Genomic DNA, 461,373 nt, shown 5'->3' on the forward strand with positions numbered 1-461,373 from the left:
CAGCTTTTAGACTATTATGTATGGGTGGCACAGTATGCAAATGCTTGTACGGCAACACATAGAAAAGATATGTGGCAGTATACATCAAAAGGGAATATAGCAGGGATTAGTGGGAATGTAGATATTTCACATTGCTATACAGATTTTGCCAATACATCCAGTACAAATACTTTGATAACAAAGGAAACAACTATTGCAGCAGATCAAAGTAACGATACTGACATATTCAAAGTAAAAGTAACAGCAGACAGTTTAAGAATAAGAAAAGGAGCAGGGACAGACTACGACCAAGTAGGAAGTATTAGAGATAAGGGAGTTTACACTATTACTAAGACTATTTCAAACTGGGGATATCTTAAAAGTGGTGCAGGTTGGATTTGCTTGGATTATACTAAAAGAATATAATTAATCAAAAGGTTGTTATGATAAAATATAGCAGCCTTTTTCAATTTCATAAGAAACTATAAAAATAATAATAATGGCAAACGAGAGAGTCTTAACAGGCTCTCTTTTTTGTATATAAAAATTATCGGTGAAAGGATTGATAAAATGATGTAGAAATTATTAAAAACAATAAAGAAGAAGTAACAGCGGTAAGTAGTCTTGATGTAGCAGAAACATTTCAAAAAGAGCATAAGCGTGTAATAGAAGATATAAGGAGAATTGAAGATACAATTAATAGAGCATGAAAAAGGTATATCAAAAGACAATCACTAACAAAAGCATTTCAACAATCTACAGAAAATGAGCGTATGCATGGACATGCGTATTCTACATTTACAAATTGTATAATGAACTTAAAGCAGTACAATCGATGGAAAACATGGTATGCGGGTCAGTAAACTGTGGGTGGGGGTATGACCAAGTCAAATCATTTATAGGCAGACAAATACAAAACTTATAGCAGTGTAAATTACTACTGCTACTAAAAATAGTATTGACATAATATGAAGAAACAAATAGTAATTTTATTAGCGCATTTAATTGCGAACAATAAAAAATAATTTTCTGTCAATAAACATAATCAGATAAATAGCATATATAGAAGAAACAATATACAAAAATGCAAATAATAATCTTAATCCTACTAAAAATTTCGTATATTGCTTAATATGACTAGAATTATAAAATAAACATTAAATTAGTTATTATTTATCAATGTTTAAGGGGAAAATCAATAAAAAGTTGTACTTGTCGAAAATAGTCGAAGGTGGTAATATAGTACAGTGTTAATTATTTAACTACAAGATTAAATATTAAGTGCTACAAATATATTCATATATCTAATGCCTAAAAACATAAATATGCAATTACGTATTTATGTTTGAAATTACAGAACAAGCGTTCTGCAATTGATTCATAAAGAAAGTGGAGGGAAACATATGAAACATATTGAAGAATTTATTAAAAATGGTATTACAGAGGATGAGGAATTTAAAAATCGTCTTGGTGAATTTGTCGTATCAAGATGTTCTGACGCAGTTATTGAAAGCGAAGAATACGAAAAATTACAATCGGAAAATTGTGATAAAGATGAACTTCTTGACATAGCTTTGCTTACTGGGTACAAAAAAGGAGTTTATGATGTTATTAAAATGTTTGCTCTTTTAATAAAAAAAATGTAGCCAAAAAGTGTAGCCATGATAATAAAACGTATCAATATAAAGAACAGAAAAATAATATTTAATTTAATAAATAGAACAAATTAAAATGCTTAAACTACTCATATATTCAGTGTTTAAGCGTTTTAAACATTTTTTATTATCTAGACTTAGGATCTAGTGGGAGACCGTGCAGGTTCGATTCCTGTCATCCGCAGTAATTAAGACCATTGATTTTACTATAAAGTCAGTGGTTTTTTTATTTCTAAAATTACTCAATTTCTTTCTATAACGTGCTAGATTATTTAGGTTTTAATAACTATTAGTACACGTTGAAATCGAAAGGAAAAGTGATTCTTATGCAAAAAATCTTAATGTCACAGAGTACAAATTTAACGGTTGAAAATATGTTTTCAACTTACATTAAAAAATGTACAATCAAAAATTTATCCAACCAAACAATCAAAGGTTATACTATTAATTATCATGTATTTGAAAAGTTTATTGGTGATGACACATTAATTAGTACAGTCAATAAAAATACCATAGATGATTATATTCTGTATCTAAGAGAAAATAATCATTGCAACGATATTACGATTAATTCCTATTTGCGTTCTATTCGAGCATTTTTATATTTCTGTATGGAAGGTGGTTATCTGGAACGATTTACAATATCTATTCCAAAAGCTGACAAGAAACTAAAGGAAACCTATACAGAAGATGAATTAAAACTACTGCTAAAGAAACCAGATATAAAAACTTGTGATTTTATAGAGTATCGTATGTGGGTATATTCAAATTATCTTCTGGCTACTGGGAACAGAATATCATCTGTATTAAATTTACAGATTAAGGACTTTGATTTTAAAAACAATCTTATCTATGTCAATAAGACCAAGAACAGAAAATCACAGATTATTCCTATGGGAAGAACTATAGCAAGTATTCTACAAGAGTATTTGAAGTATAGGGGCAGTGAATTAGATGATTATGTATTTTGTACTGTAACAGGGGATAAAGCATCTATAAGAGGATATCAGGATGCTCTATCTGATTATAACCATGCAAGAGGAGTTGTAAAAACATCTGCCCACTTATACAGACATACATTTGCGAAACAATGGATTCTAAATGGTGGTGATATATTTAGGCTACAAAAGATGTTAGGACATTCAGATTTGACAGTGGTAAAAGAATATGTACAAATGTTTGGAAATGACCTAGCGAAAGATTTTGAGAAATTTAATCCTTTGGATCAGTTAGGAATAAATCAAGTAAAAGATAGGATTAGAATGAAATAGTATATACTTTTAATCTTAAGAAGGATATAGGAGAAGTATATAGCAATATAAAATAATACTTTTATTTATATTATTATAATGTGTCTATATATGTGCTTTTTCAATACCTATATCCTTATATTCGGTTCAAAATGATATTTAGGTATAAGTTTAGCCTAAATAAAAAATAAGCCTAAATGGGGCTAATATGGTAAAGAAAATAGGCTAAGTATATTTGACATGAAAATAAAAAAATAATTTTAAAATAATGAGAAAAAACGAGTAAAACGGAGAAAAAAAGAGATGTAGTTAGAACACATGAGGAATACTAAGGATAAAAGTATATTAAGATTAAATATGAACCAATTAGGCGAAATTAGGATTTGACAATCAAAAACAAGTATAGTACTATATAGAACAGGTGGCAACTATAGCAGTAGCGACCGCTATTTTGCGTACTATTCACATAGAGCCATACTTATTTAAGAAAGGTAGGTAAAATACCATGAAAACCTAAGTTATTAGTTCGTTTTTTAAAGTTTTTTCAAGTAAGATTTTTATAATTCCTTTGGTGTCTCACCACCGAAAAATTATAAAAAAAAAGGTGTGAGTAGCAAGAACTTGCTAGCTTCACATAATTAATATTTAGTTTTTGTCCTATTAATTAGCCTTCAAAAGGGCAGATGGACACATAAGGTTATAACTGCTTGATACCATTATATCATAAAAAAATAAAAATGCAACTTTTTTTTTGATAGGTCTAATAATCTTATGAAAATCCCCAAAAAATTAATAAATTTAGTTAAAGTAAGGACTTGTCCTTCCTCTCTTTTGTTGTGCGCCATCGACACAAAGGAGATTGATTATTGATTAATATAATTGACAAAATAATGGGTGGTGGAAAGTCTACTCATATTATTAACAAAATTAACGATGAGATACAAGCAGATGGGTGGAATAATGTAAAATACCTAATTTGTGTACCTTTACTGACCGAAGTTGAGAGATACAGAAACTCAATAAAAGGGATCTATATTTATGATCCACAGATGAGAGGAAGTAAAACAATCGACTTCAGGAGATTAATCAGTGAGCAGAAAAACATCGTTACCACTCATGCTTTAATATCCAAAATAGATTCAGAAACTTTAGATTTGTTATATGCTTCTAACTATAAGCTTGTAATTGATGAGTGCCTAGATGCAGTCCATGAATATAAAAGTATATCATTAAAAGACTGGGAAATCTTGCAAGAGAAATTTATTACCATTAATGATAAAGGTTTTTTGGAATGGAACGATAGCGAAGAAGAATACGACGGAATATTTCAAGAAATCAAAAAATTATGTGAAATTAATTCTCTAATGGATGTACCAAATTATCAATCCAATAAGAAAAAATTGTTAATGTGGAACTTTACAACAACATTTTTTGAAGCATTTCAAGAGTGCTACATACTAACATATGGTTGGAATGGAAGTTATTTCAAAGCCTATTTTGATTTGCATAAAATAGCATATAACCACTTAACAATTAAAAATGATATGTCAGAGCCTTACAGTGTAATAGCTGATAAGCAAGACAGAAAAGACTTGAAACAATTAATAAATATATATGAAGGAGATTTGAACCGAATAGGAGATAAGATAAGAGGTAATAAATCAAATCCCCTATCCTCAACATGGTACACAAGACAAATTACTGGAGATAAATTGCTATTAAACCAATTAAAAAATAATACATATAATTATTTTAGAAATGTAGTAAAAACACCTAGTAAATTGAATATGTGGACTTGCTATATAAAGGCTAAAAAATACTTAAGTGGAGATGGATACGCAAAAGGCTTTTTGTCATGGACTATGAAAGCTACAAATGAGTACAAGCACAAGACAACATTAGCATACCTTGACAACCTATTTCTACACCAGCAGTTAATCTCATTCTTTAAGTACCATAAAATAGAGATTGACGCAGAGCAATATGCTACGAATGAACTTATGCAATGGGTTTGGCGTTCTGCTATTAGGGATAAAAAGGAAATTAATATATATATTCCTAGTACAAGAATGAGAAGCCTATTAAATGATTTTATTAATGTATAATACTATACTTCTATATTAGAGAGAAAAAACGCTCAAATATTAATTACTTCTTTTCTTTTAGAAGATAAAAAACATATAGATAATAAATTAAAAATGTCTGAATGAATTGAATAATAATATGAAATAGATAATTTTGTTTGAGAACACTTTTGAGAACATTTCATAGATGAAGTTCTGAATGCCCTTTCTTTATAGTGTTTTTAGACGCATGATAAGGTTCGATTCCTGTCATCCGCAGTACTAAGGGTTTCAAGACTTTGAAAAAGGTTTTGAGGCTCTTTTTTTGTGCTTACTACTGCAATCACTACTGCAATGCTGAAAAATAAAAGAAGTCGGCTTAAAGACAAACTCGTTTACAAAACGGGAAGCTGGCTTTGCATTTTACCGCCGGTCCGACATAACTATTAAAATAAACTGACTATTTGTGCTGTCATATTGGCTAATTATGCGTTTGATATGTAAAATATTGTAAAAATGTGATAAAAGTATGATAAAAGTATACTATACTTTTAAATATGATTGTGTCCTATTACAGTTTCTTTATTTTGTGAGAATTTGGTATTTTTAAACAAGCAAATAGATGGACATCTTGATTAAGTTGCATGACTAGACATGTTTTCTGGCAAAACCGCTTTTTTTATTTCCTTATTAATTTCCATACATTAGTATTTTTAAACAAAGTTGTTTATTATAAATATACAAAACTATTGGAGGCATGAGTGTAATGCAAAGTTGTGATTCATATATAACATCAAAATTATTAAAAAATAGAACAAATTTAGATATCATACTATCACATGGTCTATCCAATCGTGTTTATATTGCAAAGTATGCAGGGGAAAATGTATATGCTTTGAATGGAAGAGGCTTTCTACAATATTCTGAATTATTGAATAAAATTAATGTAGGTTTTAAAAGATTAAGTTTAGAAGAATTATTTCTTATGAAGAAAGAGATAAAAAATGTAAGGCTAATAATTTCGATTCCTACTAGCTTTCTAGATAGAATTGATAATATAAAGGAAAATGTCACACAAATTGGATTAATATATTCGATTTATATTATTAATGAGATTGATGAAGATAAGGTAATGTTATCTACTAGAGCAAGTGAAATCGAAGTAAAATATAGAATGATAACAAAAGAAAAGTTGGAAAAATTAGCAAGAGTAAAAATGGCATTTGAAGAAGAGCCATTTCATATTATCAAAATAGAAGAAGAACGAGATTTTGAGAGAAGTAATGTTATCAAAAATCTTGAGAATAGTATGAAAGATTGTATAGATAATAGAAATGAGGAACATAGTAAATATAAAATTATATCTGGGGAAAATGTTTATAATGAAATATTGGAGATATTAAAAAAATTCGATTCTTGTAATACAGTAGTAAAGATGTTGATGATACAGTCTTTATGTGGTGGAAGTATGTTTTTTCATCGGAGAGAATTTGGACAAGCAATTTATGATTTTATAGGTAATGAAGGAAAAGAATGGAGTGTTTTATTAAAAAAATCTGGCAACAAATGGAGAGCAATTGGAAGACAATGTTTGACAAGTATGCAGGAAAATAAATCATTAGATATTCAAAAAATTGAAATACTAATTAAAGAAATTAAAGATATAGAAATATATACTTTTAATAATATAAAACAACAGATACCCAAATTATACTAAAGGAGAAGTTTAAATATGCTTATAGAAGTTGATAAAGATATTTGGTTTGACAATGAGAAGGTCTTCATTATTTTAGGAAATGATAATAAGAATAAATATGCTGAAAATTATAATGATTATCCTGTAATAAAAGAAAAGAAAAATAAAAACTGGTATCCAACTCTAGTTTTTTTGGCGTCAATAAGATGCAATTTACAATGCAAATACTGTTTTGCTCATGATGGTACCTATGATATTGATGATGAGAAAACAAAGATTGGTTTTGAAGAATTTAAAAAAACATTTGATTACTTTTATAATACATATGGACATATTAATGCAATTAGTTTTTTTGGTGGAGAGCCAATGATTGATTATAAAGAAATCGAGAAATTTTGTGCTTATTTATTCGATAATTATAATAAAGATGAACGACCGCTTCTTGGAATTAATTCAAATGGAACGATTATGAATGAAGAAATTAAAAATATGATTGCTAAGTATGGAATTAATTTTGGAACTAGTTTGGATGGAATTAAAATACATAATGACATACAGAGAATTGGAAAAGGAATTAATAGCGTCTATGATAAAGTGAAACATACATTAAACTACCTAAGTGATATTCCGATAAATAAAGTGGTCCAATTTACAGTATCTAGGGTTCAAATTGAGAATTATCAGAAAGGTGACTACCATAAGTGGATGCAAGAAATCGGAAATATGGGAGTTCATTTTACGGAAATTGTGCCTGTATCAACAGAAGATAAAAGGTTTAAAATAGATTTAGAGAATTTTGAAATCCGTAAGAATTTTGAAATTCTTTGTGAAGATATTTTTGATTATACAATTTCCAAAATAAGTGATGATGAAAATAGTATGATGAATTGCCCGAGAACTGTAATTGGCATTCTTGTTAGGATTATGAGAAGAGAATATCAGAATGATTGTTCAGCTGGGCGTTCCTTTTCAATTACACCACAAGGCTATATTTTTCCTTGTCATTCATTTGCATTGGATAAACGGTATGGAGTAAATTTTGATAACGATTTTAGTAGTTCACATATTGATAATAATGAACATTTTCAAAAAGTTAAGAATGCAAGTAGAGAAGATATTGAAAAATGTAAAACTTGTATTGGAGCAAAAATTTGTCCTTTTTACTGTAGAGGCTTAAGCTACTCTATGCATAATAATATGCAAGAAGTACTAAATGAAAGATGCTTTATGATGGACATTTTAGTTCGAAAGTGTATTTGTTATTTAGTGGGAGAAGAATTTAAAACCAAGCGCAAGACGGTTGTATCTAATTTGGTAAAGTATCATCAAGTTATGGAATTGTATAAGGGTTAGGGGAAAAAATTAAATGAAAATACGCCCAGATGTGGAATATCAGATAGCTAATACCCTATTGGGAAAGAAAATATATGTTGGAATAAAAGAAGCAAACAGCTTCATTCAATTCGACTCAAAATATATTAATTCTGTCATAAATTTAATTGAAAATGAAAAGGAAACTGGAATAGAAGAACTAAAACAGTTATCAGGTATAGATAATCAATTAATTGATGTATTTGAACAAAAAGGGTTTTGTAATAATGGAAAAGAACCTGAAAAATCATTTAATGAATTTAAGGGAATTGGAAAAGAATGGTTTAATATTTATATAAAAAAACAAGGGATTTTAAACCACAAAATATTTATATATATGGAAATTTTACTTTTACTTGTTTCTATATGCATTATAAGTATAAATAGGAATATGTTAACTAATAAAATTGATTATATGAATATGGAAATATGGGAAATTGTTGTTTCTATAATATTAGGATTAATATTAATGTTAGGTTTACATGAATGTGGTCATTGTATTGCTGCTCAAACAGTTGGCATTGAGATACGTAAGATTTCTATAGGTTTTTATATGATTTGTCCAATTATAGTTGTAAGCTATCAAGGGATGCATTTACATAATACTTGTAAAAAAATATGGGTTGAGCTTGGCGGAGTATTCATGAATATGTTTCTTACAGCAATTGGAATTATAATTAAGTTATTAGGAGTTCATAGTACTATTAATGATATATGGATAATGGCTAATATAAGTATGATAATAACTAATATAGAATTTTTTGGAATGACTGATGGTTATTTTGTATTAACAAGTTTAACAGGTTTGACCAATATTAGATTACTTGGGTACAAGTATTTGAAAAAAATAATAAGAAGTAAAAGCAGAAAACTGATAAAGAAAAAAGAAGTTATTTCTGGTGTTATTTTGTTAATATCGTTTGTTCTTTCTTTTGTAGGAATAATTATACAAATTTGGTATATAGGTACATTGTTTTCGTTTAATACTATGATTTTAAAAATAGTATCATTGATAATTATTATTATATTAATTTTGCGCTTGATATATAAGATAGCGTTGCTAAAACTTTAATTCTCTGTTGTATAGGGATCGCTAATCTCGTTTGAGATTTCGATAGCTGATAGATAAATATAATATATTTATCAGTTCATAGACAAAGTTAAAAAAAAGGAGGATATGCAGAATGGAAAATCAAGTATATGTTGAAACATTTGAAGACTTTGAAGAAGTAGAAGATGTTGTAACAGCAGTGTTTGTTGGAACAATTGGTTGTTGTGGATAATCCATACTACCAATTAATAGAAGGGAGGGTATAAAATGGAAAGACAAGAATACGTTGAAACATTTGAAGATTTTGAAGAAGTAGAAGATGTTGTAACAGCAGCAGCTATGGGTTGTGTTGCTTGTTGCTTATAAGTTTTTTAACAGCAGATAAAGCTAACTTCAAAATGAAGAAAGAGAATTATATTATAAATACTTAGGGTTAGGTTAATTATTGTAAACAAAGTATTTACATATTGTTTGAAGATGCTTAATTTTAGCAAATCTTAAGTATCTTCAAATATGTAGAATAGGCGGCAGTACGTTTATACTAATAAGATTAGAATATTATTACTAATGTCAAATAAGTAAATATGGAGTTATAAAATGGTAAGCATATTTAGATTGGATCAGTGGAATAGAGTTATAATTGTAAAAGAGCAATCAAGTATTAAAAAAGGTGAATTAAAAAAAAATTTAAGGAGCAGGTAATTAAGTCTCTGAGTAAGGATTCTGAAAATGTACATATAAGATATATTAATAATATACCCTATATAATAGATAGCAAACAAAGAATATATGCAAATTGTTCTTTTTCATATGCTGGTATGTATGCATTAGCTTTTATTTCTGAAAATAACAAGATTGGAATTGATATTGAGTTATGTAAAAACTTTGAAAAAGTTAATGGAGCTGTTGATGAATTTTTTGTAAGTGATGTTTATACGAATTTAAACATGTTGTCAGAAGGTTTGAGGTGGACGATGCATGAAGCAATTGGAAAGTTGGAAAAGATAGGAATATTTCGAGAATTACCAATTTTAGATGTCAGAGTTTGCAATGAGATAGAAAATAATTTTAGATATTTTTGTGCACTAAATGTCAGGTATAAAAATATGAAATATATGGATATAAAAGAAGTATATTGCCTTGGGCTACAAACAAAAGATGTTTGTGTTATGCTAGCAATAGAAAAATTATAAGAACTATAAGGAGGATGAGTATGCAATTAAAAGAAAAAGTACTAAAAATGGTAATTGAAAGATTAGGATTAGAAGATGATATTGACGTTAATAATTATGAATATGACATGCCGTTATTTGAGACCGAAATTGGATTGGGATTAGATTCGGTTGACGTGCTTGAATTATTTGTGGGGATGAAGAAAGATTTTGGAATCAAAGTTCCTGATGATAAGAAAGAGGTTTTTAAAAGTGTTACTACTATGTCTGATTATATATTACAGGTAAGTGGTGAATAAAATGCAAAAAAATGATAGGCGGGTTGTTGTTACAGGCATGGGAATCATGACTGGTGCAGGTAAGAATGTAGATGAGTTTTATGATGCACTTCTGAACGAAAAGACAGGAATAAAAAAGTGTACTATTTATGACTTGAATCAATTGGCATCAGATAAGGTTTCGCAAATAGATTCTGTCTCAACCTCAAGGCCATATGAAATAAATGAGGAAACAAGGCTTCTAACTATTCTTAATCATGTGTTACAAGAAACATGGGTAGATGCTAGTTTAGAGAAAAAGAAAATAGAAGCTTTATATGAGAGATGCATTATCTCAATGGGAATATCAGTTGGTTTAGATGAGTATCGATATGAATACATTAATAAAAAAAAGGCGGGCAATAAGAATTTAGAATATTTATTTCAGAGCCCACAAAATATTATTGATTTTATTAGAGAAAGAACTGGAATAATAGGTGCATATCATATTAATTCATCAGCATGTTCAGCATCAACGGCTGCATTTGGTGAGGCATGTTCAGCTATTAAAAATAATAAAGCTGATATGGCATTGGTGTTAGGGGTGGATCCACTGTCGGAGTTTTCATTGTATGGCTTTAATTCCTTGAAGAATATTAGCCCAGAGGGGTGTAAACCATTTGATAAGAACAGAGATGGAATTACAATTGGGGAAGGTGGAGCTGCTTTAGTTTTGGAAGAATATGAGAATGCAAAAAAACGTAATGCCAAAATATATGCTGAGGTATTTGGATATGGAATGGGAAATGATGCATATCATGTTACAAGTCCAGACCCATCCGGTGATGGGGCGTATTATACTATGCAGATGTCTATGAATGAGGCTGGAATAGATTGGACAATGTTGGATTACATTAATGCACACGGAACTGGAACAATCCAAAACGATAGTATGGAAATGGAAGCAGCTAATAGATTATGTACAGATAATAGTCATAAAGTATATATGAATTCTACAAAGTCACTAACAGGACATTGTCTTGGAGCAGCAGGAGCTGTTGAAATTATAGCTACAGTACTAGCAGTATATCATGATGTTGTATTTGGTACATATAATCTAGATGAATGTGATAATAACTATGAAACTTTAGTAATACAAAAAGATAAAAGTAAAAATATAAAAGTAAACTATGCTATATCTAATTCATTTGCATTTGCAGGAAATTCAGCAAGTGTATTGATTGGAAAAGTTAGGTAGTTAGGATAGGGATAAGATGAAAAATACATATTTATTAGGAATTGGTTGTGTAAGTTCTTATGGAAATTCAGTCGAGAAGATATGGGAGAAATTGAATAGTAAAAAAGACGAATGGATAAAGTATGGTATACCTTACGAATTTCAGTGTGAGTTAAAAGGAAGTTTAAAAAGGCGAGCAGATAGGGATTCTCTTATTGGAGTATATGTAACACAGGAATCATTCAAGGATGCGGGGGTGACATTGGATGAAACAATGGAGTATCAAGTAGGCACAATTTTTTCATCTGGTCATGGTCCGGCTGAAACAAATCTCAAATTTGCCGATCAAGTATCCGATTATATTCCGGAATGTTGTAGTCCTTTCACTTTCTCTAATACGGTTACAAACGCATTATTGGGTTACATATGTATACCATCAAAGTATAAAGGTGTTAGTACTATGCTTTATGGATGTAATAGTATTCCGTTTTCTATAGATTTACTGGAAGAAGGAAAGGCAGATCTTATTTTTGCTGGCGCTGTGGAAGCGTATTGTGATGAACTCATTGAAAGCTATCAGAAATATAGCAATTTGGGTAATAAGATGATAGCGGAAGGTGCTGTAACTTTTTTACTTTCGAATAATCCAGCTTATAAGCAACAGTCATACTGTTTTATAAAGGGATGTATGGAAATAAATCTTGGTATTTCTGTGTATGATTATAAAGGTGATAAAGAAGATGATGTAAAAAAGAGAGTGTTGCATAATATAGTAAAAGTAAGTGAATATGCAGCAGAAGACATAGATTTAGTTTTTACAGCAGGAGGAAACCAAGATTTTGAAACGCTGGAAAATGAAGCAGTAAAAGAAGCTATTTCCAAGGCTGAAATAGTCGAGAATATTAAAGAGCTATTTGGTGAGACAATGGGGTGTTCTATTCATGTTAATATAATGGTAGCTGCCTTATGTATCAAGAATAATTTAATTCCTGAACAGTTACTGCCTGTTAAAGAGAGAAAAATAAATAACATTATTGTTAATGGATATGATAACTTGGGAAATTATGTATCGTTTCTAATTTCTAGAAGCTAAAAAGGGAGAAATTAAACCAATGTCAGATTTTAAAGGAAAAACCGTACTAATCACAGGTGGAGCAAAAGGAATTGGAAAAGCAATTGCGTTAGAATTCGTTAGACAAAAAGCTAATATTATCATTACTTATAAACAGACCAAAGTTGAAGATGTTCAAGATGTTTTAGAAGAATTTCGTGATATAAATCATGAGGTAAAGACTGAAGCTTATCAAGTAGATGTAAGCAGAAAAGATGAAACGGAAGGATGTATTCAAAGCATTTTGGAAAAATTTAATACTATAGATATATTAGTAAATAATGCAGGAATCAATGAGGATAGTTTGCTTATGCTTATGAACGAAGAACGGTGGGATAGTGTAATAAAAACAAACTTATATGGAACTTATTATATGACTCATAATGTACTTCCAACTATGATAGAAAATAGGCAGGGAGTTATTATAAACATAAGCTCGGTTAGCGGTATTTATGGAACAGCAGGGCAAGCGAACTATGGAGCGGCTAAAGCTGGAATCCTATTATTTTCAAGTGCGCTATCTAAAGAAGTTGCAGGAAAGAATATTCGAGTAAATGCAGTTGCTCCAGGGTTTATCGAAACAGATATGACAAAGGCATTAACAGAAGAATTTTGTAAAAAAAAGCTTAAAGAAATTCCCATGAAACGATTTGGAAAGGCAGAAGAAATAGCAAAAGTTGTAATATTTCTGGCAAGTAATGATGCTTCTTACATATCCGGTCAGACAATTGTTGTAGATGGAGGGTTAACGTGAAATGTATTATCAATGCGTCTCAAATTATGAAAATTCTTCCCCACAAATATCCATTTTTATTATTAGATGGAATTTTAGAAATTGAAAAAGGAAAGAAAATTATTGGTATTAAGAATGTTACAGTAAATGAACCATATTTTCAGGGACATTTTCCTGATGAAATGGTTGTTCCGGGTGTACTTATTATAGAATCGTTAGCACAGCTGACAGCAGTATTATATTGTTTGGAAAATATAGATGATATGAAAAAAATATCTGAGTGCGATCTTAGTAGTGTAAGCTCTAAAGTGGGCTATCTAGTTAGTGTGGAACATTTTAAATTTATAAATAAAGTATATCCAGGAGAGCAAATGATACTCAAATCAGAATTAAAAGAAAGCTTCGTAAATTTATTGAAATTACATGTGGAAGCAGCTATTGAAGAAAAAATAGTAGCTCGAGGTGAGATACTTGTAACTAGAAAAATGATAGACAGCTAATAAATAAGGAGGCACAGATACTTTAGAAATTTATAATGTATCGTTGATCAATATGAATAAATTAATGATTTTAATTCGAAAAAGCAAAAATAGAGAGAAATATTTTCTCTATGCATCATATGTTTTGAATGTAATAATAGTTTCTATGTTTTATATGGTTGCTACTGGCTTAAGTAATATAACAAATGAAACACTAAGCACAAATGATTATGAACAAATTATGGCAATTCTTGGCTCGGTAATTTTAGTGTCAGGCCTTACGATAGTTTTTTTTCAATGGATTATTTCAATGCAATTTCAAGCATTGTTTTTTAGCAGAAAGCAATTTAATAATAATCTAAGGCTTATGGGGATAAGAAAGAAAAGTCTTTTTGGTATTTATATTTATGAATTATTCTATATGCAATTACTTGCATTTCCAGTTGGAATTATTCTTTCAGAGATCATATTTTATGTTTTAGCCAAAACGTTAAATTTGAATGAGAAAATAATTACTCCTGATAAAATTGTTATTGCTGCTATACTACATCTTATAGTAATTACAGCATCCGTTTTTATAACATTCATAAAATTAATGAAGCATAATATTATTGAAGTAATTAGAGGAAATACTAATTGTGAAGAACTTCAAACCTTGGGAATTAAACAAAAAGTAAGATTTACATTAGGATTAGCCTCTATAATTATTACTATATATATTAAGTTTACTGCACAATCAAAACAAATGGAAGTCATGGCAGATATGGGATATTCTATTGCCATTCTTTTAGCGTTTGATGTCATTATGTTTTATGTTCATAAAGTATTAACTATATATGCAAAAAAGTATAGAAAAACTTATCTTTTATTTTCAGAGCAAATAAGTTTTGGCTATTATAAAAAGGTTAAAGTCGTCTGTCTTATTGCTGTTTATAGTATTACAATATTTCTAGGACTGCAGATGATGTTTAAAACAGTTCGAAATGCGGGGCTTAATGTAGCTGATAAGAACATAAATTATACGTATTGTATACAATATGATAATTTGCTTAGCATGGATGAAGCAGATAAAAATGATCAGGTGCTTTATGGATTACGATTTAAAACAAAGACGTCAAGTGGATCCAATGTATATGTAAATGGAATAAATACTCAGTTTTTATCAAATTTTGAAACCATTAATATTAATAAATTATTATGTGATGATAATAGTTTTATAAAAAATAACATGTTTGATGATAAAAACTGGAATGGAATTATTATGCCTGACTATTATATATCTGCTAATGATATAGGAAATAGTATTATACTAAATATTGATGGCAAAGATGTTAGTTTTAATATTATTGCTGGCTATAATACAAACAATTTTGGAAAAATGATATGCTATGTAAGCAGTGCATATCTGAAAAGTCAACTTAATATAGACAATATGTATAATATTGCATATATAAAAAATCCAAATAATTTAGAGGATATGATTAAAACAAGATTTGGTACTGTACAGAGCAAAGAAGAAATAGCGCAAGAAAGTTATAATAAAGCAGTTAGTGGAACGAAATTGGTTGAAATTGTATCAATATTTATTATAATTTGTGCAATGATATCACTTATTAATTTTTTTGCTATAACTTCTGGAGCTAATATCATTAATATTTCTAGGTTACGTGGAGCAGGTATGTCTGAAAAAAATATTACTAAAATATATATTTATCAGGCAATTATACCAATTATTGTTGCAAATATTCTTGCAATTCCCTTAGCAATAATATTTGAACGGATTGGCTGTTATTTAATGCTACCAGCGGATTATTTTGTTTATGGCATGAAATATAAGCCTGTTTCATTATTAGTTGTATTTTTTGCGTTTTTAGCTGTTTCAATTGTTACACAGGTTATAACTATTAAGAAAGTATTATACACCTCATACTATATTGATATATTAAGAGATGTTAGTATTTAAGCAGAAAAAATAGTAATATGAATATCTAAATTAAAAGTGACATAACAGGATACAAAATGTAGAAAGGAAATTTTATGGAAAGCAATAAAATTGTAAGAATTGAAAATATAAATTACAAGATTAAAGAAGGAGAAAAAACACGTAATATACTTAAAGATGTTAATTATTCATTTTTAAATAATTCAATTACTGTTATTTCAGGACCATCAGGTTCAGGAAAAACAACTCTTTTGTATGCAATTGCAGGTTTGTTGGATGATGTAGATGGTGAAATTTATATTGATAATTTTCAAATTAATAAATTGACGAAAAAGAAAAAGGATGAGTTTCGACTGAATAATATTAGCATGGTTTTTCAAAATCTAAATTTATTTTCTTTTATGAATGTAGAAGATAATATTTTAGTACCATTTTATATTAAGGATAAAAAAATAGATGAAGATGTCCATCGTAAAATTTCAGAGTATTTACAACTTATGAATTTAGGGCAGATTCAAAATAAGTCAATTCAATCGTTGTCAGGAGGAGAGCAGCAAAGAGTAGCAATTATAAGAGCTATTATTGATAATCCGAAGGTTATTTTATGTGATGAGCCAACAGCTAGTCTTGATAAGAACAACGTAGTTATTTTTATGGAAACATTGTTGAAGATAAAAAAATCAACAGAATCAACAATTATTATCGTTACACATGATGAAAGAGTTACAAAATACGGCGAAAATAAAATCTCAATGGTAGACGGAAGTATAGAATAAAATATTCGTTATGTTTATTTTTGATTTCTAAAAACCATTGCAAATAGTAAAGCGAAAATTTGTTTGAAAAATACCCTGATGAAGTTTCAATCTGTGATGATATTTTAGGATATTCATTAAAAACCTTTGCCTAAAGAATAAAAAATCAATTGGGACAAACACAATTATTAGTTACTAAGGGGGTTGGTTAATGTCTCTGAACTTGTTTGTAAAGTGCAAAGAGTGTGGCGCTATAATAGAAAGAAAAAAATTTATTGAAAATAAGTATGTTTGTAATATATGTGGAGATTATGAAGTCCTTGATTTTAAAAAAAGACTTTCTATGATTTTAGACAAGGATACATTTGAAGAAACGAATGCGCATGCAAATTTTTATAATCCAATAGATTTTCCCGGCTATCTTGAAAAGCACGAAAGTATTGTAAACAAAACGGATTTAGATGAAGCTATAATTACCGGAAGAGGATTTATTTGCGGATATAAAGTTATGATTGGCATTATGGATATCCGATATATGATGGGCAGTATGGGAGTAATAGTTGGAGAAAAGGTAACGAGATTATTTGAAGATGCTCAGGATGATAAAATTCCAGTTGTAATGTTTATTGCATCGGGTGGTGCCAGAATGCAGGAAGGTATATTTTCTTTGATGCAGATGGCTAAAACAGCGGCAGCAGTGTCTAAATTCAGTAAAGAAGGTGGATTATATATAAGTGTATTGACAAATCCTACAACAGGAGGAGTTAGTGCTAGCTTTGCTTTTTTAGGAGACATTATATTAGCAGAGCCTAGAGCGTTAATTGGGTTTGCGGGGAAAAGGGTTATTGAGCAAACAATAAAAGAAAAACTTCCAACAAATTTTCAAACATCTGAGTTTCTGTTTGAGCATGGCTTTATAGATTTAATTGTAGAACGAAATAATTTGAAGGAAACGATTGGTGAAATTTTAAAAATACATAATTAAAAAATAATTTATACCACAGGTAAGTGTTTTTATTTCATAGAAAGTTTATTGAAAAGAGCGGGTGCTGATATGGAAAAAATAATTGTTGAGGAAATAGGGATTAATTACGCATGGAATAAAGTATTATTAGCAAGAAAAATTACTAGATTTCGGTCTTTAAGTATCATTAATAGTATTTTTGATTCATTTATTCAACTGCATGGAGATCGTAGAATGGGTGATGATAAATCAATTGTTGCAGGAATAGGGTTGCTGCACAATCAAGCTGTTACTATTATTGGACAGCAAAAAGGAAATAATCCAGATGAGATGGAATATCACCAATATGGAATGACGAAGCCGGAGGGCTATCGAAAATCTTTGCGATTAATGAGACAAGCGGAGAAATTTAGGCGTCCGATAATCTGTTTTATTGATACTCCAGGAGCATTTCCAGGTATTTCTGCTGAAGAGAATGGACAAGCAGAAGCGATTGCAAGAAATTTATATGAAATGGCCAATTTTACAGTCCCTATTATATCGATAATTATTGGAGAAGGAGGAAGTGGAGGAGCTTTAGCTTTAGGAGTTGCCAACAAAGTAATTATGTTAGAAAATGCTATTTATTCAGTTGTTTCACCGGAAGGATGTGCGAGTATTTTATGTAAAGATTCTAAAAAAGCTCCAGATATAGCTGGTAATTTAAAAATCACTGCTACTGATTTAAAGAATAATGGAATAGTAGATGAGATAATAAGTGAAGTTGGAGAAGCAGAAGAAATATTTACAAGGATAAAACAAAGTATAGAAAAGGAGCTTCTTCGTTGTAGTCAATTAAATGGTGAAGAATTAAGAACTGAAAGAATAGAAAAATATAGAAGAGTTGGGAACGAGATTGTATTTTTTAATGTAAAAGAGGATAATTAGAATGGATAATTTGAATGTTGTACTAAATAATATAAACAAGATGATTAGGCAGTGTGAACAATCTAGATTAGCATCTTTTGCCTATCAAGATTCGACGTTTTCAATCCGATTTAGTAAGGTAACAGAGGAAACTGATTGTAGCAGAAACAATGCTCAAAAAGCAAATTTTGATTATAGTGATTTTAAGTTTAATAATATAGATACGGCTATGGATAAAGCTGCAATAACAGATATTTCCCAAGAAGATAAAAACGAAAAGGAAGATATCCTGACTATTGCATCTCCTTTTGTTGGAACAGTTGAGTTTAGCAATCAAATTAAGTTAGGAAATAATGAAATGCAAATTATGAAGGGAGATGTGATTTGTTCTGTGGAAGCTATGAAAATTTATAATGATATAAAGTCTCCTGTAACAGGGACAATTATTGAAATTTTAGTGAAAGATTGTAGTTTGGTAGAATATGACCAATCAATATTAAAAATTAGAGTGGATAAAAATGAGTAGTACATATAAGAGAATATTAGTAGCAAATCGTGGTGATAGTGCTGTTCGAGTCATTCGCGCATGTAAAGAGATGGGAATAGAAACAGTTAGTATTTTTTCGAAAGGTGATAAAGGAGCATTACATACTAGACTTGCAGATTATTCTATTTGTATAGGAGATGTTCAAAGTAAGGATTCTTATCTTAATGCATACAACATTTTAGCAGTAGCAACTGATTATAAGGTAGATGCAATACACCCAGGAATTGGTTATTTTGCCGAAAATGCAGATTTTTGTGAGCTATGTGAAAGCTGTGGTATTGATTATATCGGACCTAACAGTAAAATTATTCAGTTAATGGGAAACAAAATTGAAGCAAAAAAAGTTGCAAAAAAATCTGACATACCTATTATTGGAGAGGATTGTATTGAAATAAATAGTTATGAAGAAAGCCTTAACTATGCGAGAAAGACGGGCTATCCAATTATTCTTAAAGCTGCAAATGGTGGTGGAGGCAAAGGAATTCGAGTAGTTGAAAAAGAAGAGGATTTATTTCGTTCATTTGAACTATGTCAAAAAGAAGCAGAGAAAGTTTTTGGGGTAAGTAAAATTCTCATTGAAAGATATATTGAAAAGGCAAAACATATTGAAGTACAGGTGTTAGCAGATCAGTATGGTAATGTTATACATTTAGGAGACAGAGAGTGTACAATCCAGAGAAACAATCAAAAACTTATCGAAGAAACCAGGTCTCATAAACTATCTGAGGAAATCAGAAATAGAATGTATCAGGGAGCGATTGCTATATGTAAACATATAGGCTACGTAGGAATTGGTACGATAGAGTATTTATTAGAAGACGATAAATCTTTCTATTTTATGGAGATGAATACACGTTTGCAGGTCGAACATACAATTACTGAGATTATAACAGGAATAGATTTAGTCAAAGAACAGATTCGCATTGCTCAAGGTGAAGCACTTGAAATTACACAGGATGACATCCATTTTAATGGATACGCTATTCAATGTAGAATATTAGCAGAATATTTTAATGGTTCTTTTATTCCTGATTATGGAAAGATTACTAGATTTGATATGCCTGGTGGATTTGGAGTAAGGATAGATTCTTCATATGAAGCCAATAATATTGTAACAATATATTATGATTCACTTCTGTGTAAGATATGTTGTCATGATCAGGACAAAGAGCAAGCAATCAGCAAAATGTTAAGGTGTTTAGATGAAATGCAAGTAGAAGGTGTTTCGACTAATAAAGAGGTATTAATTAGTATTCTTAAAGATACTAAATTTTTAGAGGGTAATTATACAACCGATTTTTTAAAGACGATAAAATAATCAACAATTTTATCTTATAGGAGGTTATAAAAAATGAGAAAGAGAACAAACAGGTACAGTAAAACTATCATAGCTGTATTTATGGCAACAGCAACAGCACTTTGCCTGGGAAATTCAGTATCAAAGGCGATGGTTCATACAGCTTCGGGGGAGTCCAAAGCTGCTACGTCAACTATTTGGATCGTTGGGGATTCAACGGTAAGCAGCTTTAACGATAATTATTATTATCCAAGATATGGGTGGGGAACACAGATTGAAAATTATCTGGATGGCACATTTACAGTGCAAAACATTGCGCTGTCGGGAAGAAGTTCAAAGAGCTATACAGCAGACTCTGAATATCAGACATTGCTTAATGGTATGAAGAGCGGAGATTATTTGTTTGTAGGATTCGGTCATAACGATGAAAAAACGGAAACTGAACGATATACAAATCCAAATGGGACTTATTCAGAGGAAGGCTCCTTTGCACATTCCTTATATCAAAATTTTATCAAACCTGCTCAGGCAGCAGGTTGTCAAGTAATACTTTGTACTCCTATTGTGAGGAGAACAGAAACAGGAACATGGAGTAATACAAATCTACATATAACATCAACCTCGGGAGAGTTTGAAGGAGGGGATTATCCGCAGGCAATTAAGAATCTGGGAGCTGCATTAAATATACCGGTGATTGATATGACGTCCTTAACAAAAGCTCTTTATGATGAACTAGGTTTTGAAGAAACTTTATATTTACATGCATGGACATCTTCAAAAGCGTCAAGTGTAGATAATACACATACTAATATATGGGGAGCGAAATATAATGCTTACCTTATAATGAAAACAATAAAAGAATTAGATATCAGTGGACTTTCACAGCATGTGATGGAGGCTTTGGAACCAACAAAAGAAGAATCTTTAGTATCTAATCCTGATTACAAAGAATCCACCTATACGAATGAATTAAGTCAAAGCAATTTATGGCAAGATTATGGTATTTGGAAAGGTACCGTATTTGGCAATATAGGTGGTGACCCTAATAAAGAAAATCAGACACTTGAAGCGGACAGCAATGGAAATATGCATATAGCAGTAATTAATAATAAGGGAAAAATAGCAAGTACAGCTGATGGTTACGCCATGTACTACTACAAAATACCAGCAAGCGCTGTTTTTACCTTAACTGCAAACGCTACGGTAAATAAATTGGTACTAAATGATCAAGTTTCCTTTGGCTTAATGGCAAGGGATGATATGTATATTGATTATAATACAACAGATGTGCTTGGTGATTATGTTGCAGCAGCGCCGTTAAAGCTTACTAAGGCAGGTGGTGTTTGGAATTGTTTTGCAAGAAAGAGTGGAGTGCTGACACAGGGTGGAGTATGTACCAATTCTATTTCTGCAGGTGACACGGTGAAGCTTTGTATAGAGGGAAATACAGATGGGTATGCATGTAAATTTGGAAATGAATTAGCTATTACTGGAGGATTTGATTTTAAACTTACAAGTATTGATTCCGATTACATATATGTAGGTATGTTTGTAGCGCGAAATGCAGATATTACTTTTAGCGACATTCATCTGATTGTAGATGGTAAAGAAATTATCCGTTAATTATAAAAAATTATAAAGGATCACTCAATTGATTACGTTACGATTGAGAAGTGTTTGAGGAACAGAAAATACAGGAGGTTGACTTTACCAGCCTCCTGTATTATGCTATAAAAATGAATTGTGCAATGATTTTATTGACCTATCATAATATTGAGAATTTCTATATCGGTAGATTTCATACCTTGTCGCCCCATGCGGCCAATGTTTTTTAAAGTTTGTTCGTAATCCTCTTCCACTAGTCCTTCGCCAAAAGGAAAAGAGAGATTGCGTACTGCCATTTCATAACCTAAGATACCTGCGTCTACTGCACTTGAAATTTTGGCAGCGCAGGAGGCTTTAGCACCATCACACACAATGCCGCCGACGTTTCCAATGGCATTGATTAATGTTTTGCCAATAATATCGTAATCGGCGCCATGTAAATAAGCGATACCGCAAGCAGCAGCAGCACCGGCAGAGACAGCTCCACAGTAAGCAGATAAGTTACCTATATATCGCTTTTGATGTAAGGATAAAAGATTGGTAAGCACAAGGGCGCGATAAAGGATATCCTTTCCTGCCTTTAGATCTTTAGCATATACGACTACAGGCATAGTACAGGTAATTCCCTGATTACCGCTACCAGAGTTGATGATAACTGGAAGAGGACATCCGTCCATTCGGGCATCAGAACCGGCAGCAGCAGCAGCTCTGGCTTTGATACGTATATCATTTTTGCCTAGGAGCATTAGAGTTTGTCCTACCTGAGAACTCCAATTATGAACCAGACCTTCTTCTGATATTGCTGAGTTGTACTCGACTTGTCTGCCGATAATTTCTTCAATATCCTTTATCTTAACTTCGTTGGCAAAATCAAGTATATTTCTGATGTTAAGCTGTGTTTTATCACCTGAGGTGTTGGTTTGTATATTGGATTGTTGAAAAATTAGTTTATTATTTTTTTCTATTTTTGAAATATGATTGTGCTTAGTTTGAATTTCTACTGCAGCTGATTTAGAACCGGCTGTTAAGAAAGCACGTATGTATAGATTTTCTACACCTTTTTCTAATTCACAAGTGCATATTCCTTTCTGATACAAGCTTCTGGTAATCTTAATATCTTCATCTGTTGCCTGGCTGATAACTTGGAGATCCAAATCTGGTTTTCCGGCTACAGCTCCTAAAATAGCTGCCACTTCTACGCCTTTTTGTCCACCTGAATTAGGGACAACAACGCCTTTTACGTTTTTGATAATATTTCCGCTGCAACGTATCATAATATGCTCTGGCATTTCACCAAGTATCTGTCTGGCTTTTGCGGCAGCAAGAGCGATTGCGATTGGCTCGGTACATCCCATAGCTGGAATAAGCTCTTCTTTAAGTATGTTCAAATAATTATCGTATTGTAATTGATTCATAGAAGTGTTCTCCTTTGGTAATATTTGCTTATTTTTCACCTTTAATGAATGATACTTCACAGGTTTTACAGCCTTTGGCGATGGTATCTCCTAAGTGAAAATTATAACCCATAGCTTTTGCAATTCCGCGGTCTCCGTCCATAGCCATGTCACATAACTTTTCACAAGTTCCATCATCAAGACCTAATTCTTGCCATGCTTTTAGCAATGGACAATGATGAAATTCCAAATCTACTCTGTCGCTATTTTTGGTTTTAAATGTGGCTTCAAAGGTTTTTAAAAGAGTAGGAGATAGAAAAGTGTCTGCAAAACATGATACATTTTCTGGTTCTGGACATTTAGCCTTAATACCTGCTCCTTGGGTTTTTCCTGTTTCGGAAACAGCTTGACGAATAATTTGTTCCATTTCTTTTGTCAATCCGGCTTCACAACCTTTGACATAGGTTAATCCTGTCCAAGTTGCGCGGTGTTCAATGGCTCCTCTTTGAATATCTACTACAGCATCGCCTTTTATTGTAATTTTGTTATCGATCATGTTATTATCCTCCTTATTAAATGATTAATTGTTAGTTGCCATAGCGGCTACAAATCCACCTGTAAGTGGAGGAGCGGCAATCGCAGCAGTTTCGGATCCAATTAAAAAGCTGCCAACTACTAATATGACCACGAGAATGCCTAACATGCCAGCAAGTGTTACAATAACAGTTTTCCATTGGTCTAATAATTCCTTGATATTAAGCATAGTACCCAGATGTACAACCATCATCATTACCAGAAATGTCGGAAGATTTGAAGCTACTCCGCCTAGCTGAAGTATGTCTTGAGGAAAGTAAGTCCAAAATCCTATGACAAACAGGACAGCGCTTATAAACATGGATGGTACGAATGCTTTTGTTGCGATTGAGATGACTTCTCCAATGATAAGTAATATCAACATGGTAAGAAATGCTGTTTGTGTGTCCATTTCAACTTGTCCAGTAGCGACCTGATACACGCCAAAATAGAGGAAAGATACAATCATAAGAATTAACAGAATGTATCCGATGACTTGATTCTTGAAACTCATTTGCTTGCTCATACCTATGTTCCTTTCTTGTTCTGATTTTCATACACGTGTACGTAAGCTAATCATATCACGACAAAATAAAACAATCAATATAAAATGAAAAAATAGTGAATAATAACTGTTTTAATGTAAAAATATTGTGCAAATAGTACAAAAAATAGAAAAAAATATTGCAAAAATATATCTCTGATATGATTAGATAATAAAATGTTATTATGATATCAATATTGTGTCAATTAACATTGACTTAAATTATAGATAAATGTATAATTAAATAGCATATTACTGAAATTAAGGAGAGATTTTTATGTGTGAAAAAAACTCCGATACATCATTAAAACAGCAGGTGCACGATGCTTTGATTTCTGATATTATCAAGGGTGTGTATTCTGGGGAAACCATTTTGACTGAAAAGTTTTTGATGGAAAAATATAATGTTAGTCGGGCGCCAATACGAGAGGCACTTACTCAATTAACGACAACTCAAATTTTAATCAGCATTCCAAGACAAGGGTATAAGATTTTTCAACCATCGGCAGAGGAAATATATGAGATCGTTAAATTCCGATCTTCTCTTGAGTGTTCTTTTTTGCATAATTTTTCGTTTTGCATTGTTCAGGATTGGATAAATGAACTTCGTTCAATTTGTGAGGAATATATGAGTTGTGGTGCGGATAATTTTATTGGACGCTGGCATTATAATTGTATGTTTCATTTGAAACTTTTTTCTATTTATGGTAATCGTTATGCATATAAGCAGTTACAGGATGCCTTAAACATCCAGACTATATATTTTATACAAAAAAAGCAATATGCCAGTATGGATTTACATATGGCACTGGTTGATTATTTGGAAAAAAAAGATATAGCAATTGCTGAAACTATTTTAAAAGCTGACATTGAGAATCTTTTAATACCATCGGCTTCATCAATAGATAGCAGTAATTCCCCAAATTAGACAAAAAAGAGTAGTGTAAATTTATCGGATTATAGTGATATCGGCATATATTTTATTAAATGAAATGTATGCCGATTATACTATAAGCATTGAAACAGACAGAATTTTACAGTGAATTTAACGAGGATTTGTTGACAATTAATGCAGATTAATATAAAGTATTACTAATTTAATAAAAATTACAAAAGAATCTTGGGAAGGATTAGAATATGAAAAGCGTAACGGATTTTTTATTATGGCTGGATAATTTGATATGGGGATTGCCAATGATTATTATTTTGGTGGGAACGGGTATTTATTTGTCTATACGTTTTCGGTTTACCTATCAAAAAAAGTTTTTATTTCACTTTAAAAATACATATGCCAAAATGTTTAAAAAAGCAGAAGGTGAGGGTACTGTTTCTGGATTTGCGGCAGCTTGTACTGCTTTGGCAAATACAATAGGAACCGGTAATATCAGTGGCGTTGCAACTGCGATTGTAAGTGGGGGACCAGGTGCAGTTGTATGGATGTGGTTTTCTGCTTTTTTTGGAATGTCAATTAAGGCTTGTGAAATCATCATTGGGCAGCGTTACCGTCAGAAGTATGAAAAGTCTATGGATGAATATGTGTGTGACCGTTCTTTTGTTATGAAAAATGCTTTTGGCTGGAACAAGGGTGCAATTGTATTGGCCGTATTTTGTCTTTTGTTTGGACCTTGGACCTGCTGTGTGCAAACAGAAGCAGTAACAAGTTCAATCAAAGAAGGCTTTGGCGTTGCTCCGTGGATTACAGTAATTATCATAGGAATTACCTGTTTTTTAACCATTGTCGGTGGACTAAGGCGAATCTCGGGCTTTATGGAAAAAGTAGTGCCTATTATGGCAGTTTTATATGTACTTGCAGGTTTAGGAATTATAATTTTGAATATCAAACAGTTACCGGAGGTTGTTGTGTTAATAGTTAGGTCTGCTTTCACACCAACAGCAGCAGTTGGTGGATTTGCAGGAGCCACGGTACGTGATGCAATACAATATGGCGTGGCAAGAGGTCTGTATTCTAATGATGCAGGAACAGGCTATGGTATTATAGCACATGCATCGGCTAAGACAGACCATCCGGTAAGACAATCCTCATGGGGATGGGGAGAGATATTTCTTGATACTATAGTGATTTGCAGCATTACAGCATTTACTATACTGTCTACTAATTCTTACATTGATTCAGAGGCCACTTCAGGAGCTCTGACTACGATTGCTTTTAAAGCAGCATATGGAAATTATGGAGGAATGGCAATTTCTATAGCTATCGCAATTTTTGCGTGGACAACCATTATTGGCATGTATTATGCTTGCGAAAAGTCAGTCAATTATGCATTGGGAGATACGAAAGTCAATAAATTTGCAATGCCGATTTATATGATTTATTATTTAATACCCTGCCTATTCTTTTATAATATAAAGGCTGATGTATTATGGGCTTTTACTGATATTTTAACAGCGGCATATGTCATTATTACTTTGATTTTTATTTATGCAAAACGAAAAGAGATATTTCGATTATTCGATGATTTTTGGTATCGATTCTTGCCCGCACAAAAAAGAGGAGAGAATCCACCGCCAGTTATGTTTCATGCAGGAAAGGAAAAATAGATGAGAACTAATTTTGATGAAGTAAGAAAACAAAAGGATTTAATTATATTAGATGGAGCTATGGCTACAGAGCTAGAGAAAAAAGGCTTTAATTTAAATGATGAGTTGTGGAGTGCTAAGGTTTTGGCAGAGCATCCACAGGCAATTAAAGAGGTACATTTCGATTATTATAAAAATGGAGCGGATGCAGGTACATCAGCCAGCTATCAGGCAAGCATTCAAGGGTTTGCAAAGAAAGGATATTCTGCGCGGGAAGCAAAGGATTTTATTGCCTATTCTATGGAACTTCTTATAGAAGCAAGAAAAGAGTGGTGGGAAAAGGAAGGTAAGAGTCAAGGACGAATATTTCCACTTGCAGTCGGTTCAATTGGACCGTATGGAGCATATCTGGCGGATGGTTCAGAATATACCGGCAGCTATTCGGTTTCTGAAAAAGTACTGGAGGAATTCCATATCACAAGAATGGAAGTACTAAAAGAGGCAGGGGCAGAGCTTTTCGCGCTTGAAACCTTTCCGTGCCTATATGAAGCAGTTGTATGTGCGAATATGATGGAGAGAATGGAGGCAGATTATTATATTAGCTTTTCCTTTCAAAATGGAAATCAGATTAATGGAGGCAATACAATTAAGGAGTGTGTAAAGGCATTAAATGGCTTAAAATATATAAAGGCGATTGGGGTTAATTGTACCCAGCCTCAGTATGTAAAAGAAATTATTAAGAATTATAAGGAAGTAACATCACTTCCGATTGTGGTTTATCCAAACAGCGGTGAAACCTATGATGCCTTAGGTAAGGTATGGCATGGCAGCAAGGAACAAATAACCTATGGAGAATGGGCGAAAGATTGGTATCACACAGGAGCAAGCATCATTGGAGGGTGCTGTCGCACGACGCCGAATGATATCAACCAGATTTATAGCTGGTATGCAAAAGAGCATCAGTAATTTTAGAAAGCAGCGCTTTTATGATCAATGCTTATGGGCAAGAATGAGAAAAAGTTATTTCTATTGTTATAAAACTGGAATCAAGAGATGATATTAAGATTATCAAATTTTGATTCCATTTCTATATAATAAGATTATTTTTTGTAAATTTTCGTATGATGTAATAATCCATGTGCATGAATGCATAAGGAAGTTTAATTAGAGTTTTTTACATTGCATATAAATTTTTGTATCAGATGAACCATTTCTTTCGGAGATTCTGTCATTCCATTTGCTAACCAGAGCTTTAAAACTGCAAGATAGCCGTCAACCAGAAAAGTAGCAAAGTATTCAAGCTCTCGGTCTGAAAGCGCTTGATATTCTTTCGTCCAGAGAATATAGTATTCTCTTTTAATTTCTTGGCTGATTCGCTCCCAAAAGATTTTACCACTGTTTGATTTTAAAAGGGCCTTTGAAAAGTCAGAATGTTCCTTAAGACTTTGGTATAAGGATAGAAAGAATTCATAAGGATTTAAAAGGTTATGATTTTGATAAGAGGTATAAATTATATCAAATAGTTCATTTTCTAATTGAGTGAGTAAATCATTTGGTGTTTTATAGTGAAGATAAAATGTTGCACGGTTTATATCTGCAAGATCGGATAATTCCCGAACTGAAATTTCATTAATAGATTTTTTCATTAATAAAGTAATTAATGCATTTTCTAACTGCTGCTGAGTACGTCGATAGCGCCTGTCTTTCATTGTTTCTGTCATAAAAACTCCTTTAAAATTTAAAATTGATATGGTTTGTTGCTTAATTTACTTTTCATTCACATTAGTATATTAATAGAAAAATGTCAAATAAAAATTATAACTTGGCTATTTTCTATCTACAGGAATAAAAGTAAAAGAGGAGTGACTGATGAACGGATTTATTGAAGAAAAAATTTAACTTTTTAAATGCATAAGGTGCAGAAGTATTGCCGCTTTGAAAGAATAATAAAAAATGTTTTTCATAAAATATTACAGTAGTGTATTATATTAACAAATTATTACTAGTAGAAGTATTAATACCTATTTATGTGTCAATACTTTTGTGGAAGTAGATAAATAGAGAAAGCAGTATCTAAATTTTTAATATTTAATTACAATTTGAAAAACTAGAAGATAAAATGCTAAAAATGTATTATAATACTATTAGTTTAAGAAAGGGTATAAGACATGAAAAAAAAATACATACGCGCATTCAGAAGAGGTTTCATAATTGGAACTTTTCTAATATTATTATTTATACTGGTACCATTTATCATGTTATTTCCTAAATATCAGAAATATACGGCAGAGGCGAAAGAAAAAATAGAAGCAATGGGTGATGAGGCATTTTATTCCTCACTTACTGGATACATATATGATGATGAAGGAAATGTAATTAAGAAAATAAAAAATGATAAAGATACAAACTACCTTAGCTATGACGAAATTCCAGAGGATGTAGTCAACGCATTTATAGCAATTGAGGACAGAACTTTTTGGACTAACAGCGGCGTAGACTTAAAAGGTATTATTCGTGTTGCCTATAATTATGTCAAGTCTCGCGGAGAAGAAATGCATGGTGCAAGTACTATTACACAGCAATTGGTAAGAAAGGTTTATATTTCAAGTGAAGTCACAATTGAAAGAAAACTTAAAGAGATGTGTTATGCGCTAGAGCTAAACAAAAGATACAGTAAAAAGCAAATAATGGAATACTATGTCAATAATATTTATTATGCAAATGGATTTTATGGTATTGAGGCAGCCGCAAAAGGATATTTTAATAAGTCAGCCTCAGAACTAACGATAAGTCAAAAGGCATACTTATGTGCAATACCGAATTCACCTACGTATTATGATCCGATTAAGAATCCTGAAAATGCACTGGCTAGAAGAGATAAGATTCTAAATGATATGAAAGAGCTTAATTATATCACAAAGTCGGAATATAATGAAGCTGTAAGTGAAGAGATAGTATTAAATACCAGTGCCAAAAGTATTGATACCAATCCATATGGTGCAAGCTATGCGATGGATTGCGTGACAAGGTATTTTATGGAGAAAAACGGCTTTGAATTTCAGTATGTTTTTAATACAATGGAGGATTATGAAGCCTATCTTGAAAAATACAATGAAAGCTTTGAAGAAGCCAGAAATGAATGGTACAAAAGTGGTTACCAGATTTATACTTCTTTAAATACTCAAAAGCAGGAACAATTACAAGAGTCCATTGATTCGGCTTTAAGCTTTAGTGAAGAGGTAAGCGATGATGGAATCTATAATCTTCAAAGCAGTGCTACATGTATTGATAATGAAACAAATAAAGTAATAGCAATTGTTGGAGGCAGGTCACAGGATATTACGACCTATTTAAACAGAGCCTATCAAAGCTACAGGCAGCCTGGAAGCTCAATAAAACCTTTAATTATATATACACCGGCATTAGAGATGGGATATAATCCGGACAGTACAATACTAAATCTTGATATTGATACATGGAAGGCATCAAAGACAACGACTGGAACTCCTATTGTATTAAGGGAGGCAGTTGAAAGATCCATTAATGGTGCTGCATGGGGACTGATGCTAGAAATCACTCCGAAAAAGGCACTCAGTTATTTGCAAAATATGGATTTTTCAAAAATAGTTCCAAATGATTATTATGAATCAGCATCACTGGGAGGACTGACCTATGGTGTCTCTACCGTAGAAATGGCAAGTGCCTATAATTCTTTGGTAAATCATGGAACGTATACTCAGCCTACTTGTATTATATCCATTATTGACAAGGATGGAAATGAAGTTTATGAGGATAAACAGGATACAATTCAGGCGTATACTGAAAATGCAGCAAATGGTATGATAGATATTTTGAAAGGTGTTGTCACAAATGGTACAGCAAAATCGGCAGGCTGGTCAAGTAAAACACAGGCAGCAGGAAAAACCGGTACCACAAATGATAATAAAGATGGATGGTTTTGCGGAGTGACTCCATATTATACCATATCAGTATGGGTAGGCTATGACAATCCAAAAGCTTTGACCGGTTTATCGGGAGCTTCTTATCCATTGAAAATATGGAATAAGGCCATGAGTCAATATGTGTTGGATTTACCAGCTAAAAGTTTTGATGGAAATTTTGTTGCGAACGAGGAGGAAGCCACTAACTTTGATGATGCCACTGATAATGATTTGTCGGTATCTAATTCAGTTCAGGAGATTATCAATAGTATGTATGCAATTAATAAAGAGGATGCCAACTGGCCTGCATATGCTAATTCAATGTATGATAATGCAATGATTAAGGTAAACCAGATAACGAGTCAGGCATTAAGAGATGAAATGGCTCAGAAGGTAGATGAGGCATACAGCTCTTTAACAAATTAAAAATCAGAAAAAACTGTTGCGATAATAATAGGTTGTCGCAACAGTTTTTTTATTTATATGAAAGACCATGTTGTGGTAACGCATAAAAGTATTGATTCCTCGTGAAATAAAAACACAATGTAGACTTACCCGCTTTCTTGTGTAAAGCTCATACTTTGTTCTGTAAAATAGCAAATGTGATAAAGTCACAAATAAAAATAAAAAGGTTTGGTATAATTATAATAAATTAAGAATTGTTATGGGGCAAGAAGTTACAAAAAGATAAAGGAGGAAGAATATGTTGCTAGACTTTTTAAAAAGGGACAATAGTAAGACAATGCATGTAAACGAAATAGATAATTTGATAGGACATGTGGATTTAATTGATATTAGGGAGCCCTATGAATACAAAAATGGGACTTTAAAAACTGCCAAAAATATACCAATGGGCATGCTTTTAGATTCACCTGGCAAGTATTTAAAAAAAGATAAAGTTTATTACATTATGTGTCTCTCAGGAGGAAGAAGCAGTACAGCGTGCAGGCTGCTTAGAAAAGACGGATATCAGGTAATTAATGTTTTGGGTGGATATGGTTCTTACATGGGGTCAAAAAGAAAATAGCGAGGAGGAAGTACGAAATGAGACGTAAAATAGTAATAATTGGCGGTGTTGCTGGCGGAGCTTCAGCAGCAGCTAAACTTAGAAGAAATAGTGAGGAGGATCAAATTCTTATGTTTGAAAAGGGGCCACATGTTTCCTTTTCGAATTGTTCACTTCCTTATCATTTGAGTGGTATTGTTAAAGCACCGGAACATTTAGTACTGATGAATCCGGAACTATTTTTAAAGCAATATAAGATTGAAGCCAGAGTAAATAGTGAAGTTATTAACATAGACAGAGAGAATAAGAAAGTTAGTGTAAGGGATGTTATAACAGGAGAGGAATACACAGAAAATTATGATAAGCTGATTTTATCACCCGGAGCACAGCCCATTCTTCCACATATTTTTGGAATTGAGAAAGTCAATGTATTTACTGTTAGAAACGTTGTAGATATTGATCAACTGAATCAATTCATTAAGTCAGATTATTCAAAGAACGTAGCAGTAATTGGTGGAGGATACATTGGAGTTGAGGTGGCTGAAAATTTGAAAAAAGCTGGTTGCCATGTTACACTAATTGAAGCAATGAATCAAATATTAAGGCCATTTGACTATGATATGGTGCAGATTTTTCATAAAGAGTTGATTGACAAGCAGGTTGATTTGATATTAGAGGACAAGGTAGAAAGCTTCAAAGAAAATAAAGTTGTTTTAGCTTCGGGAAAAGAAATCAGTGCAGATGCTGTGGTAATGGCGATAGGAGTCTCGCCTGAAACATATCTTGCAAAGCAGGCAGGTTTAGAAATTGGTGAAACAGGGGCAATCAGAGTAGATAAAAATTATCAAACGAATGACGAAAATATTTATGCAGTGGGAGATGCCATTGAAGTTTTCCACACCTTAACTCATTCATTAACCAAGCTTTCCCTAGCCGGTCCTGCACAAAAACAGGCAAGAAGCGTTGCAAATCATATTAATCATAAAAGCACAATCAATCAAGGTTATATCGGGTCATCAGCAATTAAGGTATTTGACTTTAATGGTGCCTCTACCGGTCTGAATGAGTCATTGATAAAAGCATTGGATTTAAAGATAAATTATGGTATTGTTCGTATTATTTTAAATGATAAGGTAGGACTTATGCCAGATGCAGCACCTTTACATTTCAAATTGTTATATGAAATTCCGACTGGTAAAATACTGGGAGCGCAGGCAATTGGCAAGGGTGATGCAACAAAGAGAATAGATGTGATAGCTACTGCGATTAAATTCGGAGGAACAGTGGAGGAATTAAGAGATTTAGAATTGTGCTATGCGCCTCCATTCTCAACCGCAAAGGATATTGTAAATTATGCAGGTTATGTAGGTACCAATCTATTAAACGGTGATTACAAGCAGGTAAATGTTGACAAGGTTCGAGCGCTTGTTGAAAATGGAAGCTATATTCTTGATGTAAGAGAAAGAGGAGAATATGAGCGAGGCCACATCAAAGGAGCTATGAATATTCCACTCAGTGAGTTAAGAGAATGTGTCAGCGAAATACCAAAGAATCGGTCAGTTTATGTCCATTGCAGAACAGGTCAAAGAAGCTATAATGCGGTTTTGGCTCTTCAAAATCTTGGTTATACCAATATTTATAATATTACGGGAAGCTTTTTAGGTTTATCTTATTATGAATATTATAACGACAGGGTAAAACAAAGAGAGAAAATTGTGACTGAATATAATTTTAATTAAATAATAGTTTAACAAAACACTTATTATAAACATATAGGGGCAATTGTTTGCGGACAATTGTCCTTTTATAGTTAATAGGAAAGTTTTACGAACATTTATATTAAATAATTTTACTTCATACTATTTTTATCATGCTTTGCTATTTTAATCGTTAGGAAGTTCTTTATGTCAATTAGTCTTTTTAATAAGAAAATGCATAGGGGACCGGTAATAATGATAAGACCTCCTACCCAGAATAATCCAATGAGTGGTTTCGTAGAATATGGTATCATTAGGCCTTTGCCGGCAGAGGGGGAGACAGCACCAAGTGTTAGCAATAAAAAGCCGAGATGATAAACATAATATTCCATCGACTGAGTCTGAAATCGGCTTACAAGCCATAAGGAAAGAGGCATTAATAAGACCCAGAACAAAAGCAGCCAGTATATTTTGACAAATCCAAAGAGTAGTATTATAACAAGAAGGCATAAGGTATTGATAGACAAAATCAGAATACTTTTTTTTCTCAAACCATCAAAGTCCTTCCACAAGAGTATTAGGACATATACCAATGCAAAAACAATACTAACCGTGTTATAATACATTTTAGTAGTTTGCGTGTGAAAAAGGATCGGGGTTATAGTGCCCATAAATATCATAAAGGCGTATAGGCTTAAGCTAAAGCTTGCAGTATGTCTTTTAAGATAAGGAATAAATGACGTTTTCGCAGATGTATGCGTTCGATTGTTTCTGTAAAAGACTATAAATAAAGTAATAACAAGCAGGAATAAAAACTGTAGAATTGTGATAAGTAAATTACCAGTGGTACAGTCTTTCGCAGAAAGACTCTTTAATATTGTGTCTCTTGCTAAGAATATGCCAAAACAGGAAGTTATAAATGGCAAAGCACAAATGAATTTGTGATTATATTCTTTTCGATGAATATAGCTGCAAAGCAATAGCCAAGGAATGAGGGCAGCATTTTCAATTGGATGCCAGGACCAGTATTCTCCAGAGCCGAAGAAATAATAAGACCAGAAACTTCCAGATAATAGACCCATTCCAAGAAAGAAGAAGCTGAATTTAATCCATTTATAAATCAGAGCATTAACTGCTTCTTGATAAAAGGTATTAAGAGCAGGCAGGAGTGAAAATAAAATAACCATAGAACTATAAGCAATAATAATGATAGGAGGATGCAAAAGCATCCAAGGATTTTGTAGAGTAGCATTGAAACCAAGTCCATCACCAAAAGTAGCATTCATTTTGGAAAAGGGGTTTGATACGTAACACATGCAAGAAATATAAAAGCTGATACCGGAATAGATTCCAAAGGCTTTATCAGACCATAGAGAATCTAGTTTCCATACAAAGAATCCCATACTGATAAGAATTAAGGAACATAGTAACAATAAACCTTCCTGTCCTGACCAAAGAGCGGATAGTTTATAAATTAGTTTAAGACCTAAACAGGAATGGTTATATACATAGCTGTACTCAAAATGCGATAAAACAAGATGATATAACATAATAGCATTTGCAGCCAATATAGAAAGAAAAGCAAGGCACCAAAAAAATAGTACTGGTTTTTTGCATTTTTTCCAAGAAAAGAAAAAGCATAAAAGGCCGCAAAGGCCGCATAAAAGAGTTGATGACAAGATGATATTATTTTCCATATAATTCAAATCTCCTTATTGGTCTGAATTTTATTATTTCTGATGAATGATGTTGGGCTTTGCTTAGAATGAGCGTAAGTTCCTTGTAATAAATATGCAATAGGATGGGCTTAATATGTCATTTTTTAATAATGAATTAAAAAAGTAATTTCTATTTTTAATAAAAAAAGCAATTCTTATTTTTAATGATTGCCATACGCCATTAGCTTAGGTATAATATTAATAAATTTTATAAACCGTTTATAACATGCATATTATAAGTATTTCATTACGTATTGAGGAGAATGATGGAAGAATACTATAAAGAAATAGAAAATGAATATAAAAAAATTGATCTGAAATGGCTAAATCTTCATTATAAAACATCGGTGGGCGTAGTCATTTTTGCATTTTTTGTAGAGTGTGTGATTGGAATTCTTATGTATTATACGGACGAAATAAGTACAACTATTCCAATCTATTTGGTTAAATTCTTAATTGTTCCATGTGTATTTAATCTGTTTTGTATTATTATTAATAATCAGGTATTACAAAGTAAATTGATTAAACAGGAATCAAAGATATATATTACTTCCTTAACGTATGTGCTGATTTGCTTTGTATTGTTTACGGCTCATAATACCTTTACCGCATTATACTTTATTTTCGCATTGCCTATTTTGCTTACTACGATATATGGGAATTACAGGCTGACTACAATAACAGCAGTTTCAAGTATGCTGGCATTAGCGGTTTCCGAGCTATTCACCAAATGGGACGTCGATAAAGAAAGTATATGGGGTGATGGTATACGTATGGGGAATTTTTTAATATCTATTTTTGTTTTGATTGCTTTTTCTGCGGTTTGTATGGTAGTTATCCACTTTGAAAGGGAAAAAAACGTGGCAAGTATGCAAAAGGAAATGGAGCGATATAAACTTCAAAAGAAATTGCAAATAGATGAGTTAACAGGAATCTATAACAGAATTGGATTTCGAAATGCAATTCGTGATATGGAGGAGGATGATTCGGATAATACTTATATATTTGTAATGATAGATATTGATAATTTTAAAATATTAAATGATACTCTGGGGCATGTAACAGGTGACCATTGCTTAATTAAATTTGGAGAGATTTTAAAAAACAACGGTGAGGGGGCAATACCTTTTCGTTATGGCGGAGATGAGTTTGGCATCTTATTTAAGAATTATATACTGGAAGATGTGGTTGGAGTCTGTAAGAAGATTCAAAGGGATTTTGCCTCTATACGGATAGATAAAAGAGAGGGGCTGCCGCTCACTGTTAGTATTGGAATCGCTAAATATTCCAATAGTATGGCGCCATCCGCATTAATAATTAATACAGATAAAGCACTTTATGAATCCAAAATAGTAAAGAATACAATAACTATTTTTAAGGAATCTTAAACATTTAAAAGATAATAGAAGTTGAAGAAAACGTATGTTTGGAGGAGTTTATGTTTTATATATTAAGGGAAAATAATGTAAAAAAAACTGAGTTTATAGAACTGGACAGTAATGAAATATGTGTGGGATTTTTGACGGTAGAGGAGCTTAATCAGAGTTTTGACAGCTTGGGAATCAAAAAGAAAACATTTTTAGATTGTATGTATGATCAGACACATTTACGTACCAGCATTGACACCTATGATGATTTTAGCTTTGGCATAATTAATATTGTATATGTGATGGATGTTCATAAGCCAAAAGACAGAGTAGCTTTTATCATAAAGAAAAATTTATTCCTTTTAGTGAAATTAGTCGATGAGGATAATAGCTGCAAGGATATGATTGAGAATGCAGTAGGAAGATTGACGCAAAAGCAAACGCTTGGAAAGGTTGTTTCAGGGGTCTTTGAAAGTCTGTTGTTGAATGGAAACAAGCCACTCGAAATTACAGAGCGCAAAATTTTGAATATGGAGCAGCAACTAGTAAACGGCAGAATAAGCGAACACTTGAATCGAGATATTTTCAATTTAAGAAAAGATTTGTCTATTTTAAAAAATTATTATGAACAGCTTTTTAATATTGGCGAGGAGTTACAGGAGAATCAAAACAATTTATTCGAAGAGGATGATTTGAGGTATTTTAGGATTTTTACAGTTAAATCAGAACGACTTAGCAATAACACACAGCTATTAAGTGAAAATTTGATTCATCTTAGAGAAGCCTTGGATGCTTCATTAAATTATAGTTTGAATAAGACGATGCAGTTTTTTACAGTTGTTACCACCATTTTTCTTCCATTAACGCTCATTGTAGGGTGGTACGGTATGAATTTTACTAATATGCCCGAGCTTACATGGAAATATGGTTATGTCACAGTAATTATTGTTTGTATGATTGTTGTTGGCATTTGCCTTTATTTATTTAAAAGGAAAAAATATTTTTAGCTGTTTTGTATTCTATCATTGGCACTACTTATTGGAATACGTAACAAAGGGGATTTTGTGCAAAGTAAATAGAAATACATAATGAGAGTGTTATGCTTTTATTTATTATGGAACCTAGATGATGAAAAGTTAATATAATAGACTAGAAAAAATTGTTCCGTAAAAGTAGAGGTTATGATTTGATGAAGCAAAAGTATTGTTTAAATGATTTAAAGCCCGGACAACGGGCAAAAATTAAAGAATTGCTGTCAACGGATGGTATTAGAAGGAGACTGCTTGATATTGGTTTAATAGAAAATACAGAGGTTGAATGCATTGGTAAGAGTCCGGGTGGAGATCCTGCTGCTTATCTGATCAGGGGGGCTGTAATTGCGATTCGTTCAGAGGATTGCAGTAATATCTTGATTTATGATAAAGGAGTATAATATGGGGTTGACGAAAAATAGCGTTGGGATAAGAGCTGTAGATTCACATCTGAAAATTATCAAACAGACGCCAAGCGATAAAGTAGTTGCCATAGCAGGAAATCCGAATGTAGGGAAAAGTACTGTATTTAATAATCTGACTGGTATGAATCAGCATACAGGAAACTGGCCGGGTAAAACGGTGACGAATGCGCAAGGTTATTGCAGTACCAAACAAAATTCCTATGTATTGGTGGATATACCCGGAACCTACTCCTTGATGGCACATTCGGCAGAAGAAAAAATTGCCAGAAATTTCATTTGCTTTGGGAGAGCAGATGCAATTGTTGTTGTATGCGATGCGACCTGCTTAGAAAGAAACCTTAACTTAGTTCTACAGACGCTTGAAATATCACGTAATGTGATTGTATGTATTAATTTAATGGATGAAGCAAGACGTAAAGGAATCAGAATTGACTTAAAGGAACTATCCAAACAATTAGGAGTTAGAGTAGTAGGCAGTATTGCGAGAAAAAAGCACAGTCTAAATCAACTAATGCAGGAGCTTGATGTGCTAATGCAGAAAGAGCAGCAGACAGCTCCGCTGCAGATCACTTATCGTCCACCGATTGAAGAAGCAATTTCCATACTTCAGCCAGTGATAGAAGAAAGATTCTCAGGTAGTATCAATTCACGGTGGCTGAGTCTGAAACTGCTTGATTATGACCAATCGTTAATGGATGAAATCAGTGCTTATACGCATAAAGATATTTTCACAGATTCTTGTATTTTAGATGCACTAAAGCAGTCAAAAACAGTACTTGATACGAATAAAATAACAGGCAAAAGGCTGGAGGACAGTACAGTAGCCAGCGTTGTATTAAAAGCAGAAGATATTTTTAAGCATACGGTATTTTGTGAAAAAAAGCGTTATGACGATTTGGATCGAAAAATAGATCGGGTTCTTACAAGCAAATGGACCGGTTATCCTGTCATGTTGATACTTTTGGCAATTGTTTTTTGGCTAACGATTGCAGGAGCAAATTATCCGTCAAAGCTGTTATCTTGCGTATTATTTGGAATAGAAAATAAATTAACAGAGATATTTTATTATTTTGGTGCACCAATGTGGCTGCATGGTATCCTTATTGCTGGTGCGTATCGTGTGCTGGCTTGGGTGATATCTGTTATGCTTCCGCCAATGGCAATTTTTTTCCCTCTTTTTACCTTACTGGAGGATTCGGGATATTTACCTCGTATTGCATATAATTTAGATAAACCCTTTAAGCATTGTTGTGCTTGTGGTAAGCAGGCTCTTACTATGTGCATGGGATTTGGCTGCAATGCGGCCGGTATTGTTGGCTGCAGAATCATTGATTCTCCCAGAGAACAATTAATTGCTATGTTAACCAATAATTTTGTGCCCTGCAACGGAAGATTTCCAACATTGATAGCTATTATCAGCATGTTTTTTCTTGGTGCTTCAACAGGAATACTTCCATCTCTTCTATTGGCTCTCTATATTACTATGATTATTGTATTAGGTGTTTTGATGACTTTCATAGTTTCTTATGTACTATCAAAAACCGTCCTAAAGGGAGTGACGTCCTCCTTTACACTAGAGCTGCCGCCTTATCGCAGACCACAGGTTCTAAAAGTTTTGGTTCATTCTATTTTCGACCGCACCATATTTGTACTAGGAAGAGCCGCTGTGGTTGCCATTCCAACAGGAATTTTTATCTGGATTATGGCAAATACATTTATTTCAGGAACTACAATACTTAATCATTGTGCCGGTTTTTTAGATCCATTTGCAAGATGGATTGGTCTGGATGGGGTAATCCTTATGGCTTTTATCTTAGGTTTGCCCGCTAATGAAATCGTAGTACCTATCATCATAATGACATATATGGCACAGGGAAGTATGCAAGAAATAGAGAGTCTTACGAATATAAAACAACTATTACTTGCAAATAACTGGACGTGGATTACCGCAATCAGTACAATGCTATTCTCTTTGATGCACTGGCCGTGCTCGACTACTTTATTAACCATAAAAAAAGAGTCTGGCAGCTTAAAATGGACAATGGTAAGCTTTATAGTTCCTACTTTTATAGGGATTCTTTGTTGCTTCTTATTTGCTAATATAGCAAAAATGTTTTAAAAATTGACAATTTTTTATAAATATCCTTGTTATTTTCAGAAATACCACTTAAGATATAGTTAAATTAATGAAGTAAAAGATGATGAAAAGTTAAGTTATTAAAAGTTCTGAGCTTATACATCTTAAGGCAAGCCAATTGATGCATTACAATACTTTATTAAATCATGTGGAATGGGGAAAGGAAAATATGCGAATGGACGAAAGAGAGCAGGAGCATACGCATTTGAGAGCGGATGGAACAAAGTATACACATAGCCATTTAAAGGAGCATAATCACAGCCATGGTCATCAGCATACCAAGGCAGTGATTAACCGTTTGTCAAGGGCAAGCGGTCATTTAGAATCGGTCAAACGAATGGTGGAAGACGGAAAAGATTGCAGTGAGGTTTTAATTCAACTGTCAGCGGTCATTGCCGCTCTAAATAATGCAGGCAAGGTAATTCTAAAGGATCATATGGAGCATTGTATAGTTGATGCAGTAGAATCTGGTGATAAGACGGCTATTGATAATTTAAATAAAGCTATTGACAGTTTTATTAAATAAGGATATATTGTAAAAAAGACAAGAAAAAGCAGAGTAGAATTTTGTGCGTTAAGTGCCATTTGAACAGGGAGTTGTCATTTGGACGAAAAGCGAAAGCTTGCGGTACAGGGTTCGCATCCCGCTGCTACATAAATAGGTTCTTATTTCCTTCTTTATGTAGTAAATGGAGTTCACTGCGTAAAGGAGGAATTTTTATGAAACAATTTGTTCTTATGTGTTCAGAGTCGGTAAAGGAATTAAAAAAAACGCAAAATATGGTGTTATGCGCGCTGATTGCAGCTATTGCTGTTATCTTAAGCTACACAACAACCATAGAAATAGGTCCCTATATCAAGCTTGGCCTTTCACAAATTCCCAACCAAGTGGTGAGTTATTTGTTTGGTCCAATTGTAGGAGGAGTATTTGGTGGTATGCTGGATGTACTTAAATTCATCGTCAGACCAACCGGTCCATATTTTATTGGCTTTACGTTAAGCGAAATATTAAGCGGTATGATTTATGGATTATTTCTATATAAAAAACCGATTAATTTAAAGAGGATTGCGATTGCCGGCTTGTTAGACAAAGTAATTGTAAATTGCGGTTTAAACACCCTGTGGCTGTCTGTTTTGTATGGAAAAGGTTTTGCAATATTATTAGCGGCAAGAATTGTTAAAAATCTTGTAATGTGGCCAATTGACAGTTTGATCATATTTATTTTATTAACCTATGTAGTTAAAATAATAAAACCGATCCAAGGCAAGGTCAGCTTTAATAAATAAAATATCACTAATTTGGCTAATTGATAAAAATTCTTAAATTAATCAAAATATGTGACCTTATCACAGATAAAAAATGAAATATCAGTATAATAAGAGTATACAAAGAATTAAAGAAAAAATTATGGATAGCGAAGGAGAATGAATTATGAGCGCAATGAAAATAACGAAAAGTAACTTTGAAGCAGAAGTAATCAAATCAGATAAACCGGTATTATTAGATTTTTGGGCATCTTGGTGTGGACCATGTAAGATGGTAGGACCAATCGTAGAAGAGGTAGCTTCGCAGGTTGGAGAAAATGCTAAGGTTGGTAAAGTGAACGTAGATGAAGAACAAGAACTTGCTCAGAAATATAATGTAATGAGTATTCCAACTTTAATTGTAATCAAGGACGGAAAAGTAGTTCAAAGTGCTGTCGGTGTTCAATCCAAGCAGACGCTTTTATCAATGCTTCAATAGTACTTAAAAACATTGGGTAGAGTTTATTTTAACTCTATCCTTTTTTGATTTCAACTTTTCATTTGTTACTTTTGTCTTTTTGGTACACTATGTGATTAAGTCACGGATGAATGCTTTGAAAGTCAATATAATAAGGGGTAATTATAGTGTAAATAGGTATAAAAGGAGGTTATTATGATTGGTAATATAGTGGCAACAAATAGTATCAGCTTTATTCTTGTATTTTTGGAGGGAATTTTATCTTTTTTTTCACCATGTGTGATTCCATTAATTCCTGTCTATATGAGTATTTTGGCAGGAAGTGCTAAAAATTCAAGGGTAGATGGCAGAGTAACTTATGAAAGAAAAAAGGTGTTTTTACATACCTTGTTTTTTATAATCGGAGTATCGTTCGCGTTTTTTATACTGGGAATGTCCTTTACGGCACTAGGTAAATTCTTTAGCAGCAATAAGCTGATGTTTACCAGAATAGGCGGAATACTGATTATTTTTCTGGGATTGTTTCAATTAGGAATCTTTGATTTTAACTTCTTGCAAAGAGAAAGAAAAATAAATATTAATTTTGCTGACAAAACAATGAATCCTTTTTTGGCATTAATTATGGGTTTTACGTTTAGCTTTGCATGGACACCATGTATCGGCCCTGCATTGTCTTCTGTATTGATTATGGCCTCAGGGGCGTCCACTGCATTGTCAGGTAACCTGCTCGTATTAGTCTATGCACTTGGTTTTTTAATTCCGTTTTTAGTGCTGGGATTATTTACTTCACAGGTACTAAACTTTTTAAAGGAAAAACAGAAATTATTAAAATATACAATCAAAACAGGAGGTATCATTCTTATTATTATGGGAATTATGACCTTTACAGGCTGGGTAAACGGTGTATCAAGCTACTTAAATTCGATTGGTAATAATCAGCAAAGCACGCAGGAGAATACATCAGATGATACTGCTGATACGAAGGAATCAGAAAATGATACAAAGACAAGTGAAGATAGTACGTCAAACAATAGTTCAGATACAGCAACAAGTGATGAGGATACCGCAAATGATGTCATGCCGGCGGTTGATTTTACTTTAACGGATCAATATGGGAATGAACATACTCTTTCTGACTACAAGGGAAAGGTGGTTTTCTTAAACTTCTGGGCAACATGGTGCCCTCCCTGTAATCAGGAAATGCCGCATATTGAAGAATTATATCAAGAATATAATTTAAATCAGGATGAGGTGGTGTTCTTAGGGGTGACAAATCCAAAAAGTGATGCATATCCCAATAATTCAGATGAAACTAAAGAGTATATTACCTCTTTCTTAGAAAGTAACGAATATACATTTCCTACCGTATTTGATGAAACTGGCGAGCTTTTTTTGGCCTATTCTATTTCAGCTTTCCCTACGACCTTTATGATTGATAAGGAAGGTAATGTTGCAGGATATGTACCTGGAATGATGACAAAGGATATTATGAAAAATGTCATTAATCAAGTTTTAGACTCTACAAATTAGAAAAGTTTATGCAACACATCGGGCACTAAATATTTCTTAAATAAAAGTGTGCATTTTAGATATGTAGTGATTTTAGAAAATAAGATTTTTTGTAAAGAGATGGCGCAGTACTACATTCGCCATCTCTTTACATGTGGTTATTTATTTGTTTAAACCAGCGCGCGCAGCTTTTCCTTGTCTGTAATATGGATACAGCCCCTTGACTGTTCTAAAATGCCTTGAGACTGAAATACCTTTAGCATTCGGGAAACTACTTCTCTGGCACTTCCTACGTATTTGGCAATTTGTTCTTGTGTAATATTGATACTGGAGGAATTTGTTTTAGCCAATTCATCCAATAAAAAAATAGCCAATCGTTTATCAAAACGCATAAACAGTATTTGTTCCATCGACCACATCACATCAGAAAATCGTTCAATCGCATTCTTATAAGCAAAATTCTCTACGTAGACATTTTGATTTTTGAGCTTACTAAAAGCGCCGATATTAATTAAATAAGCATCCGTATCCATTTCAGCATCAATTTCTACATCAAAGGTTATGCTGTTAAGAATACAGGAAGCAGACAAAACACAAGTATCTCCTGCGCTTATGCGATACAGTGTGATATCACGGCCATCCTCTGAGAGTATATAAACGCGCAATTCACCACTACGAACAAGTAAAACGCCCAAACATTCACTCGTTGGACTGTATAGTTTGCTGCCTTTACTATAAAAGACTTTTGTTGCATTGCTTTTTATTATGTTTTTTTCATCATTATTTAATTTATCCCAAAAGCTTAAGCGGGATGTCACATATGTTAAATCATCTTTTTCCAGCATAAAAACCTCCTTATTTTCAATATTATACCAAATAATTATTAAAAAAGTATGAAGCCATAAAAATAAAAAAATTTCTCTGTATTGACAACTGTAATCAGATTGTATATACTTACTAAAGATAATTACTATTAGTAAGTATATATGGCAAAAGAGATATATTTGTTAGAGAGATTTTAGTTTAAAAGCGAAATGAATGAGCAAAGGAGGATTACTATGACCGTAGAAAGTGTAAAAGGCTTGCTGGATATGTGCTTTTTAGCTAAAAAAGTGACAGAGAGTATGCCAAAGCTTCCGTCCGGGTTAAAGCCCAGACATATGCATGTTATGGAAGCAATTTCAAAGTTAAATAGTGGCCAAAATGAGGTATGTGTCAGCGATGTCAGTGAATATCTAAATATTACAACCCCTAGTGTTACAAAATTAATCAATGATTTGACCGATTATGACATTGTGTATAAATACAGTCAGCAGGTGGATAAAAGAGTGACATTAGTGAAGTTGACACAATTGGGCAAAGAATATGAAGAACAATATATAGAAACATATCATCAATATCTTGCACAGCAGCTTTCTAAAATAGAGGAAGAAGAAGTTGAGACAGCAATACGAGTAATTGATAAACTTTATCAAGTAATAAAGGGGAGACAGAATGAGTAATAATTCAGATTTTTCACAGGGGAATATATTTTCATTAATATTAAAATTTTCAATACCAGCAGCAGCTTCGTTATTAATAGCAGCTCTTTATAATATTGTAGATCGCATTTTTGTTGGGAACTTTTCAGGGAATACAGCGTTAGCCGCGTTATCGATATGTTTTCCCCTATCATTTCTAATGATTGCGTTTGGTTTAATGTGCAGTGCCGGAGGATCAACACTTTTTACCTTGTTTCGAGGAAAACAAGAAGAAAAAAAAGCTAACTCAGCTTTTTCCTCAGCGTTTATTTTGATTCTTATTTTTGAATTATTTTTAACGATAATATTACTGTTGTTTAGTGATACGTTTTTAACTATTTTTGGTGTCACAGAAACTACATATGATTTGGCAATGCAATATTACAAAATTGTATCGTTTGGCTGTGTATTTCAGGGGTTGACTTTGGTATATTGCGATTTTGTCAGGGTTTGTGGCAAGCCAATTACCGGTATGATGGTAACAGGTATTGGTGCGATAACGAATATTATATTAGACGCTTTGTTTGTTGCCGGTTTTAACTGGGGGGTAAAGGGAGCGGCGCTTGCAACGGTGATAGGGCAAATTATATCTGCATTATATGGAACCTATTTGCTATTCGGTAATAAAACGCTGGTAAAAATCAGCCGGGCGATAATTAAATTGGATAAAAATATTTCCATTAAAATTATAAAATGTGGTTTTGCATTTTGGATTGCACAAATTGCTATGGGGTTTATATCATTGGTATATAACAGCCAGCTTGGAAAATATGGAGGTGATATCGCTATTAGTGTTTATGCAGTAATTGCAAGTATTATGACCTTTGTAATTATGCCGGCAAGTGGTATCAGTCAGGGAATACAGCCTTTGATTGGTTATAATTATAGCGCAGGAAATGGGAATCGTGTAAAAAGAATTTTTTGGCTGGGGACAGTGCTATCAGTTGCAATAACAACTTTGATCTGGGGGATTACCGAGTTATGGCCAGACATGATAATTCGAATGTTTGGTGGAGAACCAAAGCTATTACAGATTGGAGTTAGTGCGCTGAGAATGAATTTTATGATTGCGCCGGTATTAGGCTTTGTAATGCTTGCAACCACTTTTTTTCAGTCAATTGGAAAGCCTGCTCAATCAAGTATTATTACCCTAGTCAGACAAGTGGCTGCGCTCATACCACTTATTTATATTTTGCCATATTATTTTCAAATGCAAGGGATCTTTTTAGCACAGCCGGTGAGTGATTTCATTGCAACTGTCTTGTCGATTATCTTTATAATTAAAGAATTTAAAGAGATAAAAGAAATAGAAGAGATAAAGGAAATAGAAGAGATAAAGGAAATAGAAGAGATAAAGGAAATAGAAGAGATAAAAGAATTAGAAGAGAGAAAAGAATTAGAAGAAATAAAAGAATAATAGATTGCAATTCAAAAGAATGTACAAAAGGTGCATTCTTTTTTTGCATAATTAGATAAAAACATTCTTTTAGGGTAATAATATGAATAATTATTTCGTGCCAGAAGAATGAAAGAAATAATTAAATAGCTGGCAAAATAGTAATATGATTTAAGTTTAAGAAGGATAGGGATAAAATGAAAGAAGCAAAGGAACTAAATGAAAAGAAGATTAAAATAATACCATTAGGTGGACTTGGTAAAATTGGAATGAATATTACTGCATTTGAATACGAGGAGCAAATTATTGTAGTTGATTGTGGAATTTCTTTTCCAGAGGAAGGAATGCTTGGAATTGATCTGGTCATTCCGGATGTTTCTTATTTAATTGAGAATAGGGAGAAGGTGAAAGCCTTTTTTATTACACATGGACATGAGGATCATATTGGTGCATTACCCTATGTTCTTAAGGAGATTAATGTTCCAATTTATGCAACGAAGCTGACACAAGGTTTGATAGAACTTAAGCTAAAAGAGCATAATCTAATTACAAAAGTAAAAAGAAAGGTGGTCAGGCATGGACAAACGATAAACCTTGGCTCTTTTCGGGTAGAATATATTAAGACAAATCATAGCATCGCTGATTCTTCTGCACTTGCGATTTCGTCACCGGCTGGAATCATTGTGCATACGGGTGATTTTAAAATTGACTATACACCTTTGTTTGGAGAAACCATTAATTTGCAAAGATTTGCTGAGCTAGGTAAAAAAGGTGTTCTAGCTTTAATGTGTGACAGTACGAATGCGCAAAGAGCAGGATTTACCGTATCCGAAAAAATCGTGGCAAATACGTTTAAAAGCATTTTTTCTGAAAATAAGAAGAATCGAATTATTGTTGCTACTTTTGCATCCAATGTTGACAGGGTTCAGCAGATCATTAATACAGCCTTTGATTTTGGAAGAAAAGTAGTAATTCAGGGAAGAAGTATGATCAATGTGATTCAGGTAGCCGTTGAACTTGAGTATATGATAATACCAGAGAATATCATTATTGATGTGGAGCAAATGAAGAATTACCCCGACAATCAACTGGTAATTATAACGACCGGAAGTCAGGGAGAGGCTATGGCAGGGCTTTCACGTATGGCAGATTCAACGCATAGAACCATCTCAATTAGACCCGGGGATCAGATTATTTTTAGCTCAACACCCATACCAGGAAATGAAAAAGCAGTATCAAAGGTGGTTAATGAGCTTGCCATGAAAGGAGCCGAAGTAATCTATCAGGATACTCATGTTTCAGGTCATGCATGTCAGGAGGAGTTAAAACTCATCTACTCTTTAGTGCATCCGAAATATGCAATTCCAGTGCATGGAGAATATAAGCATTTGCAGGCACAGCAAAAAATAGCAAAAATGATGAGGATTGAAGATAAAAATATTTTTGTCTTACAATCGGGAAATGTGTTAGAGTTGTCTGAAAAGGAAGGAAAGATTGCCGGACAGGTAAGAGCAAGAGAAATCTATGTGGATGGCTTGGGAATTGGCGATGTAGGTAACATTGTGATTAGGGATAGACAGATGCTGGCGGAAAATGGCTTGATTATAATTATAATAGGGCTGGAAAAATTCAGCAATCATGTGGTATCAGGACCCGATATTATTTCCAGAGGCTTTGTCTATGTAAGAGAAGCAGATGAATTAATGGCAAAAATCAAGCATAATGTCCAGCAAAGTTTAGAATGCTGTATGAAAAAAAATAAGATGGACTGGGGTAAAATCAAGGCGACAATTAAGGAGGATTTAAGCGATTATCTATGGAAAGAAATGAAGAGAAATCCATTTATACTTCCAATTATCATTGAGATGGACAGATAAATAGTCGAATTTGCTGTTATATAAGAGTCATTTTGTTCAAAGGGATAGGGAAATAAAGTTGCAAAACTTGACAACCTGTCCTCTAAGCTTTATGATAATAATAGGAATAAGATAATTTAAACAAATAATAATGGATAATAAGCAATATTTATTGACTATTTTATGAGGGAAAATATTTCACTCTATCAGATACCGTAGTCAATAGATATTTTTTATTATCGTAATAGGAGGAATTGAATGGATGATAACATGATAAGATTAGGTATTGGGTTTGCAACCGGAAGAAAAAATTTTAGGAAAGTTATGAATTCTTATATTTATGGGTGGGTGGAATCTGGAATTGTAAATAAATTGCAAGAAAAAGTAAGTCTTAATTTATTTGTAGCATATGATGTAGATTATTCTCATACGCAATCCACTGATTATACTAATTTGAGGCAGGAAATTGTAGATGCCTTTGACGAAATTGTTTTTATTGGCTCCAAACATATTCGCAACAGAGAATTTGAAAATATTGAGGAAGATTTGGAACTAAAAAAAGATGTAAAACTGGTATTTGGAAATGGATATGCAGGAAAACGTAATGTAATCTTATATGAGGCCTTGAAACACAAAATGGACTATCTTTTATTTCTAGACGATGATGAATACCCTGTGGCAGTTACAAAAAATAATGAAAATTGTTTATGGAGCGGGCAATATGTGTTGCCTATTCATTTAGAACATATCGTTCATTCGGACATTACAAATGGATATCACTGCGGTTATATTTCCCCAATTCCAGATATTCAATTTAATGAAACACTGACAGAAGAAGATTTTGGACTTTTTATTAATACAATCAGTAATGATATTCTTAACTGGGAATCAATTAAGAAAATTATGAAAAATGGTGGAGTGACTTATGCGGATACGCAGGTTTTAATAAAAAAAGAAGCAACTGAAGTAAAAGAGACAAATCATTGTAAATTTATATCCGGTGCTAATTTATGTATTAATCTTACGAAACCGGATAGAACATTTGCCTTTTACAATCCTCCGGGGGCAAGGGGAGAGGATACCTTTTTAAGTACATTATTATCGGACAGGGTAGTAACCAGGATTCCTTGTTACACCTTTCATGATGGATTTTCAGCCTATCAGCATTTATTGGATGGGACACTTCCAATCAAATTAAATTCAATTACTGCTAATTCAGATCAGATTATCTCAAGATTCTATCATGCATGTATCGGATGGATACGATATAAGCCTTTGCTTCTCTATATAACCAATCCTTCCGATTATGAATCAATTATTGAAGATATGAGGAAGAAGCTGCTTTACATACTTCCAAAGTTATCAAACTATTTTAAAAAGCAAGAATTCATGAAAATATTAGAAGAACTTAATAAGGCAGATAAACAGGTCAAGAAAAATTATCAGCAATACTTAGACACGCAGAAAGCATGGAAGAATTTGACAGATAAATATCATAAAGATAAGATAAATAACTGATAAAATGCAAGGAGGTATAATGCTATGGAGTTGCGGATAGGAGTAATCGGGACGGGAGCCATAGGAGAAGATCACATTCGAAGAATCACCAATGTGGTTGCGGGTGCAAAGGTGGTTGCAGTATCGGATATTAATGTGGAAAATGCAAAAAGAATTGCAGAGGAATATAACTCAGTTTTTTATGAAACTGGTGAGCAAGTAATTCATTCAAAGGAGGTTGATGCAGTTGTTATCGCATCATGGGATCCTACGCATGCACATTTTGTATTGGAATGTATTAAGGCGAGTAAATATGTATTATGCGAAAAACCGCTGGCTACGTCGGCAGAAGATTGTAAAAAAATAACAGAGGCTGAAATCGCATGTGGCAAGCACCTAATTCAAGTTGGCTTTATGAGGCGGTTTGACAAAGGCTACAAGCAAATAAAGTCGGTAATAGAAAGTGGAAAAATTGGAGAACCCTTGATGCTTCATTGCATTCATAGAAACCGTATTCCAGGTCCGAAGCATACAACTGTAATGAGCATTAAGAATTCAGTTATACATGAGATTGATGTAATCCGCTGGCTGTTGGGGGAGGATTATAAATCTGCACAGGTTATTATACCAAAGAGCACTCGTTTGGCAGAGGAGGGATTAAAAGATCCACAAATTATATTATTAGAGACGCAAAGCGGAGTTCGCATTGATGTGGAATCTTTTGTAAATTGTCAGTATGGATATGATGTACAATGTGAGGTTGTGGGTGAAAAGGGAACGGTTCGTCTTCCAGACCCTGCCAATGTCAGAATGCGTTTGAAAGGAGTAAATTCCTATGAGATATATCCGGATTGGTCCGACCGATTTATAGAGGCGTATGATATTGAGTTTATGCAGTGGGTAAACTCAGTAAAACAGGAGACTTTATTCGGTCCTAGTGCATGGGATGGGTATGTTGCCTGTGTGACTGCGGATGCTTGTACCAGAGCCAGAGAAGAAGGAAGTATTGTTCCGATTATGATGCCCAAACGGCCTGCATTTTATGATAATGAGGAAAGGGGGAAGCGTTTATGAAATTGTCTTATATACCAGATTCCCTAGGCTATATGCCTTTTGAAACAATGCTTGATACCGTAAAAGAGCTTGGAATTCATGCATTGGAAATACAGACGGGCAATTGGTCTAAGGCTCCTCATCTTAATCTTGACGAGCTTGTGTCAAGTAATATAGCAAGAGATAAGTACATGGAAGCGTTAAAAAAGCGTGATATCGAGCTGATTGCTTTGAACTGTTCGGGTAATCCTCTGGCCTATCAAAAAGACATGGAGGTTACTCGTAAAACATTTCAATTGGCAAACCTTCTGGGAATTAAGAAAATTGTTATGATGAGCGGTCTTCCGGCAGGGTGTAAGGGAGACAAAACACCGGTTTGGGTGACAACGAGCTGGCCACCTGAAACACAAGAGGTGCTTAGATATCAGTGGGAAGAGGTAGCAATTCCTGTATGGCATCAGCTTGTAAAAGAGGCTAAGAACTGCGGTATTGAGAAAATTGCATTGGAAAATCACGGCTATCAATTGGTATATAATCCGGAAACCCTTTTCCAACTTCGAAAAGAAGTAGGTAATATGATCGGAATGAATATGGATCCCGGACATTTGTTTTGGATGGGAGGAGATCCGATTGAAGCGGTACGTGAGTTAGGAGATGCACTATATCATATTCATGGTAAGGATTCCAGACTGGAACGTAGACGAATCGGATCAAACGGTGTACTGGATACGAAAACAATTGATCTGTATCGATTGCGTTCGTGGAATTATGTAGCAGTAGGCTGCGGACATGATTTACAGTGGTGGAAGGAATTTTTCTCAGTTTGCAGAATGGAAGGGTACAATGATTATGTATCACTTGAAATGGAGGATATGACCATGGATCCCTTAGAGGGTGTTAAAGTATCAGTAGAGGCATTAAAGCAGTCGATCAGTAAATAAAAATATGCGTTGGCAATACGAGGCATAAAGAAAAAGAGTGAGTTGAATTCTATAGAATTTGGCTCACTCTTTGCAATGTTACTAAAGTATGACACAATCTATGTCAAAATTTCATATTATAAAAGTGGAAATATGTATATCTTTGGTTTTAAAATGGGAGGCATTATTATGGCTAATTATAGACCTAAAGTAGCACTTATTTCTACCGTATCAGCAGTTAACGGCGGAACAGTGTTAAAAAATCTTTCAACAAGTACTTGGGGACTTGTGCTGGTACAAGGTACTGCGCTCTTTTCTCAATCAATATTAGCAAGCGGTGCAGTTGATGTATGGGAAAATACGAATACTGTAACAACAAAATCAGCAGACCGACACACATTTACAAATGCAGCGGGACAATATGGTATTACTTGTAAATCAGGTGTAAGAATACTGCTTAAATTCTACGACAACTAAATGAAACATTACTCTTTATGTAAGATGCGTTGCTTCATAAGATGAATGAAAGCCAGCAATGGCTTTTATTCATTTTACAAAACAAGTTGTCCGGGTTCTTGGGAGGTGAAGTGTTATTGCAGCAAATTATTCTAACGGGTGGTCAAATTATTTGTTCCAAAATTGTAACTGTAGATATTATGTTACCGGCAGAGGAGTTCTTTTTTTTAAAGGGTATTGTGTATAGTCCGACAGGAGAACCATTGCCAAATGCCGCAGTTGAGGTAAAGTTGGTCGATCATGTAGATTCTGTTGCTGAAAAAAGCTTGGGGGTAACCTTTACAGAAAATGACGGTTCATACGGAATATCATTGGCAAAAATCAACGGTAAGCAATATAAGCTAATTGCCTATTCACAATAATAAGCGAACGTAAAGGAAGTTCTATCAATCTTATCCTATCGTACGGAGGTTATCATGAAAAAGTTTCAAACATTAGATGGGTATCAGGTATATCGGATTAAAAAGGATAAAAGGTTCTTTTTCTTGGCAGACAGAGAGAATTATGAATATGAGATAACGAAGCTATTGAATACAGTAGAGGATATAAATTTTGATTCTTTGATTCTAATTTTTGGAATAGATACTGGAGAATATATTGAGAAGTTGAGAAATGTAATCTGTCCCCAAAATAAGGTAATTATAGTTGAACCAAATCAGTCACTTTCTAATAGGTATCAATCTGAAATTGAAGAGAATATAAGAATAGTTTCGTTTAAAGAGGAGCTGGTGAAAAAAATTTTACAAGAAAATATAAATTTTAAAAATATTAATAATGTATATTTTTACGCCTTTGGAAATTACAGCAGCATTTATCATAAGGAATATCAATGTCTGATTAAGAACCTGGATTCTACTTTAGTGAATGCATCGGCAGCAGTGAGTTTGGCAAAACGCTTTAAACATTTATTTATAAAGAATATGATAGCCAATATTAAAATATTAAATCAGTGTACACCGATTCATTACTATAAATTCACTAATCAAAACGTACCTGCAATTATTGTTTCAGGTGGTCCCTCCCTAGATAATAATATTGAGGATCTAAAAAAACATAAGGATAAGCTTAGTCAATGCTTTATTATTACAGGCAGCAGAACCGTAGGAGCATTGGTCAAAAACGGAATAAAGCCTGATTTGATTGTTTCTGTCGATCCAGTAGATGCAAATTATGATATGATGAAAGATTACTTAAATTTAGATACTCCACTTGCTTTTTACGAATATAGCAATCGTTACCTGGTACGGGATTATCAGGGCGACAAGGTCTTTATTTCTCTCTTATTTTCTCAGACGATAAAAGCTTTCAAAAACTTGCAGGGTGTTTATTGTGGTGGCTCTGTGGCTCATTCTTGTATCGATATTGCGAATATGCTTGGATGCTCTCCAATTATATTGATCGGTCAGGATTTGGCGCATACTTTTCAAAAGCACCATGCTGACAGTGCAACACATGATTATGACAAAACACTTTCTTATGTATCACAGATTCCAGTCAAAGCGATTAATGGCAAAATGATCAATACAACAATTACACTAGAACACTATAAAATCAGATTAGAGCAATATATTGAGAAGTATAAGCGAGTTGATTTTATTAATTGCTCTTACGGCGCGTGGATTAAGGGTGCACCCCATAAGGAGCTAGACAAAGTATTAAAAAATCTTACATTTTCGAATCCAAAGCAAAGCCTGATACCGAAAAGAGATATTCAAATCAATAATCAGGAAGTAATTGATACGATCTTAACTGTGATTGAGAAGGATATGATAAAAGCAGAGCAGGGACTTAAGTTGTGTCAAGATATTATACTGGATAACAAGCAAAAATCTTTGATGGAAATGGAGGATGATGATATCGACTTGCAAAGATTTCTTTATATTTTGCAAATTGTAAACGAATTCGAGAATTCTTTAGACAGTCATTATCTGGGAGGATACTTAACGCACTTTTTATTTGATAGGAAGGAGCAAACGTTTCAAATAAGTGCAAAAGATTATGTTAAAGTGACATCTGATTTACAACATCAGGCAAGAGTTTTTAAAATATATTTCGAAAAGATGAAAGAAATGCTTTGTGAGGTAAACAGGTTGTCACTTGAAACGTTAGAAGAATTTTATGAATAACTTGTAGTAATGAGGAGGATAGCAATGAATCATAAGAATTTAGTCAAACTGAATCAGGATAGTGAAAGTGAAAATATAAATCAGAATAAAAAATATAAAGAGGTTAAAATCAATAAAATGATAGTGAATGGAAAAGAACAAGAGGGAAATATTATCTTGGCTGAGGATACAAAAGGAAAAACGGAATTAAATGTAACAGTTTATACACAGGAAGTTCAAACGGTTCAAGAAAAGAAAAAAGGAAATTTTTCAATTTATGAATTGCTTAAAAAGTGCATCTTTCACAATAGAAGGAGCTAAGCTTAAATGCAGAAATAATCATTTTAATATTCAACTGGACAGACAGAAGTTTCAGATTATTAAGGGAACCGTTTTTAATCAAAAGCAGCATCCATGTAAGGGAGCAGCCATTCAAGTATTTCAAATCAATTGTAAGAATAATGACAGAAGCTTACTTGGCTATGTTCTAACTGATGAAGCCGGTGAATATTTATTTGCAATAGAGGCCAAACCTTTTATGAAATATGAAATAATAATATATGCTCCATTAAGTTAATGATAAAGGAGGATTTATATTGAGTGATTTTAAAGAGGTTGTAATCACCCCAAGTGATTTAGACAACAAAACAATATTACAAACGAATATTACACTGGAACGATCCTGTGAGACTTTGTTGACCGGAATTATTTACAATGAGGGATGTGTACCCGTGGAAGGCGCTGTTATAGAAGTGATAGCGGTTTATTATCGAAATTATAGAGTTAAATTAGGTTATGTGATAACAAACCAGGGAGGAGAATTTGCCCTTGCAGTAACTAAAAATGATTTTATTAATTATCATCTTAATATTTATGAGCCTTTGCTAAAGGGATAAAGAAGAATGTAATTATGGATCGTATAAGGAATGAAAATTATATTGATTATGTATTAATCAGAGGATATGTTCGCTATAGAGATAGTACACCAGTCAAAAATGCAGTCGTTATTTTGGAACGAATTTCTAGCGATTGTAATAAAGAGCAGCAAAAAAAGCGTCTTTGTTATGTTACGCATACGATAACAGACAAGGATGGAGAATTTAACTTTTTTGTTTCAGACAGAACCAGTTATTATAAGATTAAGGTATTTGATAATCATCATTATTAGGCTAAACAATTTTGTAAGGTGGTGAAAGGAGATTTATGAAGAAAAAAGTTTTGATTACTGGAGCGGATGGATTTATAGGGAGTCATTTGGCGGAGACACTGCTAGAAGCTGGATATGATGTGAGAGCTTTTACCTTTTATAATTCATTCAACTCGTGGGGGTGGTTAGATACTTTTCCAAAGCAAATCAAGGAGCAAATTGATATACAAAGCGGAGACATCAGAGATCCAAACGGAGTGCGAAAGGTGATGGAGGGCATTGAATGTGTATTTCATCTTGCGGCACTTATAGCAATTCCGTTTAGCTATCATTCGCCGGATGCTTACGTGGATACGAATATTAAGGGAACACTAAACGTTTTGCAGGCGGCCAGAAATCTTAATACAGACAGAGTCTTAATTACTTCTACCTCTGAGGTATATGGAAGTGCCCAATATGTACCAATTGATGAATTGCACCCCTATCAAGGACAGTCACCTTATTCTGCAACCAAAATAGGAGCCGACCGCTTAGCTGAATCCTTTTATAAAAGCTTTTCTCTTCCGGTGACAATTGTACGTCCGTTTAATACCTATGGACCAAGGCAATCTGCAAGAGCAGTGATTCCAACGATTATCAGTCAGCTATTGGCGGGAATAGAAGAAATACATCTTGGCAGTTTAACTCCAACCAGAGACTTTAATTATGTCAAAGATACCGTTTTGGGCTTTATCGAAATAGAAAAGTCTGATCAAACCATAGGAGAAGAAATTAACATAGCCAGTCAAACAGAAGTTTCGATTGGCGAACTGGCGAAAGAGCTTATCAGACAGATTAATCCCAATTCCTTTATTACTTGTGATACTAAAAGACTAAGACCTCAAAAAAGTGAGGTAACAAGATTACTTGGTTCCAATCAAAAGCTAAAGGAACTTACAAATTGGAAACAAAAATACACTCTGAGCCAGGGACTGGAAGATACAATTTCTTGGATTAGCAATAATTTAGAGCGATACAAAGCAGACATTTATAACATCTGATTCATATGAGGTGAGACGGTGTAAAATTGGAGGAAGATATGATACCATTATCAGTTCCTTGCCTTATGGGCAACGAAATGAACTATATTGCAGATGCAGTTTTAAATGGCTGGGTATCTACAGCTGGTGGATATGTAAAGCAATTGGAACATAATATGTCAAAGTATTTAGGGACAAATGGCGCAGTTGTATTACAAAGTGGTACAGCAGCAATGCATCTTGCACTAATATTAGCAGGGGTGACGCATGAGGATGAGGTGGTTGTCCCAACGCTGACCTTTATTGCTGCGGTGAATCCGGTAAAGTATATCGGTGCCGAGCCGGTTTTTATGGATTGTGATGATACACTTAATATAGATTGTGATAAACTGGAAGATTTTTTGATAAAAGAGTGCATAAAAACATCTCTGGGACTGCAAAATAAGCTTACAAAAAAAATCATCAAGGCAATTATCGTGGTTCATGTCTTTGGCAATATGGCACAAATGGAACGTTTAAGAGCCTTAGCGGATGAGTATGATATAAAATTAATTGAAGATACAACGGAAGCCCTTGGAACCTATTACTTAAAAGGTACATATCAAGAGCAATTTGCAGGAACCATAGGCGATTTTGGAGCTTATTCTTTTAACGGAAATAAAATCATAACAACCGGAGGAGGTGGAATGCTGATAGCTAAGGATATTAGACTATTAGAAAAAGGCAGATACCTTTCCACCCAGGCAAAGGATGATGCTCTTTCTTATGTCCACAACGATATTGGCTATAACTATCGCATGACGAATATGCAGGCTGCCTTAGGGGTTGCACAATTAGAGAAACTGGAGGAATATATTGAAATAAAAGCAAAAAACTATCATTATTATGAGAAAGCTCTGAAAGAAATGGAGGGTTATAAACTACTAAAATTTAACGATAAGGCTAGAAATAATTACTGGTTTTACTCCTTATTTCTACAAAAGGATAGTGTTAATCGGGATGATTTGATGAGCAGATTGAGAGAAAATCAAATAGAAACAAGGCCGATATGGAAGCTGAATCATACCCAAAAAATGTACTTGAATAATCAAAGCTACTACATAGAGAAAGCGTTTCATTATTGGAAAAACGTAATCAATATACCTTGCAGTGTTAATTTATCTACAGAGGATATGGATTATGTGGTTCAGATATTGAAAGGCTGATAGCGTTTGAAAGAAGGGTAGGTATGGAGATCAGCAAATTCCTAAAAAAAGAAGATAGTCCATTGGCATTTGAACTGATGGAGGAAAAACAAATAGAAGGGATTCCTCTCGTTAATGATGAGCATGAGGTGACCGATATTATTTTTTGGAACGAAAGAAAGGATCATGAGGCATATGACTGCAAAGGCTTTCAAACACCTGTTGTTATTATGGCAGGTGGAAAAGGAACAAGATTATATCCTTATACAAAAATAATTCCAAAGCCTCTTATTCCAATTGGAGATATTCCAATTGTAGAAAGAATCATGAATAAATTTATGGAGTATGGTTTTGCAGAGTTTTATTTTACCATCCATTATAAAAAGGAAATGATAAAAGCCTATTTTAATGGAGAGATTCCGTATCAACTGCATTTTATTGAGGAGGATAAACCGCTTGGAACCGCAGGAGCTTTAAAACTTGTTAAGGATGAGATGAATGGGAGTTTCTTTGTCAGTAACTGCGATATTTTATTGGATATTAATTATGCCAAACTCTTACTCCACCATAAAGCGCAGCACAATAAGATCACCATTGTGACAGCTTTAAAAAGTTATGAGATTCCATATGGAGTTGTTACATTAAATGAAATAGGACTGGTCAACTCATTAAGTGAAAAGCCCAATTATGAGCTTTTAGTTAATACAGGCTTTTATGTACTAGAGAAAGAAATTTTAAACTATATACCGAAGAATCAATATTTTGATATGCCAGAGCTGATTCACTCCTGCATGAAACACGGCGATAGAGTCGGGGCTTATCCGGTAATGGATAGCACCTGGCTTGATATGGGGGAATTTAGTGAGATGAAAAAAATGATGGAGAGGTTAAAATTATGATGGAGGATATCTTGTTAATCGGTGGGGGTGCTCATGCACAAAGCATGATTGATTCCATAAAATCCATGAAACGATTCAACATCGTTGGTATCATCGAACGCAAAGATAAAATAAATACCCGTGTTTTAGGAATCGAAATCATCGGTGAGGATCAGGATTTAGTATATTTTTTTAATCAGGGGGTGAGAAACGCAGCAATTGCAGTAGGAAGTATCGGAAGAACCGAGTCTAGGAAAAAGATATATGAAGAATGTAAAAAAATAGGCTACAATTTTCCAAATATCATAGATGAAAGTGCAGTTTTGGCAAGCGATGTAAGAATGGGAGAAGGAAATTTTATAGGAAAAGGAGTAGTAATAAATTCGAATGTACGGATTGGGAGTGCATGTATCATCAATACAGCGACTGTCCTAGAGCACGGGAACAAAATAGAAGATTTTGTTCATGTCGCTCCCGGATGTGTACTATGTGGAAATGTCTGGGTAAAGGAAAATACACACATTGGTGCACATTCTACCGTTCTGCAAAATATTATAATCGGGAAGGATACTTTAATTGGTGCGGGGAGTTTGGTCTTAAAGCATATTGCTTCCAATCAATTAGCCTATGGAAGTCCGGCAAAGGAGGTAAGACGCTATGAATAAAGTTATGATTATTGCAGAAGCAGGAGTGAATCATAATGGTGACTTACATATAGCCAAAAGCTTAGTCGATGCGGCCAGTGAGACTGGAGCCAACGCTATAAAATTTCAGACCTTTCAGGCAAAAAAACTGGCAGTTTCAGATGCAAAGAAAGCAGATTATCAGAAACAGTATACCCAAAATACGATCTCTCAGTATGAAATGCTAAAGGAATTAGAACTATCCAAGGAAGATTTCTTAGCACTGTATCATTATTGCGGTCAAAAAAACATACAGTTTATGTCCACTCCCTTTGACGAAGACAGTATTGAGTTTCTTGACTGTCTTGGACTTAATATCTTTAAGATTCCATCAGGTGAAATCACAAATTATAGCTATTTGAAAAAAATAGATTCTTTGAATAAGCCAATCATTATGTCTACAGGAATGGCAACCATAGATGAAATAGCAGATGCATTAAAAGTGTTAAAGCACTCATCACAAAATCTTATCTTGCTTCATTGTACCAGTGCCTATCCAACGCCAGTGAAAGAAGTAAATCTCAAGGCTATGTGTACGTTGAAGCAAAGGTTTCAAAAGGAGGTAGGTTATTCTGACCATACATTGGGATTGGAAGCAGCAATAGCAGCAACTGCACTTGGAGCATGCGTGATAGAAAAGCATTTTACTCTAGATCAATCCATGCCTGGGCCAGATCATAAAATAAGTTTGGAACCAAAGGAATTTAAGCAAATGGCAGATGCCATTCGAAATATTGAGCAAGCTTTGGGAGATGGGGTAAAAAGACCAACAGAATCAGAATTAAAGAACAAAGAATTTGTAAGAAAAAGTTTGGTTGCAGCAAAAAAAATAAAAAAGGGTGAACCTTTTACCTATGATAATCTTTGCGCAAAGCGATGTGGCATGGGAATTTCTCCCATGAAGCTAACTGGTTTACTTGGGAATGAGGCCGTTAGAGATTATGAAAAGGATGAAAGGATTGAGGAATGAAGAAAATATGTGTGGTGACTGGAAGTCGGGCTGAATATGGTTTATTAAGACGTATTATGATACGAATAAAAGAGGATGAGGATTTAGAACTGCAATTGATTGTAACGGGTATGCATCTGGATACGAGGTATGGACTAACCTATCATGAAATAGAACAAGATGGAATACAAATTGATGAAAGAATTGAAATGAACTTAGCGACTGATTCAGCGTCAGGAATATGCAAATCAATTGGTATTGAAATGATAGGTCTTTCAGAGGCATATGATAGATTAAAGCCTGATATGCTGCTTTTACTTGGGGACAGATATGAGATTTTTGCAGCAGCAAGTGCATCGGTTTTTCATAAAATTCCGATTGCCCATATTCATGGTGGAGAAATTACCGAAGGCGCGTATGACGATTGTATGCGGCATGCAATTACCAAAATGAGCTATCTTCACTTTACCAGTGCCAAGGAATACAGGCAAAGAGTCATACAGCTAGGAGAGGAACCAGAGCGTGTGTATCAGGTAGGAGCATTGGGAATTGAGAATATTAAGAAAATGAAACTGCTTTCAAGAAAAGAGCTTAAGGATGTATTAAAACTTTCATTAAAGCAGCCCTATGCCTTGGTAACTTTGCACCCAGAAACACTTGATAATCAGCAGGTGGAGAATCAATTTACCATACTTGCAAAAGCACTTGAATTTTACCCCAAGTTATATGTAATATTTACGAAAAGCAACTCTGATACAGGTGGAATCAGAATGAATCATTTAGTAGAAGATTATGTAAATAGAAATAGGAAAAGAGCAGCTTGCTTTACCTCACTTGGAACACTTGTATATCTAAGTCTGATGAGACATAGCCAAATGGTGATTGGAAATTCCTCCAGCGGTATTTTAGAGGCGCCCTATATGAAAGTACCTGCAATTGACATTGGAAGCAGACAAAAGGGAAGGGTAAAGCCAGGTTCTGTTATCGGCTGTGCTTATTCAACAAAAGAAATAATTGCTGCAATACAAACAGCTATCTCCTTTGATTGGAATAAGATAGAAAAAGGAAATCCCTTTGAAGGAGAAGACACAAGCAGCCAAATCGTAACAATAATGAAGAATACACTTAAGAGTGGAATCAACCTAAAAAAGAAATTCTATGATATGGATAAGAGCTTGTAATGTATCATAATAAAACATTTTTAGCAGTCATACCCGCAAGAAGCGGATCAAAAGGAGTCAAAGACAAGAACATTAAAAATTTAGGAAATAAGCCCCTTATGGCTTATACCATTGAAGCCTGTCATCGTGCTCAGATATTTGATGAAATTGTGGTATCCACTGACGATGAGAAATATGCTAAAGTGGCAAAAGATTATGGTGCAAGTGTTCCATTTTTAAGACCAAAGGAGTTAGCAAGTGATGAAGCAGCTACCAATGATGTGATGCTACATGTTTTAAATGAAATGAGAGTACAAGGCAAGAACTTTGATTACGTGATACTTTTACAGCCAACCTCACCTCTAAGAAATGAGAGCCATATTCTAGATAGTGTAAATATTTTAACGAAACAAAGAGCTGATTCGGTTATCAGTATTTGTAAAGCAGAGTATCCTTCGTACTTAACGGTGAAGCTTATGCAAAATGGGGAACTAAAAACAAAATTCCTAGATAAAAAACAAATACGAAGGCAGGATGAGGTACAGGAATATCGAATCAATGGGGCAATCTATTTGACCTCAACCCATTTTTTTCTAGAGAATAAAGGTTTCTATGGAGGAAAGGTATTTCCCCTTATCATGGAAGAAAAAGACTCCATAGATATTGATGAAGAGTATCAGTTTCAATTAGCAGAATTTTTCCTTAAAAACAAATTATTATAATATTCAAAAATTTTTTGACCATCTACGGTATCTTCTCTCTTTTTATCAAAGCTCATTCTCTCAGGATGCCATTGTACACCTATAATTGGCAGAGTTTTATGATAAATCGCCTCAACCACATAATCAGAGGCCTTTTGTGCAATCATAATATTTGCGCCAAGATTGCCAATTCCTTGATGATGAGCGCTGTTTACCATGAATGTCTCGTCATACAGGTCAGAAAGAAAGGTATTTGGAATAGAAAAGGAGGAATGTACCTTGTCTTCCTTTTCCCAAGCGTGCATTTTTTTGCATGCCAGATCTTGAATCAGCGTTCCTCCAAAATAAACATTAATGACCTGCATACCTTTACAAATGCCGAGAACGGGTTTTTTGGCACCGACAAATAGATCTAATAATTGAAACTGTATTGTATCCAGTGCAAAATCGATATTGACAGAACCGTTATTTGTTTCATGAAAAAAGCTTGGATCGATGTCACCACCTCCGGGGAGAAGAAGTCCGTCAAAAGATAAAATATCGTTTGAAATATTAAGAATCAAAGGGGAACTATCTTTTGCAGAATGAGGATCTGAAAATGCAACAGTTGGATACATGTTCATGTGCTTTAATGCGGATACGTAATTGTTTACCTTAGTGCCATAGCCGGCAACCAATATTTTGGGAAATAGATGCTTCATAAATAACCTCCAGTCAATCGAATTACAAATTAAGTCATGCATGACTATATTAGTATTGTATGCTATGATAGCAATAAGTGTTTTAATAAATTAAGTGGAAAGGATATGCTTTGTGTGAATTGTTTTGTAGATAAATATGATGAAAAAGCTTTTTTTTTACATCAGTATAATCCGGTAGTGGATGCTCATTTAGACCTTGCCGCTGAAATATACGAACGATATCAAGGTGGGGAAAGAGAAGTGATTAAAAATCATTACCTTGAAAATTTTAAGAAAGCCGGAATTACTTTTATTGTATCCTCCGTATTCATCCCGACGAAACAGTTGCCTGCCAGAGGATTCGAACTGACTCTGATGCAAATTAGTGCTTTGCTTAAAGATATTGAAACAATAAAGGAAGAAGTGATACTGGTTCAGAGTAAAATGGATATGCAAATGGTAATAAGTGAGCATAAAATTGGCATTATATTGTATTTGGAAGGACTTGATATTATTACCAATGATTGCAGCATATTAAGAGCACTTTATGCAATGGGTGTACGTGGAGCGAGTCTAACCTGGAGCAGAAGGAATTATTTGGGAGAGGGGTGCTGTAGGGCTGACAAATTAGAGGATATCAGGGGAGGACTTTCAAAGCTTGGTATTCAAACGCTGCAAATGCTTGAGCAGCTTAATATGTTTGTCGATGTCAGCCACTTAAATGACGATGGCTTTGAAGATGTTCTTATGTGGACGAAAAAGCCTTTTATCGCTACTCACTCCAATGCAAGAAACGTACATATGAGTTATCGCAATTTGACCGATAATCAGATTCAGGCGTTAGCAAAAAGAGGAGGTGTAATTGGCTTGAACGCTTACAAATCCATTGTAGGTGTGCATTCCATAAATAACCCAATCCATAAGATGTGTGACCACATTCAGTACATTATAAGATTGGTTGGGGAAAACCATATTGGATTTGGACTTGACCTTTGTGATTCCTATGAGAGGGCATTACCAAGAAGAGAGTTTGAAATAGAGCCAATGGATTGTCTTAAGAATCATGCCGAATTAATTTTAATCAGTGCACAGCTTTTAAGAGAAGGCTGTTCGGAAGATACAGTAAAAAAGGTCATAGGAGGAAATTTTGTAGAATATTTTATGAAATTTGTTTCAATATAGGAGATATGTTAAAATGAGTTTTATATTTGTGGATAAATAAGAGAATAAGAATTGACAGTGTGGACACTAATACAATAAATAAAGACGGGAAAAGAACAGATGAAGCAAAATAAATTTGAAGAATATCAACTAAGCAATGAAATAATAGAGGCACTGACAATGCTTGGTTATACAACTCCGACACAAATTCAAGAAAGGGTCATTCCCTATGCACTCGAAAATAAAGATATCGTTGCGAAATCCAAAACAGGAAGTGGTAAGACAGCCGCCTTTGCAATTCCGCTATGTGAAATGGTTGTATGGGATGAAAAGCTTGCGCAGGCACTTGTGCTGGAGCCTACAAGAGAGCTGACCAATCAGGTAAAGGAAGAAATATTTAATATAGGCAGAAAAAAAAGACTGAAGGTTTGTGCAATATTTGGTGGCTTTCCGATTGATAAGCAAGTAATTACCTTAAAACAGAAAGCTAATATTTTAGTTGGAACACCGGGACGTGTTCTGGATCATCTTAGAAGAGGCACCTTAAAAACCGATAAAATAAAATATCTGATTATTGATGAAGCTGATTTAATGATGGATATGGGATTTATAGATGATGTAAAACAAATAATAAGCTATTTGAACAATCGGCAGGTAACAATGCTGTTTTCCGCTACTATGGGTGAAAATATAAAAAATCTGGCCGATCATTATTTAACAAATCCGATAGAAATTATGATTGAAAGCAATACAAAAACAGTAGATAGCGTGATCCAAGAAGGTTATTATTCAGAAAATGAAGATAAATTAGAAGATTTATTGGCGGTGTTGATGAAGGAAGAACCAGAAAACTGTATGATATTTTGTGCAACCAGAGAAATGGTAAATGTGCTATACAGGCAGCTTACAAAAGTAAAAATACAATGCAGTATGCTTCATGGTTTGATTGACCAGCAACAAAGGCTAAAAGCGATTGATGAATTTCAAGAAGGCAGATATCGCTATTTGATTGCAACTGATGTGGCGGCAAGAGGAGTCGATTTTGACAATATTACTCATGTCATTAATTACGACTTACCTACGTCCAAAGAAGCATATGTTCATAGAATAGGCCGTACCGGAAGAAATGGTAAATCAGGTAAAGCAATTAGTTTTATTCAAGAATCGGAAAGACGACAACAAAAAATAATAGAAGAGTACACAGGTGTGACAATCACAGTACTTGATATTCCAATCATCAATGAAGAAAAGAAAAAAGAATTCTATCAGCACCAGCAGAAAAAGAGGGCTTATAAGGCAAAAAAAGGTGCTATTTTTAATAGTCAGATTACAAAGATTTGCATCAGTGGTGGAAGAAAGTCAAAACTAAGAGCAGGAGATATTGTTGGAACAGTATGCAGCATAAAAGGAATTGTCGGCGACGACATCGGAATAATCGATATCAGGGACAGCCTGACTTATTTGGAAATATTAAATGGTAAGGGAGAACAAGTTTTTAAAGAGTTACAAGGCAAAACAATTAAGGGAAAAATCAGAAATGTTAAGATGCGTAAATAAAAAAAGAAGAAAGTGAATAAAAAATTTACTTTCTTCTTTTTTTATTTACCAAGGCATAATGAATCAATAAAGAAAGCTATGAAGCTATATTAGTATTTTGGTATCATATTTCAAGAGCCAGTAGTTAATCATCAGCATATAGGCAATCAATTGTGGTGCGGCCATAAGCTGTCCATACCATGGTAAACCATAATCAGAGGGTGTATTGATAAAAAAGTAAACTTTGGTTTTATCGATAAATTGAAGAATCGGAGAGGATGGTTCCTCAATGACTTCAATTAGTTTTTTCGCAAGAAGGCTTTCATAACCCGGGTCATAAGTCTTGGGATATGGAGATTTTTTTCGGTAGAGAATTTCTTCTGGCAAAAGACCGGCGGCAGATTCTCTTAATAAGCTTTTTACTACACCATTATGAAACTTCATTGACCAAGGAACATTAAATACATATTCAACCAATCGATGGTCAGCGAAAGGAACGCGTGCTTCCAGACCGGAATACATGCTGCAACGATCCATTCTGGTCAGCAGAGTTTGCATAAACCATTTTATATTTAGATAGGAAATTTCTCTTCGACGAACCTCTGTTTGATTTTCGCCCTCCAGTCTTGGTGTTTCTTGAATAGAATTTTTATAGGCAGCATCTACGTATTCCTCCATATTCAATTCATGGATAAAATCCTCTTTTAGCAATGTCTTACGAGGCTCCAGATTCATAGTCCATGGAAATGTATTTGCATGAAAGCATTCCTCTTTATGAAACCAAGGATAACCGCCGAATATTTCATCTGCACATTCTCCAGTCAGAGTAACAGCATTATACTGTTTTACTAAGGAACAAAAATACAGCATGGAAGAATCAACATCAGCCATTGCTGGTAAATCGTGAGCATTGACAGAATCTGTAAGCTTATCAGCAAGACTCAACTTATCACATTCTAGATAAATATGATTAGAATCTAAAAACTTAACCATTTTCTCTACCCATGGTCGATCCTGAGAGGGCTGAAAGTGATTGGATTTAAAATATCGGTTGTTATTTACGAAGTCAAAGGAAAAGGTTGCAAGCTGTTTATTTTTCTTTTTTAGTTCATTCGAACAAATGGCAGAAACTAAGCTGCTGTCCACTCCCCCTGAAAGAAAGGTACAAATCGGAATGTCAGAAACCATCTGCCTCTTAATCGAATCCTGTACGAGGTAAGAGGTTTTTTCAATTGTTTCTTCTAAGGAATCGCTATGTTCATGGGCTTCTAACTTCCAGTATTGATGTAAGGTAAGTCCATCCTTGCTGCATTTACAAAAATATCCGGGCAGGACTTCGTCTATATTCTTAAATACACCAACGCCGGGTGTTTTGGCAGGACCGATGCTAAAGATTTCATTCAGTCCACTGATATCAAGCTGTGGCTTGACAAATGGATGCTCAAAAATTCCTTTTATCTCAGAAGAAAATATCACTGTATCATTCATGTGAGTATAGTACAATGGCTTAATACCAAAACGATCTCTGAATAGATAAAGCTCATTTGTTCTTTCATCTGCAATGGCAAAAGCAAATATCCCATTTAGCTTTTTTACAAAATCAGGACCATATTCGATAAATCCAATTAAAATCACCTCAGTATCACAGGTCGTTTGAAAAGTATGCCCTTTGGCTTTTAAGTCTGATTTAAGCTCATCTGTATTATACAGCTCACCGTTGTAAACAATGGTGTAATTGCTGCTATAATATGTTCTCGTCATTGGCTGATGTCCGCCAGATAGGTCGATAATTGATAATCTTACGTGGGCAAAAGCGAAGGTGTCTGAAAGATAAGTGCCATCATCGTCAGGACCACGATGCTTTTGTACCAAATTCATGCGATTTAATATATCATTATAGTGCAAAGATGAATCTGAATAATGCTCAAATGGATTAAAAAATCCTGCAATACCACACATAATATGTCCCCTTTATAATTTTTTGTTACGAAACAAACAATATCGTCTGCCTCATACTAAGTACTATGCTATAATATTATGTTTTCATACTTAATTTTGTGAAACAAATGCGATACATGTAGAATAGTTCTTTATGCAAACTCTTATTTAAAATAGATAATCACATTGACAATAAAGTACCGTAATGGTACAATACCGACATGGAACAAAATTTGATCAAACAGTATGAGAGAAGGTATACTATGAATAATTGGAAGAAAGTTTTACTCAAAACGATTATAATCGTGCTTGCTATATTATGCATACTTATAGTAAGCGATATATCAGAATGGTGGCATTGGGAAGAATGGATGGAACATATCAGAAATAACCATTTATAAAAGTCGAGGAGAGAATTATGCTTAAATATGAAGAGAGGCTACATTTTGATAAACATTATAAGAAACTAAAGGAATGTCATCTGATAAGAGTTTGCTGGATTTTACTAAGTAGTACTGTGTGGTATACGATGATATATATATTTTTAAAATTTGCAATTTCTTATCTTTCTGATGCTTATGCGTGGAACGATGCACAATCTTGGTTTACGTTTGAACGCCTAAAGTTTGTAAAAATTGATTTAATATATTTTATTATTGGGCTCCTTATGATATACTATGGTTCCATTCGATTGCTTAACATATCGATTCAAAACCATAGTGTGAAAAATGAAAATGATGAGATACCTAAACGCTTGTTGAAAGATGAATATTATGCTGTGGTGCGTCATCCGATGTACGGAACATTTGTTATTTTGTATATGGGAACGCTTCTTTCGTTACGTTCACTTGATGGACTCATGATAGCGTTATTAATGACAGCAGGAACATATATGAATGCTATTATTGAGGAAAAGAGAGTATTACAGCCAGTGTTTCGAGAAGAATATCAGCAATACAAAAAAGATGTAAAAGCAATTCTTTTGAAAAAAACGCAAATTTTTACTTTGATAATTATAATGTTTTTTTGTATTGTTGGATTTTTAGTTTGAAATTTAAAATGAAAGGAATAATTATTTACAGGTGAACAATATGGAGAATTTGATATTTAATCAGCAAGTACAAGAATTTAATGCATTATGGCATCAAATATTGATGTTAGATCAAAAGAAGGATTTCAAACAAAAATATCCTAATTTTTTAGAATTAACAACGAATGAAATTAGTGTGATACATATTGTTTCAGAAAATCCGGATATTATTTTAAAAAGTATATGTGAAATACTTAATTTACCCAAAAGTACCCTTACCAATACAATTAACAGGCTGGAAGAGAAAGGATATCTTTTTCGTACCATCACGAAAAAGGATTTAAGATCATATGGACTTTCTTTAACGGAGAAAGGAATCCAGACGCAAAAAGAACATATAGAGTATGAGCATCAAGTGTTTGGTAAAATATTGGAAACATTAGATATAGAGGAAAGAATAGAGTTTTTAATGCTAATGAAGAAAATAACAATGAAATTAATCAAGTGACCGTTAACTAGAACGGCAAAGTTTAATTTAGATCAAGATTACGGTTATAATATCTGAGACATAAAACAGTTGATTTTTGATAGAAATGCTGTTATGATAAAAATTATAATTCTTATATTTATCAAGTTAAAATCTTAGCGCGGTTTCAGCGCAATTTATTCAACATTTCATTTATAACAGATAAGCATTCAAAGGAGGGATTTTTTGAGTGAGGTAATTAATTGCAAGCCTAGAAAATTAAAAACAAAGTATAAAAGAAGTCAGGTCAGAAAACGCCTGCAAAGAAAAAAGATAGATATTATTGTAAGACAGTACGAAAATGATGGTCAAGCGAAAACAGTAATTGTAAAGAAAATTTCTTTTTTGGCGAAAACTATGGAAATTGCTGCAAATACATTCTTTCAATTAGGCCGCTTCTTCATATGGGCAGGTATTTGTCTTTTAATCACGATTGGTTTAAATACTTTACTTAACAATCAATTAAGAGAACAAATGATTCAAATGTTTTGCAAACTGATGGAAAGATAAAGAACCGAAAGGAATGAAATCGTTATTATTATACAGTTCTAAAAGTTCCTCTGTCCTTTCTAAATGAGGGGACAGAGGATTGATTATGTATGCAAGAACTTTCACTCTATTATTATAAGTCAAAGCTATAGTATAAATGGCAGCTCATTTTATAAGAGGCGGCGTAGGCTTTTGCAGCATTAGTAAATTTAAAGGAGCCTGTAGTTGCAAAAACTTGCCCGCATCCGATATTCTTATCTGTTTTCGTTGTCCCGTTATAGGTTAATTGAACCGTTGTTGAATGCTCGGCTTCTGCAGTAACATAGCCATTTGCATAGACCTCTCCGTCTAAGGTTGTCCAGATTCGTTTGCTTGTATCTGTAATCTTTTTGGAATTGGCGGCTGAAATAGTAGTTGAGGTCAATAATAACGCCGCACAGATTAATAGTGAAAAGATTTTTTTATGTTTCTTCATATAAATCCCCCCTTAACAATTTATAATTAGTACATGTGACAATGCGGTATGTGTGAAAGTAAAATGCATACTACCTATTAATAAATATAACATGTCTTATAAAATACGTAAACAATTTATTGAAAAATGAAATAATATAAACACAATACGACAATATTCGGCATAAAATAAAAATAATTTTAATTATTAAACAAATTTAAATTAATTGAGATAATATGTTGCAATAAAAATATTGGTGTGATATTATTTGAAAAGTTAAAGGTTTTAAATAAAACGATATGTAATTGTCAGAGAACCAAATTAGTGATTTGTGGTTATAAGGTAAGGAGATAATTATGGTTAAGAGAGTAGCGGCACTTATTTTTATATTAGGAACTGCGTGTTTTTCTTTTTTTGTTTGTCTGAGTGATTCTTTTATGGATTATCAAGAGGTGTGTAATACAAATAAGACATATGCTGATGCCGGATACATTGATATTGACTACAATTATTCTAATTCTGAGCAGGAATTTTCCTATTATCTGGGACAGGCATCCTATTGTGATAAACTGTCTGCATTTTATGAGGAAATCATTTCATCAAAGCATTTAAATTATATGGAAGTGGCCAAACAACAAATAGACTATCGGGGAGAATTTCATGGCTCTGATGAATTTGCTGCAGGTCAAGTGAATCAGTTAATTAACAATCAATATGATACGCCCTTGCTTTCAATCCAAATCGGTGAATTAACATTTCGTTCTAATGTAGTTACTGGGTTTATTTTAGAAGGTGATTCATTTGAGGCGGACGATTTTTCTTATAAGGAAAGAAAAACCATGCCTGTTATATTGGGCTATGATTATCGTAATTATTTAAAAATAGGGGATACCTTTCCTATTAATTATTTGGTTTATGGAGAATTCGACGCTTATGTGGCAGGTTTTTACAATAAGGGAGCAAGTATTCAGTATAAAGATGAGAGTATCATCTTAGATAAATATATCATAGCGCCTCTGTTTCACATCAGTGAGGAGGATACTTCCAATAAATTTGTTCAATGGCTGAGCTATATAAAAACCTCCTGTTATTTTTATACTAATAGTATAGAAAATTATGATATGCAGCAAGTAATTATTCAACAATTGGTAAACAAAGCAAAGATTAATTATTATAGTCAGGGTTGTATGAGAAAAGAGAGCAAAGCATTGTATTTTAAGCCTGGATATAAGGATATCTATCTGTCATTAGGAATCATTGGAGGTATTGTCATGGGTGTAATATACTTTACAACAAGAAGTAAATGGTACCAAGAGGATAGCTTTTTAGCATCAGACACAAATTTAGAGAAAATCAAGATAACAAATACATTGAAGTTATTATTAAACTGCTTCGTCTCATTTATGATATCGTGCTTAATCGGAATAGGTACGTTGTCCATGATAGGTTTACGTCCCTATTATTATTCGATCTGCATGTTAAGTCTGTTTTATATTGCATTGGTATTTATTGTTTGTCAAAGCTATGATCATATCATGAGTAAATAAGCTTAACTTAGTATAACAACGAACGGATGGTAAGGGGGAATAGGAATTGCAATATATATTGAATCATTTTATTTACAGTGTTAACTTTTGGATTCTGTCCGTGGCATTTATTTATGCTTATCATGTATTTTATTTAGAAGGGAATTTATTACATAAAAAATCTTATGGGCTTCATGTAAAGCGCCACATGCTTGGCTTGATGATTAGCGTGGTATTTGTTTTAGGCATTACATTGGGAAATTATCTGTTGGAAGGAATCAGACATACGGATATGAATATTATTTATATTCCTTTTTTTGAATGTATTATACGTCTCTATGGAGTATTTCAGGGAGACAGCTATAGCATAGTTGCATTGTTTGGAAATATAATTTTATACATCCCAATAGGCTATTTTGCTGCCACTCTTTATTACGACAGGAAGAAAAACAGAAGTATACCTACCGTCTTATGTGCTGTTTTAGCATTCATAATTGAGTTGTTTAAGTTGTTTGCGGTAAAAGAATTCAACATTAATGATGTGATATTAAGCACTTTGGGGGGCTTTTTGGGAGTATACATTTTTCGTATTTGTTATGTATTTAATTTTAGACGGTGCAGTGAAAAACTAGAGAATCTAACATTCAAGCAATGCTACCAATTATTATTGTCATTAGTTGTGTTTATATCACCGATTTTTATGTTGCTATATCTATTTAGATGAGTTTAATAATAAGACAAAAATGTGGCTGTTAAAAAATTAGTCAATTTTGCAACAGCCACATTTTGTAAAGGATAAAAGCTTTCTTTATTATTAAATCTTCAAACTCCACTTAGAGCAATCCCAAAGATTCGTGGCAAGACCCTCATAAAAATCCGGCTCATGACAAATAAGAAGAATACTGCCTTTATATTCCATTAATGCTCGCTTTAATTCCTCCTTGGCATCCACGTCCAGATGATTCGTAGGTTCGTCAAGAAGAAGGATATTTGTTTCCTTGTTCAGCAATTTACACAGGCGAACCTTTGCCTGTTCACCGCCGCTCAACACACGAACCTGACTTTCAATATGGTCGGTAGTCAATCCGCATTTGGCAAGTGCAGAACGCACCTGATACTGCGTAAAGGATGGAAACTCTTTCCATATCTCTTCAATACAGGTAGAAGTATTCCCTGATGGCATCTCCTGTTCAAAATAACCAATGTATAAATAATCACCCAGAGTGGCTTCTCCGCTGATTGGAGGAATCAAGCCCAGAATACTTTTTAAAAGAGTTGTTTTGCCAATTCCGTTTGCACCAGTCAGGACAATTTTTTGTCCTCTTTCCATCGAAAGGTTAAGTGATTTCGATAACGGCTCGTCATAGCCAATTACTAAATCTTTTGTTTCAAAAATGTATTTTCCGGCAGCACGTGCATTTATGAAATTAAATTCAGGCTTTGGCTTTTCGCGCATCAGTTCAATTTTATCCATTTTATCAAGCTTCTTTTGACGAGACATAGCCATATTTCGGGTTGAAACACGAGCTTTATTTCGGGCAACAAAGTCTTCAAGTTCTGCAATTTCTTGCTGCTGGCGATTATAAGCAGCGGTAATTTGTGCTTTTTTAACTGCATAAACCTCTTGAAATTTATCATAGTCTCCGACATAACGATTTAGCTCTTGTTGATCCATATGGTAGATGAGATTGACAACGCTATTTAGAAATGGAATATCATGTGAAATTAGTATAAATGCATTTTCATAATCTAATAAATAACGCTTCAACCATTCAATATGGGGAACATCCAAATAGTTGGTAGGTTCGTCAAGAAGTAAGATATCAGGTTTTTCAAGCAAAAGCTTGGCAAGTAAAACTTTCGTTCTTTGCCCACCGCTTAGATCGGTAACATCACGGTCCAGACCAATCTCATCTAAATCAAAAGCATGACTGATTTCTTCAATTTTAGAATCAATGACGTAGAAATCATGTGCCATCAGTAAATCCTGAATCATACCCAATTCCTCCATCATAGTTGTGAGTTCTTCTTCTGAGGCGTCCCCCATTTTGTCGCAAATAGAATTCATATTTGTTTCCATTTCGAATAAAAATGCATAGGCAGATTTTAGCACGTCACGGAGGGTCATTCCTTTTTCCAACACAGTATGCTGATCCAAATATCCAACACGTACATTTTTGGACCACTCCACTTTACCCTCATCAGGCTGAAGCTTACCGATAATAATGTTCATGAAAGTGGATTTTCCTTCCCCATTGGCACCGATTAATCCAATATGCTCACCCTTTAACAGACGAAAGGATACATTATTAAAAATTGCTCTGTCACCAAAGCCATGGCTTAAATTTTCAACATTTAATATACTCATAAAATCTCCTTTATTATTCATATTACCTCAAACGATCGACTAGTTAAAGATTATAATATAGATAGAGGGTATTTTCAATAAGCAAAATTTCAATTCTAAATATTAAATATTTTTGAAAAATTTGACAAAAAATGTAAAAAAATGTATAATTGGTTTTAATTTAAATATAATCAAGTAATAGTAGGCAAACTTATTGAAAAATAAGGACGCAAAGCTTGAAGCCTGTTGAGATAATCTTTTTTCTAAAAAGAGGACTTTATGGCGGTTCGGTTGCAATCAGACAATTTTGTTTGGTTGCTTTTTTATTTCATAGAAAAGGCGTGACAGCATTCGGCGCTGCTAAGCGGTCAAGTCTCTCATGAGAGAGGGATAAGGGAGCTGATGCGGACTTGCCCGCTTTGTTCCTTCATAGGAAGGACCTTGTTGTTAACGTTTATGAGTTTTGATTCCTATGAACAAAAACATAATGAAAGTTGATTAATAAGAAAAGGAAGAACCAAATGGAATACAATAGAAGAAAACTTCGTTTGGGCGATATTCTGGTTAAAGAAAATGTCATTACAAAAGAGCAGTTAGAAAAGAGCCTGGAAGAGCAGAAAACAAAGGATAAAAAACTAGGAACCCTATTAGTGGAGAATGGTGTGGTTACAGAGCTAGAAATAGCAAGAGCTTTGCAAAAACAGTTGAATTTAGACATGGTAGAATTAAGAACCGTACGTATTTCAGATGAAATAGCAAGACTGGTACCGGCAAGTATGTTGAAAAAGCATATGGTTATGCCATTTGCCTACAGTAAAGATAATTTGAATATTATTAAGATAGCGATGGCTGATCCAATGGATATCTTGGCTATCGATGATATTGCGATTGTAACAAATCTTCAGGTGGAGCCTGTAATTGCGACAACGGCAGACATTATAAGGGCAATCGATCAGTATTGTGGTACGGGAGAAATTGTTTCGGCAGCAGAGGAATATGCCAAAGAAAAAGAAAGTCTGCATGTTAATGAAGAAGAAATTCTGGCAAATGAAAATGTAAACAGTTCTCCGGTTGTAAAATTAGTAAATACGATGATTGAACAGGCCGTCAGACAAAGAGCCAGTGATATTCATATCGAAGCCTTGGAAAATAAAGTAAGAGTTCGCTATCGTATTGATGGGGTTTTATATGAAAAGATGACTTATAATATTAATCTTCTTGCCGCAATTGTAGCGCGCGTAAAGATTATTGGCGGGATGGATATTTCTGAAAAAAGAAAACCTCAGGATGGCCGTATTACCATGAAAGTGGACAGGGGAGAATATGATATCCGTGCATCGGTATTACCTACCGTATTTGGAGAAAAAGTCGTAATGAGAATTGCAAATAAAATGGCATTAACAAAGGAAAAAAGAGAACTTGGTTTTTCCAGTGAAGAATTAAGAAAATTTGATCATATATTAAGGATGCCACATGGAATTATTCTGGTTACAGGGCCAACTGGAAGCGGAAAATCCACTACCCTTTATACGGCTCTTAGCGAACTAAACAATGATAAAGTAAATATTATTACAATAGAAGATCCGGTGGAAGCAAATATTGATGGAATCAATCAGATACAGGTGAATCCAAAAGCAAATTTAACCTTTGCAACAGCACTTCGTTCTATATTAAGACAAGACCCGGATATCATCATGATTGGTGAGATTCGTGATGCAGAGACAGCATCTATTGCTGTTCAATCTTCTATTACCGGGCATCTTGTGGTTAGTACGCTTCATACCAATAGTTCGGCAAGTACGGTTGTCCGGCTTAGAGATATGGGAATTGAACCTTATCTGATTGCAGACTCGACGGTTGGTGTTATCGCCCAACGATTGGTGAGAAGATTATGTCCTCATTGTAAGAAAGTACACATAGCAGATGTAGATGAAAAAAATCTACTGGGTGTAGATGTAGAACAAGATATTACCATATATGAACCCACAGGATGCAGTTTATGTGAAGAGACAGGATATAATGGCCGTATCGGTGTCTATGAAATTATGGAAGTTACGCCGAAGCTCAAACATATTATTGCTTCTGGCGGCGATATGGAAGAGATACAAGAACAGGCCTTAAAAGAGGGAATGAATACTTTAAAAATGAATGCAGCAAACTTTGTACTGCAAGGCGTCACTTCTTTTTCAGAAATGATGAAAATTGCGTTTACACTTTGATAAAGAATCGTTAAAGGTGATAACATGATCAAACTAGATAATTTAATAAAAGAAGCTATGGGGAAAGGTGGCTCTGATATTCATTTAACAACAGGAAGGCCTCCGACATTTCGTGTAGACGGGATACTCGTGTTATTTAATGATGAGAAGCTGACTTCTTTGGATATTGAAGAAGTAGTAGATGAAATAGTACATGGAGATCAAAAGACTATATTACAAAAAACAGGCGAAGTGGATTTTGCTTATTCTGTTGCGGGGATAGGAAGATTTCGAGTCAATGTATTTACTCAGCGAGGTTCTTACGCTATGGCATTACGGCTTTTGCCTTTTGAAATACCAAGTCCCAAAAAGCTGGGAATTCCAGAAAGCGTAGTTGAGATGGTCAATAAAAAAAGAGGGCTGGTGCTCGTCACTGGTGCAACGGGTAGTGGTAAATCAACTACTCTTGCTTCTCTCATCAATGAAATCAATCAAAAATATGCTTATCATATCATAACACTAGAAGATCCGATTGAATATCTACATAAACATAACAAATCCATTGTAAACCAAAGAGAAATAGGTACCGATACAAAAAGCTATGCAAATGCTCTACGGGCAGCTTTAAGACAAGATCCAGATGTAATTTTAGTAGGAGAAATGAGAGATCTGGACACCATTTCAATTGCTGTAACAGCGGCAGAGACAGGGCATCTTGTATTTTCCACACTTCATACGATGGGAGCAGCAAACACGATTGAACGTATCATCGATGTATTTCCACCCTATCAGCAGCAGCAAATCAGGATTCAACTGTCTACAGTGCTAGAATGTGTTGTCTGCCAGCAGTTGATACCTACAGATGACGGGATGGGACGGGTGGCCGCCTTTGAAGTAATGTTGGCTAATTCAGCCATTCGAAATCTGATTAGAGAGACGAAAACGTTCCAGATACCATCTACTATTCAAACTGCTAAAAAATCTGGTATGCAATTAATGGATGATGCGTTATATGATTTATTTATAGAAGGAAGAATATCAAAAGAAATGGCAATCAGCTATGCTGGTGATCCAATTAGTCTGCAAAGGAAAGTATACTAGAGGGGGGATAATAGTGAACAGTTATTCTTATTTGGCAATTGATAAAAGTGGGAAAGAAATCAAAGGATTCATGGAAGCTGAAAGCGAAGAGAAGTTAAAGATTTCCCTAAAATCAATGGAGTTGATTCCTCTGGAAGTGGGAAAGCAAAGTCTGATGACAAAGGATATCAATATCAGCTTTGGTACACCTGTTAAGGCCAGAGATTTAAGTGTGTTTTGCAGACAGTTTGTCAGTATGATACAAGCTGGTGTAACCATTATTGATACTCTGAATATGCTAGCAGAGCAAACGGAAAACAAATTTTTAAAAAAGGCAATAAAAGAAGTACAAATAGGAATTGAAAAGGGAGAAACGCTGGCTGACTCAATGGCGGTTCAGGAAAAAGTATTTCCTTCGATTCTAATTAATATGGTTGCGGCAGGAGAAGCATCCGGCAGCTTAGATGTTTCCTTTAACCGAATGGCAGAACACTTTGAAAAGGATGCCAGATTGAAAAGTATGATAAAAAAAGCAATGGTTTATCCAATTGTTGTAGGTCTGGTAGCCATTGTTGTTGTCATCGTTATGCTTACGGTAGTAGTTCCCAATTTTGCAGTAATGTTCGAGGATCTTGACACAGAGATGCCGGCAATTACAGTTGCAGTTATGAATGCCAGTGATTTCATACGTCACTTCTGGTGGCTTTTATTGGGTATAATGGTAGCTGCTTTAATTGCACTTAGATACTTTAATAAAACAAACACAGGAAAGTATTTTTTTGGAAAACTAGCGCTTCGTATCCCTCTTTTTGGAAAGCTAATTACTAAATCGTCTTCTTCAAGACTAGCCAGAACGTTAAGTACTTTATTGGCGGCAGGTGTGTCTTTAAACGATGCCGTAGATATTACTTCCAAAACCATGGACAATATTTATTTTAGAGATGCTCTTTTAAGTTCCAAAGAGGCAATTATAAGAGGTGTCCCATTGTCCGTTCCGTTGCAGGAGTCTAAGCTTTTTCCTCCAATGGTATATCACATGATTAAAATTGGGGAAGAAACTGGAAATATAGAAGATATGTTACATAAACTGGCAGACTATTATGATGAAGAAGTAGAAATTGCCACTCAAGCCCTGATGGCAGCCTTAGAACCTCTGATTATTATTGTGCTGGCAGTTGTCGTAGGTGGTCTGATTATGGCGGTTATGGCTCCTATGCTGAGCATGTATCAAGGACTTGACAATATATAATCGAATTAAATAAGACTGTATATAGATGCAGGCTTATTTGAGATAAAGAAACAGACAAAAGATTAATAGGAAAAAGGAGATAGTAAGTATGAAACAAAGTATGAAACAAAAAAAGATGAATAACAAAGGTTTTTCGCTCGTAGAACTCATTATTGTAATTGCCATTATGGCAGTGTTGGTAGGTATCTTGGCACCACAGTATATTAAGTATGTGGAAAATTCCAGAATCTCAGCAGATAAAACTACGGTAGATCAAGTAGCTTCTGCGATTCAGACTGCATTGGCGAATGAGACAGTTACGGCAGAGATTACTGGCGATGTGACGATTACATTTAGTGGAAGTGTTTTAACCGCAGTTGGTGGAACCGAATTAACGTCTGCAGTAAAAGAAACAATCGATTTAAGTAAAACGGCTATGAAATCGAAAGCATTCAAAACCGCAGCAACTAATCCAACCATAACAATTAAGCAATCTGATTTAACTGTAACTACGGATTATAAAGGATATTAATTATCACAAAGCTATTTAGAAAGGACATAACCCTATGCTCTTTGATTTATTATTATACATCATTACATTTTTATATGGTATTATAATCGGCAGCTTTTTAAATGTTTGTATCTGCCGGATTCCACAATCAGAGAGCATTGTTACCACCCCGTCCCACTGCGTTTTTTGTGGGGTGCGGATTAAGTGGTATGATTTGGTACCGGTCATCAGTTACCTGTTACTGAAAGGGAAATGTCGAAACTGTAAGGCAAAGATTTCCATTCAGTACCCATTGATTGAAGTATTGAATGGAATCTTATATGTAGCGGTTATGGGAGTAAATGGTTGGAGCTTTCAAAGTATTCTCTACTGTTTACTTGCATCAGCCCTATTGGGTTTAAGTGTCATTGATTTTAAAACCTTTGAGATTCCGCTTGGAATTAATTTGTTTATTTTAATATTAGGAATTCTTCAACTACTGATGGACTTGCAAAATTGGAATACCTATATTGCGGGATTTTTGTCTGTCAGTGTATTTTTATATTTGATCTATCTGGTTACCAAAGGAAAAGGAATTGGTGGTGGAGATATTAAATTGATGGCAGCTTGCGGATTATTACTAGGCTGGAAGCTGATTGTCTTAGGATTTTTATTCGGATGTATTTTGGGCTCCGTGATTCATTTATTACGTATGAAAATAAGTCATGTAGAACATATGCTGGCTTTGGGGCCATATTTATCGGCTGGAGTATTCATAGCCGCATTATGGGGCGATTATATAATAGACTGCTATTTGGGACTGTTCTTATAAACAGAAAAAATAGGAGCAGGCTTAATAGAGGAGGATTATTATGGCAAATAAAGTGCTTAGTATAGAAATAGGGCAAACACTTACAAAAGTGTGTGAAGTTGAACATGGTACGAAGAATACGAAAGTATTTAATTGCTTTAGTTTTCAGACGCCAAAAGATATGCTAGAGGATGGATACGTACAGACGTCAGAAGAGTTTGCAAATAGTTTTCGTGAAAAATGTGCAGAGTATGGAATCAAAAATAAAAATGTAATTTTTACAATTAGTTCTACCAGAATAGCAAATAGAGAAATCTTAATTCCTCTTGTAAAAGAAAACAGAATCAAGTCAGTAATACAGGCAAATTCTCAGGAATATTTTCCTATGGATATCAGTACATACCAATTTACCTATAGTATTCTTGACGTTGTGACAGAGGAAGATAAAAAAGAAAAAAAATATAAGTTGCTGGTGCTTGCAGCACCCAGTGATTTGATTGAAAGCTACTATTCCCTGGCAGCATTTTGCGGTCTAACGGTGGTAGCAATAGATTATAATGGAAACAGTTTATTTCAGGCAGTTAAAAATCAGTTTACACAAGAGACCAGTATGGTAATTAAAGTGGATGAATTTAGCAGTCTTCTTTTAGTGATTAAAAATCAGTCTACGGTTTTGCAAAGAAATATATCATACGGCGCTGACATTGCAATTCAGACCATGATTGATAGTAATGCTTATGGTGAGAATCTATCCTATGAAGAGGCTGCCAATCTATTTCGAAAGCAAACTTGTATACTGGAAAGCCTGAATGCTGGGGAAAGTATGAAAGATTCTTCAAGGCAAGAGGATACGACACTAACAATAGATGAAAAAATACAAAGAACCAAGATAGAGATTACAGATTCGCTCAGATATCTGATTAATAATATAATGCGAGTGATTGACTATTACAACTCCAGAAATCAGGAACATCCAATTGAGAAAATAGTGTTAACCGGTCTTGGCGGAGATCTTAGCGGATTTAGTGATTTATTATCCTTTGAAGTGGGACAGAAAGTCTTGGTATTGACAAAAATCAATGCGACAAATATTGAAAAGGCACTTAAGAATGAGCAGCTAAGTTATGGAGAATATGTAACTGCAATTGGTGCCGCCATTGCACCATTGGGCTTTATGGCAGAGACAGTTAAATTAATAAAGGATAAAAAGGACAAAGAAAAAGATACCAAAATAGGTTGGATTCTGTTAATCGGTGGTTTGGCTATTTCAATTGTTTTGATTCTGACTTCATTGATTTCTCATATCAGTACAGTTGCAAAAAAGAATTCCCTAGAGACAAAGATAAGCAGCTTAGAGCCGGTTGAGGTTGTTTTCAAGGAATATCAATCAGTGGAAGTACTATATGAAAAAATGCAGTCAATTCAGAGTCTTACAGAACTTCCCAATGATCATCTGCTGGCTTTTATTCAGGAATTGGAAGAAAAAATGCCCGCAAACATCAATGTTTTATCTTTTACAGCTACAACTAAGATGGTGACGATGAATTTAAATGTGACTTCGAAGGAAGAGGCGGCTAAGGTAATTGTGCAGCTTAGAACTTTTGAAAGTCTGGATGATATTCAGGTTGCCGGAATTACAGAGACGAATGATGAAAGTAAAATTAAGACGGTTAACTTTACCGTCAATTGTACCTATCAAACCAATACGGCAATAAATTCAGAAAACAGTGCAGCTAGCACAGAAATACAAGCTGAATAGGAGGAGAAGATATGAAAATTTCAAAACGAGATGCACAGCTTTTAATGGGCTTAATTGGAATTATTGCAGTTATTTTTTCTTATCAGTTTGTATTTACGAACTTACAGACAAAGGATGAAGCCACACAAAAAGAAATTAAGATTTTGGAAACCAGAGTAGATGAACTGGAAAAAATCCAGGCGAATTTGGATCAGTATCAGACCAAAACAAAAGAAATGAATCAGGAAATGACAGAGTTTTACAGTACATTTCCGGCTGATATTCGTTTGGAAGACAGAATTATGTTTGTAACGAATATGGAAAATGAAAATGATAACATGAAGATATCCCAAATATCTTTTGGTGAAGCAGAACAGATAAATGCAGCAGCGTCCAAGGAGACAGATACACAGACACAAACAGATACAAAAGCAGAGACTACGCAGGCAGAGACACAAACAGAGACACAAACAAATACGGCGAAAACATTGGATCAGAATACGACAGAAGCGGACAATACAGTGTCTGTACAGGAACCCGTTCTTTATAAGGTGCCCATTGGGCTTTCTCTCCAAGTCACTTATAAAGGGTTAAAGGATATGATTACTTATATATATGATAACGGACAAGCCATGGGAATGGAATCGGTTTCTGTATCTTATGACAATACAACAGGAGTCTTAATAGGAAGTACAATGATTGATATGTATAAGGTGACAGGTACCAATCATGTTTATACAGAGCCAAATGTACCTTCTGTAACGATTGGATCTGATAATATTTTCGGAACAATTGAAGCGCCAATCAATTAAAATCAGACCACTGATTGCAATAAAAATTATGAAATGAAAACAATCTAATAATAAAAAAGGAAAACAAGGCAGGGGGGATATCATGAAACAAATCAAAGATAGGAAAATCAATAATCAGGGATTTTCTTTAGTCGAAGTGTTAGTAGCCGTGGTAATCCTTGCAATTATTGTTGTTCCTTTTTTAAATGCTTTTATGGTATCCACAAAAACGAATGCAAAATCTAAGAACATCCTTAAGGCTACAACGATAGCACAAAATATTTTAGAAGGATTAAAGGCAGCGGATATAGAAGATATCTCTTTAGAGTTTAACTATCCCAACACAGGATTTACAATTTTTGATGAGTCTTATATTCCTTTATCTGTTGGTGAAAGTTTAAAGAATCATGTAAGAGAATACGAAAAGACAATAACAGGAGGAAATATTTTCTATCAGCCCGCAGTCTCATCAGAAAGTATTGATGGCAGTGAGACTGTCAAAAGAGCAGGTACGACCACCAGTATTTTTTCTATGGATAATGGCCAAAATTATGAATTTTTAGGTCAGTCAGACGGCGGATATAGTTTTGGACTGGAAGGGATAGAAGTTGAAAATACGCAATATGATGCCCTTATTCTGGCAGACGCCGGTGATTATCGTGAAACAGGTTCTTCCAGTAAAAAATATAATAATCAGGAGATTGTAAACATTGCAAATCTGGACGCACAAAAAGATGCCTTTTTTATACAGGATACTAATTTGGATACTACTGTTTTAGAGGATATGAAAACCCTTGAGCCTGGTAATAGTTTTGATGAGAAGAATTTATCAAGAAAAATTCAAATTAATATCAGCAATGTTGCGAGCTTAAATGGGCAGATCACGAAGGTGATAACGACTTACACCTATTCCTATCTCGATTCAGCCATGAATAAAACTTATGAGGTTACAAATACCATATTTGATAACTCAGAGTCAGGGGAAGATTTAAGAGGAATCTATTTGTTTTATACGCCGCTGTATCATTCCGACAGTGCAGCCTCCATTCAGGATGAAATTGAAATAAACAATATGGATCATCTTCCTGTTACTGTATATGTCGTAAAGCAGGAAACGAAAGATTTGACAGAACTTGAAAATGCCGAGATAAATTATAAGATGAAGCTGACTGTCAAGGAAGATACCATGATAGGAGTTACGGACGCTTATACCGATATCCGGACAAATTTGGATTATAATCTTTATGCAGCCTATGACACAACAGGAGTGACAGAACCCAAGGTGGAGCAGGGATATTACACCTATAATACTACAAGCGCTAATCAGTCAGAGGTAAAAAGTATTTTAAATATACAGCAGATAACGGGAACACAAATTACGGATAATTTTTATGATGTTGAGATTCGTATTTATGAAAAAGGAGCGGCGGCTCTGGGATTTTCTGATACGGACAAAATATTATCCATAACCGGAAGTATCACAGACTAAAGAGGATTTGATACAGTTAAAAGAGGGTGAGAGCATGACCAATCGAAATAAAAACAGGAATTTGCAAAAACCAAGAAAGGTACTATTGTCAGGAAATCAGGGTTCTTCCATAGTTCTGGTAATTGTTGCAATTGCCTTTGTGGGAATTCTTGCATCGGTGATTCTTTCCCTTGCAATGACAAATTACCAGATGAAATACACAGATTTACATGCCAAGGATAATTTTTATTCTGCCGAAACCGCATTAGACCAGATTCATACCGGACTAGAGGGAGAGGTATCCAATGCCTTTTCTAAGTCATATATGGAAGTGTTTCAAAAATACGGACAATATTCAGAAGAACAAAGAGAAAACAATTTTCAATATTTATACATTAATTATTTAAGAAATACATTTAGAGAGTCCCAAACGGATACAAAATATGCATTAGCCATTATAAAGGGATATTTGGATCCGGATATATTTACCGATGAAAATACAGTCCTAACCTCGACTGAGACAGACACAGAGGAACAATTTAAGATGACTGCCTTATCTTCTGGAATTGTATTGAAAGGATTAAAGATTTTATATACAGATACCCAAGGATATGTGTCGGTTATTTCTACGGATATCCGCCTTGCCGTACCTGATATCACATTTACACAGTCAAATTCTATGCCCGATCTTTTTGAATTTTCGCTTGTAGCAAACCACCAGTTAACGGGGACCAATACAGGAACTACAAACATAAAGGGCAGTGTCTATGGAGGAGAAGATGGAATTCAGGTGAATGGTGCCTCTGTTTGGAATTTTACGGATGCTGTACGTGTGCTGACTGATAAAGAAATATCTGTAACAGGACCGAATGCAGAGCTTAACATCGGTACGGATATCATGCTATGGGCAGATAATTTGGTGGTAGATAATGGCGTAATGAAGTTGAATGGTTCTGCCTATATAGGTGATGATTTAACGTTACAGGGACAAAACAGTAATGTTGTATTGAATAATGCTTATTATGGATATGGAAATTCAGACACAGAGGAAGCAAACAGCAGTGCTATCGTAGTAAACGGAAGAAACTCCAGTATTGATTTATCGGGACTTGATAAGCTTTTGCTTTCGGGTAACACTTTTATTGGAACACAGACTGTTTCCTATGATGAGTCTACTTATGGATCGGGCAATAACAAAGATATTTTAATGGGAGAGTCATTGGGGTTAAAAAGCAGTCAGATTGCATATCTGGTACCACCAGAGTGTATTGGAGTAAATGATGGAAAGACAATCATTGGTAAAAACCCTATGACCAGTACGGAGTATGCAGCTCTTTTAGAGTATGCGAATGATAATACAAACTATCCTGATTTTGAAACGGTTTCTTTTACTACTATAGTAAAGAATCTAGGGAAGACTTTAAGCTATTACGTTCCCGATTATGCTTCTACGTCAGGCTATCAGCCTATATTCAGCCAGATTAATGGGGACACGGTAGTCTATCTATATTTGGTAATGGATGAAGATAACAGCAGCAGGTATTTTAGGGATTATTATAATCTGAATAGTGAAAAGACAGATAAATATTTAAAGCTTTATAACAATGATATAAAGACAGATGAATTCACAAGAATTACGACCAATGGAAATCTTTTAACCTATGACACCTCGAGTAAAGCTTCTACGCTGATTGAGGATACGAAACCTGAAACAGCAGATGATTCAGCCGCTTTAAATTCAGAGGAGAGCAGCTATGAGGGAGTATTTGAAGCACTAACAACAAAGCTGATTACCAATATTTCAGAAGTAAGTGACACAGAAAAGGCCAAATCTGTGTTTGAAAATTTAATTCTAGAAACTGATTTAAAGACCCTAGTCAACACCAAAGGTACGGGTAAAATATTTACGTTTGAAATGGATGTAACAAATGGGAGTTTGCAAGCTGTTTTTGTAAATAATGAAAGTACAGATCCTTACACGTATGGCGTCGGGCAAAGTGATGAAATCCGCTTGATTATTGCAACAGGTGATGTTGTAATTGCGAAAAATTTTACGGGACTGGTCATAGCAAAAGGAACAATTACAATCGAATCAGGTGCAAATATCATCCAAAGCAACGAAGAGGATTTAACAAAGATCCTGCAATGTACATCTTCTGATGATGAAGATTCCAAAAGGGTAATAGAATATTTTGTAAATGGAAGTAATTATATTTTAAATGGAACAGGAATTGGCAGCTCTGATATTTTAGAGGAAGACTTTATCAAGGTTTCAGATTTGATTGTGAATGAAAACTGGACGAAACAATAAATTCGGAGGAATAAAAATGGAAAATAATAAAGGATTATCCTTAATCGAATTAATTGTTGTAATTGCAATCATAGCAATTTTATCTGCCGGAACAGTCATATCGATTGGGTTGATTTTCCAGTCGGATGTAAAAGAGTGTTCACATAAACTGGCAGGTTATATCGGACAGGCAAAAATCACTACAATGAGTAAGGTAAGTGGTGATTTAGAGCTATATCAGGATGCTTCTGACAAAGACTATTATGTAACAATTTCATCAGAGACAACACCATATAAAATAGGAAATTCAGGACTAACGATCACCTGTGTTACGACACTTGGAAATGAAATTGTAATATCAAACACCAACACTTTAAAGCTGAAATTTGACAGAAGTTCAGGTGCATTTAAATATCTCGAAGGAACTACAGATTATTGCAATCAGATAAAAATACAAAAGAAAACAAAAGAAATATCAATTTACTTAATCCCGGAAACAGGAAAATATTATATTGATTAATGTGCAATGATATCTGCTGGGTTAGGAGTGTTTTATATGAAAAAATGAAGAAAGGAATCAGAAACTCTATGGGATTTCAAAATAACAAAGGTCTTACCCTGATCGAATTAATTGTTGCCATTGCTATAGTAGGGATTGTATCAGTTTCCATTGTAAGCTTTATGGTCATGGGAGCGAACAGTTATAAAAAAGCCAATTCTGATATCAATCTTCAATATGAGGCACAGTTAACGATGAACCAGCTTCAGGATATGGTGATTGACGCAGACAAAGGAATTACATATGAAAGAAAAGGTGAAACAGAAACCGAGAACGTTTTGGATGACTCATCAGGAAGTATAGCAAAAGAGGATATCAAAACAAAAAGTATCATGATTTATAACCAGAACAATGCTTATAAAATAGAATGGAACAGGGAAGAGAAAAAGCTTTATTATTATAAATATATGCTGGTGGAATCAGGCGGAGTAATTGCGCTAAGTCAGACGGCCGGGCCTGCATTAATGGCAGATTATATTTCGGGTATGCAGGTAAATCTAAATCGTTTATCAACCGATCGTGTGGTCAGGATCGATTTAGATTTTACACTTGGCACGAAGAATTACAGTACATACAGCAACATTACGCTTCGAAATCAGGTCAAGGCTAATTCCGAGCCAGATGAAATTTATGATGGAACCTTAGAAGAAGGAGATGGTTCACTTGCAGATGGAATTACGCTGACTCCGAAAACAGTAGTTCTTTGGCCGGGCAACACACAGACTTTTGCTTATCAGGTTACAAATTCGGCAGGAGGATATCCCAGTCAGGATGCCAATTGGGTAATAAGCGGCAATTCCAGCAGCCAGACTACAATCTCGGATGGAGTATTAACGGTAGCAAGTGATGAAACGGCAAGTAGTATCGTGGTAAAAACATCTGCAAAACATACCCAGTCAGGAACGGAGGTTTCTGATACGTCTCAGGTACTAATCAAGCAGGTGAGTGGTGTAGCAGTGGCAGTTACTTCTGGAGGCACTTTTAACAATACCAATCTTTATTCCGGAGACACAATACAACTAGAGGCAATCGTAAGCGGTGCCAATATTGAAGCAGAAAATTCCTATGATCAGGAAGTTAGCTGGAGTATTTTGCAAGGATCAGCTTCGAGCATTACGAAAGATGGATTTTTAAGTGTGGAAGCAGACGCAGAAACTGACAGTGAGATTATTGTAGAGGCTCGTTCCATGAGAAATAATGAGATTGCAGGAACCATGACTTTTACAATAGAAGAAGGAATGGAACTTGCATTAAAAACGGAATCAGAAACCACACAAATTTATCGGAATGCTTCATTGAATCTGACTGCAGAATTGACTAAAGTAAAAAATCCTGATGCATATACCATACAGTGGGAATATGATCTGAAAAATGTAGACAATGACGAAGATTATGCCAGTTTGGCAGCTACACAGGGATTGACAAATACCTTATACGTTAATAAGAATCTGGACACTACAAAAGAGTACAAAATTGAAGTTACAGCCATATTGAAAAAAGATGGAGTGGTGGTAACCAGTAATGGACAAAGTGTGACTGCAACCCTGACTCTTACAATACCAAAAGTAAAGATACGATATAAAAATTTCGGTATTGACACTTATTCAGAAACCTTAAGTACTTACCTCACACTTGGTCAGACAACCTATGTATATTATGAAATTGTAGGAATAATTATGACGAGTAATCCATCTTGGTCAGTAGGAAGCGGGGGATTAAACAGACTCGGAATAACAAGTGAGTCAGGAAGAATTAAGATTAAGGCAAAAAGCAGTAATAATAATATCAATGCAACTGTGGTTATCTATATGACAAACGGTGATACCAGTAACGCTGTATCCGTTCATATTAAAAATAAAAATATACAAGATACTAGCTATTATTCACCACCGCCAGACAGCGTGGATTTTATTAAAGAAGGCGGAATCTATTATTATAGTGATACAATTTTATATAGTTATGGGAAAGTAAGCTATTATTCAATACAAAGATGGAAGTTAGAAATCTATGTTAAAGATGGAAATGGAAATTGGAATCTAAGTGCCACACGTTACTGGAATAGTTCTTATAATGAGTGGAGAACAAGCTTTTTCTATTAGGATAAAAAGGAGGGCAGAAGATGAAGCGTAATCATAAAATATTTTTAAAGAAAAATATAGTCGGTATGTTAGGATGTGTTTTGACAATTGTTATCTGCCTTACTCTTTTTAAACAAGGTACAGTTGCCGTTGCTAAAGATACACTTCCAGGAGTGGAAGAGGTGATTCATAAGGTAACTTCAACTAGCGAACCTTTTCAAATACTTGAAATTGTACCAGCTAAAGATATGGCAGAGCTAGGATATTATGTAAAAGGACAGGAACCGATTAAGTGGGAAGAAGAATTGCTGAAAAAAGGAAGCATGGCAGAACGAAAGGCCTATATGGATTCCTTGTATCAAGAAACCGGTACAGACAGTCAGACATCTACCGCCAGTGGCTTGTTTTCCACGATTGCATCGACGATTCCATTAGATTCTGATGGCAATCAGACAGCACCATTACTTTATGTTCCTTATGAAGAAAAAACGTCATTGACAACTGAGGAACAAGAGTCAGAAGAATGGAAAGAAAATAGTTTTACAGAGCCGGTTACAGAGGTAGGGCTAAAAGGAAATTATAGTCTAAATCCAGAAAAAACCGGAAATTACACAAAGGATGTTTCAGGATGGAATCAACCGGGAGTGACGTTTACCTTTGCACCGGCAGGAGACGGTAACTATGAACCAAACATATTATATTACGAGAAAGATTCCGGTAGTGGAGAAAATAATTACAAAATCAAGTTCCAATATGAATTGCAAGGAGATGGAGGAGCCGGCTATCAGGTAAGTAATGAGAAAATCTTAAGCAGCACGGATATAGCCAGTCTGGAGGATGAAGAGCTGATTTATACGAAGTCAGAAGAGGATAAGTATGAATATGCAGGAACCGCAAAAGAGATTAAGGAAGCAATTGCAACAGATACCAAAGAAAACAAAGAAGATAATACACAGGGAAGTTTAGCAGAATCAACGATATATTATCAAGTAGATTTTGTGTATGGGGAAAATCTTTCAGGCGATGTCTACCAGGTTTCTGAAAGTGTATATGCATATGATTCAGCAGGCATCCCCACTGGTGATTATAAAGCAGTGCTTGATACGGCGCAGCCTTACTATGAAACCGTGGGCAGCGGTCATTTTAATATTTCAGATTCAAGTCTTTTGGTTACTACTTATACCTATACCCCGGGATGTGGAGCTTACGACTGGGTGGAAGATAAAAATGCGGATACGGTTTTTGATGTGACATTAGCAAAAGTATGGTATAAAGGAGGATTTACAAATCAGGACTGGATGAAAAAATATGTATTTGATCTTGATGATGACGATTTTGACTCGTTTTCTATTGAAGTCACAACTTTGACACCAAATGAAGTAAATTCTTGTGACTTAAGCGAGTTTGATTTGATCTATATTTCAGGTGTCAATACAGTTTTTGGCAGTAATGGAGATAGTAAATATAAAGTCTTTGACACGATATCGGAGGGGAATGATCTTACCGAAGAGACGGCAGAAGAGATAGAGGGATTAATCATGAGTACAACTCTGCCAGTTCCTTGTATTATAGATGCGTCTGTTACCAAAGATTCTGCCATGTCAGATACAAATATCGTCAACTTGGCAAGAAACATATTAAATAGCAGTACGGATAATGACTTGCATTTTGTGAACAACAACGTTTACAGCTTTGACCGAAATCAGGTAACATTGATAAACAAATCATTTCATCAGACTTTCTCAGCAGAAGAAATTGAAAAAGGTTTTTCTGATGTATTAAACGAAATTAAAAGTGAAAACTTATATCGGTCTTCAGATACCACTGGCAACTATGCCTTATTTTCAGAAGATATATCACAAGCAGTATGTGTAAAATATATTATAAATTATGCCTACCGTCGAGTGACAGTTCTGAAAACAAATATTAGAATTTTAGAGATAGAGCCATGTGCATCTTATGAGTTGACATCTGATACGGTAAAGGGATGGATTTCAAACTCAGCATTAAGTGAAGCTACAATTACAATTGATCAAATAACAACAGCAGAATTTATCGGAAAGATTGAAGATTTAAACGGAATATATGATTTGATTTACATAGGAACAAATACAGGACGGATGAATTTAAAATCAGATGGAAGTACAAAATTCAATGATGAAACAATGGATGGACTGGTTTATTATCACATGGGTGATCTTGTCAATGTAAAAGGTGAATTAGCCGGATTGCTTGATACAGAGCTTAATGCTTCAGGAAAAATAAATGCCACTACCTTTGCCATGCGATACTCAGGAAATGATATTACAAAGGATAAATACAATGCGTTAAAAGATTATGTAATGGCTTCTTACCCGGTTGTTTTATCAGATGATTTTTATCATACCGACGGAAGTATCAATGATAATAAGATTGATACTTCTTCCTATCTTTATAAATTTGCTAATGAGATGACACAGGGCTCTACAAAAAGACCAAGTGTCATTCAAAAAAGTAATATTATAAACACGACATCTTTACTTGCATTTTATTTAAACAGACCAAAACTGGAAATCAATCTTGAGGAGTTAGTAGATGATGGCAGTGATAATAATGATCAGGTTTATAAACTAACAGCAGATGAGGATGGAGCGTATTTTCTGGATTACTATTTTTCCATCAGCAATGCAGGAGCTGTGTCTTCCAGTGCAAAATATACATGTAAGTTATACATAGATATAAATGCAGATGGTAAGTATTCGAATACGGAAGAAATTGAAAACATTCAGATTTATGATAATAATGGAGCTGAGGCAGACGAAACCAATCTATCAACCGGGAAACGATATCATCTAAACCGTGCAGTGCCGGATGGCTATAACAGTGTATTGCCATGGAAAATAGAAGTATCACAAAACAGTAACGCTTACATCCGTAATAGTGAAAGCGGATATTCTCATATTGTTCCTGAAACAAAGGATCAGGTTACGGTTAAGGTACTCCAGATTAATTCTGCTAGTGGAAGCACCTTAAACTTAAAAACTGATTCAACATTTATCTCGTTGTTTCAGGATGTGAAAGATCGTTTTAACATAGATATTGAGATTACAGTGACAACTACAGCTTTATTTCCTAAATTATGGGATGCCAATAAGGATATTTTGAAAGAGTATGATATGCTGATTGTGGGATTCGCTGACTGCTTTAATGAAATTGACAATACCATAGGAGCCTCTGTAGACACAGGAGGCGGGGGATGTGTTACTGGTTTTGGAGGTATTTTGGAATTTATACAAAATGGAAAAAGTGTATTGTTTACGCATGACACGACTTCCTTTGTAAATACAACTGACAGAAGCGGATTGGATGACAGGGTTTTCTGGGGATACAATTTTAATACTTACATCAGAGAAGAAGTTGGTATGGATCGTTTTGGCGTTTTGGACAATGAAATGTTAAAAGACGGAAATTCAGCTAATGATGTAATAGAAGAACTAGAAGCATTAGGAAAAGAAGTTGCATATCAGCCAAGAAGTAACTTTTCAAGCACGGTAAGCCAGGTTCAGGGATATACCTATTCTACGCTGAATCGATACAGAAGAAGCACAAGTACCACTTCTTTATATAATTTAAATTATTCGGGATTAAATTATAGTGGAAATGGTGCTTATGGAGATGCAATGAAGGTGACGGAAGTAAATAAAGGGCAGATTACAACGTATCCTTATAATTTGGAAGATAATTATTTAAATAATATTCTTGGAAATATGAAAGGGTTTACCGTAAGTCTTACTCATGCCCAATATTATCAGTTAGATTTAGAGGCAGATGATGATAATGATGGGGAAAGTGACATCGTTGTGTGGTATTGCATCAGTGATGGTAAATCAGGCAACGACATTTATGATGCATCTCCAAATGATGTGATTAACAATTACTACATTTATAATAAAGGGAATATTACCTATTCTGGTGTTGGTCATAGCAAGATAACACAGCAAACAGAGGCTAAATTATTCGTAAATACCATGATTGCATCCTATAATGCAGGAATAAAAAAGCCGCAGATTTCAATTTTGGAAGGTGCGTCTTCCTCCTCGGCAGAGTTAGAGAATATTTATATTCCATTTGATGAAGTATGGGAGACAGAAGAAGCCACAGAAAACGCAGGAGTGCTGGAATCACAGGAAACTCTTTACTTTTATGTCAATGATATTAACTTTATTAAGGGAAGTAAAAAAATTCTGGCTAATTATTATTACGAAGATTCTGACGGTGACACAACAATAACAGTAAATGGGACAAATGTGAAGGTATCACCGATTACTGCTGTCACAAAACTGGCAGGCACCAGTACACAAGTGGAACAAGATAATCTGAGTCCGGATCATACCTATGAAATCACGGTGCCGACTTCTTATTTGAAAAGTGGCAAGAATTCAGTTACTATTTATATAGAAGCTCAAAGTGAAATTTACAGCTATGGATCAACAAAAACAACAGAAAAAACTTATGATACGGTAGGTTTAGTCCGTACGCAGTTATTTGATTTAAAATAGTGGAGAATAGTTTTGCTTTCTTCTTTAATCCAAAATCCCTGACTATGAAATACTTTTCTGGTACAGGGATTTTATAATACTTAAAAAAGTATGAATAAATGTTTGTATTGTAAAAAAAAATATGATATAAATAAAATATATGGCTTGCCAAGGTTTGCTATAAAATAATATTTGAGAGGATACTGAATGGATAAAAAGAAAAAGTTGAGAGCAAAGAAATTTTTAATCTTATCGTTAAAAATTTCGATAGGGAGTTGTATTGCAATTTATATTGCCAATATGATGCAGTTAGAATTCGCGGCCTCCGCAGGTATCATAACGCTGCTGACAATCATGACTACAAAATGGGAAACGTTAAAATTATCCTTTTACAGACTATTGACCTTTATTTTTTCAGTCGGAGTTTTATGGTTGATATTTCAATTTATTAATCAGGAATGGATGGCATACGGACTGTTCATTTTTGTATTAGTCTTAATATGTGAGTGGATTAATTGGAAAAGCACAATTTCAGTAAATGCTGTGATTGGTTCCCATTTCTTAATGACTCACGATTTTAGTAATTCATTTATTATCAATGAATTTTTACTCGTTGCAATCGGGATCTCGATTGCTATCATCATGAATTTATTCCAAAATGCAACAAGCCAGAAGGCTGCAATCACTAAAAATATGAGATATACTGAGAAGAAACTGCAGTTCATTCTGGATGAGTTGGCTAATTATCTTTTTAACAAGCATGTCGGAAGAAATGTATGGGATGATATTATTTCCCTGGAAGAGGATTTGGCAGAATTTGTTGAAAAGGCATATGAGTATCAGAATAATACCTTTTATTCACATCCAAGCTATTATATTCATTATTTTGAAATGAGAACGAAACAATTTAATGTGCTTCACAATCTTCACTATGAAATGAAAAAGTTAAGAAATATTCCAAAGCAGGCTACTATTGTTGCAGAATATATTATGTATTTAAAAGAGTATGTAACAGAACTCAATGATCCAATCGAGCAGATTGAAAAGCTGAATCAGTTATTTGAGCAAATGGGAGAAGAGGAACTTCCAAAAAGCAGAGAGGAACTTGAGGGCAGGGCTAAGCTCTATCATATTTTAATGGATTTGGAAGAGTTTTTAATCTTCAAGAAACGCTTTGTGGATTCAATTGACGAAGAGCAGTTTAAAATCTATTGGAGAAAAGAAGTAGAGCAAAAGGTGGACGCAGGGTAAACTATAAAATTCAACCAAATGCTATTGATAAATTTGCGCAATCAGCAAATAACAATTTATATTACTTTAATTAAAATAGAACAACAGGCTAATACTAGAAATGTATCTTTAAACGATATGCAATTGAATATTTTTGGAGCGAATCAATTCAATCCAGCTATTGCTAATACCGATGTCTGTCACAATACAGTCAAAATCTTCAATGTCAGCAAAATAGGAGGATTTTATAACAGAAAATTTACTGGAATCCACAAGTAGAATTTTTTGTACTCCGGACTGGAAGATAGCTTGTTTTGTTGCGATTTCATAATTATTTGCACAGGTGATACCAAGAGATTCATGAACCCCGGCGGCTGAAATAAATATTTTATTCGCTCTGGTTTGATTAATTAAGGAAATTCCCTGTACACTTTCAAACATTTCTGTATTTGCGTGATAATAGCCGCCTGCAAATAGAATAGAAATATTGACCTTATCAACCAGATAATTTAAAATATTTCTATTATAGCAAAGTATGGTGGCTTTTATATCTGGTGAAAGTGCTCTTGCGAGGTATTCGGTTGTAGAACCCGTATCTATAATTAAAATATCGTTCTCCTGAACCAAAGAGGCAGCAAAGTATCCGATCCGTTTTTTTTCCTCGCTGTTAGAAGTAACCGCAAAGTTAAGTGCATATTTTTCATCAAGCTTGTCTGTTGCATTTGTAAGCTCTGTGTTAAAGAAGAATGCACCATATTGGTTTAATACAATTTTCTGCATCATTAATTCATTCAAATCTCGTCGAATGGTCATTTCAGAAACTTCAAGTATGTCAGAAAGTTCCCTGGCAGAGGCTCCATGATTTTCTTTTAAAATTTTAACCAATTGATTGATACGTTCGTATTTTTTGCTCATAACAATACCTCTGTTTCTTTTAAAAGATAAAAGTAGTTTACTCATTTTTGAATATTCTATCATTATAATTTACGATATGCAACAAAATGTTAGAAAAGTAACATGTTTTAACAAAAGTATTGACTATATGTTTGCCGGATGATAAAATCAAATCAATTAAAGAAAATTGAAACGAGTTACAAACATTTGTACAGAGCAGCGAGGCTATTTTTAAGATATGAGGCAACTTAAAAGTAGCCAATTTTATGCCATAGATGATAAGTTACTTAGTAATTAAGGAGCTTTGATAAGTTAATTTAAGTCATATGGATTGGCTTAAAGATTAATTTATAGAATGTCGATGATCGACTCACATTTTAAGGAGGAAACATTATTATGAAAAAGAAACTTTTATCATTAGTTTTAGCCGGTTGTATGATTGCTTCGTTAACAGCATGCACAAGCTCAAACAAAACCGGAGAATCTACATCAGATTCTACTACCACTGAAACTACGGACACAAAAGATGCAGCAGCTGATACTGCAACGGATAAAACTGCACAAGGTGAAACATCAGCAGAGGGTTATGAGATTGCTTTGATTACAGATATTGGAACCATTGATGACAAGTCCTTTAATCAGGGAGCTTGGGAAGGTGTAACTCAATACGCAAAAGAAAACAATAAAACTTACAAGTATTATCAGCCGGCAGAAAAAACAACAGATGCATACGCAGAGACAATTGAGCTTGCAATTGAAGGCGGAGCAGGTATTATTGTTTGCCCGGGATATTTATTTGAAGAAGCTGTTTTTAATGAACAGGACAAGAATCCAGATGTTAAATTTATTTTATTAGATGGAGAGCCACATAATGCAGACTATTCAGAATATAAGACTTCCGAAAATACTATGGCAATTTTATTCCAAGAGGATGAACCGGGATTTTTAGCTGGTTATGCTGCTGTCAAGGAAGGCTATACAAAACTTGGCTTTATGGGTGGTATGGCAGTACCTGCAGTTAAGAAATACGGTTACGGTTTCGTTCAGGGTGCTGAATATGCAGCAAATGAAATGGGATTATCTTCTGTTGAAATCACATACAACTATACAGGCGGCTTTGAAGCTACACCAGAGGTACAGGCTCTAGCAGCAGCTTGGTATGGTGCAGGAACTGAAGTAATCTTTGGCTGTGGTGGTGGAGTTGGTAACTCTGTTATGGCTGCGGCAGAAGCTAACAGTAAAGCAGTAATCGGAGTTGACGTTGACCAATCTCCTGAATCAGATACTGTTATAACTTCAGCAATGAAGAAATTATCCGTATCCGTATATGATGGAATTAAATCAATCTATGATAATGCATTCCAAGGTGGTAAAACAACTACCTTTAGTGCAGCAAATAACGGTATTGGTCTTCCAATGGAAACTTCCAAATTTACAACCTTTACGACAGCAGATTATGATGCAATCTTTGCTAAGCTTGCAGCAGGCGAAATTGAAATTAAGAATGACACAACGGAAAGTGATGCTAAAACAGCAATCAATGCTTTAGGTTTAAAAATTGTTAAAGTTGATGTTGTAGAATAATTGTAATTATGATTGTACTGAATGGTTACGAATATATGTTTCAAACAATAGCAATTAATACTAGAGCGAAAATGTTTGAATAAGCATTTTAGGAAACTATGAAAGGGAGGTGCTATTTTAGTATCTCCTTTTTAAATAAAATAGTTGAGGTGAACATATGGAATACATTATTGAAATGCTCGATATAACAAAAGAATTTCCTGGAATTATTGCCAACGATAATATTACACTTCAAATAAAAACAGGTGAAATTCATGCCTTATTGGGTGAAAATGGTGCAGGAAAGTCTACTCTGATGAGTGTTTTATTCGGTTTATACCAACCAGAAAAAGGTGTGATCAAGGTAAAAGGAAAAGAAGTAAAAGTGAATAGTCCTCTTGACGCCAATGATTTAGGGATTGGAATGGTACATCAGCATTTTAAACTAGTACACAATTTTACAGTGCTACAGAATATAGTTTTAGGAATGGAAACGGTAAAGCATGGCTTGATAGAAATGAAGGAAGCACGGAAAAAGGTTATGACTCTTAGTGAAAAGTATAACTTGTTTGTTGATCCGGATGCACTTATTTCTGATATTACAGTTGGAATGCAGCAACGTGTGGAGATACTTAAGATGCTGTATCGAGATAATGAAATCTTAATTTTTGATGAACCTACTGCGGTTCTGACACCTCAAGAAATTGACGAATTAATGAACATCATGCGTAATTTGACAAAAGAGGGAAAGTCAATTATTTTTATTACCCATAAATTGAATGAAATAAAGGCTGTTGCAGACAGGTGTTCTGTATTGCGCCGTGGCAAATATATTGGAACAGTTGAAGTAAGTGATACAGACAAGGAAATGATGTCTGAGATGATGGTTGGTCGTAAGGTTAATTTGAAAATAGACAAAAAGGAAGTAAAGCCGGGCGAAGTTGTATTAGAGGTAAAAGAACTATCCGTAAAAGCGAAAAAAGAAGGGCATACCAAAAACATAGTGAATCATGTAAGCTTTCAAGTAAGAAAGGGTGAAGTAGTTTGTATAGCAGGGATTGACGGCAATGGTCAAAGTGAGCTGGTACAGGCAATTACAGGGATTTCAGGCATGGATTTGGGTAAGATTTTGCTCAATGGCGAGGACATTACGAAAAAGAGTATTCGTTATAAAAATACGCATGGAATGTCTCATATACCGGAGGATAGACACAAACATGGATTAGTACTTGATTATACGCTTGGAGAGAATTTGGTGCTACAGCAGTATTTCACGCCAGATTTTCAAAGCCGGGGATTTCTAAAGTTTAATAAAATAGATGAATATGCAAAGCATTTGATAGAAAAGTATGATATTCGAAGTGGACAAGGCAGTATTACCAGTGCCAGAAGTATGTCAGGCGGTAATCAGCAAAAGGCAATTATTGCCAGAGAAATAGATAAGAATCCTGATGTTCTAATCGCAGTACAGCCAACTCGTGGCTTGGATGTGGGTGCAATTGAGTTTATTCATAAACAAATTATGGAGCAAAGAGACAATGGAAAAGCCGTGTTGCTTATTTCACTTGAATTAGATGAAGTTATGAATTTAAGTGATAGAATATTGGTTATTTATGAAGGTGAAATAGTGGCGGATTTAGATCCAAAGAAGATTACAATTAAGGAATTAGGCCTTTACATGGCAGGCTCTAAGAAAGAAGAGGTGAAGCATCATGAATGAAGCAAAGCATAAGAATATGGTTGGACTTCTATCCTCAATTTTTGCAATTGTTGTTGGATTATTATTTGGTTTTATTGTTCTTCTTGCCAGTAATCCTACTCAGGCTGTTCCGGGGTTTTTTACAATATTAACAGGTTCCTTTACACATGGGTTAAAGGGAATCGGTCAAGTATTTTATTATGCAACTCCAATCATATTGACTGGTTTGTCTGTTGGTTTTGCATTTAAAACAGGATTATTTAACATTGGAACGCCGGGGCAGTTTATTGTAGGTGCATTTGCTGCAATTGTAGTAGGAATCCGTGGTGATTTTCTAGGCAGTGCACAATGGGTGGTTGCTGTTCTTGCAAGTATTGCTGCGGGTGCACTATGGGGACTCGTTCCTGGAGTTTTAAATGCGTACTTTAATGTAAATGTAGTAATTGCATGTATTATGATGAATTATATTGGTATGTACTTGATTAATTTTATTGTAAAGGGAAGTAAGACACTGTTTGATTCATTGAGAAATCAATCTTTATCTGTGGACAAGGCCGCTGAAATTCCTAAAATGGGACTTAATTTATTATTTCCCGAATCAAGTATTAATGGTGGATTCTTTATTGCTATTTTAGCTGTTGTGCTTATTCATTTCATTCTTAATAAAACGGCTTTCGGATTTGAATTAAAGGCGGCTGGTTTTAACCGCGATGCGAGCAAATATGCAGGAATGAATGAAAAGAGAAATATTATTTTATCTATGGCGATAGCAGGAGCACTTGCAGGTCTTGCCGGTGGTTTGCTATATCTGGCTGGTTCAGGAAAGCATATTGAGATAGTTGATGTACTTGCATCAGAGGGCTTTACCGGTATTTCCGTAGCATTGCTTGGCCTATCAAGCCCGCTTGGTATTTTGCTTGCAGGTCTGTTTATTGCGTACATAACAGCTGGAGGCTTTTATTTACAGTTATTTGAATTTTCCACGGAAATCATAGATATTATTGTAGCTGTTATCATTTACTTTAGTGCATTTGCACTGATTATTAAAACGTTTATTGAGCGCTTTGATAAGAAAAGAAATGGAGGTAAATAAGCATGAATGTAGTATTTTCAGTCTTTCAGCAAACCATGTTTTTTACAATGCCACTGTTAATAGTAGCTCTTGGCGGAATGTTCTCTGAACGCTCCGGTATTATTAATATTGCCTTAGAGGGTATTATGATTATGGGTGGATTTATCAGCATTTTATTTATCAATCTCACGCAGGGTGTACTAAGCGGACAGCTACAATTACTCATTGCTGTTGTGATAGCTGGTGTTGCTGGTATGTTATTTTCCTTACTGCATGCATTTGCATCCATTAATATGAAAGCGGATCAGACAATCAGCGGTACTGCACTTAACTTATTTGCTCCTGCATTTGCTGTTTTTTTTGCAAGAATTCTTCAGGGTGTACAGCAAATCCAGTTTAACAATACATTCAGAATTGAGTCTGTACCTGTGCTTGGCAATATACCTATTATTGGTGACTTATTTTTTAAGAACACTTATATTACTACGTATATTGGGATATTGATTCTGGTGTTATCAACGATAGTTTTATATAAAACCAGATTTGGGCTAAGACTTAGAGCTTGTGGGGAACATCCGCAGGCAGCCGATTCGGTTGGCATTAATGTATATAAAATGCAATATGCAGGTGTATTAATTTCTGGGGCTTTTGCAGGTATTGGCGGGCTAGTGTTTGTCGTACCGACATCAACCAATTTTAATGCCAGTGTTGCAGGATATGGTTTTCTTGCACTTGCTGTTTTGATCTTTGGACAGTGGAATCCAATGCGTATTTTATTTGCTTCCTTTTTCTTTGGACTTTTAAAGACAGTAGCAGCATCCTATTCGGGAATACCGGTATTAGCTGCACTTGGAGTTCCAAGCTATATTTACAAAATGATTCCGTATATCACAACATTGGTTGTGCTTGTATTTACATCTAAAAATTCACAGGCACCAAGAGCAGAAGGAATTCCGTATGACAAAGGTGCCAGATAGAGGTAGCGTATGAATATAAGATTTTATAATGCCAGAATACTGACAATGGCTGACTCCTTTCATATTGTAGAGGGAGAGCTTTGGGTAGAGGATCATAGCATCACTTATATAGGTGCAGCTTCAAAAAAAGCAAGTCATTTGGCAGAACATATCGTATGGGACAGGGAAATTGATGCTTGCAAAAACCTCCTAATGCCGGGCTTTAAGAATGCTCATACCCATTCAGGAATGACCTTTTTAAGGTCTTATGCAGATGATTTGCCTCTTCTTGACTGGCTGAAGTATCAGGTATTTCCTATGGAAGCGAAACTAAAGCCTGAGTATATCTATGATTTTAGCAAGCTTGCTATCATGGAATATCTGACGAGTGGAATTACAGCTAATTTTGATATGTATTTAGCTCCTGAACCAATTGCCAAGGCTTCTGTGGACTGTGGCTTTCGCACCGTTATTGTCGGTGCGATGAATAATTTTACACAGTCAGTCGAGGAAATGGAGGAGTATTATAACACCTATAACCATTATCATCAGTTAATCAGCTATCAATTGGGCTTTCATGCAGAGTATACAACAAACAGAGAGAGACTTGAGGGGGTAGCTTCACTCGCAAAGAAATATAAAGCGCCAGTTTATACCCACAATTCGGAAAGCAAATCGGAGGTACAAGGCTGCATCGAACGGTACGGCATGACCCCAACCGCATTTTTAAACAGTCTTGGTATGTTTGAATATGGAGGCGGCGGGTATCATTGCATTCATATGACGGATGAGGATATGAATATATTTAAGGAGCATGGGATGTCGGTGGTTACAAATCCAGGCTCTAATGTAAAGCTTGCAAGTGGAATCGCACCGCTTGCTGCCATGCAGCAAATGGGAATTAACATTGCTATTGGAACAGACGGTCCTGCAAGCAATAACTGTCTTGATATGTTTCGCGAAATGTTTCTCGCGACAGGCTTACAAAAGCTTAGCTTAATGGATGCTTCGGCTATGGATGGAAATGATGTATTGTATATGGCAACGGTTGGCGGAGCAAAAGCCATGTGCCTTAATACATGCGATACGTTAGAGGTTGACAAAGCGGCAGACATCATCATGCTAGATTTAAACCAGCCTAATATGAGACCGATTCATAATATAACTAAAAATATCGTATATAGTGGCAGTAAGCAAAACGTTAAAATGACAATGGTTAACGGTAAAATTCTCTATGAAGACGGTAAGTTTGACATTGGAACAGAGCCTGCCGCACTCTATGAGCGTATCGAGTCCATTGTGAATGAAATGAAGAAATAGTATAGAGAAAATGGAAAATGAAATTTAAGGTAAGTAAAGCATAAAGGTAGCATATACCTTTGGAAGGAGTAATATGTTAACACCAAAATATTTTGACCATACAATTTTAAAGGCGGATGCGACGAAAGAACAGGTTTCTAAAATCTGTGAGGAAGCGCTTGAGCATGATTTTGCCTCCGTATGTGTAAATCAATACTATACAGCCTTTGTAGCAAACAAATTAAAAGGCAGTGAGGTGAAGGTCTGCACTGTAATCGGTTTTCCTTTGGGAATGATGTCCACTAGGGCGAAATGCTTTGAAGCGCAGGCAGCCATTGAGGATGGTGCGACAGAGATTGACATGGTAATCAATGTAGGTGCCTTAAAGGATAAGGACTATGATATCGTTTATGATGATATGAAAAAGGTTAAGGAAACATGCAGGAATAAGGCAATCTTAAAGGTGATTATAGAAACCTGTCTTTTAACCAATGAGGAGAAAGTGAAAGCATGCGAATTAGCAGGGAAAGCAAATGCAGATTTCGTTAAGACCTCGACTGGTTTTAGTACAGGTGGTGCAACAGTAGAAGATGTTAAACTGATGAGAAAAACAGTTGGAGAAAATATGGGAGTGAAAGCTTCAGGTGGTATTCGAGATAAAGAAACAGCAGAAGCTATGATTCGGGCAGGTGCAAGCAGACTTGGAACCAGCGCAACCGTTGAAATAATGCAATAGTTTGGATGTATATAACATGCAAATCGGAGTGAAAGATTTAGATAAATTCTTTCACTCCAAAACAATCTCGATATTGTTTTAACGTCATTTTAGTTATTTTCTTAAATTGCTTTCCAAGATGGCTTTGAGAAGAAAAGCCAAGATACGTTGCAATTTCAATGTAAGTATAATTAGAGTAAACCAGAAGATTTTTCGTCAGGTTTATTTTTTCTTTCAGTATAAAATCAGAAATAGAGATTCCTTCGCATTGTTTAAATAAATCAGAGAGATACTTAGAATTCATATCGAGTTCGTCTGCAATGTTCTTTGCAAAAATCTTTTCATGTAAATGAGTATAAATATAATCTTTACATTTACCAATTCTGGGATTTTTGTCTTTTTTATAAAATCCATCCTGATATTCCTTAATCTCATGTACCATCATAGTATATTTATATTCTGCATCCTTGCTTAAATGATTCAAAGTTACTTCATCTTGTGCTTCCTCAACTTTTCTGATATAAATATCACTTAAAGAAAAAGAAATCTCGGGATTAACGCCACCCCGAATGGCGGCACGGCTTGCCAAAGTGATAACAACAATACATAAATTTTTAAGACTGCGTAATTTATTATTAGCAAGTGTACCTATATTTCCAATGTAATCTTCAGCCCAGCTTTTCTCTAATTGTTCCATACTTCCATTTTCAATACTGGAAAACTCTCGAATTTCCTGATCATAAGGATTATGCTTTTGTCCGGTTTCATGGCTTTGAAAGAGAAGCTCATTAAAGTTTTTTTGAATCTTCTTATCAATCATTTTCTCAATACAGTTAAAACGGATTAATTCCTGTCTATCAAGTGGATAGGTACGAAAAAGGTTGTGTATCAACAGCATATCCTCGACTAACATACTAAATTCGCAGGAGAATACAGGTTGCAAATAGGATGGATCAAAAGATGTTACTGACAATTGATGCTTAATATAAACAGGTGTATTCAAGTATAAGGGACCAATAATAAAGAGATTTTGGGGTGTGGTAACGGTTGCAAATACAACATTGTCGTTAATAGAAGAGAGCAAAGGAAATTCATTGGGGGGAATATCTAAAATAAAGTTTTCAATCTCAGATTGTGAAAACAAGAGGTCGTCTTGTGACACGGTACGAACACAGGAAATACTTTGCTGTAATTTGTCTTTGGAATAGGTTCTCACAATTGTGTGAAGATGATAGGAAATATACTGCATTAAATATTCGATATTCATGATGCCCTCCAAGTGAATCATAATTTATTTAATCAGATTATGTATAATTACAGGTAGCTGATAATAGTATATCAGATTATACGGAAATTGTGATAAAAAACTGGAAAAAGTGATATAAGATTTTGGCTTCCTATCTTAAACTGTAAGTAGATTATAAGGGCAATGATGAAATGAATCAAACAGAAATAATGCTTAAAAAAGGAGAAAGAAATGAAAGTAAAAGGCGTTAACCTTGGAAATTGGCTTGTGTTGGAAAAATGGATGAGTCCTGCATTATTTGATGGTACAACAGCAGAAGATGAATATTGGCTGCCTCGTCAATTATCAAAAGCAGTTTATGAGGCAAGAATCAATGTTCATAGAAGTGAGTATATTACAGAACGTGATTTCGTGACCATTAAATCATGGGGAATGAATGCAGTTCGTATTCCCGTACCGTATTTTATCTTTGGAGACAGAGAGCCATTTATAGGCTGCATAAGAGAGCTTGATCAGGCATTTAACTGGGCTGAAAAATATGGGCTGAAAATTCTTATAGATTTGCACACAGCGCCGGAGGGTCAAAACGGTTCTGATAACGGAGGTATCTGTGGTGTGTGTAAATGGGCACAAAATCCCGATGAAGTGGAATTTGAACTGACAGTTTTGGAGAGACTGGCTGAAAGATACAAAACACGTGAAGGGTTATGGGGAATTGAAATACTAAATGAGCCTGCATTGGAAAGTATATGGGAAATGTTTGGAATGCAGCAACGCTATCCGCCGGTAGACCTGAAAATGGCAAAAGGCAGTAAGGGCATCAGCCATAAGTTTATCAGACAGTTTTATAAAGATGCTTATGAAAGAATCCGAAAACATATGCCAGAGGATAAATATGTAGTATTTCATGATGGATTTGAACTAAAAGCATGGAAAGATTTTATGCAGGAAGATAAATATAAGAATGTAGTTTTAGATACGCATCAATATCTGATGATGGCGGAAATGGCAGGGTGTAAGCAGACGATAGAGGGATACTTGAAATATATAAAGGAACATTTCCTTAAAGACATAGAGGAAATGCAACAATACTTTCCAGTCATCTGCGGCGAATGGTGTTTATTCAACTCTCTTGCATGCGGTTTTGATACCAAAGGCGGACAAACTGTGTTAAATGGTTTGGAAGGGGCATCCGTAGAAACCTTAACGTCAGAGCAGAAAATGGAAATCTACAAAACAATAGGAAGGGCACAATTAGAAGCATGGAATAAAGGATCTGGATATTTTTATTGGAGCTATAAGCTATTAACAGATACAGTAAATACGAGCGGATGGATTGGCTGGGATAGCTGGGATCTAGGAAGATGTGTTGATTTTGGATGGTTTCCGTTAAATTATGAAAATGAATCAATAATAATACATTAAAGATACCATGTAATAAATCAATAAAAAGGTGTTGGATATGAATCAGGAATTATTATTTGGAGCAGCATATTATTTGGAATATATGCCATATGACAGATTGGAACAAGATATCTATATGATGCAGAAAGCAAGAATGAATGTTGTACGAATTGCAGAATCTACCTGGAGTACATTAGAGCCGATCGATGGAGAGTTTGATTTCTCATATATAGATCGTGTTTTAGAAGCAGTAAAGAAAGCAGGAATGATGGCAATTATAGGAACTCCTACTTATGCGATTCCTAGTTGGTTGGAAAAGAAAGATAAAGATATCATGTTGACAACGAATGAAGGACAGAAACGATATGGACACAGACAGTGCATGAATATTATGAATGCAACGTTTCGTTTTTATGCAGAGCGCATCATTAGGAAATTGGTTTTACATACTGCAAATCATCCATGTGTCATAGGGTTTCAAATTGACAATGAAACAAAGCACTATGGCACAGCAAGCGAAGAGGTACAAAAACAATTTAAAGAATACTTAATGGATACCTTTTGTACAACAAAACAACTGAATAAAACCTTTGGACTGGCCTATTGGAGTAATTCCATTCGTGATTGGGATGATTTACCGGATATGCGTGGATGTATAAACGGTGGACTTTCCAGTGAATTTGAACGCTTTTTAAGAAGTATGGCAGCACAATATTTAAAATGGCAGGCACATATTGTAAGAGAATACAAACGAGAAGACCAATTGATAACGCATAATTTTGATTTTGAGTGGAAGAAATTTGGTGCCGATATCGCGCAGGATGGATATTCTTATGGAGTACAGCCCGATATCAATCATTATGAAGCCGCTCAAGCGGTAACGATAGCAGGAGCAGATATCTATCATCCGACACAGGATTATTTGACCGGGGCGGAAATTGCTTTTTGCGGAGATGAAATTCGTAGCTTAAAAGACCAAAATTATTATGTATTAGAATGTCAGGCACAGGCTTTTAAAAACTGGACACCATATCCTGGCCAGCTTCGTATTCATGCATACAGCCATCTCGCAAGTGGTGCAGACGGTATTATGTATTGGAATTGGCATTCTATCCACAATGGATATGAAACCTATTGGAAAGGCTTGCTAAGTCATGATTTAGCAACAAATCCAACTTATGAAGAGGCTTGTAGATTAGGAAAGGAATGGAGCAATGTTGGACGTAGATTATTGCATTTAAAAAAGGAAAATAAAGTTGCAATTGTGATAGATAACCAGTCCTTAAATGCATTAAAATGGTTTCCGATAGACACTAAATTAAGCTATAACGATGTGGTTCGTTGGATGTATGACAGCCTTTATGAAATGAATATAGAATGTGACGTTGTAGATGTAAATGCATTCGATACGAGTAAATACCGTATGATTGTTACACCAGCCCTTTATAGTGCATCAGAAGTTACATTAATAAAATTAAAAAATTTTATTGCAAGCGGCGGTGTTTTGGTAAGCTCATTTAAATCTTTTGTATCAGATGAGCACTTAAGTGTTTATTCTGATAGGCAGCCTCATATTCTACAGGAATGTTTTCAAATGAGCTATAATCAGTTTACAGAACCAGGAAAGATGAAATTAAAGGGAAAGGTGGTCAATTATTTTGCTGAATTAGTAAAGACAGATGGAGCGCAGGTTCTTGCCTATTATGACCATAAATACTGGAAAGAGTATGCAGGTATCACCCTCGCTGAATATCAAAATGGCTTTGCCTACTATATTGCGTGTTATACAGATAAGGCTGTCTTGAAAGAAATTTACAGACAGGCTTTAAAGGATGCTGGGCTAGAATGTGATACAGCAAAAGTTTGCTGGCCGATTATTATTCGAAGTGGTAAGAACCAAGAGAATAAGATCATACATTATGTGTTTCATTATAGTGAAAAGGATGGTGTTTTTATTTGTCCTTATGAAGAGGTAAGAGATATTATAAGTAAAAGAGAATATAAAAGAGGAAGTCAAATTGAATTGAAAGACTGGGATGTCATCATATTGGAGGAAGAATAATGGAAATCAAACTATTTCAAAGTGCAGGGAAAGAAACTCTAATCAGGAGTGAACTATCAAAAAATTTTACAGAAGATACAGGAATTGAAAATGAAGTGATTAATTTGTATCCGTCTATTGAGTATCAAACATTGGAAGGATTTGGGGGAGCTATTACGGATGCATCGGGATATGTGTTTGCTCAGATGAATGAAGAACAAAAAAACAATATGCTGTCGATGTATTTTGAAGAGCAGAATATGAATTATCAGATTGTTCGTATTCCTATGGATAGTTGTGATTTTTCTACCCATCTATATTCCGCTGTAGAGGAGGAAGAGGACGTAGAATTGAATACTTTTTCTTTTGCAGATACACAACGTTATATCATCCCACTTCTGGATGCAGCACAGAAAAAAGCAGGAAAGAAATTAAAAATTATGCTATCCGCATGGTCACCGCCAGCATTTATGAAAACGAATCAAGAGCGTAAAAATGGCGGCTCTTTAAAACCTAAATACCGTCAAATGTGGGCGGAGTATCTTTGCAAATACATTGAAACCTTTCAAAAAAATGGTTATGTTGTTGCACGTATGACTATCCAAAATGAACCAAAAGCAGTGCAGACATGGGATTCTTGTGTATATTCGTCTGAGGAAGAAAAAATATTTTTAAAAGATTTTTTATATCCAACCTTGAAAAAACATGGGATGGCTGACGTTGAAGTATTTATTTGGGATCATAATAAGGAACGTCTCTTTGAAAGAGCAGATGAAATCATTGATGATGAGACAGACAGCATGGTAACCGGACTTGCTTTTCACTGGTACAGCGGGGATCATTTTGAAGCATTGGATTTGGTAAGAGAGAAATTCCCAGATAAAAAATTGATTTTATCTGAAAGCTGTCTGGAATTCAGTAAATTTGATCCTGCCACAGAAAGCTTCAATGCGGCTCGCTTGGCGCATGATATGATTGGAAATCTAAATCATGGTATGCATGCATTTTATGATTGGAATATTTTGCTAAATACGCAGGGAGGACCCAATCATGTAAATAATTATTGTGATGCACCTTATCTTTTTGATGAAAATAAAAAAGAGCTGATTACTCGTATGTCACTATCTTATTACTGGCATTTCACTCACTTTATTAAACCGGGTGCAAAAAAAATTGCATATACAAAATATACGTCCCAATTGGATATAACAGCATGGAAAAATCCGGATGGCAATATTGTTATAATAGTTTTGAATGCAACTAAAACCCCATTGCCATGTATTCTGCGTTTGAATGGTAAAATAACAGAGTTTACAATTTCGGAGCATGCGATTGCAAGTGGTATCATTCACTAAGGAGGTTGCAAATTAAAAACAGTTTGAAACTGGTAAATTGATGATTGGGGGGATAGTATGATTCGCTTAATTATTGTAGAAGACGAAAAGCTGATACGAAACGGTATTGAAAAACATGTACCGTGGAATAAACTTGGTGTAAATTTAGTACTTTCTGCTGAAAATGCAGAAGAAGCCTTTCAGATGTGTAAAGAATTGAAACCGGATATTATTATTTCAGATATTATGATGCCTGGAATAAATGGGATACAGCTTTGCCATACATTTAGAAAAACCATGCCTGAAAGTCAGATTATTTTTATCAGCGGTTATTCGGATAAAGCATATTTAAAGGCTGCAATTGAACTGAAAGCTGTCAGTTATGTGGAAAAACCAATTTCTATGTCTGAATTACAAGAAGCTATAAAAAAAGCAGTAGAATCCGTACAAAGATCAAGGAGACAAAGTACCAATCTTTTGCATACGTTATTGGGGGTACAGGATGCAGAAACGGACAGCATCGTTGAGGCGATTAAGCTGTCTGACAAAGGAAAAGTAATAGAACAGGATTCAACTTTTCGCATCTTGGTTTTACATACTAAAAATAAGACATACAATGCAACAGAATTTAACAGCAGATGTCAAGAATATATTTCAGATATATTATTAAAGGCTGGAATTCATTATATTACAGACTTTGCTAAAAAGGATTTATTTGTATTATTATTATCGGGACCTGATCAAATGATAGGCAAAGATTCAGCAATCATGTCTGTTTGCTGGTCTGCACTTTCCAATATGCGAAAAGAAGACGAAGAATGGTTTTGGGGAATTGGGAAAGAAGTGCAGTCCTTAGAAAAGGTTTCTGATTCTTATCAAAGTGCATTAGAATGCATCCAATTACTCTCCTTTAAGGGATGGAATAATTATGCTTTTTATAATGAACCGTATTCTTATTATCAGGAAAATTTGCCTCTTGCTCATCAGAATGAGTTTCATAAGGCTCTTCTTGATAAAGATATAAAAAGAAGTACATCTATATTAGAAAGCATATTTCAAATGTTAATCGATGGGAATGTGGTACTGAATTTTAATGTACGAAATATTTATAATACGTTAGATCGTATTATCCTTCAATCTGGCAGAGAGCGTAATTTAATCGGATTTCAAAAGCAGAGAAGAATAAAGCAGGAAAATGAAAAATTTTTGGATGGTGTAGAGACAATAGAAGAAATGCATTCTTATGTAAAGAATCATATGAAACAAATTCTTAAAGAGAATGAATGTGAGCAGAAAAATAATTTTGCTGTAAAACATGTAATTGATTATATATTAGAAAATTATGCCGACAAGGAAATTAACATTCAGATATTAGCTAGTGTGGTGTATCTTACACCTACTTACTTAAGTAATCTTTTTAAGAAAAAAACAGGAGTTACAATTGGTCAATATATTACTGAAATCAGACTAAAAAAAGCAGAAGAATTATTAAACAATCCAAGACTTAAGCTGTATCAAATAGCTGATATGGTGGGATATGAAGATGCGAATTATTTTGCCAAACTATTTAAAAAGAAAACAGGAATGATGCCATCTGAATATAGGGAGAATATAATAGTATGAATAAATGGATTGACAATCTAATCAGTGCTTATAAAAAGCTGTCAATGCAGAAAAAAATGATATACGCATTTTCTATACCGGTTATTATAATCTGCATGCTAATAAATCTGGTCAGCTATCATGTCATCTCTCAAAATTATAAGAATCAATTACGCTATTTAGTAGATCAATCATGTGAACAGGCAAAAGCTTTTATCTTAAACTATGTCGAAAATATGTATTACACGTCCGTCATGATATCGGATAACAGCAAAGTAGAAAATATCCTTGCATCAAGTGAATTTTCAAAGGATAAAGATTTAGCGGAGCAGTATCGTGAATTCTGGAATTTAAAAGATGCATTTCAAAACATAGGAGTATCGAATCCTACTTTCAGAATTGGTATGTATATTCCGGATTATTTAATTTATTCTAACAATAATGATTATTTCTATCCTTCATCATCTCTTCAAAGTCGAGAGGACTATGAAGAAATGATGCAAGTTATTTCAAATGGAAAAATGTATTTTGCATTAATTGATGAGTCGGAGCCATCTAATCCGAGCAGACATAAATCCTATCTATCACTCTTTAAAAGAATGGAAGTGACGGACAATCAGCAAGAAAAGAGAAGTTATATCTGTAAGGTCGAGGTACTGGTTTCTGAGTTTGAAAAGATACTTAAAAATGCTAATAATACCAAAAACGGATTAATTTATCTTTTAGATGAAGATAAAGAAATACTGGTATCATCAGATGACAGCACAATTAAAAACATGTATGATAAGGGCTGCTTGCCAAAATCAAAGTTAACCTCATGGTCACAGTGGAACGTAGATGATAGTAACTATTATGTTTTATGGCAGTCGATTGAGGAGTCGAACTGGCAGATTGTTTCGTTAATTCCTGTAGATCAGTTTCAACAGCAAAGTAATTTTATATGGTTTATGATATTAACAATAGTAATTGTAATATCCATAGCGGTAATTATTATTTCCATCCTGCTTTCGCGATATTATGTAGGTCGGTTATCAAAGCTGAATCAGAAAATGAAAACGCTTGAGAAAGGAAAGCTGAATGCAGATATTTATACTCAATACGAACAATCAGGGGATGAGATAGACGAAATATTTATTAATTTCAACTATATGACGGACAAATTAAGAAGTCTGATGCTAGAACATTATAAACTCGGTAAAAGCGTTATGTCAGCCGAGTTAAAAGCATTACAAGCACAGATTAATCCTCACTTTTTATATAATACTTTGGATTTGATAAATTGGAGTGCAATGGATTACGGTGCACAGGAAATAGTAGATATTGCACATAATCTGGGCCAGTTTTACCGTCTAAGCCTAAATCATGGCAAAAACGCCATCCTAATCGATGAGGAGTTAAAGCATGTGGAGGCATATGTTAATATTGAGAATGTACATTTTGACGGCGCAATCAAACTAATGATAGATGTACCCAATGAAATCCGTTCTTACGCTTGTCTAAATATCATATTGCAGCCCTTTGTTGAAAATTCCATCATTCATGGTATCGCAGAGCATTCTGAAATCAAGGAATGCAATATAAAAATCAGTGCTGAATTGGAAGACGAGGATATTATGATTCATATTGCAGATGATGCAAAAGGAATGGATGAAAGCCAAGTATCACAGCTTTTAAATAATAGTTCCTCAGATGCTAATAATGGCTATGGTGTTAAAAACATTAATTTTAGAATTAAGCTTTGTTACGGTGATAAATATGGTATTACCTATGATAGTATACCTAAAAATGGTACAATTGTTCACATTCGTATACCAATAATGGCTTATAATGAACTGGAAGACAATTTAAAATAAGAACATATAATATAAAAACATATAATATAAAAACATATAATATAAAAACAGCTTAAGCCTTTATTCATACTAATAGCTGTTTTTTAGAAATTTTGTATATTTTTATATTGGTATAGCCGTTTCTTATAACATGCAGTCATATGATTCTAAAATAATACAAAAAAATCTTAATTTTGATATTGTATTTTATAATAACATAAAATATTCCTTATTATCGTAAGTTTAATACCTACTTATTTTTCTGTTGATACGGTATAGTAAATTTATTAGTAATTGCTTAGCTTTTCTGGTACAGAAGCGTTTTATCAAAGCAAACAAAAAGAGACTGTAACAATATCATGCGTCACCTAGTTTATGATTGGAAAGAGAGTGGGAAAGAAAATGGGAAAACACTTAAGAAATTTAGGGCACGAATTTAAAAAGAACCGCGCTCTATTTGTAATGATAGCACCAGCAGTACTGGTCGTTCTTATTTTTTCATATTTGCCAATGTCTGGCTTGATTTTAGCATTTAAAGAATACCGTTTTAATTTGGGGATATTTGGTAGTGAATTTAACGGTCTTGATAATTTTAAGTATTTGTTTCAATCAGGAACAGGATGGTTAATTACGAGAAATACAATCGTATTCAACTTAGTGAATTTAATCTCGTCTCAAGCTCTTGCTATTTTAGTGGCTATTTTTATTACTGAGATTAATCATAAATACTTTAAAAAATTAACACAGTCAATTATTTTTTTACCGTATTTTATATCGTGGGTTATCGTTGGCACATTTATATATAATATATTCAATTATGAAACAGGTGTCTTAAATCATGTGCTGCAGTTATTTGGATTGGAAGCTATAAATGTATACTCTATGCCTAAAGTGTGGCCTTTTATTATTGCCATCTTTAATGCATGGAAATGGTGTGGGTACAATTCTGTTATTTATATTGCAGCTATTACAGGTGTTGACTCAGAAACGTATGAAGCAGCAGCAGTGGACGGAGCAAATATTTTCCAAAGAATTAAGAATATTACACTTCCGTGCATTAAGCCTACCGTAATTACAATGTTGCTTTTACAGGTAGGGCGAATCCTTCGAGGAGATTTTGAAATGTTTTATCAGATTGTTGGAAATAATGGGCAATTGTTTAATGCGACAGATGTTATTGACACTTATGTATTTCGTTCGCTGTTACAAAACTCTAATCTTGGCATGACAGCGGCAGCAACTTTTTATCAATCTATTTTATGCTTTGCTATTATTATGATAGTAAATGCAGTAGTAAAACGTATTGATAAAGACAATGCATTATTCTAGAGAAAGGGAGGTATGTAGGAATGGTTGACAGCTTGGTCGTAAAATCAGGTCAAATAAAAATGAGTACTTCAACAAAAGTATTTAATGTGATAAGCTATGTTTTTGTAGCATTCATGGCACTGGTTTGTATACTGCCTTTTATTATGATGATTTCAGGCTCGGTTACTTCAGAACATGCAATTCGTTTTAGTGGATACAAAATACTACCAAAAGAATTCACATGGGAAGCATATAGTTTGATTTTTAAAAATCCAATTACAATTTTTCGTGCGTATGGCGTGTCTTTTTATATCACAATAATAGGTACCATATTAGGGCTTTTTCTAATTACAATGACATCTTATGTCATAAGTCGTAAAGATTTTAAATATCGTAATGCATTTTCTTTTTTCTTTTATTTTACTACATTATTTAATGGTGGAATGGTATGTACTTACATATTTTATATTCAATATTTGCACTTGAAGGACAGCCTGTGGGCATTGATTTTACCAGGTATGTTTAATGTATTCTATCTGCTGATTATGAGAAGCTTCGTATCGGCAATCCCGGTGGCACTAATTGAATCAGCCAAGATTGATGGGGCCGGTGAATTTAGAATTTTCTTCAGAATTATTTTGCCTCTGTTAAAATCGGGTCTTGCAACGATTGGTTTATTTCTTGCCTTGGGATATTGGAATGATTGGTACAATGCAATGCTTTATATTAATTCAGATAAAAAATATCCGTTACAATATATGTTATATAATATGTTACAGCAGACACAGGCACTAGCAAAAATTGCAAGTCAAGCGGGAATTTCGGTACAAAATTTGCCATCAAACAGTTTAAAGATGGCTATGGCCGTTGTAGCAACAGGCCCCATTATACTGCTATATCCATTTGTACAAAAATATTTTGTAAAAGGAATCACAATTGGTTCAGTAAAAGGCTGATCGAATTGATATAAACATATGTATAAGGAGGATATGATATGAAAAAGAGAAAGGCAATGTTGTGTTTTGGGTTGGTTCTTACTATGATGGGCAGTATACTGGGAGGATGTGGTACAAGTAGTTCTTCCATTGATACATCAAATGCGGATCAAAGTTCATCCCAAAGCTCAGAGGAAACCGGCGAATTAGACACTTTTGAAGAAGTAGAGCTGGTAATGTATGTAATTGGGGACAGGCCTGCCGGGCAGGATGCTGTAGATGAAAATTTTAATCAATTAATAAAAGAAAAATTAAATTGTACCCTAAAACTTAACTGGATTCCATGGTCAGATTACGCAAATAAATATCCGCTTTTGTTCTCATCAGGAGAAGAATTTGATATGGCATATACATCTGGCTGGTTAAATTTTGCTTCATTAGCAAGAAAAGGTGCATTTATGAGTCTGGACGAGCTTTGGGCAACCTATGCTCCCAAAAACTTCTCCAAGCAATCTGTAGCAGCCCTGCAGGAGGCAACGATTGATGGGCATTACTATTGCATCCCAACAATGCTTTCCACTTACAATGCGTATGGGCCTATCTATCGAACAGATATTATGGAAGGCAGCGAATGGGATGGCAAAATGGAAACTTTTGAAGATGTTGAAACATATTGCGATATTGTAAAAGAAACCAAACCTGAAATGGAGCCGCTTGATATCTATTCAGCAGGTTCAGAATGGGATGATACATGGATGTGGAGTTTGGGTTACTCATCAAGCAAGGGGTCTAGTAATGATTTCCTTTTCTTTGATTCGTCACAAGAAAATCCACAGTTGTTTACTTACTATGAAAGTGATCAAACAAATGAGTTTTTGGAAATGATGGCAAGATGGAATGAAAAAGGATTTTTCTCAAAATCAGCATTATCTGATACGGATTCTACTAAGACTCAGAATGGTAAAGCAGCAGTGAGAACTCATAATGTAGACAACTATGCAAGCTATTCAACCATACATCCAGAATGGTCTTATAGCTATTCGAATTTAGTGAAGAGTATTGCTCATTTGCCATATACACAGGATGCAATGGTTATCTCAAATACTTCTAAGAACCCAGAAAGAGCATTGGCACTTTGGGATTTAATTACCAATGATCAGGAAGTTTTCGATGCATTCTATTATGGGATCTTAGACAAGACATACACATTAGATGACAGTGGCGATTATGCAATAACAGATGCGGATAATTATGCAGTGTCAACTATGTGGGCGGCACGTACGACTGAGTTTAACCGTAACATAGTAGGAACTCCTGCAGATTACAATACGATGAAAGAAGGATTTGAAACCTCTATTGTAGCTGGGGAAGGTACTGAAAAATACTCCGCGTTTACAATTGATACCTCTTCCATAGAAACAGAGTACGCAGCATGCCAGAGTGCTCATCAGCAGTATTGGTGGCCGTTAGAACTAGGCTATACAGATGCGGCAACGGGTCTTGCAGAATATCAAGAGAAGATGGAAGCAGCAGGAATTGAGAAGGTTCGTACAGAAATCCAGAAACAGTTGGATGCATATATCGCTAATCTAAAATAATATTTTTATAATAAAGGTAGAGGAAAAAAGGTATGGAAGATGAAAATTTTCCATACCTTTTTGTGTTATTGCTGGAACATTTGATATGAAATGTGAACTATTTTTTAAAATTTAGCTGTAAGAGGTTCAAATTATGTATATCAGTCACATTGGGGCACATAATAGGATATGATATAGAACAAAAGTGTAACATTTGTTCAAAGTGTATAGAAGTATTGAAAACTACTATTTATATTTGTATAATATATATAGTAATAAGCGCTTAATACAGATAGAAAGGAAAAAATATGGATAGTAATGAGTTGAGATTATTAGTAAAGATTTGTAAAATGTATTACTTAGAAGATTTGAGTCAAAATGAGATAGCAAAGCAGCTATTCATTTCTCGTCCGCAAGTAAGCAAGCTGATTTCTAAAGCAAAGCAAAAAAATATTATTTCATTCCAAATAAATGACCCATTTTCAGAAGAAGATAAGGCAGCGGAGCAATTGAAGAAACGTTATCATATTGAGGATGTGCTGGTTGTAGATACAAGGGATGTAAACAGTGAATGCGCTTCAGAGAAGTTAGCTAAAAATATGTCTTTTCTAATTACTCGTTATGTGTCCAATGGTAGTGTAATCGGTATATCTGCAGGCTATACTGTTGCTGCTTGTTCCAAATATTGTAATATATATAATTGTAAGAATTTGCAATTTATACCATTAGTTGCAGGTCAATCCTTTGAGGGGGAGAATTGGTATGCAAATCAAAGCTGCCAACGCTTTGCCAGTCGTCTGAAAAGTAAGTATATGCTGCTTAATACACCTTTGATTATAAGAAATACGCAAGCACGAGAAGAACTCGAGAATAATATTGCAGTAAGACCGGTACTTGACTGCTATGATCATCTGGATACGATTCTACTTGGAATTGGACAGGCAACTCCAGAATCCACGTTAGGAAAATGTTCTATCAGCAAGGATGAGATTAACTGGGCTTATGAGCATGGAGTTAAGGCGGTAATTGGGGCTTCCTTTATCGATGCTGGAGGAAATGAAATTAGTGGGACACAAAGTGATTTTTTTATTGGCATAAAAGTCGCCCAGATTAGAAAGTGTAAATCAGTCGTTGCAGTAGCAACGGGAATTCATAAGGTGGAAGCGATTAAGGCGACATTAAAAGGGGAATATGTAAATGCATTTTGCACAGACTTAGTTACTGCACAAGAGTTATTAAAATGACCAGTGGAGGTATTTTATGGGAAGATATTATATTGGATTTGATTGTGGAACGCAAAGTACAAAAACAGCAATTTACAGCGAAGATACGACCTGTGTAGCAGAAGAAATGATACCAACTAATATTAACTACCCAAAGGCAGGTTGGGCGGAAATGGACGCAGACCATTATCTGGAATCAGTCAGAAAGGGAATAAAGGCATGTCTTACAAAAAGTGGTATTGATCCAAAGGATGTACGCGCCATATGCGGTGACGGAATTATTTGTGGAATTGTAGGTGTTAATGAGGATGGAAAAGCGATAACACCATATATTCCTTATCTGGATTCACGTACTGCACAGGATGCGAAATGGATTAATGAAAATTTAGAGCCTATTTGGATTGAAGAGAGTGGAAATGCATCTGTAGCACCATTTTATCCGCCCCTATTGGCTCGCTGGCTGATTAAAAATCATGAGGAATTCAAACAAAGCGGTGTTAAAATCATGAATAATGGGCCATACGTATTGTCTCGTCTTGCAAATTTGAAAGCGAAAGATGCATTTATTGACTGGGCAACTTTGTCAGGGTGGCTGATTGGATATAAGGCAGAGGAAAAAGTTTGGTCTAAGGAGCAGATGAATCTGTTGGAGATTCCGATGGAGTTATTACCCAAAATTGTTAAACCTTGGGATATTGTTGGTACTTTAAGTGAAGAGGAAGCTTCTTTAACAGGCCTGCCAGCAGGAATTCCGATTGTGGCTGGAGCAGGGGATACGATGCAGTCCAATCTGGGCTGTGGACTTGTTGAGACAGGTATGGCAGCGGATGTAGCCGGAACCGCAGCTATGTTTACGATAATGGTAGATGGAATTAATTTAGAACTTAGCAAAAATTCAGATTTGTTATTCTCAATTGGTACATTACCAGATACTTATTTTTACTGGGGTTATATTCGAACAGGCGGCTTATCCTTACGCTGGTTTCGCGATAATATTTGTGGGCGTGAAGGAGACAACTCTTTCTACGATGAAATACAGGAATTGGCGCAGAAAGTATCGGTAGGCTCAAATGGAACGTTATTCTTCCCATATCTTCAAGGTGGCGGTGGTGATTTAGAAAACGCCAGCGGATGCTTTTTGAATATGACGACCAAAACAGATCAAGGAGAAATGTGGCGTGCAATTTTAGAGTCAATAGCTTATGAATATTTGTCACTTGTTAACAGTTTAAGAGAGAATGGAATCAGTGTTGATAAAATTATTATAACAGAAGGCGGAAGTAAGAGTAACTTATGGAATCAGATTAAAGCAGATGTTTTGGAGGCTAATGTTTTTACTCTAAAACGTAAAGAAGGAGCAGTGATGTCAAATATTGCATTGGCAGCCTATGCAGTAGGAGATATTAAGGATTTAAAGGATGCAATTTCAAAATGGATTGAAGCAAGAGATACCTTTACACCCAATATTCAAAATACAAAGAATTATCAAAATATTTTTGCCATTCAGCAAAAACTGCTTAAGGAAAATATGAAAGATGCTTTTTTATCACTTGCCAAATTAAACCAGTAAATCAAGGAGGAAATTATAATGAAATTTCATAAATTTATCGTAATTCCGTTTTCAATTGGTGTTTTAGCATTTATTTTACAGTTAGTGGATCAAAGCTTATCGCCGATTCTTTCACCTGATGGGAACTCTGGTTTTGCATGGATATCTTTTCAGGCTTGGGCAGTTTATTTCTTCGCAGGCTGTAATATGAAAGGTGGCTTAAAGTCCTATTTGAATTATATTACAGGAATTGTAGCAGCAATATTTATGATATTGTTGGGGCAGTTTGTAACTCCTATGCTTGGCAGCTTTTCCATGCCGTTTGCTCTATTGGTTGGCTGTGTTATATTTTTAAGTCTGGAAAGGGTAGAGCTGTTTAATTTATTGCCTCCAATGTTTATCTCGGCCGGCATCTATTTTGGAATCATTACATATGTGCCAAATGCCAACTTTATAAATGTAGCAGTTATCGTTGCCCTATATGCATTTTTTGGCCTGTTTCTTGGCTACATTTCCATTCTGTTCAGACAATGGTATGAGGAGAAGCAAAAATGAAATTAGCAATATTTGATTTTGACGGAACAATATTTGAATCTGCTTGCTATTGGGAAAAAATCATTGATGACTATTTAAGAAAACGCAATATTACACCGCCTGAGAATATTTTAAGCATTGTAAAACCATTAGGTATTTCTGGCGCGGCGAAGTTGTTTAAAGAAAGGTTTTCCCTAAACGAGGAGCAGAGTGAAATAGTTACAGACTGGAGAACCAAAATGGGCAGAAACTATCACGAGGTTATTCCGCTCAAGGCTTATGCCTATGAATATATTTCTAAGCTTCAAAAAGAAGGAACTAAAATATGTCTGGCAACTGCGATGGAACGGGACTTTGTAATGCCTGCAATGGAACGCACAGGAATCTCTAAGTTATTTGACAGTATTGTTACCATTGCAGATGTGAATGCAAATAAGAACAGTCCTAGGATATTTCAGTATTGTGCAGAACAATTTCAGGCAGAACCGTATGAATGTACTGTTTTTGAAGATTCACCTCAGGCAGCAATCATATGTAAGGAAGCAGGGTTTCATGTGATCGGGGTATATGATGGCGTGTGTAAGAATGACTGCGATCTAATGAAGCCGGTTTGTGACCAATTTATTTGTTCCTTTTATGAATTAATTTAAGAAGTAAAATAGATTGACCGAAAAAGTGACGACAGTAGAAGATAATAGATTAATGCATTTATGTAGTATGAAGTCATATCAATTAAAGGAGATATTATTATGAAGAGAAATTATGATCCAATTATTTTTTGTCAAAGTGAATCACTTGATTTAGAAGATTTTGTTATAGCTACTTACCTAATGTCAGCGCAAACAAAGGATGTATTGATGAGAGCAGGCGCTATGGCGGTGGAACAGACAACGGGAACCTGGCTTAGAGTTCCGGACGAAACAGATGAAGTTCGCCGTAAATTTGTCGGACGTGTTATCAATGTATTTAATGTTCCAGGTTATGAAGCTACTTGTCCTGATAAAATAAGAACCTGTGTGATACAAATAGCATTTCCGTGGAGAAATTTTGGGCAACAGTTACCAGAGCTTTTATCTACCGTGTTTGGTAATATTTCAATCATGGATAATTTAAAGCTTCTTGATTTACAGTTTCCAAAGAGCTTTACAGCCGGCTTCAAAGGACCACGCTTTGGTACACAAGGACTAAGAGATCGTCTTGGAATACAGGATCGTCCGTTAACATTGGCTATGATTAAGCCTTGTACAGGTATTCCGATAGATGTTATTGAACGACAGTTTTATAATTTGGCATTATCAGGAGTTGATATGGTTAAGGATGATGAATTAATAGCAGATCCTATCCATGCTCCTTTGTTTAAACGTATTGAAGCTTGTCAGCGAGCAGCAGAGAAAGCTTATAAGGAAACAGGTAAAAAGGTTCTTTACATTCCCAATATTACAGATCGTCAGGATCGTATGTTTGAGAAAGCACATAAAGCAATTGACATGGGAGTCGAAGCTCTTATGGTTAATGTTCATGCAACAGGCTATGGTACAATGAGTGCTTTGGCTGAAGATGACAGTATTAAAGTACCATTGCTTGCACATCCTTGCTACAGTGGAACAAGCTATATGGGAAGTTCGACAGGAATGTCCTCTCATATCATACATGGAAAATTTATGCGATTAGAAGGTGCAGATATGGTTGTTTATAACTGTTCATATGGCAAAGTTCCTAGTCTGGTAGAACGTTATGTAAGAATTGGACAAAGTCTGTTATCAGATTTCCACGGTTTAAAACCAACATTCCCAAGTCCGGCGGCAGGTATGCATCCAGGCTTAGTTGGACAGGTAATGGATGATTTAGGACCAGATATTATCATTGGAGCAGGGGCTTCTATGCATGCTCATCCAATGGGCTTGAAGGGCGGTGTTGCAGCACTGAACCAGGCAGCCGAAGCTTGGAAACTTAATGTCACACCACAAGAATATGCGCAGGATCATGAGGAGCTTAGAATATCCATTGATCAATGGGGTGTATATGATCCAAATAAGTCAATTTTTGAATTAACAAATTAATAAGATAATATAAAAGGACCAAATCCAAGGAAAGCTTTTTCAAGCATTTTAAGGAAGTGGTCCTTTTTACATTGACAATATGAATGATTGGAGACAGAAAATATTATGAGCAAACTATATCAGATTCAGTTACGAAGCAGAGCAAATGAGCTTCTGTAGAAAAATGTAAATAAAAGTCTTGTACATATTAAAATAGGTCAGTGAATACCTTGTATAAATCATTGTTTGAAAGTGTAAATATAGCATATAATTTAATTAATGTTTATAGATCAAAGTGATTAATAATTTTGTAGAGGTGATTTTATGATTCTAACAGAAATGAAACAGGATTTGTATTATGTTCTATGTTATACCAGATTACCAATAAATGAGGATATTTATTCTCCAAAGCTTGCTTATAGCATGCATCTTGCATACAGCGAGGACGGAGTTCATTTTAATGAGCTTAATCATAATTCAGGCGTATTGTTTGCAAAATCAACAGACAATCCGGATGGAACTTTAAACGCGAAAAGCCTAAAGAATCCTTATATTTTCACAATGGCAGATGGAAGCTTTGGAGTTGTTGCAGTTCGCACTGAGGCTGATGGTTTGGAGGAGATGCATAGCAAAGGAAGTGTATTATTTTTTATTACAGAAGACTTTTTACAATATAAAGAGATGGGGCTAATTCCTTTAAAAGATGATACATATGTAAATGAAGTGAAATGCAGGTATGATGTAAGTCAAAAGAAATATATCATTCATTGGAGTGATACAGAAGGAAAATATTATCAAAATGTTGTTACTGATATAAAGCAATTTACAAAAATATCCAAGGCAGAGCAGGCTGAGCCCTTTATCTTAGATAAGACAATTACCGATATCGAAGGAATTGTTTTGGGTAATGTAATTCAAATTCCAAAGAAAGTTGCATATCGTTTGATTAACAGACTTACGGTACCCCAAAATATAAAAATAGAAGTTCCATCTAAAATAGAGGTTTCCTCAGAGGACTCATTAAAGAAAGTAAAAGCTGTTGCAGTCTATAGTGATGGAACGAGAGCAGAAAAGCGTATTGATTGGGATACTTCTATGATAGATTGGAACAAAACAGGAGTGTATACTGTTTGCGGCAATATTCATCAAGAGCATTATGCATTTCCGGTGGCCATTAATCGGGCAGACCCTTGCATTGGCAAGTGGAAGGGAAAATATTATTTTATAGCAACGAATGATGCAGACAATAATCATACCTTAAATATCAGAGAGGCAGACAATATTCCTGATTTGGTGGATGCAAAAGAGGTAAAAATACTGGATACCACAATGTATGAGCATTTGGGGAATTTGCTCTGGGCACCAGAGTTTCATATTATTGGAGATGATTTATATATTTTTCATGCCGGAACACCGGGTGCATTTGAAAAGGAACAGTCACATGTCATGAAGCTAAAGACAGGGGGAAATCCTGTGATTGCGACAGACTGGATTATGCCAGAGCGTGTCATGAAAAAAGATGGAAGCTATTTATATGGTGAAGCGGGCATTACTCTTGATATGACATGTTTTGAACAAAATGGCAGTATATATGTCATATGGGCACAAAGACAATTTTTCCCTGTGGATCAAGGCTCTTGGCTGTATATTGCAAAGGTGGATGCAAGGAAGCCTTGGATGCTGATTACGGATCCGGTTCTACTTTCAAGACCGGAATATGGCTGGGAAAATAATCATACTTTTGTTGAGGAAGGACCATTTGCATTAATAACAGATAAGAAAATATTTGTAACATTTTCCGGCGCTATGGTAGATACTACATATACGGTAGGTCTGTTAAGTGCAGATAAGGATGCAGATTTATTAGATCCGGCCAATTGGATGAAAGAAAATTATCCTATCCTGACTTCAAGAAGTGTAATAGGTGAATACGGTCCAGGGCATAATGCTTTTGTAATGGATGAGGACGGCACTTACTGGAATACCTATCATGCAAGAGCAGGTGCAAACCAGCCAAGAAGTGCAGGCATTCGTCGGGTACATTTTGACATCGATGGATATCCTGTATTGGATTTAATAGAAGAAAAAGATCTAGACATATCGTTAGCTAAGGTATCAGCGACTGTTATCGTGAACCATGCAACAGCTATTAGGCAAAATTACAAAGCTGCAGTCTGTGAAGAGCAAAAGGGGACGCTGACAGAGGTTTCCTACAGTGTAAGAAACTATATTAATCAATCAAGACAGCTAGTAACCAATCAAAGCATCAGTGAAGAGGAAGCAGGAAGAAAAACGGTTTTAGGGGAGGAAATAATAAAAAAATGTGCAGTATATCTTCCTGCAGGCTATGATGAAGCCGATAAATCTACCAAATATAATGTACTATATTTGCTGCATGGTGTAGGTGGGAACCGATATGAATGGTCGGCAGGGAACGAAAAGCATGATGGATATAATGTTATTTGCAATCTGTTTGACAATTTAATTAAAAACGGTGATATAGAACCTTTGATTGTTATATTTACAGAGGGAAGAAGTGCTTATGATTGGGAAGATACATCTTTTAATATTGATGGAACAAATATGCTGGGATTTTATTATTTCGATTATGAATTAAGATATGATTTGATACCATTTATAGAAGCAAAATTTAATACATATGCAAATATAGCAGATAATACAGAGGCTGATATCTCCTATAATCGTTTACATAGGGCAATTGGGGGCTTGTCTATGGGTGGAATGCAATCTCTTAATCTGGGACTTGGTGGGTATCGTTGTGATTCGGCTGCTTATACGAATAGGGAACCAAAGTGGAGTAACGGACTTGACACCACAGTGGAGGTAGTCGGTATGGTTGATTTGTTTGCCTTTGTGGGAGCTTTTTCTAATGCGCCCACCTCCAGTGATGGTGATCATTTGGGATCAAGTATAGCCGCAAATGGTCATAAGCTGGAATTATTATACATTACCTGCGGTGATGCAGATGGAATTGCATATCAGGATGGATTTTCAAAGGCTGTAAAAGGCCTGGCAAACGCTGCGGGGAATAAAATAGGTGATAGTTACAGTGTATTGATTAAGGGCGGAGTTCATGATCATAATGTCTGGTACAATGGTGCTTACAATTTTAGCCGGTTATGCTTTAGGGCATCCTATGGACTTATGAGGACATATGAAATAAGCATATAAAGTAAATACTGAAGTAGATACAAAGCAAGGAATGGAGATAAAACATTTCTTGCTTTTTGTTATGCCGTGTGCTTGGATTCCACGAATGCTTAAGAAAATATCACTGTGCAATACATTTTACGTGTATAGCAAGTGATTTGTTAAAAAAAGCATAAAATTTGTCGTATAATTAAAATAAATGTTTAAAAAATAAATTCAATAAAATTAAATTACATAAATATAACGTATAATTAAAAAATTAATAAAAATAAGCTTTATATTTTGCAAATAAAGTATATTATATGTACAATATGTTAAAATAAGGCAAAATTAATTGACAATACAGTCAGGTGTGATAAAATAATGAAATAGTCTATATACACATTGTTACTGATATTGAGGAGGGGCATAAATAATGGAATTAATGATTACTAGAAAGATTGATGACTTATTCATTAATACACAATGTAGAATGGCAAAATTCATGGAGAGCAGAGAGGCTGTTGTAATTTTTATTATATCAGCAGCAATTATTCTTGCATTAGGTATTACAGCAGGCGCTGGTGTTGCTATTTATTGCATGGCAAAAGGTGGAAATGTTGACTGGAGTTTTGGAGTTGTAAAAGTTTGGAAGATGGGATTACCAAACTTTCAATTTAAATGTATTTTAAAATAACAAACATATCTTATATTTTTTAATAAAAGAAATAGAGTTATAAAATTGTAAAGAAATAAATCTTGTGTATATAGGCTTCTGTAAAATATAGAAATCATTAAGGTGGTTAATATGGATAAATTTTTGGAAGTAAATCATATTACAAAGTTTTATGGCAAGGTTAAGGCTTTGGATGATATAAGCTTCTGGGTGAAACAAAAAGAAATATTTGGTTTACTTGGAGCGAATGGTTCAGGTAAGAGTTCCTTTATTAAAACATTACTAAAAATAATAGATAGTGGTCCAAACGATACAGGAACAATTACTGTAAATGATAAAGATAATATTAAAATAGGCTATGTAGCAGAAAACAGAGCAATATTAGAGAATCTGACAGGTGAGGAATTTATTGATTTTGTTTTAAGCATCAATCATGTAAATAGTACAGAAAAAAAGGAATTTTATTTGAAGCGATTTGATATGTATGAGAAGAAAAATGAACTGATACGATATTATTCGAATGGAATGAAAAAGAAAATACTGATTATATCTGCCTTAAGCATATCACCTGATCTGTTGATTGTAGATGAACCTTTTGCAGCTTTGGATCCGGAAGGAATTCATCTGTTAAAACAGGTGTTGAAGGATATCTCAAAAGAAGGCTGCACCGTAATGATTTGTTCTCATACGCTTGATGTTTTGGAGGAAATAGTGGATAGTTTAATTATTCTGCGAAAAGGAAAAATGCTTTATTTTGGTGAAAAAAAAGAGCTTTTTTACAAAATGAATTCAAATAAGCTGGAAGAATGTTATATCAAAGTTGTACAGTCCGAATCTATGGAGGAAGAGTAAAATGCTTAGCAAGGTTTTTAAATTGAAATGGAATTTGTTTCAGAACAATCTAAAAATACTTTTTCACAAATATCCTGTCATATTACTGATATCTGTCTTACTATTTGCCATAATGATAGGTGCTGTGCTATATGGAATAAATTATTTTATTGTTAACATTAATTTGGCAGTCAATGATGAAATTATTATGCAAAAAAATATTAATCGGGCAGTCAGCAGGGCATACAATATCGTTTTGGGTGGAATCGCTACTTTAATCATATTAAAAAAATACACGATAAAGAAAAGAAATATACCAGAAATTTTGCTGATAAATCGGTATGGTGTGTTAGAAACTGTCCATAGTTTTTCTTTAGCGGAGAGTTTTTTAAATATAGCATTTATTATCGTTTGTACATTACCTATATTTTGGAAAGTTATTTCTCTATATGAGATTAGTATACTTTTTCAGGTGGGGATTATACTTACTCTATATATCTATTTACTGTCACTTGCTTATCTGGTTCAAATGTTACTTAGCATTATGAAATATATTCTTATTTACAAATTGAAATTATTATCAGCTTTTATGATTGAAGAACTGATTCTTATTATTTCCTTGGGAATCATGGCAGGCGTGTGCTATTTGTGCTTTTGTACTAATTTAATTATGTTTACTCCTAGTTATCAAATCATTGATTGTATTGCAACCTTTATTGAGAAAAAGTTGATTTTTGCTTATCTGAAAATGTGTATTCATATCTTGCTTGGAATCGTTATTTTGATTTTATGTAAATATATCACAAGCAGTTTTGAGCGAGATTACAGCTATGACATATGCAAAAAGGCAAAGTCAAGATTAAAATTCAATAATAAAATTTTTGATAATTACTTTATTTTAGTATTGAAAACTTTTCATAACAATTCTGAAAAGATGCTCGGAATCGTATCAATTTTAACAGGGAGTGTTATTGCTGCTAAAATACTGGGGAATACTGATGACATTTATTCCTATATCGAGCTTTTATTTTATATGATGATTCTATTTATTGTGTTGGGAGTGTCTACGTTTATTTGTGAATTTGAGGATTATGATGTTTATGAGGTACTGAAGAATTATAAAGGAAATGCTGTAAAATATAATTTTATCTTATACATAGTAGAAGTAATTTTTTCAATTGTAACATTTTCATTGTATCTGTATCTGTTTTATTATGCTTTAGGAATGCGGCCAGATAGTATTTGGGAAGGACCGATTGCAGCGATACCTTTGCTTTGTAGTCTGGCAGTATTTGTCAGAAAGATTTTACTGGGAAAGGATGCTTCTGTTTCAATGAAGACTTGTGCTACTATGGCTGTTGTGTGTATTTACTTTGCAAGTCAGGCATTCATGAGCTACTTTTTGGGGAATCTGGTAAGTGAAAGTCTTGCAGAAGGAATCTATAAAGGCTGGCTATTGTCAGGAATGGTAATTTTTTATATATGGCAGCTTATTCTTGTAAAGCGTGAATGGGGAGAGAAATGTTAAAGCAATATATTATAAAAAAGGCTCAAACTGCTGAAACGCTTGGAAGTGTTGAAGAAATTTGTGCAAATACAAAGTATACACAAAAGGATTTACTAGAGCTAAATCGATGTGGAGAAATCAACTTTATCTACAAAAATAAAAATGTGCATGGAAGCAAATGTAAGCTCCTATTAAAAGAAAGAAAAATTTTAAAATATAAGTTTTTTTACTGTTTGTCACCATTAGAGCTGCAAAAAAGATTGATAAAAGATTTTTTAAAGTCTTATTGTTTGCAAAAATTATATTTCGTCTTATATTTTATATTTTTATTTTATTCAATTCTTTGTGTATATTCTTATCATGCAGCTTGGTACGAGTATCTTGGAGCTATTTTAATAAGTGCGTTAGCAGTACATAGCATTGCATTGCATGAACTGGGGCATATCGTTGCGTGTAATTTATGTAATGCAGAATATAAAATAATCATTTCAGGCTTAGAAGTAAGTGTATATAGTAGAGCAGATTCTTATAAAAAAAACATAATAATTGCTGCTTCAGGTGCGGGGGTGAATCTATTGATAGCCGCAGTCATTGGTATTTTACTGTTAGTAGATATGGGATTACAATATACTTTTATGCTCAAGGTATGTTGTATGATTCATCTTCTGAATTTATCAAATCTTCTTCCTATGTTTACGGATGGTAAAAATATCATGGAATATTTAAAGTGTTGCATTATAAAAAGGAGTGAGTATAACGAAAAATAAAAAAATAATTATAATTCTTTTTGGCATACTCATCATATTGGTGTTGGGTATATCTGTTTTAGGCAGAAGTAATTATTTCTCTAAAAATGAGGAAATAACACTAATCAACCAGAACAAAGAAGAGGTTATATATAAAAGTGATAAGGATGTTTTAGTGGTTTCAACAATCTGTGCGACTTGCAAAGAAGAATTGGATCAGTTAAGTAAAAGCTCGAAAAGCGAGCAAGAGCAGGTAAATATTATAGTGATGTCTACTTTTGAACAAGCTTGTGCTTTCTTAGAACAATATGATATACAATCTGATGTTTATGTTGATGAGTATGGAGAATTTAAGAGTGAGTATGGCATTACTACGGTGCCTAAAAGATATCAATGCGTGAATAAAGAACTGGTGGAAGTAGATTTAGAAGCAAATGAAAGAATGGATGGAAAGGATTGATCATGTTGAAGAAAAAAGAAATCATAATTTCATTGATGGGAGGAATCATAATTTCTTTCATTCTTGAATTAATTGTATTTTTTGTAGCTTTATTTAATTGGGATTTCTCTAAAAAAATGGATTTAAATATGGGAAAGGGAATTTTCAATATGTTTAATTTTATTTGTATTGAAGATGGTTTTCAGGTGGAACTTGGTATAGGATTTTTGATATGTGCGTTTTTGGGAGGAATAGTTATTTTAGCATTATCGATTGCATTTAGAAAAGTATTTAAAATAGAGGTGATTTAATTGGATCAAAAAGTGTGGTGAAATTATAAATTTTCCATGCTTTTTTTATGATTTATGCATATGATGTAAAAAAAGGTTTTTATATGGATAATCAAAAAATTGAAAATCTCTTAAATCTTGCCCTTGATTCAACAAATCAAGAAAGAGAAAAATCTTTAAATCTTAATGTTGGTTATAATGAAATTGAGAATACATGGGATATAATTATTAAATATACAGGAGATATTGATTGGTTGCAATCGGATGAAATTGACGTGGTTAAGTTGATGAATCAATATGCAATTCTTACGGTAAAGGAAAGTATTATAGATGAACTGGCAAGGATACCGCAGATTGAATATATTGAAAAGCCAAAACGACTCTTTTTTGCTGTAAATAATGGAAGAGCGGCTTCTTGTATCAATTCGCTGCAAACATCACAATATAATCTTTTCGGTGAAGGAATATTAGTAGCGGTGATTGATTCCGGTATTGATTATTCTCACCCTGATTTTAGAAATCAGGATGGAACAACAAGGATTTTATATTTGTGGGATCAGACCATAATCGGGAATCCTCCGACAGGTTATAAAATTGGTACGGAATATACAAGTGAACAAATTAATTTGGCTTTAAAAGCTGGTAGTAAGCAAGAGCAATTGCAAATTGTGCCAAGTACGGATTTGAGTGGTCATGGAACGGCTGTCTCTGGTATAGCGGCAGGAAACGGCAGAGCTTCAAATGGTTTATTCAGAGGAGTAGCCTCAAGAAGTAGACTGATTGTTGTAAAGCTGGGAACACCAAGACCTGATTCTTTTCCAAGAACTACTGAGTTAATGCAGGCAATTGACTATGTAATAAAGAAAGCACTTGAATATTTAATGCCGATTTCTATCAATTTAAGTTTTGGCAATACATATGGATCCCATGATGGAACCTCTCTGTTGGAAACTTACATAGACTTGGCTGCAAATATGTGGAAGTCCTGTATCTGTGTGGGAACGGGCAATGAGGGGGCAACCGCCGGTCACACATCGGGCGTAGTGAGAGAAGGAGTAACAGAAAATGTGGAAATTTCTGTTGCAGAATATACTACAAATTTAAATCTTCAAATTTGGAAGTCCTATTCAGATGAAATGGATATCATGATTAAATCGCCAGGGGGAAGAAGTGTTGGACCCTTGCAGCAGATTTTAGGTCCGCAGCGTTTTGAACTGGAACGCACTCAATTGTTGTTGTATTATGGGGAACCTAGTCCATTTAGTACAGCTCAGGAAATTTATCTAGATTTTATTCCAAAGGATTCTTATATAGCGGATGGCATTTGGACGATCAGTCTGGTGCCTAGAAAAATTGTAAACGGCAGTTATGACATGTGGCTTCCAAGTGAGAGAGCGTTAACTAGCGGAACGAATTTTTTGCTGCCAACTCCGGATATCACATTGACAATTCCCTCTACATCAGCTAGGGTAATATCGGTTGGTGCGTACAATACTGCATTAGGAAGTTATGCCGTATTTTCTGGGAGAGGATATACACGAAGACTGAAATTAGTAAAACCGGATTTAGTTGCGCCGGGTGTTGATATTACCTCGACGGCAGTAAATGGAGGATATGGTGTCTATAGTGGAACTTCTATGGCAACACCATTTGTAACGGGCAGCTGTGCTATGTTGATGGAATGGGGGATTGTAAATGGGAATGATCTATTTTTATATGGGGAAAAAGTAAAGGCCTATTTAATTAAGGGGGCAAAGCCCTTGCCGGGGTTTAAAGAGTACCCCAATCCGCAGGTTGGCTGGGGGGCGCTTTGTGTGAGGGATAGTCTGCCAGAATAGTTAGTTTTCAAAATGCTCGTAAGGAATATACCCCTCTACTTATAAGCCGAAAAAACATAGGGGGTGCGCAAAAAAATCAAAAATTTTTTGTTTATGAAAAGTAAACAATGAAAAGTTAAGATAAAAGGGTAATGCAGGTGAAAGAGGAAAAGAACAGATAGAATTATAAAATAAGCTTGCATTTTAGGTAAAGGTTGATTTAGAATCTTCAAATGGAATAAATTAATGAGAATATTAATATACTATTATTGGTAGCTATAATAAATCCAAAATAAGCTTGTGCTTTTGGATTTTTATGGTATACGCTCACGTTTGACAGTTGCGAAACAATAGAAGTCTGGAAAGCCATATGGAATGGGCGTTTCAGACTTTTGCTTTCTTGAAAAAAGTCGCACTTTTTTTATTTTTTTGTATCTTTGAAAATTTTTTTCATTTGTTTGGTTGTTACTATTTCATAATCTGAACGAAATCCAAATGTTTCATGTAACGCATCCGTTAAATTCGTTCTTTTGTAGGTTGGAATATATCCTTCGTGTGAAACGGAGTAAAAATTCATTTTTCTTAAGGTGGTAATTAGTTCATCACTTGTGTAATTTTCTTTTAGTTCCTTATCTAAATATTTATATAAAGTAAGGGCAAGAAAACAGGTTGTAAAATGTGCTTTTATTCGATTGTCTCGCCTTAAATATATGGGTCTTGCTTTAGAATCTGTTTTTAAAATACGAAAGCATTCTTCGATTTCCCATCGTTTATGATTAATTTTAGCAATTTCGGGAGCATCATCCTCTAAATTGGTACATACTGCATAAAATCCGTCAAACATTTCTTCTTTTGCTATTGCATCTTGGTCTATATCATATACTGTTTTTTCTGCGATTTCCCCTTCGGTAGTAACTCCAGTTGATTTAATAAATCGCTTAAAATCATTTTGGTTCTTTTTCTTTATGTCGGTTGGTCTTGTAGTAATTAATTTTTCGGCCCTCTCGATCTGACTATTTCTGATACGACTTTGATAATCTCTATATATAAGGGAAAAAGTTACAATTAATTTTTGCTCTAAAGCATCTTCTTTTATCCATCGCTCCTTGTAAAATGTTGCGTTTTTGAATTTTTCTATCATTTCTTTTGATTCTTCAAGTTGTGTAATGTTATAAGTGGCAGAAGTTTGATCGCCTGAAAGTCTCCAGCCAGTAGAATCTAATGCCCATTTTTTGAGATGGGCTTTTAATTTTTTTACTGACTGTGTTGTAATAAAAGCGCTTCCTTTTATGTTATTGAATTTACGATTATCAGATGAAGATAGTCCAGCATCTGTGCAAACAACAAATTTAGAGAGTTCAAAGTCTCTTAGAATCTGTTCCTCCAATGGTCTTAGAGTTATTTGCTCATTCGTATTACCACTATGAATGTTAAAAGCAAGCGGTATGCCATCGCCATCCATGAACAACCCTATCTCGACAATAGGAGAAGGTTGATGTTGTTTTGATTTTCCGTATTGTTTTAATCCTTCTGCTTCTTCTATTTCAAAGAAATAGTTTGTGCAATCATAATAAAGTATCTTATCGTTTCTTTTTGAAATAGCCAGACTGTTTTTATAAAGTTCTGCCTGAATAAAGTCAGTTTCTGCAGCAATTACTTCAAGAGCTCTGTAAATATGCTGAATTTCGAAATCAGGTACTTCTAAAAAGGATTGTGATAATTCAAACGTTCCCAGTTTTGAAGTAGGGAAAATGATTTTGCCATAAATCAGTCTTGAAAGAATAGAATCAAGATTAAATTGAAATTTATATCGACTGGAAATATCCTTGCAGATACAATCCAGTTTAAGCCGATGATAAAGCTGTTGTAGAAAAAGATATCCGCCATTAAAGGAACGTTGTTCATTTTTAGAAATTAATTTCGATTGTGAAAAAGGGAGCAATACCTTTCTGGAATCTTTTTGTTCTTGTTTATTTAATTTTTCGATATACTTTTTAGCCCATTCATATGGGTCAGCGCCATTTAGCTTTTCGCGGAGTTCTGCTTCGGTTCCGAGTTTTTCTACAATAACCGAAGTATTTGACTGTGTTTTAGGGTTATAAATAGATTTTATAATATAAAGAGATGCAGAATTTTTTGATTTTGTTACTTTAAGTCTCATATAAATACCTCCTCGTACCTATATTATAACACGGTACGATAAAGTGCGATAGTACAAAAAGGAAAATTTGACAAAAAAATACCGCATTTCTGCGGTTTACGAGGATTTATATTATATTTAACTGTCAAATGCCTGGATGAAAATGAGAACTAAAATATAAATTGTCATATTAATAGTAACAGCAAAAATTAAGTTATTGACAAACAATTTAAAAAAAACTATACTAACAGAATAGACAAAATTACTGTAGAGTAAGTATGCAAAAATTGTTTGCATACGATGAAAATGAGGGCAAGAGTATGAACAATTTTACTTTATATATGACAACTGACTGCAATTTTAAATGTAGGTATTGTTATGAAAATTATCAAGAACAATACTATCTTACAGAAGAAATACTTTTAAAAATAATAGATTTTATTATGAACTATGAAAATAAGGAGAAACTGTCACTGAGTTTTTTAGGCGGAGAACCTTTGCTAAGAAAAGATTTAATTTACCAAGCAGTTAATTATATTAAGGAACATTATTCTGATAGAATAGTAAAATATTATATTACAACAAATGCATCTTTAATAGATAATCAGTTCATCAAATTTATGAAAGATAATGAGTTTACAATTCGATTAAGTTTTGATGGGAACAAAAGTACTCATGAGTTAAATCGTGTGAAAAAGGATGGAATATCCTGTTATGAGAAAATATTAGCAAATATAAATGAAATTGAAAAACAGAAATTGCCCTATTCTGTTAGAATGACAATAGTGGAGAATACAATATCAAGCATGTTTTCTAACATTTGTTTTTTGCATGAAAATAACTTGAATAATATTTGTATGATAATGGATGTAAATTTAAAGTTTACAAAAGAAGTGTATACTGATTTTGAGAAGCAAGTAGAAATGATTTTAGATTACTATATACAAGAGCATATGAACAATAATATTTTTTCAATAGATCAGATTGACGGGAAAATATTTAATTTTTTATGTGATTTCGGGAATTGCTTTTCTATGTGTGATGCAGGAATACAAAGTTATAAAATTATGCCAGATGGAAATATTTATCCATGTGCCTTTGTTACCAATAATAAAGAATTTATAATTGGTAACATTTCAGAAGGCATAAATACTGATAGAGCAAAAGAGTTAGTACTTCTAAATTATGATAAAGAAGACTTAAAGTGTAAAAAATGCAATATTCGTGATTTTTGTCATGGAATGAAGTGTGGATATATGAATTATATTTGCACAGGAAAAGTAAATATTCCATCTGATGCGGAGTGCCAGTGCGAACAAATTTTTTATATAGCAGTGGAAAAACTCATAAAATTTTATTTGGAGCAAAATAATCTAGAGGTAGAGAAAAAACTGGGAAAATTTATAGAATTTATTGGAAAATCTGGATTAGAATTAAGTACTTATGGAAAACAAGTAGAAAGAAAGCTGAGAAATGATGCGAAATGTAAAAGATAGAATTTATTTTGATTTCTTAAAAACATATGGCTGTAAGAAAAAGCTTATTATTTTGTATTTTGGTATCATCAGCATTATAGCGATAAATACAGCGAATTCATTTATTAGACCTGTGTTGCAGGGGAAAATCATTGATGATTTGAGTAATGTAGCCAATGCTGCATTCAGTCCGTTTCTAAAGGTGCTAGCTCTATTTTTGGGATTGACAATTGCTAACTATGTTTTGATATATCTACAACGCTTTATAAGTACCGTGATAGCAGAGAAAATAGCTGCTGATATGAGGCAAAGAGTCCATGATAAGCTCGCAACAGTAAAAACAACATTTTTTGAATACATTGAGTTGAGCGACATTTTACTAAAAGTAGATAAAGATGTTTCAGTAATAAAGCAATGTGGAATTACAAGTGTTATAACACTAATTTCCAATATTACTATTGTAATTGTTATATTCCCATGTATGTTATCTATTCACCGGATGATTGCAATTATTGCTCTAGTACTGCTTATAAGTGTTCCATTTATAAGTAGGATATTGGGAAAAAAGATTCAAAAAGTAAGTCAAGAAGTATTAAACGGATATAATGATATAACAAGCATTTTGACAGATACTTATAATAATTGGTTTGTAATCCGTCTCTTTCGGTGTTACCAATATGTGCATGATAAATATTATCATAAAAATCAAGAGTACAAAGAAAAAATCAATAAGCAGAATTTATTATATACATTTAATGTGTTAATGGTATTAGTAGTCCAATTTTTGGGAACAGTAATAATTTGGATAGTTGGTGCAAGAGAAGTTTTTAAAGAGACAATGACTGTAGGAACAATTATGACACTACTAAGTTACCAAGCAATAATTATGAATCCTATTATTGGTATAGCTGATTATACAAATGATTTTCATACAGCAATTATATCATTAAGAGATATTAAAATATTATTGGAGTATGATGATAACGAAAGCAAAAGACAGAAAGTTGAAAAAATATCACGAATTAGATTGTTAAATGTTGATTTTGCATACAAAGAAAGCGAAAATAAAGTTTTTGAAAATATAAATATTTCTTTTACAAAAGGTAATTTGTATGCAATTCATGGAAAAAGCGGACAGGGAAAAAGTACGTTATTTAGACTTCTAACAGGAATTAGTGCTCCAACTAGTGGAAAAATTCTAATAGAGGATTATGAGTTGACGGAATGCGATTTGAATAATTATTGGAAAAACGTTGGATATGTTATGCAGCGCTCTCAGTTTTTTAAAGATTCTATTTTAACAAATTTAAAATTTTATAATGATATAAAAATAGAAAATATAGAAGAAGTATCTAAGAAATTAGATTTATATGATGAAGTACATACATTTACTGACACATGGAAAACAGAAATAAAAACAGAACCATATAATCTTTCAGAAGGACAGTTAAGGCGCCTTGATATTATGAGAAACATTATAAAGGACCCAGAAGTATTATTATTTGATGAAGTGACAGCAAATATTGATAAAAAGCGCCGTAAAAATTTTTATAGCTTATTACATGAATTATCAAAAGATAAAATAATAATTTTTTCTACGCATAATCAAGAAGAACTTTTAGAAGCGGATGTGGTGATTGATTTAGCGGAATTATAAAGGTGAGGTAGCAGTATTGAAGATAGGGGTAATAGATTCTGGTGGAAAATTCTTAAATACTTTTTTTGCAGATAAAAAAATATCAATAATTTGTAATAAAGTAAATGCGGTGGAAAGTAATGCAATTGGACTACAGCTGACACATGGAGAATTTGTGTGTGCTACTATTTTAAAAGAGAATCCAAAGGCAGAAATAGTTTTAGTTCCTATTATTAAAAATAATAGGAAATGTTCTGTAAGGGATCTAATAGATGCGATGCAGATTTTAATGGATCAGGATGTAGATTTAATAAATTTAAGTTTGGGGAATGAGTATACATTCCACCATGAGTTAGAAATTATTTGTCGGAAGGTATGGGAAAGCGGAGTGCTTATTGTTGCTGCACATTCAAATGTAGAAAGAAAAGTAACATATCCTGCAGTCTTTCCATTCGTTATTGGAGTGAGTAGCGATGAAAAAAGAGAAAATAGTAAAATAGTAAACTATAATGAGAAAAACAATGAAGTCATTTTTTCATCTAATTTTTTTTCGATATATCATTTAGGTATACCAAGGATGATATCAGGAAATAGTTTTGGTTGCGCTAAGATTACGGGACTATTAAGTCTACGCAAAAATAACTATAAGATATTTTTAAAAAGGTTAACATCGAGTATTTTCAACTCATACTATCCATATTCAAAATTAAAGACAGAAAAGTGTTTGTTTTTCACGAATCGTATAGAAAATTTACAAGAGCAACAGTTTATACGAGAAGTTACCAATTCAATTGAGTGCCGGGAAATACAAAAAGTTATTTTTCCTTATTTTTATAAGAAAACAAAACAATTTGAAATATTGTTTATCGATCATGATTGTTATGAAGATGCCTTGCAATATAAAAAGGCAATTCAACAATACGCTTTACATGATAAAAAAACTGCAGTTGTATTAAGATATCCACTTTTTAGTTTAACAGAGCGACTGAAATTCTATGAAAGTAATAATGTTGTCATTTATCAATTTTACATTTAAACCTGGAGGAAGTCATATGTATACACTATCATTAGAGGTAGTCAATAAATGCAATTTAAATTGTTCTTATTGCTACTTAGGAGAAAAAAAGAATACATCTATGAGCATAGATACAGCAAAAAAGGCAATTGAAATAGCGGTTCACGAAGTACAGAAACAATATGATAAAACATTAGTAATATATTTTATTGGTGGGGAGCCGTTGATAGCTTTTAATGTAATATATGAAATTGTTGCATATACAAAGAGTAGATGTATGGAAATGAATTTGAAATATATGTTTAGTATTACTACAAATGGCACTCTATTGACAAAAAAAATAATTGATTTCTTTATAAAAGATAAGTTTGAGATAAAACTCAGTTTGGATGGATCTCAAGAAGTACATGATTTGAACCGTAAAGACTACCAAAATGTAGGAAGCTTTTTAACAATTATTAATAAGTTGAAACTTTTAAGAAAATATGAGAAAGAAAGTGATAAAAAAGTTTCTTATGCGCATGTTGTAACTAAAAATAATTATCAACATTTTGAGAAAAATTTTCAGTTTCTTATAGATTTGGGAGCTGAACGTGTTGAAACAGGAATTGATTATTATTGTACATGGAATAATGATGAAATGAAAGGATTAGGAATACAGATTGTAAATGTTTTTGCTTTATATAAAAATCAAGTACAAATAGAAAAAAAGCGAATTTATTGGAATTTATTGGAACATTACTTAGAAATGTATCTTACAACATGCAATTTTTATGCATGTAAAGCGGGACTAAATAGCATGTTTGTTGCAGTGAATGGAAAAATATATACATGTATAGAACTTCCGGAATTTCAGATAGGGAGCATAATGGAAGGATTAAATATTCAAAGAATTAGAGAAATAGCATACGTAGAAGATAAATTATCAGAAAGCTGTATAAACTGTAAGTATAAAAGCATATGTAAAACAAGGGGATGCCAGGCTTCAAATTATGAAATACATAGAAATATTTATGAACCAGTAGAGGTTAAGTGTAGGATGACCAAAGTTTTTTTAAATTTAATTGAAAATAATTTTACGAGTCAACAGTTAGAAAATTTAAAAATAAGGGAGGATAGATGATGGAAAAAAATAAACTAACAGATTTTATAATCATATGGAATGAAGATAAGGCTGCTTTAATTGATCCGATTAATAAGGTATGTCTTGGGGTAAGTAATAAAATAGCAGAAAATCTTGAAGATAAGTCAGTCATTAAAAAAATATATCCTATATGGAAACAACAGGTAGAATTACAAAATGAAATTGTTAGTCAACAGCATAAAATAAATACATTATATTTAATGGTAACTCGTAAATGTAATATGAATTGTGATTTTTGTGCAATTAATGCCAATCAGAATATGAAATTAGACCAAGAAATTAAAATAGAAGACGTAAGACAAAAGGTTATCCCTTTTCTAAAAAAATATAACCCACATAAAATCATTATTACAGGTGGAGAACCACTAATAAAAGAGAAAATTCAAGAAATCATAGCAGAGATACATCATGAAATGGATAGTTTTATTATATTACAGAGCAATGGATTAAATATAGATAATGAGCTTTTAGATGGGATTGCTAATAATGTAGATGAAATAGATTTCAGTACAAAGCACATGTTTCAATCCATAGAGAAAGAAACGGAACTTAAGAATCATATTAAAATGGTTCAAGCAAGAGGAATGGAAGTTGTATTGAGTTTTATATATGACAGAGAAAATAAGGAAGATTTATACAAAGTAATTGATATTGCGGCAGAGTATAATACAGAATTACTTATAAATATTGTCGCATCTATAGGTCGAGCTAAAGATAATCGACAACAGATATTAACAGAATATGAAAAAATGGAAATGAATTTAGATGTTGCACAATATATATATTTAAAGAATTATATAGAAAAAAAACTTTTCAGTTTTATGTTAAAAAATATACAGGTTCAAAATTCTTGTGGCGCATATGGCAGAGTTATAGCAGTTTTTCCAGAAGGACACATATATATGTGTCAATGCTTAGAAAAAAATAAATTTAGAATAGGAAATGTTTTGAATGATGATGTTGATAAGTTAGAAAATACGCTTGATATATTAATGGATAAAGAATATATCAAAAAAAGTTTTTGTGTAGATGCTAAAGAAATATGTAAGGATTGCAATTATCGTTATCTTTGTGGGGGGATATGTCCTGCTTCAACAGAAGAGAATGATTTTGAATGCTATTTTAGGAAGAAAATGATTGAATTCAAACTTTTTTGCAAAAATGGCGAAAACAAAAAATTATTATTAGAAGAGTACATAAAGTATTTGATGGATATAAAAAAAGATTATACTGAAAAGGTACAATTAAACTGATCTCTAATGCAAAAAATGCAATAATAATAGAAGCAAATGAAATTTTAAAAAGTAAATGATTGGAAGGAGAAAAAATATGGAAGAACAGGAAAAACAGGAACTTAGTGAAGAAGAAGTAAATGTGTATGCAACAGGGTGTGGGGAACCAAGAAAGGGATGTCTAGTTGATTGTATCAATTTGACTCCATGGCTTGAGACTTCTTTATAAGTGAGGTGAAAACGATGAAAGAAAATACTGGTAAAGAAACGAGAAATGTTAAAAATGAAGGGTTGGAAGTAGAAGAGGTAAATGTATATGCATCGGGATGTGGTGTAATAAGAACTCACTGCATGTATGATTGTTTTGGAACAAATGATGCATGGCTTTCAACAGAACAGTAAGTGTATGAATTGTTGTACTTAGTGAAATAAAGAAACTATTTTTTGCAGTAGAGATAATTGTTTCTGTGTAAGGCATAGGGCATTGTAAAATTAGCTGAGCAATCAGGGAATCAATGCCCTTTTTGTTGTATGAAATCATTTTTAATACTAAATTTAAAAAAATTTAAGGAGGAATCATAATTATGCCAATTTTAACAGCGGAAAAGTTAAAAAAGTATTATGGAACAGAACCAAATATCACAAGAGCTGTAGATGATATCAATTTTTCTGTAGAAGAAGGTGAATTCGTTGCTATTGTAGGAACATCTGGGTCTGGAAAATCCACACTTCTGAACATGATAGGCGGGCTAGATATCCCGACTTCTGGAACCGTATCTATACGGAGTGAAAAGTTATCTAATATGGATGATGATCAGCTTACACTTTTTAGACGTCGCAATATCGGTTTTATTTTTCAGAATTACAATCTTGTACCAATCTTGAACGTATACGAAAATATTGTGTTACCTGTATATTTGGATAATAAAGAGGTGGATGCTGAGTTTATGGAACAGATAGTTCAGCTACTTGGACTGGAAAGTAAATTGGACAGTATGCCGAATCAGTTATCGGGTGGACAGCAGCAGAGAGTTGCTATCGCTCGTGCAATGATTGCAAAACCAGCTATCGTATTAGCAGATGAGCCAACCGGGAATCTGGATAGTAAAACCAGTGCAAGTGTTATGGAGCTGCTAAAGGATAGTAGCAGGAAGTTTTGTCAAACACTAATCATGATTACCCATAATATAGAGTTTGCACAATTTGCGGATCGCATTATACGAATAGAAGACGGCTGTATTGTGGAGGGAAACATATGAAAAGCTTTTCTGGAAATCCGCTGAATCGCTCCATTAATCTACTTGTAGACAGAAGCTTAAGAAACGATAAAAGAAAAAATATTTTTGTAATTTTAACGATTACTTTTACGGTTTGTCTTATGACTTCTCTTGCACTCTATTCGTTTGGGAAATCTCACGAACTAAAAACCTGGCTGCAAGGTAGATATCAGGCCGCAGTAATTCAGACAGATATGAATACTATTTTGCAGCTTAAAAGTGATAATAATATTGAATCAGTAGGTACTGAAGTTGATATCTATTCTTTACGTGTTGATGATTATACGTTAAATATAAAATATCGTGATGAAGACGACACTTATCTTCGTTCGGTCAATTTGACTGGGAGACTGCCAGAAAAAGAGAATGAAGTGGCTGTATCGGCAGCATACCTTGAACATATAGGAGCTGTCGTAGAGGTTGGCCAGAAGATTAGTTTACCTTTAGAAGACGGAAAAGAGAAAACCTATACAATATGCGGAGTAATCAATGATGACAGCAGCCTTCGTATGTATGAGATTCTTGTATCAGAAATGTACTTAAACTCATATTATTTGGAACAGATACCATATACAGCAGTAATTAGAATCGCAAGCAGTGAACATTTTAAACTAGCAGAGGTAAAAGAGATTATATATTCATGTCTTTTGGAGTATGGAATTTTGGAAAAGGATATTGCTTTTAGTTCATCTTATTTTAATTCGATTGACAACTCTTCACAAGACATGGCAGTAACAATGTCGGTTGGTTTGTTAATTGTATTAGCTTGTGGTTTGGTAATATATAGTATTTTTTATATTTCTGTGGTCGGAAAAATAAAGGAGTATGGCAGGCTCCGTATTATAGGTATGACAAAAAAGCAAATTCAAAAGCTGGTAAAAAAAGAGAGTGGAAGATTATCAAGAATCGCAATTACAACAGGAATCTTTTTTGGCGGATTGATTGGATATTTATTGGTACCGAAAGGATGGTATTGGCCAAATTCATTGAAATGTGCAGTTATAACAATTTTTTTTACAGAAATTGCAGTTGGACTTTCAGTTGGGAAACCAGCGAAGATGGCAGCGGGTGTTGCTCCGATTGAAGCAATTCGTGTTACCGCAACGATAGACATGACTAATGTAAAAGGACGAAAGAGAAGTTCACATAAAATATCTCCGTTTACTTTGGCGGGAATTAATTTTTACCGTAACAGAAAAAAAGCAGTACTGACATTGTTATCGCTTGGATTTACTGGAGTAATGTTGATGTCAGCTGCTACATATTTAAATTCTGTTGATGAGGAAAATGTTGCGCGTAAAGCGTTTGGAGATAAAGAGTTTTCTATAGCCTTGTCTCCTAATATGATGGGCAATGAGAATTCATACCCTAATAATTTTCAGACATTGCAAAAGAATAATCCTTTCAGTGAAGAGGTTCTAAATAAATTATCAGAAAATAATAAGGTTACCAAAATACATGCCCTAAAAGGAACAGTAGCAAATGTGTTTTTGCCAAACGATTCTAATATTGATACTGATCCGTACTACCAGATAGCGGGTTTGTCAAAGGAAAATGTGAATAGCTTTCAAAATCATTTGTTAAGTGGAACTATGGACTATGATACTTTAGTGAGTGAACAAGGCATTTTGGTAGATGACAGTGCAGGTATGCTGAAACAGTTTGACCATTATGATGTGAAGGTTGGTGATATCATACAAATTGAAACAGATAAGGGAGAAAAGTTAGCATTTACTGTTTCGGGAACACTAAACATGCAGGAGAGTGGTTATTCAGGAATATATTTTTATATTTCAGAAGAATTACTAAGTGAAATTAACGGTTCAATAACAAATTTTAACTATGAAGTTTCGGTTAGAACCGAAATTGCAGATTTGGAAGCTACAGAAGAGTTAATTATTAATTTGTTCAAAGATAATCAGGATATTAAAATAGAGAGCTTTTTGGATGCAATCAATTTTGTGGAAAAACATTTGGGAGCTTATAAAAAACCCTTATATGGATTGGTTGTTTTTATTGGAATTTTCGGTGTGATAAATTTTATTAATAATCTAATGACAAATTTTATTACCAGACAAAGAGAGTATGGGGTTTTAAAGTCTATTGGTTTGTCAAGGAAACAGCTTCTTCAAATGTTATGGATGGAAAGTCTTTATTATATTCTTGGAACATTGCTTATTACCCTCTCAATCGGATCAGTAGCAGGGTATGCATTATGCAAGCAGTTTGATAATATTGGATTGTTTGGTAGCTTGCATTATCGCTTTCCAATTATGCAGGTGACAATTTTTACAATTATTCTGCTTGGTATCTGGCTGGTATATTCTGTGGTAGTAAGTCATTTTTGTAAAAAGATTTCACTTGTTGCAAGTATCAAATCATTCGAGTGATAGAAATGTCAGGTGGCTTTCGAAAAGGTAGTAACACCGATAACTTCTATTTTGCACAGGAATAATATTCTTATTGATACATCTCTTTACAAATATATCTTTTCTATTTTTTTATGTCTCCTACGGAGGCTATTTGTGTTACAAAAAAATCGGCTTTTATGGTAAATAATACCACAAATTTCGTTCTAGAAATTTAAGTGCTTAAAGAATTTGTAAAAAAGTGTATCATACAAATCCCATATAGCAGATTTATCACTACTGGCTACGTTTCCGTGAGTTGGTACTATTGTAAAGAATCATATTTAGAGTAACTGGAGTTTTTCTCTGATTGTTCTTTTTTGATTGCTCAAAATATAATACTTCACTAATGAATTATATCAGAAAGTTAGCTTTTTTAATATATATTATCTTTTTTGACGGTTATGGTTTACAAGTAAGAAGATTTTAACCACATAAATAAAAAAAATAAAATCAGTTATGTATTTTTGTGCACTTTTCACAAAGATAAAAAAATATGCAAAAAAGTTGGCGCACCCCCTATTTTTTTCGGCTTATAAGTAGAGGGGAATATTCCTCATTACTGAAATCGGAATATCAAAAGAGAATCTGATAGAGTAGCGATCAGTAAATTGCACCTTGAAAACCTCATATCGAGTGTAAGAAACAAAAATCAAACACACTTAGTTGAAACCAAAGCAGCATTACTTGTTTTGGAAGCAAACGTGATCCATTTGTAGATTTGCGGTGATGTACCTGTTGAAAAATCAATTTGAGCAAGGTATTGTAATATAAGTAATCATAAAATGATTCCTTAACAAAGAAATGCGAAACTTTTTGAGTTGATAGCAGGTAAAGAGCGAACCAGATGGATATAATGCTATTGATACGCATTGCAAAGCTTTGATGGATAATGAAACAACTGCTACAAAGTGGCAGCCGGGTGGCGCCGGAGCATAGCATATCGAGAAAGGGTGATATGTAATGCTGTGATGGAACTCATCAATACTAACTTACATGTTACCCGATCTAAGGCAGTAGTATTAGCAATAGATAATGCACGTGGTAGAGTAAATTAAAAATGGGGCTGTCGCACTAAGTAATTGGTGTACAGTCCTTTTTTTATGCAAAAACACAATTGCCAGACTTCGAAAAGTCTGGCAATTGGTGTAAAATATAAGCATGCACACACAAAATATTTTACATAAAAATTATACACTTGCACAAAGCTTTTATCAATTAAAACTACCATTAAATATCGATTACATAATCCCAGATAATGATTCGGTGCGTTTGCTAAGTCAGTTTGTTGAGGAGATGAATTTATCAGATTTATTTACGACTTATTTCCGGTTCCGGAAAAATACAGCAACGCCACGACAGATGCTAAAGATTATGCTCTATGCTTACATGAACAAAATTTATTCTTCACGGGATATCGAAAAAGCTTGTCATCGTGATGTGAATTTCATGTATCTTTTGGAAGACTCGAAAGCTCCGGATCATGCGACAATTGCACGATTCCGTACACTCCATTTCGCTTCAATTTCAAAAAAGTTATTAGCAGAAGTTTCAAATTTTCTTTATGAAATCGGAGAAGTATCAGGTGAAACCATATTCATTGATGGAACTAAAATAGAAGCGAATGCAAACAAATATACTTTTGTATGGAAAAAGGCCGTTACTAAGAACCAGGCTAAACTGTTAATCAGATTAACAGCTTTTGTCGCCGACTGTGAAGAACAGTATGGGATAAAAGTTGTTTATGACAATAAAGTTACTTTGCGTCATATAAAGAAGCTGAGGAAGAAACTTTATCGGATCAAAAGTGAAGAATCCATTGAATTTGTCCACGGTATTGGCAGACGAAAAATGCCATTACAAAAATCCATTGAACAGATTGAGGGATATATAGATAAACTGAAAGAATATAATAAAAAAATCTATAACTGCGGATCACGAAACAGTTATTCTAAAACAGATCACGATGCAACCTTTATGAGGATGAAAGAAGATGCCATGCTCAATGGACAGTTAAAGCCTGCCTATAATCTTCAGCACTGATTCAGGCTATGAAAGTGAAGAGAACTATCTGTTTATAGAAAAAAATGAACAAATAGCATTTATCAAACCTGCGAATTATGAAATTTCAAAAACCCGAAAATATAAGACAGATATCAGCCGACGTGAGAACATGGATTACGACGAAGAAAGAGATGTGTATATCTGCAAAAATCAGAAAGAATTAAGGGTAACCGGAACTAAATTTGAAAAAACAAAAACAGGATACAAAAGAGAAAAAACACTCTACAGCTGTGAAGATTGTAAAGGCTGTCCATACAAGACTTCCTGTATTAAAGGCAATAACAGCAAAATCCCAATGGAAGAAAGGACCAAACATCTGGAAGTTTCAAAACTGTTTCAGAAAAAAAGAACAGAAGATTTGACACGAATCTTAAGTGAGGAAGGCTGCCAGCTTCGTATGAACCGTAGCATTCAGGCAGAAGGCTCTTTTGCTGATACAAAAGAAGACATGTCTTTCCGAAGATATCTTTGCAGGGGAGGTCAAAACGTACTTGCAGAAAGTACACTCCTTGCAATTGCACATAATATCAATAAGCTGCATCACAAGATACAGTCTGAAAAAACCGGACAACATCTTTTTGAATTAAAGAAAATTGCATAGATTTTGACAATTTAAAACTAAAAAACAGAAAAGGGAAAGCAAGGGTAAAGTACGCTCTTTTTTAAGGAGCTAATATACTTTACCCTTGCTTTTTTCTAAATATAGCTACAAAAAGGGACTACGCACTGCTGATTTTAATCAGCTAGTGCGACAGCCCCTTGCATATATATTTAGTAAAGAAACAAGTATTATCAATTCGCCAGAGAATGAAGGAATACCACACTTTTTGGTGAGTTGATAAGAACCACAGAAAAAGTAAAAGAATTTTTTTTAGTCCTTACTTGACACAAGCAGAAAAAGTAAAGGCCTATTTAATTAAGGGGGCAAAGCCCTTGCCGGGGTTTAAAGAGTACCCCAATCCGCAGGTTGGATGGGGGGCGCTTTGTGTTAGGGATAGTCTGCCAGAGTAATAACCCCAAAAAATCTCTTGTGTTTTATGCATAATAAGAATCCCCCATACTGTCAAAAGGGAGGGGACTGAAAAAGTCTTCAAATATTCATATCGGAATTAAAACTTAATCTCGGGAGCATTTCTATCTTTTTGTTTAGAAATGATTTCGAGATTCTTGTCATACTCACAACATATCTTTTTCCTATTTTTCTTCCATTATTTATGAAGGTCTAATTAGTATTATATTGCTAAAAGGTATTTTTAAATTTTAATTATGATCTAATAGATCTTTGGCTAATAAGTATTTATTTTTAATTATAATTTGCGCTTCGGGACAAAGTTTAGCCCAACTTCTCTCAATTTTTTTCCAAGTCCAATCAGCCCCTTCAACAACTCCCATGTTTCTTTTTACATATGCAAGATGTAATAATGACGTTAATTGATCTATATGAGACATGGCATCAGCACTTGCCAGACATTCAGATTCGATACTAGAGTGCTGTGATAAAACACTTCCTCTGTGTTCAACTATACATTGCTTTATCATATTAATTTTATCAGTAGGGTAATTATATTGTTTTAAAATAATTTCTGCTTCACGTGCACCATGAATATGATGGTCAGGATACATATTTTGATCCTTTATACTTGCAAAATCGTGTAAAAGGGAAGCAATTTCTACTACTTCAATATTAGCGTCCAATTTTTTTGCAAGCATAACCGCAAAATGCTGGACAATAACTATATGATGCGTCCATATTTCATATCCAAAAAAATTACATTCTTTTTGACAATAGGATTTAACAAGTTCTTCTAATGATTCTTTAAGTTTTTTATATTCCATTTTTTACTTATATGATATTTATAGAAGTTCAATATCATAATTCCTTTCCTTTATAATTGTGATTTATGATACATTCAAATGCTATGGACTTTAGATTTTTTCTGTAGTTCAACTACTTTATAGGAGTGTATTGCCACATCTTTATCTGAATCATTGATTAGCTAGATGCGCCTAAATCTTAGCTGTTCATAAGGGTTATCTCATCTAAATCTATCATCCTCTGATGGTGAAATACTCATTTAGCCATTTAAGTTAACAAATGACTATGAAGGCTTCCAAACTCAATTCTCTTGAGCAGGACAGCCTCATCATAGGTCTTGAATCTAGGGCTCATTACGGCAACAATCTTGTTGAATTTCTCATCTTACATAAAACTACAAGATTTGTGTCATTAACCATATTCAGACATCTATGATGTGTAAAACAACATTCGCAAGACTAAGACAGATAAGGTTTTGCGCTGTAAGTTAGTTCGCATTATCTATAAAATGCTGACTGATAACGTCCCTTTTAACTTAGAATAACAATCTGACCGATAATATATTTTTTTCAAAAAGCACCCTGGTGGAGCTTTAGGTCAACCATTTTCTGGTCAGAAAGAAAATGTAAATATTTAGGGTTGACTTTTCATAGCTGGTCTCCTCGTAATCTATCTAAATATATCTTTTATGCAATTTGATAATTTTTTTGTTGTTTCATCGGCTGAAAAATTATTAGTATCAATTATTTCCCATTTTTCTTTTTCACCTATCTCTAATAATTTACTTTTGACGTTATTTTGGTAATTTATAAACGCATCATGAGGATTCTCTACAGAAAAGTCATACCCACCCATTTCTGTTACGCTAAAATTATTCCTTCTTTGCCAACAAATTTCTGGGTCTGCATTTAACATAAAAACCTTATCACATTTTTTTATTGAATTAAATACTGTATTTAATAAATCGGTGTTAAAATCACTTTTTAATAAAAATCTACTATATATTTTATAAAACCATCCATCAATGATTAAAACATCATGATTTTTTAAATTAGGATTAATATAATTTTCAGTTAATATAGTATACCAAAGAGCGTGCAAATATAACCAACCTTGACTCGTTACAAAATGATAAGGGTCATCCGAATCATACCATATCAAATCTTTTAAGATATTTGTATACTTAGAAATACGTAGATCTTCATATGAGGTGTATTTTTTATGAATCATTTTAGCATTTATACTTTCTGCTGATAATTTTTTTTCTAATAATTTAGATACAGTAGATTTTCCACTTGCATCAATGCCCTCTAATCCTATTAATATTCCCATTATGTCCTCCTAAAATATTATAATATTTGTGAATTATACAACAATAAATAATATAAGTCAAATAATAAAAGTAAAATGTCGAATTATAGGAAAAAAAGATTTAATATAACAAATATTAAAAATATATAGTTAAAATTGCTAAAATATAAGAAAAAAATTGCAAAATTGTAATTGCTGTTATATAATTATGTAAAATATTACAAACGTTTGCAAAATATGCAATTACAATTAGGAGAGGTTATATGTATAGTGATTTTTTTTCTTTAATGCACCGATTAAGATATATTTATAGGTGGAATGGTACAAATGTAATTTATAAGGAAGATGTGGCACAACATTGTTTTGATGTCGCGTTGATAACACACCTTTTATGCGAGATTTACAATAATATGAATGAAACAAAAATAAACTGTGGAGACGCTGTTATTTGTGCATTATATCATGACTATACTGATTCAATCTTAACACATATACCAGCACCTATAAAAAATGATAATAATAATATAAAAAATGCTATAGATGAATTAAAAATTGAATGTAAAAAATACATTTTACAATCATTACCTGATGAAATGAAAAATAAACAGGGTCAAGTATTTAATAAGATGAATGATAAGAAAATAAAAGAGGTAATTGAGATAGCTGATAAAATTGATTCGTATCGTAAAGCCAAAATGGAATTATTGAGGGGAAACTTAGAATTCACAAATGCACATAAAAATTTTAAGGCTGATATGGATCAAATTTATAATGAAAAAGAATATGTTAGATTTTTTATTGATACATTTATGTCTAATTTAGATAATAGTTTACAAGCGGAATTTAGGTATTTAAAATCATAAAAATACATTAGGGGAGGAAACTTATGAACTTGCATAATATTAAAAAAGAAATCATTATTAAATTGGTTAATGACATAAGTAATATAACAAAAAAATTTTGGTTAAAACCTGAAGATATGGTAAAGGAAATATCTAAAATAATAAAATCTAGTCTTAATGTAAAAATAGATAAATTACAAATGTCAGGAGAGACAGATAATATATGTGTATACATTATATCAGATAATATTTTATTGGCTATGTCCCCAATATATGATTTAAAAAAGAATTTATTATTAAATAGATGGAAACCTAATTGGTCTAATAAGATAAAAAAAACAATTCATTATAAATGCTTTGAAATTGATAATGAATTGCTGGAAATTTTGGATATGCCTAAAATTTTATTAATAAATTTATGTGTGATAGAGAATTTTCCAATCCCCAGACTTAATTTGAGTACAGGAGTTATTGCTTCGTACTTACGTAAAATGCAAATTGCAGATATTTATATAATTGATATGCAAGTCGGAGCTACAATTTCAGAAATAATCAGAGAAACCCAAAATATTAAGCCTGATATTATAGGGCTATCTATAAGTTTTGGACAAAAGAAACTTGCTATAAAATTAATTGAAAAACTGTATGAAGATAATAAAAATGCGTTTATTGTAATTGGAAATATAATACCATCTCTTTATCCAGAAGACTTTATAGAAAAATTTCCTCAAATCATTGTTTCGTATGGGGAAGGAGAAGTTACTTTTCCACATCTAATAAAGTATATAAAAAATAAAATAAATATTAAAGAAATTGATGGAATAATATACAAGGAAGTTAATACTGGTATATATCATAAGAATGATAAGACAGCAATTGATTTAAAAGAAGTTCCTTTACCAGCTTTGGATACACTAAAGGATATTTCAAAACTTAAAGGTGCTTTGACATTAGAAACTAGTAGGGGGTGCGATTATTCCAAATGTACCTTTTGTCCTAGGCAGCATAAATTAAGCAATTGGAGATATATGACATCTGAACAAACATTGGATCAAATTTATAAGTTGACAATTGCTGGTAATGCATTAGGAATTAAACCACATATATATTTAGCAGATGAAGAATTTATTGGAGAATTGCCTAATAGTATGGAAACTAATCGTGTAATTAAAATTTGTGAGGGTATCATTAATAATGGAATTAAGTTAAAGTTTGATACATCAGCAAGAGCTGATTCAGTGTATGATCATAAACGTACTGTGGATTGGAACGTTGATAAAATTAAAATGTGGCATATGTGTAAATTAGCTGGATTAGATAGACTATTTGTCGGAGTTGAATCTGGCTGCTCTTCTCAATTGGTTAGATATGGGAAAGGAACAACTATTGAACAAAATGTAATTGCCTTAAGAATTCTGACTGCTTTAGGAATTAATATAAGAATAGGTTTCGTTATGTTCGATCCTTTGATGGATGGGTTTAATGATTTAAAAGAAAATTTAGAATTTCTTGAAAGAACAGATGCCATACTAAAGCCTATTGACTTAAGTACAATTTCTTATGATGACTTACTTAATAAATTAGTTTATGACCCAAACTTCATAAAGCAAAACTCCTTAAACAGACCAATATATACGGTAGTATCTTACATGCTGGCATCGCTTGAAATATTGGTTGGATCTCCTTATATAAAAATGGTTAAAAATATAGAAGATAGAACCAAAAAAACTTTTGTATTAAATAATTATGCACCTGATGCTAACATGGGAAGATATATTGTTAAATATGTAGATAACAGGATTGGAGCTTTAAGTGTATATTGTCAAAAATGGATTGATTCAAATTTTAGTATAATGTATACATTAAAAAGCCTATATAAAGTAGAAAATAATGAAATAAGAAAAAGATTGTATGGCTTTATGATTAGATATAGAGAGATGAGTCAGTACTTGTTAAGATTTTTGATTTACAATTTAGAAAAAGAGGATACTGAGGATTATTATCTTTTAGCTTATCTGGAAAATGAGGGAATTACTGACAAGTTTATTAAGATGAAAGAACTTGCAGGCATGGACATTAATAATGTTATTATAAACTCTATGAATTTCTGGCAAAATATAATGAATAATATGATAAAAGAAATTAGGGATAATTTGAAAGATGGTCTTATAAATGATACATATGATAATAGACTTCAAGATTCAATAAATAATTGGAATAGAAATATCAATAAATGGAGTCTTATCAATGATGCAGATAATTATAATTAATATATATTAATATAATTAATTTGGGATAAGAGGAGATAAACAATGAAAATAATAGCAACGTTAGCTTTAGCTAGGGGAATAGAACCTGCCGAAAGTGTCTTGGAAATTTGCAATAGTAATAGTATATATGATTTTAGAATTAATTTGGATAAACTAAATGATATTACAGATTTGAATAAAGCTTATGAATTTATTGAGTATATAAGAGGATTTTGTAATAAAAATAAAATTATTTTAGACTTGCCAATACCACAAAAAAAATTACGTATTAATCTTTACAATTCAAAAATGTTAGATGTAAAACAACATCAGATCATTAAACTAAGTAAAAAATCTGTAAATCTAGAAGAATGCTTAGGAGATATAAATGTAGATAATTTTGATAGCCATTTTATTGAAAATCAATTTTATTATTATGCTGATGGATTAGGTAAATTAAGGGTTCAAAAAATACATACTGATTATATTGAATTTGAGTGTTTAAATGAATTCACACTAATATCCAGAAAATCTATAAGTAGCGAAAGTCAGATAAATTTAACATTTAATAGGGAAATGTATGATTTCATAAATAAAACAAATCCAGATAAGATTATGTTTTCATTTGTAGAAGATATTGATTTCTTAAAAAATGTAATAAATAAATTAAATAAAAATATAGATTTCTTATTTAAAATTGAAACAGAGAAGGGTGTAAATAATTTAAGTCAAATTTGTATAGAAGGCAATGGGATTGTAGTTGGTAGAGGAGACCTTGGGCTTACATCTGATATTTGTTTATTACCGGATTTTCAAAATAAAATAATAAGTATTTCAAAAAACAATAACTGTCCAATATATATCGCAACTGATATATTAGCATCAATGAAGGATAATAATTTACCTTATAGAGGTGACATATTTGATTTACATAACATATTAGTTTCAGATGTAACAGGAATTATTTTGAATGCTCCATTGTTATATGGAAAAAACGTAAATGAAGCGTTAGCTATAATTAAGAAAATGCAGGATTATTATAATAAGTAAATTCAGAAGGAGAAATAAAAGAATAAATTTCTTTTATATATTAGAGATGGAAGAATTAACTAATCAATTAGATAAAGAGTTATGGGCATTTATAGTTAAAGATGTAAGTAATGAAGAAGAAATTATACCTATGTTAAAGAAGTATCAAGTAGAAAAATTATTATATAGTAAATTTAATAAAAAATACGGTATTAATTTACCATATATTGAAGAAGATATAAAACTTCAAAAACAGAGGTTTAACTTATTTAAAGAAGAGATTAAAAATATTTCAACAAAATTTTCTCAAAATAATATTATTGTTATCCAATTAAAAGGGGTAAGCCTAGCAAGTGATATCTATACATTAAATCCTGAAGTTAGGAAATCTAAGGATATCGATATTTTTGTTGCTCCACGAGATATTATAGAATCGTTGGATATTCTTGGAAAATTGGGATTTAAAGTTATGGAAAGCGGAGAAACAGTATCCCCTAAATTACTACAAAATTGTTATGATGAAATAATAAGCCGTTCTATACACCTACCAGAATTTCAAAAAGCAGTATTTTATAATGGAAAAATGTATAAAATTAAGATGGATTGTCATGTTAGTTTAGTTCATACATTGGATAATAAAGTAGAAATGATGAATAAAATAGCTGATAGATGTGAAGAGCAGTTCATTGATGATATAAAAATCAAAGTATTAGAGATACATGATAGAATTTTACATCTTATATTGCATTTTACTAAAGAGTTTTTTAGGTGCTATGTAAGATGGAATATAACTGGAGAAAGAGTAATAGAAGGTAATAATAGAATAAATCTTGCTTTATTGCATGATATTGCATTATTAATCTTTAAAAATAGAGAAAAATTAGACTGTAACATTTTACATGAAAGAGCAAAAGAATTAATAGCATTAGATGAGTTAAATTTTGTTTTAGAATCATTATTAAGAGTTTATCCATCGTTATCATCAGTAATTAATAGATTTGCATTTTATGAAGATGATCAAAAATATAAGATAAAGAGAGCAGGTTTGTTTTATCCTATTGCAACTATTTTTGATAATAATATAGATTTGTTAAAAATGGATTTAAATGAGATTTCGTCATATATAATAGGGTCTATTAATAAAAGTAATTATTTAAATGCAGATTATAATGGTTATTATAGCTATAATATAACGCGAGATCATAGTAACTCAATAATCAGAGGGTGCGATATTTCTGATAATTATAATTTTGAAGTAATTGGAAATATTACTATAGAGTATAATGATGTAGGTTTATCATTAAAAATATCTAGTGAATTAGTTGAAAAACAGAAATTAGTGACTGTAGTAATTGCATCATCCAATAAAGGAAAAACGCTAAATTCATTTATAAATAAATTTGCCATATACTTAAAGGAAAATACTTTTTCAAATTTCTATTTAATGGATATCTCTAATGGGTATTATTATTTACAGTTAAAAAGTAATGTAATAAAAGAGGGGAATATTGTTACTATAATCATACCGTGGAACATAATTGATTGTTCCTATGATAAAGATAATGTTTATTTGGATATAGATTTTCCGGAGATACATAAAGATGAGAATGATAAAAAAATTCCAAAATATTTTATTAACGATGTTAGTAAAAGAGGTATTGGTTATACCTATCCTTATACACCTTATATTTTAAAGCCTATTAAGTTTTTATAATTTAGTTCTTTCGGAAAGAAATGTTCAAAAATGAGGTTTATATGAAAGGTAACTTAAGTTTAGAACGATATCAAATTATTTTAGCTTCAAGGATAACATTTAAAGAAGAAAAATGTGAGAACGTAAAAATTGTACATGTTTCAAAATTCGATTGGGAGGTATTTCGTAATAAATTAGATAAAAGATTTAAGTAAAGGATAAATATAATGAAATTTAAACTAAAAAAAAATTACAAGTGGTATGATTTACTTACTATTCCATTTTGCTGCAGCCCTATCTCAACGGTAGCTTTAGGTATTCAAAAGATGTTGACAGCATTAGCCGCAGTTCTTCAAGTATCAGTATTAGCACAATTTATTGATTCTGTAGACTTAGCAATTCGACTGGAAGGTTCTTGGAATGAGACACTATTCTGGTTTATCCTGCTTGCTATTTGTGTAGGTTGGAGAAGAATTTCTTTTATGGTTGGGAAGATTTTTATTAGTTATTTAAGAATAATGGCAATTGTTCAATTTGGAAAAGCTCTGACTGATAAATGTTCCAAGTTGCACTATAGCCTGATTGAGAAAGAGGATAGCTGGAATTTAATTAATCGTGTATGTAAAAAGCCTGAAGAGCAAGTCCGGCTAATGGCGCAGCGGACATTTAATTTGATGCTGTATATCATTCGTATATTTGGTGTTTTGTATATAGTTTTCACTAATGTTTGGTGGATTGGTGTTCTGACCGGAATTTCTTGTATACCATTGATTTTCTTATCTCTAAAAAGTGGTGAAAAGAATTATAATTCAACCAAACGAGTGGCTGATTATGAGCGGAGATACCAGTATTTAGGCGATGTTTTATCAGGGAGAGAAGCCGTAAATGAAAGAGCACTGTTTGGATTTTCGGAAAAAATAAATGAAGAATGGTTTTGTCAATATGAAGAGGCCAGGAAGATTAAATTAAGAGCTAACATACAGATGGCATCCAGTATCCGAGGCGGTAGTGCGGCAATTACTTTCTTATCATGGCTTATTATAATAGCTTTAATTTTTCCTACCACGGAGGGCAAAATTTCTTATGGAATGTTTGTTGCACTTGCCACAGGTATGTATGATTTAGTTAATATGGTTGGTGTGGAGTTAACCAAAGCGGTATCCCAATTATCCCAGTGTCGTGAATTTTTAAAAGATCTTAGCGAGTTTTCATCGTTGGAGGAAGTACCAGGTGTTGATTTAATGCCAGATGTAGAACCTTTTATGTTGGAAGAATTAGAATTTAGAAATGTATGTTTTTGTTATCCTGGAGCCAAGACGGATATTTTAAAAAATGTGAGTTTTAAAATCCATGATAATGGACATTATGCATTTGTAGGCACCAATGGAGCAGGAAAAACTACTATTACCAAACTCATGACTGCATTATATAATAATTATCAGGGAGAAATATTAATAAACGGAAAAGAGTTAAGAACATATTCACAGAGTCAAATCAAGGCTATGTTCTGTGGGGTTTATCAAGATTTTTCCAAATATTACATATCTATAGAAGAAAATGTGTTGGTAGGAGCAATTCATAACATAAATTCTGACAATAAAAACGCTGAGGTAAAATATATATTAGAAAAGGTAGATCTTTATGATAAAATAAAAACTCTCCCATTGGGAATTAAAACACCGTTAGGGAAAATTTTAGATGGTGGTGTTGATTTTTCCGGCGGTCAATGGCAAAAATTGGCCATGGCCAGAGCTATTATAAGTAAAGCCCCTGTCCTAATCCTGGATGAGCCTACCGCAGCGTTAGACCCTATAAGTGAAAGTAAGATGTATGAAGAGTATGGGGATGTTGGGAGAGGCAAAACAACAATATTTATAAGTCATAGATTAGGATCAACGAAACTTGCAGATAAGATTTTTGTTCTTGATAGCGGAAAGATCGTTGAAGAGGGAAGCCATCAGGAGCTAATGATAAAAAACGGTTTATATGCAGATATGTATGAGAGTCAGAGAGGATGGTACAAGTGATAGAGAAGAAAGCAAATACAATATTTTTTGCATTTAGAGAATTATTAAGCCTGCTTTGGAAAAATCACAGTAAGTATGTATGGCTTTCGGTAGTAGTATGTGCAGTATCTGGTTTGGCTTCTAGTGTTAATGTTCTTATAAAACAATATTTTTTTGAAGCAGTAGAATCAGCTTCGAATAATAACTTACGAATTGCACTTGGCTTAGGCGTTTTCTGGGGGATTTTTATTCTTTTTACATTATTAGTGCAGGGAATTTCTGATGTAATGATGGAAGACTTAGGCATCCGCTTAGGGGGTAACTTAGGACGAAGAGTGAACCAAAAGGCAGCAAATATTGATACAATCTGCTATGAGGATATTAAAATGTTGAACTGTATTAATAAAGCTTACCAAGGAGTGGAACAATCCGCAACGGCTGTAAGAATTTTAATTACTCTTTGCTCATATTATATTCCATATTTCTTGTTTTTCGCTGTTTATACATACTTTATTCATCCAGTACTTTGCATAGGTGTTTTAGCCCTTTTGTTACCGACATTGGGGGGGCAGTATGCTCGCTCAAAATATTATGCTAAGTTTGAAGACTCAGTAGCTCCAACGAGGAGACTAATGAATTATTATAGAAGATGCATTATGGATAGGGAGTATACGAAAGAGACTCGGTTACTGGGAGCTGTTTATTTCTTTCGGACATTATATGAAGCAGCGTTGCTGATGTTTAGGAAGGAATCCTGGAAAGCGGAACGAAGGAGTTCTATGGTTGAGTTAGGAATCCGATTATTTAGCTTGTTTGCATATATTGTTATTTTAGTAATCATGTATTATTGTTTGCACAAGGGAGTCCTAGGAACCGCAGCATTTGTAGCAATTTTAACTTCTATAGATCAGACATTTAATTACATGGACTATGTAGGAAATAATATTGGAGATATATCAGCGTCTATACCAGCAGTGGTGAATTCGTTCTTTTTTCTGTCTTTACCAGAAAAAAGCGGAAAGGAATCAGCTATTGATAAGCACAGTATAGAATTTCATCAAGTATCTTTCCAGTACCCATTCAGTTATGAATTTTCATTGAAGAATATAGATTTATCTATTCGTCAGGGAGAAACAGTTGCTATTGTCGGAGCGAACGGAGCTGGTAAGTCTACGTTGGCAAAACTCATGTTAGGATTATACTTACCTTCAGAGGGCGATGTTTATATTGGAGGCAATAATACAAAAGAAGTTAAGCAGGAAAGCATTTCAAGAAACTGCTCTGCTGTATTCCAGAGCTTTCAAAAATATAAGATGAATTTAAGAAATAACGTTTCTATTAGTTGTATGCAGAAAGAACATAATGATACTGAAATTTCCAGCATATTGCATGATGTTGATCTTGAAATAGATGGAAGAACATTTTCAGAAGGTTTGGATACCATGTTGGCAAGAGAATTTGGTGGTACAGATATTTCCGGTGGACAGTGGCAGAGAATTGCAATAGGAAGAGGCTTATATAGAAATGGTAGTATTATTGTGCTAGATGAGCCAACGGCAGCAATAGATCCGATAGAAGAGACTAAGATTTATTATCAGTTTGCAGAACTGTCGAAAAATAAGACGGCAGTTATTATTACTCATCGCTTGGGTTCTGCTAAAATTGCAGATTCTATTATTGTACTAAATAACGGTACTATAGACGATATAGGTACACATGAAGAACTAATAAGCCGAGATGGCTTATATAAACAATTATACGATTCACAGGCGAAATGGTATCAGTAAATGTACAAAGGCTTTCAGAGTGGTATTTAGTACCGCCTAAAACATATAAAATAAGAATACATAATCTTATCTAAAAGTTTATCAGGAGTGGAGGTTTCGAGGTCGAGTTACCAGAATGAGAATAACCTTGACAACCGAATATCGAGTGTAAGTAACAAAAGTCAAACACACTTAGTTGAAACCAGAGCAGCAGTATTTGCTTTGGAAGTAAACGTGATCCATCTGTAGATTCGCGGTGATGTACCTGTTGGTAAAACAGTTCAAGCAAGGTATCGTAATAGAAGACGTGAAAGGTAAAGAGCGAACCAGATGGATGTAATGCTATTGATACGCATTGCAAAGCTTTGATGGATAATGAAACAACTGCTACAAAGTGGCAGCCAGGTGGCACTGGAGCATAGCATATCGAGAAAGGGTGGTATGTGGTGCTGTGATGGAAATCGTCAATCCTAACTTACATGTTTCCCGGACTATGGTAGCAGTATTAGCTATAGTTGATGCACGGGGTAGAGAAAATTAAAAATGTGTGATTGATCCAATATGATAAGAAGCGATTAATGCTTATCATACTGGACAATCACTCTTGCATATATTTAATTATAAAAGCAAAAATTTCTCAATTCACCAGAGAACGCAGGAAGACTGTGCTTTCTAGTGAGTTGAGAACAGCAAACGCAAAAAATATATCAATTTTTTTTAGTCTTAACTTGACACAAGCAGAAAAAGTAAAGGCCTATTTAATTAAAGGTGCCAGGCCTCTGCCGGGGTTTAAAGAGTACCCCAATCCGCAGGTTGGCTGGGGGGCGCTTTGTGTGAGGGATAGTTTGCCAGAATAATGAAACTGCAACGAATAGCCACTACTCTTTATATAAGTAATATATTTTCTTGTTTTATTGATTTTACAAAGAAGCTTTTTGAGTTTTTTCATTTAATCTATTGAATTAATAGTACTATTTTAAATCTTCTGGAACAAATATTATAGTATTCATTATTAGGAAGACTTAAGGGTGGGAACTATTATTTTATAATAATCAAATATAAAATGAAGCGTAAGGCTGCTGCAGGATGATTTGCATTTATCATTTTACTGCAGCTCTTTTATTTTCTATAAGAGTTATTATAGAAGTAGTATTTTTTGTTAGCGTAAAATTACCAGGTAGTTTTTCAACTCAATAAAAGTATTATATAATTGGCTCTAACAGAATATAAAGTTAGAGTCTTTTACTTTATATTTGAAATTGAGATGGAGGTATTTCTCATAGCTATATTAAAATCTGAACTCCGGAAGAAAAGAATAATGGATTGCCGTAGTAGTGGCTCTCTGATTCACAGTGGTGCAAAGAGCACGATATTAAACCACCTACTTTTTATTATTGGATTAAAAAGTTAAGGATTGAAAAATCGATTTCTGATTCAGAATCTACAAGCTTGTCACTTAGAAAAGAATCGAAACAATCAGTTGTTCCAGTAAATATAATCGATGAAGAGCCATGTATCCCCACGTATGAAAAAAAGTAGAGTATACAAGCAATAGTACCGATACGACAATTACAATACAGCTTGACTCGTTCACGGTACATATTAAAAATAATGCTTCCTCCTCGGTTATTAATAATACAATACAAGCTTTGAGGTTATTATGTTAGGTGACTTGTCTACGGTACAAAAAAATATATCGTTTGTGGTTATACGGATATGAGAAAATCAATTGATGGCTTGGCTTCTATTGTGAAGCAAACCTATGATCTTTAAAGCGGGGATAATCCCAATAATTACTTAAAGGAATTTAAAGGTTATCTGCATTCCGATGGATACGCTGGCTATGATAAGGTAGAAGGAATTACAAGGGTGGGATGTTTTACTCATCTTCGTAGAGAGTTTATCAAAACCATGCCACCAGAAGCCGAAAAACTACTTGTCCCATGAACAGCAGAAATTGGGAAAAACTACTGTGATCAGTTATTTAAACTGAAACAAGTATTTTCGGAATTACCACCAAAAGAGAGAAAACAACAGCGTCTGGAACAAGCAGCACCTATTCTGGAGGCTTTTTGGAGTTGGCTTGAAACAGTTTCTGCACTAAAAAATTCAAAGCTTAATAAAGCTGTCACCTATGAATGAATAAAAGAACTTATTTAGAAAACTACTTATTAGATGGTCGTTGCTCGCTGTCAAATAATATCGCTGGAAATAGTAATCGTCCTTTTTGTGTATTATATTAAAGCTTATGTTGGAATATGTCGAAAAAATACGACAAATAGTCGTTGATTTTGTAGTTTGATATGTTATACTGGAATCAGACCAGCATCAGATGATAAATCGCCTCTGTTGAAATTTATTTTAATCTTGTTATTGCTTTCCAAATAAAGTTCATCTAAACTATGCATAAGGGCTTCTCTTTTGTGTTTTTGATTTTGTGGTGATTTCATTATACAAAAGATGAAGCTCTTTTTCTATTCAGTTTGTCCACTTTTTAAGTGAAAAGTAATACCAGATAAAAATCAGTAATTATACTGTTTGAAGCACCGTTAGATATAGCTAGATGAATAATCTAGGATAAATAAAAATTTTTTGTTTTGCAGAGAGGGAAAATGGTCAGAAGAAAACCATCACGATGCTTGCATAAGCCCGTTTTACAGATAGGAAAAGGCAGTGGTTTTTCAGATAGTACCTGTATCAGTGGGAGTTTTTTTCACCTTTCTTTTTTACTTTAGGAACTTTCTTTTTCTTGGAATACAATTGAGGAAATTGAATATAAGAGTATGGATACTAAATCGAAGAATGGAAAACGTCATAGAATTGAAGAACTGAGAAATATAAATTCGTCGGCTAACATTTAAGGAGGGAGAGAATGGATGTATTCGTAATTACATCCATGTATAAGTATATGAAATATTCTAGGGATGCGATAATTAGGAGAAATGATAAATATACAATTTTGGGGAATGTTAAAAATGGAAAGTGGATTCGGATTAATAATACTTTACATAATACCTTTGAAGAATTGTTGGAACATGGAGGAATGGTAGGAGTATATAATTATTCCAAAACAAGTGAGCTGGGAAAGATTCTAAAAGATATGAATGTGCTTGTAGAAAAAGAGAAAGAAGTAGAAAAAGAGAAAGAAGTAGAAAAATTAAAGACTGTAATCTTTGCGATTACAAATAGATGTAACTTGGAGTGTTTGCATTGTGGATATTCTGCAAATGCAACGGAGTACAATGAATTAGATAAAGATGTAATACTGTCAACAATTTTACAGTTGAAAAACGTTGAGAATATAGGCATAACAGGAGGAGAACCTCTTGTACATAAAGATTTTCATGAAATAGCTGAATTTATTGGGAAGAATGTAATCGGTCGGAAGACGTTAATGACCAATGCGACTTTAATAAATGAAGACAATGCTGAATTAATAATAAACAATTTTGATAATGTAGCAATTAGTTTAGATGCTGCATCAGAAAAAGTATGTGATGAAATAAGAGGTCGTGGAGTTTTTAAAAAAGTAATATCAGTTATAAAATTGTTGAAATCAAAGAATTATCATAATATTTCATTATCTTTTGTTGAAGCAGAGATAAATAAAAATGAAGTTAGACAATTCCAAAAGTTATGCGAAGATCTTGAAGTAGAAGCAGTTCTTAGAAGATTTTTTACTGTTGGAAGGGGGAGCGAAAATAAAAATAGATTAATACTTGATAATAAGAATGAAAAGAGGCTATTTAATGAAACAATACCTAAATCAGAATATAGAAAACATTTAACATTAGCTACAAGGTGTAGTGCAGCTATAACCAGTTTGTATATACAGTTTAATGGGGATATATATCCTTGTCCCGTAGCTGGTGTAGATAAAAAAATGAAAATGGGAAATATTAAAGATATTTCTGACTTAAATAGTTATATATCAAAAAGATATGAGCAAGTTGGATTTAAAAATTATGCCAGATTATCATATGATAAGGTTGGTAATTGTAATGAATGTGAAGTGAGGGACTTCTGTTGGCGATGTTTACAAGAATATTATGAAATTTTTGCAGATGGAAATGTACAGTCAGAGAATTGTACTTTTAGGAAAAAAATGCTTATGGACATAGTGTGGGGGGATTAATATGATATCTTTTACAGTATGGATTACAAATTGTTGTAATATGAGATGCAGTTATTGCTATGAAAATGATAAAATTGACAGAAGTTATCATGCACCGGAAGAAAATCTTGAGAAAATTATAGATTTTATAGTTTGTAAGGTACATGATGAAATGCAGGATAAAGATGTTGTAATTAATTTTCATGGAGGAGAACCATTACTAGAATTTGATAAGTTGGTACATTTTGTTGGAAAAACAAGAGAAAAATTAAAGAATTATAATCTTTCTTATAACGTAGTTACTAATGGAACTTTATTGGATAATGAAAAAGCAAAATGGTTGAATAGTTATATGAATACCATATCTCTTAGCATTGATGGTAATAAAGAGATGCATAATGCAAATAGAAAATATACAAATGGTAAGGGGACATATGAAGACATTATTTATAATTTAAAAAATGCGGGCTTGAATAAAGAAAAAGTGAGAATTAGAATTACCGTTAATTCAAAAACAGTACATGCCTTAGCAGATAGTATAACAAATATGGTTGAATTAGGATTTCGTAAAATTATTCCATCTGTTGTTTATGAAGATCAAGGATGGAATGAGGAAAAATTAAATAGCTTAGAAAACCAACTTAAGAAAGTGAAACTCAAATATCAAAACACTGACATTATAATGATTGGAATGATAAATAAAAAAGAAATGAAGATCAAAACTTTTTGCGGTGGGGGAATTACTAAGTTTGACATATTACCAAATGGGGATGTTTATCCTTGCTCAGTAGTAGCAGGATTAGAGCAATATAAGCTTGGAAATATCCTGACTGGTTTAGAAATTGACACTGAAGAGCTTTGTAATATATATAATACGCCTAATAAAGAATGCAGTGGTTGTACTTATATGAAATATTGTGTAGGAACTAAATGCAAATATCTTAATGTAATGAATTCAGATGATTTTAATAAACCTTCTGAATTGTTATGCAGGATAGAAAATATAAAATATAAAATATATAAAATATAGTTATATGACTATATAAAAATAGTCTTAATAATAAATCATATAAATATAAAGGAGAGATATAATCATGGAAAAAATTACAGAAGTTATTGATTTGATGGATGAGGAATTAGTTGTAAATGGTGAAGCTAGTTATGAATGTGAGAATGATTGCAAGCATACATCATCATGGGTATTACCTGGAATGGCAGATTTAGGATGTGGAATAGTAACTTATGATTCATGGGTTAATCCGTTTGCATAAGAATATGAAGAAATAAAAATCAGTTTTTAGAATTTAAGTATGTAAAAATCTGTAGTAGTCATATAACATTTATAGTGATTCTTCGAATGCTTATTAATAGAGGTTGGGAGAATTACTATAATATTATGTTCTATTTTAGATTAGGGGTTAATATGCGCATTGGAATAATTGATAGTGGAATAAATACAATAGCTGTTAATAGTAATGTTATTCAAGGCAATTTTACAGAACAAAGAGATAAAAGCAGGGATGATTTAAATGGTCATGGTACAATGACTGCTAAAGTTATTGAGGATTATTCTGTTAAAAAAGTTGATATAGTATCAGCAAAAATTTTTGATGAAAAATTAAATACTAGTATAAAAAAACTGTATTGTGCCTTAGATTTTATGAGTACTCAAAATTTGAATTTTATTAATATGAGTTTAAGTATATCATCAGATACTATTAATAAAGAAATAAAAGATATATGTAATAAAATTTTAAACCGAGGTACTAAAATAGTTACATCATATTCTAATAACTCAAATAAAACTGCATTGGACCTAATAGAAGGTGTTATTACTGTACATGGATACAACTTTAATGATGGTACTCGTTATTGGTATGATGATCAGAAAATAAAAGCTGTAGCAGATAAATCCCCAATATTGGTTGAGTATGATGATAGTCAATATAGATTTTATAATGGTAATAGCAAAGCAACAGCAATTTTTGCATCTCATCTAGCTAATTGTTTTAATGATAAAACACATGACTTTGATATGAAAAAGCTTAAAGCGAATGCTGAAAAGAATAGATGGGATGATAACAAAGTAGTTCAATCAGATTCTCCTCTTCCAGTAGGTAAAGTTAATAATTCAGTATGTTATATTGATGATATTCTTGTAGATGATATTTTACTTGAGATATTTAAAATACGTGATATATCAGTTCTACGTGAAAATTATTGGACACATCCTTTGATAGCGATAAACGGAAGTAAAGCGTATCGGATTATTGAAATGATCGAACAAAAATATCACATTAAGTTTAATAGGAAAGATATCTTTTTGAAAGATTTTTTAGATTATATATCTTTCAAAAAATTATTGAAAGAGAATTGGAAGTGAATTGAAAATAAAAGATTTTTCTTGGAGATGTTTACATGAATGAAAAAAACAATAAATATATAATAAGATTTTATAAAGAACTTTTTGTAAAAGAAAATAAAAGAACAATTATCTATTTGATAATATTATCTTTATTTCAAATTATTGTATCTTTGATTCCGCCAATTTTAATGATGCAGGTTCTTGATAAAGCGATTCCGAACCATAAAATTTATATGGTTCTTGCATTGGGAATAGGTGTATTAATAATTACAATTCTCGAAGCAGTAATTAATTATTGTATCAATAAGATTTATACAAAATTTAGTAATAAAGTTTACATGGATTTTCAGCAAAGATGTATTTCACATTTGTTAGAAATGTCGGGTGAATACTATAGTAATTCTTCAAGTGGAGAAATTTTTGTAACAATATTTCAAGATATAGATAAACTTAAAGGATTTGTTTCTGCAAAAATATTTAAGTTTATTTCAGACATTATTATTGCAGTATGCATGTTTTGTTTTTTGCTGTATCTACAATGGGATCTTCTTTTAACAATTGTAATTATTCTACCAGTAGTATTTTTTACACAAAAGTATTTTCAAAAACTCGGTACAAAAAAAGCATTTGCATTAAGAGAAAGTTATGGAAATATCACTGGATTGTTAGAAAGTATGATTAGTGAAATTATGGCGTTAGTATTTAGTAAAGGAGAAAAAATTCTGCATAAAAAATATCGTGCGAGTGTAAAAGAACTAACACAATGTGGATTAGATATAGACTTAGTGTATATAAAAAATGATGGTGTATTGAAGTTTTTGTCTGCTCTAATAAATATTGACATTTTAGCTTTTGGTGGAATAAAAGTAATTTCGTCTAAGCTAACAATAGGTGGATTTATGGCATTCAATATGTATGCATCAAAATTAATTATACCTATACTAGAAGTTTCAAGTGTATTAATGGATATTCAATCAAAAAAAATATCATTGCAAAAGGTATATCAATTTTTAGATAAGCCCAGTTTAATAGCTCATAATGGTATGCAATCAGGATTAAACGAGAAGAAAAATGATATTGTTTTTAAAAATGTTGTATTTGGATATAAAGATGAGTTAGTTTTAGATAAATTAGATATGGAACTGAAATCAAATGCAATAAATGTAATTATTGGGGAGAGTGGAGGAGGTAAATCTTCCATTATATCACTGCTTTATCGTTTATGGGATATTCAAAGTGGTAAAATAGAAATAAATAAAACAGAATTAAGAAAATACGATGTAAAATATATTCGGAGTAAACTTTCAATTTTGAGTCAAGACTCGTATTTATTTAATGATACAATTTACAATAATATAATTTTAGAAATGGATTGTAGCAAAAATGAGGTTGAAAAAATTGCTAAAATTGCATGTATTCATGATTTTATTATGTCTTTGCCAAAAGGGTATGATACAATAATTGGAGATAGAGGTATAAAACTTTCTGGTGGAGAGAAACAAAGAATTTGTTTAGCAAGAGCAATAATCCGTAATGCTCCTATATTAATATTAGATGAACCAACTTCCGCACTGGATCAGTTTACAGAGAAAAATATTATTGACAATATTAGGAAAAACATTGTTGGAAAAACAATTATTATCATCACTCATAGGCTCCATTCCATTATAGATGCAGATTGCATTTATATACTAAAGGACGGAAAAATTGTATCCCAAGGAAAGCACGAGGAGCTTATGAAATCAAATATATATTATAAGAAAATGTATATGGGGGATGATAGTCAAAAATTTCAGATTCAATAAATTATTTCTAAGACGTCAAAGATTGAATTTACATGTCTGCTAATTAAATAGATTTGTTAAATATTTCAGGGTAAAAGTTTTTATAAAATATTGATAGTTAGTATATCTAAGACTTGGAGATTCCAAGAGATTGATAGAAGAGTGGAGCATTTCTGTTAAGAGCAAAATAGAGCATTTGTTAAAGATTTTCTCAAAGCACATGTGATTACCGAATGACTTTAGTAAAGTTAGATAAGGCTACTTATTAAATGTGAATTTTACATATAATCACAAAATAAATTAAGCGACTGAACAACTATAATTTGTTATAAAATGAGAAACGCAAACGTTTTGTTACATATATTTTTACGATTATGTTGTGAATAAGACGCTCGATAATTCATTGCTTTTCTTTAAAGCAAAGAATTATGAAGTTAAACTGCGAAAACGAGAAAAGAGAAATATCGTAAAATTATAATTGGAGGTATAATTATGAAAGGTAATCAACCGTTTATTCGAGTAGAGAATGTAAGTAAGATATATAAAGATGGTGACGTATCAAATAAAGTATTAGATAATATCAGTTTTAACGTTAATGAGAGAGAATTGGTAGCAGTTGTAGGTGATTCTGGAAGTGGTAAAACAACATTAATGAATTTATTGGGTGGATTAGATAAAATGGATAGTGGAAAGATTATTATAGATAATCAGGAAGTATCCAAAATGAATCCGAACCAACGTACTTTGTATCGCAGAAATAATATTGGTTTTATTTTTCAGGATTATAACTTGATTCAAGTGCTTAATGTATATGAAAATATTATGTTACCATTACAACTTAGCCATAAAGAAGCTGATGAAAATAAAATCGATTATCTGCTAAATAATCTTAAGTTAAATGATAAAAAATATGTGCTTCCATCAAAATTATCTGGGGGAGAGCAGCAGCGTGTTGCCATTATACGAGCTCTTATTAACGAACCAAAGCTGATTCTTGCAGATGAACCAACGGGTAATCTTGACAGTAAGAATTCAGCATTAGTTATAAATTTAATTAAAGTATTATGTAGAAAAATGGGCAGAACGGTAATTATTGTTACTCATAATATTCAGATTGCTAAATTATGTGACAGAGTTATTTGTGTTAAAGATGGAAAAATAATAGAGGAGGCTAATAATGAAAAAAAATAAAATACCTCTATTTAAGCAAATAATTCGAAAAAAGTTATTAGATAATAAGATGAGGAATCTTTGCATTATAATTGCTGTTGTTCTAACTACTTTGCTTTTTACTACAGCTTTCTCATCTGTTTTTTACTTTAAAAACAGTATTCAGTCAGCAGAACTTGAAAATGCTGGATGGGTTGCACATGGTGCGGTGAGAGATGTTACTGATGAACAATATAAACTTATGAAACAAAGCAGAGTTATTTCAGATATTAGTTATTATACGCATCTTGGATATATGGAAGAGGCAGATCAGACTGCAGTGGTTGAGATGCAGTATTGTGAGGACACCATGGCTTCATGGATGTATTATGATATAGTTGAAGGACAAATGCCAGAAAATGAAAATGAAATTGTTGTTTCTACTCAGTTCTTAGAGAATAAAGGATTAACCTTTAAGAAGGGAATGAAACTTGAATTGCAATATTCCATCAATGCAAATGTACAATCCAGTGAATTTATAATATGTGGTGTATATGATTGTCTCGCGACATCTTCTATGGTTGCTTTTATTTCAGAATCATTTTTAAACAATAATTTAGATGAGTTGGATGGGGAAATATTTCTGGATTCCGCTTTGGGACAAAAAGTCGTAGAGGTTATGTTTCCAAATACGGTTCATATGGAACAGTACATGAAGCAGTTTCTTGAAGAATCAAGTGCTGAGCAGAATGATTGGATTTTGAATGAGGCATATTTGTCAGTAGCAGATCTAAAAGCTGATGTTATATTTGCTTTTATTTGTGTGTTATTATTGATTATATTATGTGGGTATTTCATTATATATAACATATACTATATATCTGTTATGCAGGATACGAGATTTTATGGTTCTTTAGTTACACTAGGCTTTTGTGAAAAAGAGATACGTCTGATAATAAGGTCTATGACAAATTTACTGTGTGCTATAGCTATTCCGATAGGTTTATTGGTTGGTTTTATAGTTTCTATGTCCTTTTTACCACAGATATTAGCAACATATGGTACTGATGTCACTAACACATTGCCTAATCCATTGATATTTGTTTTTTCAGCACTATTTTCTTATTTTACAGTGCTGATTAGTAGTAGAAAGCCGATTGATTTGGCGGTAAAAATATCACCTATAGAAGCTAAAAATTATGTAGATGTTAAAAAAACTCAAAATTCTAAGAATAAGAAATCTAGAAAAGCATACAGACTGTATGTTATGGCTTGGAAAAATGTAATGAACGAACGAAAAAAAGCAATAATGATTTGCTGTTCCTTGTCACTATGTATTATTTTGACATCTCTATTTTATTCCGTTTCAAGTGGAGTTGACATGGATATTTTTTTAAAAGATGCCATAAGTTGCGATTTTATTATAGGAAGCGAGCAATACTTTAATAAAGTGGGTGGAAGATATACAAGTTTAAATAGCGATATGCTTGAAACCGTTAATCAGTGGGAGGGTGTTAATGTATCTGGTGGAGCTAGTGTTACAACGGTTAATGTAGATTTGGAAGGTGAGGCCTTTTCCAAATTTAGTGAAATAGTGGGCGAAGAAGGTATCAACGAAGAACATACTATGATGTCTGATGTTTATGGATTGGATGACTTGATTTTTCAAAAGATCTCTGTCATAGATGGAAAACTTGATTTGGATAAATTTAAAACTGGAAATTATATTGTAGCAGGATGTTTCGTAGAAAGTAATGGAACATTAAGCTGTTATGATGTGGGTGATAAAGTTAGGATAGTTTTAGATAATGGAGAAGAAAAGGAATACACAGTTCTTGCTATTGGGGATATTCCATACGATGTGTCAATGAGACAACATTATGCTTATTCGACAAATCTATATTTACCATCACAAGAATGGCTGGATAAAATGCAGTTAGAAGATTACTATGTATATGCTTATGATGTCGATGATGGTTACGAATCTATGTGGGACAACAATATGTCAAAATTAATAAAGAAAAATAACGAAATGTCTTATGAATCAAAAATGACATATAAAAACCAATTGGAAGGATATATTAATGCTATTTTAACCCTTGGAATTTGTATCAGTACGGTATTGGGTGTTATTGGATTGTTGAATTTTATCAATTCAATTTATAATAGTATCCATAATCGAAAGAGAGAATTGGCAATAATGCAGAGTATGGGAATGAGTAGAAATCAAATTTATGGTACCCTGATTTTTGAAGGTGGTTATTATATGTTGATATCTTTAGCAGTAGGTATTGGAGTAGGATTGGTATTAAATTATTTAGTTGTGACTGCCCTAGGAAATGCAATGGAGTTTATTATATATAAAGGAAGTATGATAGCATATATTCTATTTGGTATTGTTGGAGGTTTGCTAGTAGTGTGTATACCTATTATAATTTTTTATACATTGGATAAAAAAGAAGACTTATTATACCGTTTACATAAGAAAGTATAGATGCAAAACATTAAAAGCATTACATAAATTACATACAAGAAGATTTTTGCTTGGTTCCGGCAGATTTTCGGAAGTTTATCTGACCACGGAAGCAGGTCATCCAGAAAGAAGACATTTACCAATATAGATAAAGATGATAGGATAAGTTTGTCTTTAATAACAACAATTTACATATATAATGTTACGATACAAGAATATAAGGTATACGCAAGATTTTATAAATAAGACAATCATGAGTGAATTGATCAACTATTATCTAACTTATATTTTTGAAAAAGTGATAAAAGGGGAAAAGGAAAAGAGAATGATATTACAAACAACTAATTTATGTAAATTTTTTGAAAGCGAAAATAATGTGATAAAAGCTGTAAACAATGTGAACTTAAATATTGAACAGAAGGAGTTTATATCAATTGTTGGAACATCAGGCAGTGGAAAAACAACTTTTCTTAACGTGTTAGCGGGATTAGAGGAACCAACAGCAGGATAAGTGTTAATAAACGGAGTGAATCTATATGAGTTAAAAAGTGATGATTTGATTAAATATAGAAGAAAAAATTTAGGCTTTATATTTCAAAATTTTAATTTACTTCCAATGCTGAATGTTATGGAAATATTATATTGCTTATTTCGCTGGACAATAAAAAAGTGGATGAGGCATACTTAAATCTCACGTTTGACAGTTGGAAGAACAAAAAAGTCTGGTCATCCTTATAAATAGGGCAATCCAGACTTTAAAACCAGACAAAAACAATTGCAATGTATTAGTGCAAATGCCATTTTCGGATATAAGAAAAGTGCAAAAGATATTCATAAGCTAGAAATTGATGATGAAACAGCGTTTATTGTAGAAATGATATTTGATTATGCATTGACGGGTAAGAACAGTATTCAAATAGCAAAAATGCTAAATGAACAACAGATTAAAACCCCTGCCTGGTACAAGAATAAATGTGATCGACGGAGTTATGAAGTTGATTCTAAAACAATCTGGACATCAGCTAAGGTTATGAAAATAATTAGGGATCAGCGTTATGCTGGCGATATGGTTGGTAATGTAAGAGCGACAACCAAGGTAGCAAAGAATGATAATATAAGAGTAGACCGGAAAGAATGGATTATAGTTGAGAATACCCATAAGGGTATTGTCTCAAAAGAGATTTTTAGAAAAGTAAATGAAGAAATAATGCCAATAAAAGAAAGAAGTAATGTAGCCGTTGGTGAAAGTCGAAGACAGGGTTTCTGTTATTGTGCTTATTGTGGCAGATTACTTCAAAAGGAAAACAATCCGGTTAATCCATATTTGTTTTGTGTACGTCAGAAATATGATGTTAAAAATGGATGTGATGAAATGAAAATAATGACGATACCGTTACAGGCTACATTATCAGCAATGGTTGTAAAATATGTAAGTTCGTTAATTGAGCTGCAAACATTTGTAAAGCGCAGTAAAATGAAAATCTTTCAGAATCATAAGTCGGCAATGACAGGTGATGAAATTGAAAAAGAAATCTTGAAGTTGAAGCAATCAACAATTAGCTTGAACCAGAGATATCATGAGGGAAGGTTTACAAAGGAAGCATATATTTTGCAAAAGGATAAAATAAGAATTCAGATTGAAGAATTAGAGGATAAAAAACTACAAATTCTAAACGGCATAGGAGATAAGGAGGCTCAGAAAGAATGGGAAAAAGAGCTGGAAGAAAAGATTGAAAAGTTCAAGGATAGGATTTCTTTTACTGAGAGTGAATTGGCAGAGGTGATTTCAAGAGTTGATGTTTATTCACAGACAGAGATACGAGTAAAGTGGAGATTCATGGACTTTACAGCAAAGGCTACAGATTATCTTGTAAGGGCACAGAAAATAGCATGTTAGGTGTAAAGAGAAGGTGTGTTGGCATCTTCTCTTTTTGAATATATTACTAAATATACACAATAAATCAGGTGGAAGAAAATGAGATATAATGATATAATTTATTTGAATTGGAGGTATATTATGAAGAATAGTATAAGAACAAAATTATTATCTTGTATTTTTGTAATTATTTGCTTGGTTTTAGTCATTGCAGGATTTATGGTGGATACACTTTGGGCGACTTCCGACAATATTTATAAGAGCTTACTGCTAGTTATAATGAGCACTGGAGCATCTATATTTGGAGCAGCTGCAGCGTGGGAAGTTATTTGTAAGCGTTCCTTTGCAAAAGAAATACTAAATTTAGGCGGAGTAACAGATAACTATATTGAAAGTGGAATTGAGCACATATATACAAAATTCAAAGATGTAAACTGGCAAAATGAGTTAAAGGATGTTAAAGAATTTACAGTATTTTTAAGTTATGGCTATACATGGAGAAATCAAAACAGACAAATATTAGAGACATTAGGTCATAAATATGGTTTTACGGTTATTTTGCCGGATTATCATGATACAGAATTAGTGGATGAATTAGATAGAAGGTTTGGTTATGGAAAATATTCAAACCCAGGTGATAAAAAAACAAGTATGGCAGATCAGATTAGAAGTGCAGCAAAAGATTTTTTATCGATGGGTGGAAAGGTAAAACTGTTTAATGGGACTATTTGTTCTACATATTATCTTTATGATATAAAATGTCTTTATGCACCATTTAAACATGATAAGAAAAAGATTGATGTTCCTGCAATAAGGTGTAGTAGCGGAATGTTTTATGATTTTTGTATAAAAGACATGACTGCAATACTAGAAGCATCAAGGGAATGGAGTCAAGAAAATGATAAATAAAGCAGAAAATAGATTTGTGTTTGTTGATACGGAAACAGGCGGAGTCATTCCTGAAAAACATTCATTATTGTCTATTGGATTAGTAATATGGGATAAAAAAGATGGTATTATTGATAAGAAAGAGTTTTTTGTAAAACATTCTTATTATATTGTAACAGAAAAGGCAAAAGAAATAAATAAATTTGAACAGCAGGAACATAAGGAAAAAGCATTAGCTGGAGAAGAAGTTATTAAAAATATATTGGAATTCATATATGGTTATTTTGATAAAAATACTGCGATACCTTTGATCGGTCACAATGTGCAATTTGATATTAACTTTTTAAAAGTATTTTTCAGAGATGAGAACAGATCATTTAATCAATATTTTTCTCATAGGTCAATAGACACGTATTCTGTTTTCAAATCGCTTGTATTAGCAGGCGTAATTAGTGATAATATTGATAGCTCAGCAGATGCATTTAGGTATTTTGATATCAAGGTTAATAATCGCCATAGTGCCATAGGCGATTGTGTAGCAACCGTTGAACTGTTTGAAAAATTACTATTATGTATAAAAAGAGGATGTAAGGAATAGCATACAATAATGAAAAAGCCATGAAATTAATTCGTGGTTTTTTTTGTGTACTTTTCACAAAGATGAAAAAAGTTTGCCAAAAAGTGGCTCAAACACCCCGTTTTTTCGGCTTATAAGTAGAGGGATAAATTTTCCTGAAGCTAAAAACCGAAGTATTCAGAATTAAGGTTCTGGTGAAAAGGTATTTAGCACCTGAACCTTGAAAACTGAATACCGAATGTAAGGAACAAAAATCAAACACACTTAGTTGAAATCAGGAAGCAGTATTTGAACTGAAAGTAATCGTGATCTGTTTACAAGTTTGCAATGATAGACCTGTTGGATAACCAATTCAAGCAAGGTATCGTAATAGAAGACGCGAAAGGTAAAGAGCGAACCAGATGGATGTAATGCTATTGATACGCATTGCAAAGCTTTGATGGATAATGAAACAACTGCTACAAAGTGGCAGCCAGGTGGCGCTGGAGTATAGCATATCGTGAAAGGGTGATATGTGGTGCTGTGATGGAAATCATCAATCCTAACTTACATGTTTCCCGATCTATGGCAGCAGTACTTGCTATAGATGATGCACGGGGTAGAGTAAATTAAAATGTGTGGCTTGTCTGGTAACATACCGGACAACCACACTTGCATATAAATTAAATACAGAAACAAAAGAAGTTTCAACTCACCAGAGGATACAGGCAGACTGCACTTTCTGGTGAGTTGAAAACATTCAGGGAAAAAATATAAGAATTTTTTAGTCTTAACTTGACACAAGCAGAAAAAGTAAAGGCCTATTTAATTAAGGGGGCAAAGCCCTTGCCGGGGTTTAAAGAGTACCCCAATCCGCAGGTTGGCTGGGGGGCGCTTTGTGTGAGGGATAGTCTGCCGGAGTAATGAAACTGCAACGAATAGCTACTACTCTTTATATAAGTAATATATTTTCTTGTTTTATTGATTTTACAAAGAAGCTTTTTGAGTTTTTTCATTTAATCTATTGAATTAATAGTACTATTTTAAATCTTCTGGAACAAATATTTTAGTATTTATTATTAGGAAGACTTAAGGGTGGGAACTATTATTTTATAATAATATAAAATGAAGCGTAAGGCTGCTGCAGGATGATTTGCATTTATCATTTTACTGCAGCTCTTTTATTTTCTATAAGAGCTATTATAGAAGTAGTATTTTTTTGTTAGCGTAAAATATACAAATGGTAAGGGTACATATGAAGACATAATTTATAATTTAAAAAATGCGGTCTTGAATAAAGAAAAAGTGAGAATTAGAATCACTGTTAATTCAAAAACAGTACATTCCTTAGCAGATAGTATAACACACATGGTTGAATTAGGATTTCGTACAATCATACCATCTGTAGTTTATGAAGATTTCTGCTTGGTTCCGGCATATTTTTCGAAGTTTATCTGACCACGGAAGCAGGTCATCCAGAAAGAAGTCATTTACCAATATAGATAAAGATGATAGGATAAGTTTGTCTTTAATAACAACAATTTACATATATAATGTTAACACAAGAATATAAGGTATACGCAAGATTTTATAAATAAGACAATCATGAGTGAATTGACCAAAATAGGATAGGATTTCTTTTACTGAGAGTGAATTGGCAGAGGTGATTTCAAGAGTTGATGTTTATTCACAATCAGAGATACGAGTAAAGTGGAGATTTATGGACTTTACAGCAAAGTCTACAGATTATCTTGTAAGGGCACAGAAAATAACATGTTAGGTTAGGAGAGAAGAGAAGGTGTGTAAGCATCTCCTCTTTTTGTCGAATTACGGGGAACGAAATTTGTCGAAAATTATAGTGGAAAGTGATACAATAAAGTTGTTGGATATATTTGGAAATAGATTATAAGCAATTCTATGGTTTGAGGCATATGGAAAGGACTTTAGAAAACATCAAGATTTGAGTTATCTACGTTCCTCCTATGTTGACATGGTAATAAAATACTGTGATTCACGATTTTAGACAGTAGAGCTCACTACATAACAGGAGATAATAAATTGTATAAACTTACTAGGCACTTATTTATACTTGATAATGACATGACTAAAGTTATGGGAAATAGATATTTTGGATCATTTATTAAAATTAGTGATGAATGTTATCAAATTCTTAAAGAGTTATTGAAAAACAATTCTTTAGAAAAGGATTTTGAAAAAATTTTTGAAGATAAGAAAGATCAAAAATATTTTTTGAATTTATATAAAGTTCTTCTCGAAAAAAGAATTTTAGTTGATTTCGAAGATAAAGAGTATATTCATAATGTTGACTTACAATGGGAATTAACTAATCACTGCAATTTGAAATGTAATCATTGCATTTCGGATGCAGTCGGAGTACAAAGTCATCAAACTGATTATGATAAAATTATGACCATAGCAAAAAAAGTAATTGATTTAGAACCGCAATCATTAACACTTACAGGAGGCGAGCCTATGATTTTGCCTTTTTTCTTTGAACTTTCACAGTATATTAAGGATAGTTATGACGGAGATATGACATTAATGACAAATGGAACATTAATTACAGAAAAGAATGCGAAACTAATTGCACAGTTTTATGAAAATGTTTCAATAAGTATAGATGGGGTGGACGAGAAAAGTTGTAGTGAAATACGTGGGAAAGGTGTATTTGGAAAGGTTATAAATGCCGTATCTTACTTGAAGGGTGCGGGAGTGGAAAAAATATCATTGTCTATGGTGCTTACAAATAACAATAAACAGCATAAGAATAAATTTTATGAATTATGTAATGAACTTGAAGTTGAAGCGCAATTAAGATCCTTTGCATCAGTTGGACGAGGAGAAGAACATGCAGATTGGTATATATCAAGTGATAATAAAGAGGATGATAATACAACTGTGCAAAATGAAAAGCTTTTGGAAATAAAAAATAGTCAACCAAAAGTATCGATAGGTGTGTGTGGAGCACAATATGGTTCTATAACTATAGATCCTACAGGTGATATGTTTTTATGTGCACCGTTTGAGTATTTAGGACAAAGCATCGGCAACATAATAAATATACAAAATATAAAAGAATATATAAAAATGGAAAAATTCAAGAAAACTGATGCATATAAAGAATTTGAAAAGTTACTTCTAGAAAACAAGGAACATTGCAAAAATTGTAATGTGAGATTTTTTTGTTGGCATTGTCCATTTATTAATGAACAAGCAATTAAGAATGATAAATTTTATTTGAGACATTGCGAGATGACAAAAAAAGATTTGAAGTTTGCTGTATGGGGAGAATTGGCATGAATATAACATTTTGGACAACAATGGATTGCAATTTGAATTGTAAATATTGTTACAATAGAGCTAGTAATAATATAAAAAAAGAATATATGACGGCTGACGTAATTTATCAAGGAATAAAATTAATTACAGCGCTCCCTCAATTTAATACTGATGAGCAAATTTATATTAATTTTCATGGTGGAGAACCGCTTATGAACTGCGATGCAATAGAGTTGATAATGGATATAATTGAAAAGTGTATTCCTAGAACTAGTATAACATATGGATTAACGACGAATGGCACATTATCATCGGATAAGCAATTAAAAATTTTGAATAAGATAGATAATATTTCAGTTAGCATAGACGGAAATGAAAAAAATCATAATAGATATAGAATATATACAAATGGTTGTGGATCTTTTGATAAAGTGATAGAAACTGCTAAGAAATTACATAAAATTAAAACAATAAGAGTTAGAACTACTATAACTCCAAAAACATTATCTAGTATGTCGGATATTGTTTGTTTTCTGATTGAAGAAGGATTTAAGGAAATAGTTCCAGTATTAGATATGTTTGATAAAAGATGGAAAGATGAAGATGAGAATCTTATTTTTCTGGAATTTAGAAAAATAAAGGAGTATTTAGAAAATAAGAATTGCGATGATGTAAGCGTTGGATGGGTAAGCAAATCACCAATAACTAAAAAAGGAGTATGTGATGGAGGCGTTACGAGTTTTCATATATTACCAAGTGGGGATATATATCCTTGCTCGTTAGTTGCTGGGGAGAAACGTTGGCTTATTGGAAAAACAAGTGAAGGACTTTATCAAGAAAAAATTCAAATGGTACAAGATCTTAATAAAAAAAATACAGACAGTTGTGTAGGATGTAATTTTTATGATTTTTGTCCTAGTTCTCGTTGTAAATTGATTAATGAGAAGATTACGGGTGATTTCTATAAAGCTAGTGCAATAACTTGTCTTCAGAGCAGAGTTATGTTAGAAATGATGGAAATGATTTATTAATTGTAGATAATCAGAAGTAGAAATACTAGTTTGATAATTTTGAATTACCAAACTATAGATTCAGTTTGGCACAGAAATAAACAAATGGAGGTTATAAGTATCAGAGGTAACTACATAAATGGAGGAAAATATATTATGCAAATTAAAAAAATTGAAAATAAAATAAACTTAGATGAAAATGTAATAGCAGAAAACGAATTTAAATGTAATCACGATTGCGTTGAATATTATTATTCGGGAAGTACAGCTAAAGATGGTTGCAGTCAGAAGTACAAAGTAACAGCAAAAACAGTTACAGTATGGTAAAAAACACCTTAATTATAAATTAAGTATAAATAATTAATAGTTCCTCTGATATATATATGAAAAAAATAAAAATAGCTATATTGGATAGTGGTGTAAACTCTACATTTTATCATAGAATGTTTGGAGATAATATAAAAGAAAGCTATTCTATATACATAAATGCAAGTAAAAATAGTATAGAGGTGAAAGACTATGGTTTTGAAGATTTTAATGGTCATGGAACAGCATGTGCCATTACAATAAAAAAACTGGCGCCTAATGTTGAAATTGTTCCGATTCAAATTTTATCAAAAGATGGAAAAGGAAGTATAGAACAATTAATGACAGCAATGGAATTGGTGAAAAATATTGACGTTCAACTTATAAATATGAGTGTTAGCAGTGATATTGACAATTTGATATTCAAATTACAACCTATAGTGAGGAGTATAAATGAGCAAGGAAAAATTTGTATTGCTGCAAAATCTAATAGTCGAAGTGTGAGTATTCCAGCAGAAATGAAGGAAATTATTGGTGTTGAGAGCTCAATTGCGATCTTCGGAACAAAATTCAAATATTGTAAAGAAAATAAAATTCAGTTGTTAGGAAGTGGAACCCCTGAATTAATGGGTTATAATACAAAAAACATAAATTTTTTTAAAGGTAATAGTAAAGCAACAGCAGTTATTACAGGGCAATTAGCCTCTATTTTTGAGAAAGGTGATTCACATGATTATAAAAAGAAAATAAATGATTATTTAGAAGCAAATTCGTGCAGTGATATAGAACTTTATTCGGAAATTGATATGAAATGTTCAAGAAAAGAGATAGACAAAACAGTAAGAAACATTATTAATAAGTTGATTAAAGAAAATAAAATAAAAACTATTGTTAAAAAATATGATGATTTAGATTTTTCGTACAGTGAAATTAATGATTTCTATACTATTATATATAAATTGGAAAATGAATTTGATTGTAGAATATTTGAAAGGACAACTGTTTACAAGCGATATTTTGAAACTATCAATAACCTTAGCAAATTAGTCGAGGTGTCTATGTGAATAAAAGTGATTTTAAAAAAATAAAAAAAATATTTGGTATGGATTCAATAAAGAAGATTAATGTTTTTAGCTTATTGGCTCTTTTAACTATTGCCACAACAGGTATGCCCTTAATTACAGTAGATTTAATTAATACAATAACGGAAGCTGCAAACATGAACGAACTTATAAAGTACATCTTAATGTATTTTATAGTATCAATCATTAATATAGTGCTTGAAAGCATTTTTGATGTTTATTATTCAATTAAAGAGTTTGATTTTACTCAGAACTTAAAATTGAAAACAATAGAGTCAATGTTCTTGTTAAGAGGAACATTTTTTAATGAAGAAAAAACAGGAAACCTATATACTTGTGTTGAGGATGATACTGGAAAAGTAGCTGAATTTATTTATAGAGTGTATAGTGTGCTGGCTTCATTTATTCAAGCAATAGCTTTGCTAGGGGTTTTGATTTATTCTGATTGGAGACTTGCAATTATGTTGATTGCAATGATACCAATTGTTACAATTTCACAGAATCTTTATGGAAAAAAACTAAAAGATAAGGCGGAAAAAAATCGCGTTGATTATGGAGATAATAATGCATTAACAGAAGAGTTTGTATCAAATGCTCCAGCGATGATAATGTTTGGAATTAAAAAAAGTTTTATGAAGAAATATAAAATTTCTTTAAGTAAACTTAGAAAAAGCTTTAAGAATTTGATGATAACAAATGTATTTGCAAATCAGACATTACAAGCGTCAACTACAGTTGGGTTAATTCTAATTACTGGCTATGGGGGTTACGAGGTCTTTGAAAAAAAAATATCAATAGGTGTTTTGGTTATTTTTATCCAATATTGTTCTAGATTTATTGCACCATTAGAAAATGTTATTATGTTAAAAGTTAGTTATAATATGATAAGACCTTCATTAAATAGAGTGTATGACATATTAGTTCAAAATGACGGGATAATGAATGAGAATAAAGAAAAGGTTATTTCGGAAATAAGGTTAGAAAATGTTTCTTTTGGTTATAAGCAAAATCAATTAGTTCTAAATAAAATAATGCTTAATTTTACTAAAAATAAAAAATATCTTATATGTGGAAAGAGCGGAATTGGAAAATCCACAATTATTAATCTTATATTAGGCTATTGGAAACCTGAGGCTGGAAAAATAATAATGAATGGCAAAGATTTGGAGACTTTAAACATAGAAGAAGTTCGAGCTAATATATCTATAGTTTCGCAGAAAACATTTTTTTTACATGATACAATTTACAATAATTTGGCAAATTTTGAAAATAATTATGATGAAAACCAATTATGGAATGTTCTTCGAAAAGTTGGAATGTATGATGAAATAATAAGTATGTCAGAGGGATTAAGTACCATTATTGGAGATGATGGAATGACTTTGTCGGGAGGACAGAGACAGAGATTAGCCATTGCAAGAGCTTTATTAAAAAAATCAGATGTTATTATATTTGATGAGCCTACGTCTGCTTTAGATAAAAAGACGGAACAGATAATTGTAGAAACGATAGAAAGTATTAATGATAAAATTGTTATCATTGTATCTCATAGTAATAGCTTTTCTTCCATTGTGGATAAAATATACGCAATGGATAAAGAAAACACTTTATTATAGTAGCAATTATATGATTTATCGGAATCTTGAGTGATTATGTTAGCGTAGCTGACAGTGGTACTTTGAAAAGTGAATAATATCCAAAATGAAATAAAATTAGGAAAAACGGTACGATAAATATAGACACAACTGCCGTTATGCTTTAAAATAGATGTAGATTATCTTTCACTGCCAAATGAACAGTTCTTCCATATTTAGAATCAGAACATGGACGTTCACAGGAACAGCCATATTTTCTGCTGGCAAGAGGGCAACGGAACTTAGTACGATACTTGAAATGTTCAGTGCCATCATGATGCATTCGATGTCCCTCTTTACATATAGGCACTGGTAAAATCATTTTTATAAAGAAGTTTGCTTCCACGTTTGACATTTAAATCAATAAAAGGAGTAATGCCTTTACATTTACAATACTGATAATAAGGCATAGCATCACGGGCAGAATCAAGAAGGAGTTTAGTAACTTTAAAATCAGGTAAAAAATTCTTCATTCTGAAAAAGGTATGAAGAAATCCATGTGAAGTAGGTGAAAGTAAAGGGAACATAGGAAGATCAATTTCAGAATCAGAAGCTACAAGCATATATAGGTCGTAGCCATGATAGTAATAGTCCATGGAAGAATCCCCCACCAATATCACAATCAGGTTAATAGAAGTATCTATTACATTTACAATCGGTCATGCCTTTTGAAGAACAGCCACAAATACGATATTTTCGTTTTCTGTGAGAAGTAACAAAAGGGAGTACCATCACCAGCAAGAGCAAGTGTTTTGGCAAAAAAAGTGAGGATTTTAATAAAAAAGGAATCTGTAAGCCTTGATTTTACTGACTTAGAGATTCCGAGGTGGAGTATTTATAGGATAGGAGGAATTATGGTAATCAGAACAGAAAAACTATGTAAGTTTTACGGAACGGAAGAGAATCAAATACGCGCATTAGATGAAGTGAGTATCAAAGTACAAAAAGGAGAATTTATTGCGTTAATAGGAAAATCAGGAAGTGGAAAATCCACATTATTGAATATGATGGGAGGACTTGATAATCCTACTGCTGGAAAAATCTATATAGGAGATGTAGAAATATCGGGTATGAACGCTGAGGCGTTAACAAAGATGCGTCGTTCTAAAATCGGGTTTATTTTTCAAAATTATAATTTGATTCCAGTTTTGAATGTATATGAAAATATAGTGTTGCCAGTTCAGCTTGATGGAAAAAAGCCAGATGAAGCGTACATAGAGTCTATATTGAAAACTTTGGAATTGTCTTCTAAGAAAACATCTCTTCCAGCCAGCCTTTCAGGTGGACAACAACAGAGAGTAGCTATAGCAAGAGCGTTGGCAAATAAACCAGAAATAGTGCTGGCGGATGAACCAACTGGTAACTTAGATGCTGCAATGGGCAATGAAGTAATTGCCATGTTAAAACAGATGAATGAAAAGTATAATCAAACAATTATCATTGTTACCCATGATCAAGAAATTGCAGAACAAATGGGCAGAACGATTCGAATTGTAGATGGGAGAGCATTATAATGATAAGAAAATTTGCACTAAGGATAATTCGTGCAGATAAAACCAAAGGTATAAGTGCAATTATCGCAATGATACTAACGTCTATTCTTTTTTCAACTTTATTCACTACAATTATTGGGATGAATAAAGCATCAGAATATAGCGAGATAAAAAAATCAGGTATGCTAAGCCAGATCGTATTAAAAGATTGCGACAGTAAAATCGAAGATGCAATAGAAAAAATTAGAAGTAATGACATGGTTGACTCTACAGGTTACAGGAAATATCTTGCGGATGTTGTCAATGATGAACTAAGTTACAATGTCGAGCTTTCCTATGAGGATGAGGTCTATTCAACTCACTGTTTTCAAGATTTAAAAGAAGGACATATGCCAGAAGCAGAAAATGAAATTGTTATGGATGAGTCGACTATTAAAGCTTTAGGCATTGAGAAGAAAATCGGAGCAAGCGTGCCGTTGAATTTGAAAATTGGTGATACTTATGTCAGTGAAGATTTTATCTTATCTGGTTGGTTTGAATTAAATAATGCGCTAGAGATAAAAACAGGGCAGGTTGTAACTTCTAAATGTTATGCGAAAAAATGGGAGTCTAATTATACCAAGAATTCAATATATGGTGCGGAGAGTGTAGATATATTACTAAAAAATAGTAAGAATGTTGAAGAACAGGCAGAAAATTTATTAACTCAGGTAGGATTAGATCTAGAGACTGTTAGGTTTTCGGTTAATCCTGCTTATTGTGATGATACTTCAACAATAGAAACGAGTAGTTTACTAGTTATGATAGTAGGGATATTGCTAATAGTAATAGTAGGATATTTGATCATAAACAATATTTTTCATATTGCTACAATTAGAGATGCCAAGGAGTATGGGCAACTAAAGACTATAGGAATGACTAAAAAGCAGATTGGTGCATTGATAGGATGGCAGGCAGTGTTTCTCCTCATAGTGGCAATTCCAATTGGCATATTAGTAGGTTTATCTATAGGAGAGTACATACTTCCAAGTATATTATCTCAAACAAGTTTTAAAGTCGTCGCAAAAGATAATTTGTTTGAAATGAAAGAAATTGTAGTCATTCTGGCATTTTCAATAATTTTTGTTCTGGTAACTACGTTGTTAAGTATATTTGGGCCCATAAAAATAATAGGAAAACTTTCTCCGATTGAGTCATCAAGATTGGAGTTAAAGGTATATAATAAAAGTCATAAAACTACAGACGGAAGTAAATTACATAAATTTGCTTTTTATAATATATCAAGAAACAAGAAGAATATGATTATTCTAATTATAAGCATATCTCTGCCTATACTTTTGGCTAGCATCGCTTTTTCTGTATTAAATAGTTTTGATATGGATAAATATTTATCTACAATGATTTATTCAGATTATAAAGTAGCGACAGATAACTTTTTTAAAAACTCATATTTGACAAATGAGGGAGAAATTGCAAGTGTATCCCTCGATACTATAGAGGATATTGAAACTAGTGACACAGTAGAAGATGGCGGTTTAATTTATGGAAGTTGCAATAATCTAAATATTGTCATTGAGAATGAAAAAAAATCCCGTGATGATTATTGGTTAAATCTATATGGCTTAGATTCATTTAATTTGCAAGAAGATATGATATTTGAAAATGATATCGACTTAACAGCATTTTATGATGGAACTGGAATTCTAGAGGGCGTTTGGCTTAATGATGATGGAAGCATAATGCCAGGAACATCAAACTACGATATTGGTGATATGGTAAATATTCAAACAGAAGAGGGAAAAGAAAAAGAATATCAGGTAATAGGACATCTGAATATTGGTGGCAGTGTACTAAATACTGGTATCTCTGGAGACAATATCACCTATGAACTTTATTTGGATTCTAATTCATACAAGCAGCTAGTTACGGAACCGCAGCTTATGGCATATACCTTTGATGTTAAAAATGGACAAGAAAGCAATGCGGAAGATGTTATGAAGCAGATTACTTCTTCGTATCCGGATGTTGATTATCAGTCAAAAACTACATATGAGGAAGAATTTAATACATTAAAGAACATGGTTGAGCTGATAAGTATTTTACTTTGCGGTGTACTTTCTTTTATAGCTTTAATTAATTTGATAAACGTATTCATAACAAGTATTCTTGTGAGAAAAGAAGAAATTGGAATATTAAGAAGCATTGGTATGACTCGAAGACAGCTGGTTAAGATGCTATTGTTTGAAATGTTGTATTACTGCGGGTTGGCATTTATAGTATCGATGATTTTATCAATATTGTTATCAATTACAATGGTTACGCCATTCTGTAACAGCATTTCATTTTTAACATATTCATTAAGACCTAGCGTATATGTATACATATTGTTAATAATAGTTGTAATTAGTGGCGTAACGGTTACGTTTGAAGAAAAACAAATTAGCAAAAAAAGTGTCACTGAACAGTTAAGAAGTGTGTAATTGTAATATAGTTAAATATGTAACAGCACTGCCTAAATTGTCCTAACCCATATAGGTTGGATCGTGCGGTTGTATACGGTGAATTCGAGTATCAGGCTGGTTCATGGAGCGCCACCCAAGGAGGGTGGTTTATGTTATTTCAATGTTTTTTTAAGGAAGACATTTAATGAATCAAGAAACAAATAATAAGAGATAATAAGGGTATTGTCCGTAATACACGAGACAATAACCTTTTTTTTAATATAGGGTTTGGGTTTCCAAGACGCGTTGATTTGTATTATTGGAGTGTCTTCTCCTTTTGTTATAAAAAACGTTTTATTAAAAGAAGAATAAAAATAAAATTTATTTCATAGATATCATATTGTTAAATCTAATAAAATTAATAGTAATTTTTTGTATGTATTTCATAAAGATAGTTTTCAACAAAAGATAATGTAGAAAATGACAAATAATATCTAGAAAAATTAAATACATATTGTGCATGTTGTGTTAATATTTCATTGTAAACAAAAAATAACTGTTAAATATGTTGAATAAAATAGCTATTTAACAGGCGTTGCAAAGAAATAGAAGTTGACAAAGCGGAGGGATGAAAATGAAAAAGAAATTTTTATCAGTTTTATTATCGGCAGCGATGGTTGTTTCACTTTGTGCATGTGGAAGCAAAACAACGGCTGAAACATCAGAGAATGCAAGTACTGAGGAAGAGGGAACAACAACATCAGAAACTGCTGCAACAACGCAGACAGCTAGTACAGGCTTAAAGGGGCATTTTTCTATTTACCATTTCCATGAAGAAGATGGATCAGGTACTTCCAAAGCGTTTTGGGATGCGGCTAAGAAATTCCAGGAAGCAAATCCGGATGTACAAATTGATTATATTTTTGCGGATGCGAATAATTATCAGGAAAAATTAACAACATATATGGCAGGAGATGAACTTGCGGATGTATGGCTTACGAAAGGCGATATGCTTCCAACTTTTGCAGATGGTGGATTGATTCAGTCAGCCGATCAATATATATCAAAGGACACAGACTGGTCTTCCCAATACGTCGATGGAGCATTCACAGACAGTACGTATGATGATAAGCAATGGGGTGTTCCATTCCAAATGCAGGCAAATTGCGTTGGAGTTTATAATCAGGCTATTTTTGAAGAATGTGGAATTGATGAATGGCCAGAAACATGGACAGAATTGTTAGCCGACTGTGAAAAAATAAAAGCTGCAGGATATACACCGATCGGTATGGGAAATAAAGATCAATGGTTAGCAGAATCAGCAGTATTTAATACATATGCATATAAATATGTAGACCAGGACTGGTTTAATAGTTTAGCTAATAATCAAGGAGCAAAATTTACAGATGAAAAGTTTGTGAAAGCATTAGATGGCTTCCAAAATATTGCACAGTATTTTAATTCAGATATGAACTCAATTGATCAGGATGAAATGTATTCTCTATATTATAATAAAAAATGTGCTATGTTCTTTAACGGTGCATGGTCGATCGGAACGATGATTGCGAACTGTCCTGAGGAAATATTGGAATCAACGCATGTTGGATTGATGCCAGCAGTGGAAGGCGAAGCGGGAACCAAATTTGATACAGCGGCTGGTGCCGGATGGAATTATGTCATTAATTCGAAACTACAAGGTGATGATCTTACTGCATGTCTTGCGTTCCTGAAAGCGGTAACAACGGGTGAGTATGCGGATGATGCACTTTCACAAGGTTTTATTTCAGCAGCTAAGACAACGGATGCATGCGACATGTCTTCATTAGATCCACTTTTTAGTGAATATTATGAATTAGCAGCTACAATGAATAACAATTCTATCTTTGACTGTGTACTTCCGGCAGAAGTTGGCTCAGGAGTACTATATGCAGATACACAGCAATTAATTTCAAATTCTATGACAGCAGAGGAAATGGCAGCTGACTGCCAATCTGCTATGGAAGCAAATTATGAAAGGTAATAGAAATAATAAAAGGTGCGCGTCGGGGAGAAATGTCCCTAACGCGTAACTTTTTAAAAACAATAAGTAGAACAATGTAGAGAAAGGAGAAATAGAAATGAACATAAGAGAGATACAAAATAAAAAGCAATATGCCTGGATCTATACATTGGTCTTGATACCATTTATTTATTTCCTATTTGTAATGATAGTTCCTCTTGGTACTTCAATTTATTACAGTCTTACAAAATGGAAAGGGGTAGGAAGTCCTAAATTTATTGGATTACATAATTATATAACATTAATTAAAACCCCGGATTTTTGGCTCGTAACTAGAAACACATTAATACTTTGTATTGTATGTACAATTGGTCAAGTTGGGATTGCTTTATTAATAGCATTTTTAATGACGTTTAAAAAATTAAGATTTAAAACATTCCATAGAGCTGTTATTTTCTTTCCTGTAGTAATGGCAGCCATTGTAGTAGGTTATGTATGGAGGTTTATTTATAATTCAAATTATGGATTACTAAATACATTTTTAATGAGAATTGGTAAAGCAGATTGGATACGTTATTGGCTTGATGATAAAAGTATTGTTCTTGGAATGGTATCAATTCCTGTTATTTGGCAATATATAGGACTTTATATGATTATACTGATGAGTGCCATTTCCGCAATTCCACAAGAAGTTTTTGAGTGTGCTGAAATCGATGGATGTACCGGATACAAAAAATCAATTTATATTACGCTGCCAATGATCTGGGATACTTTAAAAATATGTATCATCCTTTGTGCGTCTGGTACAATGAAAATTTATGACCATTTAGTAGCATTAACAAATGGGGGACCAGGGCGTGCAACAGAATCACTTGCGATGTACTGTTATGAATATACTTTTAAGTTTGGAAATTTTGGTATGGGTGCTGCGATAGCAGTAACAATCTTAATTTTTGCTTTTACGATAGCAGGAATTATCCAATTAGTAATGGGAGGTAAGAAAAAATGAAAAAAACAAAAAGTTTTCTTTCTTCTTTCGTAATTAATGTTCCAATCATGCTGTTATCAATAACATGTTTTTTCCCGGTAGTTTGGTTGATTTATTCATCAGTTAAGACGGATGCTGAGTTTACAGTTAATCCAAGCGCATTTCCAACAAAAATACATTTAGATAATTATATGAATGCATTTAAAAGAGCTAATTTTGGAACATTTACTTTTAATAGTCTTTTAAATAGTATGATTGCATTAACTTTAGTTTTAATTATTTCATTTACACTCGGATATTTACTATCAAGATATCGTTTTAAAGGCAGAAATTTAATTTATGGAACTCTTATGGCATCGATGATGATTCCCGTGTATGCATTAATAGTTCCTGTTTTTATTCAAGAAAAAAATTTAGGTTTTCTAAATACAAGATTCTCATTAATACCAATATATGTTGCACTAGAATTGCCAACAGCAGTATTTCTCATTGATGGATATCTGAAAAGTATTTCAATAGATTTGGAAGATGCGGCAGCTATTGATGGTGCAAGCCTGCCACGAATCATGTTTACAATTATGATGCCTATTAGTAAACCAATATTATCTACGATTATTATTCTCACATTTATGCATGTTTGGAATGAATTTGCGTTTGCACAAGTATTGTTAACGGATGAAAAAATTAAAACAATACCAATTGGTTTAACTTATTTTACATCGCAATATTCAACAAGTTACACATTACTTCTGGCAGCTTTGGCTATGGCTACAATTCCTGTAATTATTATTTATTTATTTTTCTACAATAAGATTATGGAAGGTATGATGGCAGGAGCTATAAAGGGATAAAATATGGTAGATTGGAAAAAAATAGATGAAATTAATCCATATGTAAGAATGATGAGATTAAAAAAAGCAGCATCGTTAATTGGAAAATGGAGAGATATAGACAATGTATTTACATATATCGCTGCTGGGAGCGGAGATTTTATTGTAGATGGAATCCGATATTCTCTTCATACAGGAAATGTAATTATTATGCCGCCATATAAAACGCATTTGATTATATCTAATGGAAGTGAACCCTTAGTACAATATATCATGCATTTTGATTATTTTGAAAAATCAGAACGTGTTTTGCTTGAACATAAGGATGTACTTGACGAAGAAGAGAGGAAAATAGAAGTATCTGAGCAGGAACAATTGCTGGGACAGAATGTTACAATTGCTGAAATACCTGATTTTGAGAGAAATGATATTATGAGAGATTATCTATGTTTAATGCGAGAATTTGAGGATAAAAAGCATGGTCGGGGAATCATGCTGAAATCAGGTTGCATTAACATTCTTGTAAAAACACTTAGAGCTTGCAGAACGCCTCAGGAAAGCCAGGTAGATAAGGACGCAAAAAAAACAAAATCTTGGATTCACATTGAAAAAACAATTGAGTATTTGCATAATTGTGCAATTCTGCCAGATAATGATACAATTGCATCTGACATTGGAGTTTCACCTAATTATTTAACAAAGGTTTTTCAAGAGTATCTGGGGATGTCATTGCATAAATATATCTTGAATATAAAAATAGAAAAAGCACAGCAGATTCTTTTAGCAGGTAATGCAAATGTTACAGAAACAGCAGAAAAGTGTGGTTTTTCTAGTATACATGTATTTAGCAAAACATTTAGGAATATTGTAGGTATTTCACCTAGTGAATTTTTAAATCAAAATGTAAGCAGAGAACAACTAGAAGTTAATATGCGTAATTGCTTAAATATAAATAGAGAGGAAACTGTATAAGTACAGTAAAAGGTGGAGATATGTGGATAGAAGGTAATTACAGGCGTAATCTGATGGATATGCATATCGATGACTGGAATCCAGAATTCCTGTCAAAAATAAACATAGCTGAGTATGTGAACGCATTAAAGTCGGCCAATATTCAAGCAGCCATGGTAAAAGGGAAACCACATACAGGCCTTTGTTATTACCCTACAAAGATAGGAAGAATGCACAAAGGATTAAAAGAATTTGATTTTTTTGGAAATATGATTGAAAAATGTCATGAGAACAATATTTCAGTGATAGCGTATTTTACGCAGATCTTCGATAATTGGGCATATGAGGAACATCCTGATTGGAGAGTTATTACTGCTGAAGGAAAAAATATGCGTGAATATAACGGACAACCTAATTTTAAGACGGGAAGATATGGCATTGTATGTCCTAACAATAAAGAATATCGGGAATATGTAAAAGCATGCTTAACTGAGATGAATACAATGTATGATTTTGAAGGTATGTTTTTAGATATGACATTTTGGCCAGAAGTATGTTATTGCCCAAGCTGTCGTAAGCGGTACAAGGAAGAAATGGGGAAGGAACTTCCGAGAACAATTGATTGGAACGATTTTGTATGGAAAGAATATGTGTATAAACGTGATGAATGGATGGCTGACTATGCAAAGTTTGCGACGAAATGTGTAAAGAGTATTAAGCCAAAGGTAACAATTGAACATCAATTTTCAAGAATTACAGGCTCTTGGGTGGATGGCAGTACAGAAATGTTAACTGAGGCTGTTGATTACGCAGGCGGAGACTACTATGGAGGATTTTTACAACAAACATTTATAAACAAATATTATAAAAATGTGTCACCTAACTTGCCATTTATTTATCATACATCGCGTTGTGATCCTGAATTAATTTTCCATACAACTACTAAAACAGAAGAAGAAATAATGCTTCATGTGATTACAGCACTTGTTCACAATGGCGCATTCTTATTAGTAGATGCAATTAATCCGGATGGTAGCATTGTACCTGAGGTATATCACGACTTGATGAAGAGAATATATGGAAAAACAAGTCAATATGAAAAATATATAAATGGAAATTTATATCATGATGCTTCCATTTGGTTTGCATCACATGCAAAGTATGATCCTAACGAATGTAATATTGATGTTGTGGAGAAATCCTTTGAACCAAAATATTATATGGAATCTCCGGTAAGTGCAGCTTCTGTTATGAGAGAAAACAATATTCCGTTTGAGGTAATAGGAACTAAGAATATTTCATCGGACAATGCCAAAGTCCTGGTATTGTCGCATGTTGCAAACATACGTGAAGAAGAAATGGATGAAATAGAAAAGTATATTAAAAACGGTGGAAATTTATATATTAGTGGACCTATTGCAAATGATAGGCTTCAAAAGATACTGGGAGTAAGAGTAATAGGAAGAACTCCTCATGATTTTACCTATATGAGTCCTACCAAATTCGGTGAAGAATTATTCGATGGATTTACAAGGCAAACTCCACTGACTGTTACGATGAGTCAGATAGAAATTGAAATAATTAGTGATGAGAATATGACGGTTTTAGCAACTCAGACATTACCATACACTATGACAAATACATATGAATTTGCTGCGATCCACTCAAATCCACCAGGAATTTATACAAACATGTCATGTGCCATATTAAAAGAAATTGGAACTAGTAAAATCATCTGGACGGCGGCACCTATTGAAATGTCTAAGCCATACATGAGCCGCCAGGTATTTAAAAGAATGATACAGTTATTGGTTGGTGAACCTACATTTGTTTCAAATGCACCGAAATTTGTAGAAGTGCTTTCATGGAATAAAGAAGGAACTGATTATTTTGCCGTTATTAACGAACAGGAAGAATCACCAATAGCACCGATGTATGATATAACAATTGATATTAAAAAAACAAATAGAAAAGCTTATATGCTTCCAAACAAAGAAGAAATTAAAACGGAAATGATAGGAAAGGATTTAATGAGAATTTACTTGCCAAAGTTAGAAGTTTTTCAAATGATTGCATTAAAATAGTATTGTATTAGGAGGACAAACAGTATGAAATATGGAATTTACTTTGCCTATTGGGAACAAGAATGGGGTGTTGAACAAAAAAAATACATAGCAAAGGTGAAAGAGTTAGGTTTTGATATTTTAGAAATTTCTTGCGCAATGTTAAAAAATATTTCGAATCAGGAATTATTAGAACTAAAAAAAATGGCAGACGATAATGGCATAATTTTGACTGCTGGGTACGGTCCAAATGATCAGGAAAATTTGGCTAGTGATAATCCGGAAATTGTCAAACATGCAATTAATTTTTATACGGACATATTAAAGAAACTCGAAATACTTAATATTCATACTTTCGGAGGTGGTATCTATTCCTATTGGCCGGTTGATTATAGTAAATCTATAGATAAGGTGGGCGATTGGGATAGAAGTGTCAAGAATGTCAGAACGGTTGGTAAAGTTGCTGGTAATTGCGGAGTGGATTATTGCTTGGAAGTTCTGAATCGTTTTGAGGGATATTTATTGAATACATGCATGGAATGTAAAAGTTTTGTGGAAGAGGTAGATATTCCAGCCGTGAAAATTATGCTTGATACATTTCATATGAATATTGAAGAAGACAATATGATTGATGCAATCATACTTGCGGGTGATAAACTCGGACATTTCCATGTAGGAGAAAACAATAGAAGGTTACCTGGAAAAGGAAATCTGCCATGGTATGAGATAGGCGCAGCTTTAAGGAAGATAGGGTACGATAAGAATATTGTTATGGAACCATTCGTAAAAAGTGGCGGTGGAGTAGGAAGTGACATCAAAATATGGAGAGATTTAAGCAAAGGAGCTACAATACAGCGACTAGATGAAGATGCTAAAAGTTCTGTAGCATACTTGAGATATGTTTTTAGTGGACCAAATTCAGACTATTCGGCAGAAAAATAAAATATTTATACTAAAAAGAAATGGAGTAATATATGAAAAATTATCCGGTTATAGGAATTAGACCTATTGTGGATTCCAGACGTTTCGGTATAAGGGATTCCTTGGAGGAGAAAGTAAGAGAAATGGCAGAGGCTGCTAAATCTCTTATGGAAGAAAATATTAGATATATTGATGGAAGTCCTGTAAAAGTTATCATATTTTCAGGAAGTATTGCAGGAGGAGAAGAGGCGGCACAATGTGAAGCCTTATTCTCTTCACAAAATGTCGTTGCTACATTAAGTGTCACTCCAAGCTGGTGCTATCCTCTTGAAACAATCGATTTAAATCCATTGACAATAAAAGCTATATGGGGATTTAATGGGACTGAGCGCCCGGGAGCAGTTTATTTGGCCTCTGCACTTGCCGCTCATAATCAGATGAAGTTACCATGCTTTTCTATTTATGGAAGAGACGTTCAGGATATGGACGAAAAACAAATTCCGGGGGATGTACAAGAAAAGATTCTTCGATTTGCAAAATGTGCACTTGCTGTTGGACAGATGAAAAATAAAGCTTATATTGGTTTTGGCTCAGTTTCTATGGGAATTATGGGATCATATCTAGATCCATCATTTTATATTCACTATTTAGGTATGCGCCCGGAATGGGTTGATATGACGGAAATTCTCAGACGTGTTGAGCAAGATGTCTTTGATAAAGAAGAATATAAAAAAGCACTTATATGGGTGAAAAATTATTGTAAGGAAGGAAAAGATCCTAATCCAGAGCATAGCGCACATACTAGAGAGCAAAAGGATAAAGAATGGGAATTTGTAATTAAAATGACCTTGATTATCCGTGACATTATGCTAGGAAATAAAAAATTGGATGAAATGGGATTTGAAGAAGAAGCATTAGGTAGAAACGGTTTATTTGGTGGTTTTCAAGGGCAAAGAATGTGGACAGATTATAAACCAAATGGTGATTTTACAGAAGCAGTCCTAAATTCTACGTTTGATTGGAATGGAAAAAAACAACCAACCATTTTTGCTACAGAAAATGATAATTTAAATGGTCTAGCAATGATGTTCGGAAATCTTTTGACAGGTAAGGCAAGTGGCTTTTCGGATGTTCGCTGTTATTGGAGTCCAAAAGCAGTAGAGCGCGTGACAGGATGGAAACCTGAGGGTATGGCGAAAGAAGGATTTATACATTTGATTAATTCAGGCTCAACTTGTATCGATGCAACAGGAAAATCAAAAGATCAAGATGGTAATTCAGTAATGAAATCATGGTGGGAAATGGAGGATAAGGATATTCAGGAATGTCTTGGTGCCACCGATTGGTGCCCGGCTGAACTTTGCCAGTTTAGGGGCGGTGGATATTCCTCACATTTCAAAACGGATGCCGAAATGCCATTAACTATGGTCAGAGTTAATATTGTAGATGGAAAAGGACCTGTTATACAAATTGCAGAAGGATTTAGTATTGTCCTCCCAGAAGAAGTACATAACAAAATAGATAACAGGACAGATCCAACCTGGCCTACTACATGGTTTGTACCAAGGATAAGTGGAAGCGGTGCTTTTAGAGATGTTTATACAGTGATGGCAAACTGGGGAGCAAATCATGGTGCTTTTATTCATGGTCATGTAGGCGCAGATATAATTACTATGGCATCCATGCTAAGAATACCCGTTGTAATGCATAATGTTTTAGAAGAAAATATATTTAGACCACATGTATGGAGTTCATTTGGGACAAAAGACATGGAAGTAGCAGATTCAGAGGCTTGTAAAGCATTTGGTCCATTGTATAAGTGACATTATGGAAGTAAGACACTCAAGAATGACTATTGGTGACGCTGATAAAATGTTAAAAATTAAGTTTATATTTTCCATATAGAATAAATAAATCTGCATTTTTGTAAAAAGTTTGGCATATTCTCTATGTTTTTTTAAAATTGCTAAAATATAAGAAAAAACATTGCGAAGTTGTAATTGTTGATATATAATTATGAAAATATTACAAACGTTTGCATAAGCAAAGGATAAATATAATGAAATTTAAACTAAAAAATAATTACAAGTGGTACGATTTACTATTTAGTACCTCCTGATACAAATGAATTAAGAATACATAATCTTCACAAAAGGGTGTAGTGCAGGAATTGGAGGAACTGCTATGATAAATATAAGATTTGTAGAATATGATACCTCTCATTTTGGAGAATTTATATTTGATATACCAGAAGGGCACGATTGCTGGCTTTTGCTATTAACCCATACTCCGGCAGTTTTTTTGGTTGATAATGAATACAGGACATACAATTCAAACAGTGCAGTATTATATAAACCAAATCAAAGAATATATTATAAGGCTTGCTCGGATCGATATTCAGATGATTGGATTCGTTTTGATACGGATGAAAATTATGTTACTGCCACACCGATTACTTGTGGTGTGCCATTTATAATTCAAGAGCCTGATTATTGTCATAATTTATATCAATTACTAGTGGCAGAAGATATTTTGAGTAATAAGTATAAAGATATTTCTATTGATAATTTATTAAGAACGTTATTCAACAAGCTGCTTGAGTCATATCATTGTGTTAACATATCTCCGTTATATAAATGTCTTAACGAGTTAAAAATGGAGATTTACCGAAAACCAAATAGTGACTGGACTGTAGCGAATATGGCAGAAAGACTTAATATTAGTGCAGGATATCTTGAAGAGATTTACAAAAATACCTTTGGAGTTACATGTATGAATGATGTTATTAATAGTCGTATCAATCTAGCAAAAAAATATTTATTATATGATCATTACTCAATAAGTGAGATTGTAAATTTATGTGGATATCGTAATACGGAGCATTTTTTTCGACAATTCAAGAAAATCACTGGAGTAACGCCCAATCGCTTCCGAAACAGTCCCTTTCAACGAAACCATTTGGAAGAAAATCAAAATTAGTATGGAGTATCACGAACCTCTATATAAAATCAAATGAAATCAAAGTGTAAAATCCTTTCTGGGTTTTTGCACTTTTTTTGTGCGCGTAACATGTTCCTATCTAACTTACAATTTATGAAATTGATTAAAGAAAAATGCAAAATTTTATATTTTGGACAAACAATATTGCAAATTGATTAAAATAGTTCATTTTATGATGGGTATATGTCATTGTTTTGCAAGAATTAATAATTTATAATAAATTCATTGAATATATTGTACAAAAATATTACAAACACTCATTGAAAATTAGCTATATTGATGAGTGCTTAACATCGGTTGATTTAACAAAAAAGTAATGATACGACGTCATATTTTTTGTAAAACCGAAATACTTTGGAGGGAAAAATGAATCAAGATATCACGTTGCGGCTTCCAAATGGTCAATATTTTAATAAGTGGGAAAAACCACAAATTTATGATAGGGAACTTCATGTCGCCTGTAACCATTTTGCCGCGTCCGACGAAAATGATGGGAGCCCGGATCATCCATTAAAGACAATTAATGCCGCAGCTGCTATTGCAGCTCCTGGTACGCATGTGTGGATTCATAAAGGAGTTTACCGGGAATGCATACACCCGGTAAGAGGCGGTGATGGAACAGATAAAATGATTTGCTATGAAGCCTGCCATAATGAAGATGTAGTAGTAAAAGCTTCTGTCATAGCATGCCATTTCAAAGAAAGTGAAGGCTGGAATAGGATGCCTTTTACACTGGAAATGAAGAGAGAAATAAGTCATGTAAAGATTTGGGAAACAAAACTCGTTCCTGAAGAATTCAAAGGATATAATCCTTTTTGTGCGGTTAATATCCTACATGATAGGTTGTTTATCGAGTATGACAAAACAGATATGACTACCTACCTAAATAGGCGGGGTATGGTTTTCTGTGATGGGAAACCATTAAAGCAGGTAGCACTTTATCATCAGATGGGTGAGCTTGCAGGTTCTTATTGGGTAGAAGCAAATGGACAGACGGTTCATTTTAGACTGGAAAATGATGAACATCCAGCAGATCATTTGATTGAATTAACTTGCCGCGAACAATGTTTCGCCCCGCAAATCCCATTTTTATCCTACATAAAAGTAAAAGGACTCACCTGTGCACATGCGGCTACGGGAGCTCCGGTTCCGCAAAGAGGTTCGATTTCCTGCTATCGGGGGCACCATTGGATTATTGAAGATTGTACGATAGATTGGGCAAATGGAGTTGGAATTGATATAGGTAATGAATGCTGGCATCACTCTTATATAGAAAATCAAGTAATAGGGTTTTCAATTATTCGACGCTGCAAGATTTATGATGTAGGTGTTTGCGGAATTGCTGGTTTGTTTGCGAAGAATTTATTGATTGAAGATAATTTAATACAGAAAACAGGGTGGCAAGAGATGGAGCTATCATGGGAAGCAGGAGCAATTAAAGTACATAGCTGCACAAACAGTGTGATTCGTAGGAATATATTTACCAAAACTTATAGAGCAGATCACCTTTGGATGGATATGGCAAATGAAAATAATCGTATAACACAAAATCTGTTTTTGGATGGATTGATGCAAAGGGAAGCAATTTTTATTGAATGCAGCAGAGATGATATCAATCTCATAGATAATAATATTTTCTGGAACATAGAGGGGCGTTTTCATCCAAATCAAATACCAAAGGAGCCAGGTTCCTCAGGCTGGTATAAGATGGAAGAATCCGATGTGATTAATGGATATGCTATTTATGGAGAAGGAACAGATCATATACATATTATTAATAATTTTATTGGAAAATGCCGTAGTGCAGGTTATTTTGCCAAAACAGTTTCTTTTCGCATAGCTGGTACAAGGGGTGGCACATCACGGGACACAAGAATATGGAATAATATATTTTATGATTGCAAGGAGGCTGCTATCAAGTTTCCTACAAAACAAAACGAATCCGAGGGTAACCTATATATGAATATGCCAGGCGGGTATCTAAGAATTCTTTATCCTGCACCCGAAGTATGTCTGGATTTACAGGCATGGCAGGATTTTTATGGTTTTGATCTACAAGGACAAGAGGGGCTTTTTGATGTGGAGATTGATACAGAGAAGTTTACAATGGCAATAAAGCGAAAGAAAGACCGGCCAATGCCCTTTGCTCGTACTTATGAAAAACATAACTATATTTTTGAAACAAAAAAAATCCAAAATGTCAGAACAAATATGATCGCAGCCAATGATTTTTTTGGTAATGCGGTTACAGATGAATTGCGTGTACCGGGACCATTTGTCGATTTAGCAGAAAATCAGGTGATTTCCATAGATCCTAGGAAAAAGGAGAATGTGAGATGAAGTTTTTTCAAAACAAAAGGAAAATAAGAGGTTATAAAGAGTTTTTGTATATCTTTCCTTTGTTAATATTGATAACTATATTTGCTTATTATCCATTATATGGATGGGTTTATGCATTTTTTGACTATAAGCCACCGGTACCATTGAGTATGGATTTATTTGTTGGGTTGAAATGGTTTCAATCACTGATTGCAAATGATGTTAAAAGACAACAGATTTTTATGGTTATTAGAAATACCTTTGCTATGAGCGGACTTACGATATTGACTTCTTGGTTGCCAATGATATTCGCAGTGTTTTTAAATGAAATTAAGTGTATGCGCTATAGAAAGGTAGTTCAGACAGTAACTACGATTCCAAATTTTATTAGTTGGGTTTTGGTATATTCCATAGCATACAATTTATTTAATAGCACAGGTATGGTGAATCATATACTTACAAATGCGGGATTTATATCTAATCCAATCTTGTTTCTTCAAGGGGCTAATCATATTTGGCTGAAAATGTGGCTATGGTTAACCTGGAAGAATCTGGGATGGGCTGCCATTATGTACATCGCTGCGATTTCAGGTATTGATGAAGAATTATATGAAGCATCAAAAGTAGATGGTGCTACCAGAATGCAGACAATTTATCATATTACAATACCCAGTCTGTTGCCTACTTATTTTGTATTATTGATGTTAAGCGTTGCAAGCTTTCTTTCAAATGGTATGGAACAGTATTATGTGTTTCAGAATGCTTTCAACAAAGACTCAATCCAAGTGTTAGATTTATATGTGTTTAATTTGGCAATGGGAAGCGGTAGTTATTCTGTGTCTACAGCTTTAAGTATGCTAAAGAGTCTTATCAGTCTGGTTTTACTGTGCGTATGTAATAAGATTTCAAAGCTGGTAAGAGGAGAAAACTTTTTATAAAAATGGAGGAGTCAAAATGGAAATCAGTAAAAGAAAGATTCATAAAAAGCAAAGCTTTAAAGACTGGCTCATTAGTGCCATCACATACGTGGTTTTTGCTATATTTGCATTCATTTGTATTTATCCGTTTTATTATATTTTTATTAATACAATCAGTTCAAATAAGTTAAGTGAAAAAGGAGCGATTAATTTCTGGCCGCAACAGATTCACTTTCAAAATTACATGGATGCATTGAAGATACCAGGGTTGGCAAATGCGGCTATGATATCAATTGAGAGAACTGTTATAGGAACCTTATTTACAGTAATTGCAACAGCCTTTTTGGGGTATATGTTTACCAGGGACAGTTTATGGCATAGAAAACTATGGTACCGTTATGTGGTAATAACCATGTATTTTAATGCAGGTATCATTCCCTGGTATTTGACTATGAGAAATCTTCATCTTACCAATAATTTTTGGGGCTATATTTTGCCCGGTATTGTCTCACCCTTTTATATTATCCTAACCAAGACGTTTGTAGAGTCGATACCAATCGAATTGCAACAGGCTGCTGAAATAGATGGTGCTGGTACCTTGAGAGTGTTTACAAGTATAATTTTGCCGGTAATTAAGCCGATTATGGCAACTGTGGCTATTTTTACAGCAGTGGGACAGTGGAATGCATTTCAAGATACGCTGTTACTTATGACAGATGAAAAATTATATAGCTTACAATTTATCCTTTATCAGTATATTAACCAAGCAAGCTCTTTAAAGACTCTTATTAATAGTACATCTAACGGTGCAAGTGTTGCACAGAGCTTAGCTACCGTACAGACAGCAACTTCGATTCGTATGACAGTAACAATTATAGTTGTTGCACCAATTTTACTAATATATCCAATCTTTCAAAGATATTTTGTAAAGGGAATGATGATTGGAGCTGTTAAAGGTTAAAAAATAGAAAGATGGGAAAACATCTTTATATATATAAAAAATGGAGGATTCTATATGAAAAATGGAAAAGTTGTTTCAAAGCTGTTAGCCGTTGTTTTATCATTATTCATTGTTCTGACTGGATGTTCTGCAAATGATACTGCATCAAGGGAAACAGGAAGTGAGGCTGTAACAGAGAACAGTAGTGTTACAGAAGCGGATAGTGATTTACTAGAGCTAGAGGTTTATAGTGTTGCGGCCAACTACCAGGGAGAGCAGTCGGGTTGGTTTGCTAAAATAATACAGGATAAATTTAATATTAAGCTGAATATTATTGCTCCGCAGGTTTCAGGAGATGGGAAAGCTCTTTATCAGACTCGTTGTGCATCAGGAGATTTGGGTGATATTATAATTTTGGATAACAGTGATTTTCAAGATTGTGTTCAGGCAGGTTTAATTGCCGATATTACAAACGAGCTTCAAACCACAACAAATTTGAAGACGTATACAGAACAGATTAAAACCTACAATTCAAACTTGAAAGGAGAAGATGGAACTAAGCTTTATGGAATACCTTGCAATATGACTAATACTTCTCCCACAACGTATTCAGATATTCGAGTTTATTCAAGTCCGATGCTTCCGTGGGATTATTATTCTGAATTGGATTGTCCTGAAATGAATAATTTAGAAGATTTACTTAATGTAATGGAAAAAATTCAGAAGGCACATCCTACAAATTCTTCCCAAGATCCAGTATATGCTCTTTCTTTATGGTCGGATTGGGATAATACTAGTATAGAGACAGTTAATCAGATTACCAAATGGTATGGTTATGAAGTGAATGGTTCAGTTTTGCTTAGTAATCAAGGGGATATGAAGGAACTTACGGATGACACAGGTGCCTATTACAAACTGTTACATTTCTTCTATGAAGCAAATCAAAGAGGTTTAATTGATCCGGATTCAGGCACGCAAGATTGGGAATCTGCATGTACGAAGATGAAAAATAAGCAAGTATTATTAATGTGGTATAATTGGCAGCTAGGATTTTATAACACAATTGATCGCGGTAATAATAATGACGCATATATCTATGCACCGGTATCTGATATGAATTTCTATCAGACTTCTGATACATATTATGGAGAAACAAGAGCTTGGGCAATTGGTTCTCAGGTAGATGATAATAAAAAAGCAAAAATCATTGAATTCTTAGACTGGCTTTCGGGTCCTGAAGGTAATACCTATTTGCAAGATGGTCTTGAAGGATTTAACTATACCGTAGGTGACGATGGGAAATACACACTAACAAAGGAGGGAGAAAATGCATTAATGGCAAATCTTGATGTTCCAGAAGAATTCGGTGGCGGCGGATATTCTGATGGTATGTGCAAAATAAATCAGTGGATTGGATCTGGAAGTGCTACGAATACGTTAACAGGTGAGCCTTATGCCTCTGATAAGTGGAGCTCTTATATAGAATCAAACAAAACTACCATGACAAAAGAATGGAGTGAAAAGTATGGTGCAGACAACCAAGTAGAATATCTAAAAAAGACAGGTCAGCTTACGATTGTACCAAGTGTTAATATTATTTTACCAAGTGATAGTACAGATATTGCATTAATTCGCGGTCAATGTGGGCAATTGATTTGTGATACATCCTGGCAGATGATTTATGCCGGAAGCGAAGAAGAATTTAAAACTATGTGGTCAAATATGAAAAAGCAATTGGATGGATTGGGGTGGAAAGATTTAGTTACATTTGATATGCAAAAGCAGCAAAAGGTAATTGATGCTAGAGCTATAGCGTCGGGTGCGCAATGAAAGTAAGGGAGATACAATAATAAATGAACGGAGATATTTATGGAAATATATAATGATAAGATTCATATAGATGACAGCGTAAGCTTTAATAATAATGCAACATTTTGTGTGGGAACAGGACGAATGAGTCTTGCTTTACGGAATGAATATCATAATCAACTGAAAAAGGTTCAAGAGGAAATTTGTTTTTCACATATTCGCGGTCATGGATTATTTTGTGATGATATGGCTATCTATCATACGTATGAAGAAGATGGCGTAGAAAAAATAGAGTATAATTTTACCTATGTTGATATGGTGTTTGACGACTATCAATCGCTGGGGCTTAAACCTTTTGTAGAATTAGGCTTTATGCCAGAAAAGCTGGCATCTGGAAATCAGACAGTATTTTATTGGAAAGGAAATACGACACCACCTTCGGATTACCAAAAATGGGCTGATTTGATAACGGCTACAATACAACACTTTATTAGCCGTTACGGAAGAGAGGAAGTAATTACTTGGCCATTTGAGGTATGGAATGAACCCAATCTTCCCGGCTTTTGGAAAGATGCCGATAGGGAGGAATATTTCAAGCTTTATAACGTAACAAGTAATGCGATAAAAAACTGTGATTTGCGTATACGGGTTGGAGGACCTGCAATTTGTGGAGTAGATGATGAGAACTGGCTTATGTGCTTTCTTAACTATTGTTCAAATAACAAAGTTTCGATTGATTTTGTTACAAGACATGTTTACGCAACGCAAGCGCCGAAAAAAGATGGTCATTACGAATATCAAAAACTTAGGTCACCTGAGTCATTGATGTCTGAGCTAAAGAATAGTCGTAGAATTATTGATAGTTTTCCTGAGTATGCAGGTATGGAAATGCATATTACAGAATTTAATACCTCATATACGCCACTTAATCCAATTCATGATACCAATCTAAATGCAGCTTATGTGGCAAGACTTTTAAGTGAAATGGGTGATTTTTGCGCTTCTTATTCCTATTGGACTTTTGGAGATGTTTTTGAAGAATCCGGGGTTGCTTTTACGCCGTTTTCTGGCTGTTTTGGATTAGTAGCAAATGGAATGATTCCAAAACCTACCTTTTGGGCGTTTTCTTTCTTTCATAATCTGGGCTCAAACGCAATTGCACGAAGTGAGTATTTTATCATAACTAAGGACAGTGAGGATAATTTGCATGGGATTGCCTGGTATCCGGTTGAGGAGAATGTAAATATAAATGTGACATTGCACTTTACAATTGAGTTAAATAACGGTTTCTATATTTTGATTATGAAACGAGTGGATGAGCTGACATGTAATCCGTTAAAAACTTGGATTGACATGGGTTCACCAGCATATCCATCCAAAGAGCAATTAGTGCTTCTACGAGAATGTGCCCGACCTCAAATTAGAACCAAACAATATGAAGTGAATCATAATGCAATGAATTTTGATATTACTTTATCAGCAAATGCATTGTGCTATTTTGAGATACAGCGTATTCAGTGCGAAACGGATCAAGGATATCATCCAGAATGCATTAGAGGAGCAAGACTGCCCTTTTAACCAGTATAATGAAGAAGATCTCGAATTTTTGCATTACAAAGTATTTTGTATCTATTATGCAATTAATCAATTAAATAATTCTACTTGGATAGCCGATATAAACCATATCGGCTATAGTTATGCAAAATGGAGGGACAACATGTTACAGATAGCGATTTGTGATGACGATGAGAGAATGCGTTGTTATATAGAAAATTTAATTAAGAATGAGGCAGCTTGCAGATTGTCTGTCTATGGCTCAGGAAAAGAATTAATAGCAGAAGGAATTAAGTTTGATATTTTATTTTTGGATATAAGAATGGTAGATTTAAATGGAATTGAGACAGCAAAAATTATTCGTAAAACTTCAGATGCAATCATTATTTTTATTACAGCGTTAAAAGAATATGTCTTTGATGCTTTTGATTTGGAAGCATTTCATTATCTCTTAAAGCCAATTGATGAAACAAAATTCAAAGAAGTATTCAAAAGAGCAGTGGATGAGCGTTTACTGGTAACAAGGAGTGAACCGTTGATTATTAAGGCAGAGGGAATTTATCGCAGGATTGAAAAAGACGAAATTTTATACGCTGAAAATGAAGCACGTAAGATTATTTTACATACAAGAAGTGAAAATATTACTTTTTATGAGAAAATGGATGATCTGGAACAAAAGATTGGAGGTCAATTCTTTCGCTGCCATAGGGGATATTTAATTAATCTGGATGCAGTTACGAGTTATGATATGACGCATATTCGTTTGAAAAGTGGGGAAGAAGTCTGTATGGCCAAGCAAAAATACAACAGTTTTGTAACTGCTTATATGGAATATCTTCGAAGGAGATAGACAGGATGGAACGCGTATTATTTTTAATCATGGATTTAGGGGAGAATATCATCAGGGGCTATCTGATTGTTTTCTTGCTGGCGGATATTCTTACAATGAGTTCGAAATACAAGACAAAGAGAGCTGCATCTTTGCTTCTTATTTCGCAGTTTGTGTTAGTACGGATGCTTATAACAAATATACCGGTTATGAAACGGCTTCTTTATGGAGAAACTATGATTCCGAAATCAAACAGGACAAGCATTTTAGTAATTCTAGTAAGTATGTGTATCACAATCCTTTTTTCTTTTATCCTTTATACTAATAAGAAAATTGAGATTTTATATCTCACATTTACGTACTTTACATTAAGCGAATTGACAAAATTCACGTTACATTCAGTGTTTATATTTCTCTTGACCGCCATTAACAAATGGATCAGTCATATGTTTGCAATTGAAAATAGAGCAGTATTTAAAGATAAAAATATTGTTTTTAGTGTCGCCCAGCTTGTTTGGAATCTGATTTTTTTAGTAGTTTTTTTATCACTTTTTTACATAATTTTAAAGCAGCTAAAAAAGCTTCTTGTCATGGAAGAAAGAGAAATCAAAACAAGTGAAATCATGTTATTGGCTGTTCCCAGTTTAATTGGTTTTTGTTTTAGTATTTTACTGCGAAGCATTATGTATTCTATAAAGGGAAAGGAAGTTTATTTTCTTATGGATCATAATCCTGAGACATACTTTCTAATTCCTGCAATCTCTTCTTTATGTATTGTAGCTATATTAGGGGGAGTTAAAGTATTGAACGAATTAATCAAAAGCAGTGAAAAAGAAATTCAAATTCAAACTTATAAGAATCAGATAAAAAATATGGGAGAGCATATGATGGATGTGGAGCATCTCTATGATGGAATTCGTGGAATGAAGCATGATATGAAAAACTATGTTGCTGACATGGAGTCTTTGATTCAGGGCATTGAAGTGGATACTCCACGTTATAAACAGGAAATGAGAAAATATCTGGATGGATTGTGTGATACGGTAGAGCAGCTTGACTTAAAATATCAAACAGGTAACCCCGTGACCGATGTGGTCATTAACCGTAAAATGCGAGAGCTTGATAAGAGAGGAATTTCTTTTACCTGTGATTTCTTCTATCCTAAAGGACTTCAATTCAGTGCGTTTGATATCAGTATCATATTAAATAATGCGCTGGAAAATGCGTTAGAAGCAGTAAAACAACAAAAGAGAAATGCGTATATTAAACTGTTTTCTTATTCGAAAAAGAATATGTTTTTTATTGAAGTACAAAATAGCTTTGACTCCATACTGCAAATGGATGCATCGGGAGAGCTTCTGAGTACCAAAAAAGATACAACAATGCTTCATGGTATGGGACTTAAGAATATCAGAAGCTGTGCAAAAAAGTATTTTGGAAAAGCTGAATATAACGTAAATGACAAAGAATTTGTTCTGACAATAATGCTACAAGGAAACGCTCAAGATAATTCGTTACACAATAGCAGCAATTCGTTACATTAAGGTTTAATTGTAATAAATGATTTCCGATATACTCATTGAGTAGTAGTAGATTAGATCTAGTTATACAAAAAGGGAGAATGAGACTATGAGAATCGAAAGTAAATTGAGTATACGTCTTGCTCGTACAAAAGCGTCAAGACAAGCGATGAAAGAAAGAAAAAGTAGTAGAAGTGCAGCATCTAAAAAAAATACAACGTCGAATAAAAGTACGACAACAAACTCTATATTATCTGCACTAAACAGCAAAAAAACAACAGCATCCAAATATCAAACCTCTACCACAACACAATTAAAAACGAACTATACGGCAGTTAAGACTGTAGCGGGCAAAGTACAGGAAGATGCCGCAAAGCTGTTGGCAACTGGTAGTGATTCACTTTTTGGAAAAGCACTCTCAGTAAAAGCAGCACAAGAAAATAGTACTGCAGCCGAAAATACGCTAGGTGAAACAAATGAATTGACAGCGGCAGAATCAGCAAAGGCTAAGGAAAGTGTTTTAAAAGTTATCAATAGTTTTATTGATGATTATAATACGATGCTAAATAAGCTAGATAATATAGGTGGATCTTTAAATAACATGTATGCCAAGCAATTACGTAACTATGTCACACAAAATGAAACAGCACTTAAGAACATAGGTATAACAAAGACGAAAGCAGGAACGCTCAGTGTGAATCAAGAAAAATTGAAAACCGCTGATATCTCTGCCATACAGAAAGTATTTGGAACAAACGGTTCCTTTGTATATAAAGTGGCATCAAAAAGTAAAAGTGTAGAGGTAAATGCAGAAACAAATCTGGCTTCCTTAAATAAGAGCACTTACAGCAGCTTTAACTACAACAAATCTGGAATCAGTTATAATAGTGATAAAACCAGCAGCTATCATGCAAAGGGGTAGGTTATTAATAATAGTAATGAAAGTATATTATTAAAATAGAAGAGTATTGAAAAGGGAAAGAATTAACTAAGATTCTTTCCCTTTTCATACATAAATGGACGCAGTATATAACATACCATACCCTATATTATTGTATATTTCGACAGAATTTATTATACATCAACCACATATTATTTGTCAAATAGCAACTTAATTTATTATTGTAGTGTTGTAATTAGGAAAATATAAATAATATAATATGAAATGCAAGACGTTTTTGGTGTTTTTGATTAAATTCGCCGTCAGACCAAGCGTCAGGTAATATATAATCAAGCAAAGGAGATTTTGTAATGTCACGCAGAGGAGAAAACATTTATAAACGCAAAGATGGACGTTGGGAGGGAAGGCTGATGAAGCAAGATAAAAAATATCAGTATTTCTATGCCCGAACCTATAAAGAGGTGAAAGGAAAAATGAAACTTTTTCTGGAGCAAAAAGATTTTTCTAAAAAAGGGCAGTCAGATCAGTTAAATCATGCTCCCAAACTATTTGAAGCGTGGCTTGTTGGAGAAATTTCTCTTAGGGTAAAACCATCCACCTATGAAAGCTATTATTGTTGTATGCATAGGCATGTAATTCCATTCTTTTCAGAAAGCGAAAATAACAAGATAACGCAGGATTCGATTGCAGGCTTTGTTCGAATGGTAAAAGAAAAGCAAGAGCTTGCTGAAGCTTCCAAAAAAAAAATACTTGCAATTTTTAAAATATCGCTGAAAGAAATATTAAAAGATTCGCCAGAATGTCATTTCTTGATTGATTTAGTCAGACTTCCTAAAACAGAGGACAAAGAAGTGCAGGTTTTCTCTATGAAAGAACAAAGGCTGATTGTAGACGCCGCTTTACATTCACAAGATAGACGTGCAATTGGGATCGTTGTATGCTTTTATACAGGAATACGTCTTGGTGAGCTTTGTGCTTTAAAGTGGAGTGATATTGATATAGAAACAGGTACGATGTCTATCATGAGAACGGTGTCCAGAACTAGAATCTTTGAAGAGGAACCTTATAAAACGGTATTACTTGTTGGAACACCCAAAAGTAGAAAATCAGTCAGAAAAATTCCTCTACCCGCATTTTTACTGAAATTGATAAATGAAAGTATAGAGTGCGATTTTAATCATGAGTATATATTTTCCGGAAAAGATGTGCCTTCTGACCCTCGTAGTTACCAAAAGCTATTTAAGAAAATATTAAAAGAGTTGAAATTGCAGGAACGTAAATTTCATGCAATACGTCATACCTTTGCCACTCGTGCTCTAGAATTAGGCGTAGATATAAAAACACTTAGTGAAATATTAGGTCATTCAAGTGTTTCTATTACACTTGACATTTATGCGCATTCACTTATGGAACAAAAAAAAGTTGCCATAGAAAAATTTAATGATATGTATATGCTTAATGTCAAACAAAATGCATAGCCGTCAATTGCTCCGTCTATAATTAAGCTGACATCTGATAAATGCAGAATTATATGTAAAAGGGTATGGTATGTTATATACTGCGAATTAGCATATAATTATTAATACAATTATAGTTGCCAATTTTTCCTTTATTATTAACTGCTGTATAAAATAAGTTTAACCTATATTTAGAGAAAATTCATTAAAAATTAAAATGAAGAGGTGGCAGAATAGTGAATGAAACTGTAGAAAAGTAAAAATGAGCTAAATTAGTTCTAAATAAGTGATATTGGTTGCTAAATGACAAGAAAATCGAAATGGCAGAGGTGATTTTTATGAAGAATTTTAAAGATTTTAGTATTTCCCGTAAGCTCTTGACAGGCTTTTTAACGCTCACATTTATTTTGATTGTGGTTGGTGGTGTAGGTATTACCGGCATGGTTCAGATTAATAAAATGGATACCTATATGTATAAGGATAAGACTGTTCCGATTACAAGCCTGGTTAGTGCGATACAAAGCTTGTATCAAGTTCGTGTTGATTCAGAAAATATGCTCGTGCAAGTTGGTGACACGCAAAAACTCGAAGAATTGGAACAAAGCTATAATAGTGAAAAGGCCAATTTTCTTAGTATGACTGATAGTTATCTTGACACAGTAGAAACGGCTGATTCGATAGCACTAGTCAATGAAGCAAAACAGTTATTTAACGATTCGTTTGACCCTGCAATACAAAAGACTCTCGAGGCTGTAAAAGCAGGTAAGCAAGAAACAGCAATTGCTGCACTGGAAGCACAGGAAGAAGATATACAAAAGATATTTGATGATTTTGAACTTTTGCTTTCGAATCGAATGAGCAGTATTAAAAGCTCCAGTGATACGAATGACAGCACCGCTGGCGTATTGACAATCTTGTTGATTGCTTGTGTCATACTGGGAGCAGGAATAGCGGTATACCTTGGCTTGAAAATATCTAAAATGATTAGTAAGCCAATTGAACAAGTAGTAGAGGCAGCAGAAAAAATTGCATTGGGGCATGTTGATGTTCATTTAGAAAATATCAATTCAAAAGATGAAACGGGGCAGCTTGCGAATACATTTATGAAAATGCTTGACGGCATTAAACAGCAGGTTTTAGCAGCGGAAAGTGTAAGTAATGGAGATTTTACAATGGAAGTACAACTGCGTTCAGATCAGGATATCCTTGGGCTTGCATTGCAGAAAATTATAAAGGATTTGAATCAGACATTAAAGCTAATTAGCTCAGCAGCGGAGCAAGTCAGTATGGGATCAGATCAGGTCTCACTTGCGGCACAGGCACTGGCATCAGGAGCTACGGAGCAGGCAGCGGCAGTGGAAGAATTAAGTGCATCTATAACCGATGTAGCGACTCAGTCAGAGCAAAATGTTTCTAGTGTGCGTAATGCTTCTGACTACGTATCTCAGGCCGGTGTGGGAATTAATGAAAGTAATGAGCATATGAAGCAGCTCAATACGGCAATGAAAGAAATCGGTGATGCTTCTGAAAAAATATCCGGCATTACAAAGACGATTGAGGATATCGCAGCACAGACAAATCTTTTGGCGTTAAATGCTGCCATAGAAGCCGCTAGAGCAGGTGATGCAGGGAAAGGCTTTGCAGTGGTTGCAGATGAAGTTCGTGATTTGGCGGCTAAATCAGCCGAGGCGGTGAAACAGACAGCAGAACTAATTGGACATTCTGTCAACACTGTTTCGGAAGGCGAAAGACTGGCAAATGAGACAGTACAAATTCTTCAAGATGTAGCGATAAAATCAGGACTTGTTGAGGAAGCAGTACAACAAATTGCTGAAGCATCCTCTGAGCAGGCACAGGCGATAGAACAGATTAATGAGGGCTTATCACAGGTTTCCGCTGTCATTCAGACAAATGCAGCTACAGCAGAAGAAAGCTCAGCTTCTAGTGAAGAACTGGCTGCACAGGCACAGACATTACAACAAGAAGTGAAAAAGTTTAAACTTCAATAAAATTATGACTTAAAATAGTATTTGTTTAAAATTAATATGGATACAATTTTTATGACTGATAGTAAGCTGCTTTGATTTTTATCTCATACATAACATAATTAGGAATGCTTGGCAGACTTGGTAACAAAAACTATCTTTCTGATAATATTTAAATATTTAATGCACGAAAAAGAAGCTTTTGAATTAGACAAAGGCTTCTTTTTTAAAATAAAAATATCATGGTATAATTTAATAGCATAAAGCTAAAAAAAATGATAGAATCAAAGGTGTCTAAATTCAAAAGAAAGAGGTTTTCTATGTATCAAGAGACAGAGCTGATTGGAATTGCAAAACGAGAGAATAATAAGAAGAGAAACTATTTAGTTGTCAATAAATTGCAGGGCAAGCATGTGCCAGTCGAGCCAAAGCTGGCATTAACGATGTTTAAAGAATTAGCAAAGCAAGTTAAAAAAGATAATGAGGGAAAACGTCTTTTGCTAGTTGGGTTTGCGGAAACGGCAACAGCAATAGGGGCTGCGGTTGCTGCTTATTTAAATTGCGATTATATTCAAACGACGAGAGAGCACGTTGAACAAGTAAATTATTTATTTTTTTCTGAAGCTCACAGCCACGCTGTTGAGCAAAAGCTTATTAAGGAGGATATGGATGTGGCTATCCCCTTAGCAGATCGAATTATATTTATAGAGGATGAAGTAACCACAGGCAATACCATTATGAATATTATTCATGAAATTGAGCAAAAATATAGAAGTAGAGTATCCTTTGCCGTAGCCTCTTTGCTTAATGGAATGGATGAAACAGCGCTAAGGAAATATCAGGAATATAATATTAGTATGTATTATTTGGTAAAAACAGACCATTCGCAATACGAAAAAATAGCAGATAACTATTATGGAGATGGCAGCTACACTAGTATCATGCAAGATTTAACTTGTCATTATACGGATGAGCTTCTATGCACAAACGCTGTTAATGCAAGGAGACTGACACAGGGAGAAGTGATGCAAGAGGCTTGTGTTGGGTTATGGAATCAAATAAATGCTAAATATGTATTTGACAAAGTACAAAGCATTTTGGTCTTAGGGACAGAAGAATTTATGTATCCGGCCCTGTTTGTTGCAGATAAAATGGAACGATCCGGTTTAAGGGTTAAATTTCATGCAACAACAAGAAGCCCAATTACAGTAAGCAGTGAAGATTCATATCCGTTACACTCCAGATATGAATTAAAAAGCTTTTATGATGAGGAAAGGGTCACTTATTTATATGATCTAGAACAATATGATCAGATATTTGTCATAACAGATGCTGCAAGAAATAATAGTGAGTCAGGTGAGAATTCCCTGCTTATGGCATTAAAGGCCAAGAATAATAAAACAATTCACTTAATTAGGTGGTGTTTAGAATGAGAAGTACATATAAAAAAGAGGATGTGGAGCTGCTATTAAAGGACATTACCGGATTGGTAGAACCACAAACAACAAAAGTAAGAGAACGGCTAATTCAAAAAGGCAGACATTATTGCGAAATGCTGCCGATTGAATATTCACCATCCGAAATATATTTACAGGCATATTACGAGTCTTTAAATTTATTTTCAAAACCAACGGCTCAAGCAGTAGGAAACCTTGCTGACAAAATTATGAAATGTAAGGGAGAGAAAGTTGTATTGGTTTCACTGGCCAGAGCTGGAATACCAATCGGAATTTTATTGAAGCGTTATATAAAATGGAAATATAAAGAAGATATTAAGCATTATTCCATATCAATCATAAGAGGAAAAGGGATTGACAAAAATGCAATGAATTATCTATTAAGCAAGCATAAGCCCAAAGACTTATTGTTTGTTGACGGTTGGATTGGAAAGGGAGCAATTCTTCGTGAACTGGAAAAGGCTACAGCAGAATTTAAAGGGGTATCTTCAAAGCTTGCTGTGCTTGCAGATCCTGCCAATATAACAGATTTGTGCGGAACACATGAGGATATATTAATCCCAAGCTCCTGTTTAAACTGCACCGTTTCAGGTTTAATCAGCAGAACCTTTTTAAGGAGCGATATAATAGGTAAGGATGACTTTCATGGTGCTGTATTCTATGAAGACTTAATCAATCAGGATTTATCCTATGAGTTTATAGAGAAGATAGAGAAAGACTTTTTGTCTGATAATGAAAAGGATGCTATTATTTTACAACAACAAGGAATTGATGAAGTAAAAGAAATTAGAAATAAATATAGTATTGATGATATTAATTTGATAAAGCCTGGAATAGGGGAAACGACTCGTGTACTGCTTCGAAGAGTGCCTTGGAAGGTGTTAATCAGTGACCAATGTAAAAATGATATCGCATTAGCACCAATCATTCGATTGGCAGAGGAAAAAAAGGTAGAGGTGGAATATTATCCTCTTAGAAATTACAAAGCAAGCGGAATCATTAAAAAATTAGCAGATGCTTAGGAGAAATTATGATAAAGGTTTGGTTTAATCATTGGTTTAGCACATCCTATCATATTATAGATTTGATGAAAAAGGATGTTAAAGAGCAGATTTATGTGATAGGCAGTAATCAGCGCTATGAAAGCGTCCTGCAAAATGTTTGTGATGAATGGTATGAAGAACCGATACTAGATACAAAAGAATATATTGAGTATTGCTTAAAATTTTGCAAAGAGCATGAAGTAGACGTATTTGTTCCAAGAAGAAAAATGGTAGAAATCAGTAAGAATAAAGAAAAATTTTACGCATTGAATGTTAAGGTTTTGGTTGATGATTATCAATGGATAGCAATACTAAATGATAAGGCGAAGACTTATGAAAGTTTCAATCAAAGCAGCAGAGTATATATTCCTGAATATAGAGTGGTCAATCGCTTGGAAGACTTTGAAAAGGCATATATGGAGCTGGATTTGTTATATGAACGTCTTTGTATGAAGTTTGTTCGAGATGAAGGAGGTATGAGCTTTCGTATTTTTGATAAGCAGGCAGACCATTTTAAAGCGCTGTCCTCTTATCCGAGTAACAAAGTTTCTTACGAGGAAGTTTGTAAAGTATTAAAAGAACACAAAGAATTTCAAGACATCATTCTTATGCCTTATTTATCGGGGGATGAAATAAGTGTTGATTGCTTAAGAACAAGCCAAGGACTAATTGCTATTCCAAGAATAAAGGGAAAATATAGGGATGAAATGATTCGATATGATAATGCAATCATTGAAATGTGTGAGGAAGTTCTTCACATGTTTCCACTTGAAAATCCTTGTAACATACAATTCAAGCTTTTAAATGGTAAAGCATACTTGCTAGAGATTAACACCAGAATGTCAGGAGGGCTTTATATGAGCTGTCTGGCAGCTAAAATAAATATACCAAATATTGCATTGCAACAATTGTTAGGAAACAGAATACATTGGAGTTTAGAACGGGAAGAAAAGAAAGTATCCTATATTGAAACAGCGCAAATCATTGGTAGAAAAAGTATAAATCAAGAATAAAGAATATAACAAGATGAAACGATAAAATCGTTTATCTTGTTATTAGCTAAAAATGTTATCAAGCTGTTTCTCCTTAATAATTAGAAATTAGGGGAGTGGAGGTTTTTATACCATAAATTTTTGCCATATAAAGGATTCTTTGAGCCCAACAGCAATGAGTCTTATGCTCATTCATTCTTTCATTCGTAAAATTACCGGATACAAGATTTGTACTGTCCGGATTCCAGTTTAATACGGAAACAGCGTCATCATAATCAGCTTGTTCAACCTTAAAAGCTTGATTCACTATCGATATCTGATTGGGATGAATTACAGTTTTTCCGGTAAATCCAGCTTGAATATCCCTTTCTATTTCATGACAAAGACCCATCTCCCAGAAATTACCGTTATAATATTCCCAAACAGGACCAGAAATCACATAATCTCTTCCAAATGTCGTTATAATATCTGTTAAAATAGCTGCAATTGGCTTTAAATCATATATTGTCTCATTTACATGACGTCGAAAACCAAATACATTACACAAATCATTACCACCCACACGAACGTTCAACACCCATTCACTAACCGAATCCAGATATTGTTTCAACGCACTTAAAATATAATAGCGGCTTTGCAAATCGATCATAGTTGGACTTTCTAAAATTGGCATAATATAAAATTTTTGTATACCGGAGTTAATACTTCTGATTTCAGATAGATACAAATTTGCATTTTCAAGGGAAAACTTAGGTAAAATGAACCCTGTTACAATAGATTGGCTATCACCCAAAGCGTGAATCAGATTTTTCATCTGGGCAGCTTCCCTGACACGGATAAATAGTTTGGGTATGTAAAATGATTGTTCTAGTGTTTTTGCTTTCAATAATTTTAAAGACAAAACGAGTTGTGCTTCGGCTTCATGAACAAGGTTATCCTTTATGGTATCTTCTAAGCAAAGTGCTAAAGAAAATTGCTTGCCAAACCTTTCATTTACAATGGAATCTACAATGCTGCCATTGTTAGCCGGACAATATAATAGTGCACCGACACTATAGTATATAATTGAATTTTTCATGCAAAATCTCCTTTAAGAATGTGGTACTAATTATATCACTCTTATTTCTCCATTGGTAGTATAATATCATTAAATATGTTAAAATAACATGCAAAATATAAAATGTCTGACAGTAATTATGCGCCTATTTGTAATCTTATAAACAAGGATAGTATTTAGTTGTATAAGTTATTTTCAATTGTGTTAATACTATAATGGATTATAAAAGGTTATAAAGGCTTATTCAAGCAGCTAAATTTTTAAGAAATTCTTACAATATTATCAAATTGTCGGATATTACTATTCGCATGATTGAAAAAAAGGGCGAAATATAGTATGATAAAACCGTTACTATTTAGTGGAGGAATAATATGTCAAAAGAAAAATTAAAAGTTAGAGTTTCGTTTAATTCACCAGTTATATTAGGCTTTTCCTTGATATGTTTAGTGGCTTTGGTTTTAAATTCTATTACCAGAGGAGCATCAAACAATTATATTTTTAGTGTTTATCATTCCTCTTTATTAAGTCCGTTAACCTATGTAAGATTCGTGGGACATATTTTTGGTCACGCAGGCTGGGAGCATTTTATAGGCAATATTACATTGATATTAGTGGTTGGTCCTTTGCTAGAAGAGAAATATGGTTCTCTTAATCTATTGTTTGTCATATTGTCAACTGCTTTGATTACGGGAATTGTTAATTTTATATTTTTTCCATATACACAGTTACTTGGTGCAAGTGGAGTGGTTTTTGCTTTAATATTACTTTCCTCGTTAACCAGTATCCAGGAAGGCAAGATTCCTTTAACGTTTCTATTAATTACTTTTATCTATATTGGTGGTCAGATTTATGAAGGCATGTTTATTCAAAATAATGTAGCGAATTTGACGCATATTCTTGGTGGAGCGGTAGGAGCTTGTTTAGGATACATAATGAACAAAGAAAAAATGCATAGATATTAAGGGTGAAATAGGGAATTATGTTTAAAAATAAAGAGATTTCAAGATTGGATGATTTTTTTAATGAACGAGTTAACAGAATGAATGATATCGTTTATTTTTGCCGCTTCAATGGATACAGTGAAGCAATTAAAAATTTTATATTACAATATTATGAAGCAGCAAGAACATCAGGAGTTATTATTGAAGGAAAAATTCCCAATCCGGATGAAAAAAATTTATCCTACTATGATGAAATAATGGGACTGAATTTTGAAATGAGTGTGGGCTTTCTTACTGCAAGCTTAAAAAAATGGCTGCCTAGAATGAACGATTATCAGCGAAGTAATGTTGCAACGTCATTGTTTGATACTCTGGATGAAATGAGAAAAGAGGGCAAAAATGATAATATGCTTAAAAATGCATATATTAAGTTTATGTGCTGGCTTTATTATAAATTTGAAAGAATCGTTAACCAATTAGGAGAGAATAAGATTCCAAAGATTCTTTATGAAGGTGATATTAGTAACTATGAGCTAAAGCTTATTGCAATCTTATCTAAGTCTGGATGTGATGTCGTATTATTACAATATAATGGAGATAATAATTACTTGAAATTAGATCCCAGATCAAAGCTTTCTTTAGCATATAATGAAGCTGGAATGCAAGAATTTCCACCTGGATTTAATATTAAATGTTTAAGGAAAGAGCAGGAGAATAATTTAAAAGTAAGACAGTTATATGGAACGCTGCCTCAGATGACAAACTGTACCAATGCTTGGATGAGTGGAGCAGGTCTAGAGGATATATTAAAGAGTGTTCCAGACAGAGGAAATGATTCCAAATTATTTTATAACGGCTTTATAAGAATCAATGGCGTGGAAGATAAGCTGACATATATCAATGAATTATTTCAATTTCAGCTTCAAATAAAAAGTAATCAACGAAAGCTAGTTGTAGTGGAGAACCAAATTGAACCGCCGTCAATGGAAGAAATATCCGAAATCCGAAGAAACCATTATCAGAATAAGGAACAGATGATATTAGATTTAACAAATAACATTCAATATACTGCAAATTTAGAATTGCAAAGATTAATGAATAAAGCATATATAGATGTTGTAATAGAGGAAAGTAAGAAAGAAGAATTGAATTTAAATAAATTAACGAATAAAGCGGTATATTTGTTGTGCTGGCTTAAGCGGTATCAGAAATTTTTATTTATGAGTTGGAAAAATGCAGAAATAGCATGCTTTATTTATTTAGGCGGGTGCAAGAATGAATATGAGGCCTTGTTTTTAAGACTTTTAGCAAAGCTGCCTGTTGACGTAATTATTTTAGTTCCGAATCGAAATCAATCATGTTTGTTACAAGATAAAATGTTATACGAGATCAATTATACAGAATCTTTGGCAGTTGATAAATTTCCAGTAGAAAATGCTTCCATACATATGGGAACTGCGGCATACCATGCCGAAAGAGAGTTGGATACTTTGATGTATCAAGATTCGGGTATGTATCGTAATATGCAGTATGATAAAGCAGTTTCTCTAACTCTGCAAACGATGTATGAGGAAATTGCTATATTATGGGATCAGGAATTAAAATACCGGCCAAACTTTAGTACGTTAAATGGGATAGTGAATATACCGGTCATCTTTTCTAAAATCTCCGGTGTCAAGGACAGTATGGTAACTCAATATTGGGACAGAGTCAAAGAATTAATTACGAATGATACCTTGGTTGTGAAAAACAAACCAATTGTGAAAGGAACGGACAGCAATCCAATTAAGCCGTTTGTAACTGAATTTTTAAAGAACAAAAGATTAATGAAAGAAAAAATCAAAGCGCACAAAGCCTATCCATATAGTGTGTTAAGAGATGAGAGTCAGGAGCATATTTTAGACAAACTACAAGCATTGATTGAGCAGAGGCTGATTCAGGGTACCTTTGAGAATGGAACAGAATATACAATTATTGCAACTGTTCTAAATCTAAACAAAGATATTATCAGGATGATTCAAAAATTTGATTTTACAAAGAAAAATCCTAAGATGATATATATTAATACGACCGAAAGTACTATTACACTTGAGGACAGTATTATCACCGCATTTTTGAATTTACTGGGATTTGATGTTTTGTTCTTTATTCCAACCGGATATCAAAATGTTGAAAGATTTTTTACAAGGAAGCTCATGGAGGAATATCAAATAGGTGAGTATATGTATGATTTACAAATACCTAATTTTGATACTCTTTCATCAAATCCACTACATACGTGGAGAGAAAAATTATTTAAGAGAGGTAGCTGAAATGGGTTTAGATTTTAGTAAAGCACAAACACAAATGCCTTCTGCAACATTGGAGCCACAAAATGAAATAGAGGTGGTACAACAGTATGATATTGTTGCGGACAGGCAGCAGATGAATTCACAGCTAGTTAATTCAAGTGAAGTGGATACGCTTGTCAGCCAAATTGAAGTTAATAATTTAGAGACAATCGTTTCATTTGGATCAACAGTTGCAGAGGAGATATCAAAGGCTTCAGATATTGTACTAAACAGTATGAATATGTCACAGTTGGACGGTTCAAGCGAGATGTTAAATACGCTGGCTAAAGTTATGTCGAAATTTGATATAGAAGAAATTAAGGACAATCCGGGGTTGTTTGATAAGTTATTTGGAAACCTTAGAAAACAGTTAGATAAAATTTTAGCAAAATATCACAATATGGGCGAAGAAGTTGACAAGATTTATGTTCAGCTAAAGCAATATGAATCAGAAATAAAACAGTCAAATCGTAAGCTGGATGAAATGTTTCAGGCAAATGTGAATTATTATCATGATTTGGTAAAGTATATTTTAGCAGGAGAGCAAGGCTGTAAGGAGCTTGAAAATTATATTACTCAAAGAAGAACGGATATGGAAGCAACAAGTGATAATTCCATACAATTTGAATTACAAAGCTTAGAGCAGGCTTTAATGATGCTTGAGCAAAGAACACAGGATCTTAGAACAGCAGAAAATGTTGCAATTCAGTCAATTCCAATGATCAAGACAATGGAATTTAGCAATATGAATTTAGTTCGTAAGATCAACTCTGCATTCATTGTTACACTTCCTATATTCAAACAAGCTTTAGCACAGGCAATTATGCTGAAAAGACAAAAAATTCAGGCGGAAGCAATGTCTGCATTGGATGAAAAGACAAATGAAATGCTAATTAAAAATGCCAAAAATACAGTGGAACAGTCTAAAATGACAGCCAGATTAGCATCGGGAAGCTCTATCAAAATTGAAACACTTGAAACTACTTGGAAAACAATTGTCAGTGGAATTGATGAAACAAAACAAATACAGGAAAACGCTCGAAAGAAGCGTGTTGAGGATCAGGCAAGATTAGAAAATATTAAATCAGAGTTTAACAAGATGTATCATATGCCAGATAAAAAATAAATTGCAATTATAGGAGGAAAAAATAATGCCAATTAACTTATCAAAGGGACAAAAAGTAGATTTAACAAAGGGAAATCCGGGACTAAAAAACATTATGGTTGGATTAGGATGGGATGTAAATGCATTCGATTCAGGAGCAGCATTTGACTTAGATGCAGCAGCATTTTTACTGAGTGATAGTGGTAAGTGCCCGACAGAGAAAGAATTTGTATTCTATGGAAATCTTGAACATGCAAGTGAATCTGTAAAACATATGGGTGATAATTTGACTGGTGAAGGCGATGGAGATGATGAACAGATTCAAATTGATTTAAGCAAAATACCTTCTAATATACAAAGGGTAGCGTTTACTGTTACGATCTATGATTCAGAAGTAAGACGTCAGAATTTTGGTCAGGTTTCTAATGCATTTATTCGAATTGTAGATGAAACAACAAATGTTGAATTAATACGTTATGATCTTGGAGAGGATTTTTCTATTGAAACAGCTATTGTTGTCGGCGAATTATACCGAAACAATGGGGAATGGAAATTTAATGCAATCGGCAGCGGTTTTCAGGGTGGTTTAGCAGCGTTGTGTGGCCACTATGGAATCGACGTAGCATAGGAGGTAGAAAGTATGCCAGTTAGCTTACAAAAAGGGCAAAAGGTTAGTATAACAAAAGGTAATCCTGGTTTATCCAGAGTAGTAGTTGGATTGGGCTGGGATGTCAATAGCTTTGATACAGGAGGCGATTTTGATCTAGATACCGCAGCATTTTTATTAACAGACAGCGGTAAGGTTTCAAAGACTGAGGATTTTGTATTCTTTGGAAATTTAAAGCACCCTTCTGGATGTGCAGAGCATATGGGCGATAATTTAACAGGAGCAGGAGATGGAGATGATGAGCAGATAAAAATTAATTTATCTTCCATTCCGTCAAATATCAGTAAGATTGCATTTTCTGTAACAATATATGAAGCAGAAGTCAGGCGTCAGAATTTTGGACAGGTTAATAATGCTTTTATAAGAATTTATGATGAGGATACAAGGGAAGAAATACTTCGTTATGATTTAGGAGAGGATTTCTCAATTGAGACTGCTGCTGTATTTGGTGAATTATACAAAAATAATAATGAGTGGAAATTTAATGCAATTGGAAGCGGGTATCAGGGAGGTTTAGCTGCTTTATGTGCAAACTTTGGCGTTGATGTCGAATAGGAGGCCTTTAAATGGCAATCAGTTTACAAAAGGGACAAAAAATAAGTTTACAAAAGAATCCATCTAGGGGGTTAGGCGAAATTCTGGTGAATTTAAATTGGAATTCAAAACCTGTGAAGCAGGGCATATTATCGGGTTTATTTGGTTCGAAAGGAATTGACTTGGATTTGGGCTGTTTATTTGAACTAAAAGATGGAAGAAAAGGAACGGTTCAAGCATTGGGTAATGCTTTTGGAAATCTAAATAATGAACCTTATATTATGCTTGATGGAGATGATAGAACGGGTAACTCTATTGCAGGAGAAAACCTAAGAATCAATGGGGATCAGTTATGCAAGATTAAAAGAATTTTAGTATATACATTCATCTACGAAGGGGTTGCAAATTGGCAGCAGGCAGATGCCACTGTTACCATAAAATATCCTGGTGCAGAGGATATTTTAGTTAAAATGGACAGCTATAATTCTACGAATAAAATGTGTGGATTGGCATTGCTGGAAAATATCAATGACGAGACCTTTAGTGTTGAAAAAATAGTTCAATTCTATCAGGGACATGAAGCCTTGGATAGAGAATTTCATTGGGGTATACAATGGAGAGCAGGACATAAATAAGATAAAAGAATTTTAATGAAAGGATAATGCAAACACAACAATCAATCTCTGTGTTTGCATCTCAAATAAACATGCGTACACGTTTACTTGAGTTTGGTATAGAGTATGTCAATTAGTTTGCAAAAAGGGCAGAAAGTCAGCTTATCAAAGGACAATGCAGGGCTTTCTAAAGTATTGATTGGTTTAGGATGGGATGAAGTAAAGGTAAAAGCCGGCTTCTTTGCGGCGAAACCAAAGCCAATTGATTGTGATGCATCTGCTATATTATTAAAGAATGGTAAATTAGCTGGTAAGGAAGATATTATATATTTTGGAAATTTAAAGCATGCATCAGGAACGGTACAACATATGGGAGATAACCTGACTGGCGCGGGAGACGGAGATGATGAACAGATAGTAGTTGATCTTTCAAAGCTTCCACAGCAATATGATAAAATTGTACTGGTGGTTAATATTTATCAGGCTGCTCAAAGAGGCCAGCATTTTGGATTAATACAGAATGCTTTCATTCGTCTGGTTGATAGTAGAACGAACAGTGAAATGTGCAAGTATAACTTGTCTGAGGATTACTCCGGAATGACGGCTATGATTTTTGGCGAAGTTTACAGACATAATGAGGAATGGAAGTTTAATGCGATAGGACAGGGTACAAATGACCAGGGACTAGAAGCACTAGTAAACAGATATCGATAAGAAATAGTAAAGAAGAGAAAGTGAAGCCATAATAAAAGGGTTTCTCTTTCTCCTATTTAACCATGAAGGAGAAATTAAGACATGAATTTTAACGGACTTTCAGATAAAGAAGTCGAAGCATCTAGGTCTAAGTATGGTTCAAATACAATTCCAGATTCTGAGCCAACCACGTTTTGGGAGGAATTTAAGGAAACATTCAGCGATCCAATGATAAAAATACTTCTGGCAATCGCAGCATTAATGATTGTTATGTTTTTCTTTGGATATGCAGAGATTTATGAACCAGTCGGTACGATTGTTGCAGTGTTGGTTGTTGCTTTTGTATCCGCAAAAACGGGTGTAGCAAGTGATACGAAATATCGGGAATTAAAGGACAGTACCAAGAAGGATCAATGTAAGGTGTATCGAAATGGCGATGTTGTAGTTAATGATGTGGATGATGTCGTTGTGGGAGATAAAATACTCCTACAGTCGGGAGATAAAATACCTGCTGATGGAGTTCTTGTATTAGGAGAGTTAAGTATTGACAATTCAGCTTTAAATGGAGAAGCGGAAGAATGTAAAAAGGAAGCAGTAGAAGAAGACTTTCAGCTCACAGAAGAAATTACAGGTGATACCTTTGTAGATAAGCAGTCCTTATTCAGAGGAGCTGTTGTTTTTGACGGAGAAGGAATACTTGATGTTCGCAAGGTTGGCTTGAAAACCATGATGGGCAAAATGGCAGAGGAAATGCAAGAAGATGAGCCGGATTCTCCACTTAAGGTTAAGCTTTCAAAGCTTGCAGGCCAGATTTCCACATTTGGATACATTGGAGCAATTGTAATTGCAGTATTATATTTTGGTTATTTTGTAATTTCCGCAGGAGGCTTTAGTGCTTATTTTTCAATTGGAGCGTCGGAAGTGATAAAGGATATTGTTGATGCAGTTTCCCTTGCGGTTGTTATTATAGTCTGTGCTGTTCCGGAAGGCCTGCCACTAATGATTTCTCTTGTCTTAATGCAAAATACAAGTAAAATGTTAGAACATAATGTATTGGTTCGTAAGGCAGAGGGTATAGAAACCGCCGGTTCACTTAATATTTTATTCAGCGATAAGACAGGAACCATTACAAAAGGTATGCTTGAGGTAGTAGACTTTTTTACCGCAGATGGAAATCTGATACCAATCAGTGAATTAAGTAAGCATACAAAGGTTAAGGAGCTGATCGACTGTGCGATTGGAAAAAATACATTGTCTATGTTTGATGCAGAGCACAGAGTAATTGGCGGCAATGCAACAGATCAGGCTTTAATGAAATTTATAGGTGAAGATACTTACCATGCATTAATGGGAAATAAAAAAATTACAATCACTGCCTGTCAAAGCTTTAATTCCTCAAATAAATTTAGTCAGGCGAGAATTGAGAGCATGGGGAAAACCTTTTATAAGGGAGCACCGGAGCGTTTGATTGAGTCAGCTACCCATTATTTAGACAAAGAGGGTAATGAAAAAGAATTAGATAAGGCACTGCTGAATAAAAGAATAGAGGAAATGGCATCAAAGGCTATGCGTGTACTGGCATTTGGATATTCCGAGCATTGCATGTGTGAAAATGAAATTAACAAAGATACAGTTATCATTGGATTAGTCGGAATTAGAGATGATGTAAGACCTGAAGCTAAGTTTGCAATTGAAGAAGTTCAAAAAGCAGGTATACAGGTAGTCATGATTACAGGAGATCGTTTAGAAACAGCAATGGCAATTGCAAAGGATGCAGGACTGATTCAAGGTGAAGCAGACAAGGTAATTACTTCTGCAAAGTTAAATGAAATGAGTGACGAGCAAGTAAAAGAGATGATTCCATCGATTCGAGTGATTGCACGCGCACTGCCAACGGATAAATCCAGGATGGTAAGACTGTGTCAGGAAATGAATTTGGTTGTAGGTATGACGGGAGATGGTGTAAACGATTCACCGGCTTTAAAGCGTGCTGATGTCGGATTTGCAATGGGAAGCGGTACCGAGGCAGCAAAGGAAGCTGGAAAAATTGTCGTTTTAGATGATAATTTCAAGTCAATCAAGGATGCAATATGGTACGGAAGAACAATTTATCATAATATACTTAAATTTTGTAAATTCCAGCTTGTGATTAATGTAGCAGCGGTTGTTGTCAGTGCTATCGCACCATTTTTTGGAATTGAAGAACCACTTAAAGTAACACATCTTTTATTCGTTAATTTAGTAATGGATGGCTTGGGAGCCATTATGCTTGGAAATGAACCAGCGCAGGAAAAATATATGAAAGAAAAACCGCGAAGAAGAGATGAAAATATTATAAGTAAGAAAATGATGACCCAGATACTAGTTATGGGTATTTGGCTTACAATATTAAGTTTTGCATTTTTAAAGCTTCCATTTTTTGAATCATTTTTTGATAGTGAAGAACAGCAGTTGACAGCTTATTTTGTATTGTTTATTGTAAGTGCTTTGTTTAATGGATTTAACGTAAGAGATGAGGGCTTTGGAATATTAAAAGGATTGGATCAAAATACAGGGTTTTTAAGAGTAATATTTATGATTATCATCATACAGGCATTAATTGTTAATTCAGGTTTAATACCGCTTGCACTTTTTACTTGGATTGGAAATATGTTTAGCTGTGTGCCATTTGGAATAAAGGGCTGGCTGCTAGTTTTTGTTCTTGGTTTTACAATGATACCTATTGATTTAATTCGTAAAAGCTTAACAGCAAATAAAGAATAAAAAGTTTATAAAATTGGTATGTGCTATAATAAATAACACATACCGATTTTTTTGGAGGACTTATCATGAATATATTTAATTCTGATATAGACAATACACTGATTTATTCTTATAAGCATGAAATTGGCAGTAATAAAAAATGTGTGGAACTATATCAGGGCAGAGAAATTTCGTTTATGACTCAGTATTCCTATGAGCGTTTACATAAAATATGCGAAAAGGAACTATTTGTTCCAACCACAACAAGAACGATTGAACAATACAAACGAATCGATTTTGGTATAGATGAACCTGATTATGCTTTGGTGTGTAACGGCGGTATTTTATTAAAAAAAGGTCTGATAGATGATGCCTGGTATCATAAGTCTCTGGACATGATATCAAATGCACAAAGTGAGCTGAAAAAGGCAATTGAAATTCTTAAAATGGATTCCAACATCAATTTTGAAATTAGAAATATTAATCAGTTATTTTTATTTACTAAAAGCAAAAGTCCAAAGGAAACATTGGCTGGATTAAATGAGAAGTTAAATTTAAACAAAGTGGAAACTTTTACTAATGGATTAAAAGTTTATGTAATGCCCAAAAACCTTAATAAAGGAAATGCAGTGTTACGATTGAAGGAAAAGTTGAAAGCAAAAAGAATCATTGCAGCAGGAGACAGCGAATTTGATATTTCTATGTTAAGGGTTGCCGATATAGCTTTTGCTCCGGAGTTGTTGAAAAAGCAAATGCAAGCAAAGACCAATACGAATATTGTTCCTGAGGGTATCCTATTTTCTGATGCAGTATTAAAACATATCTTAGAATTATAAACAAAGCAGAACTAATGAAAAAATTAAATTTTTAAGTTTCATAGTTAAGATTACAAAGAGTATCAATTTAACCGTCATAAGGGAAACCTTTATGACGGTTTTTAAAGTGCTATTATTCTCAAAATAGAATAATAGTCTTACACTTTTCTAACTCAAAATCCATTGACAAAGAATGTCGAAAGTTTATAATTGAATTATACAAAATGATCAAAAAATATATAGAGTTGCTGGTAAAATAATGGAAAAATGTATAAAAACAAAGCTATCAATACAAAATATACTAGAATAGTATACAAATAATACGTTGAAAGCTACTTTTCCAGACTACCATGGTCATTGCAGGATGGATTGTCAGAACCTTGACCGGATAAATCCTTTAATTTAGCAATTCCCTTTTCACTAAAAAAAACGATATCACTTGGTTCTCCGTTTAAATTTTCACCTGATAGCTTTATACCAGTGTAGGTTTCTCTATAGTCCATAGGTAATGTACGGCGAAAAAGTTTACCTGTTTTTTTATCAATAATTTCGACCGTTACTTTTGAAGCAGTAATTTCATCAATTTCATTATTCATGACAATTTTCACCTTTCTGTACTTTTACAAATAGTATAGCAAAAGAGGAATCGAATTAAAAGCGTAAGCTTTTAAAATATAGAAAAAAGAGGTGCAATTATGGTAAAAAAATCCTTGATTATCAATGGCATACAACAAACATTGATTATTGATGAAAATGCAAGTCTTGCTGATGTTCTTAGAAAGCAAATGTTGCTAACAGGTTGTAAGATAGGATGTGGAATAGGCCAATGCGGTGCGTGCAATATTATTTTAGACGGAAAAGTTGTACGCTCCTGCGTAATGAAAATGGCGCGTGTTCCTGAGGATGCGGTTATAATGACAATTGAAGGATTAGGAACACCAGAAAACTTGCATCCATTACAACTTGCCTGGATGACTTTTGGATGTGCCCAATGTGGTTTTTGCAGTCCCGGATTCATTATGACGGCAAAGGTGTTACTGGAAAATAATCAATCGCCAACAAGAGAAGAGGTTAGAGATTGGTTTCAAAAGAATCGAAATCTTTGCAGATGTACAGGATATAAGCCGTTAATTGATGCGGTAATGGCTGCAGCTAAGGTGATGCGCGGTGAAATAAAGAAAGAAGATTTATTATTTAAAGCAAATGGAGAGTCCATTTTAGGGACTTCTTATGCTCGCCCATCAGCAGTGGCAAAGGTAACAGGTAAATGGGACTTTGGTGCAGATGAAGCATTAAAAATGCCTGAAAACACACTACGTCTTGCGCTTGTTCAGGCGGAGGTTTCCCATGCTAATATAAAAGGAATTGATACTTCAGAAGCTGAAAAAATGCCTGGAGTTGAACGTATTATTACCTATAAGGATGTACCAGGTAAGAATCGAATTACGGGACTTATTACTTTTCCTACCAATAAAGGAGATGGATGGGACAGGCCAATTCTCTGCGATGAGAAAGTATTCCAGTTTGGAGATGCCATTGCAGTAGTAGCCGCAGATACCGAAGAACACGCAAGGGAGGCAGCGAAAAAGGTTAAGGTGGATTTGGAAATTTTACCGGCTTACATGAGTGCACCAGAAGCAATGGCTGAAGATGCAATTGAAATACATCCGGGTACACCAAACGTGTATTTTGAAATTAATACAATTAAAGGTGAGGAAACAGCGCCGATTATGGAGAAAGCAAAGTATACCATTGAAATGGATTCATATTCCAGCAGACAGCCGCATCTAAATATTGAACCGGATTGTGGATATGCATATATTGATAATGATGGAAGAATAACCATTCAGTCAAAATCTATTGGTATACATTTACATCACGCAATGATTTGCGCAGGAATTGGTATTGAACCAGAAAAGCTTCGATTGATACAAAATCATACAGGAGGAACTTTTGGATATAAATTTTCACCTACAACAGAGGCAATTCTTGGCGTGGCAGCACTCGTTTTACAAAAGCCAGTTTCTTTAGTATTTGATATGTACCAAAACATTACCTATACAGGAAAGCGTTCGCCAGGCTTTATGCATATTAAGCTGGGAGCAGATGAAAATGGAAAGCTTCTTGCACTAGAAGGAGATAATTACATCGACCATGGTCCATATTCCGAATTTGGTGATTTATTAACCATGAGACCTGCTCAGTTTGTTGGAGCTGGTTATGATATTAAAAATATCAGAAACAAGAGTCAGACAGTCTGTACAAACCATGCATATGGAGCAGCTTTTCGAGGATATGGCTCACCACAATCTTTCTTAAGCAGTGAGTTGGCAATGGATGTTTTAGCAGAAAAAATAGGAATGGATCCATTTGAATTAAGATATAAAAATATTTACAAAGAGGAATTAGGTTCAACAACTCCAACTGGTTGTAAACCAGACGTATATTGTCTGGAATCTATGTTTGATACACTCCGCCCAAAATATGAAGAGGCAAAAAAACGTGTGGCTGCAAAATCTACAGATCAAGTAAAATGTGGAGTTGGTATAGCACTGGGAATTTATGGATGTGGTCTGGATGGTGCTGACTCTTCTGAAGCATGGGCAGAGCTTACTAAGGATGGAGTTACTATCTATAATGCATGGGAAGATCATGGTCAAGGAGCTGATATTGGTACTCTGACAATGGCTCACGGAATTTTAGTAGAGGCTGGTTTTAAACCAGAACAAATTAAATTGATTATGAATGATACAGCGCGCACTCCTAACTCTGGCCCGGCAGGAGGCAGCCGTTCAAACGTTATGACAGGTAACGCTACTAAGCTGGCGGCAGAAATGCTTTTAAATGCAATGAAAAAAGGAGATGGCACCTATCGTACGTATGATGAAATGTTAGCAGAAAATATTCCACTCAAATATGATGGAAAATGGGTAGCAACAATGTGCACAGATTGTTCCTTGGAAACAGCACAAGGTAACCCATTTAGTGTATATATGTATGAACTTTTTATGCCTGAGGTATCAGTTAATATGGAAACTGGTAAGGTAACAGTTGATAAGTTTACAACGGTTGCGGATGTCGGTACCATTATAAATAAAACAGTAGTTGACGGACAGATTTATGGAGGTATTGCACAGGGAATTGGCCTGGCACTTACCGAAGATTTTGAAGATATAAGCAAGCATAATACTTTAGCAAAATGTGGAATTCCATATCCAAAGGATATACCAGATGATTTTGAAATCATATATCAGGTTACACCTCGTCCATATGGACCTTATGGAGCAGCCGGCTCAGGAGAAGGACCGCTTACTGCACCACATCCTGCGATTTTAAATGCTATTTTTAATGCAACGGGTGCTAGAATCACCAAAATTCCTGCACTTCCAGAGGTGGTAAAAGCAGCAATAGAGGAATTAAAAAGTAAATGAGAAAATAATGAATCAAATAAAGGGGCGATTGATCTGCCGCTTTATAAGTCTTTCATGCATAATTTCATCAATAGAACATTAATGTGACAAGGAGGTTTGTTTTATGGAGGATAGCAAGAAAGGTTATATAATGAAGCAAGTCTTCGGGCAAAAGGAATTACATGAAAGAGAAGCAATTTGTACACAGCAGCAGCCTCCCAATTGTATGACTACTTGTCCCATTCATTTGGACGTTTGTGGTATATGTGATGCACTCAAGAATCAAGATTTTTCAAAAGGTCGAAGTATTATAGAGAAAAGCACTTCATTTGCACATATTATAGCTTATGCGTGTGAAGCTCCCTGTGAAGCTGGGTGCAAGCTAAATGAACAGGGGCAGGGAATTCAGATTAGAGAATTGGAAAGAGCTTGTCTAAGATTTGGGACAAATCAAACAAGACCTCGTTTTTTGTTACCTAAAAAAAGTAGTAAAGTAGCAATTTTGGGAGCGGATATGTTTTGTCTTAGTGCGGCTATGGAAATAGGAAAAAAAGGATATCCCATCAAGCTTGTGAGTGAAGGTGATAACTTGATTAGCCAGCTTGGTGCGTTTCATTTTAAAATACCAGAAGCAGATTTAAAAGCAGACTTATCAATGTTTCATTGCTTAGAAGCCGAGTTTTGTTTTGGTGAAGTGATCAATTTGGAGATGTTAACTAGTATGTTAGAACAATTTGATGCGATTTGTATCAGTCAAGAGCTGTTTAAGCGTATTATTCCAAATCAATCTATAATTAATGAAGAAACTCTGGAAACTGATATTGAAAAGCTCTTTGCGGGATTACCTGATTCTAGCGTGATTGGGCAATTGAGCATAGGTAAGAAAGCAGCAATTTCAATTGATCGTTTTATACAAAAGGTATCCATAAAAGTTGGAAGAGAGCAGGAGGGAAGCTATCAAACAACATTATTTACATCTTTAGAGGAAGTCGAGCAAAGTAAAAGAATTGTTCCGTCAGGTGATGCTTATACAAAAGAGGAAGCGATTCTAGAAGCAAAGCGCTGCATACATTGCGAATGTCTGGAATGTGTAAAAGGCTGTGCATTTATGCAACACTATAATAAATATCCAAAGCAGGCAATCCGAGAAATCTATAATAATTTAGCTATTGTTATGGGAAATCATTTGGCTAATGATATGATTAATTCCTGCTCCTTGTGTGGGCAGTGTAAAGCAATTTGTCCCAATGACTTTGATTTGGGAGAAGTTTGTAAATTAGCAAGGCAGACTATGATAAAAACAGAGAAAATGCCGCAGTCAACCTATGAATTTGCACTGCTTGATATGGCATTTAGCAATAGTGACAAATGTTTTTTGGCAAAGCATCAGCCAGATTGGAATAAGAGTGCCTATGTATTTTTTCCAGGCTGCCAAATGGGAGCATCTGCGCCTGAAACCGTTCGAAAGGTGTATATGGATTTGACCAGACGGCTGAGTGGAGGAGTTTCCCTAATGTTAGGCTGTTGTGGTGCAATTGCTGACTGGAGCGGCCAGCAGGAGTTATTTGAAGAATCCATACAAAAGCTAATGCTTGAATGGGAGAAACTTGGAAAACCAAAGGTGATTACTGCCTGTCCCAGTTGTTACAGGGTGCTTAGTGAAGCAAGTAATATGAAGCTAGTTGGTATCTGGGAGATATTAGAAGAGATTGGACTGCCTGACAATGTAAGGATAAGACAAGAAGGCGGTGAAGTACTTGCAATTCATGATGCGTGCGGGGCCAGAAACCAGGAAGCGATTCAAAACAGTATTCGAAATCTTGTAACAAAAATGGGATATGAAACCGTAGAGCTTCCATTCAGTGGCGATACTGCTCCTTGCTGTGGATTTGGAGGGTTAACATCTTTTACCAATCAAGAGGTAGCTAAAAGAATGACAGATTTGTGCATAGGGCAAAGCGATGCCTCTTATTTGACCTATTGTATGAATTGTAGAGATCGCTTCGTAAAGCAAGGTAAAAATGCCAGACATATCTTAGAACTAATATATGGAGAAAATCCACAGGTATCACCAGATTTAAGCAAGCGGCATTATAATCGGATGATACTCAAACAAACATTATTGCAGGAAGTGTGGGGAGAAGAAGGCATGAAGCAAACCTATAATTTTCAACTTGTGATTGAAGAAGAAATTCGAAATCAAATGGAAGAACGTATGATTTTGGAGAGTGATATTATGGAAGTGTTGGATTTTGCCAGGAAAAGTCATAATATCATAAGAGATACTCAAACCCAGTTATTATTAACCAATCAAAGAATAGGAAACGTAACATTTTGGATTAAATATAAAGAAGTAGCAGATAATGTTTATCAAATCTATAGTGCATACAGTCTTAGAATGACAGTTGAGGAGGAATAAATGACAGAAAATTATGATCAATCAATTGGCTCAATAGGAGAGTTTATCTGTGAAAAATGTGGTATACCACTCATAAAAAGCCAAGTAAGATTTAAATATATGAATAATGCATTTCCGGTAGAGCTTTTGATGTGTCCAAAATGTAAGTTTATTTATGTTCCGGAAGAACTTGCTATGGGTAAGGTACTAAAGGTTGAAAAATCATTGGAGGATAAATAATGGCAGTATTTCATCCGGAAGGTATCAAAATGACGAAAAAATTATTAGAGCTTGGACAAACAATTCTGCCAGAGAATGGTAAAATATTGGATTTGGGTTGTGGTGATGCAGCTACAGTCAATTATCTTAGCTTTCTGGGCTATGAAGCAATGGGGATCGATAAAGAAATACAAAATAATCAGCCCAATTTGCTACAAGGAGATATGAGATCAATCACCTTTCCAGACCAAACCTTTGACGGTGTAATAGCAGAATGCAGTCTGGCAATATCAGGTGATACAAAAAAGGTATTAAGCGAATGCAGGAGAGTACTGAAAGAGAATGGAGTTTTATTTAGCTCGGATGTATATTTTACACCTGAGCAAAATGTGATAGCACCAAAGCTCTCCCTTCCTTATTCAGCAACTAAGGAAGTCTGGTTTGATCTTTTAGAAAAGGAAGGATTAGAAATCCTACATTTTGTTGATCAGACACAGGCATGGAAATCCTATTACGTACAAAAGCTATGGGAAGGGATTGATGTGTTTGATAAATGGAAATGTATAGGAGGATGTGCAAAAGGAAGCAGACCGGGCTATTTTATATTAGCAGCCAGACGAAGAAACTAGCGCAATTATGTTTCATAACCGATAAATCAAGTTAATAAAAGGAGATGACTCTATGGATTTATTTGAACGATTAGTTGAACTATCACAGGATGGATTTTTTTGCAGTCAGATTATCGTAAAATTAGCAATGGAAGAGGAAGGAATGGAAGATAAAGGAGTTATTCGTGCTTTGAGTGGATTAAATGGAGGACTTGGCTTTAGTGGTAAGATATGTGGTTCTCTTACAGGAGGATGCTGTTTGATTGGGTATTTTGCAGGGAAAGGCAGTAAAGAAGAAGTCGAGTCTGTTTATTTGAATCAAATGATAGGTGAGCTTGTGCAATGGTTTGATGATGTCTACGGTAAAGAATATGGAGGTTGCGATTGTACCTGCATACTGGAAGGAAACCCAATTAATAAAAGAACAAGATGTCCCCAAATCGTAGAAGCAGTGTATACAAAAGCAATGGAATTGCTTCGAGAAAATGGAGTCATCTCGTGAAAATTAAGGCCGTAATTGCGGCAGCCGGATGTTCTTTACGTATGAGACAATTTAAACCGTTGCTTGATATTAATGGATATCCTATGATTGTGTGGGCTGTTTTGAACTTAAAAAACGCCGGAGTAGACGAAATTTGTGTTGTGACAGGTAGAGATACAATGAAAATAGAACGTGTGCTAGAAGCATTCAATATTATGCTGATAAGAAATGAGGCATACCAAACAACAGATATGCTTACCTCAATTAAAATAGGACTAAATGCAATAATGGATAAAACGACTGAGGGAGTTTTTTTGTTGCCGGGTGATAATCCAATGATACACCCGAGCACAATCAAGGCACTCAGACAGGCTTTTGAAAAGGAGCAACCGAGTGTGTTATATCCAATTTATAATAAGGAAAGGACACATCCCCCACTGATAAACAGTGAGTGCTTTGATCGTATTATGACCTATCAAGGAAGCGGTGGACTTAAACATGCGCTACATGATTTTGAACAAAGCTCGAGACAATTAGAGCTCACGGATCAAGGAACTAGTCTCGATGCGGATTACCCAGGGGATTACGAAGAGTTACAAGCCTATGCTAATAAGTATTTTGGAATTTCCAAAGGGCTTTGCGAAAAGATAATTGAGGAAGTTGAGCTTCCGATACAGATTAAGGAACATTCAAACGCAGTAGCAAGCTTAGCAATTCATATGGGAGAAAAACTGATACAAAATGGATATGCATTGGATTTGACAATCATTGAGAGCGGTGCTTTACTGCATGATATATTGCGAACAAAGCCAAATCATGCGGCAGAAGGAAAATTGTTTCTTCAAGATAAAGGGTATACTGCTCTTGCTGACATGGTAGGAAATCACATGAGTTTAGAGCATGTAAAAACCCCAGGGCTAAATGAAGAAACCATCGTATATCTGGCTGATAAGCTACGAAAAGAAACAAAGCAAATTACAATAAAAAAGCGCTATGAAGCATCACTTAAATATTATAAAGAAAATGCTTCCATTAGAAAGCGAATTGAAAATGATATAAGAAAAGCAGAAAAATTGCAAGAAGAATATGAGGTGGTTACGGGTGAAAAATTATCTGATTGGTGAAACGAAAAGCGTATGCCCGGTATGTCTGAAAGTAATTAAAGCCTATAAGGTAGAAAAAGAAAGAAAGGACGAAGAAGAGATAAAAGGGATTTTTTTGGATAAAACCTGTCCTGAACATGGAGAATATTCTACTCTAATATGGGAGGGAGATGCAACCTCTTATCTGGCTTGGAACCGGGAAAACACATTAAATGATAGTCAATTTTACCAAACTGATATTGAAAAGGGCTGTCCTTATGATTGTGGTTTGTGCCCAGAGCATAAGCAAGATACCTGTTGCGTCCTTTTAGAGGTGACAAATCAATGTAATCTACACTGTCCGGTATGTTTTGCAAGTGCAGGTGATGCAGTAAAACAAGAACCGACTTTGCAGGAGATTGGCTATTATTATGAGACTTTAATGGAAAATGGAGGTCCTTTCAATATTCAGCTTTCAGGTGGTGAACCGACTATGCGCAATGACTTATGTGATATCATTCGTCTAGGTAGGGAAAAGGGATTTTCTTATTTTCAGTTAAATACAAACGGTATACGTTTGGGAGAGGAAGAAGCACTTGCAAGAAATCTGAAACGTGCAGGCTTAAATAGTGTTTTTTTACAGTTTGATTCTATGACAGAAAAACCTTATGAAATTCTTCGAGGAAAGCCACTCTTTTATATAAAAGAAAAGGCGATTGAAAATTGTGCGAAAGCAGGTCTTGGAGTTGTTTTGGTGCCAACGCTCGTTTTAGATGTTAATGTAAATGAAATTGGTTCAATATTACAATTTGCGATTGATAATCTGCCTGATATACGAGGGGTGCATTTTCAGCCCATTAGTTATTTTGGACGTTGTGGCTTAACGGCACCGCAACGCCGCCTTACGATTCCTAGGGTGTTGTCAGAAATTGAAAAGCAGACAAATTCAGTGATGCATGCCAATGATTTTCAGGGTGGTAGTGTGGAACATTCTCATTGTTCTTTCCATGGAAATTTTATGAAACAGGCAGATGGACATATCAAAGCAATCATAGGCAGTAAGGCAGATTGCAAATGTAGTTCAAATCAAACCAGAGAGTTTGTAGCAAAAAGATGGTCGGCAGCAAAGTGCTGCAAAAAGAAAGAAGAGGAACAAGAAAAGTGCGAGAATGGTTCCACTACATCTTTGGATGATTTTTTAGAACGTATGGAGATGTTTACTTTGGCAGTATCAGGAATGGTATTTCAAGATGCCTTTAATTTGGATTTGGAGCGATTGCAGCGATGTAAAATTGGTGAAATCAATAAAGAAGGAAAGAGAATTCCATTTTGTGCTTATAATTTGACCTCAGTTTCAGGTAAGAGCCTGTATCGCAATGAATGATAATGGAAAGGATGCATATGAAACGATCACGTGTGGATGAATGGATTGAAGAAAGTACAGGAATTTCTCCTCTTACAAGAAAAGCTTTGAAAGCCTATCAGCTTGATCAGATAAACCAATTATTACAATATGCAAAGGCGGGGAGTTGCCTTTATTCGTATTTACCGGAACGAGTTACTTCTTTGAAAGAGTTTGAAAACATTAGATTCACAGACGAGGAGATGTTGACCACGAAGAGTGAAAAAATGATCTTAGTCTCTCAAAGCGACATATCTCGCATAATAACAATGGAAACATCAGGCACAACAGGAAAATGTAAAAGGTTGTTCTATACCAGCAAAGATCAGGAGTTAACAGTGGGCTTTTTTACCTGCGGTCTTTCAGAGTTTGTTTCTAATGGAGAGATTACTATGATTTGTATGCCCTATGAGAAAGAAGGGAGTATTGGAGCTTTGGTTGCAAAGGCATTAACGCGACTTGGAGCAGTCTGCGTATATTGCGGCGTTGGGAAAACGTTCAAAGAGATGTATCAGATGATGAATGAGAATCGAGTGGAGCATGTAGTGGCATTACCAATGCATATGCTATCTCTTGGCAGATGGATTAGAGCGAATGAGTTATCGATTACGCTAAAAAGTATCTTAGTGAGTGCAGATAACTGCCCTTATTGGTTGTCGCAGGAGTTGGGAAAGAGCTTTAACTGTGAGGTGTTTAACCATTATGGTTCCAGAGAAAGTGGATTGGGCGGAGCTGTTGAATGTGGTGCTCATGATGGAATGCACGTAAGAGAAAAGGATTTGTACATTGAGATTGTTGATGAAAAGGGAAATGTGTTACCAAATGGACAGTTTGGAGAATTGGTTATTACTACTTTACATCGGCAGGCAATGCCGCTCATTCGTTATCGTACAAAGGACTATACTCGTATTCTTTCCTTAAAGTGCGCTTGTGGGGGAATAACACTTAGACTTGACAAGGTTGTAAGAAAAGAAAGCATAGCAATGCAGGCCTTTGATGAGGCACTCTTTTCTATTAAAGAAGTATTGGATTGTAAAATAACCAAAGATAAAGATGGTATAACTATAGATATTGTGACCGCGAACGAAGTGAGTAAAACCTATTTGTATCATAAGTTACAAAAAGTGAATTCCTTTTATTTCCCAAATACGAAGATAGACGTTCATATTATCATCGATAAAGAGAGGAACATACTACCTTGCTATTTGGGAAAACGTTGTATTTGCGCTGTAAAATAATCAACCAGCTCCAATCTTAGCGCATTGCGGTTTTCTTTTGTTACCTCAATCAGGCGAACCTTGTTGTGGTTTGCGATTTGTTCTGTCCAAGAAGCTTTTCCTAAACGTACTACACCTAGAATAGGAATGGGTTCGTTTAATGCGGTTAAGATTTCGTGTTGAAAATCAAAAGCTTGTCTTTCAAAAAATGAACATTCGTCCATTATGAGCAAATGGGCGATTTTTTTGCGTTCTCTAATATAGAGTTTTCCAAAGTCGTTAAACCGCTGTGTGTATACCTGAGGCTGCAAGGCTGAAGTGAAACGTACCACGACCTGTTTTTCATCATAATTTTGAAACAGGTGTGCACCGTTTAAATAGAGGCAGCGATTTTCTTCCTCTCGGTGATCATCAAAATAGCTATAAAAGCCTCCTACCTTGTAACCTTTTGAAATCACTTCATTACAAACATAGTTAATAAGTGTAGTTTTTCCTGTTTTTATTTCTCCAGTTAAAAAAATATGCATAGTTAATATTAACAATAAATAATAAAAAAATCAACCATAAACAGTTAAAATATCATATAATTATTACAAAATTTTTAAATAATAAAAAAAATGTCGAAAAAGTGTTGTTGATATACAAATAAAATTGTATGATAAGTATAATATATTATTCTTGTTAAAAAATAATAAGTGTATAGATACATTATGATTTGATTAATTTCTTGAATGGAGAGTATTATGAAAAAAAATACTAGGAAGAGTCCCAAAAGAGTATTAATTGTACTTGGCTTACTATTATTATTAGTTGCACTTTTTTCATTAACACTTGGCAGATATCCTATTTCACTAAATGAGCTAGTTGGAATTATTTCGTCTCAAGTAATTTTCATAAAGCCATTTTGGGATGAGAAAATGGAGATTATTTTTTGGAATGTACGTCTTCCCAGAATTATTTTGGCCATACTTGTAGGTAGCTGTTTATCTGTGGCAGGAGCTTGCTTTCAAGGGATTTTCCAAAATCCCATGGCTTCACCTGATATATTAGGAGCATCAACGGGAGCAGCGTTTGGAGCAGCATTAGCTATTTTAAATCATGCAAGTAAGGCAATGATTAGTGTGAGCGCTTTTTTCTTTAGTATTCTTTGTGTGGGGATTGTTTATTTGGTGAGTCAAAAATCTATGGGGAATAAAATACTAGCCTTGGTGCTTTCGGGAATTATGGTTAGTTCGTTGTTTAATGCAGGCACCTCGTTTCTGAAATTGGCAGCAGACCCTATGGATGAGCTGCCGGCAATCACTTATTGGATGATGGGGAGTCTTTCGGGAGCTTCTGTGAAAGACATCAGATTTGTTTTTCCACTCATGTGTATAGGAATTTTTCCAATTATTCTTTTGAGATGGAAAATAACAGTTATAACAATGGGAGAAGAAGAAGCACGTGCCATGGGAGTAAATACTGGTTTAGTTCGACTGATTATCATTATTTCGGCTACGCTGATTACTGCGGCATCTGTTTCTGTTAGCGGCATGATCGGCTGGGTAGGTCTTGTCATTCCGCATTTATCACGTCGCTTGATTGGCAGTAATTACAAATATCTTATTCCGGCCACTATACTATTTGGAGCGATATTTCTTTTGATTGTAGATAACGTTTCAAGAAATGTGTTAACTAGTGAAATACCAATCGGTATATTGACTGCTTTTATCGGAGCCCCATTTTTCTTGTATCTTCTTTCAGGAAGGGGGGATAAGTTATGAGTATATCAGTGGAACATTTGAATTTTAGTTATTGTGACAGACCAGTACTTGAAGATGTTTCTTTCCGGGCAGTTTGCGGTGAGGTTGTGTGTATCATAGGACCAAATGGAGTTGGTAAGAGCACTCTTTTTCGTTGCATTTTAGGAATAATAAATAATTATTCAGGCATAGCTAAGATAAATGAGATAGAGATTAAAACATTGAAGCCAAAGCAACTTGCAAGATTAATTGCCTATATTCCCCAGTCACATACACCAGCGTTTCATTACAGTGTACTTGATATGACATTAATGGGGACGACAGCACAAATGTCTGCCTTTGCAACACCTAGAAAACAAGAAATTATAGTAGCTGAGGAGGCTCTTAAAATCCTTGATATTTACCATTTAAGAGATCGTGATTTTACAAAGATGAGCGGTGGGGAGAGGCAGTTGGTATTAATTGCAAGAGCATTGGCACAGCAGGCAAAGGTTTTAATAATGGATGAACCAACTGCAAATTTAGATTATGGAAATCAAATACTTGTGTTAGAACAGGTAAAACATTTAACCTCGAAAGGTTATACAATTATACAATCGACACATCAACCTGAACAGGCACTTTATTATGCCGATTATGTAATAGCTCTAAAGGATGGACGTGTTTATGCAGCAGGTAAGCCACATGATGTAATGGATGAGGAATTGATATTTAATCTTTACGGAGTCAGGGTGAAAATTCAAAGCTTATTTGATGACAAAATACGTATGTGTATTCCAGAAGATGTTCTTTTGCATAGATAGTACCAATGAGTATAAAAGGAGAGAGAAAATGAAAAGAAAAAAGCTGCATTTGGTATTTGTAATTGTAATAAGTTTAAGTTTATTATTTGGTTGCACAAAAAAGAGTGATAGTGAGACAAAAGAGTCAACGAAAGAAACAAGTGAAACGCAGGATAGTGAAGCACAAACTGCAAAAGAGACGAAAGAAACAGCCAGTGAAGAAACGAAACAAACTAAAACTAATTTGTCTGATACGGTCACATTTGTGGATTCCGCAGGTCGTGAAGTGGAAGTGCCAGAGGAAATTACAAGAATAGCGCCATCCGGTACAATGGCACAGATTGTAACTTTTGCATTAGCCCCTGACGAATTGGTTGGATTATCCGGAAAGTGGGCAACAGATGCAAATCTTATATTAGAACAAAAATATTTAGATTTACCTGTATTTGGACAATTTTATGGATCGGGAGATTTAAACAAGGAGGCGATAGCAGCGGCAAATCCGCAGGTAATTATTGATATTGGGGAATATAAAGACAGTATAGTAGAAGATATGGACACAATAATGCAACAGCTAGGTATTCCTACCATTTTTATTGAAGCGACAACAGAGGGAACTGGTGATGCTTATCGAATGCTTGGAAAACTTCTGAACAAGGAAGAAGAAGCTGAAGAAATAGCAGCTTATTGCGATGATGTATATTCAAAAACAAAGACAGTTATGGAATCCATAGGCGACGACAAAAAGACACTAGCGTATTGCTTGGGAGATACAGGACTAAATGTCATTGCAGAAGGTTCTTTCCATGCTGAAGTAATCAATTTACTCGCTAAAAATGTTGCTGTAGTAGAAGAACCATCTGCAAAAGGCTCCGGAAATGAAATATCAATGGAACAGCTTATGATGTGGGATCCGGATTATATTATTTTCGCCCCAGGCAGCATTTATGAAAGTGTGGGAGAAGATTCGGCGTGGCAGGGACTAAGCGCAATTAAAAACGGAAATTACTGTGAAGCTCCAAGTATTCCTTATAATTGGCTTGGCTTTCCGCCGTCTGTCAATCGCTATATTGGAATGATATGGATGAGTGAATTACTTTATCCGGAGCAATTTGATTACAATCTTTTTGAAGAAACAGCACGTTATTATAAAATGTTTTATCACTGCGATTTATCAGAAGAAGTGTTTAACCAAATAACCCAAAATGCAAAATTTAAGTAATTGTATTAAAAAGGAGATGCAAAATGAAATCATTGTTCCAAGAAGCGATTATGTTGTTAAAAGAAAAGAAAAGCTTCTCGTTTGCAACAATTATTAATCAGGATGGTTCTGCACCAAGAAGTGCTGGCTCTAAAATGCTTATACTTCCAGAGCGCATTGTGGAAACAATAGGAGGAGGTGCAATGGAAGCGGACGTTATAAGGCAGGCACGGGAATCTGTTTATACAAATCATGAGCCTATTATAAAATTTTATGATTTAAGTCCCAATGAAGCAGCCAATAGCGGATTTATTTGTGGTGGTAACTGTGAGGTTCTAATTGCTTATATAGATGGACAAAATTCAAATAATCTCAAGGTATTTACAGAAGCACAGAAAGCAGAGATAGAAGGAAAGAAAGCTTGGTTTGTTTACGTCGTAAATATAAGTGAGAATGCGATACATCCATTTCAATTATGTCTGTCAGTGAAGGGGGAAGGTCTGATAGGTGATTTCTACGGAAGTGAAAAATTTAGAGAAAATTTAATCTTTAATCCGATTCGAATCGCGATTCATGGGGAAACCCAGGATGGTGTCCGCTATATAGTAGATCCAATTCACACAGGAGGAACCATGTATCTATTCGGAGGAGGGCATGTTTCGCTTGAGGTGGCAAAACTGGCTAAGAGGTTAGAATTTCGAGTAGTAGTCATTGATGACAGAGAAGAATATGCAAATGCCAAACGTTTTGAGGATTGTGAAGCAGTAGTAATAGATGATTTTAACCATATTCCTGATTTTTCGATTAATGGAAACAGTTACATCCTTATAATTACAAGAGGACATTTGCATGACAAAACAGTTCTTTCATGGGCGCTCAGTAAAGAACCTTTCTATATCGGCATGATAGGCAGTTTATCAAAGCGTGATACAATTTACCAAAAGCTAGAGGAAGTAGGGTATGAAAAAAAGTGCTTGGAGAAAGTGCATAGTCCGATTGGTTTAGCAATAGGTGCGGAAACTCCGGCTGAAATTGCAATCAGTATAATGGCAGAAATTATAAAAGAGCGTACGAAAAAGGAATGAGTAGAATGAAAAACGAACAAGAAAGACTTTTTCATTGGAGTGAAGAAAGTATTAAATGGTATAAAATAGCTGCCGAGCAACAAGAGTATCATCAAAACCTTGCAAGGATAATTTTGAGTAAGTTACCTCAAGAGCCTTCTATTTGTGACATGGGTTGTGGTGTTGGATATTTGTCCTTGGCACTTGCGTCACGTGCAAAAGCCATCATGAGTGTAGATTTAAATCAAACGGCAATTCAGGTGCTAAAAGATAATATTTTAAAAAATGAGTTAACAAATGTTTCTACATTGGTAGGTGATTTTGAATTGATTTCTCGCCCAAAGCAACCATTTGATGCCATAGTAATGTGCTTGTTTGGTGATTTAACCGAATTCATGAATAAGGCAAGGGAGTGGACTGACAATAAGATCATTTATATTATGTCAACAAACAGCAGACGTATTTTTACAGCAACAAAGGAAAGTACACAAGGAAATACAGAAGAAGAAATAGCTGATTTTTTAAATAAAAATAATTATACTTTTGAAGTGGAACAGATATCACTGCCGTTTGGTCAGCCTTTGAAAAGTATTGAAGAGGGCATAAAATTCATTCGCCATTATGATAGCAAAAGCACAGATGAAGAAATTAAGAAGCTTTTGAAAAGTAAGCTGATCAGTAGTTCATCTTATCAATATCCATATTATTTTCCAAATGAAAAGAAGCTGGCTATGTTTGTGATTGACGCTAGTAAATGATAGGTGGATTACAAAATAAAATGGGGGGTTAAATGAAAACAATATTGCAAAGTCATATTCGATTAGTAATATCAGGAACAGATGATTTTTCCAATGCTTTTGGTCCTGGTACTGCGCAATTACTTCTTGGAGTAGAAAAGATGGGATCGCTAAACCAAATTGCAAAGGATATAGGTATGTCCTATAGTAAGGCGTGGAAATCAATCAGAGAAACAGAAAAGGCATTAGGAGTGGCATTGATTGAACGTAATGGGGTAAATGGTTCTAGTTTAACCAAAGAAGGGGAAGAAATCTTAGCACTATTTCAACGAGCGCATCAGGCTGCACACAACGCGGTGCAACAAGTACTCATTGAAGAGGCAGAGAAGAAAATTTTGATAAATAATAAAAATAAGAATATATTTTAAAGTCATGAAGCAAACTGATAGGAAGGTTAATCTTTAAGATTAACCTTCCTATCAGTTTGCTATAGCAAAAACTTATCTCGTGAAATTGATATACCTAAAGAGGCTGTAAAATAGTGTATTTGTATTAACAGGTAAAAGGAGAATAACAAATGATTGACATTATCGACATAATAAACAAAGAAATTACAAAAAATGTATAACAATATAATAAAAACATATTGACAAAATCTAATAATAAATGTAATATGTAACAAAGAGATGATAACTATATAACAAAAACATAACCAAAACGTACGCAATACAACCTATTGTGTTGCAATTGTTAAAACATATAAACCAAAATGAAACAATAAGCAATGTTAAAGGAGGACGCAGCAGTGAAAAAAGTAAGAATGACAACAGCACAAGCATTGATAAAATTCTTGGATAATCAATACGTCAGTCTGGATGGAGAAGAAATCAAATTTGTGTCAGGAATGTTTACCATTTTTGGACATGGTATCGTTCTTGGTATTGGACAAGCACTTGATGAGAATCCCGGTGGCTTAAAAGTATATCAAGGAAGAAATGAGCAAGGTATGGCTCATGCAGCAACTGCTTATGCAAAGCAAAATAATCGAACTAAAATAATAGCATGTGCTTCTTCAATAGGTCCTGGTGCAGCAAATATGGTTACAGCCGCAGCGTTAGCAACAGTCAATAATATTCCATTGTTATTATTCCCTGGCGACACATTTGCTACCAGACAACCAGATCCAGTATTACAGCAGTTAGAACAGAGTAATAACTTAACAATCACAACGAATGATGCATTTAAACCAGTATGTAAATATTGGGATAGAGTTGCCAGACCGGAACAGTTAATGACAGCAATTATTAATGCAATGCGAGTGTTAACTGATCCAGAACAGGCAGGAGCCGTATGTATCGCAATGCCACAAGATGTTCAGGGTGAGAGCTTTGATTATCCGGAAGAATTTTTCCAGAAAAGAGTTCATAGAATCACCAGACCAACTCCGGTAGCAGAAGAAGTTGAAGATGTAACGAAATTAATTGCACAGAGCAAATATCCAATGATAATTTGTGGCGGTGGTGTTAAATATTCAAACGCCGGTGAAACCTTAGTAAAATTTTGTGAAGAGTTTCATATTCCATTTGGTGAAACACAGGCAGGAAAAAGTGCATGTAAATCAAGCTCAGAATATAATTTGGGTGGTGTAGGAGTTACAGGTAACTTATCAGCGAATATGGTAGCAGAAAAGGCTGACTTAATCTTTTCAATCGGTTCCAGACTTTCTGACTTTACAACAGGTTCAAAGTCACAGTTTAAAAATCCAAATGTAAAATTTATAACCTTAAATGTTTCAAAGTTTCACGCAAATAAGCTGGATAGTGTAAAAGCAATTGGTGATGCAAAGAGCGGATTGGAAGCTATTTGTAAGGCTCTGAAAGAAATAGGATATCGTTCTTCATATCAAGATGAAATAGCCATTGCTAAAAGTGAATGGCAAAAGGAAATGGATTTCTTCAAAGAATATACGTATGGTGATGATTTTAAACCATTAGTAAAGGCTGGAAATCCTGGTTCAATAGAAGAATTTAATAAATTAACTAAAAGTGCTTTAACACAAACAGCAGCCATCTGTTTGGTTAGAGAAATGATTGATAAGGATGCTATTATAACAGGCGCATCCGGAAGTCTTCCGGGAGATTTACAAAGAATGTGGACTACCGAAGCAAAGGACAGTTATCATATGGAATATGGTTATTCTTGCATGGGATATGAAATAGCTGCTGCTTTAGGAGCAAAGCTTGCTATGCCTGAGAAAGAAGTATATGCAATGGTTGGAGATGGCAGCTATCTAATGCTTCACAGTGAAGTGATAACTGCAATGCAGGAGCGTAAAAAGATTAATATTTTGTTATTTGATAATAGCGGATTTGGATGCATTAATAATCTTCAGATGTCGAACGGAATTGGAAACCTAGCAACAGAATTCCGATATAGAGACAACGACAATAGCTCATCACATGATGGGTCACTCATGACGATTGATTATGCAATGGCAGCAGCTGGTTATGGGCTTAAAACCTATACCGCGCGAACGTTAGAAGAGTTAAAGGCTGCTTTAGAAGATGCAAAGAAACAAAAAGTATGTGTATTAATTGATATTAAAGTACTTCCTAAAACGATGACAGAGGGTTATAAATCATGGTGGAATGTAGGTATTGCCAGCACATCAAATAAAGATTCTGTGCTAGATGCATATAAAAGAAAAGAAGAAAATTTAAAGAATGCAAGATTGTATTAATTGTGAAAGAAAGGAGGATAATAAGTTTATGTTTGAAATGTTTGGATATCCGGAATATTCTACAACGGGTGAAAAGATACTAACAACCCGAGAGGGTCTTTATAAGAATATGATGATGGACATAAGAATTTACAAAATGCAAAAAGGAGAAGAAAAGGTATTTTGTAAGAAAGATGATGAGACAGCGTTTTTGTTGGTTAGTGGTAATTTGGAATTTTCATGGGGGAAAGAAAAAGTTATTGCCAGCCGTAAGAATTGCTTTGATGAAAGCGCATATTGTCTTCATGTTAGTAAAAACACTGAAGTTAAATTAAAAGCAATGGAAGAATCGGAGGTTTTAGTACAGGCAACCGAGAATAATGTAGAATTTGACAACAAATTTTATCGACCATCAGATTGTGTTGAAATGACATCGGGAGCTGGCATGTGTAACAATACAGCAGTCAGATTAGTAAGAACTATATTTGATTATTCCATCGCTCCTTATTCTAATATGGTATTGGGTGAGGTAATAGGAACCCAAGGTGGATGGTCAAGCTATATTCCACATCACCATCCTCAGCCTGAGGTGTATTACTATCATTTTGATAAACCACAAGGTTTTGGTGCATGCTTTATTGGGGATCAAGCATTTAAAATCAAAGATGGAAGTTTTTGTGCGATACCAGGTGGTCTTACACATCCGCAGGTAACCGCACCGGGCTATAAATTATATAATTGCTGGATGATTCGTCATTTTGAGGGTAATCCATGGAAAGATAGAATTGATGATCCAGATCATCTCTGGATGCTGAACGAATCTTTTTAGTAGGTAAACGCATTCGCTTATACTGAAATATTCAGAAGTGTCTGAATGTGACTAAACACATTCTTTTTAGGAAAAACAAGGTATTTTGGGTATTAAGGCTTATTTAAATAAGTTTTGATATATGGGTAAAAACAAAAAAATGCAATGAATGAAAGGGGAAATTTCATGAAAAAAATTTTAGCTTTATCTATGGCACTAATGTTGACAGCAAGTTTGGCAGCATGTGGTTCAAAAGACACAACAGAGGACACAACAAAGGATACGACAACCGACACAACAACGGATACGACAAAAGACACAACAACCGATTCAACAGCAACAACAACCGATTCTGATATTAAAGTTGGTGTAATTCTTAAAACACTATCAAGTGAATATTGGGGATACGTTGCTGCTGGTGTAAAACAAGCTGCAACTGATTTGGGAGTTACTGTAGATTTACAGGGACCTTCATCGGAAACAGCTTATGACGAGCAAAATAACATGATTGAAACAATGCTTTCAGATTCAGATCTTGATGCTCTTGTAATCTCTCCATTACAACCAGATTCAGTTGTATCAGTATTAGGAGACACTACAACACCAATATTATTTGTAGATACAGATGCTCCATATGATAAGAAAGTAACTTATATCGGTACCGGTAATAAAGAAGCTGCTTATCTTGGCGGAGAATATGCTGCAAAGAAAGCGGGAGAAGGAGCAAAAGCAGTTATTATCGGTGGTGTACAGGGTAATACTACCAGTGATGCTCGTGAAGCTGGATTTAAAGAAGCTCTTGAGGCAAATGGTGTTACAATTGAAGCAACGCAATATGGAGAAGGACTTGCAGACAAATCTTCAAGTATAATGGAAAATCTTTTAACAAGCTTAAACAATGATATTGATATCGTAGTCTGCCATAATGATGAAACAGCGGCTGGTGCAGCCAGAGCAGTTCAACAGGCTGGTTTAACTGATGTTCTCATTGTTGGATTTGATGGTATTCAAGCTGGTGTTCAAAATGTTATTGATGGCAACTTTGCTGCTACAGTGGCTCAGTCACCATATAACATGGGATACATGGCAGTTGAAAAAGCTGTTGCAGTAGCAAAGGGCGAGACAGTTGAAGCTACGATTGATACTGGTGCAACAGTTGTTACCTCTGAAAATGCTCAAGCTTATTTAGATGAATTAAAATCTGTTTTAAATCAATAAAAAGGCTAAAGCAATAGAATGTTTCAATAATCAAAAATGCATTTACTCCTGTTTTATAGGAGTAAATGCAAAAAAGTAAGATACTTATTATCTATAAACCGGATTTCGAGTTAGACATATAAAGCAGATTAAAAGAAAAAGGTGATATATAATGGCTAATTATGTAGTAGAGTTGAAAAATGTTACAAAGCGTTTTCCTGGGGTTATTGCACTACATGATATGTCTTTGCAGATTAAACCTGGTGAAATTCACGGTCTGATTGGTGAAAATGGAGCGGGAAAATCTACACTGATTAAAGTACTTACGGGGGTTTATTCAGCTGATGAAGGTGAACTGTTTGTCGATGGAATAAAGCAAAATTTTAAATCTCCAAATGATGCAAAAAACACAGGAATTGCATGTGTATATCAAGAATTAAATATTATAAGATTACTGTCAATTACAGATAATATCTTTATCAATAAGATGATACGTAAAAAAAATAGTAAATTTTTGGATTACAGTGAGATGCATAAGCAAGCTCATGAAGTAATGGCTTCGTTAGGCCAGGATGTGAATGAAAAAAAGCCTTGCGGCAATTACGGAATGGGTATTATGCAGATGGTTGAAATAGCAAAAGCTGTTTTAATTGATGCTAAATTAATTATAATGGATGAGCCAACTTCAAGTCTTGGCGAAAAAGAAGTAGAGCAGTTAATGGCTACTGTTCGAATGCTAAAGAAAAAAGGTGTAGCTATCTTATTTGTTTCTCATAAGTTAGAAGAATTATTTGAATTATGCGATCGTGTTACCGTTATGCGCGACGGTGAGCATATTATTACAGAAGAAATTAAAAACATGGATAACGATAAATTGATTACAGCAATGGTAGGACGTACACTTGACAATCAATATCCCAAAATTGAAGTAAAAAGAGGCAAGATAGCTTTAAAGGTAGAAAATTTGAATTCAGCAGGAGTTCTTCATGATATTAATTTTGAGGCTTATCATGGTGAGATATTAGGAATTGCAGGCTTAGTAGGAGCAGGAAGAACAGAAACATGTCAGGCTATATTTGGAGCTTTTGACGTGGATAGTGGAAATATCTATATTGATGGGAAAAAAGTTCACATTAAGTCACCAAAGGATGCGGTAAGAAATAAAATAGCACTGCTGACAGAGGATAGAAAAGGACAAGGTCTGGTATTATCTCTAGGAATTGATACAAATTTAATGTTGGCTAATATGAGAAGATTTACAAAAGGACCATGGTTAAATAAAAATAAGTTAAATGAAACAGGAAAACAGAATATTGATGATTTTAAAATTAAGGCTCCGAGTCTAAAAACAATTGTTGGTCAATTATCAGGAGGTAATCAGCAGAAAGTAGTTATAGGCAAATGGATTAATACAGATGCAGATATATATATTTTTGATGAACCTACAAGAGGAATTGACGTTGGTGCTAAGGTAGAGGTATACAATATAATGAACAAATTAGTAGCTCAAGGAAAATGTGTTATTATGGTTTCCTCTGAATTGCCAGAGGTTCTGGGTATCAGTGACCGGGTTATTGTAATGCGAGAAGGTAGAGTAACAGGTGAAATTGACAGAAATACTGACAAATTCTCTTCCGAAATCATAATGAAAGCAGCATGGGGAGGAACGATATAATGGCAAAAACAATCAATATCAAAACACTACTTGGAAAGTTAGGTCCATTACTCGCATTGGTAGTATTATCTGTTGTTCTATCAATAGCCAGTCCTAATTTCTTGACAATCAATAACGTTATGAATATTTTAAGGCAAACCGCAGTAAATGGTTTAATATCATCCGGTATGCTGGTAGTTTTAATCACAGCCGGTATTGACCTTTCAGTAGGAGCCAATGCAGTATTATGTGCATGTGTTATGGGCATGTTTTTAGATAAGTTTGGGGTTACCAATCCTATTATTTTATTATTGGCTTGTATTTTAACAGGAACATTAATCGGATGCATCAATGGTCTATTACTTACGAAATTACACTTACCTCATCCTTTTGTTTCGACATTAGGTATGAAGAACGTATTATGCGGTTTAGCATTGTTTGTTGTTTCAACGAAGACAATCAGTGGCTTCTCAAGCTCAATTACATGGCTGGGTTCAGCAAACATTTTAAAAAGCGGATCGTTCTCAGGTTTACCAATTGCATTTATAGCAATGTTACTGATATTTGTAATCTTTCACTTATTATTAAATTATACAGCACTGGGAAGAACCATATATTGTGTGGGAGGTAATCCAGAAGCGACTAGATTATCAGGTATTAATACAGATAATATACTTATATTTGTTTATTCACTTTCAGGCTTTGTCTGTGCCATTGCAGGTATTGTTATTGTAGGAAGATCAGGCGTAGCTAATCCATCTTCTGCAATTTCTCCATATGATACGGATGCGATTGCAGCTTGTATTATCGGCGGTGCATCCTTTATGGGTGGAAAAGGTACAATCTGGGGAACTTTGATTGGAGCATTGATTATTTCAATAATCCGAAATGGTTTAACACTTTTAAATGCAGCAAGTGATATGCAATATATGGTAATTGGTTTGGTTATAATTGCGGCTGTATTTATAGATGTAACACGTAACAGAATGGAAGCAAAAGCTAGGAGACTGGCAGGAAAGTAAAAGTTATTAAAGGTAGTATTCCTTGATAGGAAGCATAATAATTACAAATCCTAGTCATGGGGTAGACATAGATATTGAAAAGTGAAAGGAAGGATTTGAAAATGATTAAAATTGGTATTATTGGTGCAGGAAGAATAGGCAGAGTTCATGGTGAAGGAGTTACTTACGGAGTAAAAGATGCTCAGGTTAAGGCAATTGCCGACCCATTTATGAATGAAGAAATTAAACAATGGGCAAATGGTCTTGGTATTGCTTCCTGCTATACAGATTATCATCAAATCTTAGAGGATCCAGAAATTGATGCAGTAATGATTTGCTCATCAACGGATACGCATGCAGATATTTCAATTGAGGCAATTAAGGCTGGTAAGCATGTATTTTGTGAAAAACCTATTTCACAGGACCTTGCTAAAATTAAAGAGGTAATGGAAGCGCTAAAAGAAACCAAATTAAAATTTCAGGTTGGATTCAACCGTAGATTTGACCATAACTTCAAAGCAGTAAGAAATGCTGTTGAGGCTGGACAGGTGGGTGACGTTCATTTGATTCGTGTGACTGCCCGTGATCCACAGGCTCCTCCAATTGAATATGTAAGAGTATCCGGTGGAATGTTTTTGGATATGACAATCCATGATTTTGATATGGTATGCTTCTTATCAGGCTGTAAAGTAAAAGAAGTTTATGCAGCAGGAGCAGCACTTGTAAACCCAGATATCGCTAAAGAAGGGGATATTGATACGGCTGTTATTACCATGAAAATGGAAAATGGAGCAATCGCTGTCATTGATAATTCACGCCAGGCTGTTTACGGCTATGATCAAAGAGCAGAAGTATTTGGCTCAAAAGGCCAGGTAGCAGTTGCAAATGACACAGGTTCTAGTGCTGTACTTAGCACTCAAGACGGCGTAATTGGTGAAAAACCGTTATATTTCTTTTTAGAGCGTTATATGGATTCTTTTAAAAGAGAAGTTTCTGAATTTGTACAGGCTATTGTGGATGACACAGAAGTGCCGGTTGATATTGAAGCAGGCTTACAGCCTATACTTATTGCAATTGCGGCAAAGAAATCTCTTGATGAAAACCGCCCGATACAGTTAACTGAAGTTCAATTCTAAGAGAGGGGAGATATTATAATGTTTGATAAAAGTAAAGTAAAATTAGGTATCGCACCTATCGCATGGACCAATGATGACATGCCTGATCTTGGAAAAGAGAACACATTTGAACAGTGTGTCAGTGAGATGGCATTAGCAGGATTCACAGGTTCAGAAATTGGTAATAAATACCCAAAGGATGCAGAGACATTAAAGAAAGCTTTAGAGCTTAGAGGAATGCAGATTTGTAACTGTTGGTTTTCTTCCTTTCTAACAACGAAGCCTTATGAAGAAACAGAAAAAGAGTTTATCAAGCAGGTTGATTTCCTAAAAGCTATGGGCGCTAAAATTATTGGTGTTTCTGAGCAAGGACATAGTATTCAGGGAACGGATAAAGCTGTGTTTGAAGAAAAATACAATATGAATGATGAAGAATGGAATTTACTTTGCACAGGACTTAATAAGCTTGGAAAGATCGCAAAGGGGAAAGGAATTTCGTTAACCTATCATCATCACATGGGAACTGTTGTTCAAACAGAGGAAGAAACAGAACGCTTCATGAATAATACAGATCCAGAATACGTAAGCTTATTGTTTGACACAGGACACTTTGCATATAGCGGAGTTGATCCATTAAAAATGGTTCAAAAGTATGTAAAACGTATTAAGCATGTACATTTGAAAGATATCAGACCAAATGTAGTAGATAAAGTAAAGAATGAAAAATTAAGCTTTTTACAAGGTGTAAGACTTGGCACTTTTACCATACCTGGAGATGGTTGTATTGATTTTGAACCAATTTTCAAGGTGTTGGAAGAGGCAGGCTATGAAGGCTATATGCTTGTTGAAGCAGAGCAGGATCCTGCCATTGCAAATCCATTGGAATATGCAATGAAAGCCAGAAAATATATTGCAGAAAAAACAGGATTATAATTCTTATAGGTCACATTAGATAAACACATTACATTATTAAAAATAAGGTTATAGAAACGTCAATTTCTATAACCTTGTTTTAAATTATGAGGTGAAAAAATGAAAAGTATAAAATTAAAATTAATAATTAAATTTTCAATTATTATTATTATCTCAAATATTTTGATTGGTATTGCTGCACTTGCTGTTGCCAGTACCTCTTTAACAGAGGAGGCTAAAACACTGCTTGTGACCATGTCGAATCAAGGAGCTGCTGTGACAGAATCACGAATGAATACTCAAAAGAAAACGCTTGAAACATTAGCTTCGCTAGAAGAAATTCAAAGTATGGATTTTGACGTTCAAAAACCAATATTAAAGAGTGTATTGGAAAACTCTGGATTTACTGATATTGGAGTAATGAGTACATCAGGAAAAGTGATGTATTCCACAGGACTAATGATTCAATTGTCAGAAAGTGACTCTGCCAGAAAAGCTTTAGAGGGAGATAATGATGCTTTTAATTTTGCCTTTAATGAGCAATCAAGAAAGGTTGACATGATGTATGCGACACCGATTGTAAAAGATGGTAATGTTTTGGGAGCCTTGGTGGGACGAAGAGACGGAACTTCTTTAAGTGAAATCATTAGTGACATGGGATATGGTGAAGAGGGCAATGTGTTTATCATTAATTCGGTTGGAACTGTCATTGCAAGTCCCAATAGTGATTTGGTTTTAAACCAGTACAATCCAATTGAATTGGCAAAAGAAGATGCATCGTTATCCTCTTTGTCTGTGGCCTATCAAAAAATTTTGGATGAAAAATCAGGAATTATAGAAGTGAATCTTGAAAATCAAAACGAATTCTATGGATTTTCTTCAATCCCTGGAACAGAGTGGATTATCATATTTACTGCGAATCAAACAGAAGTGTTATCCAGTATTCCCATTCTTTTATATACCTGCATTATTATTATAGTAATCACTTTATTAATTTGTGTTATTATTACATATTTTATGGGAAGATCGATTGCACTTCCCATTACGAAAGCAGTTGGTATAGTAAAAAGAATTGCTGATTTGGATATTAATGCGGATGTACAAGAAAAAGATTTAAAAAGAAAGGATGAAACAGGAGAACTGTTTCGTGCTTTACGAAGCATAATCAACAATTTAAGAAGTATTATTACACAGGTAAAAGAATCTTCTGAGCAAGTAGCAGCATCGTCAGAAGAATTAACTGCAATATCTGCGCAATCAGTAATTGCAGTGGAAGGAGTGACGAACATAGCAAAAGATATCTCACAAAGAGCTTCTTTACAAGCTAATAATACACAGGAAGGGTGTTTAAAAGCAGAGCAATTAGGGAAAGCTATTAGAAGTAATCTAATGGGGGTAAATGAGCTGACTGAGGCTTCAAATGAAGTATTTCATGCACTTTCAGAAGGGTTAGCTGAGATAGAACATTTGTTGAAAAGCACAAAAGAGAGTAATGATGCAAATAAGCAAATATATGAAGTTATTATTAAAACAAATGATAGCTCAATAAAAATAGGAGAGGCAAGTAATATGATTAACCAAATTGCAGAGGAGACTAATTTATTATCTCTAAATGCTGCAATTGAAGCTGCAAGGGCTGGTGAAGCAGGAAAAGGATTTGCCGTAGTGGCAGATGAAATCAGAAAGCTTGCGGAACAATCAGCCAGATCTTCAAAAGAAATCAGCCAGATAGTTGAAGAATTGTGTTCAAACTCAAGAAATGCGGTTGTTACTGTGGATAAAGTTCAGATTATTGTAAAAGAGCAAGCAAATGGAGTTTCAAGTAGTAAAGAAAAGTACATTTTAATTGATGAAGCAAGTAAAAAGGTAATAGAAACAGCAAAGAAGTTGACGGTATCAAGTCAGGAAATGGATCAAATGAAAAATGAGATACTGGAAACGATGCAAAAGCTTACAAACATAGCGCAAAATAACTTAATATCAACAAAAGATACCAGACAAGCAATGGAAGAACAAACGAGCTCAATTGAAGAAATAGCAGATGCAAGTGATGGACTGGCAAGTCTGGCTCAGAACTTGTATGAAATAATGAATCAATTTCAACTGTAATGAAAAAAATGTGTCAATCACAAGGGAAAGAAAATGATAGGGAAGTTAGAACAGCTTCCCTATCATTTCCTTAGAATAAAGCTTTAAAGACTAAATTTGTGGTGCAACTAATGAGATGTTGCAATTGTTTTTATCTAAAGTTTCTTTTAAATCATCTGGTGGCATCTCATCGGTAATTACTGAATCTATATTATCGAAATTTGAAAATGTCATTAACGAGATAATACCAAACTTGGTATGATCTACTAATAAATAATTTTTCTGACTCTTTAACAGCGCCGTACGTTTAATTTCCGTTTCCGAAGGAGAAGAATTAGAAGCTCCCCCAATCGTTGATATGCCTGTTGCGGCAACAAAAGACTTACTGATATTATAATGACTTAATACAGTTGCAGAGCTGGTTCCGGTAAACGATAAGGTTTTACGATTTAAGGAGCCTGATAAGGAAATAACATTAATATTTGGATAAGGTATAGAACGCATAATAACCTCTATACTATTTGTAAGAATAGTTAAATTCTTCTTATCCTTCACATATTCAATCATATGCATGGTAGTAGTTCCAGAATCAATGAAAATAATTTCGTTATCATTAACTAAGGAAGCAGCATTTTGCGCGATTGATTGTTTTAATTGAAGGTTACTGATATTACGCTCATCAAATGATAACATAGGTTTATAACCTTCAACTGTAACGCCGCCGTATATTTTTTTGATTTTTTCCGTAGAAACCAGTTCATCAATATCGCGGCGTATTGTGTTTTTGGAAACTTGAAATTCAGTACAAAGTTGATCCAGAGTAACTGTTTTTTGTTGATAAATATATTCTTTGATACTATCTAAACGTTGCGATCTCAAATTAACACACCTCTTTCTTTTCAATAATAAAATAATTAATATATAGAAAAATTAATTTGCTATATATGTAAATGATTATAGACACATGCCATGAAACAAAGAGTTAGATGCAAGAAGTAAGCGATGGCACGAAAGTAGTTATGATACAACTTTCTAAGGTACTAAAGTGGTAGTATAGCAAACACTCTATTCTAATAGTATTATATCTAATTTTGGTGAAGAAAGCAAATGAAAAATAATTATATCATCATAATATTATCAACAAATAACAAGAAAATAATCATAAAAATACAAAATTGGAAAAGATAAATACTTATAAATTCACAAAAAGTTAATACTAATAATCAAAAACAACTTGACAATGGTTAAGTTTGTGGTATAAAATGAGTATAACATTAATATGTTTGGTAATTAATGATTATATTTTAAAAAAATCATAAAAAAAGAGGTGATTAAATTGTCACTTGTTAATATGTCGAAATTGTTAAAAGATGCCTCTGTCAATCATTATGGTGTCGGAGCTTTTAGCGTTGCAAATATGGAAATGGTTTTGGGTGCAATTCAAGCAGCAGAAGAATTCAAATCACCAATTATTCTACAAGTAGCACAAGTAAGACTTCCATATTCTCCATTAAAGGTTTTTGGACCATTGATGATTGCAGCAGCAAAAGCCGCCAAGGTTCCGGTTGCAGTACATTTGGACCATGGATTAGATATTGATACCATAAAGCTTGCATTAGAATTGGGTTTTACCTCCGTTATGATTGATGCCTCTGCATTACCGATAGATGAAAACATCGCTATGGTTTTAAAGGTAAAAGTACTGGCAGACCAATATGGAGCTGATGTAGAAGCAGAAGTTGGACAATTAGCAGGAAGTGAAGATGGAAGCGTAGATCATGAAATGTTATATTCTGATCCAGAGGAGGTTTTAAAGCTCTATACAAAGACCAATCTGGATGCGATAGCGCTTTCAATAGGAAATGCACATGGATTATATAAAAAGGAACCAAAGCTTAACTTTAAAATTCTAGAGGAAGCAAGAAAAAGGGTTCCAATACCATTGGTACTTCATGGAGGTTCAGGGATTAGTGATGAAGACTTTAGAAAATGTATTGCAGGAGGAATTCGCAAAATTAATGTCGCTACCGCCACGTTCTTATCTGTTGAAGAGGCAGTAAGACAGTATTGCAAAGAAGAAAAGCGAGATTATTTTTCAATGAGTAAAGCTATGGTATGTGGCTCTTATGCAAATGTCAGCCGACACATCAAGGTATTCCAAAGCGATAATAAAGTTTAATGTAAAACTTGATATAGGAGTTTTTAATAAATTGTAGAAAGAAAGGGAAAAAGTATGGGATATATTCAATTTGATCAGTCAAAGGAAATTGACCTGATATTGGTTGGAAGAGTAGCTGTAGATTTTAATCCGGTCGATTATTACAAACCACTTTCAGAAAGTACGACCTTTAAGAAATATCTGGGAGGCTCTCCGGCAAATATTGCGGTAGGAATGGCTAGATTAGGAAAGAAAATTGGTTTTATCGGTAAGGTATCGGATGACCAGTTTGGGGATTTTGTTACTAACTTTTTTGATAAAGAGGGTATAGATACCTCGCATATTACCAGATGCAAGAATGGTGAAAAAATTGGTTTAACATTTACTGAAATATTAAGCGAAACAGAAAGTAGTATTTTAATGTATCGAGATGGAATTGCTGATTTAAGACTTGATGTTTCTGATGTAGATGAAGATTATATCAAAAAGGGTAAAGCTATTCTAATTTCAGGAACAGCACTTGCACAAAGCCCTTCCCGTGAAGCAGCATTAAAGGCATTGGCTTTGGCGAAGAAAAACAATTTGGTAGTTATATTTGATATTGATTATCGTCCATATAACTGGAACAACATGGATGAGATTGCAATATATTATTCAATTGTAGCAAAACAAAGTGATGTAATTTTAGGCTCTAGAGAAGAATTTGATTTAACAGAGCAAATGATTGAACAGGGCAGAACAGATGAACAAACGGCTGCTTACTTTCACGCAATTGGCAGCAAGATTGTTGTTGTTAAACACGGTAAAGATGGTTCTACTGCTTATACAAACGATGGAAACCACTATAGTATTAAACCATTTCCGGTAAAATTATTAAAATCCTTTGGAGGTGGAGATGGTTACGCTTCCGCCTTTTTATATGGTCTATTTGAAGGAATGGAGATTATTGACTGTTTAGAACTTGGAAGTGCCTCTGCTGCAATGTTAGTTGCAAGCCATGCATGTTCACAGGATATGCCAAGTGTATCGGCTGTCAAAGAATTTATTGCAGAAAGTAAGAAAAAATACGGAGATATGATTGCCAGAGTTTAAGTGATCAAATTAAATTTAACATAGAAAAGGAGTAAAGATATGGAAACAATTAAATATTTTGTCGGTGGAGAATACCGAGAATCTAAAACAACAAAATTCAATGACATTTACAATCCTAGTACAGGCGAAGTAGTTGCGAAAGCTCCTTGCTGTACCAAAGAAGAAGTAGAAGAAGCAATTGCAATTGCTAAGGAAGCTTACAAAACTTGGTCACAGGTACCAGTAATCAAGCGCGCACAGGTTATGTACAAGGTTCGTGAACTAATCATAAAATATATGGATGAATTAACGGTACTGGTATCACAGGAGCATGGAAAAGTACTTAGTGAAGCACATGGAGATGTGTTAAAAGCACAGGAAGGAACAGAACTTGCTTGCTCAATCCCTACCTTAATGATGGGAGAGTCTTTATTAAATACCTCAAAAGGCTTTGACACCACACTATTTCGCGAATCACTTGGTGTATTTGCAGGAATTACTCCATTTAATTTCCCAGCAATGATTCCGATGGGATGGATGACTCCTAACTGTCTTGCTGCTGGTAACTGCATGGTATTAAAGGTATCAAGCTCAACACCAAGAACTGCATTAAGATTTGCAGAAATCTATAAAGAAGCAGGTTTGCCGGATGGTGTATTAAACATCGTTACATGTACAAGAAATGAAGCAGAAATCTTTTTAACACATCCAGATATCAGAGGTATTTCTTTTGTAGGATCTACTTCGGTAGGTAAACATATTTATAGCACGGCTGCAGCTCATGGAAAGAGAGTACAGGCTTTATGCGAAGCGAAGAATCATGCATTGGTTATGAATGATGCTGCAATTGAGCGTAGCGCTGCTAGTATTATCAATTCTGCTTTTGGATGCGCCGGCGAAAGATGTATGGCATTACCTGTTGTTGTTGCAGAAGAGGGAATCGCTGATGCATTAGTTGCAAAATTAGTAGAGCTTTCAAAAGGGCTTAAAATAGGTCCAGGCTATGAAGCAGATTCTAAATTAGGACCGGTTATTACAGAAAAGCACAAACAAAGTGTATTAAACTGGATTCAAAAGGGAATTGATGAAGGTGCTAAATTAGTACTTGATGGTAGAGATGTAACAGTAGAAGGTTATGAAAACGGCTTTTACGTTGGACCTACAATCTTTGACCATGTATCAGAAGAGATGACAATTGGCGCAACTGAAATATTTGGACCGGTTCTTTGCGTAAAGAGAGTAAAAGATTTTGAAGAGGGATTAGCTGTTATGAACAGTAATCCATTTGCAAATGGATCAGTGATTTACACACAAAGTGGATATTTTGCAAGAGAATTTGCAAGCAGAACAGATGGAGGAATGGTAGGAGTTAATGTTGGAATTCCTGTTCCGGTTGGCGTATTCCCATTCTCAGGACATAAGAATTCTTTCTTTGGAGACTTACATTGTTTAGGAAAAGACAGCGTAAGATTCTATACAGAAAGCAAATGTGTTACCACTAAATGGTTTGACGAAGAAGAGAAGAAAGTGACAAGTGTAAGTACTTGGGACAATTAAAGATCTAGCAATATCAACATTTATAAATTCAATATCCTTAATAATTATTTCAATAAAAGACCACTGATAAAATATTTTTCAGTGGTCTTTTGGTATTTGTATCTAAAATTTAGTTACCCCAAATTTATTTACTATGCAATTATTGGTTTGGGATGAAGAAAACATACTGCTGTGAATATAAACTCGTGAAAAAAGATTGACAAGGACAAATAAATTGTGTACAATACAATTAAATAAATAGAACACAATTAAATTGAAAGCAATAAAAAGGAGGACTATATGAATATATATGATTATAAAGTAAAAAAATCAAATGGTGAAATGCAAAGCATAAGTGATTATAAAGGTAAAGTATTATTAATTGTTAATACTGCAACAGGCTGTGGGTTTACTCCACAATACGAAGGATTGCAAAAGCTATATGATAAGTATAAGGATCAAGGCTTTATTGTATTAGATTTTCCGTGTAATCAGTTTGCTAATCAAGCGCCTGGAACGGGAGAAGAAATTCATGAGTTTTGCCAATTAAATTATCAGGTTAGTTTTCCACAATTTGCTAAGATTGATGTAAATGGTGAGAAGGAAGATTTGTTATTTACATTTTTAAAATCTCAGCAGAAGGGTATATTAAGTAATAAAATTAAATGGAATTTTACAAAATTTTTGGTTGATAGAGATGGTAAAGTGCTTGAAAGATTTGCGCCGGCTACTATACCGGAGAAAATAGAAGAAAAAATTAAAAATATATTGAGGTAGGAGGAATGAAAGATGGGAATCTACGATTTTAACGTTTTAAAGGCAGACGGAGAAGAAATATCATTGACAGAATATAAAAATAAAGTTATATTAATAATTAATTCAGCTACGGAATGTGGATTTACTCCTCAATACGATGCATTACAGGACTTGTATGAAAAATATAGTAAGGAAAATTTTATTATACTAGATTTTCCTTGTAATCAGTTTGGTAATCAGGCTCCTGGTACCAATGCAGAAATCGCAAGCTTTTGCGATACCAAATTTGGTATTAAATTTCCGATATTTTCTAAAATAGATGTAAATGGAGATAATGCTTCGCCATTATATCAATATTTAAAAAGTGTTAAAGGTTTCAAAGGTTTTGATGCAGAGCATCCTTTAGCAGCATTGCTGGAGAGTATGCTTGGAAGGGAAAATCCTAATTTTGCAAAAGAACCTGATATCAAATGGAATTTTACCAAGTTTTTAATTGATCGAAATGGAAATGTTGTAGAACGTTTTGAGCCAACGACAGATTTGGGAGTTGTTGAGGATAAAATAAGAGAATTACTTTAGATAGATTATCGAAAAAAGTGGACTGTGTGATGAAAGAATTTAGTCATTTCACAGCTCTTTTTTCATGTTTATAGTATTTAGTCAATATTGGAGTATTGGAATCAATCATTCACGATAGTCAACTGGCTTGAGCTGGTTGGCTATTTTAATATTTTTAGTATAGAACTTGTTACAGCAAAAGAGGAAATAGGCTTTTATCTTTTCTGCTTACTATGATACAATGGTTTACGTATCATAAAATGAAAAGAGATTTTAAAAGGCTTACGAAGCTATTAACAGCGTTATAAAAAGGAATGGTATGAGATTAGATAAGTATTTAGCAGAAACCTCAGTTGGTAGACGAAAAGAGGTTCGTATATTGATAAAGGATAAAAAGATCCGGGTGAATGGTGAGATTGAGCTTTTACCAGCGGCAGAGATTGATGAAGAGAATGATATAATTGAATATCTGAATCATCAAATCAAGTATACAAGAAAGGTTTATTATATGTTTCATAAGCCGGCAGGATGCGTGACAGCAAGGAAAGATTTAAAGCATACTACAGTGCTTGATTATTTTCAGGATGTCGATAACAATTGTCTCTTTCCAGTAGGTAGATTGGATAAAGATACAGAAGGATTATTATTTATTACGAATGATGGTGAATTTAATCATCATTTAATGCACCCTAAGAAGCATGTGAATAAAACTTATTTTTTCTGGGCTTTTGGAGAGCTATCCATAGAAAAGATTCAACAATTAGAAGATGGAATTGAATTGGACAGCGGTGATTTTATAACGAAGAAAGCGAAACTTGAAATATTAAGAACTGGATTATTCAAGGAACTAAAGGTTGAAATGAAAGAAAACTTAAATGATAAGATTAAGAAAAATAGGGATATACAGCCTGTTATATCTGGATACCTTACTATATCGGAGGGATGTAAGCATCAAGTGAAGCGAATGTTAAAAGCAGTAGGATGCTATGTGATATATCTAAGAAGAATATCAATTGGTAATGTTGCATTAGATGACTCTTTGAAAAAGGGTGATTACAGAGAGTTGACATATGAAGAAATAGAACTTTTAATGCCAAAGAAAAATAAAGAAGATAAATAAGATAAATCAGAGGGAGGCTTAACAAAATGTCTAGTAAATCAAACTGTGATTGCTGTATCAATTACAGCTACAATGAGGAAGAAGATTATTACGAATGTCAGGTTAGTTTGGATGAAGATGAGTATGGAAAATTTTTAGGAGGAACATTTGGGGGGTGTCCATACTTTCAAATAGATGATGAATACAGGATTGTGAGAAAGCAAATGTAATTTCAATAAGTAGAATAGCATGATAAGTTAAATAGAGTGAGGAGGAATAAAATGGGTGAATATCAGAAAATAGAGCATACGTTTGAGCCTGTGTTTGATAAGAATTCAAGAATTTTGATTCTGGGCAGTCTACCATCCGTTAAATCAAGAGAGCAAGGATTTTACTATGGCCATCCACAGAATCGATTTTGGAAAGTTTTAGCTGGAATATATGAATGTGATACTCCAGTTTGTATAGAAGATAAAAAGAAAATGCTTTTATATAATAACATTGCAATATGGGATGTCATTCAAAGCTGTGATATTGTCGGTTCCAGTGACAGCAGTATCAAAAATGTGGCGCCAACAAATTTAAGTCTTATTTTTGCACAATGCAATATAAAAGGAATATATGCAAATGGCAAAACAGCCGCCAGGTTATATCGCAAATTCAGTCAAAAAATAACAGGTTTAGAAATTATAGAGCTGCCCTCAACAAGTCCTGCAAATGCGGCATTTAATCTGGAGCGTTTAATAGGGGAATGGGTAAAAATAAAATGCAATTAGTTCGTAATGCATTTTATTTTTTTGCTATAAAATCAGATATTCTTAATCTATAAAAGCTCGATGTGCAGGCATAGAAGAAGCTCAAAGCTTATCGAAAAAAAGACTTGACATATATAGACTATCTACATATAATTCTATATAGATTATCTATATAGAATGATGAATAAGGAGGTATAAAATGGCAATCAATAAGAGTTTAGTTTCAGGAAGTACATCAATGCTCGTAATAAGTTTGCTAAAGGATAAGGATATGTATGGGTATGAAATAATCGACTGTCTGGATAAAAAATCGAATAATGTTTTTCAATTGAAGGCAGGTACTTTATATCCTTTGTTACATATGCTAGAAGAACAAAATCTGCTTACTTCTTATGAAAATGAAGTGGGTGGAAAAATGAGAAAATACTATAGCATTACAAAGGATGGGAAGAAATACTTAAAGGCTAAAAAAGAGGAATGGCAGGAATATTCATCAGCGGTATCGAATGTTCTATGTATGGAGGTTTAGCGGATGAATAAAGAGAATTATTTGAAAATAGTCATAAATCAGATTCGCTGTGAAAAAGCAAAAGGTATGATTAGTGAAGAAATAGAAAATCATATTGACGATCAGGCAAAAGTTTATATCGATATGGGAATGGGCGAAGCTGAGGCAATGGCAAAAGCGGTAAAAGAAATGGGAGATCCGGTTGATACAGGCGTTTCACTCGATCGAATTCATAGGCCTAAAATGGCATGGAAGTATTTATCGTTATCAAAGTATTATTCCAACAAAAGCACCAAAAAGAAAAAAAATCAAAGTAATATTTATAGAAGATTAAAAAGTTGGAAACAATTTGAAATCTTTATAGATGAGAGTATCAATAAGCAGTAAATGATACTTAGGAATTTTTCATAAAATACAAAGAAAGTTACAACTGATTAAACGGTTGTAACTTTCTTTGTGTTTTAGATTTTTTAATTCACATTAGCATAAAAATGAAATAAAATTTTCAAAAAGATTTAAATGAAACTTTACATGCATTTAACCTGTTCTTGATAGTTGGGGTTTAGTATATAAGATAAAATAATAAAAAAAGAAAGGTCAAAGCATCGTTTTATTCTTAATGGTAATGGTGCATAGGTAAATTATATGAAGATTGATTTTCATACTCATGGAAAGTTAACAAAGAAAATTCCCTTTTCAAGTCAGTATACAGATTGGCTATTTGAAGAGGCAACAAAATCAGGTTTAGATGCCATTTGTCTAACAGAACATTTTAATACTTGTGGTTTTGCAGAAATCTACGAATACATTAGACAAGTTTATGAAAAAGATGGTGATTATTTTATAGCTCCAACCGGATTACATATTTTCCCGGGTGCTGAGGTAGATATTGCAGAAGGTGGTCATACTTTAGTGATCGGAGATATTGATACGATACTTGAAATTAATCAAAGGTTAGAGCCATATAAGGAAAAAGGCTTATACCTTTCTTTTGAAATGTGGGCACGGATGGTAAAAGAATATTCAGTGTTGTTTGGCGGAGCGCATCCTTTCCGTGAAGGAGGTCATATTCCTGAATTATTGCAGGAGCAACAGGAGGCTTTTGACTTTCTGGACTTAAACGGAAAAGACATGGCGCAAGGAGCAGAAAAAAATCGGGCAATGATAGATGAATTAAGCAAAAAAATACAGAGACCCATTGTGGCCGGAAGTGATACTCACCAGTCATTTCAATATGGATGCATCTATAATGACTTTCAAAATAATTGTAGTACGATTGGTGAACTAAGAAGAGAAATGGATGCGGGGTGCTATGAAATTGCAATGTCAGATTATTTGAGCTTTCAGGTGAGAGCAGCAGGTTGTATGAAACGTTCTTTAAAGACAATTTATGCTATGGGTGGTGATTATGTATCCATTATGCTTGATGAATAGGAGGTTATGTTATGAGAAGCCATAAGCCGATTTGGGGAGAAAGGCTAAAAAATCAAGTTATAAACATCATATGCAAACCATATAATATGATTGTTTTTAGCGCATTAGGAAGTTTGATTTGTCTGATTTTAGTACCATTGCTTTTAATGGTTAAAAATACATTTATTTTGTCAGCCACTGAATTAAGACGTGTACAAGGCGGTCAAATTGGAGATGTTACGCTTTATTATTGGAAGTACCTCCTTTTGAGTAAGCTATCGGGGGCCAATTTTTTTACGCCACTGAAAAATTCTTTGTTTATTGCATTTTTTGTAACTATTGCTGCTGTTTTACTGGGCTTTTTTCTTGCATGGCTCATGGTACGTAGTGATATACCAGGTAAAAAGTGGCTGACACTAGGTATTATAATACCATATATGATTCCATCCTGGTGTAAGTCCATGGCATGGTTAGCCATATTTAGGAATGGACGTGGTGGTTCTCCGGGATTTTTAGCGGGGCTTGGTTTTAATATTCCAGACTGGCTTGCTTATGGACCTATTGCAATCATTCTTTGCATGGTGCTTCATTACTATGCTTTTACATATATTATGGTATCTAGTTCTCTAAGAACCGTAAACAGCGAACTAGAAGAGATGGGAGAGATTCAAGGTGCGGACAAACTATATGTTTTAAGAAAGATTACGATGCCATTGGTTATGCCCGCAGTTCTTTCTTCTGCAATCATGACTTTTAGCAAAGCAATTGGAACCTACGGAGTTGCAGCAAATTTGGGCCTTCGTATCAGCTATTATACTCTGGCAACTAAAATGCACGATTTTATAGGTAGTGGTTCTGTTACCGTTGGTTATTGTATGTCAATTCTTTTAATATTTATGGCATCAGGAACTATTTTTGCAAACCAGATATTCATTGGTTCGCGTAAATCATATGAGACTATTGGCGGCAAAGGCAATCAATATTCTGTTATTAGCCTTGGAAAGGTTAAATATCCCATTATGCTTTTAATGGGTGGTTTCCTTATAGTAGCGATGTTGATTCCTCTGTTTATTTTAGTAATGGAAACTTTTCAAATTCACACAGGAGGAGGATACGGACTTCATAATCTGACACTGTATAATTGGATTGGCAAATTGGAAAACGCAAAAGATACAGTGAATTATCCGGGAATATTTAATAATAATGCTTTTATAAAGGCTGTTTGGAATACTGTAAAACTGACTGTCATTGGTTCAACAATAACAGCACTATGTGGTCAGCTCTTGGGATATATCTGCTCACGCGGACGTGGAACGTGGTATGGAAGTTTAGTGGAACAACTTATTTTTATTCCATATCTGATGCCCGCAGTAGCTTTTGCTGCTATTTATTTGTCTATGTTTAGTAAGTCTTACGGACCAATACCTTCCCTATACGGAACCTTTACTATTATACTTTTGGCAACGGTTGTAAAACATTTTCCCTTTGCCAGTCGTTCAGGTACGGCAAATATGTTACAAATTGGTAGAAGTCTGGAAGAAGCAGCAACGATTGCAGGTGCTAGTTTTTGGAAACAAATAACACGAATTGTCATTCCACTTGCTAAAAATGGATTTGTTTCAGGATTTTTATTAGTTTTTATTAGTATTGCAAAAGAGCTGGATCTCATTATTTTATTTATGACGCCGCAGAATAATACATTATCCTATTTGGCATTTCAGTACAGCAAAGAAGTGATGCCACAGATGTCAGATGCAATTTCTGTAGTAGTACTGTTTTTTGTAATGCTTATATACTTTGTAACTAACAAATTGACAGGAGCTGATATCGGAAAAAGCTGGGGCTAACGAAAGAGAATGAAAGGAATGGATATATGAGTAAAATAGAATTAATGCACATTGATAAATTTTTTGGAAATAATCATGTGCTAAAGGACTTGAATTTGACCATTGAAGATGGAGATTTTATGACTTTGTTGGGTCCATCTGGGTGTGGAAAAACTACTACCTTGCGTATAATCGCAGGTCTGGAACGCCCAGAGCATGGTAATATGTTGATGAATGGAAAGGAAATAATCAATAGTGAAGTGGACTATTATGCAGAGCCTTCGAAGCGAGGCTTGAATCTGGTCTTTCAAAGCTATGCTTTATGGCCACATATGACAGTTTATGACAATATAGCTTTTGGACTAAAAATTAAAAAACTTAGCAGTGCAGAGATTAAAAGATACGTAATGAATGCCTTAGAACGTATGCGCATGGAGGAATACGGGAAGCGTTATCCCAATGAGTTATCAGGTGGACAACAACAGAGAGTGGCTATCGCTCGCGCGATTGCGTATTCACCAGAATTACTTTTATTGGATGAGCCTTTATCTAATTTGGATGCTAAACTACGCATTGATATGAGGGTTGAGCTAAAACGTCTCCATCAGGAGTTGGGTACTACAATTATTTATGTCACTCATGATCAGGTAGAGGCTTTGACAATGTCAACTAAAATCGCAGTATTTTCTAAGGGTTGCTTGTCACAGTTAGTAGAACCTATGGAACTGTATATGAATCCTATTGATTTAATAAATGCAGACTTTATTGGAAATCCCAGAATTAACTTTTTGGATGGGAAAGCGTGTAAACAAGGTAATAAATTGAAAACATATTGTTCACTAGGTTCATACATCTATGATGCAAAGGATATGACAGATGAAGTAACGCCAACAGGAGAATTTAATTGTATTTTCGGAATTCGTCCGGAACAGGTGCAGATTGAAAAAGAACCTGCTGATGGCTTAATTGCAGCTACTGTATATGCAAATCAATTAGCCGGCTCGGAAACTTTAGTTACAGTTCATATTTTAGATTCTCAAACTGGAAAGAGTGATGAAGTGTTGGTGAAACAGATTGGCATTGAGGATTATAGGACTGGCCAAAAAATATATTTGAAGGTCAAACCAGACCGGTTTAATGTCTATTCAAAGGAAAGCACCAGACTGATTAAATATGCAAGAATTTAATATAGTTGAAATTATATTAGAAAAAATGGATGAAACTTCTATTAAATATGATACGTATAAGAAAAGGAGCAAATATAATGAATAAGAAATATGAAACTGCGTTGTTGTTGTCAGGTATCATAATATTATTGCTGACGGCATGCAGTAACCGTACACAAACAACAGACAAAGGAAGTACCCCCGTGAGTAATGCAGCGGCTGAGTCATCCAATGATACCATCACAGAAAATGTTTTTACTGTTCCTACTGATAATTCTTATAATGTAATGAGTGAAAGAAAACTCTACAATTTGGCTGAGACAGAGGGTGGTAAAATCGTCGTATACTGCACATCAAGTAAAGTTTCAAAAATCGCAGAGAAATTCATGGAAGAATACCCAAATCTTAAAGTCGAAGTAAATGATTTGGATAGTGGCGAAAGTATAACTAAAGTTGTTGCAGAAGTGGATGCAGGTAAAATTATGTGTGATGTGGTACAAGATTCAGACGCACGCGGAGATATTGCATTTAATTATTATGGAAAATATCTGGAGGCATATTATCCTAACGACATATGTGCCAATATTAATCAAGATTTATTGACCTACGGAATGCCTTTATATAGTTCGATATCTTACTGGTTCTATAACACGGATGTTTATCCAAATGGTTCCCCTATCACTAACTGGTGGGATATTGTAGAATTGAATGATGATGGAACTCAGGTGTATGATTTGTATAGTAAGGAAATTTCATCGGAATCCACCTATTTGGCGTTGTATAGTAACTTTGTAGCAAATCCGGGAATATTGGAACAAGCATACAAAGATAAATATGGTACGGATATTGAATATACATATGATGCCTCGGCATTGGGGGTTGAGGAAAATAATGCTGGCTATGAATTCTTATACCGCCTTTCACAGTTAAAAAGTACATTCATATCGGATGGGGATGAAATTGTAGAGGCTGTGGCAAATTCTACGGCTGAGAAACCTGCACTTGGTATGGCTTCTGCCGGTAAAATAGGGAACCGAGATGATAATGGATACCCGATTGCCTGGGTTACTAATCTAAAACCTTATGTAAGTACTCAGAATACAAGCTATGTATATACAGTTACCGGTTGTGATAACCCTGCTGGTGCACGTTTGTTCATTTGGTATATGTGCGGTGGCGAAAATGGTGACAATGATGGTTATAGTGAAATCATGAAAGAAGGAAGTTGGTCAACTCGCAATGACTATGTAAATGATAAAAATCCCTTTAGCTTGGATGAAAGTAACACCATTGCGTCTAATCTTAAAGAAGTTTATAAAGCGTACCTAGACGTTGCTGACTTTTGGACATATTGGCATGACATGAGCACAAACAAGTAGGATGTAGTTCTTATCGCGGAATATCGTCTTTATATTTTTCTTTTAATGAATGAAGTTGTTTTAAATCCTTAGTTGCATTTTCACCTATTCGTGAAGCAATCATAAGAACTAAGGCGTCAACAAGTGCGATAGGTGCTGTCATGGAATGATATTCATTTGGTTCACCACGATAAGTATAAAGTTGAATCGTTGGTAATAGTTCTGCATTATTATATAATCTGCTGCTTATTAGAATGGTTTTGTAAGGAACTATAGATTGGTGTTTTAGCAGTACTTCTGCTTCACGTGGTGTTTTTTGAAATCCAATCAAAAAGACTACATCATCGGCGGTTATGAAATTCATAAATTCGAATAATTCTGAGCTGCCTGGTGGAAGTAGAACTATTCTAAAACCAAATCGGGAAAGCCGAAACTTTAACAATTGTGCGATGGATACGGCGGCACCTTTTGCATATATATATATTGTATTGGCTTCAATAATAGCTGACATGGCGGCTTCAAGCTGTTCTTCGTCTAGTAAAGTCAAGGTTTTTTCAATACAAAATTGCTGATAATGTAACATACCATCAAAAGAGGAAAGATCTTGTTTATAGATAGTATGGTTTAATTTTTCAGCCGGAGAACTGTTTCCCTCTAAATGACATAGAACTGCATTACGCAATTCCTTGAAATCCGCATAACCAGTATGTCTTGCAAATCGAGAGATGGTAGATTCCGAAGTGCCTAGGCGCTTTGCAAGTTCACTAATGGATATATGGACAAATGAAGAAGGATTTTCATAAATGTAATTAATGATTTTTCGTTCTGTTTTGGTATAAGCAACTTCTGATGAAAAATGAAATTCAGTCATAATAAATCCTTTCTAGCATAGTAATAGCAGCCCACTATGTTTATAATTCTATTATATATATTTTAACATATACAGTGTCACGAATGGAACTAAATTTTATAGTGTATTAAAATATTTGTGAGGAGGAAATTAAAATGAGTACATTTAAGTTTGAAATGCATTTTCATACGGAGGAATCCAGTCCTTGTGGAAAGATAGCTGCAAAAAAAGGTGTAGAATTATATCAAAAAGCTGGATATGATGGCATTGTTGTCACAGATCATTTTAGTAAAAGTGTTTTTGGCGGTCCACAAGAAAGAACTTGGGCGGAAATTTGCGAGAGCTTTTTAAAAGGATACCGTCTCGCAAAGCAATCTGTAAGAGACAGTGAATTTCAGGTACTTTTGGGAATGGAAATTCGTTTTCCGGATGATGATAATGATTTTCTGGTTTATGGCATTGATGAAGAATTTCCGAAACAGCATCCATGGATTTATATGAAAGAACTGAGTGATTTATTTGATATTTCAAAGGAAAAAAACCTAATAATTGTTCAAGCTCATCCATTTAGAGATAGTTGCCATTTAGCACCAGTAGAATTTTTACATGGGATTGAAGTTTACAATGGAAATCCCAGGCATAATTCTAGAAATGAATTGGCTGAAAAAGCCGCAAAGAAACATAGATTACTTGAAACATACGGTTCCGATTTTCATCAAATGGAAGATATCGCTAGAACATATATTGAACTTGATAAAAAACCAGAGACAGAACAGGAACTGGTTGCACTTCTAATGAATCTCTCTTTGTAAAAGCCATTATGAGATAGGGAGTGATATATCCCAAAGAATACTGATAGAGCAGTTGAACAAATGGACGCTATAATCAGCCTGCACTAGAAGATATCAGTTGAATTTGAATCACATTAATTCATACAAAAAAGCTGGACATTCGTAGCCCATACGAAACGTTCAGCTTTTGTCATGCAAAACATTTCATGCAAAACATTTCATGCAAAACATTTACGGGGTAAGAGGCTATAAACAAACTGTATTTCAATATATTTTTATCGAAAATCAATAAAAATATATTGAAATACAGTTTGTGGTGTGCTATATTAATAATGGAAATGTTGAGAAAATGGTAAGTAACGTGTTTCCACGATATAAATTTGAGGCCAAAATAAGTTTGAAATAACTAAGTTCGTTGGAAAGCGATGAAAAAGAAAGGATTGAAAGAAATGAAAGACAGAATTACAATGATGACGAAAATATTACTTGATGTAATGTTCTATGGGGGAATAATAGTATGCCTGACATTACCAATTAGTATAAATTTTTATGGTAATTACAATTCCTACTTTGCGAAACATTATATTGAATTATGTGTTTTATTTTTTGGGTCTGGGCTATTTGCAGTATTGATTATATGGGAGCTAAGAAAAATGTTCAAATCAGTAATTAACGATGATTGTTTCATAAAACAGAATGTTGTATCGTTAAGAAGAATGGGAAATTATAGCTTTATGATTGCGTTAGTAACCTGTTTACGTCTGCTTTTATATTTAACACCAGCCGTGCTGGTTGTTATTTTAGTATTTGTGATTGCAGGACTTTTTAGTAAGGTACTTTCTCAAGTATTTGATAAGGCGGTTACTTACAAATTGGAAAATGATTTAACAATTTAGGAGGCTTTCAATGGCAATAATAATAAATCTAGATGTAGTAATGGCTCAAAGAAAAATGGGGTTAACACAATTAGCAAGTGAAGTTAACATTACAATGGCCAATTTATCAATATTAAAAAATAATAAAGCAAAGGCAATTCGATTATCAACTTTAGAGGCTATCTGTAAAACACTGGATTGTCAGCCGGGGGATATTTTACAATATATTGATGAGGACGAAACAGATCAATAAATAAAAGATTGAGACTAAAAAATATAGGAACAAGATTGGGCAATCAATACACCCAGGGAGGCTATTATGGATAAAACTATAAATCAAACTGATTCAGAAACGGATAAATTACTCATAACGAATTGTGAAGTTGAGACAAATGAGAGAAAGACAATCCAAGAAAATTTTGAGTTTTTTGGATTAACATGTATCCTTTACGCTATATTTTATACCTTTTGTATGTATAAGAATGATGCAGGTATTACAGTGCCCCTTTTACAGGCTGGTACCATATTTTTTTTCTCATTAGTGATTAAAAAATTAGGTAAAAAAATGAAAAAGGATAGGAGCTTTTATATAATAAGTATCATGCTGCTTGGTATATCAATTTGTCTAACGGATGATTTTAGACTTAATGTGTTAAGTAAGCTTGGAATAGCAGTACTATTTATGAGCTTTATGCTGCATCATTTTTACGATGATTCCAAATGGAGTTTAGGTAAATATTTAGAAGCTCTTATCACACTGTGCATTTCAATGCTATTATCTGTGGAATATTCATTTGTAGATGTAGTAGTATCGATAAAATCGAAACAAAAAAAGGGAAATACCCAAATAAGATACATTTTGATAGGAATAGGTATTGCAGTACCGCTGACTTTGATTATTATGATACTGCTTTTAAGTGCAGACCGAATTTTTGCTGCTATAATTGCGAATTTGTTTCATAACTTATTTGCTTTCAAAAGTGTTATATATATAATTCTTATGATTACATTTACTTATATAGTAGTATATTGTTTTATTAATGCATTAGCCAAAAGAAGAATAAACGAGGAGATTACAGATAAAAGAGTACAGGAGCCTATGATAGCAATTACTTTTGCAGGAATCATTTCCGTTATCTATCTCTTATTTTGCGGTATTCAAATTATGGGACTATTTTTTGACCAGTTGAAGCTGCCTGAAAATTATACATATGCGCAATATGCAAGAGAAGGTTTTTTTCAATTACTATTTGTATGTGGAATAAATCTGATTATGGTACTATGCTGTATGGCTTTTTTTAGAGAAAGTAAACTATTAAAGGGGATACTTACTGTTATTTCAGTATGTACATACATTATGACCGCTTCTAGTGCTTATCGGATGATTATTTATATCAGTGTCTATCAACTAACTTTTTTAAGAATTTTGGTGTTATGGTCATTATTCGTCATAGCTTTAATAATGTTTGGTATATTAATTAGTATATACCGAGAGAAGTTTCCTCTTTTTAAATATGGCATGATAGTAGTTACCATATGCTACATTGAGTTAGCGTATAGTCATCCGGACTATATAATAGCAAGCTATAACATGAATACAATCGTAATAAAAGCGCAAGAAGAAAGACAGCAAATAAATTACGAAAATTATGGAGACTTATTCTACTTTACTACACTATCAGCGGACGCGGCCCCTGTATTAGCCAAATACCAAAGTAACCAGCAAGTTAAAGAATATTTCAGTAACCTGAAAAATGATTTAGAAAATCTAAATGTCAGAACATATAATGTCTCCAGATTTATAGCAAAAAAGGTAGCAGCGGACTTAAATAAGCAATAGAATACTAGAAAAAGAACTAGCGCATTTTATGTAAATAACAAAGATAAAATGCGCTTTAACAAGTTGTTTTCTCCCCTTCTTTATGATATGCTTAAATAATATTTAATAAAGAAAAAAAGCAAATAGATAGACATGATATTAAGGAGAAAGATAAGATAGATGAGTGATAAAATTATATTTAGAGAGCTGCTCAATGAAATTGGAGAGTTAGCCATAACACAAGAAAATAAGCTTACAGTAACTGAGATAAAAGAATTTTTTTCAAAAATTTCGTTGAGTAATGAACAAATGGAATTGGTATATAGCTATTTAGAGGCGAATAAGATAGAGATTGAAGGACACATTAGAAGTGATAAAGTTAAGCTTTTTGAAGAAAGTGATTCTGTAAATACGGATGAAATAAAGGAAGAAACAGAAATACAAGATAATAATCAGGAGATGAAGGAAGAAGAAAACGGATACCTTAATATGTATTTAGAAGAACTTGGAGCTATTCCAAATATGAACAATCATGAGAAAATAGATTTATATAGGCAGGTAATACAAGGAGATGCTTTGGCAAAGAGTAAGATGATTCAATTGTATCTGCCAAGAGTAGTTGAATTATCTAAGGCTTATTTAAACAAGGGATTACCACTTAGTGATTTAATTCAAGAAGGAAATATTGGCCTAATGTTAACACTGGACGAGGTTCACAGCCCTTTGAAAGAAGATCAGCTAGAAGATATGTTAAACAATGGAATTAAAATGGCAATTGAAGAAGTATTAGAGGAAGCTGATACAATAAAGATTGCTGATAAACAGATATTAGGCAGGGTAAATTATTTAAACGAAGGAGTAAAGAATTTAGAGGAAGAGTTGGGAAGACCTGTAAGCATAACAGAGCTTGCAAAATATTTGGAAATGTCTGAAGATGCGGTAAGGGATATTGTCAGAATTTCTGACGATGAAATAAAAGTGAAAGAAAATATGTAAAAAAATATGTAAAAAAACAAAACAATTTGTAAACAAAATTAATTTTTTAAAAACATTATAAAGTAAAATTTTCAGACATATTGACAATTTGTGACAAATAATGTATCTTATGAATGAAAGAGTAAAATACATTTTTGGGGTGAAGTACATGGAAGAGAGTTATAAAAGGCAATTAGTTGAAATTGGAATAGAAGTGAAGAACACACTTGAGAGATTTATGAATCGTGAAGATTTGTATGAAAAATTTTTGGTTAAGTTTTTAGACGATAAAAATTTTATATTATTGAAGAAAAATTTAGAGATTAAAAATTATGAAGAAGCTTTTATTAATGCTCATACTTTAAAGGGGGTTACAGCTAATTTAGGTTTGCGTTCTCTATATGACCCATTGGTCTTTCTAGTAGAAGAGCTTAGGCAAAGCAAATTTGAATGTGCAAATTATTTTACTATATTACAAGATAGATATGATGAGCTTTGTAATGTGATTCGAGAAAATTCCAAATTATTGTTAACTAGATAGTTGATTGTGTTTGGAATTGGTAAGATAAAAAGGGGTAACAATTATAAAATTAATTGTTCCCCTTTTTATAATATAAAATAAAAAATGTTAATACCCTTACATATTACTGTTTTGATTCAGTAATCAGAGGTGGCTCTATCATACTTGAATCTAATTCCTCCATATATAATATATTGTCAGGCAGATACATATGAACCTTTTCAATACGCTTTTTATCAACCGTTTCTGCGACTAATCGAATTCCGCTTTCTGTAGTAACCTCTTCCCCAGCTTCGGGAAGATGGTCTAGTAATTCTATAATAATACCGCCGATGGAATCATAATCGTCAGAAGTAATATCAAGACCTAATATATCATTAATATCATCAAGCTTCATAGAGCCTTCTATAATATATTCTCTTTCATTTATTTGTTTTACAAGATCTTCTTCGTCTGTATCATATTCATCTCTGATTTCGCCAACAATTTCTTCCAGTAAATCTTCTAATGTAATAAGACCGGCAGTTGCACCATATTCATCTAGTACAATTGCAAAATTGATTGAGCTTTTTCTCATTTCCATCATAAGTTCTGAAGTCTTTTTGAATTCATATGTAAAATATGGTTCACGTAAAAAATCTCTGATATTAAATTTTGTTTCTGGATTATATAATAGTAAGTCTTTTACATTAATAATACCAATTACATTGTCAGTAGTATCTTCATATACAGGCAGTCGTGTAAATTTCACTTCCTTATATACTGTAATTAATTCAGAATAAGTGCAATTGACATCTAAGAAAGTCATATCAATTCTAGGAACCATGATATCCTTAGCAAGTGAATCACCAAAGTCAACAACATTATATATCATTTTACGCTCTTCTTTTTCAATAACACCATCCTCATGACTGACATCCACAATCGTACGAAGCTCATCTTCTGTTATAATATCACTTCTGATGCTTGCATCAACTCGAAAAAGCTTTAGTACTGCAAAAGACAGCTTGTTTACAAAAAATATAACAGGTGTTAAAACAATTACCAGCATATGAATAATATTTGCATAGGATAATGTTATTTGCTCTGCATGTAATGTAGAGAGCGTTTTAGGTGTAATTTCACCAAAGACAAGTATTAATAATGTAATAACTCCAGTTGCAATACCAACTCCGGTATCTCCCCATAGCTTGATAGCTAAGGTGGTTGCCAGAGAGGAAGCAGTTAAATTTACAATATTATTACCAATAAGTATCGCACTGAGCATTTTGCCTGAGTCATCAATTACTTTTAATATTGTTTTAGCCCGCTTATCGCCATCCTCCATTAAGGTACGGATACGAATCTTGTTGACTGTAGTAAAAGCAGTCTCTGCGGAAGAAAAAAATGCAGACAATAATAAAAGTAATAACAAAATAAATAACTGTGTGGCCTCGCCAGAATCCAAAAAAACCAACTCCTTTAAAATTTATGCAAGTTATGTCTAATTTTCAAAAAATTGACTAACATCGCAATAATTGAATTAAAAATTTACGATTATTCAATTATATAAATAAGAATATACAATAAAATATATATAATTGTCAAGGTTCGAGATAAAATAGGTAGAAAGTACAAGATTTAATACTTTGGAACTCTAGTGTCATTATATTGTGTTAAAAAAAGGGGATATTATTAAAGAGATAAGTATATCAATAAATTTAGAAATTACTATTGACAAAAATAATGATAGGTGTTATTTTAGGTACATAGATGTTAGCACTCTACATGAACGAGTGCTAACAGAGCTAAAAGCTTATGAAATAAAGTTCTTTGCAAAAAGGAGTGAATCGGTTGGAATTAGATGAGAGAAAAGCTAAAATATTACATGCTATCATTAGAAATTACCTTGATACTGGCGAACCAGTAGGTTCAAGAACAATTTCTAAATATTCTGATTTAAATCTAAGCTCAGCAACGATAAGAAATGAAATGTCTGATTTGGAAGAACTTGGTTACATCATTCAGCCTCACACTTCAGCAGGAAGAATTCCGACAGATAAAGGGTATCGATTGTATGTAGATCAGATATTAAAAGAAAAAGACAGAGAAGTTTCAGAAATGAAGGAACTGATGGTTGAAAAAGAAGATAAGATGGAATTGATTCTAAAGCAGATTGTAAAACTGTTGGCGATGAATACCAATTATGCTACCATGATTTCATCTCCAAGGTTTCATAAGAATAAGCTTAAGTTTATACAGCTTTCTCAAGTAGATGAGGAACATATCCTCGCAGTAGTAGTAGTGGAAGGAAATATTATCAAGAACAAGATAATAGACGCCTGCGGACCATTAGATAATGAAACAATATTAAAGTTAAATATTCTTCTAAATTCTAATTTAAATGGGCTTTCAATCGATGAGATTAATCTCAGCGTGATTTCTCAAATGAAAGAAAAAGCAGGTATTCACAGCGGTATTGTAAATTCTGTCTTAGATGCGGTTGCAGAAGCTATTCAGTCGGATGATGATTTAGAAATCTATACGAGTGGTGCAACTAATATTTTTAAATATCCTGAATTAAGTGATTCGGAAAAGGCAAGTGAATTAATTTCTGCATTAGAAGAAAAACAACAGTTAGTCAATTTGGTAACAGAAACATTGGCAGAGGACAATGAAAGAGGAATTCAGGTTTATATAGGAAACGAAACACCAATACAGACAATGAAAGATTGTAGTGTAGTTACTGCTACCTATGAATTGGATGAAGGGGTAAAAGGAACAATAGGCATTATAGGACCAAAAAGAATGGACTATGAAAAAGTGCTGAATACGCTGAAAACATTGATGAAGCAGCTAGATGATATATTTAAGAAGACATAGAAAGGCGGTAGAAAAGTGATAAATAACGAAAAGCAGACGGACGAAATTAATATAGATGAAGAATCTGTTGAAGTAAAGACGACAGAAGATTCTATTCAGACAGAAGAAGCATTAGATGATTTAGCTGAAGGAGCAAAAGAAGAAGTAGAAGTAAAAGAAGAAATAGAAGATGCAGAAGAAGTGGATTCAGAAAAGGAACCTGTGGAAACAGAAAAGGATTCTAACACTCCATCTGAGAAAAAAGGAATTTTTGGCAAGAAGAAAGACAAGAAGGATAAAAAGGATGAGCAGATAGAAGAACTGACAGACCGTTTAAAAAGAACTATGGCAGAGTTTGAAAATTTTAGAAAACGTACTGCCAAGGAAAAGGAGCAAATGTTTGAAGTTGGTGCAAAAACAGTAATTGAAAAGCTTCTTCCCACAGTTGATAATTTTGAAAGAGGTTTGCAGGCCGTTTCGGAAGAAGAAAAGAAATCTTCTTTTGTAGAGGGAATGGATATGGTTTATAAACAGTTATTAAGCTCATTAGAAGAAATCGGTGTAAAGCAGATTGAAGCAGTAGGCAAAGAGTTCGATCCTAATCTTCACAACGCAGTCATGCATGAAGAGAATGAAGAGTTGGGTGAAAATATAGTATCCGATGAATTACAAAAGGGATACATTTATAGAGAAACAGTAGTTAGATATAGTATGGTGAAAGTAGCAAATTAGGAGGCCACAATTATGGGAAAAATAATAGGAATTGACTTAGGAACAACAAATTCATGCGTAGCTGTTATGGAAGGTGGAAAACCAACTGTTATCGCAAATGCAGAAGGTTTTAGAACTACCCCATCGGTAGTTGCATTTTCAAAAACAGGAGAAAGACTAATCGGTGAGCCAGCAAAACGTCAGGCAGTGACCAATGCTGATAAAACGATATCTTCAATTAAAAGACATATGGGAACTGATTTTAAAGTAGTAATCGATGATAAGAAGTACTCTCCACAAGAAATTTCAGCTATGGTACTTCAAAAATTAAAAACAGATGCTGAAAACTATTTAGGTGAAAAGGTTACAGAAGCTGTTATCACAGTGCCAGCTTACTTCAATGATGCTCAAAGACAGGCAACAAAAGATGCTGGTAAAATTGCAGGACTTGATGTAAAACGAATTATCAATGAGCCAACCGCAGCAGCATTAGCATATGGACTTGATAATGAAAAAGAGCAAAAGATTATGGTATACGATTTAGGTGGCGGTACATTTGACGTATCCATTATTGAAATCGGAGATGGAGTTATTGAAGTATTAGCAACCTCTGGTGATAACAAATTAGGTGGAGATGACTTTGATCAAAAAGTTACCGATTATATGTTAGCTGAATTTAAGAAGCAAGAAGGCGTAGACTTATCAACAGATAAGATGGCACTTCAAAGATTAAAGGAAGCAGCAGAAAAAGCAAAAAAAGAATTATCTTCTGCAACAACAACAAATATTAACTTACCATTTATTACTGCAACAGCAGAAGGACCAAAACACTTTGATATGAATCTTACAAGAGCTAAATTTGATGAATTAACACATGATTTAGTTGAAAGAACAACCAAACCGGTTCAAAGCGCATTAAGTGATGCAGGAATATCAGCTTCTGAGCTTAGTAAAGTATTATTAGTTGGTGGTTCTACTCGTACCCCGGCAGTTCAGGACAAAGTTAAACAATTGACAGGACATGAACCTTCAAAGACTTTAAATCCAGACGAATGTGTTGCTCTTGGAGCATCTATTCAGGGTGGTAAATTAGCAGGAGATGCAGGAGCAGGCGAAATATTACTTCTCGATGTTACACCATTGTCTTTATCAATAGAAACAATGGGCGGTATCGCAACGAAGCTGATAGAGAGAAATACAACGATTCCAACAAAGAAGAGCCAGACATTCTCAACAGCAGCAGATAATCAAACAGCAGTTGATATCAATGTAGTTCAAGGTGAAAGACAGTTTGCTAAGGATAATAAATCACTGGGACAATTTAGATTAGATGGTATACCTCCGGCAAGAAGAGGAGTTCCTCAGATAGAAGTAACCTTTGATATTGATGCAAACGGCATTGTTAATGTTTCAGCAAAAGATTTAGGAACCGGTAAAGAACAGCACATTACAATTACTGCTGGCTCGAATATGTCAGACAGTGATATTGACAAGGCTGTAAAGGAAGCTGCTGAATTCGAAGCACAGGATAAAAAACGTAAGGAAGCAATTGACACAAGAAATGATGCAGATTCAATGGTATTCCAGACAGAAAAAGCTTTGGAAGAAGTTGGAGATAAGGTTGATGCAAATGACAAGACAGCTGTTCAGGCTGATTTAACAGCTTTAAAAGAGTTAATTGAAAAGTCAAATCCAGAAGATATGTCAGAAGCTCAAGTTGCAGAAATTAAGGCTGCTAAGGAAAAGTTAATGGAAAGTGCTCAAAAAGTATTTGCAAAGGTATACGAACAGGCACAGCAGGCAGGTGGTGCAGGTCCGGATATGGGAGATGCAGCTAATCAAGGTGCCTCTTATCAAGCAGATGATGTTGTAGATGGAGACTATAAAGAAGTATAAGAAAAGCAGATAAAACTTTACGAAATAGTTATACAATATGGCATCAAATTAGGGACATATTCTTTACAATGTGTCCCTAATAGTGTATAGTAACGTAAGCAGACGGCTTATGTATGATATACTGGAAATTAGTTATAAATGCCTATAATACATAGGTAGATGGAGGTTATTATGGCAGACAAGAGAGATTACTATGAAGTTCTCGGCGTCGATAAAGGTGCAGATGATGCAACAATTAAGAAAGCATATAGAAAATTAGCGAAGCAGTACCATCCAGATATGAATCCGGGAGATGAAGAAGCAGAACACAGATTTAAGGAAGCTTCTGAAGCATATGCAGTACTCAGTGACCCTGAAAAACGTAGACAATACGATCAATTTGGTCATGCTGCATTTGAAGGAGGAGCCGGAGGAGCAGGCGGCTTTGGCGGCTTTGATTTTAGTGGTGATATGGGTGACATATTTGGAGATATATTCGGAGATATATTCGGAGGTGGCAGCAGAGGCAGAAGAACCAATAATGGGCCAATGCAGGGAGCCAGCGTAAGAGCAAGAGTAAATATTACATTTGAAGAAGCTGTGTTTGGTTGTGAGAAAGAATTGAGTATCAACTTAAAGGAAAACTGTCAAACATGTCATGGTACAGGAGCAAAACCTGGCACTAGTCCAACTACCTGTACAAAGTGTGGAGGAAAAGGACAAATTGTATATACCTCACAATCATTATTCGGTACGGTTCGAAATGTTACTACCTGTCCAGACTGTCAGGGAACCGGTAAAATAGTTAAAGATAAATGTAGTGAATGTCACGGAAGTGGATATGTATCAAAAAGAAAAAATATTCAGGTATCAATACCGGCTGGTATCGATAATGGACAGAGCATTCGAATTCGTGAAAAGGGTGAACCGGGTGCAAACGGCGGTCCAAGAGGCGATTTGCTTGTAGAAGTAGTAGTTGCAAGACATCCAATTTTTCAACGTCAAGAATATAACATTTTCTCAACAGCTCCCATTTCATTTGCACAAGCAGCGATTGGTGGTGAAGTTCGCATTAATACAGTGGACGGTGATGTTTTGTATGACGTAAAGCCGGGAACACAGACAGATACGAAAGTCCGGTTAAAGGGAAAGGGCGTTCCATCTCTGCGTAATAAAGCAGCCAGAGGAGATCACTATGTTACATTAGTGGTACAAGTACCGGAGAAGCTTACAGAAGAACAAAAGGATTTACTTAGAAAGTTTGATGCGTCATGCGATAATACGTTAAATTCCTCAAATGGTGCATTTACTACTTCAGAAAAACCTAAGAAAAAGGGTTTTATGGATAAAATAAAAGAAAGCTTTGAAGATTAATAGATATATTTTAAAGGACTGTATGATTTAGATTGTACAGTCTTTTTGTTATAGGAAAAACCTTGTTGTGCATAAAAGCGTCCGTTACGATATAGCAAAGTTACCTATTCTAATTCAAAATGAGTATGATATAATAGCAATAAAAGAATTGATACAGATAATTCACCACATTAAAATTGACGAAGCATATGCTGAAACACAAATTATAATACAAATGATGGGAGCAGAATTATGATAGAGATTAATTTTAATTTAGATTGGAAATTTCATTTTGAAACAGAGAGTAACAAAAAGAGTGAATACCATTTTCGAAAAATAAGTTTGCCTCATGACTTTTCCATCGAATCAGAACGAAGTAAGGATTCAAAGATGAAAGCAAAAGGTGGATTTTTTCAGGGCGGAATTGGAATTTATGAGAAAAAATTCATTCCAAAACCTAATTTAGAGGGAAAAGAAATTTTTCTTTCCATTGACGGAGCTTACATGAACAGCGAGATTTATGTAAACGACAACTTGGTTACCATTCATCATTATGGATATTCAAATTTCTGGGTTAATATATCTTCAGAAATTATGTTTCAAAAAGAAAATTGGATTAAAATCATCATTAACAATGATATGCTGCCAAATTCAAATGGCTACTCAGGTTCAGGCATATTTCGAAATGTATTTCTTTATATTTCTGAAAAGCTGCATATTATTAATGGGGAAACATTTGTTAATACAAAATATTTAGATAATACAAGAGCAGTTATAAATGTAAGCACTAAGGTAAAAAACGAATATACAGATCGTAAAGCTTATGGAATGATTATTACAGAAATAGAAGGAAGAGACAAAAAGCTAATATCAACAGGCAAGAATATAATCTTAGAGCCGGATGAAGTTTTCGATTTTGAAGCCAATCTTACAATTGAGAATCCAGCAATATGGAATATCAATGTAGCGCAGCTTTATACCCTTGTTAACAAAGTAATTATTAATGGGAAAGTAATCGATAAAGCAGAAACCCGATTTGGGATAAGAACTATTGAACTAAGCAGGCAGGAGGGTTTTAAACTTAATGGCAGACCAATGAAATTAAAAGGCTGCTGTATTCATCATGACAATGGACCGATTGGAGCATGCTCCTATCGACAGGCGGAGGTACGAAAGGTAGAGCTACTCAAACAATTGGGATATAATGCAGTGAGAACGGTACATAACCCACCATCAAGGGAATTTCTGGATGCCTGTGACAGGTATGGCATGCTTGTGGTAGAAGAGCTGTTTGATGGCTGGCAGATACGAAGGATGGCACACGATTATCATTTGTATTTTCAGGATGAATATTTAAAATGTGTTTCTGAATGTATTAACCGGGATAAAAATCATCCGTCTGTTATTATGTGGTCTGTTGGTAATGAGTTAGAGGAATCAACAGGGTGTTCGAATGGAGAGACTATTCTTAAAACGATTATTCAACAAATCAGAAAATCAGATTGTGAAAGACCGATTACAAGTGCTAGTCTGACAGAGGAGAATTATCATAGGATTAGTGATAAATTTTTAGATCAATTAGAGGTTGCAGGTTGTCTATATGGAGAAGAGGTATGGGAAAAAGAGAATTTAAAATATCCGGATCGAATTTTATGCCAAATGGCCTCTTATCCTAACAAGATGGCTGAAATCTGGAGTAAAATAGGAAACTTAACCTATATCATAGGAGACTTTTCGTGGACGGGTTTTGACTATCTTGGAGATGCAGGTCTTGGCAGAATACAAAGAGCGGGAGAAAAGCAAGACATGCTAGCGGATTATCCGTATCATATTTCAAATTGCGGTGATTACGATATTTGCGGATTTGTTAAGCCCCAGGGAGAATATCGCAGAGTCATGTGGGGAATGCGCCAAGAGCCGTATATCGGAGTAGAAGACCCACAAAATTATAAAAAATATGGCTCACCAACAAAATGGGGCTGGGAGGATATAGAAAACAGCTGGTCCTTTCCGGGAAAGGAAGGTAAGGAGACTAAGGTTCATATCTATGCTAATGCAGATGAAGCTGAGCTTATCCTAAATGGTAAAACGGTCGAAAGAAAAGAAGTTGGGAGCAAGAGGAGTTATGAAGCAGAATTTGAAGTTATTTATGAAAGTGGGATTTTAGAATGCTTTACATATAAAAATGGAATAAAATCGCATAAGAGCATCCTGGCTACCTGTAAAGCGGCTTATGAGGTAAGACTAATTGCAGACCGGGTGCAAATGAATGGAAACGGAACAGATATTGCATATATAGTATGTGAAATTGTAGATGAGGATGGATGTGTGATACCATATGCTGACAATGCAGTTCATATAACAGTGACTGGTGAGGGTGTTCTATTAGGATCCGGTAATGCACACCCCTGTGCATTGAATCATTATCAGTCGGAAAATCTTAATGTATATAAGGGCAGAGCCTTAATAGTGGTGCGCGGCATGGCACAGGGAGAGATTAGAATTAGAGTGCAGGCAGATAAATTGAAATCAGGTGAGTATATTATCAGCTTATCTTAATTAAGTATAATAAAAAAATAATTGACATTGTGTATCATAATGGTGATAATATTGATAGTTGTTTAGCGTTGAGTAAAGTATTTTAGTTGAGAAAAGGAAAAGGAGTGCGAAAATGGGTTCGAAAGATAGTAAAAACGCAGGCAGTTTCACTTTGCCGGGAGAATTAGGTTACGAAGACTTAACACTTAAAATGGCAAAAAAGTGGGGAGCTGACATAATTAGAGACAGTGATGGTACCATATTATCAGATGAAATATTAAATGCCGGGTATGGGATTTATTCAACAATATGTATCATACGTGACCATAATGAGTGGGCAAGGAAGAATATGGATAAGCTTCAGCAGACATTTTTGATGACTAGTCCAAAAGTTGCCGAAAGTACTGCAATGACAATTGATCTGATGGAAGACTTTTTTAAGGATCAGTTTATGATAAATGCTTCTAAGGAATCAATGAAATATTGGCAGGTATATGATCGTACGAATAATGAAATGTTACCAAGTGATCAATGGAGTTATCATCAAGAAGAGCAGAGTATAACAATCAATCAAATGAAACCTTGGCATAAATACACAGTAAGCTTTATGGCATATCGAATATGGGAAGAAATTTCTATGTACAATCATACAACAAATAACTGGAATAAAGAGCACTTGATGCAGCTTGACCCAAGATATCAAGAAACTCAGGAATTTATGCTTGAATGGATGGATCAGTGGTGCAAAACACATCCAGACACTACTGTAGTGCGATTTACCTCCATGTTTTACAATTTTGTCTGGATTTGGGGCAGCAACAGTCGAAACCAATATTTATATTCAGACTGGGGTTCCTATGATTTTACGGTAAGTCCGCTTGCCTTGGACGAATTTTCAAAACAATACGGATATACTTTGACAGCAGAGGATTTTATTAATAAAGGGAAATTAAATGTAACACACATGCCTGCTAATCAAAAAAAGTTGGATTGGATGAAATTTATTCATGATTTTGTAATTGTATTTGGCAAAAAATTGATTGATGTTGTACATAAATATGGAAAGCAAGCGTATGTTTTTTATGATGACAGTTGGATAGGAATTGAGCCATATAGTAAGAGATTCAAAGAATTTGGCTTTGATGGAATAATTAAATGTGTATTTTCCGGCTTTGAAGCAAGACTATGTGCAGGTGTGGATGTACCTGTTCATGAGTTGAGGCTGCACCCATATTTATTTCCCGTTGGTCTTGGAGGTGCACCTACTTTTATGGAGGGAGGAAATCCAACCCTGGATGCGAAGAAATTTTGGAACAGTATACGCAGAGCGTTGCTTCGAGAACCGGTTGAGAGAATAGGACTTGGGGGATACTTACACCTTGTAGAACCATATCCAAAATTCTGTGACTACATTGAGAAAATAGCAGATGAATTCAGAACAATAAAAGAATTCCACAAGGCAGGAAAGCCGATGACTTTAAAACCTAAAATAGCTATTTTAACAGCATGGGGAAGTCTTCGTTCGTGGACCTTGTCCGGACATTTTCATGAAACCCATATGCACGAATTAATTCATATAAATGAAAGCTTGTCAGGCAGTCCGTTTGAGGTTATGTTTATCAGCTTCGAGGATGTGAAACAGGGTGCACTAAAACAAGCAGATGTAGTAATCAATGCAGGATTTGCAGGCTCAGCCTGGAGCGGAGCACAACATTGGAAAGAGGAAGAAATCGTTTCAATTATTACGGAATGGGTACATGACGGCGGAGCCTTTATCGGAGTCAATGAACCATCTGCACTAGACGGCTACGATACCTACTTTAGAATGTCCCATATCCTTGGTGTGGACATGGACAATGGTGCAAGAGTATGCCATGGCAAATGGGAATTGAATGAACAGCAGATTAGCGGATTAATTGTAAAAGGAAGCACATTCAAATCAAAGGAACATATTTATTTAACAGACAACAAAACGAAAGTGTTGGCTCAAATAAATGAACTGCCAGTTTTAACTTCTTATGATTTTGGTAGGGGAAGAGGTATTTATATGTCCTCCTTTGAAACAAATCTTGCCAATACAAGGACACTAATTAATATTATTTTATATGCTTGCAAGGAGAAACTTTTGCAGGAGTATATGACAGACAATGCAAAGACAGAATGCGCTTATTATCCGGAAAGCAAAACGCTTGTGGTAATTAATAACAGTGAAGAAAAGCAAAGTACCGGCATTTTAACCGAAAAGGGAAAAGTTGAATTAGAAATAAAAGCGTATGACACAATTATGATTGGTTTATAAAGAGTGAGAACTTTTGAACTATTGTTTATCTAATTAATAGATGCTATAATAAACCCATATCAACCAAGTTTATATGGGTTTATTCCCATTATCGATTCGAATAAATTGACAGAACTTAAATACAAGGATGTATATGAACAGAAAGGGAGACAAAGGATGGGGAGATTACAACAACCAATGATGACAAGAAAATTGGAACAAGGAGCTGTTATTTACTCGGAAGGCAGTACAATAAAAGAAATTAGTATTATTGTAAAAGGCAGTGTAAAAGCGAGTGGTAACTATGGAGAAAATATCATAAATACAGGGAATGTAATTGGTATTTTAGATTTAGGTACAGGTAGATATTTATATAATTATATTGCGAATGAAGAAACATTAATTTGCTATTTTCAAATAGAAACCGTAGAAGATGTGTGTAATGTTATGGCGGCAGATGCATCCTATCCGGGAATGATTATAAGTTCTCTTGGCAAGCAGATGATTAGTTTAGCAGGAGAATTTGAAAAGCTAAAAGGCTTAAGTGAAGAGATATATAATTTCGTAAACGAAGAGTATGCAGAGTATAAAAATGTTTGCGAGGGGTATCATAAGGAATCAGCCACTATAAAGCGTATTGAAGCCCTGGAAGAAATTGATGAGGACAGTATTATAGTAACTTCCGATTTGGATTACTATGTGAACCTTGATTTAATACCATTAGAAACAAAAAAGAAATTCTATGCCTCAAACGAATATGTTATGATGACTGAAATTAAAAGGATTCAGGAATATGCATTTGAGATTACAGAGGCTTATGAAATTGTCATAGCATATGTTAATAGGGTAAAGGATGCACTTTTTGCAAAGGATGAAGACAATTTATTTATGAGACTTGCAGAGCTTGCATTTTTAATCAATGAATCAAATGGAGATATTGCTCTGATTTGGTCAAGAATAAAAAATATAGCGGACTTCGTAACGAATGAAAAATGCATTGAGCAATCTGCACTACCGGTTTTAGTTGGACACTTTAAAACAAAAATTAAAGTAGGAGCCGATCTAGATGATGAACAATCTAATTTAACAAGGCAGTATACCCTTGATCAAATTAAGGGAGCCCGAATTTTAGCCAAGAATTCTCTAGATACTATATTGGATTATTCTGAAATTGATAAGGAAAAAGGAGATAAATTCAAACAATATTTAACGGTTTATAATTCTCTTCCTGATAAATTCGCAACAACGGATGAAGTGGACAAGCTAAGGAAGGCTATAACAAAACTGTTCTATGAGATATATGAATTAGTATTTTTTAAGTCAGAAGAGACGAATGTTGCGGAGCCTATAATTGATATGTTCTTAAATTATGGGTATGTCGATGAACGCTTTGTAACGGAAAGCCAACTATTGCAATTAATCTATTACAAACGTGATGACACAAAAAGTGAATATCCTATTTACTCGATGAAAGAGTGGCTTCAGGAGATTTACCATGGAAAGGCTGAACCTTCCAAAAACGAATTTGATTTAGATTATATTGGAGTTTTACGTGAGAAAAAGAAAACGCATCATGTATCAGAGGCAGAAGAAAAGGCATATATGAGTGATATAGATGGCAGAGTAAGATTTGAAATAACCAATATGTTTAGGGTAGCAAACAGAGTCACAAGTGGTAAGGTGTTAACCTTTTGCCCTGTTCTTCATAAAGATTTGATTGTTGGCAGCATTGACAAATTTATTCAGCAGAAAGCCTCTATCGAAAAAGCTTACGAGGAACTTCAAAAAATTGATTATTCACTTTTTTATCGAACAATATTATATCATGATTCAAGCAAAGGAATTACAAAAGAGTATGTGGAGAAGAAAGTTTTACCAATTACCATATTAATGCCTAATGTGGGAACAAAAGGGACTATGTGGCAAGAGACATCAGGCGTTAAGAAGGATACACCAGCTAGATTTGCGTTACCGATTCTGAGCAAAGAAACACCGGAAGATTTACTAATTCATGTAGTAGGTCGTTATAGATGGGAAATATGCAGAAATATCCAAGGTGTTTATTGGAGTGATATTACAGAGAAATCATTAACTTCAGAATATTATGATTACATTCAATTTTATAAGAAAAATAGAGACATATCAGTTCAGGTAAAAGAAAAAATCCGTAATGAAATAGCAAAAGCAAGAAATAATTACAGAGAGGTCTTTGTACAGGATTATATTCAATGGATTAAGTATGAGGCAAAAGGAGCGTCTAGACTGAATAAAGTTGCAAGAACAATATTGATGACCTACTGTCCATTTACAAAAGAAATAAGAAGTGATTTGGCTAATTTTCCAGCTTTTTCAGACTTGATAGAAAAGTATGAGCTTCAGCTTGCAGCAAAGATTAAGAAAATAGAAAATTCATATGTTTCAATTCGAAACAGTGGGGGTAAAATAACAAAGGAATTAGAAGATAATTTGGAATTTTATAAACAATAAATAACGAGGTGCGCGCATTGAAATGGAATAAATATACATTAAAAACGATTACTGAGGCAGAGGACATAATAAGTAGTACATTGATGGACTTAGGAGTAGAGGGAGTCGAAATTGAGGACAAGGTTCCGTTATCAGAATCAGATAAGAAGCAGATGTTTGTGGATATATTACCGGACATTGAGCCTGATGACAATATAGCATATATCAGTTTTTATATTGACAGCGAGGTGGACGCCAGTGAACTTTTGGAAAATGTGAAAACAGAACTAAAAGAGCTTTCTAATCTTATGGACATTGGAGAATGCAGTATTGTTTCTTCTCAGACAGAGGATAAGGACTGGATCAATAACTGGAAGCAGTATTTTAAGCAGTTTACGGTAGATGATATTTTGATTAAACCTTCTTGGGAGGAGGTAAAGCCGGAGGATCATGAAAAGCTGATGATTCAAATTGATCCGGGAACGGCGTTTGGAACCGGAATGCATGAGACTACTCAACTTTGTATCAGACAGCTAAAGAAATACATTACAAAAACAACAAAATTACTGGATGTAGGCTGCGGCAGCGGTATTTTGTCCATTGTTTCCTTAAAGCTTGGTGCAGATCATGCTCTTGGACTTGATATTGATCCAAATGCTATTAATGCTTCAAAAGAAAATGCACAGGTAAATCACATACCTGATGAGAAATTCAATGTACAAATAGGCAATATATTGGAGGACGGTGAGCTTCAAGGGTCAATTGGAATAGAAAAGTATGATATTGTAGTTGCCAATATTTTAGCAGATGTTTTGATTTCACTAACTCCGATTATATTAAAAAATTTAAAAACGGGTGGTTATTATATTACTTCCGGCATTATAGATATGAAAGAAGAGGCAGTTGTTACGGCAGTGAACAAGAGTGGACTTGAAGTGGTAGAAGTCACATATCAGGGTGAATGGGTATCCGTAACGGCAAGGAAAAAATAGGTAAATAACATGCATCATTTTTTTGTAAATCAAGACCAAATCGAAGAAAATATAATTAGTATTATCGGTTCAGATGTAAATCATATCAAAAATGTTCTTCGTATGAAAATCAACGAGCAGGTATTAATCAGTAATGGCAGGGACAAGGATTATTTATGCAGTATAGACCAAATAACATGTGATGAGGTTATATTACAAATCATATCCGTCTATGAAGAGAAGACAGAGCTTCCAGCTAAAATATATTTATTTCAGGGTTTGCCAAAATCGGACAAAATGGAACTGATTATTCAGAAAGCTGTAGAATTGGGAGTATATGAGATAATCCCCGTAGCCATGAAGAATTCTGTCGTAAAGCTAGATGAGAAAAAGGCAGAGAATAAGATAAAAAGATGGCAGACAATCTCTGAAAGTGCAGCAAAGCAATCCAAGAGAATGCTGATACCAAAAGTTGAGCAAGTTATGACTTTTAAAGAAGCACTTGATTATGCAAGAGCTTTTGAGTATAATTTAATACCATATGAGAATGCAAGGGGGATGCAAGAAACCAAAGAATTGATTGGATCTTTAAGACCCAATTCCTCTATTGGAGTATTCATAGGTCCAGAAGGCGGATTTGATAATGCTGAAATAGAGCTTGCTTTAAGCAGAAATATGAAGTGTATCACTTTGGGAAAAAGAATTTTGAGAACTGAAACAGCAGGGCTTGCAGCTCTGTCTGTTATTATGTTTCAATTAGAAAAGTAAGGATTGGAGAATCATCGTGGAATGTTATTTAGACAATTCAGCAACTACAAAATGCTTTGAAGAGGTTAAGAATTTAGTAGCCGATGTAATGACGAAAGATTATGGAAATCCTTCGTCTATGCATAGAAAAGGTGTAGAGGCTGAAAAATTTATGAAGCAGGCAAAAGAAATAATTGCTGCAAACCTAAAAGTGAACGAAAAGGAGATATTCTTTACATCTGGTGGAACAGAATCCAATAATTTGGCAATTATTGGTGCGGCGATGGCAAATATGCGTGCGGGAAAACATCTAATTACTTCTGCAATTGAGCATCCATCCGTAATGAATGCAATGAAATATTTAGAAGAACAAGGATTTTTGGTTACTTACCTGCCAGTGGATCATAACGGGATTATTGATTTAGAAAAGTTAAAGGAAGCACTTTGCGATGAAACTATATTAGTATCCATTATGTATGTGAATAATGAAATAGGTGCAGCTTCACCGGTAGAGGAAACAGCACAGTTAATAAAAAAATTTAATCCCAATATTCTATATCATGTAGATGCAATACAGGCGTTTGGAAAATACCGTATTTTGCCGAAGCGGCAAGGCATAGATATGTTATCCATAAGCGGACATAAAATTAATGGTCCCAAAGGCGTCGGTGTCTTATATGTAAATGAAAAGGTAAAAATAAGACCGATTATATTTGGCGGAGGACAGCAAAAGGGAATGCGTTCAGGGACAGAAAATGTACCCGGGGTGGCAGGCATTGGTTTGGCTGTTCAATTAAGCTACTGTGATTTTAATGAAAAGATAGAATGTTTATATGAATTAAAACAGTATTTTATCGAAGAAATCGGTAAGATAGAAGGTACAACCATTAATGGAAAGACAGATAGAAAGAGTGCTCCTCATATTATTAGTGTAAGCTTTGATGACGTAAAAAGTGAGGTTTTATTACATGCACTGGAAAGTAAATGCATTTATGTGTCAGCAGGCTCTGCATGTGCATCCAATAAGCCTGCCGTAAGTCAAACCTTAAAGGCAATCGGAGTAAAAAAGGAGCTTTTGGATTCGACAGTCAGATTCAGCTTTTCGTTTGAGACAACAAAGGAGGAGCTTACTTATTGTTTGGAAGCTCTAAAGGAAATTTTACCAAAATTAAGATTATATAAAAGACACTGATTTGGAGGAAATATATGTTTCAATCGTTTTTAATTAAATACGGAGAAATTGGTATCAAAGGAAAAAATAGATTCTTGTTTGAGGATGCCTTAGTAAAGCAGATTAAGCATGCTCTTAAAAATGTGGATGGCGAATTCGAGGTATTCAAGCAGCAGGGAAGAATATATGCAGAGGCAATAGGTGAATTTGATTATGAAGAAGCAATTGAGGCATTGAAAAAAGTATTTGGTATTGTAGGAATTTGTCCAGTTGTACATGTGGAAGATGAAGGCTTTGAAATGCTTTCTCAGGCAGTTACTGAATATATGAAAAAGGCACATCCCGAATTAAATCAGACCTTTAAGGTGAATGCTCGTCGTGCCAGAAAGAATTATCCACTTGATTCTATGCAAATTAATTGTAGTATGGGAGAAAAGCTTTTAGAGGCATTCCCGGATATGAAAGTGGATGTCCATAACCCTGATATCATGTTGAATATTGAGATACGTGAGAAGATTTATATCTATTCACAAATTATTCCGGGACCGGGAGGAATGCCAGTTGGAACGAATGGTAAGGCAATGCTGTTGCTATCAGGCGGCATTGATAGTCCCGTGGCCGGCTATATGGTGTCAAAGCGTGGTGTCAAAATCGATGCTATTTATTTTCATGCACCGCCGTATACAAGTGAAAGAGCAAAACAAAAAGTAGTGGATTTAGCTAAATTGGTAGCAGTATATTCAGGACCGATTTATCTGCATGTAATTAATTTTACGGATATACAATTGTATATTTATGAAAAATGTCCACATGAAGAGCTGACGATTATTATGAGACGATATATGATGAGAATAGCAGAGCATATTGCCAAGGAAACAGGCTCATTAGGCTTGATTACGGGTGAAAGCATAGGACAGGTAGCAAGTCAGACGATGCAAAGCCTTGCGGCAACTAACGAAGTATGTACGATGCCTGTGATTCGTCCTGTTATTAGCTTCGACAAGCAAGATATTGTGGATATATCACAAAAGATCAATACTTATGAAACATCAATTTTACCATTTGAAGATTGCTGTACTATATTTGTAGCCAAACATCCGGTGACAAAGCCAAATATAAATATTATTAAACGTTCAGAAAAAAATCTGGAAGAAAAAATTGATGAATTAATAGAAACAGCGATTCGAACAGATGAAGTGATTATATGCGATTAAGTATAATATAAAGAATGAAAAAAAGCAGTTACTTGATTCCTGTTAGGAGCGGTAACTGCATTTAAAGTAAAGCTTAGATGATCTATTTTAGACAGATATGACTCCAGGCGGAGTATTTATTATATAGGTATAATATAACCTATAGACAAAAAATAGAAAACCCGATAAACGTGTTTTCTATAAAGTTTCATTTGAATGGTAACCTTATCGATTAGATTAAATAAGGTTTAAGCACTGCTAAGATGGTATCAATTTCATCTTCGGCATGAATGTTTAAATCAATAGGTTTTGATAAATCTAAACTAAAAATTCCCATAATTGATTTTGCATCAATTACATATCTTCCTGAAACTAAGTCAAAATCATAATCAAATTTAGTAATTTCATTAACAAATGATTTAACTTTATCGATAGAATTTAAAGAAATTTGAACTGTCTTCATCTTTAAAACCTCCCTTGTGTTTTGATATCTTTATCTTACATTTATGGAAAATAAAAGTCAAGATGCAATTGTCATAAACGTTACATTTGACGGAATTTTCATGTTTTGAACAAAAATATTTTGAATATATGTGCAATGAGGATATAATAAAACTATATCTGGCAGGAATTTAATAAATATATAACAGATGTAGGACAAAGCGTACAATGGGACAAAAGCAATTTTGTATAACATTTTAGAAGAGGAGAAAAACTATGAAGAAAGCGGCTTTACACAATTTAGGATGTAAGGTGAATGCTTACGAAACTGAAGCAATGCAGCAGATGCTAGAACAAAATGGTTATGAGATAGTAGACTTCACCGAGATAGCTGATGTATACATTATTAATACATGTACAGTGACAAATATAGCGGATCGGAAGTCAAGGCAAATGCTACATAGAGCTAAGAAAATGAATCAAGATGCAATAGTTGTTGCAACGGGTTGTTATGCTCAGGCATCAAAGGAGCAGATTGAGTTAGATGATTGCGTTGATATCATTGTAGGTAACAATAAAAAGAAGGATATTGTTGCAATCTTAGAGGAATATAAAAATAGCTTTAATCTTTCACATGTTATTGATATTAATCACACCAATGAATACGAGGAACTGGAGCTTGCAAGCTCTTTGGAACATACTAGAGCTATCATTAAGGTACAAGATGGATGTAATCAGTTTTGCAGCTATTGTATTATACCATTTGCAAGGGGCAGGGTAAGAAGTCGTAAAAGTGAAAGCGTAATCAGTGAAATAACAAGATTGGCGGATAAGGGCTTTAAAGAGGTTGTACTGACAGGCATTCATTTAAGTTCCTACGGCGTGGATTTAGAAAATGAAACGCTATTATCACTGATTGTGGCAGTAAGTAAGATAGAAGGAATCAAACGGATTCGTTTAGGCTCATTAGAGCCAAGAATTGTAACTGAGGAATTTACTAAGACAATAGCAGGTATTAATAAAATGTGTCCACATTTTCATCTTTCACTGCAAAGTGGCTGCAATGAGACACTAAAGCGTATGAATCGAAGATACAGTGCAGAAGAATATTATGAAAAATGTTGTCTGCTTCGTAAATATTTTCATCATCCTGCCATTACAACAGATGTTATCGTAGGTTTTCCGGGCGAAACAGAGGAAGAATTTTTAAAAACGAAAGAATTTATCTCAAAAGCTGGTTTTTATGAGATTCATGTATTTAAGTACTCAAAGAGACAGGGAACCAAGGCGGCAGAGATGGAAAATCAAGTTTCTGAACAGATTAAAAATAAGCGAAGTCAGGAACTTTTAGATATAACAGCCAAGCAGTCAGAAGAATATGTAAATTCACAGATTGGTAAGGAATTAGAGGTTCTTGTTGAGGAAAAGGTAAATATTGACAAAATGCAGTATTATGTAGGACATAGCAAGGAATATATCAAAACACTTATATCAAGTGAAAAAGATATAAAAAATCAAGTGATTCAATGTATTGGAAAAAACTTAATTGAAAATAATTTGATAGTTGCAAAGATGAAAGAATAAAGAGAGTAAGTAATTTCTAAATATTTACAATAATGTTTACTGATGATATACTTAGTCGGGGGAAGGAGTTATATGAATAAAAACATAATTATAAAGATAAAGGAAGAAAGTATCAATATAAGTGAAAACATAAAATAAACTCATTGAATTTTATTTAGAATTATATTAGAATAGATGTAAAGACTAATTAAGGGCGTGGTAGTATGCAAAATATTAATAATACACAGTATTTCAAGGTACAGGCGGAACCGGTAGTACAGGTGAAGGAAGTTCTTAGTATAGTATATCAGGCATTAACTGAGAAAGGATACAACCCGGTTAATCAGATTGTCGGATATATTATGTCAGGAGATCCAACTTATATTACAAGTCATCGTAATGCCAGAAGTTTAATAATGAAAGTAGAGCGTGACGAGCTTGTTGAAGAGGTTTTAAAGGAATATATTAAGACAAATAATTGGGAAAAATAGGTGAAATATGCGAATAATGGGTTTGGATTATGGTTCTAAAACGGTTGGAGTCGCAATTAGTGATCCGTTGGGTTATACAGCTCAGGGAATTGAGATTGTGCGAAGAAAGTCAGAGAACAAATTGAGACAAACATTAGCACGTCTTGAACAGTTGATAGAAGAATATGAAATAGAGGAAATTGTATTAGGTTTACCAAAAAACATGAATAATACAATAGGAGATCGGGCAGAGCAATCATTATCATTTAAAGAAACACTTGTAAAGAGAACAGGATTACCAGTTACAATGTGGGATGAGCGGCTTACGACAGTAGAGGCTGATAAAACGATGATAGAGGGAGAAATAAGAAGAGAAGATCGTAAACTGTATGTGGATAAGCTTGCAGCAGTATTTATTTTACAAGGATATTTGGATTATTTGGCAAATAAAAGGCAGGAATAAGAGATGATTGCATTCTATTTGTATGATTATTGTACAAGCTTGATGATATCTGTACAATAACCAATGTGTGTAAAAGATACACACGAATGGAGGAAACAATGGAAAAGATTGAATTTAAGTTCGATGATGAAGTGGTTGAATTTTTTGTTATTGAGGAAACAAAGATTAATGGAATGAATTATATTCTAGTAACAGAACAAGAGGAAGGCGATGCAGAAGCCTTTATATTAAGAGATATATCTGATACAAAAGAGGAAGAAGCGATTTATGAAATTGTAGAAGATGATGAAGAATTAGAATGTGTTTCTAAAATTTTTTCGGAAATATTAGATGATATAGATTTAGAAAAATAGGTGAATACAGCCAATGGCTGAAACATAAATTGCATTTTATTCTAGTTATGAGAGGTGAAATTAATGTCGGTTGATAAGGATAGATTTAAGGAATTACTTAGAAAAAATGGTTTGAAGATAACAAATCAAAGAGTTCGCGTCCTTGAAGTACTATCTAATTCTCCTGACAAACATTTAACTGCAGAAGAGATATACGAGTTAATTAAAGTGGACTATCCAGAGATAGGATTGGCTACTGTATATAGAACAATACAGCTTTTATTAGAACTTAACTTAATTGATCGTATTAATTTGGATGACGGCTTTGTTCGATACGAAATAGGCAATCAGGATGATAATCCGGCAAAGCACCATCATCACCATTTGATATGTGTAAATTGTGGAAAGGTATTTTCCTTTGAAGATGATTTATTAGATGAGCTTGAAAAAAGAATCATGGATCATCTATCATTTAAGGTACTCGATCATGAAGTGAAGCTCTATGGTAAGTGTAAAGATTGTTCTGCAAAAGAAAAAGAATAAGAATAATGTGCGGAAATAAGAAAGAATAATGGAGGTAAATTTTTTGAAAAACATTAACAACTCAAAATTGAAAATCATTCCTTTAGGTGGATTAGAGCAAATAGGAATGAACATTACTGCCTTTGAATTTGAAGACAGTATTATTGTTGTGGACTGCGGTTTGTCATTTCCGGAGGATGATATGCTAGGTATTGATTTAGTGATACCAGATGTAACTTATCTTAAGGATAATATAGACAAGGTAAAGGGCTTTGTCATAACCCACGGACATGAAGATCATATCGGTGCTTTACCATATGTTTTAAAGGATGTAAATATTCCTATCTATGCAACTAAATTAACGATGGGAATTATAGAAAACAAATTAAAGGAACATAATCTTGTTAAGACTACAAGAAGAAAAGTCATTAAGCATGGTCAGTCAATTAACTTAGGAGCTTTTCGAATTGAGTTTATTAAGACGAATCATAGTATTGCAGATGCTTCTGCTTTTGCAATCTATTCGCCTGCAGGAACCATAGTTCATACCGGAGACTTTAAGGTGGATTATACGCCAGTATTTGGTGATACAATCGATTTACAGCGTTTTGGCGAAATAGGTAAAAAAGGTGTACTGGCATTGATGTGTGACAGCACGAATGCGGAAAGACCAGGTTTTACCATGTCTGAAAGAACGGTAGGTAAAACTTTTGATAATATATTTGCAGATAATAAAAATTCAAGAATTATAGTTGCTACTTTTGCGTCTAATGTAGACAGGGTGCAGCAAATTATCAATACTTCCTATAAATTTGGCCGTAAGGTTGTAGTTGAGGGAAGAAGTATGGTTAGTATTATCAGTATAGCAGCAGAGCTTGGCTATATTAATATTCCCGATAAGACGTTAATTGACATTGAACAATTGAAAAATTATCCGGATGAGCAAACGGTACTGATAACAACTGGCAGTCAAGGAGAGTCTATGGCAGCACTTTCCAGAATGGCAGCTCATATACACAAAAAAGTAACGATTAAGCCAGGAGACACTGTTATATTTAGCTCAAATCCGATACCGGGAAATGAAAAGGCGGTATCCAAAGTGATAAATGAATTATCAAGGACCGGAGCAAATGTCATTTTTCAGGACGCCCATGTATCTGGACATGCCTGCCAGGAAGAAATAAAACTAATTTATTCTCTTGTGAGACCGAAGTATTCCATACCGGTACATGGTGAATACAGGCATTTGAAAGCACAGGCTGAAGTAGCTAATAATATTGGGATTCCAAAGGAGAATATATTTATATTACAATCAGGCGATGTGTTGGAAGTATGCGAGGAATCTGCAGAGGTGACAGGTAAAGTTCCGACAGGAGCTATTTTAGTGGATGGATTAGGCGTTGGAGATGTAGGTAATATTGTATTAAGAGATAGACAGCATCTGGCTGAGGATGGTATATTAATTGTAGTTCTAACACTAGAAAAGTATAGCAATCAAGTATTAGCAGGACCTGATATTGTTTCGAGAGGCTTTGTATATGTCAGAGAGTCAGAAAGCTTGATGGATGAGGCTAGACAGGTGGTTGGGGACGCACTTCAAAGCTGTCTGGATAAAAATATATCAGATTGGGGTAAAATTAAAAATACAGTGAAAGATTCACTCAGTGATTATTTATGGAAAAAAACGAAAAGAAATCCAATGATTTTACCTATCATCATGGAAGTTTAGGTGATTGAAATGAGTAGTGTTTGGCAATGTACAGAGAGCCTGACAGAAGCAATTGCTCAAAGTGAAGAATATAAAGCGTATAATGAAGCCAGGGAAATCATTAGCAGCAATGTTGAATTAAGCATAAAATTGAATGAATACAGACTTCGAAGTTTTCATTTGCAAAATAGTGCAAGCAGTGAGGAATACCTTGACGAGCTTGATTTACTGGAACTTGAATATGTCCAGTTGAAAAAAGATCCGAAAGTGATAGCTTTCTTAGCAACTGAACTTAGGTTATGCAGAATGATACAAGAAATTAATACAGCGATAGCAAAGCTTATAGATTTGGAGTTAAAGCTTTGATTCGTTGGAGATAGGTGGTGGAAGGATGAGTGCAAAAAAACTAGCAGCAACAGTTATTAATGTATCGTTGGAAATAATTTTTGCAGCATTAGCCATTATTATTATTTATAATTGTGGAATAAAAGCATATTCATTTGGATTTTCTATCTTTGCAGATCAGGCCATAGCTTCTGATCCAGGAAGAGATGTTAATGTATCAATAGATGCGGATATGTCGACTTATGAAATTGGTCAGCTATTGGAAGAAAAAGGCTTAATTAAGGATGCTAAGCTATTTTATGTGCAAATGAAGCTTATGGCGGTAAGTGACGAGGTTAAGACGGGAAGATATACCCTGAATACCTCTATGTCTGCAGAGGATATGATAAACACCATAACGACGGATGAACAGGAAACGCAGCAAACAGAACAAGAAGAGGAGTAGTTTGTGATAGTAGATGACAGAATGAAAGCGTATATTAATTCACTAGACTCAGGAAATACGCCTTTGTTGGATAGGATAGAAGAGGAAGCGCTTGAAGAATTTATCCCAATTATTCGGAAAGAAACACAAAATCTTCTTAAAGTATTACTAAAGATCAAGCAGCCACTCAATATTTTAGAAGTTGGTACTGCAATTGGTTTTTCAGCTATTTTGATGGGAGAATACTCAAGTAAAGCTTGTAAAATTACGACTATTGAGAAGTATCACAAAAGGATTCCTATTGCAAAAGCTAATTTTATTCGTGCAAATATGCAGGATAAGATAAAATTATTAGAAGGTGATGCCTTAGAAATTATGTCGTCTTTGAATGAGCAATATGACTTTATCTTTATGGATGCGGCAAAGGCACAGTATATTAACTTTTTACCTCAGATAAGACGACTTTTGATAGATGATGGCGTTTTGATATCTGACAACGTAATGCAGGATGGAGATATTGTAGAATCACGCTATGCCGTGATAAGAAGAAATAGAACCATTCATAGTAGAATGCGTGATTATTTATATGAGCTTACGCATGCGAGAGATTTTATAACAACCGTTTTACCGATTGGAGACGGAGTAACTATAAGTGTGTTTAAAAGAAAGTAGTAGGAAGAACTATGAAATATCCAGAATTATTAGTGCCGGCCAGTAGCCTAGAAGTATTGAAAATTGCGGTTAAGTTTGGTGCAGATGCAGTGTATATAGGCGGTGAAGCATTTGGACTTAGAGCAAAGGCGAAGAACTTTTCTATGGAGGATATGAAAGACGGAATTGAGTTTGCTCATGCTCACAACGTTAAGGTATATGTTACTGCAAATATTATAGCTCATAATGCAGATTTGAAAGGAGTAGAAGAATACTTTAAAGAACTGCAAAAGTTGAAACCGGATGCATTGATTATATCAGATCCAGGTATTTTCACCATTGCAAAAGAGGTATTAGAGGATATTGAAATTCATATCAGCACGCAGGCTAATAATACAAATTACAGAACATATCAATTCTGGCATAAGCTTGGAGCGAAACGCGTAGTAAGTGCAAGAGAGTTGTCACTTCAAGAAATTAAAGAAATTCGTGCTAATATACCCAGAGATTTGGAAATAGAGAGCTTTATACATGGCGCAATGTGTATATCCTATTCAGGAAGATGTCTGCTGAGCAATTTCTTTACCGGACGTGATGCAAATCAGGGAGCATGCACACATCCATGCAGGTGGAAATATGCAGTTGTTGAGGAAAAACGTCCCGGTGAATATTTTCCGGTGTATGAAAATGATAGAGGAACCTATATTTTTAATTCAAAAGATTTGTGTATGATAGAGCACATTCCGGAAGTTTTGGATGCTGGAATTGACAGCTTGAAAATTGAAGGCCGAATGAAGACGGCATTATATGTGGCAACCGTTGCAAGAACCTATAGAAGAGCAATAAATGACTACTTGGAATCTCCTGAAAAATACAAAGAAAATCTTTCTTGGTATATGCAGGAGATAGGAAAGTGTACTTATCGAAAATTTACAACAGGTTTTTTCTTTGAAAAACCAAATGAAGAAACGCAGATTTATGATAATAATGTTTATATCAAGGAATATACGTATCTTGGAATTGTCGGAGAGCAAAATAAGGAAGGGCTATACCAAATAGAGCAGAGAAATAAATTTAGTGTAGGTCAGACAATAGAAGTAATGAAGCCAAAAGGAGATAACATTAAAGTAGTCGTAAAACGTATTGTAGATGAGAAAGGTACCGATATGGAAAGCGCGCCACATCCTAAGCAGGTACTATTTATAGATTTGGGTATTGATTTAGAAAAGTACGATATACTAAGAGTGAAAGAAGATTAAGAACAACAAGAAAAGGCAAGGAAAAGTGATTGCACATAAGCTATGATAAAATATTGTGCAGGTTAGCTTTTCCTTGCTTATTCTTCTTTTTTGTGGAAAGGCACAAAGTGTGAGAATGAAACATAGAATATAACAAATAGTGCTCGAGGTGCTTCAGTTGAGAACCTTTCCCATGCCATTAAACGCGGATGAAGAAAAACAGTATTTGGAAAGAGTCAAGGAAGGGGACATAGAGGCAAGAAATATTCTTATTGAGAGAAATTTACGTCTAGTTGCACATATTGTTAAAAAGTATAGCTTTATGGAAGAAGATATTGAAGATATGATCTCAATCGGTACTATAGGGCTAATAAAAGCTGTGTCGACCTTTGATAGCACGAAAGGTAACAGACTTGCCACATATGCTGCACGCTGCATTGATAATGAGCTCTTAATGCTTTTAAGAACAAAGAAAAAAACAGCCAAGGATGTTTCACTATATGAACCTATAGGAACTAGTAAAGAAGGAGATGAAATTAATCTCTTAGATGTGGTGGAAGGTAATTCGATTAGTATTTCAGACGAGGTGGATTTAAAGCAGGATATTGAAATTTTATATAAAGTAATCGAGAATTGTTTGAAGCCAAGGGAAAAATTAGTCATTGAATTAAGGTATGGTTTACACAATAGTAAAGATTATACACAGCATGAAATAGCTAATTATTTAGGAATATCCCGTTCATATGTATCAAGAATTGAAAAAAATGCTCTCAATCAAATAAAAAAAGCTTTTGAAAAATACAATTATATGCTATGATGCATATATAATTTAAAACCATCTTGGTTTTATGTCCAGAGTGTGGCAGTTCGTCACATAATTCCAAATATACAATTGAATAAGAGAGGAGAGTACAAAATGTTTAGCACGGTTTTGTCCGCTTGTATTACAGGTATAGACAGTAATTTAGTATGCGTAGAGGCAGATGTCAGTAATGGTATGCCTATGTTTGAAATGGTAGGTTATTTATCAGGAGAGGTAAAAGAAGCAAAAGAGAGAGTGAGGGCGGCCATCAGAAATTCAGGAATCAGTATGCCGCCTAAAAGAATTACAGTTAACTTATCCCCGGCTGATTTAAGAAAGGCGGGGTCTTTGTTTGATTTGCCAATAGCAGCCGCCTTATTGGCGGCACTGGATATCATAGATAAAGAAAATCTGAAAGAAACGTTAATTGTAGGAGAGCTGAGTTTGAATGGAGAAATCAGACCAGTAAAGGGGGTACTTCCTATGGCAATGGCTGTAGATTCTTATCAATGCAGGCGCTTTGTTTTACCAAAGGCAAATGCAAAAGAGGCGGCAGTCATTAATGGTATTGAAGTAATAGGAGTTGAAACGTTAAAAGAATTTATTCAGTTTATGAAGAACCAGATTCAAATAGATAAAGAAGCTATTAATATAGAAGAAATATTTTTTAATTATACGAATGAATTTAAAATTGATTTTTCAGAAGTAAATGGTCAAATATTGGCTAAAAGAGCAATAGAAATAGCATCAGCAGGATTGCACAATATTTTATTAATTGGTCCGCCTGGTTCTGGTAAAACGATGCTGGCAAAACGTATTCCAACAATTCTTCCACCAATTTCAATACCGGAAAGCTTAGAAATTACTAAAATCTGTAGTATCTCAGGTAATCTAAATCAAGAATTTCCACTTATATCAAATCGTCCCTTTCGTAATCCACACCACACAATTACCAAAACGGCTTTAATAGGAGGCAGCGCAGCTATTAAGCCAGGAGAAGTCAGTCTTTCCCACAGAGGAGTCTTATTTCTGGATGAACTGCCTGAGTTTAATAGAGCCGTTTTAGAGAGTATAAGACAGCCATTAGAAGACAGAGCAGTTAATATTTCAAGAGCTACTGCAAGCTATCGATTTCCATCAGATTTCATGCTTGTTGCGGCAATGAATCCATGTGCATGTGGCTATTATCCAGATTTAAATAAATGTCATTGTTCAGAAAATCAAGTTCAAAGATATCTTAATCGCATCAGCGGACCGTTGTTAGATCGAATTGATTTATGCGTTGAACTTGGACAGATGAAGTATGAGGAAATGCTGCCAAGGAATGAAAATGAAAGTTCTAAAGTAATACAGGAAAGAGTTATAAAGGCACATAAAATACAAGAAAGACGTTATCAAAAAAGTGATATATTTTTTAACTCTGATCTTACAGGAACACAAATAGCAAAATATTGTAAGCTTTCAAAGGAAATTCAAAAGTACATAGAAACAGTTTTTGATAAAATGGATATAAGTGCTCGCGTGTATCATAGAATATTAAAAGTGGCAAGAACGATAGCAGATTTAGAAGGGGCTGAAAATATAGAAAAGATTCATATCAGTGAAGCAATATGTTTTAAGACGCTAGATAAAAAGTATTGGAAAAGATAGTTAAAACAAAAGGAGAAATTATGACAGAGGAAGAAAGCTGGTTTTGGATATGCTCGATTCAAGGATTGTATCGCAATAAAATAAAAAATTTAATACAATACTATCATTCGCCAAAGAATGTATATAGTATGTCAGATTCACAAATAAAAAAGATAAGTTTACTTACAGAGAAAGAAAAAAACAGCATAATAGTAAGTAAGCATCCTGGGGAACTCAAGATTAAATTTGATAAGCTCAAAGAAGCAAATATTGAATTTATTAGTTGTATGAGTTCAAAATTCCCTAGAAAATTAGCAGAAATACCGGATGCCCCTTGTTGTTTGTATGTAAAGGGTAAAATTCCGGAAGAAAAGCCATCCGTAGCCATTATTGGAGCCAGAAATTGCAGTAATTATGGAAAAGAAATTGCAATTGAATATGCGAAAGAGTTAGCGGCAAACGGTGTTCAAATTATAAGCGGATTAGCAAGGGGAATTGATAGTTATGGACATGAGGGAGCGCTGACAGCGAATGGACAAACATTTGCAGTGCTGGGGTGCGGAGTAAATATTTGTTATCCAAAGGAAAATTATCCATTGTATGTTAATATATTAAAAAGTGGGGGCGTCATTTCGGAATATCCCATGAATACACAACCTCGTTCCATGCTATTTCCTGAAAGAAATAGAATTATAAGTGGATTAGCAGATATAATAATAGTGGTAGAAGCAAGGCATAGAAGTGGTTCACTCATTACATCTGATCTTGCTTTAGAACAAGGAAAAGACATATTTGCGGTACCAGGACGTATCACAGATAGCTTAAGCAGCGGCTGTAACAGATTGATAAGTCAAGGTGCAGCAATTGTAAATTCACCAAAAGAAATTATGGATGAATTGGGGGTAAAATATGTTCAAAATAAAAAGTTATTAAAAAAATGCAATAATTTACTTGAAAGAAAAGAAAATATGGTGTATAGTTGTCTAGATTTACAACCCAAAAGTCTGGAAGAAATTTTAAGCAATGTCGATTTGAAAAATTCAGAGATTATGGTTACATTAGTGGACTTAGAGTTAAAGGGGTTAATAAAAGAAACATCGAAAAATTATTATGTGAGAATAAATATTGAAAACCATAAGTAAGCTAATGGAGGAAGTATATTATGGCTAAGTATTTGGTTATTGTGGAATCACCTGCGAAGGTGAAAACAATAAAGAAATTTTTAGGGTCAAATTATCAGGTGGCAGCATCTAACGGTCACGTAAGAGATTTACCAAAAAGTCAGTTAGGAATTGACGTTGAAAATGGTTTTGAACCTAAATATATTACAATTCGTGGAAAAGGAGATATATTAGCTAATCTTAGAAAAGAAGCTAAGAAAGCGGATAAAGTTTATCTTGCAACTGACCCTGACCGAGAAGGGGAAGCTATCTCATGGCATCTATCCAAGGCTTTAAAATTATCAGAAGATAAGATGTATCGAATCAGCTTTAATGAGATTACACAAAATGCTGTGAAAGCATCCATCAAAGAAGCACGGGATATTGACATGGATTTAGTGGATGCCCAACAGGCCAGAAGGATGCTTGATAGAATAGTAGGTTATCGTATCAGTCCTCTTTTGTGGGCAAAAGTAAAGAGAGGTTTAAGCGCGGGAAGAGTTCAATCAGTAGCTCTTAGAATTATTTGTGATAGAGACGAGGAGATTAATGCCTTTATACCGGAAGAATATTGGTCGCTAGAGGCAGATTTGAAAGTTAAAGGTGAAAAAAAGCCGTTGACAGCAAAATTCTATGGCAACAAAAATGGCAAGATAAACATTAATTCTAAGGAAGAATTAGACCAGATTTTAAAAAAATTAGAAGATGCAGATTTCAAAATAGCTAATATAAAAAAAGGGGAAAGAATTAAGAAAGCACCGTTGCCATTTACGACAAGTACCTTGCAGCAGGAAGCATCAAAAAAACTTAATTTTTCTACTCAAAAAACAATGCGTTTGGCGCAGCAGCTTTATGAAGGTATTGATATCAAAGGAAGTGGTACTGTTGGTATAATTACATACCTACGTACTGATTCTACGAGAATAGCAGACGAAGCAGACTACGCTGCCAGAGAATTTATAAAAAAGAATTATGGCAATGAGTATGTAGCAGAAGAGGAAAAAGTCTTAAAAAAAGGAAAGAAAATCCAAGATGCCCATGAGGCGATAAGACCAACGGATATAGTAAGACTTCCAATTGAGATTAAGGACTCTTTATCAAGAGATCAGTTTAGACTATATCAGTTAATTTGGAAACGATTTGCAGCAAGCAGAATGCAGTCAGCAAGGTATGAGACAATAACTATTAAAATAGAAGGAAATGATTACGTTTTTATTGTTTCAACTTCAAAAGTAGCCTTTGACGGGTTTATGTCAGTGTATATTCAAGAAGATGATGAGAAGGAAGACACCAATGTATTATTGGGTAATATCGACGAAAACTCGTCATTAAAGCTGAATGAATTTAACAGCAAGCAGCATTTTACTCAGCCACCAGCTCATTACACAGAGGCAGCTCTTGTTAAAACCTTGGAAGAATTGGGAATTGGAAGACCAAGTACGTATTCTCCGACTATAACGACAATTATTGCAAGACGGTATGTAGCAAAAGAAAATAAAAATCTTTATGTTACAGAACTTGGGGAAATAGTAAATTCAATTATGAAAACTGCATTTCCAAGCATTGTAGATGTTAATTTTACGGCTAATCTGGAAATGCTGTTAGATAAAGTCGAAGAAGGAAGTGTGAATTGGAAAACAGTAATCAGCAACTTTTATCCAGACTTAAATGAAGCAGTTCTAATAGCAGAAAAGCAATTAGGGGAATATAAAATAGAAGATGAAGTTACCGATGTCATATGTGAGGAATGTGGAAGAAATATGGTTATTAAATATGGTCCACATGGCAGATTCTTGGCTTGTCCAGGCTTCCCAGAATGTAGAAATACAAAACCATACTTGGAAAAAATTGGAGTAAAGTGTCCAAAATGTGGGAAAGATATTGTGCTTCGTAAAACAAAAAAGGGACGTAAGTATTATGGTTGTGAAGATAATCCGAATTGTGACTTTATGACATGGCAGAAGCCATCTGAGACCAGGTGTAAAGAATGTGGCGGCGTTATGGTAGAAAAAGGAGCTAAATTAGTGTGCCTGAATGAAAAATGTGGATATATTCAAGATAAAGGGAAAGAATAGTAAAAGAGTAATAAGTAATAAATTAAAAGAACAATACGAAACTTTAATGATGAGGATTGCTTTTGTATAATGTGTGTGATAAAATAACAAATAAACAAGAATTGAATAATAATTAGTGACAATTGAATAAGATATAAATTTATTTTATTGCTTATAATTTTAACGTAAAGGAGGTATGGAGAAATGAGCGTACAATTATTGGACAAGACAAGAAAAATAAACAAACTTTTACACAATAACAGTACTTCTAAGGTAGTTTTTAATGACATTTGCAGCGTTTTGACAGACATTTTGAAATCAAATATTTTGGTAATTAGTAAAAAGGGGAAAGTATTAGGAATTAGTATTTGTGATGGCGTTGATGAAATTAAGGAGTTAATTGAAGACGAAGTAGGTGGATATATTGATCCACTTTTAAATGAAAGATTACTTGGTATTCTTTCGACAAAAGAAAATGTTAACTTGGAAACTTTGGGGTTTGTATTTGATGGTGTAAAAAAGTACGAAGCAATCATAACGCCTATAGACATTGCTGGGGAGCGCTTAGGAACATTATTTATTTATAAAAGTGATGCTAGCTATGAAATCGACGATATTATTTTAAGTGAATATGGCACAACAGTTGTTGGACTTGAAATGATGCGGTCAGTAAATGAAGAGAATGCGGAAGAGACAAGAAAGGTACAAATTGTTAAATCAGCAATCAGTACATTATCATTTTCTGAATTAGAAGCAATAACTCATATTTTTGATGAGCTTGAAGGAAAAGAAGGAATATTAGTAGCAAGTAAAATTGCGGACAGAGTTGGTATAACGCGATCTGTTATTGTAAATGCACTAAGAAAATTTGAAAGTGCAGGGGTAATAGAATCACGGTCGTCGGGAATGAAGGGTACTTACATTAAGGTTTTAAATGATGTTATCTTTGACGAACTAGAGGAAATTAGAAAAAGTAAAATGCAGAAAGCGTAGTAAATAGTAGATAATCTCTGCTATAATGTAATAAAAGCCGGTTCAGATGAATTATAATCTGTATCGGCTTTTGATATGTTTTGTTTATCATTGTATGGAGTTTTTGCTATTTACTTTAGGATTTGGTAAAATTATGCATTGATAAATTATTATTACGAAATACTTTCAAATTATTGATTATTGACGATAAAAATATACAACTATTTAAAATTTGAAATAAAATAATTCAATATATAAATGTTGTAAAGCCTTGTAAATACTGCATTTTATTTTGAAATTATCAAATAATAATAATATTTACAAAAAGTTTATCATTCTTTATAATTAGTTAATAAATACAAAAAATTACCAAAAATGTTGGTACTTAAGTCACGAAAAGTGACAGAAAAGCACAATTATTTTTGGAAAACCTTAAAAAATTTACAATTTTCACTTGTATTATTCGCAGGATATTTTATAATGAAGTAAGATTGTGATTAGTATGTGTTGAATAAATATAGGAGGAGTGAAATAAATGATAGGTTCGGATGCATTTAATTATGTTAACATATTAGATAAGGCGGCGGACGCTGCCTGGACTCGTAATGATGTGATTTCTAATAATTTAGCTAACATTGATACACCAAATTATAAGAGACAGGACGTTAAATTTGAGGATATATTAGAAAGGCAGCTTAGGGGAGCCAATAGTACAACTTTAGACAATAAAGTGGCGGGCGTATCTACTAAGAATTTAGAGGCACAGATATATACAGATTCACCAGGTTATTCTTACAGAGTCGATGGTAATAATGTCGATGAAAGTACTGAAAATGTTGAATTAGCTGCTAATGAATTGAAATACAGGATGTTAACGGATAGTATAGATAATGAATTTAAAATGCTGCAATCAGTAATGAAATAATTAGGGGGAAAATAATATGTCTATTTTTAGTTCATTTGATATTAATGCTTCAGGAATGACAGCGGAAAGACTTAGGTTAGATGTCATATCTCAAAATATTGCAAATTCTAGTACGACAAGAACAGAAGACGGTACACCTTATAGAAGAAAAGTGGTTACTTTTTCACAGAAGAGTAATACTGCATTTGCAAATATTTTATCTAATGCTCACAGTAGTTATACCGGCACGGGTGTAAAGGTGAGTTCTATAACAGAAGATACTTCAACGGATTTTGTAAAAAAATATGATCCATCACATCCGGATGCAGATGAGGACGGCTATGTATCGTATCCTAATGTTAATACAGTAACCGAAATGACAAATATGATAGATGCAAGCAGGGCTTATGAGGCTAATGTAACAGCATTTAGCACAAGCAAGAATATCGCATTAAAAGGACTTGAGATTGGAAAATAGGGAGGATAGATAGCAATGAACGATATATCAGCATTAAGTAATATTGGCTCAGAATATATAAAGAATGCTGCACTTAACAGTGCTACTTTAAATACAGATGATCAGAGCTTTGGTACATATTTACAGTCGGCAGTAGATTTGGTAAATGAAACCAATCAGTTACAATTAGATTATAAAAAAGAGGAGCTTAATGTAGCACTTGGGTATAGTGATAATACACATGATTTATCCATTGCAGAAAGTAAAGCAGCTACAGCATTGCAGTATACGGTTGCAATTAGGGATAAGTTCCTGGATGCATACAAAGAGATTATGAATATACAGATTTAACAATTGATATAAGTGATATTTTTGTAAGCAAGAATTTGTATATAATAAGGGTTAGGAGATAACTGATGGAAGAAAGACTGAAGAGTATACCGAGCAGATTAATGGCATTTTGGAATAAGTATACTACTAGACAGAAAGCTACAATTATTAGTGTTAGTGCTATAGTGGTATTTACTTTAATAATTTTGGGGTTTGTACTTTCCAGACCAAAGATGGTTACTTTGATTACATGCGAATCAACTAAAGAGTCATCGGAAGTGAAATCGATTCTGGAGAGTGAAGACATATCTATGAATGTATCGGATGATGGTCTGGTAATTTCTGTTAATAAAAAGGACTTAGCGAATGCTACTATTGCATTGGGCAAAAATAGTATACCAGCGGATGGTTATGGCATTGATGATGCATTAAGTGGAGGATTTAGTACTACAGAAGCAGATAAAGAAAAAAAATATAAGCTGTACTTGGAATCTAAATTAGAAGATACACTTAAAACAATGGATGGTGTCAAGGATGCATCAGTAAGCCTATCCATTCCAGATCAGGATGGAACGATTATATCACAGGAATTAGATACATATGCAAGTGTATTGTTGACACTTGATGGAACTTTGTCAGATGAAGCACCTACGGTAATGGCAAAATATGTTGCTACCGCAGTGGGAAATAAGACAACAGATAGTGTTGTTGTAATAGATGCAAATGGTAACCTGCTTTTTTCTGGAGAGGATAATTCAACTACAGTAGGAAATGCAAGTAATCAATTTGCTGTAAAAAGTCAGGCAGAATCCCTGTTAAAGAAGCAAGTAAAAGATGTAATGCTTGGAACCAATGTATATGACAATATTGAAGTGGCTCCAAATCTTAATATAAGCTTTGATGTTGTAAACCAGACAGAACATTCCTATACACCGGCAGATGGACAAGAACAAGGCTTATTAAGTCATGAAGAATTATACGAAAATGAGACAACTGGTGGTACTTCGGGAGTTCCGGGAACGGATTCGAATAGCAGTACAACATATGTAATTGAGGACAATGCAACTTCCTCAAGTACTACTACACAAACCTCGAAGGATTATACACCAAATGAGAAAATTACAGATACACAGTTTGCTCCTGGTGGTGTCAATTATGATTCATCATCGATTTCAATAGTTGCAACTAATTATGTAGTTTATAATGAGGATGATTTAAAGGCACAAGGGAAGCTTAACGATATGACCTTTGCTGAATATGCGGCAGCAAATGATGTAAAAACAAAGACTACAGTGGATCAGGACTTTTATACTATGGTATCCAGAGCAACGGGAATAGCAGAAAGTAATATTTCTATTGTCGCATATGATGTTCCTTTTTTTCAAGAATCAAATGGATTGGGCAGAACCTGGTCAGATTACCTTATGATAGCGATGATAGTTTTGATATTGGCTTTACTAGGTTTTGTTATATTTAGAAGTACTAGACCGATTGAGGTACTTGAGACGGAACCGGAATTGTCTGTGGAGGCATTACTGGCATCAACGAAGGAAGCTTCGCCACTTGATAACATTGATTTCAATGAGAAATCTGATGCTAGAAAGCTAATTGAAAAATTTGTTGATGAAAATCCGGAAGCAGTTGCACAACTGTTAAGAAATTGGTTAAATGAAGATTGGGAGTGATAAGGGTATGGCTAAAACAGAAGAATTAAGTGGATTGGAAAAGGCAGCAATACTTTTGATTGCTCTTGGACCTGAAAAATCTTCGACTATATTTAAGCATTTAAAAGAAGATGAAATAGAAGAATTAACATTGGAAATAGCAAACACAAGGAGTATTTCACCGGCAATTAAAGAGAAGGTTATAGATGAATTTTATGAGATTTGTCTTGCACAGCAGTATATTGCAGAAGGTGGTATTGGATACGCTAAGGAGTTACTTGAAAAAGCACTTGGTACAGAAAAAGCAGTTGATGTTATCAGTAAACTTACTGCTTCATTACAGGTTAGACCTTTTGAATTTGTTAAAAGGGCAGATGCATCTCAGCTGCTTAACTTTATACAGGATGAACATCCTCAGACCATTGCTTTGATTTTGTCTTATTTATCTGCAAGTCAAGCTTCGGCAGTAATAGGTTCATTGGCACCTGACAAGCAGGCTGATGTTGCGAAGCGCATAGCGCAAATGGATCGAACTTCACCGGATGTTATTAAAGAGGTGGAACGTGTATTAGAAAGAAAGCTAGCTTCATTGGTAAATCAGGACTACACGATAGTAGGCGGTGTGGATGCTATTGTTGAAATATTGAACACTGTGGATAGAGGAACTGAAAAACACATTATGGAAACTCTTGAAATTGATGAACCAGAATTGGCAGATGAAATCAGAAAGAAAATGTTTGTATTTGAAGATATTCTTTCACTGGATGACAGAGCAATTCAAAGAGTACTTCGAGATGTTGATAACAATGACCTTGCAATTGCTCTTAAAGGGGCAAACGAGGAGGTTCAAAATGCTATATTTAATAATTTATCAAAACGTTTGTCCGCTATGATAAAAGAGGATATGGAATTTATGGGACCTGTACGTATGAAGGATGTTGAAGAAGCACAGCAAAAGATTGTAAATATTATTAGAAAACTTGAAGATTCCGCAGAAATTGTTATTTCTCGAGGCGGAGGTGACGAGATAGTTGTCTAATTTGTTTAAATATCACATGGTACAATGTGATGCTGACAAAAAAGTAATTGATTATAATGATTTGATTGCTGAGAAACTTAGCAAGCTGCAAAATAATTCAGAACATTCAAACGATGAAAAAAATGGTGTAGATGAAGCAGGATTTAAGGCAGGCCTATTAGCTAGAGAAGTTGAAATAAATGAAGAAACAGGGTCTTTGGAGCCAGAAATAACGCCGGAAGAAATATTGAAGAATGCAAATGAAGAGGCAAGTCAAATCTTAGAAGAAGCCAAGAAGCAGGCAGAGGAACTGAAACAACAAGCCTATCAGGAAAGCAGTAAGCAAGGTTATGATGATGGTTATAAACAATCTATGTCAGACTTAGATCAAGAAAAGGATAAGCTTGAGGCACAAAGAAAGAAGCTTACGAATGAATACAATGAACAATTAAAGGAAATGGAGCCTTTATTAGTGGATGCCATTACAACTATAGTACAAAATGTTTTCAAGGTAAAATTTGAAGATAACAGAAACATGATTGTTCATTTACTAAAAATTGCACTGAGCCAAATAGATGGCAGTAAAGAATTTTATGTAAAGGTTTCTAAAACAGACTATCCGTTTGTTTTGAAATATAAAGAGGTTTTAGAGAAAACAGTAGTAAAAGCGGCTAGTATTGAAATAATGGAAGACATTACACTGTCAAAGAACCAATGTTTAATTGAGACAGATGGTGGAGTATTTGATTGCAGCTTGGATGTGCAATTAGATAATTTGGTAAAAACATTAAAAATATTATCACGTAGCTAAAAGGTGGGACAGTTTATTGGCATCGATAAATTTAAAAAAATACTACAATTTAACAGAAAACACGTTTTACAAAAAACTTGGACGAGTAGTCAAAATCGTTGGATTGACAATCGAATCGGTAGGACCTGACGCTAAGCTTAATGATTTATGCAAAATAATAGCGGATGGGGAAAAAGATAAATACATACTTGCAGAGGTTGTGGGATTTAAGGATAAAAAAATACTTTTGATGCCCTTTGAAAACGTAGAAGGAATCGGACAGGGGTGCATGGTTGAAAATATTGGACATCCATTGTCGGTACCTGTTGGAAAAGAACTGTTAGGAAAGACTCTGGACGGTCTTGGAAGACCTGTAAACGCATCTGCGATTTATTCTGATGTTACATATCCGGTTGAAGCGATGCCACCAGATCCTATGGATAGAAAAATCATTAGTGAGGTACTTCCTTTAGGGGTTAAGGCTGTAGATGGATTAATTACAGTTGGAAAAGGTCAAAGAATTGGAATATTTGCAGGAAGTGGTGTTGGTAAAAGTACGTTACTTGGAATGTTTGCAAGGAACACAAAAGCTGATATTAATGTAATCGCCCTAATAGGAGAACGAGGAAGAGAAGTTCGGGAATTTATTGAACGTGATTTAGGCGAAGAAGGCCTAAGGCGTTCTGTAGTAGTAGTAGCCACATCTGATAAACCGGCGTTAATAAGAAATAAAGCAGCTAAGACAGCCACAGCGATAGCTGAATATTTTAGAGATCAGGGTAAGGATGTATTACTTATGATGGATTCTCTGACACGTTTTTCGATGGCACAAAGAGAAATCGGGCTTGCCTCTGGCGAACCACCTGTAACAAGAGGATATCCGCCAAGTGTATATGCCGAAATGCCTAAATTGTTGGAACGAGCAGGAAACTCTGATATTGGTTCTATTACGGGCTTATACACTGTATTGGTTGATGGTGATGATTTTAATGAGCCGATTACAGATACAGCTAGAAGTATTTTGGATGGACATATTATGCTATCCAGAAAGCTGGTACATAAAAACCACTATCCGGCAATTGATGTACTTCAAAGTATATCCCGTGTTATGACACAAATAGCAAACAGTGAACATAAAATGGTTGCCGGTAAACTGAAGAATGTTTTAGCTACATATAATGAGGCGGAAGATTTAATTAATATTGGAGCCTACAAAAACGGATCCAATAAGAATATAGACTATGCGATTGGCAAGATAGATGCAGTGAATGCATTTTTGATGCAGGATATTGATTCAAAATATAATTTTGATGAAATATTAGACATGTTAAACGGTATCTTTGCAGAATAATAGGTGAACATATGGCAAAATTTATGTATAAAATGCAAAATATTTTAGAAATAAAATATAAATTGGAAAATCAGGCAAAAACGAATTATGCAAATGCAAGAGCCAAGCTCAATGAGGAGCAGGCTAAGCTTAGAGCGTTGCTTGAAAAACAGATGTGCTATGAAAATAAGATGCGTTCACTTATGAGTTCAAGACTTGATATTATAGAAATTAAGGTATGTAAATCTGCAATTGAAAAAACCAAAAGTGATATAAAGCATCAAATTCTACAAACTTCGGTTGCGGAACGCAATTTGGAACAGGCAAGAATAAAGCTTTACGAAGTTATGAATGACAGAAAAATTCATGAAAAGTTGAAAGAGAATGCTTTTGAGGACTTTATGAAAGAGCTTAATGCCCAGGAGAGTAAAGAAATAGATGAATTAGTAAGCTATACCTATGGTAAGGCTAGATAGATTGGTGGGTGAAAACGTGGCAAAGGAAAAGAAAGAAAAGCTAAGCAGAAAAGAAAAAAAAGAAGCAAAAAAGAGAGCCAAAGAGCAGGGAATAGCTGATTTAGAAAAAGAAGAGGCTACAGGCGGAAAAGTCGGAGTGGCAGTAGTAACAATATTTATCATTGCTGTATGGCTTGGTATTTTCGCATTGCTGATTAAATGGGATGTTGGCGGCTTTGGTTCTACGGTTTTATATCCTTTACTCAAGGATGTACCTGTAGTTAGCGCTATATTGCCGGATACTAATACACAGGATTTGGCAGCGGACGGTGATTATCCATATGATACGCTGGCAGAAGCAGTAGAACAGATTAAGAGCTTAGAACTACAACTGAAAACGGCACAGGATCAAATTGCAAGTAATGATGAGACAGTTGCTCAATTAAATGAAGAAATCGATAAATTGAAAGTATTTGAACAACAACAGACAGAATATGAACAGTTGAAAGCTAAATTTGACGAAGATATTGTTTTTAACGATAATGCTCCGGATGTGTCAGAATACAAAACGTACTATGAGAGTATCTCACCGGATAATGCAGAATTATTATATAAACAAGTTGTGCAACAGATTGAATATTCAGATGAAGTAAAGGATTATGCAAAAGCTTACGGTAAAATGAAGCCTGCGCAGGCAGCTGGAATTTTTGAAAAAATGACAGATAATTTAGAACTGGTAGCAGAAATTCTGGAAAATATGAGTACAGAAGCCAGAGGAGATATTCTTGGTGCAATGGACCCTACAGTAGCAGCGAAGGTCACTAAAATTATGGCACCTTAGAATAGATTTATCAAATAATATTTGATAATAAAAATACAAAGGAAAGGAGGAAAGAAAATGAATACAACGTCGGTAGATTCAACAGCTATTGTAAATGCTTTATCGGTAGATAAAGTTTCCAGACAGGACGATTCAAATCAGACCTTTGAGAATTTTAGTAATTTAATTGATCGTATTTCAACTTCAAGCCAAAATAATATTTCAGATACATCTGGCCTAAAGTCATCTCAAAATTTAGTTTCTAAAAATATTGGCAGTACAACAGTAAATAGAAAACTAGTTAATGATAATTCGGATAAACTAAATAGCTCCAATGTTAACAAGGAGAATAATTCGAATATAATAGAATCGAATGAAGTAGTTGATGACAATAAAAGTGTCGAAGATGTTTTGGATGATGCTTCAGAAAAAATCAAAAATATCTTAATAGAAAACCTTAATATATCGGAAGAAGATTTAGAGTCTGTTATGCAGATGCTAGGTTTAAATTATTTGGATTGTCTGGATAAAAACAATCTGGCTCAGGTTTTGACCCAAATATCCGGTAATAGTGATATATCGGCACTTATAACGGATGAATCATTATATCAGCAGTTCAATGATAGCCTTGAGATGATTGCAGGAGTAACACAAGATATATTAAGTGAATTGGGCATTACAGAAGATAATTTAATGGCAGTCATAGAGCAGCAAAATACGATTAATGAGAATGCTGAATTAACAACTATTACAGAGAATACGAATCAGACACAGCAAATAGCAGTAGATGAAGATCCTAAGCTGATTCAAACGGACTATGTAAAGGATAGTTCGACAATTTCTGATGTAAAGTTGAATGAGGATAAAAAACTGAATGACAATTCGGTTTCTGATGGCGAAAAGGTAATTCCTGATGAGCCTGAAAGTGAAACAGTGGCTGCAAACACACAGGATAGTGATGAACAGCAAATGGACGAAAAAGAAGGAGATACTGCGAAAGAGATCAATTTATTTAAGAATGATGACAAAACAAGTAATAAGTATCAGGATTACACACAAGTTCAAGGAAACCGAGACAATGTTTTAAATAATCTGGAACAGACTGCTACGATTAATGAAACTTCTGTTGATGTTGAAAGTATACTAAGACAGATTGAAAGCCAAGTAAAAGTATCCTCGACTCTGGATACATCTAAAATGGAATTTCAATTGAATCCAGAGCATTTGGGTAAGCTTACAATACAAGTAGCATCTAAGGAAGGGGTTATTACAGCACAAATTACAGCACAAAATCTTGCTATAAAGGAAGTGTTGGAAAGCCAGATTGTTCAGCTAAAAGAGAATATGAACAACCAAGGATTAAAAGTTGATGCAGTGGAAGTTACAGTCGAAAGTCATGAGTTTGAAAGAAATCTTGAGGAAGGCAACAGCAGCATGAATCAGGAACAATTTGAACAGCAGAAAAAGAATACCAGAAGACAATTTAATTATAACGATTTTGATACATTGGAAGATCTGTCAGATGAGGAAGCTTTAATTGCTGAAATGATGATTGGAAATGGTAATTCAGTTAATTACACAGCATAAGGAGGAAAGAATATGTCGTTAGTACAAGCCGTAAAGGATGGAGCATTAGTAGAGTCAAGTGCTTCGAAATTGTCAGACAGTACCACAACCACAAGCAGTTCAAGTTCATTAGATAAGCAAGCGTTTTTACAGCTTTTGGTGGCACAAATGAAATATCAGGATCCACTTGAACCAACATCTAATACAGAGTATATTGCACAGCTAGCTACTTTTTCACAGCTTGAGGCACTTCAAAATTTAGATGATACCTTAAATGCTAATGAAGCATCAGACTTAATTGGAAAAGCGGTAATGTTGAAAACAACATCTAGTTCAACGGGTGATACTTATTATACGGCCGGTTATGTGGATGCAATGACATTATCCAATGGGGATCCATATTTACTTGTCAGTGGCAATTATTATGCCTTAACTGATTTGTATACTGTCTTAGATGATGATTATTATAAAGATTATTTAAGCACTATAACAACAGATACAACAGATACAACAGATACATCTACTAGTACAACCTAAAAGTGGTGTATCTAGATTAGCTGATGCAGTTGAAGATATAATTTTTTAAGCTGCCAGCATGTGTGTGAATACACACGAATGGAGGTAATTATGCAAATTAATAATAGTCAATTCACTTCCATTGAGCAGGTGACAGGGAAGTACCTGAATACTAAGAAGATTAACGTGGCAAACGAGGCAGAAAGTACAGCGTTTGGTGAGATATTAAAACAGACACAATTAGATGCATCACAAGAATCTTCAAACCTGAAATTTTCAAAGCATGCAAATGAAAGAATTGCTTCAAGAAGTATCGATATTTCAGAAAATCAGATGCAGCGCCTGCTAAACGGAGCTAAACAAGCCAATGAGAAGGGAATCAATGAATCACTGGTGATAGTTGATAACCTGGCATTTATTGTTAATGTAAAGAATAATACAGTGATAACGGCGATGGATCAAAGTGAGACTGCAGAGAATGTTTACACAAATATTGATGGGGCAGTAATTATATAGCTGGACCTTAATGGAAGCTTTTGTCTTTGAATGACAGATAAGACAAGCTGCCCTTTAAAGTATAAATAATAGGAGGTCATTTAATTATGATGAGAGCATTGTATTCTGGTGTATCAGGTCTTAGAACGCATCAGACAAAGATGGATGTAATTGGTAACAATATAGCCAACGTTAACACAGTAGCATATAAATCGCAGACAGTAACCTTTCAGGATCTTATGTATCAGACAACGCAGGCTGCTTCTGGAGCAAATGCTACAACTGGTACTGGTGGTACAAATGCAAAGCAGATAGGTCTTGGTGTAACGACCGGTGCAATTAGTACTACAATTACAACGGCGGGTGCCACCCAGACAACAAACAATCCGTTTGATATAAAGATTACAGGAGATAGTTTCTTTGTCGTAAGTGACGGAACTCAGCGCTATTTTACTAAAGCAGGTAATTTTACGATTGATTCGACAGGTAATCTGGTAATGTCAACCACTGGATATAATGTATTGGGCTGGCAGGTAAATGATACAACAGGTGAAATTCAAAAAGCAACTGTATCACCGCTAAAAGTAATGGCGACTGAGAATCTTACATCAGATGCCGAAGCCACCACATTAGCTAGATATACAGGAATTGTTGATTCAGATAGTACGGATATCAATTCCACTGCTGGAGAAGTAGCTAACCTTGATATATATGATTCATTAGGCTATAAGTATAATACGACTTTTTCGATGCATAATGCAGAGGGATTAATTGATTCAAGTGGCAATACGCTGCCTGAGGGAACGTTCTATATGGTATTGGATGATATTACGGAAGAAGAAAGCGGTGATTCCGTTATGACATCCTCGGGTGCAACTTTTGGAAGTACATTAACCTTTACAGATTCCTCAGGTAATACAGTAACTGCCAATAATGCGGTGCTTGTTACATATGATCCGGATAATAGTGGTAAATTATCCGCAGTAGGCGGTACGACTGGTGCAACTACTACAGAACTTTCCTTTGGAACCGGAACAGGACAGCTTAAACATTCTACAATTAGCATTGATTTATCAACCAGTCAGATGTCGGGCAACAGCGGGACTACGACAGCAGCTATGAAGGGGGGAGATGCAGATGGAAACGGTGAGGGAAGAAAGCTAGGTAAGATGATAGGAATATCAATTGGAAACGATGGAAAGATTAGTGGCAGTTATAGTAATAATGATACAAAGCTGTTGGGACAGATAGCAGTTGCGGAATTCTCTAATGCAGCCGGTCTATCAAAAGAGGGTGAGAACCTTTATGCAGAGACATTAAACTCAGGAAGCTTTGATGGAATTGGTGTTGATGTTACAGCCAATAGTGGAAGTATGGCAACAGGCGTACTTGAAATGTCGAATGTTGATTTATCGTCAGAATTTACAGAAATGATTACAACACAAAGAGGTTTTCAGGCAAATTCTAGAATTATTACAGTATCAGATACTTTAATTGAAGAATTAGTTAATCTTAAGAGATAGTTAATTTTTAATTAGTAATTTCCCAGATGTATTGTATTCGAAATCAATACAATGCATTTGGGGATATACTAAAATTTAATAAAGGTAAAAGTTTTATAAATTAATGAAAAATCATTGATTAATGAGAAAATTTTAATTATAAAATAGATAGGATATTTTAAACTCAAGGAGGAGTACCATGATTGAAGTCACTAAACTAAACGACAAAAAGGTTTTGATTAACTCGGACTTAATTGAATCGGTGGAAGAAACTCCTGATACTGTAATTTCCTTTACTACGGGCAAGAAGATTATTGTAAAAGAAAGTAGACAAGACATTAAAAATTTAGTAATATCATATAAAAAGGAAATTTTTGTGGGAATTTAGTGTAAATAGTAGTTTCCTTAAAGAATAAAGATGGGGTAGGTGACAGTCGTGGATATAGCTTCAATAATTGGTTTGGTAGGATGTTTTTTTGTAGTTATTTTTGGTATTATTTCAGGTAATCTGGGAGTTGCAGCATTACCTAACTTTGTAGATCCGGCTTCGGTAATCATTACATTTGGTGGAACATTCGTATGTGTTATGGCATCATATAATATGAAAGATTTTATAGCTGGAATAAAAAGTATTAGACTGGTGTTTAAGGTTCCAGTGGTAGATGAATCTACAACAATCAGAAATATTATTGATTTATCTAACGTGGCGAGAAAGGAAGGATTGCTTTCTTTGGAAGAAGCCGCAAATAATTTGGAAGATGAATTCCTGAAAAAAGGAATTTTACTTATAGTGGATGGTACGGATCCAGAATTGGTTCGTGCAATATTAGAAACAGAATTGACTTGTATTGAAAGTCGACATAAAAAAACCATAAGTTTTTGGGAGACCGTAGGAGCAATGGGGCCTGCTTGGGGTATGATTGGAACTTTAATTGGTTTGATAAATATGCTAAAGGTATTGGATGATTCAGCATCAATAGGTCCAAACATGGCGACAGCCTTGGTTACTACCTTTTATGGCTCGCTGCTTGCAAACTGGATTAGTGCTCCAATTGCCAGTAAATTAAAAAGTAACAATGATGTGGAAATAATGCTGAAAGAAGTCATTATTGAAGGACTTTTATCCATTCAGGCAGGTGAAAATCCTCGAGTAATTGAAGAAAAGTTGAAGTCATTCTTATCACCGGTACAAAGAAGTGCCTTTTCACAAGGAAACGGTGAAGATGAGCTGGTAACAAATGGCGGAGGTGAAAGCAATGGCTAAGAAGAAGCAAGATGAGCCACCAAAGGGAGCACCAGCGTGGACAACTACGTTTAGTGATTTGATGAATTTACTCCTTTGTTTCTTCGTATTGCTATTTTCAATGTCAACGGTTGATGCAGAAAAGTTTGAACAGGTAGCAGCATCACTTGCAAGCAGTTTTAGTGTCTTATCCGGTGGGGGAAGTGCTATTGGAGAAGGCGTATTGATATCAAGTGGAGTCAGCCAGCTTAGTGATTTGGATGTTTACTTTACTTCAATGGGAAAAAATGAAGAGGGAGACACTACGACAGATGAAAAAACAAAGTTTGAGCAGGAAGCTTTAGACGAATCAGAGCAAATGGCGGAGCAGATAGAAGAAATGATTAAAAATAGTGGAATTGAAGAAGAAGTAGAAATTGATTTTAATTCACATTATGTGCTTTTAACATTAAATGGAGCTTTTTTGTTTGATTCAGGCAGTGCACAAATTAAGGAAGACTCTTTGCTTCTTATGGATAAAATAGGTTTGATTATAGAAATGTATCCGGATAGATTGGTTGAAATAGAGGGGCATACAGATAATGTTCCAATTTCTAATTCACATTTTAGGAATAATAATGAGTTATCAACAGCTAGAGCATTAGCGGTATTAGAATATTATGTAGCTCAAGGTATTGACCCGGTCAAACTAAAATCATCAGGTCGTGGCGAATATGTACCGATTGCTGATAATTCTACCGCAGAGGGGAGAGCACGTAACAGACGTGTAGAGGTGAAAATTTATAATTCTTATAGCGATTATTAAAAGGAGTAAAATAATGAAAAAGAATATATTTAGTATTTTAATTTTGGCATTAGTAATTGTCAATTTGGTTTTAACAGCCATCATGATGTTTAGTATAGTTCCAGCTTCTAAAAAGACAAATGCATTAGTGACTAAAATTTGCAGTGTATTAGATTTAGAATTAGAAGCAAATATGGCAGAAACAGGTGAGGAAAATATTCCTATCGATCAAATTGCCACCTATGATATTGCAGATAAGATAACAGTGAATCTTAAGAAAGATGTTGATGGTGAAGAGCATTATGCTGTATTTTCGGTTACCTTATCAATGGATAAAAAAAATGATGGTTACAAAAGCTATGGTGAAAAAATAGCTGATAAGGAAAGTCTTATTAAGAGCGAAATTATTGATGTAGTTTCTGGTTTTACGTTAGAGGAAGCCCAATCAAACCGAGATGCCTTGCAAGAAGCATTAAAGCAGCAATTAGATAAAATGTTTGATTCAGATTTTATTATAAAGGTTGCATTTAGAGATATTGTATTCCAATAGAAAGTACACATTAAAGAGAGTCATCAAGGAGGTGAATAACTATGGGAGAAGTGTTATCCCAAAGTGAGATTGACAATTTGCTAAATGCATTAAATTCGGGTGAATTGGATGTTGAAAATATTAATGACGCCTCTGAAAAACAAGTGAGGAATTATGACTTTGCGAGGCCATCAAAATTTTCTAAAGAACATTTACGCACTTTGGAAATAATATTTGAGCATTATGGAAGATTGCTTTCAACGAATCTGCCTGGTTATTTAAGAAAAAATATTCAGGTTGAAGTTATGAATTCAGAAGCAGTTACATATTCAGAATTTACAAATGCATTATCAAACCCTGTGATTTTAGGAGTGGTGAATTTTGCTCCATTATCTGGAAATATTATATTAGAGCTTGCTACTAATTTAGGATATGCAATTGTGGATCGTATGCTAGGTGGATATGGAAAACCGCTGGAGAAGAATAGAGATTTTTCAGAGATTGAGTTAACGGTTATAGAACGAATTATGGTTATTTGTACTAATCTATTGAGAGAACCTTGGCAGAATGTAGTAAATGTTGAGCCGCGATTGGAGAGGATAGAAACAAATTCTCAATTCGCGCAAGTCATTTCGCCAAGTGAAATGATAGCCATAGTAACGTTAACAATTAAAGTAGGTGAAGTAGAAGGGTTAATGAATATTTGTTTGCCGTTCATTACACTAGAAGATGTAATGGATAAACTGAATACAAAATATTGGTATTCTACAATGCAAAAGGATGACGAAGAGTCATATGAGGAAGCAATTAAAAGTTTAATCAGCAGAGCAAATATACCAGTTCGTACTGTGCTTGGCACAAGTTCGATTGCAGTGAATGATTTTGTTAATTTGCAAATTGGTGATATAATAAGGCTGGACACGAAAGTGGATCAAGAATTAGATGTATTTGTGGGGAATATTAAAAAATTTACTGCCCTGCCAGGTTCATCTGGAGATGCTTATGCAGCGAGAGTCACATCTATAATAAGAGAGGAGCAGTGAAGTAATGGACGGAATGTTATCACAAGAAGAAATTAATGCATTGCTAAATGGAAATGGTTCATCGGATGATACAATAAGTGAAGATAGTTCTGCCGAGCTCTTAACTGAGGCAGAAAAGGACGCTGTGGGAGAAATTGCTAATATTAGTATGGGAACAGCTGCAACGACCTTATTTTCACTAGTAAATACAAAGGTAACCATTACAACGCCGATAGTAACCTATGCAACATGGGATGATATTACGGCAAATTATGATAGACCATGTGTTTTTATACAAATATCTTATAAAGACGGTTTAGATGGAAAGAACATACTGATTTTAAAGGAACGAGATGTTAAGGTAATCACTGATTTGATGATGGGTGGCGACGGCAAGAATGTGGAGGGAGATATTAGTGAACTTCATGTCAGTGCAATATGTGAAGCAATGAATCAGATGATGGGGTCATCTGCAACTTCATTATCATCTATGTTGAATAAAGTAGTTGACATTAGCCCGCCAACAGCTACTGTTGTAGATTTAAATGATAACGTTAATGAGGAAGAAATAGCAACCTTTTTGACAGGAACATTTATAAGAGTTGCTTTTAAAATGGAAATAGAAGGGCTTGTTGATAGTAGTATAATGCAACTATATCCAATAGAATTTGCAAAAGAACTTTATGAAAAATTTGCTGCAACACATGGAGAAAGTCAGCAGCCAGAGAAAGCAGAACAAGAAACAGTTCAGACATCTTCGCAAATGCAGCAGCCACAGCAGGGAGTAAATATGGAGAATATGGGTATGAATATGCAACAACAACCGTATATGCAACAACAGTATACGCAGCAACCGTACATGCAGCAACCATATATGCAGCAGCCATATATGCAGGCACCGCCTCAAAATGTACAGCCGGCTCAGTTTCAGCCGTTTACAAATACTAATTATGTAAATGGAAATGAAAATATCGGGCTTATTATGGATGTGCCATTACAGGTAACTGTTGAACTAGGGCGAACAAGTAAATCCATTCAAGAAATACTTGAATTTTCACCTGGAACTATCATTGAATTAAATAAAATAGCAGGTGAGCCTATTGATGTGCTGGTAAACGGCAAATATGTAGCAAAAGGTGAAGTTGTTGTTATTGAAGAAAGTTTTGGAGTCAGAATTACAGAAATTGTAAAGTAGTACATAAAAATATAAAACTAATAAATAAAATTATTAATAAAAATAGGAGTTGAAAATATGGCTAAAAATATTTTAATTTGTGATGATGCAGCATTTATGAGAATGATGATTAAGGATATTTTAACAAAAAATGGCTACAATGTTATTGGAGAAGCTGAGAATGGTGCTAAAGCAATTGAAAAGTACAATGAAACGAAGCCAGATTTAGTTTTAATGGATATCACTATGCCAGAGATGGATGGGATACAGGCCTTAAAGAAAATTATAGCAGGAGACCCAAATGCTTTGGTAATTATGTGTTCAGCTATGGGACAGCAGGCAATGGTGATTGAGTCAATACAATCAGGAGCTAAAGATTTTATTGTTAAACCATTCCAAGCAGACCGAGTATTAGAAGCAGTTAAGAAAGTAGTAGGTTAGGTGCAAGGTATAAGGAGTCTTATATAATAGAAAGTGAGCTACGCTAACTTTCTATTATTATAAACAAAAGTCTTTTAGTCTTTATAATATGTAATAATTTTGCATCAACCAATCAGTGCATTTGGCTTTGCACGAATGGAGGAAAATATGATCGTCGCACTTTCACAAAGCTCTAGATTGGAGAGTATATGGCAGCTTTTAATGGTAAGTATTATATTTGTCGTTGTTTTAGGAATGGCTTATTATACGACTAAGTTGATATCTAAGCTTCAAAGGAAACAGTCATTTAATGATAATATAGAAGTGATTGAGACGTTTAAAATAACAACAAATAAATACATTCAGATTGTTAGAACTGGTAATAAGTATTTGGTTATTGCTGTTGCAAAGGATACAATAACAATGCTTTCAGAGCTTGACAAGGAGCAATTAAATTTTAAAAGTGAAGCAGTAGAACAAAAAGAGAGCTTTAGTGAAATCTTTAGTAAAATAAAAGAATTAAAACTTAAAAAGTAGGCAGGTAGCAAAATGACATTAAGAAGAATATTAAATATAAATAGATATAAACTATTAGGACTATTCCTTGGAATGTTTATAGGAGTTGCTTTGTTTTCAAATACTGCTTACGCAACATCCTCTACCACCACTACTGATGATGGAAGTTCAAGCAGTACTGCGAGTTCTAATGTGGATACACTTAGTCCGTCAAATACAGTTGGAGGATTAAATATTACATATAATAATAATGGAGAAGGTGGACTTTCTGCTAATATTAAAATTTTACTGTTCTTAACAATTATTTCTCTTGCGCCATCTATTTTAATTATGATGACATCTTTTACGAGAATAATAATTGTATTACATTTTACAAGAGCGGCTCTTAACACGCAGACTGCCCCGCCTAATCAGGTTTTAGTGGGCTTATCTTTGTTCCTGACGTTGTTTATAATGGGACCTATTTTTACTCAGATAAACGATACTGCAATTAAACCTTTAGATGCCGGGGAAATTACACAGGAGCAAGCACTGGAAACAGGGTTAAAACCTATAAGAGAATTTATGTTTGAACAGACTCAAACTAAAGATATACAATTATTTCTGGATATTGCTCAGAAAACTGATATTGAAAATCAAGATGATGTTCCAACTACTGTTTTAATTCCAAGCTTTATCATTAGTGAGCTCAGGTCTGCATTTATTATGGGATTTTTAATATATATTCCATTTATAATCATCGACATGGTAGTAGCATCTACACTTATGTCAATGGGTATGATGATGTTGCCGCCGACAACGATTTCAATGCCCTTTAAAATATTATTATTCGTTTTGGCTGATGGCTGGAACTTAATTATTGGAAACTTGGTGAAGACATTTTATTGATATAAAGGGGCGTAAGAAATTTGATTACTTCAGAAATTGTTATGGATATAGCAAAAGATGCAATATATACAATTATTATTTCATCAGCTCCATTATTGCTAATATCATTAATTGTTGGTTTGGTCATTAGTATCATTCAAACAGCTACTTCAATACAAGAACAAACATTAACATTTGTTCCAAAAGTTGTTTGTATTTTTATTGCTATGATGCTTTTTGGTTCATGGATTTTAAATAATATTGTAGAATTTATGGTTCGCTTATGGTCAAACTTTAGCGCATATGTAGGTTGATAAGATGGTTAATATGCAATTTACTCAAGGTAACTTGGAACAGTTACTGCTGATATTTATAAGAATAAGTGCATTTATATTTATTGCACCTTATTATTCTATAAATAATGTACCAAGAAGATTAAGAGCTGGATTAGCTTTCTTTATTACATTAGTACTTTATCCGGTGTTACCAAAAGGAGCTTTGGCATATTCTACAGTCATAGAATATGCTGTTCTTGTAGTTAAAGAGTCTATAGCGGGATTATTAATTGGTTTATCAGCGAATATTTGTTATTCAATCATTGCTTTTGCAGGAAGAATTATTGATATGGATATAGGATTTGCTATGGTAAGTGTTCTAGATCCGGTAAGCAAGGAACAGACATCTATTACGGGTACATTTTATAATTACTTATTCATGCTGATCATGGTGTGTTCTGATATGCCGCACTATTTGCTGAGGGCAATTGTAGATGCATATCAGTTAATTCCATTGGGTAATGTTCAATTTAACATGAATAGTCTATATAGTAGTTTTCTTATGTATCTTGGAGACTATTTAATAATTGGGTTTCGAATTGTTTTGCCAATTTTTGCAGTCATATTGGTAACCAATATCATTTTAGGGGTATTAGCCAAGGTTGCACCGCAAATGAATATGTTTGTAATAGGTATGCAGTTAAAAATTTTAATGGGGTTGATAACAATTTTTATTACAATAGGGATGTTTAATAATGTTTCGAATTATATATTTACTGAAATGAAAAAAATGATAGTATCTATGATACAAGGAATGTATTAGTATGATAAAATATAATCTTCAATATTTTGCAAAGGATGGTCAGGGTGGAGAAAAAACTGAACCGGCTACAGCTAAGAAGCTTACTGATGCCCGTAAAGAAGGGCAGGTTGCCAAAAGTAAAGAAATTAATAATGCATTTTGTTTATTAGGGCTCTTTATAGTGCTTAAAGTAAGTATTGGAAGTTTGGGGACTAAGTTTCTTGAATCATTTAGTCAGGTATATAATAAGATTCCGACAGTTGTGGGATATCAGGAGAATAGTTTAGGAATTCATGTATTCTCACAGATCATAAATAATGTATTAGTTATAATTTTACAAATGCTTGCCCCAATATTTATTATTGGTGTTATAATTAGTATAGTGACCGACTTAATTCAGGTCAGATGGAAACCTACTACTAAGCCATTACAGCCAAAGCTAAGTAAATTTAATCCAATAAGCGGGCTTAAGAAAATAATATCAGCCAGATCTATTTTTGAACTGGTAAAGAGTATTTTAAAAATTATAATCATTTGTTATGTAGCTTTTTCTACATTAAAGGACAAACGTGAAATTATATTTAGGTTGTATGATATTCCACTTAATCTGGCTATTTCATACATAGGTGATATAATCATTAATCTCGGTATAAAGATTAGCTCAGTATACATGATTGTAGGAGCAATTGATTATTTTTATCAAAAGCACAAGTTTAGTGAAGATATGAAAATGACCAAACAAGAGGTCAAGGATGAATATAAAAATGCGGAAGGTAATCCGGAAATCAAGGGAAAGATAAGAAGTAAAATGCATGAAGCATCAAGAAGAAGAATGATGCAGTCACTTCCAAATGCAGACGTAGTTATAACGAATCCTACACATTTTGCAGTGGCAATTCAATATGACGCAGAGAAGTTAAAGGCACCGGTTGTAGTTGCAAAGGGTGAAGATTACCTGGCACAAAAGATTAAAGACAGCGCCAAAGAATATCATATCGAAATTGTAGAAAATAAACCATTAGCGAGAATGCTGTATTATAATGTAGATGTGGGAACCGAGATACCACCTGAATTATATCAGGCGGTCGCAGAAGTTTTGGCGTATGTTTACAGTTTGAAAAATAGTTAACTTTATATATATAACAACAAGTAAAGGAGGTACAATGTATGAAGAAGACAGATTTAGGCATCGGTTTGTATTTATTATCAGCGATTGTTTTTTTAATTATTCCAATGCCTTCTTTCTTGCTTGACATCATGTTAGCATTTAATATAGCAATATCTTTGACAATATTATTTAATTCCCTTTTTTCAAAAGAGGTATTAAATATGTCTTCGTTCCCTACGATTTTGCTATTTACAACTATATTTAGAATTTCTTTGAATGTTTCGTCCACTAAGCTTATTTTGCAAACAGGTGAACCAGGAAATGTCGTTAAGACATTTGGTGAATTCGTTGGCGGTGGAGATTTGATAATTGGTTCTGTTGTATTTGTTATTTTAATTATCGTTCAGTTTGTAGTTATTAATAAAGGTTCAGAACGTGTATCAGAAGTAACGGCAAGATTTACTTTGGATGCTATGCCTGGAAAACAAATGGCTATTGATGCTGATTTAAATACTGGAGCAATAAATGATAAGCAAGCAATAGAAAGAAGAGAGAAAATTCAACAGGAAGCAACTTTCTTTGGCTCTATGGATGGTGCCACCAAGTATGTTAAGGGTGATGCAACGGCAGGTTTGATTATAACTGCTGTTAATATTGTAGGCGGATTATCTATGGGTGTGTTAAGACAAAGTCTTTCTTTTTCAGAGGCAATTGAGAAATATACAATATTGACAATCGGTGATGGTCTTGTAAGCCAGATTCCGTCTCTTATGATATCTTTAGCAACGGGTATTTTGGTTACTAAGGCTTCCAAGGAAGCTGATTTTGGAGATGTTTTGGTTAAACAGCTTTTCTCAATACCCAAAGTGCTATACATGGTTGGAGCAGCTCTTATTTTCTTGGGTGTCGTAACTCCTTTAAATGTAATAATATTTGCTACTTTAGGTTTAATATTTATAATAGTGGGGATAGTAATGGCCAAAAGTATAGCTATTGATGAGATTGAAGAGGAAGTAGATACCAGTGAATCATCTGCTGACGAGATAAGAAGACCGGAAAACGTGACTTCTTTATTACATGTAGATCCAATTGAACTTGAATTTGGCTATGGTATCATTCCATTAGCGGATGTAAATCAAGGCGGCGATTTACTTGATCGTGTTGTTATGATAAGAAGGCAAATTGCATTAGAATTAGGAACGGTTGTTCCAATTATACGATTAAGGGATAATATACAACTTAATCCAAACCAATATATTATTAAAATTAAGGGCGTCAAAGTAAGCGAAGGTGAGATTCTTTTCGACCATTATATGGCAATGAATCCGGGATATGTCGAAGAAGAAATTACAGGTATACCTACATTTGAACCATCATTCCATCTTCCAGCAATCTGGATTACTGAAAGCCAGCGAGAACGTGCTGAAAGTATGGGGTATACAGTTGTGGATCCTCCATCTATTATAGCAACACATTTAACAGAAATTATTAGAAATCATATTGATGAGCTTCTTACAAGGCAAGATGTATCGAATCTTGTTAATAATATAAAAGAAAGTAATTCAACACTAATAGATGAATTAATTCCAAAACAGTTAGGTATTGGTGAAGTGCAAAAAGTTTTACAGAACTTGCTTAAAGAAGGTATTTCTATACGAGATTTGCTTACTATATGTGAAACATTGGCGGACTATGCATCGACTACAAGGGATCCGGATATTCTAACTGAGTATGCTCGTCAAAGCTTGAAAAGAGCAATATCTGCCAAATATTTTGAACAGGGTGAAGCAACACATGTAATTACTTTGGATCCTAAGGTGGAACAAGATATTATGGGCGCAGTAAAACAAACAGAACAAGGTGCATTTTTGACTTTGGAGCCTGATAAGACTAAAAATATTATTTCTTCAGTAGAAGAAGAGGTTAATAAGCTGCAAAATCTTGGAAAAAGTGCTATTATTATTACATCACCTATAGTTAGAATGTATTTTAAAAAGCTTACACAGGATTATTTTAAGGATTTAGTTGTTGTATCATATAATGAAATTGAAACAAATATTGAATTACAGTCAGTAGGGATGGTGACATTATAGTGATTATAAAGAAATTCCAGGGTGCCACTGAAATGGATGCTGTATTACAGGCAAAGGAAGAGCTTGGAAAGGATGCAGTTGTTTTAAATGTAAAAAAAATAAAGCAAAGAGGCATCTTTAAATTTTTAAAATCCACAATAGTTGAGGTAACTGTAGCTTTAGAAGAGGGAAAGATAGAAAAAGATAAAACTGAGACGGATACTGTGAAAGCTAACGATTCCAAAAGTAGTTTTGATTCAGTTGCTGATGAGAAAATTGTTTTAAAGCCTCAATCTAAAATAATAGAAAAGAAGGCATTAGATTTGGGAAAGGATGAAACAGTGGAACTTGAAAAAAAGCTTGCTAATCTTCAAAGTCTTCTGGAAAAGCAAATTGAAACGAAACCAGCTGAGACTTTAACTACTGAACAAGAAACGCAAAAGAGTGAAACTGCAGTCTTTGCTCAATTAATTTATAATACATTGCTTGATATGGAGGTTGATGAAAAATATATTAACCAGTTTATTGGTGAAATTGAATTGACCAAAAATAAGGATTTAACGATTGACCATGTTTTGTCAAATATCTATCAAAGAATGATTCTTAAATTGGGAGAGGCAAATTTAATTAAAGAAGCAAAGAAAAAACCTAAAGTAGTTTATTTTATCGGACCTACAGGGGTAGGAAAAACAACTACATTAGCTAAGATTGCATCAAAATTTCATGTAGAAGGAAATAAAAAAATTGTTATGTTAACTGCCGACACATATAGAATTGCAGCAACGGAGCAGCTAAGAACTTATGCAAATATACTGGGGGTTCCTTTTAATGTAGTTTATTCTGCGGAGGATTTGAAAAATTATGTAACGCAATTTAAGGAATATGATTTTATTTTGGTTGATACAGCTGGTCATTCGCATAAGAATAAGGAACAGACGGGAGATATTTTGAAACTGCTTAACTGCTTAGGTGATTCAGTAGAAAAGGAAATCTATTTAGTTATCAGTGCAGCAACAAAATATAGAGACTTGATTAAGATTGTAGATACATATAATAATATGATTGATTACAATATTATATTTACTAAATTAGATGAAACTACAAGTTTAGGCAATATTTTAAATATTAAAATGTATTCAGGCAAAGAATTAGCATATGTCACATTAGGGCAAAATGTGCCTGATGATATTGAAATATTCGATGCACAAAGTCTTGTGAAACAATTATTGGGAGGTCAATAATAAATGGATCAAGCACAGCAGCTGAGGAATATCGTCAAGATGTCTAATCAAAGAGTAAATAAAGTTGCAAGAGTAATAACTATTACTAGTGGTAAAGGTGGAGTTGGGAAGAGCAATTCAGCCGTTAATCTTGCAATTTGGCTAAATAGATTGGGGAAGCGTGTTATTATCTTTGATGCCGATTTTGGATTAGCAAATATAGAAGTTATGTTTGGAACAATTCCAAAATATAGTTTGAGGGATTTTATATTTGAGGGAAAAAGTATAAAGGAAATAATCACGGTAGAATCTGAGAGAATCGGATTTGTTTCAGGAGGTTCAGGTATTAGTGAATTAGCTAATTTGAATCGAAATCAGATTGATACATTAGTAAGTAATTTGGCGGAATTGGATGAGTTGGCAGATTATATCATTGTTGATACAGGGGCAGGAATTTCAGATGCTGTGCTGGAATTTATTTTAGTTAGTAGAGAAATAATACTTATTATAACACCAGAGCCTACTTCATTGACGGATGCTTACTCGTTACTCAAAGTGCTAAACAGTAATCCCAGATTTAATTTGGAAGATACTAAAATTAAAGTATTATCCAATAAAGCTGATTCTTATAAGGAAGGAATGGCTAGTTACGATCGGTTAAATTTGGTAGTCGGCAAGTTTCTTAAGTTAAATATAAGTCTGTTAGGGATCATACCTAATGATGAAAATGTTCGAAAAGCAATTATCAGACAAAGGCCAGTTTCGTTATTAAATCCCACTTCAAGAGCATCAAAAGCTTACGAAGACATAGCTAAAGTGATTGTTAATGATAAGGATGAACGTAAAGGTAAAAAAGGAATTGCCAGCTTGTTTTCAGAATTACTTAAAACGAAAGCTAGAAGATAGGGAGGATTGCTATGGCTAGCATTATTAGTGTAGGCGATAAAGTAGACTTAAGAATAATAAAACATAAACAAACTTCTAATGCGATAGATAAAGAATATAGAATATACAAAAGTAAAATATATGATATAGCAGATGAAAAAATATTAAAATTATCGATGCCGATTGAGGGAGGAAGCATTGTGTTGCTTCCATTGGGACAGGTTTTTGAAATTTATTTTTATACAATGAATGGGTTATACCAAGCAAAAGGTAAGGTAATTAAACGATTTAAAGAAAATAATATTTTTGTTTTTTTGTTTGAATTGTCGACCCCGATAAAAAAGAATCAAAGAAGAGAGTTCTTTCGATTCGATTGTGTTATTGACATGAAATATTCTCAAGTTTCTGAATATGAAAGCAGATTAGTACTACAAAATGAAATTGAAGATGCAAGAGGAAAAATAATAGAATGGCAAAACGGATTTATTGTTGATATCAGCGGTGGAGGGATAAGATTTACATCAGGTGATAAATTTTTGAAAAACTCTTACATATTGGCAAAATTTAATTTGGTGATAAATCATAGAATAAAAGAATTTTGCATCATTATAAAAATTATTTCATCGGATAAGATATTGAATCGTAGCGGACAATACGAGAGTAGAGGAAAATTTGTAAGTATGAGTTTGTTGGAAACAGAAGAAATAGTACGTTATATTTTTGAAGAAGAACGTAAATCTCGAAAGAATAGAAAGAGTTGATAGAATGAGTAAAAATATTTTGATTGTTGATGACTCTGCACTTATGAGAAGAATCATGTGTGATATAATAAACTCAGATAATCGATTTGAAGTCACTGACATTGCGAAAAACGGTGCAGAGGCTTTTGGATTATTATTAGATAAAAAATATGATGTAGTTGTGTGCGACATTAATATGCCTAAGATGACAGGGTTAGAACTTTTGGAACAACTACAACGTTACAAGATTAAAGTTCCAATTATTATGGTTAGTACCTTGGCAAAGGAAGGCGCCAAAGAGACTATTTTAGCATTAGAATTAGGAGCTTTTGATTTTGTTACAAAACCGGAAAACTTTATTGAGGCGAAAGGTAATGACTTTAAGCAAAGGCTTATGTCTACACTAGAGGTAGCGGCAAAAATGACGTTAGAGAAAAAAACAGAAGATATAGTGCGTCAGATATTAGCTTCTAAAAAAGGTGTAGATTTTGCAAAAGAAATGGGAACTGAGTCAAGAAAAACGTTGAGAATGTCAGCAGGCAATAACAAAATAGTGGCTTTGGCTTGTTCAACGGGAGGACCTAAGTCATTACAAGCAGTGATTCCATTGCTTCCAGCAGATTTAAATGCAGCGGTGCTTTTAGTACAGCATATGCCTGCGGGATTTACTAATTCATTAGCGCAAAGATTAGATGAGATGAGTAAAGTTAAAGTGAAAGAAGCAGCAGATGGCGAAATGATTCAAAAGGGATATGTTTATATTGCACCAGGCGGTTATCATATGAAAGCATTAAGAGATGGCAGCGGTCATAAAATAAAGCTTACTCAGGAAGCACCGATTGGTGGACTAAGACCTTGTGCTAATGTAATGTATGAGTCCTTAATTAATTCTTCTTATGATGAAGTGGTATGTGTTGTGCTTACGGGAATGGGATCTGATGGAACAATTGGTATTAAAAAATTAAGTAACAGTAAAACGGTCTATGTAATAGCACAAGATGAAAAAACATGTGTGGTATTTGGAATGCCAAAGACCATTGCTGAAGCGGGATTAGTGGATGAGGTTGTTCCCCTTGAAAACGTTTCGCAGACTATAATTAAGAATGTAGGAGTACGATGATATGGATGTTAGTCAATATTTAGAGATTTTTATCGATGAAACAAAAGAGCATTTGCAAAGCTTAAATGAACAGCTTTTAATTCTTGAAAAAGAACCTGAAAATGACGATACCATTAACGAAATATTTAGAGCGGCTCATTCATTAAAAGGAATGGCTGGAACTATGGGATATAAGAGAATGCAAAGATTAACCCATGATATGGAAAATGTTTTTTCTGAAATTCGAAATGGTAAAATGAAAGTATCTGCAGGGTTAGTTGATGTATTATTTCAGTGCTTAGATGCATTGGAGGGGTATTTGCAAATTATACAGGAAACAGCCGGGGAAGGTACAAATGACAATGAGCCAATTATTACACAATTAAATGCAATTTTAAATGCTGAAACCGGTGTAAAAGTTGATAAAGAAACAAATAAGACACAAGAAGTAAGAAGTGTTGTTTATGAAGAATCAAAATATGCTCCTTTATATAAGGATATTGAGTTAGAGCCGCAGGAAAAGCATGCAATCAGTGAAGCTATGGAAAGAGGTTTGCATGTATATGGTTTTACAATATACGTACAAGAAACATGTATTTTAAAAGCTGCAAGGGCATTTCTTGTCTTTAAGGGTATTGAAGATGTAGGAGAGACGATTAAATCAATTCCAAGCGTTCAAGATATTGAAGATGAAAGATTCGATTTACATTTTAGCATGTACATAATATCGAAAGAAACCTATCAAACGGTAGAAGCAGTAATCAAAAACGTATCAGAAATTGATACCGTTATAGGTGAAGAATTTACATACGAATCAATTAGCAGCCTAAATAAAAGACAGGAAAAGACTGAAGAATCAGTTAAAGAATCTCAGCCTGTTACATCACAGGAGAGCAAGCCATCTGTGCAAGTAGTTCAAAAACCACAGGCAAATAATTTCAAGGCAGCACCTCAAAAACCGGTGGTTAATCGCACCGTAAGAGTTGATATTGAAAAATTAGATGTGCTTATGAACCTCGTAAGTGAGTTGATTATTGCAAAAAATGGATTGGTATCAGTCAGCTCAAGTGAAACAGGAGAGAATTCACAAGGTTTTCATGAACAGATAGAATACTTAGAGAGAGTAACGACGAATCTTCATGAATCAGTTATGAAGACACGAATGGTGCCAATTGAAAGTGTAGTAAATAGATTTCCACGAATGATTCGTGACCTGAATAAGAAACTGAATAAGAAAATGGAATTGTATATGACGGGTGAAGATACAGAGCTTGATAGAACGGTTATTGATGAAATTGGTGATCCGTTGATGCATTTGCTTCGTAATTCGGCAGATCATGGTTTAGAATCGGGTGAGGTTAGAATTGCAAGAGGAAAGCCGGAGGTTGGCTCTATTTTTCTTGATGCTTATCAAGAGGGTAATAATGTAATCATTGAAGTAAGAGACGATGGCAACGGTATTGATGTAAATGCTGTCAGAACAAAAGCTTTGGAAAGAGGTACTATAACACCGGAGCAGGCAGAATCAATGAGTGATAAGGATATTATTGATTTATTGTTCTTACCAAGTTTTTCTACTGCTAAAACTGTTTCAGACGTATCAGGAAGAGGTGTGGGACTTGACGTTGTTAAGTCAAAAATAGAGGCTTTAGGCGGTGATGTTGAAGTAAAAAGTAAGCTTGGAGAAGGAAGTACATGGACAATCAGGCTTCCGTTAACATTAGCGATTATTCAAGCACTTATGGTTGAACTTGGAAACGAAAAGTATGCCATCGCCTTAGGAAGCATACAGACAATTGAAGACATATCGGTACGCGATATTAAATATGTCGAAGCAAAAGAAGTAATACATATCCGAGAAACCGTGATACCACTTATTCGATTAGATAAAGTTTTAGGAATTGTTAAAGATGAAGAGCAGCCTGAAAACTTAACAGTTGTAATTGTTAAAAAGGGTGATAAATTGGCTGGTTTAGTAGTTGATAACTTAATGGGACAGCAAGAAATTGTTATAAAATCCTTAGGCAAGTATATTAATATTGATAAGGTAATTAGTGGTGCAACAATTCTTGGTGACGGCGAAATAGCATTGATTCTTGATGTTAATACATTGGTATAGGGAGGTGTTGACAATGGAAGAAAGTAAAGTAGAATTTAATTCAACTCAGTATATTGTAGTAAAGATTGGCAATGAACAATATGGTATTGATATTAGTTATGTAGATAATATAGTACGTATGCAAAAAATTATCAGAGTACCTAAAGCACAACATTATTTTAAGGGCGTTATTAATCTTAGAGGTGTAATTGTTCCAGTTATGAGTATAAGATTAAAGATGCAGTTAGAAGATGATAAGTTTGACAACAGTAGTAGAATTATAATTTTAAAAATGGATCAGGCACTAATAGGAATTATTGTTGATGAGGTAAAAGAAGTCGTGACCTTGGAAAATTCGGATATAGAAAAAATGGCTTATGATTCAAAGGATGAAAAGACTTCTTATATAAATGGTATTGGCAAGCATGATGGAGAACTTATTTCTTTATTAGATATTAATAGTGTAATTACAGAAAAAGAATTAGTATAAGGATGGTATACCAATGGCAAAGATTAATTTGGAAGAAATAGATTCAATCCATTATGATGTGCTAAAAGAATTAGGCAATATAGGTGCAGGCAATGCAACAACAGCATTATCACAGCTTCTTAATATGAAGCTTGATATGAAAGTCCCAAAAGTTGATTTAGTAGGATTTGATCAATTGGCTCCATCAATATGTGACGAAGAAGAATTAGTTGTAGGTATTTATTTAATGCTAGAAGGTGATATCCAAGGCAGTATGATGTTTATGGTTGAAAAGAAAGCTGCAACCTGTCTTGTTAATCAGCTAATGGGCAGACCGGTACATGATGTCAGAGAATTTGATGAAATGGATTTGTCTGCGCTGCAAGAAATAGGAAATATAATTACTGGAGCCTATTTATCTTCTTTATCAACATTAACCAGATTAACAATTACAGCTTCGATACCATATATGAGCATTGATATGGCGGCAGCAATACTTAGCGTACCTGCAATTGAATTTGGAAAAGTTGGTGATAAGGCATTATTAATTGAAACCCAATTTGGGGATGAAATATTAATCAATGGTTATTTTATTTTGATTCCTGAATTGGAATCGTATGATAAGATTCTAGCATCATTAGGATTATAATACAGGTGGTAATATACATATGGATGAAATGATTAAAGTAGGAATGGCTGATTTAAAGGTATGCCCGTATCCAAATGCTATTACAACATTAGGATTAGGTTCTTGTGTTGGGATTGCTGTTTATGATCCAGTCAGTAAAGTAGGTGGACTTGCACATGTTATGCTGCCAGATAGCACACAAATTAGAAATAATTCAAATAGAGCTAAATTTGCGGATACAGGTATTATTGATTTAGTTGATTTGATGATAAAAGCAGGGGCATTAAGAAGCAGGCTGGTTGCTAAAATTGCAGGTGGAGCTCAGATGTTTGCCTTTAATGGACAGTCTGATATGGTTCGAATTGGAGCTAGAAATGTTGAAGCGTCTAAAATAAAATTAAAAGAGCTAGGCATCAGGCTATTAGCAGAGGATACTGGATTGAATTATGGACGAACCGTTGAATTTTATACAGAAACAGGAAATTTTATAATTAAATCAGTAGGGAAAGAGAAGAAAATCATATAATTAGCTTCTAGACTAAATTAAATATAAAATAAAGAAAGATAGAATGTCATCAACGGATGATAATTCTATTTTTCCGTATTTTATGAAAAGGTGGTAAGATGAAAAGATTAAGATTATTACCAATGATAATTATGTTGATTGCAGGGTTGATCACCTGTATCATAGCCGTTGTAAAGAAATTTGATAACACATATGCCTTGACAGCACTTTTTGTTGTGTTGTTAACTTTTTATGTCGTGGGACTTATCGCACGAACTGTAATTAGAAAAGTATGTTTTTCTTTAAAAACTGAAAATGAATCCGAAGCAAATGAAGAGAGTGTCATTACAGAAGATACAACACAACAGCAGGGAGAAAAAATATAGGATAAACGAAAGTGACTGGAGGCTTATGAATGGATGAAGCAGGGAAGTTGAAACTATGGGAAAGTTATGAAAAGGATAAATCACAAGAGATCAGAGAAAAAATCATAATCGAATATGCTCCCCTTGTTAAAATAGTAGCCGGCAGATTAAGTATGTACCTAGGTCATTCAGTTGAGTATGATGATTTAGTGGGGTATGGAGTTTTTGGTTTAATAGATGCAATTGATAAATTTGATTGTGCCAAAATGGTTAAGTTTGAGACTTATGCAAGTCTGCGTATTAGAGGATCAATTTTAGATCAGTTAAGAAAGATGGATTGGATTCCAAGAACTGTTAGGCAAAAGCAAAAAAAAATCGAAATGGCAATAAAAGAAGTTGAATTAAGAACAGGCAGAGAAGCCTCAAATGATGAGATAGCGAAAGAAATTGGTATTAATGGGGAAGAACTGGAAGAGTGGAGGAATAAGACAAAAATCACAAACATAATTTCATTGGATGAATTTCTAGAGCAGGGGAGTGAAACTTCTTTTGACAATAGATTCAGGACTAATTTTGAACTCCCGGAAAAAAAAGTAGAAAATGACGAAATTAAAAAGATTTTGCAGGAGACACTTGAAACTTTAACTGATAAAGAAAAGAAAGTTATACTACTTTATTACTACGAAGAGTTGACATTGAAGGAAATTAGTAGAATACTAGAAGTATCAGAATCAAGAGTATCACAATTGCATACGAAAGCAATACAAAAAATGAAAGTGAAACTTGGTAAGTATTTTGAAATATTAATAGATATCTAATTCAGGTACAGGGGGAAAAGGGATGAATGGATGGTTTCAATTAGTAAGTAAAACTGATGGTACGTATATTAAGCTTATTCCACCGGCTAACGGAGGAGAAAGTATTTGCATTAATGATATTAATGAATATTTAAATCAGGTCAGAATTTTTGAATATGATATTAAACAGTTAAATGCAGAAATAATGAATCTAAGTGAAGTAAAGGAATTTAAATTAAATGATGAAATGCTGGTTCCAACATCGGAACAAATGACTATTAAAGTAAGTGATGATAAAATGCAAGTGTTTGCAAAATTTTATCCTGCTACGGAACAAGCTAAGAAGTTAACCTATGATGATATTCTTGGCATACTTGCTGCAAAGGGGATAAAAGTAGGCGTTGAGAAAGATTTGATAGAAGAGCTAATAAAAGATAAAAAATATTGTCATAACTATTTAATAGTAAAAGGAATTCCGATTACAACGGGACATGATGCAAAAATAATATATCATTTTAATACGGATTTAAATGTTAAGCCTAAGCTTAATCAAGACGGAACTGTAGATTTTCATCATTTAGATAATATAGGACATATACATAAAGGACAGATTCTTGCTACTTTGATACCAGAGGATTTAGGAAAACCTGGCTTGAATGTGTTTGGAGAGGTGATTAAGCAACCTAACTATAATAAGCTGAAACTTAGGTATAGCAAAAATATTACCTGTTCCGAAGATAAATGCACAATTACATCAGATGTAGATGGACATGCATCTTTGGTAGATGGAAAAGTTTTTGTTTCTAATTTATATGAAGTCCAAGACGTTGATACATCTACTGGAAACATTGATTTTGAAGGAAATGTTTTAGTGAAAGGAAATGTAAGAAGCGGATTTGAAATTGTTGCAAAAGGAAATATAGAAGTAAACGGAGTTGTGGAAGGAGCTACTCTGATTGCAGGTGGACAAATTGTTTTGCAACGGGGAATACAAGGCATGAACAAAGGGATACTAAAGGCAGGTGGAAATATTATCACCAAATTTATTGAAAGTGCACATGTTGAGGCAGACGGATATGTACAAACAGAGTCTATTTTACATAGTACAGTTTCAGCCAAAGGTGAAATTATTGTTCAGGGAAAGAAAGGGTTTGTTACAGGAGGCGTTGTTACATCACTAACAGGGATTACTGCTCGCACGATTGGTTCTTTAATGGGAACTGACACAAGAATAGAAGTAGGAATTGACCCTACCATAAAAGAACATCAGCAAACATTACAAAAAGAAATAGAAGAAATGAACAAAAGAGTTGGCATGATTGAACCGGTTATAAGTAACTGTATGAAAAAGATTAGTCAGGGACAAAAGCTTACAAATGAACAAATGGGTTATATTAAGCAGCTATCAGAGGAACATAAAGAACTGGAACAAAAAATCAAAGATAGCCAAAATGAGATTACTAATATTAATTTATCCTTGAATCTTGCTCGTGATGCAAGAATAAAAGTTTCAGAAAGAATATACTCAGATGTAAAAATAACAATATCAGATTGTGTAATGTATGTCAGGGAAGAAAGAGACCATTGTCAGTTTGTAAGGGATCAAGGCGAAATTAAAATATTGATGCTGTAGGATCATTCATTGTAAGGAGGCTTTTATATGCCAATAAGACCAATTGAATTAAATGGCGTAATATCAAGAGTACAAGACATAGGAACTATGAAACATAATGAAGATAATAAGCCCATTGTAGACCAAAGTAATATTCAAACCCATTTAAAAAAAGAAGTAGATCATCATCAAAAAAAGGTTAGAAATGCTGATGATAGTGATAATCATCAAAAAAAGTATGATGCAAAAGAAAAGGGAAATGGCACTTATTTTGCGAATCAGAATAAAAAGAAAGATAAGAAGGAGCAAGACCAAAATCGAAAGAAAAAGCAAGATGTCGGTCAGGGCTTTGATATAAGCATATAGTAAGGAGAAAAGATGACAGCGTTCGATATTGTTATAATAATAATTGGTCTAATTATTTTCATATGTAGTTTTTTTGTTTCCGAGAAGGTAACTGTTGGGAGTGAACAACTAAAGGCATCAATTGATGAGAATGAGATTAAGAAACTTATCAATCAACAAATTCATAATATGAGTGACGAAATTAATGAAACAATAAGTGAAGCAATCGATAATTCTATCGAAGGAGTAAAGCGTTCCATGGAGAAATTGTCAAATGAAAAAATTATGGCAATTAATGAATATTCCGACACTGTTATGGATTCTATTCATAAAAATCATAATGAAGTTATGTTTTTATATGGGATGTTAAATGATAAGAATAAAGAAATAAGAGAGACAGCAGAATTAATTACAAAAGCAAATAAAGGAATTAGTAAAAAAATAACGGATGCGTTTGCTGTTACTGAAAAAATGGATAAACAAATGGCAGAGATAAATATATTTGCCACGAATCAAAAGGAGTCAATCGATAAGCTGGCAAAAAGTGCATCAACTATTGAAATTTTGGAGGAACAAATAAGAAATATAGAGCTAATGGCGCTACAGTTTTCAAATGATATGACTAATGAAGAAAAGAATAGAAGTATGAAAAAACTGGCTAATGATGAAGAAAGCAGCTTAGGTATTTCAGAATTAGATGACATTGAAACTAATTTAGTTAATTTAGTAGCAGACAAAAACTTTGAAAATGGAAAAAACAGGTATGAAATAGATATTGAAAATTCTGATGAAGATATAGAAGGAATTTTAGAAAACATTTCGAATGATACAACAGTCGAGAATATTAAAGATACAGAAAATGCTTCTAATTATAACAGCAAAATCTTAGAAATGAGTCAAAGTGGATATACTTCACTTGAAATAGCGAGAACTTTAGGGTTGGGTGTCGGAGAAGTTCAATTAGTAATTGATTTATTTGAAGGGGGAAGACGATGAAGCTTAAATACTATTTAAGAGGCATTGGAATAGGAGTCGTTGTTACCGCAATTTTATTTATGATTTCAAGTGGAAGTGAAAATGATAAAATAACAGATACCCAAATTTTACAAAGAGCCCAAGAGCTTGGTATGGTAACACAAGAGGATTATGACTCAGTAAATAAAGATTTGTCCGATTCTAAAACAAGTATTGACGATTTAAAAAGCAAACTAGAGAATGCAGACGAAGCTAGTGAAGAACAGTCAGATACAGATAACAATAAAGAGGCAGCCACTGAGACTGCTGCAACGGATACAGACTCTAATAATACTACAGTGCAGGAAACTGAAATAGCTGGTTCAACCAGTGAATTTACAACCGTTACTTTTAATATCTCTCCCGGAATGGGATCAGAATCTGTTGCAAATCTTTTGCAGGATAAAGGAATTATTGCGGATGCGAAAGACTTTAATAATTACATAGTAGATTCAGGAGATTCCAATAATTTGCAGGTTGGTGAATATGAAGTGAAAACAGGTGAAAGTTATGATACAATATTGGGAAAAATTACCGGAAGATAGAAAAAGGGCTTGCTTATGGCAAGCCTTTATGTTATAATTCAAGACGGTAAAAAACACGTATGCGGATTTTTAAGTGGGTGCCGAAAGGTTACTTAAAGATATGAAGTGTGCGGAAGAAAACAACCACGGAGGTAATAGAATGAGCGTTATATCAATGAAACAATTACTTGAAGCTGGAGTTCACTTTGGACATCAGACAAGAAGATGGAATCCTAAAATGGCAGAGTACATCTACACAGAGAGAAATGGAATTTACATTATTGACTTACAAAAGTCAGTTGGTAAAGTAGATGAAGCTTACAAAGCAATTGCAGATGTAGTTGCAGATGGTGGTACTATTCTTTTTGTTGGAACGAAAAAGCAGGCACAAGATGCTATCAAATCGGAAGCAGAACGTTGCGGAATGTTTTACGTAAATGAAAGATGGTTAGGTGGAATGCTTACTAACTTTAAGACAATTCAAAGTAGAATTGGAAGACTTAGAGAAATCACAACCATGCAGGAAGATGGAACATTTGATGTTCTTCCTAAGAAAGAAGTTATTGAGCTAAAGAAAGAGTTAGAAAAGCTTGAAAAGAATCTTGGTGGAATTAAGAATATGAAAAAGACTCCCGATGCAATTTTTGTAGTAGATCCTAAAAAGGAAAGAATTTGTATTCAGGAAGCTCATACATTAGGTATTCCATTAATCGGTATTGCTGATACAAACTGTGATCCAGAAGAATTAGATTACGTTATTCCAGGTAATGATGATGCTATCAGAGCGGTTAAGCTTATCGTTTCTAAGATGGCAGATGCTGTTATCGAAGCGAATCAAGGCAGCCAGATTACAGAAGAAGTTGTTGCAGAGGAAGAAGCAGCAGTTGAAGCTTAATTTATCAATCTAGCTGAGGATAGTCTTTGGCAATTGGATTTAAGTATATAGTGCTTCAACCTGTATTATTCAGGTTGAAGCATTTTCTAAATAATTTATATGAGCTTGAGGAAATAATCTGTTTGCAGAAGAGCTTGTCAATAATATGACGGTCAGATAGGCTCGTCAGGTTAGTTTCTCATGAATAATAAAATAAAATATAAACCGGAGGTAAATATAGAATGGCGATTACAGCAGCAATGGTAAAAGAGTTAAGAGAAATAACAGGTGCTGGTATGATGGATTGTAAGAAAGCACTGAATGAAACAAACGGTGATATGGAGGCAGCAGTTGAATTTTTAAGAAAGAACGGACAAGCAAAGGCTGAAAAAAAGGCTGGCAGAGTTGCAGCAGAAGGACTCGTTAAAGCTGTTATTAAAGATGATAAAATTGCAGCAATTGTAGAAGTAAATAGTGAAACAGATTTTGTTGCTAAAAATGAGGAGTTCCAGACGTTTGTTGCAGATGTAGCGAATCAGGCATTAAATACTTCATCAACAGATACAGATACATTTTTAGGTGAAGCTTGGTTAGCAGATACTACTAAAACGGTAAAAGAAGTATTGACAGAGAAGATAGCGGTTATTGGAGAAAATTTAAATATCAGAAGATTTGACAAAATTGAAGCAAAAAATGGATGCATCGCATCTTATATTCATGGTGGTGGAAGAATCGGTGTTATTATTGAAGCAGACACCGATATGATTAATGATGATATTAAGGCTGCATTAACAAATGTAGCAATGCAGGTAGCAGCATTGTCACCAAAATATGTTTCAAGAGATGAAGTTTCAGCAGAATATATGGAACATGAGAAAGAAATTTTAAAGGCTCAGGCAAAGAATGAGAATCCAGATAAAAAAGATGATATTATTGATAAAATGATTGTTGGACGTTTAAATAAGGAATTAAAAGAAGTTTGCTTATTAGATCAGGTCTATGTAAAAGACGGTGATTTAACTGTAGCTAAATATATAGCACAGGTGGCAAAAGAAACAGGAGCAAAATTAAGCTTAAAGCGTTTTATTCGTTATGAAACTGGTGAAGGAATTGCAAAGAAAGAAGAAAACTTTGCTGAAGAAGTAGCAAAGCAGATGGGTCATTAATTAGAAAGGAAGGCGACTTTGCGGAAAATTTTCGTAAAGCCGTTTTTTCTTAAAAAAAAATCGAAAGAATCTTTTAGACTTTATAAAAATGAATAAATTTTATAAAAAAATATGCCGATTTAATAAAATTTTTATCCCCTTTTTTTAAAATGTGGTACAATAGTAATAGAATGGTGGCATATGTCTGGGGGAATTTGCGTGAATGATGCAATAATGTCGATTGAAGAAAAAAATAGGCAAAGAAAAGCAAGAATTGGCAAAATTAAAAAGCTAATAGTAGGAAGTGTAATAGTATCTATTTTATTTCCTACCATTTTAAGTTTATGCTTAATGTTGAAAGTGTTTTCATTACAAGAACAGGTAAATGAACTGACAAAAATGATTGAGAATAAGAAAGAGTCCAGTGAAGTGGACAAGACAGTTGATTTGGCAGATGGTGTATATGCCACGGAGCTGCCTGAAAATATGCAAGTTCAGCCGATGGCTAATGTAGAATCTACAACTGAGGCGAATAGCAATGAAATAGAAGAAACGATAGTATATTTGACATTTGATGATGGGCCAAGTGAAAATACCTCCAGTATATTGGATATATTGAAAGAGCATAATGTGAAAGCGACTTTCTTTGTGACTGGAAAGGAAACAGATGAAGCAAAGGCTCTTTATAAACGAATAGTGGATGAGGGGCATACACTTGGAATGCATTCATATTCTCATCAATATAGTGAAATATATAATTCTGTTGAGTCTTTTGCAAATGATGAGAGGAAACTAAGAGATTTGTTGTATGAGGTTACAGGTGTAATTCCAACTTTATATCGATTTCCAGGTGGAAGCAGTAATCTGGTAAGTAACATAGACATGACAGAATTTATTAAGTATTTAAAGTCAGAAGGCATTACGTATTTTGACTGGAATGTTGCGAGCGGGGATGCAGCAAGTCAAAATGTCGATGTAGATACATTGGTAAATAATGTACTAAATGATGTAGGATTGTATCATACCTCTGTAGTATTGATGCATGATACAACAGAAAAAACTACATCAGTTGAAGCCTTAGGTAAAATTATTGAAAGTATTCAAGCGTTAGGAATTGAAATGCGGCCGTTGGATGAAAATGTTCCGCCAGTCCAACATATTAAAGCAGAATCAGTAAACAATTAGAATGGAGGATTACAAATGAGTTTTTTTAAAGAATTTAAGGAAGATTTATCGCAGGCAGTAAACGAATTATTACCAGAGGAAGAATTATTAAGTTCAGATACTGAGATAAAAAATGATGATGAGTTATTAGAAGATTCTGATGATAGTATAGATTTAGACGACTTTGATAATTTATTAAAGGCTGTAAGCAGTACTTCAGAGGACGAGGTTAAACCAGAGGAAGAAAATGCAGTAGAAGAAGCAAGTGTTATAGAAGAAAATGTTATAGAAGAAAATGTTATAGAAGAAGAATCTCCAGAATTAGAAACTGTTTTTGCAGTTGAGGAACCTAAAGCAGTTTCAGAGAATAATGAATTGAGTGATGAATCTGCCGTTATAACGAGAGGAACTACGATTAAGGGTGATATTGAGTCAACAGGTTCACTTGAGATTGTTGGTACTGTTACAGGAAATGTATCATGTAGCGGTAAACTCACTATAACAGGTAAAGTTACAGGTAACTCAAAAGCTAGCGAAATTTTTGCTGATTCAGCTAAAATTGAAGGTGAAGTAGTGAGCGAAGGTACAGTAAAGGTTGGAGTAGGTTCTGTTATAATAGGTAATGTAACAGCTACATCAGCAGTGATAGCCGGAGCGATTAATGGAAATATAGATGTTAATGGACCAGTTATCGTTGATTCTTCAGCAGTTATTATGGGAGATATAAAATCACGCTCTGTACAGATTAATAATGGAGCTGTAATAGAAGGTTTCTGTTCACAAAGCTATTCAGATGTTAATGTTAAGGCATTCTTTGAAGAGAAGAATTAGAATACAATTTGAGGTGCAAGATGAAAAGAGTTTTATTAAAACTAAGTGGGGAAGCTTTAGCAGGAAACAAAAAAACTGCTTTTGATGAAGCAACTGTAATCAAGGTTGCTAAGCAAGTGAGAGAGCTTGTAGATGAGGGCATTCAAGTTGGTATTGTAATTGGAGGTGGCAATTTCTGGAGAGGAAGAACCAGCGAGAATATTGACAGAACAAAAGCGGATCAAATTGGTATGTTAGCTACAGTGATGAACTGTATTTATGTATCAGAGATATTTCGAACAGAAGGAATGCTTACACAAATTTTGACTCCGTTTGAGTGCAGTACGTTTACAAAGCTATATTCAAAAGATAGAGCCATGAAATATTTCAATAAGAATATTGTGGTATTCTTTGCTGGTGGATTAGGTCACCCTTATTTTTCTACAGATACTTCTACAGTATTAAGAGCCATTGAAATAGAGGCAGATGTTATTTTGCTTGCAAAAGCAATTGATGGAGTATACGATAGTGATCCAAAGACAAATCCTAATGCAAAAAAGTATGATGAAGTGTTAATCGATGAAGTGATTGAGAAAAAGTTAGCTGTGGTTGATATGACAGCTTCAATTATGTGCATGGAGAACAAAATGCCTATGCTGGTATTTGGACTTGGTGAGGAGAACAGTATTATAAATACTGTAAAAGGAAAGTTTAACGGAACAAAAGTAACTGTATAAAGGAGGAATTATTATGGATGAAAGGTTAAATCAATATAGCACTAAAATGGAAAAGTCATTTGATAGCTTATTGGGTGAATTTACTGCAATTAGAGCGGGGCGTGCTAATCCACATATTTTAGATAAATTAAGAGTAGATTATTATGGAAGTCCTACTGCGATTCAGCAGGTAGCGAATGTGAATGTTCCTGAAGCAAGAATGATTCAAATACAACCATGGGAAAGCAGTATGCTAAAGGAAATTGAAAAGTCAATTTTAACTTCAGATTTAGGTTTAAATCCTACCAATGATGGAAAAACAATTCGTTTGGTATTTCCAGAATTAACAGAGGATAGAAGAAAACAATTAGTAAAAGACGTTAAGAAAAAAGGTGAAGCAGCTAAGGTGGCTATTCGAAATATCAGAAGAGATGCAAATGATGCGTTTAAAAAGCTTGGTAAATCAAATGATATCTCTGAGGATGAAATAAAACAATTAGAAGATGATACACAAAAATTAACGGATAAGTATATAACAGATATTGATAAAGCGGTAGAATCTAAGTCAAAAGAAATACTTACGGTGTAATTTACAAATTTGCTATATGGAAGGTCTCTTGTTGGTTGTGCAATGACCAGATTAAGGACCTTCTTTTTTTTCGATAGATAAATAAAACTTAGGTTGAGTGAACTGAAAGGAGTTCTATATGAATATTCCGCAACATATTGCTATCATTTTGGATGGTAATGGGAGATGGGCTGCTAAAAAGGGGATGCCAAGAAATTATGGACATACACAGGGTGCAAAAACAGTAGAAAGAATATGTGAAGATGCATATAAGCTAGGAGTTAAATACTTAACTGTATATGCGTTTTCTACTGAGAACTGGAATAGACCTAAAAGTGAAGTAGATGCATTAATGTCGCTTCTTAGAAATTATATGAAAACATGTACGAAAACTGCTGCAAAAAATAATATGAAAGTTAGAATAATAGGTGATAAAACAAAATTAGCCAGTGATTTACAAAAAAGTATAGAAAAATTAGAAGAATCTTCAAAAGATAATGATGGATTGAATTTTCAAGTTGCCATCAATTATGGTTCAAGAGATGAAATTTTAAGAGCAATAAAAGAGATGCTGAAAGATAAAGAAGAAAATAAAATTATGATAGATATAGATGAAGAAATGTTTTCTGCATATTTAGATACGAAGGATATTCCGGATCCGGATTTGTTAATTAGAACCAGCGGAGAACTAAGACTATCCAATTTTTTATTATGGCAGTTGGCCTATGCTGAATTTTATATTACAGATGTATTATGGCCGGATTTTAATAAGGAAGAATTGGTCAAGGCGATTGAACAATATAATAGTAGAGACAGACGTTATGGAGGCGTGAAGGGAGAATAACTTATGTTTAAGACAAGATTATTAAGTGGCATCATTTTAGTAATACTTGCTTTATTTACATTGATTCAAGGGGGAGATATATTATTTGCCACCACTTTAATTATCTCGTTGATCGGATTATCAGAGATTTATAAGGTGGTTAAGATTAATAATAATTTAATAGGTTTTATTGGATATATAGCTGCTATTTGTTACTATTTTCTGCTTAGATTTGAATTAAAGATACATTTGATGCAACTTATAATGGGATTTTTAATATTTTTAATGACAGCATATGTTTTTTCGTTTCCCAAATATAGAGTAGAACAGATTATGACAACTTTTTTTGGACTGTTCTATGTTGCAATTATGTTATCATATATATACCAGACAAGAATATTACAAGATGGAGCATACATAGTATGGTTAATCTTTATTTGCTCTTGGGGGTGTGATACCTGTGCGTATTGTGTTGGAATGCTTTTTGGTAAGCATAAGATGGCACCCAGATTAAGTCCCAAAAAGTCAATTGAAGGAGCAGTGGGCGGAGTTTTAGGAGCAGCGGTTATAGGTGTTATCTATGCAAGTATAATTAATAATTATTTAATAAGTAAGCATGATGTGATAGCAGGCTATGCAGTTATATGCTCAATTGGTGCGATGATTTCGCAGATAGGAGACTTGGCAGCTTCAGCAATTAAGAGAAATCATGATATTAAGGATTATGGTCGATTAATACCAGGCCATGGTGGAATATTAGATCGATTTGATAGTGTAATATTTACAGCTCCTGTTATTTACTTTTTAGCGACTTCTATATTATAATAGAGAATGGACGAAGTAAATAGTTAAATAACGATTTATTAGTAAAGTCCTATGAATGGAGGGAAGTATGAAACAAATAGCAATTTTAGGTTCCACGGGTTCTATTGGGACGCAAACACTGGATGTTGTGAGAGAGAATAAGGATTTAAGTGTTGCCGCACTTGCTGCAGGCACTAATATAGAACAACTTGAAAAACAAATCAGAGAATTTAAGCCAGCTTATGCGGCTGTTTGGGATGAGCAAAAAGCGAAAGAGCTTACTGTTTTAGTTAAGGATACTAATACGAGAGTAGTTAGTGGAATGGACGGACTAATTAAAATTGTTACCTTAGACCAAATTAATATTGTAGTTACAGCAATAGTGGGTATGATAGGAATTAGACCTACTATTGCTGCGATAGAAGCAGGAAAGGATATTGCGCTTGCCAATAAAGAGACATTAGTTACGGCAGGGCATATTATTATGCCTCTGGCAATAGAAAAGGGAGTAAAAATACTTCCCGTTGATAGTGAGCATAGTGCAATTTTTCAAGCTCTAAATGGTGAAAACCCAAAGCAAATTAATAAAATATTATTGACAGCGTCAGGAGGTCCATTCAGAGGTATGAAGCTCGATGACCTTGCAAAGGTAAGCTTGGAAGATGCATTGAAGCATCCGAATTGGTCGATGGGTAAGAAGATTACGATTGATTCTTCTACTATGGTAAATAAGGGTTTAGAGGTCATTGAAGCAAAGTGGCTGTTTGATGTAAGTGTGGATGAGATTCAGGTGGTAATTCAGCCGCAAAGCATCATTCATTCTATGGTTGAATTTGTGGATGGAAGCATTATTGCTCAGCTTGGGATGCCAGATATGAAGCTCCCCATATTATATGCATTGCTTTATCCTGAAAGACGTAATATGCATGGTGAAAGAGTAGACTTTGCTAAATTAGCAAGTATCACCTTTGAAAGTCCCGATATGGATACGTTTAAGGGACTTAAATTGGCTTATTCAGCAGGTAAAACGGGAGGTTCCATGCCAACTGTATTGAATGCTGCAAATGAAAAAGCAGTCAGTAAGTTTTTAAATCGCGAAATAGCATATTTAGACATTGTTCGTATTATTGAACAGTGCATGAATAAACATAAATTAGTAGATAATCCAAATATTGAGCAAATAATAGAAATAGAGAAATCAGTACATGAACTGATTGAAAGCAGGTGGTAGTTTGAAGATTATTTTGGCATTGTTGATATTTAGTTTAATTGTAATTATACATGAATTGGGACACTTTCTTTTGGCAAAGAAAAATGGTATTTATGTCACCGAGTTCTCTGTTGGAATGGGACCAAGGTTAATTAGTTTTGTAAAAGGAGAAACCAGATATTCACTTAAGCTTTTTCCATTTGGTGGTTCTTGCATGATGCTTGGGGAGGATGAATCAAGTGATGATGAGCGTTCCTTTGGGAAAAAGTCGGTTTGGGCTAGAATATCAGTAGTTGTAGCGGGACCTATTTTTAATTTTATTCTGGCCTTTATCCTTTCATTATTTATTGTTGGTAGTATAGGCTATGACGCTCCGGTCATTTATCAGGTAATGGATGGTTATCCAGCTCAGGAAGCAGGATTACAATCTGGGGATAAAATTATTAAAATTAATAATGAGAAGATTCATTTGTATCGTGAAATTTTGGTATTTACACAGTTTAATCAGGGTGAAACAGCAAATATTGTTTATGAAAGAGATGGACAGCAGTACAGTGTAATTTTAGAACCGAAGCTTTATGAAGAATCAGGAAGTTATTTGTATGGCTTTCAGGGTTCAGGTACGAGAGTGAAAGGCAATGCGATTACCACGATAAAATACAGTGCCTATGAAGTAAAATACTGGATAGTTACAACAGTAAAGAGCATTGGTATGATTTTTAAAGGGAAAGTAACCGCAGATGATGTGCAAGGACCGGTTGGAATTGTTGATAATATAGGTAAAACTTACGAAGAAAGTAAAAGTGACGGTGCATTTTATGTATGGCTTAATATGCTAAATATATCCATTTTGTTGAGTGCCAATTTAGGTGTCATGAATTTACTTCCATTGCCGGCTTTAGATGGTGGAAGACTGGTATTTTTAGTAATTGAAGCAATCAGAGGAAAGGCAATAGATAAGGAAAAAGAAGGAATGGTACATTTTGTTGGACTAATGCTTCTTATGGCACTTATGGTATTTATCATGTTTAATGATATAAGACGTTTGTTTTAAAATAAAAAGTTCGCATTGCGAACTTTTTACTTTACGCAAGGATGATACCAATGTGAACTTAGAACTTTAAAGAAGTAATTAAAAATAACCGTTTCTCATGGTTTACAAAAGCGCAGGAAAGGAAAATTTATGTACAGAGATCATACAAAAGTAATTCAAATCGGTAACCGGGTGATCGGTGGTGGAAACACAGTATTAATACAATCTATGACAAATACAAAAACAGAGGATGTACAGGCTACAGTGAAGCAAATTAAAGTACTTGCAGCAGCGGGATGCGATATTATACGCTGCGCAGTTCCGGATATGAAAGCAGCGCAGGCTTTAAAAGCGATTAAAAGCGAGATTACAATACCTCTTGTGGCAGATATACATTTTGACTATAGGCTGGCAATTGCTGCAATTGAAAACGGAGCGGATAAGATTCGTATCAATCCGGGAAATATCGGAAGTATAGATAGGGTAAAAGCAGTAGTGGATACAGCAAAGGAAAGAAATATACCCATTAGAATAGGTGTAAACAGCGGCTCTTTAGAAAAAAATCTATTGGAAAAATACAATGGTGTTACAGCACAAGGAATTGTGGAAAGTGCATTAAATAAAGTGAAATTAATTGAAGACTTAGGTTACGATAATCTTGTAATCAGTATAAAATCTTCTGACGTTTTAATGTGTGTCAAAGCTCATGAATTAATTTCCCAAGAAACAAATTATCCTCTGCATGTAGGAATTACAGAAGCAGGAACAATATCATCAGGAAATATTAAGTCTTCTGTAGGTCTTGGAATTATTCTACATCAGGGAATCGGAGATACGATAAGAGTTTCTTTGACAGGAGATCCTTTAGAGGAGATAAAAACAGCTAAATTAATATTAAAAACCTTAGGTATTCGTAAGGGAGGAATAGAAGTAGTATCTTGCCCGACCTGTGGAAGAACAAAAATAGATTTAATAAGGCTTGCCAATGAGGTGGAAAATATGGTAGCTGACATACCACTTGACATCAAAGTTGCGGTAATGGGATGCGTTGTGAATGGTCCTGGTGAAGCAAAAGAAGCCGATATCGGTATTGCTGGCGGAATTGGCGAAGGGCTGCTGATTAAGCATGGCGAAATCGTGAGAAAGGTACCCGAAGAAGAATTGTTAAGTACATTAAGGGAAGAATTACTTAATTGGAGTGAACAGTAAATGAGTAAACTGTTTTTTGATGCATTTCAAAATCTAAAATTGAATAGTAATTTGCAAAGTTTATTGGAGGAAGTGGAAATAACTAAGATTTCTTCTAATAGTAAGAGAGATTTTATTCGAATTTACTTAAATAGTACAAGATTGATAGAAAAGAGAGATATCTATTCCATTGAAGAGGAAATAAAAAAGCAGTTATTTCCCAATACTGCTATTACGATTAAGATAATAGAATCTTTTCAACTGTCAGAACAATACACGCCTTCTAAACTTATGAAAGCATATCGGGAAAGTATTTTAGAAGAATTAAAAGAATATAGTATGCTTGAATATAATCTTTTCCTTATGGCTAACTATGAATTTGAGGAGGAGAAATTATTAAAGCTAAAGCTTGAAAATTCTGTGGTTTCAATTAGCAAGGCAGATGAATTGGTGCGAATTTTGGATAAAATATTTAACGATAGATGTGGATTTAAAATTATAGTCAATGTTGAATATGAAGAGCCAAAAGTAAGTAAGGCTCGAAAGATGAGTGAAAAAAAGATTGAGCAGGAAATTGCACTTATTGTCAGTCAGTCATCTATTGTCCAGACAAACAATAATGAGGGGATAGAAACGTATGATAGCAATGAGCGCAAAGAGGAAAGAGAAGAAGACAAAAAAATTCAGAAATCAGATCAAAAACAAAGAGAGAAAAAGACCTTTACAGATAAGAAAAACTATAATAAAAATGGTTATGGACAATATAAAAAGTCCGATAATCCGGATGTAATTTATGGACGAGATTTCGAAGAGGAAGAAATCAGTATCGATAGCATAGTTGGTGAAATTGGCGAAGTAGCAATAAAGGGAAAAGTAATATTTTTAGATAAGCGTGAAATTAGAAATGAAAAAACAATTATTATTTTTAATATAACAGATTTTACCGATACAATAACAGTGAAAATGTTTGTTAAAAATGAACAATTGGAAGAAATATTAGCAGAATTAAAAGAAGGTGTTTTCTTAAAAATCAAGGGAGTAACAACAGTTGATCGATTTGATAGTGAACTCACAATAGCATCAATAGCAGGTATGAAAAAAATACCAGATTTTACAACGGGCAGAATGGATACCAATCCAGAAAAAAGAGTTGAATTGCACTGTCATACGAAGATGAGTGATATGGATGGTGTGTCCGATGTGAAAGATATTATTAAGCGAGCCAAGAAATGGGGACATAAAGCTGTCGCGATTACAGATCATGGAGTGGTTCAGGCTTTTACGGATGCAAATCATGCAGTAGATAAAGGAGAAGACTTTAAAATAATTTACGGAGTAGAAGCTTATTTAGTAGATGATTTAAAAGACATTATTGAAAATGTAAAGGGACAAAGTCTGGATGAAACACACGTTGTATTTGACCTTGAAACAACAGGTTTTAGTCCGATTAAGAACAAAATTATAGAAATAGGGGCAGTTAAAATTATAGCTGGAGAAATTGTTGATCGATTTAGCGCATTCGTGAATCCAACAGTACCAATTCCGTTTGAAATTGAAAAGCTAACTGGGATCAATGATAATATGGTAATTAATGAACCTAAAATTGAAGAAATTTTGCCAAAGTTTATGGAATTTTGTAATGGTTCAGTTATGGTTGCACATAATGCTGGCTTTGACATGGGCTTTATTAAGGCTAATTGCGCCAAATTGGGCTTAGAATGTGATTATACGGTAATTGATACGGTCGCAATGGCAAGGCTTCTTTTACCAAGCTTAAACAGGTATAAACTAGATAGCGTGGCTAAGACACTTGGAGTTTCATTAGAAAATCATCATAGAGCCATAGATGATGCAGGCTGCACGGCAGAAATATATATAAAATTTATTGAGATGCTCAAGGAACGAGATATTTATGATCTTTCAGCTGTAAATAAAACAGGTGGGATGACGGTTGATGCTATAAAGAAGCTTCCAACATATCATGCAATTATTTTGGCTAAAAATGATGTTGGCAGAATTAATTTATATAAACTGATATCCTATTCTCACATTAACTATTATAGCAGAAGACCACGGATACCAAAAAGTGAGTATTTAAAGCACCGAGAAGGCCTCATTATCGGCTCTGCATGTGAAGCAGGTGAATTATATAAGGCAGTGCTAAATGGTGAGCCAGAAGAGGAAATTTCGAGGTTGGTAAATTTTTATGATTATTTAGAGATACAACCTCTTGGAAATAACCAATTTATGTTAAGGGATGAGAAATATTCACAAATTACATCTAATCAAGATTTAATTGCAATTAATAAAAAAATCGTACAGCTGGGTGAGCAGTTTAAAAAGCCCGTTGTGGCAACCTGTGATGTACATTTTCTTGATCCCGAAGATGAAGTGTATCGTAGAATTATTATGGCAGGAAAAGGCTTTAAAGATTCAGATGAGCAAGCTCCACTTTATTATAGGACGACAGAAGAAATGTTAAAGGAATTTGAATATTTAGGAAGTAAAAAGGCTGAGGAGGTAGTCATAACCAATACAAATAAAATAGCAGATATGATAGATAAAATATCACCAGTAAGACCGGATAAATGCCCACCCGTTATTGAAAATTCGGATCAGACACTTAGAGAAATTTGCTATGCTAAGGCTCATGAGATATACGGAGAGAAGCTTCCGGAGGTTGTTACGGAAAGATTAGAAAGGGAACTTAATTCTATTATTTCAAATGGATTTGCTGTTATGTATATTATTGCACAGAAACTTGTTTGGAAATCCAATGATGATGGGTATCTGGTAGGATCAAGAGGGTCTGTTGGGTCTTCCTTTGTTGCTACTATGTCAGGTATTACTGAGGTAAATCCGCTTAGACCACATTACTATTGCTCCAAATGTCATTATAGTGACTTTGATTCGGATGAAGTAAAGTCCTTTTCAGGTGGGGCAGGGTGTGATATGCCGGATAAGCTTTGTCCGGTTTGCAACGAGCCTCTTAAAAAAGAAGGCTTTGATATACCGTTTGAAACGTTCCTAGGTTTTAAGGGAAATAAAGAACCTGATATTGATTTAAACTTCTCTGGAGATTATCAAAGCAATGCTCACAGGTATACAGAGGTAATATTTGGAAAAGGACAGACGTTTCGGGCGGGTACGATTGGAACGCTTGCTGATAAGACTGCATTTGGATATGTTAAAAATTATTATGAGGAGCGGGGTATACATAAAAGAAACTGTGAAATTTCTAGAATAGTGGGAGGCTGCGTGGGGATTCGAAGAACGACAGGTCAGCATCCCGGAGGTATTATCGTTTTGCCTCATGGGGAAGAAATCTATTCGTTTACCCCGGTACAAAGACCTGCAAATGATATGACAACTGATACGATAACCACACATTTTGATTATCATTCGATTGATCATAATCTATTAAAACTTGACATTCTAGGACACGATGATCCAACCATGATTCGTATGCTTGAGGACATTACCGGTTTAAACGCCATCACAATTCCTCTGGATAACAAAGAAGTAATGTCTTTGTTTAGTAGTACAAAGGCATTAAATATAACGCCAGAGGATATTGGAGGCTGCCCACTTGGGGCGCTAGGCATACCAGAGTTTGGAACTGATTTTGTTATTCAGATGCTTATTGATACAAAACCAAAGTCTTTCTCTGACTTAGTACGAATTTCAGGGCTTTCTCATGGAACAGATGTTTGGCTTGGGAATGCTCAGACTTTAATTCAAGAGGGAAAAGCAACTATTTCGACTGCGATATGCACACGAGATGATATTATGACTTATCTCATTAATAAAGGGGTAGAAAGTGAGCTTTCCTTTACTATTATGGAAAGTGTAAGAAAAGGCAAAGGCTTAAAAGAAGAATGGAAAAAGGTAATGATAGAAAATGATGTTCCAGAGTGGTATATTTGGTCATGTGAAAAAATAAAATATATGTTTCCAAAGGCACATGCAGCAGCTTATGTCATGATGGCTTGGAGAATTGCCTATTTTAAAGTGTTTTATCCATTGGCTTATTATGCAGCCTATTTTAGCATACGTGCATCTGGTTTTACCTATGAGCTGATGTGCCAGGGAGTGGATAAATTGGAGTACTATTTAAACGACTATAAAAAAAGAGCAGATACTCTGTCTAAGAAAGAGCAAGATACGCTAAAGGATATGAGAATTGTACAAGAGATGTATGCCAGGGGGTTTGAGTTTAAACCAATCGATATATATAGTGCGAAAGCACATCGATTTGAAGTTGTGGATGGAAAGCTTATGCCAGCCTTAAGCACAATTGATGGTTTAGGTGATAAAGCAGCAGATGCCGTAGTAGAAGCTGCAAAAAATGGTAAGTTTTTATCAAAAGACGATTTTCGCCAAAGGACTAAGGTAAGTAAGACAGTAATTGATTTGATGGATGATTTGGGTTTGATGGGGGATTTACCAGAATCAAATCAGTTATCCTTGTTTGATTTTTAATTCATCAGATGTCCAATAACTATCATGCTCAGAGTCTCTTGTAGTAAACTGTTTATCAAATCATTCTAGTAAAGTATTTTATTTTACTTAGTTAAAACAAAACAGATAAAGCCAATTAATTAGGCTTTATCTGTTTTAAGTATAAATGTTCTTATAAGTTTATTCAATGTTTCGGTCAATTGGTTTGAAGTTTTGCGCCACATTTCGCATTCGTGCTCAAGATCTCGAATTTCCGATTCTAATTTTTCAATCTGTTCATTATCATTCATATAATTCCCCTCCAATGTTATGCTGAATTATTTGAAACTTAATCAAATTATAAAATAAAAAAATGAAAAAGTAAATAAAAAATTAAAAAAATATAATAAAAAAGTTAAAAAAATGAGTAATTAATTTTATTATATAGCAAAAATAAACAAAAAGATAAAAAAATGATGAAATTTCAACAGAATTAATAGGTTTTTTTTGTTATTGCAAAAACTTATTAGAAAGATTAAACTATTAAATAAGAAAGTTGGATAATTACATTAAAAAAAACAAATACCGCTGGTGGGTATCCAGCGGTTTGCGTTTTCTATTACTATAATAAAAGGGAGAATTTAGCCAATTTAATTGGCTATGAATATGAAAAAGTTTTATTACTATGGTTAAAAGTATAAATAATGAATATGTAAAATCTATGAACGAACTATGAATACACAGTAAAGGTTATGAAACGTTTTTGTTACTAAGTACATTAGAATAAAATTTACACTATGGTATAAATATTATTTTAATTTCATTTATATTAATAATAACTCATATGGAAGTAATTTACTTGCCTAATAGTTGACAAAAAGTCAAAAACTGAATTAAAATGTAGAAGAGTGGGTTATTATATACATATAAATAAATGCCGCCGGAGGTATTGTATGAGAAATCTCAATGAAGATTTGAAAAATAATAAATTTAAGAATATGTATTTGCTTTATGGTGAAGAATCATATTTAAAGCGATTATATAAAAATAAGTTAAAATCATCAATGCTTTCTTTGGATGACTCAATGAATTGCAGCTACTATGAAGGGAAAGGTATTAATCCAAATGAAATAATAGATTTAGCTGAAACAATGCCGTTTTTTGCCAATCGAAGAGTCATCATAATAGAAAACAGTGGATTTTTTAAAGAAAAGTGTGATGAGCTTGCAAGCTATTTGGACAATCCTTCTGATAGTACTTGCTTTGTCTTTGTGGAAAATGAAGTGGATAAAAGGGGGAAACTGTTTAAAAGAGTAAAAGAAAAAGGACGGGTAGTAGAGCTTACAACGCAGGATGAAAGTAGCTTAACAAGATGGATATTAGGGCTTTTTAATAAGGATGGTAAGAAAATTACCCAAAATGCGATGCAGTTGTTTTTATCAAAGACAGGAACCGATATGGGACATATCCAACAGGAGATTGAAAAGCTGATATGCTATGTTGGAAGTAGAGAAAGTATAACAATAGACGATGTAAATGAAATAGGTACAACATTAGTTGCCAATAATATATTTGATATGGTAAATGCTGTAGCAGAAAAAAAGCAAAAAAATGCTTTAGAACTATATTATGACTTATTGGCATTAAAGGAACCTCCAATGAGAATACTATTCCTAATTACAAGACAATTTAATCTGCTTTTACAAGTAAAGGATTTAAAACGCTTAGGTTTTCATCCAAATGATATTGCAAAGAAAATAGGATTACCAAGCTTTGTTGTGAATAAATATGTAGCGCAGTCTTCAAAATTTACAGTTGATTGGTTAACAAATGCTTTAAATTCTTGTGCTGATTCAGAAGAGTCGGTTAAGACAGGAAGAATAAATGATGTGATGAGTTTGGAGCTTTTAATTATTACCTTTAGCAGATAAATAGTCATAAGAAAAAATAATTCAGGAGTTTTTTTATTGTTAATACTTCACAAAATAGTTTTTTTTCTAAGATTAAGTATTCAACGGCAAAAAAGTATGCTATAATGTTGTCGTTTGTCAAAAAGAGTCGAAATTATATGGAATAAAAGGGTGAAATAGATGGATGAAGCAGTAGTAAAATTTACAAAAATTATGGAAAAGTTATTAAAAACTGCAAAAGCAAATAATAATACATTGGAGCTTGAAGAAATTAATGATGCATTTGAGGGTACGGAACTGACTCCAGAAAAGCTTGACTGGGTGTTAGAGTATTTTGAAAGACAAAATGTAGATGTTGTTACGACGAGAGTTTCAGAGGAAGAAGAAGGGGATGAAGATTCATTTCTTCTTTCAGAGGAAGAAGAAGAAGTAGAAATAATTGATGATGTGGATGTTTTAGACGGTGTAAGTACAGAGGATCCAGTCAGAATGTACTTAAAGGAAATTGGAAATATATCTTTACTATCGGTTGAAGATGAGATAACGCTTGCAAAGAAAATGAGCGAAGGTGATGAAGAGTCAAAGAAAAAACTCATTGAATCAAATTTAAGATTAGTAGTTAGTATTGCTAAAAAATATGTTGGAAGAGGTCTTTCTTTTCTTGATTTAATTCAGGAAGGGAATATTGGTCTTATGAAAGCAGTGGATAAATTTGATTATCAAAAGGGATATAAATTTAGTACCTATGCTACTTGGTGGATTAGGCAGGCAATTACTCGTGGTATAGCTGATTTTGCAAAAACAATCCGAGTGCCTGTTCATATGGTTGAAACAATAAATAAAACACTTAGAACTTCAAGAGTTTTGATGCAAGAGCTAGGACGAGAGCCATCTAGTGAGGAAATAGCTCAAAGAATGGATATACCTGTTTCAAAGGTAGAAGAGGTACTTAAAATTTCGAGAGATCCTGTTTCATTGGAAACGCCAATTGGTGAGGAAGAGGATAGCCATTTGGGAGATTTTATTGAAGATGATAACGCTTTATCACCATCCGATTCAGCGGCCTTTACTATGCTAAAGCAGGAGCTGTCAGAGGCCTTATCAACCTTAAACGACAGAGAAAGAGAAGTAATTAAGCTGCGCTTTGGTTTGGAGGATGGAACTCCAAGAACGCTTGAAGAGGTTGGAAAAGAATTTAATGTAACGCGAGAAAGAATCAGGCAGATAGAAGCAAAAGCTTTGCGTAAGCTTAGACATCCTAATAGAAGCCGCAAGCTTAAAGAGTTTTTAGAGTAATTGTTACAGTTCATCAAATGTTCATATAAATGTTCTTGATATTTTGGCTTTAAAAGAATAAAATGGGATTATTAAGGAACACTAGTACAAAAGACATATCGTTTAATTGCTTATCTAGTAGTAAAACGATAACAATAACAGTTTCATTGTTTATAAGGAGAATGAAGTGAGAAAAAAATCCCATATTTCTTTAGCACGTTATATTGTAAGCAGTATAGATAGGCAAGATTTATTAAAGCATAAAAAAGCATTTTATTTAGGCAATATTTTACCTGACTGTAAGCCAACATTTTTAACAACAAAACATGAATTTGGCAGTACATTTGATAAATTGAAACAAGATATGCAAAGGTTAACTCTTGCAAGTGATATTAATTTGAATAACGAAAGAGCATATTTTAGAGACTTAGGACAAGTAATACATTATATTGCGGATTATTTTACCTTTCCACATAATGTTAATTATAACGGTTCTCTAAGGGATCATTGTATTTATGAAAAGCATTTGAAAATAGGGTTACGAGAGTATATTAAAAGCGGAGAAGCTCAAAAAAATATAGAAAAGATGATTCGATTTGATTCTCTTGAAGCGCTGTTTCAGTTTATAACAGAAGCTCATGAGGAGTATTTGAGGTTTAAACGTTCCGTTCAGGAAGATTGCAGATATATTGTAAATTTGGCATATCAGGTAGTAGGAGCTATTATTAATTTATTTGAAAAGGAAATAGTCATTAAGAAATATCATTGTGTTGCTTAAAAGATTTAATATAATAATAACAATATATACACGCTGCTCATCATATATAATTGTGAGCAGCGTAATTTTATGTCATAATATACTCTCCAATTTCTTATGATACTTAATTTCTTTGTGCAGCTTACGCTTCTACAAATTACCTAAATAACATAGAAGTAATTTAGCTATTTACATAATCTCTGGTAAAAAGTATAATAATTTTAAGGAAAAGAAAGGAATGTGTCGATTTATGAAAAGAGTACTGATTCATATTTTAGAAATGAGTATAGGGATTTTATTGATTCTACTTATTATTTTAGGTATTAAATATAGAGTAGAAGTTTTGAATTATATTAAGAGTCAGACTGTTTCCGTTTCATCTGAAAAAGTTACAAATGAATTAAAGGAGCAAGAAGAACAAAAGGCCGAAGATTCTGAAGTAATCCAGGAGAGCAGCCAAATACAGGAAACAGTATCAGAGAGTGAGGAGCCAGTTCAAGAGGAAATACCACAGGTAAAAGAAACAAATCTTTTATTTACCGGAGATATTCTTCTGACTGGTTATTTACTATCGCAATATGATAGTAGTGGAATTAATGGAATTTTAGCTTCTGATATTGTACAAGAAATGGTAGATGCAGATTTAACAATGGTAAATGAGGAATTTCCCTTTAGCAATAGAGGAACTGCAATGGAAGATAAGCAGTTTACGTTTCGTATAGAACCGGAAAGAGTACAGGTTTTTAAAGATTTAGGAATAGACATTGTAACGTTGGCCAATAATCATATTTTAGATTATGGGCGTGATGCTTTAACAGACACCTTTGAAACGTTAGATGATGCACAAATTCAGTACGTTGGTGCGGGAAATAACTATGATGAAGCAAAGGCACTTAAAGAATTTGACATAAATGACAAGAAAATAGGTATTCTGGCAGCAAGCAGAGTGATTCCCGAACCAGGATGGGCAGCAGGAACTTCATCAGGAGTATTTTCAACCTACGATTCGAGTGGTCTTGAACAAGAGATTAAAAATGCTGATTCCAGTTGTGATTTTGTAATTGTTTATGTGCATTGGGGAATTGAAAAGAATGAATATCCAGAGGATTATCAAAGACAGCTTGCTCAAAAATATATAGATGCAGGGGCAGATATTGTGATAGGAGCACACCCACATGTCTTGCAGGGAATTGAGTATTATAATGGAAAACCGATTGTTTATAGTTTAGGGAATTTTGTATTTGGAAGCCAGATATCAAAAACCGTATTTTTAAAAGTTGAAATAAATGAACAAAGCAATCTTTCACTTTCAGTGGTAGCTTGTAAAACAGACGCTAATTATATTTTAAATAAGGCGGATAATCAAAAAGAAATCTACCAATACCTGACAGAAATTTCGACGAATGCAGTCATAGATGAGGATGGTATAGTAAGTGAAAAAGAAATATAATAGGATAATATTAAGAAGAATAAAAGTGCCTTTTATCCAATAGGAACCACTTGTTTTATTATGACAAGTGGTTCCTATTGGATTTATCTAGGCTTAAAGGTTGCACATTGCGTCTGTTCCGCAGCATTAGCATTGTGACCATTGATTCCTATTTGATTAGCCGCACATAATTGTTTTTCATTATAAGCACAATTGGTTGCTTCGCAGGTAACACTGGTTGGTCTGCTAGCTTCCCCTGTGGAACTGGAATAGGAATCCAAACGTTTTTCCTGAAAGCTGTCGCAGCATGTGCAGTCAGATGAACAGGCCTGCTCACCACCTACGCAGATATTGCTTTTACTGCAAAGATTACTGTCGTTGTGTTGACATTCTACAACATTACAATCGAGTAATGGCATAATAATACCTCCTTTATATGAAATGAAATTTATATATACAGGAGGTATTATTAACAATTTTATTCAATTTATTCGTAAATTATTAGGAACTTCTTAGATCGAGGCCTATTTGGTTTCTTCTTGTATATTGATTTTACGAATTTCCTTTGTTCTGATTTCTTTACATATTGTACTGATAAAATCATCAAGTGTCTTTTGACCTTCATCGCCTTCATAGCGGCTTCTTACCGATACAAGACATTCTTCTTCTTCCTTTTGACCGACTACCAGCATATAAGGTACGCGATCAAGTCTTGACTCTCTTATTTTATAACCTATTTTTTCTGCACGTTCATCAACACTGCAAAGAATTTGGTTAGCCTTTAATTCCTCAGAAACTTTATTTGCATAAGCGTGATACTTTTCAGAAATAGGAAGGATTCGAACCTGCTCAGGGCATAACCAGGTTGGGAATAATCCGGCATACTTTTCAATTAACCATGCAAGGGTTCTTTCATAGCAACCAAGAGATGTCCTGTGGATTATATATGGACGAACTTTTTCACCATTCTGATCTATATAGTACATATCAAATTGTTCAGCAAGTAAAGCATCCCACTGGATAGTAATCATAGTATCTTCTTTACCATATACATTTTTTGCCTGAATATCAACCTTAGGACCATAGAAAGCAGCTTCACCATCTACTTCTGTAAATTGAATATTTAGTTCATTTAGTACATTGCGAATTCTTTGTTGGGTATCTTCCCAAACGGTAGCATCACCAATGTATTTTTCCTTATTATTTGGATCCCATTTGGATAAACGATAGGTTACATCATCTGCCAATCCAAGTGTGTTAAAACAATACCTTGCTAAATCAAGGCAGCCTTTAAATTCATCATCCATTTGATCCGGTCTTACAATTAAGTGTCCCTCTGAAATTGTAAATTGGCGGACACGAGTCAGACCATGCATTTCTCCAGAATCCTCATTTCGAAACAATGTAGAAGTTTCACCATAACGAAGCGGAAGATCACGATATGATTTCTGGCTTTGCTTATATACATAATACTGGAATGGACATGTCATAGGACGAAGTGCGAATACTTCCTTATCTTTTTCTTCATCACCTAATACAAACATTCCTTCTTTGTAATGATCCCAATGACCGGAAATTTTATATAAGTCACTTTTAGCCATAAAAGGTGTTTTCGTTCTTACATAACCACGTCTCTCCTCCTCATCTTCAATCCATCTTTGAAGAATCTGAATCATCTTGGCACCCTTTGGCATTAAAAGTGGAAGTCCCTGACCAATTACATCCACGGTTGTAAAAAGCTCCATTTCACGACCAAGTTTATTATGGTCACGCTTTTTAATATCTTCCAAATGTGCTAAGTATTCATCCAATTCTGCTTTTTTAGTAAAGGAAGAACCGTAAATTCTGGTCAGCATTTTATTTTTCTCATTACCCCTCCAGTAAGCGCCGGAGGAAGAGATTAATTTAAAGGCCTTGATAGTTTTTGTACTCATTAAATGAGGACCAGCACATAAATCAACAAATTCACCCTGTCTGTAAAAAGAAAGAGTCTCTCCTTCGGGTAAATCCTTGATTAATTCTACCTTGTATGGTTCGTTTCTTTCTCTCATGAAAGCAATGGCTTCTTCTCTAGGAAGTGTAAATTTTTCTAAATCAGCACCTTTTTTGATAATTGATTTCATTTCTTTTTCAATTGCATCCAAATCTTCCCGTGTAAAAGGCTGTGATTCAAAGTCATAGTAAAAGCCTGTGTCAATAGATGGTCCGATTGCAAGCTTTGCCTCCGGATAAAGATTTTTAACTGCTTCTGCTAAAACATGAGAGGTGGTATGGCGATAAGCGGCCTTTCCCTGTTCATCATTAAAAGTGAGAATGTTAAGCTCGCAATCATTGTCAACAATTGTTCGAAGGTCAACAACCTCTCCATTTATTTCTCCGGCACATGCCATTCTGGCAAGACCTTCACTAATATCGGCTGCAATATCAATCACTGACATAGCATCGGCATATTCTTTTGAAGAACCATCTTTAAGTGTAATTTTCATTTTAAATACTCCTTTCAAATTATAATGTAAATCCAATTTATGAGTCATGCAGAAAAGGGTAAAAAAATGCCAGTCGACTGACATTTATACGTATTTTTCTATAGAATAAAAAAATCGTCTCTTCTGCATTTTACTACAGAAGGGACGAGATAGACTCGCGGTTCCACCCTAATTGTATTGATATAATCAATACCGCTTAATTTGATGATAACGGAATCACCGGACTGGATTAGAGTCACTCAGAGGTAGTTTTCAAATGTTTTGTCATAAGATGCTTCCAGCAATTACATCTCTCTCTGTATGCCTAGACATTTTACTCGTCTCATCAACGTGTTTATCATTTACATAATGATTTCACTTTCTGCTATTGAAATCATTTATCAGACACTAAAGTATGTTTACAGTCTGTATTAAACAATTATAGCATTCTACGATAGTTTGTCAATTGTAATTTTATTAGCTGATTAAAAATTCTTAAGTTCATAATAGTATAGTAATCTCTTAATCACTTATTAGCTCAATCCCGCTGATATCTGAGTCAATTATAAGAGAATAGTTAGTATAGTATACGACAAAACCGGGCTTTGCGCCACTTGGTTTTTTAACATGCTTCTTTTCGATATAATCAATTTCAACCTTATCAGAGTCACGACCTTTAGAATAATAGGCAGCAAGGCGGCCAGCTTCCTCAAATGCGCGGTCAGGCACTTGTTCTGAATTTGATTTTAAAATAACATGAGAGCCGGGAATACCCTTGGCATGAAACCACCAATCATTTCCAGTGGCGAGTTTAAAGGTCAGTTCTTCATTTTGAAAATTATTTTTTCCTACATAGATATGATACCCATCACTTGAAATATAATGAAATGGTTTACTTTTAATTTTTACTTTTTTACTCATACCCTTTCGCTTGACGTAGCCATAATCCATTAGCTCTTCTTTTAATTGAACCAAATCATCTTCGGATAAAGCAATATCCAAAGCGGTACTGATTGATTCCAAATGATCAATTTCATCTTTTGTTTCCTTGGTAAGGGTACTAAGTGCTTCAAAGGTACGTTTTAATTTACTGTATTTATCAAAATACTTCTTGGCGTTCTCCGTTGACGTCATTTGAGTGTCCAGAGGAATCTTAATGTATTCGTTTGTGTAATAATTGAGTGCCTCTAATTCCTTTGCTCCTTCCTCAAGGCTATAGCCATAGGTATTAAGAAGCTCACCATATACTTTGTATTTGTCTCTCTTTTCGGTATCCTTAAGTTGCTTTAATTGCAAATCATACTTTTTCACACTTCGTTCTAGGGCAGTTTGAACTACATGACGCAAATCATAGGATTTTTGTCGTATTCGTGTCAGAGTATTCTTTGATGCATAATAGGTTTCTAGTACATTGCTGATTGCAGGATAGCTGAGCATTTTAATATCCTCATAGTGAGTTAGCTTTATACTTGCAAATTCGATAGGTTCCTTTCCTCTAAAAACAATATTGGGATAGAATATATTGTTTTTAATATCCTGCATGATATTAGAAAAAATAGTATATAAATGTAATTGCTCATTCTCTGTCAGTTCATTTGCAGGTTTACACGAATCAATGGAGGCTCTGAAACAAATTTCTTCGGCTGCCACAGGACTGATCCCTGTAAAGCTTAAATAGACTGCCTTTGCAAGTGGCTGTGGCTGATGAAAAAGAATTTGATTAAATTCTTCTTGATCAACAGATAAAGGTTCAGATTTATTCTGTGTTTTGGGTATAAAATAATCTCTTCCGGGCAATACCTCACGAACCGAACTCATATTAGCAGAAACATGCTTAATACTATCAATGATAGTATTGTCATCATTACAGAAAATAATATTACTATGTTTTCCCATAATTTCTACAATCAGATATTTTTTACATAAGTCCCCTAATTCATTTAAGTGTTCAACCTCAAAATTTATAATGCGCTCCAGACCGGGTTGAGTAACACAGGTAATTCGGCCATTGCTTAAGTGTTTTCTTAGCAGCATACAAAAATTTGGAGCCGTTAAAGGACTTGGTTTGTTGTTTTCTGTCAAATAAATGAGTGGCAGGCTGGCACTGGCTGAAATCAGCATACGGTACTGGCCGGTATTCGCTTTTATTGTAAGCAGCAGTTCATCTGATTCAGGCTGTGCTATTTTATATATTCTGCCGTTTGTCAGTTTATCCTTTAACTCACAAACAAGATTAGCGATTGCAATTCCATCAAATGCCATAATTTGTTCTCCTCTTAATTCATAATAGTTTTAAGTATAATATGATTAGTAGTAGAAGACAATAGTTCTTACTAATCTTCATTATTTATTTTGTGCTTTATTTTGAACAGTTCTATTATTTTTAAACTCTTTTTAGTAGGTGGTTCACAATTATAAAGCTTTTCATCCTTAGCCCATTTTGGCAAAGAAGATAATTCGTTGCAAGAATATTTTTCGCTTATTGTGTCAAATAATTGTTGGTTAATCAAGTTCATACATTACCTCCGATACATAGGTGAACTGTATAAATTGAATCGATAATAAATATTCTTTGCATCAAAACAATAAGAGATGTCAACATGAGCTTTTATTGTCTGCTGAACTTGAGGAAAAGAATAATTCGAAGAAGTGATACCATGGATTTTCAAACACAAGGATTGCTTAGTTACATATTTATATTATGTCATAATAAGCATAAGAAAAGCCGTGGCAATCACTACCACGGCATAATAAGTTTATATTGGACGATATTAACTATATATGCATTATCGAGGTAATTTTATACCAATAATTCACGCTGTATAAATTTAAAGTTACATTGGCTGTTTCTGTTGCTTTGCTCATCATAATTTTACCTCACTTTCTTTTTAATATTTATTTACTAGCAGCAATCTAAATAATATTAGTTTCAGTTGATTATTATAGTACCAAATTATGTTAAAAGCAATACTATATTTGAAATATTGTAAAAATTTTAATTATTTTAGAAAGACAATTCAATATACTTAAGAAAAACATAAATTAGCATTAGTTTTAGTTTGCAAAAGTATGCAAAATTGTTTATAATGTAACTTATCAATAGTGAATTCATGACAGCAAAAGTTATTTTGTCGTTATAATAAATGTTTTATTAGGAGGCTGTAATTATGCAAAAGGAAGATAACAGTAGAAATACTCATATGATACATGCAGACAGTAACATTGGTGAAGTACAGATTGCAGACGAAGTAGTGGCAATTATTGCGGGACTTGCGGCAACTGAAATAGAAGGAGTAGCTTCTATGGCAGGAAATATTACGAATGAATTGATTAGTAAGCTAGGTATGAAAAATCTTTCTAAAGGAGTAAGAGTAGAAGTTTTTGAGAATAATGTTAATGTTGAACTGGCGCTAAATTTAGATTATGGATATAGTATACCAAAGACATCAGAATTGGTACAGGAAAGAGTTAAGACTGCTATTGAGAATATGACAGGGCTTAATGTGTCTGAGGTTAATATCAGAATAGCCGGAGTCAATATGGAAAAAACAAGATAAATCTTTTTATTGTCTAATATGATAGAGGATGTCTGAAGATAGACATCCTCTTTTAGAGTTTAAGGAAGGCATGGTGTAAAAGTGAAAAGACGAGAATTACGTGAGCAAATTTTTCAATTGCTGTTTAGAATAGAGTTTCATGAGGAGGCAGAAATGTCAAATCAGATGAAATTATTCTTTGAAGATATAGAAAAGGTGGTTATTGGAGAAACGGATAAAGCATATATCGGAGACAAATTTTTAAATATTTGTACAAAGCTTCCCGAAATTGATTCAATTATTAATCAAATTGCAGAAGGCTGGAAGACCAATCGAATGAGTAAAGTGGATTTAACAATCATTCGTTTAGCTGTCTATGAGATGAAATTTGATGATGAAGTACCGGTAAATGTAGCAATTAATGAGGCAGTTGAGCTTGCAAAGAAATTTGGCGGAGATGATTCGTCCGCATTTGTAAATGGAATTTTAGCAAAGCTTGCTTAGGAGATTTTTATGCAGAATGTATATAGTGTGGGACAGGTAAATTCATATATTAAGAATATGTTTACACAAGATTATGCTTTAAATAAGATATATATTAAGGGAGAAGTGTCAAACTGCAAGTATCATACAACGGGACATATCTATTTCACCTTAAAAGATGCGACAGGAACTCTGGCATGTGTTATGTTTGCAACAGCCAGAAAAGGTTTGGCATTTCAAATGAAAGAAGGGCAAAGAGTCATCGCCCTTGGAAGTGTAAATGTGTACGAACGAGATGGAAAATACCAATTATATGCAAAAGAAATTATCTTAGATGGTGCAGGACTCTTATATCAAAAATTTGAAGATTTGAAAAAAGAATTAGAAGAAATGGGCATGTTTGCCAATGAATATAAGCAGCCTATTAAAAGATTTGTAAGCCGCATTGGTATTGTAACAGCGCCAACAGGGGCTGCAATCAGAGATATAATTCATATTTCTTTGAGACGAAATCCCTATGTTCAGCTTATACTGTATCCAGCCTTAGTGCAGGGAGAAAGTGCGCCGGCCAGTATAGTAAAGGGGATTGAGGTGCTTGATAAGGCTAAAGTGGACGTCATTATTGTCGGTCGCGGAGGCGGCTCAATCGAGGATTTATGGGCCTTTAATGAAGAGATAGTTGCCAGAGCCATTTTCGATTGCAATACCCCCATTATATCAGCTGTCGGACACGAAACGGATATAACAATTGCTGATTATGTAGCTGATTTACGAGCACCGACACCATCAGCGGCAGCGGAACTTGCAGTTTATGAATACAATGCATTGGTGGAACAGTTGTTGTATTATAAACATAATTTCGACACTGCGTTTAAGGGAATAATTACGGATAAGAGGAATCAACTTGATAGAATGAGACTTAAGCTACAATTATTAAGTCCAAGCAATCAGATTCGGGAAAAGCGTCAAATATCAATGGATGCGGAAAATCGATTAAGCTTGGCAATGAAGCAGATTATTTCCTTAAAACGTCATCAACTTGAAATTTATATGGAGAAAATGAGTGGTTTATCACCGATCAATAAGCTAAATCAAGGCTATGCTTATGTTGCGGACGATAATGGGAATACTGTTAATGATATTGAAAAAATAAACCAAGGTGATTTATTGACAATTCAAATATCAAATGGAGAAATTAAGACTCAGGTACAAGAAACGAGAAAGGAAAATCGATTCATTAAGCAGTAAAGGAGAAGTTGTAATGGCAAAGAAAAATGTTACAATTGAGGAAGCTTTTCAAGATTTGGACAATATATTGGAAAAACTGGAAGACAGAGATATTATTCTGGAGGATTCGTTTAAGCTGTATCATAAAGGTATGGAGTTGTTAAAATACTGCAATGATAAAATAGATACAGTAGAAAAGCAAATAATGCAAATCGATGACAATGGTGAATTGAATGAATTTTAAAGAGGAATTAATAAATCATGTTGATGAGATTGAAGCAATTATAAAACAATATTTACCTCACGAAGCAGGTTTTCAAAAGACAGTATTAGGGGCAATGAACTACAGCATATTGGCAGGTGGAAAGCGCATTCGCCCAATGCTGATGCAGGAAACCTATAGGTTGTTTGGGGGGAAAGAGGATGTCATTAAACCATTTATGGCGGCAATTGAGATGATACACACTTATTCCTTAGTGCATGATGATTTGCCTGCAATGGATAATGACGAGTATCGGCGAGGCAGAAAGACTACACATGCCATATACGGTGAGGCAATGGGAATTTTAGCAGGAGATGGCTTACTGAATTTAGCATTTGAAACAGCAGCAAGAGCTTTTGATATTAGTATAGAATATGAGAGAATTGCCAGAGCACTCAGATTATTATCTGTAAAAGCAGGAGCTTTTGGTATGATTGGCGGGCAAAGTGTAGATATAGAAAATGATGGAAAGCAAATAGAAAGGGATACTCTTGACTTTATTTATCGGCTTAAGACAGGAGCTTTGATAGAGGCCTCGATGATGATTGGCGCTGTGTTAGCAGGAGCTAGCCAAGAGGATATTGGCAAGGTAGAAAAAATTGCAGAAAATGTAGGACTGGCCTTTCAGATTCAGGACGATATATTGGATGTAACAAGCACTCTGGAAGTACTTGGAAAACCAATTCATAGTGACGAAAAGAATCATAAAATAACTTATGTCACAATCGAAGGACTTGATAAGGCAAAAGAAGATGTTGAAAAAATTACAAATAATGCACGAGATCTTTTAAATGGTTTAAACTTTGAGAATATGTTTTTAGATAAACTGATTGAAATGCTTATAACCAGAGAAAAATAGAGGATAATGTTGTATGATTTTAGAAAAAATAAATCATGTAAATGATATAAAAAAATTAACATCAGTTGAGTTGGAGCTATTGGCTGAGGAAATAAGAGAATTTTTAATTCATAAGATAAGCATTACTGGTGGTCATTTGGCATCAAATCTTGGAGTAGTAGAATTAACAATGGCTCTCCATTTGGCTTTTAATCTTCCAAAGGATAAATTGGTATGGGATGTCGGACATCAATCCTATACACATAAAATTTTGACAGGAAGAAAAGCCGGATTTGATGAATTAAGAAAGTATGGTGGATTAAGTGGATTCCCTAAGAGAACAGAGAGCGCATGTGACTGCTTTGATACAGGACATAGCTCTACCTCAATTTCAGCGGGTCTTGGTTTGGTTCAGGCCAGCCAAATCCTTGAGAAAGATAACTACGTAGTATCCATTATCGGAGATGGAGCATTAACTGGTGGTATGGCATATGAAGCTCTTAATAATGCTGCCCGCCTGAATCGAAATTTTATTATTGTATTAAATGATAATAATATGTCTATATCTGAAAATGTAGGTGCAATATCGCAATATTTGAATAATATAAGAACGGCGGATGCTTATACAGATTTAAAAACTGGTGTATATGATACGCTGTCCAAAATTCCAATTTATGGAGAAAAGGTAGTAGGTCAGATACGAAAAACTAAGAACGGAATTAAGCAGCTTGTGATTCCCGGAATGCTTTTTGAAAATATGGGGATTACTTATCTAGGACCGGTTGATGGGCATAATATAGAAAAGATGGTTAAAGCTCTTGGCGAGGCAAAAAAGCTCAATCAAGCAGTAATTGTCCATATAAAGACTAACAAGGGGCAGGGATATTCTCCGGCAGAAAGACATCCGGCTAGATTTCATGGAGCGGAACCGTTTGAAATTGAGACAGGGCTGCCAACCTGTAAAAGGGCAAAGGCAAATTACTCTGATATATTTTCTACGGTAATGAGAAAATTAGGAGATAGGGATAAAAAGGTGGTTGCAATTACAGCGGCAATGCCGGATGGAACAGGGCTGAAACGTTTTAAAAATATGTTTCCAGAGCGGTTTTTCGACGTAGGAATTGCAGAAGAGCATGCAGTTACTTTTGCAGCCGGATTGGCAGCGGAAGGATTAAAGCCTATTTTCGCGGTATATTCATCATTCCTACAAAGAGCATATGACCAGATATTACACGACGTATGTATCCAAAATCTACATGTTATATTTGCAATTGACCGCTCCGGTTTGGTGGGAAGTGATGGAGAAACACATCAGGGACTGTTTGATATATCCTATTTATCCAGTATACCAAATATGAATATCATAGCGCCCAAAAATAAATGGGAGTTATCAGATATGCTAAAATTTGCTGTGGACTTTGACGGACCCATAGCAATTCGCTATCCAAGAGGAGAAGCCTATGATGGTTTGAGAAATTACCGTGCACCATTAGCGTATGGAAGAAGTGAAGTGATTTTTGATGAATCTGATATTGCATTGGTAGCAGTAGGAAGTATGGTAAAAACAGCGAATGAAGTGAGAGAGGATTTAAAGGAAATTAGTTACAATTGCAGTTTGGTAAATGCAAGATTTGTTAAACCGATTGATGAGGAAGCAATATTAGAGTTAGTCAAAGATCATAAGTTGATTGTTACATTAGAGGAAAATGTAAAAAATGGTGGTTTTGGAGAAAAGGTATTACAGCTTATGTCTGAGTGCGGTATACAGACCAGAGTATTAATCATTGCAATTCCTGATGAATATGTAGAACATGGCAATGTGGAGATACTAAAAAAAGAAGTTGGTATTGACAGAGAGTCTATTGTCAAGAAAATCATTGCAGCTTATGTCAATTTGTAAAAGTTTAGGAAGGCATTAATAAAGGTGATAGTTAGAAATGAAAGAACGCTTAGATGTATTATTAGTAAACAGAGGATTGGCTGCTTCCAGAGAGAAAGCTAAGGCGATTATTATGTCCGGCAATGTATTTGTAAATGGGGAAAGAGAAGATAAAGCAGGCTCAGCTTTTGATGACAAGGTTGAAATTGTTGTGAAAGGGAATACTCTTAAATATGTCAGCCGCGGCGGTCTAAAGCTTGAGAAGGCCATGAATCATTTTGGCGTTAATGTAAGTGGTAAAATATGTATGGACGTAGGTTCCTCCACAGGCGGTTTCACAGATTGTATGCTACAAAACGAAGCGATTAAAGTATATGCAGTTGACGTAGGACATGGACAACTTGACTGGAAGCTAAGACAAGATGAACGTGTTGTCTGTATGGAAAAAACAAATATTCGATATGTTACACCGGAAGATGTTGCGGATAGAATTGATTTTTCCTCCATTGATGTATCTTTTATATCCTTAACCAAGGTATTGCTTCCAGTGAAAAACCTATTGTCAGAGGAAGGGCAGATTGTCTGTCTTATTAAGCCTCAGTTTGAAGCAGGAAGAGAAAAAGTAGGAAAAAAGGGAGTAGTAAGAGAAAAAAGTGTCCATATTGAAGTAATAGATAAAGTGATTGCATATGCAGTCAGTATCGGGTTTGAGATACTAAATTTAGAGTTCTCACCGATTAAAGGTCCGGAAGGAAACATTGAATATTTATTATATCTTCAAAACCATAATAATAATCAGCTATATCATGAAATAAAAGTTGAGCCGACAACAATTGTTAATTTGGCACATGAAACTCTATAGGAGGTATCATTTTGAATAAATTTTACATAATTACAAATCACCAAAAGGATGAGGGGCTTACCTTGACAAAGTCTATTCAAGATTATTTGCTTGCACATGGGAAAGAGTGTATCATACAAGAAGAAAGCTTAAAAGAACATTCTGGTGATTATATGTTTACTGATGCAAGATTGATACCAGATGATATAGAGTGTATCATAGTATTAGGTGGGGACGGCACCTTAATCCAGGCTGCAAGGGATGTAGCTGACAAACAGATTCCGCTATTGGGAGTAAATTTAGGAACGTTAGGATATCTAACAGAAATTGAAAAAAATAATGTTATACCGGCTTTGGACAAATTGATTCGTAATGATTATGTGATTGAAGAGAGATTAATGCTGAAAGGAGAAGTATTTCATAAGAAGAAATCTACTTTCCAAAATAGATCACTAAATGATATTGTTATAAACAGAGAAGGAAAACTTCGTATTATTCACTATGATATTTATGTAAATGGAGAATATTTAGTGTCATACAGTGCAGATGGAATTATTATATCGACTCCTACCGGCTCAACAGGCTATAATTTGTCAGCAGGTGGACCGATTGTGGATCCTAAGGCAGATATCTTAACAGTGACGCCGATATGCTCTCATACACTTAACTCAAAAAGTATTGTTTTGTCTGCGAATGATAGGGTTATCGTAAAAATTGGCCCTGGAAGAAAAAAGGATATAGAGACAGTACTTGCGACATTTGATGGAGACACCAGTGTTAAAATGGAAACTGGTGATTATATAGAAATAACCAGATCAACAAAGAGCACACAGATTATTAAATTAAGTAAAATCAGCTTTTTGGAAGCATTGAGAAATAAAATGGGAGATATTAGATAGGAGTAGATATATGAAAATTGAACGACATACCAAAATTGTGGAATTAATTAGTAAATATGATATTGAAACACAAGAAGAATTGGCAGATAAGTTGAACGATTCAGGCTTTAATGTGACTCAGGCTACTGTATCAAGAGATATTAGAGAACTTAAGCTTACTAAGGTTGCAACGGATGGCAACAGACAAAAATACGTAGTTTTACAAAGTCAGGAAGGCTGGATGAGTGAAAAATTTATAAGAGTGCTTCAAGATGGCTTTATTAATATGACAAAGGCTTCTAATATTTTAGTAATTAAGACAGTTTCAGGTATGGCGATGGCGGTAGCAGCGGCGTTAGATTCAATGCAGTTCAAAGAAGTATTGGGATGCGTAGCAGGTGATGATACCATTTTTTGTGCGACAAGAAACGAAGAAGAAATATTAGTCTTAATGGATAAGCTGAGAAAAATTATAGGTAAATAAGACAAGGAATGCTTGCTTGAAAAGTGTGTGGAGAGAGACATACATACGTAAGGAGTGGAAATATGTTACTTAATTTACATGTAAAAAATTTGGCACTGATTGATGAATGCGAAGTGGATTTCGACGAAGGCCTTAATATTCTTACTGGTGAAACAGGTGCAGGAAAGTCTATTATTATAGGTTCTATTAGTCTTGCTCTGGGAGCAAAAGTATCGAAAGAAATTATAAGAGAGAATTCGGAATATGCATTAATTGAGCTTATTTTTCAACTAGATACCAAAAGGCAAAAAGAACTCATCAAAGAGCTAGGAATTGATGTTGCAGAAGATGGACAAATTATTATTTCAAGAAAGCTTATGAATGCTAGAAGCATTAGTAAAATTAACGGTGAGACAGTGACAGTGGGGACGGTAAAGGAAGCTGCTGAGATTTTGCTTGACATACATGGTCAGCATGAACATCAATCCCTATTATACAAAAAAAATCATTTATCTATTTTAGATGAATTTGCAAGGCAAAAGTTGTTGCAAGTAAAGGAAGAGGTAGCAAAGGCTTTTCATACTTATGAAAAATTGAATAAACAGCTAAAAGAATATGAATTGGATGAAGAACAAAAAGCAAGAGAAATTTCATTTGCAGAGTTTGAAGTAAATGAAATTGAAAATGCTGGATTAAAAATAGACGAAGATATAGAACTGGAAAAATTACATAAAAGAATGTCTAATTCAAAAAAAATTGTCGAAGGAGTATCCGATATCTATGCTTTGACAGGATACGACGGCATCCAATCGGCTGGAGAGTTTATTGGAAAAGCGTTGAAAGAATTATCTTCCCTTGTGGATTATGATAAAAAATTAAAAGATTTATGTGGACAACTACGTGATATTGATTCCTTGTTAAATGATTTTAATCGAGAAACCTCCGATTATATGTCAGAACTGGAATTTTCAGATGAGGAGTTCGAAGAGACTGAAAATAGGTTGGATTTGATTAATAATTTAAAAGCAAAATATGGTAAAAGCATAGAAGAAATACTACAATATAAAGAGAAACAAGAAAACAGACTTTTGCAGTTAACAGAATATGAACAATTTAAAGCAGAGCTGAAACAAGAAATACAGATTGCAGAAAATAATTTGAAAGTATGTTCTGAAAAAATGTCTCTAATCAGAAAAAAATCTGCCAAAGAATTGGCACTTAGAATAAAAGATAATCTGGTTGAACTTAATTTCTTGAATGTAGAATTTGAAATAGAGTTCATTAAGCTAAACCATTATACACAAAATGGATTTGACGAAATAGAGTTTATGATTTCAACAAATCCAGGAGAACCAATTAAGCCATTAGGAAAAATTGCATCAGGTGGGGAACTTTCGAGAATTATGCTGGCAATAAAAACCGTTTTATCAGATAAAGATGAAACAGGAACACTTATATTTGACGAAATTGATGTTGGAATCAGCGGAAGAACGGCACAAAGGGTATCAGAGAAGATGGCACTTATTGCCCAGTCTCATCAGGTATTATGCATTACGCACTTACCTCAGATTGCTGCAATGGCAGATACACATTTTATGATAGAAAAAATTGTTAATAAAAATAAAACAATAACATCCATTCGAAAATTAAACAAAAAAGAAATAATTATGGAGCTTGCAAGAATTTTAGGTGGTGCAAAGATAACAGAAACAGTTATTCAAAGTGCAAAAGAAATGAAAGAATTGGCAACTCGTACAAAAAATGCCTAGTGTTAAAATCTCATAAAAACAGATAATAAAAAAGGATATATATTAAGTATATTCTTTTTTTGTATTAATTTGTCAAATATCGTGTTGCAAGATATTTGTTAGAGAATAATTTAAGCGGAGGGCATTTATGAAGAATAGCAAATATATAGACAAAATATTATGGATGGTTATTTTTCTTTTTTTTACAGTAATTGCTGGCTTATTATATCATTCTATTAAAAAAGCATTGCCAGATGAGATAAATATTGTTGCAAATCAAGAACAGCAATTTGATTTTGGACTACCAGTGAATGGATTTATTAAAAGTGTAATAGAAGTATCAGATATGGAAAAATCAAATATTCCCTCCAATCAAGTTAAAATTAATATGCAGCAGCCATTTACACTAAAATCGGGTAGCAGCGGAAGTTTTATTATGGCATGTAAGTTATTTGGATTAATTAATTTGAAGAATATCAAAATTGATATAGTAGAAAAGCAATATGTGATACCGTGTGGGGAACCTATCGGAATTTATATTCAGACGGATGGTGTTTTAATCATAGGTACAAGTGTAGTAAGTGCAATAGACGGATTGAATTATGAACCATCTTATAAGCTGGTGAAATCGGGAGATTATATTGTTGGAGTAAATGGCATTTCAGTTAATAATAAAAGCCAACTTATTGATTTGATTAATGAATATGGAACAGAGGATATTGTCTTAAATATTCGGAGGAATGGAGAAATGATTGGTATTAAAATTGCTCCAGTACAGACTACTTTAAACGAATATAAGCTGGGTATATGGGTAAGAGACAATACACAAGGAATAGGAACTTTAACTTTTATTAATGAAGATGGAAAATTTGGAGCTTTAGGTCACGGAATTAATGATGTGGATACCAGTACATTAATGGAGTTGAAATCAGGAAACTTGTATCAAACCAATATTGTTTCAATTATAAAAGGCGAAAAAGGAATCCCGGGGGAATTGACTGGTACCATAGACTATAATAAAACCAATATTTTAGGTGACATTACAAGTAATACAACGGAAGGCATTTTTGGGGTTTCAAGCAAATTATTACAAAAATTTACTAAGAACAGTAGTATGGAGGTAGGCTTAAAGCAGGATATCAAGGTAGGCCCGGCATATATCAGATGTGATGTTGAGGGAGAGGTTAAAGATTATGATGTTGAAATTATTGAAGTAAATTCAGGAGAAAATAATGTAAATAAAGGAATTGTACTAAAAGTTACAGATGAGAATCTTCTAAAAATTACAGGTGGTATAGTGCAGGGAATGAGTGGAAGTCCTATTATTCAAAATAATAAAATAATTGGTGCTGTAACTCATGTTTTTATTCAGGATTCGACAAAAGGATTTGGCATATTTATTGAAAATATGATAGAGTCAGACAATGTCGAATAAAGTCGAAAAAATTATATGTTATTATTTCTTGAATTAGCGTATAATAAGTTTATACTATAAAAATAGATAGAACGAAAATGCTAAATATATCGGTTGTATTATATGTAAAGTGTTGCTTGAGCGCAAAATCAGGTGTCGAAAAGTGCGACAAATATGAGTTGCTAAACAAAATTAATATTTATATAATACAATTAGTTTTTTATAAAAAAATGAAGAATGGCGCCAAGTAATTTTTCGAAAAAAGAACTATAAGGGAAACAAATATCTAAGGAGGAGTTATAATGGGTAAGTTAAATGTTGCTATTGCTGATGATAATTCGAGAGTTGTAGATTTACTTGATGAAATAATAAGTAATGATGCAGAATTAGAAGTAGTTGGAAAGGCTAGAAATGGTGAAGAAGCATACAATATCATTAAGGAGAAAGAACCAGATGTAGTTTTACTGGATATTATAATGCCTAAAATGGATGGGTTAAGCCTTATGGACAAAGTGAATCGAGATACTACCATGAAGAAGCATCCTGCATTTATTGTTATTACAGCAGTTGGTCAAGAAGGAATAACAGAAGATGCGTTTAACTTGGGGGCTAATTATTATATTATGAAACCTTTTGATAATACAATGGTTTTAAACCGTATTAAAAATGTCAAGAGAAATACAACGAAACATGTGCAGGAAGTAAGAAAAGTGAATGCATATGAAAATAAAAGGGAATATGTTTCAAGAAATTTGGAGTCTGACGTCACAAATATTATACATGAAATTGGAGTTCCTGCTCATATAAAAGGTTATCAGTATTTAAGAGATGCGATTATTATGTCGGTAAATGATATGGAAATGCTTAATTCAATTACTAAAATATTATATCCAACAATTGCCAAAATGCATCAAACAACACCAAGCAGAGTAGAACGTGCAATTAGACATGCAATTGAAGTGGCTTGGAGTCGTGGGAAAATGGATACCATTGATGCATTATTTGGTTACACAGTTAATACGGGCAAAGGAAAACCAACTAATTCAGAGTTCGTAGCTTTAATAGCAGATAAAATAAGATTAGAGTATAAAGTAAACGATAGCCTTGTTAATTAATGGGATTTAAAATACCTTAATACTTTAATTACTCCTTGTTTTGAGGTATAATATGTCTATTAAGTATCAAATCCTACAGGGGTGTTCATGAAAGTTTATTGCTTGGGGATTTAACTTCAATAGGAAAACAAGGCTTGGAGGTATTAGTATGAAGAATATTTTATTTGTTGCTTCAGAGGCAGTTCCTTTTATTAAAACAGGGGGATTGGCAGATGTAGTAGGTTCTTTGCCAAAATATTTTAATAAAAAAGAATTCGATGTAAGAGTAATGATACCCAAATACTTATGTATATCAGACAAGTTTAAAAGCCAGTTAAAATACATAACACATTTTTACATGGATTTGGCATGGAGAAATCAGTATGTTGGAATACTGGAGACGAAATATGAGGGTATTAAGATTTATTTTATTGATAATGAATATTATCTGACAGGCGATAAACCGTATGGTGAGATGTTTACTGATATTGAAAAATTTACTTTTTTTTCAAAAGCAGCATTATCTGCCTTACCATTAATCGGATTTAAGCCTGATATCATTCATTGCCATGATTGGCAGACAGGTCTTGTTCCAGTCTATTTAAAAGACAGGTTTTATCAAAGTGAATTTTTCTCAGGCATAAAAACGATTATGACCATACACAATTTAAAATTTCAAGGAATATGGGATTTAAAGACAACAAGAGATATAACAGGATTGTCTATGTATTATTTTGCACCTGACAAGCTTGAGGCTTACGGAGATGCCAACCTTTTAAAGGGGGGCTTAGTATATGCTGACGCTATTACTACAGTAAGTCATACTTATGCGAATGAGATTAAAACAAGCTTTTATGGAGAACATTTAGATGGACTTATGAATGCTAGATCCAATGTACTTACCGGTATTGTAAATGGTATTGATTACCATGAATATAATCCGGAAACAGACAGTTTAATTAGTAAAAATTATAACCTCAAGAATTTTAGAAAAGAAAAGGTTAAAAACAAAATTGCCTTGCAAGAAGAGCTAGGTTTGGAAGTAAATCCTAAGAAATTTATGCTTGGCATTGTCTCTAGACTTACAGATCAAAAAGGGTTTGATTTGATAGCGTATGTTATGGATGAACTATGTTCTTTGGATGTACAATTGGTAGTACTTGGAACAGGTGATGAAAAATATGAAAATATGTTTCGCCACTTTGATTGGAAATATCATAATAAAGTATCTGCTAATATCTTTTATTCAGAAGAAATGTCACATAAGATATATGCGTCATGCGATGCGTTTTTGATGCCGTCGTTATTTGAACCTTGCGGTTTGAGCCAGCTAATGAGTCTTAGATATGGTACTGTACCGATTGTCAGGGAAACAGGAGGCTTAAAGGATACAGTTGAGGCTTATAATGAGTATGAGGGTACAGGAACTGGGTTTAGCTTTACAAATTATAATGCGCACGAAATGCTTCATACAATCCAATATGCGATGCATATATTTTACAATAGAAAACGCGAGTGGAATAAAGTGATTGACAGAGGTATGGCAAAAGATTTTTCATGGAAAGCATCAGCAAAAGAATATGAGAAATTGTATCATAATTTGACTTTAAACTAATTTATAATAATATCAATAAATGAATATAATTGTCTTAGAATAGGCAATAAAAGAAAATGCAGCTAGTATATAAGATATTAGTTGCATTTTCTTTTGATTTTAAAAATAATATTTCAAAATTAATGGGAAAGTTGACACATTGACGGATTGATGCACTTAAATTATAATAAGAGGAATGTTTTACAAATATAAGATATAATTAGAGATAGAATTGAGAGGTTAAATTCAGTAAATGGATTATATAGATATAAATGGAAAGCCATTTAATATTAAAAAGAAAGTAAATCAACATATAAATAAACTTAAAAATTCAAGTCAGGATATAAGTCCCAATTTTAAAAAGTTAAATAGTAGTACAAAACCAATCAAATAATATATATAAATTATTTTTGTTAGACAAGAAAGGATTTTGCAATTCTTTGTAGAATATATATAATAAGAGTATTAATTTTGTATAATAGAGCTTTATTTATTCGGTACACAGTGAAATAAGTTTTTATATAGAAAGATAGGTGAAGTATCATGTCAATCAGGGAAAGCTTAGAAGAATGGGAGTCTGATTATTTAAGTGAATTCGCAGCACTAAGCAAAAACTCAAGAGGAAGAGATGTGGACGAGCCTCAGTGTGATATAAGACCAGTATATCAAAGAGATCGAGACAGAATATTACATTGCAAGTCCTTTCGGCGGCTGAAACAGAAAACTCAGGTTTTTTTATCACCAGAGGGAGATCATTACAGAACAAGGCTTACACATACTTTAGAGGTAGCGCAAACGGGGAGAACCATTGCCAAAGCACTTCGGTTAAATGAGGATTTGGTTGAAGCAATAGCTCTTGGGCATGATCTTGGACATACTCCATTTGGACATGCAGGGGAAAGTGCTCTTAACAGTGTTTGTAGTCAGGGATTTAGGCATTACGAACAAAGCATAAGAGTCGTTGAGATACTGGAAAAAGGGGGAGAGGGGTTAAACCTGACAAAGGAAGTAAGAGATGGAATTCTCAACCATCCAACACATGGAAAACCCTCTACTCTCGAAGGTAAAATAGTTAGACTTTCAGATAAAATAGCCTATATAAATCATGATATTGATGATGCTATTCGAGGGCATATATTAGTAGAAGAAGATATACCAAAGAAATATAGAAAAATATTAGGTTCCTCTTCTAAAGACCGTTTAAATACAATTATACATGATATTGTAAGAAACAGCTATGCAAAGCCGGATATTACTATGTCTTTTGAAGTAGAAAAAGCGATGAAAGAATTAAGAGAATTTATGTTTGAAAATGTATATCGTAATCCGAAAGCCAAAAGTGAGGAAATAAAGGCAAAGAGTATGTTAATTGAATTGTTTGGTTATTATATGAAGCATACTCAGGATATGTCAAAGGAATATAGAGATATGATAGAGATTAAAAATGAAAATGTAGAGCGGGTAGTATGTGATTATATTGCCGGAATGACTGATCAATATGCAATGTCAAGATTTGCTCAGTATTTTATGCCTAATTCATGGAAAATATATTAAGTTTTATATAGGTTATCGGAGGAGCAGATATGTTTTACCCAGAGGATATAGTAGAAGAAGTGAGAATGAAAAATGATATCGTAGATGTGATATCTAACTATGTAAAGCTTCAAAGAAAAGGAAGTTCCTATTTTGGCTTGTGCCCGTTTCATAATGAAAAATCTCCTTCATTTTCCGTTTCACAAAGTAAACAAATGTATTATTGTTTTGGCTGCGGTGCCGGAGGAAATGTTTTTACCTTTGTAATGGAGTACGAAAATTATACTTTTCAAGAAGCAATTAAATATTTAGCGGACAGAGTAGGGGTAGAATTACCTGAAATAGAATATTCAGCCGAAGCTAGGAAACAGGCGGACTTAAAGACAACTATATTAGAAATTAATAAGCAGGCAGCCAATTATTTTTATTATCAGTTAAAAAGTGAGATTGGTAAAGCAGCTTATGGTTATTTAACAACTAGAGAATTAAGTGATGAAACGATTAAAAAATTCGGACTTGGCTATTCTAGTAAATATAGTAATGAATTATACCAGTTTCTTAAGGATAAAGGCTATTCGGATGAAATATTAAAACAAACTGGATTGTTTAATATAGATGAGAAAAAGGGAGTGTACGATAAGTTCTGGAATAGAGTTATTTTTCCGATTATGGATGTGAATAACAAAGTAATAGGATTTGGTGGCAGAGTTATGGGAGAAGGAAGTCCGAAATACTTAAATTCTCCAGAAACAAAGGTTTTTGACAAAAGCAGAAATTTATATGGATTAAATTTTGCAAGAACATCTAGAAAAAATTATTTATTATTATGTGAAGGATATATGGATGTGATTGCGTTACATCAGGCAGGATTTGTCAATGCGGTCGCATCGCTTGGAACGTCGCTAACGGAGGGACATGCCAATTTAATGAAGCGCTATACAGAACAGGTGTATATTACGTATGATAGCGATGGTGCAGGTATTAAGGCGGCACAAAGAGCAATTCCGATTCTGAAAGATGTTGGTATGAGCGTAAAAATAATAGATATGAAGCCGTATAAAGATCCTGATGAATTTATTAAAAACCTTGGAGCTACTGCTTATGAAGAACGTATTTTAAATGCAACGAGTAGCTTTATGTTTGAATTAGAAGTAATGGAATATGGATATGATATGAAAGATCCAGAGAGTAAAAGTAAATTTTTTCAAGAGGTAGCAAAAAAGGTATTGGAATTTGAAGATGATTTAACAAGAGACAATTATATTGGAGCAGTAGCAGAAAAATATCATACAGGATATGAAAATTTAAGACAGTTAGTCAATCGCGTAGGTATCAAGTTAGGAGGAATGCCCGTAAGGGACAAGGAAAAGATAAACTTTCATAATGCTAAGCCAAAGGATGACGCAGTGCTTAAGTCACAAAGAATTTTAATCACATATTTAATTGAGGAGGAAGGCCTATATGATAAAATTAAGCAATATATTACTCCTGATGATTTTACAGAAAGCTTATATAATATGGTAGCCTGTATACTATTTGAGCAGCTTGAAAAAAATGAGGTCAATCCTGCTAAGATTATTAATCATTTTACAGACGAAGAAGAACACAAATTGGTTGCTGCATTGTTTAACACAAAGCCAAAATTTGTAGAATCGAAAAGTGATAAAGAAAAGGCTTTACATGAAACTATTGTAAGGGTTAAAGAAAATAGTCTGATTTATAAAAGCTCTAATTTAAACTCCAAGGACTTCGTTATGGAGATGCAAAGATTGACAGAGGGAAAGAAAATGATAGAGAAGCTAAGAACATTGCATATATCTTTGGATTAGGGTTAGAATAAAAAGATTATAGAAGGGTGAAAGGCATGCAAGAAAATATAATAAAACTTAGCGATATGGTGAAAGAACTATTAGAACTTGCAAAGAAGAAAAAAAATGTGCTGGAATATAAAGAGATTAATGACTTTTTTCAAGATATGGAATTATCACCAGAAGAATTTGAACAAGTATTGGATGTTCTTGAACAAAATCATATTGATATATTAAGAATTACTGAGGATGATGATCAGAATGAGGAGGAACCTTTATTATTGGAAGAGGAGGTGGAAATTGATACATTGGATTTGACGATTCCAGATGGGATTAGTATAGAAGACCCAGTCAGAATGTACTTAAAGGAAATTGGTAAAGTACCTCTTCTTAGTGCAGAGGAAGAAATTGAGCTGGCAAAAAGAATGGAAATTGGAGATGAAGATGCAAAAAAGAGGTTGGCTGAAGCAAATCTTAGACTTGTTGTCAGTATAGCAAAACGATATGTCGGCAGAGGAATGTTGTTTTTAGATTTAATTCAGGAAGGAAATCTTGGTCTTATTAAGGCAGTGGATAAGTTTGACTATAGAAAGGGGTATAAGTTCAGTACATATGCAACGTGGTGGATCAGGCAGGCTATTACAAGATCAATAGCAGATCAAGCCAGAACAATTCGGATACCGGTTCATATGGTCGAAACCATTAATAAATTAATACGTGTATCCAGACAACTGTTACAGGATATGGGACGTGAGCCGTCACCAGAGGAAATTTCAAAGGAAATGGGACTTCCGGTAGAGAGAGTAAGAGAAATTCTTAAAATTTCACAGGAACCAGTTTCTTTGGAAACTCCGATTGGCGAAGAGGAGGATAGTCATCTGGGAGATTTTATTCAGGATGAAAATATTCCGGTTCCTGCTGATGCAGCAGCCTTTACTCTTTTAAAGGAACAACTAGTTGAAGTACTTGATACTTTAACCGAACGTGAACAGAAAGTACTAAGACTTCGTTTCGGATTGGATGATGGGCGTGCCAGGACCTTGGAAGAGGTAGGAAAAGAATTTAATGTAACAAGAGAAAGAATTAGACAGATTGAAGCTAAGGCTCTTCGAAAGCTGAGACACCCAAGCAGAAGTCGTAAATTAAAGGATTATTTAGAATAATAGGGACTGTACGTATAATCGATGCAGTCAAATAGGTTTGTTTTGGAGGTAACATGCAACTATCAAATCGATTATCTGCTGTCGCAGATATGGTAAGTAAAGGGAACAGATTAGTAGATGTAGGAACAGATCATGGGTATTTGCCAATTTATTTAATAGAAAAAGGGCAAATACCTTCTGCAATTGCTTTGGATATCAATCAAGGACCAATTCAAAGGGCAAAAGAGCATATTGGAGAGCATAATTTAGAAGGACATATAGAAACTAGGCTCTCAGATGGTGTGGCAGCTTTAAAACAGGGAGAGGGAGATACTCTTGTTATTGCTGGAATGGGAGGCGGGCTGGTTATTCATATTATAACTAATGGGGAACAAGTATTGCCGCATTTTAAAGAATTTATTTTACAGCCACAGTCGGAAATTGAGCAGGTTAGACGGTTTCTGATTCGTGAAAAATATACAATTACTCAGGAGCATATGATAGAAGAGGAAGGCAAATTCTATCCAATGATGAAAGCAATTAAGGGAGTTTGCATAGACTATGATCGAACTGTATTTTATAAGTATGGAAAAGGTTTATTAGAGAGCAGAAATGAAGTATTAAAACATTTTTTGCATAAGGAATTGCAAACATATATAAGCATTTTAGATAAGCTTTTAGCAAATAATCAACAAAGTGCCTTGACTCGTAGCAATGAAATTAAACAAGAAATAAAATATATTAAGGAGGCTATGAGCTTTTATGAAGTGTAATCAATTAATAGAATTTTTAGAGCAGATTGCACCACTTTCTATGGCAGAGGCATGGGATAATGTAGGCTTGTTGGTAGGAACACGTACAAGAGAAATTAAAAGAGTATATATTGCACTTGATGCAACTGACGAGGTTATTGAGGCTGCTATCAGCAATCAGGCTGATTTGCTTTTGACACATCATCCTCTTATTTTTAACCCCATAAAAAGTATGACAGGGGACGATTTTATTGGTCGAAGAATCATTAAGCTGATTAAGGCTGATATGATCTATTATGCCATGCATACAAACTTTGATGTTTCTGTAATGGCAGATTTGGCAGCAGAATATTTGAAGCTTACAAATTTAGAAATATTAGAAAAGACAGATGAAACACACGGAATCGGTAAGGTGGGATGTCTGCCAAATGAAATGACTGTAAATGATTTATGCCAGTATGTGAAAGAAGTTTTCACAATCGAATCCGTTAAAGTATTTGGAGATTGTAATGCAAAAATAAAAAGGGTTGCTGTATTGCCAGGATCGGGAAAAAGCTATATTCAAAACACAATACAATCACAAGCAGATGTTATGATAACAGGTGATATTGGTCATCATGAAGGGATTGATGCAGTGGCACAAGGACTTATTATTATTGATGCCGGGCATTATGGAATAGAGCATATTTTTGTGAAATATATGCAAGATTACTTTAATAGCCGAATTGATGAGATCGAAGTGTTTGCAGAAGAAATCAGTAGTCCCTTTCGAATACTATAGGTATAAAAGGAGGTATCAGCATGGAAAATGAGAACATTAAGGTATTAATTGACGGAGAAGAAAAGGAGTATCCGTATGGCACTGCCTTTAGCATAATAGCAGAAGAATATCAAAGCCACTATGAATATGAAATTGTGTTAGTTACGGTAGATAATAGGTTAAGAGAGCTTCATAAAAAATTAAAGGAGCCATGTACAATATCATTTGTAACAATAAAGGATACAGTTGGCAATATGACATATCGAAGAAGTGCAACTCTTTTATTACTAAAGGCTGTATATGAAGTTGCGGGCAAGAATAAGATTAGTAATGTGAAAATTCATTATTCAGTAAGCAAAGGTTATTACTTTACGATTGATGGAAATGTTACAGTGGACGAGATTTTTATTGAAAAAGTGAAAAGTAAAATGCGCGAAATTGCAGTACTTAAATTGCCGGTGATAAAAAGATCAATTCACACGGAAGATGCGATCAGATTGTTTAATAAATATGGTATGACAGATAAAGAAAGGCTTTTCAAATATAGAAGGCCTTCCAAGGTAAATATATATAGTTTGGATCATTTTGAAGATTATTTTTATGGATTTATGGTTCAAAACATTGGAGTAATTAAATATTTTGAATTATATCTATATAAAGACGGTTTTGTATTACAGTTGCCGACAAGCAAAGAACCTAGCGTAGTGCCACCTTTTGAGCCTCAGGAAAAGTTGTTTGAGGTTCAAAAGGAATCCACAAAATGGGGAGATATGCTGGAAATTGGAACTGTTGGTGCTTTAAATGATCAGATTGTTTCTAGTACTGCAAGTGAATTAATATTAGTTCAGGAGGCTTTACAGGAGAAGAAAATCGTAGAAATAGCACAAAATATTGCGAATAATCCCAAGATTAAATTTGTTATGATTGCCGGACCATCTTCTTCAGGTAAGACTACTTTTTCACACAGGTTATCAATTCAGCTTCGTGCCATTGGTTTAAAGCCTCATCCTATTCCGGTTGATGACTATTTTATTAATCGGGAAGAGGTAAAAAGGGATGAATTTGGAAAATATGATTTTGAAGCCTTAGAGGCAATTGATGTTGAGTTATTTAATCGAGATATGACTGCACTGCTTAAAGGAGAAAAAATTGAATTACCAGTTTATAATTTTAAAACAGGGAAGAGAGAATACAGAGGAAATTATAAACAATTAGGTAAGGATGATGTGTTGGTAATTGAAGGAATACATTGCTTGAATGATCAATTATCTTATGCTCTTCCAAGAGAAAATAAATATAAAATTTATATCAGTGCACTTACCCAGCTAAATATTGATGAACATAATAGAATTCCCAGTACCGATGGCAGATTAATAAGAAGAATGGTTCGAGATGCAAGAACCAGAGGAATTAATGCAAAACAGACAATTGATATGTGGTATTCGGTAAGGCGTGGTGAGGAAAAAAATATCTTTCCATATCAAGAAGAAGCTGATGTTATGTTTAACTCTGCTTTAATCTATGAATTGGCTGTATTGAAAATGTATGCAGAGCCTTTGCTCTTTGGCATTGATAAAAATGAGCCGGAGTATCTTGAAGCAAAGCGATTACTGAAATTTTTAGACTATTTTCTGGCAATTGGAAGTGATGAGATTCCTAAAAATTCGATTCTTAGAGAATTTGTAGGAGGAAGCTGTTTTCATGTATAGATTTAGTAGAAAGGAATAAATCATGTCGATTCGAAATGCTGCATTAATAGGAACGGGTGCTGTTGGAGGAGTATATGCAATGCATTTACATAATACTTATGGTATGGAATTTTATGTAGTTGCAGGAGACAGCCGTAAAAAACGTATTGAGCAAAATGGTATTAAAGTAAATCAAATGACATATTATCCTCAGTTAATTGAACCTTCTGAAACAAAGCATAAAATGGATTTAATTATAATCGCAGTTAAAAATTATGATTTAGAGCAGGCGATTGAAGATATTCAAAATTTAGTAAAGGTTGGTACAATTATATTGCCATTGCTAAATGGCATTACTGCAAGTGACAGATTGTGTGTGGCATACCCAAAGGCAAAGATAATGCTAGGTCTATCTATGGGAATAGATGCGATTCGAACAGAAGAGGGAATTGTTAATACGGATGATGGAGTTATACAATTTGGATACGAGGACAATACGGTCAAGGCGAAGGAAGTTGAGGATGTACTTTGCTATTTAACAAAAGCGGGTATCAAGGCAAAAGTATATTCTGATATGAAACGCATGCAATGGAGAAAATGGATGCTTAATGTCGGTGTAAATCAAGCATCTGCAATCACAGGTGCTAAATTTAAATATTTTGGAAGAAATAAAGAATTGTTTACTCTTTTTAGAAACGCCATGATGGAAGTATTAGAATTGGCAAAGGCAGCAAATGTAAAGATCACAATGGAAGATATTACACATATTGAGGAAGTAATTTTAAATTTCACACCGGAAGGTAAAACATCTATGCTTCAGGATGTGGAAGCCATGAGAAAAACAGAGATAGATTATTTTGCAGGAACTGTGATAGAATATGGAGTGAAATATCATGTACCTACACCCGTAAATGAAGTGCTATATTTGGCTCTAAAGGCTAAAGAAAATATATATTTGGATTAATGAAATAAAATGGTTGCAACCTGTGTTATATTATGTTAGAATATTTTTTCGTAAGTAGAATGGATGATCGCGGCTGTAGGTGTCGAAAGACCGCAGGTGAGGAAAGTCCGGGCTTCATAGGGCAGGATGCCAGATAACGTCTGGTGGAGGTGACTCCAAGGCTAGTGCAACAGAAATATACCGCCGAGATTTTCGGTAAGGGTGGAAGGGCAGTGTAAGAGACTACCGCTTTACTGGTAACAGGAAAGGCATATGTAAACCCCATTCGAAGCAAGACCGAACATAAGCATACGGTTGCCCGCCGGCTTTAGGTAGGTCGCTTGAGTTCTATGGTGACATAGAACCTAGATAGATGATCATTCAAGACATGACCCGGCTTATAGTTCTGCTTACGTACATAAATTTTATATTAAAGACTAGTAATTTGTATTCCAATCGTTACTTAAATATAAAAATAAGCGAAAGAATTTAAATAGTTAATTCTATCGCTTATTTTGTTGTTTATCAATTATATTAAGATTTATTATGCAAAAACTTAAGAAAATATGACATTTTTCTTATGATCAGGGCATAAGTCACAAAAAAACGTTGAAAATCAAAATAATATTAAACAAAAATTAAATATAAAAATAGTAAAAATCATACGAAATATACAAACGAGTTCAAATAAAATTCACAATTTACAGTAACTTGTTATTTAATTTATGATGATAAAACAATTTAATAAGGGTAAAAATGTAAAAAATATTGTGATTTTTAATAAAATTTGTGTAAATAAAAAAGATTTGACTATGAAATGTGTCTGTGGTAAATTGTTCTCGTGTTCAGATATGAATGAAATGAAATCATATCTCATTACATATAAAAGGGATATACCCATATGAATCTAGGAGGATTTTTATTATGAAAAAATCAATGAAGAAATTAGCAACAATTATGGCAGTTGCAACATTAGCATTATCAGCTGTAGCATGTGGAAGTAAAGATACTACTACATCAACTGATACAAACACTGAAACTTCAACAGAATCTACTACTGGAACATCTACTGGAACATCTACTGGAACATCAACTGAAAGCACTACTGATGCTACAAAGGATGCTGCAAAAGATCTTAAAGAAGATACAAAAGCTGAAGATGAAAAAAGCACAGAAGGTACAGAAGTAGAAGCAACAGAAGAAAATGCTGATAGTACAGAAGTAGAAGCAACAGAAGAAGGTAAAGACGCAACAGATACAAATGCTGCTGACAAAACAACAGGCGCAACAACTGAGACAAAAACAAACTAATTAGTATTTAATAATTAAAAGAGTGCACATATTGTATGTGCGCTTTTTTGTTTTTTCTTGACTGAAAAGTACCATTATGGTATATTGTTATATGTGTTTTAAGTTATAAAAGTGTATATAGGCTTGATATATGGAGAAGAGTTTGGAATTGTTTGTTAATAATTTTGAACTCTATAATTTTAACACAGATACGAACCTAAGGAGGAAATATATGAAAAAATTTAAAAACGTGATACTATTTATGACAACTTTGGCCTTGGCATTGACAGCAGCGTGTTCAGGCAGCAAGAGTAATGAATCTGCTGCTTCAGAGCAGAATTCACAGGAAACAACCAGTGACTCAAATAAATATATTATAGCCACAGATACTGTGTTTGCTCCATTTGAGTTTACCGATGCAAGTAATAAATTTGTTGGAATTGATGTTGAACTTTTGGATGCAATAGCAACGGATCAAGGATTTGAATATGAGCTTAATTCATTGGGATTTGATGCGGCTTTGCTTGCGGTAGAGGCTGGACAGGCTGATGGTGTGATAGCTGGCATGTCAATCACAGAAGAGAGAAAAGCGAAATATGATTTTTCTGATTCTTATTATGAGTCAAATGTTACAATGGCTGTAGCTATAGATTCTGATATTTCTTCTTATGAAGATTTGTCAGGTAAAAAGGTTGCTGTTAAAACAGGAACTAAGGGAGCCGATTTTGCTAAATCAATTATGGAGCAATATGGTTTTGAAATAACTGAATTTTCTGATTCGCCAAATATGTATCAGGATGTAATTGTTGGAAATACAGTAGCTTGCTTTGAAGATTATCCGGTAATGGCTTATAACATTAAGCAAGGAGCTAAATTACAGATGCCAGGTGATATCAAAGAGTCTGGTAGCTCATATGGATTTGCAGTATCTAAGGATAAAAATTCAGAATTACTTGAAATGTTTAACAAAGGGCTGGCTAACATTAAAGCGAACGGAACCTATGATGAGATTATAGAAAAATATACAAAATAATAAAGCAATACAAATATTCTTAAATGGATGACACGTGTTTCAGATGATGCACGCGTTATCACTTAAGTATATTTATATTTAGAAAGCAGGTAGTGATATGTCGATAGTTGGGTTATTAAAAGAGAATTATATGACATTGTTGACAGCAATGGGTAAGACCCTGGAGCTCACGTTATTGTCATTAGTTTTTGCATCATTGATTGGTTTGTTGTTTGGATTGCTCAATGTTTCAAAAAAGAAATGGATGCATGTTGTAGCAAATGTTTATATTGATGCAATAAGAGGAGTTCCATTAATTGTATTAGCATTCTTTATTTACTTTGGAATTCCGTTGGCAACAGGAATTAAGCTTGATGCACTCATTGCAGGAATTATTTCTCTTAGCTTAAATGCAGGTGCTTATATGGCAGAAATAGTAAGAGCTGGCATTCAGTCGATTGATAAGGGGCAGTTGGAGGCGGCAAGGAGTTTAGGGCTGCCTTATGGAACAGCTATGAGACGGGTAGTACTTCCACAGGCAATACGAGTAATGATTCCATCGATCATTAATCAGTTTATTATTACACTAAAGGATACCTCTATTTTATCTGTGATAGGTTTTCCAGAGCTTACTAAAGCAGGAAGTATTATAATTGCAAGAAATTATGAGACTTTTAAGATGTGGGCCATCATAGGGGTTATGTATTTAATTGTTATTACGACTCTTTCTAAGATTGCTAAAGCATTAGAAAGGAGAATATCTTATGGCAAGTAAAATTAGTGTCAATGGTCTTGTAAAAAGCTTTGGACATTTGGAAGTATTAAAGGGAATGAATGTTGAGATTGCAGAGGGTGAGGTAGTATGTCTAATTGGTCCATCAGGATCAGGGAAGAGTACTTTTCTAAGGTGTTTGAATCGATTAGAGAAGATCTCTGGTGGAACGGTGATTGTGGACGGTTTTGATATTACGGATAAACAAACAGATATTAATAAAGTAAGAGAAAATATCGGAATGGTATTTCAACATTTCAACTTGTTCCCTAATTTAACAGTTATTGAAAATATTATGCTTGCTCCCATAGAACTTAAGAAAAGTAATAAGGAACAAGCCAAGAAAAAAGCTTTTGAATTACTAAAAAGGGTTGGACTTGAAGATAAAGCAGATGTATATCCTACAAAGCTCTCAGGAGGGCAAAAGCAGCGTGTAGCTATTGCAAGAGCACTAGCAATGAATCCTGATATTATGTTATTTGATGAACCAACCAGTGCACTTGATCCAGAAATGGTTGGAGAAGTTCTTGAGGTAATGAAACAGCTTGCAGCAGATGGAATGACTATGGTAGTAGTGACACATGAAATGGGCTTTGCAAGAGAAGTGTCAAATAGAGTAATATTTATGGATGGTGGATATATAGTTGAGGAAGGAAAACCGGAGGAGATATTTAACAACCCTCAAAATTCAAGAACGATAGATTTTCTAAACAAAGTATTGTAAAGAGTGCTGTATGCACTCTTTTTTTCTTCCATATATTGTGATATACTTAGGATTAGTAGGGTAATACTTTTAATTAAGGATCACTTGAAAGGGAGATGAGTTATGGTACTTCAGCATAATATGATGTCAATGAACATCACAAGAAATTTAGGTAAGGTTTTGCATAATCAGGCACAAATTATAAAACAATTGTCAAGTGGATATAGGATTAATAGTGCGGCAGATGATGCGGCAGGATTGTGCATATCAGAGAAAATGAGAGCACAGATAAGAGCATTAAATCAAGCCTCGAATAATGCGGAGGATGGAATTTCACTTGTACAGACTGCGGATTCTGCACTTGAGAGCATTCAAAGCATGTTGCAAAGAATGAGAGAGCTATCGGTAAAAGCAGCAAATGACACAAATCAGACAATTGACAGGCAGTCGATACAAGAAGAAATTGATGCATTAACAAGTGAGATTAGCAGAACGGCTTCAAGTACACAGTTTAATAAAAAGAATATACTTGATGGAAGCATCGGAGACAATACAAAAGGGTTGAATCTTCAGGTTGGAGCAAATGAGGGGCAGTCGATTAATTTGAAAATTAATGGTGCAAAGGCTTCTGACTTGGGAATTGAAGGTGTTGATGTTTCAAATCATGAGGACGCATCAAAGGCTACAGACATTTATGACACTGCAATAAAGAATGTATCAAAGATACGTTCTAAAATTGGCGCGTATGGGAATCGCCTGGAATATACAATTTCAAATAATGATAATCAGGCAGAGAATCTACAGGCAGCAGAAAGTCGAATCAGAGATACGGATATTGCAGCGGCTATGGTTCAATTTGCCAAAAACAATATATTAATACAAGTTAATCAGGCAATGCTTGCACAGACAAATGATATTCAAAGAAGTTTTTTAATGTTGCTGCCATAAGTGTTAGCTGTAGGATATTAGATGAATATAGTTAAAAGATAATGGGAGATTTATAATGATTTATGAAAAATTAAGTAAAAAAGCAATAGGAAGTATGTATGTAGCTTCCTTGATAGGAACGCTAATTGCAGTATTTAGTTTGACGATTTTACTGCATTTAGTAATTCCTAGGGATTTTACGATTGTTCGATATATGATATTTGGGATAGATGGGTTGTTAATACTTAATTTTATAGTAGGACCTCCGATTCGTTACAACAGATATGCCTATCTAATTAATGATGAATGTATAGATGTGAAGGAAGGATTCGTCTGTATAGAACGGCATATTGTCCCAATTGAACGATTGCATAATATTGAGATTAGTAAAGGACCTGTCAATCACCTTTTTGGTTTGGCAGAAGTAAAGGTAACTACGGCAGGAAGTACAATTCCAATTAAATATTTAGAAGATAGGCAGGCAGAATTTATTGTAGAAGCATTACAAAAACGTATTAATGCGGTTGCATTAAAAAAGAAATTATATAATCAACTTAAAACCAATGACATCAGGGAGATTTAAAATGGAACAAAATAAAATGAGGTGTCATATCAGCATTGTTTTAGAAAATGCCGGCAGACTACTAGGTGTTTTATTTGCAATTGTGTTAGCACAATTAGATAATATTATAGATAATATTTCGGATCTGTTTCAAATGGAAGTAAGAGCCTATTTTGTTGGATTTGGGATAGTTCTATTTTTGTTTTTTATTGTATTACTGTTTCATTTGAATCGCTGGTATAAAACTACGATATGCCTTGAAAGAGGTCTGCTTATTGTGGAACGAAATACATTAAACAAAAGTAAAAATACATATACAATTAGTAATATATCAAATATTGATATGGAGCAATCTTTATTTGAACGCTTAATAGGAACGTATAAGATTAAAATAGACACAAATAGTTCTGCATTGGCTGATAAAACTGACATAAAAATAGTATTTTCTAAGCTAAAGGCAATTGAATTTAAAAGAGAAATTATGTCTTTGATGGGACAAGTAGAGGTAACAGATTTATTAGAAATCGAAGACAATGATTTTGACGTTGCATATTCTTTAAAAAGTATTGTTATGAATTGCTTTTATACAGCGAATATTTTTAGCGTTCTTTTTCTAATTGGAGGAGTTGTTGGAGCTTTCTTTCTGGTGAGATATGGTGAAACCAATTATACTATTCATGATCTTGTTAAAGATGCACTGGGTGGGTTGGCAGCTATATTAATTGCAATAATATCAGCAATATACACTTTGTCTATAGGATTCTTTAAATTTTATGGCTTTAAGGTGAGACGAAAGGGTGAACGCATTCAGCTTGATTATGGGTTATTGCGTAAGAATATGCTTACGATTCCGGTAGATAAGATTAATGGTATTAGAGTAATACAACCATTCTTTTCAAGGATTTTTGGAAGATATCAGGTTGAAGCGATTAATATTGGGACGGGAGATGAAAAAAATGAAAGTTCCAGTCTTTTGCTTTCTTGTACAAAGGAAGAGGTTAAGATGTATATGGCTGTTCTTTTGCCCGAATTTGAAGATTTCGTTGAAAAACCAATCGAAAAGCAATCAACTAAGTATCGTCTGCATATAGCTTTTAACATACTGGTTGAATTAATAGTTTCTGTGATTATACTTTTAATTATTAACTATTTTGTAGCTATACCAAGTTGGATCGAGTGGGTGGCGCTTGGCAGTTTTTTTATTATAATCGTGGTGGGCTATATTTTTTCCTACTATACAGTTGGATATTATGTTGGAGAGAAATATTTAATTATATCAAGGGGTATTTTTAATAAGACTTGTTTATCAATTCGATATGAGAAGATACAACATATTCAAATGAATGAAACATGTATGTCAAAGATAACGGGTTTAAAAAGAGCCACTATATTCATTTTGGCTGATCTTTTGAATTCTTCCATGGCACTTCCGTTTGTAGAAGAAAAGATATTTGAAAAAGTAGCAAAAAAAATGATAAAAGCCTAATTTTAAAAAAAATGAAAATAGTACTTGCTTTTTGTAAAGTTTTATTATATTATATACAAGTGTCATTCAGAGACACTGTATGTGGCTCGTTGGTCAAGCGGTTAAGACGCTGCCCTCTCACGGCAGAAACAGGGGTTCGATTCCCCTACGAGCTACTGACTATTTGAAAGAATAGCCCAACCCAAGGATGCTTAGAATCTATACTACATAGGTTTTAAGTGTTTTTTATTTCATGGGAAAGACCTTGTTGTGGTAACGCATAAAAGTTTTGATTTCTATGATATAGAAACCACTCTGTGCAGGAGGCACAATATGCGAATAGGTAGAAGTTGCTTCATAACCCATACACTTAGTTTTACATAAAGCTTAATATTATATAAATAAATTAAAAACCCTTGTAATTGTATAAATATGGTGTTATAATGAGTATGATATGAATTGACAGGAATAAGAGTGGGCGTGAGTCCACTCTTATTTAATGGTTATAGAAAGGTGGTGTACTATGTCAAAGAGAGAAGAATATGAAAGAAGAGTAGAAGAAATACTGATGCCTATAATCAAGGTAAATAAATATGAACTTGTTGATGTAGAGTATGTAAAAGAAGGTTCTAATTGGTATTTAAGAGCCTATATAGATAAAGAGGGTGGAATAACAGTAGATGATTGTGAGGTAGTAAGCCGGGCATTAGGAGAAATTTTGGATCGAGAGGATTTTATAGATGGTGCATATATTTTAGAAGTTAGTTCACCTGGACTTGGCAGACCACTTAAGAAAGAAAGAGATTTTGAGAGAAGCCTTGGAGAGGAAGTAGAAGTAAGAACTTACAAAGCAATTGATAAGCAGAAAGAATTTATGGGAATTTTAAAGTCATATGATAAAGCTAGTGTAACTTTAGAATTTGAAGATGAAACAGAAATGAATATAGCAAGAGCTGATATAGCATTAATAAGACTTGCGTTTGATTTTTAAAAGGAGCAGGAGGATAAAACAATGAACAACAGCAATGAATTATTAGAAGCGTTAAATATATTGGAGAAAGAAAAAGATATTAGTAAGGATACATTAATTGAAGCAATAGAAAATTCATTAATTACAGCTTGCAAGAACCATTTTGGAAAAGCGGACAACGTAAAAGTATATATAGACAGAGATACATGCAAATTTTCTGTGTTTGCTGAGAAGACAGTGGTTGATGAAGTGCAGGATAGTGTAATAGAAATAAGTCTTGCAAATGCAAAGCTGATTGATAGCAAATATGAACTAGGAGATATTGTAAACGTTGAAATACAATCTAAGGAATTTGGTCGTATAGCAACGCAGAATGCAAAGAACGTAATTCTTCAGAAAATTCGTGAGGAAGAGAGAAAGATATTATTTAATCAATATTACGCAAAGGAAAAAGATGTTGTAACAGGTATTGTCCAAAGATATGTTGGCAAAAATGTAAGTATTAATCTTGGCAAGGTAGATGCTATGCTGAATGAAAATGAGCAGGTTAAAGGAGAAGTGTTTAAACCAACAGAAAGAATTAAGCTTTATATATTAGAAGTGAAGGATGCAACAAAAGGACCTAAAATTTTAGTATCAAGAACTCATCCCGAGTTGGTGAAAAGGCTGTTTGAAGCAGAAGTCACAGAGGTAAAGGATGGAATTGTTGAAATAAAGAGCATTTCAAGAGAGGCAGGCTCAAGAACAAAGATTGCCGTATGGTCCAATAATCCGGATGTTGACCCTGTGGGAGCATGTGTGGGATTAAACGGTGCCAGAGTTAATGCAATTGTGAATGAGTTGCGAGGTGAAAAGATTGATATAATTAACTGGAGTGACAACCCAGCTGTATTAATTGAAAATGCTTTAAGTCCGGCCAAAGTAGTATCAGTAGTAGCTGATGCGGATGCTAAGACTGCAAATGTAGTAGTTCCAGATTATCAATTGTCATTGGCTATTGGTAAAGAAGGGCAAAATGCAAGACTTGCGGCAAGGCTTACTGGTTTTAAGATAGATATTAAGAGCGAATCACAGGCAAAAGAAGTCAGTGAACAAATAGAGTCTTTGGGAGAAATATAGTTTTTGCTAATTACGAAAATAGAAATGGTATCAAGGTGTAGCTTGTTTCAAGATATAATTTAAATGCTTATTTTGTATGCGCGGCTGCATAAAACCATGTGACTTAGTGTCACCAAGAATAAACCACTTAGGATGTGATAGAGTGAGTACTATAAAAAAGATACCTATGCGTAAATGTATAGGCTGTAATGAAATGAAAAGTAAAAAAGAACTGGTAAGAATTTTAAAAACGACGGAAGGTGAAATCGTTATAGATGCTACTGGTAAGAAAAATGGTAGAGGTGCATATATATGTTTCTCTAAGGAGTGCCTGCTAAAGGCTAAGAAAAACAAGGGCTTAGAGCGTTCATTAAAATGCACGATACCTCAAGATATATATGATAGCCTTGAAAAGGAGTTGGAGCAACTTGAAGCAAGATAAGATATTTTCTCTAATTGGATTAGCAACAAAGGCAGGAAAAATAGCGAGCGGAGAGTTTTCCACCGAAAAGGCGGTTAAATCGGGTGATGCATTTTTGGTAATTGTAGCGGAGGATGCGTCAGATAATACCAAAAAAATGTTTAGTAATATGTGTACTTACTATAAAGTGCCTTTATACTTTTTTGGTGCTAAGGACTCTTTAGGTCATGCAATGGGTAAAGAAGTAAGAGCTTCTTTGGCTGTATCTGATCAAGGATTCGCGAAGGCTATGGTGATGCAACTGGAAATAAGACAAAGTAATTAGGAGGTAGTAAGTATGAGAGTACATGAACTTGCAAGGAAATTAAATAAAGAAAGTAAAGAGATTATTAATTTGTTAAAAGATAAAAATATAGAAGTTAAAAATCATATGAGCACTTTATCAGAAGATGCGGTTGCTATTGTGGAACGTACATTTTCAAAAAATGAACAAAAAAGCAGTGAGTCTAAGACAGAGGAAATAAAAAAGCCGTCAAACATAACACAGGTCTATAATCCACAAAATAGCAGGGTAAATAATAAAACCAGTCATGGCACAAATCAAAGCTTCAATAAAAACAAATCAATAAGTAATGAAGCTGGAAGTAAATTAAATGCACAGTCAGGAAGCCAGAATCATAGATCAAGTACCAATTCGCAGGCAAATACAACAGCTATTGGTCAAGAACAAAAATCAAACAATCAAAGAAATATTGGACAAAATAACAAATATTATTCTCAGAATAACGGACAGGGTCAAAACAATAACCAAAATAGAGAACAGGGTCAAAACAGCAGAAATAATACTCCAGCGAATGGCCAAAATAACAGAAACAATACTCCGGCGAATGGCCAAAATAACAGAAACAATACTCCAGCAAATGGTCAAAATAATAGAAGCAATAATCCGGTGAATGGCCAAAATAACAGAAACAATAATCCTGTGAATGGTCAAAATAATAGGAACAATAGTCCTGTGAATGGTCAAAATAATAGGAACAATAGTCCTGTGAACGGTCAAAATAATAGAAGCAATAATCCAGTGAATGGCCAAAATAATAGAAGCAATAATCCGGTGAATGGTCAAAACAATAGAAATAATACTCCGGCAAATAACCAGAACAGCAGAAACAACAACCAAGCGAATAATCAGAATAGCAGAAATAATACTCCGGCAAATAACCAGAACAACAGAAACAATAACCAAACGAATAACTCAAATAATAGATACAATAATAATCAAAACAAAAATAACTATAATAACAAAAATAATTTTAATAATAAAGGGAAGAATAATAAGCAGCAAGAAAAGCCAACTGTTACTTTGGTAGAAAAAGAAGACGAAATTAAAACAATTATATTACCTGACACAATAACGATTAAAACACTTGCTGAAAAAATGAAACAGCAGCCTTCTGTATTAGTTAAAAAATTATTTTTGCAAGGAACGGTAGTAACCATTAATCAGGAAGTAGAGTTTGATACAGCGGCTGAAATTGCGTTAGAATATAATTTTATTGCCGAGCCGGAAGTAAAGATAGATGTTATTGCGGAGCTTCTTAAGGAAGAAGAGGATGATGAAAGCACATTGGTTTCCAGACCGCCGGTTGTTTGTGTTATGGGGCATGTTGATCATGGAAAAACTTCGCTTCTTGATGCAATTAGACAGACGAAGGTTATAGAAAAAGAAGCGGGTGGAATTACCCAACATATTGGTGCATATGTAGTTAATGTTTCGGATGGTCAAAAAATCACATTTTTAGATACACCCGGACATGAAGCATTTACGGCTATGAGAATGCGAGGAGCAAATTCAACTGATATTGCTATTTTAGTTGTTGCAGCCGATGATGGGGTAATGCCTCAGACGGTAGAAGCCATCAACCATGCAAAGGCAGCGGGAATCGAAATTATAGTTGCGATCAATAAAATGGATAAACCAAGTGCCAATATTGATAAAGTGAAGCAAGAGTTAGCAGAGCATGAGTTAATCTCAGAAGATTGGGGCGGAAGTACAATATTTGTACCTGTATCGGCGCATACCAAAGAAGGTATTGATGATTTGCTCGAAATGATTTTGCTAACTGCTGATATGCTTGAGTTAAAGGCAAACGCGAAAAGAAATGCCAGAGGTATTGTAATTGAAGCAAAGCTTGATAAGGGAAAAGGATCAGTTGCTACGATATTAGTGCAAAAAGGAACTTTACATGTTGGAGATGCAATTGCAGTTGGTTCTTGTCACGGTAAAGTCAGAGCTATGATGGATGATAAAGGTAGACGTGTAAAAGAAGCTAAGCCGTCTACTCCAGTAGAAATACTAGGTTTAAATGATGTACCAAATGCAGGTGAAATTCTAGTTGCTATGGATAATGAAAAGGAAGCAAGAAGTTTTGCTGAGACTTTTATTTCAGAGGGAAGAGAGAAGCTTTTAGATGATACAAAGGCAAAACTGTCGCTTGATGATTTGTTTAGTCAGATTAAGGCTGGAAGCGTAAAAGAGCTTGGTATCATTGTAAAGGCAGATGTTCAAGGGTCAGTAGAAGCGATTAAGCAAAGTTTAGTAAAGCTGTCAAATGAAGAAGTTATTGTTAAAATTGTTCATGGTGGAGTAGGTGCCATCAATGAATCAGACGTTATATTAGCTTCTGCATCTAACGCAATCATTATAGGTTTTAATGTCAGACCTGATATTACTGCAAAATCGATTGCAGAACGTGAGAAAGTTGACTTGAGATTATATCGCGTTATATATGATGCAATTGAAGATGTTGAAGCTGCTATGAAAGGAATGCTAGATCCTGTTTTTGAAGAAAAGGTTATCGGCCATGCAGAGGTTAGACAGACCTTTAAAGCATCAGGAATAGGAACAATTGCGGGGTCATACGTACTTGATGGTATCTTTCAACGAGGTTGCAGCATCAGAGTTTCGCGAGAGAACGAGCAAATATACGAAGGCCAGTTAGCTTCCCTAAAGAGATTCAAGGATGATGTAAAGGAAGTTAAAACAGGATATGAGTGTGGGCTTGTGTTGGAAAAATACAATGATCTCAAGGAAGGCGATATTGTAGAAGCCTATACGATGGTAGAGGTTCCTAGATAATAACATAAAATATAGGTGACTTTAAATTCATGGCATAGTAATTCTTATAATATGTGGCGGTGAAAGTGAGAGATAATATATGAGAAAAAACAGTATAAAGAATACTAGAATTAATGGTGAAGTTTTACGTGAATTAAGTAATATTATACGTGGGGAAATAAAAGACCCTCGTATTAATCCTATGACCTCTGTAGTTGCAGTTGAGGTAGCACCTGATTTAAAAAGTTGTAAGGCATATATCAGTGTATTAGGTGATGAAGAGTCGCAGAAGAATACAATTGAAGGTCTTAAGAGTGCAGAGGGTTATATAAGAACAAAGCTGGCTAAAACGATTAATTTGAGAAATACACCTGAAATTAAATTTATATTAGACCAGTCAATTGAATATGGCATTAATATGTCAAAGTTGATAGATGATGTTAATAAATAAGTGCAAACATGTAAAGTGAGTTGAGAAGAATGAATAAATTAGCAGATCAACTGGAAGGAATCAAAACTGTTGCAATCGCGGGTCATGTAAGACCAGACGGCGATTGCACTGGTTCATGCCTTGGGTTATATAATTATATACAGGATTGCTTTGCTGATATAGAAGCAGATGTTTATTTGGAAGAAATATCAGAGGTATTTCATTTTATAAAAAATACCCAGGTGATAGACAGCCAGTTCAAAAAGGAGCAGGTATACGATTTGTTTATTGCGTTGGACAGTGGGGATAAGGAAAGACTTGGTGAAGCTGTCAGGTATTTTGATACTGCAAAGAAAACAATTTGTATTGATCATCATATCAGCAATACAGGTTTTGCGGATGTGAATCACATATTACCTAATGCAAGCTCAACTTGTGAAATAGTATATACACTGCTGGAGGAAGCAAAAATTTCAAAAGCTGTCGCAGAGGCATTATATACAGGAATAGTTCATGATACAGGAGTATTTCAATATTCTAATACCTCTGAATTGACTATGAACATTGCGGGCAAATTAATTAGTAAAGGTATTAATTTTACTAAAATAATAGAGGAAACTTTTTATAAAAAAACCTTTGTTCAGAATCAAATATTAGGAAAAGCATTGCTTGAGAGTAAACTTTTGCTGGATGGTAAAGTAATTGTAAGTGCTTTAAAAAAAGTGGATATGGAACGTTATGCTAGTAAATCAAACGATTTAGAAGGAATTGTCAGTCAATTAAGAATAACGGAAGGTGTGGAATGCGCCATATTTTTATATGAGATGGATAATCACGAATATAAAGTTAGTCTTCGCTCAACAGATTATGTAGACGTAAGTAAAATTGCCGGTTATTTTGGCGGCGGTGGTCACAAAAAGGCAGCTGGATGTACGATGGCAGGGACGATACAAGATATAGTAAAAAATTTGTCATTACATATAAAAGAGCAGCTGTGTAATTAATAAATACACTTGAGGATAACGAATGTATAATGGGATATTAAATGTTTATAAAGAAAGAGGCTATACTTCTCATGATGTAGTTGCAAAACTCAGAGGAATATTAAAACAAAAGAAAATAGGACATACAGGAACCCTAGACCCAGATGCAGAGGGTGTTTTACCAATCTGCTTGGGAAAGGGAACCAAGCTTTGTGATATGCTTGAAGATCATAATAAAATATACCAAGCTGTACTTTTGCTTGGTCAATCGACTGATACTCAAGATATATCTGGTAAAGTACTGCAAAGACAGAATATAAATTGTAGTGAAAAAGAGGTTGCTGAGGCGATAAATAGCTTTGTTGGTGACTATAACCAAATACCGCCAATGTATTCGGCACTTAAGGTGAATGGTAAGAAATTGTATGAATTAGCCAGAGAAGGTATAACAATTGAACGTAATGCCAGAACTGTTATAATCTATCATATAGAAATAGAAGAAATTCATTTGCCAAGGGTTAAATTTCTGGTTTCATGTTCAAAAGGAACCTATATTAGAACATTATGTCATGATATTGGTGAAAAATTAGGCTGTTTTGGCTGCATGGAACAGTTAGTGAGGACAAAAGCGAATGGCTTTGATATAAGCAATAGCTTGAAATTAGATGAGATAGAAGACTTAAGAGATAAAAATTCCTTGGAAGAAAAGATCATGCCTATTGATCGTGTATTTCAAGCATATCCGGTTGTTATCATAGATAAAAAGTTTGATAAATTAATATATAATGGAAATCAATTAAAAAAAGAATGTGTCAAGAATACAAAAGTACTTGAGAATGATTGCAGTAAAGTTCGTATCTATGATGAATCGAAATCTTTTATTGGAATATATGAATACAATTCAGAAAAAGAGCAATTTAATCCAGTTAAAATGTTTTTGGGAGATTAATTTAGCATGAGATATATTAGCAAGATAGATGATATTAAGGTAAAAAATAAAACAGCTGTAACACTTGGAAAGTTTGACGGAATACATTTGGGGCATCAAAAGCTAATTCATAAAGTAACAGACAAATGTAAAGAAGGCTTTTGTTCGGTATTGATTACCTTTGATAAACCATTGTTGGCTTTTTTGCGAGATGCAGATGCTGGTTTATTACTGACCAAAGAAGAGAGAAGATATCAATTTAGTAAGTATAAACTGGATTATGTAATAGAATGTCAATTTACAGAAGAGTTTGCGCATATGGAAGCAGAGGCCTTTATTGAGGAAGTGCTGGTTAAACGCTTGAATGTTGGGTATATAGCGGTTGGTACTGACTTCACCTTTGGATATAAGGCAAGTGGGAATTATCAATTGCTTCAGGAATTTGCAAGGATATACGGTTTTGAGGTAGAAGTCGTTGAAAAATTGACGTATCAAAATAGCGAAATAAGCAGTACAAGAATCAGAAGTAGTATTGAGGAAGGGAAAATGGAGGATGCCATGCAAATGCTTGGATTTCCCTATCCAGTTATTGGTGAGGTAATTCACGGTAAAAAACTAGGTCGTACCTTAGGTATTCCAACCATTAATTTAATTCCGCCAAAAGAAAAGCTGTTGCCTCCAAACGGGGTTTATGGGTCAAAAATTATTATTGATGGGAAAATATATCAGGGAACAACAAATATTGGCTACAAGCCTACTGTCAGTAATGATAAACTTAGAGGAGTTGAAACCTTTATCTTCGATTTAAATAAAGATTTGTATGGAAAAATGATAGAAGTTGATTTGTACATGTACAAGCGACCAGAACAAAAATTTGAATCAGTGGAACAGTTAAAAATGCAGATGACAAAAGATATCGAGTATGTAAAAAAGTATTTTAATGACAGTTTATTATAATCAGATATTACAAATTAAGTACGAACTTATTTGCTTGGTTCTTGACATAATTGTGAGAAAATGTTATTTTATAAATAGTGCAAAAAATCTACGATGCAGTAGGTAGTAAATTTTGATGTGATGTAGCATCTTGAATATAGTTAATTCAAGATGCTTTTTTTTTGTTCTATAGAATACCTTGAAACTGAAAATGGAGGAAATAAATACTATAGAATAAAAAGAAATTGTGCAAGATGTGCACAATTCAAGAGGATTAAAATGAAGATTCGCTTTTTGAATATCAACATTTAAAAATCCATGCCACAAGCTCTTAGAAAGCAATAATTTATGAAAGGTGAGAAGTCAGGATGAGTAATTTTAGTATCGCGACAAAAATAATAATTGGCAGCGAAGACAGTAAAGATGTTTTTGCAGGAATGACAAAGGTCATGATAATAACCGATAACTTTATGAAAGAATCTGGAAAAGTTTCTTATGTTACGGAGTTGTTGGAGGAGTTTCAAATACAATATGAGATATTTTCTGATGTAAGACCAGATCCCGATATTGAGTCAGTAACAAAAGGAGTTCTTATTTTGGAAGAACTTAAACCACAAGCAGTGGTTGCGTTTGGTGGAGGTTCTGCTATAGATGCAGCAAAGGCAGTTGTGTACTTTGCGTCCAGGAATAATCAGTCTACACGTTGTACTTTTGTAGCAATACCGACTACAAGCGGTACCGGAACAGAAGTAACTAAATTTGCTATCATCAGTGACCCTGCAAAGAAAGCAAAGTACCCTTTGGTTGATGATAAATTAATTCCGGATTATTGTATATTGGATGCAGAATTAATAAAAAGTGTTCCACCATCTGTAACGGCAGATACGGGAGTTGATGTTTTCACCCATGCGATTGAAGCTATTGTTTCGAGCAAGGCTAATGATTTTTCCGATGCAGCAGCAGAAAAAGCAATAAAGCTATTTCGTGATAATTTATTAAAGGCCTTTAAGAAGCCAGACGATATGCAGGCAAGAAAAGGAATGCACAATGCTTCTACTCTTGCGGGAATTGCATTTAGCAATGCAGGACTAGGTTTAAATCATGGTATAGCTCATACATTGGGGGCTCATTTTCATATACCTCACGGCAGAGCCAATGCAATTATATTACCTTATGTAATTTCTTTTAATGCAGGGCTGTATGACACGATAAATGAAACAGCAAAAAGATATCAGATAATTGCTGAGCTTTTAAATGTGGACAGTACAATGCCAAGGCAGAGCTGCTTAAATTTAGTTCGTTTCGTCAATGGCTATATTAAGAAGCTTAATCTTCCATCAACAATTCAAGAAGCAGGGATTGATGAAAAAAGTTTTATGGACAATTTGGATGAAATGGTAAAAGCAGCATTGGCAGATCGATGTACAGCAACAAATCCAAGGGAGTGCACTTACGATGAAGTACACAGACTGTTCCAGACAGCTTATTACGGAAAAGTAAGATAAATTGATATCAGTAAATTTCAATAATTAAGTTTTGGGCGTATGAAATCAAGGAGAATAATAGGGATTATGAGGAAAATAAAATACATTAGGACAAAGTTAATTTTAGGGATTCTGCCGATTGTAATATTTAGTTTTTTATTACTTGCAATTACGGTTGCTATAAATGCAAAAGAGGTTATATCCACTCAGGTATCAAATAAGATGGAGACACAGCTTTCGCAGGCAGAGACTGAGATAGAAAGGCATTTATCACAACATGAGAAATTAGCAGTCAGTCTTGCTAAAACGGTGGAGTCAATGGCAATCAATGAGGACAACAAAAGTTCATATGCTGATTTAGTAAAAAGTATAACCGCAGCAAATGAAGATACCATTGCAACCGGAATTTTTATGGCAGATAAATATGGTGGAGAATATTTTTGTCCATATGCATATAAAAACAATGACGTTGTAATTAATACGGATGACTATACTAAAGATAATACCAATGAAACTTGGTATATAGCTGCCGAGAATGCTAAAAAGGATAATGCGGCAGTATGGTCTGAGCCTTACTATGATAATGTAATTGGAGTTACGATGGTTACTGCATCTGTACCAATTAAAGATGATCTTGGAAAGATGATTGGAGTTGCAACTGGAGATATGAACTTTAGTGCTATTCAGGAGTTTGTAAACGGTATTAAAGTAGGTGAGCAGGGAAGTGCTATGCTCATATCAAAAGAAGGTTATTATCTTTGTAAAAATTCAGAAGAAATTAAGGCAGATGAAAATGGAGAATTTGCTAATATAACGAAAGACAGTAATACAGAATTGGCCAGATTAGGTACACAAATTTTAAATCAAAAAGAAGGTTCTGGTTTTTATGAAGATAGTACAGGTAAACAGATGGTGTATTATTCTCAAATGGAAGAAACTGGATGGATTGTGTTGCTTATAATACCAGAGAAAGAGATTCAACAGCCTATTGATTCCATTGTCGATAAAATAGTTCTGATTACATTAATTACTATTTTAATATTAAGTATTTTGCTTGTAATGATTGCAAAAGGTATAACCAAACCTTTAAAGCCATTGCAAGAGAATATGGAAGCAGTTTCAAGAGGAGATTTCACTCGAAGTATTGCTGTTAATTCATCAGACGAAATTAGTAGAATTTCTAGTTCGGTTAATCATATGGTAACGGAACTTCGTAGTATCATGAATGATATTTTGATTACTTCTAACACGGTAGCAGATACTTCAGAGGAATTGGAAATTTCAGTGTCTCAGAATAGTCAGACGGTAGAGCAGGTAGCTGTGTCAGCAACAGAAATTTCTGAATTTAATATTAAAATTTCCAAAGTAACGGAGGAATTAGAAGAGGTAGTTCATTCTGTGAAAAAGCTAGCACAAAATGTAAGTGGTCAGATGGATGAAGTGACTCAGTCATTGACATGTGCCAATCAAGAATCTAAAGAAGGGGATGACTCAGTTCAACATCTGATTACGGCAATGGGACAGGTATTTGATGATGTGAGTAAGTTGTCTGGAGTAATGATGAGGCTAATGGAAAAGTCACAGCAGATTAATCAGATTATAGATACGATGCATACTATAGCAGAGCAGACAAATCTCTTGGCGTTGAATGCCTCGATAGAAGCGGCTAGAGCAGGAGAGGCGGGAAAAGGTTTTGCAGTGGTAGCTGAGGAAATACGCAAATTGGCTGAGCAGTCTTCTGAATCGGCTAGAGATATTTCAGGAATAATTGCAGAAGTAAGTCTTGAATCAAATAATGCGAATGAATCAACTGCTATGGTAGTAAATTCTATTCAAAGCAGTAAAGGAGCTTTAAATGGTGTAGGAGATGCTTTCCGTAGAATAGCGTCAGGTATTTTGGAGATTAATGAATTAATTAATGCTACTAATTTACTGGCAAAGGAAATTAGTGATATTTCCAATACCGCTAATAGCTCTGCAGTGGAATTGGCAAGTTTGGTTAATAAATCAGCGGATCAATCAGTCTCTATTGCAGCAGCAACTCAAGAACAGTTGGCGTCTGTGGAAGAACAAAGCAGCGCTACTGCTAATTTAGCACAGATTGCAGAAGAATTGAAAGAAAAAATAAATATATTTGAAATTTAATATCATAAAGGAATCCCCCACTCCTTAAAGCGAGGGGGGATGGACTTACTTGTTTTTGTATTAGCCTAAGTTTCCTGCAAAAATACCCAAAAGTGATACTAAGATTATGAGTAAGTAGAAAAGCAGTTTATAAATATTCGCTTTGACTAAAAAATCGTCTTTTTTTATAGAATAAACGAAGAAATTGACAAGTTGAAAATAAATTTATATAAAGAGCATATGAATGATTATACATAATTGACAAATTTATTAATTAATGTTATACTTTTTATAATAAATTAATTTCATATAAGGATGTGCGATGTAGTACTCCGTATGATGAGTAAGAGTGATGAAACTCCTCAGGTATGTACCTAGGAGTTTTTTATGTGCATTTTTACAAAAATGGAAAGACGGAGGTATTCATGACAGAATTCGATAGTAAAACTAGAATTATACAGGAGTTTGTACCTGGAAAACAGGTTACTCTGGCTCATGTAATTGCCAATCCAGTTAACAGTCTATATGGAAAGATGGGATTGATTGACGGAAATGGCTCTATCGGTATATTTACCATTACCCCCAGTGAAGGGGCAATTATTGCGGCGGATGTTGCAAGCAAAGCAGCAGATGTTAGTATAGGATTTGTTGACCGATTTAATGGTTCTTTGGTAATAACAGGTGATGTGTCGGCGGTAGAAGCAGCTTTGCATGATGTCATGCACGTTCTTTGTGATGAAATGGGTTTTTCACCGGCTACTATAACCAAATCATAAGGAGATCCAAAATGAAAGTAAACAAAAAAATAATTTTGATTGGAAGAACTCGCGCTGGAAAAACTACTCTATGCCAGTACTTGAATCAAGAGGATTTAGTTTACCATAAAACACAGACTGTACACGTGGTAAACGGATGTATGATTGATACTCCGGGTGAGTATCTGGAGCGTACGAATTACCGTGGAGCACTTATGGTAACCTCTGCAGATGCAGATGTTATTCTGTTTGTACAGGATGCTACAGAAGACGGAACAATGTTTCCGCCTGCTTATGCAGGCTCCTTTGCCAAACATGCAATCGGAATTGTCACGAAGAGTGATATTGCGACAAAAAAGCAATTGGAAGAGGCGACAGAGCATTTGGAAATGGCTGGTGTAAAAGACATATTTATTACAAGCAGTGTCGAAGGAACCGGATTTGATGAATTATTTCGGTACTTGGATAACATTTCGAAATGAGGTGGAGCCAATGGAAAAGATAGAAAAAAGTGTTGTAATAATTGATGATGAACCAATAACAAGAATGGACTTACGGGAAATGCTTGAAAATCAAGGCTATCGTGTAATGGGTGAAGCCGCAGATGGTTTTGATGCAATTGAACTATGCAGACAGTATTTGCCGGATGTTGTTTTGTTAGATGTAAAAATGCCTTTGTTAGATGGATTATCAGCAGCGCGGGTAATTAATAATGAAAATCTTGCGGGTACTATAATTATGTTAACAGCTTATAATGAAAAGGAATTTGTTAACGAGGCAAAGATAAGTGGTGTTGGAGGATATTTGGTTAAGCCAATTGAGGAAACACAGCTGATTCCAAATATTGAGATTGCAGTAGCGAGAAATATGGAATTTCAAAAGCTTCGAAAGGAATTTGAGAAAGTGTCGGAGCGATTGGAAAATCGCAGGTTGATTGAGCAAGCTAAGGGAATTGTTATGGACAAAAAAGGTATTAGTGAGCAGGAAGCCTATGATCATATTCGTAAATTAAGCCAAATGAAGAATATTTCTATGAAAAGGGTATCGGAAATTATCTTATCAAACACAGGAGTATAGATATATGGACCGAATTGAAGAACTATGCAGACAGTATACCGATTTAAGTGATGATGAAATCATGAATATCCGTATGATGTCTAATATGTTACAGCCCCTTGCTAATCTGGAAGATGCAGATGTTTTCATAGACTCACCCTGTCGCAATGGAGATGCAATTGTGCTTGCTGAGGCAAAGCCATCAGGTGTTCCATCTTCCTATCAAGGCAGCGTAGTCGGGATGCTTGCAAAGAGAGAAAATGAGCCTGCTGTAGCAAGAACATTGTCCCTTGGAATTTCAACCAAGCATATGAAAGCACTGACACAAGAGAGTAATCATGTAATACAGTCCGTTGAGCCAATTATAAGAGGTGAGAGGACTATCGGGGTACTTATTAGTGAAAGAAGAGTAGACGAACAGTATCTTGCTAGTCGGCGATTGCATTTATCTAAAAATAGTTTCGAAAAAATGGCGGATGTTTTAACTAATATTGAGAATAATAATGCATGGTTGACGGAGTGTATTGAAGAAGGATTATTATTGATTAATAAAGAAAGAACGGTTATATTTCGCAATTCAGTTGCCAAGGATTTATATAAAAATCTTGGTTATGTAGAGGATGTACTAGGTCAGATTTATGATAATATATGTTTGGTTGTACCCGAATATCAGAATGAAAGATCAAAAGATTCCTCTGTTGAGACAACAATAGGCAAACATACATTGTGTATACGTCATGTGAAGCTTGATAGAGAAGAGCTTGAATTGGCCGTTGTGATAAGGGATATGACTTGGATCAGAGAGCAGGAAAAAGAACTGATATTGAAATCCGTGGTAGTCAAAGAAATGCATCACAGAGTGAAGAATAATTTACAAACGGTTGCATCCTTGCTTCGAATCCAGTCCAGACATTGCGATAATGAGTTGACAAGACTCGTCTTAGGAGAGACGATGGAGCGAATTCTAGCCATTTCAGCAACTCATCAGCTCTTAGCACAAAATGGGGTAGATCAGGTAAATATCAAAGAAGTGCTGCAAACTATTTGCAATAATACGCTTCGATATAATGCATCGCCCGGTTTTGATATTGACTTAACGATAGAAGGGGATGATTTTGAAGTAGATTCTGATGTTTCCACTTCGGTTGCCCTGATAGTAAATGAGTTATTGCAAAATTCTTTAAAGTATGCATTTACTAAGAAAAGTTCTGGTAAGGTAAAGGTTATTGTAACCTATGGTGTTTTATATTCGGAAATATCTATTGTGGATGATGGTATTGGATTTAATGTTAATTCAATTAGAAGAGAAAGTCTTGGACTGAATATAGTAAAATCCTTGGTAAAAGACAGACTAAATGGATCAATAGAAATAAAATCCTCAAAAGATGGAACTTTTGTTAGTTTTCAATTTTTAAACCAAATAATGGAAAGTGCCAGTGTAACGTAGCATTGGCAACGGTAACCGAGCGTTGAAGTCCGGGAAGTGTAAAGATATTTTTTGCACCCCTGGATTTTTTTGTTTATATAAAAGATTTTTATCTCTTCTGATTTAATAATTAAAAGAAATTAGTTGCAGAAAGGAGTGTGAGAATGTGCAAGAGATAATTATAAGTGTGGGTATTGACATTGGAACTTCTACCACACAATTGATTTTTAGCCGGATAACCATAGAAAATTTGGCCAGCAGTTATACCGTACCCAGAATTTCCATTGTAAATAAAGAAGTAATATATCGAAGTGAGATTTATTTTACACCATTAAAATCGTTAACAGAAATTGATGCAAACGAGATTGAGCGAATTGTAAAGCAGGAATACAAAAATGCAGGAATAACCCCTGAAATGCTAAAAACCGGAGCGGTTATTATAACAGGAGAAACTGCCAGAAAGAAAAATGCGGATGAAGTACTTAAGAAATTGAGCAATCTGGCAGGTGACTTTGTAGTGGCAACGGCAGGACCTGATTTGGAATCGGTACTTTCAGCGAAAGGTGCGGGATCGGACAAGCTTTCTAAGGAAGAAAAGCTTACCGTGGCAAATTTGGACATTGGTGGAGGAACCACAAATATCGCTGTTTTTAAAAAGGGAATAATTGCCGCAACTTCGTGTCTGGATATTGGTGGCAGACTGATTAAAATTGAAGATGGGAAAATTTCTTATATTTACCCTAAAATCAAAGAATTGGCACAGAGCAATCAGATTCATATAGAAGTGGGAGAAAAGGCAGAGGTTGATAAATTGGAACAGATTTGTACTCTAATGGCAGAGCAGCTTTCTATGGCAATCAATAGAAGTACAAGAACCAATCAACATGCCGGAATTTATACCAATGAGGGAAAGCCACTGCCTGAGGAATTGGAGATTCAGGGACTAACCTTTTCAGGAGGCGTAGCGGACTATGTTTACCATCCGGCAGATGATGATTGGTTTCGATATGGGGATATCGGTGTCTTACTTGGAAAGGCAATTCTTAAGAATGACGGCATTAAAAAGGTACAGCAGTTTCAGGCAGTCGAAACTATACGAGCAACAGTTGTGGGTGCCGGAACACACACCACAGAGGTAAGTGGCAGTACCATTACTTATGAAAGAGAAAGACTACCCATTAAGAATATGCCGGTATTAAAAATACCTGAGGAAGAGGAAATGGATTTAGAAGCCGTTACAGCCTCTTTGATAAAGCAAATTCCTCTTTTTTACACAGAGGGTAAATTAGAACAACTTGTTATTGCACTCTCTGGTAATTTTCATACTAGTTTTGCCAGTGTTCAGGAACTGGCAGAGGCCATATTAAAAGGATCACAAGAAATTGTCAAAAGTGAGTTTCCTATTGTGATTGCTGTCGAGAACGATATTGGAAAAGTTCTTGGAAATGCAATTAAAGTTATGCTGGAATGCAGAAAGGATGTGGTATGTATTGATGGAATCCATGCTGGTAGCGGCGACTACCTTGATATTGGAGAACCAATTGCAAATGGACGGGTAGTACCTGTAGTTACTAAGACATTAATTTTTAACTCATAAATAAAGAAAGAGGTGAATTACTTGATTCTAAGAACTAAACTATTTGGTCATAACTATGAATTTAAATCGCTAAGAGAAGTTATGGCAAAAGCAAATGAAGAAAAATCAGGTGACAAATTAGCGGGAATCGCAGCAGAATCTGCGGAAGAAAGAGTAGCTGCCAAAGTGGTGCTATCCCATATTACTTTGGAGGATTTGAGAAATAATCCGGCTGTTCCTTATGAAGAGGATGAAGTAACAAGAATTATTCAAGACGATGTAAATGAAGCAATCTATAATGAAATTAAAAGTTGGACAGTTGCACAGTTTCGCGAATGGATTCTGGATATACAAACAACTGGCTCGATGATTCAAAGAATTTCACGTGGTATTACCAGTGAGATGGTTGCGGCAGTTTGTAAATTAATGAGTAATTTGGATTTGATTTATGCAGCCAGTAAGATTCGTATCATCGCTCATTGTAATACAACCATTGGTTTACCTGGAACATTTTCTTCCAGACTCCAGCCAAATCATACAACAGATAATCCAAAGGGAATTATGGCATCTGTTATGGAAGGCTTCAGCGTTGGATGCGGTGACGCAGTGCTTGGATTGAATCCTGTAGATGATTCGGCAGAGAGCGTTGCTCGTATTTTAAAGAGCTTTGATGAATTTAAAAATAAGTGGGAAGTACCTACACAGATTTGTGTATTGGCTCATGTTACTACCCAGACAGAAGCAGCAGATAAATTTAATGCACCAATTGACTTGATGTTCCAGTCTATAGCAGGTTCCCAAAAGGGAAATGAAGCATTTGGACTTACTGCACAGATGCTTGAAGACGGACGCCAGATGATGTTAAAGAAAGGTACCAGTACAGGACCAAACGTAATGTACTTTGAAACAGGACAAGGTTCTGAATTATCTTCCGAAGCACATCACGGATGGGATCAGGTAACGATGGAGGCAAGATGCTATGGTTTTGCTAAAAGATATCAGCCATTCTTAGTAAATACAGTAGTAGGCTTTATCGGACCGGAATATCTGTATGATTCCAAGCAGGTTATCCGTGCAGGTCTTGAAGACCATTTCATGGGCAAACTGACCGGATTGCCGATGGGTTGTGATGCATGCTATACCAACCATATGAAAGCAGATCAAAATGATATTGAGAATCTTGCAATGCTTTTGGCATCAGCAGGTTGCAATTATATCATGGGTGTGCCTCAAGGCGATGACTGTATGCTTATGTATCAGTGTACTGGTTTCCATGAAGCAGCGGCACTGAGAGAAATTCTTGGACTTCGTCCGATTAGAGAATTTGAATTATGGATGGAAAAAATGGGATTCATGGAAAATGGCAAATTAACTCCACTTGCAGGAGATGCATCAGTATTCATGAAAAAGTAGAGAGGAGGTGCAAGGCACAATGAATGAAAATGATTTGAGAAAAGTTATTGAACAAGTTTTAGTTGAAATGAATGGAGCAGGTAAAGAAATTTCTGAAGATGTTGTAAAAGAAACCGTTTTAGCAGCAAGTACAGCTACAAAAGTTGAGGAGGGATTTATTCCTGACGTAACAGAGGTAGATATCAGAAAGCAATATCTGGTAGAAGAACCGGTAAACAAAGAAGATTATTACGAATTAAAGCAATATGCTCCATGTCGTCTTGGAATCGGAAAAGCTGGAGCAAGATACAAAACAGATCCTATGCTTCAGTTTCGTGCGGCTCACTCCGCAGCACAGGATGCCGTATTCTCTGATGTAGATCATGAATTTATTGACAAAATGGGGTTATTAACTGTTCAAACACAGTGTGATAACAAGGATGTTTATTTAACCAGACCGGATCTTGGCAGAAAACTCTCGGAAGAGAGTGCTAAATCGATAGCAGAAAAATGTAAGAAAAATCCTACGGTTCAGATTTATGTATCAGATGGCTTAAGCTCTGCTGCAGTAGCTGCAAATATAGCAGATGTATTACCTGGTATTATGCAGGGATTAAAAAGTTATGGAATAGAAACAGGTACTCCATTCTTTGTAAAGTATGGACGAGTTGGCGTTATGGATCAAGTTTCAGAAATCACTGGTGCAGAAGTAACTTGTGTATTGATTGGAGAAAGACCAGGCCTTATTACTGCCGAATCTATGTCAGCTTACATTGCATATAAAGCAACAATAGGTATGCCGGAGGCAAGAAGAACTGTAGTTTCCAATATTCACAGAGCTGGAACAATACCAGCAGAAGCTGGAGCACATATAGCAGAAATTATTAAGCTTATGTTAGAGAAAAAAGCCAGTGGTACAGATTTAAAACTGTAAAGGAGGAACGAAAAATGAAAAGAGATCCATTAAGAGCAAGCGTACTTGCTACAAAAATTATTCCAAATATTAGTCCCGAAATGGCGAAAGAACTAAATCTTGAACCGGATCAGAAGTCATTAGCATTAATTACAGCAGATTGTGATGATGTAACTTATACTGCTTTGGATGAGGCAACCAAAAAAGCGGCAGTACAAGTAGTATATGCTAAAAGTTTTTATGGTGGTGCAGCTAACGCAAACACTAAATTAGCCGGAGAAGTAATTGGTATTTTAGCAGGACCAAATCCAGCAGAAGTAAGAAGCGGTTTAGAAGCAGCTGTAGACGTAATAGAGAGAGATGCTTATTTTATCTCTGCAAATGAAGATGATTCCATAGCTTATTATGCTCATTGTATTTCACGTACCGGTTCCTATTTGTCAAATGGTGCAGGAATCAGAGAAGGGGAAGCATTGGCATACTTGATTGCACCTCCATTGGAAGCAATGTATGGCGTGGATGCTGCTTTAAAAGCAGCAGATGTTAAAATGTGTGTACTTTATGCACCACCTTCAGAAACTAACTTTGGTGGGGCTTTGCTTACTGGAAGTCAATCTGCATGTAAAGCCGCTTGCGAAGCATTTGCAGCAGCTGTGGAATTTGTAGCAGACAACCCTAAGGCATAATAACTTACCTAAGAGCAGAAAATCTCTATATAAATAAGGAGAATAAACGGAGGTAGGTTGAATGAATGCGTTAGGAATGGTAGAAGTCTATGGGTATTTAACCGCTGTAGCAGCTCTTGATACTGCACTAAAGGCAGCAGATGTACATCTTATAGATGTAACCAAGGTAAAAGGCGGGTTGGTAACTGTGCTGATAACGGGAGACGTCGGAGCTGTGAAAGCAGCTATTGAAGCTTCTTCAATAGAAGCAGAACGGGTTGGAAAAGTCGTTTCTGTACATGTAATACCAAGACCGGCGGATTCCATTGAAGCTTTGGTTAATGTAAGAAAAGTAGATAAAGTCATAACCAAAGAATTAATGGAAGAAAATCCAAAGATAGAAGAAAACCCAAAGATAGAAGAAAATCTGAAGATAGAAGAAAGTCCGAAGATTACAAAAAATTCGAAAGAAGAAAAGAGTTCAGCGGAATTAAAGGAACAGCAGGCAAAGGAAACTTCTAATGCAAAGAGTAATCTGAATATTACCGCAGAATCAATGAAGGCAATGACTGTTGAGAAATTGAGAAATCTTGCACGCCAGCTTAAAATCACTAACATGACGCGCAATGAAATTAAGTTTGCAAATAAAAGTCAGCTGATACAGTCAATCAGCAGCTTCTTAGAACAGGAGAGATAATTTATGCAGTTATATGATAAAGATCTGCTGTCAGTGCAGGAGGTCAGGGACTTAGTAGAGAAGGCAAAAGAAGCCCAAGAGGAACTAGGTCATTACAGCCAAGGAGAGGTTGACCAACTTGTAAAGTCAATCGCATATGCAGGGGTAAGAAATGCACAACGTCTTGCAGAACTGGCAAATAAAGAAACTGGTTTCGGTATTGTCGCAGATAAAGTAGTAAAAAATGTGTTTGCAAGTAAAGGTGTATATGAACACATTAAGAATATGAGGACAATCGGAGAGATTGGCAGAGATGAGGAGAAAAAATTACGTACGATCGCAATTCCGGTAGGTGTCATTGCAGGAATTATTCCGTCTACGAATCCTACCTCTACAGTATTATATAAAGCGGAAATAGCAATAAAATCAGGAAATTCAATTATATTTTCCCCACATCCTAGTGCATTGAATTGTATTCTGGAAACAGTAAAAGTTATCCGACAGGCAATTTCAGAGGCAGGGGGCAATGAAAATCTGGTAGCTTGTATTACCATTCCTACCATGCAGGCAACTGACAATTTGATGAAACATCCAGATATTTCATTGATTTTAGCAACAGGCGGTTCTGCTATGGTACGTGCAGCTTATTCATCAGGAACACCAGCAATTGGTGTCGGACCGGGTAACGGACCTGCATATATTGAAAAAACAGCGGATCTTTCACAGGCAGTAAAACGAATTATGGATTCAAAGACCTTTGACAACGGAACAATTTGTGCATCTGAACAGTCAGTTATTTGTGATACAGAGATGGCAGATGAAGTTCAAAAAGAAATGGAACGACAAGGTGCTTATTTCCTATCGGAAGAAGAGAGCGCGAAACTGGGACATTTTATTCTTCGTGCTAATGGTACCATGAATCCTGCTATTGTTGGAAAAAGTGTGCAAACTATTGCAGAGCTTTCCGGCTTGAGTATTCCACAAAATGCTCGTGTTATCGTTGCAAAAGAGGACGGAATCGGAAGAGGACATCCATATTCCAATGAGAAGCTTGCACCGATTCTTGCATTTTACACTGCAGAGAATTATGAAAAGGTATGCGATATTGTTCAAAAAATTCTTCATTATGAAGGAGCTGGACACACCTTTAGTATGCATACTCAGGATGAGCGTATCGTAGAATATTTTTCAATGCGTGCACCTGCATCCAGAATTCTTGTTAATACTCCAAGTGCATTAGGAGGAATTGGCGGTTCTACCGGCCTTATGCCTGCTCTGACTCTGGGATGTGGAGCAATTGGAGGAAGTGCTACTTCAGAAAACGTGGGTCCAATGAATTTATTAAATCTTCGTTATGTAGCATTTGGATTACGAGAATTAGATCAAATCCGTAAGGATATTCCATCTAAAGAGGATGGAGCGCTAGCTATGGCAGACATAAATAGTGTATCAGTAGAAAAAATTGTGAAAAAAATAATCGAGCGGTTACAAACTGCATAATTAAAGGAGGATATTATTATGGCAATGCAACAAGCGTTAGGAATGATTGAAACAAGAGGTTTAGTAGCATCAATTGAGGCAGCAGATGCAATGGTTAAGGCAGCAAATGTAACTTTAATAGGAAAAGAACACGTTGGTGGCGGTTTAGTAACCGTTATGGTACGCGGTGATGTTGGTGCAGTTAAAGCATCTGTAGATGCAGGTGCTGCAGCAGCTGAACGCGTAGGCGAGTTAGTATCTATTCATGTAATTCCAAGACCTCATGAAGAAGTACAGGTAATTTTACCAAAAGCTGGTGAATAAGTAAAATTCCGGAAGCCGTAGCTGCATACAAAGGCATATTGAGTGTTTTTGTATAGCAGCAGCTTCAATTAGGAGGTGGCGCATTTGAAGGTGATAACAGAAGCAATCATTCGGGAAGAACTTAAGGCAAAGGAGCCGGAAATCTACTATGTAGAAGAAGGAAAACTGCTCTCACCGGCTGCGCGTGAATATTTGCACCAGCGCAGGATTAAAATCGGAACAAAAGAAGAAAAAGAAATGCTTGGACAAAAAAGTCAGAATCCAGTAAAAGAAGAGGAAAAGGCAACAGTACCAGAACAAAAGGTACAAATCCCTAAATATACTGACTATGAGACAGGTGCTTTTTATCTGGAAAAGCCCGAGCACATGACCCAATTATCAGGAAATGTATTGGTAGCAAAAAATCATCCCCGTATCTATTTTAGAGGTAAGTTGGATAGCCTTCAGGCCTTGGTTATTTTGTCACAGGCAATGCTTGCAGAAGACCAGGGAAGTAGAAAAATTATAGAGGATTTAAATGATATTAAGAGAGTGCTAATGGAAATCATGCGCTGTGATGTTTTGGATATTAAATTTGAAAATCATTCTGTTATAGGTCTGGATCATGAGCAGCTTAGAGCACGCTCTCACGATCCACAGAAATTTTTCAATATCAAACAAATGATGATGCCTGATTATACAATGGGTAAAACCTATGCAATTTTAAATCATCTAAGAACAGCAATCAGAGAAACAGAGGTTGCTGGAACTACTGCATTTCTTGAAGGTGCTAAGTGTACCAGAAGTGATATTATAGAAGAATTGAATCGACTGTCTAGTGCCATACATATTATGATGTGTATGTATCTGGCAGGTTTGTACAAATAAACGGGAGGCAGATGAATTGGAAAAAATAATTGAGGCCGTATTGGACTCCATTCCCAAAATGGGACTTGTCGAGGTAGAGGTTTCTGCAAGGCATGTTCATTTATCCCAACATGATTTGGAAATTTTGTTTGGCGATAAGGCAATGCTGACACCAAAGAGAGATTTATCACAAATTGGACAATTTTTATCTGAGGAAAGAGTTAATCTTATTGGTCCTAAAGGAAGAAAAGAAAGAATAGCAGTTTTGGGACCGGTAAGAGGAGATACACAGGTTGAATTATCCAAAAATGATTGCGTTGATTTGGGAGTAAAAGCTCCACTAAGAGAGTCTGGAGATGTAGAAGGCTCAGGTTCAATCGTAATTGAAGGACCATGTGCATCTATTGAGATAAAGCAGGGAGTAATCATCGCACACAAACATGTGCATGTACCTACGGATCTTGCAAAAACGCTGGGATTTAAAGATAAGCAGAGGGTAAGCGTCCAGATATTTAGTGGGCGTCCTGTAATTTTCAAAGACGTAATTATACGAATCAGTGATATGGCAAGATTTCGTATGCATATTGATTTTGATGAAGCAAATGCTGCCGCTGTAAGTGGATTTACACTAGGGCAGATTTTGTGGAAGAAATAGATTTTGAAGGAGATAGCAGAATGGATTTGGAACAAGTGAATGCTTACATGGCAATGGTAGAGAAATCAGAGACAACAACGAATAAACCAATAGGAAATAAATTAAAGGTTGGACTTGATCTTGGAACAGCATATATTGTTATTGTAGTTTTGGATGAAGAAAATAATCCGGTTGCCTGTGAAAAACAGGCAGCAAGCGTACTTCGAGATGGTGTGGTAGTGGATTATCCAGGTGCACTTACGATTGTTCGAAATTTAAAAGAAAAACTAGAAGCGCGTCTTGGTTGTGAACTTATTTCTTGTGCCATTGCGATGCCGGCAGGAACTGAAAGCAGTATCCGCACTCATCAGTATGTAGCGGAAGGTGCAGGTTTTGAAGTAACCAATGTGTTGGACGAACCCACTGCAGCTAATTCCATCTATCAGATTCAGGATGGAGTGGTAGTTGACATCGGGGGAGGTACCACTGGTCTTGCTATCTTCCAGAATGGAAAAGTAACAAGGATTGAAGATGAAGCCACAGGTGGAACACATGTATCTTTGGTAATTGCAGGGAATTATCACGTTAGTTTTAATGAGGCAGAAGCAATCAAGCAGGATTATAAAAGGCATAAGGAAATCTTTCCGGTAGTAAAACCTGTCATAGAGAAAATGGCTGTTATTATTAATCAGTATGTGAATAAGGATGAGATTGATACCATTTATCTATGCGGAGGTACCTGCTGCTTGACGGGAATGGAAGAAGTTATTGAGAAAAAGGTCGGTATCAGAACGGTAAAGGCAGACAATCCATTCCTTGTTACACCTGCTGGTATTGCAATGAATTGTAAAATTTAACAAAGAGGAGGCGGCCAAATGGACGAAGCATTAGTAGATGAGATATTGAAACGTGTACTAGAAGCAATGAAAGACAGTCAAGAACCGCTTAATGCAGATGAAAAAGACAATAAGGAAAAAATTTTAATTCTGTCCCCCGAGCATCAAGAGGGATGTCATGAAATATTGGAAAATCCTGAATTGTTAAAGTATTATCAGATGGAATGTGCACTTACTAAAAATTATGATTTGGATCTTAACGAGTATCAGGCAGTTATTCTATGCAACTTAACGAATACCTTATTAGGCAAGTTGTGTGGAGGAATTTTTGATTCACCGTTTCTGAATCTGGCATCTCAGGCAATCCTAACTGGAAAAAAGATTTATATTCCTAAACAAGAAGTTGTAATTTATCAATATAAAGATAGTGCGCCAAAGGCTTACTATAAAATGATGCTTGATAAAATAAGCTTTTTACAGGAATCTGGTATTTCATTTGTAGATCATGATCAGCTTTTGAATATCCTAGAACAAAGGGATGCAGATGCTAAAAAGATAACTGAGCAGGTTAATCCTGCAAAAGCGAAAGTTACATCAGAAAAGCCGGTGGTAATTGACAAAAAAATTATTACAGAGAAGGATATTGAAAGAGCATATGAAAACGGTGCGGTTTTTATATGTATTTCTAAAAAAAGTATTCTAAGTGACCTGGCTAAGGAATATGCGAGAAAAAGAAATATAGAAATTCAAAGAAGTGAATGCTGTTCAGGAAATGCGGGGTTAAGCCTATGAAAATCGGTATAGTAATAGGCAATGTCTGGTCTACCAAGAAAGAGCAGAAACTTTCAGGACTTAAGTTGCTTATTGTCCAGCCCATAAATATTGTGGACGGTTCAACGAACAGCAGTCCGATAATTGTAGCAGATATCATTGGAGCAGGACGGGGAGAAATTGTTATTATTGCTGGTGGAAGTTCTGCCAGAAAAGCTGCCGGAGACTCGGAAATACCAGTGGATGCTACTGTTGTCGGTATTGTAGATGGAAGTGATATTGATAGTAGCTTAATTAATGAAAAGCAGGAGGAAAATATATGTTCCAAGAATTAATTGATAATATTACAAATATTAGTGTTTTTACGGATAGCTTTAGTGATTGGATATCTAGTCTTTCCATCAATAAGGTAATCATATTTATTATGATGATTTTTATGATTGTAGGAGCAGTAGATAAGATTCGCGGTAACAAAAAAGGATATGGAGAACAGTTTGATGAAGGATTTAATGCGATGGGTCCTTTGGCTATTGCAATGGCGGGTGTAGTAGCAGCAGCACCAGTTCTTGCTATTGTGTTAAAACCTATTATCGTACCTATTTATAATTTAGTTGGTGCGGATTCTTCAATGTTTGCAACCACACTTTTAGCCTGTGATATGGGTGGATATCCACTGGCTATGCAGTTGGCAGCTAATGAGTCTATTGGAAATTTTTCCGGATTAATATTAGGAACTATGATGGGTCCTACAATTGTTTTTACGATTCCGGTAGCTCTTTCTATAATTAAAAAGGAAGACAGACCATTTCTAGGTGCAGGTATTCTTGCAGGTATGATTACGATTCCAATTGGATGTATCGTAGGTGGTCTTGCAATGAATATGACACAATACAAAATTGGTTTTGGTACAATATTAGTCAACTTGATTCCTGTTATTATCATAGCAGCTCTTATTGTAGCAGGACTTTGGTTTGCACCACAGAAGATGATTAATGGATTTAATAAATTCGGTACCGGAGTTACTGTATTGATTACAATATTTACAGCAATTGCTGTATTTGAGTACCAAACAGGTATTAAGTTTCCGTTGATGAATATTATGGTGGAAGAAAATGCAGACGGCGTAATTCCTTTAGAGTCAGGTCTATTAGTATGTGGACAGATCGCTATTGTATTAATCGGAGCGTTTCCTATGGTAAAATGGATTACAAATACTTTCGGTGGCGCATTGAAAAAAGTGGGCTCAGCGCTTGGTATGGATGAGAATGGTTCAGCAGGACTGGTTGCCAACCTTGCAAATAATATTGCGATGTTTAATATTATGGGAGATATGAATCCAAAAGGAAAATTATTAAATGTAGCATTTGCTGTATCGGCTGCTTTCGTGTTTGGTGATCACTTAGGCTTTACGGCAGGAGTGAATTCAGAGATGATATTCCCAGTTGTTTTAGGTAAACTGGTAGCTGGTATTACTGCGCTTATTTTGGCTAATGCTCTTGCTCCAATGCTTCTTTCAAAAATTCAATCAACCAAGACAGAAGAATAAGTAGTAAAAAGGAGAGTAGGACAATGAATATAAGTGAAGAAATGATCAAACAAATAGTGGAAACGGTATTAAAGGAATCTCTTGCAGATAAATACCAATCCAGTGAAGAAAAGGAAAAGGATCCAAGCGGAATCATTCTAATAAAGTCAGATAAGATTAAATGTGAACCTTTTAGTGACACACCAGGAGTTAAGCTAAAGGATGTGGTTACGCTTGAGGAGGCTCCAAGAATGGGTGCCGGAATTATGGAATTGGATCATACCAGTTTTGAATGGACACTAACTTATGATGAGTATGATATGGTGATAGACGGAGAATTAGAAATTGAGATTGATGGACGTGTTGTAATCGGACATCCGAACGATATTATTTATATTCCGAAGGGAAGCCATATACATTTTCAAACAAAATCGACAGCAAGATATGCATATTTTGTTTACCCTGCTGATTGGCAGTCACAATAAAACGAAAATATTAAAATATATATGCATGAAGAAGCGCCTCTTTACTTTCATAAAGTGGTGCTTTTTTATGTGTGCGTGTGTCCAGCGAAGCTGGACCATGCCTGCAGGTGTAAGTCCGGTCACGGTAATCGCCTACTCTATCAGGCATTAACAAAGGAAAATCTAAACCGTGCCTATAAAAAGGTAGCCAATAAAGGTGCTAGTGGGATAGATGAAGTTACAGTTGAAGAATGGGAAACTATATCAGAGAAAATCAGGAAACAATCATAATTTCACTTAGAAACAGGTAAAACAAACTGAAGAGAAACTCAAGAAATACTGAAGAGAAACTCAAGAAATATTGAAGTGAAACTCAAGAAATACTTTATTGACAATCGTATATAATATTGTTATAATAAGCCTGTAATATATTTAACAATTATGTAACAACTAGAAGTAATCTATTTTTAAATGATGCTTATATAGATAAAGTTTAATAGTCATGTGATTTTAATTCCCATAAATCAAATAAGAGTATATCGGAGGTTTCTAATGAAGAAAATAGTGATTAAGGCAGCCAGTGTATGCGTTTTAAGTGCAGTGTTAGTAAATGGGTATAGTCTGGAAGCATATGCAAATGCGTTGAGTAGTACGCCAACTGCTGGAATAACAGTTGCTTTAGATAAATATTATGTAAGTGCACAGGATGGAGATTCTGTAGCCACAGAAATTGCATCCTTAACCGTACCGGAAGAGGAAGAATCCAGTAAAGAAGAAAAAACAGTGGAATCAGTTGTTAGTGGATATACAAATTTAGGAGTGGCTAATGTTGATACATACTTAAATATCAGGGAAGAGCCAAGTGAAGATGCAGAGATTGTTGGTAAATTGCCAAAGAATGCAGGCAGCGAGGTTTTAGAGGTATCAGAGGATGGTCAATGGTATCAGATTAAATCAGGTAAGGTAACCGGTTATGTTAAGGCTGAATATCTATTAACAGGTGAAGAAGCGAATGCAAAGGCTGAAGAAGTTAAGACAGTTATGGCTACCGTAAATACAACAACTCTAAAGGTTCGTATGGAGCCAAGTACAGAAGCAAAGGTTCTTACATTAATTCCAATCGAAGAAGAATTGGAAGTATTAGAGGATAATGGTGAGTGGGTAAAAGTTACGGTCGATTCAGATGAAGGATATATTTCAAAAGATTATGTTAATATTTCTTATGAGCTTCCAAAGGCTGTAACAATTACAGAATTAAAATATGGTGAAGGAGTGTCCGATGTCCGTGTATCTGTTGTTCAATATGCGAAACAGTTTTTAGGTAACCCATATGTTTGGGGTGGAACGAGTTTAACAAATGGTGCTGATTGTTCAGGCTTTGTTTTATCAATTCTTTCTAAATATGGAGTATCACTGCCACATTCATCGGCTTCACAGTCTACTATGGGTTCAGCAGTTGAATTAGGTAATGTTTTACCGGGAGATTTAGTATTCTATGGTAATGGAGGATCGGTTAACCACGTTGCTATGTATATCGGCGGTGGACAAGTTATTCATGCAAGCTCTGCAAGAACAGGAATAAAGATATCCAATATGTATTATAGGACACCGATTCGTGCCAGAAGATTTTTAAGTAACTAGTATATTAATCATTGTAATATTATAATGAAAGAGAGCGTCTCAACAGTCAGGTATGACTCAAGAGATGCTCTCTTATTTTGTGTTTTAATGTCAATGCTCCTTTAAATTGACTATTTTTTCAAAAATCAAACCAATAAAGAACCAAAGAGGAGCATAATCAAGTCGTATCAATCCCTTGATATTATATTTGCATCGGCTATAATCCCAAGGGCACATGTTGTGTTTGCATAAAAGATAGCCAGTTGCATATTCTGCTGTAAAAATAGACATCATATAAACAATACCACGTACTAAAATATTGTCATTTCGAATAAAACGATAAATGGGAGCAAACAAGGACGCCATGCCGTAAATAGGAAACATCCATATGGAGGTATTTCCTATAAGTTTCATATCGCGCCTTCTAAATTTTTCAAAGGCAGTCCATAAGATTTCTATGCACCAGCCAAAAATTCCGCAAATAATAAAATTCTTTTTCAAAATAAAAACTCCTTGTTTCAAGTAATGAAATAGCTTAATTACATTTTTCCCATTCATAGCAGATATATTCAATAAACATGTTTAGAGTACCTATAAGTTAGGAATTTCTTTTTATATTAGATTAATTAATAGTAATTTATTTTACTAGTAGTTGAATTTGTATAAGGTTTAGTATAGAATAATACAAGAAGTTTTAAGATGTAGTACAAACAAAATATTTTATATAGGAGGAATTCATGATGAATACAATTGAATGTATTAAATCCCGAAGGAGTGTCCGCAAATTTACAGATCTAACAGTTAGTCACAAAATTCTTGAACAAATCGTCGATGCAGCTTCTTTTTCCCCTTCTTGGAAGAATACTCAAATTTCCCGTTACGTAGTAATTGAAGATGATAAAATAAAACAAAGAATTATGGAATATGCTAATGAGCATAATAGAATAATCATTGCAGATGCAAAAACACTTGTTGTAGTTACCTATATTAAAAATCGAAGCGGCTATGAGCGAGATGGTTCATTTACTACGAAAAAAGGAGAGGGCTGGCAAATGTTTGACGTCGGTGTAGCTAGTCAAACCTTTTGTCTTGCGGCTCATGAGTTGGGAATTTCGTCTGTTATTATGGGGATTTTTGATGCAGTGGAGATCGCAAAGATAATTAATCTACCACAAGATAGAGAAGTGGGGGCACTAATTGCGATTGGATATGAAAAGGAACATCCGATTGCACCAAAAAGAAAATCAGTGAATGAGCTGATCGAGTACAAATAGGAGGAAGAGGAATGAGACATTTAATGAGTCCATTAGATTTTACTGTTGAGGAGTTAGATTACTTACTTGATTTAGCTAATGATATTGAAAAATATCCTGAAAAATATAAACGCGCCTGCGAGGGTAAAAAACTGGCTACCTTATTTTATGAACCTAGTACCAGAACTCGTCTTAGCTTTGAAGCGGCTATGATGAATTTGGGTGGCAATGTGTTGGGATTTTCCTCTGCTGCTTCAAGCTCTGCGTCTAAAGGAGAAAGTGTATCAGATACAATCAGGATGATTTCTTGCTATGCAGATATTTGTGCAATGAGACACCCGAAAGAAGGTGCTCCAGTAGTAGCCGCGTCCAAATCGTCTATTCCTGTTATTAATGCCGGAGACGGCGGGCATCAGCACCCAACACAGACAATCACAGATTTGCTTACCATACGTTCCCTTAAAGGGCGGCTTTCAGGCTTGACGATTGGACTTTGCGGAGATCTTAAATTTGGACGAACCGTTCATTCCCTAATCAATGCATTGGTTCGTTATGAAGATATAACCTTTGTACTAATATCACCGGAAGAGCTTAAAATACCGGACTATATTAGAGAAGATGTATTAATTCAAAACAATATCAAATTCAAGGAGGTAGAACGTCTGGAAGAGGTAATGCCTGAATTGGATTTACTTTATATGACACGAGTTCAAAGAGAACGCTTTTTCAATGAAGAGGATTACGTAAGACTAAAGGATCGTTATATATTGGATGCTAAGAAAATGGAGCTTGCAAGAGAAGATATGCTTGTGCTTCATCCACTGCCCAGAGTAAATGAAATATCTGTAGAAGTGGATAACGATACAAGAGCAGCTTATTTCAGACAAGTTCAATATGGTGTTTATGCAAGAATGGCACTTATTTTGATTTTATTAGAGATCAGTGTTGATGCATAAATTAAGTCATTAAATAAAAGTGACATAAATCTAAGTCAATTTGAAAAGGAGAAAATATGCTAAATGTAGGAAGTATTAATGAAGGTTTTGTGCTTGATCATATTCAAGCAGGAAAGAGTATGGAAATATATCATAATCTTCAACTGGACAAGCTAGACTGTTGTGTAGCTATTATTAAAAATGCACGTAGTAATAAGATGGGTAAAAAAGATATACTTAAGGTTGAATGTAGCATTGATATGCTGGATTTGGATATTCTTGGATTCATAGACCATAACATTACAGTAAATATCATAAAAGATGCCTCCATCGTTGATAAAAAGGAGCTAAAACTTCCAAAACAAATTGTAAATGTAATACGTTGCAAAAATCCGCGCTGCATTACTTCAATTGAGCAGGAGCTTGAGCAGGTTTTCTTATTGACAGATACAGAAAAAGAAGTGTATCGTTGCAAATATTGTGAAGAGAAATACGAAAGATAACTTTTGGAATAGTAAGTTTGCTGCAATGAATGTGAAGCTAGATTGTATTGTGGTATCTATGTTAAAACAGCTAATTAACTTATGATATACTTTAGTCTTCATAGCTATTAAATTAAAAGAATGAAAAGGAAAGAAATATAATAAAATGATACTAAAGATTAAAAAAGAGGAATAGGATGTATCATTTATTATTTACATTACTGGCTTGTCAAGTAATGTCTAATTTAAATACTCCACGTAAAAGTACGATGGATGTAGGAATTGAAAAAGCACAAGTAAATGAATTTCCATACGAAATAGAAGTAGTTGCAAACAATTTAAATATACCATGGGCCTTAGCAGTTGATAATAGAAATGATATTTATTTTACTGAGAGAATTGGTAATATTTGGATAATAGAAGAGGGGGAGCTTTATAACAAACCTCTTTATACGTTTGATTATCCCTTTCAAAGCACCAGCGAAGGTGGGCTTATGGGGATAGCACTAGATGAGGATTTTGAGAATAATGGATATTTATATGTGATGTATACTTATCGAGATCAAGGAAGATTAAATAATGCAATCGCCAGACTGGTAAGAACGAATCATGAGCTTATTTTTAATCAGGTTTTATTAGATAAGATACCTGGTGGGCGTACGCACAACGGAGGAAGAATAAAAATCGGACCGGATGGCAAGTTATACATTACAACAGGTGATGCCGAGGTTCCTGAGCTTGCTCAAGATTTAACAAGTATGGCAGGAAAAATTCTAAGAATTAATGTAGACGGTAGCATTCCGCTAGACAATCCATTTTCTAATTCACCGGTATACAGCTATGGCTTCCGAAATCCGCAGGGACTTGCTTGGGATACAAATGGAATACTTTATGCAAGTGAGCATGGAACAAATGCGAATGATGAGATTAACGTTATTGTTCCCGGTGGAAATTATGGATGGCCGAATGTGCAGGGAGATAAAACACAAGACGCAATCAGTATACAAATGCCACTACTACAAAGTGGTGAGATTACTTGGGCACCTTCCGGAATGGATTTTGCTAATCAAGGCCCGTGGAAAGGGAAACTGATGGTTGCTAACCTTAGAGGAGAACAATTGTTGGTAATTACAATATTTGAAACGGAAGAAGGAAATAAAGAAGCTTCAGCAGAGGGTTGGTTGTATAGAGAGTATGGACGTCTAAGAGATGTAGTCAGAGGAAATGACGGTTCTGTTTACATAGCCACTAATAATAGAGATGGCAGAGGTAATCCAAGATTTATGGATGATAAAATTCTACGACTTGTATTAACCGAAAAATTTAGTGCATCATTATCCAAGGGTAAATATTTTCAGTAATACAGATATTGTATATGAGTACAGGTTTATGATATTGTTCCTGAATTTAGCGAGTTTAAAACTTTATTAGAGAGTATTTATCAAAAAGATAAGAGGGAGAAGTAAAAGTGGAAGCATACTCATATAAATGAGTTAATTGGCGAATATGGCTTTAGTATCAGTAATACAAAGTCAAATTATATTACCACTTCACAAAATTATTGTACGGATATTATAGTTGAGTTTATATTAACAGATGTAGAGTATTCAGGCAAAATTCCAGATTCAATGGTAAATCATGAATACTTAAATTTATCAAATGTATCTAGTACAGTAATATCGGATTTTTATGATGAATATGAAACAAGAATCATTGAAATTTTACGAAGTAGTAAAGGCAAGGAAATAGAAGATATTTCATATTTGTTAGTACCTATTGGTGTTGATAATTTTGAGGTAAAGTTTGGTGAGAGAGCTGATTATAAAAAAAGGATTGAACTTGAAAAGTTAAAGGAAAGTTATAAAGTAATATAATAAGAATAAATTTTACTTGTAAAGTTATTCAGTTAGGTTCCTATAGAAATTCCAGCCTTTGTTGCTCATAATCAGATTGCCTATTTTATAACAGGGAGTTTCTTTTAAAAGAATTTGTGTAGCGGAATCATTAAATAACCAGTCGTCATGCCTGTTGTTTGAATTATAAACCATGATTATGAATATCATCATATTTTTTAGAAAGATATTTCTGATTGGGATAGAAGTTTTATTTCTTTTCATAGAAAAAACTATGGTTTTTAAAGAAGAAAAAGAGAACAAAGCTAATAATGACCATGGATACCACGATTTTTACTGTAAAGAACTTTAGAGGCAGATATCAATAACTATCTACATAAGTGAAGGTATCCAACACTTTAGGTTATTATCTTATTTTCTTGTATGATAACTTGAAAAGTAATAAAATGGTAACAAGGGAAATGTTGCAAAGGGGATAAAAAATAATTTAGTAGAACTTTATGCAGATTCCATAATTGGGGTCTGCTTTTTGATAATATGAAAGAGGTATGTATGATGCAAATAAATAAAGGATCTAAAATTGGTATTATACTTGAAGCTGTAGCAATGATGATTGGATTTGTATTTGTAATACGTTGCTGGCCAATTCCAGATTTTGTTATGTGGATTTTTGCAGGTGGAGGAATTATTGCAATTACATCAGCACTAGAGACAATGTTAAGAAGGACTAACTATAAGGAATGAATATAGATAAGGAGATACCTATATGCTAAAAAAGCTTTCAGAAATGAATATCGAAGAACTATGGGAGTTATTTCCAATTTATTTAACCAAACATCAAAATCACTGGAAAGAGTGGTATAAGGAAGAAGAAAAGATATTAAATAGTGTATTCCCCAAAGAGCAGGTTATGAGAATAAGCCACATTGGAAGTACGGCAATAGATAAAATATGGGCAAAACCTATTATTGACATTCTTTTAGAATGCCCTAAAGATAGTGATATAAATAATATAAAAGAGATTCTGACCCAGAATGGCTATATTTGTATGAGCCAAAGTGAGAACAAAATATCTTTAAATAAAGGATACACTGAATATGGCTTTGCAGAAAAGGTATTTCATATACATTTGAGATATATGGGCGATAACAATGAGCTATATTTCAGAGATTATCTAAATGAACATTCCTATGTTGCACAAGAGTATGAGCAATTAAAATTAAGTTTATGGAAGGAATACGAACATAATCGAGATGGGTATACGGATGCAAAGACAGAGTTTGTTTCAAAGTACTCAAAACAGGCAAGGTTGGAATACGGAGCTAAATATGAGGACTAAAATTTCAAGCAAGAGGATAGTATCGGAAGAGCTATGACTTTAAGTAATGTGGTGGAGGGCAACAAATGAGAGCGTTATCAAAGACTGATATAATACAAGGACTATATAAACTTGGATGATTAATTATTAATATTTAGAGCAGATAATTTCTTTATTAGGTTGTGTTAGAAGGTTATTTGACATGACCTAATAAATGCAAAGTGGATTGCGTCTTGATAGAATAATTTTACTTAAACTAAGAACATTTAATAATTATTGTGTATTACAAAGGAGATTTATATTTTGAAAAAACTTATTGACTGGATTAAAAACAATCTGCTAATATCAGTTTTATTTGCACTGATTGGAGTACCGTTATTAATACATATTATATATAAAATACCAGCTCCAAGTAATTTGTTTATTACAACGTGGAATGATGGAGCAGGTGAAATTTTATCTTATTATGGGATAGTGTTATCCTGCATAGCTACTTCGTATTTGACATATTTCGCTATACAGCAGTCTGGGAAAGCCAATGAATTAAGTGAAAGATTATTAAATATAGAAGAAATAAACAAAAAGGCATATATAAAGCTTAATCTTGAAGAAACAGAGTGTGGAGAACACAGAGGTCATCTAAATCTTTGTCTTGTGTTTGATAATATAACAGATGTTCCCATTGTAGAATTTTCATTTAGAGAAACAAATGAATGCTTAATTAAAACAGAACCAAATAGTGAATTTAATTTTGTTAATAAATTTGAATTTTTGCCAATTGATACTTTTAATAATATGCAAAATAAATTAAAAGAAAGTATGTTGATAAGATATTATGAAGATGATTATTGTATCTTTTCTTTCGAAGTTATTATAAAAGGGCTATACGGCTATGAAACAAAGCAAATCTTTACTTTAAATATTTGCGATGATAAAATATTGGATTGTTTAACAGATCAAATACTTTAAAACACTACTATCAGGGCGAGAGATAACCATATGGGAAGATGGTAAAGGAAAGTACCTTATGCGTATCTTTACAGAAATTTTGTAACTATGCAGGAGTAACATATAAATCCACTCATACGTGTAGAAGAAGCTATGTTACAACCTGTCTTGACAATGACATGAAACTAGCACAGGTTTCGGCAAATGTAGGGCATAAGAATAAGAGTACTACATTGAATACCTATTATAAGTGCAAGAATAATTATGAAGATAATATGGAAATACAGAATAAAATATTTATTTTGTTTATCTATATCTTGCATATCATGACTATTGAAAAAATCTTCAAAATTGCATTTAGATAAAGAATATATATCATCTTGTGACATTTCCTCCACTATTTTTGATTTCTCAAACAAATCATAAAGTCTAGATTTTCCTAGTGCTTTTGCTATTAAAATTAATACATTTTGTTCTTTTTCATTCTTAATTTCAGTAATTTCAATAAGCTTGTATTCCAACATTAAAGAGCTATATAGACAAGCTAAGAAAGAAAGCACCAATAACAAAAAAATGTCAGATAGTAGTAGTTGTTAATTATGTTGATTTTAGTACAGGTCATTTTGCACCAAGTAAGAATTTACAACAGTTGGCAACACCTGAAAAGTGAGTAAAAAGAATCGTTTTGAGAGTAATAAAAAATTGAAATACTTGTCTAATCCCCTATAAATGGGCAAACAAATACCTCCCCACTGACGCCTTTGCCAGTGAGGAGGTACAAAAGGGGAGGATAAGTATTTCTTTTTCTTTGGTGTGATGATTAACAAAGGGGGATTTGATAATCACCTAGAGCATACGCAATAATCTTTTGATGTTTGTATCAATAAGATTATTAATATTATTGCTCAAAATTTGAATCTTATACATAAAAACCAAAATATTTTTAATTATAAATGGAACTTATTGCCAAAAAGTATGAATGTGATATAATCATTATGATTTATATTATTTAAAATATATTTGTGGACTCAAAATCAATATCAAAAGGAGTTGCCAATTTTGAAGATACCAGTGACAATAAGTACAGATATATTTGCAATATCTGCGTTACTTTTTACAATTTATTTAACCCAAAAAAATATGTTAATCAATACTTACAAAACAAAATATTATCTCAAATCAGCCTGCATCGTTTGCTTGGTATTAATACTTGAGATTTTTGATACAATTCTTGGACACGCTGACTCAAGATATTATATAATTCACATGTTATTAAATATAGTTGGTTTTTCTATCAGCCCCTTGGCACCGATGTATTTATATTTTTTACATAATGAAAAAAAAGTAAAGCATAATAAGTGGATTTATACGCCATTTATTATTATATTTATTCTATCCTTAACAACCTGGAAGACTGGATGGCTATTTTATATATCAGAAAATAATGAATATATACGAGGAACTTATTTTGAAATATATCCAATTTGTATGCTTATATGTTTTGGAATGCTGGTATATTCTGATTTCGCGAATTATAACCAATATGATAAGGACGAAAGACGATTTTTATATTCACTTTATTCGCTGATTATTGCAGGAACAGCATTGCAGTTGTTATTTCCTGAATGGCTTCTGATCTGGTCAAGTATTAGTATGTCCTTGTTACTATATTACATTTTTCTCAGAGAATTGCAATTTAAGCATGATCCCATGACAGGTATATACAATCGCTTTGTTTTTCAAAGAGAACTAAATCGTGTAAAATGTATTGAAAATACTGCTGTTATTGTGATTGATATTAATAACTTAAAAATGATTAATGATGAATATGGACATGCACTTGGTGATGATATGATTACGAAAGTGGCACAAACCATTGATGGATGCTTTACTTCTTTTGGAAGAACCTTTCGAACAGGAGGCGATGAATTTTGTGTTGTATATGAGGAAGCAACCGCTGAGGTAATTGAGAAGCAGCTTATCAGATTGGATGAGATGATTCATGAAATAAGCATAAATTTTATGATAAAAATTGCAATTGCACACGGATATTGTATCTATCAAACTAAAATAATGAAGGACATTTACGAGGCATATATAATAGCAGATCAAAGGATGTATGAAAATAAGGCAATATTTAAATCAAAACATAAAAAGCATCAGTAATTTAACATTTTAACTATAAAAACAAAAAATACTTTGAAAAATTATTCAAAGTATAATATACTATACCTATCTTAAAACATTAAGGAACAAAGGATGGTATAGAAATGGGATTATTACAAACTTGGAGAGAAACAGCATATTCACAGAATATGAGCAAACAGGAAAGCGACCAGTTATGGGGAGCATATTTTAAAATAGAGCAGGGGATTTACAAACAGATTTTAGCAAATCCATCTGAGGTTGTAGAAGGAACAGTGAAGGAGTTAGCTGAAAAATTTAATACAGATATCATGACAATGGTTGGATTTTTAGATGGTATTAATGAAAGTTTAAAAACAGAGAATGCGATTGAAGAGATGACCGAAGATACGAAAGTCAGTCTTGATTATGATTGTGAAAAGTTATATTATAACATGGTTGAGGCGAAAGCAGAATGGTTATATGATCTTCCAGAATGGGAGGTACTTTTAACACCTGAAAAGCGAAAAGAATTATATAAAACACAAAAGGCTTCCGGTACAATTGTAAAAGGACATAAGGTAGGAAGAAATGATCCATGTCCATGTGGAAGCGGTAAGAAGTATAAGAAATGTTGTGGTAAATAATTGGAACAATTTTTTAGCTGACTGAGTATTAATTACAGGAAAAGGGCTTTGTCCACTTGATTCATTCATAAATATGAAAGTGGCTAAGTCCTTTTTGAGGCAGGTATCAAATTGCGTGGAGGAAAGAATGGATTTTAGAGAGTTTGGATTAGATGAAGCAATGATAAATGCATTAAATAAAGAAAAGATAATAAAGGCTAACGAAGTGCAGCAGGCGGTATTTGAATCGGATGAAAATAAGGACTTAATTGTGCAGTCTGAAACAGGTTCGGGGAAAACACTGGCCTATTTGCTTCCAATCTATAAGAAGCTAGTGCCAATAGAAAAAGGGATGCAGGCACTGATTCTTGTTCCTACACATGAACTGGCCATGCAGGTAAAAAGACAGGTGCAGTCTCTGTCTAAAAATTCAGGATATCCAATACAGGCAGCTGCAATAGTTGGTGATGTTAATATAAGCAGGCAGATAGAAAGTTTAAAGGAAAAGCCGCAGATAGTCATCGGCACAACAGGCAGAATAATCGAATTAATCAAAAAGAGGAAAATTACTGCACATACAATTCGAACAATTGTAATTGATGAAGCAGATAAAATGCTTGATAAGAATAACATAGATGGTGTAAAGGCCGTATTAAAATGCTGTATGAGAGATACGAAAATAGTAATGTTTTCTGCCAGCATGTCAAATGAAGCAATCCAAGAGGGACAAAAAATTCTTAAGGATCCTCTTATCATTCAATTAGCAAGTAATAAAAAAACTTCTATACCCACAAATATAAAGCATATTTATTTTGTGGTTGAAAGACGAGATAAGCTTGAAATGCTTCGTAAACTGGCAAGCAGTATGAAACCAGAGAAAGCTATGATATTTGTCAATAAGCAGTCTGATATTGAGGAATTAACTCAAAAGCTTCAATACCATCATTATAATGCAGAATGCATTCATGGTGCCAATATAAAAAAGGATAGAAAAAAGGTAATTGATGATTTTAAAAATAATCGTCTTCAATATCTTATCGCTACTGATATAGCTGCCAGAGGTCTGCATTTTGAAGGCGTAAGTGCAATTTATCATATCAGTATTCCTGAAAATCAAAATGATTATCTTCATCGGGCTGGTCGGACTGGCAGAAATCAAGAACAAGGTCTGAGTGTTCTTATTGTAACAAAACAAGAGCTTGTATTGATCAATAAATATAAGAAAGAGTTTGGAATTGAAATTGAACCTTATCAGATATACAAAGGAAAAATAGTGGCCTGCAATAAAGCTAAATTACTATAATTAGAAAGTAAGACATGATATAATAACGTTAAATATCAAATACAGTACTATTGTAGGAGGGAAGAAAAGGAGAAGACCATTTATGAAACTGGTTGATTTAGCAGAAAATACAAAATTGCAAATCGAAGTATCCTTTAAGGGTAGTAAGTTGTTTTATGAAACACAGGTTAAGCTTACAGCTCATGAAGGGGTGTTTATTGCCCCGATTAGGCAGGATGATAAAATGATTGATTTTAACGCCGGAAATCTTATGATAAATGTCACTGCAGATATAGATGGAACGCAGCCTATACTATGGAGAGAATGTACAATTAAAGCAGTGAAATACAAAAAAGAAGTATTTCATATGATTACATCAAAAAGGGGCGGCTTGCAGGTTAACAGAAGAGGCAGATTTCGAATTGATATGGGATATACGGGAACTGCCCGGGTTGGATTTAATAAAGGAACTTTAAACGTAGTGGTACATGATATCAGCGGAAGCGGTTTTTCTTTTACAACGGAGAAAAATTTGGAAGACTTAAATGAAGAGGTACATATCGTTTTTATAGATACAGATAATGATACGAGGTTTAATTTGATAGGAAAACTTGTAAGAAAGCAGGAATGGAACAATAATAGATTTTTATATGGTTGCAAGTTTCAAAATATAAATAAAATGGTGGAATATTACATAGCCAAGAAGCAAAGAGAAATAATCTCTTTGAATTCTATTAACAAAAAGAATATTATTGAATTGAGAGATGAAAAATAATATTATTCTATTGACATAATTTTATAAGTATGTTAGAGTATTAGATGTTGTGAAATAAAAGAAAGCAGAGTATCCGCTCTCACCTTAGCACTTGAGTGACTAATGGTTCATATTTGGAAATTAATGTTGTGTATTAATGGATAATTAAGGTGGATAACTATGCAGTTATTCACTTTTTATGTATACAAAGAGTCCTTTTAACGCATATAGGTATATTTGACTAAGGTTGCAATAACTAGTTTGTTTTTCTATCAACAGCTGGTTGTATAATAAAAGCTTTATAATAAATAGAAACGTAAATGTCAACGGCATTTGTCTGTTGCAAATTCATGGAGGTGCACAGTTATTAGCGAATTAATGATTAACGAACAGATCAGAGATAAGGAAATTCGTTTGATCGGGGAAGACGGAGAACAATTAGGAGTTATGTCAGCAAAGGATGCTCTAAAGCTGGCAAAGGAAGCAGAGCTTGATTTAGTCAAAATAGCGCCTACAGCAAAACCACCAGTATGCAAGATTATTGACTATGGTAAGTACAGATATGAATTAGCTAGAAAAGAAAAAGAAGCAAAAAAGAAACAAAAGACCATAGACATTAAGGAAGTACGTTTGTCTCCTAATATTGATGGAAACGATTTAAAGACAAAAGTAAATGCAGCTAGAAAATTTATTGAAAAAGGTGACAAAGTAAAAGTGACCTTGCGTTTTAGAGGACGTGAAATGGCTCATATGAATGCAAGCAGGCATATTTTGGATGATTTTGCAGAACAACTATCAGATATCGCGGTTGTTGAAAAGCCTGCTAAACTTGAGGGTAGAAGCATTATGATGTTCCTGACTGAAAAACGTTAAGATAGATATTTTTAAAGTAAAGAATTATCGTCACTTAGTGGCAATAAGATAGATAATTAATTATGACAATTATTAAGGAGGAAATATTATGCCAAAAATAAAAACTAGTAGAGCAGCAGCTAAACGTTTCAAAAAAACAGGTACTGGAAAATTAAAAAGAATGAAAGCATACAAGAGTCATATTTTAACTAAAAAATCTCAAAAGAGAAAAAGAAATCTTAGAAAAGCTGTTATAACTGATGCTACTAATGTAAAAAATATGAAAAAAATCTTACCTTATTTATAGGATTTAAATAGAGTAAAGGAGGAAATCGACAAATGGCAAGAATTAAAGGCGGAATGAACGCTAAGAAAAAGCATAATAGAGTATTAAAGCTAGCTAAAGGATATAGAGGAGCTAGATCAAAACAGTATAGAGTAGCTAAACAGTCAGTTATGAGAGCATTAACAAGCTCATATGCTGGAAGAAAGGAAAGAAAGAGACAATTCAGACAGTTATGGATTGCCAGAATCAATGCAGCAGCTAGAATCAACGGATTATCATACAGTAAATTTATGTATGGTTTAAAATTAGCTGGTGTTGAAATGAATAGAAAAATGCTATCCGATATGGCAATCAATGATGCTGAAGGTTTCGCAACCTTAGCAGAGCTTGCTAAATCAAAATTGGCTTAGTGTAAATTGGAGTCCTTGGAAACCTAGTGTTTTCAAGGGTTTTTTATTTTCAAAATAGTATAAAAAAAGTAATTTTCGAGAGGTATGCATTGTTCATTATTTTTAGGAATCAGCAACTTTGCACGTTACCATAGAAAGGTCTCTTCTATCAATTTAAAAAGCACCCCAAATTGAAATCAATTTCAATTTAAGGCGCTGTTATCGTAATAATCAACTTAGTTGTTAGCCTATTTTTAAACTATATATTTACCATAATAGCTAATAGTTGAATAGCCGGCGCTAACTGGCTTATCAACCCGGAAAATTACTCTACATGTCTTATTTATTTTTTTCTTACTTTTGTTAAATATTACAGATCCCTTTGTTGTCGGATAACTGATATTGATTGTTACCGATTCAACATCATTCCATATAAAACTATTTTTATCGTCTCTTTCCTGCAGAATAAAGGTTGCTTCCGTTATATTTCTTACCGTACTAGGCATAATTTCATAAGTACAGGTGATTGCTCCTTTTTCACAATAAAATAAATCGCTTACTGAATCTGTATTATTGAATGAGCACTTTAAAACTGTACTCCACCATTTGCTGGTGGTTGCCGCTTGCGTTGTAAACGAATTTGCCATCAATAACATAATACACATAAAAACACTTATTAATTTCTTCATTTGTGTCCCTCCATTTTATAATCTGTTTTATAGTTGATTTATTACATAAATATTTTAACGCTAGTATCTTTCAATGTAAAGTCACATAAAGTGACAACAAATTAATTGATTCACTGTCACACAATTTTTGTTCTACTTGGATATTCATTACAAGGCAATCTGTAAGGTCTTCTTCTATCGTATAATCTTCCTACTATCTTTTAAAACACGAACTTATCTTTAATGAATAAATATTATCAATTTTAAAAGTTGACTTATATAGACAAAATATATATACTGTAATTGAAACTAAAAATAGACGGAATTGAAAAGGGGGAAATCAAATGAATAAAAAAGTGACTCACTTTTGTATTGCATTATGCTTACTGTTTGTAATGTCAAGCTCTACAGTATTTGCCAAAGGTGCTGGGGAAGAAAGTTTCAGGTGGTATATTACGAATAAGGACAGAATAGTACATAATGCAAGCTCAACAAGTAGTAATGCAGCTATAGATGGGAAGATTAGAATTAAACAAAACGACGATCCAGATGGAAAACCATATATAATTGAGATATATGATATTCATATACAAAGCATCAAAGTTAACGCAAGTGAATATAATTATTTAGCAGAGTATTGGGATGATGATGACCAGAATACAATCGAGTTGTCTGTGGCAAGAGGTAATAAAGACGTAGGTTATATTCGTTTTCATGTGACTAACGATGGGAGATTATTAGTTACTCATCATAATTATTGATTTTAATTTAATCAATTATTTTTCGTATTATTATAAATATACTTTCATTTCATACATCAAAACCCCTTGAAGTTTTTCAAGGGGTTTTGTCTTGGCAAAAAAAGCACAACCTTTTAATTTCATATAAAACCAAATTAAGTCATAAAATTACCGAATTTTTTTACTTTAGGTGCCAAAGCATACATAAGAGTTTCTAAATCCTTTTCATCCATGTCATTGATTTGTAAAAGGTCTTTTACTTCAGAAGCTGGTTTATCAAGAAATGCAAGAACAGCACTGGCTTCATAACCTTGTATAGGACTGGTTCCATTTTGAGAGCAGGTATAGTTGACGATGTCGTTCATTAATTTACGCTCCTTATCAATCCAATCTTTTTCCCGGTCTTGCATAAATGCTTTTTGTAGTTCTTTAATGGTATCCATAAAAGTGTATCAACTCCCTTCTTTCACTATTAGTATATTTTGTCACTAAAAGTCAATTGTGTCAATATATAGAAATATATATTAATAAAAAAATAAATATATTTATAAAAAATTATTCTTTATTTTTAAAAATAAATGAAATAATTAAATAAGTTTGCATTTGGAATAATTTTGTAGTAATATCAAAATACTTTAATATACAAATCTATTAAGATTGAAAGTTTTACAAATGTAAGTATATTAAATCAAGCAGAGTATAGGAGGATATTACATGAAGATAGATAGAGATGAAAAGTTGTTTAAATATTGTGTCTATGCAACCTTAACAGCCTTATCAATTTATATCGCTATTTCTATTATGGGAAACATAGGAATTATAATAAAAGGTGTAACTAAGATAATCGGAATTATTATGGCTTTATTAAAGCCCTTGCTAATTGGATTAATTATCGCTTATTTATTATATCCAGCTACCAGAAGCATAGAAAAATTTTTAGAAAGAAAAAGGTTCTTTAAGAAAAGTAATACCAGAAGAGTGTTTAGTATTGCACTGGTATATATTGCTATTATAGGAATTGTAATTGCTATTTTATATGGTATTTATATTATGATTGGCGGTCAAGTTTCAAGAAATACAAGAATATCCAATATATTACTTTATATTACCGATTATATGAACAATAACCAATTCTCAACGCAGGCAATTGAAAGCAAGCTAGATAGCCTAAATATTCAATTACCTGAAAATATAAACAGTACCATAGCCAATGTATTGTCATCGCTGCAAGACTATATTATGTCAAGCATTGGCAATGTTGCTAATTCAATTATAACTTTTGCTAATAATATTTTATCCTTTTTCATATCTATCATATTAAGTGTATATTTGATAAAGGATATAGAGTACTTTAAAGAACTGTGGAATAAAATTTACTATTTTATATTCAGAAAGAGTAGAGTAGGAAAAGGCGTCAAAGAGTGTGGTGAAATTGTTAACAAAACATTTTCTAATTATATAAAGGGACAATTACTAGATGCATGTATCGTAGGGGGACTATCTGCAATTGCCCTTGCAGTTATTGGAGTAGATTATGCAATTGTAATCGGTATTATATCAGGAATCTGTAATATGATACCATATGTGGGTCCTATGGTTGGAACAGTTTTGGCAGCTGTTATGGGATTGTTAAGTGGAGAGCCAATTATGGTTTTATGGGCAGTCATTGCAATGTTGGTTGTGCAGCAGATAGATAATAATCTAATTGCACCTAAGATAGTTGGAGACAGCGTTGGTCTGCATCCTGTATTTACTATGATTGCTATTATAATTGGAGGTAATATCGGTGGGCTACTTGGAATGCTGGTTGCCGTTCCACTTACCGCTTCAATTAAAATTTTGCTAGGCAAATGGTATAACCAATATGTAGATTATGAAAGAGAAGAATAGGTTGAAAGAAATGAGAGTGGTTCCTTTAGAATCACTCCTATTTCTTTAAGGCATTTTCGTCATTGAGAATTAATCTTATATTTAAAAAATAAATTTAGGATCATACTTATATTTAAATAATAAATTAAGGATTGACAAATTACTCTATCTTTTATATAATACTAAATGTTCGATGCACAAATTAGAGAGTAATTCAATTCTTCTGTTTTGATGTATCAGAAACTGAAAAGCAGGCAGTTGTGGCGGAATTGGCATACGCGCTAGACTAAGGATCTAGTCTGGGATAACTGGGTACGGGTTCAAGTCCCGTCAACTGCATTAAAGTAAGAGGTCTTGTATGTATTTGCAAGACTTTCCTGCTTTTGTATAATGTATTTGCACAAGTGGCGGAATTGGCAGACGCGCAGGCTTCAGGTGCCTGTGGTAGCAATATCGTGTGGGTTCAAGTCCCATCTTGTGCATAAAAGAGGGTGTAGTAATATGCTCTCTTTTTTTGAATCATAGAATATAACATAACGGTAACAACTATTAATCATTGCTCGTATAGAAAGGTAAGTTATGTATCAACAAGAGCAGTATTGATTTTGAATAGAGGTGTGTAGGATGAAGATAAGAGAATATATTAAAGATAAGCCATTAATCTTTGATGGTGCAATGGGAACCTATTATAGTGAGCAGCAGGAAGGCAAATGTGAGCTTGCCAATATTAATAATCGTGAGCGTATTATAGAAATACATAGGAAATATATAGCAGCAGGCTGCGTTGCGATAAAAACGAATACCTTTGCAGCAAATACGATAAGTCTGGAAAAAGATCTAGAGTTAGTTAAAAGGGTGATTGCTGCAGGCGCACAAAATGCGATTCAAGCTACGGATGGCAGAGAAATTTTTATTTTTGGTGATATGGGACCGATTCCTTATGCAGGAGAAGGGGCAAGTCCATTATGCGAATATAAGGAAATTGTAGATGTTTTTATAGAAAATGGTATCAAGAACTTCTTGTTTGAGACATTGGGCAGTGATGAATATTTGTCAGAATTATCCCAATACATTAAGAATAAAAATAAGGACAGCTTTATCATTACACAATTTGCAGTAACACCAGATGGTTTTACCAGAATCGGTTTATCTGGAAAGAATATAGTTAAGAGAGTGGAAGAAATTGAAGAGATTGACGCAATTGGTTTTAATTGTGTATCTGGTGCACATCATTTGTACGAGTATATTAAGCAGTTTAAAACCGTGCAAAAATATATTTCTATTATGCCAAATGCGGGCTATCCAACGGTTAGAAATAACAGAACCATATTCGAAAACAGTTCAGATTATTTTGCTGAAACGCTTTATAAGATGGCGCAGTTAGGTGTAAATATTCTAGGCGGTTGCTGTGGAACAACCCCTGAATATATGCGAAAAACTGTAGATCTGATGACAGGTTTTAAAAAGCCGAGACGTATTGAGTATAAAAAGCAGGAAATAGAAGAGAATGCAGAAACGGACAAAGAAAACGGTTTGATAAAAAAAATCGGTTTGGGTCAAAAAATCATAGCGGTTGAATTAGACCCGCCCTCAAAAGCTGAAATAGCAGGCTTTATGGAGGGGGCAAAACGATTAAAATATAATGGAGTGGATGCAATCACGATTGCAGATTGCCCTCTGGCTAGGGCTAGAGTGGACAGCAGTTTGTTAGCATGTAAGTTAAAAAGAGAGCTTGATATAACGCCAATTCCACATATGACTTGCAGAGACAGAAACATTAATGCAACTAAGGCATTGCTTCTGGGACTGAGTATAGAAGGAGTTGAAAATGTTCTTGTTGTTACGGGAGACCCCGTTCCTTCACCTATGCGTGATGAGATTAAAACAATATTCAATTTCAATTCTGCTATTCTTGCGAAGCATATCAGTGAATTGAATGAAACAGTGTTTGACGCTCCATTTGGTATTTCCGGAGCTTTAAATGTTAATTCCAGGAATTTTGATAGTCAACTAAAGCACGCGCAAAAAAAGATAGACAATGGAGTTTCTATGTTATTTACACAGCCAATTCTAACTGAAGAAGCCTTTGAGAATCTAAAAAGAGCAAGAGAAGTATTATCGGCAAAGCTTTTTGGAGGAATTATTCCAATTGTGAGCCATAGAAATGCCTGTTTTATGAACAATGAAATATCAGGAATTAAGGTATCACAAGAAATTATTAATCGCTATGAAGGAAAAACAAGAGAGGAATCCAGTGAGCTTGCAGTGCAGATTTCTACAGACATAGCAGAAAAAATAAGCAATTATGTAGATGGTTACTATATTATTACCCCATTTAACCGAGTAGAAATAGTTGAGAAAATAGTAAAGAAAATTAAATCCTTGTAGTTTAATATGTTGTATTTATAGCAGCACCTAATGCCCTTAGCTGGTTAGGTGCTATTATTTTATAGTAACCCTTTTCCTTAAGCAAATATCCATTGTCGCAGAAATTTCTCAGTGTTCTCAGCAGATGTCGATAGCTAGTTCCAAGAAGTTCGGAAAGAGCAGTCAGGTTTTCTGAAAAAATTAAATTATCAGAGGTATTCATAATGTAAGATGCCAAACGCTCCTCCAGAGGATACAAAAGATTATGGGAGTTAAACTGCCCTGTAATATCCAATTTATGTGAAAGATGGCTACAGGCGGCACGCAAGAATTTACGATCATCATAAAGCATATCATGGCACTTGCAAAGAGGAAGAAGAAGGCAGTAAACATCGCTTAAGGCTTGCACGTTTGTCTTGATATGAGAATGATTCACAAATTCAACATCTCCTATGATTTCAAAGCACTTATAAAAAGTATGCAAATAATGTTTGCCGTTTGATAATAAGGAATAAACTTTTGCTCTTCCTGAGATAAAAAAACAGATACAGGTAAGAGGATCACCATATTTAAAAATATGTTCGCCTTTCTTATAAAGTGTTAGCTCCAAAGGATATTCCCAATAATTAGTTAATACTTCTTCAATTGGATTTTCTTTTATTGTTTGATGCAACAATGTCTGATCGGTTATTAATTCCATTATAAATTTCCTTTCTTGTTTTACTTATATAGTGACATATGTCATACTTCGATGCAAGAAAAAGTTTTATAATAATTCTTAGAAAGTATGGAGGAGACGAAAATGGCAGTATTTTTATCAATATTAAGTGGAGTGTTACTATCGGTTATGATTGTAATGAATAGTGACTTGGCAATTTCAATGGGAGTATATTATGCAGTTGCCTTGATTCATTTCATTGGATTAATTGTAATCGTTATAATTGTGAGCCGTAAGAAATTAAGTATGAAATTTCATAATAATATTCCTATTTACTGGTATGCCGGAGGTGCGATAGGCATACTTACTACTATATTTCAAAACATTACAGTTTCCAATTTGGGAGTATCCAAAACACTTGCATTAGCCTTATTTGGACAAAGTATAATTTCAATTATAATTGAGCATTATGGTTTTTTAGAAACACCAAAAAAGTTGCTTCAAAAAAAGCAGTTCATTGGAATCGGATTTATTTTGTGCGGAATTGTTGTAATGTTTCTATATTAGAAAAGGAGATTATTATGTATATTATTTTAGCAATTTTATCAGGAGTAACAATCGTCGTTAGCAGAATGACAAATGCTAAGCTTGGAAAAGAGTTGTCTGTTTACCAGAGCACGTTTTTTAACTATGTAATAGGATTTGCCGGGTCATTAATCGCAATTGCAATATTTAGAGAAAAACTTCTATTTACGCCAGAGGTGACAGGAATCAGATATTATGCTATGTTTTTTGGAGGTGCGATAGGCGTTGCGACAATTAGTATATCCAATATTATTACTCCAAAAATATCTGCACTTTCATTAACCATCATTATTTTTGTGAGTCAGTTATTTTCAGGAGTAATCATTGACTATTTCCTTTATGGAGGATTTTCCAAAGGAAAATTAATTGGCGGTATCTTAGTATTGATAGGATTGGTATATAATACAAAAGCACAAGCTTGAAAAAAGTAATGACCTGCTATATAATAGATGAACAAGAAAGTAATGCAGTTGTACGATAGGAGGAAATTATGAACATAAATGTATTAGCAGGACCAATCATTGGCAGTGTCATTGGATATTTTACCAATTATATTGCAGTCAAAATGCTTTTTAGACCGTTAAAGCCGGTTAAAATTGGAAATTATACCTTGCCATTTACACCCGGGATCATTCCAAAAGGAAAGAAAAGATTAGCCAAAGCAATTGGTGGTGCAGTCGGTGGAACATTACTGACGGACGAGGCATTAAAGGCCGCACTTCTAACCGATGGGATGAAGGAAAAGGTTCAAACGGATGTAAAGGCCTTTTGGGAGAAGCAGAGAAAGAATGAAACAACAATTAAGGAAAAGGCTTTGCAGTATGTAAATGAAGGAGAATATAATACTACACTTGAAAATGCAGAGAATTTAATCACCGATAAAATTGTGGAAAAGCTAAATGAAATGGATATTGGAGAAATCATTGCTAGAGAGTGCGTTAAGGGAATTAAACAGAAATTAAGCGGCTCTTTCTTGGGTATGATGGTGAATGATTCCTTAATTGAATCGATGACTGGACCGGTTATCGAGGCGATTAATGATTATATCAATGAAAATGGACAAGTTATCGTTTATAGCAAGGTCAGTGAGGAAGGTGACAAGTTCTCCAAACTACAGATAAAAGATGCTTTAAAAATGCTGGAAACAGTAGATGTAGTGGAAATTTTTATGAAAAGCTATGAAAGCTTTGTAGAAAATGAGCTTGGAAAAGTAATTGCTAAAATTGACATTGCTTCCATTATTGAGAATAAAATAGAAGAGATGGATGTTATGGAATTAGAAGAATTAATCCTTTCAGTAATGAAAAAGGAACTTGGAGCGGTTGTGAATTTAGGTGCTGTAATAGGATTTATACTTGGAATCATTAATATATTTTTTTAATATTATCAAGGAAACCCATATTTCTATAAAAATACCATGAAGTTATGTTTTTGTTTCATTGGAATCAAAACTTTTATATGTTAACAACAAGGTCTTTCCTAGGAAAGAACAAAGTATCTGTGGATATTTATATTTATTACTAATCCCTCAGTTATTGAGAAGTCACAGATACTTTTTATTTGATAAATTTTTTTGCTGGAATTCGAATTTCTACCTCAGTTTCAACACAAGGGGTACTGCGATAGATTAGGCCATATTCTATATCATAAAAAAGTTGAAGACGTTTGTGTGTATTTGAAATACCAATGTTACTGCCACAAGTACTTTCAAGAGTACCGGTCAGAACGGATTTTAGTTTTTCTTCTGGTATCCCAACACCGTCGTCAGATATTACAAAAACCATAATATCATTCTCAAGCCATCCCATAATGACGATGTTACCTTCTTTTGATTCTTTGGCAAAAATCCCATGCTGAATACTGTTTTCTACAATAGGCTGGAAAACGAGTTTAGGTATTTCATAATCCAAAAGTTCGTCAGGAACATCGATTATAAAATGTATTTTATCCTGATAACGCATATTTTGCAGTTGAACATAGAGTGATACATGCTCTAACTCCTCTTTGACCGATACGGTTATATTTCCCCTATTCAGTGTTAATTTATAAAATTTAGACAGTGCTTGTACTGCAGCACAAACCTCATCTATTTTTCCCATTTTAGAAAGCCAGTTTATCATATCCAGTGTGTTATAAAGAAAGTGGGGATTAATTTGAGCCTGTAGAGCTTTAAATTCAGAAAGTCTCAAATCAGTAGAGGCTTTTACCTGTTGCTTTAACAGGTTATTAATCTCATCTGTCATGTAATTATAAGTATCTATTAAATCTCCAATCTCATCATGACCAGGTTTTAGTAACAGACGTTTTGGAGTACTTTTTCGAACCAATTTCATCTGATTGATAATTGATTTAATTCGTTTAACAATGGAATTGGATAATAATAGTGCAATGAAGCACGCGAATGCAAGAAAAATCATGTAAGTGCCTATGAGTTGAAATACAATGTCTCTTATTTGAATAATGGCGTTATTAGTTGGTATGACTGATACCATATACCAATCGGTATTAGGAATCTCCTTACAACCAGCATATACCTTTTCCCCGCCTAAGGTCATTGTAATAAATCTGTGGTTTTGGGTCAATTTGCTTTGAACGGTTTTGTAATCTAAAATATATTTTCCGGACAAAGATGAATTTGATGTTGAAACAATGGAGTTTCTTTCATTAATCAAATAGGTTGAACTGTCACTGATGGATAGATCTTTTCCGAGAATAAAATCAATATTACTTTTGGAAAAGTATACCACAACATATGCGGCAGGTGTTTCCATGTCATTTACATAATTCATTTTACGGATAATAGCGAGTTCTCCCAGATTTTCACATTCACTTGGGGTTAAGTAAAGACTTGGACATACCAGATATTTTTTTGAGGTACTTGAAAAGATACCATGCCAATATGATCCTTGTACTTTTGCTAGAGGCTCAAAAACCTGATAAGATGAATAAATGGGATTGTCATAAAGAGATTGAAAGCTTTCAGTTAAATATATTTTAATACCAGTAATGACAAATCCATCAACAGAGGAGTGTATAGAGCTCAAAAAAGAGGTAGTGTCTTTTACAAAATCATCTGAGCTTTCAAATGGTATATCATAGGATGCACTGTTAAGAATTTCAGAAAAGTAGGCATTCTCTATAATGGATGTGGATGCATTGTTTACCTGAGCAATACAATTTTCAATATAATCAGCCGTTTGCTTTGAAAGATTTTGTTCTGATAATACCGTATTAGACAGTAGAATATCAGAAAGCTGAGTAAGTAAAATTGAAACGATCAGGATCGTAGGAGCGATAACTAGTATCAAATGAGAAAGGATAAATTTTGATTGGAGCTTCATATCCTGTGTATAATATAAAACTATTTTTTTAACAAATTGAATCATTAGTAATGTTCTCCTTTTATAGCAAGTATATTAAGCGTGTTAAAGCTTGCCGGCAAAATATTGTTCCCGAAATTCAGTCGGGGAATGTCCAATCAGTTTTTTAAAGGTTTTACCGAAATAATTGCCATCGTTGTAACCAACTTTAGCAGAAATGTCAGTAATTTTATATCTAGAGTCCATTAGCAGTTTCTTAGCTCTTTCAATACGATATTCTGTTAAGTATTGATTGAGAGTTTTACCTGTCTCGGTTTTAAATATAGTACAGACATAGGATGAGGATAAAAAGACATACTCACTGATATCTTTAATCGAAAGATTTTCATTTTGATAGTTTTGGCTAATATACTCCTTGATTAAAAAGACAGTGGAGTTATCACGATTGTCGTTTTCGAGGGATTTAAAGTAATTACTTATTTTGTCCTCCAGAATAGAATGAAGTTCAAGATAAGTAGAACTTTTTGATATATAATCCAGTATTGTTTCTGTGCTGTCAGCAGAGATAGAGATGTGAAAACTATTTGCTTGAGCATTTAGTTCCAAGAACAATTTATAGTAAAAATCCTTTACTTGATTAACTAATAGAGTTCTATTATGGATTAAACTACCTTTTAAATATTTTAGAAGCTGTTGCACTTTCGTGTGATTTCGTTGTAACAGAGCTTCTGAAAAATCAGAAATTATGTCAGAAGGTATGCTGCTGGTACTGATTATACTCTCTGGTTCATTATAAAGAATAGCATTATTGGCATAAAAAAATGAACTATGCATGAGAATAATAGCGGTATTATAGGATTCATATATTTTATCAATTGAATTAATCGTTTTACCGATGCTAATAAAGTGTACATAGTTATCCTTTATTAACGATGAAAAACGTTCAGCCAATTTAATAAGGGTATTATGAACAGGTCTTTCGGAGAAAAATAAATGAACAATTATATATTCCTCTTGTTTTATTCCAAATATATAGTCGGTATGATTGGATTTAAAGGCGGTATCTAAGTTTGAAATCAAGTGATTGATTGATGGTTCTAAAAACGTAACATTGTCCTCTATCAGTTTGATGATTAGTGTCGTGTAAGAGGTTATGTTTCTTAATGATATTCCTAATTGCTCGAAAGCTTTAGATTCATATAATATACTATCATGACTTGAATAAATCATTTTTAATGCTAGCTTTGACATGGTTTCATAACGATTATAATTAATAGAGTGCTTACTAAGGAGAAGTGATTTATGGTTAGCAATCGCCTCTCTTACAGATTCTTCGATTTCATGAGGATCGATAGGTTTTTCAACATAACTGATGGCCTTTAATTTAATTGCAGCCTTTAAATAGGCCTTATCAGAATAACCACTCATAAAAATAATTGAGCATTCAGGCATGAATTCACGGATTTTTTTTGCCATCTCAACACCATCCATACGAGGCATACGAACATCACTAAGAATGATTTCAGGTGAAATTTTCTTAGCCAGCTCTAGGCCATGATACCCATCATCTGCTTGGTAAATAGAATCAATACCTAAATTTTTCCAATCAATACTATGAATCAAACCATTTCTTGTAAGTTCTTCATCATCTATGATTAAAAGATTCATACCAGTATCTCCTTTAGTGCGTTGTTTTACTTATTGTACCAAATCCTAAAAAAAATACAAGGAAAAGAAAAAGTAACCAAAGAAATTACCCTGTTTTAAAAAATATTACGATAAAAAGTAAAAATTATGTATGATATGATAAGAAAAAGATGAAATAAATTATAGCTTGTGAAGGAGGAATCAGAATGTCTGAGTATGTTCTAGAGCTAAAAGGAATTACAAAGATATTTCCAGGTGTAAAAGCACTAGATCATGTGCATTTTCAATTAAAACCGGGTGAGATACATGCTTTGATGGGTGAAAACGGAGCTGGTAAATCTACATTCATCAAAGTTATTACAGGTGTACATAAAGCAGAAGAGGGTGAAATGTATTTTGACGGCAAGCAGGTATATTTCAAAGGTCCAAAGGATGCACAGGCAGCAGGGATTGCTGCGATATACCAACACGTGACATCCTACCCACAGCTATCGGTGACAGAGAATATTTTTATGGGTCATGAAAAAGTACAAAAGGGCAGAATACAGTGGAAGGAAATGAACAAGGAAGCAGATAAGCTGTTAATGCGGCTAAATGCTGATTTCAAAGCTACTGATGAAATGGGAACTCTTAGCGTTGCCCAGCAGCAAATGGTTGAAATTGCAAAGGCTTTATCTATGAAAGCCAGAATTATTATTATGGATGAGCCAACTGCATCACTTACGAAAAGAGAATCAGAAGAATTATATAAGATTGCTGAAAAACTTAGAGATGATGGAGCTTCCATCATATTTATATCACATAGGTTTGAAGACATGTATCGATTAGCAACGAAAGTTACGGTATTTAGAGATTCAAAATATATAGGAACCTATGATGTGAACAATATTACAAATGATGATCTGATTACTGCAATGGTAGGAAGAGAAATTAATGACCTATTTCCAAAACCAGTAGTTAAGATTGGCGAAGAGATTCTTAAGGTGGAGAAATTAAGCCGCACCGGTTATTTTAAAGACGTTTCATTTGCTGTTAGAAAAGGAGAAATTCTTGGACTGACTGGTCTTGTTGGTGCAGGAAGAACAGAGGTTGTCCAGTGTATATTTGGAATTGAAGCTTATGACTCAGGGGTAATTTATATGAATGGCAAGCAGGTCAATATAAAAAAGCCCTTGGATGCAATGAAGTTGGGGATCGGATTATTGCCAGAGGATAGACAACTGCAAGGGTTAATTTTGGAATGGGGAATCGGAAGAAATATTACACTGCCAATTATTAAGGAATTGGGTAAATACTCCTTGACAAATGAAAAGAAAGAAAGAGCCAAAGCAAAGGAATTAGCAGAAAGAGTTGATACGAAAGCAGTTACCTTGTTTGACAAAGCAAGTTCCTTATCAGGTGGAAATCAACAAAAAATTGTTGTTGCAAAGTTATTGGCATCTGACTTAAAGGTAATTATTTTGGATGAGCCAACCAAAGGAGTTGATGTAGGTGCTAAGGCTGCAATTTATGATATTATGGGAGAGCTTGCAAAGCAAGGCTATGCAATTATTATGATTTCTTCTGAAATGCCGGAAATACTCGGTATGAGTGATCGGATTGTTGTCATGTGTGATGGCAGAGTAACAGGTGAATTAAAACGAGAGGAAGCAACACAAGAAGGAATTCTTGAAAAAGCAATGGCGAAAACGCAAAAGGTGGCACAAGCAACAGAGTGAGGTGAAAGAGAAGAGATGCAGAAAAATAACTTCGATATTAAGAAATTAGCTAACTCTCGTGAAGTGAGTCTGGCAACGGTTTTACTAGTGCTATGTGCATTTATTTCATTTTGCAATGGTACTTTTATAACTCCAAAAAATTTAAACAACATGTTTGTAAATTATGCAATTTATATGATATTGGCACTCGGGATGATGTGTGTATTGATTATAGGAGAAATTGATATTTCCATTGGTTCGACAATTGCAATCTCCGGTATGTCGGCAGCATTAGTATTGAGAGAACATCAGAGTATGCCTACTATTGTGGTATTCATGATAGCTTTGGCAGTCGGAGCTTTCTGTGGATTTGTAATTGGCTTGGTGATTGCAAAAGGAAGAGTTATTTCAATTATTGCGACACTGGGTTTTATGAATATCTTTCGAGGTTCTACCTATTTGCTGGCCAAAAATCAATGGGTAGCTGCATACCAGATTACAGATAGTTTTAAGGGCTTTGCAATAGGAAAATATTTAACCTTTGGACTGATGAATAATATGATCTTTGTTGCTGGAGTGTGTTACATTGTTTTTTTCTATTTTTTAAAATACACAAGAACAGGCAGAAAAATATATGCAGTTGGATCAAATTCAGAGGCAGCGCAAGTAAGTGGTATCAATATTGATAAAATTAGAATTATGGTATATATAATTATGGGAATGCTTTGTGGACTTTCCGGCGCATTATGGGTGTCAATTTATGCATCGGCTCAAGGCGATATGGCTACAGGGATTGAAATGGACATTATTGCTGCTTGTGTAATTGGTGGTGTCAGCTTAAATGGAGGAAGAGGAAATGTAATTGGTGTGTTACTTGGAGCACTAACCATCGCAGTATTAGGAAATGGTTTGCCATTAATTGGAGTATCTCAATTTTGGTTAGATGCAATAAAAGGATTGATTATTATTGTAGCTGTTATATTGAATGTGGTGATGCAAAGGTCAATTGATAAAAACAATCTTAAAAGGAGGGAAATCTAATCATGACAAAACAAAAAAGAGTTATTATTGCAGAGCTGGAATTTTCATGGAAGAAGTTTTTCCTCAAATGGGAATGGTTTTTAGTACTCATATTTATCGGAGTCAATATTTTAAATATTTGTGTATCACCAATTGATAAAGGAACAAGATTGCCAATATATATGAGTCTGTCTGGCTTGTTTAATGCAACCTTGTCGTTTCTGGAAAAAGCATTTATTGCTTTACCAATGGCCTATATTCTTGTACTTGGAGATATTGATATTTCGGTTGGTTCAACTGTAGCGCTTTCAGCAGTAATTATGGCAGAATCTTATAATAAACTGGGATTGCCTATGGGAATATGTGTTATCATTGCACTTTTGGTTGGAACCTTATGCGGTTTCATCAATGGTTTTATCCTAACAAAGTTTACTGAGCTTGCACCTATGATTGTTACGCTAGGCACACAGATTTTATTTCGAGGTATTGCGACAATTATTCTAAAAGACCAGGCATCACAGGGACTCACTAATGTAGCATGGTTTAGTCAGTTATATTGGGGGAAATTAGGGGCAGTTCCATATATATTTATCATATTTATCCTTTGTGCTATTATATTTGGATTTATCCTTCATAAAACAACATTTGGCAGGAGATTATATGCGATTGGAAGCAATCGTATAGCTGCAGAATATGCGGGAATTCAAGTACAAAAAATTAGATGTATTGTATTTACCATTACAGGAACATTTTCAGCGGTAACTGCTATTTTTTTAGCATCTTGTATGGGAAGTGCAAGACCAAACATTGCATCAGGATATGAGCTGGATGCAATCTCAATGGTAGTACTTGGCGGAATTTCTACGGCAGGTGGAAAAGGAAACTTTGTAGGAGCTATTATAGCAATTTTTATCATTGGATTCTTAAGATATGGTTTGGGGCTGATTAATGTGTCATCACAGGTAATGCTGGTAATCATCGGTGGATTGTTAATCGGTGCTGTCATGCTTCCGAATTTGAATATAAAGGGATTAGTTAAAAAGAAAACAGCTTAATATTGATTAAAAAAAAGTTATAGAACAAGAAAATATGATATTCAGTTACTAACAGCTTAGCTGTTTGTATAAATCCATTCAAAATGGTTCACACCAAATTCTAAGGGAGGAAAAAAGAATGAAGAAAAAATTACTTAGCGTATTACTTTGCGCAACTATGGTTTCAGCTATGTTAGCGGGCTGTGGCAGTTCAACAAGCTCAACAGATACTACAAAAGCTTCAACAACTGATACAGCACAAACGACTGAAACAAAAGGAGAGGTAACTGAAGCAGATACAAAAACAGATACCTCAGCTTCAGGGGATATTGGAACTTATGCAGTTATTGTAAAAAGTGCAGGAAATCCATACAGTTCAAAAGAAATTTCTGGTTTTAAGGAAGTAATAGAAGCACAGGGCGGAACCTGTATAACAAAAGAACCTGAATCTGCTTCTGCCGAAGCACAGATTACTATGATTAATGAATTAGTTGCACAACAAGTAGATTCAATAGCAATTGCGGCAAATGATAAGGATGCATTACAGCCAGCATTGACGGCTGCTAAGAATGCGGGTATTGTAGTTTCATCCTTTGATTCATCAACAAATGCTGAGAGTCGCGTTGTTCATGTAAATCAGGCAGGTACACAGATCATTGGTCAGACTTTAGTAGAAGCAGTCGCAGATATTACCGGTGGAGAAGGTCAGTTTGCAATCCTTTCTGCTACGAGTCAGGCAACCAACCAGAATGCATGGATAGAAGCCATGCAATCAGTTATGGAGGATACCCAATATGCAGGTTTGGAATTAGTAGATATTGTATATGGTGATGATGAATATCAGAAATCCGTTGACCAGACACAAGCATTGTTATCCAATTATCCAAATTTGAAATGTATCTGTGCACCTACTACAGTGGGAATTATGGCAGCGGCTAAAGTACTTCAAGATCAGGGCGTTGCAGATAAGATTAAATTAACAGGTCTTGGACTTCCTTCAGAAATGGCAGACTACATTGGTGATGATGATACACATTCTTGTCCGTATATGTATTTATGGAATCCAATTGATATTGGAAGATTATCAGCATATACGTCTATTGCTTTAGTAAAAGGTGAAATTACCGGCGCAGCAGGTGAGACATTTACAGCGGGAGATATGGGTGACTATGAGATTGTTCAAGCAGCGGACGGCGGAACAGAAATTATCCTTGGACCTCCATTTAAATTCGACTCAAGTAACATTGAAGAATGGAAAGAAATTTATTAAATAAATAATAAAAATGTGAAAGGTTGCGGTAGCTATGCTACTAGAATCTTTCACATTTTTATCAAATATTATAATTTATTGTTTTATATTGTTGCGCGTAACAATAGTTTGATCTATACTAAAGAAAGAATAATAATGCAAAATTTCCTAATTAGGGGAGGAATAAAAATGATTAGAGGCTTTAAAATGAAATTGTATGAAGGTCAGGAAAAAGAATATGAATATCGTCATAATCAGTTATGGCCAGAGATGATCGATATGATACATGAATATGGTGGAAAAAACTATACAATTTTTTTAGACAAAGAGACATTGAATTTGTTTGGTTATATTGAAATAGAAGATGAAGAGCTCTGGAGTCAAGGTGCCGATACTGCTATTAATAGAAAATGGTGGGATTATATGGCAGATATTATGGAGACTAACCCTGACAACAGTCCAGTTGCAATAGACTTAAAAACAGTGTTTCATCTTGATTAAACGTCCATGATTAGACTTGGCTATCAATAACAGAAGATTTAATAAAAGTGAGTTTGTTATAGTGCACTTTTATTGAATCTTTTTTTCTCTAGGATGCCCTGTTTTATAAAAGGTGAGAAAACAATAAATCATATAGAACTATGAATACTGTAAACAAAAGTCAACTTTTGTCGATTATATTAAATTTATTTCTAGGATAATCTTCTCCTCTCTTTCCATAGCGTTAAAAATAGATAAATGTGAAAAAAATATGAAAATTATCAAATATTGTATTAAATACACATGTTTCGTTGAAATATGTAATAAATATTAAAAAAAAGTGCCCAGTATAGGGCTTTTTTATAAAGGATGGGACAAATTTGAGAATTAATTGTGTATTATTTTGAAATTTCAATATAAAATTTTTTAAAGTCTAGAATTAATAAATTAAGCTAAAATAGTTTTTATACAATAAATCATGTATTATTTGGTCTTTTTTGACAAAAAAATAACTTATACATCTTAAAATTGCATAAATAAAATCCAAATTAATACAAAATAATTTAAACTTAAATTCATACATTTGTTTTAAAATTTGAGTATTCTAAATTTACAGTAAAACAATTTGCAGAAACATAGAGAACTCTGTAAATGTTTTATATATAAAAATAAAAGTGAAATATTAAAAACGGAGGTAACTATTATGTGTATTAATGTGAAAAGCGAAATAGCACCATTAAAAAAAGTGTTACTACACAGACCGGGTAAAGAGTTAGAGAACTTGACACCGGACACATTGGAAAGATTATTATTTGATGATATTCCTTTTTTACAAGTAGCACAGGAAGAGCATGACGAATTTGCTAAAGTACTTAGGGAGAACAATGTAGAAGTTGTTTATCTGGAGGATCTCGTTGCAGAGGTTCTTAATCAAAGTGACGAAATCAGAGATCAGTTTGTAAGACAATGGATTGAGGAAGCAGGCATTGCAACAGGCAAATATCAGCAGAAAATTTTTGATTTTATGATGCGCTACAAAGATGATAACAAAGCCTTGGTTTTAAAAACAATGGAAGGCATTGTACTTCATGAATTAAACTATGATAAGAATGATTCTTTAGTGGATTTAATGAGCACTAGTTCAAAGTTAGTGATTGATCCGATGCCAAATCTTTACTTTACGAGAGATCCTTTTGCAACAATAGGGTGTGGTGTGAGTTTAAATAAGATGTATTCTGTTACAAGAAACAGAGAAACAATTTATGGTGAATATATTTTTAAATATCATCCTGATTATAAAGGACAGGTTGATAAGTATTTTGATCGATACAATCCGTTCCATATTGAAGGCGGAGATATTTTAAATATTAACGATAAAGTTTTGGCAATAGGAATTTCACAACGAACAGAAGCGGATGCAATTGAAATGCTGGCAAAAACAGTTTTCCATGATCAAAAATCAACGATTAGAACGATTTTAGCTTTTGAAATTCCAAATACAAGAGCGTTTATGCATTTGGATACGGTATTTACACAGATAGATTATGATAAATTTACAGTTCATCCGGGTATTCTTGGTCCATTGGTTGTATATGAAATAAAACCGGGCAAGAAAGATGGAGAAATTTTGGTGACTACGATAGAATCTGAGCTAGAAACATTATTGGCTAAATATTTAGGCTTAGAAAAAGTTACATTGATTAAATGCGGCGGTGAAGACAGAATTGCAGCAGAAAGAGAGCAGTGGAACGATGGTTCCAATACGTTATGTATAGCACCTGGTGTAATTATTACATATCAAAGAAACACGGTAACAAATGAATTGTTAAGAGAAAATGGTTTAAAAGTCATAGAAATACCAAGTGCCGAATTATCAAGAGGCAGAGGGGGCCCGCGTTGTATGAGTATGCCTTTGGTACGTGAAGATATTGCTTAATAAAAATGAATGAAATGGAATAGGAGAAACAATCATGGCAGTTAATTTAAGAGGAAAAAATTTTTTAAAATTATTAGATTTTACACCAAGTGAAATTCGTTATTTACTTGATTTGGCAATTAACTTCAAAGCTTTAAAAAGAACAAACACTCCGCATAAATATCTTGAAGGAAAAAATATTGTATTGTTATTTGAAAAAACCAGTACGAGAACAAGATGCTCTTTTGAAGTAGCTGGTCTAGACCTTGGTATGGGCGTTACATATCTGGATCCAGGAAGTTCTCAGATGGGAAAAAAAGAAAGTACTGCAGATACTGCCCGTGTATTAGGCAGAATGTATGATGGTATTGAATACAGAGGTTACAGTCAGGAATTGGTAACTGAATTGGCAGAATATGCAAAGGTTCCAGTATGGAATGGATTAACAGATCAATTTCATCCGACACAAATGTTAGCAGACCTTCTAACCATTGAAGAAAAATTTGGACACTTAAAAGGTATTAATTTCACCTATATGGGTGATGCCAGAAATAACATGGGTAACTCTTTAATGGTTGCATGTGCGAAAATGGGTCTTAATTTCACAGCATGTGCACCGAAAGAATTATTCCCTGCTGAGGAATTAGTAGAAGAATGTAAAAAAATTGCTGCTGAAAACGACTGCACCATCCGCTTAACAGAGGATGTTGAAGAAGGAACCAAGAATGCAGATGTTATATATACTGATATATGGGTATCTATGGGCGAGCCAGACGAGGCATGGAAGACTAGAATTAAGTTGTTAGGAAAATATCAGGTAAATAAAAAGGTTATGGATAATGCCAGCAAGTATGCTATCTTCATGCATTGCTTACCTTCTTTCCATGATACAAATACAACAATAGGACAAGATATTGCAAAAAAATTCGGCTTACCGGAAATGGAAGTTACAAATGAGGTATTTGAATCAGCTCAGTCAGTAGTATTTGATGAGGCTGAAAACAGAATGCATACGATAAAAGCAGTTGTTTATGCGACATTATGTTAGGAGAAGACTATGAAAGGTAAACGTATGGTTGTTGCACTTGGAGGTAATGCATTAGGCAATACTCCAGAGGAGCAATTGGAATTAGTAAAAGAAACTGCCACTACCATAGTAAATTTAGTTGCTCAGGGTCATGAAATTATAGTAGGTCATGGAAATGGTCCTCAGATTGGTATGCTAAATACTGCATTGGAATATGCGGCTGTTCATGGAGCAAAAACTCCTTTTATGCCTTTCCCGGAATGTAATGCAATGACTCAAGGATATATTGGATATCATTTGCAACAGGCAGTCAGAGCAGAGCTTCAAAAAAGAGGAATCAAAAAATCTGTTGTTAGTGTTGTAACTCAGGTAGTAGTAGATAAAGATGATCCTGCGTTTTCACATCCGACAAAGCCCATCGGCGCTTTTTATACAAAAGAAGAAGCAGAAAAAATTGAAGCAGAAAAAGGCTTCATCTTTATGGAAGATGCGGGAAGAGGATATCGAAGAGTTGTGCCATCGCCTCTACCTCAAAAAATTGTTGAACTAGATATCGTAGAAAAGATGATTGAAGACGGCTTTGTCGTTATTGCAACCGGCGGCGGCGGTGTTCCTGTTGTTGAGACAGAAGCAGGCTTAGAAGGCATTGCAGCAGTTATTGATAAAGACAAAACTTGTGCAAAACTGGCAGAAGATCTAAATGCAGATTGCTTATTAATACTTACTGCGGTAGACAGAGTATGCATTAATTTCAATAAGCCAAACCAGCAAGAATTAGCGGTTATCAATCAAGAAGAAGCTTATTCTTACATTAACGAAGGACAATTTGCGCCTGGAAGTATGTTACCGAAAGTAGAAGCTTGTCTACAATTTGTAGATAAAAATACAAAGCGTGAAGCAATTATAACTTCTCTTAAAATGGCAGGAAGCGCAGCTTTAGGAGAAACAGGAACAAGAATAGTTAGTAATTTATAAAGATATTATAATGAAACAAAAATCAATAATTCCCTTAAAAATAGAAAATATTTGAAATGTCCCGTCTTCGTGAAACGTAACAATACCACAAGACGGGATAACGTTACATACGAGTGCATAAAACGATGAATATTTACCAATACACATTAAACTATGCATAAAGAAGGAGTTGCTATGACGAAAGAGGTAGTAGAGGTTCAAACACAGTACTGTTCTAGTATAGATATTAAAAAAATATGTTCCTTTGATTATGAAATAATTGATGAGAAAACAAACCCTTTATATCATCAAAGTCCGCGTTTTCTCTATATAAAAAAAGGAAAAGGAAAAATGATGGTAGATACTGAATTATATGAGCTAAAACCTGATTGTCTGTTATCCATCTTGCCATGGGACTGTACGGAAATTATTGAGGTGGAAGAGACACTTCAATATGAAATAATAAAATACAATTATGATATTGTAAGTAATATTTTAAAAGCAATAAATTATCAAGATGCTCAGGAAAAACCAATTTTAAAAAAGTTTGAAGAATCACCGGTCATTTTTGTGAGAGAGGAAATAAAGGAGGAAATACTATATTTATTTGATAAATTGAAAAAGGAGGTTGGAGTAGAATCTTTGATGGAATTTCCCGAAACACAAAATTATAGGGAAATCTATATTGGCACATTGTTATCAGAATTAATTGTTTTGTTTTGCAGAGAGATTGATGGGCAGAGACAAGTACCCACGACTTTAGCAAGGCCAGATGATAAAAGAAGTCTTTTGCTTCGATATATTTATATGCATTTAAGTGAAAAAATAACGCTGGATCGGATTTCAAAGCAATTTTATATGAGTAAATCCTCTATCAGCAAATATATCATGGATAAAACGGGATTATCATTTAATGAACTGATTAATGAGATGAGAGTTACAAAAACTGTTAATTATCTGCTCTACACAGATTTTACATTAGAAGAGCTGGCACCGATACTTGGATATGTTGATGCAGCACATATATCAAAAGTGTTTTTTTCAAAAATGGAGGATAAGATTGGTAATTATAGAAAAACATATCAAAAGGTTCTTAATACAGCTCATGTACGGGAAAATAAACAAGATTACCAGATTATAAAATACATATCAGATAATTTTACAGAAGAAATAGCTGCTAGATCAGTTGCCGATCAATTTCATATATCGCTGATTGAGCTGAATAAAATACTTGTGATACATCTGGAAAAAAATTTTTACGAATACCTTAACCTTCTTAGAATCAATAAAGCTTGTGAATTATTAATAGAGTCAGACATGTCAATTACAGATATTGCAATTGAGGTAGGATACAATACTGTTAAAACTTTCCGAAGAAATTTTGTACAGCTTAGACATAAAACACCTGGAGATTTTAAGAAAAATACTCGTATTCAAGAATAGAAGCAGAAAGAAAGGCGAAAACAACCATGACAAAAACTAAAAATGACAGTATTATTACTTATAACGATTACATGAAATTAAATCTTAGAATTGGAAAAATTATTGAATGTGAAGAAGTTAAAAAATCAAAAAAATTACTCTGCTTTAAGGTACGTATAGGAAATAGAACAAGACAAATTTTATCCGGCATTAAAGGATATTATGAAATGGATGAATTGGTAGGAAAGCAGGTTCTGGTTTTGGAAAATATTCAACCCGCTACAATGGCAGGAATGCAATCGGAAGGGGTTATCTTATCTGCGGAAGACAGTGAAGGGAATCTGGCGCTTTTGGTACCAGATAAAAATGTAGATACAGGTGCCGAAGTATATTAGAAAAGTCTTTGTCTTAAATGGCTGAATGGATAAAGTGAATCGATAAGAGAGGATAAATAATCTATGATATATATAAGAAACAATGATAATATAAAAGAAGAGAGACAAAAAATTATATTAGAATTAATTAAAACAAATTCTGTATGCACACAAGAGGAACTGAGAGATTTATTGATTGACAAAGGTTATGAAACAACTCAAGCAACTGTATCAAGGGATATCAGGCAACTAAATCTTGTAAAGGCTGTCGGACCGAATGGAGAATACTGTTACAGAAGAGGGAAACAGTCAGATCAGTATTATATGTCTCACAAATTTTACTCGATTTTTATGGCTGCAGTAAAAGAAGTGTCTTATGCAGGAAATCTTGTAGTTATAAAATGTGAATCAGGAATGGCGAATCCTGTCTGTGTCATTTTGGATAGTTTCGAATGGCGTGACATTTTAGGAACAATTGCAGGAAACGATACAATATTAATTGTTGCAAAGGACGCAGAGTCTGCAGGAAATATGTCAAAGCAGTTTAAAAATATGATGTAATTAAAATATCAGATAAAATAAATGAGAGGATTCGCTTTCGAATCCTCTATGGTCTATTTTTATTTTGCTGCTTTTTCCTCACAATAATAACAGCGATAAATTCCTTTTTCCTTGTCTGCTAATGTAAAAATATGTTCTAATTCTTGTTCAATAGATGTAATACAGCGTGGATTCTTACATTTTATTATGCTATGAATCTCATTTGGTAAATCCAATTTCTTTTTTTCTAAAATTTTATTGTCTTTAATGATATTAACTGTTATGTTCGTATCAATATATCCAAGCAAATCCAGATTTAAATCAAACACATCATTAATTTTAATAATATCTTTTAATCCCATAACCTGACTTTTTACATTTTTAATAATAGCAACACTGCTGCTTACATGATCTAAATTTAGTTGGTGGTAAATTTCCATGGCCTTTCCAGCCTTGATATGGTCTAATACAATTCCGTTTTCAATACTATCAACCTTTAACATGGTAATCCTCCTATTTTAAATTTAACAGTTTTAGCATTAATGCCATTCTTACAAATTTACCGTATTCAACTTGTTCAAAATACTTTGCCCTTGGATCATGATCTACTTCAGTGGAAATTTCGTTCACCCTTGGGAGGGGGTGCAGTATGGATAAATCTTCTTTTGCGTGATTTAATTTTTGCAGGTTTAAGATATAGCTGTCCTTTAAGCGAATATAATCAGCCTCATTAAAAAAACGTTCTCTCTGTACTCGCGTCATATATAAAACATCTAAGTCAGCAATACTGTTTTCTAAGTCAGTTGTTTCCACAAAAGGAATATTATTTTTTTGTAACACTTCTTCACGTATATAGCTTGGAATTTTTAGTTCGTCAGGAGAAATTAAAATGATTTTGATATTATCATAGCGAGATAGTGCTTTGATAAGAGAATGAACAGTACGTCCAAATTTTAAATCGCCGCAAAAGCCAACGGTAAGAGAATGGAGTCGATGTTTGATTTCATAGATGGTTAATAAATCAGTTAGAGTTT

General features: G+C 34.1%; 419 protein-coding genes, 3 tRNA genes, 1 other RNA gene, 4 pseudogenes, 2 riboswitches and 1 other annotated feature (1 of these 430 only partly in view). Of the genes and pseudogenes, 390 read left to right on the forward strand and 37 right to left on the reverse strand.

Annotated features, from left to right (window positions below; all coding sequences use genetic code 11):
* From C8E03_RS21850 to C8E03_RS04530, 21 genes and pseudogenes are all read left to right on the forward strand, one after another.
* Positions 1-405: pseudogene (locus C8E03_RS21850) on the forward strand (hypothetical protein); the annotation flags it as partial.
* Positions 406-563: 158 nt separating this feature from the next.
* Positions 564-689, forward strand: a complete 126-nt coding sequence (locus tag C8E03_RS22795; RefSeq protein ID WP_334294024.1) for a Rha family transcriptional regulator — start codon at positions 564-566, stop codon at positions 687-689.
* A 693-nt stretch (positions 690-1,382) separates the two neighbouring features.
* Positions 1,383-1,625: a hypothetical protein gene (locus tag C8E03_RS04440; protein ID WP_110290410.1), complete on the forward strand. Its 243-nt coding sequence runs from the start codon at positions 1,383-1,385 to the stop codon at positions 1,623-1,625.
* 335 nt (positions 1,626-1,960) lie between these two features.
* Positions 1,961-2,905 carry a tyrosine-type recombinase/integrase gene (locus tag C8E03_RS04445; RefSeq protein WP_110290411.1) on the forward strand — a complete coding sequence of 315 codons (945 nt, stop codon included), beginning with the start codon at positions 1,961-1,963 and terminating at the stop codon, positions 2,903-2,905.
* 845 nt (positions 2,906-3,750) lie between these two features.
* The gene (locus C8E03_RS04450) at positions 3,751-4,989 is read left to right on the forward strand and encodes a hypothetical protein (RefSeq protein ID WP_110290412.1); all 1,239 of its coding nucleotides are present in this window, start codon (positions 3,751-3,753) and stop codon (positions 4,987-4,989) included.
* Positions 4,990-5,713: 724 nt separating this feature from the next.
* The gene (locus C8E03_RS04455) at positions 5,714-6,664 is read left to right on the forward strand and encodes a hypothetical protein (RefSeq protein ID WP_110290413.1); all 951 of its coding nucleotides are present in this window, start codon (positions 5,714-5,716) and stop codon (positions 6,662-6,664) included.
* A gap of 15 nt (positions 6,665-6,679) precedes the next feature.
* Complete coding sequence (locus C8E03_RS04460; RefSeq protein WP_110290414.1) at positions 6,680-7,996, forward strand: radical SAM/SPASM domain-containing protein; 1,317 nt, start codon at positions 6,680-6,682, stop codon at positions 7,994-7,996.
* Between the two features lie 13 nt (positions 7,997-8,009).
* Positions 8,010-9,086, forward strand: coding sequence for a zinc metalloprotease (locus C8E03_RS04465; protein ID WP_110290415.1), 1,077 nt, complete (start codon positions 8,010-8,012; stop codon positions 9,084-9,086).
* 797 nt (positions 9,087-9,883) lie between these two features.
* Positions 9,884-10,258 carry a 4'-phosphopantetheinyl transferase family protein gene (locus C8E03_RS04470; protein WP_110290416.1) on the forward strand — a complete coding sequence of 125 codons (375 nt, stop codon included), beginning with the start codon at positions 9,884-9,886 and terminating at the stop codon, positions 10,256-10,258.
* Between the two features lie 20 nt (positions 10,259-10,278).
* Complete coding sequence (locus C8E03_RS04475) at positions 10,279-10,536, forward strand: acyl carrier protein (RefSeq protein ID WP_110290417.1); 258 nt, start codon at positions 10,279-10,281, stop codon at positions 10,534-10,536.
* A 1-nt stretch (position 10,537) separates the two neighbouring features.
* Complete coding sequence (locus C8E03_RS04480) at positions 10,538-11,752, forward strand: beta-ketoacyl-[acyl-carrier-protein] synthase family protein (RefSeq protein ID WP_110290418.1); 1,215 nt, start codon at positions 10,538-10,540, stop codon at positions 11,750-11,752.
* A gap of 16 nt (positions 11,753-11,768) precedes the next feature.
* On the forward strand, positions 11,769-12,824 hold the full coding sequence (locus C8E03_RS04485) for a beta-ketoacyl-[acyl-carrier-protein] synthase family protein (RefSeq protein WP_110290419.1): 1,056 nt from the start codon (positions 11,769-11,771) through the stop codon (positions 12,822-12,824).
* A 19-nt stretch (positions 12,825-12,843) separates the two neighbouring features.
* Positions 12,844-13,596 (forward strand): 3-oxoacyl-[acyl-carrier-protein] reductase, encoded by a 753-nt coding sequence (gene fabG / locus C8E03_RS04490; protein WP_110290420.1) that lies wholly within the window; start codon positions 12,844-12,846, stop codon positions 13,594-13,596.
* Positions 13,593-14,075, forward strand: a complete 483-nt coding sequence (gene fabZ / locus C8E03_RS04495) for a 3-hydroxyacyl-ACP dehydratase FabZ (RefSeq protein ID WP_146212297.1) — start codon at positions 13,593-13,595, stop codon at positions 14,073-14,075. Before fabG ends, fabZ begins: the two co-directional genes overlap by 4 nt.
* Before the next feature lie 52 nt (positions 14,076-14,127).
* Entirely contained in the window at positions 14,128-16,017 is a 1,890-nt protein-coding gene (locus C8E03_RS04500) for an FtsX-like permease family protein (RefSeq protein ID WP_146212298.1), read from the forward strand.
* Between the two features lie 74 nt (positions 16,018-16,091).
* On the forward strand, positions 16,092-16,772 hold the full coding sequence (locus C8E03_RS04505; protein WP_110290422.1) for an ABC transporter ATP-binding protein: 681 nt from the start codon (positions 16,092-16,094) through the stop codon (positions 16,770-16,772).
* 190 nt (positions 16,773-16,962) lie between these two features.
* Positions 16,963-17,736, forward strand: coding sequence for an acetyl-CoA carboxylase, carboxyltransferase subunit beta (gene accD, locus C8E03_RS04510; protein WP_110290423.1), 774 nt, complete (start codon positions 16,963-16,965; stop codon positions 17,734-17,736).
* 69 nt (positions 17,737-17,805) lie between these two features.
* On the forward strand, positions 17,806-18,642 hold the full coding sequence (accA, locus tag C8E03_RS04515; RefSeq protein WP_110290424.1) for an acetyl-CoA carboxylase carboxyl transferase subunit alpha: 837 nt from the start codon (positions 17,806-17,808) through the stop codon (positions 18,640-18,642).
* A 1-nt stretch (position 18,643) separates the two neighbouring features.
* Positions 18,644-19,147 carry an acetyl-CoA carboxylase biotin carboxyl carrier protein gene (locus C8E03_RS04520; protein ID WP_094376361.1) on the forward strand — a complete coding sequence of 168 codons (504 nt, stop codon included), beginning with the start codon at positions 18,644-18,646 and terminating at the stop codon, positions 19,145-19,147.
* Complete coding sequence (locus C8E03_RS04525) at positions 19,140-20,486, forward strand: acetyl-CoA carboxylase biotin carboxylase subunit (protein WP_110290425.1); 1,347 nt, start codon at positions 19,140-19,142, stop codon at positions 20,484-20,486. The genes C8E03_RS04520 and C8E03_RS04525 overlap by 8 nt, the downstream gene beginning before the upstream one ends.
* 33 nt (positions 20,487-20,519) lie before the next feature.
* Entirely contained in the window at positions 20,520-22,088 is a 1,569-nt protein-coding gene (locus C8E03_RS04530; RefSeq protein WP_110290426.1) for a GDSL-type esterase/lipase family protein, read from the forward strand.
* 131 nt (positions 22,089-22,219) lie between these two features.
* Here the strand turns inward: C8E03_RS04530 and C8E03_RS04535 are convergent, their stop codons facing one another.
* From C8E03_RS04535 to C8E03_RS04545, 3 genes are read right to left on the reverse strand one after another with little or no spacing between them, the layout of a single operon-like run.
* The gene (locus C8E03_RS04535) at positions 22,220-23,485 is read right to left on the reverse strand and encodes an L-cysteine desulfidase family protein (RefSeq protein ID WP_110290427.1); all 1,266 of its coding nucleotides are present in this window, start codon (positions 23,483-23,485) and stop codon (positions 22,220-22,222) included.
* A gap of 28 nt (positions 23,486-23,513) precedes the next feature.
* Complete coding sequence (locus C8E03_RS04540; protein ID WP_094376365.1) at positions 23,514-24,020, reverse strand: L-2-amino-thiazoline-4-carboxylic acid hydrolase; 507 nt, start codon at positions 24,018-24,020, stop codon at positions 23,514-23,516.
* A gap of 24 nt (positions 24,021-24,044) precedes the next feature.
* A complete protein-coding gene (locus C8E03_RS04545; protein WP_242993401.1) occupies positions 24,045-24,563 on the reverse strand; it encodes a hypothetical protein in 519 nt (172 codons plus the stop codon).
* 295 nt (positions 24,564-24,858) lie between these two features.
* Here C8E03_RS04545 and C8E03_RS04550 point away from each other — a divergent pair, with 295 nt between their 5' ends.
* The 3 genes from C8E03_RS04550 to mmuM all read left to right on the forward strand — a co-directional run bounded on the left by C8E03_RS04550 (position 24,859) and on the right by mmuM (position 28,085).
* Entirely contained in the window at positions 24,859-25,509 is a 651-nt protein-coding gene (locus C8E03_RS04550) for a GntR family transcriptional regulator (RefSeq protein ID WP_110290428.1), read from the forward strand.
* Positions 25,510-25,718: 209 nt separating this feature from the next.
* Positions 25,719-27,140: an alanine/glycine:cation symporter family protein gene (locus C8E03_RS04555; RefSeq protein WP_094376367.1), complete on the forward strand. Its 1,422-nt coding sequence runs from the start codon at positions 25,719-25,721 to the stop codon at positions 27,138-27,140.
* Positions 27,141-28,085: a homocysteine S-methyltransferase gene (mmuM, locus tag C8E03_RS04560; protein WP_110290429.1), complete on the forward strand. Its 945-nt coding sequence runs from the start codon at positions 27,141-27,143 to the stop codon at positions 28,083-28,085.
* A 194-nt stretch (positions 28,086-28,279) separates the two neighbouring features.
* Here the strand turns inward: mmuM and C8E03_RS04565 are convergent, their stop codons facing one another.
* Positions 28,280-28,840, reverse strand: coding sequence for a TetR/AcrR family transcriptional regulator (locus C8E03_RS04565; RefSeq protein ID WP_094376369.1), 561 nt, complete (start codon positions 28,838-28,840; stop codon positions 28,280-28,282).
* 447 nt (positions 28,841-29,287) lie between these two features.
* Here C8E03_RS04565 and C8E03_RS04570 point away from each other — a divergent pair, with 447 nt between their 5' ends.
* From C8E03_RS04570 to C8E03_RS04580, 3 genes are all read left to right on the forward strand, one after another.
* Positions 29,288-31,486: a transglycosylase domain-containing protein gene (locus tag C8E03_RS04570; protein WP_094376370.1), complete on the forward strand. Its 2,199-nt coding sequence runs from the start codon at positions 29,288-29,290 to the stop codon at positions 31,484-31,486.
* A 277-nt stretch (positions 31,487-31,763) separates the two neighbouring features.
* Positions 31,764-32,087, forward strand: coding sequence for a rhodanese-like domain-containing protein (locus C8E03_RS04575; protein WP_330410691.1), 324 nt, complete (start codon positions 31,764-31,766; stop codon positions 32,085-32,087).
* A gap of 17 nt (positions 32,088-32,104) precedes the next feature.
* Positions 32,105-33,805: an FAD-dependent oxidoreductase gene (locus C8E03_RS04580; RefSeq protein ID WP_094376371.1), complete on the forward strand. Its 1,701-nt coding sequence runs from the start codon at positions 32,105-32,107 to the stop codon at positions 33,803-33,805.
* A 110-nt stretch (positions 33,806-33,915) separates the two neighbouring features.
* Here the strand turns inward: C8E03_RS04580 and ccsA are convergent, their stop codons facing one another.
* Positions 33,916-35,460, reverse strand: coding sequence for a cytochrome c biogenesis protein CcsA (ccsA, locus tag C8E03_RS04585; RefSeq protein ID WP_110290430.1), 1,545 nt, complete (start codon positions 35,458-35,460; stop codon positions 33,916-33,918).
* 284 nt (positions 35,461-35,744) lie between these two features.
* On the opposite strand from ccsA, the gene C8E03_RS04590 reads away from it, so the two are divergent.
* The 8 genes from C8E03_RS04590 to C8E03_RS04625 all read left to right on the forward strand — a co-directional run bounded on the left by C8E03_RS04590 (position 35,745) and on the right by C8E03_RS04625 (position 43,694).
* Positions 35,745-36,869, forward strand: coding sequence for a GGDEF domain-containing protein (locus C8E03_RS04590; protein ID WP_094376373.1), 1,125 nt, complete (start codon positions 35,745-35,747; stop codon positions 36,867-36,869).
* A gap of 50 nt (positions 36,870-36,919) precedes the next feature.
* Complete coding sequence (locus C8E03_RS04595) at positions 36,920-37,855, forward strand: magnesium transporter CorA family protein (RefSeq protein WP_094376374.1); 936 nt, start codon at positions 36,920-36,922, stop codon at positions 37,853-37,855.
* A gap of 182 nt (positions 37,856-38,037) precedes the next feature.
* Positions 38,038-38,280, forward strand: coding sequence for a FeoA family protein (locus tag C8E03_RS04600; protein WP_094376375.1), 243 nt, complete (start codon positions 38,038-38,040; stop codon positions 38,278-38,280).
* Between the two features lies 1 nt (position 38,281).
* On the forward strand, positions 38,282-40,423 hold the full coding sequence (gene feoB, locus C8E03_RS04605) for a ferrous iron transport protein B (RefSeq protein ID WP_110290431.1): 2,142 nt from the start codon (positions 38,282-38,284) through the stop codon (positions 40,421-40,423).
* A gap of 187 nt (positions 40,424-40,610) precedes the next feature.
* The gene (locus C8E03_RS04610) at positions 40,611-40,967 is read left to right on the forward strand and encodes a metal-sensing transcriptional repressor (protein ID WP_408609909.1); all 357 of its coding nucleotides are present in this window, start codon (positions 40,611-40,613) and stop codon (positions 40,965-40,967) included.
* A gap of 27 nt (positions 40,968-40,994) precedes the next feature.
* Positions 40,995-41,093, forward strand: a riboswitch (THF riboswitch).
* 68 nt (positions 41,094-41,161) lie between these two features.
* Positions 41,162-41,728 (forward strand): folate family ECF transporter S component, encoded by a 567-nt coding sequence (locus C8E03_RS04615; RefSeq protein WP_094376377.1) that lies wholly within the window; start codon positions 41,162-41,164, stop codon positions 41,726-41,728.
* Positions 41,729-41,873: 145 nt separating this feature from the next.
* Positions 41,874-42,185, forward strand: a complete 312-nt coding sequence (gene trxA, locus C8E03_RS04620) for a thioredoxin (protein ID WP_094376378.1) — start codon at positions 41,874-41,876, stop codon at positions 42,183-42,185.
* Between the two features lie 174 nt (positions 42,186-42,359).
* The gene (locus tag C8E03_RS04625) at positions 42,360-43,694 is read left to right on the forward strand and encodes a redoxin family protein (RefSeq protein ID WP_110290432.1); all 1,335 of its coding nucleotides are present in this window, start codon (positions 42,360-42,362) and stop codon (positions 43,692-43,694) included.
* A gap of 149 nt (positions 43,695-43,843) precedes the next feature.
* Here the strand turns inward: C8E03_RS04625 and C8E03_RS04630 are convergent, their stop codons facing one another.
* Entirely contained in the window at positions 43,844-44,518 is a 675-nt protein-coding gene (locus C8E03_RS04630; RefSeq protein WP_094376380.1) for a Crp/Fnr family transcriptional regulator, read from the reverse strand.
* Between the two features lie 213 nt (positions 44,519-44,731).
* On the opposite strand from C8E03_RS04630, the gene C8E03_RS04635 reads away from it, so the two are divergent.
* The 20 genes from C8E03_RS04635 (at position 44,732) to C8E03_RS04730 (ending at position 62,278) form a co-directional block, all read left to right on the forward strand.
* Positions 44,732-45,175 (forward strand): MarR family winged helix-turn-helix transcriptional regulator, encoded by a 444-nt coding sequence (locus C8E03_RS04635; protein ID WP_110290433.1) that lies wholly within the window; start codon positions 44,732-44,734, stop codon positions 45,173-45,175.
* Entirely contained in the window at positions 45,168-46,610 is a 1,443-nt protein-coding gene (locus tag C8E03_RS04640) for an MATE family efflux transporter (protein ID WP_110290434.1), read from the forward strand. The genes C8E03_RS04635 and C8E03_RS04640 overlap by 8 nt, the downstream gene beginning before the upstream one ends.
* 176 nt (positions 46,611-46,786) lie before the next feature.
* Positions 46,787-48,466 (forward strand): ribonuclease J, encoded by a 1,680-nt coding sequence (locus tag C8E03_RS04645; RefSeq protein WP_110290435.1) that lies wholly within the window; start codon positions 46,787-46,789, stop codon positions 48,464-48,466.
* A 237-nt stretch (positions 48,467-48,703) separates the two neighbouring features.
* On the forward strand, positions 48,704-49,963 hold the full coding sequence (locus tag C8E03_RS04650; protein WP_094376384.1) for a hypothetical protein: 1,260 nt from the start codon (positions 48,704-48,706) through the stop codon (positions 49,961-49,963).
* A 24-nt stretch (positions 49,964-49,987) separates the two neighbouring features.
* On the forward strand, positions 49,988-51,016 hold the full coding sequence (locus C8E03_RS04655) for a Gfo/Idh/MocA family oxidoreductase (RefSeq protein ID WP_094376385.1): 1,029 nt from the start codon (positions 49,988-49,990) through the stop codon (positions 51,014-51,016).
* Positions 51,013-51,936, forward strand: coding sequence for a sugar phosphate isomerase/epimerase family protein (locus C8E03_RS04660; protein WP_110290436.1), 924 nt, complete (start codon positions 51,013-51,015; stop codon positions 51,934-51,936). The genes C8E03_RS04655 and C8E03_RS04660 overlap by 4 nt, the downstream gene beginning before the upstream one ends.
* Before the next feature lie 168 nt (positions 51,937-52,104).
* A complete protein-coding gene (locus tag C8E03_RS04665; RefSeq protein ID WP_110290437.1) occupies positions 52,105-52,392 on the forward strand; it encodes a hypothetical protein in 288 nt (95 codons plus the stop codon).
* 110 nt (positions 52,393-52,502) lie between these two features.
* Positions 52,503-52,793 (forward strand): peptidase associated/transthyretin-like domain-containing protein, encoded by a 291-nt coding sequence (locus tag C8E03_RS04670; protein ID WP_110290438.1) that lies wholly within the window; start codon positions 52,503-52,505, stop codon positions 52,791-52,793.
* Between the two features lie 54 nt (positions 52,794-52,847).
* Positions 52,848-54,557 carry a motility associated factor glycosyltransferase family protein gene (locus C8E03_RS04675; RefSeq protein ID WP_110290439.1) on the forward strand — a complete coding sequence of 570 codons (1,710 nt, stop codon included), beginning with the start codon at positions 52,848-52,850 and terminating at the stop codon, positions 54,555-54,557.
* A gap of 24 nt (positions 54,558-54,581) precedes the next feature.
* On the forward strand, positions 54,582-54,857 hold the full coding sequence (locus C8E03_RS04680) for a hypothetical protein (RefSeq protein ID WP_110290440.1): 276 nt from the start codon (positions 54,582-54,584) through the stop codon (positions 54,855-54,857).
* Complete coding sequence (locus C8E03_RS04685) at positions 54,814-55,113, forward strand: hypothetical protein (protein WP_110290441.1); 300 nt, start codon at positions 54,814-54,816, stop codon at positions 55,111-55,113. The genes C8E03_RS04680 and C8E03_RS04685 overlap by 44 nt, the downstream gene beginning before the upstream one ends.
* A gap of 19 nt (positions 55,114-55,132) precedes the next feature.
* Positions 55,133-55,432, forward strand: coding sequence for a hypothetical protein (locus C8E03_RS04690; RefSeq protein ID WP_110290442.1), 300 nt, complete (start codon positions 55,133-55,135; stop codon positions 55,430-55,432).
* Positions 55,433-55,446: 14 nt separating this feature from the next.
* Positions 55,447-55,704 (forward strand): carboxypeptidase-like regulatory domain-containing protein, encoded by a 258-nt coding sequence (locus tag C8E03_RS04695; protein WP_242993403.1) that lies wholly within the window; start codon positions 55,447-55,449, stop codon positions 55,702-55,704.
* 35 nt (positions 55,705-55,739) lie between these two features.
* Positions 55,740-56,723: an NAD-dependent 4,6-dehydratase LegB gene (locus C8E03_RS04700; RefSeq protein ID WP_110290443.1), complete on the forward strand. Its 984-nt coding sequence runs from the start codon at positions 55,740-55,742 to the stop codon at positions 56,721-56,723.
* Between the two features lie 38 nt (positions 56,724-56,761).
* On the forward strand, positions 56,762-57,907 hold the full coding sequence (locus tag C8E03_RS04705) for a LegC family aminotransferase (protein WP_110290444.1): 1,146 nt from the start codon (positions 56,762-56,764) through the stop codon (positions 57,905-57,907).
* Between the two features lie 23 nt (positions 57,908-57,930).
* Positions 57,931-58,785, forward strand: a complete 855-nt coding sequence (locus C8E03_RS04710; RefSeq protein ID WP_110290445.1) for a nucleotidyltransferase family protein — start codon at positions 57,931-57,933, stop codon at positions 58,783-58,785.
* Positions 58,782-59,429, forward strand: coding sequence for an acetyltransferase (locus C8E03_RS04715; RefSeq protein ID WP_110290446.1), 648 nt, complete (start codon positions 58,782-58,784; stop codon positions 59,427-59,429). Before C8E03_RS04710 ends, C8E03_RS04715 begins: the two co-directional genes overlap by 4 nt.
* Entirely contained in the window at positions 59,422-60,417 is a 996-nt protein-coding gene (neuB, locus tag C8E03_RS04720) for an N-acetylneuraminate synthase (protein WP_110290447.1), read from the forward strand. Before C8E03_RS04715 ends, neuB begins: the two co-directional genes overlap by 8 nt.
* The gene (gene neuC, locus C8E03_RS04725; RefSeq protein WP_110290448.1) at positions 60,414-61,577 is read left to right on the forward strand and encodes a UDP-N-acetylglucosamine 2-epimerase; all 1,164 of its coding nucleotides are present in this window, start codon (positions 60,414-60,416) and stop codon (positions 61,575-61,577) included. Before neuB ends, neuC begins: the two co-directional genes overlap by 4 nt.
* Positions 61,577-62,278 carry an acylneuraminate cytidylyltransferase family protein gene (locus tag C8E03_RS04730; RefSeq protein WP_110290449.1) on the forward strand — a complete coding sequence of 234 codons (702 nt, stop codon included), beginning with the start codon at positions 61,577-61,579 and terminating at the stop codon, positions 62,276-62,278. Before neuC ends, C8E03_RS04730 begins: the two co-directional genes overlap by 1 nt.
* Here the strand turns inward: C8E03_RS04730 and C8E03_RS04735 are convergent.
* Positions 62,239-62,958 carry a gamma-glutamyl-gamma-aminobutyrate hydrolase family protein gene (locus C8E03_RS04735; protein WP_170122890.1) on the reverse strand — a complete coding sequence of 240 codons (720 nt, stop codon included), beginning with the start codon at positions 62,956-62,958 and terminating at the stop codon, positions 62,239-62,241. The genes C8E03_RS04730 and C8E03_RS04735 overlap by 40 nt on opposite strands.
* A gap of 114 nt (positions 62,959-63,072) precedes the next feature.
* On the opposite strand from C8E03_RS04735, the gene C8E03_RS04740 reads away from it, so the two are divergent.
* A complete protein-coding gene (locus C8E03_RS04740) occupies positions 63,073-64,119 on the forward strand; it encodes a dipeptidase (RefSeq protein ID WP_170122891.1) in 1,047 nt (348 codons plus the stop codon).
* Positions 64,120-64,218: 99 nt separating this feature from the next.
* Positions 64,219-65,655, forward strand: a complete 1,437-nt coding sequence (locus tag C8E03_RS04745; protein ID WP_110290452.1) for a DEAD/DEAH box helicase — start codon at positions 64,219-64,221, stop codon at positions 65,653-65,655.
* Between the two features lie 84 nt (positions 65,656-65,739).
* Here the strand turns inward: C8E03_RS04745 and asnB are convergent, their stop codons facing one another.
* Positions 65,740-67,593: an asparagine synthase (glutamine-hydrolyzing) gene (asnB, locus tag C8E03_RS04750; protein ID WP_110290453.1), complete on the reverse strand. Its 1,854-nt coding sequence runs from the start codon at positions 67,591-67,593 to the stop codon at positions 65,740-65,742.
* Positions 67,594-67,835: 242 nt separating this feature from the next.
* On the opposite strand from asnB, the gene C8E03_RS21855 reads away from it, so the two are divergent.
* The 4 genes from C8E03_RS21855 (at position 67,836) to C8E03_RS04765 (ending at position 69,638) form a co-directional block, all read left to right on the forward strand.
* Positions 67,836-67,973 carry a hypothetical protein gene (locus tag C8E03_RS21855; RefSeq protein WP_170122892.1) on the forward strand — a complete coding sequence of 46 codons (138 nt, stop codon included), beginning with the start codon at positions 67,836-67,838 and terminating at the stop codon, positions 67,971-67,973.
* Positions 67,974-67,990: 17 nt separating this feature from the next.
* On the forward strand, positions 67,991-68,623 hold the full coding sequence (locus C8E03_RS04755; RefSeq protein ID WP_110290454.1) for a methyltransferase family protein: 633 nt from the start codon (positions 67,991-67,993) through the stop codon (positions 68,621-68,623).
* Between the two features lie 40 nt (positions 68,624-68,663).
* Positions 68,664-69,110, forward strand: coding sequence for a MarR family winged helix-turn-helix transcriptional regulator (locus tag C8E03_RS04760; RefSeq protein ID WP_110290455.1), 447 nt, complete (start codon positions 68,664-68,666; stop codon positions 69,108-69,110).
* Positions 69,111-69,314: 204 nt separating this feature from the next.
* Positions 69,315-69,638, forward strand: coding sequence for a hypothetical protein (locus tag C8E03_RS04765; RefSeq protein ID WP_094377281.1), 324 nt, complete (start codon positions 69,315-69,317; stop codon positions 69,636-69,638).
* 112 nt (positions 69,639-69,750) lie between these two features.
* Here the strand turns inward: C8E03_RS04765 and C8E03_RS04770 are convergent, their stop codons facing one another.
* The gene (locus C8E03_RS04770; RefSeq protein ID WP_094377280.1) at positions 69,751-70,092 is read right to left on the reverse strand and encodes a hypothetical protein; all 342 of its coding nucleotides are present in this window, start codon (positions 70,090-70,092) and stop codon (positions 69,751-69,753) included.
* A gap of 335 nt (positions 70,093-70,427) precedes the next feature.
* Between C8E03_RS04770 and C8E03_RS04775 the strand changes: the two genes are divergently transcribed.
* Positions 70,428-71,618: a hypothetical protein gene (locus tag C8E03_RS04775; protein ID WP_110290456.1), complete on the forward strand. Its 1,191-nt coding sequence runs from the start codon at positions 70,428-70,430 to the stop codon at positions 71,616-71,618.
* A gap of 46 nt (positions 71,619-71,664) precedes the next feature.
* Entirely contained in the window at positions 71,665-72,321 is a 657-nt protein-coding gene (locus C8E03_RS04780) for a VanZ family protein (RefSeq protein ID WP_110290457.1), read from the forward strand.
* 90 nt (positions 72,322-72,411) lie between these two features.
* On the opposite strand, the gene C8E03_RS04785 is transcribed toward C8E03_RS04780, so the two are convergent.
* A complete protein-coding gene (locus tag C8E03_RS04785; protein WP_110290458.1) occupies positions 72,412-73,965 on the reverse strand; it encodes an ABC-F family ATP-binding cassette domain-containing protein in 1,554 nt (517 codons plus the stop codon).
* Positions 73,966-74,138: 173 nt separating this feature from the next.
* Positions 74,139-74,243, forward strand: a riboswitch (cyclic di-GMP riboswitch).
* Between the two features lie 222 nt (positions 74,244-74,465).
* On the opposite strand from C8E03_RS04785, the gene C8E03_RS04790 reads away from it, so the two are divergent.
* From C8E03_RS04790 to C8E03_RS04850, 13 genes are all read left to right on the forward strand, one after another.
* Positions 74,466-76,163 carry a GspE/PulE family protein gene (locus C8E03_RS04790; protein WP_094377276.1) on the forward strand — a complete coding sequence of 566 codons (1,698 nt, stop codon included), beginning with the start codon at positions 74,466-74,468 and terminating at the stop codon, positions 76,161-76,163.
* Positions 76,164-76,187: 24 nt separating this feature from the next.
* Positions 76,188-77,243: a type IV pilus twitching motility protein PilT gene (locus tag C8E03_RS04795; protein WP_181899201.1), complete on the forward strand. Its 1,056-nt coding sequence runs from the start codon at positions 76,188-76,190 to the stop codon at positions 77,241-77,243.
* Between the two features lie 13 nt (positions 77,244-77,256).
* A complete protein-coding gene (locus tag C8E03_RS04800) occupies positions 77,257-78,471 on the forward strand; it encodes a type II secretion system F family protein (RefSeq protein ID WP_094377275.1) in 1,215 nt (404 codons plus the stop codon).
* A gap of 88 nt (positions 78,472-78,559) precedes the next feature.
* The gene (locus tag C8E03_RS04805; protein ID WP_242993405.1) at positions 78,560-78,982 is read left to right on the forward strand and encodes a type IV pilin protein; all 423 of its coding nucleotides are present in this window, start codon (positions 78,560-78,562) and stop codon (positions 78,980-78,982) included.
* Between the two features lie 34 nt (positions 78,983-79,016).
* A complete protein-coding gene (locus C8E03_RS04810) occupies positions 79,017-79,772 on the forward strand; it encodes a prepilin peptidase (protein WP_094377274.1) in 756 nt (251 codons plus the stop codon).
* A 40-nt stretch (positions 79,773-79,812) separates the two neighbouring features.
* Positions 79,813-81,510 carry a pilus assembly protein PilM gene (gene pilM, locus C8E03_RS04815; RefSeq protein WP_094377273.1) on the forward strand — a complete coding sequence of 566 codons (1,698 nt, stop codon included), beginning with the start codon at positions 79,813-79,815 and terminating at the stop codon, positions 81,508-81,510.
* A gap of 11 nt (positions 81,511-81,521) precedes the next feature.
* Positions 81,522-82,301, forward strand: coding sequence for a hypothetical protein (locus tag C8E03_RS04820; protein WP_094377272.1), 780 nt, complete (start codon positions 81,522-81,524; stop codon positions 82,299-82,301).
* An 82-nt stretch (positions 82,302-82,383) separates the two neighbouring features.
* Positions 82,384-83,769: a type IV pilus modification PilV family protein gene (locus C8E03_RS04825; RefSeq protein WP_110290459.1), complete on the forward strand. Its 1,386-nt coding sequence runs from the start codon at positions 82,384-82,386 to the stop codon at positions 83,767-83,769.
* A 34-nt stretch (positions 83,770-83,803) separates the two neighbouring features.
* Positions 83,804-86,059: a hypothetical protein gene (locus C8E03_RS04830; RefSeq protein WP_110290460.1), complete on the forward strand. Its 2,256-nt coding sequence runs from the start codon at positions 83,804-83,806 to the stop codon at positions 86,057-86,059.
* A 16-nt stretch (positions 86,060-86,075) separates the two neighbouring features.
* Positions 86,076-86,558: a prepilin-type N-terminal cleavage/methylation domain-containing protein gene (locus C8E03_RS04835; protein ID WP_170122893.1), complete on the forward strand. Its 483-nt coding sequence runs from the start codon at positions 86,076-86,078 to the stop codon at positions 86,556-86,558.
* A 68-nt stretch (positions 86,559-86,626) separates the two neighbouring features.
* Entirely contained in the window at positions 86,627-88,696 is a 2,070-nt protein-coding gene (locus C8E03_RS04840) for a PulJ/GspJ family protein (RefSeq protein WP_170122894.1), read from the forward strand.
* Between the two features lie 20 nt (positions 88,697-88,716).
* A complete protein-coding gene (locus C8E03_RS04845) occupies positions 88,717-93,213 on the forward strand; it encodes a DUF5057 domain-containing protein (RefSeq protein WP_110290462.1) in 4,497 nt (1,498 codons plus the stop codon).
* Between the two features lie 186 nt (positions 93,214-93,399).
* Positions 93,400-94,443, forward strand: coding sequence for an aromatic acid exporter family protein (locus C8E03_RS04850; protein ID WP_094377266.1), 1,044 nt, complete (start codon positions 93,400-93,402; stop codon positions 94,441-94,443).
* Positions 94,444-94,551: 108 nt separating this feature from the next.
* Here C8E03_RS04850 and C8E03_RS04855 read toward each other — a convergent pair whose 3' ends face one another.
* Positions 94,552-95,337, reverse strand: a complete 786-nt coding sequence (locus tag C8E03_RS04855; protein ID WP_094377265.1) for a DeoR/GlpR family DNA-binding transcription regulator — start codon at positions 95,335-95,337, stop codon at positions 94,552-94,554.
* A 375-nt stretch (positions 95,338-95,712) separates the two neighbouring features.
* Between C8E03_RS04855 and C8E03_RS04860 the strand changes: the two genes are divergently transcribed.
* The 6 genes from C8E03_RS04860 (at position 95,713) to deoC (ending at position 102,641) form a co-directional block, all read left to right on the forward strand.
* Complete coding sequence (locus C8E03_RS04860; protein WP_094377264.1) at positions 95,713-96,900, forward strand: BMP family lipoprotein; 1,188 nt, start codon at positions 95,713-95,715, stop codon at positions 96,898-96,900.
* A gap of 157 nt (positions 96,901-97,057) precedes the next feature.
* Entirely contained in the window at positions 97,058-98,599 is a 1,542-nt protein-coding gene (locus tag C8E03_RS04865; protein ID WP_094377263.1) for an ABC transporter ATP-binding protein, read from the forward strand.
* Positions 98,592-99,671 (forward strand): ABC transporter permease, encoded by a 1,080-nt coding sequence (locus C8E03_RS04870; protein ID WP_094377262.1) that lies wholly within the window; start codon positions 98,592-98,594, stop codon positions 99,669-99,671. The genes C8E03_RS04865 and C8E03_RS04870 overlap by 8 nt, the downstream gene beginning before the upstream one ends.
* A gap of 2 nt (positions 99,672-99,673) precedes the next feature.
* On the forward strand, positions 99,674-100,627 hold the full coding sequence (locus tag C8E03_RS04875; protein WP_110290463.1) for an ABC transporter permease: 954 nt from the start codon (positions 99,674-99,676) through the stop codon (positions 100,625-100,627).
* 9 nt (positions 100,628-100,636) lie between these two features.
* On the forward strand, positions 100,637-101,926 hold the full coding sequence (locus tag C8E03_RS04880; RefSeq protein WP_207657785.1) for an amidohydrolase family protein: 1,290 nt from the start codon (positions 100,637-100,639) through the stop codon (positions 101,924-101,926).
* A gap of 73 nt (positions 101,927-101,999) precedes the next feature.
* Complete coding sequence (deoC, locus tag C8E03_RS04885) at positions 102,000-102,641, forward strand: deoxyribose-phosphate aldolase (RefSeq protein WP_094377260.1); 642 nt, start codon at positions 102,000-102,002, stop codon at positions 102,639-102,641.
* A gap of 37 nt (positions 102,642-102,678) precedes the next feature.
* Here deoC and C8E03_RS04890 read toward each other — a convergent pair whose 3' ends face one another.
* Positions 102,679-103,887 (reverse strand): helix-turn-helix domain-containing protein, encoded by a 1,209-nt coding sequence (locus C8E03_RS04890; RefSeq protein ID WP_170122895.1) that lies wholly within the window; start codon positions 103,885-103,887, stop codon positions 102,679-102,681.
* 210 nt (positions 103,888-104,097) lie between these two features.
* Here C8E03_RS04890 and C8E03_RS04895 point away from each other — a divergent pair, with 210 nt between their 5' ends.
* The 21 genes from C8E03_RS04895 to C8E03_RS04995 all read left to right on the forward strand — a co-directional run bounded on the left by C8E03_RS04895 (position 104,098) and on the right by C8E03_RS04995 (position 130,721).
* Positions 104,098-105,291, forward strand: a complete 1,194-nt coding sequence (locus C8E03_RS04895) for a glycoside hydrolase family 5 protein (RefSeq protein ID WP_094377258.1) — start codon at positions 104,098-104,100, stop codon at positions 105,289-105,291.
* Between the two features lie 37 nt (positions 105,292-105,328).
* Positions 105,329-107,332 (forward strand): beta-galactosidase, encoded by a 2,004-nt coding sequence (locus C8E03_RS04900; RefSeq protein WP_110290465.1) that lies wholly within the window; start codon positions 105,329-105,331, stop codon positions 107,330-107,332.
* Complete coding sequence (locus tag C8E03_RS04905) at positions 107,332-108,666, forward strand: glycoside hydrolase family 30 protein (RefSeq protein ID WP_110290466.1); 1,335 nt, start codon at positions 107,332-107,334, stop codon at positions 108,664-108,666. Before C8E03_RS04900 ends, C8E03_RS04905 begins: the two co-directional genes overlap by 1 nt.
* 57 nt (positions 108,667-108,723) lie before the next feature.
* Complete coding sequence (locus C8E03_RS04910) at positions 108,724-110,268, forward strand: response regulator (protein WP_110290467.1); 1,545 nt, start codon at positions 108,724-108,726, stop codon at positions 110,266-110,268.
* Positions 110,265-112,100, forward strand: a complete 1,836-nt coding sequence (locus tag C8E03_RS04915; protein WP_110290468.1) for a sensor histidine kinase — start codon at positions 110,265-110,267, stop codon at positions 112,098-112,100. Before C8E03_RS04910 ends, C8E03_RS04915 begins: the two co-directional genes overlap by 4 nt.
* Positions 112,101-112,481: 381 nt before the next feature.
* The gene (locus C8E03_RS04920) at positions 112,482-113,408 is read left to right on the forward strand and encodes an ABC transporter permease (RefSeq protein ID WP_094377286.1); all 927 of its coding nucleotides are present in this window, start codon (positions 112,482-112,484) and stop codon (positions 113,406-113,408) included.
* 20 nt (positions 113,409-113,428) lie between these two features.
* On the forward strand, positions 113,429-114,343 hold the full coding sequence (locus C8E03_RS04925; protein ID WP_094377253.1) for a carbohydrate ABC transporter permease: 915 nt from the start codon (positions 113,429-113,431) through the stop codon (positions 114,341-114,343).
* Positions 114,344-114,381: 38 nt separating this feature from the next.
* A complete protein-coding gene (locus C8E03_RS04930) occupies positions 114,382-115,920 on the forward strand; it encodes an ABC transporter substrate-binding protein (RefSeq protein ID WP_110290469.1) in 1,539 nt (512 codons plus the stop codon).
* A gap of 287 nt (positions 115,921-116,207) precedes the next feature.
* Positions 116,208-117,143, forward strand: coding sequence for a sugar-binding transcriptional regulator (locus C8E03_RS04935; RefSeq protein WP_094377251.1), 936 nt, complete (start codon positions 116,208-116,210; stop codon positions 117,141-117,143).
* A 16-nt stretch (positions 117,144-117,159) separates the two neighbouring features.
* Complete coding sequence (locus C8E03_RS04940; RefSeq protein ID WP_110290470.1) at positions 117,160-118,692, forward strand: FGGY-family carbohydrate kinase; 1,533 nt, start codon at positions 117,160-117,162, stop codon at positions 118,690-118,692.
* Between the two features lie 18 nt (positions 118,693-118,710).
* The gene (locus tag C8E03_RS04945; RefSeq protein ID WP_094377249.1) at positions 118,711-119,226 is read left to right on the forward strand and encodes a DUF1097 domain-containing protein; all 516 of its coding nucleotides are present in this window, start codon (positions 118,711-118,713) and stop codon (positions 119,224-119,226) included.
* A complete protein-coding gene (locus C8E03_RS04950) occupies positions 119,223-119,855 on the forward strand; it encodes an HAD family hydrolase (protein WP_110290471.1) in 633 nt (210 codons plus the stop codon). Before C8E03_RS04945 ends, C8E03_RS04950 begins: the two co-directional genes overlap by 4 nt.
* Positions 119,856-119,954: 99 nt before the next feature.
* Entirely contained in the window at positions 119,955-121,265 is a 1,311-nt protein-coding gene (locus C8E03_RS04955; RefSeq protein ID WP_110290472.1) for a RuBisCO large subunit C-terminal-like domain-containing protein, read from the forward strand.
* Positions 121,266-121,568: 303 nt separating this feature from the next.
* Complete coding sequence (locus C8E03_RS22375; RefSeq protein WP_242993407.1) at positions 121,569-124,436, forward strand: family 43 glycosylhydrolase; 2,868 nt, start codon at positions 121,569-121,571, stop codon at positions 124,434-124,436.
* A gap of 394 nt (positions 124,437-124,830) precedes the next feature.
* Entirely contained in the window at positions 124,831-125,091 is a 261-nt protein-coding gene (locus C8E03_RS04965) for a hypothetical protein (protein WP_094377246.1), read from the forward strand.
* Positions 125,092-125,202: 111 nt separating this feature from the next.
* Positions 125,203-125,922 (forward strand): ABC transporter ATP-binding protein, encoded by a 720-nt coding sequence (locus C8E03_RS04970; protein ID WP_110290473.1) that lies wholly within the window; start codon positions 125,203-125,205, stop codon positions 125,920-125,922.
* A 1-nt stretch (position 125,923) separates the two neighbouring features.
* Complete coding sequence (locus tag C8E03_RS04975; protein WP_110290474.1) at positions 125,924-127,429, forward strand: hypothetical protein; 1,506 nt, start codon at positions 125,924-125,926, stop codon at positions 127,427-127,429.
* On the forward strand, positions 127,423-128,175 hold the full coding sequence (locus C8E03_RS04980; RefSeq protein ID WP_110290475.1) for a zinc metalloprotease: 753 nt from the start codon (positions 127,423-127,425) through the stop codon (positions 128,173-128,175). Before C8E03_RS04975 ends, C8E03_RS04980 begins: the two co-directional genes overlap by 7 nt.
* A 154-nt stretch (positions 128,176-128,329) precedes the next feature.
* The gene (locus tag C8E03_RS22235) at positions 128,330-128,614 is read left to right on the forward strand and encodes a TlpA family protein disulfide reductase (RefSeq protein WP_146212300.1); all 285 of its coding nucleotides are present in this window, start codon (positions 128,330-128,332) and stop codon (positions 128,612-128,614) included.
* Positions 128,615-128,616: 2 nt separating this feature from the next.
* On the forward strand, positions 128,617-128,904 hold the full coding sequence (locus C8E03_RS04990; protein WP_094377241.1) for a hypothetical protein: 288 nt from the start codon (positions 128,617-128,619) through the stop codon (positions 128,902-128,904).
* Positions 128,905-128,987: 83 nt separating this feature from the next.
* The gene (locus C8E03_RS04995; protein ID WP_110290671.1) at positions 128,988-130,721 is read left to right on the forward strand and encodes a S8 family peptidase; all 1,734 of its coding nucleotides are present in this window, start codon (positions 128,988-128,990) and stop codon (positions 130,719-130,721) included.
* A 400-nt stretch (positions 130,722-131,121) separates the two neighbouring features.
* Here C8E03_RS04995 and C8E03_RS05000 read toward each other — a convergent pair whose 3' ends face one another.
* Positions 131,122-132,861 (reverse strand): IS1634 family transposase, encoded by a 1,740-nt coding sequence (locus C8E03_RS05000; protein ID WP_094378114.1) that lies wholly within the window; start codon positions 132,859-132,861, stop codon positions 131,122-131,124.
* A gap of 299 nt (positions 132,862-133,160) precedes the next feature.
* Here C8E03_RS05000 and C8E03_RS05005 point away from each other — a divergent pair, with 299 nt between their 5' ends.
* From C8E03_RS05005 to C8E03_RS22915, 10 genes and pseudogenes are all read left to right on the forward strand, one after another.
* Entirely contained in the window at positions 133,161-134,336 is a 1,176-nt protein-coding gene (locus C8E03_RS05005) for a radical SAM/SPASM domain-containing protein (RefSeq protein ID WP_094378115.1), read from the forward strand.
* 52 nt (positions 134,337-134,388) lie between these two features.
* Positions 134,389-135,972 carry an ABC transporter transmembrane domain-containing protein gene (locus tag C8E03_RS05010; RefSeq protein WP_242993409.1) on the forward strand — a complete coding sequence of 528 codons (1,584 nt, stop codon included), beginning with the start codon at positions 134,389-134,391 and terminating at the stop codon, positions 135,970-135,972.
* A gap of 16 nt (positions 135,973-135,988) precedes the next feature.
* Positions 135,989-136,987, forward strand: a complete 999-nt coding sequence (locus C8E03_RS05015; RefSeq protein ID WP_094378113.1) for a S8 family serine peptidase — start codon at positions 135,989-135,991, stop codon at positions 136,985-136,987.
* Positions 136,988-137,003: 16 nt separating this feature from the next.
* Positions 137,004-138,089: a radical SAM/SPASM domain-containing protein gene (locus C8E03_RS05020; RefSeq protein ID WP_094378112.1), complete on the forward strand. Its 1,086-nt coding sequence runs from the start codon at positions 137,004-137,006 to the stop codon at positions 138,087-138,089.
* Positions 138,089-139,363, forward strand: coding sequence for a radical SAM/SPASM domain-containing protein (locus C8E03_RS05025; protein ID WP_094378111.1), 1,275 nt, complete (start codon positions 138,089-138,091; stop codon positions 139,361-139,363). Before C8E03_RS05020 ends, C8E03_RS05025 begins: the two co-directional genes overlap by 1 nt.
* 76 nt (positions 139,364-139,439) lie before the next feature.
* Positions 139,440-139,571 (forward strand): hypothetical protein, encoded by a 132-nt coding sequence (locus C8E03_RS22575; protein WP_278321168.1) that lies wholly within the window; start codon positions 139,440-139,442, stop codon positions 139,569-139,571.
* A 14-nt stretch (positions 139,572-139,585) separates the two neighbouring features.
* On the forward strand, positions 139,586-139,744 hold the full coding sequence (locus tag C8E03_RS21865; protein ID WP_170122896.1) for a hypothetical protein: 159 nt from the start codon (positions 139,586-139,588) through the stop codon (positions 139,742-139,744).
* A gap of 182 nt (positions 139,745-139,926) precedes the next feature.
* Positions 139,927-140,601 carry an ABC transporter ATP-binding protein gene (locus C8E03_RS05030; RefSeq protein WP_094378110.1) on the forward strand — a complete coding sequence of 225 codons (675 nt, stop codon included), beginning with the start codon at positions 139,927-139,929 and terminating at the stop codon, positions 140,599-140,601.
* Entirely contained in the window at positions 140,598-143,009 is a 2,412-nt protein-coding gene (locus tag C8E03_RS05035) for an ABC transporter permease (RefSeq protein WP_110290476.1), read from the forward strand. The genes C8E03_RS05030 and C8E03_RS05035 overlap by 4 nt, the downstream gene beginning before the upstream one ends.
* Before the next feature lie 1,179 nt (positions 143,010-144,188).
* Positions 144,189-145,692 (forward strand): annotated as a pseudogene (locus C8E03_RS22915) (transposase).
* A 659-nt stretch (positions 145,693-146,351) separates the two neighbouring features.
* Here the strand turns inward: C8E03_RS22915 and C8E03_RS05045 are convergent.
* A complete protein-coding gene (locus tag C8E03_RS05045; RefSeq protein ID WP_110290477.1) occupies positions 146,352-146,927 on the reverse strand; it encodes an HD domain-containing protein in 576 nt (191 codons plus the stop codon).
* Positions 146,928-147,576: 649 nt separating this feature from the next.
* Positions 147,577-148,239: a dTMP kinase gene (locus C8E03_RS05050; RefSeq protein ID WP_094377549.1), complete on the reverse strand. Its 663-nt coding sequence runs from the start codon at positions 148,237-148,239 to the stop codon at positions 147,577-147,579.
* Positions 148,240-148,481: 242 nt separating this feature from the next.
* Here C8E03_RS05050 and C8E03_RS05055 point away from each other — a divergent pair, with 242 nt between their 5' ends.
* From C8E03_RS05055 to C8E03_RS05170, 26 genes and pseudogenes are all read left to right on the forward strand, one after another.
* Positions 148,482-149,081 (forward strand): YfbR-like 5'-deoxynucleotidase, encoded by a 600-nt coding sequence (locus C8E03_RS05055; protein WP_094377548.1) that lies wholly within the window; start codon positions 148,482-148,484, stop codon positions 149,079-149,081.
* A 23-nt stretch (positions 149,082-149,104) separates the two neighbouring features.
* The gene (locus C8E03_RS05060) at positions 149,105-151,330 is read left to right on the forward strand and encodes a B12-binding domain-containing radical SAM protein (protein ID WP_094377547.1); all 2,226 of its coding nucleotides are present in this window, start codon (positions 149,105-149,107) and stop codon (positions 151,328-151,330) included.
* Between the two features lie 42 nt (positions 151,331-151,372).
* Positions 151,373-152,359 carry a pyruvate kinase gene (locus tag C8E03_RS05065; RefSeq protein ID WP_094377546.1) on the forward strand — a complete coding sequence of 329 codons (987 nt, stop codon included), beginning with the start codon at positions 151,373-151,375 and terminating at the stop codon, positions 152,357-152,359.
* A gap of 46 nt (positions 152,360-152,405) precedes the next feature.
* On the forward strand, positions 152,406-154,052 hold the full coding sequence (locus C8E03_RS05070) for a nucleotidyltransferase family protein (protein WP_094377545.1): 1,647 nt from the start codon (positions 152,406-152,408) through the stop codon (positions 154,050-154,052).
* 41 nt (positions 154,053-154,093) lie between these two features.
* Positions 154,094-154,246 carry a hypothetical protein gene (locus tag C8E03_RS21870; protein ID WP_170122897.1) on the forward strand — a complete coding sequence of 51 codons (153 nt, stop codon included), beginning with the start codon at positions 154,094-154,096 and terminating at the stop codon, positions 154,244-154,246.
* A 12-nt stretch (positions 154,247-154,258) separates the two neighbouring features.
* Positions 154,259-156,058, forward strand: coding sequence for an ABC transporter ATP-binding protein (locus C8E03_RS05075; protein ID WP_094377544.1), 1,800 nt, complete (start codon positions 154,259-154,261; stop codon positions 156,056-156,058).
* Complete coding sequence (locus C8E03_RS05080) at positions 156,055-157,824, forward strand: ABC transporter ATP-binding protein (protein WP_170122898.1); 1,770 nt, start codon at positions 156,055-156,057, stop codon at positions 157,822-157,824. The genes C8E03_RS05075 and C8E03_RS05080 overlap by 4 nt, the downstream gene beginning before the upstream one ends.
* 1,329 nt (positions 157,825-159,153) lie before the next feature.
* Positions 159,154-159,342, forward strand: a pseudogene (gene tnpA, locus C8E03_RS22920) (IS66 family insertion sequence element accessory protein TnpA); the annotation flags it as partial.
* Between the two features lie 156 nt (positions 159,343-159,498).
* Positions 159,499-159,576: a hypothetical protein gene (locus C8E03_RS22925; RefSeq protein WP_110290673.1), complete on the forward strand. Its 78-nt coding sequence runs from the start codon at positions 159,499-159,501 to the stop codon at positions 159,574-159,576.
* 15 nt (positions 159,577-159,591) lie between these two features.
* Positions 159,592-159,945 (forward strand): annotated as a pseudogene (locus C8E03_RS22930) (IS66 family transposase); the annotation flags it as partial.
* Between the two features lie 730 nt (positions 159,946-160,675).
* Positions 160,676-161,938, forward strand: a complete 1,263-nt coding sequence (locus tag C8E03_RS05105; RefSeq protein ID WP_094377541.1) for a radical SAM/SPASM domain-containing protein — start codon at positions 160,676-160,678, stop codon at positions 161,936-161,938.
* 1 nt (position 161,939) lies between these two features.
* A complete protein-coding gene (locus C8E03_RS05110; protein ID WP_094377540.1) occupies positions 161,940-162,947 on the forward strand; it encodes a radical SAM/SPASM domain-containing protein in 1,008 nt (335 codons plus the stop codon).
* A 64-nt stretch (positions 162,948-163,011) separates the two neighbouring features.
* Positions 163,012-163,188, forward strand: a complete 177-nt coding sequence (locus tag C8E03_RS21875) for a hypothetical protein (protein WP_170122899.1) — start codon at positions 163,012-163,014, stop codon at positions 163,186-163,188.
* 152 nt (positions 163,189-163,340) lie between these two features.
* On the forward strand, positions 163,341-164,300 hold the full coding sequence (locus tag C8E03_RS05115; protein ID WP_094377539.1) for a S8/S53 family peptidase: 960 nt from the start codon (positions 163,341-163,343) through the stop codon (positions 164,298-164,300).
* Positions 164,301-164,335: 35 nt separating this feature from the next.
* On the forward strand, positions 164,336-166,087 hold the full coding sequence (locus C8E03_RS05120) for an ABC transporter ATP-binding protein (RefSeq protein WP_094377538.1): 1,752 nt from the start codon (positions 164,336-164,338) through the stop codon (positions 166,085-166,087).
* Between the two features lie 471 nt (positions 166,088-166,558).
* The gene (locus C8E03_RS05125; RefSeq protein WP_094377537.1) at positions 166,559-167,257 is read left to right on the forward strand and encodes an ABC transporter ATP-binding protein; all 699 of its coding nucleotides are present in this window, start codon (positions 166,559-166,561) and stop codon (positions 167,255-167,257) included.
* Positions 167,244-169,709, forward strand: a complete 2,466-nt coding sequence (locus C8E03_RS05130) for an ABC transporter permease (protein ID WP_094377536.1) — start codon at positions 167,244-167,246, stop codon at positions 169,707-169,709. Before C8E03_RS05125 ends, C8E03_RS05130 begins: the two co-directional genes overlap by 14 nt.
* A 232-nt stretch (positions 169,710-169,941) precedes the next feature.
* Positions 169,942-170,199 (forward strand): ATP-binding cassette domain-containing protein, encoded by a 258-nt coding sequence (locus C8E03_RS05135; protein ID WP_170122900.1) that lies wholly within the window; start codon positions 169,942-169,944, stop codon positions 170,197-170,199.
* Positions 170,200-170,463: 264 nt separating this feature from the next.
* On the forward strand, positions 170,464-171,585 hold the full coding sequence (locus C8E03_RS05140; RefSeq protein ID WP_110290479.1) for a recombinase family protein: 1,122 nt from the start codon (positions 170,464-170,466) through the stop codon (positions 171,583-171,585).
* A gap of 120 nt (positions 171,586-171,705) precedes the next feature.
* Positions 171,706-172,473, forward strand: coding sequence for a hypothetical protein (locus C8E03_RS05145; protein ID WP_110290480.1), 768 nt, complete (start codon positions 171,706-171,708; stop codon positions 172,471-172,473).
* Complete coding sequence (locus C8E03_RS05150) at positions 172,463-173,050, forward strand: 3'-5' exonuclease (RefSeq protein ID WP_110290481.1); 588 nt, start codon at positions 172,463-172,465, stop codon at positions 173,048-173,050. The genes C8E03_RS05145 and C8E03_RS05150 overlap by 11 nt, the downstream gene beginning before the upstream one ends.
* A 2,016-nt stretch (positions 173,051-175,066) precedes the next feature.
* Positions 175,067-176,329, forward strand: a complete 1,263-nt coding sequence (locus C8E03_RS05155; protein WP_110290482.1) for a radical SAM/SPASM domain-containing protein — start codon at positions 175,067-175,069, stop codon at positions 176,327-176,329.
* Entirely contained in the window at positions 176,326-177,339 is a 1,014-nt protein-coding gene (locus C8E03_RS05160) for a radical SAM/SPASM domain-containing protein (RefSeq protein WP_170122901.1), read from the forward strand. The genes C8E03_RS05155 and C8E03_RS05160 overlap by 4 nt, the downstream gene beginning before the upstream one ends.
* A gap of 135 nt (positions 177,340-177,474) precedes the next feature.
* A complete protein-coding gene (locus C8E03_RS21880; RefSeq protein WP_170122902.1) occupies positions 177,475-177,645 on the forward strand; it encodes a hypothetical protein in 171 nt (56 codons plus the stop codon).
* A 56-nt stretch (positions 177,646-177,701) separates the two neighbouring features.
* Positions 177,702-178,688, forward strand: a complete 987-nt coding sequence (locus tag C8E03_RS05165; protein ID WP_110290484.1) for a S8 family serine peptidase — start codon at positions 177,702-177,704, stop codon at positions 178,686-178,688.
* A complete protein-coding gene (locus C8E03_RS05170; protein WP_110290485.1) occupies positions 178,685-180,322 on the forward strand; it encodes an ABC transporter ATP-binding protein in 1,638 nt (545 codons plus the stop codon). The genes C8E03_RS05165 and C8E03_RS05170 overlap by 4 nt, the downstream gene beginning before the upstream one ends.
* A 142-nt stretch (positions 180,323-180,464) precedes the next feature.
* On the opposite strand, the gene C8E03_RS22240 is transcribed toward C8E03_RS05170, so the two are convergent.
* Positions 180,465-180,623, reverse strand: a complete 159-nt coding sequence (locus tag C8E03_RS22240; protein WP_207657786.1) for a hypothetical protein — start codon at positions 180,621-180,623, stop codon at positions 180,465-180,467.
* Positions 180,624-180,636: 13 nt separating this feature from the next.
* Complete coding sequence (locus C8E03_RS22245) at positions 180,637-180,936, reverse strand: hypothetical protein (RefSeq protein WP_207657787.1); 300 nt, start codon at positions 180,934-180,936, stop codon at positions 180,637-180,639.
* A 255-nt stretch (positions 180,937-181,191) separates the two neighbouring features.
* Here C8E03_RS22245 and C8E03_RS05180 point away from each other — a divergent pair, with 255 nt between their 5' ends.
* From C8E03_RS05180 to C8E03_RS05290, 23 genes are all read left to right on the forward strand, one after another.
* On the forward strand, positions 181,192-181,854 hold the full coding sequence (locus tag C8E03_RS05180) for an ABC transporter ATP-binding protein (RefSeq protein ID WP_207657792.1): 663 nt from the start codon (positions 181,192-181,194) through the stop codon (positions 181,852-181,854).
* A complete protein-coding gene (locus C8E03_RS05185; protein ID WP_110290487.1) occupies positions 181,854-184,313 on the forward strand; it encodes an ABC transporter permease in 2,460 nt (819 codons plus the stop codon). The genes C8E03_RS05180 and C8E03_RS05185 overlap by 1 nt, the downstream gene beginning before the upstream one ends.
* Positions 184,314-184,908: 595 nt before the next feature.
* Positions 184,909-186,294, forward strand: a complete 1,386-nt coding sequence (locus tag C8E03_RS05190) for an ABC transporter substrate-binding protein (protein ID WP_170122903.1) — start codon at positions 184,909-184,911, stop codon at positions 186,292-186,294.
* A gap of 97 nt (positions 186,295-186,391) precedes the next feature.
* Positions 186,392-187,282 (forward strand): carbohydrate ABC transporter permease, encoded by an 891-nt coding sequence (locus tag C8E03_RS05195; protein ID WP_094375735.1) that lies wholly within the window; start codon positions 186,392-186,394, stop codon positions 187,280-187,282.
* On the forward strand, positions 187,279-188,112 hold the full coding sequence (locus C8E03_RS05200; RefSeq protein ID WP_094375734.1) for a carbohydrate ABC transporter permease: 834 nt from the start codon (positions 187,279-187,281) through the stop codon (positions 188,110-188,112). Before C8E03_RS05195 ends, C8E03_RS05200 begins: the two co-directional genes overlap by 4 nt.
* A 3-nt stretch (positions 188,113-188,115) precedes the next feature.
* Positions 188,116-189,063 (forward strand): AraC family transcriptional regulator, encoded by a 948-nt coding sequence (locus C8E03_RS05205; protein WP_110290489.1) that lies wholly within the window; start codon positions 188,116-188,118, stop codon positions 189,061-189,063.
* A gap of 20 nt (positions 189,064-189,083) precedes the next feature.
* On the forward strand, positions 189,084-191,126 hold the full coding sequence (locus C8E03_RS05210; RefSeq protein WP_110290490.1) for a family 10 glycosylhydrolase: 2,043 nt from the start codon (positions 189,084-189,086) through the stop codon (positions 191,124-191,126).
* Positions 191,127-191,150: 24 nt separating this feature from the next.
* Positions 191,151-192,047 (forward strand): D-psicose 3-epimerase, encoded by an 897-nt coding sequence (locus C8E03_RS05215; RefSeq protein ID WP_094375731.1) that lies wholly within the window; start codon positions 191,151-191,153, stop codon positions 192,045-192,047.
* A 32-nt stretch (positions 192,048-192,079) separates the two neighbouring features.
* A complete protein-coding gene (locus C8E03_RS05220; protein WP_094375730.1) occupies positions 192,080-193,849 on the forward strand; it encodes an L-fucose isomerase in 1,770 nt (589 codons plus the stop codon).
* A gap of 361 nt (positions 193,850-194,210) precedes the next feature.
* Complete coding sequence (locus C8E03_RS05225) at positions 194,211-195,005, forward strand: helix-turn-helix transcriptional regulator (RefSeq protein WP_094375729.1); 795 nt, start codon at positions 194,211-194,213, stop codon at positions 195,003-195,005.
* 387 nt (positions 195,006-195,392) lie between these two features.
* A complete protein-coding gene (locus C8E03_RS05230; protein ID WP_110290491.1) occupies positions 195,393-197,366 on the forward strand; it encodes a right-handed parallel beta-helix repeat-containing protein in 1,974 nt (657 codons plus the stop codon).
* On the forward strand, positions 197,363-198,283 hold the full coding sequence (locus tag C8E03_RS05235; protein ID WP_094375727.1) for an ABC transporter permease subunit: 921 nt from the start codon (positions 197,363-197,365) through the stop codon (positions 198,281-198,283). The genes C8E03_RS05230 and C8E03_RS05235 overlap by 4 nt, the downstream gene beginning before the upstream one ends.
* Before the next feature lie 16 nt (positions 198,284-198,299).
* A complete protein-coding gene (locus C8E03_RS05240) occupies positions 198,300-199,223 on the forward strand; it encodes a carbohydrate ABC transporter permease (RefSeq protein ID WP_094375726.1) in 924 nt (307 codons plus the stop codon).
* A gap of 54 nt (positions 199,224-199,277) precedes the next feature.
* The gene (locus C8E03_RS05245) at positions 199,278-201,032 is read left to right on the forward strand and encodes a type 2 periplasmic-binding domain-containing protein (protein WP_094375725.1); all 1,755 of its coding nucleotides are present in this window, start codon (positions 199,278-199,280) and stop codon (positions 201,030-201,032) included.
* A gap of 39 nt (positions 201,033-201,071) precedes the next feature.
* On the forward strand, positions 201,072-202,589 hold the full coding sequence (locus C8E03_RS05250) for a GH39 family glycosyl hydrolase (protein WP_094375724.1): 1,518 nt from the start codon (positions 201,072-201,074) through the stop codon (positions 202,587-202,589).
* 139 nt (positions 202,590-202,728) lie between these two features.
* Entirely contained in the window at positions 202,729-203,415 is a 687-nt protein-coding gene (locus tag C8E03_RS05255) for a LytR/AlgR family response regulator transcription factor (RefSeq protein ID WP_094375723.1), read from the forward strand.
* A 5-nt stretch (positions 203,416-203,420) separates the two neighbouring features.
* Positions 203,421-204,938, forward strand: a complete 1,518-nt coding sequence (locus C8E03_RS05260) for an ATP-binding protein (RefSeq protein WP_110290492.1) — start codon at positions 203,421-203,423, stop codon at positions 204,936-204,938.
* Between the two features lie 85 nt (positions 204,939-205,023).
* Entirely contained in the window at positions 205,024-205,836 is an 813-nt protein-coding gene (locus C8E03_RS05265) for a hypothetical protein (RefSeq protein WP_110290493.1), read from the forward strand.
* 329 nt (positions 205,837-206,165) lie between these two features.
* Positions 206,166-207,293, forward strand: coding sequence for a tyrosine-type recombinase/integrase (locus C8E03_RS05270; protein WP_094375720.1), 1,128 nt, complete (start codon positions 206,166-206,168; stop codon positions 207,291-207,293).
* Positions 207,294-207,610: 317 nt separating this feature from the next.
* Positions 207,611-209,281, forward strand: coding sequence for a methyl-accepting chemotaxis protein (locus C8E03_RS05275; protein WP_110290676.1), 1,671 nt, complete (start codon positions 207,611-207,613; stop codon positions 209,279-209,281).
* A 296-nt stretch (positions 209,282-209,577) separates the two neighbouring features.
* On the forward strand, positions 209,578-210,690 hold the full coding sequence (locus C8E03_RS05280; protein WP_110290494.1) for a phosphoribosyltransferase domain-containing protein: 1,113 nt from the start codon (positions 209,578-209,580) through the stop codon (positions 210,688-210,690).
* Complete coding sequence (locus tag C8E03_RS05285) at positions 210,687-211,736, forward strand: cysteine protease StiP family protein (RefSeq protein ID WP_094375718.1); 1,050 nt, start codon at positions 210,687-210,689, stop codon at positions 211,734-211,736. The genes C8E03_RS05280 and C8E03_RS05285 overlap by 4 nt, the downstream gene beginning before the upstream one ends.
* Before the next feature lie 8 nt (positions 211,737-211,744).
* Positions 211,745-212,770, forward strand: a complete 1,026-nt coding sequence (locus C8E03_RS05290; protein ID WP_110290495.1) for an ATP-grasp domain-containing protein — start codon at positions 211,745-211,747, stop codon at positions 212,768-212,770.
* 73 nt (positions 212,771-212,843) lie between these two features.
* On the opposite strand, the gene C8E03_RS05295 is transcribed toward C8E03_RS05290, so the two are convergent.
* Complete coding sequence (locus C8E03_RS05295; RefSeq protein WP_094375716.1) at positions 212,844-213,827, reverse strand: HpcH/HpaI aldolase/citrate lyase family protein; 984 nt, start codon at positions 213,825-213,827, stop codon at positions 212,844-212,846.
* 350 nt (positions 213,828-214,177) lie between these two features.
* Between C8E03_RS05295 and C8E03_RS05300 the strand changes: the two genes are divergently transcribed.
* The 9 genes from C8E03_RS05300 to C8E03_RS05340 all read left to right on the forward strand — a co-directional run bounded on the left by C8E03_RS05300 (position 214,178) and on the right by C8E03_RS05340 (position 224,268).
* Positions 214,178-214,768, forward strand: coding sequence for a rhomboid family intramembrane serine protease (locus C8E03_RS05300; RefSeq protein WP_094375715.1), 591 nt, complete (start codon positions 214,178-214,180; stop codon positions 214,766-214,768).
* A gap of 17 nt (positions 214,769-214,785) precedes the next feature.
* On the forward strand, positions 214,786-217,059 hold the full coding sequence (locus C8E03_RS05305) for a YceG family protein (protein WP_110290496.1): 2,274 nt from the start codon (positions 214,786-214,788) through the stop codon (positions 217,057-217,059).
* 1 nt (position 217,060) lies between these two features.
* Complete coding sequence (locus C8E03_RS05310) at positions 217,061-218,203, forward strand: toxic anion resistance protein (RefSeq protein ID WP_094375713.1); 1,143 nt, start codon at positions 217,061-217,063, stop codon at positions 218,201-218,203.
* Positions 218,204-218,228: 25 nt separating this feature from the next.
* Positions 218,229-218,810: a TerD family protein gene (locus C8E03_RS05315; protein ID WP_094375712.1), complete on the forward strand. Its 582-nt coding sequence runs from the start codon at positions 218,229-218,231 to the stop codon at positions 218,808-218,810.
* Positions 218,811-218,822: 12 nt separating this feature from the next.
* Positions 218,823-219,404 (forward strand): TerD family protein, encoded by a 582-nt coding sequence (locus C8E03_RS05320; RefSeq protein WP_094375711.1) that lies wholly within the window; start codon positions 218,823-218,825, stop codon positions 219,402-219,404.
* A gap of 11 nt (positions 219,405-219,415) precedes the next feature.
* The gene (locus C8E03_RS05325; protein ID WP_110290497.1) at positions 219,416-220,018 is read left to right on the forward strand and encodes a TerD family protein; all 603 of its coding nucleotides are present in this window, start codon (positions 219,416-219,418) and stop codon (positions 220,016-220,018) included.
* A 105-nt stretch (positions 220,019-220,123) separates the two neighbouring features.
* Positions 220,124-220,711: a TerD family protein gene (locus C8E03_RS05330; protein WP_110290498.1), complete on the forward strand. Its 588-nt coding sequence runs from the start codon at positions 220,124-220,126 to the stop codon at positions 220,709-220,711.
* An 81-nt stretch (positions 220,712-220,792) separates the two neighbouring features.
* Complete coding sequence (locus tag C8E03_RS05335) at positions 220,793-223,453, forward strand: calcium-translocating P-type ATPase, PMCA-type (RefSeq protein WP_110290499.1); 2,661 nt, start codon at positions 220,793-220,795, stop codon at positions 223,451-223,453.
* Positions 223,454-223,518: 65 nt separating this feature from the next.
* Positions 223,519-224,268, forward strand: a complete 750-nt coding sequence (locus C8E03_RS05340) for an HAD hydrolase family protein (protein ID WP_110290500.1) — start codon at positions 223,519-223,521, stop codon at positions 224,266-224,268.
* Between the two features lie 311 nt (positions 224,269-224,579).
* On the opposite strand, the gene C8E03_RS05345 is transcribed toward C8E03_RS05340, so the two are convergent.
* Entirely contained in the window at positions 224,580-224,843 is a 264-nt protein-coding gene (locus C8E03_RS05345; protein WP_094375695.1) for a hypothetical protein, read from the reverse strand.
* A gap of 99 nt (positions 224,844-224,942) precedes the next feature.
* Between C8E03_RS05345 and C8E03_RS05350 the strand changes: the two genes are divergently transcribed.
* From C8E03_RS05350 to C8E03_RS05385, 8 genes are all read left to right on the forward strand, one after another.
* A complete protein-coding gene (locus C8E03_RS05350; protein ID WP_094375694.1) occupies positions 224,943-227,678 on the forward strand; it encodes a molybdopterin-dependent aldehyde oxidoreductase in 2,736 nt (911 codons plus the stop codon).
* A 103-nt stretch (positions 227,679-227,781) separates the two neighbouring features.
* Positions 227,782-230,076, forward strand: coding sequence for a pyridine nucleotide-disulfide oxidoreductase/dicluster-binding protein (locus C8E03_RS05355; protein WP_110290501.1), 2,295 nt, complete (start codon positions 227,782-227,784; stop codon positions 230,074-230,076).
* Entirely contained in the window at positions 230,077-230,295 is a 219-nt protein-coding gene (locus tag C8E03_RS05360) for a DVU_1557 family redox protein (protein WP_094375692.1), read from the forward strand.
* Positions 230,295-230,903 (forward strand): class I SAM-dependent methyltransferase, encoded by a 609-nt coding sequence (locus tag C8E03_RS05365; RefSeq protein WP_110290502.1) that lies wholly within the window; start codon positions 230,295-230,297, stop codon positions 230,901-230,903. Before C8E03_RS05360 ends, C8E03_RS05365 begins: the two co-directional genes overlap by 1 nt.
* Positions 230,904-230,955: 52 nt before the next feature.
* Positions 230,956-231,384, forward strand: a complete 429-nt coding sequence (locus C8E03_RS05370) for a DVU_1555 family C-GCAxxG-C-C protein (protein ID WP_094375690.1) — start codon at positions 230,956-230,958, stop codon at positions 231,382-231,384.
* The gene (locus tag C8E03_RS05375; RefSeq protein ID WP_170122904.1) at positions 231,381-232,487 is read left to right on the forward strand and encodes a DVU_1551 family NTP transferase; all 1,107 of its coding nucleotides are present in this window, start codon (positions 231,381-231,383) and stop codon (positions 232,485-232,487) included. Before C8E03_RS05370 ends, C8E03_RS05375 begins: the two co-directional genes overlap by 4 nt.
* Positions 232,465-233,829 carry a radical SAM (seleno)protein TrsS gene (gene trsS, locus C8E03_RS05380; RefSeq protein WP_242993412.1) on the forward strand — a complete coding sequence of 455 codons (1,365 nt, stop codon included), beginning with the start codon at positions 232,465-232,467 and terminating at the stop codon, positions 233,827-233,829. The genes C8E03_RS05375 and trsS overlap by 23 nt, the downstream gene beginning before the upstream one ends.
* A gap of 17 nt (positions 233,830-233,846) precedes the next feature.
* Positions 233,847-235,085: a DVU_1553 family AMP-dependent CoA ligase gene (locus C8E03_RS05385; RefSeq protein ID WP_170122905.1), complete on the forward strand. Its 1,239-nt coding sequence runs from the start codon at positions 233,847-233,849 to the stop codon at positions 235,083-235,085.
* Here C8E03_RS05385 and C8E03_RS05390 read toward each other — a convergent pair.
* Positions 235,049-235,591, reverse strand: coding sequence for a nucleoside-triphosphatase (locus C8E03_RS05390; protein WP_110290505.1), 543 nt, complete (start codon positions 235,589-235,591; stop codon positions 235,049-235,051). The two genes, C8E03_RS05385 and C8E03_RS05390, sit on opposite strands and share 37 nt — an antisense overlap.
* Before the next feature lie 216 nt (positions 235,592-235,807).
* Between C8E03_RS05390 and C8E03_RS05395 the strand changes: the two genes are divergently transcribed.
* The 14 genes from C8E03_RS05395 to C8E03_RS05460 all read left to right on the forward strand — a co-directional run bounded on the left by C8E03_RS05395 (position 235,808) and on the right by C8E03_RS05460 (position 252,105).
* Complete coding sequence (locus C8E03_RS05395) at positions 235,808-236,827, forward strand: FecCD family ABC transporter permease (RefSeq protein WP_094375685.1); 1,020 nt, start codon at positions 235,808-235,810, stop codon at positions 236,825-236,827.
* Positions 236,824-237,609 carry an ABC transporter ATP-binding protein gene (locus C8E03_RS05400; RefSeq protein WP_110290506.1) on the forward strand — a complete coding sequence of 262 codons (786 nt, stop codon included), beginning with the start codon at positions 236,824-236,826 and terminating at the stop codon, positions 237,607-237,609. Before C8E03_RS05395 ends, C8E03_RS05400 begins: the two co-directional genes overlap by 4 nt.
* A 28-nt stretch (positions 237,610-237,637) precedes the next feature.
* The gene (locus C8E03_RS05405) at positions 237,638-238,810 is read left to right on the forward strand and encodes an ABC transporter substrate-binding protein (protein WP_110290507.1); all 1,173 of its coding nucleotides are present in this window, start codon (positions 237,638-237,640) and stop codon (positions 238,808-238,810) included.
* A 23-nt stretch (positions 238,811-238,833) separates the two neighbouring features.
* Positions 238,834-239,874 (forward strand): XdhC family aldehyde oxidoreductase maturation factor, encoded by a 1,041-nt coding sequence (locus C8E03_RS05410; RefSeq protein WP_110290508.1) that lies wholly within the window; start codon positions 238,834-238,836, stop codon positions 239,872-239,874.
* A 5-nt stretch (positions 239,875-239,879) separates the two neighbouring features.
* Complete coding sequence (locus tag C8E03_RS05415; protein WP_170122906.1) at positions 239,880-240,611, forward strand: methyltransferase domain-containing protein; 732 nt, start codon at positions 239,880-239,882, stop codon at positions 240,609-240,611.
* Between the two features lie 32 nt (positions 240,612-240,643).
* The gene (locus C8E03_RS05420) at positions 240,644-241,018 is read left to right on the forward strand and encodes a winged helix-turn-helix domain-containing protein (protein ID WP_110290510.1); all 375 of its coding nucleotides are present in this window, start codon (positions 240,644-240,646) and stop codon (positions 241,016-241,018) included.
* Positions 241,019-241,410: 392 nt separating this feature from the next.
* On the forward strand, positions 241,411-243,330 hold the full coding sequence (gene iolD / locus C8E03_RS05425; protein ID WP_207657793.1) for a 3D-(3,5/4)-trihydroxycyclohexane-1,2-dione acylhydrolase (decyclizing): 1,920 nt from the start codon (positions 241,411-241,413) through the stop codon (positions 243,328-243,330).
* A 28-nt stretch (positions 243,331-243,358) separates the two neighbouring features.
* Positions 243,359-244,138 (forward strand): 5-deoxy-glucuronate isomerase, encoded by a 780-nt coding sequence (locus C8E03_RS05430; RefSeq protein WP_110290677.1) that lies wholly within the window; start codon positions 243,359-243,361, stop codon positions 244,136-244,138.
* A gap of 165 nt (positions 244,139-244,303) precedes the next feature.
* The gene (locus C8E03_RS05435; RefSeq protein WP_110290512.1) at positions 244,304-245,335 is read left to right on the forward strand and encodes a sugar ABC transporter substrate-binding protein; all 1,032 of its coding nucleotides are present in this window, start codon (positions 244,304-244,306) and stop codon (positions 245,333-245,335) included.
* A gap of 151 nt (positions 245,336-245,486) precedes the next feature.
* Positions 245,487-246,989 (forward strand): sugar ABC transporter ATP-binding protein, encoded by a 1,503-nt coding sequence (locus tag C8E03_RS05440; RefSeq protein WP_094375677.1) that lies wholly within the window; start codon positions 245,487-245,489, stop codon positions 246,987-246,989.
* Positions 246,989-247,990, forward strand: coding sequence for an ABC transporter permease (locus C8E03_RS05445; RefSeq protein WP_110290513.1), 1,002 nt, complete (start codon positions 246,989-246,991; stop codon positions 247,988-247,990). The genes C8E03_RS05440 and C8E03_RS05445 overlap by 1 nt, the downstream gene beginning before the upstream one ends.
* Positions 247,991-248,091: 101 nt before the next feature.
* Entirely contained in the window at positions 248,092-249,105 is a 1,014-nt protein-coding gene (iolG, locus tag C8E03_RS05450; protein WP_094375675.1) for an inositol 2-dehydrogenase, read from the forward strand.
* Positions 249,106-249,123: 18 nt separating this feature from the next.
* On the forward strand, positions 249,124-250,017 hold the full coding sequence (iolE, locus tag C8E03_RS05455; protein WP_110290514.1) for a myo-inosose-2 dehydratase: 894 nt from the start codon (positions 249,124-249,126) through the stop codon (positions 250,015-250,017).
* Positions 250,018-250,116: 99 nt separating this feature from the next.
* Positions 250,117-252,105: a methyl-accepting chemotaxis protein gene (locus C8E03_RS05460; protein WP_110290515.1), complete on the forward strand. Its 1,989-nt coding sequence runs from the start codon at positions 250,117-250,119 to the stop codon at positions 252,103-252,105.
* 90 nt (positions 252,106-252,195) lie between these two features.
* Here the strand turns inward: C8E03_RS05460 and C8E03_RS05465 are convergent, their stop codons facing one another.
* On the reverse strand, positions 252,196-252,963 hold the full coding sequence (locus C8E03_RS05465) for a DeoR/GlpR family DNA-binding transcription regulator (RefSeq protein WP_094375672.1): 768 nt from the start codon (positions 252,961-252,963) through the stop codon (positions 252,196-252,198).
* A gap of 457 nt (positions 252,964-253,420) precedes the next feature.
* On the opposite strand from C8E03_RS05465, the gene C8E03_RS05470 reads away from it, so the two are divergent.
* The 14 genes from C8E03_RS05470 (at position 253,421) to C8E03_RS05535 (ending at position 266,309) form a co-directional block, all read left to right on the forward strand.
* The gene (locus C8E03_RS05470; protein ID WP_094375671.1) at positions 253,421-254,263 is read left to right on the forward strand and encodes a class II fructose-bisphosphate aldolase; all 843 of its coding nucleotides are present in this window, start codon (positions 253,421-253,423) and stop codon (positions 254,261-254,263) included.
* Positions 254,264-254,317: 54 nt separating this feature from the next.
* Complete coding sequence (gene iolC / locus C8E03_RS05475; RefSeq protein WP_094375670.1) at positions 254,318-255,334, forward strand: 5-dehydro-2-deoxygluconokinase; 1,017 nt, start codon at positions 254,318-254,320, stop codon at positions 255,332-255,334.
* 39 nt (positions 255,335-255,373) lie between these two features.
* The gene (locus C8E03_RS05480; RefSeq protein ID WP_094375669.1) at positions 255,374-256,870 is read left to right on the forward strand and encodes a CoA-acylating methylmalonate-semialdehyde dehydrogenase; all 1,497 of its coding nucleotides are present in this window, start codon (positions 255,374-255,376) and stop codon (positions 256,868-256,870) included.
* Between the two features lie 279 nt (positions 256,871-257,149).
* Positions 257,150-257,626: a glutathione peroxidase gene (locus C8E03_RS05485; RefSeq protein ID WP_110290516.1), complete on the forward strand. Its 477-nt coding sequence runs from the start codon at positions 257,150-257,152 to the stop codon at positions 257,624-257,626.
* 12 nt (positions 257,627-257,638) lie between these two features.
* Positions 257,639-258,184 carry a glutathione peroxidase gene (locus C8E03_RS05490; protein ID WP_094375667.1) on the forward strand — a complete coding sequence of 182 codons (546 nt, stop codon included), beginning with the start codon at positions 257,639-257,641 and terminating at the stop codon, positions 258,182-258,184.
* A 298-nt stretch (positions 258,185-258,482) separates the two neighbouring features.
* Positions 258,483-259,283, forward strand: a complete 801-nt coding sequence (locus C8E03_RS05495) for a pseudouridine synthase (RefSeq protein WP_110290517.1) — start codon at positions 258,483-258,485, stop codon at positions 259,281-259,283.
* A 26-nt stretch (positions 259,284-259,309) separates the two neighbouring features.
* Complete coding sequence (locus C8E03_RS05500; protein WP_094375665.1) at positions 259,310-259,492, forward strand: DUF6472 family protein; 183 nt, start codon at positions 259,310-259,312, stop codon at positions 259,490-259,492.
* A 51-nt stretch (positions 259,493-259,543) separates the two neighbouring features.
* On the forward strand, positions 259,544-260,038 hold the full coding sequence (locus C8E03_RS05505; RefSeq protein ID WP_110290518.1) for a DNA-deoxyinosine glycosylase: 495 nt from the start codon (positions 259,544-259,546) through the stop codon (positions 260,036-260,038).
* Positions 260,039-260,216: 178 nt separating this feature from the next.
* Positions 260,217-260,546 (forward strand): PadR family transcriptional regulator, encoded by a 330-nt coding sequence (locus C8E03_RS05510; protein ID WP_094375663.1) that lies wholly within the window; start codon positions 260,217-260,219, stop codon positions 260,544-260,546.
* 3 nt (positions 260,547-260,549) lie between these two features.
* Positions 260,550-260,912, forward strand: coding sequence for a permease prefix domain 1-containing protein (locus C8E03_RS05515; RefSeq protein ID WP_110290519.1), 363 nt, complete (start codon positions 260,550-260,552; stop codon positions 260,910-260,912).
* Positions 260,913-261,170: 258 nt separating this feature from the next.
* Positions 261,171-261,959, forward strand: coding sequence for a PHP domain-containing protein (locus tag C8E03_RS05520; protein WP_094375661.1), 789 nt, complete (start codon positions 261,171-261,173; stop codon positions 261,957-261,959).
* Between the two features lie 11 nt (positions 261,960-261,970).
* Positions 261,971-263,785 carry an ABC transporter permease gene (locus C8E03_RS05525; protein ID WP_110290520.1) on the forward strand — a complete coding sequence of 605 codons (1,815 nt, stop codon included), beginning with the start codon at positions 261,971-261,973 and terminating at the stop codon, positions 263,783-263,785.
* Between the two features lie 26 nt (positions 263,786-263,811).
* Positions 263,812-264,951: an ABC transporter ATP-binding protein gene (locus C8E03_RS05530; protein ID WP_094375659.1), complete on the forward strand. Its 1,140-nt coding sequence runs from the start codon at positions 263,812-263,814 to the stop codon at positions 264,949-264,951.
* A 77-nt stretch (positions 264,952-265,028) separates the two neighbouring features.
* Positions 265,029-266,309 carry an extracellular solute-binding protein gene (locus C8E03_RS05535; protein WP_170122907.1) on the forward strand — a complete coding sequence of 427 codons (1,281 nt, stop codon included), beginning with the start codon at positions 265,029-265,031 and terminating at the stop codon, positions 266,307-266,309.
* A gap of 10 nt (positions 266,310-266,319) precedes the next feature.
* Here the strand turns inward: C8E03_RS05535 and C8E03_RS05540 are convergent, their stop codons facing one another.
* Positions 266,320-267,159: a MurR/RpiR family transcriptional regulator gene (locus C8E03_RS05540; protein ID WP_110290522.1), complete on the reverse strand. Its 840-nt coding sequence runs from the start codon at positions 267,157-267,159 to the stop codon at positions 266,320-266,322.
* A gap of 134 nt (positions 267,160-267,293) precedes the next feature.
* On the opposite strand from C8E03_RS05540, the gene C8E03_RS05545 reads away from it, so the two are divergent.
* The 6 genes from C8E03_RS05545 to C8E03_RS05570 all read left to right on the forward strand — a co-directional run bounded on the left by C8E03_RS05545 (position 267,294) and on the right by C8E03_RS05570 (position 272,139).
* Positions 267,294-267,950 carry a PHP domain-containing protein gene (locus tag C8E03_RS05545; protein ID WP_094375656.1) on the forward strand — a complete coding sequence of 219 codons (657 nt, stop codon included), beginning with the start codon at positions 267,294-267,296 and terminating at the stop codon, positions 267,948-267,950.
* A 428-nt stretch (positions 267,951-268,378) separates the two neighbouring features.
* Positions 268,379-268,825, forward strand: a complete 447-nt coding sequence (locus tag C8E03_RS05550) for a DUF2975 domain-containing protein (protein ID WP_094375745.1) — start codon at positions 268,379-268,381, stop codon at positions 268,823-268,825.
* Between the two features lie 10 nt (positions 268,826-268,835).
* The gene (locus tag C8E03_RS05555; RefSeq protein WP_094375655.1) at positions 268,836-269,057 is read left to right on the forward strand and encodes a helix-turn-helix domain-containing protein; all 222 of its coding nucleotides are present in this window, start codon (positions 268,836-268,838) and stop codon (positions 269,055-269,057) included.
* A gap of 66 nt (positions 269,058-269,123) precedes the next feature.
* The gene (locus tag C8E03_RS05560; RefSeq protein WP_110290523.1) at positions 269,124-270,644 is read left to right on the forward strand and encodes a DUF4153 domain-containing protein; all 1,521 of its coding nucleotides are present in this window, start codon (positions 269,124-269,126) and stop codon (positions 270,642-270,644) included.
* A 159-nt stretch (positions 270,645-270,803) separates the two neighbouring features.
* A complete protein-coding gene (locus C8E03_RS05565; protein ID WP_094375653.1) occupies positions 270,804-271,619 on the forward strand; it encodes a sigma-70 domain-containing protein in 816 nt (271 codons plus the stop codon).
* A gap of 148 nt (positions 271,620-271,767) precedes the next feature.
* A complete protein-coding gene (locus tag C8E03_RS05570; RefSeq protein WP_094375652.1) occupies positions 271,768-272,139 on the forward strand; it encodes a hypothetical protein in 372 nt (123 codons plus the stop codon).
* Positions 272,140-272,242: 103 nt separating this feature from the next.
* Here the strand turns inward: C8E03_RS05570 and C8E03_RS05575 are convergent, their stop codons facing one another.
* Positions 272,243-273,565, reverse strand: a complete 1,323-nt coding sequence (locus C8E03_RS05575; RefSeq protein WP_094375651.1) for an HlyC/CorC family transporter — start codon at positions 273,563-273,565, stop codon at positions 272,243-272,245.
* A gap of 377 nt (positions 273,566-273,942) precedes the next feature.
* Here C8E03_RS05575 and hrcA point away from each other — a divergent pair, with 377 nt between their 5' ends.
* The 12 genes from hrcA (at position 273,943) to thiI (ending at position 290,283) form a co-directional block, all read left to right on the forward strand.
* Positions 273,943-274,980 carry a heat-inducible transcriptional repressor HrcA gene (gene hrcA / locus C8E03_RS05580; protein ID WP_094379887.1) on the forward strand — a complete coding sequence of 346 codons (1,038 nt, stop codon included), beginning with the start codon at positions 273,943-273,945 and terminating at the stop codon, positions 274,978-274,980.
* A gap of 51 nt (positions 274,981-275,031) precedes the next feature.
* Complete coding sequence (grpE, locus tag C8E03_RS05585) at positions 275,032-275,691, forward strand: nucleotide exchange factor GrpE (protein WP_408609910.1); 660 nt, start codon at positions 275,032-275,034, stop codon at positions 275,689-275,691.
* Positions 275,692-275,703: 12 nt separating this feature from the next.
* Positions 275,704-277,566, forward strand: coding sequence for a molecular chaperone DnaK (gene dnaK / locus C8E03_RS05590; RefSeq protein WP_110290524.1), 1,863 nt, complete (start codon positions 275,704-275,706; stop codon positions 277,564-277,566).
* 171 nt (positions 277,567-277,737) lie between these two features.
* A complete protein-coding gene (gene dnaJ / locus C8E03_RS05595) occupies positions 277,738-278,919 on the forward strand; it encodes a molecular chaperone DnaJ (protein ID WP_094379743.1) in 1,182 nt (393 codons plus the stop codon).
* Between the two features lie 67 nt (positions 278,920-278,986).
* On the forward strand, positions 278,987-279,154 hold the full coding sequence (locus tag C8E03_RS21885) for a hypothetical protein (RefSeq protein WP_170122908.1): 168 nt from the start codon (positions 278,987-278,989) through the stop codon (positions 279,152-279,154).
* Complete coding sequence (locus tag C8E03_RS05600) at positions 279,151-281,457, forward strand: glycoside hydrolase family 2 TIM barrel-domain containing protein (protein WP_110290525.1); 2,307 nt, start codon at positions 279,151-279,153, stop codon at positions 281,455-281,457. The genes C8E03_RS21885 and C8E03_RS05600 overlap by 4 nt, the downstream gene beginning before the upstream one ends.
* A 112-nt stretch (positions 281,458-281,569) precedes the next feature.
* Positions 281,570-283,735: a 1,3-beta-galactosyl-N-acetylhexosamine phosphorylase gene (gene gnpA / locus C8E03_RS05605; RefSeq protein WP_094379739.1), complete on the forward strand. Its 2,166-nt coding sequence runs from the start codon at positions 281,570-281,572 to the stop codon at positions 283,733-283,735.
* A gap of 156 nt (positions 283,736-283,891) precedes the next feature.
* Positions 283,892-286,201, forward strand: a complete 2,310-nt coding sequence (locus tag C8E03_RS05610; protein ID WP_110290526.1) for a cyclic nucleotide-binding domain-containing protein — start codon at positions 283,892-283,894, stop codon at positions 286,199-286,201.
* A 17-nt stretch (positions 286,202-286,218) separates the two neighbouring features.
* Positions 286,219-287,172, forward strand: coding sequence for a 50S ribosomal protein L11 methyltransferase (gene prmA / locus C8E03_RS05615; RefSeq protein ID WP_094379736.1), 954 nt, complete (start codon positions 286,219-286,221; stop codon positions 287,170-287,172).
* Between the two features lie 9 nt (positions 287,173-287,181).
* Positions 287,182-287,919, forward strand: coding sequence for a 16S rRNA (uracil(1498)-N(3))-methyltransferase (locus C8E03_RS05620; protein WP_094379734.1), 738 nt, complete (start codon positions 287,182-287,184; stop codon positions 287,917-287,919).
* 16 nt (positions 287,920-287,935) lie between these two features.
* Positions 287,936-289,090 (forward strand): cysteine desulfurase family protein, encoded by a 1,155-nt coding sequence (locus C8E03_RS05625; RefSeq protein WP_110290527.1) that lies wholly within the window; start codon positions 287,936-287,938, stop codon positions 289,088-289,090.
* A gap of 14 nt (positions 289,091-289,104) precedes the next feature.
* The gene (thiI, locus tag C8E03_RS05630; RefSeq protein WP_094379730.1) at positions 289,105-290,283 is read left to right on the forward strand and encodes a tRNA uracil 4-sulfurtransferase ThiI; all 1,179 of its coding nucleotides are present in this window, start codon (positions 289,105-289,107) and stop codon (positions 290,281-290,283) included.
* A 211-nt stretch (positions 290,284-290,494) separates the two neighbouring features.
* Here the strand turns inward: thiI and C8E03_RS05635 are convergent, their stop codons facing one another.
* Positions 290,495-290,725, reverse strand: a complete 231-nt coding sequence (locus tag C8E03_RS05635; RefSeq protein ID WP_094379728.1) for an HPr family phosphocarrier protein — start codon at positions 290,723-290,725, stop codon at positions 290,495-290,497.
* 254 nt (positions 290,726-290,979) lie between these two features.
* Between C8E03_RS05635 and mtaB the strand changes: the two genes are divergently transcribed.
* From mtaB to C8E03_RS05970, 67 genes are all read left to right on the forward strand, one after another.
* A complete protein-coding gene (gene mtaB, locus C8E03_RS05640; protein WP_110290528.1) occupies positions 290,980-292,287 on the forward strand; it encodes a tRNA (N(6)-L-threonylcarbamoyladenosine(37)-C(2))-methylthiotransferase MtaB in 1,308 nt (435 codons plus the stop codon).
* Between the two features lie 203 nt (positions 292,288-292,490).
* Entirely contained in the window at positions 292,491-292,757 is a 267-nt protein-coding gene (locus C8E03_RS05645) for an IreB family regulatory phosphoprotein (protein ID WP_094379725.1), read from the forward strand.
* A 7-nt stretch (positions 292,758-292,764) separates the two neighbouring features.
* Positions 292,765-293,199, forward strand: coding sequence for a Holliday junction resolvase RuvX (ruvX, locus tag C8E03_RS05650; RefSeq protein WP_094379724.1), 435 nt, complete (start codon positions 292,765-292,767; stop codon positions 293,197-293,199).
* Between the two features lie 98 nt (positions 293,200-293,297).
* Positions 293,298-293,552: a DUF1292 domain-containing protein gene (locus tag C8E03_RS05655; protein WP_094379722.1), complete on the forward strand. Its 255-nt coding sequence runs from the start codon at positions 293,298-293,300 to the stop codon at positions 293,550-293,552.
* Between the two features lie 63 nt (positions 293,553-293,615).
* Positions 293,616-294,074 carry a Fur family transcriptional regulator gene (locus tag C8E03_RS05660; RefSeq protein WP_094379720.1) on the forward strand — a complete coding sequence of 153 codons (459 nt, stop codon included), beginning with the start codon at positions 293,616-293,618 and terminating at the stop codon, positions 294,072-294,074.
* Between the two features lie 43 nt (positions 294,075-294,117).
* Positions 294,118-295,782 (forward strand): ribonuclease J, encoded by a 1,665-nt coding sequence (locus C8E03_RS05665; RefSeq protein ID WP_094379718.1) that lies wholly within the window; start codon positions 294,118-294,120, stop codon positions 295,780-295,782.
* A gap of 9 nt (positions 295,783-295,791) precedes the next feature.
* Positions 295,792-296,127: a YlbF family regulator gene (locus C8E03_RS05670; protein WP_147297419.1), complete on the forward strand. Its 336-nt coding sequence runs from the start codon at positions 295,792-295,794 to the stop codon at positions 296,125-296,127.
* A 25-nt stretch (positions 296,128-296,152) separates the two neighbouring features.
* Positions 296,153-296,551: an endolytic transglycosylase MltG gene (locus C8E03_RS05675; protein ID WP_094379715.1), complete on the forward strand. Its 399-nt coding sequence runs from the start codon at positions 296,153-296,155 to the stop codon at positions 296,549-296,551.
* 3 nt (positions 296,552-296,554) lie between these two features.
* On the forward strand, positions 296,555-297,202 hold the full coding sequence (locus tag C8E03_RS05680) for an O-methyltransferase (RefSeq protein WP_110290529.1): 648 nt from the start codon (positions 296,555-296,557) through the stop codon (positions 297,200-297,202).
* 11 nt (positions 297,203-297,213) lie between these two features.
* Positions 297,214-298,440: a peptidase U32 family protein gene (locus C8E03_RS05685; protein ID WP_094379712.1), complete on the forward strand. Its 1,227-nt coding sequence runs from the start codon at positions 297,214-297,216 to the stop codon at positions 298,438-298,440.
* Between the two features lie 157 nt (positions 298,441-298,597).
* A complete protein-coding gene (gene sigK, locus C8E03_RS05690; protein WP_094379711.1) occupies positions 298,598-299,236 on the forward strand; it encodes an RNA polymerase sporulation sigma factor SigK in 639 nt (212 codons plus the stop codon).
* A 99-nt stretch (positions 299,237-299,335) separates the two neighbouring features.
* On the forward strand, positions 299,336-300,871 hold the full coding sequence (locus tag C8E03_RS05695) for a YifB family Mg chelatase-like AAA ATPase (protein ID WP_110290530.1): 1,536 nt from the start codon (positions 299,336-299,338) through the stop codon (positions 300,869-300,871).
* 20 nt (positions 300,872-300,891) lie between these two features.
* The gene (gene dprA, locus C8E03_RS05700; RefSeq protein WP_110290531.1) at positions 300,892-301,992 is read left to right on the forward strand and encodes a DNA-processing protein DprA; all 1,101 of its coding nucleotides are present in this window, start codon (positions 300,892-300,894) and stop codon (positions 301,990-301,992) included.
* A gap of 20 nt (positions 301,993-302,012) precedes the next feature.
* Positions 302,013-304,085 (forward strand): type I DNA topoisomerase, encoded by a 2,073-nt coding sequence (topA, locus tag C8E03_RS05705; RefSeq protein ID WP_094379705.1) that lies wholly within the window; start codon positions 302,013-302,015, stop codon positions 304,083-304,085.
* Positions 304,086-304,268: 183 nt separating this feature from the next.
* On the forward strand, positions 304,269-305,057 hold the full coding sequence (gene codY, locus C8E03_RS05710) for a GTP-sensing pleiotropic transcriptional regulator CodY (protein ID WP_094379703.1): 789 nt from the start codon (positions 304,269-304,271) through the stop codon (positions 305,055-305,057).
* Between the two features lie 514 nt (positions 305,058-305,571).
* On the forward strand, positions 305,572-305,961 hold the full coding sequence (flgB, locus tag C8E03_RS05715; RefSeq protein WP_094379701.1) for a flagellar basal body rod protein FlgB: 390 nt from the start codon (positions 305,572-305,574) through the stop codon (positions 305,959-305,961).
* A gap of 16 nt (positions 305,962-305,977) precedes the next feature.
* Positions 305,978-306,418 (forward strand): flagellar basal body rod protein FlgC, encoded by a 441-nt coding sequence (gene flgC / locus C8E03_RS05720; protein WP_094379699.1) that lies wholly within the window; start codon positions 305,978-305,980, stop codon positions 306,416-306,418.
* 15 nt (positions 306,419-306,433) lie between these two features.
* On the forward strand, positions 306,434-306,748 hold the full coding sequence (gene fliE / locus C8E03_RS05725; protein ID WP_094379697.1) for a flagellar hook-basal body complex protein FliE: 315 nt from the start codon (positions 306,434-306,436) through the stop codon (positions 306,746-306,748).
* 65 nt (positions 306,749-306,813) lie between these two features.
* On the forward strand, positions 306,814-308,412 hold the full coding sequence (locus C8E03_RS05730; RefSeq protein ID WP_094379695.1) for a flagellar M-ring protein FliF C-terminal domain-containing protein: 1,599 nt from the start codon (positions 306,814-306,816) through the stop codon (positions 308,410-308,412).
* Positions 308,413-308,419: 7 nt separating this feature from the next.
* The gene (fliG, locus tag C8E03_RS05735; protein ID WP_094379883.1) at positions 308,420-309,430 is read left to right on the forward strand and encodes a flagellar motor switch protein FliG; all 1,011 of its coding nucleotides are present in this window, start codon (positions 308,420-308,422) and stop codon (positions 309,428-309,430) included.
* Positions 309,423-310,220, forward strand: coding sequence for a FliH/SctL family protein (locus C8E03_RS05740; RefSeq protein WP_094379693.1), 798 nt, complete (start codon positions 309,423-309,425; stop codon positions 310,218-310,220). The genes fliG and C8E03_RS05740 overlap by 8 nt, the downstream gene beginning before the upstream one ends.
* Positions 310,221-310,236: 16 nt before the next feature.
* Complete coding sequence (gene fliI, locus C8E03_RS05745; protein ID WP_170122909.1) at positions 310,237-311,550, forward strand: flagellar protein export ATPase FliI; 1,314 nt, start codon at positions 310,237-310,239, stop codon at positions 311,548-311,550.
* A gap of 11 nt (positions 311,551-311,561) precedes the next feature.
* Entirely contained in the window at positions 311,562-312,005 is a 444-nt protein-coding gene (gene fliJ / locus C8E03_RS05750) for a flagellar export protein FliJ (protein WP_094379691.1), read from the forward strand.
* 16 nt (positions 312,006-312,021) lie between these two features.
* A complete protein-coding gene (locus C8E03_RS05755) occupies positions 312,022-312,825 on the forward strand; it encodes a MotE family protein (RefSeq protein WP_242993416.1) in 804 nt (267 codons plus the stop codon).
* 57 nt (positions 312,826-312,882) lie between these two features.
* Positions 312,883-314,391 (forward strand): flagellar hook-length control protein FliK, encoded by a 1,509-nt coding sequence (locus tag C8E03_RS05760; protein ID WP_110290532.1) that lies wholly within the window; start codon positions 312,883-312,885, stop codon positions 314,389-314,391.
* Positions 314,392-314,403: 12 nt separating this feature from the next.
* A complete protein-coding gene (locus C8E03_RS05765) occupies positions 314,404-314,907 on the forward strand; it encodes a flagellar hook assembly protein FlgD (protein WP_110290533.1) in 504 nt (167 codons plus the stop codon).
* Positions 314,908-314,997: 90 nt separating this feature from the next.
* Complete coding sequence (locus C8E03_RS05770; RefSeq protein ID WP_094379685.1) at positions 314,998-315,402, forward strand: TIGR02530 family flagellar biosynthesis protein; 405 nt, start codon at positions 314,998-315,000, stop codon at positions 315,400-315,402.
* 86 nt (positions 315,403-315,488) lie between these two features.
* Complete coding sequence (locus C8E03_RS05775; protein ID WP_110290534.1) at positions 315,489-316,904, forward strand: flagellar hook protein FlgE; 1,416 nt, start codon at positions 315,489-315,491, stop codon at positions 316,902-316,904.
* Positions 316,905-317,082: 178 nt separating this feature from the next.
* Entirely contained in the window at positions 317,083-317,271 is a 189-nt protein-coding gene (locus C8E03_RS05780) for a flagellar FlbD family protein (protein ID WP_094379681.1), read from the forward strand.
* A gap of 48 nt (positions 317,272-317,319) precedes the next feature.
* Complete coding sequence (locus tag C8E03_RS05785; RefSeq protein WP_110290535.1) at positions 317,320-318,147, forward strand: motility protein A; 828 nt, start codon at positions 317,320-317,322, stop codon at positions 318,145-318,147.
* Complete coding sequence (locus C8E03_RS05790; protein WP_110290536.1) at positions 318,140-318,931, forward strand: OmpA/MotB family protein; 792 nt, start codon at positions 318,140-318,142, stop codon at positions 318,929-318,931. Before C8E03_RS05785 ends, C8E03_RS05790 begins: the two co-directional genes overlap by 8 nt.
* A 13-nt stretch (positions 318,932-318,944) precedes the next feature.
* Positions 318,945-319,460 (forward strand): flagellar basal body-associated FliL family protein, encoded by a 516-nt coding sequence (locus tag C8E03_RS05795; protein WP_110290537.1) that lies wholly within the window; start codon positions 318,945-318,947, stop codon positions 319,458-319,460.
* 41 nt (positions 319,461-319,501) lie between these two features.
* Positions 319,502-320,482 (forward strand): flagellar motor switch protein FliM, encoded by a 981-nt coding sequence (gene fliM, locus C8E03_RS05800; RefSeq protein ID WP_094379674.1) that lies wholly within the window; start codon positions 319,502-319,504, stop codon positions 320,480-320,482.
* A gap of 4 nt (positions 320,483-320,486) precedes the next feature.
* Positions 320,487-321,656 carry a flagellar motor switch phosphatase FliY gene (gene fliY, locus C8E03_RS05805; RefSeq protein WP_094379673.1) on the forward strand — a complete coding sequence of 390 codons (1,170 nt, stop codon included), beginning with the start codon at positions 320,487-320,489 and terminating at the stop codon, positions 321,654-321,656.
* Positions 321,657-321,713: 57 nt separating this feature from the next.
* The gene (locus C8E03_RS05810; protein WP_094379671.1) at positions 321,714-322,076 is read left to right on the forward strand and encodes a response regulator; all 363 of its coding nucleotides are present in this window, start codon (positions 321,714-321,716) and stop codon (positions 322,074-322,076) included.
* Positions 322,077-322,223: 147 nt separating this feature from the next.
* Positions 322,224-322,592, forward strand: a complete 369-nt coding sequence (locus C8E03_RS05815; protein WP_170122910.1) for a flagellar biosynthetic protein FliO — start codon at positions 322,224-322,226, stop codon at positions 322,590-322,592.
* A 12-nt stretch (positions 322,593-322,604) separates the two neighbouring features.
* Positions 322,605-323,459, forward strand: a complete 855-nt coding sequence (gene fliP / locus C8E03_RS05820; RefSeq protein ID WP_094379667.1) for a flagellar type III secretion system pore protein FliP — start codon at positions 322,605-322,607, stop codon at positions 323,457-323,459.
* Positions 323,460-323,479: 20 nt separating this feature from the next.
* Positions 323,480-323,752, forward strand: a complete 273-nt coding sequence (gene fliQ, locus C8E03_RS05825) for a flagellar biosynthesis protein FliQ (protein ID WP_278321169.1) — start codon at positions 323,480-323,482, stop codon at positions 323,750-323,752.
* Positions 323,753-323,756: 4 nt separating this feature from the next.
* Complete coding sequence (gene fliR / locus C8E03_RS05830; RefSeq protein ID WP_110290539.1) at positions 323,757-324,536, forward strand: flagellar biosynthetic protein FliR; 780 nt, start codon at positions 323,757-323,759, stop codon at positions 324,534-324,536.
* Between the two features lies 1 nt (position 324,537).
* Positions 324,538-325,644, forward strand: a complete 1,107-nt coding sequence (flhB, locus tag C8E03_RS05835) for a flagellar biosynthesis protein FlhB (RefSeq protein ID WP_094379663.1) — start codon at positions 324,538-324,540, stop codon at positions 325,642-325,644.
* Positions 325,645-325,682: 38 nt separating this feature from the next.
* Positions 325,683-327,716, forward strand: a complete 2,034-nt coding sequence (gene flhA / locus C8E03_RS05840) for a flagellar biosynthesis protein FlhA (RefSeq protein WP_094379661.1) — start codon at positions 325,683-325,685, stop codon at positions 327,714-327,716.
* Complete coding sequence (gene flhF / locus C8E03_RS05845) at positions 327,716-328,936, forward strand: flagellar biosynthesis protein FlhF (RefSeq protein ID WP_110290540.1); 1,221 nt, start codon at positions 327,716-327,718, stop codon at positions 328,934-328,936. The genes flhA and flhF overlap by 1 nt, the downstream gene beginning before the upstream one ends.
* A 3-nt stretch (positions 328,937-328,939) precedes the next feature.
* Positions 328,940-329,821, forward strand: coding sequence for a MinD/ParA family protein (locus tag C8E03_RS05850; protein ID WP_094379657.1), 882 nt, complete (start codon positions 328,940-328,942; stop codon positions 329,819-329,821).
* An 11-nt stretch (positions 329,822-329,832) separates the two neighbouring features.
* Complete coding sequence (locus C8E03_RS05855; RefSeq protein WP_094379655.1) at positions 329,833-330,561, forward strand: flagellar brake protein; 729 nt, start codon at positions 329,833-329,835, stop codon at positions 330,559-330,561.
* Between the two features lie 4 nt (positions 330,562-330,565).
* Entirely contained in the window at positions 330,566-331,660 is a 1,095-nt protein-coding gene (locus C8E03_RS05860; protein ID WP_094379653.1) for a protein-glutamate methylesterase/protein-glutamine glutaminase, read from the forward strand.
* 1 nt (position 331,661) lies between these two features.
* Entirely contained in the window at positions 331,662-333,758 is a 2,097-nt protein-coding gene (locus tag C8E03_RS05865; protein WP_110290541.1) for a chemotaxis protein CheA, read from the forward strand.
* A gap of 13 nt (positions 333,759-333,771) precedes the next feature.
* Positions 333,772-334,227 carry a chemotaxis protein CheW gene (locus C8E03_RS05870; protein ID WP_094379649.1) on the forward strand — a complete coding sequence of 152 codons (456 nt, stop codon included), beginning with the start codon at positions 333,772-333,774 and terminating at the stop codon, positions 334,225-334,227.
* 13 nt (positions 334,228-334,240) lie between these two features.
* Entirely contained in the window at positions 334,241-334,855 is a 615-nt protein-coding gene (locus C8E03_RS05875) for a chemotaxis protein CheC (protein ID WP_094379647.1), read from the forward strand.
* A 19-nt stretch (positions 334,856-334,874) separates the two neighbouring features.
* The gene (locus C8E03_RS05880; RefSeq protein ID WP_094379645.1) at positions 334,875-335,360 is read left to right on the forward strand and encodes a chemotaxis protein CheD; all 486 of its coding nucleotides are present in this window, start codon (positions 334,875-334,877) and stop codon (positions 335,358-335,360) included.
* A gap of 98 nt (positions 335,361-335,458) precedes the next feature.
* Positions 335,459-335,725: a hypothetical protein gene (locus C8E03_RS05885; protein WP_094379643.1), complete on the forward strand. Its 267-nt coding sequence runs from the start codon at positions 335,459-335,461 to the stop codon at positions 335,723-335,725.
* Positions 335,726-335,754: 29 nt separating this feature from the next.
* On the forward strand, positions 335,755-336,522 hold the full coding sequence (locus tag C8E03_RS05890) for a FliA/WhiG family RNA polymerase sigma factor (RefSeq protein ID WP_110290542.1): 768 nt from the start codon (positions 335,755-335,757) through the stop codon (positions 336,520-336,522).
* A gap of 22 nt (positions 336,523-336,544) precedes the next feature.
* Complete coding sequence (locus tag C8E03_RS05895) at positions 336,545-338,134, forward strand: DUF342 domain-containing protein (protein WP_094379639.1); 1,590 nt, start codon at positions 336,545-336,547, stop codon at positions 338,132-338,134.
* A 27-nt stretch (positions 338,135-338,161) separates the two neighbouring features.
* Positions 338,162-338,479 (forward strand): hypothetical protein, encoded by a 318-nt coding sequence (locus C8E03_RS05900; protein WP_110290543.1) that lies wholly within the window; start codon positions 338,162-338,164, stop codon positions 338,477-338,479.
* A gap of 12 nt (positions 338,480-338,491) precedes the next feature.
* Positions 338,492-339,454, forward strand: coding sequence for a DUF6115 domain-containing protein (locus tag C8E03_RS05905; RefSeq protein ID WP_110290544.1), 963 nt, complete (start codon positions 338,492-338,494; stop codon positions 339,452-339,454).
* On the forward strand, positions 339,451-340,017 hold the full coding sequence (locus C8E03_RS05910) for an endolytic transglycosylase MltG (RefSeq protein WP_094379634.1): 567 nt from the start codon (positions 339,451-339,453) through the stop codon (positions 340,015-340,017). The genes C8E03_RS05905 and C8E03_RS05910 overlap by 4 nt, the downstream gene beginning before the upstream one ends.
* Before the next feature lie 139 nt (positions 340,018-340,156).
* Positions 340,157-340,891, forward strand: coding sequence for a 30S ribosomal protein S2 (rpsB, locus tag C8E03_RS05915; RefSeq protein WP_094379632.1), 735 nt, complete (start codon positions 340,157-340,159; stop codon positions 340,889-340,891).
* 221 nt (positions 340,892-341,112) lie between these two features.
* Complete coding sequence (tsf, locus tag C8E03_RS05920; RefSeq protein WP_094379630.1) at positions 341,113-342,036, forward strand: translation elongation factor Ts; 924 nt, start codon at positions 341,113-341,115, stop codon at positions 342,034-342,036.
* A 198-nt stretch (positions 342,037-342,234) separates the two neighbouring features.
* Complete coding sequence (locus tag C8E03_RS05925) at positions 342,235-343,200, forward strand: polysaccharide deacetylase family protein (protein ID WP_242993417.1); 966 nt, start codon at positions 342,235-342,237, stop codon at positions 343,198-343,200.
* Between the two features lie 15 nt (positions 343,201-343,215).
* The gene (locus tag C8E03_RS05930) at positions 343,216-344,010 is read left to right on the forward strand and encodes a polymer-forming cytoskeletal protein (RefSeq protein ID WP_110290545.1); all 795 of its coding nucleotides are present in this window, start codon (positions 343,216-343,218) and stop codon (positions 344,008-344,010) included.
* 20 nt (positions 344,011-344,030) lie between these two features.
* Positions 344,031-344,726: a UMP kinase gene (gene pyrH / locus C8E03_RS05935; protein ID WP_094379627.1), complete on the forward strand. Its 696-nt coding sequence runs from the start codon at positions 344,031-344,033 to the stop codon at positions 344,724-344,726.
* Between the two features lie 13 nt (positions 344,727-344,739).
* The gene (gene frr / locus C8E03_RS05940) at positions 344,740-345,294 is read left to right on the forward strand and encodes a ribosome recycling factor (protein WP_094379626.1); all 555 of its coding nucleotides are present in this window, start codon (positions 344,740-344,742) and stop codon (positions 345,292-345,294) included.
* A 118-nt stretch (positions 345,295-345,412) separates the two neighbouring features.
* Positions 345,413-346,117, forward strand: a complete 705-nt coding sequence (locus C8E03_RS05945; RefSeq protein ID WP_094379624.1) for an isoprenyl transferase — start codon at positions 345,413-345,415, stop codon at positions 346,115-346,117.
* A gap of 3 nt (positions 346,118-346,120) precedes the next feature.
* On the forward strand, positions 346,121-346,921 hold the full coding sequence (locus C8E03_RS05950; protein WP_094379622.1) for a phosphatidate cytidylyltransferase: 801 nt from the start codon (positions 346,121-346,123) through the stop codon (positions 346,919-346,921).
* A 67-nt stretch (positions 346,922-346,988) separates the two neighbouring features.
* On the forward strand, positions 346,989-348,131 hold the full coding sequence (dxr, locus tag C8E03_RS05955) for a 1-deoxy-D-xylulose-5-phosphate reductoisomerase (RefSeq protein ID WP_110290546.1): 1,143 nt from the start codon (positions 346,989-346,991) through the stop codon (positions 348,129-348,131).
* Between the two features lies 1 nt (position 348,132).
* The gene (gene rseP / locus C8E03_RS05960; RefSeq protein ID WP_094379618.1) at positions 348,133-349,164 is read left to right on the forward strand and encodes an RIP metalloprotease RseP; all 1,032 of its coding nucleotides are present in this window, start codon (positions 348,133-348,135) and stop codon (positions 349,162-349,164) included.
* A gap of 129 nt (positions 349,165-349,293) precedes the next feature.
* A complete protein-coding gene (gene ispG, locus C8E03_RS05965; RefSeq protein ID WP_094379617.1) occupies positions 349,294-350,352 on the forward strand; it encodes a flavodoxin-dependent (E)-4-hydroxy-3-methylbut-2-enyl-diphosphate synthase in 1,059 nt (352 codons plus the stop codon).
* Complete coding sequence (locus tag C8E03_RS05970) at positions 350,353-354,813, forward strand: PolC-type DNA polymerase III (protein ID WP_094379615.1); 4,461 nt, start codon at positions 350,353-350,355, stop codon at positions 354,811-354,813.
* Between the two features lie 119 nt (positions 354,814-354,932).
* On the opposite strand, the gene C8E03_RS21890 is transcribed toward C8E03_RS05970, so the two are convergent.
* Positions 354,933-355,082, reverse strand: a complete 150-nt coding sequence (locus tag C8E03_RS21890; RefSeq protein ID WP_170122911.1) for a hypothetical protein — start codon at positions 355,080-355,082, stop codon at positions 354,933-354,935.
* A 642-nt stretch (positions 355,083-355,724) separates the two neighbouring features.
* Between C8E03_RS21890 and holA the strand changes: the two genes are divergently transcribed.
* The 4 genes from holA (at position 355,725) to C8E03_RS05990 (ending at position 360,163) form a co-directional block, all read left to right on the forward strand.
* Complete coding sequence (holA, locus tag C8E03_RS05975) at positions 355,725-356,702, forward strand: DNA polymerase III subunit delta (RefSeq protein ID WP_094379613.1); 978 nt, start codon at positions 355,725-355,727, stop codon at positions 356,700-356,702.
* A 159-nt stretch (positions 356,703-356,861) separates the two neighbouring features.
* A complete protein-coding gene (gene rpoD, locus C8E03_RS05980; RefSeq protein WP_094379611.1) occupies positions 356,862-357,977 on the forward strand; it encodes an RNA polymerase sigma factor RpoD in 1,116 nt (371 codons plus the stop codon).
* Positions 357,978-358,143: 166 nt separating this feature from the next.
* Positions 358,144-358,734, forward strand: coding sequence for a zinc dependent phospholipase C family protein (locus C8E03_RS05985; protein WP_094379610.1), 591 nt, complete (start codon positions 358,144-358,146; stop codon positions 358,732-358,734).
* Between the two features lie 229 nt (positions 358,735-358,963).
* Entirely contained in the window at positions 358,964-360,163 is a 1,200-nt protein-coding gene (locus tag C8E03_RS05990; protein WP_170122912.1) for a CapA family protein, read from the forward strand.
* Positions 360,164-360,246: 83 nt separating this feature from the next.
* On the opposite strand, the gene C8E03_RS05995 is transcribed toward C8E03_RS05990, so the two are convergent.
* The 4 genes from C8E03_RS05995 to C8E03_RS06010 all read right to left on the reverse strand — a co-directional run bounded on the left by C8E03_RS05995 (position 360,247) and on the right by C8E03_RS06010 (position 365,123).
* Positions 360,247-360,561, reverse strand: coding sequence for a DUF1540 domain-containing protein (locus C8E03_RS05995; protein ID WP_094379606.1), 315 nt, complete (start codon positions 360,559-360,561; stop codon positions 360,247-360,249).
* Between the two features lie 105 nt (positions 360,562-360,666).
* The gene (gene thrS, locus C8E03_RS06000) at positions 360,667-362,628 is read right to left on the reverse strand and encodes a threonine--tRNA ligase (protein ID WP_094379604.1); all 1,962 of its coding nucleotides are present in this window, start codon (positions 362,626-362,628) and stop codon (positions 360,667-360,669) included.
* Positions 362,629-362,765: 137 nt separating this feature from the next.
* Positions 362,766-362,966, reverse strand: a binding site (T-box leader).
* Between the two features lie 163 nt (positions 362,967-363,129).
* On the reverse strand, positions 363,130-364,869 hold the full coding sequence (locus C8E03_RS06005) for an Rqc2 family fibronectin-binding protein (RefSeq protein WP_094379602.1): 1,740 nt from the start codon (positions 364,867-364,869) through the stop codon (positions 363,130-363,132).
* A 71-nt stretch (positions 364,870-364,940) separates the two neighbouring features.
* Positions 364,941-365,123, reverse strand: coding sequence for a hypothetical protein (locus C8E03_RS06010; RefSeq protein WP_094379600.1), 183 nt, complete (start codon positions 365,121-365,123; stop codon positions 364,941-364,943).
* Between the two features lie 651 nt (positions 365,124-365,774).
* On the opposite strand from C8E03_RS06010, the gene C8E03_RS06015 reads away from it, so the two are divergent.
* The 60 genes from C8E03_RS06015 to C8E03_RS06310 all read left to right on the forward strand — a co-directional run bounded on the left by C8E03_RS06015 (position 365,775) and on the right by C8E03_RS06310 (position 423,692).
* Positions 365,775-366,164 carry an Asp23/Gls24 family envelope stress response protein gene (locus tag C8E03_RS06015; protein ID WP_094379598.1) on the forward strand — a complete coding sequence of 130 codons (390 nt, stop codon included), beginning with the start codon at positions 365,775-365,777 and terminating at the stop codon, positions 366,162-366,164.
* Positions 366,165-366,245: 81 nt separating this feature from the next.
* Positions 366,246-366,647, forward strand: coding sequence for a transcription antitermination factor NusB (gene nusB, locus C8E03_RS06020; protein WP_094379596.1), 402 nt, complete (start codon positions 366,246-366,248; stop codon positions 366,645-366,647).
* A gap of 9 nt (positions 366,648-366,656) precedes the next feature.
* Positions 366,657-367,874 (forward strand): exodeoxyribonuclease VII large subunit, encoded by a 1,218-nt coding sequence (gene xseA / locus C8E03_RS06025; RefSeq protein ID WP_094379594.1) that lies wholly within the window; start codon positions 366,657-366,659, stop codon positions 367,872-367,874.
* A 13-nt stretch (positions 367,875-367,887) separates the two neighbouring features.
* A complete protein-coding gene (xseB, locus tag C8E03_RS06030) occupies positions 367,888-368,097 on the forward strand; it encodes an exodeoxyribonuclease VII small subunit (protein WP_110290547.1) in 210 nt (69 codons plus the stop codon).
* Positions 368,087-368,974 (forward strand): polyprenyl synthetase family protein, encoded by an 888-nt coding sequence (locus tag C8E03_RS06035; protein ID WP_094379590.1) that lies wholly within the window; start codon positions 368,087-368,089, stop codon positions 368,972-368,974. The genes xseB and C8E03_RS06035 overlap by 11 nt, the downstream gene beginning before the upstream one ends.
* Before the next feature lie 13 nt (positions 368,975-368,987).
* A complete protein-coding gene (dxs, locus tag C8E03_RS06040; protein WP_110290548.1) occupies positions 368,988-370,853 on the forward strand; it encodes a 1-deoxy-D-xylulose-5-phosphate synthase in 1,866 nt (621 codons plus the stop codon).
* A 37-nt stretch (positions 370,854-370,890) separates the two neighbouring features.
* The gene (locus tag C8E03_RS06045; protein WP_094379586.1) at positions 370,891-371,694 is read left to right on the forward strand and encodes a TlyA family RNA methyltransferase; all 804 of its coding nucleotides are present in this window, start codon (positions 370,891-370,893) and stop codon (positions 371,692-371,694) included.
* A gap of 11 nt (positions 371,695-371,705) precedes the next feature.
* Positions 371,706-372,572: an NAD(+)/NADH kinase gene (locus C8E03_RS06050; RefSeq protein ID WP_094379584.1), complete on the forward strand. Its 867-nt coding sequence runs from the start codon at positions 371,706-371,708 to the stop codon at positions 372,570-372,572.
* A 10-nt stretch (positions 372,573-372,582) separates the two neighbouring features.
* Positions 372,583-373,035 (forward strand): arginine repressor, encoded by a 453-nt coding sequence (argR, locus tag C8E03_RS06055; RefSeq protein WP_094379582.1) that lies wholly within the window; start codon positions 372,583-372,585, stop codon positions 373,033-373,035.
* Positions 373,036-373,097: 62 nt separating this feature from the next.
* Positions 373,098-374,783, forward strand: coding sequence for a DNA repair protein RecN (recN, locus tag C8E03_RS06060; protein ID WP_094379580.1), 1,686 nt, complete (start codon positions 373,098-373,100; stop codon positions 374,781-374,783).
* Between the two features lie 127 nt (positions 374,784-374,910).
* The gene (spoIVB, locus tag C8E03_RS06065) at positions 374,911-376,197 is read left to right on the forward strand and encodes a SpoIVB peptidase (RefSeq protein WP_110290549.1); all 1,287 of its coding nucleotides are present in this window, start codon (positions 374,911-374,913) and stop codon (positions 376,195-376,197) included.
* A gap of 281 nt (positions 376,198-376,478) precedes the next feature.
* On the forward strand, positions 376,479-377,291 hold the full coding sequence (gene spo0A / locus C8E03_RS06070; protein ID WP_094379577.1) for a sporulation transcription factor Spo0A: 813 nt from the start codon (positions 376,479-376,481) through the stop codon (positions 377,289-377,291).
* Positions 377,292-377,439: 148 nt separating this feature from the next.
* On the forward strand, positions 377,440-378,885 hold the full coding sequence (gene glgA / locus C8E03_RS06075) for a glycogen synthase GlgA (protein WP_094379575.1): 1,446 nt from the start codon (positions 377,440-377,442) through the stop codon (positions 378,883-378,885).
* 522 nt (positions 378,886-379,407) lie between these two features.
* On the forward strand, positions 379,408-380,418 hold the full coding sequence (locus tag C8E03_RS06080; RefSeq protein ID WP_094379573.1) for a deoxyguanosinetriphosphate triphosphohydrolase: 1,011 nt from the start codon (positions 379,408-379,410) through the stop codon (positions 380,416-380,418).
* 29 nt (positions 380,419-380,447) lie between these two features.
* Positions 380,448-382,226, forward strand: coding sequence for a DNA primase (gene dnaG, locus C8E03_RS06085; RefSeq protein ID WP_110290550.1), 1,779 nt, complete (start codon positions 380,448-380,450; stop codon positions 382,224-382,226).
* 35 nt (positions 382,227-382,261) lie between these two features.
* Positions 382,262-383,368 carry an RNA polymerase sigma factor RpoD gene (gene rpoD / locus C8E03_RS06090; protein ID WP_094379569.1) on the forward strand — a complete coding sequence of 369 codons (1,107 nt, stop codon included), beginning with the start codon at positions 382,262-382,264 and terminating at the stop codon, positions 383,366-383,368.
* A 53-nt stretch (positions 383,369-383,421) separates the two neighbouring features.
* Positions 383,422-384,120, forward strand: coding sequence for a tRNA (adenine(22)-N(1))-methyltransferase (locus C8E03_RS06095; RefSeq protein WP_094379567.1), 699 nt, complete (start codon positions 383,422-383,424; stop codon positions 384,118-384,120).
* Positions 384,110-384,880 carry a Nif3-like dinuclear metal center hexameric protein gene (locus C8E03_RS06100; protein ID WP_094379565.1) on the forward strand — a complete coding sequence of 257 codons (771 nt, stop codon included), beginning with the start codon at positions 384,110-384,112 and terminating at the stop codon, positions 384,878-384,880. The genes C8E03_RS06095 and C8E03_RS06100 overlap by 11 nt, the downstream gene beginning before the upstream one ends.
* A 20-nt stretch (positions 384,881-384,900) precedes the next feature.
* Positions 384,901-386,568 (forward strand): nucleoside kinase, encoded by a 1,668-nt coding sequence (locus C8E03_RS06105; protein WP_094379563.1) that lies wholly within the window; start codon positions 384,901-384,903, stop codon positions 386,566-386,568.
* A gap of 22 nt (positions 386,569-386,590) precedes the next feature.
* Entirely contained in the window at positions 386,591-387,511 is a 921-nt protein-coding gene (locus tag C8E03_RS06110; protein WP_094379561.1) for a ketopantoate reductase family protein, read from the forward strand.
* Between the two features lie 51 nt (positions 387,512-387,562).
* Positions 387,563-387,907, forward strand: an RNA gene (rnpB, locus tag C8E03_RS06115) — RNase P RNA component class A.
* A gap of 507 nt (positions 387,908-388,414) precedes the next feature.
* Positions 388,415-388,801 (forward strand): hypothetical protein, encoded by a 387-nt coding sequence (locus tag C8E03_RS21895; RefSeq protein WP_094379560.1) that lies wholly within the window; start codon positions 388,415-388,417, stop codon positions 388,799-388,801.
* A gap of 211 nt (positions 388,802-389,012) precedes the next feature.
* On the forward strand, positions 389,013-389,813 hold the full coding sequence (locus C8E03_RS06125) for a transporter substrate-binding domain-containing protein (RefSeq protein WP_094379558.1): 801 nt from the start codon (positions 389,013-389,015) through the stop codon (positions 389,811-389,813).
* Between the two features lie 97 nt (positions 389,814-389,910).
* Complete coding sequence (locus C8E03_RS06130; protein WP_094379557.1) at positions 389,911-390,567, forward strand: amino acid ABC transporter permease; 657 nt, start codon at positions 389,911-389,913, stop codon at positions 390,565-390,567.
* A complete protein-coding gene (locus C8E03_RS06135; RefSeq protein WP_094379555.1) occupies positions 390,557-391,288 on the forward strand; it encodes an amino acid ABC transporter ATP-binding protein in 732 nt (243 codons plus the stop codon). The genes C8E03_RS06130 and C8E03_RS06135 overlap by 11 nt, the downstream gene beginning before the upstream one ends.
* Before the next feature lie 102 nt (positions 391,289-391,390).
* Positions 391,391-392,215 carry a flagellin N-terminal helical domain-containing protein gene (locus tag C8E03_RS06140; protein ID WP_094379553.1) on the forward strand — a complete coding sequence of 275 codons (825 nt, stop codon included), beginning with the start codon at positions 391,391-391,393 and terminating at the stop codon, positions 392,213-392,215.
* Positions 392,216-392,270: 55 nt separating this feature from the next.
* Positions 392,271-392,777 (forward strand): PH domain-containing protein, encoded by a 507-nt coding sequence (locus C8E03_RS06145; RefSeq protein WP_094379552.1) that lies wholly within the window; start codon positions 392,271-392,273, stop codon positions 392,775-392,777.
* Position 392,778: 1 nt separating this feature from the next.
* On the forward strand, positions 392,779-394,242 hold the full coding sequence (locus C8E03_RS06150; RefSeq protein WP_170122914.1) for a PH domain-containing protein: 1,464 nt from the start codon (positions 392,779-392,781) through the stop codon (positions 394,240-394,242).
* Between the two features lie 83 nt (positions 394,243-394,325).
* Positions 394,326-394,397: transfer RNA gene (locus tag C8E03_RS06155), tRNA-Glu, on the forward strand.
* Positions 394,398-394,744: 347 nt separating this feature from the next.
* Complete coding sequence (gene rimP / locus C8E03_RS06160; protein ID WP_094379548.1) at positions 394,745-395,212, forward strand: ribosome maturation factor RimP; 468 nt, start codon at positions 394,745-394,747, stop codon at positions 395,210-395,212.
* 21 nt (positions 395,213-395,233) lie between these two features.
* Positions 395,234-396,310 (forward strand): transcription termination factor NusA, encoded by a 1,077-nt coding sequence (gene nusA / locus C8E03_RS06165; protein WP_110290552.1) that lies wholly within the window; start codon positions 395,234-395,236, stop codon positions 396,308-396,310.
* A gap of 142 nt (positions 396,311-396,452) precedes the next feature.
* Complete coding sequence (rnpM, locus tag C8E03_RS06170) at positions 396,453-396,731, forward strand: RNase P modulator RnpM (RefSeq protein ID WP_094379544.1); 279 nt, start codon at positions 396,453-396,455, stop codon at positions 396,729-396,731.
* A complete protein-coding gene (locus tag C8E03_RS06175; RefSeq protein ID WP_094379542.1) occupies positions 396,688-397,035 on the forward strand; it encodes a L7Ae/L30e/S12e/Gadd45 family ribosomal protein in 348 nt (115 codons plus the stop codon). Before rnpM ends, C8E03_RS06175 begins: the two co-directional genes overlap by 44 nt.
* Before the next feature lie 12 nt (positions 397,036-397,047).
* Positions 397,048-399,849, forward strand: coding sequence for a translation initiation factor IF-2 (infB, locus tag C8E03_RS06180; protein WP_110290554.1), 2,802 nt, complete (start codon positions 397,048-397,050; stop codon positions 399,847-399,849).
* A gap of 79 nt (positions 399,850-399,928) precedes the next feature.
* Positions 399,929-400,279 carry a 30S ribosome-binding factor RbfA gene (gene rbfA, locus C8E03_RS06185; RefSeq protein ID WP_094379538.1) on the forward strand — a complete coding sequence of 117 codons (351 nt, stop codon included), beginning with the start codon at positions 399,929-399,931 and terminating at the stop codon, positions 400,277-400,279.
* Positions 400,280-400,308: 29 nt separating this feature from the next.
* Positions 400,309-401,262 carry a DHH family phosphoesterase gene (locus C8E03_RS06190; protein WP_110290555.1) on the forward strand — a complete coding sequence of 318 codons (954 nt, stop codon included), beginning with the start codon at positions 400,309-400,311 and terminating at the stop codon, positions 401,260-401,262.
* A gap of 22 nt (positions 401,263-401,284) precedes the next feature.
* Positions 401,285-402,190 carry a tRNA pseudouridine(55) synthase TruB gene (gene truB / locus C8E03_RS06195; protein WP_110290556.1) on the forward strand — a complete coding sequence of 302 codons (906 nt, stop codon included), beginning with the start codon at positions 401,285-401,287 and terminating at the stop codon, positions 402,188-402,190.
* 6 nt (positions 402,191-402,196) lie between these two features.
* Complete coding sequence (locus C8E03_RS06200) at positions 402,197-403,126, forward strand: bifunctional riboflavin kinase/FAD synthetase (protein WP_094379532.1); 930 nt, start codon at positions 402,197-402,199, stop codon at positions 403,124-403,126.
* 347 nt (positions 403,127-403,473) lie between these two features.
* A complete protein-coding gene (locus tag C8E03_RS06205; RefSeq protein WP_110290557.1) occupies positions 403,474-404,610 on the forward strand; it encodes a 1-propanol dehydrogenase PduQ in 1,137 nt (378 codons plus the stop codon).
* 66 nt (positions 404,611-404,676) lie between these two features.
* Positions 404,677-406,734 (forward strand): methyl-accepting chemotaxis protein, encoded by a 2,058-nt coding sequence (locus C8E03_RS06210; protein ID WP_170122915.1) that lies wholly within the window; start codon positions 404,677-404,679, stop codon positions 406,732-406,734.
* Between the two features lie 404 nt (positions 406,735-407,138).
* Entirely contained in the window at positions 407,139-407,489 is a 351-nt protein-coding gene (locus C8E03_RS06215; RefSeq protein ID WP_094379877.1) for a BMC domain-containing protein, read from the forward strand.
* Between the two features lie 11 nt (positions 407,490-407,500).
* Positions 407,501-407,950: a EutP/PduV family microcompartment system protein gene (locus C8E03_RS06220; protein ID WP_110290559.1), complete on the forward strand. Its 450-nt coding sequence runs from the start codon at positions 407,501-407,503 to the stop codon at positions 407,948-407,950.
* Positions 407,951-407,960: 10 nt separating this feature from the next.
* Positions 407,961-408,545: an ANTAR domain-containing response regulator gene (locus tag C8E03_RS06225; RefSeq protein WP_094379524.1), complete on the forward strand. Its 585-nt coding sequence runs from the start codon at positions 407,961-407,963 to the stop codon at positions 408,543-408,545.
* Positions 408,546-408,549: 4 nt separating this feature from the next.
* Positions 408,550-409,971, forward strand: a complete 1,422-nt coding sequence (locus C8E03_RS06230; protein ID WP_094379522.1) for a sensor histidine kinase — start codon at positions 408,550-408,552, stop codon at positions 409,969-409,971.
* Between the two features lie 145 nt (positions 409,972-410,116).
* Entirely contained in the window at positions 410,117-411,547 is a 1,431-nt protein-coding gene (eutA, locus tag C8E03_RS06235) for an ethanolamine ammonia-lyase reactivating factor EutA (protein WP_110290560.1), read from the forward strand.
* A gap of 21 nt (positions 411,548-411,568) precedes the next feature.
* On the forward strand, positions 411,569-412,939 hold the full coding sequence (locus C8E03_RS06240) for an ethanolamine ammonia-lyase subunit EutB (RefSeq protein ID WP_110290561.1): 1,371 nt from the start codon (positions 411,569-411,571) through the stop codon (positions 412,937-412,939).
* A gap of 19 nt (positions 412,940-412,958) precedes the next feature.
* A complete protein-coding gene (gene eutC, locus C8E03_RS06245; protein WP_094379516.1) occupies positions 412,959-413,852 on the forward strand; it encodes an ethanolamine ammonia-lyase subunit EutC in 894 nt (297 codons plus the stop codon).
* Between the two features lie 14 nt (positions 413,853-413,866).
* Complete coding sequence (eutL, locus tag C8E03_RS06250; protein WP_094379514.1) at positions 413,867-414,517, forward strand: ethanolamine utilization microcompartment protein EutL; 651 nt, start codon at positions 413,867-413,869, stop codon at positions 414,515-414,517.
* A gap of 61 nt (positions 414,518-414,578) precedes the next feature.
* Positions 414,579-415,193 carry a BMC domain-containing protein gene (locus C8E03_RS22580; protein WP_110290562.1) on the forward strand — a complete coding sequence of 205 codons (615 nt, stop codon included), beginning with the start codon at positions 414,579-414,581 and terminating at the stop codon, positions 415,191-415,193.
* A 3-nt stretch (positions 415,194-415,196) separates the two neighbouring features.
* Positions 415,197-416,672 (forward strand): acetaldehyde dehydrogenase (acetylating), encoded by a 1,476-nt coding sequence (locus C8E03_RS06260; RefSeq protein WP_094379511.1) that lies wholly within the window; start codon positions 415,197-415,199, stop codon positions 416,670-416,672.
* An 18-nt stretch (positions 416,673-416,690) separates the two neighbouring features.
* Complete coding sequence (locus C8E03_RS06265; RefSeq protein ID WP_094379509.1) at positions 416,691-416,975, forward strand: BMC domain-containing protein; 285 nt, start codon at positions 416,691-416,693, stop codon at positions 416,973-416,975.
* Positions 416,976-417,065: 90 nt separating this feature from the next.
* Positions 417,066-417,842, forward strand: coding sequence for an ATP-binding protein (locus C8E03_RS06270; protein WP_242993435.1), 777 nt, complete (start codon positions 417,066-417,068; stop codon positions 417,840-417,842).
* A gap of 16 nt (positions 417,843-417,858) precedes the next feature.
* Positions 417,859-418,476, forward strand: coding sequence for a phosphate propanoyltransferase (gene pduL / locus C8E03_RS06275; RefSeq protein ID WP_094379505.1), 618 nt, complete (start codon positions 417,859-417,861; stop codon positions 418,474-418,476).
* 20 nt (positions 418,477-418,496) lie between these two features.
* On the forward strand, positions 418,497-419,312 hold the full coding sequence (eutJ, locus tag C8E03_RS06280; RefSeq protein WP_094379504.1) for an ethanolamine utilization protein EutJ: 816 nt from the start codon (positions 418,497-418,499) through the stop codon (positions 419,310-419,312).
* An 18-nt stretch (positions 419,313-419,330) separates the two neighbouring features.
* Positions 419,331-420,083: a hypothetical protein gene (locus tag C8E03_RS06285; protein ID WP_110290563.1), complete on the forward strand. Its 753-nt coding sequence runs from the start codon at positions 419,331-419,333 to the stop codon at positions 420,081-420,083.
* The gene (locus C8E03_RS06290) at positions 420,080-420,397 is read left to right on the forward strand and encodes a EutN/CcmL family microcompartment protein (RefSeq protein ID WP_094379500.1); all 318 of its coding nucleotides are present in this window, start codon (positions 420,080-420,082) and stop codon (positions 420,395-420,397) included. The genes C8E03_RS06285 and C8E03_RS06290 overlap by 4 nt, the downstream gene beginning before the upstream one ends.
* The gene (locus C8E03_RS06295) at positions 420,382-421,608 is read left to right on the forward strand and encodes an ethanolamine utilization protein EutH (protein WP_094379498.1); all 1,227 of its coding nucleotides are present in this window, start codon (positions 420,382-420,384) and stop codon (positions 421,606-421,608) included. Before C8E03_RS06290 ends, C8E03_RS06295 begins: the two co-directional genes overlap by 16 nt.
* Positions 421,609-421,631: 23 nt before the next feature.
* Positions 421,632-422,072 carry a cupin domain-containing protein gene (locus tag C8E03_RS06300; protein ID WP_094379496.1) on the forward strand — a complete coding sequence of 147 codons (441 nt, stop codon included), beginning with the start codon at positions 421,632-421,634 and terminating at the stop codon, positions 422,070-422,072.
* Positions 422,073-422,141: 69 nt separating this feature from the next.
* Complete coding sequence (locus C8E03_RS06305; RefSeq protein ID WP_242993438.1) at positions 422,142-422,342, forward strand: hypothetical protein; 201 nt, start codon at positions 422,142-422,144, stop codon at positions 422,340-422,342.
* 261 nt (positions 422,343-422,603) lie between these two features.
* Positions 422,604-423,692: a C40 family peptidase gene (locus C8E03_RS06310; RefSeq protein ID WP_110290564.1), complete on the forward strand. Its 1,089-nt coding sequence runs from the start codon at positions 422,604-422,606 to the stop codon at positions 423,690-423,692.
* Between the two features lie 90 nt (positions 423,693-423,782).
* Here C8E03_RS06310 and C8E03_RS06315 read toward each other — a convergent pair whose 3' ends face one another.
* Positions 423,783-424,172, reverse strand: a complete 390-nt coding sequence (locus tag C8E03_RS06315) for a putative ABC transporter permease (protein ID WP_330410712.1) — start codon at positions 424,170-424,172, stop codon at positions 423,783-423,785.
* A 239-nt stretch (positions 424,173-424,411) separates the two neighbouring features.
* On the opposite strand from C8E03_RS06315, the gene C8E03_RS06320 reads away from it, so the two are divergent.
* The 15 genes from C8E03_RS06320 (at position 424,412) to rplT (ending at position 436,794) form a co-directional block, all read left to right on the forward strand.
* Positions 424,412-424,945 carry a nitroreductase family protein gene (locus C8E03_RS06320; RefSeq protein ID WP_094379873.1) on the forward strand — a complete coding sequence of 178 codons (534 nt, stop codon included), beginning with the start codon at positions 424,412-424,414 and terminating at the stop codon, positions 424,943-424,945.
* A gap of 11 nt (positions 424,946-424,956) precedes the next feature.
* A complete protein-coding gene (pyrB, locus tag C8E03_RS06325; protein WP_094379492.1) occupies positions 424,957-425,880 on the forward strand; it encodes an aspartate carbamoyltransferase in 924 nt (307 codons plus the stop codon).
* Positions 425,881-425,936: 56 nt separating this feature from the next.
* Positions 425,937-426,362 (forward strand): aspartate carbamoyltransferase regulatory subunit, encoded by a 426-nt coding sequence (locus C8E03_RS06330; protein ID WP_110290565.1) that lies wholly within the window; start codon positions 425,937-425,939, stop codon positions 426,360-426,362.
* Positions 426,363-426,538: 176 nt separating this feature from the next.
* Positions 426,539-427,702, forward strand: coding sequence for a PQQ-dependent sugar dehydrogenase (locus C8E03_RS06335; protein WP_242993419.1), 1,164 nt, complete (start codon positions 426,539-426,541; stop codon positions 427,700-427,702).
* Positions 427,703-427,969: 267 nt separating this feature from the next.
* The gene (locus C8E03_RS06340; RefSeq protein ID WP_110290566.1) at positions 427,970-428,215 is read left to right on the forward strand and encodes a hypothetical protein; all 246 of its coding nucleotides are present in this window, start codon (positions 427,970-427,972) and stop codon (positions 428,213-428,215) included.
* A 531-nt stretch (positions 428,216-428,746) separates the two neighbouring features.
* On the forward strand, positions 428,747-428,938 hold the full coding sequence (locus tag C8E03_RS06345; RefSeq protein WP_110290567.1) for a hypothetical protein: 192 nt from the start codon (positions 428,747-428,749) through the stop codon (positions 428,936-428,938).
* A gap of 22 nt (positions 428,939-428,960) precedes the next feature.
* Positions 428,961-429,533, forward strand: coding sequence for a GrpB family protein (locus C8E03_RS06350; RefSeq protein WP_110290568.1), 573 nt, complete (start codon positions 428,961-428,963; stop codon positions 429,531-429,533).
* 282 nt (positions 429,534-429,815) lie between these two features.
* Entirely contained in the window at positions 429,816-430,481 is a 666-nt protein-coding gene (locus C8E03_RS06355) for a hypothetical protein (protein ID WP_110290569.1), read from the forward strand.
* A 1,038-nt stretch (positions 430,482-431,519) separates the two neighbouring features.
* Complete coding sequence (locus tag C8E03_RS06365; RefSeq protein WP_094379486.1) at positions 431,520-432,626, forward strand: GGDEF domain-containing protein; 1,107 nt, start codon at positions 431,520-431,522, stop codon at positions 432,624-432,626.
* A gap of 104 nt (positions 432,627-432,730) precedes the next feature.
* Complete coding sequence (locus C8E03_RS06370) at positions 432,731-433,231, forward strand: SEC-C metal-binding domain-containing protein (protein WP_094379484.1); 501 nt, start codon at positions 432,731-432,733, stop codon at positions 433,229-433,231.
* 127 nt (positions 433,232-433,358) lie between these two features.
* Positions 433,359-434,513 carry a DEAD/DEAH box helicase gene (locus tag C8E03_RS06375; RefSeq protein ID WP_094379482.1) on the forward strand — a complete coding sequence of 385 codons (1,155 nt, stop codon included), beginning with the start codon at positions 433,359-433,361 and terminating at the stop codon, positions 434,511-434,513.
* A gap of 82 nt (positions 434,514-434,595) precedes the next feature.
* Complete coding sequence (locus tag C8E03_RS06380; protein WP_094379480.1) at positions 434,596-435,267, forward strand: PilZ domain-containing protein; 672 nt, start codon at positions 434,596-434,598, stop codon at positions 435,265-435,267.
* 357 nt (positions 435,268-435,624) lie between these two features.
* Entirely contained in the window at positions 435,625-436,119 is a 495-nt protein-coding gene (infC, locus tag C8E03_RS06385) for a translation initiation factor IF-3 (protein ID WP_094379478.1), read from the forward strand.
* Between the two features lie 88 nt (positions 436,120-436,207).
* Positions 436,208-436,405 carry a 50S ribosomal protein L35 gene (rpmI, locus tag C8E03_RS06390; protein WP_094379476.1) on the forward strand — a complete coding sequence of 66 codons (198 nt, stop codon included), beginning with the start codon at positions 436,208-436,210 and terminating at the stop codon, positions 436,403-436,405.
* Positions 436,406-436,437: 32 nt separating this feature from the next.
* Positions 436,438-436,794: a 50S ribosomal protein L20 gene (gene rplT, locus C8E03_RS06395; RefSeq protein ID WP_094379474.1), complete on the forward strand. Its 357-nt coding sequence runs from the start codon at positions 436,438-436,440 to the stop codon at positions 436,792-436,794.
* A 233-nt stretch (positions 436,795-437,027) separates the two neighbouring features.
* Here the strand turns inward: rplT and C8E03_RS06400 are convergent, their stop codons facing one another.
* Positions 437,028-437,462, reverse strand: coding sequence for a hypothetical protein (locus tag C8E03_RS06400; RefSeq protein ID WP_094379472.1), 435 nt, complete (start codon positions 437,460-437,462; stop codon positions 437,028-437,030).
* A gap of 323 nt (positions 437,463-437,785) precedes the next feature.
* Here C8E03_RS06400 and C8E03_RS06405 point away from each other — a divergent pair, with 323 nt between their 5' ends.
* Positions 437,786-438,202, forward strand: coding sequence for a hypothetical protein (locus C8E03_RS06405; RefSeq protein ID WP_094379470.1), 417 nt, complete (start codon positions 437,786-437,788; stop codon positions 438,200-438,202).
* Between the two features lie 134 nt (positions 438,203-438,336).
* On the opposite strand, the gene C8E03_RS06410 is transcribed toward C8E03_RS06405, so the two are convergent.
* The gene (locus C8E03_RS06410) at positions 438,337-438,624 is read right to left on the reverse strand and encodes a hypothetical protein (RefSeq protein WP_094379468.1); all 288 of its coding nucleotides are present in this window, start codon (positions 438,622-438,624) and stop codon (positions 438,337-438,339) included.
* 271 nt (positions 438,625-438,895) lie between these two features.
* Between C8E03_RS06410 and C8E03_RS06415 the strand changes: the two genes are divergently transcribed.
* The 4 genes from C8E03_RS06415 to C8E03_RS06430 all read left to right on the forward strand — a co-directional run bounded on the left by C8E03_RS06415 (position 438,896) and on the right by C8E03_RS06430 (position 442,438).
* Positions 438,896-440,071: an AI-2E family transporter gene (locus tag C8E03_RS06415; protein WP_094379466.1), complete on the forward strand. Its 1,176-nt coding sequence runs from the start codon at positions 438,896-438,898 to the stop codon at positions 440,069-440,071.
* A 233-nt stretch (positions 440,072-440,304) separates the two neighbouring features.
* A tRNA-Leu gene (locus C8E03_RS06420) sits at positions 440,305-440,389 on the forward strand.
* A gap of 59 nt (positions 440,390-440,448) precedes the next feature.
* A tRNA-Leu gene (locus tag C8E03_RS06425) sits at positions 440,449-440,532 on the forward strand.
* A gap of 142 nt (positions 440,533-440,674) precedes the next feature.
* The gene (locus C8E03_RS06430) at positions 440,675-442,438 is read left to right on the forward strand and encodes a bifunctional homocysteine S-methyltransferase/methylenetetrahydrofolate reductase (protein ID WP_110290571.1); all 1,764 of its coding nucleotides are present in this window, start codon (positions 440,675-440,677) and stop codon (positions 442,436-442,438) included.
* Between the two features lies 1 nt (position 442,439).
* Here the strand turns inward: C8E03_RS06430 and C8E03_RS06435 are convergent, their stop codons facing one another.
* Positions 442,440-443,117, reverse strand: coding sequence for a cyclic nucleotide-binding domain-containing protein (locus C8E03_RS06435; protein WP_110290572.1), 678 nt, complete (start codon positions 443,115-443,117; stop codon positions 442,440-442,442).
* 102 nt (positions 443,118-443,219) lie between these two features.
* On the opposite strand from C8E03_RS06435, the gene C8E03_RS06440 reads away from it, so the two are divergent.
* The 3 genes from C8E03_RS06440 to C8E03_RS06450 all read left to right on the forward strand — a co-directional run bounded on the left by C8E03_RS06440 (position 443,220) and on the right by C8E03_RS06450 (position 445,041).
* Complete coding sequence (locus C8E03_RS06440) at positions 443,220-443,642, forward strand: DMT family transporter (protein WP_170122916.1); 423 nt, start codon at positions 443,220-443,222, stop codon at positions 443,640-443,642.
* Positions 443,643-443,656: 14 nt separating this feature from the next.
* Entirely contained in the window at positions 443,657-444,082 is a 426-nt protein-coding gene (locus C8E03_RS06445; protein WP_201798197.1) for a DMT family transporter, read from the forward strand.
* A gap of 68 nt (positions 444,083-444,150) precedes the next feature.
* Positions 444,151-445,041 (forward strand): DUF445 domain-containing protein, encoded by an 891-nt coding sequence (locus C8E03_RS06450; protein ID WP_110290573.1) that lies wholly within the window; start codon positions 444,151-444,153, stop codon positions 445,039-445,041.
* Positions 445,042-445,216: 175 nt separating this feature from the next.
* Here C8E03_RS06450 and C8E03_RS06455 read toward each other — a convergent pair whose 3' ends face one another.
* Together C8E03_RS06455 and C8E03_RS06460 are read right to left on the reverse strand one after the other, a co-directional pair.
* Positions 445,217-447,046, reverse strand: a complete 1,830-nt coding sequence (locus tag C8E03_RS06455; protein ID WP_110290574.1) for a cache domain-containing sensor histidine kinase — start codon at positions 447,044-447,046, stop codon at positions 445,217-445,219.
* Positions 447,047-447,085: 39 nt separating this feature from the next.
* Positions 447,086-448,648 (reverse strand): response regulator transcription factor, encoded by a 1,563-nt coding sequence (locus tag C8E03_RS06460; RefSeq protein ID WP_094379455.1) that lies wholly within the window; start codon positions 448,646-448,648, stop codon positions 447,086-447,088.
* Between the two features lie 185 nt (positions 448,649-448,833).
* On the opposite strand from C8E03_RS06460, the gene C8E03_RS06465 reads away from it, so the two are divergent.
* The 11 genes from C8E03_RS06465 to argR (C8E03_RS06515) all read left to right on the forward strand — a co-directional run bounded on the left by C8E03_RS06465 (position 448,834) and on the right by argR (C8E03_RS06515) (position 460,360).
* Entirely contained in the window at positions 448,834-450,345 is a 1,512-nt protein-coding gene (locus C8E03_RS06465) for a sugar ABC transporter ATP-binding protein (protein WP_094379453.1), read from the forward strand.
* 15 nt (positions 450,346-450,360) lie between these two features.
* Positions 450,361-451,365: an ABC transporter permease gene (locus C8E03_RS06470; RefSeq protein ID WP_094379452.1), complete on the forward strand. Its 1,005-nt coding sequence runs from the start codon at positions 450,361-450,363 to the stop codon at positions 451,363-451,365.
* 2 nt (positions 451,366-451,367) lie between these two features.
* Positions 451,368-452,399 carry an ABC transporter permease gene (locus C8E03_RS06475; protein ID WP_094379450.1) on the forward strand — a complete coding sequence of 344 codons (1,032 nt, stop codon included), beginning with the start codon at positions 451,368-451,370 and terminating at the stop codon, positions 452,397-452,399.
* A gap of 118 nt (positions 452,400-452,517) precedes the next feature.
* Complete coding sequence (locus C8E03_RS06480; protein WP_094379448.1) at positions 452,518-453,648, forward strand: rhamnose ABC transporter substrate-binding protein; 1,131 nt, start codon at positions 452,518-452,520, stop codon at positions 453,646-453,648.
* 168 nt (positions 453,649-453,816) lie between these two features.
* Complete coding sequence (gene rhaM, locus C8E03_RS06485) at positions 453,817-454,128, forward strand: L-rhamnose mutarotase (RefSeq protein WP_094379446.1); 312 nt, start codon at positions 453,817-453,819, stop codon at positions 454,126-454,128.
* A 682-nt stretch (positions 454,129-454,810) separates the two neighbouring features.
* The gene (gene arcA / locus C8E03_RS06490) at positions 454,811-456,043 is read left to right on the forward strand and encodes an arginine deiminase (RefSeq protein WP_201798198.1); all 1,233 of its coding nucleotides are present in this window, start codon (positions 454,811-454,813) and stop codon (positions 456,041-456,043) included.
* 34 nt (positions 456,044-456,077) lie between these two features.
* Positions 456,078-457,070: an ornithine carbamoyltransferase gene (gene argF, locus C8E03_RS06495; RefSeq protein WP_110290575.1), complete on the forward strand. Its 993-nt coding sequence runs from the start codon at positions 456,078-456,080 to the stop codon at positions 457,068-457,070.
* A 9-nt stretch (positions 457,071-457,079) separates the two neighbouring features.
* A complete protein-coding gene (gene arcC / locus C8E03_RS06500; protein ID WP_094379442.1) occupies positions 457,080-458,024 on the forward strand; it encodes a carbamate kinase in 945 nt (314 codons plus the stop codon).
* A 174-nt stretch (positions 458,025-458,198) separates the two neighbouring features.
* The gene (locus C8E03_RS06505; protein WP_170122917.1) at positions 458,199-459,446 is read left to right on the forward strand and encodes a helix-turn-helix domain-containing protein; all 1,248 of its coding nucleotides are present in this window, start codon (positions 458,199-458,201) and stop codon (positions 459,444-459,446) included.
* A complete protein-coding gene (gene metG, locus C8E03_RS06510; RefSeq protein WP_278321172.1) occupies positions 459,443-459,820 on the forward strand; it encodes a methionine--tRNA ligase subunit beta in 378 nt (125 codons plus the stop codon). Before C8E03_RS06505 ends, metG begins: the two co-directional genes overlap by 4 nt.
* Positions 459,821-459,883: 63 nt before the next feature.
* Positions 459,884-460,360 carry an arginine repressor gene (argR, locus tag C8E03_RS06515; protein ID WP_094379436.1) on the forward strand — a complete coding sequence of 159 codons (477 nt, stop codon included), beginning with the start codon at positions 459,884-459,886 and terminating at the stop codon, positions 460,358-460,360.
* A 59-nt stretch (positions 460,361-460,419) separates the two neighbouring features.
* Here the strand turns inward: argR (C8E03_RS06515) and C8E03_RS06520 are convergent, their stop codons facing one another.
* Both C8E03_RS06520 and pyrB (C8E03_RS06525) read right to left on the reverse strand, forming a co-directional pair.
* Positions 460,420-460,842, reverse strand: a complete 423-nt coding sequence (locus C8E03_RS06520; RefSeq protein ID WP_094379434.1) for an aspartate carbamoyltransferase regulatory subunit — start codon at positions 460,840-460,842, stop codon at positions 460,420-460,422.
* A 10-nt stretch (positions 460,843-460,852) separates the two neighbouring features.
* Positions 460,853-461,373 carry the 3' portion of an aspartate carbamoyltransferase gene (pyrB, locus tag C8E03_RS06525; protein ID WP_094379432.1) on the reverse strand. 394 nt of this gene lie beyond the right edge of the window, so 521 of the gene's 915 nt are visible here — the last part of the coding sequence; its start codon lies off the right edge, out of view — the gene reads right to left on this strand; it ends in the stop codon at positions 460,853-460,855.

It is taken from the genome of Lachnotalea glycerini (genome assembly GCF_003201285.1).
Lineage (GTDB): Bacteria > Bacillota > Clostridia > Lachnospirales > Lachnospiraceae > Lachnotalea > Lachnotalea glycerini.

Coding starts and splice junctions, on each gene's coding strand:
- flgC (WP_094379699.1), top strand. CDS start 305,978: ATGTCTATTTTTAGTTCATTTGATATTAATGCTTCAGGAATGACAGCG.
- C8E03_RS05790 (WP_110290536.1), top strand. CDS start 318,140: ATGGCTAAGAAGAAGCAAGATGAGCCACCAAAGGGAGCACCAGCGTGG.
- C8E03_RS05265 (WP_110290493.1), top strand. CDS start 205,024: ATGAGAATCGAAAGTAAATTGAGTATACGTCTTGCTCGTACAAAAGCG.
- C8E03_RS05480 (WP_094375669.1), top strand. CDS start 255,374: ATGGAAACAATTAAATATTTTGTCGGTGGAGAATACCGAGAATCTAAA.
- C8E03_RS05555 (WP_094375655.1), top strand. CDS start 268,836: ATGGCAATAATAATAAATCTAGATGTAGTAATGGCTCAAAGAAAAATG.
- ruvX (WP_094379724.1), top strand. CDS start 292,765: ATGCGAATAATGGGTTTGGATTATGGTTCTAAAACGGTTGGAGTCGCA.
- C8E03_RS06505 (WP_170122917.1), top strand. CDS start 458,199: ATGACGAAAGAGGTAGTAGAGGTTCAAACACAGTACTGTTCTAGTATA.
- C8E03_RS22580 (WP_110290562.1), top strand. CDS start 414,579: ATGAATGCGTTAGGAATGGTAGAAGTCTATGGGTATTTAACCGCTGTA.
- C8E03_RS05490 (WP_094375667.1), top strand. CDS start 257,639: ATGGGAATCTACGATTTTAACGTTTTAAAGGCAGACGGAGAAGAAATA.
- C8E03_RS04580 (WP_094376371.1), top strand. CDS start 32,105: ATGAGACGTAAAATAGTAATAATTGGCGGTGTTGCTGGCGGAGCTTCA.
- C8E03_RS06035 (WP_094379590.1), top strand. CDS start 368,087: ATGAATTTTAAAGAGGAATTAATAAATCATGTTGATGAGATTGAAGCA.
- C8E03_RS06260 (WP_094379511.1), top strand. CDS start 415,197: ATGCAGTTATATGATAAAGATCTGCTGTCAGTGCAGGAGGTCAGGGAC.
- C8E03_RS05990 (WP_170122912.1), top strand. CDS start 358,964: ATGAAAAGAGTACTGATTCATATTTTAGAAATGAGTATAGGGATTTTA.
- C8E03_RS06465 (WP_094379453.1), top strand. CDS start 448,834: ATGTCTGAGTATGTTCTAGAGCTAAAAGGAATTACAAAGATATTTCCA.
- accD (WP_110290423.1), top strand. CDS start 16,963: ATGTCTCTGAACTTGTTTGTAAAGTGCAAAGAGTGTGGCGCTATAATA.
- C8E03_RS06220 (WP_110290559.1), top strand. CDS start 407,501: ATGAAAGTAAACAAAAAAATAATTTTGATTGGAAGAACTCGCGCTGGA.
- C8E03_RS05275 (WP_110290676.1), top strand. CDS start 207,611: ATGAAGAATTTTAAAGATTTTAGTATTTCCCGTAAGCTCTTGACAGGC.
- C8E03_RS05070 (WP_094377545.1), top strand. CDS start 152,406: ATGGAAGAATTAACTAATCAATTAGATAAAGAGTTATGGGCATTTATA.
- C8E03_RS05270 (WP_094375720.1), top strand. CDS start 206,166: ATGTCACGCAGAGGAGAAAACATTTATAAACGCAAAGATGGACGTTGG.
- C8E03_RS04565 (WP_094376369.1), bottom strand. CDS start 28,840: ATGACAGAAACAATGAAAGACAGGCGCTATCGACGTACTCAGCAGCAG.
- C8E03_RS05215 (WP_094375731.1), top strand. CDS start 191,151: ATGAAATATGGAATTTACTTTGCCTATTGGGAACAAGAATGGGGTGTT.
- C8E03_RS05645 (WP_094379725.1), top strand. CDS start 292,491: ATGCAAAATATTAATAATACACAGTATTTCAAGGTACAGGCGGAACCG.
- C8E03_RS06200 (WP_094379532.1), top strand. CDS start 402,197: ATGAGATATATTAGCAAGATAGATGATATTAAGGTAAAAAATAAAACA.
- C8E03_RS06460 (WP_094379455.1), bottom strand. CDS start 448,648: ATGAATCTTTTAATCATAGATGATGAAGAACTTACAAGAAATGGTTTG.
- C8E03_RS04830 (WP_110290460.1), top strand. CDS start 83,804: ATGACCAATCGAAATAAAAACAGGAATTTGCAAAAACCAAGAAAGGTA.
- C8E03_RS04970 (WP_110290473.1), top strand. CDS start 125,203: ATGGATAAATTTTTGGAAGTAAATCATATTACAAAGTTTTATGGCAAG.
- iolC (WP_094375670.1), top strand. CDS start 254,318: ATGGGATATATTCAATTTGATCAGTCAAAGGAAATTGACCTGATATTG.
- frr (WP_094379626.1), top strand. CDS start 344,740: ATGGATGAAAGGTTAAATCAATATAGCACTAAAATGGAAAAGTCATTT.
- C8E03_RS06410 (WP_094379468.1), bottom strand. CDS start 438,624: ATGGATACCATTAAAGAACTACAAAAAGCATTTATGCAAGACCGGGAA.
- C8E03_RS04535 (WP_110290427.1), bottom strand. CDS start 23,485: ATGAATCAATTACAATACGATAATTATTTGAACATACTTAAAGAAGAG.
- C8E03_RS21890 (WP_170122911.1), bottom strand. CDS start 355,082: ATGAATGATAATGAACAGATTGAAAAATTAGAATCGGAAATTCGAGAT.
- C8E03_RS04770 (WP_094377280.1), bottom strand. CDS start 70,092: ATGAAGAAACATAAAAAAATCTTTTCACTATTAATCTGTGCGGCGTTA.
- C8E03_RS21865 (WP_170122896.1), top strand. CDS start 139,586: ATGAAAGAAAATACTGGTAAAGAAACGAGAAATGTTAAAAATGAAGGG.
- C8E03_RS05765 (WP_110290533.1), top strand. CDS start 314,404: ATGTCGTTAGTACAAGCCGTAAAGGATGGAGCATTAGTAGAGTCAAGT.
- C8E03_RS05550 (WP_094375745.1), top strand. CDS start 268,379: ATGAAAGACAGAATTACAATGATGACGAAAATATTACTTGATGTAATG.
- C8E03_RS04910 (WP_110290467.1), top strand. CDS start 108,724: ATGATTCGCTTAATTATTGTAGAAGACGAAAAGCTGATACGAAACGGT.
- recN (WP_094379580.1), top strand. CDS start 373,098: ATGTTACTTAATTTACATGTAAAAAATTTGGCACTGATTGATGAATGC.
- C8E03_RS06015 (WP_094379598.1), top strand. CDS start 365,775: ATGCAAAAGGAAGATAACAGTAGAAATACTCATATGATACATGCAGAC.
- C8E03_RS05695 (WP_110290530.1), top strand. CDS start 299,336: ATGTTTAGCACGGTTTTGTCCGCTTGTATTACAGGTATAGACAGTAAT.
- C8E03_RS04615 (WP_094376377.1), top strand. CDS start 41,162: ATGAAACAATTTGTTCTTATGTGTTCAGAGTCGGTAAAGGAATTAAAA.
- C8E03_RS04530 (WP_110290426.1), top strand. CDS start 20,520: ATGAGAAAGAGAACAAACAGGTACAGTAAAACTATCATAGCTGTATTT.
- C8E03_RS05930 (WP_110290545.1), top strand. CDS start 343,216: ATGAGTTTTTTTAAAGAATTTAAGGAAGATTTATCGCAGGCAGTAAAC.
- C8E03_RS06080 (WP_094379573.1), top strand. CDS start 379,408: ATGTCAATCAGGGAAAGCTTAGAAGAATGGGAGTCTGATTATTTAAGT.
- eutC (WP_094379516.1), top strand. CDS start 412,959: ATGAATGAAAATGATTTGAGAAAAGTTATTGAACAAGTTTTAGTTGAA.
- C8E03_RS04930 (WP_110290469.1), top strand. CDS start 114,382: ATGAAAAAGAGAAAGGCAATGTTGTGTTTTGGGTTGGTTCTTACTATG.
- C8E03_RS22575 (WP_278321168.1), top strand. CDS start 139,440: ATGGAAGAACAGGAAAAACAGGAACTTAGTGAAGAAGAAGTAAATGTG.
- C8E03_RS05225 (WP_094375729.1), top strand. CDS start 194,211: ATGATAAATATAAGATTTGTAGAATATGATACCTCTCATTTTGGAGAA.
- C8E03_RS21855 (WP_170122892.1), top strand. CDS start 67,836: ATGAATAATTGGAAGAAAGTTTTACTCAAAACGATTATAATCGTGCTT.
- C8E03_RS22245 (WP_207657787.1), bottom strand. CDS start 180,936: ATGGACTATTACTATCATGGCTACGACCTATATATGCTTGTAGCTTCT.
- C8E03_RS05865 (WP_110290541.1), top strand. CDS start 331,662: ATGGATGTTAGTCAATATTTAGAGATTTTTATCGATGAAACAAAAGAG.
- C8E03_RS04890 (WP_170122895.1), bottom strand. CDS start 103,887: ATGAATATCGAATATTTAATGCAGTATATTTCCTATCATCTTCACACA.
- C8E03_RS05345 (WP_094375695.1), bottom strand. CDS start 224,843: ATGAATAATGAAATTGATGAAATTACTGCTTCAAAAGTAACGGTCGAA.
- rhaM (WP_094379446.1), top strand. CDS start 453,817: ATGATTAGAGGCTTTAAAATGAAATTGTATGAAGGTCAGGAAAAAGAA.
- C8E03_RS05655 (WP_094379722.1), top strand. CDS start 293,298: ATGGAAAAGATTGAATTTAAGTTCGATGATGAAGTGGTTGAATTTTTT.
- C8E03_RS04730 (WP_110290449.1), top strand. CDS start 61,577: ATGTATCATAATAAAACATTTTTAGCAGTCATACCCGCAAGAAGCGGA.
- C8E03_RS05240 (WP_094375726.1), top strand. CDS start 198,300: ATGGAAATCAGTAAAAGAAAGATTCATAAAAAGCAAAGCTTTAAAGAC.
- C8E03_RS05440 (WP_094375677.1), top strand. CDS start 245,487: ATGGCTAATTATGTAGTAGAGTTGAAAAATGTTACAAAGCGTTTTCCT.
- C8E03_RS04595 (WP_094376374.1), top strand. CDS start 36,920: ATGTTTTATATATTAAGGGAAAATAATGTAAAAAAAACTGAGTTTATA.
- C8E03_RS05635 (WP_094379728.1), bottom strand. CDS start 290,725: ATGAAGACAGTTCAAATTTCTTTAAATTCTATCGATAAAGTTAAATCA.
- C8E03_RS06435 (WP_110290572.1), bottom strand. CDS start 443,117: ATGGAATTAATAACCGATCAGACATTGTTGCATCAAACAATAAAAGAA.
- C8E03_RS04715 (WP_110290446.1), top strand. CDS start 58,782: ATGATGGAGGATATCTTGTTAATCGGTGGGGGTGCTCATGCACAAAGC.
- dnaG (WP_110290550.1), top strand. CDS start 380,448: ATGTTTTACCCAGAGGATATAGTAGAAGAAGTGAGAATGAAAAATGAT.
- C8E03_RS06150 (WP_170122914.1), top strand. CDS start 392,779: ATGGAACAAAATAAAATGAGGTGTCATATCAGCATTGTTTTAGAAAAT.
- C8E03_RS06105 (WP_094379563.1), top strand. CDS start 384,901: ATGGAAAATGAGAACATTAAGGTATTAATTGACGGAGAAGAAAAGGAG.
- C8E03_RS05025 (WP_094378111.1), top strand. CDS start 138,089: ATGGAAAAAAATAAACTAACAGATTTTATAATCATATGGAATGAAGAT.
- C8E03_RS06125 (WP_094379558.1), top strand. CDS start 389,013: ATGAAAAAATTTAAAAACGTGATACTATTTATGACAACTTTGGCCTTG.
- C8E03_RS04505 (WP_110290422.1), top strand. CDS start 16,092: ATGGAAAGCAATAAAATTGTAAGAATTGAAAATATAAATTACAAGATT.
- C8E03_RS05060 (WP_094377547.1), top strand. CDS start 149,105: ATGAACTTGCATAATATTAAAAAAGAAATCATTATTAAATTGGTTAAT.
- C8E03_RS04785 (WP_110290458.1), bottom strand. CDS start 73,965: ATGAGTATATTAAATGTTGAAAATTTAAGCCATGGCTTTGGTGACAGA.
- C8E03_RS05610 (WP_110290526.1), top strand. CDS start 283,892: ATGGGGAGATTACAACAACCAATGATGACAAGAAAATTGGAACAAGGA.
- C8E03_RS05300 (WP_094375715.1), top strand. CDS start 214,178: ATGTCAAAAGAAAAATTAAAAGTTAGAGTTTCGTTTAATTCACCAGTT.
- C8E03_RS06300 (WP_094379496.1), top strand. CDS start 421,632: ATGAATATAAGTGAAGAAATGATCAAACAAATAGTGGAAACGGTATTA.
- flhA (WP_094379661.1), top strand. CDS start 325,683: ATGAAGAAGACAGATTTAGGCATCGGTTTGTATTTATTATCAGCGATT.
- ispG (WP_094379617.1), top strand. CDS start 349,294: ATGTACAGAGATCATACAAAAGTAATTCAAATCGGTAACCGGGTGATC.
- feoB (WP_110290431.1), top strand. CDS start 38,282: ATGGGGTTGACGAAAAATAGCGTTGGGATAAGAGCTGTAGATTCACAT.
- C8E03_RS05355 (WP_110290501.1), top strand. CDS start 227,782: ATGGAGGATAGCAAGAAAGGTTATATAATGAAGCAAGTCTTCGGGCAA.
- C8E03_RS05035 (WP_110290476.1), top strand. CDS start 140,598: ATGAAAAGCTTTTCTGGAAATCCGCTGAATCGCTCCATTAATCTACTT.
- fliE (WP_094379697.1), top strand. CDS start 306,434: ATGAACGATATATCAGCATTAAGTAATATTGGCTCAGAATATATAAAG.
- thrS (WP_094379604.1), bottom strand. CDS start 362,628: ATGAAAATTACACTTAAAGATGGTTCTTCAAAAGAATATGCCGATGCT.
- C8E03_RS04980 (WP_110290475.1), top strand. CDS start 127,423: ATGTTAAAGCAATATATTATAAAAAAGGCTCAAACTGCTGAAACGCTT.
- C8E03_RS06295 (WP_094379498.1), top strand. CDS start 420,382: ATGTTCCAAGAATTAATTGATAATATTACAAATATTAGTGTTTTTACG.
- C8E03_RS05600 (WP_110290525.1), top strand. CDS start 279,151: ATGATAGAGATTAATTTTAATTTAGATTGGAAATTTCATTTTGAAACA.
- C8E03_RS05295 (WP_094375716.1), bottom strand. CDS start 213,827: ATGAAAAATTCAATTATATACTATAGTGTCGGTGCACTATTATATTGT.
- C8E03_RS05145 (WP_110290480.1), top strand. CDS start 171,706: ATGAAGAATAGTATAAGAACAAAATTATTATCTTGTATTTTTGTAATT.
- C8E03_RS06005 (WP_094379602.1), bottom strand. CDS start 364,869: ATGGCATTTGATGGAATTGCAATCGCTAATCTTGTTTGTGAGTTAAAG.
- fliJ (WP_094379691.1), top strand. CDS start 311,562: ATGGCAAAATTTATGTATAAAATGCAAAATATTTTAGAAATAAAATAT.
- C8E03_RS06455 (WP_110290574.1), bottom strand. CDS start 447,046: ATGATTCAATTTGTTAAAAAAATAGTTTTATATTATACACAGGATATG.
- topA (WP_094379705.1), top strand. CDS start 302,013: ATGGCTAAGTATTTGGTTATTGTGGAATCACCTGCGAAGGTGAAAACA.
- C8E03_RS04795 (WP_181899201.1), top strand. CDS start 76,188: ATGATCAAACTAGATAATTTAATAAAAGAAGCTATGGGGAAAGGTGGC.
- C8E03_RS06205 (WP_110290557.1), top strand. CDS start 403,474: ATGAGTAATTTTAGTATCGCGACAAAAATAATAATTGGCAGCGAAGAC.
- C8E03_RS05120 (WP_094377538.1), top strand. CDS start 164,336: ATGAATGAAAAAAACAATAAATATATAATAAGATTTTATAAAGAACTT.
- C8E03_RS05950 (WP_094379622.1), top strand. CDS start 346,121: ATGTTTAAGACAAGATTATTAAGTGGCATCATTTTAGTAATACTTGCT.
- C8E03_RS04710 (WP_110290445.1), top strand. CDS start 57,931: ATGGAGATCAGCAAATTCCTAAAAAAAGAAGATAGTCCATTGGCATTT.
- C8E03_RS06405 (WP_094379470.1), top strand. CDS start 437,786: ATGAATAAAAAAGTGACTCACTTTTGTATTGCATTATGCTTACTGTTT.
- C8E03_RS06100 (WP_094379565.1), top strand. CDS start 384,110: ATGAAGTGTAATCAATTAATAGAATTTTTAGAGCAGATTGCACCACTT.
- C8E03_RS04845 (WP_110290462.1), top strand. CDS start 88,717: ATGAAGCGTAATCATAAAATATTTTTAAAGAAAAATATAGTCGGTATG.
- C8E03_RS04625 (WP_110290432.1), top strand. CDS start 42,360: ATGATTGGTAATATAGTGGCAACAAATAGTATCAGCTTTATTCTTGTA.
- C8E03_RS06400 (WP_094379472.1), bottom strand. CDS start 437,462: ATGAAGAAATTAATAAGTGTTTTTATGTGTATTATGTTATTGATGGCA.
- C8E03_RS05195 (WP_094375735.1), top strand. CDS start 186,392: ATGAACATAAGAGAGATACAAAATAAAAAGCAATATGCCTGGATCTAT.
- C8E03_RS04440 (WP_110290410.1), top strand. CDS start 1,383: ATGAAACATATTGAAGAATTTATTAAAAATGGTATTACAGAGGATGAG.
- C8E03_RS05005 (WP_094378115.1), top strand. CDS start 133,161: ATGAACAATTTTACTTTATATATGACAACTGACTGCAATTTTAAATGT.
- tsf (WP_094379630.1), top strand. CDS start 341,113: ATGGCGATTACAGCAGCAATGGTAAAAGAGTTAAGAGAAATAACAGGT.
- C8E03_RS05030 (WP_094378110.1), top strand. CDS start 139,927: ATGCCAATTTTAACAGCGGAAAAGTTAAAAAAGTATTATGGAACAGAA.
- C8E03_RS05850 (WP_094379657.1), top strand. CDS start 328,940: ATGGATCAAGCACAGCAGCTGAGGAATATCGTCAAGATGTCTAATCAA.
- C8E03_RS05870 (WP_094379649.1), top strand. CDS start 333,772: ATGGAAGAAAGTAAAGTAGAATTTAATTCAACTCAGTATATTGTAGTA.
- C8E03_RS04895 (WP_094377258.1), top strand. CDS start 104,098: ATGAAAGTAAAAGGCGTTAACCTTGGAAATTGGCTTGTGTTGGAAAAA.
- C8E03_RS05545 (WP_094375656.1), top strand. CDS start 267,294: ATGAGTACATTTAAGTTTGAAATGCATTTTCATACGGAGGAATCCAGT.
- C8E03_RS05460 (WP_110290515.1), top strand. CDS start 250,117: ATGAAAAGTATAAAATTAAAATTAATAATTAAATTTTCAATTATTATT.
- spo0A (WP_094379577.1), top strand. CDS start 376,479: ATGGGTAAGTTAAATGTTGCTATTGCTGATGATAATTCGAGAGTTGTA.
- C8E03_RS05245 (WP_094375725.1), top strand. CDS start 199,278: ATGAAAAATGGAAAAGTTGTTTCAAAGCTGTTAGCCGTTGTTTTATCA.
- C8E03_RS06375 (WP_094379482.1), top strand. CDS start 433,359: ATGGATTTTAGAGAGTTTGGATTAGATGAAGCAATGATAAATGCATTA.
- fliP (WP_094379667.1), top strand. CDS start 322,605: ATGACATTAAGAAGAATATTAAATATAAATAGATATAAACTATTAGGA.
- mmuM (WP_110290429.1), top strand. CDS start 27,141: ATGAGAACTAATTTTGATGAAGTAAGAAAACAAAAGGATTTAATTATA.
- C8E03_RS04950 (WP_110290471.1), top strand. CDS start 119,223: ATGAAATTAGCAATATTTGATTTTGACGGAACAATATTTGAATCTGCT.
- C8E03_RS06475 (WP_094379450.1), top strand. CDS start 451,368: ATGACAAAACAAAAAAGAGTTATTATTGCAGAGCTGGAATTTTCATGG.
- infB (WP_110290554.1), top strand. CDS start 397,048: ATGAGAGTACATGAACTTGCAAGGAAATTAAATAAAGAAAGTAAAGAG.
- C8E03_RS05485 (WP_110290516.1), top strand. CDS start 257,150: ATGAATATATATGATTATAAAGTAAAAAAATCAAATGGTGAAATGCAA.
- C8E03_RS05400 (WP_110290506.1), top strand. CDS start 236,824: ATGAGTATATCAGTGGAACATTTGAATTTTAGTTATTGTGACAGACCA.
- C8E03_RS05760 (WP_110290532.1), top strand. CDS start 312,883: ATGAATACAACGTCGGTAGATTCAACAGCTATTGTAAATGCTTTATCG.
- C8E03_RS05200 (WP_094375734.1), top strand. CDS start 187,279: ATGAAAAAAACAAAAAGTTTTCTTTCTTCTTTCGTAATTAATGTTCCA.
- C8E03_RS05685 (WP_094379712.1), top strand. CDS start 297,214: ATGAAATATCCAGAATTATTAGTGCCGGCCAGTAGCCTAGAAGTATTG.
- fabG (WP_110290420.1), top strand. CDS start 12,844: ATGTCAGATTTTAAAGGAAAAACCGTACTAATCACAGGTGGAGCAAAA.
- C8E03_RS05390 (WP_110290505.1), bottom strand. CDS start 235,591: ATGCATATTTTTTTAACTGGAGAAATAAAAACAGGAAAAACTACACTT.
- C8E03_RS05335 (WP_110290499.1), top strand. CDS start 220,793: ATGAATTTTAACGGACTTTCAGATAAAGAAGTCGAAGCATCTAGGTCT.
- C8E03_RS04805 (WP_242993405.1), top strand. CDS start 78,560: ATGAAACAAAGTATGAAACAAAAAAAGATGAATAACAAAGGTTTTTCG.
- C8E03_RS05410 (WP_110290508.1), top strand. CDS start 238,834: ATGAAATCATTGTTCCAAGAAGCGATTATGTTGTTAAAAGAAAAGAAA.
- C8E03_RS04790 (WP_094377276.1), top strand. CDS start 74,466: ATGGAATACAATAGAAGAAAACTTCGTTTGGGCGATATTCTGGTTAAA.
- C8E03_RS05675 (WP_094379715.1), top strand. CDS start 296,153: ATGAGTGCAAAAAAACTAGCAGCAACAGTTATTAATGTATCGTTGGAA.
- C8E03_RS04610 (WP_408609909.1), top strand. CDS start 40,611: ATGCGAATGGACGAAAGAGAGCAGGAGCATACGCATTTGAGAGCGGAT.
- C8E03_RS04920 (WP_094377286.1), top strand. CDS start 112,482: ATGGGAAAACACTTAAGAAATTTAGGGCACGAATTTAAAAAGAACCGC.
- deoC (WP_094377260.1), top strand. CDS start 102,000: ATGTTAACACCAAAATATTTTGACCATACAATTTTAAAGGCGGATGCG.
- C8E03_RS04975 (WP_110290474.1), top strand. CDS start 125,924: ATGCTTAGCAAGGTTTTTAAATTGAAATGGAATTTGTTTCAGAACAAT.
- C8E03_RS05370 (WP_094375690.1), top strand. CDS start 230,956: ATGGATTTATTTGAACGATTAGTTGAACTATCACAGGATGGATTTTTT.
- C8E03_RS06095 (WP_094379567.1), top strand. CDS start 383,422: ATGCAACTATCAAATCGATTATCTGCTGTCGCAGATATGGTAAGTAAA.
- C8E03_RS04520 (WP_094376361.1), top strand. CDS start 18,644: ATGGATAATTTGAATGTTGTACTAAATAATATAAACAAGATGATTAGG.
- C8E03_RS05075 (WP_094377544.1), top strand. CDS start 154,259: ATGAAATTTAAACTAAAAAAAAATTACAAGTGGTATGATTTACTTACT.
- C8E03_RS06290 (WP_094379500.1), top strand. CDS start 420,080: ATGAAAATCGGTATAGTAATAGGCAATGTCTGGTCTACCAAGAAAGAG.
- C8E03_RS05130 (WP_094377536.1), top strand. CDS start 167,244: ATGAAAAAAAATAAAATACCTCTATTTAAGCAAATAATTCGAAAAAAG.
- C8E03_RS05110 (WP_094377540.1), top strand. CDS start 161,940: ATGATATCTTTTACAGTATGGATTACAAATTGTTGTAATATGAGATGC.
- flhB (WP_094379663.1), top strand. CDS start 324,538: ATGATAAAATATAATCTTCAATATTTTGCAAAGGATGGTCAGGGTGGA.
- C8E03_RS06175 (WP_094379542.1), top strand. CDS start 396,688: ATGATAGCCTTGAAAAGGAGTTGGAGCAACTTGAAGCAAGATAAGATA.
- C8E03_RS05620 (WP_094379734.1), top strand. CDS start 287,182: ATGCATCATTTTTTTGTAAATCAAGACCAAATCGAAGAAAATATAATT.
- C8E03_RS04540 (WP_094376365.1), bottom strand. CDS start 24,020: ATGATCGATAACAAAATTACAATAAAAGGCGATGCTGTAGTAGATATT.
- C8E03_RS04860 (WP_094377264.1), top strand. CDS start 95,713: ATGAAAAAGAAACTTTTATCATTAGTTTTAGCCGGTTGTATGATTGCT.
- fliY (WP_094379673.1), top strand. CDS start 320,487: ATGGACGGAATGTTATCACAAGAAGAAATTAATGCATTGCTAAATGGA.
- C8E03_RS05405 (WP_110290507.1), top strand. CDS start 237,638: ATGAAAAGAAAAAAGCTGCATTTGGTATTTGTAATTGTAATAAGTTTA.
- C8E03_RS06370 (WP_094379484.1), top strand. CDS start 432,731: ATGGGATTATTACAAACTTGGAGAGAAACAGCATATTCACAGAATATG.
- C8E03_RS06130 (WP_094379557.1), top strand. CDS start 389,911: ATGTCGATAGTTGGGTTATTAAAAGAGAATTATATGACATTGTTGACA.
- C8E03_RS05970 (WP_094379615.1), top strand. CDS start 350,353: ATGAGTAAACTGTTTTTTGATGCATTTCAAAATCTAAAATTGAATAGT.
- C8E03_RS05660 (WP_094379720.1), top strand. CDS start 293,616: ATGTCGGTTGATAAGGATAGATTTAAGGAATTACTTAGAAAAAATGGT.
- C8E03_RS04570 (WP_094376370.1), top strand. CDS start 29,288: ATGAAAAAAAAATACATACGCGCATTCAGAAGAGGTTTCATAATTGGA.
- C8E03_RS04455 (WP_110290413.1), top strand. CDS start 5,714: ATGCAAAGTTGTGATTCATATATAACATCAAAATTATTAAAAAATAGA.
- C8E03_RS05045 (WP_110290477.1), bottom strand. CDS start 146,927: ATGGAATATAAAAAACTTAAAGAATCATTAGAAGAACTTGTTAAATCC.
- argF (WP_110290575.1), top strand. CDS start 456,078: ATGGCAGTTAATTTAAGAGGAAAAAATTTTTTAAAATTATTAGATTTT.
- C8E03_RS05780 (WP_094379681.1), top strand. CDS start 317,083: ATGATTGAAGTCACTAAACTAAACGACAAAAAGGTTTTGATTAACTCG.
- C8E03_RS05540 (WP_110290522.1), bottom strand. CDS start 267,159: ATGACTGAATTTCATTTTTCATCAGAAGTTGCTTATACCAAAACAGAA.
- fliG (WP_094379883.1), top strand. CDS start 308,420: ATGGCTAAAACAGAAGAATTAAGTGGATTGGAAAAGGCAGCAATACTT.
- C8E03_RS05900 (WP_110290543.1), top strand. CDS start 338,162: ATGCCAATAAGACCAATTGAATTAAATGGCGTAATATCAAGAGTACAA.
- C8E03_RS04460 (WP_110290414.1), top strand. CDS start 6,680: ATGCTTATAGAAGTTGATAAAGATATTTGGTTTGACAATGAGAAGGTC.
- dxs (WP_110290548.1), top strand. CDS start 368,988: ATGATTTTAGAAAAAATAAATCATGTAAATGATATAAAAAAATTAACA.
- C8E03_RS06340 (WP_110290566.1), top strand. CDS start 427,970: ATGGTAAATCATGAATACTTAAATTTATCAAATGTATCTAGTACAGTA.
- C8E03_RS06225 (WP_094379524.1), top strand. CDS start 407,961: ATGGAAAAGATAGAAAAAAGTGTTGTAATAATTGATGATGAACCAATA.
- C8E03_RS04965 (WP_094377246.1), top strand. CDS start 124,831: ATGGAATTAATGATTACTAGAAAGATTGATGACTTATTCATTAATACA.
- spoIVB (WP_110290549.1), top strand. CDS start 374,911: ATGAAGAATAGCAAATATATAGACAAAATATTATGGATGGTTATTTTT.
- glgA (WP_094379575.1), top strand. CDS start 377,440: ATGAAGAATATTTTATTTGTTGCTTCAGAGGCAGTTCCTTTTATTAAA.
- C8E03_RS06520 (WP_094379434.1), bottom strand. CDS start 460,842: ATGTTAAAGGTTGATAGTATTGAAAACGGAATTGTATTAGACCATATC.
- truB (WP_110290556.1), top strand. CDS start 401,285: ATGTATAATGGGATATTAAATGTTTATAAAGAAAGAGGCTATACTTCT.
- C8E03_RS05510 (WP_094375663.1), top strand. CDS start 260,217: ATGGCAATCAATAAGAGTTTAGTTTCAGGAAGTACATCAATGCTCGTA.
- C8E03_RS04470 (WP_110290416.1), top strand. CDS start 9,884: ATGTATGCATTAGCTTTTATTTCTGAAAATAACAAGATTGGAATTGAT.
- dprA (WP_110290531.1), top strand. CDS start 300,892: ATGACAGAGGAAGAAAGCTGGTTTTGGATATGCTCGATTCAAGGATTG.
- eutL (WP_094379514.1), top strand. CDS start 413,867: ATGAAAAGAGATCCATTAAGAGCAAGCGTACTTGCTACAAAAATTATT.
- C8E03_RS06140 (WP_094379553.1), top strand. CDS start 391,391: ATGGTACTTCAGCATAATATGATGTCAATGAACATCACAAGAAATTTA.
- C8E03_RS04825 (WP_110290459.1), top strand. CDS start 82,384: ATGAAACAAATCAAAGATAGGAAAATCAATAATCAGGGATTTTCTTTA.
- C8E03_RS05445 (WP_110290513.1), top strand. CDS start 246,989: ATGGCAAAAACAATCAATATCAAAACACTACTTGGAAAGTTAGGTCCA.
- dnaJ (WP_094379743.1), top strand. CDS start 277,738: ATGGCAGACAAGAGAGATTACTATGAAGTTCTCGGCGTCGATAAAGGT.
- C8E03_RS04925 (WP_094377253.1), top strand. CDS start 113,429: ATGGTTGACAGCTTGGTCGTAAAATCAGGTCAAATAAAAATGAGTACT.
- C8E03_RS04865 (WP_094377263.1), top strand. CDS start 97,058: ATGGAATACATTATTGAAATGCTCGATATAACAAAAGAATTTCCTGGA.
- C8E03_RS04855 (WP_094377265.1), bottom strand. CDS start 95,337: ATGAGCAAAAAATACGAACGTATCAATCAATTGGTTAAAATTTTAAAA.
- C8E03_RS05885 (WP_094379643.1), top strand. CDS start 335,459: ATGAAAAGATTAAGATTATTACCAATGATAATTATGTTGATTGCAGGG.
- C8E03_RS04900 (WP_110290465.1), top strand. CDS start 105,329: ATGAATCAGGAATTATTATTTGGAGCAGCATATTATTTGGAATATATG.
- C8E03_RS04945 (WP_094377249.1), top strand. CDS start 118,711: ATGAAATTTCATAAATTTATCGTAATTCCGTTTTCAATTGGTGTTTTA.
- C8E03_RS05770 (WP_094379685.1), top strand. CDS start 314,998: ATGCAAATTAATAATAGTCAATTCACTTCCATTGAGCAGGTGACAGGG.
- C8E03_RS04995 (WP_110290671.1), top strand. CDS start 128,988: ATGGATAATCAAAAAATTGAAAATCTCTTAAATCTTGCCCTTGATTCA.
- C8E03_RS05525 (WP_110290520.1), top strand. CDS start 261,971: ATGAGAAGCCATAAGCCGATTTGGGGAGAAAGGCTAAAAAATCAAGTT.
- codY (WP_094379703.1), top strand. CDS start 304,269: ATGAGCGTACAATTATTGGACAAGACAAGAAAAATAAACAAACTTTTA.
- rbfA (WP_094379538.1), top strand. CDS start 399,929: ATGAGAAAAAACAGTATAAAGAATACTAGAATTAATGGTGAAGTTTTA.
- C8E03_RS06310 (WP_110290564.1), top strand. CDS start 422,604: ATGAAGAAAATAGTGATTAAGGCAGCCAGTGTATGCGTTTTAAGTGCA.
- C8E03_RS05285 (WP_094375718.1), top strand. CDS start 210,687: ATGAGAAGTACATATAAAAAAGAGGATGTGGAGCTGCTATTAAAGGAC.
- fliR (WP_110290539.1), top strand. CDS start 323,757: ATGGTTAATATGCAATTTACTCAAGGTAACTTGGAACAGTTACTGCTG.
- C8E03_RS04465 (WP_110290415.1), top strand. CDS start 8,010: ATGAAAATACGCCCAGATGTGGAATATCAGATAGCTAATACCCTATTG.
- C8E03_RS22375 (WP_242993407.1), top strand. CDS start 121,569: ATGATTCTAACAGAAATGAAACAGGATTTGTATTATGTTCTATGTTAT.
- C8E03_RS04550 (WP_110290428.1), top strand. CDS start 24,859: ATGTGTGAAAAAAACTCCGATACATCATTAAAACAGCAGGTGCACGAT.
- C8E03_RS05235 (WP_094375727.1), top strand. CDS start 197,363: ATGAAGTTTTTTCAAAACAAAAGGAAAATAAGAGGTTATAAAGAGTTT.
- C8E03_RS05260 (WP_110290492.1), top strand. CDS start 203,421: ATGGAACGCGTATTATTTTTAATCATGGATTTAGGGGAGAATATCATC.
- C8E03_RS22240 (WP_207657786.1), bottom strand. CDS start 180,623: ATGCATCATGATGGCACTGAACATTTCAAGTATCGTACTAAGTTCCGT.
- C8E03_RS05505 (WP_110290518.1), top strand. CDS start 259,544: ATGGGTGAATATCAGAAAATAGAGCATACGTTTGAGCCTGTGTTTGAT.
- C8E03_RS05305 (WP_110290496.1), top strand. CDS start 214,786: ATGTTTAAAAATAAAGAGATTTCAAGATTGGATGATTTTTTTAATGAA.
- pyrH (WP_094379627.1), top strand. CDS start 344,031: ATGAAAAGAGTTTTATTAAAACTAAGTGGGGAAGCTTTAGCAGGAAAC.
- neuB (WP_110290447.1), top strand. CDS start 59,422: ATGAATAAAGTTATGATTATTGCAGAAGCAGGAGTGAATCATAATGGT.
- C8E03_RS05000 (WP_094378114.1), bottom strand. CDS start 132,861: ATGAGACTTAAAGTAACAAAATCAAAAAATTCTGCATCTCTTTATATT.
- C8E03_RS05730 (WP_094379695.1), top strand. CDS start 306,814: ATGGAAGAAAGACTGAAGAGTATACCGAGCAGATTAATGGCATTTTGG.
- C8E03_RS06335 (WP_242993419.1), top strand. CDS start 426,539: ATGTATCATTTATTATTTACATTACTGGCTTGTCAAGTAATGTCTAAT.
- C8E03_RS04635 (WP_110290433.1), top strand. CDS start 44,732: ATGACCGTAGAAAGTGTAAAAGGCTTGCTGGATATGTGCTTTTTAGCT.
- C8E03_RS05945 (WP_094379624.1), top strand. CDS start 345,413: ATGAATATTCCGCAACATATTGCTATCATTTTGGATGGTAATGGGAGA.
- arcA (WP_201798198.1), top strand. CDS start 454,811: ATGTGTATTAATGTGAAAAGCGAAATAGCACCATTAAAAAAAGTGTTA.
- C8E03_RS05255 (WP_094375723.1), top strand. CDS start 202,729: ATGTTACAGATAGCGATTTGTGATGACGATGAGAGAATGCGTTGTTAT.
- C8E03_RS05340 (WP_110290500.1), top strand. CDS start 223,519: ATGAATATATTTAATTCTGATATAGACAATACACTGATTTATTCTTAT.
- C8E03_RS04590 (WP_094376373.1), top strand. CDS start 35,745: ATGATGGAAGAATACTATAAAGAAATAGAAAATGAATATAAAAAAATT.
- xseB (WP_110290547.1), top strand. CDS start 367,888: ATGGCAAAGAAAAATGTTACAATTGAGGAAGCTTTTCAAGATTTGGAC.
- C8E03_RS05890 (WP_110290542.1), top strand. CDS start 335,755: ATGGATGAAGCAGGGAAGTTGAAACTATGGGAAAGTTATGAAAAGGAT.
- C8E03_RS05420 (WP_110290510.1), top strand. CDS start 240,644: ATGAAAACAATATTGCAAAGTCATATTCGATTAGTAATATCAGGAACA.
- iolE (WP_110290514.1), top strand. CDS start 249,124: ATGTTTGATAAAAGTAAAGTAAAATTAGGTATCGCACCTATCGCATGG.
- C8E03_RS05795 (WP_110290537.1), top strand. CDS start 318,945: ATGAAAAAGAATATATTTAGTATTTTAATTTTGGCATTAGTAATTGTC.
- C8E03_RS04840 (WP_170122894.1), top strand. CDS start 86,627: ATGGGATTTCAAAATAACAAAGGTCTTACCCTGATCGAATTAATTGTT.
- C8E03_RS04475 (WP_110290417.1), top strand. CDS start 10,279: ATGCAATTAAAAGAAAAAGTACTAAAAATGGTAATTGAAAGATTAGGA.
- C8E03_RS04700 (WP_110290443.1), top strand. CDS start 55,740: ATGAAGAAAAAAGTTTTGATTACTGGAGCGGATGGATTTATAGGGAGT.
- C8E03_RS06445 (WP_201798197.1), top strand. CDS start 443,657: ATGTATATTATTTTAGCAATTTTATCAGGAGTAACAATCGTCGTTAGC.
- infC (WP_094379478.1), top strand. CDS start 435,625: ATGATTAACGAACAGATCAGAGATAAGGAAATTCGTTTGATCGGGGAA.
- C8E03_RS04480 (WP_110290418.1), top strand. CDS start 10,538: ATGCAAAAAAATGATAGGCGGGTTGTTGTTACAGGCATGGGAATCATG.
- C8E03_RS05810 (WP_094379671.1), top strand. CDS start 321,714: ATGGCTAAAAATATTTTAATTTGTGATGATGCAGCATTTATGAGAATG.
- pyrB (WP_094379492.1), top strand. CDS start 424,957: ATGAGACATTTAATGAGTCCATTAGATTTTACTGTTGAGGAGTTAGAT.
- C8E03_RS05185 (WP_110290487.1), top strand. CDS start 181,854: ATGATAAGAAAATTTGCACTAAGGATAATTCGTGCAGATAAAACCAAA.
- accA (WP_110290424.1), top strand. CDS start 17,806: ATGGAAAAAATAATTGTTGAGGAAATAGGGATTAATTACGCATGGAAT.
- C8E03_RS06380 (WP_094379480.1), top strand. CDS start 434,596: ATGAAACTGGTTGATTTAGCAGAAAATACAAAATTGCAAATCGAAGTA.
- C8E03_RS06230 (WP_094379522.1), top strand. CDS start 408,550: ATGGACCGAATTGAAGAACTATGCAGACAGTATACCGATTTAAGTGAT.
- C8E03_RS05560 (WP_110290523.1), top strand. CDS start 269,124: ATGGATAAAACTATAAATCAAACTGATTCAGAAACGGATAAATTACTC.
- C8E03_RS05535 (WP_170122907.1), top strand. CDS start 265,029: ATGAATAAGAAATATGAAACTGCGTTGTTGTTGTCAGGTATCATAATA.
- C8E03_RS05315 (WP_094375712.1), top strand. CDS start 218,229: ATGCCAATTAACTTATCAAAGGGACAAAAAGTAGATTTAACAAAGGGA.
- C8E03_RS05905 (WP_110290544.1), top strand. CDS start 338,492: ATGACAGCGTTCGATATTGTTATAATAATAATTGGTCTAATTATTTTC.
- C8E03_RS21875 (WP_170122899.1), top strand. CDS start 163,012: ATGGAAAAAATTACAGAAGTTATTGATTTGATGGATGAGGAATTAGTT.
- C8E03_RS06480 (WP_094379448.1), top strand. CDS start 452,518: ATGAAGAAAAAATTACTTAGCGTATTACTTTGCGCAACTATGGTTTCA.
- C8E03_RS04640 (WP_110290434.1), top strand. CDS start 45,168: ATGAGTAATAATTCAGATTTTTCACAGGGGAATATATTTTCATTAATA.
- nusA (WP_110290552.1), top strand. CDS start 395,234: ATGAACAACAGCAATGAATTATTAGAAGCGTTAAATATATTGGAGAAA.
- C8E03_RS06045 (WP_094379586.1), top strand. CDS start 370,891: ATGAAAGAACGCTTAGATGTATTATTAGTAAACAGAGGATTGGCTGCT.
- C8E03_RS04655 (WP_094376385.1), top strand. CDS start 49,988: ATGGAGTTGCGGATAGGAGTAATCGGGACGGGAGCCATAGGAGAAGAT.
- C8E03_RS05230 (WP_110290491.1), top strand. CDS start 195,393: ATGAATCAAGATATCACGTTGCGGCTTCCAAATGGTCAATATTTTAAT.
- C8E03_RS05150 (WP_110290481.1), top strand. CDS start 172,463: ATGATAAATAAAGCAGAAAATAGATTTGTGTTTGTTGATACGGAAACA.
- mtaB (WP_110290528.1), top strand. CDS start 290,980: ATGAAGAAAGCGGCTTTACACAATTTAGGATGTAAGGTGAATGCTTAC.
- C8E03_RS06350 (WP_110290568.1), top strand. CDS start 428,961: ATGCTAAAAAAGCTTTCAGAAATGAATATCGAAGAACTATGGGAGTTA.
- C8E03_RS06210 (WP_170122915.1), top strand. CDS start 404,677: ATGAGGAAAATAAAATACATTAGGACAAAGTTAATTTTAGGGATTCTG.
- C8E03_RS04645 (WP_110290435.1), top strand. CDS start 46,787: ATGAAAGAAGCAAAGGAACTAAATGAAAAGAAGATTAAAATAATACCA.
- C8E03_RS21880 (WP_170122902.1), top strand. CDS start 177,475: ATGCAAATTAAAAAAATTGAAAATAAAATAAACTTAGATGAAAATGTA.
- iolD (WP_207657793.1), top strand. CDS start 241,411: ATGACAACAGCACAAGCATTGATAAAATTCTTGGATAATCAATACGTC.
- C8E03_RS04870 (WP_094377262.1), top strand. CDS start 98,592: ATGAATGAAGCAAAGCATAAGAATATGGTTGGACTTCTATCCTCAATT.
- ccsA (WP_110290430.1), bottom strand. CDS start 35,460: ATGGAAAATAATATCATCTTGTCATCAACTCTTTTATGCGGCCTTTGC.
- C8E03_RS04905 (WP_110290466.1), top strand. CDS start 107,332: ATGGAAATCAAACTATTTCAAAGTGCAGGGAAAGAAACTCTAATCAGG.
- C8E03_RS04820 (WP_094377272.1), top strand. CDS start 81,522: ATGAAAATTTCAAAACGAGATGCACAGCTTTTAATGGGCTTAATTGGA.
- C8E03_RS06285 (WP_110290563.1), top strand. CDS start 419,331: ATGGACGAAGCATTAGTAGATGAGATATTGAAACGTGTACTAGAAGCA.
- C8E03_RS05435 (WP_110290512.1), top strand. CDS start 244,304: ATGAAAAAAATTTTAGCTTTATCTATGGCACTAATGTTGACAGCAAGT.
- C8E03_RS04685 (WP_110290441.1), top strand. CDS start 54,814: ATGAATTGCTTAAAAAGTGCATCTTTCACAATAGAAGGAGCTAAGCTT.
- C8E03_RS05875 (WP_094379647.1), top strand. CDS start 334,241: ATGGCAAAGATTAATTTGGAAGAAATAGATTCAATCCATTATGATGTG.
- C8E03_RS05055 (WP_094377548.1), top strand. CDS start 148,482: ATGTATAGTGATTTTTTTTCTTTAATGCACCGATTAAGATATATTTAT.
- asnB (WP_110290453.1), bottom strand. CDS start 67,593: ATGTGTGGTATTGCAGGATTTTTTAATCCATTTGAGCATTATTCAGAT.
- dnaK (WP_110290524.1), top strand. CDS start 275,704: ATGGGAAAAATAATAGGAATTGACTTAGGAACAACAAATTCATGCGTA.
- iolG (WP_094375675.1), top strand. CDS start 248,092: ATGATTAAAATTGGTATTATTGGTGCAGGAAGAATAGGCAGAGTTCAT.
- C8E03_RS05330 (WP_110290498.1), top strand. CDS start 220,124: ATGTCAATTAGTTTGCAAAAAGGGCAGAAAGTCAGCTTATCAAAGGAC.
- C8E03_RS05395 (WP_094375685.1), top strand. CDS start 235,808: ATGAAAAAAAATACTAGGAAGAGTCCCAAAAGAGTATTAATTGTACTT.
- C8E03_RS05430 (WP_110290677.1), top strand. CDS start 243,359: ATGTTTGAAATGTTTGGATATCCGGAATATTCTACAACGGGTGAAAAG.
- C8E03_RS06345 (WP_110290567.1), top strand. CDS start 428,747: ATGATGCAAATAAATAAAGGATCTAAAATTGGTATTATACTTGAAGCT.
- C8E03_RS05290 (WP_110290495.1), top strand. CDS start 211,745: ATGATAAAGGTTTGGTTTAATCATTGGTTTAGCACATCCTATCATATT.
- C8E03_RS04555 (WP_094376367.1), top strand. CDS start 25,719: ATGAAAAGCGTAACGGATTTTTTATTATGGCTGGATAATTTGATATGG.
- C8E03_RS06450 (WP_110290573.1), top strand. CDS start 444,151: ATGAACATAAATGTATTAGCAGGACCAATCATTGGCAGTGTCATTGGA.
- C8E03_RS04650 (WP_094376384.1), top strand. CDS start 48,704: ATGGATGATAACATGATAAGATTAGGTATTGGGTTTGCAACCGGAAGA.
- C8E03_RS06330 (WP_110290565.1), top strand. CDS start 425,937: ATGCTAAATGTAGGAAGTATTAATGAAGGTTTTGTGCTTGATCATATT.
- C8E03_RS04735 (WP_170122890.1), bottom strand. CDS start 62,958: ATGAAGCATCTATTTCCCAAAATATTGGTTGCCGGCTATGGCACTAAG.
- pilM (WP_094377273.1), top strand. CDS start 79,813: ATGGCAAATAAAGTGCTTAGTATAGAAATAGGGCAAACACTTACAAAA.
- dxr (WP_110290546.1), top strand. CDS start 346,989: ATGAAACAAATAGCAATTTTAGGTTCCACGGGTTCTATTGGGACGCAA.
- argR (WP_094379582.1), top strand. CDS start 372,583: ATGAAAATTGAACGACATACCAAAATTGTGGAATTAATTAGTAAATAT.
- C8E03_RS04955 (WP_110290472.1), top strand. CDS start 119,955: ATGAAGAGAAATTATGATCCAATTATTTTTTGTCAAAGTGAATCACTT.
- C8E03_RS05125 (WP_094377537.1), top strand. CDS start 166,559: ATGAAAGGTAATCAACCGTTTATTCGAGTAGAGAATGTAAGTAAGATA.
- C8E03_RS05360 (WP_094375692.1), top strand. CDS start 230,077: ATGACAGAAAATTATGATCAATCAATTGGCTCAATAGGAGAGTTTATC.
- C8E03_RS04915 (WP_110290468.1), top strand. CDS start 110,265: ATGAATAAATGGATTGACAATCTAATCAGTGCTTATAAAAAGCTGTCA.
- C8E03_RS04660 (WP_110290436.1), top strand. CDS start 51,013: ATGAAATTGTCTTATATACCAGATTCCCTAGGCTATATGCCTTTTGAA.
- C8E03_RS05205 (WP_110290489.1), top strand. CDS start 188,116: ATGGTAGATTGGAAAAAAATAGATGAAATTAATCCATATGTAAGAATG.
- C8E03_RS04485 (WP_110290419.1), top strand. CDS start 11,769: ATGAAAAATACATATTTATTAGGAATTGGTTGTGTAAGTTCTTATGGA.
- C8E03_RS05250 (WP_094375724.1), top strand. CDS start 201,072: ATGGAAATATATAATGATAAGATTCATATAGATGACAGCGTAAGCTTT.
- C8E03_RS06320 (WP_094379873.1), top strand. CDS start 424,412: ATGAATACAATTGAATGTATTAAATCCCGAAGGAGTGTCCGCAAATTT.
- holA (WP_094379613.1), top strand. CDS start 355,725: ATGAGAAATCTCAATGAAGATTTGAAAAATAATAAATTTAAGAATATG.
- C8E03_RS05495 (WP_110290517.1), top strand. CDS start 258,483: ATGAGATTAGATAAGTATTTAGCAGAAACCTCAGTTGGTAGACGAAAA.
- C8E03_RS04850 (WP_094377266.1), top strand. CDS start 93,400: ATGGATAAAAAGAAAAAGTTGAGAGCAAAGAAATTTTTAATCTTATCG.
- C8E03_RS06440 (WP_170122916.1), top strand. CDS start 443,220: ATGGCAGTATTTTTATCAATATTAAGTGGAGTGTTACTATCGGTTATG.
- C8E03_RS05220 (WP_094375730.1), top strand. CDS start 192,080: ATGAAAAATTATCCGGTTATAGGAATTAGACCTATTGTGGATTCCAGA.
- C8E03_RS04755 (WP_110290454.1), top strand. CDS start 67,991: ATGCTTAAATATGAAGAGAGGCTACATTTTGATAAACATTATAAGAAA.
- C8E03_RS06190 (WP_110290555.1), top strand. CDS start 400,309: ATGAATAAATTAGCAGATCAACTGGAAGGAATCAAAACTGTTGCAATC.
- rimP (WP_094379548.1), top strand. CDS start 394,745: ATGTCAAAGAGAGAAGAATATGAAAGAAGAGTAGAAGAAATACTGATG.
- C8E03_RS04630 (WP_094376380.1), bottom strand. CDS start 44,518: ATGCTGGAAAAAGATGATTTAACATATGTGACATCCCGCTTAAGCTTT.
- thiI (WP_094379730.1), top strand. CDS start 289,105: ATGTTTCAATCGTTTTTAATTAAATACGGAGAAATTGGTATCAAAGGA.
- C8E03_RS05670 (WP_147297419.1), top strand. CDS start 295,792: ATGAGTAGTGTTTGGCAATGTACAGAGAGCCTGACAGAAGCAATTGCT.
- C8E03_RS05350 (WP_094375694.1), top strand. CDS start 224,943: ATGGTAAAAAAATCCTTGATTATCAATGGCATACAACAAACATTGATT.
- C8E03_RS06470 (WP_094379452.1), top strand. CDS start 450,361: ATGCAGAAAAATAACTTCGATATTAAGAAATTAGCTAACTCTCGTGAA.
- C8E03_RS05520 (WP_094375661.1), top strand. CDS start 261,171: ATGAAGATTGATTTTCATACTCATGGAAAGTTAACAAAGAAAATTCCC.
- C8E03_RS05995 (WP_094379606.1), bottom strand. CDS start 360,561: ATGCCATTACTCGATTGTAATGTTGTAGAATGTCAACACAACGACAGT.
- C8E03_RS04875 (WP_110290463.1), top strand. CDS start 99,674: ATGAATGTAGTATTTTCAGTCTTTCAGCAAACCATGTTTTTTACAATG.
- C8E03_RS05860 (WP_094379653.1), top strand. CDS start 330,566: ATGAGTAAAAATATTTTGATTGTTGATGACTCTGCACTTATGAGAAGA.
- C8E03_RS05815 (WP_170122910.1), top strand. CDS start 322,224: ATGATCGTCGCACTTTCACAAAGCTCTAGATTGGAGAGTATATGGCAG.
- rpsB (WP_094379632.1), top strand. CDS start 340,157: ATGAGCGTTATATCAATGAAACAATTACTTGAAGCTGGAGTTCACTTT.
- C8E03_RS04880 (WP_207657785.1), top strand. CDS start 100,637: ATGAATATAAGATTTTATAATGCCAGAATACTGACAATGGCTGACTCC.
- C8E03_RS04705 (WP_110290444.1), top strand. CDS start 56,762: ATGATACCATTATCAGTTCCTTGCCTTATGGGCAACGAAATGAACTAT.
- C8E03_RS05020 (WP_094378112.1), top strand. CDS start 137,004: ATGTATACACTATCATTAGAGGTAGTCAATAAATGCAATTTAAATTGT.
- C8E03_RS05160 (WP_170122901.1), top strand. CDS start 176,326: ATGAATATAACATTTTGGACAACAATGGATTGCAATTTGAATTGTAAA.
- C8E03_RS05210 (WP_110290490.1), top strand. CDS start 189,084: ATGTGGATAGAAGGTAATTACAGGCGTAATCTGATGGATATGCATATC.
- C8E03_RS04500 (WP_146212298.1), top strand. CDS start 14,128: ATGAATAAATTAATGATTTTAATTCGAAAAAGCAAAAATAGAGAGAAA.
- C8E03_RS05910 (WP_094379634.1), top strand. CDS start 339,451: ATGAAGCTTAAATACTATTTAAGAGGCATTGGAATAGGAGTCGTTGTT.
- C8E03_RS06415 (WP_094379466.1), top strand. CDS start 438,896: ATGAAGATAGATAGAGATGAAAAGTTGTTTAAATATTGTGTCTATGCA.
- C8E03_RS04935 (WP_094377251.1), top strand. CDS start 116,208: ATGGATAGTAATGAGTTGAGATTATTAGTAAAGATTTGTAAAATGTAT.
- C8E03_RS05280 (WP_110290494.1), top strand. CDS start 209,578: ATGTATCAAGAGACAGAGCTGATTGGAATTGCAAAACGAGAGAATAAT.
- C8E03_RS04695 (WP_242993403.1), top strand. CDS start 55,447: ATGGATCGTATAAGGAATGAAAATTATATTGATTATGTATTAATCAGA.
- C8E03_RS04665 (WP_110290437.1), top strand. CDS start 52,105: ATGGCTAATTATAGACCTAAAGTAGCACTTATTTCTACCGTATCAGCA.
- trxA (WP_094376378.1), top strand. CDS start 41,874: ATGAGCGCAATGAAAATAACGAAAAGTAACTTTGAAGCAGAAGTAATC.
- rpmI (WP_094379476.1), top strand. CDS start 436,208: ATGCCAAAAATAAAAACTAGTAGAGCAGCAGCTAAACGTTTCAAAAAA.
- rplT (WP_094379474.1), top strand. CDS start 436,438: ATGGCAAGAATTAAAGGCGGAATGAACGCTAAGAAAAAGCATAATAGA.
- C8E03_RS05115 (WP_094377539.1), top strand. CDS start 163,341: ATGCGCATTGGAATAATTGATAGTGGAATAAATACAATAGCTGTTAAT.
- C8E03_RS05530 (WP_094375659.1), top strand. CDS start 263,812: ATGAGTAAAATAGAATTAATGCACATTGATAAATTTTTTGGAAATAAT.
- xseA (WP_094379594.1), top strand. CDS start 366,657: ATGCAGAATGTATATAGTGTGGGACAGGTAAATTCATATATTAAGAAT.
- fliM (WP_094379674.1), top strand. CDS start 319,502: ATGGGAGAAGTGTTATCCCAAAGTGAGATTGACAATTTGCTAAATGCA.
- C8E03_RS04445 (WP_110290411.1), top strand. CDS start 1,961: ATGCAAAAAATCTTAATGTCACAGAGTACAAATTTAACGGTTGAAAAT.
- C8E03_RS05500 (WP_094375665.1), top strand. CDS start 259,310: ATGTCTAGTAAATCAAACTGTGATTGCTGTATCAATTACAGCTACAAT.
- C8E03_RS04675 (WP_110290439.1), top strand. CDS start 52,848: ATGAAAAAGTTTCAAACATTAGATGGGTATCAGGTATATCGGATTAAA.
- C8E03_RS05565 (WP_094375653.1), top strand. CDS start 270,804: ATGAGTGATAAAATTATATTTAGAGAGCTGCTCAATGAAATTGGAGAG.
- C8E03_RS04525 (WP_110290425.1), top strand. CDS start 19,140: ATGAGTAGTACATATAAGAGAATATTAGTAGCAAATCGTGGTGATAGT.
- C8E03_RS05895 (WP_094379639.1), top strand. CDS start 336,545: ATGAATGGATGGTTTCAATTAGTAAGTAAAACTGATGGTACGTATATT.
- C8E03_RS04990 (WP_094377241.1), top strand. CDS start 128,617: ATGTTGAAGAAAAAAGAAATCATAATTTCATTGATGGGAGGAATCATA.
- C8E03_RS06215 (WP_094379877.1), top strand. CDS start 407,139: ATGACAGAATTCGATAGTAAAACTAGAATTATACAGGAGTTTGTACCT.
- C8E03_RS05065 (WP_094377546.1), top strand. CDS start 151,373: ATGAAAATAATAGCAACGTTAGCTTTAGCTAGGGGAATAGAACCTGCC.
- neuC (WP_110290448.1), top strand. CDS start 60,414: ATGAAGAAAATATGTGTGGTGACTGGAAGTCGGGCTGAATATGGTTTA.
- C8E03_RS05415 (WP_170122906.1), top strand. CDS start 239,880: ATGAAAAACGAACAAGAAAGACTTTTTCATTGGAGTGAAGAAAGTATT.
- C8E03_RS06135 (WP_094379555.1), top strand. CDS start 390,557: ATGGCAAGTAAAATTAGTGTCAATGGTCTTGTAAAAAGCTTTGGACAT.
- C8E03_RS05325 (WP_110290497.1), top strand. CDS start 219,416: ATGGCAATCAGTTTACAAAAGGGACAAAAAATAAGTTTACAAAAGAAT.
- C8E03_RS06265 (WP_094379509.1), top strand. CDS start 416,691: ATGGCAATGCAACAAGCGTTAGGAATGATTGAAACAAGAGGTTTAGTA.
- C8E03_RS05365 (WP_110290502.1), top strand. CDS start 230,295: ATGGCAGTATTTCATCCGGAAGGTATCAAAATGACGAAAAAATTATTA.
- C8E03_RS04545 (WP_242993401.1), bottom strand. CDS start 24,563: ATGAGCAAGCAAATGAGTTTCAAGAATCAAGTCATCGGATACATTCTG.
- C8E03_RS04810 (WP_094377274.1), top strand. CDS start 79,017: ATGCTCTTTGATTTATTATTATACATCATTACATTTTTATATGGTATT.
- C8E03_RS04680 (WP_110290440.1), top strand. CDS start 54,582: ATGAATCATAAGAATTTAGTCAAACTGAATCAGGATAGTGAAAGTGAA.
- argR (WP_094379436.1), top strand. CDS start 459,884: ATGATATATATAAGAAACAATGATAATATAAAAGAAGAGAGACAAAAA.
- C8E03_RS05050 (WP_094377549.1), bottom strand. CDS start 148,239: ATGGGAATATTAATAGGATTAGAGGGCATTGATGCAAGTGGAAAATCT.
- C8E03_RS04575 (WP_330410691.1), top strand. CDS start 31,764: ATGTTGCTAGACTTTTTAAAAAGGGACAATAGTAAGACAATGCATGTA.
- C8E03_RS05880 (WP_094379645.1), top strand. CDS start 334,875: ATGGATGAAATGATTAAAGTAGGAATGGCTGATTTAAAGGTATGCCCG.
- C8E03_RS06145 (WP_094379552.1), top strand. CDS start 392,271: ATGATTTATGAAAAATTAAGTAAAAAAGCAATAGGAAGTATGTATGTA.
- C8E03_RS21870 (WP_170122897.1), top strand. CDS start 154,094: ATGAAAGGTAACTTAAGTTTAGAACGATATCAAATTATTTTAGCTTCA.
- C8E03_RS04760 (WP_110290455.1), top strand. CDS start 68,664: ATGGAGAATTTGATATTTAATCAGCAAGTACAAGAATTTAATGCATTA.
- eutJ (WP_094379504.1), top strand. CDS start 418,497: ATGGATTTGGAACAAGTGAATGCTTACATGGCAATGGTAGAGAAATCA.
- C8E03_RS05320 (WP_094375711.1), top strand. CDS start 218,823: ATGCCAGTTAGCTTACAAAAAGGGCAAAAGGTTAGTATAACAAAAGGT.
- rpoD (WP_094379569.1), top strand. CDS start 382,262: ATGCAAGAAAATATAATAAAACTTAGCGATATGGTGAAAGAACTATTA.
- C8E03_RS05570 (WP_094375652.1), top strand. CDS start 271,768: ATGGAAGAGAGTTATAAAAGGCAATTAGTTGAAATTGGAATAGAAGTG.
- C8E03_RS05385 (WP_170122905.1), top strand. CDS start 233,847: ATGAAACGATCACGTGTGGATGAATGGATTGAAGAAAGTACAGGAATT.
- arcC (WP_094379442.1), top strand. CDS start 457,080: ATGAAAGGTAAACGTATGGTTGTTGCACTTGGAGGTAATGCATTAGGC.
- C8E03_RS06010 (WP_094379600.1), bottom strand. CDS start 365,123: ATGAACTTGATTAACCAACAATTATTTGACACAATAAGCGAAAAATAT.
- C8E03_RS04745 (WP_110290452.1), top strand. CDS start 64,219: ATGAAGCAAAATAAATTTGAAGAATATCAACTAAGCAATGAAATAATA.
- gnpA (WP_094379739.1), top strand. CDS start 281,570: ATGGGTTCGAAAGATAGTAAAAACGCAGGCAGTTTCACTTTGCCGGGA.
- C8E03_RS04775 (WP_110290456.1), top strand. CDS start 70,428: ATGGTTAAGAGAGTAGCGGCACTTATTTTTATATTAGGAACTGCGTGT.
- C8E03_RS05515 (WP_110290519.1), top strand. CDS start 260,550: ATGAATAAAGAGAATTATTTGAAAATAGTCATAAATCAGATTCGCTGT.
- C8E03_RS06110 (WP_094379561.1), top strand. CDS start 386,591: ATGTCGATTCGAAATGCTGCATTAATAGGAACGGGTGCTGTTGGAGGA.
- C8E03_RS21895 (WP_094379560.1), top strand. CDS start 388,415: ATGAAAAAATCAATGAAGAAATTAGCAACAATTATGGCAGTTGCAACA.
- C8E03_RS05190 (WP_170122903.1), top strand. CDS start 184,909: ATGAAAAAGAAATTTTTATCAGTTTTATTATCGGCAGCGATGGTTGTT.
- C8E03_RS04600 (WP_094376375.1), top strand. CDS start 38,038: ATGAAGCAAAAGTATTGTTTAAATGATTTAAAGCCCGGACAACGGGCA.
- C8E03_RS05310 (WP_094375713.1), top strand. CDS start 217,061: ATGGGTTTAGATTTTAGTAAAGCACAAACACAAATGCCTTCTGCAACA.
- C8E03_RS05165 (WP_110290484.1), top strand. CDS start 177,702: ATGAAAAAAATAAAAATAGCTATATTGGATAGTGGTGTAAACTCTACA.
- C8E03_RS05105 (WP_094377541.1), top strand. CDS start 160,676: ATGGATGTATTCGTAATTACATCCATGTATAAGTATATGAAATATTCT.
- C8E03_RS04940 (WP_110290470.1), top strand. CDS start 117,160: ATGGGAAGATATTATATTGGATTTGATTGTGGAACGCAAAGTACAAAA.
- C8E03_RS05855 (WP_094379655.1), top strand. CDS start 329,833: ATGGCTAGCATTATTAGTGTAGGCGATAAAGTAGACTTAAGAATAATA.
- C8E03_RS05135 (WP_170122900.1), top strand. CDS start 169,942: ATGAGTGAATTGATCAACTATTATCTAACTTATATTTTTGAAAAAGTG.
- C8E03_RS06430 (WP_110290571.1), top strand. CDS start 440,675: ATGAAGATAAGAGAATATATTAAAGATAAGCCATTAATCTTTGATGGT.
- flgB (WP_094379701.1), top strand. CDS start 305,572: ATGATAGGTTCGGATGCATTTAATTATGTTAACATATTAGATAAGGCG.
- C8E03_RS05775 (WP_110290534.1), top strand. CDS start 315,489: ATGATGAGAGCATTGTATTCTGGTGTATCAGGTCTTAGAACGCATCAG.
- C8E03_RS04835 (WP_170122893.1), top strand. CDS start 86,076: ATGGAAAATAATAAAGGATTATCCTTAATCGAATTAATTGTTGTAATT.
- rpoD (WP_094379611.1), top strand. CDS start 356,862: ATGGATGAAGCAGTAGTAAAATTTACAAAAATTATGGAAAAGTTATTA.